Raw genomic sequence first — 461373 nt, forward strand, 5'->3', positions numbered from 1 at the left:
GCACGATGGCATCACCGTCACGGGCGGCAATCTGGATGGCACCGGCCAGGCCGTAGTTACGGATGTCGATGATGTTCTTCGCACCCTTGACGCCGTGCAGCACTTTCTCGAAATGCGGCGCCAGTTCGGCGGCAGCCTGTACCAGGTTTTCCTTCTCCAGCAGATCCAGGGCGGCGATACCGGCAGCGCAAGCAACCGGGTGCGCCGAGTAGGTATAGCCGTGCGGGAATTCCACGGCGTATTCCGGGGTCGGCTGGTTCATGAAGGTCTGATAGATCTCGCTGCTGGCAATCACCGCGCCCATCGGGATGGCACCGTTGGTGACTTGCTTGGCGATGCACATCAGGTCCGGGGTAACGCCAAAGGCTTCGGCACCGGTCATCGCGCCCATACGGCCAAAGCCAGTGATGACTTCGTCGAAGATCAGCAGGATGTTGTGCTGGTCGCAGATTTCCCGCAGGCGTTTCAGGTAGCCCTTAGGTGGCGGCAGGACACCGGCGGAACCCGCCAATGGCTCGACGATCAGGGCGGCAATGTTGGAAGCATCATGCAGCTCGATCAGCTTGAGCATTTCATCGGCCAGGGCGATACCGCCCTCTTCCGGCATGCCCTTGGTAAAGGCGTTGCTGGCCAGCAGGGTGTGCGGAATGTGGTCGACATCGAGCAACTGGCCGAACAGTTTACGGTTACCGTTGACGCCGCCCAGGCTGGTACCGGCGATGTTCACCCCGTGGTAACCACGGGCACGGCCGATCAGTTTGGTCTTGGTGGCCTGGCCTTTCAGACGCCAGTAGGCGCGCACCATCTTCACCGCAGTGTCAGCGCACTCGGAACCGGAGTTGGTATAGAAGACGTGATTGAGGTTGCCCGGGGTCAGCTCGGTGATCTTCTCGGCCAGCTGGAACGACAGCGGGTGACCGAACTGGAAGGCTGGCGAGTAATCGAGCACACCCAACTGACGCGACACGGCTTCCTGGATCTGCTTGCGGGTGTGACCGGCACCGCAGGTCCACAGGCCCGACAGCGAGTCATAGATCTTGCGCCCTTTGTCGTCGGTCAGGTAGCTGCCTTCGGCAGCAACGATCAGCCGTGGATCGCGCTGAAAATTGCGGTTGGCGGTGTAGGGCATCCAGTGGGCGTCCAGCTTGAGCTGGCTGGCCAAACCGACAGGAGCGTTTTCAGGCAGATTCATCGGGCAAGTCCTCGCAAGGCAATTGGGCAGCGATAAGTGTTGTTGCCACTAAGTTGTCACGGGGATAAAGTCTGGAAAACCCAACTTTTCTAATCTTCAGATAGACGACTACTAAACTATGAGCCGGCGCCCCGATCCCCTCGCGCAAGTCAGCGACTTTGATATCCGTCTACTGAAGATCTACCGCAGCGTAGTCGAGTGTGGCGGCTTTTCTGCGGCAGAGAACGTCCTCGGCATTGGCCGCTCGGCCATCAGTCAGCAGATGAGCGATCTGGAGCAGCGCCTGGGATTACGCCTGTGCCAGCGCGGGCGCGCTGGCTTCTCGCTGACCGAGGAAGGCCGCGAGGTGTATCAATCGGCCCTGCAACTGCTCAGTGCCCTGGAGAGTTTCCGCACCGAGGTCAACGGCCTGCACCAGCACCTGCGCGGAGAGCTGAACATCGGCCTGACCGACAACCTGGTGACCCTGCCGCACATGCGCATCACCCACGCCCTGGCCCAGCTCAAGGACCGTGGCCCGGATGTGCGCATCCAGATCCGCATGATCGCCCCCAGCCAGGTTGAGCAAGGGGTACTCGACGGCAGCCTGCACGTCGGTGTGGTTCCGCAAACCAGTCCGCTGTCGGGACTGGAATATCAGCCGCTCTACAGTGAACGTTCGCTGCTCTATTGCGCCGTGGGCCATCCGCTGTTTTATGCCGACGACCGTCAGCTGGACGACGAACGCCTCAATAGCCAGGACGCCATCGCCCCGACGTTCCGCTTGCCGGCCGATGTCCAGGCGCACTATCAGGCACTCAACTGCACCGCCAGCGCCTCGGACCGCGAAGGCATGGCCTTTCTGATCCTCACCGGGCGCTATATCGGCTACCTGCCGGATCACTACGCCAGCTTCTGGGTACAACAAGGGCGGCTGCGCGCACTCAAGCCGAACCAGCGCTTCTATGACCTGAGCCTGTGCTGGGTGACGCGCAAAGGCCGACGCCCGCATCTGGTCCTGGAAAGCTTTCTGGAAAGCCTGGCGGCTACTCGCTGAGGACCGATGCTGTGGTAGGTTAGCCGATCAGAAGTGATACCCATTGCCTTGTCTGGAATCGTCCATGCCCTTCGAAGTCCCTGCGCATCGTGTCACCGCCCCGGGCAAGCCCGCCGGCCGCATTCGTCAGAAGAACGAGCAAGCCATCATCCAAGCTGCCGAAGACGAGTTCGCCCGTCATGGCTTCAAGGGCACCAGCATGAACACCATCGCCCTCAAGGCCGGGCTGCCCAAGGCGAACCTGCACTACTACTTCACCAACAAACTGAGCCTGTATGTGGCGGTGCTGAGCAACATCATCGAGTTATGGGACAGCACCTTCAATGCCCTGAACGTCGAGGACGATCCGGCAACGGCGCTGAGCACTTACATCCGCACCAAGATGGAGTTCTCCCGGCGCAATCCCCAAGCTTCGCGGATCTTCGCCATGGAAATCATCAGTGGCGGCCAGTGCCTGAGCGACTATTTCAGCCAGGATTACCGCGAGTGGTTCAAGGGCCGTGCCGCGGTGTTCCAGGCCTGGATCGACGCTGGCAAGATGGACCCGGTCGATCCCGTGCACCTGATTTTCCTGCTCTGGGGCAGCACCCAGCATTATGCGGACTTTGCCACCCAGATCTGCCAGGTCACCGGCCGTAGCCGCCTGACCAAGCAAGACATGGAAGACGCCAGCAACAATCTTATCCACATCATTCTCAAAGGCTGTGGCCTGAAACTTCCCGACTGAACCTGCGTTTATGCCTTTTACCCTGCTCGACACCTGCGAATTTCGCGAAGAGATTCGCAAGAGCCGCTTCATTACCCTGGCAGCGCCGATCAACAGCGCTGCCGAGGCCATGAGCTTCATTGAACAGCACAGTGACCTGGCCGCCACCCATAACTGCTGGGCCTGGAAACTGGGTGCGCAATACCGCAGCAGCGACGACGGCGAACCCGGCGGCACGGCCGGACGCCCGATCCTGGCGGCGATCGAAGCCCAGGACTGCGATCAGGTCGTGGTCCTGGTGATCCGCTGGTACGGCGGTATTCAGCTGGGTACCGGCGGTCTGGCCCGCGCTTATGGCGGCGGCGCCAACAAGTGTCTGCAGCAGGCAGAAAAGCGCCTGCTCGTCAGCCGCAGCGAAGTCAGCTGCAGTTGCAGTTTCAGTGAGCTGGCCCTGCTTAAATTACGTGTGGCAGAAGCCGACGGCCTGGTGCTGGAAGAACACTTCACCGCCAATGGCGTTGATTTGTTGCTGGCTTTGGGTGAAGAACAGATCGAGCCGCTGCAACGCCAGCTGGCCGACCTGAGCCGCGGCCGGATTCTGCTGGAGCAACGCTGAACAATTGCCCACATTCACTGTGGGCCCGGCTGTGGATAACCTCTGGGCATTCGCCTGCGCGCCTTGAATCACGTGGCTTTCAGACAAACGATCATATTTTGATCAAGATTTGATGACAGCGTTTCAACTGCCGAAAAATCAGTCAGTTATCCCCATTTATTACCCCCGGAAGGAAGCCGACAAGCGCTTATATCCACATCCCGTGCTTGCGCACAGATACTGTGGAGCAATCTGTGGATAAGCCGTGTAACCCTTCACCAATAGCTTGCTCGGCCACGCTTTGACTAGACTGGTTATTCTTTGATCAACGACGTACCCATTGAAAGGAGTTCCTCATGCCCTCGAACAAAACCGCCCTGATCATCGGCGCCTCGCGCGGCCTTGGGCTGGGTCTGGTGCAGCGCCTGGTGGAAGACGGCTGGGATGTCACAGCCACAGTGCGTGACCCGGCCAAGGCCACCCAGCTGACAGAGCTACCGAGAGTCCAGGTGGAAACCCTAGAGATGAACAGCGGCACTCAGCTCGACGCCCTGCAACAACGCCTGCACGGTCAGGTCTTCGACCTGCTGTTCGTCAACGCCGGGGTCATGGGCCCAGGCGACCAGAACGCCGAACGCGCACAGTTGACCGATGTCGGCGACCTGTTCATGACCAATGCGGTATCGCCGATCCGCGTCGCCCAGCGCTTTGCCCCGCAATTGCGCGACGATGGTGTACTGGCGTTCATGAGTTCGATCCTCGGCAGCATCGCCATTCCCGACGGCAGCGAGATGTGCCTGTACAAAGCCAGCAAGGCGGCGCTGAACTCGATGATCAACAGTTTTGTCACCCTGACACAGCCGCCGCAGACTGTGCTGGCCATGCACCCGGGCTGGGTCAAGACCGACATGGGTGGCGAGAATGCCGAAATCGACGTGCTCACCAGCACCCAGGGCATGCTCGAACAGGTCAAGGCCAACGCCGGCAAAGGCGGCCTGTACTTCATCAACTACAAGGGCGACAGCCTGATCTGGTGAAACCGTTCACGGTGGGTGTAGACTCGACGCCTCGCCCACCGTGGCGGACCTGGATCAGCAGACAGGGCAACACTGAGCTGGCTAACCTGAACCCACTTTCAGAGGAGCCGGCACCATGCCTGCGACCCGTATCTGGTTGAAAAACCCGCTTGCCATCTTCACCGCCAACAGTCTTGATGCCCGTGGCGGCCTGGTCCTTGAAGACGGCCGTATCACTGAAGTCCTGGCCCTTGGCGAAACCCCGTCCAGCCCCTGTGGACAAGTCTTCGACGCCCGCGAGCACGTGGTCCTGCCAGGACTTATCAACACCCACCACCACTTCTACCAGACCCTGACCCGCGCCTGGGCGCCGGTGGTCAACCAACCGCTGTTTCCCTGGCTCAAGACCCTCTACCCGGTCTGGGCCCGCCTGACCCCGGCCAAGCTGGAGCTGGCCACCCGCGTAGCCCTGGCTGAATTGCTGCTGTCCGGCTGCACCACGGCGGCCGATCACCATTACCTGTTCCCGGATGGCCTGGAAAACGCCATCGACGTACAGGTCGAGGCCGTGCGCAAGCTGGGTATGCGCGCCATGCTCACCCGCGGCTCGATGAGCCTGGGCGAAGCCGACGGCGGTCTGCCGCCACAGCAGACGGTGCAACAGGGTGAAGTGATCCTGGCCGACAGCCAGCGGCTTATCCACAGCTACCACGAACGTGGCGAGGGCGCGCAAATCCAGATTGCTCTGGCGCCCTGCTCGCCGTTCTCGGTCACTCCAGAAATCATGCGTGCCAGTGCCAGCCTTGCCGAAGAGCTGGATGTGCGCCTGCACACCCACCTGGCCGAAACCCTCGATGAAGAAGACTTCTGCCTGCAACGCTTCGGGCTGCGCACCGTGGATTACCTGGACAGTGTCGGCTGGCTTGGCCCACGTACCTGGCTGGCCCACGGGATTCACTTCAACCCGGACGAAATTGCCCGCCTGGGCGCTGCCGGTACCGGCATCTGCCATTGCCCGAGTTCGAACATGCGCCTGGCCTCGGGCATTTGCCCAACCGTTGACCTGACCAACGCCGGCGCGCCGGTTGGCCTGGGTGTCGATGGGTCAGCCTCCAACGATGCCTCCAACATGATCCTCGAAGCGCGCCAGGCCCTGTACCTGCAGCGCCTGCGCTACGGCGCCGAAGCGATCACTCCGGAGCTTGCCCTGGGCTGGGCTACCCGCGGGTCGGCGCAGTTGCTCGGGCGTACCGACATCGGTGAGCTGGCGGTCGGCAAACAGGCTGACCTGGCCCTGTTCAAACTCGACGAGTTGCGCTTCTCCGGCAGCCACGATCCGCTTTCGGCGCTGTTACTGTGCGGTGCCGACCGTGCCGACCGGGTCATGATCGCCGGCCAGTGGCGGGTGATTGATGGCCAGATCGAAGGCCTGGACGTCCAGGGTCTGATCGCCGATCACCGCCAGGCTGCCGCACAGCTGATTGCCGGCTAAGGCGTCAGAGACCAAGAAACGCCAACATGATGAAGGTGGCGAACAACACGAAGTGGGTCATGCCCTCGATCGCGTTGGTTTCGCCATCGTTGAGATTGATCGCGCTGACGATCAGGGTGATGGCGATCATCACCGTCTGCACTGGCGTCATGGCCATCTGAAAGGGCTGGCCGGTGTAGAGCGCCATCGCCTCCATCAGTGGCACGGTCAATATCACCGTGGACAGCGATGCCCCCAGGGCGATATTGACCACCGATTGCATGCGGTTGGCCAGCGCCGCACGCAGTGCGGTGAGGATCTCCGGCGCCGCAGAAATCGTCGCCACCACAATGGCCATCAGTACCGGCGGCGCACCACTACCCTGCAGGCCGTAATCCAGAGGATGTGACATCGCCTCCGCCAGTACGCCGATAATCATCACCCCGACGATCAGGATGCTGATCGAACGTACCTTGCTTACCGGGGTCGGAGATGGATCGCGGCGCTTTTTCTGTGGGTAGCTGTAGCTGAAGAAGTAGCTGTGGGGCCCGACCTGCATACGCAGGAACAATGCGTAGAGCAGCAGCATCGCGGCAATGGTAAACGCCGAATACAGCTTCCAGTGCTCTCGCGCAATGAACTCGGGTACCACCATGGAAACGCCCATGGCGGTCATGATCATCACACTGTAAGTGCGTGCCGAATCATCATTGTAGGGCTGCTCGCCGTGCTTGAGCCCGCCCATCAGCGCTGCCAGGCCAAGGATCCCGTTGATATCGAGCATCACCGCCGAGTAGATGGTGTCACGTACCAGCGTCGGCGAGGCCTCATTGCTCATCATGATCGCCAGCACCAGCACCTCGACCATCACTGCGGACAAGGTCAGGATCATCGTGCCGTAAGGGTCGCCGACACTCTCCGCCAGCCGTTCGGCATGTTGGGCCACGCGCATCGATGCACAGATGATCGCCACCACCAGCACCAACCCCGCCAGTAACGCGACCGTGTGGCCATGCCCCAACAGCTGTCCCTGCAGCGGCCAGGCCAGGGCCGCCAGCAGCACAGCCAGTATCAACGGTTTTTCCTGGTTCAGGAGGCTAAGCATCGACGGCCTTGAGCAGGTGGTAGTGGGCAAAGTGACTGTAGTCACTGTAGAAGGTTTCCGGCAAAGGCCACCCGGTCAGCTTTCTCGGCCAGCAGCGAACAACCCTGTAGAATGCTGACAACCGCACCTGATGAGAAACCGACTTTATGTACGACTGGCTTAACGCGCTGCCCAAGGCAGAATTGCACCTGCACCTGGAAGGATCGCTGGAGCCCGAGTTGCTGTTCGCCCTGGCCGAACGCAACAAGATCGCCCTGCCCTGGAACGACGTCGAAGCCTTGCGCTCGGCCTATGCGTTCAACAACCTGCAGGAGTTTCTCGACCTCTACTACCAGGGCGCCGACGTGCTGCGCACCGAGCAGGACTTCTACGACCTGACCTGGGCGTACCTGTTGCGCTGCAAGGCGCAGAACGTGATCCATACCGAGCCGTTCTTCGACCCGCAAACCCACACCGATCGCGGCATTCCCTTCGAAGTGGTGCTCAATGGCATCAGCGCTGCACTCAAGGATGGCCAGCAGCAGCTGGGCATCGGCAGCGGCCTGATCCTGAGCTTCCTGCGCCATCTGAGCGAAGACGAAGCGCACAAGACCCTCGACCAGGCCCTGCCGTTTCGCGATGCCTTTATCGCCGTCGGTCTGGACAGCTCGGAAATGGGCCACCCGCCGAGCAAGTTCCAGCGCGTCTTCGACCGCGCCCGCAGCGAAGGCTTCCTGACCGTTGCCCACGCCGGTGAAGAAGGTCCGCCCGAGTACATCTGGGAAGCCATCGACCTGCTCAAGATCCAGCGCATCGACCATGGCGTGCGCGCCATTGAAGACGAACGCCTGATGCAGCGGATCATCGACGAGCAGATCCCGCTGACCGTCTGCCCGCTGTCCAACACCAAATTGTGCGTGTTCGACCATATGAGCCAGCACAACATCCTCGACATGCTCGAGCGCGGCGTGAAGGTCACGGTGAACTCGGATGATCCAGCGTATTTTGGTGGTTATGTCACCGAAAACTTCCATGCCCTGCATACCCACTTGGGCATGACTCAGGATCAGGCCCGGCGTCTGGCGCAGAACAGCCTGGATGCGCGGTTGGTGAAGCCGTAGGGATTAATGGCCGTATCGCGGGGCAAGCCCGCTCCTACAGAAGGAGCGGGTTTGCCTCAGCGCTAGCCGACTGATTTCAACGTTAGCGGCTGGGCAATCCGGTTGATCTGATGCAGTCCCGCCGCACTGATCTGCAACCTGCGTGAAGTCTCACTCTCGCGGATCCAGCCGGATTGCATGAACAGCTTCAGCAGGCTACTGCCCAATGCTCCGCCCAGGTGCGGGCGATGGTCGCTCCACTCGCTGCAGCAGCGGCAGCTGCTGAATCTTCTGTGCTGATAGCGGGCCAGCGCCTCAATGTAGATGCCATGGCGGGCAAACTGCGTGCGTCCTTCCGGGGTCACTTCGATCTGTTGCTCCAGGCCCTCCAGCCAACCGGCGTCGAACAGGCGCTGGTAAAGGTCCGCCGCCAGCTCACCGCCCAGATGATCACCGCACAACCGCGCCCGACGCATGGACAGGGGAATGCCGACATCCTCCCGGGCCGCGAGCATTTCCCGGGTAGTGACCTGAACACTGGCCAGTGCTTCCACAGCAGCGCCGACTTCAGGCCCGGCAAGCCTGAAATACCGCTTTCTGCCGCGCGGCTCAAGCTTGAGCAAGCCGCTGGCCGAGAGCCTTGCCAAATGCGCACAGGCCGAAGAAAGCGTCAGGCCGGTTATGTCCGCCAGTTCATCAGAGGGCCGCGCCATTCCGTCGATCAACGCCCAGAGCATCGCGCTGCGTTTAGGGTCGGCAAGCAGGCTGGCAATCTGGCTGATACTTGTAACAGGTTTCATATCTCAACTCCCTGCGAGATCACATCTGAAATCGTTCGAATAACCATGGCAGCAACATTTACTGCGAGGTTCCCGATGTCAGAACGGCTGGAAGTTGTAGGGTTGACTCACCAGCAGTCAGCCAGTGCTGTAAACCAGGCAAAGATAGAGGGGGAGCGATAACTTGCCGGCCGCTGACATGGAAGTTTCTCTCGCTGGAAACGACTGCTGGATCGATTATAAGCCGCCGTGGCGCAACAAACTCCGCGCCTGTCTGCAGGCAACCGGGTAAAACTACCCTGCTCTGCCGAACCATAGCCATGACGTTCTCAGGGAATAGGCAGGATGACTTTCTACAGGTTTGTCGTAGAGCCGCATGCCATACCTGTTCGTTTCAACTTTTAAATAGCTGGCGATAAAAAAATCAGAAACTAAGCCTACAGTTTATGCACTCAGAAACTACAAATAAATCGGCCGATTCTGTAGTACCAAAAGCGCGCTAAAGGCTCACATGCTGCAGTTGTTCGAGCAGAGCCTGGCAGCGCTCCCTGAGCAGATTGCGCAGCAACTGCACCGGCTTACCCAATTGCGCCCGATGCGTGCACATCAGGTTCAGCGGTGCGGCTTCGCCCTCCAGGTGCCCCAACAGTACCTTCAAGCGCCCTGCCTGCACGTCGAACGCCACATCCAGCCAGGATTTGTAGGCGATTCCCAAGCCGGCCAGCGCCCAGCGGCGGACCACATCAGCATCGTCGCAGAAGCGGTCGCCGCTGACGGATATCCCGGCTTCAGTTGCTCCCCGACCAAATCGCCAATGATCGTGGACACGGCTGCCCAGCTGATAAAGCAGGCAATTGTGCTGAACCAGGTGGGCGACGTCCTTCGGCTCGCCATGCCGGGCCAGGTACGCAGGCGAGGCGCACAACACACGGCGGTTATCAGCGCACAGCGGCAGTGCCACCAGGCTTGAATCCTCCGGTGTGCCGTAGCGCAGGGCAATGTCTGCCGCCTGGCGAAACAGGTCGGCATTGCGGTCGCCCAGCAACAGGCGCACCGACAGCTTCGGATGCTCGCGCTGCAGTTCATCCAGCCAGGGCAGCAAGACATTGCGCCCGAAGTCCGACGGCGCAGACAGCTGCAACACGCCACTGACGTCATCCTGCCCCCGTGCCAACTGACGCCGCCCTTCATCCAGGCTGGCCAGGGCATTGCGCGCGTGCAACAGAAAGCCCTCGCCTTCGGCGGTCAGGCGCAGGTTGCGGGTAGAGCGGGCCAGCAAGCGCGTACCCAATTGCTGCTCCAGGCGTTTGAGTGCGGCACTGGCCACCGCCGGAGAAAGGTCGAGCAGGCGTGCCGCCGCCGACAGGCTGCCCAGTTCGGCGGTGCGAACGAACAGCTGCAGGTCATCGATTCGCACGGAAAGGCCTCGGCATTATCAAAAAAATATTGAAAGTATCTGTCGTTCTAGCGGCTTTTAACAGGAAGTGAAAGCGCCAATGATGGCGTCCAACGATTTACCCTTGAGGACCCCTCGCATGAAAGCCATCGCCTACTACCATTCCCTGGCCATTACCGACCCGGCCTCCCTGCAGGACATCGAACTGCCAGTCCCTGAGCCAGGGCCACGGGACCTGCTGGTAGAAGTGCGGGCCATTTCCGTCAACCCGGTGGATACCAAAGTCCGCCAGAACGTGCAGCCTGAAGCTGGCGTCGCCAAGGTGCTGGGTTGGGATGTGGCCGGTGTGGTCAAGGCGGTGGGCAGCGAGGTCAGCCTGTTTCAGCCAGGCGACAAGGTTTATTACGCAGGCTCCATCGCCCGGGCCGGAGCCAACAGTGAGCTGCATGTGGTCGACGAGCGCATCGTTGGCCATATGCCCAGGACCCTGAGTTTCGCTGAGGCCGCCGCCCTGCCGCTGACGGCGATCACCGCCTGGGAACTGCTGTTCGAGCGCCTGCAGATTGCTGAAGGGCAAGAGGATTCGGGCCAACGACTGTTGATCGTCGGCGCCGCCGGAGGCGTCGGCTCGATCCTGACCCAATTGGCCAGCCAGTTGACCGGGCTCACCGTGATCGGTACCGCCTCGCGTCCACAGACCCAGGAATGGGTCCGTCAACTGGGCGCCGACCAGGTGGTCGATCATAGCCAGCCACTCGCCGAAGCACTCAAGGCGCAGGGTATCGATTACGTCACCCATGTCGCCAGCCTGACCCAGACTGACCAGCACCTGGCACAACTGGTCGAGGCCTTGGCCCCGCAGGGTAAACTGGCGCTGATCGATGACCCCAAGCAACTGGACGTCGGCCTGCTCAAGCGCAAGAGCCTGTCGCTGCACTGGGAGTTCATGTACACCCGTTCGCTGTTCGAAACCGCCGACATGATCGAACAGCACAAGCTGCTCAACCGGGTTGCCGACCTGATCGATGCCGGTACCCTCAAGACCACCCTGGGCGAGCATTACGGCACCATCAACGCCGCCAATCTGCGGCGTGCCCACGCCCTGCTGGAAAGCGGTGCGGCCAAGGGCAAGATCGTTCTCGAAGGTTTCTGAAACAAGGTGCCCACTCCGATTTCGGAGTGGGCACGACCGTCAGTCCGACAACTGACTCAGGTCATATCCCTGCAGTACGGCAGCGCTACAATTCTTCAGCCAACGCTAAACCGCAGGTATGCCACGATGATTATTCAAGTCAGTGCATCAGCCCAGAAGCCCGGCTGCCCATGGCAGGTTCGGCTGGACCAGCAGGTCGTGAACTTTCGCAGCGAGGCCGAGGCCCGCGCCTTCGTCAACACGTTGCAGGCCCGCTTGCAGGCACCGCACCCGCTCAAACGGGTCGGCTGAGCTGTACCCGACGGGTGGCCATCGACATCGCAACCGCCCCCAGCCCACACAGGCTGATGACCAGCGCCATCGGCACTGCGCTGCCATCGTGCAACACGCCGACCAATGCCGCTGCGCCCGCCGCGACACTGAACTGAATACAACCCAGTAGCGCCGAAGCGCTCCCGGCCCGTGCGCCTTGTCCGTTCATGGCGCACGCCGAGGCATTGGGGATGATGCAACCGAGGCTGGCAATGCAGATGAACAGCGGAATCAGCAACGGCCAGAGTTTGGCCGGTTGCAAGGCGCTGATCGCCAGCAAGGTCAAGCCCGACGCCAGGTACACCCAGACTGCCCGCCTCAGCAAAAAGGCCGGCCCGCGCTTGGCCAGCAGCCGCGCATTGATCTGCGCCACCAGAATGAAACCCGCCGCGTTGCTGCCGAACAGCCAGCCATAGTGCTCGGCGGGCACCCCGTAGAGCTTGATGAAGACGAACGGTGAACCGGCGATATAGGAAAACATCCCGGCAATAGCGATGCCACCGGTCAAGGCATGGCCGATGAAGGCCCGATCCTTGAGCAGGCGCCCGTACTGGCGCAAGGCACCGGAAAGCGGCTGGCGTGGCTGGCTGGCCGGCATACTTTCCGGCAAGCCCAAAGCGACAGCCAGGGTGCACAGGGCACTGAACAGGGTCAGGGCGACAAAGATCGATTGCCAGCCATACACATTGACCAGCACACCCCCGAGCATCGGTGCCAGGATCGGCGCCAGGCCCATCACCAGAACCAACTGGGAAAACACCTTGGCCGAGGCTATCGCATCGCATTTGTCACTGACGATCGCCCGTGACAGCACCATACCGGCGCATCCGCCCAGCGCCTGGACGAAGCGTGCCGCGATCAACGCATCGAGGTTGGGCGCAAAGGCGCAAGCGAGTGACGCCAGGGTAAACAGGCAGACGCCAACCAGCAGGGGAACCCTGCGACCGAAACGATCGGCCACCGGCCCATAGGCCAGCTGACCAATGGACAAGCCCAGGAAGTAGGCGGCCAGAGTGGTCTGGATATGTTTTTCGTCAGTACCGAAAGCCAGCGCCATCGCTGGAAAGCCTGGCAGGTAAAAATCGATCGCCAGGGGCCCGAACGCACTCAGGGCGCCCAGAATCAGGATGGTTCGCAGGTTCATCGGGAATCCATAGCAGGCTAAGCAAGTCTGCTAGTTTAACCGTCCTGCCGGGGTTTCGCTGCGAAGAGTTGGGCCCGCGCAGTGAATCTTTTATCCACCGCGCGGGCCCGCAGGGGTCAGAGCGCTTCGGCCTGATAGCCTTCTTCACGGATCAGTTGAAGAATCTGTGGCGCCTGCAGCGAACTTTGCACCTTCACTTGTTTCTGCGCGAGGTCGACTTCAACCACGGCTTCTTCATCCTGAGCCTGCACTGCACGGGTCACGGCCTTGACGCAATGGCCGCAAGTCATTCCTTGAACGTTGAACACTTGCATGGGGACTGCCTCCTGTGGGTTTTGACTCAGTTTCAAGCTTGCCACCGGGGCAAGGTCAAGATCCGCTTCACGCTGCCGGGCTGGAAATCATCGTCCGGGTCGGCCAAGCTGCGAGCCTGACGATTGACGATGCAGGAGTTTCATTTCATGCGCAGGGCAGCTTTCGGCCTTTTCGGCCTGCTGGGTATTTTCGCTGGGCTTCCCCAGGCCAGCGCCGCGGGGCCAAGTGACTACAGCATTCTGATCATCTCCCGCGAACGCCTGGAAGTGGCGACCTCGTGCGAGATCGGTGTGTACATCAACGATCAACTGGCCGGGCGCGTGTTCCAGGAGCAGTCGACCTCATTCAACTTGCCGCCGGGCGACCTCGATGTGCGCCTGCGCTACCTGCCTGGCCAGGCGCCAGGGTGCCAGCCAGGGATCGAGAATCAGCGCAGCAACCACTTGAAGCTGTTGGCCGGGCAGATCAATAAATACCGGGTTGCAGCCGATCAGAATGGCCTCACATTGATCAGATCCGGACTGGGCTATTGACCTTACCCGCATGGCAAGGTTGATGCTGGTGGCCTGTCCAAGGAGGAGTGCCCATGTCTGCATCTACCACTTTCGATCTGCCGATTGTCGGCATGACCTGCGCCAGCTGTGCTGGCCGGGTCGAGCGCGCCCTGCGTAAAGTCAGCGGCGCCGAACAGGTCAGCGTCAACCTCGCCACCGAACAGGCACGCATTCAAGCACCGGCCGATAGCCTGCCGGCCCTGGTCGAGGCGGTCGAACAAGCCGGCTACCATGTGCCCAACCAGACCCTGGAGCTGCAAATCAGCGGCATGACCTGCGCCTCCTGCGCAGGCAGGGTCGAACGGGCGCTGGCCAAAGTGCCCGGCGTACAACAGGTCAGTGTCAACCTGGCCAACGAACGTGCGCACATCCAGATGCTCGGCCAACTCGACAGCAGCCGCTTGATCGACGCCGTCATCCAAGCCGGCTACTCGGCCAGCCTGCCGCAAAGCACCCAGGTCAATCAGGCCGATGCCGAACGCCGCCTGCGCAAGGAGCGCTGGTCGGTGGCCCTGGCGGTATTGCTGGCGCTGCCCCTGGTACTGCCGATGGTGTTGCAGCCATTCGGTGTGCACTGGATGTTGCCGGCCTGGGCGCAGTTCGTCCTGGCCACCCCGGTGCAGTTCATTCTCGGCGCACGTTTCTATGTCGCCGCCTGGAAAGCCGTGCGCGCCGGTGCCGGCAACATGGACCTGCTGGTCGCCATCGGTACCAGCGCCGGTTACGGCCTGAGTATCTATGAATGGGCCCAGGCCAGCCCCGGGGTGATGCCACACCTGTACTTCGAAGCCTCTGCCGTGGTGATTGCCCTGGTGCTGCTCGGCAAATACCTGGAAAGCCGCGCAAAACGCCAGACCGCCAGCGCCATCCGCGCCCTCGAAGCCCTGCGTCCGGAGCGCGCCTTGCTGCTGGTCGATGGCCAGGAACGTGATGTGGCGATCAGCGAACTGCGCCTGCACGACCTGGTCGTGGTCAAACCAGGCGAACGCTTTCCGGTGGATGGCGAAGTCATCGAAGGACAAAGCCATGCTGACGAGGCACTGATCAGCGGCGAAAGCCTGCCGGTACCGAAACAGTCGGGTGACAAGGTCACCGGTGGTGCGATCAACGGCGAAGGCCGCTTGATCGTACGCACCCTGGCCCTGGGTACCGAAACGGTCCTGGCGCGCATCATCCGCCTGGTCGAAGACGCACAAGCGGCCAAGGCACCGATCCAGAAACTGGTGGACCGGGTCAGCCAGGTGTTCGTCCCGGCAGTCTTGGTGCTGGCGCTGATTACCCTGGTCGGCTGGTGGCTGGCCGGCGCACCGATTGAAACCGCCTTGATCAACGCCGTCGCCGTGCTGGTCATCGCCTGTCCCTGCGCACTTGGTCTGGCCACGCCAACGGCGATCATGGCCGGTACCGGGGTCGCCGCTCGCCACGGCATTCTGATCAAGGACGCCGAAGCCCTGGAGCGTGCCCATGCGGTCAACCGGGTAGTGTTCGACAAGACCGGCACCCTGACCTCCGGCAGCCCGCGCATCGTCCACAGCAAGGCGGCGGTCGGTGAACCGGCTCAACTCCTGCAACTGGCCGGCGCCCTGCAGCGCGGCAGCGAGCACCCGCTGGCCAAGGCCGTACTCGATGCCTGTGTAGAACAAGGTCTGGTCGTCGCCGACATCAGCAACAGCCAGTCACTGACCGGACGCGGGATCGCCGGCAGCCTGGACGGCCGCGAACTGGCCCTGGGCAACCGTCGTATGCTCGACGAGAGCGGCCTGCAAGCGGGCGACCTGCAAGCCAGTGCCAAAGACTGGGAAGCCGAAGGTCGGACCCTGTCGTGGTTGATCGAACGCAGCCCGCAGCCGCGTGTGCTGGGCCTGTTCGCTTTTGGCGACAGTCTCAAGCCCGGTGCCGGACAGGCCGTGCAGCAACTGGCCGGGCAAGGCATCAGCAGCCACCTGCTGACCGGTGACAACCGTGGCAGCGCCATGGTCGTCGCCCAGGCCCTGGGCATCAATGACGTGCACGCCGAAGTGCTGCCAGGCGACAAGGCCGCCCACGTCGCGCAGCTCAAGCAGTCGGGTGTGGTGGCGATGGTCGGTGACGGCATCAACGACGCTCCGGCCCTGGCCGCAGCCGATATCGGTATCGCCATGGGTGGTGGCACTGACGTGGCCATGCAGGCCGCCGGCATCACCCTGATGCGCGGTGATCCGCGCCTGGTGCCGGCCGCTCTGGAGATCAGCCGCAAGACCTATGCGAAGATTCGCCAGAACCTGTTCTGGGCCTTCATCTACAACCTGATCGGGATTCCGCTGGCCGCTTTCGGCATGCTTAACCCGGTACTGGCAGGTGCGGCGATGGCGCTGTCGAGTGTCAGTGTGGTCAGCAACGCGCTCTGGCTGAAAACCTGGAAGCCCGAAACCCCACCACAGGACAACGCCCAATGAACATAGGCCAAGCCGCTCGTCGCTCCGGGTTGAGCGCCAAGATGATTCGCTATTACGAGTCGATTGGTCTGCTCAAGCCAGCCCTGCGCAGCGACAGCGGTTATCGCTTGTACCAACAGGAAGACTTGCATCGCCTGGCCTTCATCAAGCGCTCGCGCGACCTGGGCTTCTCACTGGAAGAGGTCGCCCGTCTGCTGACCCTGTGGCAGGACCGCCAGCGCGCCAGTGCCGACGTCAAGGCCCTGGCCAGCCAGCATATCGATGACCTCAACCGGCGCATCGAAGAGCTGGTGAGCCTGCGCGATACCCTGAGCGAACTGGTTGCCCACTGCCAGGGCGACGATCGTCCCGACTGCCCGATCCTCAAGGACCTGGCAGCCGGGGGCAGCTGCTGTCACTGACGGCTTACTGCAACCAGGGTGGGGTAGGCTCTTCTTCCTTGCTCGAACCCCGTTCGGCGTCCTCTCTGATGGCGCGCCGACGGGCTTCGTCAAAGCGCGCCGCATCGATTTCGCGCATAACCCCGTCGATATCGGCGCTGTGCTCGTCCTGGGCGAACTGACCGGTAAGCTCGCTTTCCGGCAACAATTCGCCAGCCTGGTACAGGGCCCACATCTCCTGGGCGTAACGGGTGTCCCTGAGCTCCGGAGCAAAACGCCCGAAATAGGCTGCCATGTTGCCGACATCGCGCTCCAGCATGCTGAAGGCGTGGTTGTTGCCTGCCGCATCCACCGCCTGCGGCAGGTCGATGATCACCGGGCCATCCGGCCCGAGCAGCACGTTGAACTCCGACAGGTCACCGTGCACAAGACCGGTGCAGAGCATCAGCACAATCTGGCGGATCACGAACGCGTGGTACTCGCGGGCTTGCTCAGGCTCCAGGTACACATCGTTGAGTCGTGGGGCGGCATCGCCGTACTCGTCGGCCACCAGCTCCATCAGCAGCACGCCATCGAGAAAGTCGTAAGGCCGTGGTACGCGCACGCCGGCATTGGCCAGGCGGAACAGGGCCGCCACTTCGGCATTCTGCCAGGCGTCCTCGGCCTCTTTGCGCCCGTATTTGGAACCTTTGGCCATGGCCCGGGCCTGGCGGCTGTTGCGTACCTTGCGCCCTTCCTGGTATTCGGCGGCCTGGCGGAAGCTGCGTTTGTTGGCTTCCTTGTAGACCTTGGCACAGCGCAATTCCTTTCCGCAGCGCACCACGTACACGGCGGCCTCCTTGCCACTCATCAACGGTCGCAGTACTTCGTCGACCAGTCCATCTTCAACCAGTGGTTCAATGCGTTTTGGAGTCTTCATCGGCTTTTGTCGGGGGTCCTGTTCTGCCAGACACGGGATTTTTTGTAGGTCACCGGTGCTGCACCGGATTGTCGCTGTAGCAAGACCGCACTGCGTTGTAACGGCAATCGGTCAGACTTGCCATAGTTTTTGTAAATGTTGGTGCCCAATCGTTCACAAAAATCACCAGATTTCTTTACCGCACTACAGTCGCATGCCCCCCGGGGTGAAACCGAACAGGCTTTTGAACGCCGCAATATAAGCCGAGGTGGAGTCATAACCGCAGCCCAGCGCGGCTTCGGTGACGCTCTGCCCGGCCTCCAGCGCTGTCAGCGACGATAGCAGGCGCATGCGCTGGCGCCAGCCACGAAAGCTCAAGCCGGTTTCGCGCTGGAACAGGCGCATCAGGGTCTTTTCCGAGGTATTCAAGCGCTGCGCCCACTGCCCCAGGGGTTGTCCCTGGTCCGGGTGGGCAAGCAATTCGTTGCACAGTTCAAGCAAACGTGGATGCTGCGGCAACGGCAGGGAAAAGCCCACCTCCGGCAAGGCCTGCAACTGGTCCAGCAACACCGCCACCAGTCGCGCTTCAGCGCTGTCGCCTTCGGCGTAGTCGACCGGCAGCAGACAGAACTGCTTGATCAGCTCACGCGCCAGTGGCGTGACTTCCAGCACCCGGCACTGCCCCGGCGCCCAGCAAGCTTCCTCACGGCGCACATACAGGCTGCGCATCTCGGCCTGCATCGAGGTCACCACCTCGTGTTCAACCCCAGGTGGAATCCAGACACCCCACTGCGGCGGCGCGAAGTAGCTGCCCTCGGCGGTGTACACCCCCAGCACGCCACTGATCGCGTAGGAGAACTGCACCCAGTCATGCTGATGACGTGGCGTCCAGGAGCCGGCCCCGAGGCTTTCCGCCCGCGCGTACAGCGCCCGCGGCAGGCGCTCGAGCACAGGAATCGGACGCGGTGAAGGTTGTTGTCCGTTTATCGGCATCACTTGGCCTTATGTCGCAAGACGGCAATCATGCGCCGAGCGTAGCCTTTGCGCTCAATGATTACAAAATGATTCGAAGGTCCGCCGATGCAAGCGCTCAAACACCTTAAACGCGTGGTAACCGACTGGTTCCTCTGCGGCATGTTCCTCGCCACCTTCCTGGCCTGGCTGTTCCCCGATGTTGGCCGCAGCGGCGGAGCAATGCATGCCGAATACCTGATCAATGGCGGGGTGTTCCTGGTGTTCTTCCTGCACGGTATCAACCTGTCCAGCGAGCAGATTGGCCGCGGCCTGAAGAATGGCCGCCTGCATCTGATGGTGCAGGGTTTTACCTTCGTGGTCTTCCCTCTGCTCTGGTGGCTGGCGGACAAGCTGTTTGGCAGTCATGTACCGGCGCTGCTGATGCTGGGCTTCTTCTATCTGTGCGCCCTGCCCTCGACCATCTCGTCTTCGGTGGCCCTGACCGGCAGCGCTGGCGGCAATGTGCCGGCAGCGATCCTCAATGCCAGCCTGTCCAGTGTCCTCGGGATCTTCATCACGCCCTGGCTGGTCAGCCTGGTGGTCGGCACCGGCAGCAACGGCATCGACCTCGGCGCCACCCTGCTCGACCTCTGCGCCCTGTTGTTGCTGCCGCTGGTGCTCGGCCAGTTGTTGCGTCCCTGGCTGGGGCGCTTCTTCGCCAAGTACAAGCGTTACACCAACATCCTCGACAAACTGGTGATCCTGCTGCTGGTCTATGCCGCCTTCTGCAACTCGATGGTTTCGGGCATGTGGCAGCAGCAAGGCAGTGCAGTATTGCTTACCGCGTTTCTGGGCAGCGCCCTGTTACTGGCGCTGATTCTCTGGTTGACCACTCGCACTGCCCGGGCCCTGCGTTTGAGCCCGGCCGATGAAGTGGCAGCGGTGTTCTGTGCCAGCAAGAAATCCCTGGCTGCCGGCGCACCGATGGCCGCACTGATCTTCGGCGCGCATCCGGGCCTGGGCCTGATCCTGCTGCCGATCATGATCTATCATCCGCTGCAGCTGATCGTCTGCTCGATCATGGCCGAACACTATGCCAATCGTCCGGCCCCCATCACTGCGGGCACATTGCTCAGCGCTCGATGATCGCCGTCACGCCCTGACCGCCGGCGGCGCAGATCGAAATCAGGCCACGGCCCTTGCCGGCGGTGGCCAGCAGTTTGGCCATGTTGGCCAGGATGCGCCCACCGGTAGCGGCAAACGGGTGCCCGGCCGCCAATGAACTGCCCTTGACGTTGAGCTTGCTGCGATCGATCGCCCCCAGCGCTTCGCTCAACCCCAGGCGGCGCTGACAGTAGTCGGGATCTTCCCAGGCCTTGAGGGTGCACAGCACCTGGGCGGCAAAGGCTTCGTGAATCTCGTAGTAATCGAAATCCTGCAGACTCAGACCGTTGCGCGCCAGCAAACGTGGCACCGCGTAGGCCGGTGCCATCAGCAGCCCTTCCTGGCCTTTGACGAAGTCCACCGCAGCGGTTTCGCCGTCGACCAGATAGGCCAGCACCTCAAGCTGGTGTTCATGGGCCCACTCTTCACTGCCCAGCAACACCACAGACGCACCATCGGTCAGCGGCGTGGAGTTGCCAGCGGTGAGGGTGCCCTTGTCGCTACGCTCGAACACCGGCTTGAGGCTGGCGAGCTTCTCCAGGGTCAGGTCGGCGCGCAGGTTGTTGTCGCGGGTCAGGCCGAGGAAAGGCGTGAGCAGATCGTCATGCCAGCCCTCGGCATAGGCCGCCGCCATGTGTTGATGACTGAGCAGCGCCAGCTGGTCCTGATCCGCTCGGGGAATCTGCCAGGTCTGCGCCATCAGCTCGCAATGCTGCCCCATGGACAGCCCCGTGCGCGGCTCGCCATTGCGTGGCAGTTCCGGTTTCAGGTGCCCTGGACGCAACTGCAGAAACGCCTTGAGTTTATCTGCCAGGGTCTTGCCGCGATTGGCCTGAAGCAGAATCCGGCGCAAACCTTCATTGACCGCGATGGGCGCATCGGAGGTGGTGTCGACGCCACCAGCAATTCCGCTGTCGATCTGCCCCAAAGCGATCTTGTTGGCCACCAGCAAGGCGGTTTCCAGCCCGGTGCCACAGGCCTGCTGCAGATCGTAAGCCGGGGTTTGCGCCGACAGCCGCGAACCGAGCACGCACTCGCGGGTCAGGTTCATGTCCCGTGAATGCTTGAGCACCGCCCCGGCGGCGACCTCGCCCAGTTGCAGGCCATGCAGCCCGAAGCGCTCGATCAGCCCTTCGAGGGCCGCTGTGAGCATCGCCTGGTTGCTGGCTGTGGCGTAGGCGCCGTTGGAACGGGCGAAGGGAATCCGGTTGCCGCCAATGATTGCGACCCGGCGCAATGAGCGCATGCGAAACGTCCTCTTCATAACGGTGGGAGCGGGCTTGCCCCGCGATGCGATGTGACTAGCGGCTTGCAATCGCGGGGCAAGCCCGCTCTCACAGGGTTAAGACTGTTTGCTCCCCAACAGCGTAGGTGTTTTTTCAGCGTTCGAACGACCAACGGCCAAAGATGGTCCACACTTTGAAGCTTATTTCAGGGAGAGCCGCACATGAGCGACCGCTATATCGACTTCGCCAATTCCGATCTCGGCCGCCGCCTGGTCGGTGCCGTCGGTTTGCCCAGCCCTGCTCGCCTGGAACGCTGGCAGGCCGGCCGTCTGCGCCCGGTCGAAGGCGCGTTGCTGCTCGGCGGCGGCCCCCTGGCAAACAAAGTCGAGGCGTTTGCCCAACGCCTGACCGATGAGATCTACAGCTTCGCCAGCCCCGACCTGAACGCCACCGAATGGGTCGCGGGCCTTGGCCCCAAACTCAAGGCCGTGGTGTTCGACGCCAGCGAGCTGGACGACATTGACCAGCTCAAGCAACTGCGCGAGTTCTTCCAGCCGCTGCTGCGCAGCCTGGCGCCCTGCGCCCATGTGGTGATTCTCGGGCGGGCCCCGGAGCAGCTTGATGACCCGCTGGCGCAAGTCGCCCAACGCGCCCTGGAAGGCTTCAGTCGTTCACTGGCCAAGGAGCTGCGCGCCGGGGGCACCCTGCAGTTGCTGTACGTCAGTGACGATGCTGAAGACCAGCTCGAAGGCGCCTTGCGCTTTTTTCTCTCGCCCAAGAGCGCCTTCGTTTCCGGTCAGGTCCTGCGCCTGCAGTCCTGCGCCACGCAGGTGCAGGACTGGACCCGGCCGTTGGCCGGGCGCAAGGCGCTGGTCACCGGGGCGGCGCGCGGCATCGGCGCGGCCATAGCCGAAACCCTGGCCCGCGACGGCGCCGAAGTCGTGCTGCTTGATGTACCCCAGGCCAAAACTGACCTTGAGGCCCTGGCCGCACGTCTCGGCGGGCGCAGCCTGGCGCTGGACATCTGCGCCGCCGACGCCGCCGCGCAACTGCTCGAAGGGCTCCCGGACGGCATCGACATTGTCGTGCACAACGCCGGCATCACCCGCGACAAGACCCTCGCCAACATGACCCCCGAATACTGGGACTCGGTGCTGGCAGTCAATCTCAAGGCGCCGCAGTTGCTGACCCAGGCACTGTTCGACAGCGGCGCCCTGCATGACCATGCGCGCATCGTGCTGCTGGCCTCGATCAGCGGTATCGCCGGCAACCGCGGCCAATCCAACTACGCCGCCAGCAAGGCCGGGCTGATCGGCCTGGCCCAGGCCTGGGCGCCGAAACTGGCTGCGCGCGGTAGCAGTATCAACGCGGTGGCCCCCGGTTTTATCGAAACCCGCATGACCGCCGCCATTCCCTTCGCCCTACGCGAAGCTGGACGGCGCATGAGTTCCCTGGGTCAGGGCGGCCTGCCCCAGGACGTCGCCGAAGCTATCGCCTGGCTGGTGCAACCTGGCTCCGGCGCGATCAATGGCCAGGTGCTGCGCGTTTGCGGCCAGGCAGTGATGGGGGCCTGAACATGACTCGACACTGGCAGGACCTGAGCAGCACCGCGGCACTTTCCAGCCTTTACCTGCGCGCCGCGCGCAAGCGCAAAGTCACTGGCGACACTTTGCCCGACAGCGGATTGCGCTGTTACCTGGAGGTTCGGCCGCAGCAGCTCGAGGCCTATCGCAAGCTCTGCCATTTCAGCGACGATGGACGCTTGCCGCCGACCTTCCCACATGTCATGGCCTTCGCCTTGCAGTTGCAGGTGCTGACGGCCAAGGCGTTCCCCTTCCCCTTGCTGGGCATGGTCCATCTGCACAACAGCATCCGCGTGATACGTCCGCTGGGTGGTATCAGCCGCCTGCGCTTCTCTGTGCATGTGGAGAACCTGCAGCCACACGAGAAGGGTGCCACCTGCGACATGATTACCGAAGCTGAGGATGGCTTGGGGCTGCTCTGGTCGGAAACCAGCCGCATGCTCTGCCGCGGCGTAAAACTGAGCGGGGAGCCTGTGGCCACAGCAGAGCCGGTCAAAGAGCCACTGGATGAACTGACCCGCTGGTATGCCGACAGCGATATCGGTCGCCGTTACGCCAAGGTCTGCGGCGACTACAACCCGATCCACCTGAGCACTACCAGTGCCAGGCTGTTCGGCTTCCCCTGCGCCATTGCTCATGGCATGTGGAGCAAAGCCATGACCCTTGCCGCGTTGCGTGGACACCTGCCGGTCAGTGGTTACGAGATTGCAGTGGACTTCCTCAAGCCGGTGCGCCTGCCCAGCGAAGTGATCCTCAACGCCAGCCCCACCGCCGCCCAGGGTCAGCTACGCCTGGATGGCCATGGCGAGCTGGTACATATGCACGGCAGCTGGCGGCCACTGGACTGATACGCCGCGCTTGCGTTGCACAGCGGCCCGCCTGAAGCTATGCAGCTTGAGGAGAGCCTTGATGAACCTGCACGAACTGACCCAACGCCTGCACCGCATCCGTGACAACAACGACTGGCGCGGCTTTCACAGCCCGAAAAACCTGGCCATGGCCGCCAGTGTTGAAATGGCCGAACTGGTGGAGATCTTCCAGTGGCTGAGCGAAGACCAGTCACGCCAGCTGACGCCTGAGCAACTGGAGCACGCCGGCCAGGAGGTCGGCGATGTGGTGCTGTACCTGTTGCTGCTGTGCAGCGAGCTGGGCCTGGACATGGAGCAGGTGGTGCGCGCCAAGCTGGCCGACAGCGAAAGGCGGTTTGCCCGATGAAAGACCGCCATTTCGATGCCCTGGCCACGCGCTTTGCCGAGAAAATCTACGGCGGTGCCAAAGGCGCGATCCGCCTTGCAGTGCTGCAGGCCGACCTCGCCGAGACCCTGCCCGAGCGCCCCTTGCGCGTCCTCGATATCGGTGCAGGCTTGGGGCACATGGCCTTGTGGCTGGCCGAGCGCGGTCACCAGGTTACCCTCGCCGAGCCCGCCGCGCCCATGCTCGAAGGCGCCCGCGCGCGATTTGCCGAAGCCGGCCAGCAGGCGACGTTCATCCAGGCCCCCTGGCAAGACCTGCTCGGCCAGCTGACCGAACCCTACGACCTGGTGCTGTGTCATGCAGTGCTGGAGTGGCTGGCGGAACCGGAAACCATCCTGCCGGTACTGCACCAGCTGACCCGCAGCGATGGCCTGCTGTCACTGGCGTTCTACAACCGTGATGCACTGGTCTATCGCAACCTGCTCAAGGGCCATTTCCGCAAACTGCGCCGCGACGACATGGCCGGTGAAAAGCAAAGCCTGACCCCGCAAAAACCGCTTGATCCACGCACGCTCAGGGTGCAACTTGAAGATCTGTGGCAGGTCGAAACAGAAAGCGGAGTACGGGTGTTTCACGATTACATGCCAAGCGAGTTCCAGGCCAGGGCCGAGTTGCCCGACCTGCTGGAAATGGAACTGGCGCATCGGCGCCATCCCGCCTTTGCCGGGTTGGGGCGTTACCTGCACTGGCTCTGTCGACCACGCTGAATCACGCCGGGAGGGTGACATGCCGTACCGTTTGACCCTGGGCCTGTTGTGCCTGGCACTGACAGGCTGCCAGAGCAGCAACCCCTATGTCGCCAGTTCCCGCCCGCTGCCTCCGGCTCCGCCGCAAGCGGCCACTACCTTCGATGCCAGTGCTTATCCTGCACCGCCACGGGACTTTGGCCGCTACCGCAGCTGGGCCTGGCAGGACGGCCAGCTGCCGGCTGGCGGCGCTCTGGCAGAACCTGCGCAACTGGCCGAAGCGGTCAGCAACGCCCTCGACCAGCGCGGCCTGCGCCCGGCACGCAATGGCCAGGCGGGAGATCTGCTGGTCAGCGCCAATGTGCAACTGGAGCGCCGCCTGCAGCAGGTGCGCGAAGATTATTACCCCTATGGAGGTTATCCCTACGGTGCTTATCCCTATGGCGGCTACGGCGCTTATGGCAGCGCCGGCCGTTACCACAATGGTTATGGGGTGTATGCCAGCGCTCCGCTGGTGCGTACTTACGAAGTCGAAGTGATGGTGGTCCGTGTCGACCTGTATGACGCCCGCGACGGTCAGGCCGTCTGGAGCGCCAGCGCCGAGACCGCCAGCCAGGGTTCCCAGGGCGAACGCGAGGAGGCCCTGCGCGAATCATTGAAAAAGGCCCTCAACGGCTATCCTCCCAGCTAAAGGCAATTGGAGATCCATCATGTTGTGCCGTCTCGCTTTACTTTCACTCGTGGTGTTGCTGGGTGCCTGCCAGAGCCACAACATCACTCAGGACTACGACGCCAGCCGTGACTTTGCCGCCTACCGCAGCTGGGTCTGGCAGGAACCGGCACTGCAGTACCGCCCCGACGATCCGCGGATCAAGAGCGACCTGACCGAACAACGCATCCGCCAGGCCGTTACCGGCCAGCTTGATCAGCGTGGTTTGCGCCCGGCCCAGGGCAGCAGCAAGGGCGATCTGAAAGTGCAGACCTACCTCATCGTCGAGCAGCGTCAGCAGCAGATCACCACCAACTATGGCGGCGCCTGGGGAGGCTACTGGGGTAACTACTGGGGCGGGCCGATGTACAACGAAACCCGCAGCGTTGACTACAAGGTGGCGACCATCCAGGTCGATATGTTCGACGCCAAAGATGGCAAGCTGGTGTGGCGTGGCAGTGCCGAGCAGATCATGAACAACTACCCGCCAAGCCCCGAAGAGCGCAGCAACGCAATCCAGGAAACCGTGATGAACGCCTTGTCGAACTATCCGCCGCGCTAAAGGCGCTGACCTAGCGCTGCTGGCACTTGATATCACTGATATCGAGCATGAAACCTTGCAGCCGACGTTGCTGGCCACTGCCACGCACCTGCCCGCACAAGCGAAACCAGCGGGCAGTGGCCGGCAGGTTGTTGTCGAGCAGGCGCAGACTCAAGTGCAAGGCACAACCGTCACGCTGCAGCTCACCAAGAGCCAGTTGCACCGCTTCGCGGTCGCTCGGGTGCACGCGGCTCAGCCACTGACTGATGGTCAACTGGCTCGGCATCCCCAGACTGCCAGCCAGGCCGGGGTCCAACTGCAACGTCGCTTCGTTCAAACGCCACTGCCACCACCCGGCGCCGAGCTGCAGCTGCAGGCTGTCCAGGCGCTCGCTGTGTTGTTGCAGATTGAATGCAGCCAAACGGCCAACCAGGGGTTCGGCATAGGCGGCACAGGCACTGAGCGCATCCGCCGCAACCAGTGCCTCAAGCGGGCCGACACAGATCAGCCAGGCCTGGACAATATGCCCCTGGGCATAGGGCAGCAGATAAGTATCGAACTGCGGCAGTAGAGCCTGCAGGTCTGCATGATCGGTACTTGAGACCATCTGCCCCGGGACCAGTCGATCCAGCAGATGTCCGATCGCCTCATCACTGGGCCAATGCAGTGGCGCGTTGCTGCTGGCATAGGTCTGCCAGCCCTGCTCCCCCGGCAGCAGGATCCGCCCACCGCTGGCCCGCCAATGACGGACCAGCCATTGCAATTGCTCCTGGGCCACTTGCCCAAGACGCTCAATGCTGCAATTGCGTAATTCGCAGGCCAAATGGCTCATCAGGTGGCGCTGGCGCTCTGCGCCCAGCGACTGCTGGTGGTGTTGCAACAGGTCGCCGATGTCGAACAGCTGCAACAGCCAGTTGCCGGGCTGTCCCAGCAGCCAGCCTCGGGTATGCAGCGTACCGCCACCGACCGCCTTGAAATCCAGATCCAGCGGCTGCGCCTGCCAGTCCATGGGCTCTCCCTCAAGCACCACCAGACTGTAGGGCTGTACATAGTCCTGCAATCGCACCTCGCTGTACGCCGGCAACGCCAGCGCCGCACGCAAGGGGCCGGCCAGGCGCTGTACCCTGGCACCATCGTCGAGCCATATCTGTAATCCCACGGCGGGCATACTGGCCGGCGGCTGCGGCTCGGCAATGACCGGTGTGGAGCGCCCACGCAAACGCCCGAACAACCGTGCTACGCCACTCACCGTTGCCGGCTCGCCTGGGTCTTGTAGCTGGCCGCACCATGGAACAGCGCAAAAAAGATCACGAATACCGCAACGAACTCCAGCGCCGCAGCGCCTTTTTGCCTTCCGACCAGGCTTGCTTTCATGATCGCGTCTACCCTGACAGTGACACCTGACTGACAGCATAGAATCATTCACCACAAAGGGATGCATTTCGCCAATGCAAAGCATTGTTCTGCTGCTGTGGCTTGCCTTGTGCGCTGAACAAGATATGCGTGAGCGCCAGATCGCCAACACCCTGACCCTCGGCGCGGCAGCCTGCGCCCTGGCCTATTTGTTCATGACCGGACACACTTGGATCGGTGCCGACGCCAGCGAAGGCGGCTGGGCACTGGCCATCGTCATGCTCCTGACCCTGCCCGGCTACATGCTCGGCCGCTTTGGCGCCGGTGATGTGAAGTTACTCGCGGCCCTGGCGCTGGCGACCGATCGCATGTATGTGCTGGGCACCTTCATCGGCGCCGGAATAGCCGTGCTGATCTGGCTCTCCAGCCGTCGCTGGCTGTGGTCCCTGCTGAGTCAAAAGGTCAAGAACCGCATCAAGCAATTAACTGAGGACTCTGCAAACAAGCAACCCTTTGCCCCCTTCATACTGGCGGGTTTCGTGCTGGCCAGTGTATGGATCCATTAGTCGCCCAAGCCTGTTTCTAGCCCGTGCATGGCTTGTACATGGGCGCAAAGTACGACTACTTTCTAGTGAGTTGACCAGCGATTGCAAGACCCCAGGCTCCGGGAGAGAGGGGCTTCTCAGCAGGGAGTAGCGTGTGAACAGGATCCTCAGTGAAGTAAAGGTGTTGGTCGTCGATGGCCAGCCCTTAGTCGTCGAAGAGCTGTGTGAACTTCTCGAGCGCAACGGCTACCGTTGCCTGCCATGCCTGTCCAGTAACCAGGCTATCGAAACCTTTGCCGCCGACCCGTCGATCGGCCTGGTGTTGTGCGACCTGCACATGCCGGAATGCGATGGCGTGGAGCTGTTCGGCGCCTTGAAAGTGATTGCCGGGCAACAACGGATTTTCGAGGCGATCATGCTCACCGACAGAGCCGACAAACAGGACGTGATCAGAGCCTTGCGCGCAGGCTTTGCCGACTACTACCAGAAACCCCTGGACCTGATCGAACTGCTCGAAGGCGTGCAACGCCAGGAGGCCGCACTGCAGGAACAACAGCAATGCCAGCAACGGCTGGGCAACCTGAACCAGAAACTGCAGTACCTGGCCGACTCGATCGACGACCTTTACCAGGACCTGGAAAAAGCCCGGGGGCTGGGTGCACAGCGTCGCGCTACAGACGTCGACAGCGAGCCGGTTGCCGAGAACCTTCCGGGCAACTTCGAACAACTGTCACCCCGGCAACTGGAAGTCGCGCGCCTGGTCAGCCAGGGCAAGACCAACTATCAGATCGCCTGCGAACTGGGCATCACCGAAAACACCGTCAAGCTCTACGTCTCCCAGGTGCTGCGCCTGACCCATATGCACAATCGCACGCAGCTGGCGCTGGCGCTGTCATCGAGCACTTCGCCACTGCACCTGCGGGTAACGGCGCACTAGGCCCGCCTCCTGGCTGCGGGCTTCATGGACTGAACGGCCTGACCTTTGACCTGTTATGGAAACACACCATGCCAAGCTCCTCTCTGCGCGAACAGATTCTCCTGGTGGATGACGAAGAGGAGGCGTTGCTGGACCTTGCCGAACTGCTTGAGGCCGAGGGTTTCCGCTGCCACACCGCCACCTCGGTAAAACTCGCCCTGCAGCAGCTCACCCGCCACCCGGACGTGGCTCTGGTGATCACCGACCTGCATATGCCGGAAGAGAGTGGCATTTCACTGATCAAGCGCTTGCGCGAGCACACTGCCCGCCAGCACTTGCCGGTGATCGCCACTTCCGCTCATGCCGACATGGACGACATCAGTGACCTGCTACGTCCGCAGGTGCTGGACCTGTTTCGCAAACCGATCTATCACATCCGCCTGCTGGAAACCCTGGATAACCTCTTTCCCAAGCCACGCTCGCCACGCGATTACAGTTGAAAACTGAAACTCAGGGTAAAACGTGGCTGCCGGTCGAGGCTGTCGAGGGCGATGTCCGACATAGGTTTGGCCGCTTCCAGGGAAACGCTGTAGTGGCGTGCATCGCCAACGCGCACCCCCAGTGCTGTCGAAGACAAGCGTGAGTCGCGGATTTCAAGCTCGTTGAACCAGCTGCGCGCGGCATCCACTACCACATAGGGCTGCACCCGCTTGAACCAGTGGCCATCGCTGTTGAAACTGTAGTTCAGCTCATATGCCACACCCCAGCCCTTGTCACCCGAAGCCTGGTCGGCGGGATAACCACGGGCGAAACTCTGGCCGCCAAATACTGCACGCTCACTGTCCGGCAAACTGTCGTTGCTCCAGTTCAGCGCCGCCGAAAACACACCCTGCCAATGATCGAAATAGCGATCACTCTGCAACCCGGACACCCGCAGGCGCAGAAAGTCCAGGTCGACATCGCTGTCGGTGTTCGCCCCCAGGTAATCCATGCCCTGGTAGGCGCCGACACTGAGGATGCGCAATTGCCGGGGATCGGCCTGGCGCCAGTCGCCCTCGAAGGCCAGGGCACGCAAGTCGGTACGGCTACGACTCTTGAACGCAGTATCGACCGCCTCATAATCGGTGTCGTCACTCACTGCATAAAGGCGCCCGGCAACGTTGAGCCACTCCTCGGGGGAAGCGGTCACGACCTGGCTCAGGCCAATCGAATAGCGCTCATGCTCACGATGTTGCTTGAGGTCGATGCCGTTGTTCAGCCGAACCAGGGCGCCTGGATCACCGCGGTAGCGCGTGGCCGACAGGTTCAGCTGACTGCCTTCGCTGTCCAGGTACTGGGCATAGTCCAGGCGGTAGTAATGCTCATGCTCATCACCGGGAGGAAACAGCGCAGTGAAACTCACTTGCTCGGCCAGCGCAGTCTGCGCATTGCTGCTGACAGCCAGCAGCGCCTGTGGGTCCTCGCGGTTGCCATCGCTGAGATTCAGCGTCGAGCTGAAGGGCTGGCGCGAAGCCTGAACAACCAAGGTGCTCGCACCATTGGCGTCGCCAGGCGGCACCTGGGCCTGCAGCGTAACGCCAGGCACCCGGCTCATCAGGGCGGTATAGCGTTGCAAGGTCTTGCGTGTGAGCGGGCGCTCGGCCTTGAGTTTGCTCGCTAGCGTGTGCAGATAGGCGGATGCCGGTCCGATATCACCTTGCAGTTCATAGTCGCGAATGTAGCCCTCGACCAGCGCCACCTGCACACGCCCATCGGCAAAGTCCTGTGGCGGCAGGTACGCGTAGGACAACAGGTAACCATCCTGCTGATAACGCCGGGTCAGACGCTGGGTGGCTTCGACCAACTCACCCAGGGTGACCTCGCGATTCACCAGCTCTTGATAGTTGTCCCGCAGGTCGCTCAGCGGATAGAGGGTGCCACCGACAAAACGCACCTTGTGCAACAGGATCCGCGTGTTCATCGGCAGTTGCAGCGGCGGTGCTGCGGGTGTGGCGACATGCAAGGCCGGAGTGCCGGGACGATAGCTGTCGGCGGGCAGGTTTGGCGCCGGCAGGCTGCGTTCGACTTCATTGCTATCGAGATACACTGGCAGCGATCCGGCGCTCAGCCCGCTTGCCCAAGAAAGACTGAGAACCGCGACGGCCAACGGACGCATTTGACGCTCCATGATCCCGGCAGATACAAGAGCACCAAGACGGCTCCCTCGTCTGGTTCAAGCGTAGGTGGTGTGCGCATCGTCGTCTAATCAGAATGGCGGCTGCCATGCAGCCCGATCATTCATTGATCTGAAACTCGACCCGCGCGGTCTGGCCGCTCTCGTCCAGCGCGCTCAGCTCCACCCGCCCGTTCTGCTCGAAGCGAGCGCTCAAATGCTCCTGGCCCTGCGACTCACCCAGCGGTGCGCCATTGAGGAACCACCAGCGCCGACCACTGCCGCCCAGCGCAGAAACCTCAAGACGCAACGGCTCGCTACTGGTGGCCGGACGACGCAGTTGATCGCCCTGGCGCACGCCAACGATGGACAGCGGTGGCGCGGTGGCCGGCACCTGCGGTGGGCAGTGCGGATCAACCGGGGGCAGCCGCGCTTCGCGCCGTTCCACGCGAGGCAACCAGGGCTCCAGCGGCGCAGGCCACAAGGCAATCTCCCTGGCCTGGGCGCCCGGGCAACTGGCATCAACCCGCTGTCCTTGTGCGTTGACCCAGACCGTTTCGCGCAAGCCGACGCTCAAGGGCTGGTCGGCCGCCTGCAAGGTTGGCGGCGTGGTGCCATCCAGGGTCCAGGCAAAACGCTGACGCCGGCAATTGCTGTCCTGTCGGGCCAGCGGTTGGCCTAGCGGCCAGCAGATCGCGGCCACACCGACATTGTCCGGCACTGCGGCCACCGGCACGGCAATGCCACGCTGGCTGTCACGGTTGCTCAGTACATCGTGGACCTGCAGCATCAACGGTGCCGCCGATGCCAGGCCGAACTGTCCGGGCACCGGGGTGCCATCCGGACGACCGATCCAGATACCGATCAGATAGCGCGGCCCGACACCAATCGACCAGGCATCACGAAAGCCATAGCTGGTGCCGGTCTTCCAGGCCAGCAGCGGACGCTGTACCAGTTCAGCATGCGGATCACGGTCCGGGCGCGCCTGGCCACTGAGAATGCGCCGGATGATCCAGGCGCTGCCCGGCGACAGCAGCCGGTGTTCGAGCAGTGGTGCATCCGGCTGCAAACGCATGGGCGCACTCATTCCACCGCGTGACAGCGCACCATAACCGGCCACCAGGTCTTCCAGGCGACTGCCCGCGCCGCCCAGGATCAACGACAGGTTCGGCTCGGCCAGCGGTGGCAGGGTCAACGGCACACCGCCATTGCGCATTTGCGCGGCAAAGCGCTTCGGGCCATAGGCTTCAAGCAACTGCACCGCAGGCAGATTGAGCGACAGCGCCAAGGCAGAGCTGGCCGCCACCGGACCGCTGAAGCCCATGGAGAAGTTCCCCGGGCGATAATCGCCGTAGCGTCTGGGCACATCCTGCAGCAGGGATTCGGAATGAATCAGGCCATCGTCCATGGCCATGCCATAGAGAAAAGGCTTGAGGGTCGAACCGGGGGAGCGCAGCGCGGTAATCATGTCGACATGCCCGAAACGGCGCTCATCATTCAGATCGACCGAGCCAAGGTAAGCGCGTACCGCCATGGTCTGCGCCTCCACCACCAGGATCGCCGCCGAGGTGCGCTCGGGCAGGCGGGCGCGCCAACCGAGCAGCAAGTCTTCCAGGCGCCGCTGCAGCGCGGCATCGACAGTGGTGCGGATCAGCGGCGGGCTGTGCGGCCGGTTCAGGCGTCGCGCCAGCAACGGTGCCAGCGCAGGCTCCTGGCGCGGTGCCAGCAACAATGGCTCCTCCATCGCCTCAATGACACGTTGCTGCGGCCATACCTGGTACTCGGCCAGGCGCTTGAGCACTTTGTCGCGGGCTACTTGTGCGCGGGCTGGGTGACGGTCCGGGCGCAAGCGGCTCGGCGCCTGGGGCAGTACCGCGAGCATGGCCGCTTCAGACGGGGTCAAGTGTTGCGGCGATTTGCCCAGGTAGGCCCAACTGGCCGCTGCCACGCCCTGCAAGGTACCGCCGAAAGGCGCGCGATTGAGGTAGATTTCAAGAATCTGCGCCTTGCTCAGGTGCCACTCCAGCTGGGCGGTGCGCCACAACTGACGCAGCTTGCCAGGCACCGTGCGCGAATGCGGATCGAGCAGACGCGCGACCTGCATCGACAGGGTACTGCCGCCCGACAGCACCCGCCCGCCACGCAGGTTTTGCCAGGCAGCACGGCCCAGGGCCAACGGATTGACCCCTGGATGCTGGTAGAACCAGCGATCCTCATAGGTCAGCAGCGCCTGCAGATAATAGGGCGACACCTGATCGGCACTGACCGGATACCGCCAGACCCCATCGGCATCGGCGAAACGCCACAACGGCGTGCCGTCCTCGGCCAGCACCACGCGCGCCAGGTCATCGGCCGGCAGCGGCAAAGGCCACAGGCGGTCGGCAGCCCACAACAGCGCGCCGCACAACAGCACGACAGCCGATACGACGCTCAGGCGTTTAGCTAAGATGGGCATCAGGCCTCCGTGTCGCTGGCGATGGACAGGGAACCGAGCAGGCCAATACACAGCCAAAGGTTTGGCAACGGCCAACGAGCCGATACGATCATCAGGAAGCAACTATGCATGTAGAAGGTTTTTTCGAGTGGCTCGGCCAGGCGTTGGGGGCACTGATCCGCTTTGTCGTCGATGGCCTGAGCGGTTTGTTCAACCTGCTGGCCAACGCAGGTGGCAACTTCATCGATGGCCTGGCGCGCACATTGGGCATGGACACCTCGCTGGTCAGCATCGTAGCCCTGATCATCGGCTTGATGCTGCTGTACTCGGCCATCCGTGCCTTCATGCGTGCCTCGATCATCCTCGGCATCATCTGGCTGGTGCTGGGGTTGTGGGTGCTGAGCTGGATCATTCACTGACGGTGGGTGGGAGCGGGCTTGCCCCGCGATTGCGTTGTGTCAGTAACATCGCATCGCGGGGCAAGCCCGCTCCCACCGGTCCCTTCAACGGCCCTTGATCACCATCTCACCTGCCGACTCACCCACCGACTGCAGGTTCGGTCGATACATCGATTCCACCTGCGGCGGCGGCACCCGATAGGTACCCGGGGTCACTGCACGCGCCAGATACAGCAAGTGCGTAGTGCCGTAGCTGTCCACAGGCAATGCCGCGACATATCGATCATCGCGGAACTCCTGGTGCACGACGTTGGCGTTCTGCATCGAGTCGCGCCACTGTTTGACCGCACTGCTGGCGTTGTCCAGGCTCGCCGCGCTCTGCGCCAGGTTCTGGTTTTCCAGCTCGAGACCGGCAGGCAGCAGGTCGACCACCAGCGCATCCGGTACCCGGGACGTAGCAGTCACGGCCAGGTGCACCAGCACCAGGTCACCACTCTTGAGCGCACGGATATCCAGGGCCCGACCATTCAAACCCAGGTACTCACGACGAATGTTCATGCCGGAGCTGCTTGGCGCCGGGGCGTAGCGTGGGTAACCGGACAGGGTCAGTTGCTGATACAAGGTGTCGCTGCCCTGATTCTGCACCGTCAGCGGCGAAGCCAGCAGTGGCCCTTCCAGTTTCAGACCCGATTGCGCGCTGTCCAGGTCACGCAGTTCACCCGCACTGTCCAGACGCGCCGACCACTTGCCTTCCGGTTTGTTCAGCAAGCCGCGGCCGGCGAGGAACAAGGCGTTGCGCTCCTGGGTCGACAACCACTGGCTGGCTGCGACCTGGTCGGACAACTGGAACAGCCGTTGATCCAGCAGGGTGCTGGCCAGGTTGTTCTCTTCGAGCAAGGCCAGGATCAAGGCCTGGTCGCGCACCGGGCTGCCGTAGTCGCCTAGCCAGTCCCTGTCGTTGCGACTGACCGCCAGGCCCGCTTGCAAGGCTTGCTGGGCGCGGGGCTTGTCACCCATTTTTTCCAGGGCAATGGCCAGCTGCACCAAAGGCAAGCCGGAGCGGGCATCGCTGCGCCGCTCGAACAGGCTGCGCAGCGCACCCAGCGGCGCCTGCTGCGTACGGGCCAGCACCAGAGCGGCATAGGCCTGCACGGCAAAACGGCTGTGCTCGGCGTTATTGCTGTAGTTCACCTCGATCAGGTTGCGCTCCTGCAGATAGCGCAGCAGGCGTTCGCTGGCCTTCTTCAGGGCATCGGCAGGCACCGCATAGCCCTGCTCGCGAGCCCGCAGCAGGAAATCGGTGACATAGGCCGTCAGCCAGTACTCCTCCTCGGAATCCGAACTCCACAGGCCGAAGCTGCCGTTGTAGCGCTGCATGCCCAGCAAGTGCTCGATGCCCATCTCGATCTTGCGCTTGCGCACCTCGGCGGGCTCGCCAGTGATGCCCAGACGCTTGAGGGTCGCGGCATCGGCATACAACGAGGGATACAGACCACTGGTGGTCTGCTCCAGGCAGCCATAAGGGTAGGCTTCCAGGGCGCGGATCTGTTCGGCCAGGTTCAGCGGCGGACGACTGGACAAGGCCAGCATCGCCTCCAGACCGGCCGGCTCGAATGCGGCCAGGTCAGCCTCCGGCAGGCTCCACGGCTGATCGTTAAGCGCCACCCGGTAGTGCTTGAGCATGGCCGGGTAGGCCGGACGCACGCCCAGGGTCCATTCGCGGCTGAAGGCTGTGGCCGTCTCACCCGGCAGTTGCAACCCCAGCACCTCGACCTTGACCTTGCCCTGGCCCAGACCACCGCTGGCCTGCACCGGTACCAGCAGGGTGACACGCTTGCTCTGGGTCAGCTCGAGGGATTGCTCGGCGGCACGCATAAGGCTCAACTGGCCTTCGGTGCTCAGGCGCACGTTGAGTTTTTGCGCCTGCCCGGACAGGTTCGAGACATCCAGCGCCAAGGTAGTGCTGTCACCACCGGCGAGGAAGCGCGGTGCCGACAGCTCGGCGATCAATGGCGCAGCGACCACGGTCTTGCCTTCAGCCACGCCATAGCGCTCATCGGTCCAGGCCTGGGCCATCAGGCGCAGTTCGCCGTTGAAGTCGGGGATATCGACGCTGGCTTCGCCTTCGCCGTTTTCGTTGAGGGTCACCGGCGCGCTTTGCTGGGCGACGATGGTGACGCTGGTGTTCGGTCGCTTGCCGCCCTTGGCCATCGCCGCATCACCACCGAAGGCCAGGCTGGCCAGACGGCCCTGACCGGCTTCGATCAACTGGCCATAGATGTCCAGCTGGTCGGCGCCGTAAGCCTTGCGGCCGAACATGCCGGTGAACGGGTCCGGCGTCGTGTAGTCGGTGATATTGAGAATGCCCACGTCCACCGCCGCCAGCAGCACATGCACCTGCTTGGGCACGCTGCCGTCGGCATTACGGGCCTGGACCTTGACCGTCAACGGCTGCTTGGGACGCATCTTTTCCGGCGCGCTGAGGGTCACCGCCAGCTTGCGCTCGCCACGGTCCAGCGGCAGGTGCAGCACCCCGACCGCACGCTTGGGCGTGGCGTTGACCTTGCGCTCGCCCGGACGAATCACCAGGGCGCTGACATACAGGTCATGGCGCGCCCATTTGCGGTCGAGGTTGATGGCGAAGGTCTTGCCTTCGGCCGGCACGTCGATCTCCTGCCACCACAGCGGTCCTTCACTGGATTCGACCATCAGGTAACCGGTACCGGCCGCAGGTGGCGTGACGGTAACGTTGGCGGTAGCGCCATCGGCGTAGGACGGTTTGTCCAGGGCCAGCTTGACCTGGTCCGGACGCACGGCACCGCCGTCGGCGTTGTCCTGGGCACGGTAGCCGGCCCAGAAGCGCTCGCTGGAGACCAGGCCGGTCTGCGGGTCTTCGACCTCGACACGGTACGGGCCCCATTCAACCTGGAAGGTCAGCTTGGCGGTCGAGCCCGCCTTGATGTTGACCGTCTCTTCACTCTGGGTCAGGAACTTCTCGTTGAAGTTGTAGCTCCAGCCGTCACTTTGCGAGTAGTTCCAGTAGTAGTCACGACGCTCGCGAATCAAACGCACCTTGAGGCCGTTGGCGGCCAGCTTGTTGCCATCACGATCGGCAACCAGCATTTCGAATTCCACCGGACCATCGCTGTCGGTTTCTTCACCGTCGAACAAGCCGCGCAGCCCCGGCAGGCGTTCGGCCGGCCAGATCGGCTGCTCCAGGCGCCGGGTGATCGGTCGGCCACCGGACTCTTGCAAGCTGGCCTGCACCGTCAGTTGCAGCGGCGAACGGGCTTCGGACCATTTGCTTTCGATGCTGATGGTGGTCTTGCCGTTGGCGTCCAGGGTGACCTCATCCAGCTCCAGGTCCTGGCTCAGCTCCTGCTCGGTGATCGAACCGAACTGATAGCCCGGCAACGCCGCTACCGCTTCACGCAGCGGGCGGACATACGCCTGGCCGCTCAAGCGGTTGCCCGAGGCCGGGGCGCCGTAGAGGTAGCGACCATTGACGTCGATCTCGGCGCTCTGTTCAGGACTCAGCGGCTCATCGCTGCCTTTGAGCTCCAGGGCCAGGCGCTCGGGCAGGAAGTCTTCAACAAGAAACTCGTAGATCTGCTTCTTGCCACCACCCAGGTCAAACAGCAACTGCCAGCGCCCGGTCGGGGCTTCCGTGGCCAGTTGCAGCTGATACTGGTAGAGGCCGTTGCTGCCCGGCTCCCAAACGAACTTGCGGCTGATCTGCTCATCGGGCCGGCGCACTTCCACGGTTACCGGCTGCGGCTTCAGCGGACGACCGTCCTGGTCGCGCAACAGGCCATTGAGCAGCACGGTCTCGCCTGGGCGGTACAGGTCGCGTGGACCGAAGACGAAGAACTGCAGGGGATTGGCCTGGGGACCTGTGATGTCGAATTCCGCCAGGTCCAGCGCCGCACTGTTCAGGCGCAGCATGGTGGTGTGCACGCCCTGATGGGCCAGCAGGGTTTCCGCCTTTGGCGGCATCGGCAGTTGGGCATGACCGTCGCTGTCGGTCTTGCCTTGGCCAAGCACCCGGCCTTCGGCGTCGAGCAGCTCAAGGCTGACGCCACTCAGCGCCTTGCCACCTTCCAGCCCCTGGGTGAACACATCCATACGGTTCTGGTAGCGGTGCGCGGACACACCGATGTCGCTGAGGGTGAACAGGGTGGCTGGCTGCGAGTAGTCGTAGGTGCCCGAAGCACGCATCACCGCCAGGTACACGCCCGGCTCCTGCAGCGGCTTGATCCCGGCGATCGGCAGCAACACCGTTTCACGGGTGTTGCGCGCCGGATTGAGGTCGAATCGGCCGCTGTAGACCAGCTCGGCCATGTCCAGGGTTTCTTTCGACTGGTAGTAGTACAGGCTGCTGTTACGGCCCCAGGCGCTGAGGAACGACGACAGCGATTCAGGCTTGATGCGGAAGAACTCGACATCGACCTTGTTGACGTTCAGGGCGATCACCGGCAGCCCTTCGGCCAGGCGCGTCGGCAACAGCGAACCGCGGCTGGCGAAGCCGATGGTGGCCTGCATGTCGCGGGTTTCCAGGCGGCTTACCGACTCGGCGGCCAGGCGCTCACCGTTTACGGCCTGCAGGCCGGCATCGATGGTCAGCACCAATTTGCGTTGCGGCTCGAGGTGGCGCAGGCGCAGCTCCATACCGTTATCGGAGAGCTCCCAGGCGCCATCGACTTTGCCTTTGACGGTATCGACCAGGTGCACCCGGTCGGCAAAGTTCTGCTGCGCATCCAGTGGCACCGAGAAGCTCAAGGACAGTGCGCTGGCACCATCGACCTGAACTTCCGAGACATCCACCACGCTCAGTTCGCGACCGGCATAACGCTTGGCCAGAGTCGCGGCGTCTTCACGGGCCGGCTTGGCGGCTTCCTGAGTCTGCGCAGGCGTAGAGGCCGGAGCCGGGGCTGGCTTGTCTGGGACAGACGAGTCGCAGGCGCTGAGCAAGGCCAGCACGCAGGCCAGCAACAATCCTTTGTTGAGCATGGAAAAAACTCTTTGGCAGCAGGTTCTGAGGGAAGAACTATATATCAACCAGGCCGTCTCCGTGCGCTGCGGCTACAATGTCCGGCTTGCCTGGAGCCGACATGTCCCGATTGTTGACCGACTGGCGCGACCGCCCGACCCACCGCAAGGTCTGGGCCCTGGCCGCGCCGATGATTCTCTCGAATATTTCCGTCCCCCTGGTGGCGCTGGTCGATAGCGCGGTGATCGGTCACCTGCCGCATGCCCACCAGTTGGGTGCGGTCGCCGTGGGCGCCAGCCTGTACACCTTCCTGGCCTGGGTCATGGGTTTTCTGCGCATGGGCTCCACCGGGTTTGCCGCCCAGGCGGCCGGGCGTGCCGACGGCGCAGCCTTGCGCCAGGTGCTGGTGCAGGGTTTGTTGCTGGCGCTGCTGTTCGCGCTGTTGCTGGGCCTGCTCGCCCTGCCCTTCAGTCACCTGGCCCTGCAATTGATGCAGCCCTCGGCGGCGCTGGAGCAATCGACCCAGGACTTTTTCCAGACCCGTCTGTTAGGCCTGCCGGCGGCGCTCGCCAGTTTCGCCCTGGTCGGCTGGTTCCTCGGTACCCAGAACGCCCGGGCGCCGCTCGCAATTCTGCTGACCACCAACCTGCTCAATATCGCTCTCAACCTGTGGTTCGTGCTGGGCCTGGATTGGGGCGTGATCGGTTCTGCAAGGGCCTCGGTGATTGCCGAATGGAGTGCCGCACTGCTCGGTCTGGCCCTGACTCGCCCGGCCTTGCGCGCCTATCCGGGACAGATCGCCTGGGCCCTGCTGCGCCGCTGGCAGAGCTGGCGGCCGCTGCTGGCCGTCAACCGCGACATTTTCATTCGCAGCCTGGCCTTGCAGGCGGTGTTCTTCCTGATCACCGTACAGGGCGCACGCCTGGGCGAGGCTACCGTTGCTGCCAATGCCCTGCTGCTCAATGGTCTACTGCTCACCGCCTATGCGCTCGATGGTCTGGCCCATGCGGTCGAGGCCTTGTGTGGCCATGCCATCGGTGCCGATGATCGCCAGGCCCTGCGTCGCTCGCTGACCGTGGCTTGCGGCTGGTCGCTGCTGGCCAGCAGTGGCTTTGCCGTGCTGTTTCTGTTCGGTGGCCACCTGTTCATCAACATGCAGACCGATATCGAAAGCGTGCGCGCAACGGCCTATCAGTACCTGCCTTATCTGGCGCTGTTGCCGCTGGTGGCGGTGTGGAGTTACTTGCTCGACGGTCTGTTCATCGGGGCAACGCGGGCGCGGGAGATGCGCAACGGCATGTTGCTCAGCGTAGCGATTGCCTTGCCTGTGGCCTATGCCGCCAGAGACCTGGGCAACCATGGCTTGTGGCTGGGCTTTCTGCTGTTCATGGCCTTGCGCGGGTTGACACTGGGGGTAATGGGCTGGCGGTTGCAGCGGCAGGATGGGTGGTTTACCCGCTAAAGCCATCGCTGGCAAGGCCAGCTCCCACAGGGTTCTAGTGGATCTGATAAGAAACTCTGTGGGAGCCGGCCTTGCCGGCGATGCGGTCAACGCGCAGTCACTGACTGCGCGCGACCTGCATCAGTGATCAGCTCGACAGGTACGAAGAGCGGGTCAGCCCCAGACGCAAGGCATCGAGGAACTGGGTCTTCTCACGCGCGGTGATCTTGGCGCTGGCGCACTTGTCGCGGTAGTGGGTCATCAACTCCTCCGGCGACAGGTGCACGTAGCGCAGCATGTCCTCGATGGTGTCGTGGGTCTCGATACCGGCGTGGTACACGCTGCCGTTGGGGTTCTGGTAGATGTTCACCGAGTCGGTGTCACCGAACAGGTTGTGCATGTCACCGAGAATCTCCTGGTAGGCGCCGACCAGGAAAATCCCCAGCAGGTAGTCCTCACCCTCGTTGATGCCGTGCACCGGCAGGCTGGTTTCGATGCTCTGCTCGTCGACGTACTGGTTGATCTTGCCATCGGAGTCACAGGTCAGGTCCTGCAGCACCGCACGGCGCATCGGCTCTTCGTCAAGGCGATGCAGCGGCAGGATCGGCAGGACCTGGCCGATGGCCCAGGTGTCCGGCAGGCTCTGGAACACCGAGAAGTTGCAGATGTACTTGTCGGCGAGCTTGTCGTTGAGCTCATCCAGCACCTGACGGTGCGAACGCTGACGGGCCTTGAGCGAGTTGTGCAGGCGCCGGCACACGGCGAAGTAACACTGCTCGGCCAGGGCTTTCTCGGCCAGGGTGATTTTGCCGTCGGCGTACTGCGCGGCCACGTCGCTCATGTAGTGCGTGGCACGCCAGTAAGTCTCGGTGACCATCTCGATATCGGTCGGGCCGAGCAGATCGGCCAGCCACTGTACGGTCTCGGGCAGGCTTTCCTTGTTGTCGATCACCGGCACTTCGTCGTTGTGTTTCTCGACGTCGGTGACCTGTACCACCAGCATGGCGTGGTGGGCCGTCAGCGAGCGGCCGCTCTCGGAGAAGATGTGCGGATGTGGCAGGCCCTGGGCATCGCAGAACTCTTTGAGCATGCCGACCACGACACCGGCGTAATCGTCCATGTCGTAGTTGATCGAGCTGGCGTTGCGCGAATGGGTACCGTCGTAGTCGACACCCAGGCCACCGCCGACGTCGATGTGATCGACCGGCAGGTTCAGGGCGCGCAGCTCGCCGTAGTAACGGATCGCTTCCTTGAAACCGTGCTGGTAGTCGGCCAGGTTGGCGATCTGCGAACCCATGTGGAAGTGCAGCAGACGGATGCCCTGATCCAGGCCAGCGTCACGGAAGCGCTGGACCACCGAGATCAACTGCGCGGCCGACAGGCCGAACTTGGATTTCTCGCCACCGGTATCCGCCCATTTGCTCGACGCCAGCGACGACAGGCGCACGCGCAGACCGACCTGCGGCTTGACCTTGAGTTCGGCCGCTTCTTCGATCACCAGCGCCACTTCCGACTCTTTCTCGATGACGATGAACACGTTGTGGCCCAGCTTCTGGCCCATCAGCGCCAGACGAATGAACTCACGGTCCTTGTAACCGTTGCAGACAATGGTCCCGCCTTTTGGCGCCAGCGCCAGTACCGCCAGCAGCTCAGGCTTGGAACCGGCCTCAAGGCCGATGGACACGTTCTGGGTGGCGATGATGTTTTCCACCACCGCTTCCTGCTGGTTGACCTTGATCGGGTACAGCGCGGTGTACTGGCTCTGGTACTCCAGGCGCGCGATGTTGGCGTCAAACGCACCGGTCAGCTGGCGCACGCGGTCTTGCAGGATGTCTGGGAAACGCACCAGCAGCGGCAGCGACAGGCCGCTCTTGCGCAGCTCGTCGACTTGCTCGTACAGATCGATCGGTGCGCTGCCAGGCCCGTTGGGGCGGACTTCGACGCGGCCGGCCTCGTTGATTGCGAAGTAACCGGCCCCCCAATGGCGAATCCCGTAAACACTGCGGCTGTCCGCAACTGTCCATTGGCTGCCATCATCTTTGCGTGTGCGTCGTACGGACATTGAAGTCCCCTATATAAAAAGTCGAATAACACCGGCCCACGGACGGCGGGCGCAGTGTAAAACCTGGAAATGACGATTTTCCGTGTTCAGGGATAGACCCTTCCTACGGGAACGAGTTTAGAAAGCGAATTGCAAAAAATCGCGATGCAGTCTTCAGCCGCCGGACTTTTTCGCTTTGAAGCCTTGTTTGATCAGCTCTGCCAACAACAGCTCGACGTGATCGCCCTGGATTTCGATGACCCCGTCTTTCAACGCGCCGCCGGTTCCGCAGCGACGCTTGAGCGTGCTGGCCAGATCCTTGAGCTGTTCCAGGGGCAGCGGTACACCGCTGATGGTCGTCACCGTCTTGCCGCCACGGCCTTTGCTTTCGCGGCGCACGCGAGCAATGCCATCGCCTTCGGGGATGAGCGTCTGTTTGCAGATGCAGGCATCTATGGGTTTGCTGCAGTCCGGACAATGCCGACCTGCATCAGTGGAGAACACCAGGCCACCGAGGGCGGCGAATGATGCGGCTTTTTTGGCCACTTTTGATCCTCGTACGGTGAGGACAAAAACTGGTCGGCGCCCCGGGCAGGGTACCGACCGCGAAGCCCCACTCTGGCAGGGGCAGCGCAACTGCCGCACCCAGGGTGCGGCAGCCTTAAAAGGCCGCGCAGTGTAACGATAATTTGTGCAGATGCTAAGTACAAAACTGCGCCAATTTGCACAGGATTCGCGACTTCAGGCCCGACGGTCGATGTAACGCTGCAAAGCCGCCAGGGAATCGGGGCAATATGGCTGTTGCCGGCTGTCGGCCAGCGCCTGTTCGAGCGGCAGAAAGCGCGCTTCGCTGACTTCCTCCGGCTGCAGGTGCAAAGGCCCGTCCCAGACCGCCGAAAACACCGCACACCAGAGGCGGTTGCCGGGCTGGTCGAAGAAAAAACGCTCGTGGGCGGTCAACTCGACTCCGGCCACACCCAGCTCTTCTTCCAGTTCGCGGGCAGCCGACTCGGCGAAGCTTTCGTCGGCCTGGACCATGCCACCGGCGGCCACATCCCAATAACCTGGGTAAATGGCCTTGCTCTCGGTGCGCCGGTGTACGCACAGCTCACCGGCCGAGTTGAACAACAGAATGTAGGTACCGCGGCCGATCAGGCCCTTTTCACGCAACTCGGCGCGGGGCAATGCACCCAGCAGCTGATCGTGCTCGTCGACCCAGGCGATCAGTTCGGCATCCGAGGCAGCGCGGTGCGCCGCCTCTTGCTTGGAAATGGCCACCGATCAGCCTTGCGACAACAGTTGGCGCAGGTCGATCACCGCCGCGTTGGCGCGGGAGATGTAGTTGGCCATGACCAGCGAGTGGTTGGCCCACATGCCGAAGCCGCTGCCATTGAGCACCATCGGGCTCCACAGCGGCTCCTGGGAGGCCTCCAGCTCACGAATGATCTGGCGCACGCTGACCGTGGCGTTCTTCTTCGCCAGTACATCGGCAAAGTCCACTTCGATGGCGCGCAGCAGGTGCGACAGCGCCCAGGCCTGACCACGGGCTTCATAGAAGACGTTGTCGATCTGCAGCCACGGGGTTTCGACCACTTCTTCATCCAACTGCGGCGCCTGGCCGGCAACCACCGACTCGGTCTTCAGGGTGCTGTTGAGCTTGACCCGGCCAACGCTGGCCGACAGGCGCTGCGACAACGAGCCCAGACGGGTGGCGACGTCACCCAGCCAGTTGTTGAGGTTGTCGGCACGGGTGTAGAACAGCGCGCCTTGTTGATCCGGCGAGGCCAGACGCTTCTGATAGCGGGTCAGTGAGTTGATGCCTTCCTGGAACTCCGACTCGCTCGACGGCAGGATCCAGCTCTTGTTGTCGAAGTTGAAACGCGGCTCGGCCTTGGCCAGATCGGCGTCTTCAGCGGACTGCGACTGCGAGCGGGCGAAGTCCTTGCGCAGGGCCCGGCTCAGGTCGCGGACCTGAACCAGCACGCCGTATTCCCAGCTGGGCATGTTGTCCATCCACAAGCCAGGCGGGAAGCGGTCGTTGGAAATGTAGCCGCCCGGCTTGTGCAGCAAGGTACCGGCAACGGTCTTGAGGGTTTCTACGGTGGTGTAGCCTACGACCATCTGCTGGCCGGTCATCTCGGCGGCAGCCTGGGCATTCTGCTGGACCGGGAACAGGTCCGGCTCGGCGCTCCAGTACCAACCCAGGCCAATGCACACCAGCAGGTACAGGCCAATCAGCGTGCCCAGGGCACGACTGAAGAACAATCCGCCGAAATAGCTGCGGGTAGCGGCACTGCGGGGCTCGACCCGCTCGCGCGCTTCGGCTTTGCCTGTACGGTTTTTCCAGTCCAGCATGGCGTTGTCCTTTCTGTCACGTCGGTTCAAGGGGTTCGACCGCAACCCCCGGGCTTCGTGCCAGCGCTGTGTGGTAATTCCACGGCGCGCCGCCTGCCGGGGTCGGCAAGTATCGTTGCACTATAAATCAAGCGGGTCGGTTCGCATAAGCGACTATCGAGTCAGCAAATGAATAACAAACCTGTACAGATAATTGATACAAGACACTCGATTGTCCAGAAAGTGGTGCTAGCATAGAGCCATCACTCGAACTGCCTCACCCCTTACAAGTAGTCAGGACATGACCGAGCCAGAAGACCCCAATCGTGAACGCCTCAAGCAACATTTTGCCCAGCGGGTGATTCACCAGGCTCGGCAGATACTCGAGATCTGGCAGCGCCTGCAGCGCAGCGAGTGGTCGACTGGCGATCTGGGCGAACTGTGCGAGGCCAACCTGCGTCTACAGCGCTACGCCGCACGTTTCGAACAACCTGAGCACAGCGAGCTGGCCGAGGCCATCGGCCATACCTTAGAGGCCGTCGAGGCCAACAGCGCGCGCTTGAGCAGCCACCTGATCAGCGAACTCAACCGGCTGATGCAGCGTCTGTCACGCACCGGCCTGCGCCAGGGCGACCAGCTCGAACAGGTGCCGTTGCCGCCATTGCGCAAGCCGGTCTACATCATGCTCCAGGACCACGACCGCGCCGAGCGCCTGGCCCAGCAACTGGAGTTCTTCGGCCTCGGTGTACAAGCCTTGTACAGCGCCGATGCGTTTCGTGCCTCGATGAGCGAGCGGTTGCCATCGGCGATCGTCATGGATGTCGACTTCACCGGCAGCGGTGTCGGCCTGCAACTGGCCGCCCAGGCCCAGCAAGGCCTGGAGCAGCGGGTGCCGTTGCTGTTTTTCAGCCTGGATGAAACCGACACGCCCACGCGTCTGGCCGCAGTGCGCGCCGGTGGCCAGGAGTTCCTGACCGGCACCCTGGAAGCCTCCAGCCTGCTGGAAAAGGTCGAACTGCTGACCAGCGTCACCCAGTACGAACCCTTCAAGGTGCTGATCATCGACGACTCCCGGGCCCAGGCCATGCACACCGAGCGCCTGCTCAACAGTGCCGGCATCGTCACCCGGACCCTGACCGAGCCGATCCGCACCATGGCCGAGCTTGCCGACTTCCAGCCCGACCTGATCATCCTCGACATGTACATGCCCGACTGCACCGGTACGGAGCTGGCCAAGGTGATTCGCCACAATGACCGCTACGTCAGCGTGCCGATCATCTACCTGTCCGCCGAGGACGATCTGGACAAGCAGCTCGACGCCATGAGCGAAGGCGGCGATGACTTCCTGACCAAGCCGATCCGCTCGCGCCACCTGATCACCACGGTGCGCAACCGTGCCGCGCGGGCGCGCAATCTCAAGGCGCGGATGGTTCGCGACAGCCTGACCGGCCTGTACAACCACACCCATATCCTGCAACTGCTCGAAGACTGCAGCTTCCGTGCCCGCCGCGAAGCACAGCCGCTGAGCTTTGCCATGCTCGACATCGACCACTTCAAGAAGGTCAATGACAGCCATGGCCATCCCATGGGCGACCGGGTGATCAAGAGTCTGGCGCTGTTTCTCAAGCAGCGCCTGCGCAAGACTGACTTCATCGGCCGCTACGGCGGTGAAGAGTTCGCCATCGTCATGCCCAACACCGACCTGACGGCAGCGCACAAAGTGCTGGATGAAATCCGCCGCCGCTTTGCCGAGATCCACTACCCGGCGCAACCGCGGGATCTGTCCTGCACGTTCAGCGCTGGCGTGGTGCAATTGAGCGATGAGCTCGACGCCCTGAGCATGGCCACCGCCGCAGACGAAGCCCTGTACCGCGCCAAAGGGGCTGGACGTAACCGGGTGCAACGCGTCGACTGATCAAGGCAAAGTGCCACTTTATTTGCCCGAACACCTGACTTCGTCATAACCCGGTCACAAAAACGCAATAACTTCAGGGGCTTACCATTCGGCCGTTGGTAGACCCTGGACATGCGCCTGAAGCTGCTCACCAATTTCAACACCCTGTTGCTGGTTACCGTCTGTATCGCCCTGGGCGCCACCCTGTGGTGGTCGCAGCGCGCCCTGGAACGCCCCTACCAAATCATGGAGCGTTACCTGTCGCTGTCGCAGCAGTTCCAGAACCAGGCGGCCCGCAACATCCTCGATTACCTCAACAGCGGCGACGCCTTGCGCCACGCCACTGCGGTTCAGGCCACCAACGCCCTGCAGGAGGAGCTCAAGCAACTGCCCCCGGCCCTGTCCGCCTCCTTACGCCCGAGCCTGGACAGCCTGCAAGGGTTTGCCGGCAACGAGCTGCTGGCGGCCGGCAAACTGGCCGGCGACCCGCAGGCTTTGCTGCTCCAGGCTGAACGCGAGCTCGGCGCAAGTCTCGATCAACTGGCCAGCTACGCCCAGAACGGCACCAGCGGCGATGCCGGACGCTATGCCGCGCCGCTATTGCGCGCCGCACTGCACCTCTCGCGGCTGTCGCTGGCCCGCGACAAGCTGGTCAGCAGTGGCCGCAGCGAACTGGCGGACGAAGTCGAGCGTGAGCTGCAGCAGATGGTCGCCCAGGCCCAGGCGCTCGATGAACTGCCGCTGCTTGGCGTCACCGCCGCCCATGAGTCGAATGCCGATGACTTTGCCGCCCTGATGGGCCTGGAGACGCAAAGCGACAGCGCAGCCGAAGACACCGGCGTCGCCCTCAAACGGGAACTGAACAGCCTGCTCAAACGCTACCCTGGCGAACTGCAACGCACCCGCGAACAGATCCAGCGTCGCAGCGAACTGGCCAACCGCACTCATCAGCAGATAGACGCCGTGCAGCAAGCGATTGCCGCCCTTGAGCCGCTGGTGCGCAGCCAGCACGCCACGATCCAGGGTGAAGTGCGGCTGATCCAGGGCTTGATGATTGGCCTGATCCTGTTGATCGCCCTGCTCATCGATACTCTGCAACGGCGCCTGGCACGGGTGCTGACCAACCTGGCGCCCGCGCTTTCACGCTGGACCGAAGGTGACTTCGGCCAGGCCATTGCCTTGGGCAAAAGCAACCGTGAAATGCATGACATCCAGGATTCACTCAACCGCCTGCGCCTGTACCTGGTGGATCTGGTCGGAACCATCCGCAGCAATGCTGAACAGGTCGCAGGCAGCAGCCATGCCCTGGCTGGCATGAGCAGCGCCCTGCATGCAGGCGCCGAGCGTCAGGCCGGTGACACCGCGCAAATCCGCGATGCCCTGGGCGAGCTGGAAGCAACCATCCTGCAGGTCGCCGGCGATGCCAGCCAGGCCGCCGATGCCAGCCGCAATGCCGGACGCGCAGTGGAGCAAGGCCAGGCGGTGATCGGCCAGAGCCTGACCGGCTTGCGTGCACTGGTCGATGAAGTGCAAGGCAATGCCCAGATGATCGAACAACTGGCCGAGGAGTCGGCCACTATCGGCGGCGTGCTCACGGTCATTCGCTCGATTGCCGAACAAACCAACCTGCTGGCCCTGAACGCCGCGATTGAGGCAGCACGCGCCGGGGAAATGGGCCGCGGCTTTGCCGTCGTGGCCGAAGAAGTGCGCTCGCTGGCTCAGCGCACCACCGGTGCCACTGGCGAAATCCAGACCTTGATCGGCCGCCTGCAGCAAGCTGCGCGCGAGTCGGTAGAGGGCATGCGCGCCCAGCTCGAACATGCCGAAGCTACCGCCGACAAGGCTCAAGCCGCCGACGGCGCGCTGGATGAAATCGTCGCAGCGATCCAGACCATCTCCGCCACCGCGGTACGGATTGCCGACGCCACCGCCCAGCAAAGCGGGGCGGTGAGCGAGATTCGTGATCACAGCGAGCGGATTCATGATTTGGGAGAGGACAACCTGCAGCGTATTGGTGAAGGGCGTGAACAAGGTGAACAGTTGCTCCGGCTGGGCGGCGAGCTGAACACCGCGGTGCGCACGTTTCGGGTGTAACTGTAGGAGCGGATTCATCCGCGAAGGGCCGCAGCGCGGCCCAAAAAAATGGGACTGCTCTGCAGTCCATCGCGGATAAATCCGCTCCTACAGGGTCCAACTCCGGCACCCTCCCAGCCCACCGACCCCGTCAAAAGTCCGTTATCATGCAGGCACATCTGTACAGCGAGACCGCCATGCGCCGCCTGCTTTGCCTGATTTTCCTGTTTCTGGCCCTGCCCGCCGTCGGCGCCGGCCTGCTCGACAACCGTCCCAGCGCCACCCTGGGCGCCCCGTCGCTGAACAACAGTGCCGACTTTCTGCCGGTGCACGAAGCCTTCAAGCTCAGCGTGGTTCAGAGCGATGCGCAAACCATCAAGCTGCGCTTCGTCGCCGCTGATGGCTATTACCTGTATCGCCATCGCTTCCATTTTCGTACCGATCCTGCCGACATCGCCCTGGGTACTGCGCAGATCCCGCCCGGCGAAGCCAAGCACGACGAGTTCTTCGGCGACGTCGAGGTGTACCACGGCATCCTCGACATCGATATCCCGCGCCCGGCCAATGACGCGCGCGCCTTCACCCTACTGGTGGGTTACCAGGGCTGCGCCGATAAAGGCCTGTGCTACCCACCGGAAACCGAGCGCCTGAGTATTGAAGGCAGCGCTGGCGCATCGGCCGCCAATGCACCGGGAGCGACAGCAAAAGCCTGGACCTGGAAAGAACTGCTGCTGTTCTTTCTCGCCGGTGTCGGCCTGACCTTCACCCCTTGCGTACTGCCAATGCTGCCGATCCTCTCCGGCGTGGTCCTGCGTGGTCAGGTCGGTGGCCTGCGCGGTTTCAGCCTGTCGCTGGCCTATGTACTGCCGATGGCCGCCTGTTTCGCCCTGCTCGGCGCACTGATGGGCCTGTTCGGCGCCGGCATGAACCTGCAGGCACGTCTGCAGTCAGCCTGGGTGCTGGTGCCGTTCTCGCTGTTTTTCGTGCTGTTCGCCCTGGCCATGTTCGGCCTGTTCGAATTGAAGCTGCCTCATGCCATCAGCCATCGCCTGGAACGCCTGGTCGGCCAGACCAAGGGCGGTTCGCTGCTCGGTGCGGCGATTCTCGGGGTATTCTCGAGCTTGCTGGTATCGCCCTGCGTGTCGGCACCGTTGGCCGGCGCGCTGCTGTATATCAGCGCCAGTGGTGACGCCGTGGGCGGCGCGTTGAAACTGTTTGCCCTGGGCCTGGGCATGGGCGCCCCATTGCTGCTGGTGGCCACCGGTGGTGCCGCCTGGCTGCCAAAAAGCGGCCCTTGGCTGGTGACGGTGAAGAATGCCATTGGCGTACTGCTGCTGGGCCTGGCCATCGGCCTGCTCAGCCGGGTTTTGCCCGGCCAGGTCACGTTGCTGCTGGTGGGCCTGTTGAGTGCCGGTGTGGCGGTGTTCCTCGGCGCCCTGGAGTTCACCGTGAAAACCACCCTGCAGCGTCTGGCGCAATTGCTCGGCCTGTTGCTGCTGGTCTATGCCCTGGCCTGTTGGTATGGCGCGCTAAGTGGCCAGACCGACCCGCTACGTCCGCTACCTCAGGCCACCGTCTCCGGCAGTGCTGGCAACCTCCAGGCCAGGTCCGAAAACGCCTGGCAGACCGTGACCACCCCCACCGCGCTCGACAATGCCCTGGCCCAGGCCAAGGCCGATGGACAACCGGTGGTACTGGACTGGTACGCCGACTGGTGCATCAGTTGCAAGGTCATCGAGCACGAGGTGCTGACCGCGCCTGCGGTCCAGCGTCAGCTTGAGGGCTACAAGCTGCTGCGCTTCGATATCACCGAAAGCAACGCCGAACAGCGCGCCCTGCTCGACCGCTACCAGTTGTTCGGTCCGCCAGCGCTCTTGTTCTTTGCCGCGAACGGCAGCGAAAAAACCAGCGCTCGCGTAGTAGGTGAGACAAACGCCGGCGAATTTGCCGAGCATCTGACGCGCATTCGCGCCGATCTGGGTCTATAACTTCTTCTGGCCGCTGAAAAGCCATCATCAATGACCGAATTTAATAAATTAGTCACATATTTAGCGTGAATATCGGTCATCGTGCTGGCTATTGCGGGGAACTGGACACTGCCCGCCGGTTTACGGCATAGTCGCCGCGCAACGTTTGTGCCTAACGATAAAAGGAACCACAGATGGCAACGCTACTGGTGCTGCACGGCCCCAACTTGAACCTGCTCGGCACCCGTGAACCGGGGGTCTACGGCGCCGTTACCCTGGCCCAGATCAACCAGGACCTGGAGCAGCGCGCCCGTGCCGCCGGCCATCACCTGCAATACCTGCAAAGCAATGCCGAGTATGAATTGATCGACCGTATCCATGCCGCACGCGGCGAAGGGGTCGACTTCATCCTGATCAATCCGGCGGCTTTCACGCATACAAGTGTCGCATTACGTGACGCATTGCTGGCAGTGAGCATCCCATTCATCGAAGTGCACCTGTCCAACGTGCACAAGCGTGAACCTTTTCGCCATCACTCCTACTTTTCTGATGTCGCTGTAGGAGTGATCTGCGGCCTGGGCGCCAGCGGTTACCGCCTGGCCCTGGAGTCTGCCCTGGAACACCTGGCTGCTAACGCCAAACCCTGATGACGAGAACCTGGCCTGTAGGCCGGGGCTCACAAGAAACGTTTGCTAACACGTTTTTATATTTACGCCCCTGACCGAACCTTGGGAGTTGATGATTAATGGATATCCGTAAAGTCAAGAAACTGATCGAACTGCTGGAAGAGTCTGGCATCGACGAGCTGGAGATCAAGGAAGGCGAGGAATCCGTACGGATCAGCCGTCACAGCAAGACCCCGGCCCAGCAGTACTACGCACCGGCTCCAGTTGCCGCCGCTGCTCCAGTAGCCGCGCCTGCCGCCGCCCCAGCTGCCGCCGAAGCCCCAGCCGCACCAAAACTGAACGGCACCGTTGCCCGTTCGCCAATGGTCGGCACCTTCTACCGCAAAGCCTCGCCTAGCTCGCCAGCCTTCGTTGAAGTCGGCCAGACCGTGAAGAAAGGCGACACCCTGTGCATCGTCGAAGCCATGAAGATGATGAACCACATCGAAGCTGAAACCAGCGGTGTGATCGAATCCATCCTGGTAGAAGACGGTCAGCCGGTTGAGTTCGACCAGCCGCTGTTCACCATCGTTTGAACCGCGGAGAGCCAACGATGTCTGCGAAGCTCGAAAAAGTCCTGATTGCCAACCGTGGGGAAATTGCCCTGCGGATCCTGCGTGCCTGTAAAGAGCTGGGCATCAAGACCGTCGCCGTACACTCCACGGCTGACCGTGAACTGATGCACCTGGGCCTGGCAGACGAGTCGGTCTGCATCGGTCCGGCTTCGGCCAGCCAGTCCTACCTGCACATCCCGGCGATCATTGCCGCTGCCGAAGTGACCGGTGCTACCGCCATTCACCCGGGCTACGGCTTCCTCGCGGAAAACGCCGACTTCGCCGAACAGGTCGAGAACTCCGGTTTTGCCTTCATCGGCCCGAAAGCTGACACCATTCGCCTGATGGGCGACAAGGTATCGGCCAAGGACGCGATGATCAAAACCGGCGTTCCTACCGTACCGGGTTCCGACGGCCCACTGCCGGAAGACGAAGAAGAAGCCCTGCGCATCGGCCGTGAAGTCGGCTACCCGGTGATCATCAAGGCCGCCGGTGGCGGTGGTGGTCGCGGCATGCGCGTGGTGCACAAGGAAGAGGACCTGATCGCCTCGGCCAAGCTGACCCGCACCGAAGCCGGTGCAGCGTTCGGCAACCCGATGGTCTACCTCGAGAAGTTCCTGACCAACCCGCGTCACGTGGAAGTTCAGGTACTGTCCGACGGCCAGGGCAACGCCGTGCATCTGGGTGACCGCGACTGCTCGCTGCAGCGCCGCCACCAGAAGGTACTGGAAGAAGCACCGGCTCCAGGCATCGATGAAAAAGCCCGTCAGGAAGTCTTCAAGCGTTGCGTCGATGCGTGCATCGAGATTGGCTACCGTGGCGCTGGCACCTTCGAGTTCCTGTACGAAAACGGCGCGTTCTACTTCATCGAAATGAACACCCGTGTTCAGGTGGAGCACCCGGTTTCGGAGATGGTCACCGGTATCGACATCGTCAAGGAGATGCTCAGCATCGCCGCTGGCAACAAGCTGTCGTTCACTCAGGATGACGTGGTGATTCGTGGTCACTCGCTGGAGTGCCGGATCAACGCCGAAGACCCGAAGAAATTCATCCCGAGCCCAGGCACCGTCAAGCATTTCCACGCTCCAGGCGGCAACGGCGTTCGCGTCGATTCGCACCTGTACAGTGGCTATGCGGTACCGCCGAACTACGACTCGCTGATCGGCAAGCTGATCACCTACGGCAAAGACCGTGACGAAGCCATGGCCCGCATGCGCAATGCCCTGGACGAGATCGTCGTCGACGGTATCAAGACCAACATCCCGCTGCACCGCGACCTGGTGCGTGATGAAGGTTTCTGCAAAGGTGGCGTCAACATTCACTATCTGGAGCACAAACTGGCTAGCCAGGAGTGATCACGATGTGAAATGAAAACCCCGGCCAAGTGCCGGGGTTTTTCATTTATGGCGATCTGCGCGATAGCGTGTCGGCGCTTGCCAGTCAGGAGATTTCAACCACCGTGAATTTCTGCTGATTGAGCGCTTCCGCTGTTGCCGGACGCCCCAACGAGTCGAGCACAACACCTCCACTCCCCTCTTTCAACGGCTCTGCCCGGAATCGACTCATAAAAGTATGCGCCCTGCCTGGCAGCCCTGGAGCATTGAATCGGGCTCTCGTCAGTATCGGGTCATAGAGCCTCGCCACCAGATTCTGCGAAGTCTTGTAAACGCTAGTAACCCCCGTCTGCAAGTTCAGGGTCATGCCATAGGTATTGCCTAAGCAAGAGGAGTACGACCAATGTTCCCAGCGAGGCACCAAGCCATTACGCCGTAGCACGGCACTGACCGGCCCACCGATATCCGCTCCGGTCAGCCAGTCGCCACCCGCCATGACAGTGCGGATCGGCTGAGCCGCGTTGACAGTCCCAAGACGCACCAGGACATCGCGTACGGTATTATTGATCAGGCTCTGGATGTTGTGGTCAAAGTGGATTACCGCTCCCACTCGGGTGGCAGGGTTATACAGTGAAACCACAACACAGGTCTGCGCATTGAGCGAATACAAGTAATTGTCCGCGAGACCGGCATTGAACGTGGCCACCACGGCCTCGCCCTGCATTGCACCCCGCTCCGCTACCGGCTGGCCATTACCGCGAGTAACCTGACGCAACTGCGTGATATAGCCAAGATCCTCCGTGGGGTTGCCGCCTCTCACGCCAGTACTGTTGCTCACCCAGCGACCATCGGCAGTACGCTTGATCGCCTCGCGGAATGCATCGCTCGTCCTGTTGGCCTTCACCACACGCAGAGTGTTGTGCTCAACGTCGTGGACCACTTTGTAGTACCTGCCACGGTCCCGAACATAGTGTTCAGCGCCCGGTTTGTTGCTGCGAAACGTCCCTTTCCAGATACCGTCTTCGGTGACTTCCTGCAGCTCCCCGGGACGCTCGACGGACCACTCCTTCCAGAATTTCATCGAACGTGAGGCCGAAGCGGCCCGATTGCCGGCACCGCGAGCGGGCACGAGCAATCTACGCAAGTCCTTGAACAGTAGCTTGCCCGCCTGAAGACTTACCCCCGGCGCACTGATCACAAGACCTAACGACGCCCACGATGCTTCCAGCCAATGCCCCAGCGCCTTGGCGGTGTCCCCTTTGGTATGGGCGATGACAGCCTCACGAAGGGGCGCAGCGAAGAAATAGCCGCCCAGCAGGATGGCAAACGGTGGGAACACCATGAACAGCGGCAACGAATAAGTGACACCCTTGAGCACCTGGGCTTTGATCACTTCAGCCCGGCTATTGGTCGCGTCATCGACGTCAGTCAACGCATGCTCGATGTACGCGTCGAACTCCCCGGCCAGTGTGATGACCTGATGTTCCCCCCGCAGGGTGTCGAGATGCTTGCCACCAGAGGCCAAGGCGATCAACCAGGTGCGAACATCCGCCTGGGCAACCAGCGCGATGCGTTTGAGCAGGTAGTCATGCAGCTCAGCCGCGCCCACCTGCTTCAAATCCTCGTAGCGGCGAATCAGAATGCCGTCCGGCGCCCCGGGCGTATACACCCAGTCATATGCACTTGCCTGCTCGAAGTAGCGAAAGACGTAAGCCCCCAGGACAGAACGGCCATCGACTGAAAGCCTGAACACGCCATCCGCGGACGCAACAGCCTCAGAGTCTGAAGTGGCCTTAGGGTCATTGATCGTACGGCCCAGTACCTCCACCATGCCCGTCAGTCGTTTGAACTCCTCACGACTGATCTGCTTGCTGCCAAGCGCGATGCGCACATCGCGAATCATGGCCCTCACCAGCGCCTGGCCAAACAATTGTTGGTGTTTGCGGTACTTTTCTGAGTGCTCGTCCAGGAAACTTGCGCGAATTTCCTTGATGTATTTATCACCTACATAGGCGCGACGAGCGTAGCTCGCGAGCGCTGCACTGCGCAGCCGACTCAGATCCTGCCCGACAGCGGAGCGTACACCTTTGTCGGGATGATCGATTCCCGAGTTGTCGTCGTACCCATAGCAGACCAGATCCACCAGATTGACCACCTGCGACTTGCCGTCAGCCAGCGTCGGACTGTAATCAATGAGAATGGTCTGCGGATCAACGGACGCCTCGATGCCGTTTGCCAGCAAGTAGGGCTTGATCGCCTCAGCGACCGTACGCTTGGCAAAGTTCTCGAAAGATTCATAGGCGCCAATATCTGCCAGAAAAGCCTTTTCGTGAATGCTGGCCTGCTGGGTTTCAAGCCGCAGAGCACGTCGCTCTTCGATGACCAGTCGGCTGTACCAGCGCGGCGACAGGGTTTGCTCGACGTCTGCCTGCCAGGCCACCAGACGCATGGCCACGCCTTGCTTGATACATGCTGTGTAACCTTTCGCGCTTTCCCGGACATCCCGATCCAGGCGCCATTCAGACGGCATTTCCACAACCCTGGCAATCTGCTCTTCGGCGCTTTTTCGACTGACTTTTGCCAGTTGCCTGATCAAGTACTGACGACCCGACTCCTCTTTCAACCACCCGCCAAGCTCTGCACTGAGCGCACGCAGCGAAGCAAACTCGATCCACTCCTGCCCAACTGGCCTGTCCGGGGCATACAGCACCAGATCCTCGAACGAGCCTACTTCTCCCTCCCGATAGAACAACAGCAGGTCGCTGCACGCGCTCATGTCGACAGGTGCTACGGCACACACCTTTACGTCACTGGGCTGCTCCGCCCACAACGCGCTGATCCTGTCGTAGCGTTGCGCGTCAAGATGCCCGGCGCTGCGAGCCACCAGCGCACTGTGCCGCAATCGGCTCTCGTAAGCATCAAACAGCGCCTGGCTGACATCATCACTTTTATGGCAATCGATCAAAGATTGCAGGTAACTTGCAGGAGCATCCAGATCCTTGAGCAACTGCCCGATCTGTTCGGCAGTTGGTATCTGGTAGTGCTGCACGGGGCCACTGATCTCAAGTGGCAGATACAACGCCCCGACCTCTATCGGCCCCTGCTCCACCACCTCGGTCAGCGTCAGCTTCTCTGCTTGAGCGCCTTCAACATCCCTCAGGCGACGCATCACAAAGATGAGGTCAGGCTCCATCTCGCGATTCAGGTGCTCACGCAAGTAATCCCGAGCACAGTTCCGCGCATGAGCCTGAAGCGACAGGACGCTGCCGAGCAGTTTTTGTGCATGTTCGCGCGCCCCTTCCCTGACCTCATAGAGATCCTTTATCAACGAACGCGTGGTGTCATCCTGTAATTTCACCCAATCCGGCAAATGCGTTCGCCCCAGCTTGTCGAGGGCTTTGCGTTCTTCCTTCGAACTGACGGCATACAGGGGGGACTGCTCAAACCAGGCCGCCTGGTAATCTTCGATCTTCGCGCGCAGCCCCTCAAGCGTCTCATCGTTGAGGTTTGCCGGATCGAGCAGTGCGGCCAGAGCATCGTGGTGCTCCTTGAGAAGCTGGCGCACCAGAACGTCATATTTTTCACCTTCGCTCAGCTCTGCCGACTTGGGGTGCCAATGGCGGTCAAGATAATCCTGGTAGTGGTAGAGCATCCCGCCGGCCAGACTTTCCACCAACTGCAGCATGACCTCCCGGCGCTCTTGGGGAATTTCCCGGGGTTGAGCACCTTCAGGGCGCCAGGGGGTGTGCATCTGCTCGTCATAGGCCTCCACCTGCCCACTGATCAATCGCTGAAACGCGGCATCGAGCATGTCCCGGATGAAGCGCGGATCGACATCGTCGCGCAATTGAACTCGCAACTCGATGAGCAAAGACTCTTCAAGAACGTCCAGAAAAGTGTTCTGGCGGTCCAGCCTGGCTTTGAATGCGACACTCCATTCATTCAACCGCTCAAGCACAGATGCCAGCTGCAGAGCTGACTCACTATTGCCCGGTTCGATAGCCGGTCCAGTAGCATCGTTCATCGCGTTACTCCATGGGTTCAAAGAACAACCACTCTGCGCAATGCCACCGGTGCCACGGTGGTAGATAATGCTTACCTCACGACGAGCGCCGGGAACTGTCCACTTTGCCGCGCACCTGGCGTAAACTGCGCGCTTCGCGCAGCCTAGGGCTGCCCCTGTAGAATTTTCCAAAGGTGCCCGCCATGCCTTGGCTGCAAGTACGTCTGGCCATCAGCCCGGAACAAGCCGAAACCTATGAAGACGCCCTGCTCGAAGTAGGCGCGGTTTCGGTCACCTTCATGGATGCCGAAGATCAGCCGATTTTCGAACCGGACCTCAACACCACGCCGCTGTGGTCGCACACCCACCTGCTGGCCTTGTTCGAAGCCGATACCGACGCCGCCGCGGTGTTCGCTCACCTGCAACTGCTGACCGGCACCGCACTGCCGGAACACCAGGCCGAAGTCATCGAAGATCAGGACTGGGAACGCAGCTGGATGGACAACTTCCAGCCGATGCGCTTCGGTCAACGTCTGTGGATCGTACCGAGCTGGCATGCCGCACCGGAGCCAGAGGCAGTCAACCTGCTGCTCGACCCGGGCCTGGCGTTCGGCACCGGCACCCACCCGACCACCGCGCTGTGCCTGGAATGGCTCGACGGTCAGGAGCTGAAAGACACCCAAGTGCTCGATTTCGGTTGTGGCTCGGGGATTCTGGCGATTGCCGCCCTGCTGCTCGGCGCCCGTGAAGCGGTCGGCACCGATATTGACGTGCAAGCCCTGGAAGCTTCCCGCGACAATGCCGGACGCAATGGCATCGCCGACGAGAAATTTGCCCTGTACCTGCCGGAGCACATGCCGGCGATGCAGGCTGATGTACTGGTTGCCAACATCCTGGCTGGCCCACTGGTCTCGCTGGCCCCGCAACTGTCCGGGCTGGTGCGTCCGGGTGGCCTGCTGGCACTGTCGGGGATCCTCGCCGAACAGGGCGAAGAGGTTGCCGCAGCCTATGCCAAGGACTTCGACCTGGACCCCATCAGTGTTCGTGACGGCTGGGTACGCATCAGTGGTCGCCGCCGTTAACTGCGCCTAGAATAACTATCTGTATAACCCGGACCGCCGCATGACCGACAGTTTCGTCACTCAGTGCCCGCATTGCCAGACCAGCTTTCGCGTCAGCCACAATCAGTTGAGCGTGGCTCGCGGCGTAGTGCGGTGCGGTGCCTGCCTGCAGGTGTTCAACGCCGCCAAGCAGCTGCTGGAGCAAAGTGCGGCGCAGCAGCCTGCTGCCGAGCCAACGAGCACTGAGCCAACTGCGCCGGAACCGGTGACGCCGGTCAGTCAGCACGCATGGAGCACCACCGAGCTGGACCTCGACCAGCTCGACCTGGATCAGGAGCTGGCGCGCCTGGAACAGCGTGAGATTCAGCCAGTCACCGAGTTCAAGGCCAGCGTCCCTCGTGAAGACAGCCTCAGCGCCCACCGCGACGAGCCGGAAAACGACGACCAGCACTGGCCCGACAGCCTGTTCAGCACCCCGGCCAGCGAGCGTGACACGCTGAACGAGGCGCTCGAAGAGCCGCAGCCACCGCTGGTTGAACAGGAGCCCCTGGACCTTGCGCCTGCGCCGGGTGAACGCACCGAACCGTCGCTGTCACTGGACCCGGACGTCCTCGATGACGATCTGGACGACACCTTGCACCATCAGCAGCCGATCGTCACCGACCTTGACGAGCCGCCTGGCGAACGCCTGTCGGCAAAAGACCCGGACGACGACCTCGACGCAGCGCACAGCAATCTGGACGAACGCCACGAACCTGGCCTCGGCCCGGTCTCCAGCCGCCCGGCACGCAAGGAGCCACTGCTCGACCTGGTCGACGACCCGCTGCAGTTGGACTGGAAAAAGCCCAAGACCCACTGGGGTAAACGCCTGCTGTGGATTTTCCTGGTGCTGCTGGCCGCCGCCGCTCTGGCGGGTCAGTACATCTGGTATCACTTTGACGAACTGGCCCGCCAGGACCAGTATCGCCCCTGGTTCCAGCAGATCTGCCCGCAGGTAGGCTGCGATGTACCTTCGCGCGTCGATATTGCCCGGATCAAGAGCAGCAACCTGGTGGTGCGCAGCCACCCGGACTTCAACGGCGCACTGATCGTCGACGCGATCATCTACAACCGTGCACCGTTCACCCAGCCGTTCCCGCTGCTGGAACTGCGCTTTGCCGACCTCAACGGCCAACTGATCGCCAGCCGGCGCTTCAAACCCGCCGAGTACCTCAGCGGTGAACTGGCCGGCAAAGGTGAAATGCCCAGCCAGGTGCCGATCCACATCGCCCTGGACATCCTCGATCCAGGGCCCAAGGCGGTCAATTACAGCCTGAGCTTCCGCTCTCCCGAATAGCGCCTGGCTTGCCTGCCCGACCGTGCAAACTGTCGGGCATAACGTCGCAGCTGTTCAGATTTTATCCAAATCCATCTTTATCCGGTCACCGAGAGCGGGTATCATGCCCACCCTTTTTCGAACTCTAATGATCCGGCCCCACAACAGGGAACTCCTATGTCGGCGGTACGCATCGGCCCATACACACTGCAGAACAACCTGATCCTCGCGCCGATGGCCGGGGTCACGGACCAGCCATTTCGTCAGCTCTGCCGACGAATGGGTGCAGGCCTGGTGGTGTCGGAGATGGTCAGCAGCGACATGAGCCTGTGGAACAGCCGCAAGTCGCGTCTGCGCATGATTCACCAGGGTGATCCCGAGCCGCGCTCGGTACAGATCGCTGGCGGTGACGCGCAGATGCTCGCAGCGGCGGCCCGGGCCAATGTCGAGGCTGGCGCACAGATCATCGATATCAACATGGGCTGCCCGGCAAAAAAAGTCTGCAACAAAGCTGCAGGCTCTGCTTTATTGAAAGATGAAGCCTTGGTCAGCGAGATCCTCCACGCGGTGGTTGCCGCCGTGGATGTACCGGTCACGCTGAAAATCCGCACAGGATGGGACCGGGCGAACAAAAACGGCCTGACGGTGGCAAAGATTGCCGAACAGGCCGGGATCCAGGCACTGGCAGTACATGGACGCACCCGCGCCGACCTTTACACCGGCGACGCCGAGTACGACACCATCGCGGCAATCAAGCAGGCGGTGTCGATTCCGGTTTTTGCCAACGGCGATATCACTTCGCCAGAAAAGGCCCGGGCCGTGCTTCAGGCGACCGGGGCCGACGGCCTGTTGATAGGCCGGGCTGCCCAAGGGCGGCCGTGGATCTTTCGCGAGATCGAGCATTACCTGCGCACCGGCGAATACTTGCCGGCGCTGCAGCTGCAAGAAGTGGAACGCATTCTGCTGGAGCACCTGGCCGCGCTGCACGCCTTTTATGGCGATGTGATGGGCGTACGCATCGCCCGCAAGCATGTCGGCTGGTACTTGGCAACGCTTCCGGGCGCCAGGGAGTTTCGCGCCCAGTTCAATCGTTTGGAAGATACACAAGCGCAGTGCGCCGACGTTCGCGGCTTTTTCCGCGAGCGTGAACAGAGCCTTGAGACAGAGGACGGACAAGGGGTGGCCGCATGACGATGATGACCGAGACTTTAGTGAGTGGAACAACGCCCGTGAGCGACAACGTCAACCTGAAACAGCACCTGAATACACCGAGCGAAGAGGGTCAGACCCTTCGCGGCAGTGTGGAAAAGGCGCTGCACAACTATTTCGCCCATCTTGAGGGCGCGGCCGTCACGGACGTGTACAACCTGGTGCTCTCGGAAGTCGAAGCGCCGTTGCTCGAAAGCGTGATGAATTACGTCAAGGGCAACCAGACCAAGGCCAGTGAGCTGCTCGGTCTCAACCGCGGCACCTTGCGCAAAAAGCTGAAGCAGTACGATTTGTTGTAAGCAAGCATCCAAACCAGAAAAGGCGGCTCCCATTCGATGAGGTCGCCTTTTTTGCTGACTCCACCGCGTTATGGAATCTGAAATGACCGACCAGACTACCCGCCTGCCGATCCGCCGCGCCTTGATCAGTGTCTCCGACAAGACCGGGATCCTTGAATTCGCCCGTGAGCTGGAACAGCTCGGCGTCGAGATCCTGTCCACCGGCGGCACCTTCAAGCTGCTCCAGGACAACGGCGTTGCCGCGGTGGAAGTTGCCGACTACACCGGTTTTGCCGAAATGATGGACGGCCGGGTCAAGACCCTGCACCCGAAAATCCACGGCGGCATCCTCGGCCGTCGTGGCACCGACGACGCCATCATGGCCGAACACGGGATCAAGCCGATCGACCTGGTCGCGGTCAACCTCTACCCGTTCGAAGCCACCATCTCCAAGCCTGGCTGCGACCTGCCGACCGCCATCGAGAACATCGACATCGGCGGCCCGACCATGGTTCGCTCGGCGGCCAAGAACCACAAAGACGTCGCTATCGTGGTCAACGCCAGCGATTACGCTCAGGTGCTGGAAAGCCTCAAGGCCGGCGGCCTGACCTACGCTCAGCGTTTCGACCTGATGCTCAAGGCGTTCGAGCACACTGCCGCCTACGACGGCATGATCGCCAACTACATGGGCACCGTTAACCAGGCGGCTGAAACGCTGAGCACCGAAGGCCGCAGCGAATTCCCGCGCACCTTCAACAGCCAGTTCGTCAAGGCCCAGGAAATGCGCTACGGCGAGAACCCGCACCAGAGCGCGGCGTTCTATGTCGAAGCCAAGCCTGCCGAAGCCGGCATCGCCACCGCCGTGCAGTTGCAGGGCAAAGAACTGTCGTACAACAACGTGGCCGATACCGACGCCGCGCTGGAATGCGTGAAGAGCTTCGTCAAGCCAGCCTGCGTCATCGTCAAGCACGCCAACCCGTGCGGCGTGGCGGTCAGCCCGGACGCCGAAGGCGGCATCCGCCAGGCCTATGAACTGGCCTACGCTACCGACACCGAGTCGGCCTTCGGCGGCATCATCGCCTTCAACCGCGAACTGGATGCCGAAACCGCCAAGGCCATCGTCGAGCGCCAGTTCGTCGAAGTCATCATCGCCCCGAGCGTCAGCGACGAAGCCCGCGCCGTGGTTGCAGCCAAGGCCAATGTGCGCCTGCTGGCCTGCGGCGAGTGGTCGGCTGAGCGTGCCGCTGCCTGGGACTACAAGCGTGTGACCGGTGGTCTGCTGGTACAGAGCCGTGACATCGGCATGATCAGCGCTGCAGACCTGAAAGTGGTGACCAAGCGTGCACCGACCCAGCAAGAGATCGACGACCTGATCTTCGCCTGGAAAGTGGCCAAGTTCGTCAAATCCAACGCCATCGTCTACGCCAAAGGCCGTCAGACCATCGGTGTCGGCGCCGGCCAGATGAGCCGTGTGAACTCCGCGCGCATTGCTGCAATCAAGGCCGAGCACGCTGGCCTGCAGGTACAGGGTGCGGTCATGGCCTCGGATGCGTTCTTCCCGTTCCGTGACGGTATCGATAACGCAGCTAAAGTGGGTATCACTGCGGTGATCCAGCCAGGTGGTTCGATGCGTGATGCTGAAGTCATCGCTGCCGCTGATGAAGCTGGCATCGCCATGGTGTTCACCGGCATGCGTCACTTCCGTCACTAAGTCATGCAATGCCCCCTGTGGGAGCCGGCCTTGCCGGCGATGGCATCGATAGGGTGCCAGTTGCCAGCGCGGTGCCTGGATCGCTGGCAAGGCCAGCTCCCACAGAAGCGAACCTTGCAGGGTTCCCTTTCCGAATTAGCGTCATCGAGGTTTTGACATGAAAGTTTTGATTATCGGTAGCGGCGGTCGTGAACACGCCCTGGCCTGGAAAGTCGCTCAGGACCCACGGGTCGAGAAAGTCTTCGTTGCCCCAGGCAACGCCGGTACCGCCACCGAAGCCAAGTGCGAGAACGTCGACATCGACGTCACCGCCCTGGAACAGCTGGCCGACTTCGCCGAAAAGAACGTTGCCCTGACCATCGTCGGCCCTGAAGTCCCACTGGTTGCCGGCGTGGTCGACCTGTTCCGCAGCCGCGGTCTGGACTGCTTCGGTCCAACCAAGGGCGCGGCCCAGCTGGAAGGCTCCAAGGCCTTCACCAAGGATTTCCTGGCTCGCCACAAGATCCCTACCGCCGACTACCAGAACTTCACCGAGATCGAGCCGGCCCTGGCCTACCTGCGCGAAAAAGGCGCACCGATCGTGATCAAGGCCGACGGCCTGGCCGCCGGTAAAGGCGTGATCGTTGCCATGACCCTGGCAGAAGCCGAAGACGCCGTCCGCGACATGCTCGCTGGCAACGCGTTCGGTGACGCCGGTTCGCGCGTGGTAATCGAAGAATTCCTCGACGGCGAAGAAGCCAGCTTTATCGTCATGGTCGATGGCAAGAATGTGCTGCCAATGGCCACCAGCCAGGACCACAAACGTGTTGGCGACGGCGACAGCGGCCCGAACACCGGTGGCATGGGCGCCTACTCGCCTGCCCCAGTGGTCACCGCCGAAGTACACCAGCGGGTAATGGACCTGGTGATCTGGCCGACCGTGCGCGGCATGGCGGAAGAAGGCAACGTCTACACCGGTTTCCTGTATGCCGGTCTGATGATCGACAAAGCTGGTAACCCGAAAGTCATCGAGTTCAACTGCCGCTTCGGCGACCCGGAAACTCAACCGGTCATGCTGCGCCTGCAGTCTAGCCTGGTACTGCTGATCGAAGCAGCTTTCGCCGAAGCCCTGGACAAGATTGAAGCCCAGTGGGACCCGCGTCCGAGCCTGGGCGTAGTCCTGGCTGCCGGCGGCTACCCTGGCGATTACAGCAAAGGCGCGGCAATCAACGGCCTGGACGCTGCCGCCAAACTGACCGGCAAGGTGTTCCATGCCGGTACCGCACTGAAGGACGGCCAGGTGGTTGCCACCGGTGGTCGCGTACTCTGCGCCACTGCCTTGGGCGAAACCGTTGAAGCTGCACAACAGCAGGCTTATCGCCTGGCTGCCGAGATCAACTGGGAAGGCAGCTTCTACCGCAAGGACATCGGCTATCGTGCCATTGCCCGCGAACGTGGTGAACATCAGCAGTAAAAATGCGCCTGGAAGCGGTGACGCCCTCGGCGTTCTGCTTCCAGTTCGACGTCAAGGCCCATCATGGGCCTTGCCTTCGCCTTGGCGCGCCGCGCATAGTTATCATTCGGCTCTTTGCTAAGAAAGGATCTCGTCGTGCGTTGGCTCAGGATCGCCATTGGCCTCACCGTCAGCCTGCTGACCCTACTCTGCCTGTTTCCGGCCTCAGCCGAACAAAGCGGTGGCTGGGCGGTTTTGCTCGACGAACAAGCCAACCTGCAGCTCAGCGATATACGTTCCGATCGCTACCGTAATCAATTCAGCCCGATTGAGCTGAACCAACTCGATGCCGCATCGCCTGACCAGGCGCTGTGGTTGCACTATCGCCTGGAACCCGGGCAGCATGAACAATTGCTGCGGGTCTTCGCGCCGGATCTGTCCCGTCTTGATCTTTATGCCCTGGACGGCGACCAGCTGATCAAACACATACACAACGGCCGCCCCTCCGAAAGCGGCGATACCACCGTACGCAGCAGCGATCACCAGCTGGCCTTGCCGGGCAGCGCGCATACGCTGGATATCTACCTGCGCCTGGTTTCCGAGCATCAACTGCGTCCGAGCATCGGCCTGGAGCCTGCCACTCAGGTCGCCGCCGATCAGCGCCAGACCCTGCTGTTCGGCCTGCTGTTCGGCTGCCTGCTGATGTTGATGCTGCACAACCTCATCCGCTTTGCCTATTCGCGCTCCAGCACCAGCCTGAGCCTTGCCGTCTATCATGGCCTGATGTTGCTCAGCGCCCTGATCCTGCTCAACCTCAGCGGGCCCTGGTGGAGCCTCTGGCACTCGGCGCAAACACCAGCAGCCTACCTGACCGCCCTGCTTGCAAGCCTGGCCGGCCTGACCTTCACCTTGCGCTTCTTCAGCCCCTGTGAGCACCCACGCCTGAGCCGCCTGCTCCAGGCAGAGATGATCCTGATCGGGGTCTTCGGCCTGTTGCTGCTGTTTGTCGATACCCTGCCGCTCAACCTGATGACCTATGCGCTGTTCGCCCTCGGCACGTTGAGCATGCTGCTGGTTGCCAGCTACCACTGGCACAAGGGCTATGCGCCGGCACGGCTGTTCGCCTTGTCGATGCTGGCCTTCAACATTGGCTGCCTGGTGGTACTTCCGGCCCTCCTCGGCCTGACCCGCACGCCGACACAATGGCTGCTGTTCATTCTTCTGGGCCTCACCAGTTTCAGCGGCCTGCTGCTCAATCTGTCGGTCAGCGAGCGCCTGCGCCGGATCAGTGAAGAGCGCTTCAGCGCCAGTTGTGCGCTGGCGGCCAGCAACGCCGAGATCAACGCCAAGGCCGAGTTCCTGGCCAAGATCAGCCATGAGATCCGCACGCCGATGAACGGCGTACTGGGCATGACCGAACTGCTGCTGGGTACCCCGCTGTCGGTCAAGCAGCGCGACTACGTGCAAACCATCCACAGCGCCGGCAACGAACTGCTCACCCTGATCAACGAGATTCTCGACATTTCCAAGCTTGAGTCCGGGCAGATCGAGCTGGACGATGTGCAGTTCGATCTCAACGCGCTGATCGAGGATTGCCTGAGTATTTTCCGCGCCAAGGCCGAACAGCAGAACATCGAGCTGATCAGCTTCACCCAGCCGCAAGTACCGCGGGTCATCAGCGGTGACCCGACACGCCTGCGCCAGGCGCTGCTCAGCCTGCTGGAAAACGCCCTGAAGAAAACCGAGCAAGGCGAAATCCTTCTGGTGGTGGCGCTCGATCAGCGCGGCAACGCGCCACGTCTGCGCATTGCCGTGCAGGACAGTGGCGAGGCCATTTCCCCAGGCGACCGCGAAGCCCTGTTGCAGGCCGAATTGCACAGCAAGCACTTTCTTTCCAGCAACAAGCTGGGCGGGCATCTGGGCCTGGTCATCGCCAAGCAACTGATTACCCTGATGCAAGGTGAGTTCGGGATCAAGACCAGCCACGGCATGGGCAACACCTTGTGGCTGACCCTGCCGCTCGATCCGCAGCGCCTCGAACAGCCTCCCACCGATCTCGACGGCCCGCTGCGCGGCGCCCGGGTACTGGTGGTGGACGACAACGACACCTGCCGCAAGGTCCTGGTGCAACAGTGCAGTGCCTGGGGCATGAACGTCAGCGCCGTGCCTTCGGGCAAGGAAGCCCTGGCCTTGCTGCGCACCAAGGCGCACCTGCGCGATTATTTCGATGCGGTCCTGCTCGACCAGAACATGCCCGGCATGACCGGCATGCAGCTGGCAGCCAAGATCAAAGAAGACCCGAGCCTGAACCATGACATCCTGCTGATCATGCTCACCGGCATCAGCAATGCGCCGAGCAAGGTCATCGCGCGCAATGCCGGGGTCAAGCGGATCCTGGCCAAACCGGTCGCCGGTTACACCCTCAAGACCACCCTGGCCGAAGAACTGGCGCAACGCAGCAAAGGCCAGCCGAGCATTCCGGCTCCTGTCAGCCTGAGCCCGCCGCTGAACCTGCCCAGTGACTTCCGTATTCTGGTGGCAGAAGACAACAGCATTTCGACCAAAGTCATCCGCGGCATGCTTGGCAAACTCAATCTCGAACCCGATACCGCCAGCAACGGCGAAGAAGCCCTGCAGGCGATGAAAGCCCAGCGCTACGACCTGGTGTTGATGGACTGCGAAATGCCCGTGCTCGATGGCTTCTCAGCCACCCAGCAGCTGCGCATCTGGGAACTCAGCAACCAGCGCAAGCGCACTCCAGTGGTGGCCCTGACGGCGCACATTCTTGCCGAACACAAGGAACGCGCACGCCTGGCCGGCATGGACGGCCATATGGCCAAACCGGTCGAGCTGTCACAGTTGCGCGAATTGATCGAACACTGGGTCGCCCAGCGCGAAAGCGCATCCTCTCAGGTGCCGACCCCGTAAACCGTCAGACCCCTGATACACTTGCTTCTCGTCCCCTGTCCATCGCGAGCTCAGACCATGCTCCATGAGTTGTTCAGCGTCTACCTGAAAATGCTCGTGCTCTACAGCCCGTTCTTTGTGCTCTCCTGCTTTATCAGCCTGACACGCGGCTACTCCAGCAAGGAGCGCAAACAACTGGCCTGGCGGGTGGCATTCGCAGCGTTGATCGCCAGCGTGGTGCTGTATCTGTTCGGCAGACAAATCTTCGGGGTGTTCGGCATCACCCCCGATGCCTTCCGCATCGGTGCCGGCAGCGTGCTGTTCATCTCTGCGCTAGCCATGGCCCAGGGTAAGTCCGCCGTACAGACTGATAACGTTCAGCAGGACGTCACCATCGTCCCACTGACCATTCCCCTGACCGTCGGCCCCGGTACTATCGGCGCCCTGCTGGTCATGGGTGTCGGCCAGCCTGAGTGGGACGACAAGTTACTGGCCATTATCAGTATTGCCCTGGCCAGCTTCACCGTCGGCCTGGTGCTGTACCTCTCGCACCGGATCGAACGGCTTCTTGGCGATCAGGGTTTGCAGATCGTCAGCCGGTTGATGGGGCTGTTCGTCTGTGCACTGGCGGCGCAGATCATCTTCAGCGGGATCAAGGGTTACCTGGCCTTATAAGACACACCCGCTGCTAATGGCTCATTCATAGCCTATCCCCTGGCACCGAACGGCATGACATATTGAGATCGAAGCAGCTCCAAGCGCTTTTCCAGCAGCGCTCTGACCCCTGAAAAAACACCGGGGAACAGTTCGCCAACAAAGCTTCTGGTCACCTGATGGTTAATTTCTTCAGCCTGCAATTCCTGTGTTAACCAATGCCCATCCATGGACTGACGGGTTTCCAGGAACAGGCTGCTCGCCACCACTCGCAAGCCAGGCAGTACCACCCGCAGCTCAAAAGCAAGACGAGTGATCGGCTTGTCGCACGGATCCTGTACCCGCTCCAGCGCCTCGGTGCCCAACACCTGCAGTGCGGGGTGCGTAGCAGGCAATGCTTGAACCTTCGCCAGTTCGTCGTTCAAGACAGGCAGCATCTGGGCGGGCAGTAACGTGCTCAACGCTTCCCAGGCAATCGCCAGAGGTGTGCCGGGCGCGGGCGCCTTCACTACCTTGGTCTTCTCGGCAGAGGCACTGACAACCCAGCCCAGCCCGGTATGCCTGTCCATATAAGTGCCATGCCACTGCTTGTTTTCACCCAGCAACAGGAACTCGGCTGAAGCGTTAAGCCAGGCAAACAGTTGAGAGTCGATGGCATCGTGGCGCTCACGCTCATCAAGATCAGTGGACAGCAGCAACAGGCAGTTGCCGGACAGCATTAATGAAAATGTTTGCGTATGCATCTCAAACCTCCCTGTACCAAACAGAAACACCGGCGACCGCAGTCGCCGGTGCCCGCCTTCACGAGCGTTTTTTCGGCTCGATTGACAGGGTGAGCACGTCCTTCTTGCTTTTATCGCCTACACGCTCAATCAGCGTGTCTTTTACCTGGTCATAAAGACCTCGGTGGAAGGACAAGGCGGCAGCGCCGGTATAGGTATCCGAATGGCTGGAGCTCCACTCAAAGACCAACACATTGGTTTTGCCCGGAGGCGACTCGGTGCTCTGCACACAGCCGACGCTCAGCATCACCTCACCATTGGCGTCCTGGGTACATACCGCCATGTTCAGTGCTGTGCCTTCTTTCTCGGCTCTGGTGCGATCGAATAGCGCGGTGGCCTCAGGATTTTTCGCCAAGGTATCAACCGCGTCGCTGGCAACGCCAACCAGTGTGGCGATGGTCGTGGCGCCGCCGGTGGCGTAACCCAGGCCAGCCTGCACGGCCTTGACCAACAGGTTCTTGACCGACAGGTTCTGAGAACTTGCGACTTCCTTGGTGTACGAATACTTGATTGGCAGCCAACCGCAGGTTTGCATGGTCTGCAGGTAGGTCTGGAACCATTGCTGGCCTTCGGTTGTCGGAAAATACTGCGCCGAAGCGGCGAGGGTACTGAACAGATGGCTGTACTTGAGTGCGTCGCTGTTTTCCTTGGACAAACCCACGAACACCAGAAGGTCGCCGTTGTTCAACTGGACATTGTTGCCAGCGCTTTGAATTTCACTCATGAGTGCTCTTCCTTGATCATTGATGGGGATGGCTTGCTGGCAAGCCACCCCCATCACATTGATCCGTCAGAGACACAATGGGCACGGTGAAACATGCCCTCTGGGGAGTCAGGGTTTGTGACCGTACCACCGGGGCGTATAAACCCATGGCTGCCGCCCCGGACGATCGAAGGCAACAGTAGTAGAGGAGCCGATCAGCACCATGGTTCTCATGTCCACATCCTCCGGCGTCAACGCGTGCAACTGGAGGACGCGCAGTGTCTGCCCTGGCCGACCCACATCACGGCCAAGGACTACAGGCGTTGTCCCAAGACGGTGTTGGCGCACGATCTCCAGTGCCCGCCCCAACTGCCAGGGCCGTGAGCGCGAGATCGGGTTGTAGAACGCCAACGCCAGATCGGCCTGACAGGCGAGGTCCAGGCGCTTCTCGATAATCGACCAGGGTTTGAGGTTGTCCGATAGCGACAGCACACAGAAGTCATGCCCCAGCGGCGCACCGGCCTGGGCGGCAGTGGCCAGAGACGCGGAAACGCCGGGCAGCACTTCAAGGTCAACCGCATGCCAGTGCGGATCAGTGGACTCGTGCAACGCCTCAAGCACCGCAGCGGCCATCGCAAATACACCCGGGTCGCCAGAGGACACCACCACCACCGAGCGCCCTTGGGCGGCCAGCTCGAAGGCATGCCGGGCGCGCTGCATTTCTTCGCGGTTGTCGGTGCAATGCATGACCTGGTCCGCCCGGAACGGGCCGGCCATGCGCACATAGGTTTCATAACCGAGGATATCGTTGGCCCGGGCCAGCTCGGCCTTGACTGCGGGCACCATGAGTTCGGCCGCGCCTGGGCCGAGACCGATCACCGCCAGACGACCGCGGGCGCGACCGATCTGCAACGGGTCAATGGGCTGGTTCGAAACCAGAATTGCCAGACCTTCGCTCACCGGCTGCGGTGGCAGCAACTGCGGCAACGCCTGTGCTGCCAGGGCACTGGCGTTTTCGGCAGCCGGCGCGAAACGCAGCGCAACACCCAGCTCGGCCGCTGCCGCGTGCAGGTCCGGATCAGCCATCAACGAATCGCTCGCCAACAGACAAGCCAAGGCGGGCTCGGCGATGCGTGCACTACGCAATGCATCACGTACCACTGTGGCCAGCGCCGGCACGACAGCCGTGACCGCCAGCATCACGCAACGCGGATAGATCACCAGCTCATGGGCCGAAACTTCCCGCGCGTCGCAGCCAACATGGATGGCCAGTTGCGCCTGATCGCTCTGCGGCAATTGGGCATCGGCGAGCCAGGGCGCCTCCCCGTCGATACGCACCGATTCGCCAGCCAACAGGTCGCTGACAAAACGCTTGCCCAGCTCCAGATCGGCCAGGGCATAGCCACTGGGCGGGTTGAGCAGGCAGGTACCAAAACGCAGTTCGCCACTGGTGGTGATTGCCGCGGCAACACCCAGGCCTGCGGCTATTTCCCGGGCCATGAGGTTGACCCCGCCAAGACCACCGAGCAGCGGCACCACAGCACTGCCATCCTCGGCCACAGCCAGTACCGGTGGCTCGACGCCCTTCTCCAGCAGCAGGCTGGCCAGGGTGCGGATAACGATACCGGCCGCGCACAAGGCGATGATCGGTGTGTCCTGTAGATAGAGCTGGCGCACAGTGGCGCCGAACTCGTGATAGCTGCGATCGACGTCTTCGACCCGGCCCTGCAGGCCATGGATCAACGCGTCCGGATACAGCTGCTGGATCTTGCGGGCAGTGGCGAGGCTGCCGGTGCCGAGAATGACAATCGCCGGTGCTTTGCGCGTCATCACCCCTGCCACCTTTCGCCCGGAACGATGATCAGCGAGAAATACGGCGACGACTGCGGATCGACCTCGTCCAAGGCAACGATCTTCTGATTGGCCATGGTTGCCCGCTCCACGTACAGAGCACGCTCGGCCAGACCGAGCTCAGCCAGTACTGCACGGACCTTGGGGAAGTTGCGCCCAAGCTTCATGATCACTGCGGCATCGGCATCGGCCAGTCGACGCTTGAGCTCATCGTGCGGCAACACACCTGACAACACCGACAGGCTCTGGTTGCGATAGACCAGCGGCGCACCCAATACCGAAGCACCGCCAAGCATCGAGCAGACCCCCGGAATCACCTCGGCATCGTAACGTTCGGCGAGCCGGTCATGCAGGTACATGTAGGAGCCATAGAAGAACGGATCACCTTCGCAGATCACCGCGACATCGCGCCCGGCATCCAGATGGGCAGCCACTTCCAGCGCGGCCTCATCATAAAAATCGCTGATTACCTGTTCGTACGACAACGGTGCGGGCAGCGCTTCGGTGGTCACCGGATACACCAGCGGCAGCAGCGTCTGGGCCTCCTGCAAGTGACCTTCGATGATGCCAAAGGCATTGCCACGCTTGCCCTTGGCGACGAAGTAAGCCACCACTGGCGATTCGCGCAGCAGGCGCAAGGCCTTGAGGGTAATCAGTTCCGGATCGCCGGGGCCCACGCCCAGGCCAAGCAAACGTCCACGAGCCTGCATCATTCGACCTCCGTGGCCAGGGCATTGACCGCAGCCGCCGCCATGGCGCTGCCGCCCAGACGGCCCTGCATGATCACAAAAGGCACGCCACGGCTGTCGGCAGCGAGCATCGCCTTGGATTCGGCAGCACCGACAAAGCCCACCGGGAAACCGAGAATCAACGCCGGTTTCGGTGCACCGGCATCGAGCATTTCCAGTAGGTAGAACAACGCGGTCGGCGCGTTGCCAATCACCACCACGCTACCTTCAAGGTGCGGGCGCCAGAGTTCCAGGGCCACCGCCGAGCGGGTGTTGCCCAGCTCACGGGCCAGATCCGGTACCTGTTCGTCACGCAACGTACAGATCACCGGGTTATTGGCTGGCAGTCGAGCACGGGTGATGCCCTCGGAAACCATCCGTGCATCGCAGAGAATCGGCGCACCGGCGGCCAGGGCATCACGCCCGGCCTTGCCGGCGCCTGGCGAAAACTGCAGGCCATCAATGGCATCGACCATGCCGCACGCATGGATCACCCGAACCGCGAGTTTTTCCAGATCGGCAGGAATACGATCGAGCCGCGCTTCCTCCCGAATGATCGCGAAGGAATTGCGATAGATCTCCTGACCATCGCGGATGTAATCAATCATCAAGGGTGCTCCGTGGGCAGGCGTCTAGCAGTGCGCCGGCTTCTTTCAGTGTGAGGTTGCGTGCGCGCAGGCTGCCGAAACCCGGCTGGGCTGCGTCACGCAGATACAAGTCATAGTGGCCCGGGCTTTGCGCCAGCAAGGTGGCCGGAGCGACGTGGGCCATGGCACAGGAACGTGGACAGCCGCTCAGGTGCACACTGGCCGGGGCGCCGCTGGTGAGCAATGTGGCCAGCAGCCGGGCATCGCCCTTGGTCTCGGCCTGGGCCTTGGCGCACCCGGCAGAACCGGTGCAGGCAACCAGACGAGCCAGCTGTTCATCTGCCGAGCACAGCAGGCCGAGCTGGGCCAGTCCGGTCTGAACGGCGTCGACGTGGCGGTGTGGGATATTGGGTAGCAACAGGCTCTGCCAAGGCGTCATGCGCAGACTGCCGTCACCCCATTCACGCGCCAGTTGCGCAGCGCCGCGCAGCATCGACGGGCTCAGGCGGCCCAACGGTGCAGCACCGCCGACCGCGCTCAGGTCAGCTTGGCGCTGTGGATAAACCCCCAGATAGCGGCTGCCAGCCGTTGCCGGGCGACGCCATTGCAAGACAGCCGGGTCGCGACGGATCGACAAACCGAGCCCCGCGAAAAAATCGTCTGGCGAATGCTCGACCAGCAACTGACGCATACGCGCTTGCTCTGGTGTGGCCAGGTCGAGAAAGCGATGGAGCACCGCCAGCACCAGCGCATGCCCCTGAGCCAGGGGCACAGCACCCAGGGGTGAATCCTGCGCAGGGCAACCTGCCAGGCCAAACGCCAGCCATAGTGCACCATCCAGCTGCACGGCGCTGAGCCACAGGTCATGGGGGTGTTCAAGCATCGCCAACGCTTCGCCGCCATCCAGCTGCACGGCGAACTTGGCTGAAAGCTGATGGAAGCGCTCCGTGGTTTCCAGCGCCTGCAGCAGCTGCGCCGCCAAAGGGCGGGTGTCGAACAGCAACTGCGGATCGACCCCGGCTACCGGGCTGAGCATCAGGTTACGGACATCGTCCCCCGCAGCATCGCGCGGGCCCAGGCCGGCCGCCAACAACAGTTCGATCAGCCCGGCCTGTTCGTTGCCGATGCCACGGACCTGCAGATTGCCGCGGTTGGTGGCCTCGATCTCGCCAGCGGCAAACCGTTCGGTAGCACTAGCGACCGCATCAGCCTGGTCAGCCGTGAGCGCACCGCCGGCCAGCTTGATCCGGCAAATCCCACCGTCTTTGGCCTGGACGATGCGCAGCAACCCCGGACAGGCCGAGGGGCGCAACGAAGCGTGGGGCTGGTGGGCCGATACAGGCTGGTTCAAAAGGTCACCCGACAATCGTGAAAAGGCACTTCAGTGTAGAAGGCGCGGTATTATGCCTGCTTTGTCCGAAGGCATGAAAAGCCTGCCGGTCGGATTGCTGGGTATTGAGGAAAACGCATGTCGCCGTGGCTGACTGTAGTAGGTATCGGTGAAGACGGCTTCAGTGGCCTGGGCAAGAATGCCCGGCGTGCACTGTTGGCTGCTTCACGGGTGTTTGGCGGCCAGCGTCAGCTGGATTTGCTGCCGCGCTGCATACGCGGCGAACGCCTGTTGTGGCCCAGCCCTTTCTCCCTGGCGCCAGTGCTGGCCCTGCGCGGCGAACCGGTGTGCGTGCTGGCCAGCGGTGACCCGATGTTCTTCGGGGTGGGCGCCAGCTTCGCCCGCCAGCTCGACGCCGATGAGATGAACGTGTTGCCGATGCCCTCCTCCTGCGCCCTGGCCGCTGCGCGTCTGGGCTGGCCGTTGCAGGAGGTGACGACACTGTCGGTGGTGGCCCGGCCACTCAGTGCCCTCAATGTTCATCTGTACAGCGGTGTGCGCCTGTTGGTGCTGAGCAACGATGGCAGCAGCCCGGCGGCGATTGCCGCGTTGCTGCGCGAACGTGGCTTCGGACCAAGCCGTATACAGGTCTTCGAGCACCTTGGCGGTAGCGCCGAACGCTGCCTCGAAGGCACTGCCGGACGCTGGCCGCACAGCGACATCGCCGACTTGAACCTGGTTGCCATCGAATGCCTGGCCGCCCCCGATGCACCGCGGCTGTCGCCCCTGGCAGGTCTGCCTGACGCCGCCTTCGAGCACGACGGTCAACTGACCAAACGTGACGTACGCGCCATCACCCTCGCCCGCCTGGCGCCGCAACCGGGTGAGTTGCTGTGGGATGTCGGCGCTGGCAGCGGCTCGATCGGCATCGAGTGGATGCGCGCCCATCCCAGTTGCCGGGCACTGGCGATTGAATCCGATGAGGGTCGCCAACAACTGATCGAACACAACCGCGATGCCCTTGGCGTCCCTGGCCTGCAATTGATCCGTGGCCGTGCTCCGCAGGCGCTGGAGGGACTGGAACGCCCGGATGCGATCTTCATCGGTGGCGGTGTCACCCGTGAAGGTGTGCTGCAACATTGCTGGGCGCAACTGCGCCCGGGTGGCCGCCTGGTGGCCAATGCAGTGACCCTGCAAAGCGAGCTGACCCTGGTCAACTGGCGTGAACAACATGGCGGCGAACTGACCCGCATCCATATCGCCCAGGCCCAGCCGCTGGGCGAGTTCGATACCTGGCGCCAGGCCTTGCCGATCACCCTGCTAGAAGCGATCAAACCCGCTGATGCGTGACGAGACCCAGGAACAACCCGCCCCCCTGCGCAGCGGCCTGACCACCGGCAGCTGCGCCACTGCCACCAGTCTTGCTGCGGCACGCCTGCTGCTGACCGGTGCCCAGAGCGACGCAGTGCAGATCACCTTGCCCAAGGGCAAGCAGGTGCAGATGCGCCTGGAATTCTGTCGCCTGCATGCGGACGGCGCCGAAGCCGGCACCCTCAAGGATGCCGGTGACGACCCGGATGTCACCCATGGTGCCCTGCTCTACAGTCGCGTGCGCCTGCAGGCTGAACCCGGTGTGCGCTTTGTCGCTGGCACAGGCGTGGGTACCGTGACCCGTCCAGGTCTGGTCCTGGCGGTGGGCGAACCGGCGATCAACCCGGTGCCACGGCGGATGATGACCGAGCACCTGCAGCAGCTTGCCGAAGCGTGTGCGTACAACGGCGGTTTTGAAGTCACGGTAAATGTGCAGGACGGCGAAAGCCTGGCGCTGAAAACCATGAACCCGCGCCTGGGCATTCTGGGTGGTCTGTCGATTCTTGGCACCAGCGGCATCGTTCGGCCGTTCTCCTGCTCGGCCTATATTGCCTCGATCCACCAGGGTATCGATGTGGCGAAAACCAACGGCTACCTGCACATCGCCGCCTGCACCGGCAACGCCAGCGAAGACACCATGCGTCGGGTCTACAACCTGCCGGAAATCGCCCTGATCGAAATGGGCGACTTCGTCGGTGCAGTACTCAAGCACCTGCGTAAAGTGCCTGTGGATAAACTCAGCCTGTGCGGCGGCTTCGGCAAGATCAGCAAGCTTGCTGCCGGGCACATGGACCTGCACAGCCGCCACTCCAGTATCGACTTGCCGCAACTGGCCGAGTGGGCCGCAGCCATAGGTGCCGGCAGCGACTTGCAAGCGGCGATTCGCCAGGCCAATACCAGCCAGCAGGCCCTGGCCATGGCCAGCGCTGCGGGCATCGCCCTGGGTGATGCAGTCTGCGCCCATGCCCTGGCCTTTGCGCGCAGCGTAGTGCCTGCCCAGGTGCAGGTAGAAGTGTTTGCCATCGACCGGCAAGGCGGCATCGTCGGCCATGCGGGGGCCTTTGCATGAAACGGATTCTGTTACTTGGCGGCGTCACCGAGGCATTGGCCATTGCCCGTACCCTGGGCCCGGAGCATGTCTACAGCCTGGCCGGGATCGGCCGGGTGCCCAATGACTTGAATTGTCAGGTGCGGGTTGGCGGTTTTGGTGGGGCCGAGGGCTTGGCCGCTTATCTACTCGCGGAAAACATCGACCTGTTGGTCGACGCTACCCATCCCTATGCTGCGCAGATCAGCGCCAACGCAGCCCGCGCCGCACAGCTAACCGGCATTCCCTGCTGGGCCCTGCGACGGCCGGCCTGGCAGGCGCAAGCCGGAGATGACTGGCGCGAAGTGGCCGACTGGGCCGAATTGATCGAAGCGCTGCGGCCGTTCCGGCGTCCGCTGTTCACCCTTGGCCGCGAGCCCTTGCAGCATCTCGACGAAATCCCGGAGCAGCAGTTCTGGACCTTGCGTGCTCTGGAAGCCTGTCCGGGTAATGAGCGTTGCGAAGTGATCGGCGCACGCGGACCGTTTCACCTCGAAGACGAACGTGCGTTGTTCGAGCGCCGGCAGATTGATGTGCTGATCAGCAAGAACAGTGGCAGCGGTGCTACGGAGCCCAAACTCGAAGTTGCGCGGGAGCGTGGTTTGCCGGTGCTGGTTTTGAAGCGGCCTGAGTTGCCGGGGGTGGATCGGGAGTTATTTGGTGTTGGTGAGATGATCGCTGCACTCAAACAGCAATGTATATCCCGTTGACATATACCTGACTCAGCATAAACTCGGACATACATTCAGACTTTCCAAGGAGGCCCTCCATGGATCAAGGTGCCGTCTTCAAAAGCAACCGCAGCCAGGCCATCCGCTTGCCTAAATCCGTCGCCTTACCTGAAAACATCACACGTGTGGATGTTGTCGCCATCGGTCGCACCCGAATCATCTCGCCTGCGGGTGAGGCGTGGGACAACTGGTTCGAGGGTGAGTGCGTCAGTCCGGATTTCATGGCCTCGCGAGAGCAGCCAGCTGATCAGGAACGCGAAGGGTTCTGATGCTCAAGTTCATGCTCGACACCAACATCTGCATCTTCACCCTCAAGAACAAGCCTGAGGAGGTACGTGAAGCGTTCAATCGTCATCACGGCCAACTGTGCATCAGCACCATCACATTGATGGAGTTGATCTACGGGGCAGAGAAGTCAGCTGTGCCTGAACGCAATCTATCCGTAATCGAAGGGTTTGCCGCACGCCTCGAAGTCCTCAATTACGATAGTCATGCCGCAGCTCACAGCGGCCAGCTGCGCGCAGAACTGGCCAGAGCCGGCACACCGGTCGGCCCCTATGACCAGATGATCGCCGGGCACGCACGTTCTCTCGGGCTTGTGCTGGTGAGCAATAATCTGCGCGAGTTTCAGCGGGTTCCGGGGTTGCGTGTGGAAGACTGGTTGACCCCGGTTAATTAGCGAAGCCGCAGGACAAGCCCGCGCCCACAGGCCCTGCATCGCTCCTCAGGACATTCCTACGACCAAGCCTATTGCTGCTTCAGATTCATCCGATAGCCCACCATCACTCCCCTGCCTTACACTACGCCCTTTCCCCCTGGAAGAATTCGCCCATATGGAAATGCAATGGTGGATCTGGCTGGTGTTCGGTTTCGGCCTGGTTGTGCTCGAACTCGTGCTGCCGACCTTCTTCATTCTCTGGTTCGGCATCGGCGCTGTGCTGGTGTCGTTCATCGCCTACCTGGCCCCGAGCCTGCAGCTCGACATGCAGGTGCTGCTCTGGGTAGCGCTCTCGTCCATTACCACGCTGCTGTGGTTCAAAGTGTTTCGCAAGAAGAAGCCGGACACCCGCTGGACCGCTGACAACGTGATCGGCGAAGTCGGCCTGCTCACCGCTACGGTCTCCGAGTTCACCAAGGGCCGTGTGCGCTTCCAGAAACCGATCCTCGGCAACGAGGAATGGATCTGCGTCGCCGATGCCGAGATCCCCTCGGACGAGCGCGTACGCATCACTGCCATCGAAGGCAATACTGCCCGGGTCACCCGGGCCTGATCAGCAAAAGGAAAGCTTGATACATGACCAGCCTTATCGTCGCCGCCACTATCGCCGCGTTCGTCATCATTACCCTGTTCAAAGGGGTGCGCATCGTGCCTCAGGGCGAGGAGTGGATCGTCGAGCGCCTGGGTCGCTACCACGCCACCCTCAAGCCCGGCCTGAACATCGTCATTCCCTACATGGACGTGGTCGCCTACCGCCTGCCGACCAAAGACATCATCCTCGACGTGCAGCAACAGGAAATCATCACCCGCGACAACGCCGTCATCGTCGCCAACGCGCTGTGCTTCGCCAAGGTCGTCGATCCGCAGAAAGCCGCCTACGGGGTGCAGGATTTCACCTACGCAGTCACCAGCCTGACCATGACCTCGCTGCGTGCCATTGTCGGCGCCATGGATCTGGACGAAGCCCTCTCCAGCCGCGAACAGATCAAGGCGCGCCTGCGCGAAGCGATGTCGGAGCAGACCGAAGACTGGGGCGTGACCGTCCGCTCGGTCGAGATCCAGGACATCAAGCCCTCGGAAAACATGCAGCACGCCATGGAACGCCAGGCCGCTGCCGAGCGTGAACGTAAAGCCGACGTCACCCGTGCCGAAGGTGCCAAGCAGGCCGCCATTCTCGAGGCTGAAGCCCGCCTGCAATCGGCCAAGCTCGATGCCGAAGCGCAGATCAACCTGGCCGAAGCCTCGGCCCGTTCGATCACCCTGGTCAGGGACGCGGTCGGCAACGAGATCACCCCGGCGATGTACCTGCTGGGTGAACGCTACATCGGTGCGATGGAAAACCTGGCCGGCAGCGACAACGCCAAAGTCGTGGTGCTCCCGGCCGACCTGCAGGAAACCGTGCGTGGCTTGATGGGTCGCAACAAGGCTGTTTGACCCTCAGCTACCCTCTAAAAGCCGGGCCCGTGCGACACTTCATCGCATGCCCGGCTTTTTTACATATACTTTCAACTCTGGCTAAATAGCCACCATTCGATTCCTGACCGGATCTCTCCATGCCATCACATCGGCTTGCCCATGCCTGGATCGCCTGCTTTGCAGTGCTGTTCAATCTGCTGGCCATGCCGTTGTCCGCTGCCGCGCCAAAAAGCCAGAGCGAACAGTTGCTCTGGGGTGCATTCTGCTCCACTGGCGGCACCAAACTGATCGCCATTTCTCTAGGCTCGCCGGACGGCAGCCAACAGAACGATGACCACTCGACCATGCAGCATTGCTGGTGCTGTTCCGGGGCTGCGCCACTGTTGGCACTGCCAGGGCATCCGCCACGCTTGCTGCTGCCTGCCCAGGACTTTGCACCGCCCAGGATCCTGCTCACCGCCAACCAGCCGACCCCGCGTCAACTGTGGCCGGCGCTGAATCCACGCGCCTCCCCTCTGGCCTGATTTCACTACGCTCACTGCTGCGAACCTGAATCGACTGGAGAATCACCATGTTCAAGAACGCCCTGCTGCTGGCCGCCCTGTTGCTGCCGGCAACCTTTGCCACTGCCCACGAATACACCAAGGGTGATCTGCATATCGCCCATCCGTGGTCGCAGGAACTGCCGCCCAACGCCCCTAACGTTGCTGCCTACTTCGTCATCCATAACAACGGTACTGCCGCCGACACGCTGCTCAGTGTCGACAGCCCGATCAGCGACGATGCCCAGTTGCATGAGCATGTGCACAAGGACGGCCTGATGAAAATGCAGCAGGTGCAGAGCGTCGAAGTGGCCCCAGGCAAAGACCTGGTGTTCGCCCCCGGTGCCTACCACGTGATGCTGATGCAACCCAAGGACCGCAGCCTGCTGACTGACGGCAAGCGCTTCCCGTTGACCCTGCATTTCAAGAACGCAGGCGACATCACCGTCCAAGTCGCGGTGCAGAAGCAAGCGCCCGAAGGTGAAGTACACAATCACTGACCGCTGAACGCTGCTCACCATGAGCATCGCCCGCAGCAGCCTCACCCGCCACGCGCGCCCTGATTCCAGGAGGGTTCGCGGCAGCTGGCTGAGCCTGTTCGCCATGTTGATGATCTTTATCGGCCCACTGGTTTCCCAGTCGATGCCGATGGATCACCGTGCCATGTCGAAAGACATGGGCATGAGCATGTCCATGAGCATGGACAGCAGCGCTGATTGCCATGGCGACAGCCATCACAACAGCAGTCCATCGCTGCATGTGATCTGGGAGAAATGTGGCTACTGCAGCCTGTTCTTCCACTGCCCGGCACTGCCGCAGGCCCTGAGCCTGCTCAATATCGAAGCGGCGCCTGCCAGCAGCACCCTGATCGTCCAGCCCCGCCAGGGCCATGCCCGGCAGACTGTTTTCCCCGGGGCCCGAACCCGCGCCCCACCGTCCTTCATCGCCGTCTGAAAACACTTTCCGCACTCAAGGCTCCGGCACCTCGCCGCTGACCTTGCGCGCCTTCATGACTGATCGATGTTGGAATCACTATGTCCAGCTGTACTGCTGTCTTTCGTTTGTCCCTGCGCGGGGCCCTCGCCGTGATCTGCGGCACCCTGCTCAGCCCTTTCGCCCTGGCCGCCAGCCAGCCGCTTGACGAGCACGCTCACGACGCTTCCGAACTGAGCCCGACGGTGATCACCGCCGTCGCCCCCAGTTCGCCCCTGACCATCGTCACCAACCCCAAGGACCCACGCCAACCGGTGCCGGCCAGCGATGGCGCCGACTACCTGAAAACCATCCCCGGCTTTTCCGCGATCCGCGCCGGCGGCACCAATGGCGACCCGGTACTGCGCGGCATGTTCGGCTCGCGCCTGAACATCCTCACCAACGGCGGCGTGATGCTCGGCGCCTGCCCCAACCGGATGGACGCCCCCACCTCTTACATCTCGCCGGAAACCTATGACCGCCTGACCGTGATCAAAGGCCCGCAAAGCGTGATCTGGGGCCCAGGCGCATCGGCCGGAACCATCCTCTTTGACCGTAACCCGGAGAAATTCGGTGAGCTGGGCAGCCGGGTCAACGCCAGCCTGCTGGCCGGCTCCAACGGCCGCTTCGACAAAGTCGTCGACACCGCTGCGGGCAACGCGCTTGGCTACGTGCGTTTTGTCGGCAACCAGTCGCACTCGGATGATTACGAGGACGGCAATGGCGACACCGTGCCGTCGCGCTGGGACAAGTGGAATGGCGATGTGGCCCTGGGCTGGACACCCGATGCCGACACCCTGGTGGAACTCACGGCCGGCAAGGGCGACGGCGAAGCCCGTTACGCCGGGCGCGGCATGGACGGCTCGCAGTTCAAGCGCGAAAGCCTCGGCCTGCGCTTTGAGAAGTCCAACATTGGCGAGGTCTGGGACAAACTTGAAGCCCAGGTCTACTACAACTACGCCGACCACGTGATGGACAACTACACCCTGCGCACACCCTCGGGCACGGGGATGATGGGTATGCCGATGGTCAGCAACGTCGACCGCCGCACCATGGGCGGCCGGATCAAGGGCACCTGGCGCTGGAGCGAGCTGCAATTGATCGCCGGCGTCGATGCGCAGACCAACGAACACCGCCAGCGCGGCGGCATGGGCATTGACGTGCACAAGGAGATGCCCTGGACCAAAGACGCCGACTTCCACAACTACGGCGCGTTCGGCGAACTGACCTGGTATGCCGCCGAGCAGGACCGCGTGATCAGCGGCGCGCGCCTGGACCGTGCCTCGGCCAAGGACTACCGGGAAACCAGCGCTACCAACGGCGATACCCGCGCAGACACCCTGCCCAGCGGTTTTGTCCGCTACGAGCATGACCTTGTCGAGATCCCTGCCACCACCTACGTTGGCCTCGGCCACGCCGAGCGCTTCCCGGACTACTGGGAACTGTTTTCACCCAAGTCAGGGCCAGCCGGTTCGGTCAATGCCTTCGACAGCATCAAACCGGAGAAAACCACGCAGCTGGACTTCGGCATCCAGTACCAGACCGAAGATCTGCAAGCCTGGGCGTCAGGCTATGTCGGACAGATCCGCGACTACATCCTCTTCGACTACCGCACGAACATGATGGGCAAGAGCAGCTCGAGGGCGCAGAACGTCGACGCGCGGATCATGGGAGGCGAACTGGGGGCGGCGTATATGTTGACCTCCAACTGGAAAGCCGACGCAACCCTGGCCTACGCTTGGGGCAAGAACAGCAGTGATGGCACGGCGCTGCCACAGATGCCGCCGCTGGAAAGCCGCCTGGGCTTGACCTACAGCCGTGACGATTGGAGCGCGGGCGCACTCTGGCGCGTGGTGGCCGCGCAGAACCGCATTGCCGAAAACTACGGCAACGTGGTCGGCAAGGACTATGAAAAAAGCGCGGGTTTCGGGGTGTTTTCGCTCAATGGCAGCTACAAGGTCAGCAAGCACCTGAAGCTCAGCGCGGGGGTCGACAACCTGTTCGACAAGGCTTACGCCGAACACCTGAACCTGGCGGGTAATGCCGGCTTTGGTTATCCCGCGAGCGATCCACAGGCCATCAATGAGCCGGGGCGCACGCTCTGGACCAAGGTCGACCTGAGTTTCTGATCCATCACCGGGGCGCGATCAGCGATCGCGCCTTCTCTGCACAACATGGGAGCACACCATGAGCAAACCGCCGATTAGTTTTTACAACCTGGCCTGGCGTTGGCACTTTTATGCCGGGCTGTTCGTCGCCCCGTTCATGATCCTGCTGGCGATCACCGGGATCATCTACCTGTTCAAACCACAGCTTGATCCGTTGCTCTACCGCGACTTGATGGTGGTCGAGGCCGGGCACCACACACAAAGCGCCGACAGCTTGCTGCAGCAAGTGCACCAGGCTTACCCCAAGGGCCAGATCAGCCAGTACCTGCCAGCGGTGGCCGCCGACCGTAGCGCGCAGTTTGTGGTTCAGGATGCAGGTCGTGAACTGAATGTGTTCATCAACCCCTACGACGGCAACGTGCTGGGCGAGCAGGACGCGAAAAGCAACCTGCAAGCGGTCGCCCGTGCCCTGCATGGCGAGTTGATGATCGGCACCGTCGGCGATCGTCTGGTGGAGCTGGCCGCAGGCTGGGGCATCGTCCTGGTGGTGTCCGGCCTGTACCTCTGGTGGCCGCGCGGCAAGCGTAGCGCCGGCGTGCTCTGGCCACGCCTGAATGCCCGCGGACGCCTGCTATGGCGCGACCTGCACGCGGTCACCGGGTTCTGGGGGTCGGCCTTGCTGCTATTGATGCTGCTCAGTGGCATGACCTGGACCGGTTTCTGGGGCAAGCACTACGCCGATGTCTGGAACACCTTCCCGGCAGCGATGTGGAACGATGTGCCCAAGTCCGATCAACAGGCTCGCGAGCTCAACAGCGCAACGCGCCAGACCGTACCCTGGGCGATGGAAAACACCCCCATGCCACAATCCGGCGCGCATGCCGAACATTCCGGGCACAGCATGGGGGCCAGTGCACCGGCGGCCCCGCAGATCAGCCTGCAGCAAGTCCAGGACCTGGCCAGCACCCGCGTGGTCGAACCTGGCTACAGCATCACGCTGCCCACCAGCGCCGACGGCGTATACACCATTGCCGTATTCGCAGACGACCCACGCAATGACGCCACCCTGCATGTCGACCAGTACACCGGCAAGGTCCTGGTGGATGTGCGTTGGCAGGATTACAACAACGTTGCCCGCGCCACCGAGCTTGGGGTGATGCTGCATGAGGGCAAGATGTTCGGCCCGCTCAATCAGATCATCATTCTGCTGGTGTGCCTGATGATCCTGCTCGGTTCGGTCAGCGGACTGGTGATGTGGTGGAAGCGACGTCCCGAGGGTGGTCTTGGCGTACCGCCACTGCGTCATGACCTGCCGCGCTGGAAGACTGCAACCGTGATCATGATTGGGTTAGGGGTGGCATTTCCATTGGTGGGCATTTCGCTGCTTGCGGTTTGGGTGTTGGACTGGGGAGTGTTGTCACGGAAACTGAAAGTAGCCTGACGTGCGCCTGTGGGAGCGGGCTTGCCCCGCGATGCGATGTGGCTGACAAACCGCAATCGCGGGGCAAGCCCGCTCCCACCGAGCTGACCCCGCATCCCCCCCCGCCTGCTAATTCCGCTAACATACGCGCCCGCTTTCGACAGGACTGTCATGAGTACCCTGAGTATCAGCGACCTGCACTGGTCGCCCCTGGGCCACGGCCATTGTCATCACCAGTTCCAGCTGCGCGCGGTCGATCTGCAGGTCAGGGCGGGGGAGTTCGTCGGCCTGATCGGGCCTAATGGCAGTGGCAAGACCAGCCTGCTGCGCTGCGCTTATCGCTTCAACAAGCCCGAGCGTGGCCAGGTGCGTCTGGATGAGCACGACCTGTGGCGGCAATCGCCGCGCTGGTGTGCCCAGCGTATCGCCGTGGTCCTGCAAGAGTTTCCCGATGCCTTCGGCCTCAACGTCGAGGAAGTCGTCGCCATGGGCCGCACCCCGCACAAGGGCCTGTTCGACGGCGACAACGACGAAGACCGCCGCTTGGTCAAATCAGCACTGCAGGCGGTCGGCCTGGAGGGTTTCGACGACCACGCCTTTGCCAGCCTGTCAGGCGGTGAAAAGCAGCGGGTAATCCTCGCCCGCGCGCTGGTTCAACAACCGCAGCTGTTGATCCTCGACGAGCCGACCAACCACCTCGATCCGCGTTATCAGCTGGAGCTGTTGCAGCAGGTGCGGCGCCTGGGTATCGGTACCCTGGCGAGCATCCATGACCTGAACCTGGCCGCCGCATTTTGTGATCGCCTGTATGTGCTGGACCACGGGCGCATCGTCGGCAGCGGCACGCCAAGCGAAGTGCTCACCACCGAGTTGCTGCACGAGGTCTTCGGGGTACAGGCACTGATCGACCGCCACCCCCTCGCCGACCACCCACGCCTTACCTGGATAACCCAGCGATGATTCGAACCACCCTGTTTCTGCTGCTGGGCCTGCTCGCCAGCACCAGCGCCTTCGCCCAGGCGACCCAGTACCCGTTGACCATTCAGAGCTGCAACCGCCAGGTAACCTTCAACAGGGCCCCGACGCATGCCCTGAGCCATGACATCAACATGACCCAGATGATGCTTGCCCTCGGCTTGCGCCAGCACATGGTCGGCTACAGCGGTGTCAGCGGCTGGAAGGCAGTCACCCCTGAGCTGCGCAAAGAACTCGAGGGCCTGCCGGAGCTGGCCAGCAAGTACCCGTCGGTGGAAACCCTGCTCAACGCCAATGTCGACTTCTTCTTCGCCGGCTGGGACTACGGCATGCGCGTCGGTGGCGACCTGACCCCGCAGACCCTGGCGCCGCTGGACATCCCGGTGTACGAGTTGACCGAGTCCTGCGCCTTCGTCATGAAGCGTCCGGCGGCCAGCCTCGACGATACCTACAACGACCTGCGCAACCTGGGCCGGATTTTCGATGTGCAGGACCGCGCCGAGCAGTTGATCGGCCAGATGCAACAGCGCATCGCCGTCGTACAGCAACAACTGCCCGCACAGCGCCCACGGGTGTTCCTGTATGACAGCGGCGAAGACCGGGCCATGACCTCCGGGCGCCTGGGCATGCCGCAAGCGCTGATCGACGCTGCTGGTGGCCGCAACGTACTGGACGATATCGAAGCCAGCTGGACCCGGGTGAACTGGGAGAGCGTGGTCGAGCGCAATCCTGAAGTGATTGTCATCGTCGACTATGGCGAAATCAGCGCCGCGCAGAAACAGGCATTCCTCGAACAGCACCCGGCCCTGCAATCGGTGGCGGCAATCCGCAACAAGCGCTTCGTAGTCATTCCCTACGTCGGCGCCACGCCGAGCCTGGAAAACGTCGAGGCCATCGAAGCCATCGCCGCAGGCCTGCACGACACATGAGTCGCTATCGCCTGCTGTTGCTCGGACTGATTGGCCTGCTGCTGGTGTCCTGCGTGGTGTCGCTGGGTTTTGGCGCCGCGCCGGTACCAGTCGAGGTGGTATGGCGAGTGCTGCTGTTCAAGGTCTTCGGCATTGCCCCCGAAGCCCCCGCCTGGAGCACCGGGCAGGAACATATCGTCTGGCTTATTCGCGTTCCGCGCATGCTCCTCGCGGCACTGGTCGGTGGTGGGCTGGCAATGATCGGGGCGGTGTTGCAGGCGACGACGCGCAACCCCCTGGCCGACCCGCACCTGCTCGGCGTGACTTCCGGTGCCACGCTCGGTGCGGTGCTGGTGGTACTGCACATCGGTGAAGTACTCGGTGTGCTGACCTTGCCGCTGGCAGCCTTTGTCGGTGCCCTGTGCAGCATGCTGCTAGTGCTGGCGATTGCCAGCCGCCATGGCCGCCTGGACAGCGACCGCCTGCTGCTGTGCGGCGTGGCGGTGGCCTTTGTGATGATGGCCATCGCCAACCTGTTGCTGTTTCTCGGCGACCACCGCGCCAGCTCCGCGGTGATGTTCTGGATGCTCGGCGGCCTGGGCCTGGCGCGCTGGGAGCTGCTGCCGATCCCGGCTATCAGCGTGCTGCTGGGGCTGACCCTGTTGCTGGGCATGGCCCGCGCGCTGAATGCGCTGATGGCTGGCGAACAAACGGCGGTGACCCTCGGTTTGAATGCGCGCTCGGTGCGCCTGGTGGCCTTCCTGATCTGCTCGCTGCTGACCGGAGTACTGGTGGCGATCAGTGGTTCCATCGGCTTCGTCGGCCTGATGGTCCCGCACATTGCCCGACGCCTGGTCGGTGCCGAACACACGCGCCTGCTGCCGGTGTGCCTGCTGCTCGGCAGCCTGTTCCTGATCTGGGTCGATGTTGCCGCGCGCACACTGATTTCGCCGGAGGACCTGCCCATCGGTATCGCCACCGCAGCCATCGGCGGTCTGTTCTTTATTGGCTTGATGCGCAAGCGTTGATCACCGTCAACCACGCTTTGGTCTTGAGACGTATTGTCGCGGTTGCGCCAGGAAGGCGCGTGTTAGCCTAACGCGCACAAGAGAACTGTACTGAACGGAATGCCTAGCCTATGACCGCGAACCTGTCCCCGCAACACCCCACGCCTGACGAACACGAACACCTCGAACGCAGCCTCTCCAACCGCCATATCCAGCTGATCGCCATCGGTGGCGCCATCGGCACCGGGCTGTTCATGGGCTCGGGCAAGACCATCAGCCTCGCCGGCCCGTCGATCATCTTCGTCTACATGATCATCGGCTTCATGCTGTTCTTCGTCATGCGCGCCATGGGCGAACTGTTGCTGTCGAACCTGGAATACAAGTCGTTCATCGATTTCTCCGCCGACCTGCTCGGTCCCTGGGCGGGCTATTTCACCGGCTGGACCTACTGGTTCTGCTGGATCATCACCGGTATCGCCGACGTCATTGCCATCTCCGCCTACTCACAGTTCTGGTTTCCCGACCTGCCCCAGTGGGCGCCGGCGCTGGCCTGCGTCGGCCTGCTGCTGTCGCTGAACCTGATCACGGTGAAGATGTTCGGCGAGATCGAGTTCTGGTTCGCGATGATCAAGATCGTCGCCATTCTCGCCCTGGTCGGCACCGGCCTGTACATGGTCCTGGTCGGCTTCGAATCGCCCGCCGGACGTACCGCCAACCTGGCCAACCTGTGGAACGATGACGGCATGTTCCCCCATGGCCTGATGGGCTTCTTCGCCGGTTTCCAGATTGCCGTGTTTGCCTTCGTCGGTATCGAACTGGTGGGTACCACCGCCGCCGAGGCGAAGAACCCCGAGCGCACCCTGCCACGTGCGATCAACTCGATTCCAGTGCGGATCATCATCTTCTACGTACTGGCGCTGATCACCATCATGGTGGTGACGCCATGGCGTGACGTGGTGCCGGGCAAGAGCCCGTTCGTTGAACTGTTCGTGCTGGCGGGCCTGCCTGCGGCGGCGAGCATCATCAACTTCGTGGTGCTGACCTCGGCCGCCTCTTCGGCCAACAGCGGCGTGTTCTCCACCAGCCGCATGCTGTTCGGCCTGGCCCAGCAAGGCGATGCGCCGCGCAGCTTCGAACACCTGTCCAGCCGCAAGGTACCGGCCAACGGCCTATACTTCTCCTGCACCTGCCTGTTGCTCGGCGCGGCGCTGATGTACGTGATTCCCGACCTGATCGAAGCCTTCACCCTGGTGACCACGGTGTCGGCGATCCTGTTCATGTTCGTCTGGACCCTGATCCTGCTGTCGTACCTGAGCTTCCGCAAAAACCGCGCGCCCCTGCATCAGGCGTCGAAGTACAAGATGCCCGGCGGACGTTTGATGTGCTACGTGTGCCTGACTTTCTTCGCCTTCATCCTGGTGCTGCTGAGCCTGGAGAGCGACACCCGTCAGGCATTGATCGTCACGCCGCTGTGGTTCCTGTTGCTGGCCGTGACCTATCAGTTCGTGCGGCGCAATCGCCAAGCGTTGGCAACCCAGCAGAACTGACCCCCAGCCGGTTGCGCACCAGCGCGGCGCAACCGGCTGCACCGCCTCCCCCGTTCAGCCCCAGGCCGGTGCAAGCATTCTCCTCTACACCCCTCAATGCCCGTGCCAGAGCCCTCGGCGGTTCCGGCACAGCCTTTGCTAAAGCTCTCTCCCGAAGTCGCCATCTGCCTTACCCGCACATTCGAACTCAACGGAGAGAGCACTATGAAGCGTCGCAGTCTGATCAAGGCCTTCACCCTCAGCGCGTCCATCGCGGCGATGGGTCTTAGCTGGAGCATCCAGGCCGCCGAGACCATCAAGGTCGGCATCCTGCATTCGCTGTCCGGGACCATGGCGATTTCCGAGACCTCGCTCAAGGACATGGCCTTGATGACCATCGAGCAGATCAACGCCAAGGGTGGCGTCAACGGCAAGCTGCTGGAACCGGTAGTGGTCGACCCGGCGTCGAACTGGCCGCTGTTCGCCGAGAAAGGCCGCCAGTTGCTGACCCAGGACAAGGTCGCGGTGGTATTCGGTTGCTGGACCTCGGTGTCACGCAAGTCGGTGCTGCCGGTGTTCGAGGAGCTCAACGGCCTGCTGTTCTACCCGGTGCAGTACGAAGGCGAAGAAATGTCTCCGAACGTCTTCTACACCGGCGCCGCGCCGAACCAGCAGGCGATCCCGGCGGTGGAGTACCTGATGAGCGAAGAAGGCGGCGCGGCCAGGCGCTACTTCCTGCTCGGCACCGACTATGTCTATCCACGCACCACCAACAAGATTCTGCGCGCCTTCCTGCACAGCAAGGGCGTGGCCGACAAGGACATCGAAGAGGTCTACACGCCGTTTGGCCACAGCGACTATCAAACCATCGTCGCCAACATCAAGAAGTTCTCCGCAGGCGGCAAGACGGCGGTGATCTCCACGGTCAACGGCGACTCCAACGTGCCGTTCTACAAGGAACTGGCCAACCAGGGCCTGAAAGCCACCGACGTGCCGGTGGTGGCCTTTTCCGTGGGTGAAGAAGAACTGCGCGGGATCGACACCAAGCCGTTGGTGGGGCATCTGGCAGCATGGAACTACTTCGAGTCGGTGGACAACCCGGTCAACAGCCAGTTCGTCGCCGACTGGAAAGCCTACGCCAAGGCCAAGAACCTGCCGGGCGCCGACAAGGCGGTGACCAACGATCCGATGGAAGCCACCTACGTCGGTATCCATATGTGGGCCCAGGCAGTCGAGAAGGCTGGCACCACCGATGTCGACAAGGTCCAAGAAGCCCTGGCCGGGCAGACTTTCAAAGCACCATCGGGCTACACCCTGACCATGGACAAGACCAACCACCACCTGCACAAGCCGGTGATGATCGGCGAGATCCAGGATGACGGGCAGTTCAACGTGGTCTGGGAGACCGAGCAGCCACTGCGGGCGCAGCCGTGGAGCCCGTTCATTCCGGGTAATGACAAGCGGCCGGATTATGCGGTGAAGGGTAACTGAGTTCATCGCGGGGCAAGCCCGCTCCCACAGGGGGGATACACAACCCCGGTGGGAGCGGGCTTGCCCCGCGAAGAGGCCCCAAAGCACCCCACAAGGAAACCGTCATGCCCAAGGCTCTCCTGTACCTTTTCCTCAGTCTTCTACTGCTGCCCCTGGCCGCCCAGGCCAGCGATGCCGACTACTTCATCGCCGCCAAGGCCAACGACCAGGCCCGCCTGCTTCAGGACTGGGCAGCACAACCCGACCCGGCTCGCCTGGAACTGCTGACTTCCCTGCAGCAGGGCCGCCTCAGCCCCACCGACAACCGCAAGCTGCGCCTGAACAATCGCCTGCGCGGTCTGGTAGATAACGCCCTGGCCAGCCACCAACTGCTCAGCGCCGACGCCAAGGTGCGCCTTGGCGCTGCCCAGCAGTTGCAAAAAACTGCCCAGCCGGCGCAAGTTGCCTTCCTCGACCGGCGCTTCGCCAGCGAAACCGATGCCGCGGTGCATGCGGCCCTCGGCCTGGCCCTGGCCAACCTGCAACTGGCGGCCAGCGACCCGGCCGTATGCCTGGCCGCCGTACGTCTGCTCGGTGAAACCGGCGACCCGATGGCCCGCACCCGCCTCGAATCGCTGCTTGAACCTGGCGTAGAAACCGACGCCAGTGTCCGCACCGCCGCCGAAACCAGCCTGGCCCAGGTCAAGCGCAAGCTGCTGGTCGGTGAACTGCTCGGCCAGGCCTTCAGTGGCCTGTCGCTGGGCTCGATCCTGCTGTTGGCCGCCCTGGGCCTGGCGATCACCTTCGGCCTGCTCGGGGTGATCAACATGGCCCACGGCGAGATGCTGATGCTCGGCGCTTACGCCACCTATGTGGTGCAGGTGCTGATCCAGCGCTACGCACCAAGCGCCATCGAGTTCTATCCGCTGATTGCCCTGCCAGTGGCCTTCACCGTCAGCGCCGGGGTCGGCATGTTCCTGGAGCGCACGGTGATCCGTCACTTGTATGGCCGCCCGCTGGAAACCCTGCTGGCAACCTGGGGCATCAGCCTGATCCTGATTCAGGCCATCCGCCTGCTGTTTGGCGCGCAGAACGTTGAAGTGGCCAACCCGGCCTGGCTCTCCGGTGGCATCCAGGTGCTGCCCAACCTGGTCCTGCCCTACAGCCGCATGGTGATCATCGGCTTCGCCCTGTTTGTGGTGCTGCTGACCTGGCTGCTGCTCAACCGCACACGCCTGGGTTTGAACGTGCGCGCCGTCACCCAGAACCGCAACATGGCCGCCTGCTGTGGCGTGCCCACCGGGCGCGTGGACATGCTCGCCTTTGGCCTCGGGTCGGGCATCGCCGGGCTCGGCGGCGTGGCCCTGAGCCAGATCGGCAACGTCGGCCCGGACCTGGGCCAGAGCTACATCATAGATTCCTTCCTGGTGGTGGTGCTCGGCGGTGTCGGCCAACTCGCTGGCAGCCTCTGGGCCGCCTTCGGCTTAGGGATAGCCAACAAACTGCTGGAGCCGCAAATCGGTGCGGTGCTCGGCAAGATCCTCATCCTTGCGCTGATCATTCTGTTCATCCAGAAACGCCCGCAAGGCCTCTTCGCCCTCAAGGGACGGGTAATCGACTGATGAACCAGCCTCTGCTTGTTACCGCCAGCCAGAAGGCTGGCCCACGCTGGACGGTGGCCATTGCTGCTGTTGTCCTGCTGGTGCTGCTGGCCCTGCCCTTGCTGTCGTTGCTGCCCGACGGCCACGGCCTGCAGGTCTCGGCCTACACCCTGACTCTGGTAGGCAAGATCCTCTGCTACGCCATTGTCGCCCTGGCGCTGGATCTGGTCTGGGGCTATGCCGGATTGCTGTCGCTGGGCCACGGGCTGTTCTTCGCCCTCGGCGGTTATGCCATGGGCATGTACCTGATGCGCGAGGCGGCGGGCGATGGTCTGCCGGCGTTCATGACCTTCCTGTCGTGGACCGAACTGCCCTGGTACTGGGCCGGCACCCAGCACTTTGCCTGGGCCCTGTGTCTGGTGGTGCTGGCGCCCGGACTGCTGGCGTTGGTGTTCGGCTTCTTCGCCTTCCGCTCACGGATCAAGGGCGTGTATTTCTCGATCATGACCCAGGCCCTGACCTTCGCCGGCATGCTCTTGTTCTTTCGCAACGAGACCGGTTTTGGCGGCAACAACGGCTTCACCAACTTTCGCAGCATCCTCGGTTTTCCGATCACTGCGCAAAGCACCCGCGCGGTGCTGTTCCTGCTGACCGTCGCGCTGCTGGTGGTCAGCCTGTACCTGGGCTGGCGCCTGGCGCGGAGCAAGTTCGGCCGGGTGCTGACCGCGCTGCGCGACGCCGAGAACCGGCTGATGTTCTGTGGCTACGACCCGCGTGGTTTCAAGCTGTTCGTCTGGGTGCTCAGCGCCGTGCTCTGCGGCTTTGGCTGGCGCGCTGTACGTACCGCAGGTGGGCATCATCAACCCCAGTGAAATGTCGCCGACCAACTCCATCGAAGCCGCTGTCTGGGTAGCGCTGGGCGGACGCGGCACCCTGATCGGCCCGTTGCTCGGCGCCGGTCTGGTCAATGGCATGAAGAGCTGGTTCACCGTGGCGTTTCCCGAGTACTGGCTGTTCTGCCTGGGAGCGCTGTTCATTGTGGTCACCTTGTACCTGCCCAAAGGCGTGGTCGGACTGCTGAAGAAAAGGGGCGAGCAATGAGAGCCATACCACTGCCACCGGTGCACCCGGAGTTCATGCTCGAACCGATCCTCGACGCCGGCAGCGGCCGCGATGCCATCGGCCTTGGCCAGGTGCGCGGCGCAGGCCTGGATGCCCGCCACGGCACGGTCCTGACGCTGGAGGACATCAGCGTCAGCTTCGACGGATTCAAGGCGCTCAATGCGCTCAATCTGTACATCGGCGTCGGCGAATTGCGCTGCATCATCGGCCCTAACGGCGCGGGTAAAACCACCCTCATGGATGTGATCACCGGCAAGACCCGCCCCAGCAGCGGCAAGGCCTGGTTCGGCGATACCCTCGACCTGACGCGCATGAGCGAAGTACAGATCGCCCAGGCCGGCATCGGGCGCAAGTTCCAGAAGCCGACGGTGTTCGAGGCCTTGAGTGTGTTCGAGAACCTGGAACTGGCGCAGAAGGCCGACAAGTCGGTACTCGCCAGCCTGGTTGCACGCCTGAGTGGTGAACAAAGGGACCGTATCGACGAAATCCTCCACACCATTCGCCTGACCGCCTCTGCCCAGCGCCCGGCGGGTTTGCTCTCGCACGGCCAGAAGCAATTCCTCGAGATCGGCATGCTGTTGATGCAAGACCCGCAACTGCTGTTGCTCGATGAACCGGTGGCGGGCATGACCGACGCTGAAACCGAGTTCACCGCCGAACTGTTCAAGGGCCTGGCCGGCAAGCATTCGCTGATGGTGGTCGAGCACGACATGGGCTTTGTCGGCAGCATTGCCGACCATGTCACCGTGCTGCACCAGGGTAGTGTGCTGGCAGAGGGTTCGCTGGAACAGGTGCAGGCTGAGGATCGGGTTATTGAGGTTTATCTGGGTAGGTAATTTAAAGCATCGCGGGGCAAGCCCGCTCCCACAGGGGGGGCTCGGTGGGAGCGGGCTTGCCCCGCGAAAAGGCCAACCAAGGACAACACCATGCTGAAAATCGACTCACTGCACCAATACTACGGCGGCAGCCACATCCTGCGCGGTCTGTCTTTCGAGGCCAGGGTCGGCGAAGTGACCTGCCTGCTGGGCCGCAACGGCGTCGGCAAGACCACCCTGCTGCGCTGCCTGATGGGCCTGCTGCCCACCCGTGAAGGCAGCGTGCACTGGGAGGGCCAGGCCATCACCGCACTCAAGCCGCATCAACGGGTACAAGCCGGTATCGCCTATGTCCCCCAGGGCCGGGAGATTTTCCCGCGCCTGAGCGTCGAAGAAAACCTGCTGATGGGCCTGTCGCGCTTCAGCGCCAGCCAGGCCAGAAGCGTCCCGCCGTTCATCTACGAACTGTTCCCGGTACTGCTGCAGATGAAACACCGCCGTGGCGGTGACCTCTCCGGTGGCCAGCAACAGCAACTGGCGATCGGCCGCGCCCTGGCCAGCCAGCCACGCCTGCTGATCCTCGATGAGCCAACCGAAGGCATCCAGCCCTCGGTGATCAAGGAAATTGGCGCGGTCATCAGCAAACTGGCCGCCCGTGGCGACATGGCCATCCTCCTGGTTGAGCAGTTCTACGACTTTGCCGCCGAACTTGCCGACCAGTACCTGGTGATGTCGCGCGGCGAAATCGTCCAGGCCGGACGCGGTGAAAACATGGAAGCCGAAGGTGTGCGCGGGCTGGTAACCATTTAACCTGACAACACTTCGTAGACGTTCGAGAAGCTGCCATGACTTACCTGATTCGTGATGCCGTAACTGCCGATCTGCCGGGCATTCGCGACATCTACAACGACGCCGTGCTCAACACCACGGCGATCTGGAATGAACAACCCGTTGATCTAGCCAATCGCCAGGCCTGGTTCGACGCCCGCCAGGCCCAGCGCTACCCGATCCTGGTAGCGGTGGACGCAGCCGCAGGCAACGACGTGCTTGGCTATGCTTCATTCGGCGACTGGCGGCCCTTCGAAGGCTTTCGCCATACCGTCGAGCACTCGGTGTACATCCGCAGCGACCAGCGCGGCAACGGTCTGGGTCCGAAACTGATGGCGGCCTTGATCGAGCGCGCACGCGCCTGTGACAAGCATGTGTTGGTCGCTGCCATCGAAAGCGGCAATGCCGCCTCGATCCGTTTACACGAGCGTCTGGGTTTCACCTTAAACGGGCAGATGCCTCAGGTGGGGGTGAAGTTCGGTCGCTGGCTCGACCTGACATTTATGCAGTTGATCCTCAACCCCGGCGCGCCCCCACGCTCAACGGAGTGAAGTTCCATGAATGCAGCGCAACTCAATCGTGTCACCGCTGAAGGCTTTGCCTACTACCGCGACGGCCTGATGGCGCTGTTGCTGGATGCCGTCGCGCACGGCGCTTCGGTGGGCTTTCTGGCGGACCTCGATACACAGCAGGCCAACAGCTATCTCGATGAAGTGAAACAGCGCCTGGTCAGCGGCGAGCTGCTGCTGTGGGTGGTCGGCAAAGACAAGGAAGTGCTGGGCAGTGTGCAGTTGGGGCTGTGCCAGAAGCTCAATGGCTTGAAACGCGCCGAAGTGCAGAAGCTGCTGGTGCACAGTGCGGCGCGGCGCCGCGGACTGGGGTTGCAACTGATGCAGGCCCTGGAAGCGGCGGCGCGGCAGAAACAGCGTAATACGTTGTATCTAGATACCGAGGCGGGGTCGGGGGCGGAGGCGTTCTATCAGTCGCTGGGGTATATCAAGGCGGGGGAAATTCCGGAGTACGCCTGCGGGCCGAATGGCACGTATCGGCCGACGGCGTTGTATTACAAATTACTTTAGGAATTCAGTGCAGGCCAAGCTCACTCCTGCAGGGCAATGAAAGCCCTTTCAGAGTAGGCTTGGCTGACAAAGCGCTCAACGAGAGCACACAAAATTGAACAAGCTCAAAGCAATTTGGCCAACATACTTTTCGGCCGCTCATCGTTGTAGTAACCAACCAATTCATTCTTTTTTTCGCCACCGCTGAAATAGACCAACGTAGGAGCAGACTGGACATCGTAGGTCTTGGCAACCTGAGTCGCTTCAGTTAAAGAGATACGAAAAAATGTTGCTCTGCCCTCAGATGCAGCCCACTCATCAACATACACACTTGCTCTCTTGCTGGCGTTTTCGCTGCCGTCAGCTTTGTACCTATAAAACTCAACCACTACCGGCTTGCTAGACTTCAAAACCTGATCGGCAAAATCCGAGTGACTCAAAATTTTCACTGCCATTTTGGTTGCTCCTGGCGAATTGGACACATGGACATGCCCAGGCCATTACGCTACGAGCTATCAAAAAACTCGTCTACTGACAAAAATACTAGGTAGCCCTACCGTATTTTCACCCCTGTACAAACCGCGCTAAGCGTTGCCTGAGCATGCTGTTCTCATTACGCAGCTGCTGAACCTCCTCCAGCAACTCCAGGGCCAGCGCCACCCCTTCCCACTCCAGGTGCAGATCGTGATGCAGCTTGGCCGCGCGCTTGGCCAGCACCGGTGCCTGATCGTCAAACAGCCAGTCTTCCGGCGTTCGCCCGGAAGGCTCGACAATGCCGTGTTCGACGATTTCGATCACGTAGGCCGCCGGCAGATCGGCTTCCTGACAGAGGGTCTGCATGTCCAGTTGAACGATCAGGGTACTGCTCATGGTCAGCTACTCCATTGTGTCCTCGGATTGAACGCGGCCTTCTCCGACAGCTTGGTCCACAGCTCGCGAGCGGCGGCATCGGACTGGCTCGGCATCACCACTTTCAACTGCGCGTACAGGTCGCCACGCTGGCCCTGCTTGTTGCTCAGGCCCATGCCCTTGATGCGCAGGCGTTGGCCGTTCTGACTGTCCGGACGGATGGTCAGGTTGACCTTGCCGGTCAGGGTCGGCATCGCCACCTTGGTACCCAGCGCGGCTTCCCAGGGCGCCAGCGGCACGGTGATGATCAGGTCATGACCTTCGACATCGAACAGCGGATGCGGTGCCATGCGAATGGTCAGGAACAGGTCGCCGTTGGCGCCACCGCCGATCCCCGGTGCACCCTGGCCCTTGAGGCGGATCTTCTCGCCATCGCTGACCCCGGCCGGGATCTTCACGTTCAGGGTTTTCGTGGTGAAGCCGGTACGCTGACCATTGGCGTTGTGTTGCGGGACCTGGAAGCTGATCTGCTTCGATTCCGCGGATAGGGTTTCCTCAAGGAAAATCGCCAGTTCCATTTCCACGTCCTGCCCTCGCCGACCAGTGCTGCGTTGCTGGCCGCGGCCAAAAGGATTGCCGTTGCCACCACGCGCACCGAAGATCGAGCTGAAGAAGTCGGAAAAATCGCCGCCTTCGAAACCGCCGGAACTGCGGCTCTCCCAGCCTGGCGGGCCCTGGAAGGGCCGGCCGTGCTGGCCGTATTTGCGCAGTTCGTCGTACTCAGCGCGTTTTTCCGGGCTGCTCAAGGCCTCGTAGGCTTCATTGGCCTCTTTGAATTTTTCCTCGGCGTCACGCTCTTTGCTGACGTCGGGGTGATACTTGCGCGCAAGCTTGCGGTAGGCGGTCTTGATCGCCTTGTCGTCCGCAGTCGGCTCTACGCCCAGTATCTTGTAATAGTCTTTGAAGTCCATCTAAGGAATCACCATAAAGTTGTTCAATGCTTCTGAAGATTGGGGTCAAGCATAGCCTTTCAAGGTGCCCTTGGGTTTGCTGTAAAGCAGATAATCGGTCTTGATTCTGCTGGCCACTGGCATAAACTGCGCGGCCGTTTTTCCGCTGGAAGTACATCCCATGAGTGACGCATCCCCGGCCCGTGCCTGCGGCATCGACTTTGGCACCTCCAACTCCACCGTCGGCTGGCATCGCCCGGGTGTGGAGTCGTTGATCGCGCTGGAAGACGGCAAGATCACCCTGCCGTCGGTGGTGTTCTTCAACATCGAGGAGCGCCGCCCGGTCTACGGCCGGCTGGCCCTGCACGAATACCTCGAAGGTTACGAAGGCCGGCTGATGCGCTCGCTCAAGAGCCTGCTGGGTTCCAAGCTGATCAAGCACGACACCAGCGTGCTCGGCACCGCGCTGCCGTTCAAGGACCTGCTGGGCATGTTCATCGGCGAGCTGAAGAAACGCGCCGAAGCCAATGCCGGCAGAGACTTCGATGAAGTGGTGCTGGGTCGCCCGGTGCATTTCGTCGATGACGACCAGGCCGCCGACCAGGAAGCCGAAGACACCCTGGCCGAAGTGGCGAGGAAGATCGGCTTCAAGGAAGTCTCCTTCCAGTACGAGCCGATTGCCGCGGCCTTCGATTACGAGTCGAACATTCAGGGCGAAGAGCTGGTACTGATCGTCGACATCGGCGGTGGTACCTCGGACTTCTCCCTGGTGCGCCTGGCACCTGAACGGCACATGCTCGATGATCGCCACGCCGACATTCTCGCCACCGGCGGTGTGCACATCGGCGGTACCGACTTCGACAAGCAATTGAGCCTGCAGGGCGTGATGCCGCTGTTCGGCTATGGCAGCCGGATGAAAAGTGGCGCCTTCATGCCGACCAGCCACCACATGAACCTGGCCACCTGGCACACAATCAACTCGGTGTACTCGCAAAAATCCCAGCTGGCCCTGGGCAGCATGCGCTACGACATCGAAGACACCGACGGCATCGACCGCCTGTTCAAGCTGATCGAACAGCGCGCCGGTCACTGGCTGGCGATGGAAGTGGAAGAAACCAAGATCGAACTGACCCACAACGAGCGCCGCCTGGTCGATCTCAAGCGGGTTGAGTCGGGGTTGAGCGTCGAGCTGACCCGGGCGCTGTTCGAAGAATCGATCGACAACCTGCTCGAGCGCGTGCGTGGCAGTGTCAGCGAGCTGCTGAACAAGGCCGGTGTCGGCGTTGCCCAGGTTGATACGGTGTTCTTCACCGGTGGTTCCAGCGGCATTCCGGCGCTGCGCCAGAGCGTGGCGGCCATGCTGCCGAATGCGCGGCATGTTGAAGGCAACATCTTCGGCAGTATCGGCAGTGGTTTGGCCATTGAGGCTCGCAAGCGGTACGGCTGAAAAACTATCGCGGGGCAAGCCCGCTCCCACAGGGATAGTGAAAATCCGGTGGGAGCGGCGGTGCGGCGATCCGACTTGCCCCGCGATCAGGCTTCACACCAGCTCAGCCTGCCGCAGCTCGCTCTTCAGGTAGGCATAGTAGATCGGCCCCGCCACCACCCCCGGCAACCCGAACGCCGCCTCACACACCAGCATCGCCAACAACAGTTCCCAGGACTTGGCGCTGATCTGCCCGCCGACAATCCGCGCGTTGAGGAAGTACTCGACCTTGTGGATAACAATCAGATAGCCCAGCGCCGCCATCGCCACCCAGATCGACAGCGACAGCCCGACGATGGTGATCAGGGTGTTGGACATCAGGTTGCCGATCACCGGCAACAGGCCCAGCAGGAAGGTCAGCACGATCAGGGTCTTGGTCAGCGGCAGGTGCACGCCGAACATCGGCAACACCACGGCCAGGAAGATCCCGGTGAAAAAGGTGTTGAGCAGGGAAATCTTGATCTGCGCAAAGACGATGTTGCGAAATGCCTGGACCAGCAGTGCCAGGCGATTGAAAAGCGCCGCGGCCAACGGCTTGCGCCGGGAAATATCCGGGATGCGCTGCAAGGCGACGATGGCCCCGAGGATCATCCCGATCAGCAGGGTGACGAACATATGCGCCGCTCCCTTGCCGACCAGTTGCAGTTCACCCAGATGGGTCTTCAGCCACTCGCCAATGGCGACCTTGAACTCCGCCGCGCTGGCCGGCAGGTAGGCATCGACGAACGGCGGTAACTGGCCACGGGCCTGATCGACCAGGAGCATGAACTTGTCCAGCGAGGCGCCGGGATTCTCGGCTTCGTGCAGGAGAAAACTGATCGCACCGGCAAACAACAAGGTCAAGGTGCTGACCACCAGGGTGCCGAGCAATGCCACCGCCAGCCAGCGCGCGCGCTCGCCGGCGATCAGGTGCTGCAGTTTGGGGGTAAGCATGTTGACCAGTTCGAACACCAGCAGGCCTGCCAGCAGGCTCGGCAACAGCTTGAGCGGCAACGCCAGCAACAGGCCGGCGAAGACGATGATCCAACTGGCCATTTTGATCTGGCGCGGGGTAAAGGTCATACAACCTCAAGGGCAACTGCAGGAAAAAACGCAGTCTGCCAGCCTTCACCGGACAGGCATAGTGGCAGTGCGGGCCTGACGCCGATATTGCTCAGGCGTGCAGTGGGCATGACGCTGAAACATGGCAATAAAAGCCGAGGGGCTGCTGTAGCCAAGGTCGAAGGCAATCTGCTGGATCGGCTGGTTCTGCTCCAGCGCATCAATGGCCCGCAGAAAGCGCAGACGCAGGCGCCATTCACCAAAGCTGATGCCCAGCTCGCGCAAAAACTGCCGGGCCAGGGTGCGCTCACTGACATGCACGCTCGCCGCCCATTCGGCCAACGGCCGGTTGTCCCCGGGCTCAGCGTGCAAGGCCTGCAATACGCCATCCAGGCCGGCGCTGCGGGCATAGGGCAGAAAGCAGGTCTGGGTCGGGGCCAGGCGCAGCTGATCGACCAGTACTTGAGCGAGGCGGCGGTCGGCTTCATCCTCGGGAACCTTCACGTCGCGCCGGGCAAAGTCGCCGAGGATAGCCTTGAGAATTTCACTGATCACCAGCGTGCAGGGCTGCGTCGGTAGTCCCTGGCACAAGGCGCGGTCCAGATAGACCGAGCGGTAGACGATGGCCTGGGGATTGTAGCAGCTGTGTTCGGTGTCCGGCGGCACCCACACCGCATAGTGCGGCGGCGAAACAAAGCGCTGGCCGGCGATCTCCAGGTGCATGATGCCGTGGGCCGCATAGTTGAGCTGGCCCCAGGCATGGCTGTGCGCGGCACTGTGGGTATCGGCCCCGAACTCGTCGTAGCGGAAGTACACCGGCGCCGGCAAGGCTGTGAATTGCGGGATGTTGAGGTATTTGCGCTGCATGCTGTCTGGATCGATGGGCAGGTTGTCTGGATGCAAGTATAGCTAGCAAGACAGACAGTGGATAATAGCGCCCTGTACCTACACGAGTTCCTGCGTCATGAATTATGCGTTTCCTTTGCTGGCCATCCTGATCTGGGCCGGCAACACGGTAGTCACCAAAATGTCGGCCGGGGCGATTTTTCCCGCCGAGATCGGTTTCTACCGCTGGCTGCTGGCCGGTCTGTTGTTCACCCCGTTCCTGCTGCGGCCGATGCTGCGCAACTGGGCCGAAATCCGCCGCAACCTGGGCAAGATCTTCATCCTCGGCGTACTGGGCATGGCGGTGTACCAGAGCCTGGCCTACTTCGCCGCCGCCATCACCAGCGCAACCAACATGGGCATCATCCTGTCGCTGATGCCGTTGATGTCGCTGGCTCTGGCAATCATCAGCCTGGGCCAGCGCCTGACCTTCGGTGCGCTGATCGGTGCCGTGGTGTCCTTTGTCGGGGTGCTTGTGGTGGTGTCGGCGGGTGATCTGGGCGCCTTGCTGCAACACGGGGTCAATGGCGGTGATGCACTAATGCTGATCGCCACCCTGGCCTACGCGCTGTACAGCACCTTGCTGAAAAAATGGCAGCTGCGCCTTGCCCCGCTGGTGCTGCTCTATCTGCAGGTGCTGGTGGCGATTGTCGTGCTGTTCCCACTGTTCCTGTTCTCCGAGAAAACCGGCCTTGGCCCGGGCAATATCGGCCTGGTGCTGTACGCCTGCGTACTGGCCTCGATGGTCGCGCCACTGGCCTGGATGCAGGCTGTCAGTCGCCTGGGCCCCAGCCGTACCACGCTGTTTTTCAACCTGTTGCCTGCGATCACCGCAGTGATCGCTGCCGTGGTGCTCGATGAACAGCTGGCGCGGTATCACCTGTTCGGCGGTCTGTTGACCCTGGCCGGGGTGATTCTGGCCGAACGCTGGAAAACGCCCATCCGCCCGGTCCCGGTTACAGCCCCGCAGCCTTGAGCCGCGCCGCATGCTCGGTGAACAGGCGCACCGGGTCGGCGCCCTTGCCCACCGCACCGAGTGACTGATTGACGATGTCCAGGTGGTCGAGCGGATAGTCATCACCAATCACCTGGCCCAGGTGCGAGCTGTAGCGACCGACCATGCCGTCACACTGCCCGGCCTCATGGACGAAGGTCCGGGCAAACAGGCGGCAAAAGCGATTGCTGCCGTCCAGGCGGTTCAGGCCCTTGTCGGTCAGCCCTGGCTGCAAGGTGCCGGACCAGGAGTAGTAACGCACGCCGTTGACCTCGGCGGGCCCCTCCCCGCCCCAGGTGCTGGGCAGCCCCTGTGGATAAGCCTGATTGAACAAGGCCACACCAGCGCGGGTCAGCGAATGGTGCGAGGCGTGCACGTCAATCGGCAGCTTTGCTCCGCGCCAGCCGGTTTCCAGCCAGCCCATCAACACCCCCAGGCCATGCAGCAGGGCCTTGAGCAAGCGCCCACGGGCAGAATCGGCGGGGTAATGTTCAAGCAGGTAATCCGCCAGCTCCGAGCCGTGATTGGGCCCGGCAATCGAAGTCACCGACGCCACCCATTCCGGGCGCCTGGCCGCCGCATAGCGTGCCGTCAGCGCACCCTGGCTGTGGCCGAGCAGGTTGACCTTGTCGGCACCTGTGCGTTGGCGGATGTCGGCGATGACCTGCAACAACTGCTCGCCACGCACCTCAGTGGCATTGAGTGGCGACACCTGAATGGCAAAGACCCTGGCCCCGCCCCGGCGCAAGGCCGAGACAATGCCGAACCAGTAGGGATAGAGCAGCAGGCGGACAAAGCCGAGCATGCCCGGCACCAGTACCAGTGGATAACGCGTGGCAAGCGCTTGGGCCATGGCTGCAGTCTCCGTTCCGTGGACAGTCGGCCCACCCTACAGGTACTTCCGTTGCAATCGCAATCGAACTCCCGACGCGCGCCGCGGTTCCAACCCTGTACAACCTGTCAGCCGGGAGATGAGCATGAACACCGTTGCACTGACCGATGTAAAAACCCTGCGCGAACGCGCTCGTCAGCATGTCGAGCAAGGCGCCGTGACCGAGGGTTACAACGCCGACCGGGAGAAGATCCTGCGTCTGCTCAACGAGTCGCTGGCCACCGAGTGGGTCTGCGCCCTGCGCTACAAACGCCATTACTACATGGCCAGCGGGATCAAGGCCAGTGTCGCCGCCGAGGAGTTTCTGGAGCACGCCACCCAGGAACTGGAGCATGCCGACAAGCTGGCCGAACGCATCGTGCAACTGGGCGGTGAGCCGGACCTGAACCCGGACAACCTCAGCAAGAACTCCCACGCCCAATACGTGGCCGGCAAGAACCTCAAGGAAATGGTGCTCGAAGACCTGGTTGCCGAACGGATCGCCATCGACAGCTACCGCGAGATCATCCAGTACATCGGCGAAGCAGACCCGACGACCCGGCGCATCTTCGAAGACATTCTGGCCCAGGAAGAAGAGCACGCCGACGATATGGCGGATTTGCTCAAAGGGCTTTGAAACGCTTGCTGTAGGAGCGGATTCATCCGCGAAGGGGCGCGTAGCGGCCCCAAAATCGGGACTGCTGTGCAGTCCTTCGCGGATGAATCCGCTCCTACAGTTAATCCGCCTTCACCGTCCGCGGCGCCTTCCCGGCCTTCATCTGCTCAAGCAGCGGCGTGCACTGATTCGGCACATCACCGCCAGGTGCCACCAACGCCAGCAGGCCCGCCGCCGGGCCAACCACCACCCCCAACGCGACCATACCCGCCCCCCGCAAGGCCAGCGGTACCGCCTGTACGCCTGCGCTGGGTTTGGCAAACGGTCCACGCACATACAAAGGCGAACGCAGCGAGAACAAGCGCAGGCCCTTGGACTCGGGATTGACCTTCAGGTCCAGCTGCTCGCTGGCGAAGTTGGCGGTGCCATTGATGTAGATGATCGCGTTCTCGGTGTCGAAGACGAACAGGCGGGTGGTCGCCAAACCCTCCTTGATACCGAAATCAGCGGCGGCACAGTTGATCTTCACTTCCTTGTCACCAAACAGCTGGCCCACCACATAGTTGCCCACGTTCAGCCCGGCGATTTCCATCAGGCCCCGGCTGATGGCGCCATCGTTGATCAACATCTTCAGGTCGCCATTGGCAGTGGCCAGCAACGCCGCCACCGAATTACCGCGGCCGCTGAGGTCGGCGTCGCCATTGAGCTGACCGAAGCTGGTTTTCATCGGTTCGAAGGTCGGGAACAACTGCTTGAGCTTGAACCCTCGCGCGCTGAGCTGGGCGCGGCCTTGCAGCGGAACCGTACGGCCATCCAGGCGAATCTGAGCATCGAGTTTGCCACCAGCCACACCAAAACGCAGCGGTTCCAGGCGCAGCACGCCATCATCGAGGACAAAGTGACTGGAGAGGTCGTTGAACGGTAACGCCTGGTTGTGCACGATGCGCTTGCCACTGAAGGTCACGTCGGCGTCCATGGTCCGCCAGCGTTCGGTGCGAAATTCCTCGACCGGCAGGACCTTGCCTGCCGGTTGCTTGCTGGCACCGCCGCGAGCCTTCTGTTCGGCGTTGGAGTCGGCACCGATCAGCGGCGCGAGGTCCTTGAACAGCAACTGATTGGACACCAGGTTGCCACTAAGCTTGGGCCGCGGCTGGCTGGAGACGAAGGTCAGGTCGCCATGGATATCACTGTCACCTATCTTGCCGTTGAAGCCCTCGTAGCGAAACAGTGCGCCACCAGGTTCATGCAGCTTGGCCAGCAGGTGCCCGTCGGTGGAATACGCCGGCGAATCCGGCAGGGTCACCCCCGTCAACGGATACAGGTTGCCCAGGCTCGCGCCCGAGAGTCGCAGGCGCAGATCAAGAGCGCCCAGGTTGCGCGGGTCGGTCAGGGTGCCGGCCAGCGCGATACGGGTATCGGCGATCTGCATGTCGGCCTGCAACGGGAACGGCAGACTCGCATCCTGCAGCGCCAGCAGGCCGCCGATCTTGCCGTTGCCGGAGAGTGGCTGGCCTTTGTAGCGCCCTTTGACCTTGAGGCCAAAGGCGTAGTCCTGGGCGGTGGCGCTTTTCTGCGCCGCATCCTTGCCGACAATATCGGCGAACGGGATCGGCTTGCCCAGCGGATCGATAACGATATCCAGGCTGGTTTTCGACGTCTGGTCGTCAAGGCTGACCTGGCCTTTGTCGAAACCGATGGCGCCGATATCCAGCACCCATCCGGAAGGCTTGGCCTGCTCATCCCTGGCAGCGAAATCGAAGGTCCAGTTGGCCCGCCCATCGGCCAGGCGCTTGAGCGTGGCGGTGGGCTGGTTGAGATCTATGCGCGGAATCACGATTTGCTGGAACAGCAGCGGCAAGGGCGCCAGGCGAAACTCGACGCGCTTGAGAGCAGCCATCTGCGGCTCCTTGAGCCAGTCCGGGTTGCCCAGGGTCAGGTCCTCGGCGATGAAGCGCGGCCAGGGAATCCAGGCCCGCCAACCACCCTGCTGCGGCTCACGCTGCCAGACCACCGCGAGGTTGCCGTTGATGGCGAAGGGCCGCTGCAGCGCTTCGGAGACCTTGGCATTGAGGGTCGGCTTGACCCGGTTCCAGTCGAACGTCGCGATGACGATTACCAGTAAGGTCACGACCAGCAGCAGGCTGGCGAGGGTCCAGGCGAGGATTCTGGCGGGACGCGTCATTGCATGATTCTCCTGACGCCCATAAAGCACTAATGGGCGTATTGATGGCACTTAGTCTTCGGACTGCTGAAAAGCCGAGGGGTTTAACTGGCGATGGGGGATTTCGCTTTTTCCCTGACTTTTTTATCGGTTTCCCATCAATCCGGCTTGCCGCCCCCCGCCTTGAAAAGCGCTGCCAACGCCCTTTCACTCGACTGCAAAGTGCAGGCTAGAGCCTTCGCACCGAAGCATCAATTCCATCGATTGTCACCATTATCTTTATGAACTTTTATCTGGCGCCCCCGAGCGTAGCATTGGCTCCGTACCCACTTTCCAGCCCCTCCAAGGAGCACCGAACCATGAAACGCCAATTGCTGCTGAGCCTGTCCCTGTCCATCCTGGCCGCCAATGCCTTCGCCATTCCTGCCAGCGAACAAAGCCTGACCGCCGAGTCCCGTTCCAGCTCCACCGTGATATCGCAACCGCTGAACACCCTGGCCGAAGGTGGCTCGGATCGCCTGCAAGAACGCAATCGCGTAGCTGAAGGTGGCGCTGATCGTCTGCTGGAGCGCAACAATCGTGTAGCCGAAGGCGGCGCTGATCGTCTGCTGGAACGCAACAACCGTGTAGCCGAAGGCGGCGCTGATCGTCTGCTGGAACGCAACAACCGTGTAGCCGAAGGCGGTTCGGATCGTCTGCTGGAACGTAACATCCGCGTAGCCGAAGGCGGTTCTGACCGTTTGATCGAAATGAACCAGCGCGCGAGCTGAAACCTATGCCAGACAATAAGAGATCCCAGCCTTGCAACGGTTCCCCTCCAAGCCCGGTCAATTGACCGGGCTTTGTTTTTCCTGGCGCAGGCTATTAGAGTGCAGGGCTGTTTCACTGCCAACCGATACTCGCCATGCTGCCGCGCGCCGAACAAAAGCAACAGACCCGCCAAGCCCTGCTGGATGCCGCCCGCCACCTGATGGAAAGTGGCCGAGGCTTCGGCAGCATCAGCCTGCGTGAAGTGAGCAAATGCGCGGGTATCGTGCCCACCGGTTTCTACCGGCATTTTCCCGATATGGACCAACTCGGCCTGGCCCTGGTCAATGAAGTCGGCGAAACCTTTCGCCAGACCATTCGCCTGGTCCGCCACAATGAACTCGAACTCGGCGGCATTACCGACGCCTCGGTGCGTATCTTCCTCGACGTGGTCGCGGCCAATCGCCCGCAATTCCTGTTTCTCGCGCGCGAGCAATACGGTGGCTCACAACCGGTGCGGCAGGCGATTGCGACCCTGCGCCAAGGCATCAGCTCGGACCTGGCCACCGACCTTGAGCGCATGCCACGCTGGCAGCACCTGGATAACGCCGCCCTCGCAGTAATCGCTGACCTGGTGGTGAAAACCGTGTTCGCCACCCTGCCGGAACTGATCGACGAGCCAGCCGACGATGCCGGACAAACGCTGAGCGCCCAGGACAAGATCACCCAGCAATTGCGCTTCATCTTCGTCGGCGCCAAGCACTGGCAGGGGCTCAGTACCCTGTAATAGCACCGTTTCCTGCTACCATGCGCGCAAACAAACCGATCATGACGACTCTTCTCCATGCCCGATCTTCGTACTGCCCAGACTGAACTGCCTGAACTGCTCGAACAGGTGAAGACGCACTTTACCCAGCGCATCGTGCCGCTCTGGCAAGGACCGGGCTGGAATACAGATATGGCCCTGCCTTACGAAGCGCTGGATGCGCAGCAGCAACCGCTGCCTGTGCAACGCTACCGGGCCATGGCCTGTGCCCGTCAGCTATACCTGTTCAGCAACTGCATCGAACAGCCTGGCGCCCGTGAACGCGCAGCGGCGCTGTTTCGCTCACTGCAACAGCACTTCCACGATCCCGAGCATGGCGGCTGGTTCTATAGCATCGATGCCCAGGGCGAACCGCTGGATCGGCGCAAGGATCTCTACACCCACGCCTTCATCATTTTTGCCTGCGCCAACTACTGGGGGCAGGTTCGCGAGCAACTGGTCGAATCCACCCTCAATGCAGCACTGAGTGTGGTCGCCGAGCGTTTTGCCCGGGATGACGGTTTGTATGAGGCCTGCCTCGATGAAGACTGGTCGGACCTTGGTAGCGGTCCTTTGCAGAATCCGCTGATGCATTTGACTGAAGCGTTCCTCGCGACCCTCTCGGTGCGTGATGACAAGGCAGTACAAAATGCCATGCAGGCGCTGGCCGAAGCCATGCAGGAGCACTTCATCGATCCCGAACACGGGGTAATGCTGGAAAAACCACGCGGTGCTGTGGATAACTGGTTCGAACCGGGCCACCAGTTCGAGTGGTTCTCCCTGCTGGAATCTTCAGCGCTGCTGCGCGGCAGCGAGCTGTATGCGTCCCTCGACCGGGCGTTCGCCTATGCCGAGCAATACGGGGTGAAAGACACCGCGGTGCTGGCCATGCTCGGCGCCGACGGCAAGGTCCACGATGCCACCCAGCGCATCTGGGCCCAGGCCGAGTACCTGCGCGCCCTGGCCTTGCGCCAGGGCTGCGCCGGCACGCTCCTCACCCAGCTGCAGGCGCTGCAGCAGCATTTCCTGCATGCCGGTGGCTGGTACGAGTGCCGTGACGCCAGTGGCACGGTCAGCCGTAGCGATATGCCATCGACCACGCCTTATCATCTGGCGACCTGCCTGGAAGGGTTGCAGCGACAGATCTGATGGCAATCGCCGGCAACGCCGGCTCCCACAGGGGTTCACTGAAAAACCTGTGGGAGCCGGCCTTGCCGGCGATTGGCCCTCAAGCCTTGCCAGAACGATCAATCGAGAACCCGGCCCACGCCTGGCTCACCGGCATCAGCTCCAGGCTGTTGATGTTGATATGCGCCGGCTGGTTCATGATCCAGAAAATGGTCTCGGCAATGTCCTGCGGCTGGATTGCCTCAGCGCCTGCGTAGGTCGCGTCATAACGCGCCTGGTCACCACCAAAGCGCACCAGGGAAAACTCGCTTTCACACAAGCCTGGCTCGATGTTGCTGACACGCACACCGGTGCCTTGCAGGTCGCAGCGCAAGCTCAAGGAAAACTGGCCGACAAAAGCCTTGGTGCCGCCATACACATGGCTGCCCGGATACGGGTAGTTACCCGCCACCGAACCCACGTTGAGAATGGTTGCGCCGCGACCATGGGCAATCAGCCGTGGCAACAACAGGCGGGTGCTGTACATCAGGCCCTTGATGTTGGTGTCGACCATGGTTTCCCAGTCGTCCAGGTCGCATTTGGGGGCCGGATCGGCGCCCAGGGCGAGGCCTGCGTTGTTGATCAGCCCGCGCAATTTGGCGAACGACGGCGGCAAGTTGGCAATCGCCGCTTCCATGGCCTTGCGGTCACGCACGTCGACTACCAGGCCGTGCACTTCAGTCTGCTTCGACAACTCTGCGCATAGCGCGTCCAGGCGCTCCTGACGGCGACCGGTCAGCACCAGCGACCAGCCAGCTTCGGCAAATCGACGGGCACAGGCTTCGCCGAAGCCAGAGGTTGCGCCAGTGATGAAAACGGTGGAAGTCATCGGGTACTCCTTGCAAGGTCGAGATCACGGATCAGCAGAATGCCCGCCGATAATCCTGCCAGCAAGCATACATGCACTGTACAAAAAACGACCAAACGCGCCAACCCCTTGATCCATATGGCCTGGAGCAAGCTTTGCTCACCTTATCCACAGGCTCTTGCACAAAGAATGGGGGCAACTCCAAGCCGCGCAATCCGACTGTTTAAGCGGGATCGACAAGTATTTTCCTTGACCACAGACGCGCAGATTGACCTCAGGGCTACCCGGAGCGCATGGGCGATAATTTCCGTGATGGCTCAAGGCCTCCGGCGACGGCGCTTACAGCGTTCTTTCCAATGCTTGCCCACAGACTTATCCACAGCCCTCTCCCTGCATTTTCAGGCACGTTGCACGGGCCACAAAAGACTTGACAACGGCCGCTGAAAATCTTTCTTGAACACTTGATCAAAAAACAACCATCCGGCTGAGAGCCTTGTAATCAAAGGCTTTCAGCAAGGTGCCACCAAGTTACCCACAGCCGCTTCCACACCAATGGTGGACAACTCGAATGCACGTAAAAACATCCGCTTGCAGCGACTTTGTGTCGCGCCCCAAAGGAAGTGCTCGTAAGGTTTTCCACAAAGCTGTGGACAAAAAAAGGCCCTGCAGTGCAGGGCCTTTTTGCCAGGTCGGATCAGTGCCCGCCCAGATAAGCGTTACGCACCTCCTCGTTGACCAACAATTCCTGCCCGCTGCCGGTCATGCGGATCTGGCCGTTGACCATTACATAGGCGCGGTCCGAGAGCTTGAGCGCATGGTTGGCGTTCTGCTCCACCAGAAAGATGGTCATGCCGGTCTGCGCCAGTTCGCGCAGGGTGGCGAAGATCTGCTTGACCACAATCGGCGCCAGCCCCAGAGACGGCTCGTCGAGCAACAACAGCTTGGGCCTGCTCATCAACGCCCGGGCGATGGCAAGCATTTGCTGCTCACCACCGGACATGGTCATGGCACGCTGATTACGCCGTTCCTTGAGCCGCGGAAACAGCTCGAACATGCGCTGCATGTCTTCGTTGGCGAATTTGTCCCCGATGGGGATGGTGCCCATCATCAGGTTCTCTTCCACCGACATGTCCGGGAATACCCGGCGCCCTTCAGGCGACTGGGCAATACCGTTGGAGGCAATGTAGTGAGAAGACTTGTGGGTAATGTCAGTACCGCGATAGACAATCTGCCCGCTCGCCGCCCGCGGCTGCCCGAAGATCGACATCAGCAGGGTCGATTTGCCAGCGCCGTTGGAGCCGATCAGGCTCACCGTTTCGCCTTCGTTGATGTGCAGCGAGACTTTCTTCAGGGCCTGGATCGGCCCGTAGAACACATCGATCTCTTTCATTTCGAGGATCGCTGAACTCATACCAGTTCCTCTTCATCGGCGCCCAGATAAGCCGCAATCACCGTCGGGTTATGACGGATGTCCTGCGGTGCGCCTTCGGCGATCACGTTGCCGTGGTCCAGGACCACAATATGGTCGGAGATGCTCATGACCATGCCCATGTCGTGCTCGATCAGCACCACGGTGATGTCGTGCTCGTCCCGCAGCACGCGGATCATCTTGCTCAGGGCTTCGGTTTCCTGCGGGTTGAGGCCTGCCGCCGGTTCATCCAGGCAGATGATCTGTGGCCGGGTGCACATCGCCCGGGCAATCTCCAGGCGGCGTTGCTGGCCATAGGACAACTCGCCAGCCAGACGGTTGGCGCAGTCGACCAGGTCGACCACTTCCAGCCAGTAGAAGGCATGGTCCAGGGCATCGCTTTCGGCCTTGCGGTATGCCTTGGTGTTGAGCACACCTGACAGCAGATTGCGATTGACCCACATGTGCTGGGCCACCAGCAGGTTCTCCACCACCGACATTTCCCGAAACAGGCGAATGTTCTGGAAGGTCCGCGCCAGACCTGCGCGGTTGACCAGGTGGGTACCGCCGAACATCTTGTAGTGCAGGCGGCTGATGAAGCGCTTGGGCGAAACGAAGTCGCCCAGCCGGAAACGCTCGCCAAGCAGCTGGATCACATTGGTGCGGGTACCGCGCATGTTCAGTTCGATCTTGCCGCCACTGGCTTTGTAGAAGCCGGTCAGGCAGTTGAAGACCGTGGTCTTGCCCGCGCCGTTGGGACCGATCAGGGCGAAGATCGAGTTGCGCCGGACCTTGAGGCTGACATCGCTGAGTGCCTTGATCCCGCCAAACTGCATCATCAGGTTGTCGACCGAGAGAATCACGTCATCGCTCATGGCGCTACTCCTTTACGCGGAACTACACCGGTACGGCTGATGCGTATCAGCCCGCGCGGTCGCCAGATCATCATCAACACCATGAGTACGCCGAACAGCAGCACCCGGTACTCGGAGAAGCTGCGCAGCAGCTCCGGGGCCACGGTCAGGACGAACGCGGCGATCACCACACCGACCGTCGAGCCCATGCCACCAAGCACCACGATGGCGAGGATCAGCGCCGACTCGAAGAAGGTGAACGAGGACGGGTTGACGAAGCCCTGGTAACTGGCAAAGAACACCCCGGCCAGGCCCGCCGTCGAAGCACCGATGGTGAACGCCGAGAGTTTGACCAGTACGTGGTTCAGGCCCATCGAACGACAGGCGATTTCGTCTTCGCGCAGCGCTTCCCAGGCGCGGCCGACCGGCATGCGGGTCAGCCGGTGCTTGATGTACAGCACCGCCAGCACCACCAGGAACAGCACGATGTAGATGAACAGGAATTTCAGGTTGGGGTTGTAGTCGATGCCGAAGAACTCGTGAAACGGCACCCCGCCGTCCTTGGCCCGGCGCCCGAATTCCAGGCCCATGAAGGTCGGCGATGGCACCGGCATGCCGTTCGGACCGCCGGTGAACGACAGCCAGTTGTTGAGTATCAAGCGGATGATTTCACCGAAGCCCAGGGTCACGATGGCCAGGTAGTCGCCGTGCATCCGTAGAACCGGGAAGCCCAATATGCACCCGGCCAGCGCGGCGGCAAGGGCGGCCAGCGGCAACACGGTCCAGAAGCCCAGGCCCAGGTACTGGTAGCCCAGCGCCAGACCATAGGCACCGATGGCATAGAAGGCCACGTAGCCGAGGTCGAGCAGGCCGGCCAGGCCTACCACGATGTTCAGGCCAAGCCCGAGCAGCACGTAGATCAGGCCGAGGATGACCACCGTCAGCAGGTACTTGTTGGCAAAGAACGGGAAAACGATGGCGATCACGATCAGGCCCGGAATGATCCAGCGCAGTCGCGATTTGTAGTCCGGCGCCAGCACGTGCACGCCGGAGCCGCTGCCCTCGAAACCTTGCAGGATCGCCTGTCCTTTGGGAGTCTGCAGGAACAGGCTGAGGACGAAACGTCCGACCATTACCCCGGCCACCAGCCAGGCCACGCGGGCAGGCTCCATGTTGAAGCTGTAGCCATCGAGCACCACACCAACAATGGGCCCGAAGACAATCAGGGAAATCAGCCCGGCGAGAATCGCGTCAATCAGGCTGCGTTTGAGATCGAATGAAGTGGATTTGGCAGCAGACATACTTACACCTTCGCCACGAGTGGGCGACCCAGCAGGCCTTGGGGACGGAAGATCAGAATCAGCACCAGCAGGGAGAAACTGAACACGTCTTTGTAGTCGGAGTTGATCAACCCGGAGAACAGCGACTCGGAGATGCCGAGGATGATCCCGCCGAGCATGGCGCCCGGCAGCGAGCCAATGCCACCCAGTACCGCTGCGGTGAAGGCCTTGATGCCGATGATGAAGCCGGCATAGAAGTCGAAGGTTCCGTAGTTCATGGTGATCAGCACGCCCGCCAGCGCGGCCATTACCGCACCGATGACGAACACGTAGGAGATCACCCGGTCAGTGTTGATACCGAGGATCGAGGCCATCTTGCGATCCTGTTGGGTCGCTCGGCACATGCGCCCCAGCTTGGTGAACTTGATGATGTAGGTCAGCGCGGCCATGCCGACGAACGCGGCAACCAGGATAAAGATCTTGGTGTAGGTCAGCTGGACGAAGCCGGTGCCCACTTCCAGGCGCCAGGCACCTTCGAGCAGGGTAGGAATGCCTTGCTGGCGTGCACCCTGGCTGATCTGTGCGTAGTTCTGCAGGATCAGCGAGATACCGATGGCACTGATCAGCGGCGCCAGGCGGGTGGAGTTACGCAGGGGTTTGTAGGCGATGCGTTCAATGGTCCAGCCATAAACGCCGGTTACCACGACAGTGAAGATCAGCGTCCCGAGCATCAGCAGCGGGAAGGATTCGATACCGAAGTACGCCAGCAATGCCAGACTGATCGCCGCCAGGTAAGCGGAGATCATATACACCTCGCCGTGCGCGAAGTTGATCATGCCGATAATGCCATAGACCATTGTGTAGCCGATGGCGATCAGGCCATAGACAGACCCGAGGGTCAGCCCATTGACCAGTTGCTGCAGGAAAATACCATCCATAACGCAATCTCACGTATTTGAGATTGCACAAGCGCCGACTACGGTGAGCCCCGGATGAAGCGGCCCTCGCAGCGCAGGGTTGTGCAGATCTACGAGAAAAGACAGGTACGGCGCAAAACCGGGTAGCGACCCGGGCACAAGCCCGGGTCGGATACCGTTGTTATTTTTGTTTTTCCAGTTGGTGGTACTTGCCGTCCTTGTCCCACTGGTAGACCACGTAGTCGGAGACTTTCAGGTCGCCCTTGCTGTCCCAGGTCTTCTCGCCCATCACGGTTTTCACCGGGTTGGCCTTGAGCCACTTGGCAGCGTCCTCGCCCTTGTTCGACTTGGCGCCGTTGAAGCCTGCGGCCAGGGCCTGAAGCGATGCATAGGCATACAGGGTGTAGCCCTCAGGCTCATAACCGGTCTTGCGGAAGGCATCCACTACCGCCTTGCTGTCAGGCAGCAGGCGCGGGTCGGCACCGAAGGTCATGTACACGCCATCGACGTACTGTGCGCCACCGGCGGTGGTGACCAGCTCGTCAGTGACGATGCCGTCATCGGACATGAATTTGACGTCCTTCAGACCCGCCTCACGCAGTTGACGGACCAGCGGACCTGCTTCCGGATGCAGCCCACCGAAGTAGACGACGTCGGCACCCGCTCCGCGGATCTTGGTGACCACGGCGCTGAAGTCCTTCTCGCCACGGGTCAGACCTTCATACAGCACCGGGGTAACGCCACGCTTGGCCAGCTGGGCTTTGGTTGCATCCGCCAGGCCCTGACCGTAGGTGTCTTTGTCGTGTAGCACCGCGACTTTCTTGCCCTTGAGCACGTCGACGATGTAGTCGCCAGCGACGATGCCTTGCTGGTCGTCACGCCCGCACATACGGAACATGGCGCTCAGGCCTCGCTCGGTAACCTTTGGGTTGGTCGAGCCCGGGGTGATGGAGATCACCCCGGCTTCGTCATATACCTCGGAAGCGGGGATGGTATTGGACGAGCAGAAGTGCCCGACCACACCGACGACCTTGTCCTGGTCGACCAGACGGTTGGCCACGGCTACGGCCTGCTTCGGTTCACAGGCATCATCACCTGCTACCAGAACAATCTTCTCGCCGTTGACACCGCCCGCGGCGTTGATGGCATCCGCCGCCGCCTGTGCACCTTTCATGTACTGCTCGCCAAACGCTGCGCTGGGACCGGTCATCGGCCCTGCTACACCGATCTTGATGTCGGCCTGAACATACGAAGAAACACCCAGCGCCGTAGATACGGCAAGGGCCACAAAGCCTTTCTTGTAAAACGTCTGCGACATGAGGTGGTGCTCCTTGGAGTTTTTTTGATTGGCACTACAACTTTCAGCAATTGCTCTGAGCAAGGGCCGTGCCATTGGATTTTTATTCTGGAAAAACACGTGAAGAAGTTCCCGGGGCCTGGGCCGCGTCCTTTTTTTACTGGCCGTGCAACCGTCTGCCTCACAGCAAGCGCCACCACCCCCAGCTCAAAAGAGCAACCACCAAGTGCCATCATTGCAACCCCGGCAAGTGTTTACGTGCAACCAGCCTGTAACAGGATGCGTAACCGAACTGCACATCCTTGGTGCGCGACTGCTACAGCGGGCACCACTACAGGCTAGCCGCTGACCTGGGAAAGCGCCGCTACCTGTAGGCTGCTACCGATGTACCCGAGGCATGCCTGCCCACCTGCGGAAAAAGGCTGGCACAATGGCGAGGTCTGTGCGTCGTTGCTGGCAATTGATGGCGCGCGCCCCTTACGGAGCCCCTTATGAGCGAGAGCGCCTTCGCCGATCGCATCGTGCAGAACCTGCTCGACACGGATTTTTACAAGCTGAGCATGATGCAGGCCGTGCTGCACAACTATCCCAACGTCGACGTCGAATGGGAGTTTCGCTGCCGCAATGGCGAAGACCTGCGCCCCTATCTGGCGCAGATACGCGAACAGATCGACAAGCTGTGCGAACTGAGCCTGGCCAATGGCCAACTGGGTTTTCTCGAACAGATCAGCTTCATAAAGCCGGATTTCCTGCGTTTTCTCGGCCTGTTTCGCTTCAACTTGCGCTACCTGCAATTGGGCATCGAAAACGATGAGCTGTACCTGCGTCTGCGTGGCCCGTGGCTGCACGTGATCCTCTTCGAGGTGCCGCTGCTGGCGATCATCAGCGAAGTGCGCAACCGCCATCGCTATCCCCAAGTCAAACTCAGTGAAGCGCGCGACCAGCTCTACCGCAAGTTCGACTGGCTCAAGGCCCACGCCAGCAGCGATGAGCTGGCTGAATTGCAGGTGGCCGACTTCGGCACCCGCCGACGCTTCTCCTACAAGGTTCAGGAAGAAGTCGTAAGGGTACTCAAGGAAGATTTCCCCGCGCGTTTCGTCGGCACCAGTAACGTGCACCTGGCACGAAAGCTGGATATCAAGCCCTTGGGGACCATGGCCCACGAGTGGATCATGGCCCACCAGCAACTGGGACCACGTTTGATCGACAGCCAGATCGCCGCCCTCGACTGCTGGGTCCGCGAGTACCGCGGCCTGCTCGGCATCGCCTTGACCGACTGCATCACCATGGATGCGTTCCTCGGCGATTTCGACCTGTTCTTCGCCAAGCTGTTCGACGGCCTGCGTCATGACTCGGGCGACCCGGTGCGCTGGGCGGAAAAGGCCATCGCCCACTACCGCAAGCTCGGCATCGACCCGATGACCAAGACCCTGGTGTTCTCCGATGGCCTGAACCTGACCAAGTCGCTGGAGATCTTCCGTGCCCTGCGCGGGCGGATCAACGTCAGCTTCGGCATTGGCACCAACCTGACCTGTGACATTCCCGGGGTGGCGCCGATGAACATCGTGCTTAAAATGACCGACTGCAACGGCCAGCCTGTCGCCAAGATTTCCGACGAGGCAGCCAAGACCCAATGCCGCGACGAAAATTTCGTCGCCTACCTGCGCCACGTCTTCAAAGTGCCCAAGGAGTAATTCATGCAAGCTGCCCAGCGAGAGATTGCGCAAGCGCTCAAGGTCCAGCCGCCGTTCGCCGACCGCGCCGCGCTCGATGCCGAAGTGACCCGGCGCGTGGCATTCATCAAGCAGTGCCTGAACAATGCCCGCCTGAAAACCCTGGTGCTGGGTATCAGTGGCGGTGTCGATTCGCTGACCGCTGCCCTATTGGCGCAACGGGCGATCAATGAGCTGCGTAGCGAGACCGGTGATGAGCAGTACCGCTTCATCGCCGTGCGCCTGCCCTACCACGTCCAACAGGATGAGCATGACGCCCAGGCTTGCCTGGAGGTGATCAAGCCGGATGAACTGCACACGGTAAACATTGCCCCGGCTGTACAGGCGCTGACCAAAGAGGTGCAAGCGCTCGAGAACGGTCAGCCGGCGATGGTCGATTTCGTCGTCGGCAATACCAAGGCACGCATGCGCATGGTCGCCCAATACACCATTGCCGGCGCTCGCCAGGGCCTGGTGATCGGCACCGACCACGCCGCCGAAGCGGTGATGGGCTTCTTTACCAAGTTCGGGGATGGTTCCTGCGACCTGGCGCCCCTGAGCGGACTGGTGAAGAACCAGGTACGGGCAATCGCGCGCAGCTTTGGCGCCCCGGAATCACTGGTGGAGAAAGTACCGACCGCGGACCTGGAAGACCTGGCCCCGGGCAAGCCGGACGAAGCGTCGCATGGCGTGACCTATGCGCAGATTGATGCCTTCCTGCATGGCGAGCCGGTGAGCCAGGAAGCGTTCGACATCATCAGTGGCACCTACCGCAAGACCCAGCACAAGCGCGAGATGCCTTTCGCCCCCTGAAATGCATCGCGGGGCAAGCCCGCTCCCACACATTGTCTGTGGGAGCGGGCTTGCCCCGCGATTTACAGGCTACGCATTACTTCAGAGTAACAGTGCCTTTCATCATCGAGATGTGGCCTGGGAACGAGCAGAAGAAACCGTACTTCTCGTTGGCATCCAGCTTGGACACATCGAAGGTCACCGAGGCGGTTTCCTTGGCGCCGATCACTTTGGTGTGAGCAATCACACGCGCATCGCCTTCCTTCAGGTAATCCTTATCGATACCCGCGCTCAGACCGTCGGTCGCGATCGGCTGCATGTCAGCTTCTTTGCTGATCACCAGGTTGTGGCCCATGACGTTCTTCGGCAAGGAACCGGAGTGAGTCAGTTCAACGGTGAAAGTCTTGCAGCTCTTGTCGATTTCGATGGCCTTGGTGTTGAAGGACATCTGGTCGGTGGAGTCGACAGTAACCTTGCACTCGGCGGCAAATACCTGAGTGCTGGCGAGGGTCAGCAAGGATACGGCTACAACTTTGGCAAACATCGTGAATCTCCTTGGCAGGGTTTTGATCAGTTTGCAGACTGCCTGAATCCCTTCAGCCTTTCCCTGATATGCATCAAGGGGCTGGCCAAGGGCCAGACAGTAGAATTGTTCTATCGATTGTATACAGCCAATCAAAGTGCACATCATGCTCCATTAATGGACGATGAGACAACCTCTCATTCAGGAGCAAAAAACATGTTCTTTGGTAGCTTGATGAACAGCCTGCTGGCCGCCTACGCCTGTGGTGCCAGCGGCGCGACCTGCGAGTTTGCCCGACCAGAATAACGGGCAACCTGCAGTTAATGCCACATTACCGACTTGGAAGCTACCGGCCAGCCGCTTACTCTGTGTCCGCTTGTAACCGGAGAGAAGCAATGCCAGTACGTTCCGTTTGTGTGTTCTGTGGCGCCAGCACCGGCGTCAACCCAGCTTACCGGGAAGCCGCCATCGCCCTCGGCCAGGCCATCGCCCAGCGCGGCCTGACCCTGGTCTATGGCGGTGGTGCCGTCGGCCTGATGGGTATCGTTGCCGATGCGGCCATGGCCGCCGGTGGTGAAGTGATCGGCATCATCCCCCAGGCCCTGAAAGATGCCGAAGTCGGCCACAGTGGCCTGACCCGCCTGGAAGTCGTCGATGGCATGCACGCGCGCAAAGCACGCATGGCCGAATTGAGCGATGCCTTCGTTGCCCTGCCCGGCGGCCTGGGTACCCTGGAAGAACTGTTCGAAGTCTGGACCTGGGGCCAGTTGGGATATCACGCCAAGCCGCTGGGTCTGCTCGACGTCAACGGTTTCTACAGCAAGCTGGGCAGCTTCCTCGACCACGTGGTGGTGGAAGGCTTCGTACGCCCTCAACATCGCGCCATGCTGCGATTGGCCGATAGCCCCGCCGAACTGCTGGATGCCATGGACAGTTACCAGGCGCCGGTACTGCCCAAATGGGTCGACAAAAAGCCTGACTAGTGGGAGCAACTGTCTGTCACTTGCTTATTTGTGGGAGCCGGCCTTGCCGGCGATGGGGCGCGTAGCGGCCCTGGCCCGGCTGCGCCGGGCATCGCCAGCAAGGCTGGCTCCCACAAGAGCAGGTCAGATCAGCGCGGCAGAACCGGCTGGCGCGCGGGCTTCTTCTTGCCCTTGCCACCCTTGGCGGCTTCCTTGCGCTCCTTGGCTGCCTGCTGGTTGCGGGCAAAGGCCGCGGCCTTGGCCTGTTCGCGTTTGTCCCACGGATTGGAACCGTCGCTGCCACGTGGCGGCAAGCCAGTATGCTGGGTGAGGATCTTCTGCTCTTTGGCCACCTTGTGGCTGCCCGCCGGCGTCGAGTTCTTGCGCCGGGCACTCTGGTAGCTGTCGGTGGCAGGCTGGTGCAGCGGAATCAGCTGGTGCTTGCCCGGGCCGATCAGGTCGGCACGGCCCATGCGTTCCAGGGCTTCACGCAGCATCGGCCAGCCCTTCGGATCGTGATAGCGCAGGAAGGCCTTGTGCAGACGGCGCTGCTGCTCGCTCTTGACGATGGTCACCGGGTCGCTCTTGTACGTGACCTTGCGCAGCGGGTTCTTGCCCGAGTGGTACATGGCCGTGGCCGAGGCCATCGGCGACGGGTAGAACGCCTGCACCTGGTCGGCACGGAAGCCGTTGCCCTTGAGCCACAGGGCCAGGTTCATCATGTCTTCGTCGGTGGTGCCCGGGTGCGCGGCGATGAAGTACGGGATCAGGTATTGCTCTTTACCTGCCTCTTTGGAGTACTTCTCGAACATGCGCTTGAAGCGGTCATAGCTACCAATGCCCGGCTTCATCATCTGATTCAGCGGGCCTTCCTCGGTGTGCTCCGGGGCAATCTTCAGGTAGCCGCCAACGTGGTGGGTCACCAGTTCCTTGACGTACTCCGGCGACTCGACCGCGAGGTCGTAGCGCAGGCCGGAGGCGATCAGAATCTTCTTCACCCCTGGCAGTTCACGGGCGCTGCGGTACAGCTTGATCAGCGCCGAGTGGTCAGTGTTCAGGTTCGGGCAAATGCCCGGGAACACGCACGATGGCTTGCGGCACGCCGATTCGATCTCGGGGCTCTTGCAGGCGATGCGGTACATGTTCGCGGTCGGGCCACCGAGGTCGGAAATAACACCGGTAAAGCCAGGCACTTTGTCGCGGATCTCTTCGATTTCGCGAATGATCGACTCGTGGGAGCGGTTCTGGATGATCCGCCCTTCGTGCTCGGTGATCGAGCAGAAGGTGCAGCCACCGAAGCAGCCACGCATGATGTTCACCGAGAAACGGATCATGTCGTAGGCCGGGATTTTCTCCTTGCCATACGCCGGGTGCGGGATGCGCGCATAGGGCATGCCGAACACGTAGTCCATTTCTTCAGTGGTCATCGGAATCGGTGGCGGGTTGAACCACACGTCCACTTCGCCGTGCTTTTGCACCAGGGCACGGGCGTTGCCCGGGTTGGTTTCCAGGTGCAGCACGCGGTTGGCGTGGGCATAGAGCACCGCGTCGCCGCGCACCTTCTCGAACGATGGCAGGCGAATCACCGTCTTGTCACGGGTCATGCGCGGGCTGGCCAGGATCTGCACGACCTTGGCTTCGTTCGGATCTTCGACCGGGCCCTTCTCCTGCTCGATGGCGCAGGCCTGGGTGTCCTGGGTATTGACGTACGGGTTGATGATCTTGTCGATCTTGCCCGGACGATCGATACGCGTGGAGTCGACTTCGTACCAGCCTTGCGGCGTGTCACGGCGAATGAATGCAGTACCGCGAATGTCGGTAATGTCTTCGACCTTCTCACCAAACGCCAGGCGCTGAGCCACTTCAACGATGGCCCGCTCGGCGTTGCCGTACAGCAGGATATCGGCGCAGGCATCGATCAGGATCGAATGGCGAACCTTGTCCTGCCAGTAATCGTAGTGGGCGATACGGCGCAGGGAAGCCTCGATGCCGCCGAGAACGATCGGCACATGCTTGTAGGCCTCTTTACAGCGCTGGCTGTAAACCAGACTGGCGCGGTCCGGACGCTTGCCGGCCAGGCCACCCGGGGTGTAGGCGTCGTCGGAGCGGATCTTCTTGTCGGCGGTGTAACGGTTGATCATCGAGTCCATGTTGCCGGCCGCGACGCCGAAGAACAGATTCGGCTCGCCGAGCTTCATGAAGTCGTCTTTGGACTGCCAGTTCGGCTGGGCAATGATGCCTACACGAAAGCCCTGGGCTTCCAGCAGACGGCCGATGATCGCCATGCCGAACGACGGATGGTCGACGTAGGCGTCGCCGGTCACGATGATGATGTCGCAGGAATCCCAGCCGAGCTGATCCATCTCCTCCCTGCTCATCGGCAGGAAAGGCGCTGGTCCGAAGCATTCGGCCCAGTACTTGGGATAGTCGAAAAGTGGTTTGGCTGCTTGCATGTCAGTGACCGGTAGCTAATCGATGAAAAATCGCGGGCGCGGAATATAGCACAAAAATTGACCAATTCCGACGTTAAAGGTCGGAATAGGTCATTTAGCCTTATTCGTCGTCGTCGAAGTTGTAACTACCCGGCGCCAGGTTTTCGAAGCGCGTGTACTTACCGATGAAGGCCAGGCGGATAAAGCCGATCGGGCCGTTCCGCTGTTTGCCGATAATGATTTCGGCGATGCCTTTGTGCTCGGTTTCCGGGTGATAGACCTCGTCGCGGTAAACGAACATGATCACGTCGGCGTCCTGCTCGATCGCACCCGATTCACGCAAGTCGGAGTTCACCGGGCGCTTGTTCGGACGCTGTTCGAGGGAGCGGTTGAGCTGCGACAGGGCTACCACCGGGCAGTTGAATTCTTTGGCCAGGGCCTTGAGCGAGCGGGAGATCTCGGAAATTTCGTTGGTGCGGTTGTCACCGCTGGAGCCCGGGATCTGCATCAGCTGCAGGTAGTCGATCATGATCAGGCCGACTTCGCCGTGCTCACGTACCAGGCGACGGGTACGCGCGCGCATTTCCGACGGGCTGATGCCGGCGGTATCGTCGATGAACAGCTTGCGGTCGTTGAGCAGGTTGACCGCCGAGGTCAGACGCGGCCAGTCGTCGTCTTCGAGCTGACCGGAACGCACCTTGGTCTGGTCGATACGGCCCAGGGACGAGAGCATACGCATGATCAGCGATTCACCTGGCATCTCCAGGGAGTACACCAGTACCGCCTTGTCGCTGCGCAACACGGCGTTCTCCACCAGGTTCATGGCGAAGGTGGTCTTACCCATCGACGGACGGCCGGCGACGATGATCAGGTCGGCCGGCTGCAGGCCGCTGGTCTTCTCGTCGAGATCGGTGTAGCCGGTAGACAGACCGGTGATCGCGCTGTCGGTATTGAACAGCGTGTCGATGCGGTCGATGGCCTTGGTCAGCAGGTCGTTGACCCCCACTGGGCCGCCGGTTTTCGGCCGCGCTTCGGCGATCTGGAAGATCTGCCGTTCGGCTTCATCGAGAATCTCGGCGGCGTTACGCCCCTGGGGGTTGAAGGCGCTGTCGGCAATCTCGTTGCTGATGCTGATCAGCTGACGCAGGGTCGCCCGCTCGCGGATGATCGCCGCGTAGGCCTTGATGTTGGCCACCGACGGGGTGTTCTTGGCCAGTTCGCCCAAGTAACCCAGACCGCCGATTTGCGAGCTCAGGCCTTCCTTGTCCAGCTGCTCGTGCAGGGTCACCACGTCGAACGGGGCGTTCTGGTCGGCGAGCTTGTGGATGGCACGGAAGATCAGACGGTGGTCATGCCGGTAGAAATCGCCGTCGGAGACTTGATCGAGCACTCGCTCCCAGGCGTTGTTGTCCAGCATCAGGCCACCGAGCACGGCCTGTTCGGCCTCGATGGAATGCGGCGGCACCTTCAGGGCAGAGGTTTGCAGATCATATTGCTCGGGGGCGGTTATCTCGTTCATGGCCACGCAGGAATCAGGGTGATGAAAAAGACAAAGGGCACGACCTGCAAAGCAGGATCGTGCCCGATGTTAACCGGCTGGCACTCAGGGTGCCAGCCGATTGGTCCAGCTTAGGCTGCGACAACAACCACGCGAACGGTGGCTTCAACGTCGCTGTGCAGGTGCACGGCAACGTCGTATTCGCCGACGTTACGGATGGTGCCGTTCGGCAGACGAACTTCAGCTTTGGCCACTTCAACGCCAGAGGCGGTCAGGGCGTCAGCGATGTCGTGGGTGCCGATCGAACCGAACAGCTTGCCTTCGTCACCGGCGGTGGCAGTGATGGTCACTTCCAGCTCAGCCAGTTGGGCAGCGCGAGTTTCAGCCGAAGCTTTTTTCTCTGCAGCGATTTTTTCCAGCTCAGCACGACGCTCTTCGAACGCAGCCAGGTTGGCAGCGGTAGCAGCGGTGGCTTTGCCGAATGGCAGCAGGAAGTTACGACCGTAACCGGCCTTAACATTTACCTTGTCGCCCAGGTTGCCCAGGTTGGCGACTTTTTCCAGCAGGATCAGTTCCATTTGGTAATAACCTCTTAACTTTTAACCTTCACCGTTCGCGGAATCGTTATCGGCACCTTTCGGGGGTACCTTGCGACCGCGAAAATCAATCAGGCTGTCGACAATGGCCAAAACCACGAGCAACGGATAAGTCAGCTGCATGAACAGCAGCAGTGTCACGTACATCCCGACCAACCAGAACTTGCCCAGTCGGCCCTGTGCCACCAGCCCATGCATCAGGGCGAGCCCTGCAAACATCAGCGGTACGCTGCACAGGGGCGTCAACATCGCCAGTTCAGGACCGAAATTCGGTCCCACCAGCATGAGCACCACCAGTACCAGCGTCGGCACCAGGGGAAGCCTGACCGCTTGAAACTCGCGACCAAAACCTCCCGGGTTATACAACACTGCCTGCCAGTAACGACCCAACATCAGGGCCAGCACACTGACGGCTTGCAACAATGCCGCTATGAGGCCGTTGAGCACCGGTGCGATCAGGCTGCCCAGGCGGGCCCGCTCCTCTACCGACAACTGCTGGTAGAGACCGTCGAGCATCTGCGGCAGGGCTTTTTCAAGCGCTCCAGCCAGAGCTTCGATCGGTTCGCGGAACACCGAACCCAGGACCACGCCATACACCAGGCCCATGGCGATGCTGAACAACAGCACCCGGTTCCAGGATTGACCGGCGCGCAACAGCGCAGCCAGCCCCAGCGTCCCCAGCAACACCATCAAGGTGCGCGGCTCGCCGAAGAACCACCAGGCCAACGCCGGCAATAATGCCCAGGCGAGGACTCCGGAGGCGTCCTTGAAACCGCGCCGCAGGAACACCAGGCTCCCGGCGGCGGCACTCAACCAGAACAACAGCGGCAACGCCGCACAACCCACCACCACCAGGGTGGCTTGCACGCGACCGCGCATGATGAAATCAGCTAAGGCGCGCATGCATTCTATCCTTTGCTACTTGTCGACGACCCGGTCTCAGCGGCCGTGGCTGTCGGTGTAGGGCAGCAGGGCCAGGAAGCGGGCGCGCTTGATAGCGGTAGCCAGCTGACGCTGATAACGAGCTTTGGTACCGGTGATACGGCTTGGAACGATCTTGCCGGTTTCGGATACGTAAGCTTTCAGGGTGTTGAGATCTTTGTAATCGATCTCTTTCACGTCTTCAGCAGTGAAGCGGCAGAATTTACGACGACGGAAGAAACGTGCCATGTAATAGGCTCCTCAAAAGGTCCGTGGATTACTCGTCAGCGTTATCGCTGTTGTCGCTGTCATTGCTGTCGTCGCCATCGGCGCTGTCAGCATGCTCAGGACGGTCGCGACGCTCACGGCGCTCACTGCGGTTTTCTTCAGCCTTGAGCATCTCGGACTGGCCGGTGACGGCTTCGTCGCGACGGATGACCAGGTTACGGATCACGGCATCGTTGTAGCGGAAGTTGTCTTCCAGCTCGGCCAGGGCCTTGCCGGTGCACTCAACGTTCAGCATCACGTAGTGAGCCTTGTGAACATTGTTGATTGCGTAGGCCAGTTGACGACGGCCCCAGTCTTCCAGACGGTGGATCTTGCCGCCGTCTTCTTCGATCAGCTTGGTGTAACGCTCAACCATGCCGCCGACTTGCTCGCTCTGGTCAGGGTGGACCAGAAAGATGATTTCGTAATGACGCATGAATGCTCCTTACGGGTTGTAGTCTGCCACCAGAGTGGTCAGACAAGGAGTGAATGACACTGTATGTCTTGCCTTGGGTGAAGGCGCGTGAACGCCTGCCAACATGGCAAGGGGCGCAATTGTAGAGAAGCGCCGGGGGACAAGCAAGGGAATTGGTGAATTATTGAGCAGCACCGCGTAGATGCTATCGCCGGCAAGGCCGGCTCCCACAAGGTCAGGTGTAGCCCATTCTTGTGGGAGCCGGCATTGCCGGCGATGGACTGCAAAAGCAGCCCCGGGAAGATCAACCTTTGGCTTTGGCGTTACGCTGACGAACGGCTTCGAACAGGCACACGCCAGTCGCCACCGACACGTTCAGGCTGCTGACGCTACCGGCCATCGGCAGCTTGACCAGAAAGTCACAGTGCTCACGGGTCAGGCGGCGCATGCCCTTGCCTTCGGCACCCATGATCAGGATGGTCGGCCCGGTCAGGTCTTGCTGGTACAGCTCCTGCTCGGCTTCGCCAGCGGTGCCGACAACCCACAGGCCACGCTGCTGGAGCTTCTCCAGGGTACGCGCCAGGTTGGTCACCGCTACCAGCGGGATTACCTCGGCAGCGCCGCAGGCGACCTTGCGCACTGCCGGCGTCAGGGTGGCCGACTTGTCTTTCGGCACGATCACCGCCAGGGCACCGGCGGCATCGGCGGTACGCAGGCAGGCACCGAGGTTGTGCGGATCGGTCACACCGTCGAGCACCAGAATCAGCGGCGCGCCTTCGCTGCGATCAAGCAACTCCTCAAGCATCGCCTCACCCCACACCTGGCTTGGGCTGACTTCAGCCACAACACCCTGGTGCACGCCCTCAACCCAGGCGTCCATTTCACGACGCTCGGCCTGGCCGACAGCAACCCGGTTCTGCCCGGCCAGGTCGACGATGACCTGCACGCGCGGGTCGCTACGCCCCTCCGACAACCAGATCTGCTTGACCCGCTTGGGGTGATGACGCAACAGGGCTTCTACGGCGTGAACGCCGTAGATTTTTTCCAACTGACTCATGACTTGGCCTTGGGTTTACGTGATCCAGAGCCGGCTTTTGGCGGCCCCTTGCGATGCTTGCTGGGTTTCTCCGACGACTTGCCGCCTTTGGAAGCCGGCTTGCCGCTGGCGTGCTTGGCATCGGACATCAGCGCCTTCTTCATTTCCCGGCTTTTGCGCACTTCGGCGTTCTTCGCCGCGGCATGTGAAGGGAAGTAAGCTTCGGCGGTTTCGTTCTTTTTGCTCCGGCGCGCAGGCTCGGCCTTGGTCACTTCGGCCTTGTCGAGCACCGGTACCGCCTTGCCATCCTGCGGACGTACGCCTTCAGACCGCTGCTTGCGGCCAATCGGCGCCTTCAGGGTGTTCTCGGCCATCTCGAAGTCGATCTTGCGCTGCTCGAGGTCGACGCGCATTACCCGCACTTCAACCGTGTCACCGAGGCGGAAGCTGCGACCGGTACGTTCACCGGCCAGGCGATGGTGCACAGGGTCGAAGTGGTAGTAATCGCCCGGCAAGGCGCTGACATGCACCATGCCTTCGACGTAGATGTCGGTCAGCTCGACGAACAGGCCAAAGCCGGTCACCGCGGTGATCACACCCGGGAAGCTCTCGCCGACGCGGTCTTTCATGTACTCGCACTTGAGCCAGTTGACCACGTCGCGGGTGGCCTCGTCGGCCCGCCGCTCGCTCATCGAGCACTGCTCGCCGAGCTGTTCCAGAGTCGCCTCGTCGTACGGGTAGATGCGTGCCTTTGGAATGCTCATGGCACCGGCGCGCTTGACGTGCGGGGTTTCCTGACGCGAACGGATCACGCTGCGGATCGCCCGGTGGGTCAGCAGGTCCGGGTAGCGGCGAATCGGCGAGGTGAAGTGGGTGTACGCCTCGTAATTCAAGCCGAAGTGGCCGTTGTTATCGGCGCTGTACACCGCCTGGCTCAGGGAACGCAGCATCACGGTCTGGATCAGGTGGAAGTCCGGACGACCGGCGATACCTGCCAGCAGCGCCTGGTAATCCTTCGGCGACGGACCGTCTTTGCCTTTGTGCAACGACAGACCCAGTTCACCGAGGAAGGCGCGCAGTTTTTCCAGACGCTCCGGCGGCGGACCGTCGTGAACACGGTACAGGGCCGGAATTTCGTGTTTTTTGAGGAACTCGGCGGTGGCCACGTTGGCCGCCAGCATGCATTCCTCGATCAGCTTGTGGGCGTCGTTGCGCACGGTCGGCCGGATTTCGGCGATCTTGCGCTCGGAGCCGAAGATGATCCGGGTTTCCTGGGTTTCGAAGTCGATCGCGCCACGGGTATGACGGGCCGCCAACAGCACCTTGTACAGGGCATAGAGCTGCTTGAGGTCCGGCACCACTTCGCTGTACTGCTCGCGCAGGGCTTTGCCTTCACGGGTACGCGCATGCTCGAGCATGCTGCTGACCTTGTTGTAGGTCAGCCGCGCGTGGGAGTGGATCACCGCTTCGTAGAACTGGTAATCGACCATCTGCCCGGACTTGTTGATGGTCATTTCGCAGACCATCGCCAGCCGGTCGACGTGCGGGTTCAGCGAGCACAAGCCGTTGGAGAGTTCTTCGGGCAGCATCGGAATGACGCGCTCGGGGAAGTACACCGAGTTGCCACGCACCTGGGCTTCGGCATCCAGGGCCGAGCCCAGGCGCACGTAGCTGGAAACGTCGGCGATCGCCACGTACAGGCGCCAGCCACCGGAGAACAGGCGCAGTTTGCCCAGGCTCTCGCAGTACACCGCATCGTCGAAGTCGCGGGCGTCTTCGCCGTCGATGGTGACGAACGGCAGATGGCGCAGGTCGACGCGATGCTCTTTGTCCTTCTCTTCGACTTCCGGCTTGAGCTTGCGTGCTTCCTTGATCACGGCTTCTGGCCAGACGTGGGGAATGTCGTAGCTGCGCAAGGCAACATCGATTTCCATGCCCGGCGCCATGTAGTTGCCGATCACTTCAGTGACATCGCCCTGGGGCTGGAAGCGCGGGGTTGGCCAGTGGGTGATCTTCACCTCGACGAACTGACCGATCTTCGCCCCGCCGTTACGACCCGGCGTGATCAGCACTTCCTGCTGAACCTTGGGGTTGTCCGGGGTAACGAAGCCGATACCGCCTTCTTCGAAATAGCGGCCAACGATGGTTTCGTGGGCACGCGAGATCACTTCGACCACCACGCCTTCGCGGCGGCCGCGACGGTCCAGACCGGAGACACGGGCCAGGGCACGGTCGCCATCGAACACCAGGCGCATTTGTGCCGGGCTGAGGAACAGGTCGTCGCTGCCGTCATCCGGGATCAGGAAACCAAAGCCGTCGCGGTGGCCGGCAATGCGGCCGAGGATCAGGTCGAGCTTGTCTACCGGGGCATAAGTGCCGCGCCGGGTATAGATCAGCTGACCGTCGCGTTCCATCGCGCGCAGGCGGCGGCGCAAGGCTTCGATCTGGTCTTCGGTGGTAAGACCGAACTCTTCGACCAGTTGCTCACGGGCAGCCGGCGAGCCGCGCTCGTCCAGACGCTGCAGGATCAGCTCACGGCTAGGAATAGGGTTTTCGTATTTTTCCGCTTCACGAGCGGCCTCGGGATCGAGGGTCTGCCAATCGGCCATTAGGAGGGGTTCACCTTGTCTATATAAGGGTTAGTTTGGCATAGGCGTATTGAAACCGGAAATTTCAGGCTTGGACAGCCCTCTCAGAGCCCCCTGGATGCTGCCAAAACCATCATAAGGAACAATGACTTGAAAATTTTAAGATTTTTTCTGCACGGGGCTTTACAGCTCTCAGAGGCATCCGTATAGTGCGCACCACAACGACGGACAGCGTCGTTATAGTTGAGATGCAACCTGATGTGAAGCATCATGTGACCTCAGCGAAATGCCCAGATGGTGAAATTGGTAGACACGCCAGCTTCAGGTGCTGGTGACCTTACGGTCGTGGAAGTTCGAGTCTTCTTCTGGGCACCAATTTCAAATCTTAGAACTGCCCCGCGCTTCTGAGATTTACTGCAACACGCTACACTGTTTTCGTTACAAGCTACACCGCTTCATTTTGCCCAGATGGTGAAATTGGTAGACACGCCAGCTTCAGGTGCTGGTGACCTTACGGTCGTGGAAGTTCGAGTCTTCTTCTGGGCACCAATTCAGATCAAACCCGCGAAAGCGGGTTTTTTCGTTTCTGCCCTCCTCGTTTTCTTGCTTGCTGCCTCGAAACAACCGATAGCCTGCTCATGAAATTCCTCTCATGCAGGCATCTGAGAAGCGATATCGTTTATCATTGTTTCCAGATATGTAGCCGCAAGCGAGGAAGTACCCGCATGACGTTCCGCAATGCCCCCCTATTGCGCGGCCTGGCCGTTTCTCTTTTGACCCTGCTGCTCGGCGCTCCCGCCGCCATGGCCGCCGATCCTGTTTCTCTGACCCTGTACAACGGCCAGCACAAGGAAATCGGTGATGCCATCGCCAAGGCCTACGAGGCCAAGACCGGCATCCACATCAACATCCGCAAGGGCAGCAGCAACCAGCTGGCCAGCCAGATCATCGAAGAAGGCGAGCGCTCGCCAGCCGATGTCATCTACACCGAAGAGTCGCCACCGCTGAACAACCTGGGCGAGCTCGGCCTGCTGGCCAAGATCGACGAGTCGACCCTGCAGGTACTGCCCAAAGAATTCGTCGCAACCAACGGTACCTGGATGGGCGTGACCGCACGCACCCGGGTGGTGGCGTTCAACCCGAAAGTCATCGACGAGAAAGAGCTGCCACCTTCGGTGATGGACTTCGCCAGCCCCGAATGGGAAGGCAAGATCGGTTTCGTGCCGACCAGCGGTGCATTCCAGGAACAGGCCGTGGCCATTCTCAAGCTGCACGGCCGCGACGCCGCCGAAGAATGGCTGACGGGCCTGAAGGCCTTCGGCAAGACCTACACCAACAACATGGTTGCCCTCAAGGCCGTGGAAAACGGTGAAGTGGCGGCGGTGCTGGTCAACAACTACTACTGGTACGCCCTGAAAAAAGAGCGTGGCCAGCTGGATTCGAAACTCTACTACCTGGCTGACGGCGACGTCGGCGGCCTGATGACCATTTCCGGCGCCGCTGCCGTGAAGGCCAGCAAACACCCGAAAGAAGCCCAGGCACTGCTGGCCTGGATGGCCAGCGAAGAAGGTCAGCGCGTGATCACCCAGACCACCGCCGAGTATCCGTTGCACAAAGGCATGGTTTCGGACCAGGGCCTGAAGCCGTTCGAAGACCTGCGCCCACCGAAAATCACCCCGGCCGATCTGGGTAACGCTGAAGAGGCCCTGGAGCTTGAACGCGAAGTTGGCCTGCTCTGATGAGTGCAGCCGTACCCGCACCCGCACTGAGCCGCCGCTACGTCCCCAAGCGCAAGCGCCCTTCGATCTGGGTTGTGCTACCGGTGCTGTTGCTGGTCGGCCTGAGCCTGCTGCCCCTGCTCTATGTCGCCCTGAAAGCCTGGGAAGCCGGCTGGCGGGAAGCCTTGCACCTGCTCTGGCGCCCGTTTGTCTGGGGCCTGATGCGCAATACCCTGATGCTGATGGCCGGCGTCACCCTGGCCTGCATGGCCCTGGGCGTGTCACTGGCCTGGCTACTGGAGCGCAGTGACCTGCCAGGACGGCGCTTATGGGGCGTGATTCTGTGCCTGCCTTTCGCCGTGCCGGCCTTTGTCAGCGGCTTTACCTGGGTATCCCTGAGCCCGCGCTTCGAAGGCCTGGGCGGCGCCATTCTGGTGATGAGCCTGTCCAAGTACCCGCTGGTGTTCCTACCAGTGGCGGCAACCCTGCGCAACCTCGACACCTCCCTGGAGGAATCGGCGCGCACCTTGGGGCAAAATCGCTGGGGCGTGTTCTTCAGAATCACCCTGCCACTGCTCTGGCCATCGATTCTCGGCGGCAGCCTGCTGATCGCCCTGCACATGCTGGTGGAGTTCGGCGCCCTGTCGATCCTCGGCCTGCAGACATTCACCACGGCGATCTACCAGCAGTTCGAACTGGAGTTCAGCAACGCCAACGCGGCGATGCTGTCCGCAGTGCTGTTGTTCATGTGCCTGCTGATGCTCTGGTTTGAGCTGCGCGTACGCGGCAAGGCGCAGCATGTACGCATTGGCCAGGGCGTGGCGCGACGCGGCGCACCGATTCGCCTGCGCGCCTGGATGCCAGCGGGGCAACTGTATTGCCTGATCCTGGCACTGCTGGGCAGCGGCATTCCGCTGGGCATGCTGGGTTACTGGTTGAGCGTTGGTTCGTCCGCAGCCTTTCCGGTTGCCGACATCAGCCGTGCGCTGTTCTCGTCGCTGTCGCTGTCGCTGGGTGGCGCCGGCCTGAGCTTGCTGCTGGCGCTGCCGGTCAGTTTCCTGGTGGTGCGCTACAAAGGCCGCCTGGCGATCTGGGCCGAGCGTTTGCCCTACCTGCTGCACGCTCTGCCCGGCCTGGTGATCGCCTTGACTCTGGTGTACTTCGCCCTGCACTACGTGCCGGCGCTGTACCAGACCACCGGATTGTTGCTGCTGGCCTATGCCCTGTTGTTTCTGCCACTGGCCCAGGCGCCGGTACGCACGGCACTGAACAAGGCGGCACCGCAGCTTGAAGAAGCGGCGCGCACCCTTGGAGCGACGCAGTTCACGGCATTCTGCAGAGTCACCCTGCCGATTATCTTCCCGGCCCTGGCGGCAGCATTTGCCCTGGTGTTTCTCGATGCCATGAAGGAGCTGACCGCAACCCTGCTGCTCAGCCCGACCGGCATGACCACCCTGGCCACTGAAGTCTGGGCGCACACCGCCAACGTCGAGTTCGCGGCGGCGGCACCTTATGCAGCGCTGCTGATTCTGGTGTCGGGGCTGCCGGTGTATTTGTTGACTACGCGGATGTATCTGAATCGCGCTTGAAAGCCTCTGGGGCTGCTTGCGCAGCCCATCGCCGGCAAGGCCAGCTCCCACAAAATCAGCTGCACACCATCTGTGGGAGCCGGCCTTGCCGGCGATTGGCCCTATCAGGCACGGAACTGCCCAAGGCTGGCCTTGAGCTGCGCCGCCAGGTCATCCAGCACCTTGCTACTGGCAGTGGTCTGCATCACCACCTCGGCAGCACGCTCGGCCTGGGCATGAATGGTCTGCACCCGTCCACGCACAGCCTGAGCACCTTGCGCCTGTTGCTCGGCCGCACGGGTAGCCAGGCCAATCGCCGCATGTACCTGCTCAACCGAGGCCTGCAACGACTGCTGCAAGCGCGCATTGTCACGCAGCACCAACAGACCTTCGCTGGCCTGACGCCCAGCCTGACTGATCGCCGCGACCGCTTCCTTCGCCCCTTGCTGCAGCGCGCCGATATGCGCCTGGATATCGCCGGTTGAGCTCTGGGTCTTGCTCGCCAAGGCCCGCACTTCGTCAGCGACCACGGCAAAGCCGCGCCCGGTCTCACCGGCCCGCGCCGCCTCGATCGCAGCGTTGAGCGCCAGCAGGTTGGTCTGCTCGGCGATACCGTGAATCACCGTCAACACCACCTCGATCTGCTCGCTTTGCTGAGCCAGGCGCTCGATGACTTTCGAGCCAGTCTCGACCTGCCCGGCCAGCTCTTCGATGAGCTTGGCCACCTGGGTCGAAGTCCGGCTGTTTTCGTCGGTGGCCTGACGGATATCCACCACTTGCTGCAACGCCGACTGCATGGCGTGGCTCTCGGCCTGGGCCTCATCGGCCATGCTCGACAAGTCGCGCAGGCTGGCCGCCACTTCGTCACGCTGCAATTCAGCCGCAGCATCGGCACCGGCATTGCGCTTAGCCATGACGCCGATCTCGACGCCCGTGCGCTGTGCCACTTCACCTGCCTCACGGACAATTGGCTGCAACTTGTCGACAAACTGGTTAACCGCGGCCGCCATATCGCCAATCTCGTCGCGGCTGTCGATGGTCACGCGCTTGGTCAGGTCACCTTCACCCGCCGCCAGATCGTTCAGCGCAGCGATCAGCAGACGCAGCTTGTTGACCACCCGCCGCCCCAGCACCACCGCCACCACCAGCAGCACGCCGAGCCCGACCAGCGCCAGGCCTACGCCTATATTCCAGCGCAGCGTTGCCGCAGCCTCCTGGACACTCTGCGAGGTGTTGGCCTGCATGCCAGCAGCACTGGCCTGTGCCGCCTCCAGGCGCGCGCGCAGGGCCTTGTTACTGTCTGCTGCGGCGCCCACCAGGCTCTCGCCAACCAACTGATCACCACTGGCGATCAAGGCCGAGAAGCGCTTGTCGAGGGCGACCAGTTCGGCATCCACTGCCGCGGTGGAAACGCCCATCAGTACCTTGCCGATCTCGACGCCGTTAGGGCTGATCGATGCCTCGACGAAGTACACCGAGGGATCATTGCGCGCAGCGTCGAGGACCTTGTCCAGCGCTCGTTCACCCTGGCCCTTTTCCAGCAAGACCTGGTTGATCGGGTTCTGCCGGTTCAGGTAACGGGTCAGGTGCTGCCCCTGGGCATCGTCGTACACCACAAACAGCACACTGGGGTTGCGCTGGGCACGCCGGGAGAACTCCGACAGGGTCGGCACATCGTTGTCCCACATGGCCCGCGGGGCGACCGAGGCCAGCAGTTCAGCCATGTCATTGGCCGAGTCCTTGAGATTTTTCTCCAGGGTCGCCCGCAACTGGGCCTGCTCGCCTTGCAGACGAGCCGAAAGCCCAGCGGTCAGACGCTGGCGGGTACTGGCAGAAAGGCTATCGAGCCCGGCACTGACTTCCTGCCCGGCCTGCTCGAGCTCGGCGGACAATTTCTGGCTATCGGCACCCAATCGCTTGCCCAAATCGGCCTCGAGTGTGGTGACCGTGCTCCGGGTCAGCGCGACCGCGACCAGCACCTGCACCAAAAGAGCGATACCAAGGGCAACAAAGACCGGCCGCAACAGGCGGCTTCGTAACAGTGAGAGAACGGCAGACACGTAAGAACCCTCTACTACTGGGGCCATTAAAATGATGGCAACCCGAAAGCGATTCTTACAGCAAAGGTTGTGCCGAACAGCAGGCAGAAACGACAAAGGCCCCTATGAAGGGGCCTTTGCTTTTACATCAATCGCGACTCAGGCGAACGGGTGACGCAGCACGATGGTCTCGTTGCGGTCCGGGCCGGTGGAGACGATGTCGATTGGCGCGCCGATCAACGCTTCAATGCGCTTGATGTAAGCACGAGCGTTGGCTGGCAGCTCTTCCAGGGTCTTGGCACCCACGGTCGATTCGGTCCAACCCGGCACTTCTTCGTACACAGGCTGCAGACCCACGTAGCTGTCAGCGTCAGTCGGAGCAACGTCGTTACCTTCTGCATCTTTGTAGCCGACGCAGATGTTGATGGTTTCCAGACCGTCGAGCACGTCCAGTTTGGTCAGGCAGATGCCCGAGATGCTATTCACATCGATAGCGCGACGCAGGATAACGGCATCGAACCAGCCGCAACGACGAGCACGGCCGGTCGTCGCGCCAAACTCGTGACCTTGTTTAGCCAGATGCGCACCTACCTCGTCGAACAGTTCAGTCGGGAATGGACCCGAGCCTACGCGCGTGGTGTAAGCCTTGGTGATGCCCAGGATGTAGTCCAGGAACATAGGGCCAACACCCGAACCGGTAGCGACACCACCAGCGGTGGTGTTCGAACTGGTCACATAGGGGTAGGTACCGTGGTCGATGTCCAGCAACGAACCTTGGGCGCCTTCGAACATGATGTCTTTGCCAGCGCGACGCAGGTCGTGCAGCTCAGCGGTAACGTCCAGCATCAGCGGCTTGAGCAGCTCAGCGTATTCTTTGCATTCAGCCAGGGTCTTGTCGAAGTCAATGGCTGGCTCTTTGTAGTAACCGACCAGCATGAAGTTGTGGTACTCCACCAGTTCACGCAGCTTGTCTTCAAAGCGCGGCATGTTGAGCAGGTCGCCAACACGCAGGCCACGGCGCGCGACCTTGTCTTCGTAGGCTGGGCCGATGCCGCGACCGGTAGTACCGATCTTCAGCTCGCCGCGCGCCTTTTCACGGGCCTGGTCCAGCGCAACGTGGAAGGACAGGATCAGCGGGCAGGACGGGCTGATACGCAGGCGCTCGCGCACCGGTACACCCTTCTCTTCCAGCTTGGTGATCTCACGCAGCAGGGCGTCCGGTGCAACCACCACGCCGTTGCCGATCAGGCACTGTACGCCTTCGCGCAGCACGCCAGACGGGATCAGGTGCAGCACGGTCTTTTCACCGTCGATCACCAGGGTGTGGCCCGCGTTGTGGCCACCTTGGTAGCGCACTACGGCGGCAGCATGTTCGGTCAGCAGATCAACGATCTTGCCTTTGCCCTCATCACCCCACTGGGTGCCCAGGACTACGACATTCTTACCCATAACACTTGTCCTCATTCGCGCAAACTTGGCGCCGGCTCGTACCGGCGGGGAATCTCAAATGGCCAGCGGCAGTACCTGCCAAAGCCCGTTTTGCTGAATCAATTGCCGATCGCAATCCGCCTCGACGGCGGCAGTCAATGGCTGCCCAGGCAATGCCTGAACCACCCGCTGACCTTCACTGCGCAATTGGCAGACCAACTGCCAGAGTGCTGCATCGCTGCTGTCGGGCATCCAGATCCCGCCAGACGGCAACACAACCTCGGCCCGCCCCAGTGTGACCAGGGTCTTCAAATCCGTGGAGAAACCGGTAGCCGGGCGCGCCCGGCCAAAGTCCGCTCCGATGTCGTCGTAACGACCGCCCTGGGCGATCGACTGACCAACGCCCGGGACGAAGACGGCAAACACTACGCCAGTGTGGTAGTGATAACCGCGCAATTCGCCCAGGTCGAAATACAGCGGCAGCTCTGGATAGCGAGCTGCCAGGCGCTCGGCGATGGCCAGCAGGTCATCCAGGGCTGCCAGCACGGCAGCCGGCGCACGTCCCAGACGCACGCGCGCCTCGGCCAGCACTTCACGACCGCCGCACAGCTCAGTCAGCGAGCGCAGCATGGCGGCAAGATCCGCCGGCAGGTTGGCGGTCAGCTCGATCACTTCATCGATAGCCTTGCGCTGCAGGGCATCGAACAGCTGCTGTTCGACCGCGCCAGACAAACCGGCCGCACGGGCCAGGCCGCGATAGATACCGACATGACCGAGGTCCATGTGCACATCCGGCACGTCGGCCAGTTGCAGCATGGCCAGCATCAGGCTGATTACTTCAACGTCGCTGACCGGGCTGGCGTCGCCGTACAGCTCGGCACCGAGCTGGATCGGGCTGCGCGAAGTCGACAGCGCACGCGGCAAGGCGTGCAGCACGCTACCGGCATAACACAGACGGCTCGGGCCTTCACGACGCAGGGTGTGCGCATCGATGCGCGCGACCTGCGGGGTGATGTCGGCACGAAAACCCATCTGCCGACCCGACTGTGGGTCAATGACCTTGAACGTGCGCAGATCCAGGTCCTGGCCGGCACCGGTAAGCAGCGATTCCAGGTACTCGATATGCGGAGTCACGACGAACTCGTAACCCCAGCTCTGGAACAGATCCAACACCTGACGACGCGCGATCTCGATGCGCGCCGCCTCAGGTGGCAGTACTTCTTCGATGCCATCTGGCAGCAGCCAGCGGTCTACCGTTGCCATTACGCCATTTCCCCTTTGGTCCGGGCGGCCTGCCCGCAGGCTTGCCTTGAGTGAAGCAGGTATCGCCAAACTATGACGCGCAGCACTGATTCCAGCGCAACCGCCGTGCCGATACCCTCAAATACCTTGGGCTGCGCTGTAGACCGGCGACGGCTCGCGGCCGTTCGGTCTTGCAGACGCAAAAAAGCCGGGAATTTCCCGGCTGCCGCATCATACACCCGTTTTCTCGCAGGATCACCCCGCCAGGCGTTTTAACCGCCCGGTGGGGTGCAACCTGACTACTTGGCCTTGTCCATGAAGCGGAAGAACTCGCTGCTCGGATCGAGCACCAGTACATCGCTCTTGTTGGCAAAGCTTTCGCGGTAGGCCTTGAGACTGCGGTAGAACGCGTAGAAGTCCTGGTCCTGACCATAGGCCTTGGCGTAGATCGACGCCGCCTGGGCATCACCATCACCACGGGTCTCTTCCGATTCCCGATAGGCTTCGGCCAGCAGGACACGGCGCTGACGGTCGGCGTCGGCACGAATACCTTCGGCCAGCTCGTTACCCTTGGCGCGGTGTTCGCGGGCCTCACGCTCACGCTCGGTGCTCATACGCTCGAACACGCTGCGGTTTACTTCCTTGGGCAGGTCGATGGCCTTGACGCGAACGTCGACCACTTCGATACCCAGCTCCTTGCTGGCCATACGGTTCAGCGAGGCAGTGATGTCAGCCATCAGCGCGTCACGTTCACCGGAAACCACTTCGTGCAGGGTACGTTTACCGAACTGGTCACGCAGGCCGCTTTCCAGACGGCGCGACAGACGTTCGTCGGCGATCTGCTTGAGGCCCGAAGTCGCGGTGTAGAAACGCTCGGCGTCCTTGACCCGCCACTTGGCGTAGGCATCGACCATCACCGCTTTCTTTTCCAGGGTCAGGAAGCGCTGGGTCGGGGCGTCCAGGGTCATCAGGCGGGCGTCGAACTTGCGCACCTGGTTGACGTACGGAATCTTCACATGCAGGCCAGGCTGAACATCGGTCTGAACCACACGACCGAATCGCAGCATTACCGCACGCTCGGTCTGCGAGACGATGTAGAAGCTGTTCCAGGCCACGATCGCCAGCACCACGCCAACGATCAGGGCGATCAGCGATTTATTGCTCATCAGCGGCTCTCCCTAGTACGCAACTGTGTTTGCTGCTGTTGCAGCTCAGCTGCCGCGCGATTGGCCGCGTCGTTGGCCGAAGCCGGGACGCTTACTGGAACACTGCTGCTACGGCTGCCTTCAACCATCTTGTCCAGCGGCAGGTACAGCAGGTTGCTCTGGCCATCCTTACCGGAAACCAGGACCTTACTGGTGTTGCTGTAGACTTCCTGCATGGTGTCCAGGTACAGACGCTGACGGGTCACTTCAGGTGCCTTGCGGTACTCGGCGACCAGCTTGGTGAAGCGATCAGCCTCACCCTTGGCGCGCGAGACGACTTCGTCGCGATAACCGTTGGCATCCTCGATGATCCGCTGGGCCTGACCACGCGCTTCCGGCACCACGCCATTGGCGTAGGATTCGGCCTGGTTGCGGGCACGCTGCTCGTCTTCACGGGCACGGATCACGTCGTCGAAGGCTTCCTGCACTTCACGCGGGGCTGCCGCGCTCTGTACGTTGACCTGGGTGACGGTGATACCGGTACGGTAGGTATCGAGGAAACGCTGCAGGCGCTCCTTGATTTCCACGGCCATCTGCTCACGACCTTCGGTCAGTACCTTGTCCATGGCGGTGGAACCCACCACATGGCGCAGGGCGCTGTCGGTCGCATGCTGCAGGCTGACTTCAGGCTGATCGACGTTCAGCACGAAATCCTGCAGGTTGGTGATCTTGTACTGCACGGTCAGCGGCACTTCGACGATGTTCTCGTCTTCGGTGAGCATCTGCCCCTGCTTGGTATAAGCACGCTCACGCGTGACGTTTTCCATGTACTTGCGATCGATCGGCGGGAAGTAGATGTTCAGGCCCGGCCCTACGGTTTCGTAGTATTTACCGAAGCGCAGCACTACCGCCTGCTCCTGTTCGTCGACCACATACACGGCGCTGTACAGCCAGATAGCTGCCAGCACGGCCAGACCGATGCCGAGCAGGCCGAAGCCACCGCCCTTGCCGATGCCGTTGTCACCGCCGCGTTTTTTACCACTGCCGAACATGCCGTTCAGGCTGTCCTGCAGCTTGCGGAAGGCCTCGTCAAGATCCGGCGGCCCTTTCTTGTCGCCACCACGGCGCCCGCCCCACGGATCCTGATTGTTCGAGTTGCCACCCGGCTCATTCCAAGCCATAGCGCTCTCCATCTGATAAAGCAAAGACGCACCCACGGCGCGCCGTCCAATGCTACAGAATGCCTGTCACGGCTGCCCGACCGCGTCGCCGGGCTTTTATTGCAAAGTGTGTTGCTCGATGAACTCCGCCGGCTTCAAGCCTTCGCGAGTGACCAGGCGATTGAACTCGACCCGCGACACCCGAATGGCTAGAAGACTGCTGCCTTCATCGTCGTGCTCTTCGCCCTGCACTGCGCCCAATGCAAAGAATTGCGCGCGCAATCGCGCGAAACGCTGTTCAAGGCGCAAGGTTCCGATAAACAGGTCATCCCCCAGCAACTCGGCGACTGCCTGCCCCACCAGTTCCAGGCCGCGCCCATCACGCGCCGAGACCCAGACCCGCTGCGGCTTGCCGTCGGCATCGCGCTGAATCTGTGGCTCGACACCCTCAAGCAGGTCGAGTTTGTTATAGACCTCGAGGATCGGCAAGCCTTCTGCACCAATCTCCCCCAACACCGCCATGACCTGCTCGATCTGCTCCATGCGATCAGGCTCATGGGCGTCGATCACATGCAGCAGTAGATCTGAGTTGCTCGACTCTTCGAGCGTAGCCCGAAAAGCTTCGACCAGCTTGTGTGGCAGGTGGCGAATGAAACCCACGGTATCGGCCAGCACGATCGGCCCGACGTCGTCGAGCTCAAGCCGGCGCAGGGTCGGGTCGAGGGTCGCGAACAACTGGTCGGCCGCGTAGACCTCGGATTGGGTCAGGGCATTGAACAGGGTCGATTTGCCGGCGTTGGTATAGCCGACCAGGGACACCGACGGGATATCTGCCCGCTTGCGCCCGCGGCGAGCCTGCTCGCGCTGGCTGCGGACCTTCTCCAGCCGCGCCTTGATCTGGCGCAGACGCACCCGCAACAGGCGCCGGTCGGTTTCCAGCTGGGTTTCACCCGGGCCGCGCAGACCGATACCGCCTTTCTGCCGCTCAAGGTGTGTCCAGCCGCGTACCAGCCGCGTGCTCATGTACTCAAGCTGAGCCAGTTCGACCTGCAGCTTGCCTTCATGGGTACGCGCCCGCTGGGCGAAGATGTCGAGAATCAGACCGGTGCGGTCAAGCACGCGACACTCGAAGGCTCGCTCGAGGTTACGTTCCTGACTGGGGGTGAGGGTGTGATTGAAAATCACCAAATCTACCTGCTCGGCTTTGACCAGGTCGCGCAACTCCTCGACCTTGCCGCTGCCAATCAGGTATTTGGCGGTGGGCTGATGTCGCGCCACATTGGCGAACACGACTATATCGGCCCCAGCCGACAGTGCCAGCTCCCGAAACTCCTGCGGATCTTCGCGCGCCTCAGGGTTCTGACCTTCCAAGTGAACGAGGACTGCCCGCTCACCACCACCGTGGCGCTCAAAGAACAAAGCAGACTCCTATCAGGCGTTACCTGGCTCAGCGTCGCCATGCTCGGATTCGGATGCGCTTGGCAGACGGATCGGACGCACAGGAACCACTGTCGAGATAGCGTGCTTGTAAACCATCTGGCTGACGGTGTTTTTCAGCAGGATCACGAACTGGTCGAAGGATTCGATCGTGCCTTGCAGCTTGATGCCGTTAACCAGATAGATCGAAACCCCAACTTTTTCCTTTCTCAAAGTATTCAAGTAAGGGTCTTGTAGCGAATGCCCTTTTGACATATGCCGCACTCCTGTAAGGATCAATAGTAAAAAAAATCAAAGAAAAACTGATGGCTCAAGCCGCCCCACCCCAAGGATAGACGGCAATTACAAGGACTCAGCCCAATATGGAGACCGATCCCAGGTATTTCAAGGTGCGAGACAGATTGTCGCAAGCCAGGCTGTCCAACCAATGCAGGTCAGCCCAACTACGCAACCAGGTGAATTGCCGTTTCGCCAATTGGCGAGTGGCAATAATGCCGCGCTCCTGCATTTCAACTGATGTTAACTTGCCATCAAGATGATCCCAGACCTGGCGATAACCAACCGCCCGTATAGACGGCAGTCCCGCGTGCAAGTCACTTCTGGCTCGCAGCAATCGGACCTCGTCAACGAAGCCCTGTTCCAGCATTTGCCCAAATCGTAGCGCAATCCGCTCGTGCAACACGTGACGGTCGGCAGGCGCAATGGCCAGGCTGGCGACAGTATAGGGCAAATGACCCGCCGCCGAAGGGCCTGCGGCGCTACTTTCCGCGGATTGACGCTGGCGATGAGCCGTCATTGTCAGGCCGCTGACCCGATAAACCTCGAGCGCGCGAATCAGGCGCTGGGGGTCATTGGGGTGAATTCTCGCTGCCGATTCCGGGTCGACCGCTGCCAACTGTTGGTGCAGCCCTTGCAATCCAAGGCGTGCAGCCTCTTCTTCGAGTTCGGCACGCACCTGCGGGTCGGCCGCGGGCATGTCGGCCAGGCCTTCGAGCAGGGCCTTGTAATAGAGCATGGTGCCACCGACCAGCAGCGGTATTTTGCCGCGTGCGGTGATATCGGCCATGGCCTCCAGTGCATCACGACGAAAATCGGCAGCCGAATAGCTCTGGGCCGGGTCGAGAATATCGATCAGGCGGTGAGGATGGGCCGCCAGCACCTCTTTGGAGGGCTTGGCCGTGCCAATGTCCATGCCCCGATAGACCAGCGCCGAATCGACACTGATCAACTCGCAAGGCAGTACCTTGGTCAGCTCGATGGCCAGATCGGTCTTGCCCGCCGCGGTCGGGCCCATCAGGAATATCGCGGGAGGTTTGCCACTCATTTTATCGACCGCGCAGGAACAGTTTGTCCAGATCGTCCAGGCCCAGTTGGGTCCAGGTCGGTCGGCCATGGTTGCATTGGCCACTGCGCTCGGTGTTTTCCATGTCGCGCAGCAGGCCGTTCATTTCTGCCAGCGCCAGGCGCCGGTTGGCGCGGATGGCACCGTGGCAGGCCATGGTGCCGAGCAGTTCGTTCAAATGCGCCTGAATCCGGTCACTGGTGCCGTATTCCATCAGATCGGCCAGTACATCCTGGACCAGGCGGTTGGCTTCGGCCTGCTTGAGCAGTGCCGGGATCTGGCGGATCGCCAGGCTTTCCGGGCCCAGACGCTGCAATTCGAAGCCCAGGCGCTGGAACCATTCGGCATGCTCTTCGGCGCAATCGGCTTCACGCTGGCTCAGCGCCAGGGATTCTGGCACCAGCAGCGGCTGGCCGCTGAGCCCTTCGCTGGCCATGGCCACTTTCAGGCGCTCGTACATGATGCGCTCATGGGCCGCGTGCATGTCTACCAGCACCAGACCCACGGCGTTCTCGGCAAGAATATAGATGCCCTTGAGCTGCGCCAGGGCGTAGCCCAGCGGCGGGATATCACCCTGGCTGTCAGGCAGTGCAGCGGGCGCGGCCTCGTTCAGCGGCGCAAAAAATTCACGGTAGACACCCTGCGCCTCGGCAGCCGGTAGCGCCTGGGCCGGACGCGGGGTGTACTGATACTGGTATGCGCCACCACCGCCACTGCCGTTGCCAGTGCCCATGGGCCGCACGCCCGGCTCGGCCAGCGGCTGCTCAAGCAGGTTGGCCGCCAGGCGCATCTCGCCCTGAGGGCCGAACTCGCCGGCCTGGATACCGCTGGGGCGGATGATTTCGCTGGTCGCGGCAGGCGCGGCCAGTTGATCTTCCGGACGCACGTCGGCCAAGGCCCGGTGCAAGGTGCCATAGAGAAAGTCATGGACCATACGCCCGTCGCGAAAACGCACTTCATGCTTGGTCGGGTGCACGTTGACGTCAACGCCGGTGGGGTCGACCTCGAAGAACAGCACGAACGTCGGGTGCCGGCCGTTGAACAGTACATCGCGATAGGCCTGGCGCACCGCGTGGGCAACCAGCTTGTCGCGCACCGCACGACCGTTGACAAAGAAGTACTGCAAATCGGCCTGGCTGCGCGAGAAAGTCGGCAAGCCAACCCAGCCCCACAGGTGCAAGCCATTGCGCTCGACTTCGATCGGCAATGCCTGCTCAAGAAAGCCCGGGCCGCAGATCGCCGCCACGCGCCGGGCGCGTGCAGTGTCATCCTGGGCTTCGTGCAGACTGAGAATGCTCTTGCCGTTGTGGCGCAGGTGAAAACCTACATCAAAGCGCGCCAGCGCCAGGCGCCGGATCACTTCCTGCAGGTGATCGAATTCGGTTTTCTCGGTCTTGAGGAACTTGCGCCGGGCCGGGGTGTTGAAGAACAGGTCACGCACTTCGACCGAGGTGCCGACCGGATGCGCCGCCGGCTGCACCCGCGGTGCCATGTCGCGGCCTTCGGTTTCCACCTGCCAGGCCTGTTCGGCGTCGCGGGTTCGCGAGGTCAGGGTCAGGCGTGCGACCGAGCTGATCGATGCCAGCGCCTCACCACGGAAACCCAGGCTCATGACCCGTTCGAGGTCTTCCAGGTCGCGAATCTTGCTGGTGGCGTGACGGGCCAGGGCCAGCGGCAGGTCGTCGGCGGCGATACCGCTGCCATCGTCGCGGACCCGCAGCAATTTCACGCCACCCTGCTCGACTTCCACGTCGATGCGCCGGGCACCGGAGTCGAGGCTGTTCTCCAGCAACTCCTTGATGACCGACGCCGGGCGTTCGACCACCTCACCGGCGGCGATCTGGTTCGCCAGCCGCGGGCTGAGCAGCTCGATCCGTGCGCTATCGCTCATTGCTGGGACGCCAGGGCAGTAGTAGGGATATGCAGGCTCTGGCCGACCTTCAACTCATCGGTCTTGAGGTTGTTGGCAGACCGCAGGCTGGCCACATTGACCTGATAACGCACGGCGATCATCGCCAGCGTCTCGCCCGGCCGCACGCTGTGTTCGCGCGGCCCCTGGGCAATCTTGCCGCTGTCACGCAGGAAGGCGATGTAAGTGCCTGGCGGCGGGTTCTGCTGGAAGAACTGGCGCACGCCGCTATGAATCGAGCGTGCCAACGATTGCTGGTGGCTCGGGGTGGCCAGTTTGGCCGCCTCGTTGGCGTTGGAGATAAAGCCGGTTTCCACCAGGATCGACGGGATGTCTGGCGACTTGAGCACCATGAAGCCCGCCTGTTCGACCCGGCGCTTGTGCAGCGGCGTAACCCGGCCCATGTTGCCCAGCACCTTCTGCCCGACGTTGAGGCTGGAGCTCAGCGACGCGGTCATCGACAGGTCGAGCAGCACGCCGGCGAGCATGCGGTCCTTGTCATCAAGGCTGACGTTGCCAGCACCACCGATCAGGTCTGAACGGTTTTCACTGTCTGCCAGCCAACGTGCGGTTTCCGAGGTGGCGCCGCGATCGGACAGGGCGAACACCGAGGCACCGAAGGCGGCCTTCGACGGTGCGGCGTCGGCGTGGATCGAGATGAACAGGTCGGCGCCCTTCTTGCGGGCGATCTCGGTACGCTTGCGCAGCGGAATGAAGTAGTCGCCGGTACGCGTCAGTTCGGCGCGGAAGCCTTTCTCGCTGTTGATCTGACGCTGCAGCTCTTTGGCGATCGACAGCACGATGTCTTTTTCATGCTGGCCCTTGGAGCCCGAAGCCCCTGGGTCTTCGCCACCATGACCGGCATCGATGGCGATAACGATGTCACGCTTGCCATTGGGCACAGGGGTCAGCTTGATTGCCGGCTGCGCTGGCGTCACCGGCACAGCGGGGGCAGTGGCAACCGGAGGGGTTGGCGGTGGTGAGACGGCGTCGGCGGCCTGGTCGAAAAGGTCGACTACCAAACGATTGCCATACTGGGCGTTAGGCGCCAGGGTGAAACTCTTGGGGGTCACCGACTTGCTCAGGTCCACGACCACACGCAGGTCGGTAGGTGTACGCTGGGCCGAGCGCACACTGGTAATCGGGGTGTTGGAAGTCGACACGGTCAAGGGCGCGGCCAGGGTCGCACCGTTGATGTCGATAACCAGGCGATCCGGGGCGGTCAGGGTAAAGACACTGTGCTGCACAGGCCCTGAGAGGTCGAACACCAGCCGCGTGTTATCCGGCGCTCGCCACAAACGCATACTTTTGACTTGCGTGACGGCCAGAGCATCAACAGTCACCGCCGTAAGCAGCAATCCTACGACCGCAACCAGTGCGCGAATGCGCATACCTATCCCCATTTTCTATTTGAATTCCAAGGCCAGAGCGGCACACCAGGCTTCGCCACGAGCCCCCTGCGGCGACAGGTTGAGCGAACGACCGCTCGCCTGGGGGCTTATGGTAATGGTCAGGTCGGGCTTTGGCAAAATACCCGCCCCCTTTTGGGGCCATTCGAACAGGCACAGGGCATCGTTTTCGAAGTAATCGCGAATACCGATGTACTCAAGCTCTTCGGGATCGACCAGGCGATAGAGGTCGAAGTGGAAGGCACGGATCTCGCCGATCTCGTAGGGCTCGACCACAGTAAATGTAGGGCTTTTCACCGCCCCTTTGTGGCCGAGACCACGGATGATGCCGCGCGACAGGGTGGTTTTACCCATTCCCAGGTCGCCTTCCAGAAAAATCACGCCGTGACCTTTGGTCACTTCGGCGATACGGGTGCCGAAGCGGACCATGGCCTCTTCGTCGGCCAAAAACAGGGTTACACCTGACACGCTGAATGCTCCTCCAATAAATGACGAATGGCCGGGACCAGATCGCTGGCCGCCAGCCCCCGACCGTGCATGCCCAACCGCTCTCCGGCACAAGCATGCAGCCAGACGCCCAGGCAGGCGGCGTCCCAGCCCGACATGCCCTGAGCCAACAGCGCCCCCAGCACACCACTGAGCACATCGCCCAGGCCCGCTCCGGCCATCGCCGGATGCCCCCGGTTGCACAGGGCAAGCTGCCCGGCCGGATCAGCCACCAGGGTGCCGGCGCCCTTGAGCACACAGATGACCGCATATTTACGCGCAAGTTTGCGCGCCGCCCCGGCACGATCTGCCTGTACTGCTTCGGTGGAAATGCCCAGCAGCCTTGCCGCCTCCCCCGGATGCGGGGTAATGATCGAGCCCGCCGCCAGCGCCAATGGCGCCCGTGCCAGCAGGTTCAAGGCGTCGGCATCCCACACTTGCGGCAACCGCGCGCTGACGACTGCCGACAGCACGCTACGCCCCCAGGCCGCCTGGCCGAGGCCGGGGCCGACCACCACGACCGACGCGCGCTCGATAGGGGTCATCAACTGATTGGCCGAATGCACACCCAGACACATCACCTCCGGCAGCCGCGCCAGGGCCGCAGGCACCTGCTCGCTGCGCGTGGCCAGCGAAACCAGCCCGGCGCCACAACGCAAGGCGGCTTCGGCGCTGAGCAGAACCGCTCCGCCGGTACCACGATCGCCGCCAACCACCAGGACATGGCCGAAATCACCTTTTTGCGCCGCAAGCGGGCGCGGCGCGAGGGGCGTCAAGGCAACACTGGTGAGGATTTGCGCCTGGTTTGCAGGGTGTTTGGTCTGAGGCATGGGTCAAAGGCTCCGATGTCTGGCAGAATTATACGCACCTGAGTCTGCGTTGCCTTATTTCCCATGCCTGCTGCCACCCCCGATCTTCCCGCACTGGCCCAATCAATCAAGGATTGGGGCAAAGAACTCGGCTTTGCCCATGTCGGCATCGCCGGGGTGGAGCTGGGCGAGCACGAGCAACACCTGGAGCGTTGGCTGCAGGCGGGCTATCACGGTGAAATGGACTACATGGGCGCGCATGGCAGCAAACGCTCGCACCCCGAGCAACTGGTGCCCGGCACCCTGCGCGTGGTGTCCCTGCGCATGGACTACCTGCCAGGCGACACGCGCATGGCCCAGCAACTGGCCCAGCCGGAAAAAGCCTACATCTCCCGTTACGCCCTGGGTCGTGACTACCACAAGCTGATTCGCAAGCGCGTGCAGCACCTGGCCGAGCGCATCCAGAAAGAAATCGGTCCCTTCGGCTTTCGCGCCTTCGTTGACAGTGCGCCGGTGCTGGAGAAGGCCATCGCCGAGCAGGCCGGCCTGGGCTGGATTGGCAAGAACACGCTGCTGCTCAACCGCAAGGCGGGCAGCTACTTCTTTCTCGCCGAACTGTTTGTCGACCTGCCGCTGCCTGTCGATCCGCCCCAGGTCAGCGAACACTGCGGGCGTTGCACGGCCTGCCTGGACATCTGCCCCACCCAGGCCTTTGTCGGCCCTTACTTGCTCGATGCCCGACGCTGCATCTCGTACCTGACCATCGAGCTGAAAAGCGCCATCCCTGAAGAGCTGCGCGCGCTGATCGGCAACCGGGTGTTCGGTTGCGATGACTGCCAGATCGTCTGTCCATGGAACCGCTTTGCCAGGCCCACCGGCGAGAGCGACTTCAAGCCCCGGCATGGCCTCGACAGCGCGGGATTGGCGGAGTTGTTCATGTGGGATGAACAGACCTTTCTCGACAGTACGGAAGGCTCGCCGCTGCGGCGCGCCGGCTATGAGCGCTGGCTGCGCAACCTGGCGGTGGGGTTGGGGAATGCGCCGTCGACAATCCAGGTACTGGAGGCACTTAAAGCCCGCCAGGACTACCCTTCGGAGCTGGTGCGCGAGCATGTGGAGTGGGCACTGAAGCAACATGCCGCGCGGCAAGCCAGCTGATTTCGCGGCGCGGCCATCGCTGGCAAGGCCAGCTCCCACAGGGTTTGGTGGGCACAGAAATTGTGGGAGCCGGCCTTGCCGGCGATGAGGCCGGTACAGCCCTGATCAATGCTCGTCGTTGTAATGAAACTTCGGCATTTCCCAGTGGAAACGAATCGCCAGCAAGCGCAGCAGAAAGCCGCCAAACAAGGTCAGCAGAATCGCCTGCTCGCCGGGTACCTTGAAGTAGACACAACCCAGATAGAACCAGGCCGCCGCAAAAGACACGCTCGCATACAGCTCACGGCGGAAGATCAGCGGAATATCGTTACAGAAAATATCCCGGAGAATGCCGCCAAACACCCCGGTGATCACCCCGCTGATAGACGCCACCAACATGCCCTGCCCCATCTCCAGGGCGGTCATGCAGCCGATCAGGGTAAAAGCGACCAGCCCCAGCGCATCAAGCACCAGGAACAAGGAGCGCAGGTGACGCATCAAGGGCGCAATGAAGATGGTCATAAGCGCGGCAAAGCTGGTCAGCACCAGGTATTCCGGGTGCTTGACCCAGGTCAGCGGGTAATGCCCCAGCAACACATCGCGCACTGAACCGCCACCCAGGGCGGTGATGCAGGCAATCAGCACCACACCGAACCAGTCCATGCCGCGGCGCCCGGCAGACAGCGCGCCAGTCATGGCTTCAGCAGTGATTGCAATGAGGTAGAGCATCAACAACATGGCGCAGATCCGTGCAATGGGGCGCGCAGTCTAACCAGTTGCCTCAGGCACCAAAAGGGGGCGCCGCACGGATTGTCTGTACAACCGTGCGGCAAGGCGATCAGAACTTGATGAAGTGCTCGCGATAGTGACGCAGTTCGTTGATCGATTCGCGAATATCGTCCAGCGCCAGGTGCGTGCCGCCCTTCTTGAAACTGTCGCGCACCTCAGGTGCCCAGCGTGCCGCCAGCTCTTTGAGGGTCGAGACATCCAGGTTGCGGTAGTGGAAGTAGTTTTCCAGGCCACGCATGTGACGGTAGAGGAAACGGCGATCCTGGCAGATGCTGTTGCCACAGATCGGCGACTTGCCTTTCGGTACCCACTGCTCCAGGAAGGCAATGGTCTGCGCTTCGGCTTCGGCCATGCTGACCTTGCTGTCCTTGACCCGCTGGGTCAGGCCGGAAGCGCCATGGGTACGGGTGTTCCACTCGTCCATGCGCGCCAGCACCTCGTCACTGTGGTGAATGGCGATCACCGGCCCTTCGGCCAAGGTGTTGAGGTCGCTGTCAGTAACGATGGTGGCCATTTCGATAATGACGTCGTGGTCCGGATCCAGACCGGTCATTTCCAGGTCGATCCAGATCAGGTTCTGTGGGTTCTGCATGATTCTGCTCCTCGGTAGGTGCGCAGTTTAGCCTAGTGGAGCGTGCTAAACTCCTCGCCGTTTAATAATGCATGCCGAACACGGAACCTTCATGGCCAAACGCCAGCTCAATCGCCGCCAAAACTGGCGGATCGAAAAAATCCAGGGTGAACGCGCTGCCCGCGCCGCCAAACGCGAAAAACAGACCCTGCAGGAGCTCGAAGGCGGTGACCTGGGCCCCGAGCAACTTGGTCTGGTGATCGCCCACTTTGGCGTGCAGGTCGAAGTCGAGGCCCAGGACGGCGAAGACGCCGGCCAGGTGTTCCGTTGCCACTTGCGCGCCAACCTGCCTGCGCTGGTAACCGGCGACCGCGTGGTGTGGCGCGCGGGCAACCAGGGTATCGGCGTAATCGTCGCGCAAATGCCGCGCAACACCGAGCTGTGCCGCCCCGATAGCCGTGGCCAGCTCAAGCCAGTGGCGGCCAACGTCGATCTGATCGTGATCGTCTTCGCCCCGGCGCCGGAACCGCATGCCAACCTGATCGACCGCTACCTGGTAGCCGCCGAACACGCCGGCATTCACCCGCTGCTGTTGCTGAACAAAGCCGACCTGATCAACGAACAGAACGCCCCGGCGCTCAACGCGCTGCTGGCCGTGTACCGGCAGCTGGGTTATCCATTGCTGGAGGTTTCGGCCCATCACGGCGATGGCATGCAGCAGTTGCAGGCACGCCTGGATGGCCATATCAGCGTCTTCGTTGGTCAGTCGGGGGTCGGCAAGTCGTCGCTGGTCAACAGCCTGCTGCCCGAGGTGCAGACCCGGGTCGGCGATCTGTCGGAGTGGTCCGGCCAGGGTACGCACACCACCACGACCGCACGCCTGTACCACTTCCCGGGCGGCGGTGAGCTGATCGACTCCCCGGGTATTCGCGAATTTGGCCTGGGTCACGTCAGCCGTGCCGATGTCGAAGCCGGTTTCATCGAGTTCAACGACCTGATCGGCACCTGCCGCTTCCGTGACTGCAAGCATGATCGCGAGCCCGGTTGCGCGTTGCTCAAGGCCCTGGAAGACGGTCGTGTCCAGCAGCAGCGGATGAACAGCTACCGCTCGATCATTGCCAGCCTGCCTGAAGACAGCTACTGAAATACCGCGTGAGGCTCGCAATGGGCCTCACTTTGCTGCCTCGTAGGACATCCCTGCAGGAAAATTTACCAAGCAAGGTAGGACCCTTCTTTAACGCTGGTCGTCCCTTGCCGTCATAAAAGCTTTCATTGATTGTCACCTTTCAGATTCGCCACGACCAAGCGAATCAACTCCATGCTCTGAGTATGAAAGGAATCAACAATGACAATTCGATCCTTAGGTACCCGCCACCCAGCCTGTGCACCAGGAGGGCCCGCCTGATGCCAGTCGTTATCAGCTATCGCCACCCGCAACGCCTGGATGCCTACATCATCAGCGAACGCCTGAAGCTCGAAGGCATTGCTACTCACCTTGATCTGTTCGATGGCGACGCCGGGCAGACCGGCGACGACATCAGCGGCCTGGTCTGTAGCAACATCAGCAGCTGTACGCACCTGATCAGCGTGCTATCCGAAGAGAACGCCGATACCTGGTGGGTGCCCTTCCAGCTTGGCGCCGCCACCCTCAGCAATCGTCGGGTGACGCTGTTCCAATGCGCAGAGAGCACACTGCCTGACTACCTGGACAAGTGGCCGATCATGAGCTCACGCGAGCATATCGACCTGTTCGTCCTCGCCTACCATGACGAACAGACCTTCAAACGTTCGATCACCAAAGAAGAAGCTGGCGCCGACGCCACCAACCGTCTGAACGCCGGCTTCTTTCACGCCGACCTGAAGGCCAAGATCCGCCGCGGCTTCTGAACCCTCCCACAAAGCACAACGCCCGCGAGCATCGCTGCTCACGGGCGTTGTGGTCAGAACACAGGATTACTCCTTGCTCTCATCCATCTTCAACACACCATCCTCGAAGATGTTCAGCTTCTGGCGCAGCTCGCGCGGCTGCATCGGCTCGGCCTCGGGCGCCGGGGCCGGCACTGCAGGCGCTGGAGCCGGCGCATTGGCGTCTGGCGCAGCTGGCTGCTCGCCTTCAAGGGTCCGCTGGGCCTTCTTGGTCAGGACAATGATGTCGATGCGCCGGTTGACCGGGTTGAGCGGGTTCGCCCGGTCAAACAACGATGACGAGGCGTAACCGACCACCCGTGCAACCTGCGTATCCGGGTAGCCACCGGCAACCAGGGCGCGCCGCGCCGCGTTGGCACGGTTGGCCGACAGTTCCCAGTTACCGAACTCACCGGTGCCTGCATACGGCTTGGCATCGGTATGGCCGCTGATACTGATCTTGTTCGGCACCGCCTTGATGGTGTCGGCCATGGCCAGCAGGATATCTTCGAAGTACGGCTGCAAGCGGGCGCTGCCCAGGTCGAACATGGGCCGGTTTTCAGCATCCATGATCTGGATGCGCAGACCATCCTGGGTAATTTCGAAGAGGATCTGGTCCTTGAACTTCTGCAGCTGCGGGTTTTCTTCGACCTTGTTCTGCAATTCCTGCAAGAGCAACTCGAGACGCTCGCGCTCAACCTGCTCGGCCATGCTTTCAACCTTGTCCTGGCCCAGCTGGATACTGGTGTCCGGGGTCGGCTCGGACTTCACTTCCGGGTTGATGGTCTTTTCCGGAGCAAGTTGTGGCGAGCCCCCCAGGTCAATAACGTAGGGCGTGCCGCTTTCGGAAAAACCGATCGGGTCCTTGAAGTAGCCGGCAATGGCGATCTTCTGCTCCGGCGTGGCCGTCGACAGCAGCCAGAGCACCAGGAAGAACGCCATCATCGCCGTAGCGAAGTCGGCGAAGGCGATCTTCCAGGCGCCACCATGGTGGCCGTCGCCAAAGCGTTTGACGCGTTTGACGATAATGGGCTGGTTGTTCTCCATGACTCAGCGTCCGCGAACCGCTTGTTCCAGCTCGGCGAAGCTCGGACGGTGGGCTGGGAACAGCACCTTGCGTCCAAATTCCACAGCCAGCGACGGCGGCATACCGGAAGCCGAGGCTACCAGCGAAGCCTTGATGGCTTCATAGACGTTGAGCTCTTCCCGGGCATCCTGACGCAAGGCAGTAGCCAGCGGGCCAAAGAAACCGTACGCCGCGAGAATACCGAAGAAGGTACCGACCAGCGCCGCACCCACGTGCAGGCCGATGGATTTCTGGTCGCCATCGCCCAGCGAGGCCATGGTCACCACGATCCCCAGTACCGCCGCAACAATACCGAAGCCTGGCATACCGTCGGCGATACCGGTCACGGCATGGGACGGGTGTTCGAGCTCTTCCTTCATGCTCAGCAGCTCCATGTCGAACAGGCCTTCGAGCTCATGCGGAGCCATGTTGCCGGTGGACATGATGCGCAGGTAGTCGCAGATGAACGCAGTCATGCGCTCGTCACCGAGCACAGCGGGGTACTTGGCAAAAATCGGGCTGGAGGCGGCGTCTTCGATATCGGCTTCAATCGCCATCATGCCTTCGCGCCGGCTCTTGTTGAGGATCTCGTAGACCAGCCCGAGCACCTCGATATAGAAGGTATGGGTAAAGCGCGTACCAAACATCTTCAGCGACTTCTTGATTACATGCATGGTCATGTAACCGGGGTTCGCCTGCAGGAACGCACCAAAGGCCGCGCCACCGATGATCAACACCTCGAAGGGCTGAATCAGCGCGGCAATTTTGCCGTGGGATAGAACATATCCGCCGAGCACACTCGCGAATACGACGATGATGCCGATAATTTTAGCCATAGATAGAAAGCACTTACTGTCGTGGTCAGGGTCGTGAGCGGAAGTTAATAAAACTCTTCTTCTACTTATCGGCAGATCTGCGCCAGACTATAGTCAGTCACGGCGAAAAGCCAGTTCGGCCCCTCCAGCATACCTATTGAAACCATCGTGCCAGATCAAATACCAAAAACACTCGATGCCTGGGTCAAACTACTCGATAGCGTTCGCCTGCCGGTTCCGCTGGCCAGCTACGAGCGGGTAAAAGCCAGCATTGCCGACAACCGCAGCTCGCTGCGCGACATTGCCGAGGTGATGCAGGACAGCCCGGCGCTGGTACTCAGCGTCATGCGCGAGGCCAACCATCACACCCATGCCAGCATCGGCGAACCCGCCGAAAGCCTGGAAGTCGCCCTCAATCGCCTGGGACTGGCACGCACCTCAGCGCTGTTGGAGCGCTTGCCGGCGCTCCCCGAGGGTGAAATTGCGCCAACCTTGCGCCAATTGCAGCTGGTCAGCCAACATGCCAGCCAGCAGGCCAACGGCCTGTTCGCCAGCCGCCTGGCGCGGCTCTGGCAGGAAATACACTGGGGCAGCCTGTTGTTCCTGTCGCCTTTATGGCCACTGGCCCTGACCTTTCCCAAGCTGCTTGAAGACTGGGAACTGCGCGTGGTGCACAAGGGCGAATCGGCACCGCAGGTAGAACTGGAGCTGTTCGGGGTACGGCTGCTCAGCTTGTGCCAGGCATTAGCCGAACACTGGCGCCTGCCGGAGTGGGTCACGCGCGGCTATCACCTGCTGCAGGAAGAGCGGCGTTTGCTGGCCAAGGCACTGCACATCGCCCGTGATCGAAACAACCTGCGCCAACAGCAGCGTCTGGACGACAACCCGAACCTGCGCCGCTGGTTCAATCAGCCCGCCAACACCGTACTCTTGGCCAACGGCCTGGCACTGGCGGCACAAGTTGGCTGGACCAACGCCCATGTTCGACGCTGGCAACTGCTCACCAGCCTGTACCTGCAGACCTCACTGGATGATGTGCAACAGCTGGTGCACCAACAAGCGGTCATCAGCGCCCGCCACCATGCCTGCCATGACCTGTTTCACCCGGCCGAAGCCCTGCTCTGGCCCTGGCATCAACGGCGCCTGCACCAGGGGCTGATCGCCCCGCCGCCGCCCTCGGCCCAGGCCCTGGGCACCTGGCGCAAGCTGTGCGCCGAGCTACTGGTCGAGCCCAGCCCGTTCAGCAATGCCATTCACCTGACGACCCTGGCCCGAGATGCCTTGGTCGCCTGTGGCATGCAGCGGGTCATGCTGCTGATGACCGACAAGACCCAGACTCAGCTGCGGGTTCATCAGATTGCCGGACTGGCGCCAGAAGCGGCTGGCCTGGTTTTGCCTGTTGAACAGAGCAAACTGCTTCAGCGCCTGTTGAGCGCGTCGGCGCAACTGCGCCTGACCCCCGAAAATCACGCACAATTCTCGGCACTGCTTCCGGCCCACTTGCGCGCATTGTTTCGCAGCGAACACCTGCTGTTGCGCTCGCTGTCGAGCAATGGCCGCGTAGTGATGCTGCTGATCGCCGACCAGGGTGCAAAACCGCTGGCTGACATCAGCGTGCAGGCCTTTGCCAAGACCGCGCAATGTATCGAGCGCGCCTTGACCGCCTTCAGCACCCGCAGCGCCTGACCCATGCGCTACAATCGCCCCCTCTGTTCTGCTCTGGAGACTCTGGATGACTGACTTTTCTGGCTTGCCCCTGGTAATCGAACCGGCTGACCTGCAAGCCCGGCTTGATGTACCGGAGTTGATCCTGGTGGATCTGACCAGCGTCAACCGCTATAACAGCGGGCACATTCCGGGGGCTCGCTTTGTCGACCCGAAGCGTACCCAGCTGGGCCAACCCCCTGCGCCGGGCCTGCTGCCGGCCAAAGCTGACCTGGAAAAACTGTTTGCCGAACTCGGCCACAACGCCAATGCGGTCTACGTGGTCTATGACGACGAAGGCGGCGGCTGGGCCGGGCGTTTCATCTGGTTGCTGGATGTCATCGGCCACACGCGTTACCACTACCTCAACGGTGGTGCGCAAGCGTGGCCAGCGAGCACCCTCAGCACCGACGTACCGGCCGCTGCCAGCGGTACGGTCAGCCTGACCCTGCACGAAGAACCCACGGCAACCCGTGAATACCTGCAAAGCCGCATCGGCGCCGCCGACCTGGCGATCTGGGATGCACGCAGCCCCGCTGAATACCGCGGTGAGAAAGTCCTGGCCGCCAAGGGCGGGCACATTCCCGGCGCGGTCAATTTCGAATGGACTGCTGGCATGGACATGAACAATGCCCTGCGCATCCGCAAGGACATGCCCGAGATCCTCGAACAGCTGGGCATCAGCAAAGACAAGGAAGTGGTTACCCACTGCCAGACTCATCACCGCTCCGGCTTTACCTACCTGGTGGCCAAGCATCTGGGCTACCCTCGGGTCAAAGCCTATGCCGGATCCTGGGGCGAATGGGGCAACCACCCCGACACCCCTGTTGAAGTTTAAGGAAACCTAATGAAATCCCGCTTGTTCATCATCAGTCAGTACCTGCTGCCTCATCACCTGCTGTCGCGTCTGGCCGGCTGCATTGCCGAATGCCGCGTGCGCTGGTTCAAGAATGCCTTCACCAGCTGGTTCGCCAAGCGCTACCAGGTCGATATGTCCCAGGCCCTGGTCGAGGACGTCACCGCTTACGAGCACTTCAACGCCTTCTTCACCCGCGCCTTGAAACCCGGTGCACGTCCGCTAGACGAGACTCCGGGCGCAGTCCTCTGCCCGGCCGACGGTGCGGTCAGCCAACTGGGCCCGATCGAGCACGGTCGCATTTTCCAGGCCAAAGGCCACAGCTTCAGCGCGCTTGAACTGCTGGGCGGCGATCCGGCCAATGCTGCGCCGTTCATGGGCGGCGAATTCGCCACCATCTACCTGTCACCGAAGGACTACCACCGGGTGCACATGCCACTGGCCGGTACCCTGCGCGAAATGATCTATGTGCCGGGTCGACTGTTCTCGGTCAACCAGACCACCGCCGAAAACGTACCGGAGCTGTTTGCCCGCAACGAACGCGTGGTCTGCCTGTTCGATACCGAGCGCGGGCCGATGGCTGTGGTGCTGGTTGGCGCAATGATCGTCGCGTCGATCGAAACCGTCTGGGCTGGCCTGGTGACGCCACCGAAGCGTGAACTGAAGACCTTCCGCTACGACGAAGCCAGCCGCGCGCCGATCCACCTGGAAAAAGGTGCGGAACTGGGTCGCTTCAAGCTGGGTTCGACGGCCGTCGTGCTGTTTGGACCTGAGCAGGTCAAATGGGCCGAAGAACTCGGTGCCGGTTCGGCGGTGAGCATGGGCCAGCGTCTGGCGCTGCCTGCCCAGGCCTGAAAATGAAAAAGCCCGCAGCGATGCGGGCTTTTTTATGCCTTGTGTTTAGCTACGGCCGTCGCGATCGCGGAAGCCCAGCAGGTACAGCACACCGTCCAGACCCAGCGTCGAAATCGCCTGTTTGGCCGACTGCTTGACCAACGGCTTGGCACGGAACGCCACGCCCAGACCGGCGATGGCCAGCATCGGCAGGTCGTTTGCGCCGTCACCTACTGCAATGGTCTGCTCCATCTGCAAGCCTTCCTTGCGCGCCAGCTCACCCAGCAGGTCAGCCTTGCGCTGGGCATCGACGATCGGCTCAACCGCAACGCCGGTGACTTTACCGTCAACCACTTCCAGCTCGTTGGCAAAGACATAGTCGATGCCCAGCTTGGCCTGCAGTTGCTTGGCGAAGTAAGTGAAACCGCCAGACAGGATCGCGGTTTTGTAGCCCAGACGCTTGAGCTCGGCAAACAGGGTCTCGGCGCCCTCGGTCAGGCGCAGCGAAGCACCGATCTCGTCGAGCACGCCAACATCCAGGCCCTTGAGCAAGGCCAGACGCTCTTTGAAGCTGGCACGGAAGTCCAGCTCACCACGCATGGCGCGTTCGGTGATTTCCGACACCTGTTCACCCACGCCAGCGGCCTTGGCCAACTCGTCGATCACTTCGGCCTCGATCAGGGTCGAGTCCATATCGAACACCGCCAGACGGCGGTTGCGACGGAACAGCGAGTCCTGCTGGAAGGCGATGTCGACGTTCAGCTCCTGAGCCACACTGAGGAACTCGGCACGCAAAGCTTGCGGATCGGCCGGCTCGCCACGGACCGAAAACTCGATGCAACCCTTGCCCTGCTCGACCGGCGTATCCAGGGCCACACGGCCGGAAAGGCGGTCGATATGGTCGATGTTCAGCCCGTACTTGGCGGTAATCGAACTGACCCGCTGCAATTGTTCGGCAGTCACCTTGCGGGTCAGCAAGGTCACGATGTGACGCGCTTTACCCTGGCCTTCAACCCAGCTCTGGTAATCGGCTTCGGAAACCGGCGTGAAGCGGACCTGTTGATCGAGTTCGTTGCCCGCAGCCTGAATATTCTTCAGCACCGATGAGGCCTTATCGGTATCCGGGATTTCCACCAGAATGCCAAAAGACAGGGTGTCGTGAATCACCGCCTGACCAATGTCGAGGATGTTCACACCACCCTGGGCCAGAACGCCGGTGATGGCCGCAGTAAGACCCGGACGGTCTTCACCTGTGATGTTAATCAGAACGATTTCGCGCAAAACGGGCTCCGACTCGTGGAAAAAAGCACATTCTACCGATTTTCGCTGACCATCGGGTGCAGCCGATGCTTTGCCGGTCCATGAGCGCTCGCTATACTGCGCAGCAACTTCTCCGACATAAAGAGCCGCGCTCTGTGAACCGGCCCACGCCCGTTAAAACCGACAACTTCTTCCTGCTGATATTTCATGCTCTGCGCCAGCGCCGTGTGCCGCTTGCGCTGCGTATCGCCTGCCATAACGTGCTGCTGGTAGCACTGGCGCTGGTGATTTATGCCTGCGTGATGGGATTGCAATTCAAGCAGGCCATGCATGAACAAGCCGACGCCCTGGGGCAGAGCCTGACCACGCAGACCGCTACCTCGGCGACCGAGCTGCTGGTGTCCAACGACATCCTCAGCCTCAATGTGCTGCTGGGCAACCTGGTGAAAAACCCGCTGGTGGCCCATGCGGCGATCTACAGCGTCGACAACCGGATCCTCGCCGAAGCCGGTCAGCGCCCGAAAAACGGCCTGCTGGGTGAGGCCGAAGGCCTGTACCAGACCAAGATCACCTTCCAGGACGTGACCGCCGGGCAACTGCGCATCAGCCTGGACATGAGCCAGTTCCAGCAGCCGCTGACCATCAGCCTGCAGAGCATGGGCATTCTCGCCGGTATCCTGCTGGCCCTGGCCCTGGCCATGAGCTTGCGCCTGGGGCGCTTCATCTCTACCCCGCTGCTGCAGCTGCGGGTGTGGCTACGTGACATCAACGAGTTCACCCCGGCCACTGACCGCCAGGATGAGATCGGTGACCTGGCCCGCCAGCTGCACACCCGCTTCGCCCCACCGCCGCGCGAAGTCGAGCCGGAGCCCGAAGAGCTGGACGAAGACGAACCCGAGTTCGAAGTTCGTAACCTGCGCGACCCGAGTTTTGACGAAGCACCTGCTGTGGCCAAGATCAGCAAGCCGGTAACTGCCGACGACGACAACGATGACGCATTTGCCGACCTGATCGACGACGAAACGCACAGCGCCCCGCGCCCTGCCCCGCAAGCCGTCAATCGCGAGCCCCAGGCCAGTGCGGTACTGGCTGTGCAGCTAGGCTCCCAGGAGCAACTTCGGCGCCTGCCGCGCACCCGCCTGACCGAGTTGCTGGAGCGCTATCGCGACTGCCTTGACCAGGCCGCATCGCTTTATGAAAGCGAAGTACACACCCTCAACGACGGCAGCACCCTGATGCTGTTCCACAGCCAGGACAGTGGCGAGGACTACCTCACCAATGCCATTTGCTGTGGCGAGCTGTTGCGCGCCCTTGGGCATGCCCTGCAGATCGAAGTGGCCGACAGTGGCATCACCTTGCAGCTGCAGCTGGGCCTGACCCTGGGTGAAGACCTGCACGGCCTGAACCAGATCGACCTGCTGTTGACCGAGAAGGCCCAGGATGCCCTGGCCCTGTCGCAACACAGCCGTAACCTGCTGCTGGTTGAACGCAAGATCAGCGACGACAGCTTGATCCGTCAGCGCGCCCGTATCCGTCCGATTGCCAGCCCCGAGGGTGCCTGCTGCGTCGAGCGCCTGATGGAGCCTTACCCGTCGATGCTGGAGCGCCAGCTGGCGCGGATGCATGAGCGTCGGGTCAAGGGTTGATCTTTATGCATTGATCGCGGGGCAAGCCCGCTCCCACTGTGGGAGCGGGCTTGCCCCGCGATAGCAACCTCAATACCACAGCCACAAAAAAGCCCGCATCGCTGCGGGCTTTTTTGTGGCTTCTTGCTTAGAAGCGGAACACTTCCAGATCGGTACGAATTGGCGTCGCCAGAGGAATCTTCGGCTTCTCCGGCTCTTTACGCACCTGCACCGGCGCAGCCTTCTTCGGCGTCTCTTCAACGATTGGAGGCTGGTTGGCCAAAGGCTTGAGGGCAATGCTCAACTGCTCAGCGAGCTTTTGCAGCAACTGCCCCTGGGCCTGAACCTGCGCGGCCGAGCTACCCTGGTGCTGTTGTTCCAGATGAACAATGCGGTTGTCCCGGACCTGGCCACGGCGATCAAGCAAACGCCACTGGGCATCCAGAATCGCCGGTTGGTTAGTGCCGGAGTCCAGACGGGTAATCGACAGAAGGACCTGCACATCCGGCGTGAAGCCGGTATTAGCCGGTGCCAGCACTACGCGCTGGCTGTCCAGGCGCCAGGCCAGCTGACGGACCAGCAACTGATCGATATCTGCCGACAGGCTGCCAGCCCAGCGGCCATCGGTCGCTGCGGTCAGGCTGCCATCGGACTGACGCTGCAGCAGAGTCTCGCGCTGCAGATAGTCGGCGACCGAGACCGGGCCGAGCACGACAGCCATGCCCGCGCTTTGCTTGGGTTGGCCAGGCTCACCACTGTCGAGCTGATACAGGGATACCGGCTGGTGCATGCTGCAACCGGCCAGACCGAGCACGCCACTCATCAGCAGAACAAACGGAAGGCGCAGAAATTTCATCATCCCATCCAGGCGGTCGCCACAAGGCAAACCGCAGTGATACTCATATAGATTCATTCGGGCACACAGCTACGCTGGCACCGCAAGGGCCCTATCATCCGCGAAATAGCGGCACGACTCCAGTGTTTCAACCACGAACGGGCGCTAATTTACCCATTCGCAGCCTCTGTCCCGGCTTATACGGGATTTTCCACCAACAACGCATCAACCCGCTGGAAGCCCCGTGGCAGTTTATTACCTCGACGGCCACGCTCCCCTTTGTAATGCTCAAGGTCATCGGCCTTCAGTGACAGCGTACGCTTACCGGCCTGTAACACAAGAGTGGCGCCATCGGCAATGACCGCCAGATCGGTGACGAACTCCTCACGGCTGGCAACCCGGTCGCCGGGAATCCCGATGATCTTGTTGCCCTTGCCTTTGCCCAGCTGTGGCAGGTCGCTGATCTTGAAGATCAACAGACGCCCTTCGGTGGTCACCGCTGCCAGCCAGTTCAGCTCGCGGTCAGCCACCGCGCGCGGGGCAATGACCTTGGCACCATTGGGAAGGCTGAGCAACGCCTTGCCGGCCTTGTTCTTGGCCTGCAGGTCTTCGCCTTTGACCACGAAGCCGTAGCCGGCGTCGGAGGCGATTACATACAGCGCATCATCTTCAGGCAGCAGCACACACTCGAAGCCCGCCCCCGGCGGCGGCGTCAGACGACCGGTCAGCGGTTCGCCCTGGCCGCGTGCCGAAGGCAAGGTATGCGCGGCAACCGAATAGCTGCGTCCTGTGGTGTCGATGAACACGGCAAACTGATTGGAACGCCCGGCGGCAGCGGTTTTGAAACCGTCACCGGCCTTATAGGACAGGCCCGTGGCGTCGATATCATGGCCTTTGGCGCAACGTACCCAGCCTTTTTCCGACAGCACCACCGTCACCGGCTCGGTCGGCATCAATTCATTTTCCGACAGCGCCTTGGCTTCAGCACGCTCGACGATCGGCGAACGACGATTGTCGCCGTAGGTTTCAGCATCCTTGATCAGCTCGGCACGCACCAGTTTGCGCAGCTTGCTTTCGCTGCCCAGCAGCGCGATCAGTTTGGCTTGCTCCTTGGCCAACTCGTCCTGCTCATTGCGGATCTTCATCTCTTCCAGCCGCGCCAGCTGGCGCAGGCGGGTTTCGAGGATGTACTCGGCCTGGGTTTCAGTCAGGTCGAAGCGCGCGATCAGCGCGGCTTTGGGCTGATCCTCGGTACGGATGATGTGGATCACTTCATCCAGGTTGAGGAACGCAACCAGCAAACCTTCGAGCAGGTGCAGGCGGCGCTCGACCTTGTCCAGACGGAATTGCAGGCGGCGGCGCACGGTCTGTACGCGGAACTCAAGCCATTCGACCAGCAGCGCACGCAGGTTCTTCAGCTGCGGACGACCATCCAGGCCGATAATGTTGACGTTGACCCGGTAGCTGGACTCAAGGTCGGTGGTGGCGAACAGGTGCTGCATCAGCTCGTCGAGGTCAACCCGGTTGGAGCGGGCGATGATCACAATGCGGCACGGGTTCTCGTGGTCCGACTCATCGCGCAGGTCTGCCACCATCGGCAACTTCTTGGCCTGCATCTGCGCGGCGATCTGCTCCAGTACCTTGGCCCCGGAAACTTGATGCGGCAGTGCCGTGACGACGATATCGCCATCTTCAATGCGGTAGACCGCGCGCATGCGCACCGAGCCGCGGCCGCTTTCGTAAATTTTCAGCAGTTCTGCGCGCGGGGTGATGATCTCCGCTTCGGTCGGGTAATCCGGGCCCTGGATATGCTCGCAAAGCTGCTCGACCGTAGCTTTCGGCTCGTCCAGCAGGCGCACGCAGGCGCTGGCGACTTCGCGCAGGTTGTGCGGCGGCACGTCGGTGGCCATGCCCACGGCGATACCGGTGGTGCCGTTGAGCAGGATATTCGGCAAACGTGCCGGCAGTACCGCAGGTTCATCCAGGGTACCGTCGAAGTTCGGTACCCAGTCGGCGGTGCCTTGGCCCAGCTCGCTGAGCAGCACTTCGGAGTAGCGCGACAGGCGCGCCTCGGTATAACGCATGGCGGCGAACGATTTCGGATCGTCCGGCGCACCCCAGTTGCCCTGGCCATCGACCAGGGTGTAGCGGTAGCTGAACGGCTGGGCCATCAGCACCATGGCTTCATAGCACGCCGAGTCGCCGTGGGGGTGGAACTTGCCGAGTACGTCACCCACTGTACGCGCCGACTTCTTGTGCTTGGAGTCGGCGTCCAGGCCCAGTTCACTCATGGCATAGACGATACGTCGCTGCACCGGCTTCAGGCCGTCGCCGATATGCGGCAAGGCGCGGTCCATGATCACGTACATGGAGTAGTTGAGGTAGGCCTGTTCGGTGAAGTCAGCCAGTGACCGGCGCTCTACGCCATCGAGGCTGAGATCAAGGGAGTCGCTCATGCGGGCCTCATCATTTCAGGTTCTGGCGCAGCAGCAAGGTGCCACCACGCTGGGTAAATTCGAGTTGTTTCAGGGCACTCATGCCCAGTAGTACCTGGTCGCCATCCAGCCCTGGGACCACCAGGGCGCGCACCTCGCGCAGCAGAATGTCACCCAGTTGCAGCGTGCCAAGGCGGGTGCGATAGCCCTGGGTCCGGCCATTGGCGGTACTCAGCATCACCGGGGCACCACGCTCAAGATCAAGGGTTGCGGCCAGCCGTTCGGGAATTGCCACGTCGGTGGCACCGGTATCGAGGAGAAAATGTACTGCCTGGCCATTGATCTGACCATCGGCGACAAAGTGGCCCTGGCCGTTACCTGCCAGCTGCACCTCGATAAAACCTTCGCCGTGCTGGGAGCGGACCTGTGCATTGGGGTTGGCCTGACGCTGCTCCCAATCACCGAAAAAGCGTGTGGCCAGGAACAATCCGGCCGCCCAGGCCAGGACCAGCAGTACTCTGCCAGCACGCTTGCCTGGAGGCTGACTCACGATTTACTGCTCCAGCCGCCAGCTGGAGCGGCAAAACGCCAGACAACCGGCCGCGACTCGCCGTCGTTGCGGGTTGCACCATTGTTGTCCAAGCCGATCCAGGCGCCTTCAGCATCGATCACCAGCGCCTCGGCCAGGCCAAATGGCTGGGCGTACAGACGCGGCTCGGTCAAGCCACCTTCAGCGTACGACCAGCAGCGCTCGACCTTGGCGCTCGCCGTGTCGCGCCGACAGATACGATGGGCGTTGCGTTCCAGGGTGAACAGCTTGTCGTTGAACAGTGCCAGGTCAGCAAAATCCCGTGGTAGCGCGCGCGCGCCGGGCATCTGCGGCGGCTGCATTTCGACCCCGGCCTCACTGAGCAGCACACAGCCATTGCCGCAATTCCAGATGGTCTGCTGGCGATTGATCAGCAACAGCCCGCGGCGCTCGCGCTCGGCCGCCAGCCAGATGCGATCACCGGCCGGACTCACCGCCAGGCCCTCGAACAGGGCGTTGAAATGCAGGAGCATGCCGCTGGCCCGCGCCTGACGCACCATGCTCGGGTCGATCTTCAGCCAGTTCGGCTCGCCGTCGACCGGCACCTGCAACACGCCAGCATGGGCCTCGCTGACCAGGTAGCGGTTGCCGGCGGCATCACAACTGATGCCTTCGAAATCCAGATCGCCGCCACGAACCTTGCCGACTGCCCAGGTCCGCGAACGAATCCCCCAGGGCAAGCCGCTTTCCGGCACCGGCGGCGCCGCCACCGGCACCGATTCGGCCTGCCATACCGGCGCCTGGGTATTGAGCCGGTAAATCAGCTCGTCATCGCGGTCTGACACCGTCCATAGCTCACCCTTGCACAGCGCCAGGCCCGACAGGTTGCCGCCGCGCATGCCCTCGACCGGGTACTCGGCGACAAACTTCAATTCCGGCCACGGCGCGGCCTGCAATGACAGGGCAAAAACGCCAAGCACTGCTGCCAGGAGTGAACGAATCAAGCCAGGACCTCGGCCAGGTTGCCTTTGGACTCCAGCCAGTTCTTGCGGTCACCGGCACGCTTTTTGGCCAGCAGCATGTCCATGATTTCGCGGGTGCCGTCCAGATCGTCCAGAGTCAACTGGACCAGACGGCGGGTGTTCGGATCCATGGTGGTTTCACGCAGCTGCGGCGGGTTCATTTCACCCAGGCCTTTGAATCGCGTGACCTGCGGCTTGCCGCGCTTCTTCTCGGCGACCAGGCGATCGAGGATGCCATCACGCTCGGCTTCATCGAGGGCGTAGTAGATTTCCTTGCCCAGGTCGATGCGGTACAGCGGCGGCATGGCCACGTAGACGTGACCGGCCTCGACCAGCGGACGGAAATGCTGGACGAACAGTGCGCAAAGCAAGGTGGCAATGTGCAGACCGTCGGAGTCGGCGTCGGCGAGGATGCAGATCTTGCCGTAGCGCAGCTGGCTCATGTCGGCAGCGCCAGGATCGACGCCGATCGCCACGGCGATGTTGTGCACCTCCTGGCTGGCCAGGACTTCACCGCCGTCGACCTCCCAGGTATTGAGGATCTTGCCGCGCAGCGGCAGGATCGCCTGAAACTCCTTGTCGCGCGCCTGCTTGGCCGAACCGCCTGCCGAGTCACCCTCGACCAGGAACAGCTCGGCACGCATCGGATCCTGCCCTGCGCAGTCAGCCAGTTTGCCCGGCAATGCCGGCCCCTGGGTGACACGCTTGCGCTCGACCTTCTTGCTGGCCTTGAGACGGCGCCCGGCGTTGTTGATCGCCAGTTCAGCCAGTTGCATACCCAATTCTGGGTGGGCGTTGAGCCACAGGCTGAACGCATCCTTGACCACGCCAGAGACGAACGCCGCCGCTTCGCGGGACGACAAGCGCTCTTTGGTCTGCCCGGAGAACTGCGGTTCCTGCATTTTCATCGAGAGCACGAAGGTGATGCGCTCCCAGACGTCTTCAGGTGCCAGCTTGACCCCGCGTGGCAACAGATTGCGGAACTCGCAGAACTCGCGCATGGCATCGAGCAGGCCCTGGCGCAGGCCGTTGACGTGCGTGCCGCCCTGAGCCGTAGGAATCAGGTTGACGTAGCTTTCCTGGACGCTGTCGCCGCCTTCGGGCAACCACAGCAGGGCCCAGTCGACGGCCTCCTTGTTGCCGGCCAGGCTGCCGCAGAACGGCTCGTCGGGCAGGCGCAGGAACTCGCTGACCGAGTCGACCAGGTAGGAACGCAGACCGTCTTCATAGTGCCATTCGACTTTTTCGCCGCTGGCCTTGTCTTCGAAGCTGACCAGCAGGCCCGGGCACAAGACCGCTTTGGCCTTGAGCACGTGCTTGAGGCGGCTGATGGAAAACTTCGGTGAATCGAAATACTTCGGGTCCGGCGCGAAATACACGCTGGTGCCGGTGTTGCGCTTGCCAACTGTACCGACGACTTCCAGCTCGGTGGCCTTGTAGCCGTCGGCGAAGGTCATCTGGTACTCGTTGCCATCGCGCTTGACCTTGACCCGCACCTGGCTGGACAAGGCGTTGACCACGGAAATACCCACGCCGTGCAGACCACCAGAGAACTGGTAGTTCTTGTTGGAGAACTTGCCGCCGGCGTGCAGCTTGGTGAGGATCAGTTCGACCCCGGAAACCCCCTCTTCCGGGTGGATGTCCACGGGCATGCCGCGACCGTCATCGGACACTTCCAGCGAATGGTCGGCGTGCAGGATCACCTGCACCGACTTGGCGTGCCCGGCCAGGGCTTCGTCGACACTGTTGTCGATGACTTCCTGGGCCAGGTGGTTCGGCCGGCTGGTGTCGGTGTACATGCCCGGGCGTTTGCGCACCGGGTCAAGGCCCGAGAGGACTTCGATGGCGTCTGCGTTATAGGCACTAGCGCTGGGAATGGCCATGGGTACTCGTCGTCAGTCGTGGGTGAAAATAAGTCATCAAAATACAGAAAAATCGAGCGTTTGATACTGCTGTGGCGCAATGCCAGCAAAGCTCAACAAGGCTGGCAGGCGCTCGGCGAAGCCCTGAAAGCTGTGATCGCCACCGGCCTGGATGCGCAGTGCGCAGGCCCGGTAGAACTGTTCGGCCTGGCGGTAGTCCAGGGTTTCATCGGCGGTTTGCAGCCAGACCTGATAGCGCCCGGCATCCGTAGGCGGCGCCACCTCGAGCTCGGCCAGGGCCTGCACATGATCGAGGGTCAGCTCCCAGGACTCACCGGTGTAGTGGTTCTGCTGAGTGCCCAGAAAGCCATCGAAACGCCGGTGCGGGTTGACCGCCGGGTTGATCAGCAATGCTTTTAGCCCGTGGCGCTCGGCCAGGTGGGTGGCATAGTAGCCGCCGAGCGAGCTGCCGACCAGTAATGGCGCTTCGAGCTCGGCAATCGCGGCCTCTAGCTGGGCCATGGCCTGGCGCGGGTGATGGTGCAGCGCTGGCACCCGCAGGCGTTCGCCCAGGCCGATCTGCTCCATCACTGCAATCAATTGGCAGGCTTTCTTGGACGAGGGCGCGCTGTTGAACCCGTGTATATAGAGAATCGAACCCGACATGCCGCCCCCGGTGCACTTCAATCGCCTGACGGTGCCAGGCAGGAAAGCGCGCATTTTAGCCTGTTCAAAGGCAGATGGAGCAGTTTCACCCATTCAGCAACACTTAATAGCCGTCGCCTTCGTAGTCGACCGTGAACGCGAAGCCGGTTACCCGCGAGACTCCGGTGTCGATCGAGCCATCGCCATGCAAGCGCAACCAGCGGTAGCCGGGGGCCTGCTCACCGACCTTGAAATCCTCACTGCCCGGCTCGAACTGAATGCAGGTGGAGGGTGAGGCCAATAGCCGTAGACCGTCACGCCGCTCATCCCATTCCTGGTGTACATGCCCCCACAGCAAGGCCCGCACCTGTGGATAACCGTTCAGCAGGGCAAACAGTGCGTCGGCATTGCGCAGGCCGATCGGTGCCATCCAGGCGCAACCGATGGGTACCGGCTGGTGGTGGAAACAGATCAGATGATGACGCTCGGGCGCTTCTTTCAGGGACTGCTCGAGCATCGCCAACTGGCGCTCATCGAGCACGCCCGGCACCGATCCCGGCACCGCTGAATTAAGCATCAGGATGCGCCAGTTACCGATATCGACCAGCGGCTTGAGCAGATCACTGCCCTGCGCCACGCGCTCCATCGGCACAGGCTCGTCATGGTTACCCGCGAGCCAGCGGGCCGGGGCCCCGAGGCCTGCCGTCAAATCACGAAAGTATTCGTAGGAGGCTTCGCTGCCATCCTGAGACAAATCGCCAGTTGCCAGCAGCAGATCGATCTGCGGCTGTTCTTCACGCACTCGTTCGACCACTCGCTGCAGGCTGTCGCGGGTGTTCATGCCCAGCAGCGTGCCCTGCCCGTCGGCAAACAGATGGCTGTCAGTCAGTTGCACTAGGTACAAGGGTGCATCGCTATGCGGGATCGATTGTTGCGGCAAGGGCCGACTCCTTGAAAGGATTCAGCGCGATTATGGCGGCAAGCAGCGCTTGAGCAAATACGCGAAAACGACCGCCGTCACATTTCAGCGAACTGCAGCCAACTCATGGCCACAGGCCAGACAGTGACTGAGCCACTCACCGAGGAACAGATTGAGCTGGGCTTTTTCGTCAGGCTGGTGCATCGCCGCATTCGGGTAAGGATAGATGCTGCGAAAACGCCGGGCGTGCTCGGCGCTGACCACTTCGGCCATGCGTGCATCGTGATACACCTGCACTTCCAGCTGTGGCACCGGCAGCCATGGCAGGCTGTGCTCCTGGCGCACGCGCAGGGTGGTGGTGTAGGGACAGGCGAGGACCACATCGAGAACCAGCACACCGAGCATCTGGTCACCCTGGGTCATACCGATCCGGCGCGAACTCATGGTGCTGCGCATGTCCGGCAACAAGCGCATCAAACGCGCATAGTTGGCCTCGCAGGCAGCCTGCAACCCGACCAGATCGACCCGGTAGCGTTCGCGCAACAGATTCACGACCATAGCCCCCTGACTTCATCTCGATTCAAGGCCAGCCATTGCAGGGCAATAATGCATGCCGCATTGGCAATCAGCCCATCGCGCACGGCCTGCAAGGCATCCTCGAACGCCCAGACCTTGACGCGAATGTCTTCACCCTCTTCCTCCAGCCCGTGCAGGCCGCCCGCCCCAACGCTGCTGCACTGGCCCAGATACAAGTGAACAAACTCATCGCTGCCGCCAGGTGACGGGAAATACCGGGTCATCGGCCACAGCGCTTTGAACACAAGCCCAGCTTCCTCCTGCGCTTCGCGGTGTGCAACTTCTTCCGGCGCTTCATCTTTATCGATCAGACCAGCGACCAGTTCAATCAACCATGGGCTGGCGACCTTGGCCATTGCGCCAACGCGAAACTGCTCGATCAGCACCACTTCATCCCGCACAGGATCGTAGGGCAGCACACAGACGGCATCATGGCGAACGAACAGCTCACGGCTGATCTCACGCCCCATGCCCCCGGCGAACAGCTCGTGGCGCAAACGAACCCGATCAAGCTGGTAGAAGCCCTTGAAGCAGTTGACCCTTTCGACGATCTCGACGTCCGTGGGCACAGGTTTCAGCGTGTCTGACATGGAAATCCTCATAACCTCGTGTACTGCATCGCGCCATCCTAACCTGCGCACCGCCACGTTTCACCCCTTTCAACTTGTAGGCCGGGCTGCGAGGATAGGCAGCCTGCTGATATTCAGCTTAGTGGCGAACTGAAGGCCTTGCCGACGGTCCAAGCCCGATCACCTTTGCCTTACAAGGATCATCATGACGCTTGTGAAACTAACTACCGTGGCCGTGCTGGCCTTGGTCCTGGGCGCTTGTCAAAGCCTGTTCCAGCCCAACATGCGCACGCCACTGGAGGTCAAGCGCGACCGCTGGGAGCACATCAAGCCCGGTTGCAACACGGCCGATTGCCCGCTGGTCAATATCGACACCATTCACTTCCCGGCCAACCCGAAACTGGACGCAATCGTCGAAAAACGTTTGCTGCAAATGACCCAGGACAACCAGCACAGCGCCCTGCCCGCTTCGCTCAAGGCCTACGAAGACCAGTTCATGGCCACCGCCGAGACCCGCAACAGCAGCTACCTGCAAGCCAAGGTACGCGAGCAGCATGACGGACTGGTGATCATCGAACTGTCCAGTTATCTGGACACCGGCGGCGCCCATGGCATGCCGGGGCGTGGTTTCATCAACTACTCGCGTCAGCAGGACAAGGTCCTGACCCTGCAGGACATGCTGGTGCCGGGCCAGGAAGCGACGTTCTGGAAGACCGCCGAGGAAGCCCACAGGGCCTGGCTGATCAGCACCGGCATGGACAAGGATGCCGAGTTCGTCAAAACCTGGCCGTTCCGCCAGACCCCGCATATCGCCCTGACCTACGGCGCGGTAGTGCTCAAGTACGAAGTGTATGCCATCGCCCCGTATTCCATGGGCCACATCGAACTGAAGATCCCCTACCCGCGCCTGAACGGTGTGATCAAGCCGGAGTTGTTTCCCGGTCGCGGCTGACCGACGGCGCTGCCGCCCAGTACACGCACCCTGCCAGCAGCAACGCCGGCAGGGTCGAGCCGAGATCGGCAGCGTAATGCGCCAGCAGATGGTAGGTGGCGACGCCGCAGGCCCAGGCGACCAGAGCGCGCCAGTGCAGGCTCTGGACCGGACTGGCGTCACTGCGACGGCGACGTACGACGAAATGATCGACCAGCACCACGCCGAACAGCGGGGCGAACACCGAGCCGATCAGCAGCAGGAAGTTCTGGTACTGCGCCAGCGGCGCGAAGCAGGCGATCAAGGTGCACAGCACACCAATGGCCAATGCCAGATGCTCGACTTTCAAGCGAATCAGCAGGCCGGTTGATACCGCCGCCGAATGGATATCGGCGAAGGCCTTTTCCGATTCATCGAGCAGAATCAGCAGCAATGGAATACCGATACCGGCACCGGCCAGCGCCAACAGCAAGGTATTGACCTCGCCCGCCGGCGCGAAGGCCAGGGTATAGGCCACACCCAGACTCATCATCCACACGTTGCCGACAAAATACCCCAGCGCCGTACCGAAAAACACCCGGCTGCCATGGCGGCTGAAGCGGGAATAGTCGGCAATCAACGGCAGCCACGACAACGGCATAGCAATGGCGATGTCGATACCCACCGCCAGCGACATCGAGCCATCACCGGCACGCGCCCACAGGGCGGCGAGATCGGCCTTGGTAAACAGGTTCCAGGTCAGCCACAGGCAGGCCCCGAGCAACAGCCAGATGCCCCATTTGCGCAGGATCTTGCGCACGAAGGTCAGCGGCCCGCTGACCGCCAGCAGGGTTGCCAGGGCGCCGAAGCACAAGGTCCACAGCAAGGGGCTGGTCAGCGCACTGCCTTCGCCGAAGGCGCGGGCACCGAGCAGACTGGCGGCATCACGCATGACAATGATTTCGAACGAGCCCCAGCCAATCAGCTGCAGCAGGTTGAGCAGCGCTGGCAGCCGGGCGCCTTCGCGACCGAGACTGCGCCGCAAGGCTGCCATGGACGACAGGCCGGTATCGCTGCCGATGACGCCAACGGCCGCCAGCAGCAAGACCCCCACGCTGGTACCGATGATGATCGCCAGCACGGCGTTGGCCAGGCCCAGGCCGGGGCCGAGCAAGGCGCCGGTCTGCAGGACCATCAGACCGATGCCCAGGGAAAACCATAGGGAACAGAGGTCACGACCGCTGAGGACGCGTTGCCCGGTGGTCACCGGGTGATCGGGGGAAAACTGGCTGGGTGTGCTCACAAGGGTGATCTCGACAGGGAGAAAATTGTTGTTGTTCGGGCCCTATCGCTGGCAAGGCCAGCTCCCACAAGAGTCTGTATGCAGTCCCCCTGTGGGAGCCGGCCTTGCCGGCGATGCGGTGTGCACGGCACACCGCCTGAACAGGCCGATCAGACCTTCTTGTACAACTGGCTGCCTTCCTGGCGGAACCGCTCGGCCTGCTCGCGCATGCCGTCCTCGACCGCCACATCCACCGCATCAATGCGCTGGTTGGCGGCGTACTCACGCACTTCCTGGGTAATTTTCATCGAGCAGAACTTCGGCCCGCACATCGAGCAGAAGTGCGCGACCTTGGCCGAATCCTTGGGCAGGGTCTCGTCATGGAACGAACGCGCGGTGTCCGGATCCAGGCCAAGGTTGAACTGGTCTTCCCAACGGAACTCGAAGCGCGCCTTGGACAAGGCATTGTCACGGATCTGCGCGCCCGGGTGTCCTTTGGCAAGGTCGGCAGCGTGGGCGGCGATCTTGTAGGTGATGATCCCGGTCTTGACGTCATCCTTGTTCGGCAGGCCCAAATGCTCCTTGGGCGTCACGTAGCAGAGCATGGCGCAACCGAACCAGCCGATCATCGCCGCGCCGATACCCGAGGTGATGTGGTCGTAACCCGGGGCAATGTCGGTAGTCAGCGGGCCGAGGGTGTAGAACGGTGCTTCGTCGCAGCATTCCAGCTGCTTGTCCATGTTCTCCTTGATCAACTGCATCGGCACGTGGCCAGGACCCTCGATCATGCACTGGACATCGTGTTTCCAGGCGATCTTGGTCAGTTCGCCAAGGGTCTCCAGCTCGCCGAATTGCGCCGCATCGTTGGCATCGGCAATCGAGCCCGGACGCAGGCCGTCGCCCAGCGAGAAGCTGACGTCGTAGGCCTTCATGATTTCGCAGATTTCGTCGAAATGGGTGTAGAGGAAGTTCTCTTTGTGATGCGCCAGGCACCACTTGGCCATAATCGAACCGCCACGGCTGACGATACCGGTAACGCGCTTGGCGGTCAGCGGCACATAACGCAACAGCACGCCGGCGTGAATGGTGAAGTAGTCCACGCCCTGCTCGGCTTGCTCGATCAGGGTGTCGCGGAACAGCTCCCAGGTCAGGTCTTCGGCGACGCCATTGACCTTTTCCAGGGCCTGGTAGATTGGCACGGTACCGATCGGCACAGGCGAGTTGCGGATGATCCACTCACGGGTTTCGTGGATGTGCTTGCCGGTGGACAGGTCCATGACCGTGTCCGAACCCCAACGGATACCCCAGGTCAGCTTGGCCACTTCTTCTTCGATCGAAGAGCCCAGCGCACTGTTACCGATGTTGCCGTTGATCTTCACCAGGAAGTTGCGGCCGATGATCATCGGCTCCAGTTCGACGTGGTTGATGTTCGCCGGAATGATCGCGCGACCACGGGCGATCTCCTCACGGACGAACTCGGCGGTGATTTCCTTGGGGATGCTGGCACCGAAACTGTGGCCCGGGTGCTGCTGGTCGAGCAGGCCGGCGGCGCGGGCTTCCTGCAGCTTCATGTTCTCGCGGATGGCGACGTATTCCATCTCGGCGGTGATGATGCCCTGGCGCGCGTAGTGCATCTGGCTGACGTTGGCACCGGCCTTGGCCCGGCGCGGATTGCGCACATGGGCAAAACGCAGTTTGGTCAGCTCGGCATCCGCCAGACGCTGCTGGCCAAAGTCCGACGACAACCCAGGCAGGCGCTCGGTGTCACCACGGGCGTCAATCCAGGCCGAACGCACATCGCTCAGGCCTTTGCGCACGTCGATGACGACATTGGGATCGGTGTAGGGGCCGGAAGTGTCGTAGACCAGCACCGGCGCGTTGGCTTCACCGCCGAAATCGGTCGGGGTGTCGTCCAGGCTGATTTCACGCATCGGTACGCGGATGTCCGGACGCGAGCCTTCGACATAGATTTTGCGCGAACGGGTGAACGGCTGTACGGACTGCTGATCGACCTGGGCCGACTCACTCAGATTGGTCAGGTATTTTTCTTGTTTACTCATCACAGGCTCTCCAGACGGCTTCCTAGCAGTGGAATGTCGGGGAGAACCTGAAAGGCACGGACGCACCAGGAGCGGTGCTGTGCCAGATGTGCGGGGATGCCTGCAGCGACTTACGGCTGGCTCGACATTCCCGGACCTGACACAAGAGACTCGCCGGGAAAGCGAGAAATCTTGTTCCCTACGCAGGCGCTAACCTGATCAGGTTCAACGGGATCCGGATTATCCGATCTCAGCCTCAACGCAAGGCACCCCGACAAGAACGCGCCCAGTCTAGACTGGACGCCACTGCAAAGCCAACAGTACAACCACGGTGACGATAAATGGTGTAATTGGCAGATTGTTGCAAAGTGCCCGCGCATCTACACTCACCGGTTCAGAAAGACTCAATCGTTCAAGGATCGCCCTATGCTGCGCAAACTTTCACTGGCCCTTGCCGTGTCTTGTGCTATCAACGGAATGGCCTGGGCAGCAGACGCGCCCTTGTCAGCGAAAACCGATCTGGTCAGCGTCTACCAGGAGGCTGTGGATAACAACGCCGACCTCGCGGCAGCCCGTGCCAACTATGGCGCGCAAAAGGAGGTGGTACCCCAGGCCCGTGCCGGCCTGCTGCCAAATCTCTCGGCCGGCGCCGAGATGCAGAGCACCCGGACCAAGCTCGATGAACCATCGACTACCTCCAACCGCAGCGGTAATTCCTGGTCGGCAACCCTGGCCCAACCGGTGTTCCGTGCTGATCGCTGGTTCCAGTTGCAGGCTGCCGAAGCGGTCAATGAACAGGCGGCGCTGGAGTTGTCGGCCACTGAACAGAACCTGATCCTGCAAACTGCCGAGAACTATTTCGCGGTGCTGCGCGCCCAGGACAACCTGGCGTCGACCAAAGCGGAAGAAGCCGCTTTCAAGCGTCAGCTGGATCAGTCCAATGAACGCTTCGATGTCGGCCTTTCGGACAAGACCGACGTCCTGCAATCCCAGGCCAGTTACGACACGGCCCGGGCCAACCGGATCGTCGCGCAACGCCAGGTCGATGACGCGTTCGAAGCACTGATCACCCTGACCAACCGCAACTACGACGCGATCCAGGGCATCCGCCACACCCTGCCGGTGCAGGTCCCGGTACCGAATGACGCCACGTCCTGGGTCGAAACCGCCGGTAAGCAGAACCTCAACCTGCAAGCGACCAACTACGCCGTCACCGCCGCCGAAGAAACCCTGCGCCAGCGCAAGGCCGGGCACGCGCCAACCCTGGATGCGGTAGCGCAGTACCAGAAAGGCGACAACGACAACCTTGGTTTCACCAACCCCAACCTCGGCGGGCCCATCAGCGGCGACGTCGAACAGACCAGCGTTGGCCTGCAGTTGAATATTCCGATCTACAGCGGCGGCCTGACCAGCTCGCAAGTGCGCGAGGCCTACCAGCGCCTGAGCCAGAGCGAGCAGCAGCGTGAAAGCCTGCGGCGCCAGGTGGTGGAAAACACCCGCAACCTGCACCGTGCGGTCAATACCGACGTGGAGCAGGTGCAGGCACGCAAGCAGTCGATCATCTCCAACCAGAGCGCTCTGGAAGCCACCGAGATCGGTTACCAGGTCGGTACCCGCAACATCGTCGACGTGCTCGATGCCCAGCGCCAGCTGTACACCTCGGTGCGTGACTACAACAACACCCGCTACGACTACATCCTCGACAACCTGCGCCTGAAGCAGGCGGCGGGCACCTTGAGCCCGCAGGACCTGACCGACCTGAGCCGCTATCTGAAGCCGGACTACAACCCGGACAAAGACTTCCTGCCACCTGATCTGGCGGCATTGGCCAAGGCTAACTTCGACGCCCGGCCTTAAACAGCATCGCGGGGCAAGCCCGCTCCCACAGGTAACCTCTGTGGGAGCGGGCTTGCCCCGCGATTAGCGTCAGAGCAATCGCCCCAAGCCATCCAGCAAGCGCTGCAACGCGCCCTGGTTGGCCTTCATCACCGCCCGCCCCGCTTCGCCCATGCGCCGCGCATCCTGCGGCAACTCGATCAGCCGCCGGATCTCAGCCGCCAGCCCCTGGGCATCATCCACCTCCTGCAATGCGCCAGCGTTGCGCAGCATCGCCGCGATCTCCAGGAAGTTGAACAGGTGCGGGCCGCTAATCACCGGCAATGACAGAGCCGCTGGCTCCAGCAGGTTATGCCCGCCATTGGGCACCAGGCTGCCGCCGACAAAGGCGATATCCGCCAGGGCATAAAGAAACAGCAGTTCGCCCATGGTGTCGCCGAGCAGCACTGCGGTATCCGCGGCCACCGCAGCGGCACTGGAGCGGCGCACAGTCGGGAACTGTGCCGCGCACAACTCAAATACGCTGTTGAAGCGCTCCGGATGCCGTGGCACCAGGATCAGCAAGGCATCGGCATGGTGCTCCAGCAACTGGTGGTGCGCGGCGAGAATCACTTCGTCCTCGCCCTCATGGGTGCTGGCGGCAATCCACACCGGGCGCTGAGCGGCCTGCCACTGCTCACGCAAGGCCCGAGCGCGCGGCAATAGCTGCTCATCGATACGCAGGTCGAACTTGATCGAACCGGTGACCTGAACACATTCAGCCCGCGCCCCCAGCTGGCGAAAGCGCTCAGCTTCGGCCTCGGTCTGCACCGCGATCAGGCTCATCTCGGCCAGCATCGGCCGGGTCAGCCCGGCAAAGCGTGCATAGCCACGCGCCGACCGCTCGGACAAGCGCGCATTGGCCAGCGCCACGGCGATACCGCGCTTGGCGCACTGATGAATATGGTTGGGCCACAACTCGGTTTCCATGATCACCGCCAGCTTCGGCTGGACATGATCGAGAAAGCGCCCGGCCGCCCACGGCAGGTCATAGGGCAGGTAGCAATGCTGAATGCGCGGCTCATCGGCAAACATCGCCCGCACCCGCTCGGAGCCGGTCGGGGTCATGCAGGTAATCGTAATCGGCAGCTGTGGATAAGCCTGCAACAGGGCACGAATCATCGGCGCCGCGGCGATGCTTTCGCCCACCGACACCGCATGTACCCAGATACCGCCCTTGCGCATGGCGGGCAGGTTCATGGCGAAGCGTTCGCCGATGCGCTTGGCGTAGGCTGGCGCCTTGCGCGAGCGCAGGAACAGGCGCAGCGCAACCAGCGGCAGGCCCAGGTGAAACAGCAGGGTATAGAGTGTTCTGTTCATGGCGCCGAAGTGTACTAGCCAATCGCTCGCAAGTGCACTGCGAAGCGCTCGGCCAACCACTGTGCCGCAGGCCCCAGTGGCTCGTCACGCCGCCACACCAGCTCTACCACCAGTGCCGGCGGTGTCCATTCGCTACGCAGCTCGACCATCTGCGCATGGTAAGTCGGGTACTGCACTACATGCCGGGGCAACCAGGCCCAGCCCAAGCCGCGCATCAACAACTCGGCCATGGCGTAGAAGCTGTCGGCACGCCAGATCTGCGGGCTGATTGGCTCGCCGCCGGGATAACCGCTTTCCTGCGGGGCAATCAACAACTGGCGATGGCGTGCCAGCTGTTGGCGATTGACCTGCCCCAGTTGCGCCAAGGGATGATTGACGGCGCAGACGGTGACCATCTCCACATTCCCCAAGGCGCGGCGCTCCAACGCTGACGGCATGCGCTCATGACGAAACAGCAAGCCCAGGTCAGCACGGCGCTCGACCAGCTTGCGCGCCACGTCACCCTGGGCACCGCTGGCCAGTTGCACTTCCAGCATGGGGAACTGCTGGGCCAGTTCGTCGAGACTGTCGATGACCGGCTGATAAGGCATGGCTTCATCCTGGGCGACCCGCAACTGCGCCTCCTGGCCGCGCATCAGCGCCAGCGCCCGACCGTCCAGGCGCTCGCACTGACGCAACAACTCACGCGCATCCTCCAGCAGCGCCGCGCCGGCCTCGGTCAAGCGCGGCTGACGGCCACTGCTACGCTCGAACAGGGTGACACCCAGGTCCGCCTCGAGCAGGGCAATGGCATTGCTCACCGCCGACTGCGCCTTGCGCTGGGTGCGGGCCACCGCCGAAAACGAGCGTTGCTCGGCAACGCCGACAAACAGCCGCAGTTGCTCCAGATTCCACTGTTCAGCCATGCAACCTATCTCCAGAAAAGATAGGTAATGACTTTACCCCATCCAGGCTTGCTCTAAAATGCCCAGCCAGAACAGAGGAACACCGACATGAATGCCTACACCTACCTGGCTATCGCCATCTGCGCCGAAGTCATCGCCACCGCCTCGATGAAGGCCGTCAAGGGTCTGAGCACCCCGCTGCCGTTGCTGCTGATGATCTGTGGCTACGCCGTGGCGTTCTGGATGCTGACCCTGGTGGTGCGCAGCATTCCGGTCGGTATCGCGTATGCCATCTGGTCGGGGCTGGGGATTGTCTTGATCAGCATCGCCGCGCTGGTGATTTACGGGCAGAAACTGGACGTCCCGGCGATGCTCGGCATGGCCATGATTGTCGGCGGCGTGGTGGTTATCCAGGTCTTCTCGAAAACCGCCGGGCATTGATCCGTCTCACAGGCTGTATACTGGGCTTCTGTCCAAGCTTGTGAGGTGCATGCATGCCATCCGTTATTTCCACCGACGTACTGATCGTCGGCGCAGGGGTCGCAGGCCTCTGGCTCAATGCCCGTCTGCGCCGCCTGGGTTACTCGACGGTCGTGGTGGAACGCGCCAGCCTCGGTGGCGAGCAGACCCTCAAATCGCAGGGAATCATTCATGGCGGCGCCAAGTATGCCCTGCATGGCGCACTGACCGGCGCCTCCGAAGCCATTGCCGACATGCCGCGACGCTGGAGCGAGGCGCTGGCAGGCAGCGGCGAACTGGACCTTTCCGGCGTGCGCCTGTTGTCTGACGCCCATTACCTGTGGTCCCCCGGCACGATCGCCGGCAACCTGACCAGCTTCTTTGCCAGCAAGGCGGTGCGTGGCCGTGTCGATCAGGTCAAAGGCGAGCAACTGCCACCTGCCCTGCAAGACCGCGCCTTCAAGGGTAAGGTCTATCGCCTGGCCGAACTGGTCATTGACGTGCCAAGCCTGCTGAACAAGCTCGCCGAACTGGCCGGTGACAGCCTGCTGGCTGGCGAGCAGATCGAACCCCTGCAAGAAGCTGGCGAACTGGCCGGGCTGCGCGTCGACGGCCGCGAGATCCGTGCACAGCGCATCGTACTCAGCGCCGGGGCCGGCAATGCCGCCCTGCTTGAAACCCTCGGTCTGAGCCAGCCTGCCATGCAGCGTCGCCCGCTGCACATGGTCATGGCCAAGGGCGCCAGCCTCAAACCTCTGTACGCCCATTGCCTGGGCGGCGGACCCAAACCGCGTATCACCGTCACCAGCCACCCGGCCGCCGACGGTCAATGGGTCTGGTACATGGGTGGCGACCTGGCTGAGGCAGACGGCGTTGCCCGCGAGCCCGAAGCGCAGATTGCCGCGGCGAAGAAGGAAGTCAGCAACCTGCTGCCATGGATCGACCTGAGCCAGGTGCGCTGGGCTACCGTGCGCATCGATCGCGCCGAGCCGGCACAGTCCGGTCTGGTGCGCCCGGACAACGCCTTCCTCGCCGAACAGCAGCGCCTGCTGGTTGGCTGGCCGACCAAACTGGCCCTGGCTCCGGATTTCAGTGACCGGGTGCTGGCCAGCCTTGAACGCGACGGGGTCAAGCCGGGGGCTCACACCGCCCTTCCCGAACTGCCACGGCCACCGATGGCCCTGCCAGTCTGGGAGCAGCTGCTGCCATGAGCCTGCCGACTCTTCATGATCTGCACCGCCCCTTGGGCAGCACCGGCCTGCACGTCTCGCCGCTGGGCCTGGGTACGGTCAAGCTGGGGCGTGATCAAGGGGTCAAATACCCCAATGGATTCACCATCCCCGACGACGACCAGGCCCGCCTGCTGCTGGCCCAGGCCCGTGACCTGGGCATCAACCTGATCGACACCGCCCCAGCCTACGGCCGCAGCGAAGAGCGCCTTGGCCCGCTGCTGCGCGGCCAACGCGATCACTGGGTGATCGTCAGCAAGGTCGGTGAAGAGTTCGAAGAAGGCCAGTCGCGTTTCGACTTCAGCGCCGCCCACACGCGTTTTTCCATCGAACGCAGCCTCAAGCGCCTGGAAACCGACCATATCGACCTGGTGCTGGTGCATTCGGATGGCAACGACCTGCATATTCTCGAGCACGAGGAGGTCTATCAGACCCTCGAAGCGCTGAAGCGGGAAGGCAAGATCGGCGGCTTCGGCCTGTCCGGCAAGACCGTGGAAGGTGGTTTGAAAGCACTGCAACGCGGCGATTGCGCCATGGTCACCTACAATCTGAACGAACAGGCCGAACGCCCGGTGCTCGACTATGCCGCCGAGCATGGCAAAGCCATCCTGGTGAAAAAGGCCCTGGCCAGCGGGCATGTGTGCCTGAGCCCGGGGGTAGACCCGGTGCGTGCCAGTTTCGAGTTGCTGTTTGGCCACCCGGGTGTGAGCAGTGCCATTGTCGGCACCATCAACCCGGTACATCTGGCACACAACGTGGCGACTGTTGCCGCCGTACTGAATCGCTGACGCCCACGCCGCCGTCGCGGCCGACCCCAACGCAAGAAGGAGCCGACATGCCGCGAACGCTGATCCGCAAGAACCCGAGCAACTTCAAAACCCTGCCCCTGCACGTCGAAGCCAGCCCCGAGGGCTTGTGCTACCAGAGCATCGGCATGCCGCTGAACTTCGCCCAGACCCAGCAACGGCGCAAACAGATTCACCTGGCCGACAGCCAGCGCTTCGCCGTAGAGCTGGCCAATCTGGGCGTCTCGGTGCGTCTGACGTTGCACTGGCAGAACCGTGATTACTGGGTGCTGGTCCGCCAGCGCCGCCAGGACCGTGGGGATGTGGTACTGAAACTGATTTCCGGCTATGTGCCCGCCCAGGAACTGAACCTGCCGCTGCATACCGCCATCCAGGAGGTAGCTGAAGAATGCCTGCTGGAAACGCCGGAAGGCTGGCTTGGCGGGCGCTTCAACGATACCTGGCTGCCAGCGCCTTATGCCGATGCCCTGCATTACCGTGAAGCGCTGCCTTTCGTCCTGACCCCGCAATCCGGTGCGGCACGGCCGGTGCGTTGCGCCAACCTGCAACTGCTGGAGCGGCCACGGGCCTACGTGCACCTGCCGACCGCCTCGTTGCAGCTGATCTATGACCTGCGTCTGCAGGTCCCGCGTGAAGCCAAATCCTTGAGCCTGTTTCATGTCGATGAACGACTGGAAGGAAACCAACTGGTGGCCCGCCTCAACCGCACCCGCCCCGACCTGTACCTGATGCCCCTGGAAGACGGACACCCTCGCGCCGAGCTGTACACGCTGAAAAAGGACCGCCTGGTGCCGGCGAGCACTCGCGGTCTGTATCTGGCCGAAAGCTTTGCCCGTCAGGAAGGCTGGCTGGTCAGGGATGAACGGATTCGCTGGAAGGATTGGGTGAGTCAGCAGGGGCTGGCGGCGCCGAAACCGGACACCGGGCTGCAGCGCCTGACGGGCAAGGCACGGGAGTTGTTGCAGATGGCGCGAGGCGGATTGCGTAAGTAGCTGACAAATTGCAATCGCGGGGCAAGCCCGCTCCCACAGGGTACATCACCCTCCTGTGGGAGCGGGCTTGCCCCGCGATGCTTGAATCAGTTCTTGCGGATTTTCTCGACGATAGCGGTGGTCGAGCTGTTTTCGACCAGACCCAGCACCTTCACCGAGCCGCCATACGCCTTGACGATATCGGCACCGACGACCTGCTCAATACCGTAGTCCCCACCCTTGACCAGCACATCCGGCTTGACCTGGCTGAGCAGGTTTTCCGGCGTGCCTTCAGGGAAGCTGATGACCCAGTCCACTGCTCCCAGGCCGGCGAGCACCGCCATGCGGCGATCTACGCTATTGATCGGACGGCCCGGACCTTTCAGCCGGCTCACCGAAGCATCGTCGTTTACCGCAACGATCAGACGATCACCTTGGGCCCGCGCTTGCTCCAGGTAAGTCACGTGGCCTGCATGAAGAATATCGAAGCAACCATTGGTGAAAACAATCTTTTCGTTATGAGCACGGGCATCATCGATGGCCAGCAGCAACTGATCGAGACTCACCACACCGCGCTCAGAACCCTCTTCGCGCTGGATGGCACGGCGCAGTTCCGGTGCGCTTATCGCTGCGGTACCGAGCTTGCCGACCACGATGCTGGCGGCCAGGTTGGCCAGGCCCACAGCATGAGGCAGCTCTTCGCCTGCGGCGATGGCGGCGGCCAGGGTCGAAATCACCGTATCACCGGCACCGGTAACGTCGAAGACTTCACGGGCACGAGCCGGCAAGTGCAGGGCCGGATGATCGGGACGCAGCAGGGTCATGCCATGCTCACCACGGGTCACCAGCAAGGCGCCCAGCTCCAGTTCGCTCATCAGTTGAGCGCCCTTGGCCACCAGCTCCGCTTCATCGGCGCAGCGGCCGACGATGGTCTCGAACTCGCTGAGGTTCGGGGTGATCAGGCTGGCACCGCGGTAGATCGAAAAGTCCTTGCCCTTGGGGTCGGCCAGGACCGGGATCCCTTTGGCCCGTGCAGCCTGGATCAAGCTCTGATGATTCTTCAGGGCGCCTTTGCCGTAATCCGACAACACCAGTACTTTGACCCCGTCGAGCAGGGTGTCGACTTCAGCCCCCAACGACAGCGGGTCGGTGGCGAAAGGTTCTTCGAAATCGATCCGCAGCAGTTGCTGGTGGCGGCTCATGACCCGCAGCTTGACGATGGTCGGCTGGTGCGCAATACGCTGGAAAATCGAGTGCACGCCTGCAGCCTTCAGACTGTTGGACAGGCTTTCGGCAGCTTCGTCCTGGCCAGTAACCCCGATCAGTGATGCCGGTGCGCCCAGGGCAGCGATGTTCAAGGCCACGTTAGCCGCACCACCAGGACGGTCCTCGATCTGATCGACCTTGACCACCGGTACAGGTGCTTCAGGCGAAATCCGTGAGGTACCACCATGCCAGTAGCGGTCGAGCATGACATCGCCCACCACCAGTACCGGGGCTTGATCGAAACGCGGCATGGACAACTTCATGGGTAACCCATATATACAAAATTAACAGGGGCAGGATATTAGCACAGGCTAGGCGAAGGCTTGATTACCGCCTTACCGACAAGCTGTTGCAGGAAAACGGCCGGAGCCCAGGACAGGCTCCGGCGTCAGGCTCAGGTGATATCGGCCTTGGCCGGCTCGTCCAGGCCCATGGCATGCAGCCTGGCGTAGTAGCCGTTGGCGGCCAGCAGCTCGGCATGCGTGCCGCGCTCGACCAGCTTGCCCTGATCCATGACCAGGATCATGTCGGCCTTTTCAATGGTCGACAGGCGGTGAGCGATCACCAGCGTGGTACGGCCCTTCATCACATGATCGAGCGCTGCCTGGATATGCCGCTCGGACTCGGTGTCCAGTGCCGAGGTGGCCTCATCGAGGATCAGCAGCGGCGCGTTCTTGAGCAGGGCCCGGGCAATGGCCAGGCGCTGGCGCTGGCCACCGGAGAGCAGCACACCGTTCTCGCCGACCTGGGTGTCGAAGCCCTTGGGCAACTGATCGACAAACTCCTTGGCATAGGCATCGGCGGCAGCCGCTTCTATATCCGCACGCGGCGCGCCCGCCAGATCACCGTAGGCAATGTTGTTGGCCACAGTGTCATTGAACAGGGTGACATGCTGGGTCACTTGCGCCACATGGCGGCGCAGGTTGCGCAAACGGTAGTCCTCGATCTCTACGCCATCGAGGAGAATCTGCCCCTCAGTGTGGTGATAGAACCGCGGAATCAACGAGGCCAGTGTCGACTTGCCACTCCCCGAGCGCCCCACCAGTGCAATCATCTGCCCCGGTTCAGCGGTAAAGGAAATGTCAGACAACACCTGGCGCTCAGTACCGGGATAGGTGAAGTTCAGGTTGCGCACAACGAGGCGACCCTCTACCCGCTCCAGCTCCACCGTTCCAGTATCGACTTCCGGTTCTTCATCCAGCTGTTCGAAGATGCTTTCGGCACCGGCCAGGCCTTTCTGGATCGTCGAGCTGACTTCCGACAGCTGGCGAATCGGCTTGGGCAGCAAGCCTGCAGCGGTGATGTAGGCAACCAGATCGCCGGCCGTAGCCTCGCCACGCAGGAACAACACCAGGAACATCAGTGCGGCCATGGCGGAGTAGATCACCAACTGCAACATCGGGGTGTACACGGCCCCGGTCTTGGTCATGCGCAGCTGCTTGTCGGTGTTGCTTTGGCTGGCATTGGCGAAACGCTGCTGCTCGTAGCTTTCACCGCCGAAGCTGCGCACCACGCGGTAGCCCTGGATGGTTTCCGAGGCAACGTGGGTTACATCACCCATTGCCACCTGGATCTTTTTGCTCTGCTTGCGGAATTTCTTGCTGGCGCTACCGACCATTACCGCGATGATTGGCAGGATTGCCAGCATCACCAGAGTCAGTTTCCAGTTCATCCACAGCAGGTAAACGAACAGGAACACCACCGTCAGGCCTTCACGGATCACCACCTTGATAGCATCGGTGGCGGCACCGGTAACCATGGTTACGTTGAAGGTGATGCGCGAAATCAGGTGACCGGAGTTGTGGGTGTCGAAGTAACGGTTGGGCAGCACCAGCAACTTGTTGAACAATTCGACCCGCAGATCATGCACCAGCCCCAGTGAAACCTTGGCCAGGAAGTAGTTACCCAGGAACGAGCCCAGGCCCTGCCAGGCGGCGATCAGCACGATCAGCAACGGCACGGCCTGCAGTAGCTGCAAGTCTTGCAGGTAAGGGACATTGGGGAACAACACTGCCTGCGGGTTGCTCAGACCGTCGACGAAGTACTTGAGAATCCCGGCCAGCATTGGCTGGGTCGAGGCAAAGATGATGAAACCGAGAATACTCAGCGTGAAAATACCGATGTACGGCTTCACATAGCTCAGTAGCCGGAAATAGATTTTCAGGCTGGAGCTGCTCTGTTGCTCCGCCTTTAGCGGTGTTTCGGCCATTGTCGAGCTCGCTGTTCAGATTGAACCGGAAATTTTATCACAGCCCGGTCGATGGGCATGCACCCAGAGCAAACCTGAACGAAGCCTAGGCTCTGCCCCTGTGTACATCCAGCGCATCCTCATCGTTTCAACAACACCGGCATGGTACATCTGCAAAATTTTCGGCATTATTGCCGGTCCTTTTGTTCGCCCGTTGGCAAGGCCACTATCCATGCAATGTTCCCGGCTACACCAGGTCGACCTCAACCAACTCATCCTTGGCGCCCAGGTGCTGGAGGCTGATAGTTACGGCGCCAAAGTGTACCTGCTTAATGACGGCAACATCCTTAAACTCTTCAGGCGTAAACGATTAATTTCATCTGCCTTGCTGCGACCTTACTCCCAGCGTTTTATCGACAATGCGACGCAATTGGAGAAAAAGGGAATTCCGACGCTGAAGGTTTTGAAGTACTACAAGCTGGATGCCCCCGGAATGACGGCGGTGCTGTACCACCCGTTGCCGGGAGAGACCCTTAGCCAACTGTCTCGCAAGGCAGGCTTCAGCTGGCAAGAGCGTCTACCGGAGCTCGTGGCGCTGGTGCGCAAGCTGCACAAGTCGGGCATCTATTTCCGCTCGCTGCACCTTGGCAACATTGTCGTGACACCAGAACAGGAGATGGGCCTGATCGACGTGGCCGATATGCGCTTCATGCGCGCACCGCTATCCAACCGCATGGTCCGGCGCAACGTGCAGCACTTCGCCCGCTACATCGCCCGCGAGCGCCTTGAGGGTCAATTCCCTCTCGCCGAACTGGAACGCGCCTTGCTGAACTGAACACCTCGGGCATGGAGGTGCATGGGTGCGCCGCCTGCCCACATGCTGTTGACGAGGCTCAAGGGGGATCACCCCCTTGTTTCGCACCGGTTCATGGACAAACGGCCCGGGTCAATGCGCAAAAAAACCCACGCCAACACCCAGAACCAAGCCAACCACCAATATCACCATCAATTTGATGCGATCACGCTTACGGCGCCGCGCTTTACGCCGACGCTCACCGGGCAGACTGACATGCGCATCGAAGCCGGTATGCAGTACCGCGTCCCCCTCAAGGGTCACCGCAGTGAGATTCAACTCGGCGTAGCGTTTTGACAGAGCCTTCTCACCAGAGTAGCCGGCAAATGGCGCGCAACGCTGATAGTCACTGAGCCGGCGCAAACCTGGATTCAACGAAAAACTCTGCCACTCAGGCTTGTCCGAGAGCAGCGGGTAACACGGCACACCGGCAATGATCTGACGCTCGCCCAGATGGATGTAAGGACTGTGCACCTTCAAGTCATGGGCATAGCTGCGCAACCAGACCTGAAGCAAATGCGGGCTGACCTCGAGAATGCTCTTCGAATCCTCGACGAAACCTGGCCGGTAGAACTCCCAGTCATCCTCGCAGTGAAAGATGTAGGGGGTTTTTACGTGACTGTAGGCAAGGTCGATAGACGGCAACTGCCCCAGCTTGGGCCGATTGACGAACACCTTGCAGTGCGGTTTCCAGTGTTCCGGCACCGCCTGATGGACAGCCTCATCGCCCGAGTCCTCGGTGATGAACACTTCGCGAATCGGTGCAGTATTGAAACGATCGAAACTCTCGAGTGTAAGCTTGAGCAGGTCGAAACGCCCGCAACTGGTAACCACCAGGGTTACATCACTGTCATCACTGAATCGCACCGGATTCCCTCCCCATCTTCTGTATTCGGTTGTTCGAGACCACGCCCCGTGTACGGGACAGCCGGCTCATATGCCCAGTCTCAAACGCAAGCGCTGCCAACCGGTCAGGGCTGGACGGGAACGCAGAGGTGGCTGCATTTTTTCTACGATGCTTCGGCCCACTTGAGCGAAGCTGAACTGCGACACAGCAAGGTCACGACCGTTGCTGCCAATGCGCTCGACCAATGCCGGGTCGGCACGTAACACTTTGAGCTTTTCCTGCAACTGGGCAATGCTGTTGTACAAAACCACGTTGTGCATGTCTTCAAGACCCAGGGCGCGATTCTCCGCCTCCCCTTGATCAAAAGCCAGCAGCACGCAGCCACAGGCCATCGCCTCGAAATTCTTGATCATGTATTCGCCCATGCCGACATCGGCACTGACGAAGAAACGAATGCGGTTGAGCGTGTCACAGTACTCTTCACCGGACTTGGTCCGGGTGACCAGCAGGTTTTCGACCTGAGCGAGCTCATCGAGCAACGCCTTGCGCCCGCTGTAGGCGACACTGTTGGTACTGCCGACAAAGGCCAGCTCGATATCCCGCTCGCGCCCCTGGTCAGCCAGCAACTGCTGGTCGTAGCCCTTGGGCACGAATTCGGCGTCGAACCCCTCCTGGCGCAAGCGCTCGCTGACCATATAACCGGAGCTGATCACCCGCGCCCAAGGCAACTGACGGTAGTGGGCGCTGAACTTTCCGGTGTACTTGCACGGGATGTAGTTCTGATAGGCGTCATGTTCGAGGATGACCAGGTTGGGCACCGTACGAATGAAGCCGACCTGACGAATTTCTTGCTTGAAGCGCAGAAAAAACACAATCCGGTCATACTTTTCGACGTCGACTTCACGACGGAAATAGCTGCGCAGGTTGCGCTGATCGGCACTGCTGAGCCAGCGCAGATCGCATTCGCAATGGGCGGCGACACCGTCGTAGAGACGGTCCAGGATTGCCCGTTGTTCTTTCTGCACCAGAAATAGAACTTTCATTGTCTTCCTTGCGGTCTTTGTTCAGCCGCTAACAGTCATGGGCCAGGATCAGAGATCACGGCGCCAGAACAATTCATGTCGGCGCACGGCCTTGCGGAAAAATTCGTTCTCGCCGTAAGGCGAAGCGCGTCGCCCCGCCAGCCAGCGCTGGAGCAGGCGACGAATGCGGCGCTTGAACGGTGCCGGCGGCTGCAGGTCATGCATCATGCCCAGCGCCATGGCCTTGTCGCGCTGAGTCGCCAGATCCAGGGGCAGACTGTAGGGCGCCCAAGCCTGCCCGCCTTCCAGTTGCGGCGGCAAAGCCACCCCGGCACCGCTATCGCCCATGGGCCAGCGATCATTGTCATGCAGGTGGTTGGCGTACCCCAGCACGGTTTCCGGCTGCCATTCGAGCCCCTGCAGGGCTTCGAGCACAGCAGCCTGGGCGCAGATGTGGTCAGGATGCGGATCAAGGGTCGGATGCGGCATCACCAGCACCTGCGGGCGGGCCTTGAGCAACAACGCGCGCAAGTCGGCCAACAGGTTGTTCCAGGTCGGTGCACCATCCTCGTCACCCGGCAAGGTTATCGCATTGAAGCGCCGGAACAGACGGGTATCGTCAAGCTCCGCTTCACGCGAGGCGATTGCCTGATCCGGTGCCGCCTGCATGGCTGGCAGCTGCAGACAGAAATAACCCAACTGCACACAGTTCGATTCGGGAACACCTGCCCAGCGCGGTACGGCAATGCTGTCCCAGGCGCGCAGTCGGCCCTTCAAGCGGGCGGACTCAGACTTGGCCATACCCATGCGCTGGTAATGCTCAGCCTCGATCTCGCCAGCAGTCAGGGTCACGACCCAGGCTTCTTGCGCCTGGCTGTAGAGGCCGAAAGCGGCCAACTCGGCATCATCGGCATGGGGCGCGATGACCATGACGCGCTTCTGGCGCAGATCGTTGCCTGTCACAACCCACAACTGCCCTTCGCCAGATAGACGGCAATAGCGCCCACGCAAGCGCAGCCGCCCGGCAGCAAGCGACTCGCCAAGCCCGGTCAGGTTCAGGTAACGCAGGCCCGCGACGCCGCGCTCGAAAGCCTGGCAATCTTCACCGTTCAACACCACTGCCGGGTCCAGGAAACGACCCAACCAGCTGCTTTTCAGGCGCAGCGCCAGCACCAGCGTTTCATCACCAGCAAGCTGCAAAGGCGCCTGAAGCCGTACAACACCGTCGACCAGTTCGACCGGGTGCGCCACGCAATCCTGCGGAAACTGATACTGGTAGTCCTCGGCAGGCGAATAAAACAGATGATCGGCAAACCAGGCTTCATGGGCAGCCCACAGCAGTGGCAGCAGCAATAGCGGCAACCACCACTGGACGAAAATACCCAGACCCAGCAACACCACCAGGCCAGCCAGCAACCCCAGCCGCTTGTTGCGCCGGTGCCGCTTGAGCAACTGCTGCTTGCGGCTCACACCTGAAATACCGGAACGGGGTTGCACCAGCGATCCTTGTACTCGCGATCAGCGCGGCCAAAGGAGAAACGCAGCGGCTTGTTGCGTGCCCGGGCATCTTCCCAGGCGGCCTGGGTATTGAGGAAACTCAACACGCTTCCAGGGCTGAAGGCCTTGGTTTGCGGGTCAACGCCACCATTGATGTACTCGACGCTGATCCATTCAGGCGCTTCGACCCGGTAGACCAGCTGGATGGCGATAGGCGCATCGTCGAGAAACAGCACCGAACCGATCAGCAGCTCACGCAGGCGCTCTATGACCTCAGCCATGCGCTCGGCGCCAGTGGCCGGGAATTCCCAGCGGCGCAGAAACAGATCGCAGTAGATCGCTGCCAGTTCACTGCTGGAAAACTCAGAAACCGCACGCACCTGACCACCCGCCTCTTCCAGCAGGCGCAACTCGCGACGCTGGTTATAGCGAAACTTCTTCGACAGGTCTTCAGGCGTGCGTGCCATCGCCAGCGATTCAGTCTGCAGCTTGAGGTTGGCGAAGCGCCCCTGGTTGAGCTCGGACAAATAACGTCCGGCATGACGCAGCGGTGCCTGGGCATCGGCAGCCGCCGGCAGGATCAGCTCGGCATTGCCCAGGTCATACAGACCCTTCTTGCCCTGACGCTTGAGCACGTCCTTGGACAATGCCAGGTAACGGCCCCAGGTCGGAATCGCGGCCTTGAGCTCACCATTGTGTTCCCACCCCAGGTAGCGCACCGGAATCTGCGCCAGCTCGGCCAACTGCTCGACCACCAGCGGGTGGGTCGCGACGCTACCACCAAAACGCTGCCAGGCCTGGGCGTAGGCGGGCGCATCGATCACACGCCAGCCGCGCTCGCGCCAGCCTTGAATATGATTGAGCATCAAACCTCCGCCGTCAGCGCACGCACAGCTGGCAACTGCCAGAAGGTATCGCGCACAGCGCTATCGGAAAAACGCTCACGCAGGCGCGCAAGCATGCGCTCGGCACACTCCTGGCGCTGCGCTTCATCCAGTACGGCCAGATGTTGCAAGCCTTGAGCCAGACGCTCGGCATCGGCCAGCGGAAACAGGATGCCGACACCCTCGACCACTTCCAGGGCGCCGCCGCAGGCAGTGGCGAGCACCGGCACTCCGGCGACCATGGCTTCGAGCAGGACCATACCGAACGGCTCGTGGTCGGAGCTCAGGGCAAAAGCATCGAACGCCTTGAAGTAGCGTCGCGCATTGGGCACCTGGCCGAGAAAGTCCACCTGCCCGGCAATTCCCAACTCGGCAGCCAGTGCTTTCAGCGACTGCTCCAGCCGCCCCTCACCCAAAATAGCCAGGCGAGCACCCGCCGGCAGACGCGGCAGCGCGAGGGCAAAGCCACGCAACAGGGTGGCCTGGTCCTTGTCCGGATGCAGGCGACCGACATTACCGACAATCCAGGCCTGCGAATCCAGCCCCAGCGCTTGGCGGGCATCGGCTGCAGGCACCAGCGCCGCCTGCAGCGCCTCGATGTCGATACGGTTGTAAAGCGTCTGGATGCGCTCGGCCGGCCACTTCGGCAAGCATTTGCGCATGTCATCGCGCACCGCGTCGGAGACGCCGAGCAGGCTCAGGCGCTGACGGAACAGGTTGGCAAACAGCTGACGACTGCCGCGCTGGTAGTCACCAAAGGCATGGTGCACACCAATTACCGGCAGGCGGCTACCGAGCAAGGCGATATAGATCGGCTTGAAGCGGTGAGCGATACAGAAGCTGAAATTGCGTGTGGCGACGATCCGCCGCAATGCGCGGATCGCCCCCAGCTTCAGGCCACGGATAGCCTTGGAGCTGAACTCCAGGAAGATCACTTCATCAGAAGCGCAGCCGGCGGCCACCTGAGGGTCGGCAGCACCGGTAAGGAACACCGTGGTGACCTTGTAGCCGCTGCCGCTGAACAGGCTGGCGTACTGCCGCGCACAGTCCAGGAACGGACCGTCATAGCCGTGGCAGAACTGCAGGACGCGTTTTTCAGCCCTGGACGTCATAACTGTTCGCGCCGTCCTTGACTACCAGAATGTCTTCCATGATCAGGTACTGCAGATCCGAGCCGAAGAACATGTTCAGGGCGTCGGTCGGCGAGCAGATCATTGGCTCGCCACGACGGTTGAGCGAAGTGTTGAGCGACACGCCGTTGCCGGTCAGGTCTTCCAGCGCCTTCATCATGTCGTAATAGCGCGGGTTGTACTCGCGCTTGAGCACCTGGGCCCGCGAGGTACCGTCTTCGTGGACGACTTCCGGCACGCGGGTCTTCCACTCTTCGGCGACTTCGAAGGTGAAGGTCATGAAGGGTGCCGGGTGATCGATCTTGATCATCTGCGGGGCGACGGTGTCGAGCATCGACGGGCAGAAAGGCCTCCAGCGCTCGCGGAACTTGATCTGGTGGTTGATGCGGTCGGCGACGCCGGCAACGCTCGGGCAACCGATGATCGAACGACCGCCCAGCGCGCGCGGACCAAACTCCATGCGGCCCTGGAACCAGGCCACCGGGTTGCCATCGACCATGATCTTGGCGATCTGCTCCGGCATGTTCTCGAGCTTGCGCCATTTCGGCTGGCTCGGGTGACGGGCACAGGCGGCAATCACGTCCTCGTTGGAGTACGCAGGGCCGAGGTAGACGTGTTCCATCTTCTCGACCGGCACACCGCGGGCGTGGGAAACGTATGCAGCCGCACCGACCGCGGTACCGGCGTCGCCGGAAGCCGGCTGGACGAACAGTTCCTTGAGGTCAGGACGGGCAATGATCTTCTGGTTGAGCTTGACGTTCAGCGCGCAACCGCCAGCGAAAGCCAGCTTGCCGGTTTCCTTGAGGATGTCGCCCAGGTAGTGGTCGATCATCTGCAGGGCGATTTTCTCGAACAGCGCCTGCATGCTGGCGGCGTAGTGGATGTACGGCTCGTCGGCGATGTCGCCTTCGCGCTTGGGACCCAGCCACTCAATCAGCTTCGGCGAGAAGTAGAAGCCCTTGCCCTTCTCTTTGTAGCGGCGCAGGCCGATAACGTTTGCGTAGTCGGTGTTGATCACCAGCTCGCCGTTCTCGAAGCTGGCCAGACGCGAGAAGTCATATTTGCTGGCGTCGCCATAAGGGGCCATGCCCATGACCTTGAACTCGCCGTCGAGCATCTCGAAGCCGAGGAACTCGGTGATCGCGCCGTACAGGCCGCCCAACGAATCCGGGTCGAAGAATTCTTTGATCTTGTGGATCTTGCCGTTTTCGCCATAACCGAAGAAGGTCGTGGCGTACTCGCCCTTGCCGTCAATACCGAGGATCGCGGTTTTTTCCTTGAAACCCGAGCAGTGGTAGGCGCTGGAAGCGTGCGCGAGGTGGTGCTCGACCGGTTCGATCTTGACCTTTTTCGGGTCGAAGCCCAGTTGCTCCAGGCACCAGACGATCTTCTTGCGGTAGCGCTTGTAACGACGGTTGCCCATCAGAATCGCGTCAAGAGCACGATCCGGGGCGTACCAGTAGCGCTTGGCGTAGTGCCAGCGGGCCTTGCCGAACAGGCTGATCGGGGCGAACGGGATGGCCACCACGTCAACGTCGGAAGGCTTGATGCCAGCCTGCTCCAGGCAGAACTTCGCCGATTCGTAGGGCATGCGGTTCTTTGCATGTTTGTCGCGCACGAAGCGCTCTTCTTCAGCGGCGGCAATCAGCTTGCCGTCGATGTACAGGGCCGCGGAAGGATCATGGCTAAGGGCGCCGGACAGGCCAAGAATCGTCAATGCCAAGGGTCTAGCCTCTTCAATCTGTAAATATGCGCCCTGGCCCCTTAGGGCGAGCGGCAACGAAAGAGCGGGATTATAACGCAAACTGTAGGAGCGGGCTTGCCCCGCGATTGCGAGCTGTCAGTCACATCGCATCGCGGGACAAGCCCGCTCCCACACCAACACCTACTCGGCGATCAGCCAGTCCATGCGCCAGCTACCCTGGGTCTGCGCCAGCACCTGGGACAACCACGGCAGCAGCTCACGCAACTCCTCCTCAAGCCCCCATGGCGGGTTGGCGATGGCCAGGCCCGAACCATTGAGGCCCTGCGGACTGTCCTGCGGATGCACGTACAGCTCAACGCGCAGCAACTTTGGCGCGCCAGTGCTGGTCAGGTCCTGATAGAAGCGCACCAGCTGGCGCTGATCCTTGATCGGGTACCAGATCGCCGCGACGGTCTGGCGCATGCGACTGATTGCCTCTTTCAAGGCAACTGTGCAGCGCTTGAGCTCGTCAGCCTGCTCGAAGGGCGGATCGATCAGCATCACTGCGCGCTTTTCCTGCACCGGCAGCAACGCCCGCGGCACATGCCAGCCCTCACCCAGGTGCACGGCGACGCGCGGATCCTTCTTCATGTTGTCCTTGAGCATGCGCCCGTCTTCGGGGTGCTTCTCGTTGAGCAACACGCGGTCCTGCTGACGCGCCAGGCGCCGGGCAAGCTCGGGCGAGCCCGGGTAATAGCGCAGCTCGCCGTCAGGGTTCATCTTGCGCAGGATACGCAGATAGTCAGCGGTAACCTCTGGCAGGTCATCACGCCCCCAAAGCCGGCCGACACCTTCGATCCACTCGCCGGTACGCGTCGCCTGGTCGCCCTGCAAGTCATACAGACCGAGACCAGCGTGGGTGTCGAGGTAGGCGAACGGCTGCTCCTTGCGCGACATCAGCGCAATAAGGCGGGTCAACACGAGGTGTTTGAAGACGTCGGCGTGGTTGCCGGCGTGAAAGGCGTGACGATAGTTCATGGCAACTCCTGCAAGACCGTGCAGTTTACCTTGTCATGCTGAACTGTGGGAGCGGGCTTGCCCCGCGATTGCAGACAGTCAGTGACATAGCATCGCGGGGCAAGCCCGCTCCCACCAAAGCCTGCGCTATAAACAACAACGGCCCGGACTCTTGCGAGGCCGGGCCGTTGTCAGACAGCAATCTAACCGCGATTACTTGCCGGCGTGGTACGCCGCGTCTGCAGTTTCGAAACGCGAGACCATCGCCTTGCTCGGGCTACCGAGCTTGCTGAATACGAAGATTGCCAGGCTGGCCAGAATGAAGCCCGGAATGATTTCGTACAGACCCATGGTGTCGAATTTCTTCCACAGGATCACGGTCACGGCACCGACGATGATGCCAGCCAGCGCACCATTGCGGGTCATGCCTTTCCACAGTACCGAGATCAGTACCACAGGGCCGAAGGCGGCACCGAAGCCGGCCCAGGCGTAGGCAACCAGGCCCAGAACGCGGTTCTCAGGGTTGGCAGCCAGGGCGATGGCGATCAGCGCAACAGCCAGTACCATCAGGCGACCGACCCATACCAGCTCAACCTGGGAAGCGTTCTTGCGCAGGAAGGTCTTGTAGAAGTCTTCGGTCAGGGCGCTGGAGCACACCAGCAACTGGCAGCTCAGGGTACTCATGACGGCAGCCAGGATGGCCGACAGCAGCACACCGGCGATCCATGGGTTGAACAGGATCTTGGCCAGCTCGATGAACACACGCTCGTGGTTCTCGGTGACCGGACCTGCGAGGTCAGGATGTGCCGAGAAGTAGGCGATACCGAAGAAGCCAACGGCACAGGTACCGGCCAGACACAGAATCATCCAGGTCATGGAGATGCGGCGGGCATTGGCGATGGACTTGACCGAATCGGCAGCCATGAAGCGTGCCAGGATGTGCGGCTGGCCAAAGTAGCCCAGACCCCAGCCCATCAGCGAGATGATGCCGATGAAGGTTGCACCCTTGAACATGTCGAAGTTGCCAGCACCCTGGGCTTCGATGGCCAGGAAGGTGGTATCGACACCGCCGGTAGCGATCAGCACGATCACCGGGGTCAGGATCAGGGCGAAGATCATCAGCGTCGCCTGGACGGTATCGGTCCAGCTCACCGCCAGGAAGCCACCGACGAAGGTGTAGGCGATAGTGGCAGCAGCACCGGCCCACAGCGCGGTCTCATAGGACATGCCGAAGGTGCTCTCGAACAGACGAGCGCCAGCAACGATGCCGGAAGCGCAGTAGATGGTGAAGAACACCAGGATAACGATGGCAGAGATGATCCGCAGCAGGCCGCTGTGGTCTTCGAAACGGCTGGCGAAATAGTCCGGCAGGGTCAGCGCATCACCGTTGTGCTCGGTCTGCACGCGCAGACGGCCAGCAACGAACAACCAGTTCAGGTAGGCACCGACGGTCAGGCCGATGGCAATCCAGGCCTCCGACAGACCCGACATATAGATGGCGCCCGGCAGGCCCATCAGCAACCAGCCACTCATGTCCGAGGCGCCAGCCGAAAGCGCGGTCACCACGCTACCGAGGCTGCGGCCACCGAGAATGTAGTCGGAGAGGTTATTGGTGGAGCGATAGGCCATGAAGCCGATCATCACCATTGCTGCGATGTAGATCACAAAAGTGATCGTGATTGGATTGCTAAAACTCATTGTTGCGCCCTGGCGTTTGTTTTTATGTAGTGACAGCCTCAGAGAGGTTGCACCCAGGCCGCGAATGCTATGCAACAACGCAAAGTAGGTGCAACCTGTTTTTGCATTCAAGTTGCACCTCGTCGGTTTTTTTGCGTAACAGCACCTTTTTGCTCCCTTTCGGAGCAAAAAGCTGCGTTTACAGAAGAAAATGCACCATAAACAGCCATTTTTACTGTGGGGTTTTACCCACCGGACGAGCTGCACTTTTTTCCTACACATTTTGGGTTGCACTAGGTTGCACCCGAAATCGCGCACAGCTAATCTTGGCGCCAGCTTAAGCCACAGCCCTGTGGCAATAATGAGGATAAGAAATGGCGACGACCACCCTTGGGGTCAAACTTGACGACCCAACCCGTGAGCGACTCAAAGCAGCTGCGCAGTCCATTGACCGCACACCGCACTGGTTGATCAAGCAAGCGATCTTCAATTACCTGGAGAAGCTCGAGGGTGGTGCCACCCTGACCGAACTCAACGGTCAGTCGATTATCAATGGCGATGAAGCCGGCGAAATCCTGGGCGATCACAGCCACCAGTGCTTCCTCGAATTTGCCGAAAGTATCCTCCCACAATCTGTACTGCGCTCGGCCATCACTGCCGCCTATCGCCGTCCTGAGCCGGAAGTGGTGCCAATGCTGCTGGAGCAGGCTCGCCTGCCTGCGGCCATGGCCGAGGCCACCAACAAGCTGGCCGCCGGCATCGCCGAAAAACTGCGTAACCAGAAGAGCGCTGGCGGCCGTGCCGGTATCGTCCAGGGCCTGCTGCAGGAATTTTCCCTGTCGTCGCAGGAAGGCGTGGCCCTGATGTGCCTGGCCGAAGCCTTGCTGCGTATCCCGGACAAAGGCACCCGTGATGCCCTGATCCGCGACAAGATCAGCACCGGCAACTGGCAGCCACACCTGGGCAACAGCCCGTCGCTGTTCGTCAACGCCGCCACCTGGGGCCTGCTGCTGACCGGCAAACTGGTCTCGACCCACAACGAATCCGGCCTCACCTCCTCGCTCAGCCGCATCATCGGCAAGAGCGGCGAGCCGATGATCCGCAAGGGCGTCGACATGGCCATGCGCCTGATGGGCGAGCAGTTCGTCACCGGTGAGACCATCGCCGAAGCCCTGGCCAACGCCAGCAAGTTCGAAGCCAAGGGCTTCCGCTACTCCTACGACATGCTCGGCGAAGCCGCACTGACCGAGCACGACGCACAGAAATACCTGGCCTCCTACGAGCAGGCGATCCACTCGATCGGTAAAGCCTCCCACGGCCGTGGCATCTACGAAGGCCCGGGCATCTCGATCAAGCTCTCGGCCCTGCACCCGCGCTACAGCCGCGCCCAGTACGAGCGCGTGATGGACGAGTTGTACCCGCGTCTGCTATCGCTGACCCTGCTGGCCAAGCAATACGACATCGGCCTGAACATCGACGCCGAGGAAGCCGACCGCCTGGAGCTGTCGCTAGACCTGCTCGAACGCCTGTGCTTCGAACCGCAGCTGACCGGCTGGAACGGTATCGGCTTCGTGATCCAGGCTTACCAGAAACGCTGCCCGTACGTGATCGACTACGTCATCGACCTGGCCCGCCGCAGCCGCCATCGCCTGATGATCCGTCTGGTGAAGGGCGCCTACTGGGACAGCGAGATCAAGCGCGCCCAGGTTGAAGGCCTGGAAGGCTACCCGGTCTACACCCGCAAGGTGTACACCGACGTCTCCTACATTGCCTGCGCACGCAAGCTGCTGTCGGTACCGGAAGTCATCTACCCGCAGTTCGCCACACACAACGCCCACACCCTGTCGGCCATCTACCATATCGCCGGTCAGAACTACTACCCGGGTCAGTACGAGTTCCAGTGCCTGCACGGCATGGGTGAACCGCTGTACGAACAGGTTGTCGGCAAGGTTGCCGATGGCAAGCTGAACCGTCCGTGCCGCGTGTACGCGCCGGTCGGTACCCACGAAACCCTGCTGGCCTACCTGGTTCGCCGCCTGCTGGAAAACGGCGCCAACACCTCGTTCGTCAACCGTATTGCCGACCAGTCGATCTCGATCCAGGAACTGGTTGCCGACCCGGTTGCCACCATCGAGCAGATGGCTACCCAGGAAGGCAACACCGGCCTGCCGCATCCACGCATTCCATTGCCGCGTGACCTGTACGGTGCCGAGCGGGCCAACTCCGCCGGTATCGACATGGCCAACGAGCATCGCCTGGCGTCGCTGTCCTGCGCCCTGCTGGCCACCGCACACAACGACTGGAAAGCCGCACCGATGCTTGGCTGCGCCTCCAGCAATGAAGCCGCGGCGCCGGTGCTGAACCCGTCCGATCACCGTGACGTGGTCGGTCATGTCCAGGAAGCCACGGTTGCCGACGTCGACAATGCCATCCAGTGCGCCCTCAAGGCCGCACCGATCTGGCAGGCCACGCCGCCCGCCGAGCGTGCTGCGATCCTCGAGCGTGCCGCCGACCTGATGGAAGCCGAGATCCAGCCGCTGATGGGCCTGCTCGCCCGTGAAGCCGGCAAGACCTTCGCCAACGCCATCGCCGAAGTCCGTGAAGCGGTCGACTTCCTGCGCTACTACGCCGTGCAGGCCCGTAACGACTTCAGCAACGATGCCCACCGCCCGTTGGGCCCGGTGGTCTGCATCAGCCCGTGGAACTTCCCGCTGGCAATCTTCAGCGGCCAGGTCGCCGCGGCCCTGGCCGCCGGTAACCCGGTACTCGCCAAGCCTGCCGAACAAACCCCGCTGGTCGCCGCTCAAGCCGTGCGCCTGCTGCTCGAAGCCGGTATCCCTGAAGGCGTGGTGCAGCTGCTGCCAGGTCGCGGTGAAACCGTCGGTGCGCGCCTGGTCGGTGACGATCGGGTCAAAGGCGTGATGTTCACCGGCTCCACCGAAGTCGCCCGCCTGCTGCAACGCAACATCGCCGGCCGCCTGGATGCCCAGGGCCGTCCGATCCCGCTGATCGCCGAAACCGGTGGCCAGAACGCGATGATCGTCGACTCCTCGGCGCTCACCGAACAAGTCGTCATCGACGTCGTCTCCTCGGCTTTCGACAGCGCCGGTCAGCGCTGCTCGGCACTGCGCGTGCTGTGCCTGCAGGAAGACTCGGCCGACCGCGTGATCGAGATGCTCAAGGGCGCCATGGCCGAAAGCCGCCTGGGCAACCCTGAGCGTCTGAACGTGGACATTGGCCCGGTAATCGACGCCGAAGCCAAGGCCGGTATCGAGAAACACATCCAGGGCATGCGCGACAAAGGCCGCTCGGTGTACCAGGTTGCCATCGCCAATGGCGAAGAGGTCAAGCGCGGCACCTTCGTCATGCCGACCCTGATCGAGCTGGAAAGCTTCGACGAGCTGCAACGCGAGATCTTCGGCCCGGTCCTGCACGTGGTGCGCTACAACCGCAAAAACCTCGACCAGCTGATCGAGCAGATCAACGCTTCCGGTTACGGCCTGACCCTGGGTGTTCACACCCGGATCGACGAAACCATCGCCAAGGTCATCGACACCGTCAACGCCGGTAACGTCTACGTCAACCGCAACATCGTCGGTGCCGTGGTCGGCGTTCAGCCGTTCGGTGGTGAAGGCCTGTCCGGTACCGGTCCGAAAGCCGGTGGCCCGCTGTACCTGTACCGCCTGCTGTCGACCCGTCCGGCCGATGCGATCGAGCAATCGTTCCAGCGCACCGACGCCGGCAACACCCCGGACACCCGCCTGCGCGACGAGTTGAGCAAGCCACTGCAAGCGCTTAAAGCCTGGGCGGCAAGCAACCAGCTGAACGAGCTGGGCAGCCTCTGCGAACAGTTCGCCAAGCAGTCGCAGAGCGGTATCAGCCGCCTGCTGGCGGGCCCGACCGGTGAGCGCAACAGCTACACCATCCTGCCGCGTGAGCATGTGCTGTGCCTGGCTGAAGTCGAGGCCGACCTGCTGACCCAACTGGCTGCGGTTCTGGCCGTGGGCAGCTCGGCGGTGTGGCCGGAAGGCGAACTGACCAAGACCCTGCGCAACCGCCTGCCGAAAGACGTACAGGCGCGCATCAAGCTGGTCGGTGACTGGACCAAGGATGAGGTGGTGTTCGATGCCGTCCTGCACCACGGCCATTCCGACCAGTTGCGCGCGGTCTGCGAGCAAGTGGCCAAGCGTGCCGGTGCCATCGTCGGCGTCCATGGCCTGTCGTCGGGCGAAACCTCGATTGCCCTGGAGCGTCTGGTGATCGAACGGGCGTTGAGCGTTAACACTGCTGCTGCAGGTGGTAACGCGAGCTTGATGACTATCGGCTGATAGGCATCACTCAATCGCGGGGCAAACCCGCTCCCACCGGTTTGTGATACGCCGGTGGGAGCGGGCTTGCCCCGCGATGCTTTCAGGCTGTGGTTTCTTCCGAAGCTGGTTCTACCCTCCTATCACCCACATCTATTTCACTGTGCAGTGCCTGCACCCCTGCCTAGACTCGGCGCATCCCCAGACAGGAATGCCGACATGTCCGAGACCCTGCTCAGCGCCCGCAACCTGGCCTTCGAACTCTACGAAATGCTCGACGCCGAGGCCCTCACCCAACGCCCACGCTTTGCTGAACACAACCGCGAAACCTTCGACGCTGCGCTGAACACGGCGCGGACCATTGCCGAGAAGTATTTTGCGCCACACAACCGCAAGGGCGACGAACACGAGCCGCGTTACGAGAATGGCGAAGCGCTGCTGATCCCCGAGGTCAAACCCGCGGTCGATGCCTTCCTCGAAGCCGGTTTCCTCAACGCCACCCGCGACTTCGAGGCCGGCGGCATGCAGTTGCCGACGCTGCTTTCGCAAGCCTGTTTTGCCCATTTCCAGGCGGCCAACGCCGGCACCACGGCTTATCCGTTCCTGACCATGGGCGCCGCCAACCTGATCGAAAGCTTTGGCAGCGATGAGCAGAAACGCCTGTTCCTGCAGCCGATGATCGAAGGCCGCTTCTTCGGCACCATGGCCTTGACCGAACCTCACGCAGGTTCATCCCTGGCCGATATCCGCACCCGCGCAGAACCGGCCAGCGACGGCAGTTACCGGCTGCGCGGCAACAAGATCTTTATCTCTGGCGGCGACCACCCCTTGTCGGAAAACATCGTGCACATGGTCCTGGCCAAGCTGCCGGACGCGCCGCCCGGGGTGAAAGGCATTTCGCTGTTCATCGTGCCCAAGTTCCTGGTCAACGCCGATGGCAGTCTGGGCCCACGCAACGATGTGCTGCTGGCCGGGTTGTTCCACAAGATGGGCTGGCGCGGCACCACCTCGACAGCACTGAATTTCGGCGACAACGGACAGTGTGTCGGCTACTTGGTGGGCAAGCCGCACCAGGGTCTGGCCTACATGTTCCAGATGATGAACGAAGCGCGCATCGGCGTCGGCATGGGCGCGGTAATGCTCGGTTACGCGGGCTACCTGTACTCGCTCGAGTACGCGCGCCAGCGTCCGCAAGGACGCCTGGTCGATAACAAGGACCCGACCACCGCTGCGGTGCCGATCATCAGCCATACCGATGTGAAGCGTATGCTGCTGACCCAAAAGGCCTACGTCGAAGGCGCCTTCGACCTCGGTCTGTACACCGCACGGCTGTTCGATGAAACCCAGAGCGGCGAAACCGAGGTGCAGCGTCAGCAAGCTCATGAACTGCTCGACCTGCTGACCCCGATCGTCAAATCCTGGCCCTCGGAGTTCTGCCTCAAGGCCAACGAACTGGCGATCCAGATTCTCGGTGGCCACGGTTATACCCGCGAATACCCGGTCGAACAGTACTACCGTGACAACCGCCTGAACCCGATTCACGAAGGCACCCACGGCATCCAGTCGCTCGACCTGCTCGGCCGCAAGCTGGCGCAGAACGGTGGCGCCGGGCTCAAGCAACTGGTGCGTCTGATAGCTGGGACCTGCGAGCGGGCACGCGAATTTTCCAGCCTTGATCATGTGCGCACGCCGCTGGAGCAACTGCAGATTCGCCTGCAGAGCGTGACGCTTGGCCTGCTCGGCGACCTGGCTCAAGGCCAAGTCAACAGCGCCCTGGCCAACTCTGCCCTGTACCTCAAAGCCTTTGGTCATTGCGTGATCGGCTGGCGCTGGCTGGAGCAGGCAATCCGTGCCGAACATGGGTTGGCTCAAGGCAATCCGGCCGACCACGACTTCTATCAGGGCAAATTGCAGGCCGCGCGTTATTTCCTGACCTGGGAAGTGCCGGGCTGCCATAATGAGCTGGCATTGCTCGAGGCCCGTGACGATACCTGCCTGAGCATGCGCGACGAGTGGTTCTGAGGGGGAACCACCGTACACACGGAGGTTTCTTGCATGTTCGAGATGACTGCATTGCTGCGCCAGCGCTTTGCCGCCCTGCGCAGCGGTGCCGAGTTTTTTTCCCTGCGCTATGTGCAGCAGTCCCAGCAGCAACTGTCAGTGCGCAAAAACGTTGCCGAGCCGCCGTTCTTTTTCCGCGATGAAGGGGCCATGCTGACGGTCCGGCTCAAGGGCGTGGAAGCCTACGCCGCCACTGCCGACCTGTCCCAGTCCGGCCTGCAACGCGCCCTGGAACAGGCCGAGCGACTCGCCGCGCAGATTGGCGCACGTGCACTGCTTGACCTCAGCGAGCAGCCGGTAGCCACGCAGCGCAGCGATTATCGCTCGCCAAACCTCGAACAGCCCTTGCCGTCCCTGGCCGACTGCTATGACCTGCTCGCTGGTGAGTCGAACAGCGTGCCCGCCGACAGCCGCCTGGTGAACTGGCAGGCCAGCCTTGGCATCAGCAATGTCGAACAGATTTACCTGAACACCGCCGGTGCCGAACTGCGCCAGGCCCAACGCTTTATCTACCCAGGCTTCGCGGTCACCGCTTTCGATGGTCAGGACAGCCAGAGCCGCACCCTGGGCCGGGAGAACTTCGGCCAGCAGGGCGGCCTGGATGTAATCGAACGCTGCGGCCTGGTTGGCGCTGGCGTCAAGGTCGCCGACCAGGCGCTGCAACTGCTGCTGGCGCCCAATACCCCGAGCGGCGTGCGCGATCTGCTGTTGATGCCGGACCAGATGATGCTGCAGATCCATGAGTCCATCGGTCACCCGCTGGAAATGGACCGCATCCTTGGCGACGAGCGCAACTACGCCGGCACCAGCTTCGTCAAAGCCAGCGACTTCGGCACCCTGCAATACGGCTCGAAACTGCTCAACGTGACGTTCGACCCGACCATCGGCGAAGAACTGGCCAGCTACAGCCATGACGACGACGGCAGTGCCGCCAGCAAGCAGTTCCTGATCCGCGACGGCTTGCTCCTGCGTCCGCTGGGCGGGGCCCTGTCGCAGTTCCGTTCGGGCCTGGACGGTGTCGCCAACAGCCGCGCGTGTGGCTGGAACCGGGCGCCTATCGATCGCATGGCCAATCTCAACATCGAGCCAGGCGACCAACGCCTCGAGCAACTGATCGGCAATATCGAACACGGCATCCTGATGCGCACCAACCGCTCCTGGTCCATCGATGATGCACGCAACAAATTCCAGTTCGGCTGCGAGTGGGGCCAGTTGATCGAAAACGGCGAGCTCAAGGGCGTGGTCAAGAACCCCAACTACCGAGGGATTTCCGCACAGTTCTGGGGCAACCTCAGCGCGGTTGGCGACGCCAGCACCTTGCAGGTTCTCGGCACGCCGAACTGCGGCAAGGGCGAGCCGAACCAGGTGGTGCGGGTCGGGCATGCCTCACCTGCCTGCGTATTCAGCCAGATCGACGTATTCGGAGGAGACGCCTGATGGCTGCCACCCCACTGCAAAGCTTCCAGAGCCTGGTCGCCAGCCTGCAAGAGCAGGTTCGCGCGCCCGAACACTTCACCCTCAGCTACAGCGCCGAACACTCGCAGTTCATTCGCTTCAACCATGCCAAAGTGCGCCAGGCCGGCGAGGTGCAGCAGGCCAGCTGCGTCCTCAAGCTGGTCAAGGATGGGCGCCAGGCTGAGCTGCAATTCACCCTCGGCAACGACGCCGATGTCGATCAGCAGCGCCTGGCCGAGGCTATCGGGCAACTGCGTCAGACCTTGCCATTGCTTGAAGCCGACCCTTACCTGCAGCTCAACGACAGCGCCTGGCAAAGCCACAGCGTGCAAGATCAGACGCTGCCTGAGATAGAACAGGTGCTGGCACAGATCGAGCTGGGTGCCGGCGAACTGGATCTGGTTGGCATCTATGCCGCAGGCCCGATCTGCCGAGGCTTTGCCAGTTCGTTCGGCGCGTTTGGCTGGCACCAGGCCAACAGCTTCAACTTTGACTGGAGCTTGTTCCACAGCAACGGCCAGGCGGTCAAAGCCAACTATGCCGGGCAGCAGTGGAACAGCGACGCCTTTGCCCTGCGCCTGCGCCAGGCGCGCGAACAGCTGGAATACCTCGGCCGCCCGCTCAAGACCCTGGCACCCGGCGAGTACCGCGCCTACCTGGCCCCGGCGGCAATCGATGAAATCATGGGCATGCTCTGCTGGGGCGGGTTTTCCGCGCAGTCGCTGGCGACCAAGAACAGTCCGTTGCAACGCCTGTACGCCGGTGATGCGCGCCTGAATCCGCTGGTCAGCATTGCCGAGCAGGTCAGCGGCTCGCTCAGCCCGGCCTTCTCCGATGAAGGCACGCCGCGCAGCGACCTGCGCCTGATCGAGCAAGGCCAGGGTCTGGACCGCCTGATCTGCGCCCGCAGCGCCGCCGAGTTCGAGTTGGCGGCCAACGGTGCCGACGGGCATGAGTCACCTTGCGCCCTGAGCATGGCCGCTGGCGACCTCGAACAGCGCGAAATCCTAAGCCGCCTGGGCACTGGCCTGTACATCAGCAACCTCTGGTACCTGAACTTCTCGGACCTGCCGGCCGCGCGCATGACCGGCCTGACCCGCTTCGCCACCTTCTGGGTCGAGGACGGACAGATCCAGGCACCGGTCAGCACCATGCGCTTTGATGACAGCGTCTACAGTTTGTTGGGTTCACAACTGGAGGCTCTGACCGCAGAGCGCGAGCTGATTCTGTCGACCAGTACTTACGGCCAAAGGCAGACCAGTTCGAGCCATTTGCCGGGGGCTTTGGTTAAACGCCTGACGTTGACATTGTGATTAGCCTATCGCGGGGCAAGCCCGCTCCCACCGGGGTTGAGACTGTGGGAGCGGGCTTGCCCCGCGATAGCGCCCTGAAGGATTAGACAAAAAGCCATGCCCAACCGCGCCCCGCTGGACCCTGTCACCGCCCGCTGGATCCCCTGGGTCGTAGCCATCGCCTTCTTCATGCAGTCGCTGGACGGCACCATCCTCAACACCGCCCTGCCGGCCATGGCCCGGGACCTGGCCGAAGACCCGCTGCGCATGCAGTCGGTGATCATCGCCTACATGCTCACCGTAGCCCTGCTGATCCCTGCCTCGGGCTGGATCGCCGACCGCTTCGGCACCAAACGGATCTTCTTCGGCGCCATTTTGCTGTTCAGTTTCGGCTCGCTGCTCTGCGCCCTGGCCGAAAGCCTGAGCATGCTGGTAGCGGCGCGGGTGGTCCAAGGCCTGGGCGGCGCCTTGATGCTGCCGGTCGGAAGGCTGGTGGTGCTGCGCGCCTACCCGCGCTCGGAACTGGTGCGGATCATGAGCTTCATCACCATCCCCGGTCTGCTCGGTCCGCTGCTGGGCCCGACCATGGGCGGCTGGCTGGTGGAAATCCTCAGCTGGCACTGGATCTTCCTGCTCAACCTGCCGGTCGGTGTCATCGGCTGTTACGCCGTATGGCGCTTCATCCCCGACCTGCGTGGCAGCGAGCGCACGCGCTTCGACGGCGTCGGCTTTGTGCTGTTCGGTGCGGCCATGGTGCTGATCACCATTGCCATGGAAGGCCTGGGCGAACTGCACCTGCCACACCTGCGGGTGATGTTGCTGCTGTTCGCCGGTATGGCGTGCCTGGCGGCTTACTGGCTGCGCGCAGGCAGCGTCGACAATCCGCTGTTTTCGCCCAGGCTGTTTCGCACCCGGACCTTCTCCGTCGGCATCCTCGGCAACCTGTTCGCCCGTCTGGGCAGTGGCGCCCTGCCGTTCCTGGTGCCGTTGCTGTTGCAGGTAGCCCTGGGTTACTCGCCAGCACAGGCCGGCATGAGCATGATCCCCCTGGCGGCGGCAGCGATGCTGGCCAAATCCATCGCCCGCCCACTGATCGAACGCTTCGGCTACCGCACCATCCTCACCGGCAACACCCTGTTGCTCGGCCTGTTGCTGGCCAGCCTGGGGCTGGTGGACGAACAAACGCCCTATGCCCTGCTGCTGTTCCAGCTGGGTCTGCTCGGCGCGGTGAACTCCATGCAGTTCACGGCGATGAACACGGTGACCCTGATCGACCTCGACGACGCCAGCGCCAGCAGTGGCAACAGCCTGCTGTCGGTGGTGGCGCAGCTGTCCCTGAGCCTTGGCGTGGCGTGTGCCGGTGCACTGCTCGGCGGCTTCACGGCGTCGGGCAGTGCCGAAGGCATCGAGAGCACACTGGGCGCGTTTCAGCTGACCTTCCTGACGATCGGGCTGATGGCCATGCTGGCCGCCGCGATCTTCATGCAGCTGTCGAGGACGGACGGAAGGCGTGCCCCTCGTCCGGAACCGGAGATCGAGCCTTAGGGCTAATGGCGTCGAGGCTGGTACACTGCGCGACATTTTGTTTTGCAGGCCCGCCTCGTGACCACCATTGCCACCGCCTTCGCCACTTTGCCGCTGTCCGCCGCCATGCTGGCCAACCTGGACGCCCTCGGCTACGCCCAGATGACCCCGATCCAGGCCCAGAGCCTGCCGGTAATCCTCAAGGGCATGGACCTGATCGCCCAGGCCAAGACCGGCAGTGGCAAGACCGCTGCATTCGGCATCGGCCTGCTCAACCCGATCAACCCGCGTTACTTCGGTTGCCAGGCTCTGGTCCTGTGTCCAACCCGCGAGCTGGCTGACCAGGTGGCCAAAGAACTGCGTCGTCTGGCCCGCGCCGAAGACAACATCAAGATCCTGACCCTGTGCGGCGGTGTGTCCCTGGGCCCGCAGATTGCTTCGCTGGAACACGGCGCGCATATCATCGTCGGCACCCCGGGCCGCATTCAGCAGCACCTGAGCAAAGGCACCCTGGTGCTCGACGGCCTCAACACGCTGATTCTCGATGAAGCCGACCGTATGCTCGACATGGGCTTCTACGACGCCATTGCCGACATCATCGGACAAACCCCGAAGCGCCGTCAGACCCTGCTGTTCTCGGCGACCTACCCGTCGGGCATCAAGCAGCTGGCCTCATCCTTCATGCGTGACCCGCAGACCGTCAAGGTCGAAACCCTGCACGCCGACAGCCAGATCGAACAGCATTTCTACGAAATCACTCCAGAGCAGCGCATGGAGGCGGTCACCAAAGTGCTCGGCCACTTCCGCCCGCAATCGTGCGTAGCGTTCTGCTTCACCAAGCAGCAATGCCAGGAGCTGGTCGAGCACCTGCAGGCCAAGGGCATTTCCGCTCAAGCGCTGCATGGCGACCTCGAGCAGCGCGACCGTGACCAGGTCCTGACCCTGTTCGCCAACCGCAGCCTGTCGGTGCTGGTGGCAACCGACGTGGCCGCCCGTGGTCTGGACATCGATGCCCTGGACATGGTCATCAACGTCGAACTGGCTCGCGATGCCGAGATTCATGTGCACCGCGTTGGCCGTACCGGCCGTGCCGGCGAGAAAGGTCTGGCCATCAGCCTGGTCGCCCCGGCCGAAGGCCACCGTGCCCAGGCCATCGAAGACATTCAGAAAGCCGCGCTGCGTTGGGAACAGCTGGACAGCCTCAAGGCCCAGAACGGCGCTCCGTTGCTGCCGACCATGAGCACCCTGTGCATTGCTGCCGGGCGCAAAGACAAACTGCGCCCGGGCGATATCCTCGGTGCCTTGACCGGCGACGCCGGATTGCCGGGCACCCAGGTGGGCAAGATCGCCATTTTCGACTTCCAGGCCTTTGTTGCCGTGGAACGCGCGGTCGCCAAACAAGCGCTGCAGCGCCTGAACAACGGCAAGATCAAGGGCCGGTCGCTGCGGGTGCGCATCGTCTAAGTTGTTATTTGCAGGCCTTATCGCGGGGCAAGCCCGCTCCCACAGGACATCTGTGGGAGCGGGCTTGCCCCGCGACAGCTTCACTACCGAACATTTGAGGATTTTGCAGTGCGTTCCACCGAAGTGATCATCATTGGCGCCGGCGCCGCCGGCCTGATGTGTGCCCTGACTGCCGCCGGTCGCGGCCGCCGGGTGCTGTTGCTCGACCACGCCAACAAACCGGGCAAGAAGATCCTGATGTCCGGGGGTGGCCGCTGCAACTTCACCAACATGTACGCCGAGCCTGCCAACTTCCTCTCGCAGAACCCGCACTTCTGCAAGTCGGCCCTGGCCCGCTACACCCAGTGGGATTTCATCGAGATGGTCAGCAAACACGCTGTGCCCTATCACGAGAAAAAACTCGGCCAGCTGTTCTGCGATAACAAATCCAGCGACATCCTCGACATGCTCCTGCGCGAATGCGATAACGCCGGCGCCGAGCTGCGCATGGACACCCGCATCGATCAGATCGAGAAGGTCGACGGCGGTTACCTGCTGGAAACCAGCGCCGGACAATTCCACTGCCAGTCGCTGGTGATCGCCACCGGCGGCCTGTCGATCCCGACCCTGGGCGCGACCGGCTTCGGCTATCAGGTTGCCCGCCAGTTCGGCCACAGCCTGCTACCGACGCGCGCCGCGCTGGTGCCGTTCACCATTACTGAGCCGGTGCTCAAGGGCATCTGCACCGAGCTGTCCGGTAGCTCCGTGGACTGTATCGCCAGCTGCAACGGCAGCAGTTTCCGGGAGAATCTGTTGTTCACCCATCGCGGCCTGAGCGGGCCGGCGATCCTGCAGATTTCTTCGTTCTGGGAGGCCGGCGACACGGTCGAGATCAACCTGCTGCCAGACCACGACGCCTTGACCTGGCTGCAACAGCAACAAGCCGAACGCCCCAACAGCGAACTGAAAACCCTGCTCGGCGAGGTCTTCACCAAGAAGATGGCCAACCTGCTCAGCGAGCACTGGTTCGTTTCCAAGCCGATGAAACAGTACACCCCGGCGGAACTGGCGCAGGTCAGCGACAAGCTCGGCGCCTGGCAGGTGGTACCGGCGGGCACCGAAGGCTACCGCACTGCCGAGGTGACCCTGGGCGGCGTCGATACTCGCGAAGTGTCGTCCAAGACCATGGAGTCGCTGAAAAGCCCCGGCCTGTACTTCATCGGCGAAGTACTCGACGTCAGCGGCCACCTCGGCGGCTTCAACTTCCAGTGGGCCTGGGCATCGGCGTACGCGGCCGCGCAGTTCGTCTAACCTTCGCGGTAGAATCAGCGCATCAAGGAACAAATTTTGCTGGTCAGGTGACAGCCGTAACACGCTTGCTGTCTGATCAGCTCAATTTCGATCATCGCCCAAGGCCTGCCTACCCGACATGTCATCCTCCTCGTTCAGCCAATCGTTGCGCCGTCTCTGGGCTCTGGACAAATTCAGCTATGCCATCCGCGTACTCATCGCCCTGACCGGCAGCATGTTGCTGTGCTGGTATCAGGACGAGATGAGCCTGCTGATCCCGCTGTTCCTGGGCATCATCGCCAGCGCCCTGGCCGAGACCGATGACAGCTGGCAAGGGCGCCTGAACGCCCTCGCGGTTACCCTGGTGTGTTTTACCGTTGCCGCACTGTCGGTGGAGTTGCTGTTCCCCTACCCGCTGATTTTTGTCTGCGCCGTGGCCCTGGCCAGCTTCGGCCTGACCATGCTCGGCGCCTTGGGCGAACGCTATGGCGCCATCGCCTCGGCCACACTGATTCTCTCGGTCTACACCATGATCGGCGTGGACCAGCGCGGCGGTGAGGTCAGCGACTTCTGGCACGAACCGCTGCTGCTGGTAGCGGGCGCCGCCTGGTACGGGCTGCTCTCGGTGCTCTGGCAGGCACTGTTCTCCAACCAGCCGGTGCAGCAAAGCCTGGCGCGCCTGTTCCGTGAACTGGGACGCTATCTGAAACTCAAGGCCACCCTGTTCGAACCGATCCGTCAGCTGGATGTGGAAGCCCGGCGCCTGGAACTGGCGCAGCAGAATGGCCGTGTGGTGGCCGCGCTGAATGCGGCCAAGGAAATCATCCTGCACCGGGTCGGCAATGGCCGGCCGGGCTCGAAGGTCAGCCGCTACCTGAAACTGTACTTTCTCGCTCAGGATATCCACGAGCGCGCCAGCTCGTCGCATTACCCCTACAACGCCCTGACCGAAGCCTTCTTCCACAGCGACGTGCTATTTCGCTGCCAGCGCCTGCTACGCCAGCAAGGCGTGGCCTGCCAGCAGTTGTCCGAGTCGATCCAGCTGCGCCAGCCGTTCATCTATGACAGCGGTTTTACCCAAGCCCTGGAAGACCTGAATGCCTCCCTGGAACACCTGCGCATGCAGAGCAACCCAGCCTGGCGCGGGCTGCTGCGCTCGCTGCGGGCCCTGGCCGCCAACCTGGCAACCCTCGACCGTCTGCTCAGCGATGCCAGCAACCCCGACAATCTCGCCGATGCCAGCGACAGCAGCCTGCTCGACCGTTCGCCGCGCAACCTGGCGGATGTCTGGAACCGCCTGCGCCAGCAACTGACCCCGACTTCACTGTTGTTCCGCCATGCCCTGCGCCTGCCGCTGGCACTGTCGATCGGCTACGGCATGGTCCACCTGATCCACCCGACCCAGGGTTACTGGATCATCCTCACCACCCTGTTCGTCTGCCAGCCCAACTACGGTGCGACGCGGCGCAAGCTGGTGCAGCGGATCATCGGCACCGGCATCGGCCTGACGGTGGGCTGGGCGCTGTTCGACCTGTTTCCGAGCCCGATCATCCAGTCGCTGTTCGCCGTTGCCGCCGGGGTGGTGTTCTTCGTCAACCGCACCACCCGCTATACCCTGGCCACTGCGGCGATCACCCTGATGGTGCTGTTCTGCTTCAACCAGGTCGGCGATGGCTACGGGCTGTTCCTGCCACGTCTGTTCGATACCCTGGTCGGTAGCCTGATCGCGATTCTCGCGGTGTTCCTGTTCCTCCCCGACTGGCAGGGCCGACGGCTGAACAAAGTGCTGGCCAACACCCTGAGCTGCAACAGCACCTACCTGCGCCAGATCATGCAGCAGTACGCCCAGGGCAAGCGCGATGACCTGGCCTACCGCCTGGCCCGGCGCAACGCCCACAATGCCGACGCGGCGCTGTCGACCACCCTGGCCAACATGCTCATGGAGCCTGGGCATTTTCGTAAGGAGGCGGATGTCGGCTTTCGCTTTCTGGTGCTCTCGCACACCTTGCTCAGTTACCTGTCAGGTTTGGGTGCGCATCGTGAAACCACACTGCCGGCCGATGTTCACGAGCAGTTGATCGATGGTGCCGGGGCCAGCCTGGCCAACAGCCTGGATGAGATTGCCGAAGGCCTGGCCAGCAAGTTGCCGGTGGCTATCCACAGCGATGCTGAAGAAGCGCTGGCCATCGCGCTTGAGCAGATGCCCGAAGAACTGGAAGAAAACCAGCGTCTGGTGCAGACCCAACTGGCGTTGATCTGTCGTCAACTGGGCCCGCTGCGCACCCTGGCTGCACACCTGATCAAAGATGCGCCGGCCTGATCAGAATCCGTAGTGTTTGAGTAACCGCTGGTAGCTGCCATCGGCCTTCATCTCACCGATGGCCCGGTTGAAACCGGCAACGATCTGCTGATGCTCGGGAGCCTTCAGGCTCACCAGGATATGCAGGGTGTTTTCGCTGAGCGGCTTGTCGATGAACTCGACGCTGTCACGTACCGAACGCGATTCGCGCTGCAGGAAGTAACGGGCGACGTATTCGTCCTCCAGGGTTAGCCCCACCCTGCCAGCGGCAAGCATGCGCACGGCGACCGAAAAATTGCGTACCGGAATCTTTTGCAGCTGTGCATCGGCGTCAAACGCGGGCGAATAGGCATAGTCCCTGACAACCGCCACAGGATAAGGGTACAGATCGTTCAGGGACTTGAACCTGAGCGAATCGCCCTTGCGCTTGAGCAAGCGGATGCGATTGGTCAGGTAAGCGCTGGAAAACATCCCGATCCGGGTCCGGCTCTCATTGAACCAGGCGTTGATCAACACGTCGTAGCGCCCTTCCTCCACCCCCAGCAGCGCCCGCGCCCAAGGTACCTGCTCGAATTCGCTGGTGTAACCGGCACGGTGCAAGGCGGTGGTGACAATCACTGTGGCCAGGCCGCCACCTGGCATACCGGCGTCAGTAAAGGGCGGCCAACTGTCGGCAACCAGACGCAGCTTTTCGGCCTGCGCGGTGTTGAACAGCAACAGCATTCCAAGCAAAGCCAAGGCTCGAAGCGGTGCAGCCATGCTCAAATCCTTTAGTAGACGCGCCATTACGCGTCGTTGATATCAACTGCTTGAGAGGTACCGCTGTCAGCACGTTGGCGCAGGTTACACAAAGATGAAGCCTCAAGGCAGAAACAATGATATCAAATGGCCTTCATTTTGAGTGTCGTCACACCCTGTGTTGACTTATGGCAATTTCGCCCTCGTCCTTGCCGATAGCATCTGCGATGATCAAGCCAATCAACTGTTCGAGAACCACCTATGTCCATCGACTGGATCTGTAAACATCACAGCGACCTTGGCAAGGAACAACTCTATGCCATTCTGCGGCTGCGCACCGAAGTCTTCGTCGTTGAACAAAAGTGTGCCTATCAGGAAGTCGATGGCCGGGACCTGGAGGGCGATACTCACCACTTGATGGCCTGGCAGGACGACGAGCTGCATGCCTACTTGCGGCTGCTCGATCCGGAGTCCCAGGGTGGCGATGTGGTGATTGGCCGGGTAGTCAGCGCAGCGTCGGCGCGCGGTAAGGGACTGGGCCATGAACTGATGGAAAAGGCCCTTGAGCAGGCCGAGAAGCACTGGCCCGGCGTGCCGGTGTACCTGTCGGCACAAGCGCACCTGCAGGGCTACTACAAGCGCTATGGCTTTGTGGTGGTGGGCGAGGAGTATCTTGAGGACGACATTCCGCATATCGGCATGCGGCGCGGCTAAAAGCATCGCGGGGCAAGCCCGCTCCCACAGCAACTCTGTGGGAGCGGGCTTGCCCCGCGATGAGGCCCTCAAGGATACCCAAGCACCTCACGAATACTGCGCAAATGCTGGATGATCCACTGCTTGTCGATCGCCCCCCAGTCGTGAATCCGGTAATGCCCGGCATGATTACGCGCTCCCGCCTGCTGCTCGAACTCACAGACAATATCCAGGTCGGCCAAGGCAGCGATGGTGTCCTGAGCCGTGCGCCGCGGCATGCCGGTCGCCTCCATCAGCGCTGGCACACTGGCGGCGGTCTGGCTGTCGATCAACCAGGCAACATACAGCCGGCGGTAGAAACTGGTTTTGGTCTTGCTCACGTCCATTGGCAAATCCTTGGGGCTCACGCGCTGCCGGGCAGCTCGCGGTAAGTCAGGTAAACACGCAGGTCGAACTCCAGTTGATGGTAGCCCGGCTGCATGTGTTCGCAGAGCTGGTAGAAGGCTTTGTTGTGCTCGCTTTCTTTCAAATGGGCCAGCTCATGCACGACGATCATTTTCAAAAACTGCGGCGCCGCCTCCCTGAACAACGAGGCAATGCGGATTTCTTTCTTCGCCTTCAGCTTGCCACCCTGCACCCGCGATACCGCCGTGTGCAGGCCCAATGCGCGGTGGGTGAGGTCAAGGCGGTTATCGAACAACACTTTGTCCAGGTTCGGCGCATTGCGCAGGTACTCCTGCTTGAGCCCTTGGACATAGCTGTAGAGCGCTTTGTCACTCTGCACATCATGACGCTGCGGGTAACGCTGCTGCAGGTAATCGCCCAGGCGATTGCTGGCAATCAACTGGCGGACCTGATCTTGCAGGGTGGACGGATAGGCTTGCAGGTACTTGAGCGCAGTCATGGTCGCAAAGCAGACGGGTAAAAACGCAGTGTACCCAACTACACCGGATGCCAGTCAAAAAAGCGTGGAAACTCGCTGGCGTGCGCTGCGGTCATCGGGTGCGCCAGTAAAAATCCTTGCACATACTCACAGCCATTGGCCCGCAGCCAGTGCACTTGTTCAGGCGTTTCGACGCCTTCAGCGATGACACTGATGCCATACGCCCGGCACAGCTCGATCACACTGCTGACCATCGCGGCATCCGCAGTCGAGTCCGGTAGCCGCGCGACCAGATGCCGATCGAGCTTGAGCGTGTCGATGGGCAGATCACGCACCATACGCAGCGAACAATCACCGGCGCCAAAATCGTCCAGCGCGATACGCACACCCAGTGTATGCAAGCGGTGCAGCTGTTTCATGGCATCGTCGAGGTTGTAGCGCAAAGTAGTTTCGGCAATTTCCACTTCCAGCTGGGCAGGCTGAAGTTCCTGGCTGAAAATCACCCGCGCCAGCTCTTCCACCAGGTTGGGCATGCTGAACTGCACCTGGCTCAGGCTGATGCTCAGCACCACCCCGGCATCGTAGCGTTCGTACCAGGCCCGGCGTTGGGCCGCCCCGTTCTGGTAGATCCAGCTGGCCAGACGCGTAATCAGCCGGGCCTCCTCCAGCAGCGGGATGAACAAACCCGGCGGTACGTCCCCTACACTCGGATGACGCCAACGCAACAGCGCTTCGAAGCCCCGCAACCGGCCATCGGCCAAGGCCACCTGGGGCTGATAGACCAGGCTGAATTCCTTGTGTTCGATTGCGCTGCGCACACTGTCTTCAAGCATCAGCCGTGATCGAGCGCGACCGTTCAGGTCCTGATCATAATACCGATACTGCTGGCGTCCCGACTGCTTGGCTGCATACATCGCAGCATCAGCAGCCCGCAGCAGCCCATCCAGACTGGACCCGCACTCGGGATAAGTGGCAATCCCGATGCTGACCCCAAGCGTTACTTCCAGCCCGTCGATTTCCTGGTAGATCGACATGCGCTCAATCAGCTTTTCGGCAAATCGCGCAGCTTGTTCGGGGCAATCCAGGGCGTCGAGCAGCGCGGTGAATTCGTCGCCGCCCATGCGCGCAAGAATCGCGCAGGAGCCCAGGCAATCCTTGAGCTGCTCGGCGACCCAGTTGAGCACCCGGTCACCGGCTTCGTGCCCCAGTGAGTCATTGATGCGTTTGAACCCGTCCAGGTCGAGGAACAACAAGGCCTGAGGCCGGTCCGCGCGCTCGTTGCGCAACAACGCACTTTCGGCCGCCTGATAGAAACCACGTCGATTGAGCAGGCCGGTCAATGGATCGGTGATCGCCTGATACTCGAGTTGCTGATGCAGATTGCGCACCACCGACATATCCAGCACCGTAATCACCAACGCCCGCTGCTCGCTGGGTAACGCCGCACACGACAGGGCCACCGGAATCGGATGTCCCCCGACCGTACGCAGGACAGCATCGTGAATCCGCAGGGTGTCCCGCGCCAGGTAAGCCTGATAGAAAGCCGACTCACGCCACCCGCCCGATCCGGGTGACTGCACGAAATCCAGCACCCCCTTGCCTTGCAAATGTTCGAACGATGCATCCAGCAAACTGGAAATGGCCGGGTTGGCAAAGCGGATCAGGCCGTCTTCGGCCACCACCAGGATGCCCTCGGCGGCGTTTTCCAGCACCGATGCGTTGAATGCCCGTTCGGCCTCCAGGTCATGGCTCAGGCGCTGCAGCGAACGCCGGTTGCGCTGTTGCTCCAACAAGGCCTGGACCTTGGGCTTGAGGATCTGCGGGTCGAAGGGTTTGAACAGATAGTCCACCGCGCCACTGGCATAACCCTTGAGTACAGCCGCCTGGGACTGCTCATTGGCAGTCAGGAAAATGATCGGGGTAAGCCGTGTACGCTGGCTGCCGCGCATCAGACGGGCGACTTCGAAGCCATCCATGCCCGGCATCTGCACATCCAGCAGCACCAGGTCGACTTCGTGCTCAAGCAACGCGCTCAGGGCTTCCGTTCCGGAGCCTGCGGTAAGTACTTGCCAGTCCTGACGGGCCAGCAAGGCACGCATGCTGATCAGATTTTCAGGGTAATCATCGACGATCAGTAAAACCGAGCCGCCATCGTTTGTGTGAGGTTGCGCGCAATCCATGCTGCTTCTCTTGTGAAACTGACATCGAATTTCGGTCGAAACCCGAAACTAACTCTAGACCTGGCTGCCATAAATCTGAAGTCATCAGATTGCCATCATCCGTGGAAAGTTCCGTAAGCCGACTAACGGTCTGTCTACTCAGGCCAATACCACCCTGTACTTGGCGCGAGGGGCATAAAAAAACCCGCATCGCTGCGGGTTTTTTCTAGCCCGGGTCTTAGTTGACCTTGGCGGCCAGCTCACCTTTGAGGTAACGCTGGAACATGCCTTCCAGGGAGATCGGCTTGATCTTGGAAGCATGGCCGGCAGTACCGAAGGCTTCATAACGGGCGATGCACACATCGCGCATGGCCGTTACGGTGGCACCGAAGAACTTGCGTGGGTCGAACTCGCTCGGGTTCTGTGCCATCAGGCGGCGCATGGCACCGGTGGAGGCCAGACGCAGGTCGGTGTCGATGTTGACCTTGCGCACGCCGTGCTTGATGCCTTCGACGATTTCTTCAACCGGCACGCCGTAGGTTTCTTTGATGTCGCCGCCGTACTGGTTGATGATCGCCAGCCACTCTTGCGGAACCGAGGAAGAACCGTGCATCACCAGGTGGGTGTTAGGGATGCGCTTGTGGATTTCCTTGATACGGTCGATCGCCAGGACATCACCGGTAGGTGGCTTGGTGAACTTGTACGCACCGTGGCTGGTACCGATGGCGATGGCCAAGGCATCAACCTGAGTCTTCTTGACGAAGTCCGCAGCTTCTTCCGGGTCGGTCAGCATCTGGCTGTGGTCCAGAATGCCTTCGGCACCGATGCCGTCTTCTTCGCCAGCCATACCGGTTTCCAGCGAGCCCAGGCAACCCAGCTCACCTTCAACCGAAACGCCGCAGGCGTGAGCCATGGCCACGGTCTGCTGGGTGACACGGACGTTGTACTCGTAGTCGGTCGGGGTCTTGCCGTCTTCACCCAGGGAACCGTCCATCATCACCGAGCTGAAGCCCAGCTGGATCGAACGCTGGCAGACGTCAGGGCTGGTGCCATGGTCCTGGTGCATGCACACCGGGATGTGCGGAAATTCTTCGATGGCCGCCAGGATCAGGTGGCGCAGGAACGGGGCGCCAGCGTATTTGCGGGCACCGGCCGAAGCCTGGACAATCACCGGGGAGTCGGTCTTGTCGGCAGCTTCCATGATGGCGCGCATCTGCTCGAGGTTGTTGACGTTGAAAGCTGGTACGCCGTAACCGAACTCGGCGGCGTGGTCCAGCATCTGGCGCATGCTAATGAGTGCCATTGTGTATCTCTCTCCCGACAAGCGTCGTTTTAATCGTGCAAGCCTGCCGCAGTGGCGGTTGCTATTCAAGTAGTGTGGGCCGCCATCACGCGGCCCGGCCAGTCACGGTGCCTTGCAGCCCCGCCCTATCAAATCGTTGGTGGCGACCCAGTACACCAGGCCTTCGTCACCTTTGCTGTGAAGCGCCAGCACGCCATCGCTGTACAACGAACCCGAAGCGCCCGGCTCGGCATTGAGCCGGTAAACCTGGTCACCGCCGCCCAGACGGACGTCGAGGCTTTGCTGGCTGCTGTCGGCAAAGCGCCAGAGCACTTCGGCCTGGCTGTCACACACCCAGCGCGTCCAGTTGTCTGACGGCGCCGACGCCGGTGAAGACGTGAAGCTTGCGCATCCGCCCAGTACTGCCAGGGCCATCAAGGCCACGACACCTTTCATCCAATATCCTCTAGCAGACCACAAACTGGCCGGTAGGTTGCCATCAACCGATCAAGGGCAACCCTGAGCCTGGCGCTGATGTTCGTCGTCATACTTTTCCAGGCCATCCGGGCCGAGCCGCTTGTTGATCACCGGGACGGTTTCCGCCTGCCATTCAGACTGATAGCAGCCGCCTTTCGGCGCGCCGGGCTTATCGGCCGAAGACTCCGGGGTGCTCGAGCAAGCGCCGAGCATCCCGACCAGGACAAACACAGGCAATCGCTTGACCATCAGGTCGCTCCCTTTGCCAGGCGCTGAGCGGATCAGGCCTTGGCCCGTTGTTCCAGTACTTCCACTGCTGGCAGGACCTTGCCCTCGACGAACTCGAGGAATGCACCGCCACCGGTAGAAATGTAGGAGATTTGCTCGGCAACACCATATTTGTCGATGGCCGCCAAGGTATCGCCACCACCGGCGATGGAGAATGCCGCGCTTTCGGCGATCGCCTGGGCCAGCACTTTGGTGCCGTTACCGAACTGATCGAACTCGAACACGCCAACCGGGCCGTTCCACAGGATGGTTTTCGACGATTTCAGCAGCTCGGCGAAGTTGGCCGCGGTTTGCGGACCGATGTCGAGGATCATGTCGTCTTCGGCAACATCAGCCACCAGCTTGACGGTGGCAGCGGCGCTTTCAGCGAACTCCTTGGCAACCACCACGTCCACCGGCAGTGGCACGTTGACCTTGGCGGCGATGGCCTTGGCGGTGTCGATCAGGTCCGGCTCGTACAGCGACTTGCCGACCGGGTGACCGGCAGCGGCCAGGAAAGTGTTGGCAATGCCACCACCGACGATCAGCAGGTCGCAGATCTCGCTCAGGCTGTTCAGGACGTCAAGCTTGGTCGACACCTTGGAGCCGGCAACGATGGCCGCCATTGGCTTGGCCGGGGCTTTCAGGGCCTTGCCCAGGGCGTCCAGTTCGGCAGCCAGCAGCGGGCCTGCGGCAGCGACCTTGGCGAACTTGGCGACGCCATGAGTCGAGCCTTCGGCACGGTGAGCGGTGCCGAACGCGTCCATCACGAACACATCGCACAGGGCAGCATACTTCTGCGCCAGCTCGTCGGCGTTCTTCTTCTCGCCTTTGTTGAAGCGTACGTTCTCGAACAGCACGATGTCGCCGGCCTTGATCTCGACACCGTCGAGGTAATCGGCAACCAGCGGTACTTCGCGGCCCAGGGCCTTGCTCAGGTAGTCAGCCACCGGCTTGAGGCTGTTCTCGGCCGAGAACTCGCCTTCGGTCGGGCGGCCCAGGTGCGAGCAGACCATCACGGCCGCGCCTTTTTCCAGCGCCAGCTTGATGGTCGGCAGCGAAGCCAGGATACGCGCATCGCTGGCAACCACACCGTCCTTCACAGGGACGTTGAGGTCTTCGCGGATCAGTACGCGCTTACCTTGCAGATCGAGGTCGGTCATCTTCAACACGGTCATGAATGCAGTCCTTCAGGGCTGTTTACAAGTGGAGCGGGTTTGATTGACGACGTGCAGATAATGATCGGCAACGTCGAGCATACGGTTGGCAAACCCCCATTCGTTGTCGAACCAGGCCAGCAGGTTGACCAGCCGGGGGCCGGAAACGCGGGTCTGACTGGCATCGACAATCGCCGAATGAGGGTCATGGTTGAAATCACAACTGGCGTGCGGCAGTTCAGTGTAGGCCAGCAGCCCTTTGAGCGGTCCGCTCAGGGCGGCGTCACGCAACACCTGGTTGACCTCGGCTGCGGTGGTATCGCGGGCGGTCTGCAGGGTGATGTCCAGGCACGACACGTTGACGGTCGGCACGCGTACGGCTTTGGCCTGAATTCGCCCGGCAAGTTCCGGGAGCAGGCGCTCGATACCGCGGGCCAGCCCGGTGGACACCGGAATCACCGACTGGAACGCCGAGCGAGTACGGCGCAGGTCTTCATGGTGATAGGCATCGATGACCGGCTGATCGTTCATCGCCGAGTGAATCGTGGTGATCGACACGTACTCAAGGCCGAAGGCCTGGTCAAGCACGCGCAGCAGCGGCACACCGCAGTTGGTGGTGCAGGAGGCGTTGGAAACCAGGCGCTCGCTGCCATCCAGGCAATCCTGGTTGATGCCGTAGACAATCGTTGCATCGACGTCCACTTCGCTGGCCATCGGTTGCGAGAACAGCACCCGCGGTGCACCGGCGTCGAGGAAACGCTGGGCGTCGGCACGGGTGTTGTAGGCGCCGGAACACTCCAGTACCAGATCGACGCCAAGCGCCGCCCAGTCGATGCCTTCCGGGGTGGCACTGCGCAAGACTTTTACGCAGTCGCCATTGATATGCAGACAGTCGCCATCGACCTTCACCTCACCGGGAAAACGCCCGTGGGTGGAGTCGAAGCGAGTCAGGTATTCGATACTGGCCTGATCGGCCAGGTCGTTCAGTGCGACGATCTCGAAGCCCGCCTTCGCTCCCCGTTCAAAGAGTGCGCGCAAGACGCAACGACCGATACGGCCGTAGCCGTTGAGTGCAACTTTGTAAGGACGCGGTTGGGGCATGGGATGCTCACGGAACAGAACGTTTTCTCGGGTGAGGCCATCGCGGGACAAGCCCGCTCCCACAGGAATAATCATAAAACCTGTGGGAGCGGGCTTGCCCCGCGATCAATCCAGCACCGCCAGGATCAGTCTTCCAGCAGCTCTTCAGCAGTACCCAGGATGTTCTCCAGGGTGAAGCCGAACTCTTCGAACAAAGCAGCCGCCGGGGCCGACTCGCCGTAGGTGGTCATACCGATCACGCGGCCTTCGAGGCCGACGTACTTGTACCAGAAGTCGGCATGGGCCGCTTCGATAGCGATACGCGCACCGACCTGCAGAGGCAGTACAGACTGCTTGTAGGCAGCGTCCTGAGCATCGAACACGCTGGTGCATGGCATCGAAACGACGCGGACTTTGCGGCCTTGCTCGGTCAGCTTGTCGAACGCCTGAACGGCCAGGCCGACTTCGGAACCGGTGGCGATCAGGATCAGCTCAGGCTCGCCTGCGCAGTCTTTCAATACGTAGCCACCGCGGCTGATGTCGGCGATCTGGCCAGCATCACGGGTTTGGTGCTGCAGGTTCTGACGCGAGAAGATCAGCGCCGAAGGGCCGTCCTTGCGCTCCAGTGCCTGCTTCCAGGACACCGCCGATTCGACGGCGTCAGCTGGACGCCAGGTGTCCAGGTTCGGCGTGCTGCGCAGGCTGGTCAGTTGCTCGATCGGCTGGTGCGTCGGGCCGTCTTCGCCCAGACCGATAGAGTCGTGGGTGTAGACGTGGATCACACGCTGCTTCATCAGCGCCGACATGCGTACTGCGTTGCGGGCGTATTCCATGAACATCAGGAAGGTCGCGCCGTAAGGCACCAGGCCGCCGTGCAGGGCAACGCCGTTCATGATGGCGGTCATGCCGAATTCGCGCACGCCGTAGTACATGTAGTTGCCGCTGGCATCTTCAGCGCTGACGCCCTTGCAACCTTTCCACAGGGTCAGGTTGGAACCGGCCAGGTCCGCCGAGCCGCCGAGGAATTCCGGCAGCAGTGGGCCGAAGGCATTCAGGGTGTTCTGGCTGGCTTTACGGCTGGCGATGGTTTCGCCTTTGGCCGCGACTTCAGCGATGTAGGCAGTGGCCTTTTCGGAGAAGTCTGCTGGCAGCTCGCCGCTCAGACGACGCTTGAGTTCGCTGGCCAGTTCCGGGAAGGCGGCGGCGTAGGCGGCGAAGCGCTTGTCCCACTGGGCTTCAACAGCCTTGCCGGCTTCTTTGGCATCCCACTCGGCGTAAATTTCGGCCGGGATTTCGAACGGACCGTGGTTCCACTTCAGCGCTTCGCGGGTCAGGGCGATTTCCGCGTCACCCAGCGGGGCGCCGTGGCAGTCTTCTTTACCCTGCTTGTTCGGCGAACCGAAACCGATGGTGGTCTTGCAGCAGATCAGCGTCGGCAGCGGGCTCTTACGAGCGGTGTCGATGGCGGTCTTGATCTCTTCCGGATCATGGCCGTCGACATTGCGGATCACCTGCCAGTTGTACGACTCGAAACGCTTCGGCGTGTCGTCGGTGAACCAGCCTTCGACTTCGCCGTCGATGGAGATGCCGTTGTCATCGTAGAAGGCAATCAGCTTGCCCAGGCCCAGGGTACCGGCCAGGGAAGCGACTTCGTGGGAAATGCCTTCCATCATGCAACCGTCACCCAGGAATACATAGGTGTGGTGGTCGACGATGTTATGACCTTCGCGGTTGAACTGGGCGCCCATGACTTTTTCGGCAAGGGCAAAACCAACAGCGTTGGCCAGACCCTGGCCGAGCGGGCCGGTGGTGGTTTCGACGCCTGGGGTGTAACCGAATTCCGGGTGGCCCGGGGTGCGGCTGTGCAGCTGACGGAAAGACTTGAGGTCGTCGATGGTGACGTCATAGCCGGTCAGGTGCAGCAGCGAATAGATCAGCATCGAGCCGTGGCCGTTGGACAGCACGAAGCGGTCACGGTCAGCGAAGTTCGGGTTGCTCGGGCTGTGTTTCAGATAGTCGCGCCAAAGAACCTCGGCGATATCCGCCATGCCCATAGGGGCACCTGGATGGCCGCTGTTGGCCTTTTGCACGGCATCCATGCTGAGGGCACGAATGGCGTTGGCACGCTCACGACGGCTGGGCATCGCTTATCTCCTGGGGCTTGAATTAATTATGAAACGAAAAAAGGCGGCCATTTTCGCCCAGGCACGCCCCCGGGGGCAATGACGGATGGTCGATGCAGCATGATTTTCCTGTGATTGAACGAAGAATCAGGCGTTAAGCCGGGCAAACAGCAGGATCGGTCGTGCCGTCCTGCGACGAATTGCCCCGCTTATCGTGCAATATCAAAACTTTTTGATATTGCTCTTGCGACGCTGCCACAGCCTGACTAGACTGCCGTCCCATGAATCTACCTGTGCCTGCAATCCGTCCCGAGCAAAGCGAAGATCTGGCTGCCCTGTGCAAAGCCAGCGGCGACCCGCTGCGCCTGAACGTATTACGGGCACTGGCCAGCGACTCGTTTGGCGTGCTGGAGCTGGCGCAGATCTTCGCCATCGGCCAGTCGGGCATGAGCCACCACCTCAAGGTGCTGGCCCAGGCCGGACTGGTGGCAACCCGCCGCGAAGGCAACGCGATCTTCTATCGTCGCGCCCTGCCCGATGGCCTGCGCCTGGGTGGCAAGCTGCATGCGGCGCTGCTCGAAGAAGTCGATGGCCTGAGCCTGGCGGATGAAGTGCAGGAGCGCATCGGTCAGGTCCAGCAACGCCGGGCCGCCACCAGCCAGGACTTCTTCCTGCGTGTCGAAGAGAAGTTCCGTGCCCAGCAGGACCTGATCGCCGGGCTGCCGCAGTACCGCGAAAGCCTCCTGGCGCTGCTCGACAAACTCAGCTTCAGCGCTGACGCCAGCGCTCTTGAAGTAGGCCCTGGCGATGGCGAATTTCTTCCCGAACTGGCCCGGCGGTTTGTTCGGGTCACCGCACTGGACAACAGCCCGACCATGCTCGAGCTGGCACGCCAGGTCTGTCACCGCGAAGACCTGGCTAATGTGAACCTGCAGTTGGCCGATGCACTCAGTGCAACGGATGTGGAAGCCGACTGCGTAGTGCTGAACATGGTCCTGCACCATTTCAGCGCCCCGGCCGAAGCCCTGCGGCAGCTGGCCAACCGTGTGAAAGCAGGCGGCAGCCTGTTGGTAACAGAGTTGTGCAGTCACGATCAGAGCTGGGCCAGAGAGGCCTGTGGCGATATCTGGCTGGGCTTTGAGCAGGACGACCTGGCCCGTTGGGCCAGCGCTGCGGGACTGGCTCCCGGGGACAGCCTGTATGTGGGCTTACGTAATGGTTTCCAGATCCAGGTCCGCCATTTTCAGCGACCGGCTGGCGACACTCAACATCGGTAAATTTTAGGAACCCGTCGAGATGAGCGAATACTCCCTTTTCACCTCCGAGTCCGTGTCTGAAGGGCATCCGGACAAAATCGCCGACCAGATTTCGGACGCCGTGCTGGACGCCATCATCACCCAGGACAAATACGCACGCGTAGCCTGCGAAACCCTGGTGAAAACCGGTGTAGCGATTATCGCAGGTGAAGTCACCACCTCGGCCTGGGTAGACCTGGAAGAGATCGTCCGTAACGTCATCGTCGACATCGGCTACAACAGCTCCGACGTTGGTTTCGACGGCGCCACCTGCGCCGTGATGAACATCATCGGCAAGCAATCGGTAGACATCGCCCAGGGCGTTGACCGCAGCAAGCCGGAAGACCAGGGCGCTGGCGACCAGGGCCTGATGTTCGGTTATGCCAGCAATGAAACCGACGTGCTGATGCCAGCACCGATCTGCTTCTCGCACCGTCTGGTCGAGCGTCAGGCCGAAGCACGCAAGTCCGGCCTGCTGCCGTGGCTGCGTCCGGATGCCAAGTCGCAGGTCACCTGCCGTTACGAAGGCGGCAAAGTGGTCGGCATCGACGCCGTGGTCCTGTCGACCCAGCACAACCCTGAAGTCTCGCAGAAAGACCTGCAGGAAGCGGTCATGGAGCTGATCGTCAAGCACACCCTGCCTGCCGAACTGCTGCACAAAGACACCCAGTTCCACATCAACCCGACCGGCCAGTTCATCATCGGCGGCCCGGTAGGTGACTGTGGTCTGACCGGTCGCAAGATCATCGTCGACAGCTACGGCGGCATGGCCCGTCACGGCGGTGGCGCGTTCTCCGGCAAAGACCCGTCCAAGGTTGACCGTTCCGCCGCTTACGCCGGTCGCTATGTGGCCAAGAACATCGTCGCCGCAGGCCTGGCCGAGCGCTGCGAGATCCAGGTTTCCTACGCTATCGGCGTAGCCCAGCCTACCTCCATCTCGCTGAACACCTTCGGCACCGGCAAGATCTCCGACGACAAGATCGTCCAGCTGGTACGTGAGTGCTTCGACCTGCGTCCATACGCGATCACCACCATGCTCGACCTGCTGCACCCGATGTACCAGGAAACTGCCGCCTACGGTCACTTCGGCCGTATCCCGCAGCAGAAGACTGTCGGCGACGACACCTTCACCACCTTCACCTGGGAACGCACCGACCGCGTCGACGCCCTGCGCGCTGCTGCTGGTCTGTAAGCCCCGAGGCTGCAAGCAAAAGCCCCAGCCGAGCGATCGGCTGGGGCTTTTTTCATGACATATCGGCTGACAACTGACGACGCTGCCCTAAGCATCCATTGCCTAGGCTAAGGGTTCCATATCGCCAAGCAAGGATGCTGGCCATGTTGCTCAAACTGCTCGTTTACCTTCTGCTTACCCTGCACTTATCCACAAGCCGCGCCGATGAATGCCCCACCTGGTCAATCGACCTGGCGCGCAACGAGACCGATCGGCTGCGTGAGACCCTGGCCAACTGGGATGAGCATTACCATCACCTGGGCCGCTCACTGGTGGCAGACGAGATCTACGACCAGAGCCTGCAGCGCCTGAAACTTCTTCAAGGTTGCTTCGACCTGCAGGCCGTCGATAACCCGCTCGCCAGTGCCCGCGGGCCAATAACCCATCCCGTCGCGCACACTGGCGTCGCCAAGCTGGCCGACGATCAGGCAGTCGCTCAATGGATACAGGGCAAACAGAGCATCTGGATTCAGCCCAAGGTGGATGGTGTCGCTGTCACCCTGGTGTTTCGCCAAGGCCAGCTGATGCAACTGCTCAGCCGTGGAGATGGTGTTCACGGACATGACTGGAGCCGGCATATTCCTTCTCTCGATGGCATAACCCGGCAACTATCCCAGCCACTCGATCTCACCTTGCAAGGCGAACTGTACTGGCGCCTCGACGATCATGTGCAATCGGCTGCTGGCGGGCTTAATGCTCGCGGCACTGTGGCCGGATTGATGTCGCGCAAACAATTGAGCGCCGAGCTGGGTGGCGGAATCGGCCTGTTCGTCTGGGACTGGCCCGATGGCCCGAGCACCCAGGCCGAGCGCCTGGCCAGGCTGGCAGCGCTGGGTTTCGCCGACAGCCAGCGCTACAGCGTTGCTATCAGCACTCATGACGAAGCGGCCCACTGGCGCCAGCACTGGTACCGCACACCGCTGCCCTTCGCCACCGACGGGGTGATCCTGCGTCAGGACAGCCGCCCACCCGCCGAGCGCTGGCGGGCCAACGCGCCCTATTGGATCGCTGCCTGGAAGTACCCCTTCGCCCAGGCACTGGCCGAGGTCCGTGAGGTGCGTTTCCGGATCGGGCGCACCGGCAAGGTCACGCCTGTGCTGCAGTTAAAGCCGGTTATGCTCGATGACCGGCGCATCACCCAGGTCAGCCTGGGCTCATTGCCACGCTGGCAGTCCTTGGACATCCGCCCGGGTGACCAGGTGGCGATCAGCCTGGCAGGGCTGACCATCCCGCGCCTGGATCAGGTGGTGCATCGCAGCGTTCATCGCCAGCCGGTGGACCCTCCGGCAATCGGGCAATTTCATGCATTGAGCTGCTGGCAGGCCAGCCCCGGCTGCGAAGAACAGTTCATCGCCCGACTTGCCTGGCTAAGCGGCAAGCAGGGGCTGGATATACCGCGAGTGGGCGTTGCGACCTGGCGCAACCTGGTGCAGGCGGGCCTGGTCAACACCCTGGCCGACTGGCTGACAGTGACCGACGACCAACTGCGCCAGCTACCCGGCTTCAGTGCAGCCAGTGCCGAACGGCTGTTGCAAGGATTCGACGGTGCACGCACCCGCCCCTTCCAGCAGTGGCTGCACGCCTTGGGGATACCCGCACCACGCGACGCTGACCTGAGCGCGGGCTGGTCTTCACTGGCGGCCAGGACTGCCGAGCAGTGGTCTCGCGAATCCGGTATCGGCACCACGCGCGGCGAACAACTGCTGGCTTTCTTCAGTCATCCGCACGTACAGGCGCTGGCTGCGCAACTGTTGACTCAAGACATCGAAGGATTCCCGAATGCCCTCTAAAATCAGGCATCTGCGGCTGTAGGATTTTTCCTTCAATGCAATTGAAAAGCCTACCAAGGGTTCCTTAATTGAGGAAATCAGGGCAGGATTCCCCCAACTTTTGCTGCCCTGCCCCGACCAAGGAGGCTTCCATGAAACTTTTCTCTCAACTCGTATTGCTGACCGCTATCGGACTTGCAGCGACTTCGCTGCAGGCCGCCGAGTCAGATCAAGTCCTGACGGGTTGCGCTGCAAAGAAGGCGGATATTCAACAGCAGATCGACAAGTCCATTAACCCTTTCGAAAAAGCAGGTCTTGAGAAAGCGCTGAGTGAAGTCAACGAGCACTGCACCGATGCCGGCCTGAAGAAAGAGCGCGAACAGAAAGTGCTCGACGCCCGTCACGAAGTGACACAGCGCACCAAGGACCTGGACAAGGCCATGAAGAAGGGCGACGCCGAGAAGATCAACAAGCGCAAAGACAAGCTGGCTGAATCCAAGAAGGAACTGCAGCAAGCGCTGGACGAACTCGATAAGTAAGTCGCTGGATCAATCGCGGGGCAAGCCTGCTCCCACCGGCCCGGTAGGAGCGGGCTTGCCCCGCGATGCTGTATTCAATGGTTACGAAATTCGGTATGACAGGCTTTGCATGCTGCTTCAACCTTGTCCGTTGGCGCGGCCAGATCCGTAGCCTTCAGCGGCTGGGTGCGAGTAACAGCGACCAACTCACCGGTAGCCACTTCCAGCTGGCGAGCCAGGTCCTGGAAGCGTGCCTGTTTTTCCCAGACCTCTGCACGCGCGCTGGTTTCATCGTCCTCGCGGACCTGCGGAAAATGTTTCCACGGCTCACGGGACAAGTTGTCGAGCTTGACCGCGCCGTCGGCGAACTTCTGCCCGTCAAAGGCCAGCCGCCCACGCAGCATGCCGCCCAGGTCTTCGCTGGTCTTGAGCATCTGTTTGAAAATGGTCTTGCGCTGGCCCAGTGGCGAGTTGGGATCGACACCGCCACAGGCGGTCAAGGTCAGGCAGGCCAGCACTACAACAGAAAGGCGCTTGAGCATCATGGTAACGTCGGCTCACGGAAAAAAGGCGGCCAGTATCCTCGCCTCATCGCCAAAGACCAATACCCTTAATAAAACTACGGGTTGCCTGGACAGCTGAAGCCCAGGCAAACCGCCAAGGAAACCCTGTTCATGAAATTTTCCCTGCGCCATCTGGGATGGTCGCTCTCGGCACTGGCGCTGCTCGCCGGCTGCAACGGCGGCGGTCCGGAAAAACCCAAGCCTCACGCGCTCGCCACCTACGTCAGCAGTACCTGGAAAGACCTGCCGCAGGTCAGCGACAGTGATCTGCTGGCCGGCTTCGAAGCCTGGCGTAGTGCCTGTGAACGCCTCAAGCGTGACGCAATATGGGCCAATACCTGCGCGGCAGCAGCCAAAGTACCTGGCGACAGCACCGAGGTGCGCAAGTTTCTCCAGGCCCAGCTGGACGTCTACAGCATGCGCTCGGGCGAAAACAACGCCAACGGCCTGATCACCGGTTACTACGAACCGGTCTACCCCGGCAGCCTGACCCAGACCGACAGCGCGCATGTCCCCGTCTATGGTGTCCCGGACGACATGATCGTGGTGGCCCTGGACAGCGTCTACCCGGAGCTCAAGGGCAAGCGCCTGCGCGGCCGCATTGAGGGCCGCACCCTCAAGCCTTACGACACCGCCGAAGTGATCAACCAGCAAGGCGTACCGGCCCCCGTGCTGGCCTGGCTCACCGACCCCATGGACCTGCAGTTCCTGCAGATCCAGGGTTCCGGGCGGATCCAGCTCGACAACGGCCGCCAGCTGCGCGTCGGCTACGCCGACCAGAACGGCCATCCCTATCGTCCAGTGGGTCGCTGGCTGGTCGAACAGGGGCAGCTGAAAAAAGAAGAGGTCACCATGGGCAGCATTCATGCCTGGGCCCAGGCCAACCCGACTCGGGTACCCGAACTGCTGGCGAGCAACCCCAGTTACGTGTTCTTCAGCACCCGCCCGGACAGCAATGAAGGTCCACGCGGTTCGCTCAACGTGCCGCTGACAGCGGGCTATAGCGTGGCCATCGACCGCAAGGTGATTCCACTGGGCAGTCTGCTGTGGCTCTCCACCACCCGTCCCGACGGTGCCCCGGTGATACGCCCGGTTGCCGCTCAGGACACTGGCGGCGCGATCACCGGCGAAGTGCGCGCCGATCTGTTCTGGGGGACCGGCGCCGAAGCGGGCGAGCTCGCCGGCAACATGAAGCAGCAGGGCCAGATCTGGATGCTGTGGCCTAAGGGCACGGCGCTGCCAGAGGTGCCGAAAGTGCCTTGATCGGCCCTACATCGAGACGAAGAAAAACGACACCACCAAACCAAGGCCGACGAACCAGACCAGCGAACGCAAGGCGGCCCAGTCGGCCAGGTAGCAAATGATGTAGAGCAGGCGGCTGGTGATGTACAGCACCGCCAGTACGTCCTGGGTCACCTGCTCGGCATTGCCGACGATGTCGGCGATGATCACTGCCGCGGCAAAGGCCGGAAAGGCTTCAAAGCTGTTCAACTGGGCGGCATGGGCACGCCGCGGCAAGCCTTCAAGCTTGTCGAGAAACGCCCGCGGGTCGTGGTTCTGCCGCAGATTGAAACGACCGCTGCCGAACTTGGCGATGCTGGTACACAGGATCGGCAGAATCAACGCAATCAGTACACACCACAAAGCAACGGTCATGGCTAAATCCTTGTCGGTTGGAACATCAAAGTTTCATGATCAGCATGCCGATCAGCACCAGGGCACAGGCTAAGAGCCTCGGACCACCAAAAGGTTCTTTGAGGTAGCGCATGCCGAACAGCACCACCAGTATCACGCTGACTTCACGCAGCGCCGCTGCTTCGGCCACCGACCCCAGTTGCATCGCCCAAAGCACCAGGGCATAGCTGAGCAACACGCATAAACCGACCGTCAAGCCGAGCCGCCACTGCAGGCGCCAGAACAGGATGAAGGGCGCGCGCCGGGCGACACTGGCCAGCAACGGGAACGGCCAGGCACTGAGCAGCGTCAACCAGACAAGATAGTCCAACGGTTGCGACCAGAGCCGGATCGCCTGGCCATCGAACCAGGTGTAGCAACCGATGCACAGCCCGATCAAGGCCACCACCGGCAACATCGACCAGGGCAGACGATCGCCGCCACCGCCTTGCCAGAGCAGGCAGGCCATGCCACAGGGGATCAACAGAATGCCGATGATCTGTTGGCTGCTTAAGGTCTCATCGGCGAAGGTCAGCGTCAGCGCCAGCACGACCAAGGGTGAGAGGCCGCGCATCAACGGATAGACCAGCCCCAGGTCACCGACCCGATAGGCCTGGATCAACAGAAAGCGATAGAACTGCTCGAACAGCGCAGAAGCCAGCAACCACGGCCAGACCTCGGCGGGCGGAAACTGCACGAAGGCAACCATCACCAGGGCAAACAGCAATGCCACCGCGTCCATGCTGGCGATGACCAGCAAGCGCTCGCCGCTGAATTTGATCAGGGTGTTCCAGGTTGCATGCAGCAGTGCGGCAACCAGTACCAGAGAAGTGGCTAACACGCGAAGGTCCTTGGCAGTGCAGGTCGGGTCATCAATGGCCAGCCGCTATCTAAGCATTTCCCTCGGCGCCGCGTCGCGCACATTCGAGCACCGTGGAAACGAAATCGGCACAGCGTGGTCAACGCATGCAGTCAAAAAACTGTGTCCCCAAGCCATCGCCAGACCATCCAAGGGCTGCCCGATGGGATCGGGTGCCAATTTGTAAGCCATTACAGGACCTGGAATGCTTGAGCTTGTTGCTGCGTTTATCTGTCTGACGACCCTCCTCACTTATCTGAACTACCGCTTCATCGGCCTGCCGCCGACCATCGGCGTGATGGTCACCGCATTGTTCTTCTCCCTGTTGCTGCAAGGCCTGAGCGTCATTGGCTACCCGGGGCTGGAAGAGCGTGTGCAAGGTTTGATGAGCCAGATCGACTTCAACGACTTGCTGATGCACTGGATGCTGTCGTTCCTGTTGTTTGCCGGCGCCCTGCACGTCAACCTCGCCGACCTGCGCAGTTACCGTTGGCCGATTGGCCTGCTGGCCACTGTCGGTGTGCTGATCGCCACCGTGGTCATCGGTTTTCTCGCCCACTGGATCTTTGCCCTGTTCGGCTGGCACGTCAGCCTGCTCTACTGCCTGCTGTTCGGCGCACTGATTTCGCCGACCGACCCCATTGCGGTACTCGGCGCCCTGCGAACCGCCAATGCCTCGAAACCGCTGAAAACCACGATTGTTGGTGAATCACTATTCAATGACGGCACCGCGGTGGTGGTGTTTACCGTATTGCTGGGCATTGCCCAGCTGGGCGAAACCCCAAGCGCCACCGAAACCGCCATCCTGTTCGCCCGCGAAGCCATCGGCGGCGCGCTGTTCGGCGGACTGATCGGCTACGTGACCTATCGCATGATCAAAAGCATCGAGCAGTACCAGGTCGAGGTCATGCTGACCCTGGCCCTGGTCATCGGTGGCTCGGCCATGGCCTACGAGCTGCACGTATCGGCACCGATCGCGATGGTGGTGGCCGGGCTGATCATCGGCAACCTGGGGCGTAACCTGGCGATGAACGACATGACCCGCCGCTACATGGACGGCTTCTGGGAACTGATCGACGACATGCTCAACGCCCTGCTGTTCGCCCTGATCGGCCTGGAGCTGTTGCTGCTGCCGTTCTCCTGGATGCACCTGGCGGCGGCCGGCGTGCTGGCCGTGGCCATCCTGCTGTCGCGCCTGCTGACTGTGGCCCCGGCCATCCTCATGCTGCGCCGCTGGCGCACAGTACCGCGCGGCACCGTGCGGGTACTGACCTGGGGCGGCTTGCGCGGTGGTGTGTCGGTTGCCCTGGCCCTGTCTCTGCCGCCGGGCACCGAGCGTGATTTGTTGCTGAGCATCACCTATATCGTGGTGCTGTCGTCGATCCTGTTGCAGGGGTTGACGATCGGGCGGGTGGTGCGCGGGGTTACCGAGCAACCTTGAGATCGCAATCGCCGGCAAGGCCGGCTCCCACAACAGCCCGATATATACAGGACCTGTGGGGGCCGGCCTTGCCGGCGATGGACTCATTACTCTACTGCTGAGTCCGGGAACTGGTCCTGGACATACTTGATTTCAGTCCGCCCATGCGCCGCCGGCAAGCCGTCTTCACCAAGGTTGACGAAGACCATGCGATCAACGGTCAGGATGCTCTTGCGGGTAATCTTGTTGCGCACTTCACACTTGAGGGTGATCGAGGTGCGGCCGAATTCGGTGGCGGTGATACCCAGCTCAATGATGTCGCCCTGGCGCGAGGCGCTGACGAAGTTGATCTCCGAGATGTATTTGGTCACCACACGCTGGTTACCCAACTGGACGATCGCGTAGATCGCTGCTTCTTCATCAATCCAGCGCAGCAGGCTGCCGCCGAACAGCGTGCCGTTGGGGTTGAGATCTTCGGGCTTGACCCATTTGCGGGTGTGAAAATTCATATCTACTCCTGAGCGTCTTGCCATTCGATGAGGGTAATGATGGCAGAGGCGGCCCCCCTCCTCCATTTAACATCGACTATCGTCTCGATTAATCGACAGAAAACCTTGGGCAGATGCGCAGGCGCGGCTATAATCGCCATCGCTTTAAAACGGTCATCTGCACTTGATACCGTTCCCGCCACCTGTCCGAGGGGCGCTGCAGCAGGTTCAACCTGTCAGGCTCGGATGGGGCGTTGTCTGGCCAGGCCTGCCTGCCGACACTAAACGCACAACGGCGCCCATTCGCACACTACGAATGGAGGCTCTTCATGAGCGCTGTAAACACGCCTGCCGGTTTTACCGATTTCAAAGTCGCTGACATCTCCCTGGCTGCATGGGGCCGTCGCGAAACCATCATCGCCGAATCGGAAATGCCTGCACTGATGGGCCTGCGCCGCAAGTACCTGCAAGAGCAACCGCTCAAGGGTGCCAAGATCCTCGGCTGCATCCACATGACCATTCAGACTGCCGTGCTGATCGAAACCCTGGTTGCCCTGGGTGCCGAAGTTCGCTGGTCGTCCTGCAACATTTTCTCCACCCAGGACCAGGCCGCTGCCTCGATCGCCGCTGCCGGTATCCCTGTGTTCGCCTGGAAAGGCGAAACCGAAGAAGAGTACGAGTGGTGCCTGGAGCAAACCATCCTCAAGGATGGCGCGCCATGGGACGCCAACATGATCCTCGACGACGGCGGTGACCTGACCGAACTGCTGCACAAGAAATACCCGGCCGTTCTCGAGCGCGTTCACGGCGTGACCGAAGAAACCACCACCGGCGTTCACCGCCTGCTGGACATGCTGGCCAAGGGCGAGCTGAAAATCCCGGCCATCAACGTCAACGACTCGGTCACCAAGAGCAAGAACGACAACAAGTACGGCTGCCGTCACAGCCTGAACGATGCGATCAAGCGCGGTACCGACCACCTGCTGTCGGGCAAGCAAGCGCTGGTCATCGGCTACGGTGACGTGGGCAAGGGCTCGGCCCAGTCGCTGCGTCAGGAAGGCATGATCGTCAAAGTCACTGAAGTCGACCCGATCTGCGCCATGCAAGCCTGCATGGACGGCTTCGAGCTGGTTTCGCCGTTCATTGACGGTATCAACACCGGTACCGAAGCGAGCATCGACAAAGCACTGCTGGGCAAGATCGACCTGATCGTTACCACCACCGGCAACGTCAATGTCTGCGACGCCAACATGCTCAAAGCCCTGAAAAAGCGCGCTGTGGTCTGCAACATCGGTCACTTCGACAATGAAATCGACACCGCTTTCATGCGCAAGAACTGGGCATGGGAAGAGGTCAAGCCGCAGGTACACAAGATCCACCGTACCGGCGCTGGCGATTTCGACCCGCAGAACGACGACTACCTGATCCTGCTGGCTGAAGGCCGTCTGGTGAACCTGGGTAACGCCACCGGCCACCCAAGCCGCATCATGGACGGTTCGTTCGCCAACCAGGTGCTGGCACAGATCTTCCTGTTCGGCCAGAAGTACGCCGACCTGTCGCCGGCCCAGAAAGCCGAGCGCCTGACCGTTGAAGTACTGCCAAAGAAACTCGACGAAGAAGTGGCCCTGGAAATGGTCCGCGGTTTCGGCGGTGTGGTCACCCAACTGACGCCTCAGCAAGCCGAGTACATCGGCGTTACTGTTGAAGGGCCGTTCAAGCCACACGCCTACCGCTACTGATGGGCCAGAGCCGGTGTCGCTGCCAAGCGTCACCGGCTTTTTTCTGTACGCCAGCCGCAGGGCTGGCCTGCTTGATCGGTTTACCAGGATTTCGCCATGTCTCAGGAACGTCGTTACAGCTTCGAGTTCTTCCCGACCAAGACCGATGCTGGACATGAAAAACTGCTCGCCACTGCCCGCCAGCTGGCCAGCTACAATCCGGATTTCTTCTCCTGCACCTACGGTGCCGGTGGTTCGACCCGCGACCGCACGCTGAACACTGTGCTGCAGCTGGAAAGCGAAGTGAAGGTTCCTGCCGCACCGCACCTGTCCTGCGTCGGTGACAGCAAGGAAGACCTGCGCAGTCTGCTGAGCCAGTACAAGGCCGCCGGCATCCAGCGCATCGTTGCCCTGCGCGGTGACCTGCCCTCGGGCATGGGCATGGCCAGCGGCGAGCTGCGCTACGCCAACGAACTGGTCGAGTTCATCCGCCAGGAAAGCGGCGATCACTTTCATATCGAAATCGCCGCCTACCCGGAGATGCATCCCCAGGCGCGCAACTTCGAAGATGACCTGAAGAATTTCGTGCGCAAGGCCAACGCCGGTGCCGACAGCGCCATTACCCAATACTTCTTCAACGCCGACAGCTACTTCTACTTCGTCGAGCGCGTGCAGCAGATGGGTGTGGATATTCCGGTGGTTCCGGGGATCATGCCGATCACCAACTACAGCAAGCTGGCGCGCTTCTCCGACGCCTGCGGCGCCGAGATCCCACGCTGGATCCGCAAACAGCTGGAAGCCTATGGCGATGACGTCAACAGCATCCAGAAGTTCGGCGAAGAGGTCATCACCCGCATGTGCGAACAACTGCTGCAAGGCGGCGCACCAGGGCTGCACTTCTACACCCTGAATCAGGCCGATCCGAGCCTGGCGATCTGGAACAATCTCAAGTTGCCGCGTTGATCGTAGTGCCACATCGCCAGTAACCATTACTGTGGGATACTCAAAGGCCTTGGTTTACGCTAAGGCCTTTTTGCATTCCACAGTCAACGGATGATCGTGCTTCATGCCACACGGACATACTCTGTCTCGCCCACAACTGGTTTACCTGGTATTCGGTGCCCCGACTTATCATCAGGAAGCCCAATTCAGCATCGTCAGCGCCCTGGCCAACCTGCGCAAGACCCCCGGCGAAGCGCTGGACATTCAGGTCTACAGCGACAATCCCGAGCCCTACCAGAACCTTCCGGTAAGCGTCCACACTCTGGATGCCGCCACCCGCGAAGCCTGGAACCAGCCTTATGGATATCACTTTCGCAGCAAGCACATGGTCTTGCGCCAGGTACTGGCCGACGCGCCCGTGGCCGCGCTGATCGATACCGACACGTTCTTCCACCAATCGCCGATTGAGCTGTTCCGGCGCATCAAGCCCGGCACCCTGCTGTGCAATGCCATCGGTGCCAATTTTGGAAGCAACCCGAAGTGCAGGCTGTACCAGAGCCTGGCAGCGCTACTTGAGTCGCGCGGGCTGGCTGACCGCCAGATGCCACAGCTCAACTCCGGCGTCATCGGCCTGATGCAGGAAGATGCGTCACTGCTCGACCACTCCATCGCCCTGATGGACGAGTACTACCCGCATGCCAACGGCGCGTACACCCTGGAAGAGTTCTGCCTGGCCGTGGCGGCCTATCGGCGCATGCAGCTCAACCAGTGCACCGACCTGCTGCATCACTACTGGAGCCGCAAACAGCTGTTCAGGGCCAAGGTCCAGGCCTGGTTGGCCAAGCACCAGCACGCGCCGCTGAGTTGCCAGGCGCTGCAGGATGTGGCCCTGGTCAACGCCCAGCTGCCAAAGCCACCAGCCCTGCACCGCCTGGGTTACAAGGCGCTGAGCCTGACCCTGCCCAGCGATCAGCGTCAGTTCCTGCGTGAACTGATGTACGGCTGTTATGACTACCCCAACGAATTCGACCGTGCCTGTGCCCCTGTCTGGTGGACCAAAGCACTGGAAAACGCCAATGCGCGTCATTCACGCCCGTTGTGCCACGAACAACTGCACCGTTGGTTCGAGCGCCCGGGCATGCGCCTGAGCCTGGGTAACAAACACAGTAGGATTCGTGACGTGCTGATAAAACGATCACAACGTTGAATACCTGACAAACCTGGTGCGCACGACGACTAGCCATCGCCGTGCGCACGTCGTACTCTCCAGCCATGCCTGATTTCTCCCGCTTATTGACCGCCCTGCTGCTCACTTGCCTGAGTGCATTTGCCCACGGCGAGAAGCTGCGTATCGTTACCGAACCCTGGGCCCCCTATGTCTACGTGGAAAGCGGTCAGGCCAAAGGCATCGATTACGACGTCACTGTCGAAGTGTTCAAGCGCCTGGGTGTGGAAGTGGACTGGCAGTTCCTGCCCTGGAAGCGTTGTCTGGCAATGATTGATCAAGGCCTGGCAGACGGCATCCTGGATATTTTCTACACCGAACAGCGCGCCAATCAGCTCCTCTACCCCAACGAACCGTTATCCGATGTGGAGTTCGTGCTGTTCTATGCCAATGCCCGACCCCATCCGGTCAACAGTCTGCAAGACCTGCGCGGCCTGACCGTTGGCACCTCTCCTGGCTATTCCTATGCGCCAGCGTTCAGCGATTCGCCATTTTTTACCCGCGAGCCAGCGCCAACCCATGAAGCCAACTTCGGCAAACTGCAGCGCGGGCGCATCGACTTGCTGATCACCGACCGCCGCGTCGGTCGCTACCTCAGCAAATATCTTGGCCTGGATCAGCAGATCAGCGAACTGCCGTTGGTGGTCAGCCGCCAGAGCCAGTACCTGGCGGTACGCCGCGATGTCGGCATGGACAACCTGATTCAACGCTTTAACGCCGAGCTGAACCGCTTCAAGCAAGAGCCGGCCTATGCGGCCCTGAATGCCCGCTATGCCGGTGCCGAAGAAAACTTTCGAACCACCGTTGAGCAGCAGGAACGCAGCACGCCCTGAATGCTCTGTTATACTCGGGCCTTCCCGCCAGGCTTACGCCCGGACGCTCGGCCTTGCAAAAGGCATCCCGACGGCAGGACAGCGCGGCCAAGAGCCCGCCCGCCATACTCCGGATGCGCATTGAAGACCCTGCTGGACCGGACGCGATAGCATCACCCGATGCCCGTCGCGCCAGGCAAGATTATCCCATCGGGCTTAGCCCCCACTAAGAACAGGATTGCTCATGTCCTTTGCTTCCCTCGGTCTCTCCGAGGCTCTAGTCAGTGCCATCGAGGCTGCTGGCTATACCCAGCCCACTCCGGTGCAACAGCGGGCCATTCCCGCCGTGTTGCAAGGTCGCGACCTGATGGTTGCCGCCCAGACAGGTACTGGTAAAACTGGTGGTTTCGCCCTGCCGATCCTCGAGCGCCTGTTTCCAGGTGGTCACCCAGACAAATCCCAGCGTCATGGCCCTCGCCAGCCGCGGGTTCTGGTGCTGACTCCGACGCGCGAACTGGCCGCCCAGGTGCATGACAGCTTCAAGGTTTATGCCCGTGACCTCAAATTCGTCAGCGCCTGCATCTTCGGTGGCGTCGGCATGAACCCACAGGTTCAGGCCATGGCCCGTGGCGTTGATGTGCTGGTGGCCTGCCCGGGCCGCTTGCTCGACCTCGCCGGCCAAGGCAGTGTCGACCTCTCCCACGTCGAAACCCTGGTGCTGGACGAAGCCGACCGCATGCTCGACATGGGCTTCATCCACGACGTGAAGAAAGTCCTCGCACGCCTGCCGGCCAAGCGTCAGAACCTGCTGTTCTCGGCGACCTTCTCCAAAGACATCACCGACCTTGCCGACAAGCTGCTGCACAACCCCGAGCGCATCGAGGTTACTCCGCCGAACACCACGGTCGAGCGGATCGAACAGCGTGTCTACCGCCTGCCGGCCAGCCATAAGCGTGCCCTGCTGGCCCACCTGATCACCACTGGCGCGTGGGAACAGGTACTGGTTTTCACCCGCACCAAGCACGGCGCCAACCGCCTGGCCGAATACCTGGAAAAGCACGGCCTGACCGCCGCCGCAATCCACGGCAACAAGAGCCAGAATGCCCGCACCAAAGCCCTGGCCGACTTCAAGGCCGGCACCGTGCGCATCATGGTTGCCACCGATATCGCTGCCCGTGGCCTGGACATCGACCAACTGCCGCATGTGGTCAACTTCGAGCTGCCCAACGTCGAAGAAGATTACGTGCACCGTATCGGTCGTACCGGCCGTGCCGGTCGCTCGGGTGAAGCGATCTCGCTGGTCGCTCCGGATGAAGAAAAGCTGCTCAAGAGCATCGAGCGCGTCACGCGTCAGAAGATCCCGGATGGCGACCTGATGGGCTTTGATGCCTCCAAGGTTGAAGCCGAGAAACCTGAAGTCCGCGAGCGTCCACAAAACAACCCGCGTGGTGGCCGTGGTCAGCGTGCTGACGGCACCAACACCGGCAACGGCGGGCGCAAGGACAAAGGCAAGGATCAGGGCAAGGAAAAAGGTCGCGACAAAGACAAGGAAAAAACCGCAGAGAAGTCTGCCGGTGGCCGCCAGGAACGCAAACCACGCGACAACAAAAAGCCTCGCCCGCAACAGTCCGCACAAGCCGGCGCGCCATCGGCACCCGCTAATCGTGACCCAGAAGAGTTCCTGGATGACGAAGTGGACAACTTTGGTAACCGCGCCGACTACGTCAGCCCTTACCAGAACAAGGGCAACCAGGGTCGCAACCGTCGCCCTGGCGCACCCGCCCAGGCAGGTGCCGGCGCCAGTGGCCAGCCGCGTAGCGGTGGTGGTCAAGGCCGCAACAACAATGGCCCGCGTACCGGTACAGGTGGTTCGGCCAGCGGCGAAAAACGCGGTGGTTCGCGTAATGGCGGTGGTGGTCAACCGCGCCGTGATGGCGGCGGCGCCCGCAATCGTCGTCCGAACAGTGACAATCAATCGGGCGAGCCAGCCGTGCGCAATCCGCGTGAAGGCCAGCCGCAACCGAAGATCATGCACAAAGAGTCGAAGATCGACCGTTTCCCGACTGCCGAACAGCTTGAGCAACTGCCAAGCCGTCCACGTGGCGAGAAACCTGCACTGCTGACGCGTAATCGCTGATCCAGTCATGCAGATACAAAAACGCCGCCCCTAGGGGCGGCGTTTTTGTTGCTGCGGCAACAATTACTTCTGCTTGATGCCTTCGATCGAGATATCCAGATCCAGGGTCTGCGATGTAGCGCCTGGGCCTTTGATGCCGAAATCGTTCAGGTTCAGCGTGGTGGTAGCGTTGAAGCCTGCACGCTCGCCGCCCCATGGATCCTTGCCTTCACCGTTGAAGGTTGCCTTGAAGGTTACCGGCTTGGTCACGCCGTGCATGGTCAGGTCGCCAGTCACGTCAGCGGTTTTCTCGCCAGTCGGCTTGACGCTGGTGGAGACGAACTTGGCCTCTGGGTACTTCTTCACATCGAGGAAATCTTTGCTGGCGATGTGTTTGTCACGCTCGGCGTGGTTGGACCACAGGCTGGCGGTTTTCAGGTCGACAGCGATCTTGCTGGCTTCAGGCTTGGCAGCATCCCAGCTGAAGGAGCCGTCGAAGTCCTTGAAGGTACCGTGGATGAAGCTGTAACCCAGGTGGCTGATCTTCCAGTCTACGAAGGCATGCTGGCCTTCCTTGTCGATCTTGTAGTCTGCAGCCATGGCCTGGCCAGCCGAAAGCAGTGCGGTACCGAGCGCCAGAGCGGCAAAAGTCTTTTTCAACATGCGTCTATATCCCTTTGGAGTGGAGGTTGAACATCAAGCTTTGCGGCCCAGCATGCGTTTGAGGGTCGCGTCACGGTCGATAAAGTGGTGCTTCAGGGCAGCCAGTCCGTGCAGACCGGCAAAAATCACCAGGCCCCAGGCCAGGTAGAAATGGATTACACCGGCGACATCCGCCTGATCGGGCAAGTCGCTGACCAGCGCTGGCACTTCAAAAAGCCCGAACACCGGGATACCCACGCCATCGGCGGTGGAAATCAGGTAGCCGGCGGTCATCACCGCGAACAGACCGAAGTAAAGCAGAGCGTGCCCGGCCTTGGAGGCTACGCGGGTCAGCTTGTCGTGGTTCGGCAGCGCCGGTGGTGGCGGGCTGATGAAGCGCCAGGCCACGCGCGCCAGCATCACGGCCAGCAATACCAGACCGATGCTCTTGTGCAGGTCGGGGGCTTCTTTGCGCCAAGGACTGTAGTAGTCCAGGCCCATCATCCACAGACCCAGCCCGAACAATCCGAACACTGCCAGTGCCACGCCCCAGTGCATGACGATGCTGACCAGACCGTAGCGAGAAGATGAATTGCGCAGTTGCATTGCCGTGTTTCCCTGTAAGAACTGTACTCAGACTAACAACTTATTTATCGAATTAAAGCGGAAAAATTTGCTTCGAAATATCGAAAAAAACGATGAATAGTGTGTAACAGCGTTATTAAGGAAACATTAACTGTAAGGGAAGGTGTAGCGACATCGCGGGGCAAGCCCGCTCCCACAGGATTGATTCTGACCCTGTAGGAGCGGGTTTAGCCCGCGATAAATCCAACGCAATTACTGCGCTTTAGCCTGCACGTTGGCCACTGGTTTCTTGACCGGCGCAGGTTTGGCGGCGGCCTTCTTCGCCTGCTCGGCCTTGGCCACCGGCTTTTTCACCGGTGCTGGCTTGGCCGCCGCCTTGGCGGGTGCAGCCTTGACCGGTGCGGCCTTGACCGGCTCCTCTTTGGCAACCGGAGGCACTACTGGCGCAGGTGCTGCAACCGGTGCCTGAGCAGCTTCTGCCGGCTTGGCCGCAGGCTTTTCAACAGGCTTGTCGTCACTGCCGAACATCCGCGAGAAGAAGCCTGGCTTGCTCGCTTCGTTTTTCACCGGCTCCGCTGCCTTGGCAGACTTGTCGGACGACCCACCAAACAGGTTGGAGAAGAAGTTGCCCTTGCTGGCCGCCACCGCAGTAGCAGCTGCTGCGGCTGGCGCCGCGCTGACAGGGTCGAAGGACTTGCCCGCCGCCAGGTCCTGGACCTGGCTGGCTGCACGCTGACCACTGCGCAGCGCGCCTTCGAGAGTGCCTGGGTAGAGCGCATCGGTGTGCTCGCCGGCAAAGGCGATACGCTGCACCGGACGCTCCCACAAGCGCCAGAATTTGCTGATCTGGCCCGGGCCATAGGCCAGGTAGGCACCGCCCATGTTGGCGTCGGTGCTGTAACGGCGGACTTCATAACCGGTGAAGGCACCGCGAGCCTGTGGGTAGAACGCATGCATGCGGATCAACACCTGGTCGACCATCTGCTTGTCGCCGAAAGCCTGCAGCAGGCGCGCGTTGTCACCGGACAGGTTGATGACGACGTTGGCGCCACCTTTGAGCGCAGGCTCGACCCACAGCATGCCAAGACCGGTGTTGCTGTAGATTTCGCCGGACATGCGCGCGCGGCTCTCCCACACCGGGGTCTTGAACTTCAGCAACAGCTGGTCACGCCAGCCATAGTTGGTGCCCTTCAAGGCGGCCAGGTGTTTGGTGTCCAGGCCGGGGGTCATCTGGATCTTGGCCAGCGCGCGCAGCGGCACGGCCAGGACCACGTAATCGGCCTGATAACCGACGCTGCCGACTTTGACAGTCACGCCGTCCTTGTCCTGGGTAATGGCACTGACCGGCGAGCTGGTCTTGATGGTCTTCAGCTGCTTGACGAACGCCTGGGCCAGCACCGGGCTGCCGCCTGGCAGGCGTGCGGCGCGCAGGTCACGGTCGCTAACACCGCGATAGACGCGGGTCTGCTGGGCGAAATAGAGCAGCGACAGGCGCGATGGCTCGTCGTAGCGGGTACGGATCTGCTGGTTGACCAGCTGACGCGCGGTGGTCGGCAACTGCAGCTTGTCCAGCCAGCCGGACACGTTCAGCTGGTCGAGGGCGAACAAGGTACTGTTGGCCGCCGGGTTCTGCGGGTCGTCAATCGAGCGCGCCAGATCGTCGAGGGTCTTTTCATAGCGCTTGAGCGCCTCGGCGGTCGCCGGTTGCTTGGTCGCAAGGTCGGACGAGCTGAAATACTCGCCATCGATCAGGTAACCCGGTGTACGAACGAACTCCGGTGCCGGCAGGGTGGTGATCTTGAAGGTATCGAGGTACTGGTTGAGGATCGGCTGAGCCTTGCTGTTACCGATCCATTCGCTGGTGGCCAGCCCGGAACGCCCGCCCATCCCCGATTTGGCTTCGAGCAGGGTTACCTGCCAGCCCTTGCCCTGCAATTCATAAGCGGCAGTCAGGCCAGCCAGACCACCGCCGACGACGATTACCGTCGGGGTTTTGTCCTTGGCCAGCGCAGTGCCGCTGAACAGTCCTATCATTACCAGCGCACAGGCGCGCAGCCACCCAGCAGACATGTTGGCGAACTCCGGATCAAAGCAGAAAGATGGGGGGATTCCCCCTGGAAAGAGTAGCCGAAGAATACGCGAGGCCAAGTCCCCCGGCTAGCGACGCCAGCGGCTGATTGCATGTCACGGGTTGTCCTCGACCGACGCATTGCATAGGCTTGCGCCGCATGTCCGCGCTGTCGTCGCCAGGAGAAGAGAAATGGGCCTCAACCAACAGTGGATGCAACGTGACCTGAAGGTCCTGTGGCACCCCTGCACCCAGATGAAAGACCATGAACAACTGCCGCTGATCCCGATCAAGCGCGGCGAAGGCGTGTGGCTGGAAGACTTCGAAGGCAAACGCTACCTCGACGCGGTCAGCTCCTGGTGGGTCAACGTCTTCGGGCATGCCAACCCGCGGATCAACCAGCGCATCAAAGACCAGGTCGATCAGCTTGAGCACGTGATCCTCGCAGGCTTCAGCCACCAACCGGTGATCGAGCTGTCCGAACGCCTGGTGCAGATTACGCCCGAAGGGCTGACCCGGTGCTTCTACGCCGATAATGGGTCGTCCTGCATCGAAGTGGCGCTGAAAATGAGCTTTCACTACTGGCTCAACAAAGGCCTGCCAGAGAAGAAGCGCTTCGTCACCCTGAGCAACAGCTACCACGGCGAGACCATCGCGGCGATGTCGGTGGGCGATGTACCGCTGTTCACCGAAACCTACAAGGCGCTGCTGCTCGACACCATCAAGGTGCCAAGCCCCGATTGCTACCTGCGCCCCGAGGGCGTGAGCTGGGAGGAGCACTCGCGCACGATGTTCGCGGCCATGGAGCAGACCCTGGCCGAGCATCACGACACGCTCGCCGCAGTGATCGTCGAGCCGCTGATCCAGGGCGCGGGCGGCATGCGCATGTACCACCCGGTTTACCTCAAGCTGCTGCGTGAGGCCTGCGACCGCTATGGCGTGCACCTGATCCACGACGAGATCGCCGTTGGTTTCGGCCGTACCGGGACGATGTTCGCCTGTGAGCAGGCCGGCATTCGCCCCGACTTCCTCTGCCTGTCCAAGGCCCTGACCGGCGGCTACCTGCCACTGGCGGCGTGCCTGACCACCGACGAGGTGTACAACGCCTTCTACGACGACTACTCGACCCTGCGCGCCTTCCTCCACTCGCACAGTTACACCGGCAACCCGCTGGCCTGTGCGGCGGCACTGGCGACCCTGGATATTTTCGAACAGGACAACGTGATCGAGAACAACAAGGCCCTGGCCTCGCGCATGGCCAGGGCCACGGCGCATCTGGTCGATCATCCGCACGTCGCCGAAGTGCGCCAGACCGGCATGGCCCTGGCGATCGAGATGGTCCAGGACAAGGCCAGCAAGACCGCCTATCCCTGGCAGGAACGCCGCGGCCTGAAAGTCTTCGAACACGCCCTGACACGCGGCGCCCTGCTACGCCCGCTGGGTAGCGTGGTGTACTTCCTGCCGCCGTATGTGATTACCCCGGAACAGATCGATTTCCTTGCCGAAGTGGCCAGTGAGGGTATCGATATCGCTACGCGCGACAGCGTCAGTGTGGCGGTTCCGGGTAATTTCCATCCTGATTTTCGCGATCCGGGCTAGCAAGCATCGCGGGGCAAGCCCGCTCCCACAGGCGTCACACATCCCCTGTGGGAGCGGGCTTGCCCCGCGATAGACCAACACATATTCCGAGTTTTCAAATGAGACTGTCCCGCTTCTTCATCGACGCCCCCCTGAGCCTCGGCGAGCACGACTTGCCCGAAGCCCAGGCCCACTACATTGGCCGCGTACTGCGCATGGCCGCTGGCGATGCCGTACAGCTGTTCGACGGCAGTGGCCAGGAGTTCCTCGGCCAGCTGCTCGAAGTCGGCAAGAAAGCCGTACGGGTGCAACTGAACGAGTCCTTCGCCGGGCAGGCAGACTCCAGCCTCATGGTTCACCTCGGCCAGGGCCTGTCGCGCGGCGAGCGGATGGACTGGGCGATCCAGAAAGCCACCGAACTGGGGGCCAACGTCATCACCCCGATCGTCAGCGAGCGCTGTGAAGTACGCCTCAAGGACGAGCGCGCCGACAAGCGCCTGGCCCACTGGCGCCAGGTGGCAATCAGTGCCTGTGAGCAGTGCGGCCGCTCAAGCGTGCCGCAGATCAACCCACCGGTATTGCTGGCCGACTGGCTCAAGGCCTGTGATGAACAGCTCAAGCTGGTCCTGCACCCGGTGGCCGAGCCGCTGGTCAGCCACCAGAAGCCGCAGAGCCTGGCATTCCTGATCGGCCCGGAAGGCGGCTTGAGCGAGGCCGAGGTCGAGCAGGCCAAGGCCGCCGGTTTTCATGCCGCGCGCCTCGGCCCACGGGTCCTGCGTACCGAAACCGCTCCGGTGGTGGCGTTGGCGGTTGCCCAGCAGCTGTGGGGCGACTTCTAGAGCACGTAGAAAAATACAGCGATGAAGTGCAACAGGCTGCCGGCAATGACAAACAGGTGCCAGATGCCATGCCAGTGGCGGAAGCGACTGTCATAGGCAAAGAAGATGATGCCGATGGTGTAGAACGCGCCACCGGCCGCCAGCCAGGCAAACCCGGCAGCCCCGAGACTGGCCAGCAGCGGCTTGACTGCGACCAGCACGATCCAGCCCATCAGCGCATAGATGATGATCGACAGCACCCGCGCTTCGGAGCGCGGCTTGATCTCCTGCAGCATGCCGATTACCGCCAGCCCCCAGACCACCCCGAACAGGCTCCAGCCCCAGGGCCCGCGCAGGCTGACCAGACAAAAAGGCGTGTAACTGCCGGCAATCAACAGATAGATCGACAAGTGATCGAGCTTGCGCATCACCACTTTGGCCTTGCCGCGCACGCTGTGATAGATCGTTGAAATGCTGTAGAGCAACAGCAGGGTAAAGCCGTAGATCGCCAGGCTGACGATCTTCCAGGGATCGCCCTGCAGACTGGCCACCACCAGCAGCCAGACTGCGCCGATACAGGCCAGCACCGCGCCGACCAGGTGCGTCCAGGCATTGAAACGTTCACCGTGATACATGCAACAGGGTCCTCCGAACGACGGCCAGGCTTCCTATCCTACCCAGGCAAATGTTTCAAACCAGCCCCGCATCCTCAAGCAATTGTTCAAGTGCTGGCAGGTCGGGCACCCTGGCCACCTGATCGCCGACCTGCACTGCCGCCAGCTCCAGCGCAGCCAGGGGCACATCGACGTAGTTGAGCTGGCTGTCGAGTTTGCATGAGCGCGGAATGCCCTGCACCAACACGGCAATGAAGCGCAAACGGCTGCCCCCCAAGGCGTTGAGCACGACAATGCGCGCCCGCTCCCCTACCCGTACCTGTCCACCACAAGCCGCCTCGAAGCTGAGCAACGGCAGACGCTGGTTACGCCAGTCAATCCAGCCGAGCATCCAGTCGGGCTGTTCAGGCGCCGGGGTGCCGGCCTGATAGCCGATCAGTTCGGCCACCGCGACGTTGGGCAATACCAGACAACGATCGGCCAACGCCAGCAGCAAGCCGGTCAAGCTGCTACGACGGCCATTGCGGGCGGACTGTTCAAGCATGACGGCTACTCCAAAGCGCAATACTCTGCAGTAACACCGACTCCTGATAGGGTTTGCCCAGGTAGTCGTTGACCCCGATGGACATCGCCCGGTCACGGTGTTTCTGCCCGGTCCGCGAGGTGATCATGATGATGGGCAGGTCCTTCAGGGCCGGGTCGTGACGGATCTGCGTGGCCACCTCAAAACCATCCATACGCGGCATTTCGATGTCCAGCAGCAACACATCCGGACGATGCTCCTGCAGCAGCGTCATCGCATCGACGCCGTCCTTGGCGGTCAGCACGTTCATGCCATGACGTTCAAGCAGGCGGCCGGTAACCTTGCGCACTGTCACCGAATCATCGACCACCATCACCAGCAATGGCCGCTTCGGCGCCTGGTCGAGCTGCTGCGCAGGCAAACGCGCAGAGCTGCCCGCTTGCTGGGCGTGATGCTGCTGCAAGCCACGCAGCTGGCCTGGCAAATCAACAATCAGCACCACCCGGCCATCGCCCAGCAAGGTCGCTCCGGATAACCCCTGGACGCTGGCAAACTGCGGCCCGAGGCTCTTCACCACGATCTCGCGGCTGGCCGCCAGGCTGTCGACCTGGATTGCGAACTGTTGTTCATGAGAATGCACCAGCAATACCGGCAGCGGCAGGCTCTGGCCCAGCAGACGCGGTTGCACGGCACCTTGCAGCAGCTCACCGAGGTAACGCAGTTCGTAGCGACGCCCGGCGTATTCATAGTGCGGCGGATCAAGCTGGTAGCAGGCTTCCAGCTCGGCCGGCGGCACGCGCACAATGCCTTCGATGGTGTTGAGCGGCACCGCGTACTGCTCTTCGCCGTACTGCACCATCAGCGCGCGGTTGACCGACACGGTAAACGGCAATCGAATCAGAAAGCGCGCGCCCTTGCCTGGACTGGACTCGATCACCATCGAACCACCGAGTTGCTTGACCTCTTCATGGACCACGTCCATGCCCAGGCCCCGCCCGGAAATCTGGGTAATTTTCTCGGCGGTAGAGAACCCCGGCTGGAGGATGAACTGCATCACTTCATGGTCGCTGAGGACTGCCGCGGGGTCGAGCAAGCCACGCTTGATCGCCTTGTTTCGTACCGCGTCCAGTGGCACACCGGCGCCGTCGTCGGTCATTTCAATGACGATATCAGCGCCTTCGTGCAACAGGGTCAGTGAAATCAGCCCCTGCTCCGGCTTGCCGGCAGCCAGGCGGATTTCACGGGACTCCAGGCCATGGTCGACGGCGTTGCGCAGCATGTGTTCCAGCGGTGCCACCATGCGCTCCAGCACGCTACGGTCCATCTCGCCTTCGGCATTGCCGACCACCAGCTCGACCTGTTTGCCGAGCTCGCTGGCCACCTGCCGCACCACCCGCTGCAACCGTGGTACCAGACGTTCGAACGGCACCATGCGCGTGCGCATCAGGCCCTCTTGCAGTTCGCTGTTGACCCGCCCCTGCTGCTGCAACAGGCTTTGCGCATCCTGGGCGCGCAGGGTCAGGGTTTCCTTGAGATCGAGCAGGTCGGAGGCCGACTCGAACAAGGCCCGCGACAGCTGTTGCAACTGGGAGTGGCGGTCCATTTCCAGCGGGTCGAAGTCGTCATAGATCTGGCCATCGCCCTCCCCCTGCTGACGACTGAGGATCCGCCCCTGGGTTTCAGTATCCAGGCGGCGCAACTGGTCGCGCATGCGCTCCAGGGTGGTTTCCATCTCGTTCAGCGCGACCTGGGCATCATTGACCTGCTGTTCGATACGCCCGCGAATGATCGAATGCTCGCCCGCCAGGTTGCCCAGGTCATCCAGCAGGTCAGAAGCCACCTTGACCATGTCCACCGGCCCACGCTCGGGGGCTGCCACCGGCGCTTCCACCGCTGTGGCCGCTTCAGGATGCGACTGCTGGGCTGCGGTATCGGCCAGCGCCGCACTGCTGAAGTTGCGAATGTAGTCGATCAGGGCTGTCGCCGCGTGCAACGGCTGTTGCAGGCGTACCGCGTCGAGCATGTGCGCCAGGCGGTCATGGCAGTTCTGCAACAGGCTGAACAGCGCCGCGTTGGGCTGCAATTGCCCGGCAGCCAGCAGTTCATAGAGAAACTCGAGTTCGTGGGCCAGATCGCCGATCGGCGCGATCTCGACCATGCGCGCACCACCCTTGAGGGTATGCAGATCGCGCAGCAGGTTCTCCACCTCGACCGCATTACGCGGTTCGGCTTGCCAGCGCAGCAAGGCGGCGCCGGAGCTTTCGACAATATCGAAGCTCTCTTCGAGGAAAATTTCCAGCAGCTCCTTGTCGCCGGCTTCCTGCACCGGGTCGGCAGGCTTGTCCGCTGCTGCTACAGGAGGCGCGCTGTGACGATACTCACGCAGCGCCGCCAGCAACGTCACCGCCGACGAGGGCGCGTGGCCTGCCTGTAGCTGTTCAAGCACCTCGGCCAATTGGGCATGGCTGCTACGGAGCAAGCTGAACAGCTCAGCGCTCGGGGCGAAACGTCGATCCACCAAGCCTTCGTACAACAGCTCAAGTTCCTGGGCGAGTACCTCGACCGCACCGATGGCGGCCATCTGCGCACCACCCTTGAGGGTCTGCAGGTCACGGTGCAGCGACGACAACGCCGAGGCATTGTCGGCATCGGCCAACCAGCGTTCCAGCGCCTGATTGGCGCTTTGCAGCACATCGCGGGCCTCTTCGAGAAACAGCTCGATCACGGCAGGGTCCATCGCCAGCGCTGCCGTTGCAGCGCTCAGGTCGGCAATCTGCGCTTGCCCCTGACGATGGCTGATCAGCCCTGTAGCCTCGGGTGCCAACGCTTCGTCGAGCAGTTCACGCAAGGCTTCAAGGCGTTCAGGATGGGCATCCACCTCTTGACCGGCGGCAAGCTGGTCGAGCATGTCGATCAGCGCCTCGTGGGCGTGCTGCGCCTGTTCGAAAAAGCGTGCACTGACGGCCAGGCTGCTTTCCTCGACCGCGCCATACAGGTCCAGCAGGGCTTCGCAGAGTTCATCCACCTGCCACAGGTCAGCCAAATGGGCGCTCTGGCCCAGGGTGGTCAACTCATCGAGCAGCGCCGTGAGTTCCTGACGCTCGCTCGGGTGCTCTTGCCAGCGCAACAACAGCGATTCGGCATCGAGCAGGATATCCATACCCTGGGCGAGGAAGCTGGCAATCAACTGCGGATCGCGCTTGATCCGCAGGCCCTGACTCGGCGCCTGAAGCAGGGCCTGCAGACGTGCTTCAACCACCTGATGGATTTCCTCGATCAGGGTCGAAGCACCGCTGATCACCGCCAATGGCGCACTGGACAACTGGGCCAGGCCGCGGCGCAACAGCGGTTCGGCGCTCTCCAGCAGATAGATTTCTTCAAGGTCGAAGGCCAGCTGATGGGCCTTGAACTCGCGGGCCAGTAGGTCGAGCGCGGCGGCAAGCTCGGCAATCGGTAGCACCCCGGCCATGGCGGCGCTGCCTTTAAGGGTGTGAAACGCGCGCTGCAGACTGTCACTGACCGGCTGCGGCAACTGCTGATCGGCGGCGGCCAGGAAGCTGTCGAGACTGGCCAGATGCCCCTCGGCCTCGTTGCGAAAAATCTCCAGTAGCTGCGGGTCGATGGCCTCGCTGGCGTCGGCCTCATGGGGCGCGTCATTCATCGCTAGGGCGTGCAGATGCAAGGCCAGCTGTTCGACGTCTTTGCCCGCCTGCAGCTGACCGTTGGCAAAGGCCACCAGCAAGCCGGGGATCAACGTCAATGCCTGCTGCAAACTGGCCAGCGGCGCAGCCCCCACTTCGACGCGGCCCTCAAGGACCCGATTGAGCAGGTGCTCGGCCGCCCAGGCCAGCTCCGCCAGACCTTGTGCGGCGACCATCCGCCCGCTGCCCTTGAGGGTGTGCAGGCCCCTACGCAGTTCTACCAGGGCGTCGCGGTCGGCAGTGTTGGCCTGCCAGCGCGCCCATTGTTGATTGAGCTGAGGCAGGAGCTCATCAGCCTCTTCGAGGAACACCTCGCGTAGCTCGTCATCGACCACCGGCGGCTCGGTAACCGCCGCCTCGACCTCAACCACCTCAGGTTCAGGTTCGGGCTCCGGCTCAGGCATATAACCCAGCGCCGCCAGGCTGGCCTGGGCGGCATCGAGAAACTGCCGGGGATTGGCTTGTGGATCAGCGAGCAACCATTGCAGATAGCACTCACCGGCGCTCAAGGCATCGGCCAGGTGCGCCAGTGCTGTGGCATCCGGTGGCGCCGCGCCGAGCAGGTGACGCTGGGCGTAGTCGGCACACTGGCCAATCAGAGCAGCCGCACGGGGCAGCATCAGCATGGCCAGGGCGCCGCGGATCTGCTGCAGCAAGTTCGGCAGTACCAGTAGGCGCTGGGGTTGCCAGCCGGCATCAAGACAATCACCGAGCTGATCCTTGACCTGCTGCAACACCGAATGGGCCTCTTCCAGCACAAGCTGGCGGATTTCGGCCAGGTCGGTGCCAGGCAGCGAACTCTGGTTCGGGTGCTGCTCCAGCGGGCCGACCATGCCCGCCAGGGTTGCTTCGACATACAGCAGCGCGCCGGCGATATCCATCAACACCGCATCGTCTGGCGCGCGCTGGCCCTGGGCCAGACTCTGCAACACCAGCACCTGGTCGATGATCACCCGCCGGGGCTGGCTGAAGCCGAGCACCGCCAGGGTGTCGGCAATCTGCCGCAGGGGCGAAAGCAACGGCTGCAGGTCATCGATACGCTGACGGTCACTGCGGACAAACAGGTCTAGACGTTCCTTGACCCGCATCAGATCCTCACACAGCGCCGCCACCACCGATCGCAGGGCATCGCGGTCGGAACCCGCCTGCAGACGCTCACGCAGGGAACCCAGGGATAGATCAAGATTGGCCAGTTCCTCGGCTGCCCCCGGCGCCGTGCCGGACAGGCTGCCGACAGCCAAAGGCTCGACACCACGCTCGGCCCGCAGCTGGTTGAGCACCGGCAGCACCACCAGCGGCAGGTCGCGCCGGGCGCTACGCAGCCGTTCCAGATACAGCGGCAGCTGTTCAAGGCCGCGAAACAACGCGCCCAGGGCTTCGCCGCGCTGGCTGACACGCTTTTCCTTCAGGGCTATGCCCAGTTGCTCCAGCTCTTCGGCGAGCAATGCGGCGCCACTGAGTTCGAGCATCACCAGGCAGCCGCGCACCTGGTGCAGGTTGTCGATAAACCCGAGCAGGTCATCTTCATCGCCGGGTTCCGCGCAAAAGTGCTCCAGCGCCAGGCGTGCCTGGGCCAGGCAGTCGGCGATGGCGCTCTTGACCCAAGTCAGGGCTACCGTGTCGTGGCGCTCAGCCATATCTGCTCCCGTTGCCATGCTCACGTGCGGGCGCTCAACGTGGTGGGTTCGGTGGCAGGGTGAAGCCGGACACCGAGCGGCGCATTTCACTGGCCATACGGGCCAGATTACCAATGCTTTCGGCGGTCGCGCTGGATCCTGCCGAGGTCTGTGAGGTGATTTGCTGAATTATCGCCATGGTATGCGAGATCTGCCCGGCCGATGAGGTCTGGAGCTGGGCGGCGTCGGAGATGCTGTGGATGAGTTCGGCGAGGGTTTGCGACACCCCTTCGATCTCCTCCAGGGCGACGCCGGCATCCTGGGCCAGGCGCGCACCGCGCACCACTTCAGCAGTGGTCTGCTCCATGGAAATCACTGCCTCGTTGGTGTCGGTCTGAATGGTGCGGACCAATGCCTCGATCTGCCGGGTGGCCGAGGATGAGCGTTCAGCCAGACGCTGAACCTCGTCGGCGACCACAGCGAAGCCACGCCCCGCCTCGCCCGCCAGCGACGCCTGGATCGCCGCATTGAGGGCGAGAATGTTGGTCTGGTCGGCAATGTCATCGATCAGGCTGACGATGTCGCCGATCTCCTGGGACGACTCGCCCAGGCGCTTGATCCGTTTGGCGGTGTCCTGAATCTGTTCGCGAATGTTGTCCATGCCGCGGATGGTGTTGTGCACCACTTCATTGCCCTTGTTGGCAATGGCCACCGAGCGCTCGGCAACCTTCGCCGACTCGTAGGCATGGGTGGAAACCCGGTCGATGGACTCGGCCATGTCGCCGACTGCCACCGAGGCTTCGGTGATCTGCTCGGCCTGGTGTTCCGAGGCCTTGGCCAGCTGGTGGGCGGTGTTCTGGGTGTCCTGCACGGCGCTGGCCACTTCCTCGGCACTGAGGTTGATGGTGGCCACCAGGTCACGCAACTGGTCGATGGAGTAATTGATCGAGTCGGCAATCGCACCGGTGAAGTCTTCGGTCACCGACACCATCACCGTCAGGTCGCCATCGGCCAGGTCTTCAATTTCGTCGAGCAAGCGCATGATCGCTTGCTGGTTGCGCTCATTCATCTGCGCGGTTTCACGCAGCTGGCGATGGGTTTCACGGACCATCACCAGGCCGATGAGGATGATCGACGCCAGTGCCAGCAGCCCCAGCACATAGCCACCGACGGTATCCAGGGTGCGCCCGCCGGCAAGGTTCTCGAAGCCGTTGGCCAGGCGCGAGGCTTCATCGAGCAGGGTCTGCGACTGGTTGAAGATGTTCCCGGCCGCCTCACGCACGCGGAACAGTTCTGGCGAGGTTTCGAGAATCTCATCCACAGAACCGGCAACGAACTGGAACAGCTCGGCGATATCCGCCAGCCGCGCCCGGGCATCGAGGTCTTGAACACGGGTGATATTCAGGGTCGGGTTGCCGCCGAGCATGCCTTCGAGCACCTGGCCGAATCGGCTGGCATCGCGACCAAAGGCGTCGGCGGCCTGCACTGAAGTCTCGTCACCGGCCAGCACGGTATTGACCGAACCCAGGATGCGCTCGGCCAGCAACGACTGGCGCTGGGCCACCGCCACCTGATTGGCCGGTGCGCCGCTCTGCAGCAGGATTTCGACGACTTTTTCGTACTCAACCTGCAGTTGCGGCACGGTCTCGGCCAGGGTTGCGGCAACCTGGTGCAGCGACAGTACCGTCTGCTCACTGGCCAGAATGGTATCGGTGTTCTTGCGCAAACCTTCCCAGTCGCGCAGCACCGCATCCATTTCGTTGCGCACCGCCGGTGGTGCGGCAGGCAGGCCGGTGGCCGCGTCACCTTTGTTCAGATAACCCCAGCGCTGCTCGAAATCGTTACGTGCCTCGCTGAGCAGGCGAAACGCCCGCGCCTTGCCCGCTGCCGCTTCGGTGGCGTTCTTGGCAATGCGCTGGGACAACACCCGCAACTCACCGGCGTGGCCGATGTACTGCTTGTCGTAATTGGCCTGGGTGTTGAGGTAGGCGAAGTTGGCGAACAACAGGATGATCGACAGGATCAAGACGACGAACAACGCCGCGATCCGGGCGCTGCTGCGCGAGCCTGGGGTTGAAGAAGCGGTGGTGGTCTTGGTCACGAATCCGGCATTCCTTTACAACGCCACGTCGAGAAAGCCCGGCGCCTGGGCCAGGGCCAGCGGGCTGAAAATGGCCCAGCAGCGTTGCTGCTGGAAATGGCCCTGGACAAAGGGTTCCGCACCGCTGAGCAACGGGGTGGGCGGCGACAGTTCGAGGCTGTGCAGGGGAAAATGCTGCAACCCCAGCACCTCGTCGACCAACAGCCCGGCAAACAGCTCTTCATGATCGAGCACCAGCACCCGTCGCTGCTTGCGCGGTGCCGACAGCCCGAGGCCAAAAAAGCCGCACAGGTCCATGACCGGCAGCAGCCGCCCACGCAGGTTGGCCACCCCGCTGACCCAGGGTTTTACCCCGGGAATCCGGCTCAGGCGCGGCTCATGCAGGACTTCGGCGACCTCGCCCATGGGCGCGACGAACCACTGTTCGCCGATGCGAAAGCCAATACCGCTCCAGCTCTGCAGGCGGGTTTCCTGCAACGGCAGATCGGCCGCCAGCAGCCGGCAGCGCCGGTCGATGTCCAGCAGCAGCTCGAAGGCCGTCAGCGACTCGCCCATGGGTTGGGTGGTCAACCTTTGAGCACGCCGTTGAGCACCTTGATCAGGGTCTCTTCATCCACCGGCTTGGTCAGATAGTCGCTGGCGCCTTGGCGCTTGCCCCAGACCTTGTCGGTTTCCTGATCCTTGGTGGTAACGATGATCACCGGGATGGCGGCTGTTTCCGGGTCTTTGCTGAGCTGACGGGTCGCCTGGAAACCGTTGACACCGGGCATGACGATATCCATCAGCACCGCATCCGGCTTTTCGTGACGCGCCAGCGCCACGCCATCGGCGCCATTCTCGGCCTTGAGCACCTGATGCCCGTGTTTTTCGAGCATTCCGGTCAGTTTGTACATTTCGGTCGGCGAATCGTCGACGATCAGAACTCGGGCCATGCTGTTCCCCATCAAAGGACTGGACGCCGCTGCCGGGGCGCGGCGTCAGGGTGCGTGTTGTTCTTCTGCGGCGAACCCGGGCACATGGGCCCTGATTGCATCCAGCAGTTCTTCCTTGCTGAAAGGTTTGGTCAAAAATTGATCGGAGCCGACCACGCGGCCCCTGGCCTTGTCGAACAGGCCGTCACGGGACGACAGGAGAATCACCGGCGTGTCCTTGAAAGCACTGTTGTGCTTGATCAGGGCGCAGGTCTGGTAACCGTCCAGACGCGGCATCAGCACGTCGACGAAAATGATCTGCGGATGCTGGTCGACGATCTTGGCCAGCGCATCAAAGCCGTCGGTGGCGGTGATGACCTCGCAGCCTGCTTCATTGAGCAACATTTGTGCGGTGCGACGGATCGTTTTCGAGTCATCGATCACCATCACCTTCAGTGCCGCGCCGGGCTGTTCCATAATTGCTCTACCATCGCTGCTCAAGCGTCGCCTGGAAAGGCCGTGCAGGCCACGTGCCAGGCCTTTTTAGCACACTCTGGGGGTGCATTCCATCGGCCTGCGCCACGGCCCGCCGCAGCGCCGTCCAGGATGCGTTTTTCCCTTGACCGCCAGCGCTGCGAGCGCCACCCTGACGCCACTTTTCATTCGAGCTACTGCGGCATAGCGCCGCCGAGAGGAACTACCCCATGAGCGTTCGCCTCGGGATTGTCATGGACCCCATCGCGTCCATCTCCTACAAAAAGGACAGCTCGCTGGCCATGTTGCTGGCGGCCCAGGAACGCGGCTGGTCGCTGTTCTACATGGAACAGCAGGACCTCTACCAGGGCAAGGGCCAGGCCCGCGCGCGGATGCGCCCGCTGAAGGTGTTCGCCGATCCTCAGCACTGGTTCGAGCTGGAAGCCGAGCAAGACAACGCCCTGAGCGATCTGGACGTGATCCTGATGCGCAAGGATCCGCCATTCGACATGGAATTCGTTTACAGCACCTACCTGCTGGAACAGGCCGAAGCCGCTGGCGTGCTGGTGGTCAACCGTCCGCAGAGCCTGCGCGACTGCAACGAGAAGCTGTTCGCCACCCTGTTCCCGCAGTGCACACCGCCGACCCTGGTCAGCCGTCGCCCGGACATCATTCGCGAATTCGCCGCCGAACATGGCGACGTGATCCTCAAACCGCTGGATGGCATGGGCGGTACCGGGATCTTCCGCCATCGCGCAGGCGACCCGAACCTCTCGGTGATTCTCGAGACCCTGACCCTGCATGGTGCCTCGCAGATCATGGTCCAGGCCTACCTGCCGGCGATCGTCGACGGCGACAAGCGCATCCTGATGATCGATGGCGAGCCGGTGCCTTACTGCCTGGCGCGCATTCCGGCCAGCGGTGAAACCCGTGGCAACCTGGCCGCCGGCGGCCGTGGCGAAGCCCGCCCGCTGACTGACCGCGATCGCTGGATCGCCGAACAGGTCGGCCCGACCCTGCGCGAGAAAGGCCTGTTGTTCGTTGGCCTGGACGTCATTGGTGAGCACCTGACCGAAATCAACGTCACCAGCCCGACCTGCATCCGCGAAATCGACAACGCCTTTGGCACCCGCATTGGCGTACAGCTGATGGATGCCATTGATCGCAAGCTCAAGGCGCGCTGACCGCCGACGCGGAGCAACCGCGCAGAGTGGGGTATCATGCCGGTCGTTTTTTTGACCTGTGCACCCGCTCTGCCGGTTTCCGCCCGGCCTCGCGGCTGCTGGATACCTGATGACGCTGCCTGCTGACATCCCCGCCGACTTCACCCCGCCCCGCGTTCGCCCGGCGGATCGGCTCGGCTTTACCTTGTTCCTGGCAGCGCTGGTGCACCTGGCGCTGATCCTCGGCGTGGGCTTCACCATTGCCAAGCCGGAAGAAATCCGCCGCACCATGGAAATCACCCTGGCGACCTTCAAGAGCGAGAAAGCCCCGCAGAAGGCTGACTTCCTGGCCCAGGATAACCAGCAGGGCAGCGGCACCCTGGACAAGAAAGCGGTGCCCAAGACCACCGAAGTCGCACCGTTCCAGGACAGCAAGATCAACAAGGTGACACCGCCTCCCGCGGCCAAGCCCGAAGTGCAGCCGCAACCGGCGCCGCCCAAAGCCGTAGTCGCCACCCAAGCGCCAAAGCCGCAAAAGGTCGAAACCCGGCCCAAAGAAGCCAAGCCGCAGCCCAAACCCAAGGCTGCGACCCCGGACTTTGACAGTTCGCAGCTGTCCAGCCAGATCGCCAGCCTCGAAGCCGAGCTCTCCAACGAGCAACAGCTGTACGCCAAGCGCCCGCGTATCCATCGCCTGAACGCCGCCTCGACCATGCGCGACAAGGGCGCCTGGTACAAGGATGAATGGCGCAAGAAGGTCGAGCGCATCGGCAACCTCAATTACCCTGACGAAGCCCGTCGCCAACAGATCTACGGCAGCCTGCGGCTAATGGTCTCGATCAACCACGACGGCTCGCTCTATGAAGTGCTGGTGCTGGAGTCTTCCGGACAACCGCTGCTCGACCAGGCCGCCCAGCGCATTGTTCGCCTGGCGGCGCCATTTGCACCGTTTACCGGCGATCTGGCCGACATCGACCGGCTGGAGATCATTCGTACCTGGCGCTTCGCCCGCGGCGACCGCCTGTCCAGCAATTAACCGGTGGGAGCGGGCTTGCCCCGCGATTGCGGCCTGTCAGTAACATCGCATCGCGGAGCAAGCCCGCTCCCACACTTCAGGCTTGTCAGTCTGCCGTACCGACGCCACACTAATAGCCATGAAAAACCTCAGCCCGAGTTACCTCAAGCATCAGTTCCTGATCGCCATGCCGCACATGGCCGACCCGAACTTCGCGCATACCTTGACCTACATCGTCGAGCACAACGCCAATGGCGCGATGGGGCTGGTGGTCAATCGGCCCCAGGAGCTCAACCTGGCCGATATCCTCGAACAACTGCGCCCGAACGTCGAGCCGCCAGCCAGCTGCATTCAGGTACCTATCTACATGGGCGGCCCGGTGCAAAGCGACCGAGGCTTCGTCCTGCACACCAGTGACAAGAGCTTCCAGGCCACCATCGAGCTGGACGGTCTGTCGCTGACCACTTCCCAGGATGTGCTGTTCGCCATCGCCGATGGTGGCGGGCCGAAGCAGAGCCTGATCACCCTCGGCTATGCGGGCTGGGAAGCCGGCCAGCTGGAAGCGGAACTGGCCGACAACGCCTGGCTCAACTGCCCGTTCGACCCCGAGATCATCTTCGGCATGGCCTGCGAGCAGCGTCTGGCCGCCGCAGCGGCGAGCCTGGGCATCAACCTGAGCCTGCTGACCAGCCAGGCGGGGCACGCCTGATGGCCGAACTGCGTCTGCTGCTGGGCTTTGACTACGGCACCAAACAGATCGGTGTCGCCGTCGGCCAGGTCATCACCGGCCAGGCCCGCGAGCTGTGTACCCTCAAGGCCCAGAACGGTGTACCGGACTGGACCCAGGTGGAAAAACTCATCCAGGAGTGGAAGCCCGACGCCATCGTCGTTGGCCTGCCACTGAACATGGACGGTACCCCCAGCGAAATGAGTGCCCGCGCCGAAAAATTCGCCCGGCGCCTGAACGGCCGTTTCAACCTGCCCGTGCATACCCACGACGAACGCCTGACCACCTTCGAAGCCAAGGGCGAGCGCATGGCCCGCGGCGGCCAGCGTGGCAGTTACCGCGACAACCCGGTCGACGCCATTGCCGCCGCCCTGCTGCTGCAAGGCTGGCTGGAGGCCAATACCGGGCAATCCTGATCATCGGATTCAAGCCGGGCCAGCGCTGCGCCCCCGGCCTCTTGAGGAGCAAGCATGAGCCTACCCAATCCCGCCGAACTGATCCGGCAGATGGCTGTCGACCTTCGTGCCCATCTGGCCCGGCGCAACATTAGCGAGCCACGCTTCATCGGCATCCGTACCGGGGGCATCTGGGTTGCCCAGGCCCTGCTCGAAGAACTGGGCAGCGATGCCGCCCTCGGCACCCTCGACGTTTCGTTCTATCGCGATGACTTCAGCCAGAACGGCCTGCACCCGCAAGTGCGCCCATCGGAGCTGCCATTCGAGATCGAAGGCCAGCATCTGATCCTGGTCGACGACGTGCTGATGAGCGGTCGTACCATCCGCGCTGCCCTCAACGAACTGTTCGACTATGGCCGTCCGGCCAGTGTGACGCTGGTGTGTCTGCTCGATCTGGATGCCGGCGAATTGCCGATCCGCCCGAATGTGGTCGGCGCGACGCTGTCGCTGGCCGCCCATGAACGGGTAAAATTGACCGGACCCGCACCGCTCGCCCTCGAGCGCCAGGACCTCGCTTCCGCTTCCGCCCTTTAAGAGTCCCTCGCGATGACGCCAATCGACGCCAAGCGCCCGCTGCAGCTCAATGATCAGGGCCAGCTGCGCCACTTTCTCTCGCTCGACGGTTTGCCCCGCGAACTGCTGACCGAAATCCTCGACACCGCCGACTCCTTCCTGGAAGTCGGCGCCCGGGCCGTTAAAAAAGTCCCGTTGTTGCGCGGCAAGACCGTCTGCAACGTGTTCTTCGAGAACTCCACCCGTACCCGTACCACCTTCGAACTGGCCGCCCAGCGGCTGTCGGCCGACGTCATCACCCTGAATGTGTCGACCTCCTCGACCAGCAAGGGCGAAACCCTGTTCGACACCCTGCGCAACCTTGAAGCCATGGCCGCCGACATGTTTGTCGTGCGTCACGGCGACTCCGGCGCCGCGCACTTCATCGCCGAGCACGTCTGCCCGGAAGTGGCGATCATCAACGGTGGTGACGGCCGTCACGCTCACCCGACCCAGGGCATGCTCGACATGCTGACCATTCGTCGGCACAAAGGCGGCTTCGAGAATCTCTCGGTGGCCATCGTCGGCGATATCCTGCATTCGCGGGTCGCGCGCTCGAACATGCTCGCCCTGAAGACCCTGGGCTGCCCGGACATCCGCGTGATCGGCCCGAAAACCCTGCTGCCGATCGGTATCGAGCAGTACGGCGTGAAGGTCTACACCGACCTCGAACAGGGCCTCAAGGACGTCGACGTGGTGATCATGCTGCGCCTGCAGCGTGAGCGCATGGCCGGCGGCCTGCTGCCCAGCGAAGGCGAGTTCTACCGCCTGTTCGGCCTGACCACCGCACGCCTGGCCGGGGCCAAGCCCGATGCCATCGTCATGCACCCGGGGCCGATCAACCGCGGCGTGGAGATCGAATCGGCGGTGGCCGACGGTGCCCACTCGGTGATCCTCAACCAGGTCACCTACGGCATCGCAGTGCGCATGGCCGTACTGTCCATGGCCATGAGCGGACAGACCGCGCAACGTCAATTCGAGCAGGAGAACGCCCAGTGACCCTCAGTATTCTCGGCGCCCGGGTCATCGACCCCCTGAGCGGCCTGGACCAGACCACTGATCTGCACATTGATGCTGGCAAGATTGTCGCCATCGGCGCGGCCCCCGCAGGCTTCAAGCCGGCGCGCAGCATCGACGCCCAAGGCCTGATCGCCGCCCCCGGCCTGGTCGACCTCAACGTCGCCCTGCGCGAGCCGGGTTACAGCCGCAAGGGCAGCATCGCCAGCGAAACCCGCGCGGCGGCCGCTGGCGGCGTCACCAGCCTGTGCTGCCCACCGCAAACCAAGCCGGTGCTGGATACCTCGGCCGTCGCCGAGCTGATCCTCGACCGCGCCCGCGAAGCCGGGCACAGCAAAGTGTTTCCGATCGGCGCCCTGAGCAAAGGCCTGGAAGGCGAACAGCTGGCAGAGCTGATTGCCCTGCGCGACGCCGGCTGCGTGGCGTTCGGCAACGGCCTGAAAGCCTTTGGCAACAACCGTACCCTGGCACGTGCCCTGGAGTACGCGGCAACCTTCGACCTGACAGTGATCTTCCACTCCCAGGACCGCGACCTGGCCGAGGGCGGCCTCGCCCACGAAGGCGCAATGGCCAGCTTCCTCGGTCTGCCGGGCATCCCGGAAACCGCCGAAACCGTGGCCCTGGCGCGCAATCTGCTGCTGGTCGAACAGACGGGCGTACGCGCGCACTTCAGCCAGCTGACCAGCGCCCGTGGCGCGCGCCTGATCGCCCAGGCCCAGGAACTGGGCCTGCCGGTCACCGCCGACGTGGCGCTGTACCAGCTGATTCTCACCGACGAAGCGCTGCGCGACTTCTCCAGCCTGTACCACGTACAACCGCCGCTGCGCACCCAAGCTGACCGCGATGGCCTGCGCGAGGCGGTCAAGTCCGGGGTGATCCAGGCGATCTCCAGTCATCACCAGCCGCACGAGCGCGATGCCAAGCTGGCACCGTTCGGGGCCACCGAGCCGGGCATCAGCAGCGTCGAACTGCTGCTGCCACTGGCGATGACCCTGGTGGAAGATGGCTTGCTCGACCTGCCAACTTTGTTGCAACGTTTGTCCAGCGGCCCTGCCGAGGCCCTGCGCCTGCCGGCCGGGCAACTGAAAGTCGGCGGTGCCGCCGATCTGGTGCTGTTCGATGCCAAGGCCTCGACCGTGGCGGGTGAGCAGTGGCGCTCCAAAGGCGACAACTGCCCGTTCATCGGCCACTGCCTGCCGGGTGCGGTGCGTTATACCTTGGTCGATGGGCACATCAGCCACGAAGCCTGATCATCGCGGGGCAAGCCCGCTCCCACCAGGATGGTGATAGTCCTGTGGGAGCGGGCTTGCCCCGCGATAAAGATTGACCACTCATCCTTCAAGGTTGAAATCCTTCCCACCACCCCCATATGAGTCTGCATCAGGCATTTTCGCCCCGCTGCGTGGAGACTCTCCCTTGACCACCATCGTTTCAGTTCGCCGCCACGGCAAAGTCGTCATGGGCGGCGACGGCCAGGTTTCTCTCGGCAACACCGTGATGAAAGGCAACGCCAAGAAAGTCCGCCGCCTGTACCACGGTCAGGTCATCGCCGGCTTCGCCGGTGCCACCGCCGACGCATTCACCCTGTTCGAACGTTTTGAAGGCCAGCTGGAAAAACACCAGGGCCATCTGATCCGCGCCGCCGTCGAGCTGGCCAAGGAATGGCGTACCGACCGTTCCCTGAGCCGTCTGGAAGCCATGCTGGCGGTTGCCAACAAGGACGCTTCGCTGATCATCACCGGCAACGGTGACGTGGTCGAACCCGAAGACGGCCTGATCGCCATGGGTTCCGGTGGCGGCTACGCCCAGGCCGCTGCCCGCGCCCTGCTGCAAAAGACCGACCTCTCGGCCCGTGAAATCACCGAGACCGCCCTGAACATCGCCGGTGACATCTGTGTGTTCACCAACCACCACCTGACTATCGAGGAGCAGGACCTGGCCGAGTAATTCAGCTGTTCTGGCGCCCGGCCCCGGTGGCCGGGCTTTTCCACGCTGACTTATCGAGCCCAAGGACCATCACAACCATGTCCATGACCCCCCGCGAGATCGTCCACGAACTCAACCGCCACATCATCGGCCAGGACGACGCCAAGCGCGCCGTCGCCATCGCCCTGCGCAACCGCTGGCGGCGCATGCAGCTCCCGGCTGAGCTGCGCGTTGAAGTCACGCCAAAGAACATCCTGATGATCGGCCCGACCGGCGTCGGCAAGACCGAAATCGCCCGGCGCCTGGCCAAACTGGCCAATGCCCCGTTCATCAAGGTCGAAGCGACCAAGTTCACCGAAGTCGGCTACGTTGGCCGTGACGTCGAGTCGATCATTCGTGATCTGGCCGATGCCGCGATCAAGATGCTCCGCGAGCAGGAAATCGTCCGTGTCGGCCACCGTGCCGAAGACGCCGCCGAAGAGCGCATCCTTGATGCCCTGCTGCCACCGGCACGCACCGGCTTCAACGAAGACCAGGTCAACACCCAGGACTCCAACACCCGCCAACTGTTCCGCAAGCGCCTGCGCGAAGGCCAGCTGGATGACAAGGAAATCGAGATCGAAGTGGCCGAAGCCATGGGCGTCGACATTTCCGCGCCACCGGGCATGGAAGAGATGACCAACCAGCTGCAGAACCTGTTCGCCAACATGGGCAAGGGCAAGCGCAAGAGCCGCAAGCTCAAGGTCAAGGAAGCACTCAAGCTGGTGCGCGATGAAGAAGCCAGCCGCCTGGTCAACGAAGACGAGCTCAAGGCCAAGGCCCTGGAAGCGGTCGAGCAGCACGGCATCGTGTTCATCGACGAAATCGACAAGGTTGCCAAGCGTGGCAATGTCGGCGGCGCCGATGTTTCGCGCGAAGGCGTGCAGCGCGACCTGCTGCCGCTGATCGAAGGCTGCACGGTGAACACCAAGCTGGGCATGGTCAAGACCGACCACATCCTGTTCATCGCCTCCGGTGCCTTCCACCTGAGCAAGCCGAGCGACCTGGTCCCTGAGCTGCAAGGCCGTCTGCCGATCCGCGTCGAACTCAAGGCCCTGAGCCCGGAAGACTTCGAGCGCATCCTCAGCGAACCGCACGCCTCGCTGACCGAGCAATACCGCGAGCTGCTGAAAACCGAAGGCCTGCACATCGAGTTCGCCGCCGAAGGTATCAAGCGCTTGGCCGAGATCGCCTGGCAGGTCAACGAGAAAACCGAGAACATCGGTGCCCGTCGCCTGCACACCCTGCTCGAGCGCCTGCTTGAAGAGGTGTCGTTCAGTGCCGGTGACCTGGCCAGCGCCCACAACGAAGCGCCGATCCGTATCGACGCCGAGTACGTCAACAGCCACCTCGGCGAATTGGCGCAGAACGAAGACCTTTCTCGTTATATTCTGTAAGCCTCACTCTCTTACAGGCAGGGCCGCTTGCGGCCCTGAACCACATGGCCAGAATCCCCACCGGCATCAACCTGCACAAAGCCTCCAAGACCCTCACCCTGACCTACGGGCCAGACGAGGTGTACCACCTGCCCGCCGAATTCCTGCGCGTGCACTCGCCTTCCGCCGAGGTCCAGGGCCACGGCAACCCGATCCTCCAGTACGGCAAGCTTGGCGTCGGCCTGAGCGGCCTGGAACCTGCCGGTCAGTACGCACTGAAGCTGACCTTCGACGACGGCCACGACAGCGGCCTGTTCACCTGGGAATACCTGGAGCAACTGTGCCTGCGCCAGCAGGAACTCTGGGATGACTATCTCGCCGAGCTGGCCAAGGCCGGAAAATCGCGCGACCCCAACGAGTCCATCGTCAAGCTGATGCTCTAGCTCGGGCCTTCCATGGTTTAGAGCGCATTTTCTAATTCTATTTGCTTGAATGCCTGCTCAGCGGCCAATGAATGGCCGTCTTGCGCAACACTCGAAAGTCGGGTAACCAATGGATCTGGCAAGTTCCCTGCATTGATTTTAAGCAGGGTCGAGCCGGTATGCAGAGGTCGCGAGCGAAAGCAGGCAGTCTTCTCCAGCAGAAAATACCCGCAGGGCTCATCGTCGTTTGCATCCGGCCGCAGGACCGCAGTTCGTTATTACTGGTCACCCGAGCAGCAGTACCGGGCACTCGTCTGTGTAACGCGCACAGCAGGCCGGTACTCGTCTCAGGACAACGGAGCGTCGTAGATGAGTAACAAGAACAACGATGACCTGCAGCGCCAAGCCTCGGAAAACACACTGGGCCTGAACCCGGTGATCGGCTTGCGCCGTAAGGATTTGCTGACATCTGCGCGAATGGTGCTGGGCCAGGCCGTTCGCCAACCGCTGCACAGTGCCAAGCATGTCGCGCATTTCGGCTTGGAACTCAAGAACGTGATCTTCGGCAAGTCGGCCCTGCAACCGGAGAGCGACGACCGTCGCTTCAATGACCCGGCCTGGAGCCAGAACCCGCTTTATCGCCGCTACCTGCAGACCTACCTTGCCTGGCGTAAAGAACTGCACGACTGGATCGATACCAGCAACCTGTCGGACCAGGACATCAGTCGCGGTCACTTCGTCATCAACCTGATGACCGAAGCCATGGCCCCGACCAACAGCGCGGCCAACCCGGCGGCGGTCAAACGTTTCTTTGAAACCGGCGGCAAAAGCCTGCTCGACGGCCTGTCGAACCTGGCCAAGGACATGGTCCACAATGGCGGCATGCCCAGCCAGGTGAACATGGAGGCCTTCGAGGTCGGCAAGAACCTGGGCACCAGCGAAGGCGCAGTGGTGTTTCGCAACGACGTGCTGGAACTGATCCAGTACCGGCCGATCACCGAACAGGTGCATGCCCGCCCGCTGCTGGTGGTGCCGCCACAGATCAACAAGTTCTATGTCTTCGACCTGAGCCCGGAGAAGAGCCTGGCGCGCTTCTGCCTGCGCTCCAATGTACAGACCTTCATCGTCAGCTGGCGCAACCCGACCAAGGCCCAGCGCGAATGGGGCCTGTCGACCTACATCGATGCGCTCAAGGAAGCCGTCGACGTGATCCTGGCGATCACCGGCAGCAAAGACCTGAACATGCTCGGCGCCTGCTCCGGCGGCATCACCTGCACCGCCCTGCTCGGTCACTACGCAGCGCTGGGCGAAACCAAGGTCAATGCCCTGACCCTGCTGGTCAGCGTCCTCGACACCACCCTCGACAACCAGGTCGCACTGTTCGTCGACGAACAAACCCTGGAAACCGCCAAGCGCCACTCCTATCAGGCCGGGGTGCTTGAAGGCCGCGACATGGCCAAGGTGTTCGCCTGGATGCGCCCCAACGATCTGATCTGGAACTACTGGGTCAACAACTACCTGCTCGGCAACGAGCCGCCGGTGTTCGACATCCTGTTCTGGAACAACGACACCACGCGCCTGCCGGCCGCCTTCCATGGCGACCTGATCGAAATGTTCAAAAGTAATCCACTGACCCGTGCAGATGCACTGGAAGTGTGCGGCACGCCGATCGACCTGAAGAAAGTCACCGCCGACATCTACAGCCTGGCCGGCACCACCGATCACATCACCCCTTGGCAGTCCTGCTACCGTTCGGCCCAGCTGTTTGGCGGCAATGTCGAGTTCGTGCTGTCCAACAGCGGGCATATCCAGAGCATCCTCAACCCGCCGGGCAACCCCAAGGCACGCTACATGACCGGTAGCGAGCTGCCGACCCTGGCCAGCGACTGGCAAGAGAATGCCCACAAGCACACCGATTCCTGGTGGCTGCACTGGCAGGCCTGGATGGCGGCACGCTCCGGGGAACTGAAGAAAGCGCCGGCGCGGCTGGGTAACAGGGCCTACCCCGCTGGCGAAGCATCGCCGGGGACCTACGTTCACGAGCGTTGATTGCAGCGGCCGCCGCGGCCAGTTGCTGGTCGCGGCGAACTCTCCACCACAGGGCCTCGCGCATGCCGCAACCGTATATATTCAGAACCGTCGACCTGGGTGGCCAGACCATCCGCACCGCGGTTCGCCCCGGCAAGCCGCACTTGACGCCCTTGCTGATCTTCAATGGCATCGGCGCCAACCTGGAGCTGGTGTTCCCGTTCATCCAGGCCCTGGACCCGGACCTGGAGGTCATCGCCTTCGACGTGCCGGGTGTCGGTGGCTCGTCAACGCCCAGGCATCCCTACCGTTTTCCCGGGCTGGCCAAGCTCACCGCACGCATGCTCGATTACCTCGACTATGGGCAGGTCAATGCCATTGGCGTGTCCTGGGGTGGTGCACTGGCGCAGCAGTTTGCCCATGACTATCCCGAGCGCTGCAAGAAACTGGTGCTGGCGGCTACCGCGGCGGGCGCAGTCATGGTGCCGGGCAAGCCGAAAGTATTGTGGTTGATGGCAAGTCCCAGGCGCTACATCCAACCGTCGCATGTCATCCGCATCGCCCCGCAGATCTATGGCGGGGCCTTTCGCCGCGACCCTGACCTGGCCATGGCGCACGCCGCCAAGGTGCGTTCCTCAGGCAAGCTCGGCTACTACTGGCAACTGTTCGCCGGGCTTGGCTGGACCAGCATCCACTGGCTGCACAAGATCCAGCAGCCGACCCTGGTACTGGCCGGTGACGATGACCCGTTGATTCCACTGATAAATATGCGTCTGCTGGCCTGGCGTATTCCCAATGCCCAGCTACACATAATCGACGACGGTCACTTGTTCCTGATCACCCGGGCCGAAGCGGTGGCCCCGATCATCATGAAGTTTCTCGAGCAAGAGCGCCAACGCGCCGTCATGCACCCACGCCCAGCCCCCGGTTAAGACGCTGACATGAGGTTGGTGTCGCTCTTGCATTGATCTGTTTGTAGATGGCCTGACGACGGAGTGTTGCCTGATGAAAGACAAGCCCGCAAAGGGGTCGGTACCGGTCCCCGCTTCGTACATGAACGTGCAGAATGCAATCACCGGCCTGCGCGGGCGCGACCTGCTGTCCACGTTGCGCAATGTCAGCCGCCACAGCCTGCGCCATCCACTGCACACGGCCAAGCACATGCTCGCCCTGGGCAACCAGCTGGGGCGCGTGCTGCTCGGCGACACCCCGCACCAGCCCAACCCGCGCGACAACCGTTTCAAGGACCCGGCGTGGAGTCTCAATCCCTTTTACAGCCGTGGTCTGCAGGCGTATCTCGCCTGGCAGAAACAGACCCGGCAATGGATCGATGAAAGCCAGCTGGAACCCGATGACCGCGCCCGCGCGCACTTTCTGTTTGCCTTGCTCAACGATGCGATGTCGCCGAGCAACTCCCTGCTCAACCCCGCTGCGGTCAAGGAGCTGTTCAACTCAGGCGGCCTGAGCCTGGTGCGCGGCTTGAACCACCTGGTCGACGACCTGCGTCACAACGATGGCTTGCCGCGCCAGGTCAATCCCCATGCCTTCGAGGTCGGTCGCAACCTGGCCACCACGCCAGGTGCAGTAGTGTTTCGCAGCGAGCTGCTGGAGCTGATCCAGTACAAACCGATGAGCGAGAAACAGTACGCCCGGCCGGTGCTGGTGATACCGCCGCAGATCAACAAGTTCTACATCTTTGATTTGAGCCCGGCCAACAGCTTCGTGCAGTACATGCTCAAGAATGGCCTGCAGACCTTCATGATCAGCTGGCGCAACCCCGACCCGCGCCATCGTGAATGGGGCCTGTCGAGCTACGTCGAAGCCCTGGAAGAAGCCATGAATGCCTGCCGGGCCATCACCGGCAGCCGCGAGGTCAACCTGATGGGCGCCTGCGCCGGGGGCCTGACCATGGCCGCCCTGCAAGGCCACCTGCAGGCCAAGCGACAATTGCGCAGGGTCAGCAGTGCCACCTACCTGGTCAGCCTGCTTGATAGTCAGATCGACAGCCCCGCCAGCCTGTTCGCCGACGAGCAGACCCTGGAAGCGGCCAAGCGTCGCTCCTACCAGCAGGGCGTGCTTGATGGCCGGGAGATCGCCAAGGTATTCGCCTGGATGCGCCCCAACGACCTGATCTGGAACTACTTCGTCAACAACTACCTGCTCGGCAAGGCACCACCGGCCTTCGACATTCTCTACTGGAACAACGACAACACCCGCCTGCCGGCGGCCCTGCACGGCGACCTGCTGGACTTCTTCAAGCACAACCCGCTCGCGCATGCCGCTGGTCTTGAGGTCTGCGGCACACCGATCGACCTGCAGAAAGTCAACGTCGACAGCTTCAGCGTGGCCGGCAACAACGACCACATCACCCCTTGGGATGCGGTCTACCGCTCGACCCTGCTGCTGGGCGGCGACAAACGCTTCATCCTGGCCAACAGCGGCCACGTGCAAAGCATCCTCAACCCACCCGGTAATCCCAAGGCCAATTATGTCGACAATCCGCGCCTGAGCAGTGACCCGCGGGCCTGGCTCTACGATGCCAGGCAGGTCGAAGGCAGTTGGTGGCCGCAATGGCTGGAATGGATTCAGGCGCGCTCCGGCGCGCAACGCGAAACCCTGATGGCTCTGGGTAACCAGAACTACCCTCCCATGGACCCCGCGCCCGGCACTTACGTGCAGGCGCGTTGAACAAGTAGAACGGATGAAAACCCGCGACCGAATTCTCGAGTGTGCCCTGCAGCTGTTCAACCAGCAGGGCGAACCGAATGTCTCGACCCTGGAAATCGCCAATGAAATGGGGATAAGCCCGGGCAACCTGTACTACCACTTCCACGGCAAGGAGCCGCTGGTCCTGGGTTTGTTCGAGCGCTTCGAAGACGAACTGACACCGTTGCTCGACCCGCCCCTGGAGGTACGCCTGGATGCCGAAGACTACTGGCTGTTCCTGCACCTGATCGTCGAGCGCATGGCCCAGTACCGCTTCCTGTTCCAGGACCTGTCGAACCTGACCGGACGTCTCCCCAAGCTGGCCCGTGGCATGCGCAATCTGCTCAATGCCCTCAAGCGCACTCTGGCCGCCCTGCTCGCCAGTCTCAAGGCCCAAGGCCAGGTGGTCAGCGACACGCGGGCGTTGGGGCAACTGGTGGAACAGATCACCCTGACGCTGTTGTTCTCACTCGACTACCAGCGCGTGCTGGCCCGTGAAGGAGAAGTCGGGGTGGTGGTGTATCAGGTGATGATGCTGGTGGCGCCGCATCTGGATACCGGATCGCGGCATGCGGCCGAGCAGATCGCCTTGCGGTATCTGGATGGCTGAAATGCATCGCGGGGCAAGCCCGCCCCCACCGAATACTACGGTGGGAGCCGGCTTGCCCCGCGATAAAGCCTGAATCAGGACTGGCTGATCGGGCTTACCGACGCCGATGGTGCTGGCGCGCTCGGTGCTGCAGTTACCACAGGTGCAGCGCTGGGTGCCGGTGCTGCACTGGCCGCCGGAGCTGCCGGTTTGGCAGCAGGCTTGGCCGCTGCTTTTTTCACCGCAGGTTTCTTCGCCGCTGCAGGCTTGGCTGCTGCCGGTTTGGCTGCTGCTTTGGCCGCAGGTTTGGCCGCTGCGGTTTTCGCTGCCGCCGGTTTCGCTGCAGGTTTGGCAGCCGCTTTCGGCGCCGCCTTGGCCAGTGGCTTGGCGGCCGCCTTGGCCGCTGCCGGCTTGACCGAAGCGCCGGTCAGTTTCTCGATCTGCTTGGTCAAGGTGTCGACCTGCTGGTGCAGCGCCTTGACTTCATTACGGCTCGGAACGCCCAGACGCGAAATGGCACTGTTCAAGCGCTTGTCGAAAGCCTCTTCGAGCTCGCTCCATTTGCCCAGTGCGCGGTCTTTGACATCACCCACCCGCGAGGTGGCCGTCTTGGCCGAAGCCTTGGCCGCGTCTACGGAACTCTTGGCCTGTTTTTCAGCCTTCTCACCATCCTTGACCAGGGACTCGAACAGCTTGTTGCCGTCCTGGTCGATCTTGGAGTAGATACCCAGTCCAGCCAGCCAGATCTTGCGGGAATACTTCTCGATCCCCCCGACCCAGGAGCTGCTCTCTTTTTCGCTATTCTTCTTGCCAGCCATCCCGCTCTCCTTATTGTTTACGTGCGACACGTTCAAGCAATGCCGTCAGCTCATCGAGCTTGGCAGAGAGTGCCTCCACGTCATGTTTAGACGGAATGCCGATGCGATTCAAGGCGCTGGCAACCCGTGTGTCGAAAGCCTTTTCGATTTTATCGAGCTGGACTTCGACCTTGCCCTTGACGCTGCTGATCTCACCTTTGACCGAATCGATCTGAGTGTTGGCTGCATCAAGCTCATGATCGATGCGTTTCTTGCCACGTTTCTCGACGGTTTCACCGGCCTTGACCAGCTCTTTCAGGTAGTCGGCACCTTCCTGACCGACCCGGGCATAAGCGCCCAGGCCTGCCAGCCAGATCTTGCGCGCGTAGCCGCGCACCTCACCCAGCGTGCGCTGGGTGTCGTCTTTTTTCTTCAGAATCACTTTGGCCATGCTCTGCACCTCACGCTCGAATAGATATGGAGGAACTGCCCATGGATGTTGGGCTTGAGCATAAGGTAGGGAGAAAAATTAGAATCCTCACCCTAAGGCAGGAAAAAAGCATCGCGGGGCAAGCCCGCTCCCACCGGGATTGTGAATGCCGGTAGGAGCGGGCTTGCCCCGCGATAGGGTTTCACACCAGGGCTTTGTCCAACGCCCGCTCGATCTCGCTCTTGATGGTCGTGCTCATCATCGACAGCATCATGCCCAGCTTCAGCTCGACCCTGATGGTGTCTTCACCGATCTGCACGCTGCCACTGGCGCCGCTGCGTTTGACCTCGACCCGGTCGCCATTCCAGCGGGCGCTGAGGTCGTACTCGCGGGCCAGCTTGTCGACCAGAGCCTGGGCCTTTTCCCGAGCCGCTTCGCGGCCCAGGCTGTGTTTGCGCTCAACGCTGATCTGGGTCATTCATTCAATCCTGGGTTCAAAGGCATACTTCTATTATGCCCGCGCCCCGACCTGCGACACACCCCGCCAAGACAAATCCGACCGTACGCCCTAGAATGGCCAGTAATTTTTTCCGGTGAAGCGATATGAACGATCAGCGCAAAGGCGACCACGCCGAACCCACCACCCATTTCGGCTACCAGAACGTGCCGGAAAGCCAGAAAGCAGAGAAAGTCGCTGAGGTTTTCCACTCGGTAGCCGCCAAGTACGACTTGATGAACGATGTGCTTTCCGGCGGCATGCACCGCCTGTGGAAACGCTTCACCATCGAACTGTCCGGCGTGCGCAGCGGCAACCGGGTCCTGGACATTGCCGGTGGCACCGGCGACCTGGCCGCCAAGTTCTCGCAACTGGTCGGCCCGACCGGCCAGGTCGTGCTGGCAGACATCAACGAATCGATGCTCAAGGTCGGCCGCGACCGCCTGCTCGACCGTGGTGTGGCCGGCAACATTGAATTCGTCCAGGCCGATGCTGAAAAGCTGCCGTTCCCGGACAACCACTTCGATTGCGTGACCATCGCCTTCGGCCTGCGCAACGTGACCCACAAGGAAGACGCCATCCGCTCGATGCTGCGGGTCCTCAAACCAGGTGGCCGTCTGTTGGTGCTGGAGTTCTCCAAGCCGACCAACACATTCATGTCCAAGGTCTACGATGCCTATTCGTTCGCCTTCATGCCGCTGGCCGGCAAGCTGATCACCAACGACTCGGAAAGCTACCGCTACCTGGCCGAATCGATCCGCATGCACCCTGACCAGGAAACCCTCAAGGCGATGATGGTCGAGGCCGGTTTCGACCGCGTCACCTACCACAACATGACCAGCGGCATCGTTGCCCTGCACCGGGGTATCAAACCCTGATGCTTCTGGCCGGCCTTCTTGCCAGCGTCGAACACGGTCTGAACCGTGTCCTGCGCCTGGACAGCACAGCGCTGCCGCGCTTGCGCCCGCTCGATGGCAAAGTGATTGCCATCGACTGCCGCCAGCCCGCACTGCAACTGTTCATTCTGCCCAGCGACGACGGCCTGATGCTTGCCGCACACTGGGCCAATGAGGCCGACTGCACCCTGCGCGCCCCGGCCAGCAGCCTGATGCGCCTGGCCTTGAGCCAGGACAAGAGCGCCGTACTGCACAGCCCGCAGGTCGAGCTCGAAGGCGACAGCGCCGTACTGCTGGATCTGGTCGCGGTGCTCCAGGACCTGGAACTGGACTGGGAGTACGAAGTTTCGCGCTGGCTCGGGCCGATCGCCACGCAACTGCTCAGCGGCCATCTGCGCAGCCGTGCCAGCTGGACGCGCCACGGCCTGGCGGCGCTCAACCAGAACCTTTCCGAATACCTCGCCGAAGAGGCCCGGACCCTGGTTGGCCAACGCGAAGCCGAAGCCCGCTTCAGCGAACTCGACACGCTAAAAGTCGACATCGAACGCCTCGAGGCGCGCATTGAGCGCCTTGCCCGATCCCTTGATACCAGCGATAACGCATGAAGCTGCTTGCCGTCCGCCGTCTGTTTCGCATCCAGCGTGTGGTTATCCGCTACCGCCTCGATGACCTGCTGTTCGAACTGCCACTGCCCTGGTGGCTGATGGCCCTGCGGCACCTGATGCCCTGGCGCTGGCTGCCACGCAAGACCCTCGATCTCAGCCGCGGTGCGCGCCTGCGCCTGGCCCTGCAAGACCTGGGGCCGATCTTCATCAAGTTCGGCCAACTGCTTTCAACCCGTCGCGACCTGCTCCCCGAAGACATCGCCGACGAGCTGATGCTGCTGCAGGACCGGGTACCGCCGTTCGATCCGCAACATGCGGTGGCGCTGATCGAAGAACAGCTCGGTGCGAAGATCAGCGAAGTGTTCAGCCGCTTTGATGTCGAACCACTGGCTTCGGCCTCGGTGGCCCAGGTCCATGCGGCCAAGCTCAAGAGCGGTGAAGAGGTGGTGGTCAAGGTCGTGCGCCCTGGCCTCAAGCCGATCATCGCCCAGGACCTGGCCTGGCTGTTCCTGATCGCCCGTGGCGCCGAGCGGGTGTCGGCCGATGCCCGCCTGCTGCACCCGGTGGAAGTGGTCAACGATTACGAAAAAACCATCTACGACGAGCTCGATTTGCTCCGCGAGGCGGCCAACGCCAGCCAGCTCAAGCGTAACTTCGAAGGCTCGGAGATGATGTACGTGCCCCAGGTGTACTGGGACTGGTGCCGCCCCAAGGTGCTGGTGATGGAGCGCATCTACGGCATCCAGGTCACCGACCTGGCGACCCTGGCCGACCAGCGCACCGACATGAAGATGCTCGCCGAGCGTGGCGTGGAGATCTTCTTCACCCAGGTGTTCCGCGACAGCTTCTTCCATGCCGACATGCACCCGGGCAACATTTTCGTCAGCACCGTCAAACCGTGGAGCCCGCAATACATTGCCATCGACTGCGGCATCGTCGGCAGCCTGACGCCTGAAGACCAGGACTACCTGGCGCGCAACCTGTTTGCCTTCTTCAAGCGCGACTACCGTCGCGTCGCCCAGCTGCATATCGATTCCGGCTGGGTACCGGCGCATACCAAACTCAATGAATTCGAGGCGGCGATCCGTACCGTTTGCGAGCCGATCTTCGAAAAACCATTAAAAGATATTTCCTTCGGTCAGGTGCTGATGCGTCTGTTCCAGACCGCGCGCCGCTTCAACATGGAAGTCCAGCCGCAGCTGGTGCTGCTGCAGAAAACCCTGCTGAACATCGAAGGCCTGGGCCGTCAGCTGTACCCCGAGCTGGACCTGTGGAGCACCGCCCAGCCGTTCCTGGAACGCTGGATGCGCGAGCGGGTCAGCCCGAAGAATCTGCTGCAGAACCTGCACGGCCAGGTCGAACAGATCCCGCACCTGGCCGGCATGACCCGCGACCTGCTTGAGCGCATGTCACAGCCGCACCAGGCCGAGCCGCCCGGCGCCTGGCAACAGAAAGGCGATGGCTGGGCCTTGCGCCTGCTCGGCGCCGGCCTGCTCGGCGGTGGCGCGACCCTCGCCGCTGGGGCCGTCAGTCTCAGCGCTCCGGCGGCCTGGCCGGCCTGGCTGATGCTCGCGGCCGGTCTTTACCTGATCGTGCGTCGATAGCCAGCCGCGCCGCTGACTGGCACACTAGCGCAAGGGGTCGGCAGAGGATCGGGCCTCTTGTTTTGGAGTCGTACATGAAAGACTGGCTGGACGAGATCAACTGGAACAGCGATGGCCTGGTACCGGCTATCGCCCAGGACCACAAAACCGGGCGCGTGTTGATGATGGCCTGGATGAATCGCGAGTCGCTGGCCCTGACCGCCGCCGAGCAGCGGGCCATCTACTGGTCGCGTTCGCGTGGCAAACTGTGGCGCAAGGGCGAAGAATCCGGGCACGTGCAAAAACTGCATGAAATGCGCCTGGACTGCGACGCCGACGTGATCATCCTGATGGTCGAGCAACTGGGGCATATCGCTTGCCATACCGGTCGCGAAAGCTGCTTCTACCGTGTTTACGAAAACGCCGAGTGGAAGACCGTCGATCCGGTCCTCAAAGACCCCCACGCCATCTACAACGCAGGACACTGACATGAGCGACACCCTGACCCGCCTGGCCGAAGTGCTGGAAGCGCGCAAAGGCGCCGAACCTGACAGTTCCTACGTGGCCAGCCTGTACCACAAAGGCCTGAACAAGATTCTGGAAAAGCTCGGCGAAGAGTCGATCGAGACCATCATTGCTGCCAAGGATGCCGCCCATAGCGGAGATTACAGTGATGTCATCTACGAGACCGCCGATCTGTGGTTCCATAGCCTGGTCATGCTTGCGCAACTGGGCCAGCACCCACAGGCGGTGCTGGATGAGCTGGACCGCCGTTTCGGCCTGTCCGGGCACGCCGAGAAAGCAGCGCGTCAGCCGTCGGCCTAACTGAATTATTTCGAGGGATTGCACCATGGGTATTTTTGACTGGAAACACTGGATCGTTCTGCTGGTGGTCGTGGTACTGGTATTCGGTACCAAGAAGCTGAAGAACTTCGGCAGTGACCTGGGCGAATCGATCAAGGGCTTCAAGAAAGCCATGAACGAAGAAGAGTCCAAGCCTGAAGAGCAGACTCCACCTTCGGTGCAACCCGTACAGCCACAGGCCGCTTCGCCACTGAACCAGCCACAGACCATCGACGGCCAGGCGCACAAGGTCGAAGAGCCGATCAGGAAAGATTGATCAATGTTCGGGATCAGCTTCAGCGAACTGCTGCTCGTGGGCCTGGTGGCCCTGCTGGTGCTCGGCCCCGAGCGTTTGCCGGGCGCCGCGCGTACGGCCGGGTTGTGGATCGGCCGCCTCAAGCGCAGCTTCAACGCGATCAAGCAGGAAGTCGAGCGCGAGATCGGCGCCGATGACATCCGCCGTCAGTTGCACAACGAGCACATCCTCTCCATGGAGCAGGAAGCGCGCAAGATCCTCAACCCGCAGAGCGTGACGCCTGAGCCACCTGCGCCCGCGGTTGCCAGCAGCGAAACCGTTGCGACACCGAGCACGGCACCTGCCGAGGCCAAGCCGGTCGCCAGCGCAACCACCGAACCGACACAGCCCCCGCGAGCCCCATGAGCGATATTCCGGAAAACGACCAGCCAATGCCGCTGGTTTCGCACCTCACCGAGCTGCGTACACGCCTGCTGCGTTGCGTCGCGGCCATCTTCCTGATCTTCGCCGGGCTGTTTTCCTTCGCGCAGCAGATCTACACCCTGGTTTCGGCGCCGCTGCGTGAGCACCTGCCGGCCAACGCGACGATGATCGCCACTGACGTGGCCTCGCCGTTCCTGACGCCGTTCAAGCTGACCATGATCGTCTCGCTGTTCCTGGCCATCCCGCTGATCCTCCAGCAGATCTGGGGCTTTATCGCGCCCGGCCTGTACCGCCATGAAAAGCGCATCGCGATCCCGCTGCTGATCTCCAGCATCATCCTGTTCTACGCCGGGATGGCCTTTGCCTACTTCCTGGTGTTCCCGCTGATTTTCGGTTTCTTTGCCAGCGCCACGCCGGAAGGGGTGTCGATGATGACCGACATTGCCAGCTACCTCGATTTCGTCATGACCCTGTTCTTCGCCTTCGGTGTGGCCTTCGAGATCCCGGTGGCCGTGGTCCTGCTGGTGTGGATCGGCGTGGTCGATGTGAAATACCTGAAGAAAATCCGCCCTTACGTGATCATCGGCTGCTTTGTCGTCGGCATGATCCTCACGCCGCCGGACATCTTCTCGCAAACCCTGCTGGCCGTGCCGATGTGGCTGCTGTTCGAGATCGGCGTGCTGTTTGGCGGGCTGATCCGCAAGCGCAGCGAACATCATGATGACGCCGCCGACGACCACAACGACCAGCCGCCAGCGACTCAACCGTGAACCTGCTGCTCCTCGAAGAAGCCGACTTCATCGCGGCCGATCGCGTCGTTCTGGCTGACCGGCGCTTTACCCACATGCAGGAGATCCACCGCGTGGCGGTGGGCGACAGCCTGCGCGTCGGCCGCATTGGCGGGCTGATGGGTGAAGCCCGGGTGCTGCGCCTGGAAGGCCACGAGGCCGAGCTGTCGGTCAGCTTCGACCGTGATCCACCGAGCAAGCTGCCGCTGACCCTGGTGCTCGCCCTGCCACGTCCGAAGATGCTGCGCCGGGTGTTCCAGACCGTCGCCACCATGGGCGTGCCGAAGCTGATTCTGGTCAACAGCTACCGGGTCGAGAAAAGCTTCTGGCAGACCCCCTTCCTCGAACCCGAGGCCATCCGTGAGCAATTGATCCTGGGCCTGGAACAGACCCGCGACACGATCCTGCCCGAGGTCATCATCGAGAAGCGCTTCAAGCCCTTTGTCGAAGACCGCCTGCCAGCCATTGCCCAAGGCACCCTCGGTCTGGTCGGTCACCCCGGGCCATTCCCGCCCTGCCCGCGCGGCCTGGACCAGCCGGTAACCCTGGCCATCGGCCCCGAGGGCGGCTGGATCCCCTACGAAATCGACCTGCTGGGCAAGGCCGGGCTGGCCCCGGTGCAGCTTGGCGAACGCATCCTGCGCGTGGAGACGGCGGTTACCGCCCTGCTCGCTCGTCTGTTCTGACTTCAGTTTTGCGATCTGGCGCCGATGCATGGGCACCAGAACAACAAATCGCCTCTGCCGATCGCAATGGAGTCCCGCCATGTACCGTTGGTTAGCCCAGCACCTGGGTAACGTTAGCGTCAATCGTAAACTCGGTATCGGCTTCGGCTTGGTCCTGCTGCTGACCTTGAGCATTACCCTGACCGGCTGGCAGGGCATCAACGGCGTCACCGAGCGTGGCGATACTCTGGGAGGCGTCTCCCAGGTGCTGGAGGCCACCCTGGAGCTGCGCATCGCCCGGCAGAACTTCCAGATCAAGGGTGATGAGAGCGCCGCGCAGACCCTCAACAATGCCCTGGCCAACCTTGATCGCCAGCTGCAGCAGGTCGAGCTGCGCATTGTCTTGCCGGAAAACAAACGCCGCATCGAGCAGCAGAAAGAGGCTGCACGCCAGTACCGCCAGGCACTGGACGGTGCCGACAAAGCCGCCCGCCAGCGCGAAGCCAGCCGTGCGGTACTCGGCAGCAGCGCCGACGAGGCCGCAAACCTCACCGCCGAGGTCGAACAGCAACTGCTCGGCGGCAGTGATATAAACCTGTTCAACAGTGTCGTTGGTGCCAGCAAACTGCTGCAGCAGGCGCGCTTCCAGGTCCGCGGCTACACCTACAGCGGCAAGGCCGAATTCCAGCAGACCGCCCTGGCAGCCATCGACCAGGCCATCTCGCAGCTCAAGACCCTGGCCGAAGTGCTGCCGGCGAACTACACCGGCAACCTCAACCAGGCAGCACGCGCGCTCGGCAACTACCGGGCGGCGGTGATCGATTTCGGCACGGCGCAGACGGCCTCGGAACAAGCCGCCCAACAAATGATGGCGCAGGGCCAGATCCTGCTTGATCAAAGCCAGCAACTGACCCTGACTCTGACCCAACTGCGCGATGACGAATCACAGCACGCCAGGTCGATGCTCACCCTGGCCACCGTCCTGGCCCTGGTGTTCGGCCTGCTCGCCGCCTGGACCATCACCCGCCAGATCGTCATCCCCCTGCGCCAGACCCTCAACGCCGCCGACCGGGTCGCCAGCGGCGACCTGCGCCATGACCTCAACGTCGAGCGCCGTGACGAGCTGGGCCAGCTGCAACGCAGCATGCAACGCATGACTGTCAGCCTGCGCGAGCTGATTGGCGGCATTGGCGATGGTGTCACACAGATCGCCAGTGCCGCTGAAGAGCTGTCGGCGGTGACCGAGCAGACCAGTGCCGGGGTCAACAATCAAAAGGTCGAGACCGATCAAGTGGCTACCGCCATGAACGAGATGGCCGCCACCGTGCAGGAAGTCGCGCGTAATGCCGAAGAGGCCTCGGAGGCCGCGCTGGTGGCCGATCAGCAGGCCCGCGAGGGTGATCGGGTAGTCGCTGAGTCGATTGCCCAGATCGAGCGTCTGGCGACTGAAATGAATCACTCCAGCGACGCCATGGGCCAGCTCAAGAGCGAAAGCGACAAGATCGGCAGCGTGCTCGATGTGATCAAGTCGGTGGCCCAGCAAACCAACCTGCTGGCCCTCAACGCAGCGATCGAAGCCGCCCGCGCCGGGGAAGCCGGGCGTGGCTTTGCCGTGGTCGCCGATGAAGTACGCAGCCTGGCCCAGCGCACCCAGCAATCGACCGAAGAGATCGAAGCGTTGATCGCCGGCTTGCAAAGCGGCACCCAACAAGTCGCCAGCAGCATGGATGCCAGCCGCGAGCTGACCGCCAGCAGCGTCGAGCTGACCCGTCGCGCCGGCACCTCACTGGAGACCATCACCCATACCGTTTCCTCGATCCAGGCGATGAACCAGCAGATCGCCGCAGCGGCCGAGCAACAAAGCGCAGTGGCGGAAGAGATCAACCGTAGCGTGATGAATGTGCGCGATGTGTCAGACCAGACCTCCGCCGCCAGCGAAGAAACTGCCGCCTCCAGTGTCGAACTGGCCCGCCTGGGCACCCACCTGCAGGGCCTGGTCGGCAAATTCCAGCTCTGAGGTTAAACAACCTGTGCTGCTCGCTCGGGCAGCACAGGTTGGGATACTGCCAATCTTCTGCTGTCTGCCCTTGAGCAAGCGTCCTACACCCTCCGCCGCTTCACCCAATTTCCCTAGGTTAACCGCCGAACTTTCCTACATCGTTTGCAGGTCCAGCTCGCCCGTAGCCAGCCGATGAGCAAGGGGCGGCGCCCTGACCTTCGTCCTGGCGCCGGTCATTCCTCAATTGCTGGAGACCCCCATGTTCGGACCTGTGAATCGGATGCTAGGCAACATGAGCGTCAGACTGAAGCTGACCCTGGCCTTTGCCTTGGTGCTGTTACTGACCCTATTGATCACCCTCAGCGGCTGGCGTGCATTGGACGACGCCATCCTGCGCTCGGAAAAGCTCCAGGAAATCGCCCGCCTCAATGACATCGGCAAAGACCTCAGGGCCGAGCGCATCACCTTTCGGGTACTCAATGATGCGCACAGCAAGGCTCAGATCAAGCTGTCGCTGAAGGCCCTGCAGGAATTGCTCACGGCAATGCCGGAGCGTTATCCAGCGCCCGAAGACCGGCAGATGATCGCCGGCAAGTTGCAAACGGTGCAGCGCTTTACCCAGGACTTTGCACAGCTACAACAGGCCGTGGCCTTGCGCCAGACACGCCAGCAGGCCATGCAAAGTGCTGAACAGCGCCTGGCCGAGCTGGTCGATGAGGTCGCAGACCAGGCACTGGAAAACATGCGTAGCGAGAGCCAGCAGGCCAGTCAGAGCCGGGTCCTGAACCTGGCCGAAGCCCTCGGCAGGCATGTCGAAGTTGCCAATCAACAGAGCCTGGTCCCGGCCTATACTTTCGCCCCCCTGGAGCAGTTCGCCAACGTTGGTCAGGCAGCGCTCGACGCCAGCCGACAGACCTTCGAGCAACTGGCGCAACTGATGCAAACCCATGGTCTGGCCGCCAGCACCCGGGAAAACCTGCGCGCGGCGCTGAGCCGCTACCAGGACAGCCTCGATCAGTATCGCCGGGCCGCTATCACCGTGGAGAGCGTGCAAGGCACGCTGGAACAGCTAGGCATTGAGCTTCGCGATGCCAGCCGCAAACTGAGCGACCGTCAGATCGAGCGGCGCGACGCCGAAGCCGTCAAGGCCCAGAGCGTACTGACCGGCGAAGCCATGCTGGCTTTACTGTTCGGCAGTCTGGCGGCCTGGTTGATCACCCTGCAGATCACCCTACCGCTGAAACAGACCCTGGCCCTGGCCGCACGCATTGCGAAAGGCGATCTACAACTGACCGACACCGTGCAGCGCCGCGACGAGATGGGTCAATTGCAAAACAGCATGCAGGCCATGACCCTGAGCCTGCGCGAGCTGATTGGCGGGATCGGCGGGGGCATCACCCAGCTGTCCTCGGCGGTCGAACAACTGGCTGCGGTCAGCGAGCAGACCAAAGTCAGGATCGCCCAGCAAAAAGACGAAACCGATCAGGTCGCCACAGCCATGAACCAGATGAGCGCAACGGTTCACGAAGTGGCGCAGAACGCCGAACTTGCCTCGCAGGCGGCGACCACCGCTGACCAGCAGGCTCAACTGGGCGACCAGGTGGTCGGTGAGGCCGTGGAACAGATCGAACAATTGGCCCGGCAGATGGACCATTCGATCGATGCCATGCATCAACTGGCAGGCGAGAGCCAGCGCATCGGCAGCATTCTTGATGTGATCAAGTCGGTCTCCGAGCAAACCAACCTGCTGGCCTTGAACGCCGCCATCGAAGCGGCGCGGGCCGGAGAGGCCGGTCGCGGTTTCGCCGTGGTTGCCGATGAAGTCCGCGGCCTGGCCCAGCGCACCCAGCAGTCAACCGAGGAGATCGAACAACTGATTGGCAACCTGCATGACGGCACCGATCAGGTTACCCGCCTGCTCGACAGCAGCAAGGTCCTGACCCGCGACAGTGTCGAGCTGAGCCGCAAGGCCGGCGATGCGCTGGGACAGATCACCCGCACGGTGTCGAATATCCAGGGCATGAACCAGCAGATCGCAACCGCCAGCGAGGAACAAAGCGCGGTGGCCGAGGAGATCAACCGCAGCGTGATCAATGTGCGCGAGGTGTCTGACCAGACCAGTGCGGCCAGTGAAGAGACGGCAGCGTCGAGTGTCGAGCTGGCGCGGCTGGGGCGTCAGCTACAGACGCTGGTGGGCCGGTTCAACCTGTAACCCCTGTTGGTGGGAGCGGGCTTGCCCCGCGATTGCGATGTTACTGACACACCGCAATCGCGGGGCAAGCCCGCTCCCACCGGTACTACAGCACCTGGCGCAAGAACGCCTGGGCGCGCAGGTCTTTCGGCGAGGTGAAGAACGCCTCGGGCGGCGAATCCTCCAGCAGCTTGCCATGGTCGAAGAACAGCACGCGATCCGCCACTTCGCGGGCAAAGCCCATTTCGTGGGTCACGCAAACCATGGTCATGCCTTCGAGCGCCAGGGTCTTCATGACATCGAGCACTTCACCGACCATTTCCGGGTCGAGCGCCGAGGTCGGCTCATCGAACAGCATCACTTTCGGGTCCATGGCCAGGGCCCGGGCAATGGCAACCCGCTGTTGCTGGCCACCGGACAGACGCGAAGGGTACTCATTGGCTTTCTGGGCAATGCCAACCTTCTCCAGCAACGCGCGGGCCTTGGCTTCACGCTCGGCCTTGCCGCGCTTGCGCACCACCTTTTGTGCCAGGCACAGGTTCTCCAGCACGGTCATGTGCGGGAACAGGTTGAAGTGCTGAAACACCATGCCGACTTCACGGCGGTAGGCGTTGACGTCAGTTTTCGGGTCGGCCAGTTGCAAACCGTCGATAGCCACGGTGCCCTCATCGAACGACTCCAGGCCGTTGAGGCAGCGCAGGAAGGTCGATTTGCCCGACCCCGACGGCCCGAGTACAACCAGCACTTCACCCTTGGCCACGTTGGTGCTGACGTGATCGACCGCGCGCACCACCTGACCACGGGTATCGAAGACTTTTACCAGATCACGGACTTCAATCACTTTGCGCAAGCCTCCGCTCAAGCCGGCTGGCCATGTGCGACAGCGGCAGGTTGATCAACAGGTACAGACCGGCGACGCAGAACCAGATCTCGAAGGTCGAGAACGAGGTAGTGATCGCTTCGCGCCCGCTCTTGGTCAGTTCGGTAATGGCGATCACCGACACCAGCGAGGTGTCCTTGACCAGGCTGATGAACTGCCCGGCCAGCGGCGGTAGCACGCGCTTGAACGCTTGCGGCAGCACCACGTGACGCATCGACTGGCCAGCGCTCAAGCCCAGCGAACGAGCGGCTTCGCCCTGCCCCTTGGCAATCGACTGAACACCGGCGCGGACGATTTCGGCCACGTACGCGCCGGTAAACAGTGCCAGTGCAGCCACCCCGGCGAACTCGCGGGACAGGTTGAGCACGGTGCCGATGAAGAAGTAGAAAATGAAGATCTGTACCAGCAGTGGCGTGCCGCGCACCAACTCGACGTAGACTGTGGAGAGGTCACGCAGGGTCGGGTTGTTCGACAAGCGGCAGAGGCCGGCAAACAGGCCGATCACCAGGCCCAGCACACCAGAGGCCACCGAGATCCACACAGTGGTCCACAGGCCCCAGGCCAACGGGCCGGCAGCCCAGTGATGGGTCACGCCGATAAGGTCGCCTTCGGCGACATCGTCGCCACGGGACAGCAGCACACTGGCCAGCTCGACGTCGAACACCTGCTCGGCGCCGCTCTCGTCACGCAGGATGACACTTGCCATGTCACCTTTTGGGGTAATCGATTCGATGGTGCCATTGTCACTGGCACGCTGGGCGACTTCAGCCTGGTAGGCGAAGTACTGCGGCACCCGGTTCCAGCTCCACTCGTAGGAAATCATCGAGGTCGCGTAATACAGGCTCAGCGCCAGGCCCACCAGGACCAGCGCGGTCAGCCCGTGCCAGGGCCACTGGGCTTTCTTGTGTTTGATCACTTGAGGGTACTTCCGTAAAAGCGAACGCGCAGGACCTGCCTGCGCGTCGGGTTTCAAGCCAGGCGTGGTGCCGCGGCCTTATTCCATGTCCTTGAGCCAGGCGGTGTCCTTGAACCACTTGTCGTGGATTCGATCGTAAGTACCGTCGTGCTTGATCTGGTGCAGGAAGTTGTTGATGAAGTTCAGGCTGTCGTAGTCACCTTTCTTCAGGCCGAACGCCAGCGGCTCGAAGGTGAACGGCTTGTCCAGGAACAGCAGCTTGCCGGCGCCGGCCTTGTTCACCGCAACCACGTTGTAGGGGGCGTCGTAGACGAAGGCGTCAGCCTTGCCGTTGACCACGTCCATCACCGCTTCCTGCTCGTTATCGTAACCGTGGTACTTGGCTTTGCCGATCAGCTTCTTGGCAACCATTTCGCCGGTGGTGCCGAGCTTGGAGGTCAGGCGGTACTTCTCGTTGTTCAAATCCTTGTAGGACTTGATCTCGCCCGCCAACTCCTTGCGGATCAGCAGGGTCTGGCCGACAACGATGAAGGGTTCGCTGAAGTTCAGCTTCAGGTTGCGTTCCTGGGTCAGGGTCATGCCGCTGCTGATGATGTCGAACTTGTCGGTCATCAGGGCCGGGATGATGCCATCGTAGGAGGTGGAGACCATCTCCAGCTTGACGCCCATGGACTTGGCCATGGCCTTGAGGATATCGACTTCGAAGCCGACGATCTCGCCACGCTTGTTGGTCATCTGGAACGGCATGTAGGTAGGGTCCATGCCGGCACGCAGCGTACCGCGCTTGACCGCCTCGTCAATGGCGCCGGCTGCCTGGGCAGCACTGACTGCCATCAGCGCGGTGACGCCGACCAGCAGCATCGACAGATATTTTTTAAACATCACCAGATCCCCCAGCAAGAAAGCTCGAATTTTATTTTTGGCGCGAACCGTCCTACAGACGGGTGCGAGATATTCGGGGGGGATGCTAACGCATGGGCGGCGTTGTGGGTATCAGAAAAAGGGATGAAACAAATCGCGGGGCAAGCCCGCTCCCACAGGGTTTAGGTGATCCCTGTGGAAGCAGGCTTGCCCCGCGATAAGTCAGGCGCTGGCCAACGAAGGCTGCGCCACAGGCTCCGGATGCAACGGCAACAACGGCGAGTGCGGGTCGTTGGCGATCGACTGACGCCAGACGCCTAACCAGGCCTCGTTGTGCTCGGCCCAGACCCGCGTGTGCAAGCGCGCCAAAGCGACCGGATCGCTGAGCAACGCCAGACGGGTATTGCCGTCCAGGCCGCTTGGACCAAGGTCCAGCGCCTTGTCGATACGCTCGGCACGCAGCGACTCGATCGGTGCCGCGACACCATGACGCGCCGTGGCCAAGGCACAGGCCAGAGCGTTCTGCTGCGGGTCGACCACGGCCCGGACGAAACCGTCGTGCATGGCATGCCAGCGATTTTCGTGGGTGTACTGGTCGGTTGCCAGCAACTCGTGCGGCGTAGCGTATTCCTCAGGGATCAGGAACAGGCTTTCGTCCTTGGCACGCAGCCCCAGGTGCACCCGGCTGGAGATCACCGACACCGGGATCGACAGCATCAGCGAACCGACAATGGGCACCAGCCACCACAGGAAGCTTGGGTTCAGCCACGCAACCAGCAAGGCCCAGGCCACGCCCAGCAGGGTCTGCGGACCATGACGGCGCACCGCTTCACTCCACGGCGTCGAGTCATCGTCACGCTGCGGCGAGTTCCAGGTTGCCGCCCAGCCAAGGAACGCAGCCAGGACGAAACGGGTGTGGAAAATCATCCGCACCGGTGCCAGCAGCATGGAGAACAGCATCTCCAGCAACATCGACACAGTCACCTTGAAGCGCCCGCCGAACTCTTTCGCACCCTTGGCCCAGATCAGGATGACGCTGAGCAGCTTGGGCAGGAACAGCAGCACGATGGTGGTCGAGAACAGCGCAATGGCCTTCTCCGGGTGCCACTGTGGCCACAACGGATAGAGCTGACGCGGTTCGAGGAAGTACTGCGGCTCCATCAGGGTGTTGGTCGCCAGCAACGCCGTCGACAACACCAGGAAGAAGAACCACAAAGGCGCCGACAGGTACGACATCACCCCGGTGAGGAACACCGCGCGGTGTACCGGGTGCATGCCCTTGACCAGGAACAGGCGGAAGTTCATCAGGTTGCCGTGGCACCAGCGCCGGTCACGCTTGAGCTCGTCGAGCAGGTTCGGCGGCAATTCTTCATAGCTGCCCGGCAGATCGTAGGCAATCCACACGCCCCAGCCGGCACGGCGCATCAGCGCAGCTTCGACGAAGTCGTGGGAGAGGATCGCACCGGCGAACGCACCCTTGCCCGGCAACGGCGCCAGGGCGCAGTGCTCGATGAATGGCTTCATGCGGATGATCGCGTTGTGGCCCCAGTAGTGCGACTCACCGAGCTGCCAGAAGTGCAGGCCGGCGGTGAACAGCGGGCCGTAGACGCGGGTCGCGAACTGCTGCATGCGCGCATACAGGGTATCCATGCCCGAGGCTTTCGGCGCGGTCTGGATGATCCCGGCATCCGGGTTGGCTTCCATCAAGCGCACCAGGCTGGTCAGGCATTCGCCGCTCATCACGCTGTCGGCGTCGAGGACCACCATGTAACGGTAGTCACCGCCCCAGCGACGGCAGAAGTCGTCGAGGTTGCCGCTTTTACGCTTCACCCGGCGGCGACGGCGGCGGTAGAAGATCCGCCCGAAGCCCTTGGCCTCGCGACAGACTTCCAGCCACGCCTGTTGTTCGGCCACAGCGATATCGCTGTCGTTAGTGTCACTGAGCACGAAGAAGTCGAAGCGGTCCAGATCGCCGGTAGCGGCGACCGACTCGAAGGTCGCGCGCAGGCCGGCAAACACCCGCGGCACGTCTTCGTTGCAGATCGGCATGACGATGGCGGTACGCGCCCCGGCCTCGATCGGCTCGTTACCGGCACTGCTACCGGAGATGCGGTACTTGTCGCGCCCGGTCAGCAGCTCGAGAAAGCCCATCAGTGCCGTCCAGAAACCGGCCGACACCCAGCAGAACAGGATGCCGAACAGAATCAGGATGCTGGTCTGCAATGCATAAGGCCAGACCTGGGTAATAGTCTGCAGCAGCGACTGATGGGTGATCTCGTCAAGATCGACGAACGACCAGCCCTGGTACGGCAGGATGCCTTTCATGTACCAGCCGGCAACGATGGTCTGACCGAGCATCAGCGCCAGCAGGATGTAGCGGCGCATGGAGCCGACCCAGCGCCAGCGCGCCTTGGGCAACTCGCGTTTGGCCGGGGGCGGGGCGTTGGTGCGCCCGGTCAGGCGGCGCCAGGCGCGAATCAGGATGTTGGTGCGCCATGGCTCGGGAATCACCCGGGTACGACGGATCGGCGGCGTAGCCTTGAGGCATACCCGGCCGCTGCCATCCACCGCGAGCATCTCTGCATCGTGCATATCCTGAGCGCAGGTCAGGGTCAGGCGCTCACCAACCGAAGCCTGCACGGCTTCGGCATCGCGAGTGCCCGGCTGGGCCGACAAACGTTGATGCAGCTCGCTGAACGAGGTGCAGCTGGCAAGTTCTGCCCGCTGCTCATCGCTCAGTGGTAAATGGGCCAGGTATTCGCCAAGCGATTCTGGCCGTGCTTGAGAGTTACTCATCGGCAGGCAACTGATAGCTCCAGGTCTCGGTCAGCACCTGTTCGGTGGTGGCCGGTGTCCCGGTGGTGGACGCCGCGTCGGCGGCAGGTTGCTCGGCAGGCTTCTCGGCCTTGGCAGTTTTAACCGCTGCCTTGTCCTGTTTAGCCGGTTTGGCTGGCTTGGCCGGCTCGACCGGGACGTCACGCAGCAGCGCTGCACGCATTTCCACGGACTTGCTCGGGTCTTTGACCTTCATTCGCAAGGTCAGGCGCCAGCCTTTGATTTCCGGGTTGTAACGCAGGTTGTTCTCGACCAGTTCAGCGTTGTCGCCGAGGCTGACCTGGCTACGCACGGCAGTATCTTCTGGCAGTTTAGCCAGCACCGGGCCTTCGAAGTCGATCAGGAAGGCTACGCTGCCGTCCGGCTGACGGATCAGGTTGGACTGCTTGACGTCACCGGTCGAGCGCAGGGTCTGCTTGACCCAGCCGAGGTTCGGCGAGTGGAACTCGGACTCGTCGATGGTCCAGTGCAGGCGGTAGGCGTACTCGAACGGCGTACCCGGCTCCGGCAGCTTTTCCGGGCTCCAGAAGGCAACGATGTTGTCGTTGGTTTCATCGGCGGTCGGAATCTCGACCAGGTCGACAGTACCTTTGCCCCAGTCGCCGACCGGCTCGATCCAGGCGCTTGGACGCTTCTGGTAGTTGTCATCGAGGTCTTCGAACTGGCTGAACTCACGCTGGCGCTGCAGCAAGCCGAAACCACGCGGGTTCTCGACGCTGAAGTTGCTCACGGCCAGGTGTTTCGGGTTGTTCAGCGGACGCCACAGCCACTCGCCGTTACCGGCATGGATCGACAGACCCTCGGAGTCGTGCAGGGCTGGACGGTAATTGAGCACTTTCGAAGGCTGGTTGCCGCCGAACAGGAACATGCTGGTCAGCGGGGCAATGCCCAGACGGCTGACGTGGTCACGCAGGAACACCTTGGATTTGACGTCGACAATGGTGTCGCTGCCCGGACGCAGGGTCAGCTTGTAGGCACCGGTGGAACGTGGCGAGTCGAGCAGCGCGTAGATCACCAGGTGTTTGTCGGTGGCCTTCGGCTTTTCGATCCAGAACTCGGTGAACCGCGGGAACTCTTCGCCGGACGGCAGCGCGGTGTCGATGGCCAGGCCACGGGCGGACAGGCCATAGACATGGCCCTTGCCGACCACACGGAAATAGCTGGCGCCAAGCAGGGTCATGATTTCATCCTGCTTGTCGGCCTTGTTGATCGGGTACAGCACACGGAAACCGGCGTAGCCGAGGTTCTCGGTGGCTTTTGGATCAAACTGCACGCTGCCAAAATCGAAGCGGCTCGGGTCGTACTTGATCTCCTCGACCTTGGTCGAGGTGACTTCGTTGATTTTCACCGGCGTGTCGAAATGCATGCCCTGGTGATAGAAGGACAGCTTGAACGGGGTCTTGTCCTTGGCCCACTCGGCCTTCTCCGGCAAGAAGCGAATCTGCTGGTAGTCAGCGTACTTCATGTCACGGAACACAGCTGGCAGATTGCTTTTCGGCGCTTCGTACTTCTGTCCGGCAAGATCCTTCGCCTTGGCCGCAACATCGTCAAGGTTGAACGCCCAGAGCTGACCTGCGCTGAACAGGCCTACCAGCGTTGCGCCTGCCAAAAAGGCCTTGCGCAGCCGATTGCCAGGGGTTCTTGGTGCATTACAGGGACTAACAATCACGAGCAACCCTCGCCGAAAACAGATCAATAAACCAACGGCCAGCGACATATGCCAGGTTGGCGAGCACTGTTCGGACTCCGAAAGGGCGCAATGATTCCCCAAACGGTTCCGGACAGTCTCAAGTCAGAGTAAAACGAACCCACGAACGCAGGTTCACAATAGCGCGCGATTATCCAGCAGGCCGCGTTACAACGCATCAGGCCAAACAAACTATTTATGCTACAAAACCCCTTGTTTTCCTGCAAACAGGGGTTTTTTGCCATCAGATTTGTAACATAAATGTTACGGGGCCATCATTGACCAGGTGCACCTGCATGTCAGCCCCGAACTGACCACTGGCAACCGTGCCATGTAGCGTCTGGGCCTGGGCCAGTAAATAGTCGAAAAGCTCCGCGCCGAGAGCTGGCGGCGCCGCAGTGGAAAAGCTCGGGCGCAGGCCGCTCTGGGTGTCGGCGGCCAGGGTGAACTGCGACACCAGCAGCAGACCGCCGCCAATATCCTTGAGCGACAGGTTCATCTTGCCCTCAGGATCGCTGAACACCCGGTAGTTGAGCAGCTTGTGCAACAGTTTGTCGGCGTGCGCCCGGGTATCACCGGGCTCCACCGCGACCAGCACCAACAGGCCCTGGTCGATTGCCCCTACCGTTTTGCCCTCGACATCCACCCGTGCGCCACGCACACGTTGCAGCAGCCCCTTCATGCTTCTTCCAGGGGCAGGTCGAGCAAGCGCCGGGCCATCTGGTCGGCGGCACGCACCAGGGCGTCGGTGATACCGGGCTCCGAGGCGGCGTGACCGGCGTCGCGAATCACCTTCAGCTCACTGTTCGGCCAGGCCTGATGCAGTTCCCAGGCATTGTCCAGCGGGCAGATCACGTCGTAGCGGCCATGCACGATGACCGCCGGCAGGTGGGCGATCTTCGGCATGTCGCGGATCAGCTGGTCCGGCTCAAGGAAAGCATTGTTGGTGAAGTAGTGGCATTCGATACGGGCGATCGACAGCGCGCGCTGCGGCTCGGAGAAGCGATCGACCACCAGCGGGTTGGGGCGCAGGGTTGCAGTGCGCCCTTCCCAGGTGGACCAGGCCTTGGCCGCATGCATCTGGGCAATCTGGTCGTTGCCGGTCAGGCGTTTGTGGAAGGCCTTGACCAGGTCACCGCGCTCTTCAGCCGGAATCGGCGCGATGTAGTCCTGCCAGTAGTCCGGGAACAGGCGACTGGCGCCCGCCTGGTAGAACCACTCGATCTCTTGCGGGCGGCACAGGAAGATGCCGCGCAGGATCAGGCCATGAACGCGCTCGGGGTGGGTCTGGGCGTAGGCCAGGGCCAGGGTCGAGCCCCACGAGCCGCCGAACAGCAGCCACTTTTCGATCCCCAAGTGCTTGCGGATGCGCTCGATGTCTTCGATCAGGTGCCAGGTGGTGTTGTTTTCCAGGCTGGCATGCGGGGTCGAGCGACCGCAGCCGCGCTGATCGAAGGTGATGATCCGGTACAGGTTGGGATCAAAGTAGCAACGGCTCTGGGCATCACAGCCAGCGCCCGGGCCACCATGGATGAACAGCACCGGCAGACCCTCCGGCGAACCGCTCTCGTCGACGTACAGCACATGCGGTGCTTCCACGGCCAGATCGTGCCGGGCGTAGGGTTTGATCTGCGGGTACAAGGTCTGCATTACGCACTCCGTGTGGGAATTATTCTGCCGTTGGGCATCATAAACCTGAATTGCGCTTTGAGCATGTACCTGTGTTGGTCTTACGGGCCTCATCGCGGGGCAAGCCCGCTCCCACAGAGGTGGTGATGACGTCTGTGGGAGCGGGCTTGCCCCGCGATAGCTTCAACGCGAGTAGCGCTCCTGCCCCCACGCCAACACTGTCTCCAGCAATTTTTTCAACACCACCTGGGTCGGCTGCGCCAGATCCTCGCGATACCTGAACGGCTCGACCTCTTCCATATAGGTACTTTGCGCCAGCTCCAGCTGCACCGCATGGATGTTGTTGGCCGGATCGCCATAGTGACGGGTGATATGCCCGCCCTTGAAGCGGCCATTGAGCACATGGCTGTACTGCCCGGCCTCAGCGCAGACACACTGCAGGCGCTCAGCCAGCTGTGGATCGCAACTGGCGCCATTGAAGGTGCCGAGGTTGAAGTCCGGCAGCTTGCCTTCGAACAGATGCGGAATGTGCGAGCGAATCGAGTGCGCATCCCACAGCAGTGCGTAGCCAAATTGCTCGCGCAGGCGCGCCAGCTCACGACGGATTGTGTCGTGATAAGGGCGCCAGATGCCCTCCAGGTACTCCGCCCGCTCTTCTGCCGACGGCTCCTTGCCAGCCTGGAACAGCGGCTCGCCCTCGAACAGGGTCGCCGGGTACAGGCCTGTGGTAGCACCGGCATACAACGGTTTGTCGTCATCTGGACGGTTCAGGTCGATGACAAAGCGTGAGTACTCGGCGGCCACCACGCTGGCCCCCAGCTCACGGGCAAAATCGTAAAGCTGCGGTATATGCCAGTCGGTATCTGGCAGGCTCTGTGCCTGCGCCACCAGCCCGGCCTTGACCACCGGCGTCAAACGCAGGCCGGCATGCGGCATGCTGATCAGCAGCGGCAGGTCGCCTTGGTGAAAACTCAGTACCTTGTCCATAGGCCCTCCTTCAATTGAAAATTTCGCGGCCCATACGTACCACCCGCTTGGGCAGGTCGCCGCCCAGCCAATAGCACAGGTCCGCCGGACGCTCGATCTGCCAGGCAATAAAGTCCGCCACTTTACCCACCTCCAGCGTGCCATGGCTGTCGCCCAGCCCCAGTGCCGTTGCCGCATGGGTGGTGACGCCTGCCAGAGCCTCTTCCGGAGTCATGCGAAACAGAGTGCAGGCCATGTTCAGCATCAGCCGTAGCGATAGCGCCGGCGAGGTGCCGGGGTTGAGGTCGGTAGCGATGGCAATCTTCACCGCGTGTTTGCGCAAGGCATCCATCGGTGGCAGCTGGGTCTCGCGCAAAAAGTAGAACGCGCCGGGCAACAGCACCGCAACGGTGCCGGCCGCAGCCATGGCGATGGCATCGTCCTCGGTCATGAACTCCAGGTGATCGGCCGACAGCGCCTGATAGCGCGCCGCCAGGCTGGAGCCGGCCAGAGACGACAGCTGCTCGGCATGCAGCTTGACCGGCAGGCCCAGCTCGCGGGCCTTGATGAACACCCGCTCGACCTGAGCCGGGGAGAACGCCAGGTATTCACAGAATGCATCCACGGCATCGACCAGCCCTTCGGCTGCCAAGGCCGGGAGCATCACCTCGCAGATATGGCTGATGTAATCGTCAGCCCGATCCTTGTACTCCGGCGGCAAAGCATGGGCAGCCAGGCAGGTGCTGCGCACGGTCAGCGGCAACTCTTCACCGAGGCGGCGGATGACCTTGAGCAGCTTGCGCTCGCTGGCCAGGTCCAGGCCGTAGCCGGACTTGATCTCCAGGGTGGTGACGCCATCACGCATCAACGCCTGGACCCGCTGGCGGGCACTGCTGAACAGTTCATCTTCGCTGGCCGCACGGGTCGCCCGCACGGTGCTGGCAATGCCACCACCCTGGGCGGCGATCTCGGCATAGCTGACCCCTTGCAGGCGCTGCTCGAACTCGCCGCTGCGATTGCCACCGAACACCGCGTGAGTGTGGCAATCGACCAGCCCCGGAGTGACCCAGGCGCCGCCCAGGTCCACGGTTCTGTCAGCGCTCAGGGTCGGCAGCGACTGACGCGGGCCGATCCACTCGATGTGGCCGGCGCTGGTGATGATCGCCGCGTCCTCGATGATCGAGTACGTGCCTTGGGCCATGCTCGCCACATGGCAGTGCTGCCAGAGGGTTCTCATGCAATGTCTCCGTTTCTAGCGGTGAAGTTGGGACGGATCCTGGGCCAGCGGCGCCTCGCCTTTCGCTGCCCGCGGCTTGCACCACAGCAGGTAGGAGGCGACCAGGAACAGCACCCAGACCACGCCGACCAGCAGCGCTGCCTGAGTATCAGGGAAGTAACCGAGCACGCCGAACACGAACAGCATGAAGGCAATCGCCGCCGCCGGACCATAAGGCCAGAACGGTACCGGGAACTTCAGCTCGGCAACTTCTTCGCGACTCATGCTGCGACGCATGGCAACCTGGGTCACCAGGATCATCAGCCACACCCAGACGGTCGCAAAGGTGGCGATCGAGGCGATCAGCAGGAACACGTTTTCCGGGATCAGGTAGTTGAGTACCACACCACCGAGCAACGCTGCACCCATGACCAGCACGGTCATCCACGGCACGCCGTGACGGGAGATTTTCGCGAAGCCCTTGGGCGCATGCCCCTGCTGGGCCAGGCCGTACATCATGCGACCGGCACCAAAGATATCGCTGTTGATGGCCGACACGGCTGCCGAGATCACCACGATGTTCAGCACAGTCGCCGCCGAGCCGATCCCGAGGTTACTGAAGATCTGCACGAACGGGCTGCCCTGGCTGCCGATCTGCGGCCATGGGTACAGGCACATCAGCACGAACAGGGTCAGTACATAGAACAGCAGGATGCGCATCGGCACGGCGTTGATCGCCTTGGGCAGCACGCGCTGCGGGTCCTTGGCCTCACCGGCGGTGATGCCAATGATCTCGATGCCACCAAAGGCAAACATCACCACGGCGAAGGACGCGATCAGGCCGCCAATGCCATTGGGCATGAAGCCGCCATGCTCGAACAGGTTGCTGATGCCCACGGCGTTGTCGGCACTGGCGTTGTTCAGGCCGAAAATCATGATGCCGAAGCCGGCCAGGATCATCGCGACGATGGCACCGACCTTGAGCAGCGACAGCCAGAACTCCATCTCGCCGAAGACTTTGACGTTACACAGGTTCAGGCCGCCAATGAGGAAGACGATGCCCAGCACCCAGATCCAGCGGGCAACTTCGGGAAACCAGAAGCCCATATAGATGCCGAAAGCGGTCACGTCGGCAATACAGACGATGATCATTTCAAAGGCATAGGTCCAGCCCAGGATGAAACCCGACATCGGTCCCAGATAGGTGGTGGCATAGCTGCCGAACGAGCCGGAGACCGGGTTGTGCACGGCCATCTCGCCCAGGGCGCGCATGACCATGAACACCGCGGCGCCACCGATCAGGTAGGCCAGCAACACGGCCGGGCCGGCCATCTGGATCGCTGCGGCAGAGCCATAGAACAACCCGGTACCGATTGCCGAGCCTAGTGCCATAAAACGAATGTGTCGCGCGGTCAGCCCGCGCTTGAGACCTTGAGCTTCTTGCATGTCACGTCCTTATTTTTGTTCTGGTCGTGAGAATGGTCGGGGCGTTTCGTCGAGCATCGCGGGGCAAGCCCGCTCCCACAGTGTGGGAGCGGGCTTGCCCCGCGATTGAATCAGGCAACGGCCCCAGAGGCATTACAGGCTAGGCAGGACCTTGGCTGGCAACAGACCAGTCAGGGAACCTTCGGCCAGCAGGGCGATGGCCGCCTCGATGTCTGGCGCGAAGAAACGGTCCTTCTCGTAAAAGGCGACCTTGCCACGCAGGGCCTTACGCGCCTGCTCCAGCTTCGGCGAGGTTTTCAGGCCTTCGCGCAGGTCCAGGCCCTGGGCGGCAGCCAGCCACTCCACGGCAAGCACACCGCGGGTGTTTTCAGCCATTTCCCACAGACGCTTGCCGGCAGCCGGGGCCATCGACACGTGGTCTTCCTGGTTGGCCGAGGTCGGCAGGCTGTCGACGCTGTGCGGATGCGCCAGTGCCTTGTTCTCGCTGGCCAGCGCGGCCGCGGTCACCTGGGCGATCATGAAGCCGGAGTTGACCCCACCATTGGCCACCAGGAACGGCGGCAGCTGGGACATGTGTTTGTCCATCATCAGCGAGATGCGGCGTTCGCTCAGCGAGCCGATCTCGGCAATCGCCAGGGCCATGTTGTCAGCGGCCATGGCCACCGGCTCAGCGTGGAAGTTACCACCGGAGATCACGTCACCTTCGCTGGCGAATACCAGCGGGTTATCGGACACGGCGTTGGCTTCGATCACCAGTACTTCGGCAGCTTGACGGAACTGGGTCAGGCAGGCGCCCATGACCTGTGGCTGGCAGCGCAGCGAGTACGGGTCCTGGACCTTGCCGCAGTTCTCGTGGGAGGCCGAGACTTCGCTGCCATCACCGAGCAGATCGCGGTAGCAGGCGGCGGCATCGATCTGGCCACGCTGACCACGGGCAGCATGGATACGCGCATCGAACGGCGAACGCGACCCCAGCACCGCTTCGACCGTCAGGGCACCGATCGAGGTCGCTGCAGCGAACAGATCCTCGCCTTCGAACAGGCCGCGCAGGGCATAGGCGGTGGATGCCTGGGTGCCGTTGAGCAGCGCCAGACCTTCCTTGGCCGCCAGAGTCAGCGGCTCAAGACCGGCGACCGCCAGGGCTTCGGTGGCCGACAGCCATTGGCCGTTGTGACGCGCCTTGCCTTCGCCGAGCAGTACCAGCGACATATGCGCCAGCGGTGCCAGGTCGCCGGATGCGCCCACCGAACCTTTGAGCGGGATGTGCGGGTAGACCTCGGCGTTGATCAACGCGATCAGCGCGTCGATCACCTTGCGGCGGATGCCGGAGAAGCCACGGCTCAGGCTGTTGACCTTGAGCACCATGATCAGCCGTACCAGGGCGTCGTCGATAGGCTGGCCAACGCCGGCGGCGTGCGACAGCACCAGCGAACGCTGCAGGTTTTCCAGGTCATGGCTGGCGATGCGGGTCGACGCCAGCAGGCCAAAACCGGTGTTGATGCCGTAGGCGGTGCGGTTTTCCGCGAGGATCTGCTCGACACAAGCGACGCTGTCGTCGATCTGCTGATCGGCGCTGGCATCCAGCTTGAGTTTTACCGGCTGCTGGTAGATCGCACGCAGCTGAGCCAGGGTCAGGGTGCCGGGCTTCAGGGTCAATTCAGTCACGTTAATGCTCCGTACTCGTGAGGCGTATGCGCCTGCATAGATATCAGTATCAACCATTTACCGCAGATCAGCCTGTGATCATCGGCAGGTTCAAGCCTTGTTCTTTAGCGCAGTCGATGGCGATCTGGTAACCGGCATCGGCGTGACGCATGACACCGGTGGCCGGGTCGTTGTGCAGGACGCGGGCGATACGCTCGGCAGCCTCGTCGGTACCGTCGCAGACGATGACCATGCCCGAGTGCTGCGAGAAGCCCATGCCAACGCCACCACCGTGGTGCAGCGAGACCCAGGTCGCGCCGCTGGCGGTGTTGAGCAGGGCGTTGAGCAGCGGCCAGTCGGAGACGGCGTCGGAGCCATCCTGCATCGACTCGGTTTCGCGGTTAGGGCTGGAGACCGAACCCGAATCGAGGTGGTCGCGGCCGATCACGATCGGTGCCGACAGCTCGCCACTGCGGACCATTTCGTTGAACGCCAGGCCGAGCTTGGCGCGCAGGCCCAGGCCTACCCAGCAGATACGAGCCGGCAGACCCTGGAAGCTGATGCGCTCGCGGGCCATGTCCAGCCAGTTGTGCAGGTGCGCGTCGTCCGGGATCAGTTCCTTGACCTTGGCGTCAGTTTTGTAGATGTCTTCGGCATTACCCGACAGCGCCGCCCAGCGGAACGGACCGATACCGCGGCAGAACAGCGGACGGATGTAGGCCGGTACGAAGCCCGGGAAGTCGAAGGCATTGCTTACGCCCTCTTCCTTGGCCATCTGACGGATGTTGTTGCCGTAGTCGAAAGTCGGCACGCCCTGCTTCTGGAACTCGAGCATGGCTTTGACGTGTACGGCCATCGATTGCTTGGCGGCTTTGACCACTGCAGCCGGCTCGGTCTGCGCGCGGTCGCGGTACTGTTCCCAGGTCCAGCCGGCTGGCAGGTAACCGTTGAGCGGGTCGTGGGCACTAGTCTGGTCGGTGACCATGTCAGGACGCACGCCACGCTTGATCAGCTCTGGCAGGATTTCTGCGGCGTTGCCCAGCAGGGCGATGGAGATGGCTTTACCTTCGGCGGTGTACTTGGCGATACGGGCCAGGGCGTCATCCAGGTCCTTGGCTTGCTCGTCGACATAACGGCTGCTCAGGCGGAAATCGATGCGGCTCTGCTGGCATTCGATGTTCAGCGAGCAGGCACCGGCCAGGGTCGCGGCCAGTGGCTGGGCGCCGCCCATGCCACCGAGGCCGGCGGTCAGTACCCACTTGCCCTTGAGGCTGCCGTTGTAGTGCTGGCGGCCGGCTTCGACGAAGGTTTCGTAGGTGCCCTGGACGATGCCCTGGCTGCCGATGTAGATCCAGCTGCCGGCGGTCATCTGGCCGTACATGGCCAGGCCTTTGGCATCCAGTTCGTTGAAGTGTTCCCAGTTGGCCCAGTGTGGCACCAGGTTGGAGTTGGCGATCAGTACGCGCGGGGCGTTGCTGTGGGTCTTGAACACGCCGACCGGCTTGCCCGACTGCACCAGCAGGGTTTCGTCTTCGTTGAGGTTGGTCAGGCTCTCGACGATCTTGTCGTAGCACTCCCAGTTACGCGCGGCACGGCCGATACCGCCGTAAACCACCAGTTCTTTCGGGTTTTCTGCGACTTCCGGGTCGAGGTTGTTCATCAGCATGCGCAGCGGCGCTTCAGTCAGCCAGCTCTTGGCGGTGAGCTTGTTGCCGCGTGCAGCGCGGATTTCGACGTCACGGAATTTTTTGAAGTTGTTGTCAGTCACGGAAATGGCTCCTAAGCGATCAGTCCAAACCAACCCAGGCATTGGGTGTGTGATGGTGCTTATACAAACACATATTTACTTGTATGTACAAGCATAGGCAATTGAAATGCCAACTCGCCGAAGCAGCCACCACCCAAGCTGAAACGCAGGCGCCAGAGCCCCGCAGCGCCTGGCTTTGATCAGCAGAAAATATTTCTCAGGGGATAAACGGTGAAGTGAAGCCGACCAGTGGCGTTGCACCACTTTGGGACAATCGGTAACAGCCTCGGCCGAAGTGCTCGGCCGAGGCGTAACGATTTCAGTTCGGCGTCAGCTCGATCAGGCAGCAACGGCCCTGCACATTCAAGGTCTGCAGGCTGTCGTTGCCTTGCAACTGCAAGCAGTCGTAGCGGCCGAGGCGATGCTCACCCTGCCCGGCCAGCGTTACCTCCACCTGGGAAGCGGCAGCGAACAGCAACAGCGTCGAGGCCGAGCTGAACACCCGCTGGCTGCCATCCAGCCACTGCAGGCGCGCACGGTAACGTTCAGGGGCATAGATCAGGTTGAAATCGCGAATCGAACCACCGAGCAAGGTGCAGCTGACCTGGCTTTCGCCACTGAAGGCAAAGGCATCGCAAGGCAACAGCGGCCGGGTGGCCTGGCCATCGACCTGCAAACGCATGCCCTCGCCTTCAAGCACGGTGATGATCCGCTGATACCCGGCGAAACTGGAAAACCCGCCCGACTCGGCGATATCGGCAATCGACAGCCGCCAGCCGAAGCCGTCCAGGCCTTCGCCGGCATCGCGGGTGATTTCTTCGGTACTGCCGCCACCGTTCTTCCACGGCATGCGGGGGTAGTCTTTGGCGCGTAAAACCTGCAACTGGCTCATTTGCTGAAGCGTCCTTCCAGACGATGACGGGAACCGGGATGAATCAGACGAGCGGCAGTCACTGGCTGGCGTCCCGACCAGGTGCGGCGACGGATCAGCAGACAGGGCTCGCCTTGTTCGATTTGCAACAGACGGCACTCTTCCGGCTCGGCGAGGATCGCCTCGACCACATGCTCGCCTTCGGTCAGTGGCGCCACTTGGGACAGATAGGCGTATGGCGTCTGTTGGGTGAAGTCCTGCTTGAGGTAGTCCGGGGCGATCTGCGCGTTGACGAAGCGGTCTTCGATCTGCACGGCAATACCGTTTTCGTAATGCACGATCAGCGAATGGAACACCCGCTGGCCTTCGCGCATGTCCAGGGCCAGGGCGCGCTCGGAGCCGGCAGTTTCCTCGGCAAGGGTGATCACCTTGCACGTGTGTTGATGACCGCGGGCGGCGATCTCATCGGCAATGTTGTTGACTTCGAACAGCGCCGAGCGGGTCTTGGGCTCGGCAACGAAGGTACCGACGCCCTGCATGCGCACCAACAGCCCCTCGGCGGTCAGTTCGCGCAAGGCGCGGTTGATGGTCATGCGGCTGAAGCCCAGCTGGCTGACCAGCTCGCTTTCCGACGGCACCCGATGGTGCGGCGGCCAGCTGCCATTCTGGATCTGCTGGGCAATCATCTGCTTGACCCGGGCGTACAGCGGCGCCGGCCCCTCGCCCATCTGGGCAACCAGCGCGGAGACAGGAGGTGTCGGCACGGAAAATGTCCTTGTTCGGTTGAATGAACGGTAGCTTGCCGGAGTTTACCCAGCAGGCAAACGTCTGTATATGTATATACAAATAATCACAATGAGGTGTTGCGTCGATGTCCGTCTTCTTTGCCGAGCGCGCTCTGCTGCCTACGGGCTGGGCCGAAAACGTCCGAATCGAGGTCGGCGCCGATGGCCTGCTGGCCAGTCTCCAGGCCGGTGGCTCGGCCGAAGGCGCCGAGCGTCTGGCCGGTCCGCTGCTGCCAGGCATGCCCAACCTGCACTCGCATGCGTTCCAGCGCGCCATGGCCGGGCTGGCCGAAGTGGCTGGCAATCCCAATGACAGCTTCTGGACCTGGCGCGAGCTGATGTACCGCCTGGTCGGCAAGATCAGCCCCGAGCAGTTGCAGGTCATCGCCCGTCAGCTGTACATCGAAATGCTCAAGGCCGGTTACACCTCGGTGGCCGAGTTCCACTATGTGCATCATGACACCGAGGGCCAGGCCTATGCCGATCCGGCCGAGTTGTCCTTGCGCATCAGCCAGGCTGCCAGTGCCAGTGGTATCGGCCTGACCTTGTTGCCGGTGCTGTACAGCCACTCCGGCTTTGGTGGCCAGACGCCCAATGAAGGCCAGCGCCGCTTTATCAACAGCACCGAACAGTACCTGAATCTGCAATCACGCCTGGCGCCGCAGCTGGCCAGGCAGCCGGCACAGTCGCTGGGCTTGTGCTTCCACTCCCTGCGCGCGGTCACCCCGGAGCAGATCGCCGAGGTTATGGCCGCCAGCGACAAGGCCTGCCCGGTGCATATCCATATCGCCGAGCAACAGAAGGAAGTCGACGACTGCCTGGCCTGGAGCGGCCGCCGGCCGCTGCAATGGCTGTACGAAAACACCGAAGTAGACCAGCGCTGGTGCCTGGTCCACGCCACCCATGCCAAGCCCGATGAAGTCGAGCTGATGGCCCGTAGTGGCGCAATCGCCGGCCTGTGCCTGACCACCGAAGCCAACCTCGGCGACGGCATCTTCCCGGCGGTGGACTACCTGGCCCAGGGCGGTCGCCTGGGGATTGGCTCCGACAGCCATGTGTCGCTGAGCGTGGTCGAGGAGCTGCGCTGGCTGGAATATGGCCAGCGCCTGCGTGACCAGCGGCGTAATCGTCTGTATCGCGGTGACCAGCCGATGGTTGGGCGGACCTTGTATGACGCGGCGTTAAGCGGCGGCGCGCAGGCGCTGGGGCAGCCGATTGGCGAGCTGGCGGTAGGCAAGCGGGCGGACTGGCTGGTGCTCGATGGCAACGATCCGTATCTGGCGACCGCCAGCGAGGACGGCATTCTCAACCGCTGGTTGTTCGCCGGTGGCGATCGTCAGGTGCGGGATGTGATGGTCAACGGCCAGTGGGTAGTACGTCAGGGGCGGCATGCCCAGGAAGAAGACAGCGCGCGGGAATTTGCCGGGGTACTGCGGGCCTTGCTGGGCTGAGCTATCGCGGGGCAAGCCCGCTCCCACAGGCACACACATATCCTGTGGGAGCGGGCTTGCCCCGCGAAAAAGCCCTCAAGGCTTATGCGCAAGCATTTCCTTGTCCGCCACCCGCCAGATCAGGCGATTGGTGTCATAGCCCTGCTGACGCGCCTTGGCCAGCAGGCTTTCCCGCTGCCAGGCCGGCACCGTCGGCTTGCGCGAAAGTATCCACAGGTATTTGCGATCCGGGTTGCCGACCAGCGCGGTCTGGTAGTCGTCGCCGACATACAGCACCCAGTATTCGCCCTTGGCTACCCCCGGCAGCACTGTCGAGAACCAGTTGTCGAACTCCACCCAGAGCTTGTCGGTCTTGCCGCGCACCTGTGGCGAGGCGTTGCCGCTGGCTTCCTGCCACTCACCTTCAAGGGTCTGGCAGCGGTTCAGTACCCCGACCGAGCCATCAGGCTTGAGGTTGTAATGAGCCTCGGACTGGGCGCAGTCGCGCTGGAAAAACATCGGCAGGCGCGCCAGTTCAAACCACTTGCCCTGGTAACGCTTGAAGTCGACGCTATCGACCGTCTTCGGCGGAATCGGCCCGGTGCCCGAACTGGCACAGCCGCCCAGGATCAGGCCGATACACAGGGCCAGCAGCAGGTGTAGCGGTTTCATTTGAGCCCCTGTCCTGAGTACATCAGCACCTTGTCGGCGGCGTATTGCACGCTGATAAAGCTCTTCTCGTCACCCCAGGTGCAACTGGACATGCCCAATGCGCCGGAGCACTCCTTGGGCGTGCCGAGCAGTTTTTCGACCTCGGCCTTGGCCATGCCAGCCTTGAGCTGTGAATAGTTTTCCTGGTTGATTTTGTTGCACGCAGTCAGAAACACGCACAAGGACAACAAGGCGAGGGAACGCAACGACATGAAAGGTCACTCCTGGACAAGGGGGTGCAGGCGCGATGGCCTACCGACAGCTTAGAAGGAGAAAACCGCGTCTGGTTCCCCGGCTTCAGCGCTTTCCTGACGTCAAATCACTGCCTTTGGTCGTATTGCACCACTTGCGCATTAATCTTTTGCCCAAAGCGGACGACACAAGGGCGCGCTGCGACGTATTGCCGCGCCCTCCCCGTTGACCCGCCTTGTGCAGACAGACCCCGCAATGACAAAAAACCTGAAGTTCAGCCACAAGATTCTGCTCGCCGCCGCCCTGGTGGTCGCTGTCGCCTTTACCTGCTTTGTCCTGTTCAACGATTACCGCCAGCGCCAGACCCTGCGCAGCAATACCGAGGCCTCCATGCAGGAGCTCGGCAACCTGACCAGCAGCAACATCCAGACCTGGCTGCAAAGCCGCATCCAGATCCTGCAGTCGCTGTCCCAGCAAGTGGCCGTCGATGGCGCCGGCAAGGACAGCCTGACCCGCAGCCTCAACCTGCCGGTGTACGGCAACAATTTCCTCCTGACTTATTTCGGCGGCCAGGATGGCTACATGCAGTCGGTCCCCCTGGGCAGCCGCCCTGCCGATTACGATCCACGCGTACGCGGCTGGTACAAGGCTGCCAGTAGCGCCGGTCAGACCATCGTCACCGAACCGTACATTTCGACCTCCGCCAACAAGCTGGTGATCACCCTGGCCACGCCAGTGCAGCATCAAGGCCGGCTGATCGGCGTCAACGGTGCCGACACCGACCTGGACAGCATCAGCGCAATCATCAATGCGCTGAACTTCGACGGTCACGGCCAGGCCTTCATCGTCAACGGCGACGGCAAGATCCTGGTCCACCCCGACAGCAAGCTGGTACTGAAAAACCTCAGCGAAGCCTACCCCAGCAACACCCCGCAGATCGGCAGCGGCCTCAAGGAGGCTGAACAGGGAGGCCAGCAGCAGTTCATCACCTTCACCAAGGTCAACGGCGTACCCTCGGCCGACTGGTATGTGGCGCTGGTGCTCGACCAGGATTTCGCCTTCGCCATGCTCAGCGAACTGCGTACCTCGGCGATTGTCGCCACGGTGATTGCGGTATTGATCATCATCGCCTTGCTGGGTTTGCTGATCCGCGTGCTGATGGAGCCGTTGCACGTCATGGGCCGGGCGATGCATGACATCGCCGAAGGTGAAGGCGACCTGACCCGCCGCCTGCGCATTCACGCTCAGGACGAATTCGGCAGCCTTGGCCAGTCGTTCAACCGCTTCGTCGAACGCATTCACGAGTCGATCCGTGAGGTGTCCTCGGCCACCGGCCAGGTCAACGAAGTGGCCTTGCGCGTGATCAGCGCCTCGAATGCCTCGATCCATAACGCCGACCAGCAGTCGAGCCGCACCAGCAGTGTTGCCGCAGCCATCAACCAGCTCGGTGCCGCCGCTCAGGAGATCGCCCAGAACGCCGCCCTCGCCTCGCAGCACTCCAGTGACGCGCGCAACCTGGCCGCAGAAGGTCAGCAGGTGGTCGAGCAGACCATCGAGGTGATGAACCAGCTGTCGACCAGGATCAGCGACTCGTGCGACAACATCGAGACACTGAACGCCAACACGGTGAACATTGGCCAGATTCTCGAAGTGATCAGCGGCATTTCCCAACAGACCAACCTGCTGGCGCTCAATGCCGCCATCGAAGCGGCGCGTGCCGGTGAGGCCGGGCGCGGCTTCGCAGTGGTGGCCGATGAGGTGCGCAACCTGGCCCACCGCACCCAGGACTCGGCGCAACAGGTGCAGCGCATCATCGAAGAGCTCCAGGCCGGCGCCCGCGTCGCGGTCAGCACCATGACCGAAAGCCAGAGCCACAGCCAGCACAGCGTCGGCATTGCCAACCAGGCCGGTGAGCGCCTGGGCAGCGTGACCCAGCGTATCGGTGAGATCGACGGTATGAACCAGTCGGTGGCCACCGCTACCGAAGAGCAGACGGCCGTGGTCGAGTCGATCAATGTCGACATCACCGAGATCAATACGCTGAATCAGGAAGGCGTGGAGAACCTGCAAGCAACCTTGCGGGCCTGCAATGACCTGGAGAATCAGGCCAGCCGGTTGAAGCAATTGGTGGGCAGTTTCAGGATCTGATCTGAAATTTATCGCGGGGCAAGCCCGCTCCCACAGGATCGGTGGGAGCGGGCTTGCCCCGCGATTGAATTCAACTCAAAACCGCGAGCCGGGTTCCAGCAGAAAATCCATCTCTTCATCGGTACTCGGCCGATTCAGAAGCAGATTGCGATGCGGAAAGCGGCCAAAACGGGCAATCACCCGCTGATGCTGCTCGGCATAGTCGAGAAAGCCTTCGAACAAGCGTCGGTCGCTGTCCGGCTGCGCATCGAGCAACAGCTGGTAGCGTTCGACACTGATGTTCTGCCAGTCGAGCACTTCGGCATGCTCGAGCACCAGCAGGATGAACACCCGCTGGATTGGCAGCAGCTGGTAATCCCAGGCCTTGTCCAGACCCTGCATCACCAGGACCTGGGCACGCCGGTCGCCATCGAAGGCATGCGGCGTGTCGCGGTGGATCATGCGTGGCAACTGGTCGAGCAGCAGGACCAGACCCAACCAGCCCTGCGGGCTTTGCAGCCACTCGTCCAGACCGCCCGCCAGGGCTTGGGCAACCAGATCGCCGAAGCGCTCTTGCGCCTCGACGTCGTGGTGCTTGCCGAACCACAGCGTGCTCTTCTCGTCAGCGACGTCCTGAGGGCTGGTGCCCCATCCGAACCACCACTCCAGTAACGGCTGCCAAGGTGCGAGCATGACTTACTCCTGGTGATAACCGGTAACGCGCTCGACTTCCTGCTTGGAGCCGAGGAACACTGCCACGCGCTGGTGCAGGCTCTCGGGCTGGATGTCGAGGATGCGCTGTTTGCCGTCGGTGGAAGCACCGCCAGCCTGTTCGATGATGAACGACATCGGGTTGGCTTCGTACATCAGACGCAGTTTGCCCGGCTTGGACGGCTCGCGCGCGTCACGCGGGTACATGAACAGGCCGCCACGGGTCAGGATGCGATGTACATCGGCAACCATCGAGGCGATCCAGCGCATGTTGTAGTTCTTTTTCAGCGGACCGGTCTCACCGGCCAGCAGCTCGCCCACATAGCGGGTTACCGGCTCTTCCCAGTGACGCTGGTTGGACATGTTGATGGCGAACTCGGCGGTGGCTTCCGGTACCTGGATGTTCTCGTGGGTCAGGACGAAGCTGCCCAGTTCGCGGTCCAGGGTGAAGCCCTTGACGCCATTGCCCAGGGTCAGGATCAGCATGGTCTGCGGACCATAGATCGCGTAACCGGCGGCAACCTGCTTGGTGCCTGGCTGCAGGAAGGCCTGTTCGTTGAGGTTTTCGTTCTGGCTCAGGTACTCGTTAGGGCAACGCAGTACCGAGAAGATGGTGCCGACCGACACGTTGACGTCGATGTTCGACGAACCGTCCAGTGGGTCGAATACCAGCAGGTAGGCGCCTTTCGGGTATTTGCCCGGGATCTGGTAGGCGTTGTCCATTTCTTCGGACGCCATACCGGCCAGGTGACCGCCCCACTCGTTGGCTTCGAGCAGGATGTCGTTGGAAATCACGTCCAGTTTCTTCTGGACTTCGCCCTGCACGTTTTCAGTGCCCATGCTGCCCAGAACACCACCCAGGGCGCCCTTGGAAACGTTATGGCTGATCTCCTTGCACGCACGCGCCACCACTTCGATCAGGAAGCGCAGATCGGCAGGGGTACTGTTGCTGCGGGTCTGCTCAATCAAATAGCGACTCAGGGTAACGCGGGACATGTATGGCTCCGAAGGATGGGGGGTAGTAAAAACCCCCGCAGTTTACAGGGAGAGTGCAGCGCTAGCGAGCTATCCGACACGCTTGCCCGATCAGACGGCAGTTTGGCCCGAGAGTTCACCGTTCCCGGGCCGTCATGCACAGCTTAGTCGAGGGCTTTCCAGATCTGCGTGGCGTACTCGCGAATGGTCCGGTCCGAGGAAAACCAGCCCATGCGCGCGGTGTTGAGCACTGCGATGCGCCACCACTGCTTGGGATCGTGCCAGAGCGCTTCGACGCGCAACTGAGCGTCCCAATAGGCATCGAAGTCGGCGCAGACCAGGAAGCGGTCATGGGCCACCAGCGAGTCCACCAGCCCTACGTAACGGGCCGGATCATCCGGGGAGAACACGCCGCTACGAATGGCCTGGAGCACGTCGTTGAGCCGGTACGAGGCGCTGATCGCGGTATGGGCAGCAAAGTCGCCACTGCGCTTGCGCGCCTCCACCTGCTGCGCGGTGAGGCCGAAGATGAACATGTTCTCGGCCCCTACCTGCTCGCACATCTCGACGTTGGCACCGTCCAGGGTACCGATGGTCAGGGCGCCATTGAGCCCGAACTTCATGTTACTGGTGCCGGAAGCTTCGTAACCGGCGGTGGAAATCTGCTCGGAAAGATCGGCCGCCGGGATGATGCTTTCCGCCAGGCTGACGTTGTAGTTGGGCAAAAACACCACTTTGAGCAGGCCGCGCACGGTCGGGTCGTTGTTCACCACCCGGGCGATGTCGTTGCTCAGTTTGATGATCAACTTGGCCTGGTGGTAGCTGGCCGCCGCCTTGCCGGCAAAAATTTTCACCCGCGGCGCCCAGTTGGTGCCGGGCTCGGCACGTATCGCTTGGTACAAGGCCACGGTGTGCAGCAGGTTGAGCAACTGGCGCTTGTACTCGTGGATGCGTTTGACCTGCACATCGAACATCGCTTCCGGGTTGACGGTAATACCCAGGCGTTCCTGGATCAGGCTGGCCAGGGCTTTCTTGCTGTGCAGCCGTTGTTCGGCGAACTGTTTGCGGAACGCTGCCTTGTCAGCAAACGGGTCCAGATCGCGCAAACGGCCTTGCGGGTTGTCGAGCACGTCTTTACCCAGGGCCTCGACCAGCATGCCGGTCAGCTGCGGATTGGCCTGATACAGCCAGCGGCGGAAGGTAATACCGTTGGTCTTGTTGTTGATCCGCTCCGGGTAGAGCTTGTGCAGTTCAGCGAATACCGTGCTGCGCATCAGCTTGCTGTGCAATGCCGACACGCCATTGACGCTGTGCGAGCCGAGAAACGCCAGGTTGCCCATGCGCACGCGCCTGCCGTTGTCTTCCTCGATCAGCGACACCGCGCGCAGCACGTCAAAGTCATGGATACCCTTGGCTCGCAGAGCATCGATGTGAAACGCATTGATCAGGTAGATGATCTGCATGTGCCGCGGCAGCATGCGCTCCATCAGGCTGACCGGCCAGGTTTCCAGGGCCTCGGGCAACAGGGTGTGATTGGTGTATGCCAGGGTATCGACGGTCAATTGCCAGGCAGTGTCCCAGGGCACTTCGTGCTGATCGACCAGCAGACGCATCAACTCGGCCACGGCAATCGAGGGGTGGGTGTCGTTGAGCTGGATCGCCGCTGACTCATGCAGGTTGAGCAAACTGTCGTGCATGTTCAGGTGGCGGCGTAGCAGATCCTGCAGCGAGGCGCAGACGAAGAAATACTCCTGACGCAGACGCAGTTCCTGGCCGGCCTCGGTGCTGTCGGCCGGGTACAGCACCCGCGAGATACTTTCGGCGCGGGCCACTTCGGCCACCGCGCCCAGGTGGTCACCGGCGTTGAAGCGCTCCAGATGCAGTTCTTCCAGCGCCCGTGCCCGCCACAGGCGCAAGGTGTTGACGCTGGCACCCCGCCAGCCGACCACCGGCGTGTCATAGGCAACCGCCCGTACGGTCTCGGCCGGCGACCACACCTGGCGTTGCTGGCCATTGGCGTCATGTACGGTTTCGACGCTGCCACCGAAACTGATCGGATAGATCACCTCGGCCCGCTCGAATTCCCAGGGGTTGCCGAAATCCAGCCAGTTCTCGGTCTGCTCCTGCTGCCAGCCATCGACCACCGCCTGGCGGAACAGGCCGTGCTCGTAGCGAATGCCGTAACCATGGGCGGCGATACCCAGCGTCGACATGCTCTCCATGAAACAGGCGGCCAGACGCCCGAGACCACCGTTGCCCAGGGCCGCATCAGGCTCCAGCAGGCGAATGCGCTCCAGATCGACATCCAGGCCACTGAGGGCTTCGCGGGCGATGTCCAGCAAGCCCAGATTGCTCAAGCTGTCGTACAGCAAGCGACCGATGAGAAATTCCAGCGACAGGTAGTACACCCGCTTCTGGCTCTTGCGATAAATCTGCCGGGTGTGGTCCATCCAGTGATCGACCATGTGATCACGGGCTGCCAGGGCAATGGCTTCGAACCAGTCATGGTCGAAGGCGTGTTCCGGGTCTTTGCCGACCGCGTAGGTCAATTTGTCCAGTACAGCGGTGCGAAAAGCGGCCACCTCTGCGTCACGAGCGAGTGGTTCCTGAGACATGCGACGTCCTCGACCAGGTTGACGAATGCGGATGGAGATTTCTCAGCCTAGACCGTTCGACACAGAGCGAAAGCGCAGGTTCGGGAGTTTCTGCGTAAAAACAGCGGCCATGGCTGGCGGAACCGGCAAATGGTTGTTCACATTTTGACCAACTCCGGTATGATCGCGCGCCCACCCGAACATCTAAAACCTGAACCTGATGAAACCGACCCTGATTGCCGCCGCCGAAGTCGACCGCCTGGAAACCTGGCAGAAGTACCAAAGCCATATGTGCGGAGGCTGCAACTCGACCTGCTGCACCTTGCCGACGGAAGTGAAAATCAAAGACCTGATCCGCATGGGCGTGGTGGATGAGTTCGAGGTAGGCGAGCCGCCGAAGAACATTGCCAAGCGCTTGCAGAAAGACGGGATCATCCAGCGCTTCAACCAGAAGTCGGGGATCTTCACCCTGGCGCAGATGAGCAACGACGATTGCCTGTACCTGGATCGTAAAAGCCGCATGTGCACCATTTATGACAAGCGTCCGGACACCTGCCGCAACCATCCGCGGATCGGACCGCGCCCGGGCTATTGCGCCTACATTCCCAAGCCTGCGGCACGCCGCTAAAAGCATCGCCGGCAAGGCCGGCTCCCACACATGCCCTTGTGGGAGCCGGCCTTGCCGGCGATTGGCGTGCGCAGCACGCCCCGAGCGCACAAACAAAAACGCCCCCGGCCTTGCGACCGGGGGCGTTTTTTATTTCAGCCGGGCTTAGTTAGCCTTGGCTTTCTTGGCAGCGCGGGTACGCTCGCCTTCGTCGAGGATCTTCTTACGCAGACGGATCGACTTAGGAGTCACTTCGCACAGCTCGTCGTCCTGGATGAATTCCAGAGCCTGTTCCAGGGTGAAGCGAACAGGTGGAACCAGAGCGATGGTTTCGTCTTTACCCGAAGCACGCATGTTGTCGAGCTTCTTGCCCTTGGTAGGGTTGACGCCCAGGTCGTTGTCACGGCTGTTCAGACCAACGATCTGACCGTTGTAGATCTCCTGACCGTGCTCAACGAACAGCTTGCCGCGAGCCTGCAGGGTTTCCAGCGAGTAGGTCAGTGCCTTACCGGTTTCTACCGATACCAGTACACCGTTCTGACGGCCGGACATGTGACCGGATTTCATCGGCGCGTAGCGATCGAAGATCGAGGTCAGGATGCCTGCACCGTTGGTCAGGGTCAGGAACTGGTTACGGAAACCGATCAGACCACGGGCTGGAATGTTGTATTCCAGACGTACACGGCCCTTGCCATCCGGAACCATGTTGGTCAGGTCGCCTTTACGCAGACCCATTTCTTCCATGACCTTGCCCTGCGAATCTTCAGGGATGTCGATGGTCACGTTTTCGAACGGCTCGTTCTTGACGCCGTCGACTTCACGGATGATTACTTCCGGACGACCAACGCCCATTTCGAAGCCTTCGCGACGCATGGTTTCGATCAGAACCGACAGGTGCAGCTCACCACGGCCGGAAACCTTGAACTTGTCAGCCGAGTCGCCTTCTTCAACGCGCAGTGCAACGTTGTACAGCAGCTCTTTGTCCAGACGTTCCTTGATGTTACGGGAAGTCACGAACTTGCCTTCTTTACCGCAGAACGGCGAGTCGTTGACCTGGAAGGTCATCGAAACGGTTGGCTCGTCAACGGTCAGCGGCTTCATCGCTTCAACTGCGTCCGGGGAGCACAGGGTGTCGGAGATGAACAGCTCGTCGAAACCGCTGATGCAGACGATGTCGCCAGCCAGGGCTTCTTCGACGTCAACGCGGTGCAGACCGTGGTGACCCATCAGCTTGAGGATGCGGCCGTTACGCTTCTTGCCGTCGACGTCGATAGCGACAACCGGGGTGTTCGGCTTGACGCGGCCACGGGCGATACGGCCAACACCGATAACACCCAGGAAGCTGTTGTAGTCCAGTGCCGAGATCTGCATCTGGAACGGACCGTCACGGTCAACAGCTGGCGCTGGAACGTTGTCGACGATCGACTGGTACAGCGGGGTCATGTCTTCGGCCATTTCGGTGTGGTCCAGACCGGCAATGCCGTTCAGGGCCGAGGCGTAGACGACTTTGAAGTCCAGCTGTTCTTCGGTGGCACCGAGGTTGTCGAACAGGTCGAAGATCTGGTCCAGAACCCAGTCAGGACGTGCGCCCGGACGGTCAACCTTGTTGATCACGACGATTGGACGCAGGCCGGCTTCGAAAGCCTTCTTGGTCACGAAACGGGTTTGCGGCATAGGGCCGTCTTGAGCGTCGACCAGCAGCAGCACCGAGTCAACCATCGACATTACACGCTCAACCTCGCCACCGAAGTCGGCGTGGCCGGGGGTGTCGACGATGTTGATGTGGTAGCCGTTCCAGTTGATGGCGGTGTTTTTCGCCAGAATGGTAATACCGCGCTCTTTTTCCTGGTCGTTGGAGTCCATGACGCGCTCGTCGTTGAGCTCGTTACGCTCCAGAGTGCCGGACTGACGCAGGAGTTTGTCGACCAGGGTGGTTTTACCATGGTCAACGTGGGCGATGATGGCGATGTTACGCAGATTTTCGATCACGTGTGTATCTCGATCAGAGGATTCGGGTTGCCGCCCAGTCTAGGCGGCGAATATGAATGAATGGCGCTCAACGGGCCCGCAGGTCGGGGGGGCGATGGCGGATGCTCCCGCCATATAGCCCCGGCGTTTTATGTCGGACGATAAACGCGCACATTGGCATGTCCCTCACTGAGCAAATGATGGGCATGCAGGCGACTCATCACACCCTTGTCGCAATACAGCAGGTACTGGCGCGTAGCGTCCAGCTCCTTGAAGCGACTGTTCAGGGCGTAGAACGGCAAGGCCTTGACCTCGATGCCGTCCAGTTCCAGGGGCTGGTCTTCCTGGGCGTCGGGGTGACGAATGTCGATCACCACCTGCCCGGCCAGCGCCTGGCTGACTTCTTCGATCTGAATATCCTGGCTGAGTTCATCGATCACGTGGTCGATGGAGATCAGACGAGCGCGCTCCAGAGCGCGCTCGAGCACGGCCATGTCGAACTGCTTCTCTTCATGGTCGACGCGGTGACGCTTGGCACAGGTGGTCGGGTTCACCGAAATCACGCCGCAGTATTCAGGCATGTGCTTGGCGAACTCGGCAGTGCCGATCTGGTTGGCCTGGTCGATGATGTCCTGCTTGTGGCTGGCCAGCAGCGGACGCAACACCAGCTTCTCGGTGGCCGAGTCGATCACTGCCAGGTTCGGCAGGGTCTGGCTCGACACCTGGGAGATCGCTTCGCCGGTGACCAGCGCATCGATCTCGAGACGGTCGGCAATATTGGTCGCCGCGCGCAGCATCATGCGCTTGAGGGTCACGCCCATGTAGCTGTTGTCGACCTTGCCGAGAATCTCGCCGACCACTTCTTCGAACGGCACGCTGACGAACAGCACGCGCTGGCTGCTGCCGTATTTCTTCCACAGGAAGTGGGCGACTTCCATCACCCCCAGCTCGTGGGCGCGGCCGCCAAGGTTGAAGAAGCAGAAGTGGGTCATCAGGCCGCGGCGCATCATCTGGTAGGCCGCCACGGTGGAGTCGAAACCACCGGACATCAGCACCAGGGTCTGCTCCAGCGCGCCCAGCGGGTAGCCGCCGATGCCCTTGTGCTGGTTGTGGATCACGTACAGGCGCTTGTCACGCACCTCGATGCGCACCTCGACCTCGGGGTTGCGCAGGTCGATACCGGCGGCGCCACACTGCTGACGCAGCTGGCTGCCGACATAACGGTCGACGTCCATCGAAGTGAAGTCGTGGTGGCCGCCACGCTTGCAGCGTACGGCGAAGCGCTTGCCGGCCAGCAGGTGACCGAAGTGCGCCTTGCACTTGGCGACGATATCGTCGAAGTCACCCAGCGGATACTCATCGACCTGCAGGAAGTGGGCAATGCCCGGCATGCAGGTCAGACGCTCGGTCATCTCGCGCAGGACTTTCTCGTCCTCGATGTGGGTGACCACCTCGAGGTTGTCCCAGACACCGTTGACCGCGAGCGCAGGATCGAGGTCCTTGAGCACGGTACGGATGTTGCGGCCCAGTTGACGGATGAAGCGCTTGCGAACCGGGCGGCTCTTGATGGTGATCTCTGGGAAGACTTTTACGATTAGTTTCATGAAAAACTGTGCGCGAGCTGCCGACTAAAAAAGTGGGGCGCGGATTATAGCGGAAATTGCTCAAGGTTTAACCAATTAATCTACAGAAGGTTTTCCGCGCACCAAAATGAGGCATGCCGCTTCACTTACGCCTCTTAAGAGTGCAGAAAACTGCCCGAATTTCAGCCCGGCACCCCTGAAATGCTTGGCAATCGGGCAAAAATTCCAAACCGGGGCACTGGCATGCAATTTGCTCCCTTGTGATGCAGGTTGCCTTGGCCGACTATTCGCGCCCGGCATCACCCAAATTCCAGGGCTGCACAGGCTAGCTCTACCCCACCCGGAGGACACTATGTCGAAGTCGGTTCAACTCATCAAAGATCATGACGTTAAATGGATTGATCTGCGCTTCACTGACACCAAGGGCGTACAGCACCACGTGACCATGCCGGCCCGTGATGCGCTGGAGGAAGACTTCTTCGAAGTCGGCAAGATGTTCGACGGTTCCTCCATCGCTGGCTGGAAAGGCATCGAAGCCTCGGACATGATCCTGATGCCGGTCGACGAGACCGCCGTACTGGACCCGTTCACCGAAGAGCCGACCCTGATCCTGACCTGCGACATCGTCGATCCTTCGAGCATGCAGGGTTACGACCGTGACCCGCGCGCGATCGCCAAGCGTGCCGAAGAGTACCTCAAGAGCACCGGCATCGGTGACACCGTGTTCGCCGGTCCAGAGCCTGAGTTCTTCATCTTCGACGAAGTGAAGTTCAAGTCGGACATTTCCGGCTCGATGTTCAAGATCTTCTCCGAGCAAGGCTCGTGGATGTCCGACCAGGACGTTGAAGGCGGCAACAAAGGCCACCGTCCAGGCGTGAAAGGCGGCTACTTCCCGGTTCCGCCGTTCGACCACGACCACGAAATCCGTACTGCCATGTGCAACGCACTGGAAGAAATGGGTCAGACCGTCGAAGTTCACCACCACGAAGTGGCGACTGCCGGCCAGAACGAAATCGGCGTCAAGTTCAACACCCTGGTGAAGAAAGCTGACGAAGTGATGGCCCTGAAATACGTCGTGCACAACGTTGCCGATGCTTACGGCCGCACCGCCACCTTCATGCCGAAGCCGCTGTACGGCGACAACGGCTCGGGCATGCACGTGCACATGTCGATCTGGAAAGAAGGCAAGAACACCTTCGCTGGCGAAGGCTATGCCGGCCTGTCCGACACTGCCCTGTACTTCATCGGCGGTATCATCAAACACGGTAAGGCCCTGAACGGCTTCACCAACCCGTCGACCAACTCCTACAAGCGTCTGGTTCCAGGCTTCGAAGCTCCGGTCATGCTGGCCTACTCGGCTCGCAACCGTTCCGCCTCGATCCGTATCCCTTACGTTTCCAGCCCGAAAGCCCGCCGTATCGAAGCGCGCTTCCCGGATCCGTCGGCCAACCCGTACCTGGCCTTCGCCGCACTGCTGATGGCCGGCCTGGACGGTATCCAGAACAAGATCCACCCAGGCGATGCCGCCGACAAGAACCTGTACGACCTGCCGCCTGAAGAGGCCAAGGACATCCCGCAGGTTTGCGGCAGCCTGAAGGAAGCCCTGGAAGAGCTGGACAAGGGCCGTGCGTTCCTGACCAAGGGCGGCGTGTTCTCCGACGACTTCATCGATGCCTTCATCGAGCTGAAGAGCGAAGAAGAGATCAAGGTTCGCACCTTCGTACACCCACTGGAATACGAGCTGTACTACAGCTGCTGATTCCGTGACGGTGTAACGCCATCAAAGAGAGGCCTCCTTCGGGAGGCCTTTTCTTTTTCTGACGCATGCATAGGTCACAGCCGACAGGTTTAAAGCTCACAACGCGGCACACTGGTCTTTTTCTGTTCAGGACTCCTCATCATGCGCACAGCCCTGTCTACCCTGCTGTTCACGCCCCTGCTCCTCGCCCAAGGCTGCACATCGACACCGCCACCGGTCAGCGCGCTGCAGCCATTGCTCGACAGCGTCGAACAACGCCTGGATATCGCCGAAGCCGTTGCCCTGAACAAATGGGACTCGGGCCAGCCGGTACAGGCCAGCGAGCGCGAACTGCAGGTGATCGCCGATGCCCAGACTCAAGCCGCACGCCTGGGCGTCGACAGTCAGCGCGCAGCCGTGTTTTTTACCGATCAGATCGAAGCCAATAAACTGCTCCAGTACAGCGCGCTGTCACGCTGGCATGCGGCGGGCAGCGCACCACAAACGCCACGCATCGATCTGGCCAAGCAGTTACGCCCACAGCTGGACCGTCTGCAACGCACCCTGCTCAGCCAGCTGGCGACCTTCGACCGCGGCCGCCCGGCGCCTTGCCAGCCTGCACTGGCCAAGGCCATTGAGCAGCGCGAGATAAACCCACAACGGACGCTGGCCCTGATCCGCGCCACCGCCCATTTATGCGCCGCGCAGTAAATCCTCCTCTATGCTCTATATTGGTGCACGCAATAGCCTGCACCTAAGCAAATCAGCCCATTTTGGTTCAAGAAAACCGCCAGATCAGGGCTTTGTAGCCATATTTAGCGCAAATACAGGTCTTTATCCGGCAAATCCGCTTCTTTTCGGAGCCTTGGTTTGTTTTTTGCATTTTCTTCTCACCAGCAGACAACCAGCGCCCGCGACCCTGGCCCAGCCGGGGTCGTCATGAGCCAAAAGAGGTCACCGACGCCCCATGACCATCAGCGATGCCCTGCACCGACTGCTACTGGACAACCTGACCACTGCCACCATTCTGCTCAATGCCGAATTGCGCCTTGAGTACATGAACCCGGCAGCGGAAATGCTCCTGGCCATCAGCGGCCAGCGCAGCCATGGGCAATTCATCAGCGAGTTGTTCACCGAATCCCCTGAAGCGCTCAATTCCCTGCGCCAGGCGGTGGAACACGCGCACCCGTTCACCAAGCGCGAAGCACAGCTGACCTCGCTGACCGGGCAGACCCAGACCGTCGACTATGCGGTAACGCCGATCCTCAGCAGTGGCCGGACCTTGTTGCTGCTTGAGGTCCACCCCCGCGACCGGCTGCTGCGCATCACCAAGGAAGAGGCCCAGCTGTCCAAGCAGGAAACCACCAAGCTGCTGGTGCGCGGCCTGGCCCACGAGATCAAGAACCCGCTGGGCGGGATTCGCGGCGCCGCACAGCTGCTCTCGCGGGAACTGCCCGAGGAAAGTCTCAAGGATTACACCAACGTGATCATTGAAGAGGCGGACCGCCTGCGCAACCTGGTCGATCGGATGCTCGGCTCGAACAAGCTGCCGTCGCTGGCAATGACCAACATCCACGAAGTACTCGAACGGGTCTGCAGCCTGGTCGAGGCCGAAAGCCAGGGCGGCATCACCCTGGTGCGTGATTACGACCCGAGCCTGCCGGACGTACTGATCGACCGCGAGCAGATGATCCAGGCCGTGCTCAATATCGTGCGCAACGCCATGCAGGCCATCAGCGGCCAGAACGAACTGCGCCTGGGCCGTATCAGCCTGCGCACCCGGGCCATGCGTCAGTTCACCATCGGCCACACCCGCCATCGCCTGGTGGCCAAGGTCGAGATCATCGACAACGGCCCGGGTATCCCTGGCGAGCTACAGGAAACCATCTTCTACCCCATGGTCAGCGGCCGTCCGGACGGTACCGGGCTGGGCCTGGCCATTACCCAGAACATCATCAGCCAGCACCAGGGCCTGATCGAATGTGACAGCCATCCAGGCCACACCACCTTCTCGATCTTTCTGCCGCTGGAACAAGGAGCCACCGCCTCATGAGCCGAAGTGAAACCGTCTGGATCGTCGATGATGATCGCTCCATCCGCTGGGTCCTGGAAAAAGCCCTGCAACAGGAAGGCATGACCACCCAGAGTTTCGACAGTGCCGACGGCGTCATGAGCCGCCTGGCCCGGCAGCAGCCTGACGTGATCATCTCCGATATCCGCATGCCCGGGGCCAGCGGTCTGGACCTGCTGGCGCAGATTCGCGAACAGCACCCGCGCCTGCCGGTGATCATCATGACCGCCCACTCGGACCTGGACAGCGCGGTGGCGTCCTATCAGGGCGGCGCATTCGAATACCTGCCCAAACCGTTCGACGTCGATGAGGCGGTGTCGCTGGTCAAGCGCGCCAACCAGCACGCCCAGGAACAACAGGGCCTGGATATCGCCCCAAGCCTGACCCGCACCCCGGAAATCATCGGCGAGGCGCCGGCGATGCAGGAGGTGTTCCGCGCCATCGGTCGCCTGAGCCACTCCAACATCACCGTGCTGATCAACGGCGAGTCGGGTACCGGTAAAGAACTGGTGGCCCACGCTCTGCACCGCCACAGCCCACGGGCGGCCTCACCGTTCATCGCCCTGAACATGGCGGCAATTCCCAAGGACCTGATGGAGTCCGAGCTGTTCGGTCATGAAAAAGGCGCGTTTACCGGTGCCGCCAATCTGCGTCGCGGGCGTTTCGAACAGGCCGATGGCGGCACCCTGTTCCTCGACGAAATCGGCGACATGCCGGCCGATACCCAGACCCGTCTGCTGCGGGTACTGGCCGATGGCGAGTTCTACCGGGTCGGTGGTCATGTACCGGTGAAGGTCGACGTACGCATCATCGCCGCGACCCACCAGAATCTGGAAACCCTGGTGCAGGCCGGCAAGTTCCGTGAAGACTTGTTCCATCGCCTCAACGTGATCCGCATCCATATCCCGCGCCTGGCCGACCGTCGCGAGGACATCCCGACCCTGGCCCGGCACTTCCTCGGCCGCGCCGCTCAGGAGCTGGCGGTTGAGCCCAAGCTGCTCAAACCCGAGACCGAAGAGTTCATGCGCAACCTGCCGTGGCCGGGCAACGTGCGCCAGCTGGAGAACACCTGCCGCTGGATCACGGTAATGGCTTCGGGCCGCGAAGTGCATATCGGCGACCTGCCGCCAGAATTGCTCAACCTGCCGCAGGACAGCACGCCGGTGACCAACTGGGAGCAGGCACTCCGTCAATGGGCCGACCAGGCCCTGGCCCGCGGTCAAACCAGCCTGCTCGACAGCGCCGTGCCGAGCTTCGAACGGATCATGATCGAAATCGCCCTCAAGCACACAGCTGGCCGCCGTCGCGATGCCGCGGTATTGCTCGGCTGGGGACGCAATACCCTGACGCGCAAGATCAAGGAGTTGGGGATGAAGGTCGCTGGTGGCGAAGAGGATGGCGACGACGAGGCCTAAACTCTGTAGGAGCGGATTCATCCGCGATGGACGGCAACGCCGTCCCATCAACACAGCAGGGGGCGCTGACGCACCCCATCGCGGATGAATCCGCTCCTACATGCACCGAACCTGTGCCCTACGCACCGCAGCAAGGCACAAATTCCCGCTGAAACCCGCTCCAAGCCCTCAAACACGCCTATTTGCGGGCTGCAATAAAACTGGCACACACCCTGCATTAGTATCTGTACTTCCAGTTTTGGGGGCCTTGGTACAGGCAGGCCGGGGATTCCCCTCTTTTATTCGTGCAGTCTCACCTGCACACGCCAGCGCCCATCATCCTCTGCACCGGCCCAGTTGCCGTGCAGAGGACGGGCCGCGACCAGGGTCACCAGCAACCCGCCGTCACTTTTCTGCACCCGCCAACTGACCGGTTTGCCCTGCTGGCGCAACTGACCCCGGGCAACCTTGCCTTCGGCCTCGAACAGCAAGGCCAGGGTGCCATCGACTTCTTCACCGTGCAGCTTGGGTTCTTCGTTGAACCACAGGTCCAGGCCACCCTCGACCACCTGAACCTGCTCCAGCACCCGCGGCTCGGGCGCGGTCAACCGACCGATCATCAAGCCCACCAACATGCCGAAAATCGCCAGGGAAAACAGCACACGCGGCCATTGCTGCGAACGCGGGTCCGGTTCAGGAGTAGAATGCTCGCCATCTTTATGCTCGGAGCCGTGCATGTTTCACGTCATCCTCTTTCAACCAGAAATTCCGCCGAATACTGGCAATATTATAAGGCTGTGCGCCAACAGCGGCTGTCACTTGCACCTGATCGAGCCGATCGGCTTCGAGCTGGACGACAAGCGCCTGCGCCGCGCCGGGCTGGACTACCACGAGTATGCCACCCTCAAGCGCCACGCCGACCTGCCCAGCTGCCTGGAAAGCCTCGACCAGCCGCGCCTGTTCGCCTTCACCACCAAGGCCTCGCACCCCTACCACGAGACGGCATTCCAGTCTGGCGACGCCTTCCTGTTCGGTCCGGAAAGCCGTGGCTTGCCTGCCGAGGTGCTGGACAGCCTGCCCGCCGAGCAGCGCCTGCGCCTGCCGATGCGGCCGGGATGCCGAAGCCTGAACCTGTCCAATACCGTGGCAGTGACGGTGTATGAGGCCTGGCGCCAGCAAGGTTTTGCCTGAACCATGAAAAAAGCGCCCATCAGGGCGCTTTTTCGCTACATCGCAACAGGCTTATTGCAGCGAAGGGGCTTCGCCAGCTTCCTGCATGCGCTGCATTTCCTGGGCGTACAGGGCGTCGAAGTTGACCGGCGACAGCATCAGCGCCGGGAACGAACCACGGGTCACCAGGCTGTCCAGTGCTTCGCGCGCGTACGGGAACAGGATGTTCGGGCAGAACGCACCCAGAGTGTGGCTCATCGAAGCCGCATCGAGATTCTTGATCAGGAAGATACCGGCCTGCTGGACTTCAGCGATGAAGGCCACTTCGTCAGCGTTCTTGACGGTTACCGACAGGGTCAGTACGACTTCGTGGAAATCGCCTTCCAGACCTTTCTGCTTGGTGTTCAGGTCCAGGGCAACACTCGGCTCCCACTGCTGACGGAAGATCGCCGGGCTTTTCGGCGCTTCGAACGACAGGTCACGCACATAGATGCGCTGCAGGGAGAATTGCGGGGTGCTTTCGTCGGCTGCTGCGTCGTTGTTCTGTTGATCAGTCATGACAGATCCTTCTTTCCAGGGTCTTAAATAGGGGTTCTGGTTCAGGCCTTGAGCAAGCCGTCGAGTTTACCGGCGCGCTCAAGGGCATACAGGTCGTCGCAACCGCCGACGTGGGTGCTGCCGATCCAGATCTGCGGCACCGAAGTACGGCCGGCCTTCTGGCTCATTTCGGCGCGCACCTGCGGCTTGCCATCGACCTTGATCTCTTCGAAGGCCACACCTTTGCTCTGTAGCAGGCGTTTGGCCTGCGAGCAATAAGGGCAGTAATCGCTGGAATAGACGATGACGTCGCTCATTTCACTTCACCAATGGCAGGTTGTCGGCTTTCCAGCTCGACACACCGCCAGACAGCTTGGCAGCGGTGAAACCGGCTTTGAGCAGTTCGCGAGCGGTGGTGCCAGCGTGCTGGCCCATGGCGTCGACGACGATCAGGGTCTTGTTGGCCTTGTGCTTTTCCAGCTCGCCGATACGCGCGGCGAACTTGTCCTGCGGAATGTTCAGGGCACCGACGATATGGCCAGCGGCGTAATCCTTGGTCGAACGAATGTCGATCACCAGGCCTTTATCGCTGTTGACCAGCGCGGTCAGCTCGCCAGTGCTCAGGCTGCGTCCGCCTTTGCGCGCTTCGGTGATGATCAGCAGCACCAGCAGAACGACGAAGATACCAACCAGCAGATAGTGATTTGTTGCGAATTCAATCAGGTGAGCAACCATCGGAGGGTGTTCCAGGCCATTAAAAATGTTGGCCAGTATACACAGCCCCCAAGGTCGGCCAAAGCCCGCCCGACCGGCTTGTCGGCAGTAATTCTCATCTAACCCCTGCAGTCCGTCGGCCAGCGGCCGGTGGCGAACAAGGTTAATTCGTCATTCATGACCAATTTGCCCTAAAATGCGTGTTTTTATCATCTGAACAACCGTGAGTGGGATTGATGACGAGCACGCCAAAACCTTTGGTCCTGATCATCCTGGATGGTTTCGGTCACAGCGAAAGCCACGAATACAACGCCATCTACTCGGCCAGCACGCCGGTTTACGATCGCCTGCGCGCCACCCAGCCGCACGGCTTGATCTCCGGTTCCGGCATGGACGTCGGTTTGCCTGACGGACAGATGGGCAACTCCGAGGTCGGTCACATGAACCTCGGTGCCGGTCGCGTGGTGTACCAGGACTTTACCCGGGTCACCAAAGCCATCAAGGACGGCGAGTTCTTCGACAACGCCGTACTCTGCGGCGCAGTCGACAAGGCCGTGGCTGCCGGCAAGGCCGTGCACATCCTCGGCCTGCTGTCCGATGGCGGCGTGCACAGTCACCAGGATCACCTGATCGCCATGGCCGAACTGGCTGCTCAGCGTGGTGCCGAGAAAATCTACCTGCACGCCTTCCTCGACGGTCGCGACACCCCGCCGAAAAGCGCGCAATCGTCCATCGAGCTGCTCGACGCCACCTTCGCCAAGCTCGGCAAGGGCCGCATCGCCAGCCTGATCGGCCGCTACTTCGCCATGGACCGCGACAACCGCTGGGACCGCGTATCGGCTGCCTACAACCTGATCGTCGACAGCGCCGCCGAATACACCGCCGACAGCGCCTTGGCCGGCCTGGAAGCGGCCTATGCCCGTGGCGAAAGCGATGAGTTCGTCAAAGCCACGCGCGTTGGCGAAGCGGTCACGGTCGAAGACGGCGATGCGGTGATTTTCATGAACTTCCGCGCCGACCGCGCCCGCGAACTGTCGCGGGTGTTCGTCGAAGCCGACTTCAACGAGTTCCCACGCGCGCGCCTGCCGAAACTGGCCGCCTATATCGGCCTGACCCAGTACTCGGCCAAGATCCCGGCGCCTGCCGCGTTCGCACCGGGCAGCCTGGACAACGTGCTCGGCGAATACCTGGCGAAAAACGGCAAGACCCAGCTGCGCATCGCCGAAACCGAGAAGTACGCCCACGTCACCTTCTTCTTCTCCGGCGGCCGTGAAGAGCCGTTCGAAGGCGAAGAGCGCATCCTGATCCCGTCGCCGAAGGTCGCCACCTATGACCTGCAGCCGGAGATGAGCGCCCCGGAAGTCACCGACCGCATCGTCGAAGCCATCGAGCAGCAGCGCTACGACGTGATCGTGGTCAACTACGCCAACGGCGACATGGTCGGCCACAGCGGCGTGTTCGAAGCCGCAGTCAAGGCTGTCGAAGCCCTGGACCTGTGTGTCGGCCGTATCGTCGAGGCGCTGGACAAGGTCGGCGGCGAAGCCCTGATCACCGCCGACCACGGCAACGTCGAGCAGATGGAAGACGCCTGCACAGGTCAAGCGCACACCGCGCATACCACTGAGCCGGTGCCGTTCATCTATGTTGGCAAGCGCGCTGTGCAGGTCCGCGAGGGCGGTGTGCTGGCCGATGTCGCGCCGACCATGCTCAAGCTGCTGGGCCTGGAAAAGCCTGCAGAAATGACCGGTACGTCGATTCTGATCGACGCCTGAAGCCGCTAAACCGGCCGCAACGGTCGGTTTTCCGGACAAACGCCTCAATGCAGTTGCCTTGAGGCGTTTTTTTTGCAAGCCGCGGCGGGCATACTAGGCCAGTCTCTATCCCTGGTGTCGCCCACTCCATGTTTCGCGCCCTGATTGTTCTAGCCCTGTCTTGCCTGCTCAGCCCGGCGTTTGCCGACGAGCGCGCGCAAACCCAGCAGCAACTCGACGCCACGCGTCAGGACATTGCCGAGCTGAAGAAAATGCTCGGCCAGTTGCAGCAGGAAAAATCCGGTGTGCAGAAAGACCTGCGCAGCACAGAAACCGACATCGGCAAGCTGGAGAAGCAGGTGGAGGCCCTGCAACAGGAACTAAAAAAGACTCAGGGCGAACTGGAGCGCCTTGATCACGAGAAAAAAAAACTCCAGAGCGCCCGCGTTGAACAACAACGCCTGATTGCCATTCAGGCCCGCTCGGCCTACCAGAACGGTCGCGAGGAATACCTCAAGCTGCTGCTCAACCAGCAAAACCCGGAGAAATTCGCGCGCACCCTGACCTATTACGATTACCTGAGCCAGGCGCGCCTGGAACAGTTGCGCAGCTTCAATGAAACCTTGCGCCAGTTGGCCAACGTCGAGCAGGACATCAGCCTGCAGCAGGCCCAGTTGCTGGCCCAGCAAGGCAACCTCGATGCCCAGCGCCAGGAGCTGGAAAAAGTCCGCACCGAACGCCAGCAGGTGCTGGCCAAGCTGAACAACGACGTCAAGGCCCGTGACCAGAAGCTGCAAGCTCGCGAGCAAGACCAGGCCGACCTGAGCAAGGTCCTCAAGACCATCGAGGAAACCCTCGCCCGTCAGGCCCGAGAAGCCGAAGAAGCGCGGCAAAAGGCCCTGCTGGCGGCTCAGGAGGCGGAAAAGCAGCGCCAGCGCGAAGCCCTGGCAGCCAAGGATGATGCGCCGAGCAAGCCCAAGAGCATCCCCGGCCCGCTGGTTTCCAGCAGCGGCGAAACCTTCGGCGGCGCTTTTTCTTCAGCCCGGGGCAAACTTCCATGGCCGGTCAATGGTCGATTGCTGGCACGCTTTGGCGAAACCCGCGGCGGTGATTCGCGGACCAAATGGGACGGCGTGATGATCAGCGCCTCCCCAGGCAGCCAGGTGCGTGCCGTGCACGGTGGCCGGGTGGTGTTCGCCGACTGGTTGCGCGGCGCTGGACTTCTGGTCATTCTCGACCATGGTAATGGTTACCTGAGCCTCTACGGCCATAACCAGAGCCTGCTCAAGAGCGCCGGAGACGTCGTCAAGGCCGGCGAGGCGATTTCCACCGTCGGCAACAGCGGCGGCCAGGACAGCTCGGGGCTGTACTTCGCCATCCGCCAGCAAGGTCGCCCAAGCGACCCCGCACAATGGTGCCGTGCCCAGGGATAGGTACCACCACCCGTATTTGACGGCGTAGCGCGATATCGGGCTACGCCGAGGCTCCAGCCGGAGCGCTACCAGGATCAGGAGTTCGTTCGACATGCTGCATTCGCCTCGCCTCACCTCGCTGGCCCTGACCATCGCCCTGGTCCTCGGCGCGCCCCTGGCCCGTGCGGCCGAGCCCGTCAAGCCGACCCCGGTGCCGGCCACGACGGTATCGGCCCCTGCCAAGGCGCCACTGCCGCTGGACGAGCTGCGCACCTTCGCCGAAGTCATGGACCGGATCAAGGCGGCCTATGTGGAGCCGGTGGACGACAAGACCCTGCTGGAGAACGCCATCAAGGGCATGCTCAGCAACCTCGACCCGCATTCCGCCTACCTCGGCCCGGAAGACTTCCAGGAGCTGCAGGAAAGCACCAGCGGCGAGTTCGGTGGCCTGGGCATCGAAGTCGGCATGGAAGATGGCTTCGTCAAAGTGGTATCGCCGATCGATGACACCCCGGCCTCGCGCGCCGGCATCGAGGCCGGTGACCTGATCGTCAAGATCAACGGCCAGCCGACCCGCGGCCAGACCATGACCGAAGCAGTCGACAAGATGCGCGGCAAGATCGGCGAGAAAATCACCCTGACCCTGGTGCGCGACGGCGGCACGCCTTTCGACGTGACCCTTGCCCGTGCGGTGATTCAGGTCAAGAGCGTCAAGAGCCAGCTGCTTGAAGACGGCTACGGCTATATCCGCATCACCCAGTTCCAGGTCAAGACCGGCGAAGAAGTCGGCAAGGCCCTGGCCAAACTGCGCAAGGACAACGGCAAGAAGTTGCGCGGCCTGGTCCTCGACCTGCGCAACAACCCCGGCGGCGTGCTGCAGTCGGCGGTGGAAGTGGCTGACCACTTCCTCACCAAAGGCCTGATCGTCTACACCAAGGGCCGTATTGCCAACTCCGAGCTGCGCTTCTCGGCCGACCCGGCCGACGCCAGCGAAGGCGTGCCATTGGTGGTACTGATCAACGGTGGCAGTGCTTCGGCCTCGGAAATTGTCGCCGGCGCCCTGCAGGACCATAAACGTGGCGTGCTGATGGGCACCGACAGTTTCGGCAAAGGTTCGGTACAAACCGTACTGCCGCTGAACAACGATCGCGCCCTCAAGCTCACCACCGCCTTGTACTACACCCCGAACGGCCGCTCGATCCAGGCCCAGGGCATTGTCCCGGACATCGAAGTGCGTCAGGCCAAACTGACCGCCGAGGTGGACAACGACAACTTCAAGGAAGCCGACCTGCAGGGCCACCTGGGCAACGGCAACGGCGGCGCCGACCGACCGTCGAGCAGTGCCAAACGCAAGGATCGTCCGCAGGACAATGACTTCCAGCTGAGCCAGGCCCTCAGCCTGCTCAAGGGCTTGAGCATTACTCACAGCAAGTGATCCCCTGCATGCGTTACCTGTTGTGTCTTCTGCTGTACCTGTTGAGCGGGGCCGTGTTCGCGGCGCCTGCCCAACAGGGCAAGGCCTATATGAGCCTGATCATCGACGATCTTGGCCAGAGCAGCGCCCGCGATAGCCGCACCCTAGCGCTACCCGGCCCGGTGACCATGGCGATCATGCCCGACACCCCTCACGCCACTGAATTTGCCCGCCAGGCCCACAAGGCGGGCAAAACGGTGATCCTGCACATGCCCATGGACCCGGCCACCGGCCCCTATGCCTGGCACCCCGGCACGCCGATAGCGGAACTGGCGCAACGTCTGGATGCGGCCTTGGCCAAGGTGCCCTACGCCGCCGGGATCAACAATCACATGGGCAGCCGCATGACCTCGCAAGCCGAGCCGATGGCCTGGCTGATGGGCGAACTGCAGCGCCGTCACCTGTTCTTCGTCGACAGCCGCACCAGTGCCGCCACCGTCGCCGCCGCCAAAGCCCAAGCGCTCGACCTGGCGCATGTTTCGCGTGATGTGTTCCTCGATGATGTACGTACAGCCGAGGCGATTGCCGGGCAATTGCAGCTTGGCGTCGAGCTGGCGCGTAAACAGGGATCCGCCGTACTGATCGGTCACCCTTATCCGCAAACCCTTGAAGTACTGGAACGTGAAATACCCCGACTCAGGAGCCAGGGCATTGAATTGATCAACCTTCAGCAGATGATTGCCGAGCGCAGCAACCAGGCCATGCCTGCCCATGGCAGCCATGGCGTGTATCGCAATCGCTGAAGCGGCTCACTCGAAAGGTATTACCCCAATGACGTCACTTAACGTCAGATTACCTCGGTAGACCGCCAGCAACTCGTGCGAGCTGCCACGCGCAGCCTCCATCTGCGTTTTCCAGCCCAGCGTGCGCTGCGACCAGATCTTCAAGTGCCCTTTGGCAAACTGATGCGCCGGAGTCATGGCATCCCGATAATGGAAATGTGCCTCCCAAAGGCCTGCGCCTCTTTCATTGCTCCGTGATGGCAAACGCTGGATTTCATAGATATCCAGAAAATCGTTAGGCGAAAGCACTTTTCGCCTGACGGTACGCCTAATGGAAATCTGTTTCTCATTGAACAGGAATCGAAGACTGGCAGCCGTCGGATGGCTAGTCGTCAGGTAGTAACTGGTCAACAGATCCTGCTGCGTGTCCTCCAGACGCGCGATAGCATCCTTCAGCTGCGTGTCAAGATCGCTAGCGACGCCTGTGCTTTCCAGGGCTTTTGAGGCTTCATTGAGTTTCTCGACATGCCCTTCAATCACCGATTGCATGCCAATCGGCTCATCTTTCCCGATATATTGCCTGGCCAGTCTGATGATCGACTCAAGCTGTCCAAGCGCTGCGCGCGCATTCGACCTGGCGGCTCCAACATCCCTGGAGCTGGGTAATGGCTGGACTTCGCTCGCCGGCTCTTCGACTTGCTCCACCCAATGATCATCTTGCCTGTTGAACGTCTTCAACACCTTGGCGCCAGAGGAGTCCCGTTGCTGCACGACGTTAACGCCATTGACCTCCACTTCTTCACCAATAACGCTGCGCCCACTGTGTGTCTGAACTACACGATGCTTGCCGTTACGGCGCTGGTACAAACGAGGCTTGGGTGGAGTAGGTTCGGAAAGCTCTGACTCACGGACCGCCTGGGCCAGTTCATCCTCCGCCGAACCAATCAGGGTGTCGAGGACGCCCCGATAATGCTGGAGTGCGTCAGCTTTGATCGCAACACCACCGGTTTCGCCAAAATACGCCGCGTTCCACTGGAAGGTGCGATAGCTCTTCAATGTCCCCGTCAATACACTGATTCTGTCCGCCGCTGGCAAGTCAAGCGCCGCCAATCCACCATGGGCGCTTCCTGCGCTTTTCAATTCTTCATTCCACAGCTTCTGGTGATACTGGATGAGTATCTCTTCATCGCCCCCCGCCCTGCGATCAAGACATAATTCCGCCAGGTCTTCGAGCAAGCCCATGAGTAGATCGTTGTAGGTAAGCCGACGCTGCTCGATCATTCCCTCTAACTGGACCTGCTTGCTCTGACGTGCCTCGCTCTCGTCCAGGAAAACGATTTCATCATCCTTCAACGTGTCAGTCAGCAGCCAGTCCAGACGTTCCGATGCCCAGACAAGGTCAAAACGCAGCGTCACAGCTTTATCAACTAAAGATCGCACGAAGTCATAGTGCTCAAGCTCAGTGTCGCTGATAGGTTGCACTACCATTTCATTGATGAGCGTTTGCACATTGAGATGGTTGATTGTGGCCGCTAAATCGTTGTAGATAACCACGCAGTGATCGATCAGCTCCTGGCGGATCGCGCCTCGCTGGCGCTTTACAGATGGCATCAACTCTTGTCGGGCAAACTTTGGCTGGACCATGTTCGACAGGACTTTGTCTAACTTCAGGTCCACTTTGATCAGTTCTTTCAGATCCTCAAACACCTGATACTTGGCTGCCAGGGCATCGGCTTTGGCTAACGCGATCCTCCTGTCGAACGCTAGAGTCAAGGTGAGACCGTCCATATTTGCAGGCACTTTAGCCCTCTGGGCCTGCAGCTTTTCGATATAGCTCTCTCGATCGCCCAATGCTGCATTACTCAGGTTGAAACCTTCAGCGACGCGGTTTCGCTCGACGAGGACGGCCTCCTGCTGAGTGTTAAATCCATCAAACGCCTTCTGGTTCTCCTCCCTGACCAGGTCAACTCGCCGTCTCGGCCCGCCAGCCAGCAGACGCAACCCGGAGTCGACACGCCATTGTCCATGCTCTAAAAACAACCAGGGCCCCAAGGTTCCCTTAGCGCTGACCACTCGCACACCTTGCTCTGACACATCGACCCGATAAACATCAGCAGCCAACGCTGCATAGTAATGCCCGCCAATGCTGTACAAACCGTGGGCAGCCCCGGATTCGAGCGGCTGCAGGCCGTTCAGAGAAACGTCTGAGCGCATAGTGAGTAGCGTCTTGCGCTGCTCGCCCGGGAGAACATTGACCCCATGCCTTCCACGCCAGGTAAAGTCCAGCTGCATGCCCAGGCGTTCTCCGAGCGAACCGGGCAAGCCTTGTTTCTCCAGCACCGGCACCAGCTCTATTTCCCCGAACTCCCGTTTTTGGGCCAGAGGCCCTTCAAGTCCGTCAACATCGGGCAAGCGACCGATCACAGACACTTCCCCCTGAGGCAAACGGCTATGGAACAGGACCATGCCCAGATTCAGGAGCAGATCGACCACCGCGGCCGAGCGCTCGAACGCACTGCCCTGGGTAAGTGCCGACAGATCGCTTTTCAATCCGTGGATGCCCTGCACCAGCCAGGCCACGGTAGCTGCGGGTCCACGCAGCAACAAGGTGACCACGTCGAACAGCAACCAGGCACCTTCGGCAAGGATTGCCCAACGGCTCTCGGCATTTGATACTGACTGACGGTCGGCCAGTTCGACCAATAGATCGCGGTTTGCCTTGTAGAGCTTTGCATCGACGTCGATCCGCCAGAATTGCGTGGCAAGACTTGCCGGCTGTACTGATTCCGGCAGCAACGAAGTATCGAGGATCGGTCGCCCCAGATGCGGCTCGCTGAACCCGCCGTGGTCATAGACACTTCGCACTTGCGGCATCAACCAGTCGAGGATGCTGTCCTGCAGTGCTCCTTCCTGACGAATCGCGACCATCATCGCCTCAAGGCTGGCGAATTCCTTGATAGACGAAGAGGCATATAAAGGCCGGTACAACAGCACCAACGCAGGCTGCGCCGAGAACAGCACATACATACCGCTGACCAGATCGGACTCGCTGGCGCCCGGTTCACGCTTGAACGCCAGGGGCATCAGGGTGGTGGCGGGCAGATTCCGGTCGACATCGCCGCGACAGTAGTCAGCGACACACTGCAGGCCCGCCTCACTCAAGGTCCCTCCCAGCTTTGCCTTGAGCGCGCTGAACAGCAGTGAGCAGCGCCACTCCCGGGCAAAACAGGTCACCCGCTGTTCACGGGTCGCTGGGTCGTCGAGTTTTTGTGCTACGTAGTTTGGATAGTGGCCACCAATGTCGACCAGCTCGACCAGGGATTTGACATAGTCGAGCGTCAGCCAGTCCATGATCAACTGCCCTTCTCGGTGCTCGATGGCGGTCAAGGTCGCCCCCTGCAGGGAGCTGAGATTAGCGATGGCAAATTCCGTCAGGGTCATGGTCCTGGTTTCCACCACACCGCCTCCGACCCCCGCCCCCGCGCCACCCGGTATACCCCTGGCAACTGTTAACGTCAGGTTCAAGTCATCAGGAAAGTAGTTGGCATCAACCGGATGATCGGCGAGCAACTGCGTTCGCAAGCGCTGACTGGCATAGCTGTGCAGGTCCAAGACATCGTCGAGCGCCGCAGTGCCCTGCGATTTGGCCTGGGCCAAGGCAAGGTCGAACAATGCGCACTGGTAGGCGAAGCTGTCTCCTGGCGAAGCCCGCAATATGCCTGGCGGCAGCGTGATGCTCGCAGCACTTTGGACGGTGTAACCTGCGATAAACCATTGCGACGGGTCGCTCAGGGCTGCAAAGACCTGCTCCATCTGTGCAACGTCTGCCATCCGCGAGTAGCGCAAGCGCTGCACTGAATCGAGCATGACTTCCAGCAGCAATGCAGCCTGCTGAGCGTAAACGTCACCTTCCAGCTCATAGCGGTTCCAGCTCATTGCATCGAAGCGGTACTGCTCAGCCAGCTCGTCTCGCAGTGCCAAGGCAAAATCATCGAGCGAGGCAAATGTCCTCACCACACTTGAAGGTGAGCACCACAACACCACCGTGCGCTCATCCCATTCACCACTCACCAGCAGGTTCGGCAGTGTTTGCAAGAAACGCTCACCGTCTACTTCGAGCTCTACCTCTACAGTGAATACACTCGGACCGTGCGACCCCCCCTCAAGCAGCCCACGGATGCAGGCTTCCTGCTGAGCATCGAGCTTTTGCCAGGGCAGATTGCGCAGCAATGCCGACTTCAGTGTCTGCTGCAGCCAACGATCGCGACTGACACCCGAGCCTGACCCTGCTTGCCAGTATTCAACTTGGGCTTGCTGGAAATGGTATGGCAATTCGAGCACCAGATCGTTGATGGCCTCAGTGACGCCTTTCAACGCAATGTACTCATGACCATCACTACCCTCGAAGCGGTAGGGTTCAGGGAAGGTCAGCCCGTGCTGCCGGCCATAGGCCTCCTCCAGATCCAGCGCATTTCCGTCCAGTACGGCCTGCAGCAGGACCTCCACCAACGACTCTGACGACTGGGAGTTTCCTGGCCCGGGCTGGGGAACCAATAGGCGAAACGGCGCAGCATCGATTAGTTGCGGTTGGACATTGGCGAGCCTGGGATAGTGCTCGAGTAAAAGCTGCAGGAGCTTTTGCCCGGCAACTTGGCGCAGGGTAGGACGACTGGCGAACTGCAACGCCACGGCGTGCTTGAAATCCGGAGCGGGAGGGTTGGTTGTTGAGCTGCTCATGAACGTAAGACTCCTTACTAACGGTAAGTGCCCAAGCTACTCACCTGTCCATCTGCAGCGGTGTTACATATTGCTGGCCGTCAAGGTCTCGATTGCCCCGAGACAACTGCTCCCCTGCGCCCACCTGGCAACGCTTGATTTATATACCCCTCCCGCCCCGCCAGAGCGCGCCAGTGTATGGCTGGACTACAGGGAGACACCTCATGAACATGATCAACCGACTGAGCCTGGGCGTCGCACTTGCCTGCGCCGTCACCCCTGCTCTGGCGTCGCCACAGGGAGCCGACAGCACGACCTCCTCATTGACCCTGACCAACGCCCAGGGGGAAAGCAGCCAGTGGAATGGCATCGGGCGCTTGAGCAGGCCAGACCACAGCCAGTGCATCGCGACACTGATCGACAGCCGCGACCCGTTGATGCCTTCATCCGGCCCCGCCTATGTCGTCACCGCTGGCCATTGCGTGGACAAACGCAACGGGGTGATCGGCCATGACCTGCCAATCGAGGGTACTGTCAGCTTCAACTATTTTGTCGATACGCAGGACCAGCGCCGTACTGTAGCCCTCAAGCGTAGGGTCTGGAGCAGCATACAGGGTACAGACCTGGCGCTGCTCGAGCTGGATGCAAGCCTGGAGGTACTCATGGCTCACGGCCTGACACCGCTCACGCTTGGCGACAGCCCACCACCAGGCAGCCAGGTCCGGGTGGTCGGCGAACTCTCCTCCCCTGGCCTGGGCCTGGCAACCTGCAGCGAAGTGGACGTGCCTATTTTGCTACAGCACCCTCAGCTACGGCGCAACATCAAGGGCAATGACTGTCCAGGCGTGGGACCGGGCTCATCGGGCAGCCCGGTGATAAACGACAACGCTCAGCTCGTCAGTGTGATCAACAGCATTGTTGTCTCAAGCGACGTCGACGCAGCCCCCTGCGACACCAACAGTCCTTGTCAGCTGGGTGAAGACCAGATCACCGCCAAACCACTCAAGAATACCGCTGTACCGCTCAATCGCCTCAAAGGCTGCTTCACCGCAGGTGTTGCCGACCTGACACTGGATAGCTGCCAACTGTTGCCGGGCTTTCAGTTGCAAGCACAGAGGTGGCCCAGACTGGTCACCAAGATCGCCACGGATGCAGAAGGCAACGACCGCATACCCGGCTGGGACCTGAGCTTCGCCCTCGATACGCCGCGCTACCGCTATAAGGCTGTGCGTGATCCATTGGCCTGCGAAGACCCGCAAAATTACAGCGGTACCATCCCGGCTGCCGAAAACCGCATCGATGACCCGATCGGACCGGAGCCTGGCTGGCACTTCCTCTGTCTGATCGGTGTCGACTCCCCCGAGCACCATCCGTCACCGGCCTTGATGGCCAATAGCTTGAGCCTTGCCGTCAAGCTGCTGCCGGCAGCGCCCGTACCGGCACCGGACATGAGAATCGAGGTGCGCCCAAACGGTAATGTGAAAGTCACCTGGCGCACCGATCCGCCCCACCTCTCGAATTACCGGGTCAAGCGCGGCCCTCCCGCAACCACCGATTGCGACGACCCTGCGGGCCTGCGCCTGCTGCGTCACCAGAGCTATGAGTTCAAGGCCGCGCAACTACCACTCAAACTCTGCACAGTGAGCGAAGACCTGATCGACCAACGTTCTGCGGTACGTACCGATCTGCTCCAATCCGCTTCAACGGATGACTGATGCCAAAACAAAAAGGGGCCCTGCTCTCACAAGCAGGACCCCTTGCGGTGAATCAGCTGTTATCAGCTGTACACACGGCCCAGCAACTGGCGATGGCTCTCGAACTGGTCGAGTACATCACGGGTGATCTGGTCAGGCGTGAAGCCCATCAGGTCGTATTCCTGGCTGCCGTTGTGCAGGTACACCTCGGCACGGTAGAAGCGCTGGCGCACTTCGCTTTCACCTTCGACCGGCGCCTCGCTTGGTGCGGCCAGGTAACCGTCCAGGCTCACTTCGTAGACGAAAGGGTTGCCCTCTTCCATCATCACCCGCAATCCCATGGTCGAACGCGACTGACCGACGCGGGTCTCCACCTCAACGCCGAGGTTGCGCAGCTGCACGGCGGCTTCCTTCAGTGCCGGGCTGACCTGCTTGTCCATGAAACGCTGGACCATCGCCTGGGTCGGCTGCAGGTCGAGCTGGCTCAGGCGCTCGCTGAAACCACGGCGACCGCGGGCTGCCAGCTCGGCTTGTTCCTGTTCGATCTGGCTGTCCTGCTTCATGGCCTTGTACAGGCCGAACATGAACAGCACCAGCACCACCGAGAACGGCAAGCCGGCCAGTACCACCATGGTCTGCATGGCGGCGAAGTTGCCGGCAAACAGCAGACCGATGGTCACCAGGGTGATCACTACCGACCAGAACACCACCATCCAGTGCGGCGCGTCCTCGTCGACCTGGCCGCCTTTGCACGACAGGTTGGCCATCATCACCGCGCCAGAATCGGCCGGGGTGAGGAACAGCACGAAGCCGACGAATACCGCTACACCAATGACAATCTTGGCCGCCGGGAAGAATTCCAGCAGTTGGTAGATCGACATCGACGGCTGCTCAAGCGCGGTCTTGCCCAGCTCCACGGCGCCATGGTTCATCACCAGGTCCAGCGCGGTGTTGCCGAAGATCGACAGCCAGGCCAAGGTGAAGCCCAGCGGAATCAGCAGGACCCCGGCGACCAGTTCACGCACGGTGCGGCCCTTGGAGATACGCGCGATGAACATGCCGACGAACGGGCCCCAGGAAATCCACCAGGCCCAGTAGAACACGGTCCACAGCCCCAGCCAGCGCTCGGACTTGCCCGCCTCGCTTTCGTAGACGTAGAGATCGAAAGTCTTCAGCACGATGCCGTTGAGGTAGTCGCCGATGTTCTGCACGAAACCGTTGAGCAGGTGCAGAGTGTCACCGGCCAGCAGGACGAAGATAAGCAGACCGCTGAACAGGATGATGTTCAGGTTCGACAGGCGTCGGATGCCGTTCTCTACACCGGAAACTGCGGCCACAGTAGCCACTGTGGCCATGACCAGGATCACGATCAGCAGGTTGGTCTTGCTGTGGTCCATGCCGAACAGGTATTCCAGGCCCGAAGACACCTGCATCGAGCCGATACCGAGGTTGGTCACCAGACCCAGCAGCGTCACGAACATGCCGAAGATGTCCACCGCGTGACCGGCGCCACCCTTGACCCAGCGCTCGCCCATCAGCGGGTACAGCGCCGAGCGCAGCGCCAGCGGCTGGTTGTGACGGTAGGCGAAGTAACCCACAGCCAGGCCGACCAGGGCGTAGATCGCCCAGCCGTGCAGGCCCCAGTGCAGGAAGGTCAGCTGCAGGCCCTGGCGCGCAGCCTCGGCGCTGGCAGAAGCACCTTCTGGCGGGTTGAAGTAGTGGTCCAGCGGCTCGGAAGCGCCGAAGTACAACAGCGAGATGCCGATACCCGAGGAGAACAGCATGCCGGCCCAAGCGCCGTAGCTGAAGTCGGGTTTGTCGTCCTTGCCGCCAAGCTTGAGCTTGCCGAAGCTGGAGAAGGCCAGGACGACCACGAATACCAGGTAGCCGCCGATCACCAGCATGTAATACCAGCCGAAGCTGCGTGTCAGCCAGGTCTGGGCAACGTTGAGCACTTCGCCGGCTTTTTCAGGTACCGCGATAAGCAAGGCAGTCAACACGAGGATCAGCAACGCGGAGGTGATGAACACCACGCGGTTGACCCGGACCCTCTCAGTAGGGGTCTTGGTAAGGGAGGCAGAACTCATTGCACGTAGGCTCCGGGCAGTGCGAGAGAAACGAAACGACCTTTGCCTGAGCAAATGGTGCAATAGCCCCACTGCGTCAGGTGTTATAAAAGCACCTTGGAAAACCGTGATCCCGAATCGATTGCGTTGAAAAAAAACAGAACGAAAACCCCGCTCCGAGGGTTGACCGTGCAGTCCTCGACCGCTCGGCAGATCTGTTCAACGCGCCGCTTACACCCGTCAACACCTTGTATTTCGGGGGTTCCACGCCTTTTTGGGGTGCCAATTTGGGCCAACTGACGACAGGAAAAACCTGTCAATGGCACAGATTGTCGCAGAGCTTATTCTTTGTTGATTGAACGTTCAATCAAAACAAAATAGACTGGCCTTCGCCGAGGCAGCCGCTCGTCGACTGCTCGCAGGCCTGAGGAGATTTGCAAGATGCCCAAGGTCGGTATGCAACCCATCCGCCGCCAGCAGTTGATCGAAGCCACTTTGCTGGCCATCGACCAGGTCGGCATGGGTGACGCCAGCATTGCGCTGATCGCCCGTTTGGCCGGTGTGTCGAATGGCATCATCAGTCACTACTTTCAGGACAAGAACGGCCTGATCGCAGCGACCATGCGGTATTTGATGAGCGTGCTGAACGAGAACGTCGTCACCAACCGGCAGGCGCTCAAGGACAACAGCCCGCGTGCCCACCTGCAGGTGATCATCGAAGGCAACTTCGACGCCAGCCAGGTCAACGGCCCGGCAATGAAAACCTGGTTGGCCTTCTGGGCCTCCAGCATGCACCAGCCGTCTTTGCACAGGTTGCAGCGGATCAACGATCACCGCTTGTATTCCAACCTGTGCTGCCAGTTCCGTCGCGCCCTGCCGTTGCCTGAAGCACGCAGCGCGGCCCGCGGGCTGGCAGCGTTGATCGACGGTCTGTGGCTGCGCGGTGCGTTGTCCGGAGACGCCTTCGACACCGACCAGGCGAAACAAATCGCTTACGAATACATGGATCTACAACTGGCGAAGCAGACGAGCCTGGACACATACACCCAGGCCTCTGAACCACTACGCGCCGCAATTGCCAAACCGGCAGGAGCGTCGCTCGGATAGCCAAAAACACAATGCACTTGCGAGGACACTATGGCCCGTTTCGAACTGCAAAAACTCTACATTGATGGTGGTTATGTCGACGCTTCCAGCGACGCTACCTTCGACGCCATCAACCCGGCCAACGGCGAAGTCCTCGCTCAGGTGCAACGTGCCACTCAAGCAGACGTCGAGCGCGCAGTAGAAAGCGCCGAGCGTGGCCAGAAAGTCTGGGCGGCGATGACCGCCATGCAGCGTTCGCGCATCCTGCGCCGTGCCGTCGACATCCTGCGCGAGCGCAACGATGAGCTGGCGGCCCTGGAAACCCTGGACACCGGCAAGTCCTACTCGGAAACCCGCTACGTCGACATCGTCACCGGCGCTGACGTACTGGAATACTACGCAGGCCTGGTGCCAGCCATCGAAGGCGAGCAGATCCCGCTGCGCGACAGCTCGTTCGTCTACACCCGCCGCGAGCCGCTGGGCGTGACCGTCGGTATCGGCGCCTGGAACTACCCGATCCAGATCGCCCTGTGGAAATCCGCACCCGCCCTCGCGGCCGGTAACGCGATGATCTTCAAGCCGTCGGAAGTCACCTCGCTGACCACCCTGAAACTGGCCGAAATCTACACCGAAGCCGGCCTGCCAGACGGCGTATTCAACGTTCTGACCGGCAGCGGCCGTGAAGTCGGCACCTGGCTGACCGAGCACCCGCGCATCGAGAAAGTTTCCTTTACCGGCGGCACCACCACCGGCAAGAAAGTCATGGCCAGCGCCTCGAGCTCCTCGCTCAAGGAAGTCACCATGGAACTGGGCGGCAAGTCGCCACTGATCATCTGCGAAGACGCCGACCTCGATCGCGCCGCCGACATCGCCATGATGGCCAACTTCTACAGCTCGGGTCAGGTCTGCACCAACGGCACCCGCGTATTCGTCCCTGCCTCGATGAAAGCGGCCTTCGAAGCCAAGATCGCCGAGCGCGTTGCCCGTATCCGCGTTGGCAACCCTGAAGACGAAAACACCAACTTCGGCCCGCTGGTCAGCTTCGCCCACATGGAAAGCGTGCTGGGCTACATCGCCAAAGGCAAGGAAGAAGGCGCACGCGTTCTGTGTGGCGGCGAGCGTCTGACCGACGGTGAATTCGCCAAGGGCGCGTTCGTGGCACCAACCGTGTTCACCGACTGCCGTGACGACATGACCATCGTCAAGGAAGAAATCTTCGGCCCAGTGATGAGCATTCTTTCCTACGAAACCGAGGAAGAAGTCATCCGTCGCGCCAACGATACCGAGTACGGCCTGGCCGCTGGCGTCTGCACCAACGACATCAGCCGCGCCCACCGCATCATCCACCAGCTGGAAGCCGGTATCTGCTGGATCAACGCCTGGGGCGAATCGCCTGCTGAAATGCCGGTTGGCGGCTACAAGCAGTCCGGTGTCGGCCGTGAAAACGGCGTGAGCTCGCTGGCTCAGTACACTCGCATCAAGTCGGTACAGGTCGAGCTGGGCAACTACAACTCGGTGTTCTAAGCACCCCTGTAGCCGCGCCCGGTCCGCAAAGCCCGGGCGCCCCCGCTTTCCTGTCTACTGCCAAAATGAGGGAACAGAAATGTCCCATGAATTCGATTACATCATCGTCGGTGCCGGCTCTGCCGGTAACACCCTGGCGACCCGCCTGACCGAAGACGAAGGCGTTACCGTCCTGCTGCTGGAAGCCGGTGGCCCGGACTACCGCGCCGACTTCCGCACCCAGATGCCAGCTGCCCTGGCCTTCCCGCTGCAGGGTCGCCGCTACAACTGGGCTTACGAGACCGATCCCGAGCCGCACATGGACGGCCGCCGGATGGAATGCGGTCGCGGCAAGGGCCTGGGTGGTTCGTCGCTGATCAACGGCATGTGCTACATCCGTGGCAACGCCATGGACTTCGACGGCTGGGCAGAACTGCCAGGCCTGCAGGACTGGACCTACCTGGACTGCCTGCCGTACTTCCGCAAAGCGGAAACCCGCGACATCGGCGCGAACGACTACCACGGTGGCGAAGGCCCGGTCAGCGTGACCACGCCGAAAGCCGGCAACAACCCGCTGTTCCACGCCATGGTCGAAGCCGGCGTGCAGGCCGGTTACCCGCGCACCGAAGACCTCAACGGCTACCAGCAGGAAGGCTTCGGTCCGATGGACCGTACCGTGACGCCTAAAGGCCGTCGCTCCAGCACCGCCCGCGGCTACCTGGACACCGCCAAGAAGCGCTCGACCCTGACCATCGTCACCCACGCCCTGACCGATCGCGTCGTGTTCGACGGCAAGCGAGCCATTGGCGTGACCTACCTGGTCGGCGCCAGCGAAGAGCGCGTGGAAGCCCGTGCACGCAAAGAAGTCATCGTCTGCAGCGGCGCCATTGCCTCGCCGCAACTGCTGCAACGCTCCGGTGTCGGCCCGGCCGAACTGCTGAAAAGCCTCGACATTCCGGTGGTCCACGACCTGCCGGGCGTCGGCGAAAACCTCCAGGACCACCTGGAACTGTACCTACAGTACGCCTGCACCCAGCCGGTCTCCCTGTACCCGTCGCTGCTCTGGTACAACCAGCCGGCCATCGGTGCCGAGTGGCTGTTCAACGGTACCGGTATCGGCGCCAGCAACCAGTTCGAGGCCGGTGGTTTCATCCGTACCCGTCCAGAATTCAAATGGCCGAACATCCAGTACCACTTCCTGCCGGTTGCGATTAACTACAACGGCAGCAACGGCGTACAGGAACACGGCTTCCAGGCGCACATGGGTTCGATGCGTTCGCCTAGCCGCGGCCGTATCCAGGCCAAGTCGAAAGACCCGCGCCAGCACCCGAGCATCCTGTTCAACTACATGGCTACCGAGCAGGACTGGCAGGAATTCCGTGACGGCATCCGCCTGACCCGCGAAATCATGGCCCAGCCGGCGCTGGACCCTTACCGTGGTCGCGAGATCAGCCCGGGTGCCGATGTGCAGACCGACGAAGAACTGGACACGTTCATCCGCGAGCACGCCGAAACCGCGTTCCACCCGTCCTGCTCGTGCAAGATGGGTACCGACGACATGGCGGTGGTCGATGGCCAGGGTCGCGTGCATGGCATGCAGGGTCTGCGTGTGGTCGATGCCTCGATCATGCCGATCATCATCACCGGCAACCTCAACGCCACCACGATCATGATCGCCGAGAAAATCTCCGACAAGATCCGTGGCCGCCAGCCGTTGCCGCGTAGCACTGCCAAGTACTACGTTGCCAATGACGCACCGGTCAAAGGCAAAGCGATGCGTGAAGTGAAGCAGGCCTGATGCATCGCGGGGCAAGCCCGCTCCCACCGTGGTTGTGTTTAACCTGTGGGAGCGGGCTTGCCCCGTGATAAGGCCCGCCAAAGCAACACAAATCAGGCACCCGATGGGTGCCTTTTTTGTGCCTGCGATTAACCCTTTACAGCCCGCCAACTCCTCAGGTTAGAATCCTTGGCACGCGACCTGCTTATCCACAGCAAACCGCCCCCTTCCTGCTTTGCCCCGGAGTACTGCCTTTGGATGCGTCCACCATCAATAGCCTGTTCTTGATCGGCGCATTGCTGGTAGGTGCAAGTATCCTGGTCAGCTCACTGTCATCGCGGCTGGGCATCCCGATCCTGGTCATCATCCTCGCCGTCGGCATGCTCGCCGGCGTGGATGGCGGCGGCATCATCTTCAACAACTACCCGACCGCCTACCTGGTGGGCAACCTGGCGCTGGCGGTGATCCTCCTCGACGGCGGCTTGCGCACGCGCGTGGCGAGTTTCCGCGTGGCCCTGTGGCCGGCGTTATCGCTGGCCACGGTCGGCGTGCTGATCACCACCGGACTCACCGGCATGGTCGCCGCCTGGCTGTTCAACCTGAGCCTGATCCAGGGCCTGCTGATCGGTGCCATTGTCGGCTCCACCGACGCCGCAGCGGTGTTCTCGCTACTCGGCGGCAAAGGCCTGAACGAACGGGTAACCGCGACCCTGGAGATCGAATCGGGCAGCAACGACCCGATGGCGGTGTTCCTTACCGTCACGCTCATCGACATGATCGCCAGCGGCCAGACCGGCCTGCACTGGAGCCTGCTCACCCACCTGCTGCGCGAGTTCGGTATCGGCGGCCTGATGGGCCTCGGTGGCGGCTGGCTGATGCTGCAGCTGGTCAACCGCATCAACCTGGCGGGCGGCCTCTATCCGATCCTGGTGATTGCCGGTGGCCTGGTGGTGTTCTCCCTGACCAACGCCTTGCACGGCAGCGGCTTCCTCGCCGTGTACCTGTGCGGCCTGGTGCTGGGCAACCGGCCGATCCGCAGCCGCCACGGCATTCTGCACATGCTCGACGGCATGGCCTGGCTGGCACAGATCGGCATGTTCCTGGTCCTCGGCCTGCTGGTCACCCCGCATGACCTGCTGCCGATCGCCCTGCCCGCCCTGGGCCTGGCGCTGTGGATGATCATCTTTGCCCGGCCGCTGTCGGTGATTGCCAGCCTGCTGCCGTTCAAGGCCTTCCACGGCCGTGAGAAAGCCTTTATCTCCTGGGTCGGCCTGCGCGGCGCGGTACCGATCATTCTCGCGGTGTTCCCGTTGATGGCCGGGCTGCCCGATGCCCAGCTGTTCTTCAACCTGGCGTTCTTTATCGTCCTGGTCTCGCTGCTGGTACAAGGCACCAGCCTGCCGTGGATGGCCAAGCTGCTCAAGGTCACGGTGCCACCCGACCCGGCGCCGATCTCGCGCTCGGCCCTGGAAGTGCACATCACCAGCGAGTGGGAACTGTTCGTCTACCGCCTCGGTGCCGAAAAATGGTGCATCGGCGCCGCCCTGCGTGAGCTGAAAATGCCCGAAGGCACGCGTATCGCCGCCCTGTTTCGTGGCCAGCAACTGCTCCATCCGTCGGGAAGTACCACCCTGGAAGTCGACGATCTGCTGTGCGTGATCGGCCACGAACACAACCTGCCGGCCCTCGGCAAGCTGTTCAGCCAGGCCCCGCAACGCGGTCTGGATTTGCGCTTCTTTGGTGACTTCGTGCTCGAAGGTGACGCAGAACTGGGGGCTGTAGCGGCATTGTACGGTTTGCAGCTCGACGGCCAGGACCCGCATATGCCGCTCAGCCGCTTCATCGCCCAGAAGGTTGGGGGTGCGCCGGTGGTCGGTGACCAGATCGATTGGAACAACACCCTGTGGACGGTGGCTGTGATGGAGGGGAACAAGATCAGCAAAGTGGGCGTCAAATTCCCCGAAGGAACTCGACCGGGCCCCGGCTTGTTCCTTTAAACTCAAAACTTCGCCCCTGGTTGCAAGAATTTTCTGCCTATGTCTCTGCGCACCTCCATATGCGCAGCCCTGCTCGGGCTGTGTCTGTCACTCTCCTACGCCTGGGCGGCAGAACCGCCAACCCGTGCGTCCATCCAACACAGCCTGGACAAGATCGCCGAGCGCAAACTGCCGGAAGCCGAGCAAAAGGCTCTGCAGCAGGTTCTCGAACAGACCCTGACTTTCCTCAGTACCAAGGAAGACAGCGAGAAAAAGCTCGTCGCCCTCAAGCAGCAGCTCAGCGATGCGCCGCGCCAGACCAGCGAGAACCAGCGCGAGCTGCTCAAACTCAATGACAGCAAGGTGGTCGCCGTCGCCCAGCGCTATGCCGCGCTGAGCGTACCGCAGCTGGAACAGTTGCTGGCCGAGCGCACCACCGAGCAAGGCGAACTGCAGAAAGCCCTGTCTGAAGCCAACAGCCTGACCATTACCTCGCAGACCCGTCCGGAGCGGGCCCAGGCTGAAATCAGCGCCAACCAGACCCGCGCCCAGCAGATCAACACCAGCCTCAAGCTCGGCAAGGATGGCGGTAAACCGCTGACCGCCGACCTGCGCAACCAGCTCAACGCCGAACTGGCGGCGATCAACGCCGTGACCCTGCTGCGCCGCCAGGAACTGGCCGGCAACAGCCTGCTGCAAGACCTGGGCAACAGTCAGCACGACCTGCTGATCGAGCGTGCCACACGCCTGGAACAAGAAATCCAGGACATGCAGACGCTGATCAACCAGAAGCGCCTGGCCCAGTCGCAACAGACCGTTACCGAGCAGTCCATCGAAGCGCAAAAGGCCGGCGGCAGCACCTTGCTGGCCACCGAAAGCGCCGCCAACCTGAAGCTCTCCGATTACCTGCTGCGCAGCACCGACCGCCTCAACGAGCTGACCCAGCAGAACCTCAAGACCAAACAGCAACTGGACAGCCTGACCCAGGCCGACCAGGCCCTGGATGAGCAGATCAGTGTGCTCAAGGGCAGCCTGTTGCTGTCGAAGATCCTCTACAAGCAGAAACAGGCGCTGCCGCACCTGAAGGTCGACCGCAACCTCGCCGACCAGATCGCCGATATCCGCCTGTACCAGTTCGAGATCAACCAGCAGCGCGAGCAGATCACCAGCCCGAGCAGCTACGTCGACAAACTGCTTGCCAATCAGCCTCAGGAAAACGCCACCCCGCAACTGCGTAAAGCCTTGCTGGAAGTGGCAATCACCCGTAGTGATCTGCTTGAACGACTCAATCGCGAACTGAGCGCCCTGCTCAACGAATCCATCACCCTGCAACTGAACCAGAAGCAGCTGCTGAGTACCTCGCAGAGCTTGCGCACCACCCTCGACGAGCAGATGTTCTGGATCCCGAGCAACAAGCCACTGGACCTGGAATGGCTGGGTACGGTGCCTGAGCGCCTGAAAAAGCAACTGATCAGCCTGCCCTGGGGTTCCGGAATCAAGGAGCTCGGCGACGGCCTGACCCAGCGCCCGCTGCTGTTCCTGCCCTTGCTGCTGTTGATCGGCGCCCTGCTGTGGCGGCGCAAGTACCTGTATGGCCGATTGAACAAGGTTCACCAGGACGTCGGCCACTTCAAGCGTGACAGCCAGTGGCACACGCCTCAGGCCATTCTGATCAACATTCTCCTGGCCATGCCCCTGAGCCTGGGCCTGGCCCTCTGCGGCCTGGCCCTGCAGATCGATGCCCGCGGGCAGAACGCCAACCTCGGCGCCGCGCTGTTTCAGATCGCCCAGGCCTGGCTGGTGTTCTACACCGCGTACCGGATACTGGCGCCAGGCGGCGTGGCTGAACTGCATTTCCGCTGGGACAAGCCGCAAGTCGAGTTCCTGCGCCGCTGGATTCGCCGTCTGGGTGCAGTGGTACTGGCGCTGGTCGGCGTTGTCGCGGTGGCAGAACATCAGCCCTCGGCGCTGGCCGACGACGTGCTCGGCATTGGCGTGGTGCTGACCTGCTATGCCCTGATGACCTGGCTGCTCAGCCGCCTGCTACTCAGCAGCCCGGCGCACCGCAACACCTCACTGTTCCGCCAGGCTGTGGGCGTAGCTTTCACTGCCTTGCCGGTCGCCTTGTTCATCGCCGTGTGCTTCGGTTACTACTACACCGCGCTGAAGCTCACCGACCGCCTGATCGACACCCTCTACCTGCTGATGTTCTGGCTGGTGATCGAGGCCGCGTTCGTTCGTGGTCTGGCCGTTGCCGCCCGGCGCCTGGCTTACCAGCGGGCGCTGAGCAAGCGTCAGGCGACCACCAAGGAAGGCCTCGATGGCGAAGTGATTGTCGAAGAGCCGACCCTCGACATCGAACAGGTCAACCAGCAGTCCCTGCGCCTGATCCGCCTGGCCCTGCTCGGCGGCTTCATCGGTGCGCTGTACTGGGTCTGGTCCGACCTGATCAGCGTGGTGGCCTACCTCGACAATATCACCCTGTACGAGTACACCAGCGGCACCGGCGCGGCCATGAGCATGGTGCCGATCAGCCTCAGCGACATGCTCGGCGCCCTGGTGATCATCGGCATTACCTTCGCGCTGGCGCGCAACTTGCCGGGCCTGCTCGAAGTACTGGTGCTGTCGCGCCTGAACCTGGCCCAGGGCAGCGCCTACGCCACCACCACGCTGCTGTCCTATGTGATTGCCGGGGTCGGCTTCGTCTCCACGCTCTCGGCCCTCGGCGTCAGCTGGGACAAACTGCAGTGGCTGGTGGCCGCACTGTCGGTGGGCCTGGGCTTCGGCATGCAGGAGATCTTCGCCAACTTCATCTCCGGCATCATGATCCTGTTCGAGCGTCCGGTACGGATCGGCGACACCATCACCATCGGCAACCTGTCCGGCACGGTGAGCAAGATCCGTATCCGCGCCACGACCATTACCGACTTCGACCGCAAGGACATCATTGTCCCGAACAAGACCTTCATCACCGGGCAACTGATCAACTGGTCGCTGACCGACACCATCACCCGCGTCACCCTCAAGCTCGGTGTCGACTATGGCTCGGACCTGGACCTGGTACGCACCCTGCTACTCAAGGCCGCCAACGACAACCCGCGGGTGCTCAAGGAGCCGGAGCCGATTGTCTACTTCCTGAACTTCGGTGAAAGCACCCTGGACCATGAACTGCGCATGCACGTGCGCGACCTCGGTGACCGCAACCCGGTACTCGATGAGATCAACCGCTTCATCAACAAGGAATTCAAGAAGCAGAAGATCAACATCTCGTTCCGGCAGATGGAGGTTTACCTGAAGAACATGCAGGGCCAGGAATACAAAATGGTCCCGGTGGAGAGTCTGGACAAGACCGTGACTCAGCCGCTGAGCGATGACCACAAGCCAAACGACGCGGCACCCGGCAAAACCGCCTGACTGGACGTAGACGGCCATACCCTTGCAGAATGATCGGATATTCTGCAGGAGATGGCCGTTGAAAGCCCTCGACGAACTGACCTTCGACAACCGTTTTGCCCGCCTCGGCGACGCCTTTTCTACCTCGGTGCTACCTGACCCGATTGCCGAGCCACGCCTGGTGGTGGCCAGCGAGGCCGCCATGGCCCTGCTGGACCTGGAGCCGACCGAGGCGCACTCGCCGATGTTCGCCGAGCTGTTTGGCGGCCACAAGCTCTGGAGCGAGGCCGAGCCGCGGGCGATGGTCTATTCCGGACACCAGTTCGGTGGCTATAACCCGCGCCTGGGCGATGGCCGCGGCCTGCTGCTGGGCGAGGTCTACAACGACGCCGGCGAGCATTGGGACCTGCACCTCAAGGGCGCGGGAGAAACGCCTTACTCGCGCATGGGCGACGGCCGTGCGGTACTGCGCTCGTCGATCCGCGAATTCCTCGCCAGCGAAGCCCTGCACGCCCTGGGCATCCCCAGCAGCCGCGCCTTGTGCGTGATCGGCTCAAGCACACCGGTATGGCGTGAAACCCAGGAGCGCGCGGCGATGCTCCTGCGCCTGGCGCCGAGCCATGTGCGCTTCGGGCATTTCGAGTATTTCTACTACACCCGCCAGCCCGAGCAGCAACGCATCCTCGCCGAGCATGTGCTGAAACTGCATTTCCCCGAATGCCAGACCGAGCCGGAACCGTACCTGGCGATGTTTCGCAGCATCGTCGAGCGCAACGCCGAACTGATCGCCCTGTGGCAAGCCTATGGCTTCTGCCACGGGGTGATGAACACCGACAACATGTCGATCCTCGGCATCACCTTCGACTTCGGCCCGTTCGCCTTCCTCGACGACTTCGACGCCAACTTCATCTGCAATCATTCCGATGACCAAGGCCGCTACAGCTACAGCAACCAGGTGCCCATCGCCCACTGGAACCTCAGCGCCCTGGCGCAGGCGCTGACGCCGTTCATCAGTGTCCCGGCGCTGCAAGAAACCCTGGCGCTGTTCCTGCCGCTGTACGAAGCCCATTACCTGCACCTGATGCGCCGACGCCTGGGCCTGCAGCGTGCAGAGGAGAACGACAAGGCACTGATCGAACGCCTGTTGCAACTGATGCAGCCCGGCGCGGTGGATTACACCCTGTTCTTCCGCAAGCTGGGCGACCAGCCCGCCGAACAGGCGCTGCAGGTGGTGCGCGATGACTTTGTCGACCTGGCCGGTTTCGACCGCTGGGCCGTGGATTACCTGGCCCGCATCGCTCGTGAACCCGACAACGCCGAAGGCCGTCGCGAGCGTATGCACGCGGTCAATCCGCTGTACATCCTGCGCAACTATCTGGCCCAGCGCGCCATCGAGGCCGCTGAAGGCGGTGACTACGAAGAAGTGCGGCGCCTGCATCAGGTGCTGTGCAAGCCGTTCGAGGAGCAGCCGGGAATGCAGGCCTATGCCGAACGACCGCCGGAGTGGGGCAAGCATCTGGAGATCAGTTGCTCGTCCTGACCCGGTAGGAGCGGGCTTGTTGTGGGAGCTGGCTTGCCCCGCGATGCTCTGTAACTGACAAACCGCAATCGCGGGGCAAGCCCGCTCCCACAGACAGCCGCCCCACAGCCAAATCCTGGAGTACCGATGACCGATCCACTGCTAATACCCTGCCCGCACTGCAACGGCCTGAACCGCATCCCCGCTGAGCGCCTCGGCGATACGCCAAAATGCGGCCGCTGCAAAAACCCGGTGCTACTGAGCAAGCCCTTCGACCTCAAGCAAGGCGACTACGCCAGCCAGATCAAGGGCGACCTGCCGTTGCTGATCGACGTCTGGGCCGACTGGTGCGGGCCATGCAAGTCCTTCGCGCCAATCTTCGAACAGGCTGCCAGCCAGTTGAGCGGGCGCTGCCGCCTGGCCAAGCTGGACAGCGAGGCCAATCAGCAACTGGCGGGGCAACTGGCAATTCGTTCGATTCCCAGCCTGATCCTGTTCAAGAACGGTAGGGAAGTGGCGCGCCAGAGCGGTGCATTTCCACTCCAGCAGCTACTGGAGTGGTTACGCAGCCAGGGGATCTAGGCGTTTTCTTCCAGCAGTGCGTGCAACTCGACAAACTGCTGGGTCAGCTTGTGCCGGGGCTCCAGGTGGATCAACGGCAGGTTGGCCTGGTGCGACTCGCGCATCTTCACCGAACTGTTGAGGTACACCGGTAGCACCGGCAGACCTTCAGCCAGCAGCTCGTCGAGCATCTGCTGCGGCAAGCTGGCCCGGGCCTGGAACTGGTTGACGACAATGCCTTCGACTTGCAGGTCTTCATTGTGGTCGTCCTTGAGTTCTTCGATTTCGGCCAGCAGGCCATACAGCGCCTGGCGGGAAAAACTGTCGCAATCGAAGGGAATCAACACGCGATCAGCAGCGATCAGCGCAGAAACCGCGTAAAAATTCAGGGCTGGCGGGGTATCCAGATAGATCCGGTCGTAGTCCTCTTCCAGCTCGTCGAGCAGTTTGCGCAGCTTGTTGATCTTGTGCTTGGCCTCAAGCTTGGGCTGCAGGTCGGCCAGCTCGGCGGTGGCAGTCACCACATGCAGGTTGTCGAAGGGGGTTTCGTAGATATCGACCTTGTTCTTCTTGGCAAACGGACCGGATGACAGGGTCTGCTTGAAGAAATCGGCAATGCCCATGGGAATGTCCTCGCCGGTCAGCCCGGTGAGGTACTGGGTCGAGTTGGCCTGGGCATCCAGGTCGATCAGCAAGGTTCGATAGCCTTCATTGGCACTTACTGCCGCCAGGTTGCAGGCAATGCTCGACTTGCCCACACCACCTTTCTGATTGAACACCACGCGCCGCATGGAAAGACCTCCGTGTATCTGGGAATGACCGAGTATGTCGGCGCAGCGCCGGTTTAGCCAGCACCATCCAGCCCCTCAAATCAATGAATCGGCTTGCCGCACAGCAATGCTGCAAAGGTATCGGCCATCACCGACGACGATTCACGCCGCTGCACCAGCCATACCGCCGTGTCCGCGCCCTCGTCGAGCAGTTCGCGGTACACCACGCCATCGATGCGCATGCGCTGGAACGAGGCCGGCAATACCGACACCCCCAGGCCCGCTGACACCAAACCGATGATGGTCATCGCCTCGCCGGCCTCCTGGGCAAAGTGCGGGCTGAAGCCCGCCTGCCGGGCCAGGCTCAACAACTGCGCGTACAGGCCGCTGCCGTAACTGCGCGGAAAGAACACGAACGGCTGCTCGGCCAGCGCCGCCATGTACAACCCGCCTTCACTACCCTGGGCCAGCGGATGCGCAGCGTTGATTACCGCGACCAAGGGCTCACGAAACAACTCCGTGGCCACCAGGCTTTCCGGCAGAGCCAAGGGCCGTATCAGGCCGACTTCAATACTTTCATCGAGCACCGCGTCGGCCACCGCCTGACTGCTCATCTCCTTGAGATTCAGGTGCACGGCCGGAAACCGTTGGCGAAAGGCGTAGATCGCTTTAGGGATCGTGGAGTTGAAAGGCGCCGATGAGGTGAAGCCGATCTTCATCTCGCCCAGCTCACCCAGCTGCGCCCGGCGGGCGACATCGGCGGCCTTGTCGACCTGGGCCAGCACCAGTCGTGCCTCTTCGAGAAACAGGCGCCCCGCCTCACTGAGTTCGACACGACGATTGGTCCGCTCGAACAGACGCGCCCCAAGCTCCTGCTCCAGGGCCTGGATTTGCTGGCTCAAGGGCGGTTGAGAAATCCCCAGGTTCTGCGCCGCCCGGCCAAAATGCAGCTCTTCGGCGACAGCAATGAAGTAACGCAGGTGGCGCAATTCCATGGCAACTCCAATAGGTCGTAAAACCTCTTAAACATGTCGAACAATATATTGGAAATGATCATTAGCCAGCTATATGCTTTTTTCACTGCCTGACAGGCCGTAGCGCCCCCGAGGTCATCCGTGAAAACTGCTGTTGCTCCACACGTCCACGAACTGCCCCCCGCCCCGCTCGACGAGATCGTCGCAAGCCTGAACGAACGCTGGATCGAAAAGGGCACCCCGGCCTTTTTGCGTACCGTACTGGCGCTGTTCTGCGGCGGCTTTGCCACCTTTGCCCTGCTCTACTGCGTGCAGCCGATGATGCCGCTGCTGTCCCAGGAATTCTCCATCAGCGCTGCGCAAAGCAGCCTGATTCTCTCGGTCTCGACCGGCATGCTGGCGGTCGGCCTGCTGATCACCGGGCCCATCTCGGATCGCATCGGGCGCAAGCCGGTGATGGTGTTTGCCCTGTTCTGCGCGGCCCTGTGCACCCTCGTCAGTGCGCTAATGCCCAGCTGGCACGGCGTGCTGCTGACCCGTGCGCTGCTGGGGCTGTCGCTGAGCGGTCTGGCGGCCGTGGCGATGACGTATCTGAGCGAAGAGATCCATCCACAGCACATTGGTCTGGCCATGGGCCTGTATATCGGTGGCAACGCCATTGGCGGCATGAGCGGTCGCCTGATCACCGGGGTTCTGATCGATTTCGTCAGCTGGCACACGGCACTGCTGGTGATTGGCAGCCTGGCTCTGATCGCGGCAGTAGTGTTCTGGAAAGTGCTGCCCGAGTCGCGAAACTTTCGCCCGCGCTCACTGCACCCGCGTAGCCTGCTGGAGGGCTTTACCCTGCACTTTCGCGATGCCGGGCTGCCCTGGCTGTTCCTCGAAGCCTTCCTGCTGATGGGCGCCTTCGTCACCCTGTTCAACTACATCGGCTATCGCCTGCTGGCCGAGCCTTATCACATGAGCCAGGCGTTGGTCGGCTTGCTGTCGGTGGTGTACCTGTCGGGCATCTACAGCTCGGCGCAGATCGGTGCCCTGGCCGACAAACTGGGGCGGCGCAAAGTGTTCTGGGGCACCATCCTGCTGATGTTCAGCGGTTTGCTGATGACCCTGTTCAGCCCTTTGCCGCTGGTGATCATCGGCATGCTGGTGTTCACCTTCGGCTTCTTCGGCGCGCACTCGGTGGCCAGTAGCTGGATTGGCCGGCGCGCGACCAAAGCCAAAGGCCAGGCGTCATCGTTGTACCTGTTCAGTTACTACGCGGGATCGAGTGTGGCCGGGACGGCCGGTGGGGTGTTCTGGCACCAGGGCGGATGGAACGGGATCGGGCTGTTCATTGGCAGCTTGCTGGTGGTGGCGTTGCTGGTGGCACTGCACTTGAGCCGGTTGCCGGTCAAAGCCTGAATGCCATCGCGGGGCAAGCCCGCTCCCACCGGTGGGAGCGGGCTTGCCCCGCGATGCTCTATTAGTTAACTACCTCAACCAGATCAACATCCACTTCACGGCTCATCAAGTGCTTCTCGACTTCACCGGTCAGCTTGACCTTGGTCTTGTCATTGAAGGCCACTGGCGGCATGTCTTCCTTGTCGATTTCGACAGTGATGGTGCCAGTGCTGTCCTTGAATTCGAACTTGTCATCGTTGTTCAGCTTCTTCACCACGAAGCCTTGCAGCACCACCGGGGTGTCATCGGCAGCATCGTTGGCTGCAGAGACGGTAGTCACCGGCTGAGCACCTGGACCGGTATAACCGGCTGCCAGAGCAGCGGTGCTGAACAACGGGGCAAGCAGCAGAGCGAGGTAGCGGGTTTTCATGAGTCTTGTCCATTTCAAGTTTTGATGGGCCCAGCATAACCATCGCAACTGAATTCAAACTTAATCGCCCCAGCCCTTGATGTTGATCTGCATACGCCGCAGCACCCGGCGACCGGAACACTCATGCCAGATGACCGCCAGGATATGCCCCGCAACCAACAACGCCAGCACAAGCGAGGAAAGCCGGTGCAGCAGGTTGAACCCTTCCAACCATTCAGGCGCGTGCAGGAGTTGCGGAATCTGTACCCAACCGAACAGATCGATGGGCCGCGCCATCATCAGCACGCCAGTCAGCAGCACCAACGCGGTTACGCCATACAGCAGAAGATGGACGATACGCGCCAGTCCAGCTGGCTCCCCTACCCTTGGTGGGGCCGCCCAACGCAACCAGCAGCGCATCACGAACAGCGGAATGAACAACGTGGTCAGCGCCACATTGAAGTCGGCAATCGCCTGGCCCAACGGGGTATGCATTGCAAACAGCAGTACATAGCCAGCGCTAAGCAGGGTCCATAGGATGACCCCGGCCGACAGCCAGTGCAGCAGCACCTGCATCCCCGGATAACGCTGTGTACACGCCTGAAAATCATATTGCATGAATGACTCGCCCTCTCGCTCCTGAGCCGCCACCGGCGGATGAACAAGAGGGTATGGGAATCGTCAAACCGACCCAGCCGGAGCGATTTCCCCCAAGCCCTGCAAATCCCCAAAGCGCTTGCCTTTTCGGCGCACAAACAAAAACGCCCGACACACAGTCGGGCGTTTTCTTACATCACTTGCTCTCAGACGTGATACTGCGCCGACAACTCGTGCACGGCGTTGATGAACGCGCCAGCATGCTCCGGATCGACTTCCGGAGTAATGCCGTGGCCGAGGTTGAAGACATGACCGGTGCCATGGCCATAGCTGGCCAGGATGCGCCCGACTTCGGCACGGATGGCTTCAGGCTTGGCGTAGAGCACGGTCGGGTCCATGTTGCCCTGCAGGGCGACCTTGTTGCCGACACGCTGACGGGCTTCGCCGATGTCGCAGGTCCAGTCCAGGCCCAGCGCGTCGGCGCCGGCGTCAGCGATGCTTTCCAGCCACAGGCCACCATTCTTGGTGAACAGGATGACCGGTACCTTGCGTCCTTCATGCTCGCGAATCAGACCGCTGACGATCTTGCGCATATAGGCCAGGGAGAACTCCTGGTAGGCCGCTGCCGACAGGTTGCCACCCCAGGTGTCGAAGATCTGCACGGCTTGCGCACCGGCGAGGATCTGACCGTTGAGATAGCTGATGACCGACTGCGCCAGCTTGTCGAGCAGCAGGTGCATGGCTTGAGGGTTGTCGTAGAGCATGGCCTTGGTCTTGCGGAAGTCTTTCGACGAGCCGCCTTCGACCATGTAGGTGGCCAGGGTCCAGGGGCTGCCGGAGAAACCGATCAGCGGCACTCGGCCGTTGAGCTCGCGGCGGATGGTGCTGACCGCGTCCATCACGTAGCCGAGGTCTTTCTGCGGATCAGGGATCGGCAGCGCTTCGATGTCGGCCAGGGTGCTGATGACCTTCTTGAAACGCGGGCCTTCGCCGGTTTCGAAGTACAGGCCCTGGCCCATGGCGTCGGGGATGGTGAGAATGTCGGAGAACAGGATCGCGGCGTCCAGCGGGTAGCGGTCCAGCGGCTGCATCGTGACCTCGCAGGCGAACTGCGGGTTCATGCACAGGCTCATGAAGTCACCGGCCTTGGCGCGGCTGGCGCGGTACTCCGGCAGATAGCGGCCGGCCTGGCGCATCATCCACACTGGGGTAACGTCTACAGGTTGCTTGAGCAGGGCGCGCAGAAAACGATCGTTCTTCAAGGCAGTCATGTCGGCATCCGGAAAAAAAGTGCGGGCATTTTCTCAGACACCAACGGAAAAGGCACGGTAAGTACCGTGCCTTTTGTCTATCGACTTGTGACAGATCAATAGATTTGTTGAATTCATCGCGGGGCAAGCCCGCTCCCACAGGGCTGTGGGAGCGGGCTTGCCCCGCGAAAAGGCTTGTCAGACCTCCAGGTAATCCATGATCCCCTCGGCAGCATTACGCCCTTCAAAGATCGCCGTCACCACCAGGTCAGAACCACGAACCATATCGCCACCGGCGAAGATCTTCGGATTGCTGGTCTGGTGCTTGAAGGTGTTCTTCTCCGGTGCCACAACGCGACCCTGGCTGTCGGTCTGGATGCTGAACTGCTCGAACCACGGAGCCGGGCTCGGACGGAAACCGAAGGCGATAACCACGGCATCAGCCGGGATGATCTCTTCGGAGCCCGGAATCGGCTCGGGGCTGCGACGGCCACGGGCATCCGGTTCGCCGAGACGGGTCTCGACCACCTTCACGCCCTCAACCTTGTCTTCACCGACAATCGCGATCGGCTGGCGGTTGTAGAGGAACTTCACGCCTTCTTCCTTGGCGTTCTTCACCTCTTTGCGCGAGCCCGGCATGTTCGCTTCGTCACGACGGTAGGCACAGGTCACCGCCTTGGCGCCCTGGCGGATCGAGGTGCGGTTGCAGTCCATCGCCGTGTCGCCACCACCGAGTACCACGACCTTCTTGCCCTTCATGTCGACGAAATCTTCCGGCGACTTTTCAAAGCCCAGGTTGCGGTTGACGTTGGCCACCAGGAAATCCAGGGCATCGTGCACGCCAGGCAGGTCTTCACCCGGGAAGCCGCCCTTCATGTAGGTGTAAGTGCCCATGCCCATGAACACTGCATCGAACTCTTCGAGCAGTTGTTCCATGCTGATGTCCTTGCCCACCTCGGTGTTGAGGCGGAACTCGATACCCATGCCGGTGAAGACTTCGCGGCGATTGCTCAGCACGGTCTTTTCCAGCTTGAACTCGGGGATGCCGAAGGTCAGCAAACCACCAATTTCCGGGTTGCGGTCGAACACCACCGGGGTCACCCCGCCGCGCACCAGCACGTCGGCACAGCCCAGGCCGGCCGGACCGGCGCCGATGATGGCGACACGTTTGCCGGTCGGCTTGACCTTGGACATGTCCGGGCGCCAGCCCATGGCAAAGGCGGTGTCGGTGATGTACTTCTCCACCGAACCGATGGTCACCGCGCCAAAACCGTCGTTGAGGGTGCAGGCACCCTCGCACAGGCGATCCTGCGGGCACACCCGGCCGCAGACTTCCGGCAGGGTGTTGGTCTGGTGCGACAGCTCCGCGGCCGCGAGGATGTTGCCTTCGGAGACCAGCTTCAACCAGTTGGGGATGAAGTTGTGTACCGGGCACTTCCACTCGCAGTACGGGTTGCCGCAGCCCAGGCAGCGGTGGGCCTGTTCGGCCGACTGCTGGGGTTTGAAGGGCTCGTAGATTTCCACGAACTCTTTCTTGCGTTGACGCAACAGTTTCTTCTTCGGATCCTTGCGCCCGACCTCGATGAACTGGAAGTCATTACTCAGACGTTCAGCCATGTTCAAAACCTCATCAAACTCTTCAGGCGCATATCACTGCGGGTTGGCACGGGTGCTGGACAGCAGGTTCTTCAGGTTCGCCGCCTTCGGCTTGACCAGCCAGAAGCGCCGCACGTAGTCGTCCAGGTTTTCCCAGAGCTCACGCCCCCATTCGCTGCCGGTTTCTTCGACGTACTCACCGAGCACGCGCGACAGGTGGCTACGGTAAGCCTCCATCGCCTCGCCGCTGATGCGCTGGATTTCCACCAGTTCATGGTTGAGCTTGTCGACGAAGCTGTTGTCCATGTCCAGCACGTAGGCGAAACCGCCGGTCATGCCAGAGCCGAAGTTGTAGCCGGTCTTGCCCAGCACGCAGACAAAACCACCGGTCATGTATTCACAGCAGTGATCGCCTGTGCCCTCGACAATCGCGTGGGCACCGGAGTTACGCACGGCAAAACGCTCGCCCGCGGTGCCGGCGGCGAACAGCTTGCCGCCGGTGGCGCCGTACAGGCAGGTGTTGCCGACAATGGCACTGTGCTGGGTGGCGAACGGGCTGCCCGCAGGCGGCACGATCACCAGCTTGCCACCGGTCATGCCTTTACCGACGTAGTCGTTGGCATCACCTTCGAGGTACATGTTCAGGCCACCGGCGTTCCACACCCCGAAGCTCTGCCCGGCAGTGCCCTTGAAGCGGAAGGTGATCGGAGCCTTGGCCATGCCCTGGTTGCCATGCAGACGCGCGATCTCGCCAGAAATCCGTGCGCCGATGGAACGGTCGCAGTTGCAGATATCCAGCTCGAACTCGGCACCGGACAGGTCGCGAATGGCCGGCAGGGCCATGTCGACCATCTTCTCGGCCAGCACGCCCTTGTCGAACGGCGGGTTGCGGTCGACTTCGCAGAACTGCGGCTTGTCGGCCGGCACGTGCGGACTGCCCAGCAGCGGGCTGAGGTCCAGGTGTTTCTGCTTCTCGGTTTCGCCGGGGAGCATTTCCAGCAGGTCGGTACGCCCGATCAGCTCGCCGAGGCTGCGCACGCCCAGCTTGGCCAGCCACTCACGGGTCTCTTCAGCCACGTAGGTGAAGAAGTTCACCACCATGTCGACGGTGCCGATGTAGTGGTCCTTGCGCAGCTTGTCGTTCTGCGTGGCTACGCCGGTGGCGCAGTTGTTCAGGTGACAGATACGCAGGTATTTGCAGCCCAGGGCGATCATTGGCGCGGTGCCGAAGCCAAAGCTCTCGGCGCCGAGGATGGCTGCCTTGATCACGTCGAGGCCGGTTTTCAGGCCGCCGTCGGTCTGTACCCGGACCTTGCCGCGCAGGTCGTTGCCGCGCAGGGTCTGGTGGGTTTCAGCCAGGCCCAGTTCCCACGGGGCACCGGCGTACTTGATCGAGGTCAGCGGCGAAGCGCCGGTGCCACCGTCGTAACCGGAGATGGTGATCAGGTCGGCATAGGCCTTGGCCACACCGGCGGCGATGGTGCCAACGCCTGCTTCGGCAACCAGCTTGACCGAGACCAGCGCCTGCGGGTTGACCTGCTTGAGGTCGAAAATCAGCTGCGACAAGTCTTCGATCGAGTAGATGTCGTGGTGCGGCGGTGGCGAGATCAGGGTTACGCCAGGCACGGCATAACGCAGCTTGGCGATCAGGCCGTTGACCTTGCCGCCAGGCAGTTGCCCGCCTTCACCGGGCTTGGCGCCCTGGGCCACCTTGATCTGCAGCACTTCGGCGTTGACCAGGTACTCGGGGGTTACACCGAAACGACCGGTGGCCACCTGCTTGATCTTGGAGCTCTTGATGGTGCCGTAGCGCGCCGGGTCTTCGCCGCCCTCACCGGAGTTGGAACGCGCACCCAGGCGGTTCATCGCTTCGGCCAGGGCTTCATGCGCCTCCGGCGACAGCGCACCCAGGGAGATACCGGCAGAGTCGAAGCGCTTGAGAATGGCGTCCAGTGGCTCGACTTCTTCCAGTGCCAGCGGCTGCTCGGCGACCTTGACCTTGAGCAGGTCGCGGATCATCGATACCGGACGCTGGTCGACCAGCGTGGTGTATTCCTTGAACTTGGCGTAGTCGCCCTGCTGCACAGCGGCCTGCAGGGTGTTGACCACATCCGGGTTGTAAGCGTGGTATTCGCCACCGTGGACGAACTTCAGCAAGCCGCCCTGCTGGATCGGCTTGCGCGCGCTCCAGGCTTCAGCGGCGAGCAGTTTCTGCTCGTTCTCGATGTCGACGAAACGTGCGCCTTTGAGGCGACTGGCAACACCACGGAAGCTCAGCTCGACGACTTCCTCGGACAGGCCGACCGCCTCGAACAGCTGCGCACCACGGTAGGAACCGATGGTCGAGATACCCATCTTCGAGAGGATCTTCAGCAGGCCCTTGGAGATGCCCTTGCGGTAGTACTTGAAGACTTCATCCAGGTCACCGAGCACTTCACCGGTGCGGATCAGGTCGGCCAGCACTTCATAGGCCAGGTACGGATACACCGCCGAAGCACCGAAACCGATCAGCACGGCGAAGTGGTGCGGGTCGCGGGCAGTGGCAGTTTCGACCAGGATGTTGCTGTCGCAACGCAGGCCCAGTTCGGTCAGGCGGTGATGCACGGCGCCCACGGCCAGCGACGCATGCACCGGCAGTTTGCCCGGAGCGATATGGCGGTCGCTCAGCACCAGCTGGGTCTTGCCGCTGCGCACGGCTTCTTCGGCCTGGTCGGCGATGTTGCGCACCGCAGCTTCCAGACCAACGCCTTCCTCGTAGTTGAGATCGATCAGCTGACGTTCGAAACCGGGGCGGTCGAGGTTCATCAGTGAACGCCACTTGGCGGGCGAAATCACCGGCGAGCTGAGGATCACCCGCGAGGCGTGCTCGGGGGATTCCTGGAAGATGTTGCGCTCGGCACCCAGGCAGATCTCCAGCGACATGACGATCGCTTCACGCAGCGGGTCGATCGGCGGGTTGGTGACCTGGGCGAACTGCTGGCGGAAGTAGTCATAGGTCGAGCGCACGCGCTGCGAGAGGATCGCCATCGGCGTATCGTCGCCCATCGAACCGACGGCTTCCTGGCCTTGCTCGCCGAGCGGACGCAGGACCTGGTCACGCTCCTCGAAGGTGACCTGGAACATCTTCATGTACTGCTTGAGCTGGTCAGCGTCGTAGCTGGCCACGCCCTGGTCATCGCTGAGGTCGGCCTGAATGCGCAGGGCATTCTGGCGCAGCCAGCGCTTGTACGGGTGGCGTGACTTCAGACGGTTGTCGATGGCGTCGGTGTCGAGGATCTGGCCTGTCTCGGTGTCCACGGCGAAGATCTGACCCGGGCCCACACGGCCTTTGGCGATCACGTCTTCAGGCTTGTAGTCCCACACGCCGATTTCCGACGCCAGGGTGATGTAGCCGTTCTTGGTGGTGACCCAGCGCGCCGGGCGCAGGCCGTTGCGGTCGAGCAGGCAGACCGCGTGGCGACCTTCGGTCAGTACCACGCCGGCCGGGCCATCCCACGCCTCCATGTGCATGGAGTTGTATTCGTAGAAGGCACGCAGGTCGGCGTCCATGGTCTCGACGTTCTGCCACGCTGGCGGAATGATCATCCGCACGCCACGGAACAGGTCGATGCCGCCGGTGACCATCAGCTCGAGCATGTTGTCCATGCTCGATGAGTCGGAGCCGACACGGTTGACCAGCGGACCGAGTTCTTCCAGATCCGGGATCAGGTCGTTGGCAAACTTGGTGCGACGGGCCTGGGCCCAGTTGCGGTTGCCGGTGATGGTGTTGATCTCGCCGTTGTGGGCGAGGAAGCGGAACGGCTGCGCCAGCGGCCATTTCGGCAGAGTGTTAGTGGAGAAGCGCTGGTGGAACACGCAAATGGCGGTCTGCAGGCGCTCGTCATCCAGGTCCGGATAGAAGGCGGCGAGGTCCGCCGGCATCATCAGGCCTTTATAGATAATGGTCTTGTGCGAAAAGCTGCAGATGTAGTGGTCGGTGTCGGCGGCGTTGGCCACGGACGAACGACGACGGGCGCTGAACAGCTTGATGGCGAATTCCTGATCGCTCAGGCCTTCACCGCCGACGAACACTTGCTCGATCTGCGGCAGGCGCTCCAGGGCCAGGCGGCCGAGGACGCTGGTGTCGATCGGCACCTTGCGCCAACCGACTAGCTGCAGGCCAGCGGCGAGGATCTCGCGGTTCATGTTTTCGCGGGCGGCTTCTGCCTTGGTGGTGTCCTGATTGAAGAACACCATGCCCACCGCGTACTGCTTGGGCAGCTCAGCGCCGAACTGCTCCTGGGCCACTGCGCGCAGGAACTGATCGGGCTTTTGCATCAACAGACCGCAACCGTCGCCGGTCTTGCCGTCAGCGTTGATACCACCGCGGTGGGTCATGCAGGTCAATGCCTGCATGGCTGTTTGCAGAAGGTGGTGGCTGGGTTCGCCCGTCATATGGGCGATCAGGCCGAAACCACAGTTATCCTTGAATTCTTCGGGATGGTACAGACCTGTTTTCATAGACACTTTCTCACCAGGTTCGCCTCTCACCAAGGCAAATCTCTTTTTAGTACAACCACTTACCATCCACGCCGAACGAATGCCAGCTTTGCGGGGGCAATAGGGGAGCCATTGTTGCACAGCGACAGGGAAGCCCACAAATTTACGACGAATAGCCGCAAGTCCATGTCGCATTTTTGAATGTTTTTAAGCGTGCGTCGTGGTAACGGCATGGCTTGAGTCTGAAGCGTTTCAGCCTGGACTGCAAGATGGGCTTGTGGCCGGCAGTCTGGGACAGAAAAGCCTGCCGCGTTTTACGCAGCAGGCTTGACCGTAATTCAGGAGTCGCTCAGCAGGTGGCGGGGGTAGTGCCACCAGGCTATATCAGCGGGTCGCGGCCAGTTCTTGTTGGACGCTGGCAACGGTACGTGGCCAAGGTTTACCAGCCTGGACCTTGGCTGGCAAGGCTTTGATTGCAGCCAGGGCGGCATCACGGCTGGCGAAGTTGCCGTAAGTGATCACGTACAGCGGCTTGCCCTGCAGGTTTTTCTTGAAGTAGCGATAGTCGCCACCCTGGGCTTTCACGTAGGCCTGGGCGGAAGCCTCGGAGCTGGTACCGAGGATTTGCACGACATAGTTGCCCGGCTTCTGCCCGGCGTACCAGCTGCCACCTGCGGCCGGTTTGGCTGCAGGCTTCTCGGCAGGTTTTGCTGCAGGCTTGGCCGTCGCAACCTGGGTAGGCGCAGGCTTGGCTGCAGGTGCAACCGGCTTGCTGGCGACCGGTGCAACCGGCTGCGGCGCCGGGGCGACAGCCTTGGCCTGGGCCACTGGCTGCGCCGGAGCAGGTGCAGGGCCGGCAGCAACGCCAGCTGGCGGGGCAATGGTGGTGACGGTCGGCGGCTGCAGCGCGGTATCACCGGCCGGACCGCCCTCTTCGCCATCACCCATACCGGTGGACTCGGCCAGCGGGCCGCGCATCACCGGCTGCGACTGACCTACCAGCGGCAGCGGCATGGGTTGCGAGTTACCGGCGAACTCGATCGCCGGGCCGCCATTGTTCGACTGTGCATTACCTGGCTGGCCCTGGCCCAGTGGCAATTGCGCTTGCTCTGCAGGCGCGGTTGGCGCCTGATCGCCTTTCTTCGGCATCAGCACCGCCGCAGCAACGGCAACCACAACGACAGCAGACAGCGCCAGCACATGTTTCTTAGGCATATTGAACCCCATTGATGGTCGCTTGGCCGTGGTCCGGCTGGCGATCATGGCTTCGATCAAGGTATCGCGGGCGACCTGGTTGATTGCCCCAGGCCAGCCATCCGAGTTTTGGTGAATATCGACAATCTGTTCACTGGTGAACACCTCGATCCCTCGCCCGGCACCGTCCAGGCGCTGCTCGAGGTATTCCCGGGTCTCTTCTTCGCTGTACGGCGCAAGCTCGATGACATGGAAACGTTCCAGATCAGCACTGAGCTCTTCCAGCCCGGCGATCAGTGACGGCTCGCCGAACAGAAATACATGCGGACGCCCTTCCGGAGTGCCCGCCGCCAGCTCCAGCAAGGCTTGGAGTGCCGACTCGTCGAGTTGTTCCGCATCGTCCACCAACAAGTAGACTTCCTGGCCGGTCAACGCCAGTTGCACCACTTGGGCAAGCAGCTCGGGGACCTCAGGCTGGGCAACACCCAGTGCCTGGGCGACCTGGCCGAGAACGCTGGCGGCATCGCTGGCACCACGCGCGGAAACCACCACGCTTTGCACCGACTGTTTGTTGGTGCTGGCTACCAGTGCCTGGCGCAGCAGGGTCTTGCCGCTGCCCTGAGGGCCGGTTACCACCAGCAGCAGCTGGCTGTAGCGGGCCAGGTGGTGCAGTTGGCCAAGCACCGGCTTGCGCTGGGCCGGAAAGAATTTGAAACCCGGCACCCGTGCAGCGAAGGGGTCGTGGTTCAACTGGTAATGGCCGAGAAAGGCCTCGTCGGCATGCAAACTAGTCATCGGACGCTCATCAACCTCAAAGCTGGGCCACGATCGCGCGGTAATCCGCGGCCAGCGTGGCCTGAAGAATCTCTTTCGGATAGTCGTCGGTGACCACCGCTTCGCCCATGCGGCTCAGCAGGACCAGACGCAGACGACCGTCGAGTACCTTTTTATCTACTGCCATGTGTTCCATGAACTGCGCCGGGGTCATTTCCTCTGGCGGCACCACCGGCAAACCTGCCTGCTGGAACAGACGGATGCCACGATCACGTTCCTGCTGGCTAATCCAGCCCAGGCGCATGGACATTTCCAGGGCCATCACAGTACCCGCTGCCACGGCCTCGCCATGCAACCAGACACCATAGCCCATGTGGGTTTCGATAGCGTGGCCGAAGGTATGGCCGAGGTTTAGGGTGGCGCGCACGCCAGACTCACGCTCATCAGCACCGACAACGGCGGCCTTGGCCGCACAGGAGCGCGCAATCGCCTCGGTCAGGGCAACCTGATCCAGGCCGCGCAAGGCTTCCATGTTCGCTTCGAGCCAGCCCAGGAACGGTTCGTCACAAATCAGGCCGTACTTGATCACTTCGGCAAGACCGGCCGACAACTCGCGCGGCGGCAAGGTGTTGAGGCTACGGGTATCGATCAGCACCGCATTGGGCTGATAGAAGGCGCCGACCATGTTCTTGCCCAGCGGGTGATTGATGCCGGTCTTGCCGCCTACCGAAGAGTCGACCTGGGACAGCAAGGTCGTCGGCACCTGGATGAAATCCACGCCACGCTGGTAGCAAGCAGCGGCAAACCCGGCCATGTCGCCGATCACCCCGCCGCCCAAAGCGACCACCGTGGTGCGACGGTCGTGGCGGGCAGTGAGCAAGGCATCGAAAATCAGCTGCAGGGTTTCCCAGTTCTTGAACGCCTCGCCATCAGGCAACACCACCGGCAGTACCGAATAGGCACCCAGGGTCTTGCTCAGACGTTCGAGATAAAGGGGCGCGACAGTCTCATTGGAGATAATGGCGACCTGCCGGCCGGCAATATGCGGCGCCAGCAGTTCAGGTTGATCCAGCAGGCCTTCGCCAATGTAGATCGGGTAGCTACGTTCGCCCAATTCGACCTTTAGTGTCTGCATGTGTCCCCACAATGAACGAGGCGCGGCATCGATGGCTCGACCCGCGCGATAACGGTGTGCCCTGTCATGGCATGACTGGCCGCCGAGGATAGTCCTGGCTTAACGGGGCGGCAACTTCTGCAAGCGCTCGAGAATATCCTGCACAACCATTCGCGGCGGCCGTTCGTCGGTTTCCACTACCAGGTCTGCGATCTCGCGGTAGAGCGGATCACGGATCTCCAGCAAGGCTCGCAAGGTCGCCTCTGGGTTGGCAGTGCGCAGCAATGGCCGATTGCGGTCACGCGAGGTGCGCCCGACCTGCTGCTCGACCGAGGCGTGCAGGTACACCACCCGCCCTCCGGCATGCAGGGCCTGACGATTGGCATCGCGCATCACCGCGCCTCCACCGGTGGCCAGGACCACGCCATCGAACGCGCAGAGCTCGGCGATCATCGCCTGCTCACGGTCACGAAAGCCCGGTTCGCCTTCCTTGTCGAAGATCCACGGGATATTGGCGCCGGTACGCAGTTCAATTTCCTTGTCGGAATCCTTGAACGGCAGGCGCAGCTCTTTGGCTAACAGGCGACCGATGGTGCTTTTACCAGCACCCATGGGCCCCACAAGTATCAAATTTCGCACAGAATCAACGACTCACAGCAATCGCCTGGTCACTCATGATACGCGGAGTCAGGAAGACCAGCAGCTCGGATTTTTTCTCTTGTAGAACATCGCGACGAAACAGCCGCCCAACATACGGCACATCGCCGAAAAATGGCACCTTGTCGACAACTTTACTTTGCACCGTCGAGTACACGCCACCGATCACGATGGTCTCGCCGTCCTTCACGCGGACCTTGGCATTGACCTCGTTCTTGCGGATTGGCGGCACCTGGGCCAGGGCATTGAGGTAGTCCGGCTCATCCTTGGTCACCTTCACGGCCATGATCACCCGGTTGTCCGGGGTGATCTGCGGCGTCACCTCCAACGACAGCGACGCCTCGCGGAAGGTCACAGAGGTAGCGCCACTGCCACTGGTTTCCTGATACGGCACTTCGGTGCCCTTGAGGATCCGCGCGGTTTCCTTGTCGGCGGTGACCACTTTGGGCTGGGAGATGATTTCACCATTGCCGGATTTCTCCATGGCACTGAGTTCCAGGTCGAGCAGGACGTTGTCGCGCACCAGGCCCAGGCCGATGGCCGAGCCAGCCCGTTCCGCCCCCAGGTCGACAAAGGTGTCGGCGCCACCCAGGACCAGACCACTGCCCAGATCCAGCTCCCCGCCCCAGCGCACGCCCAGACTCCTTTCGTAGTCGACATTCGCTTCAACGATCCGCGCTTCGATCATCACCTGACGCACCGGCACATCCAGGCGAGCGATCAACTGGCGCAATTCCTCCAGCCGCTCCGGAGTCTGGCGCGCGATCAGGGTGTTGGTTCGCTCATCGACACCCAGCGCCCCCGCAGCGGCGTCGAATGGATCATTCTCCGTCAGCGACTGGAACACTGCCGCGATGTCTGCCGCCTGGGCATAGTGAATCGGCAGCAGCTCTCGGCGCGTCGGCACCAGGCCGGCCACCTGCTGACGACCTTCCAGCAACTGCCGCTCCTGACCGCCAAGCTCGCCAATGGGCGCCACCAGCAGGACATTGCCTTCGGTACGCCGCTCCAGCCCCTTGCTGCGCAACACCAGGTCCAGCGCCTGCTCCCAGGGCACATCCTGCAGGCGCAGGGTGACCCGGCCCTGTACCGCATCGCTGGCGACCAGGTTGACCCCGGAAAAATCAGCCAGCACCTGCAACACCGAACGCACCTCGACATCCTGGAAGTTCAACGACAAAGGCTCGCCCGGCGGCGCACTACTGGCCGACACCGCGCAAGCAGCCTGTAGGGTAAACAACCCGGCGAACAGCGCCATACTCCATCCCGCCTTCATCTGCGACCTCCCTGGTCCACTGCTTCATCCCGCGCCTGCAGGCTGCTTCAGGTGCAGCGTTCGACGCCGCTCGCTCCAGCCCTTGCCCACCACAAAAACCTGCTCGGCTACTTCGATCTGTTGTTCCTCAATGCCCACGACCCGCCCCTGATCACGCCCCAGGCGATCACCCAGCTGCAGGCGATGGACGACGCCAGCGACTTGCAGCAAGGCAAAGCGCGCCGAACCACGGGCAAGGCTGCCAATCATCTCGAACTGGTCGAGCGGCAAAGTCTCCAGGTACTGGCGGTGCTGCATCAGGGAGGAAGGCTCGAACGGATTTCGCGCAATATCCGGCGCCGGAGGTACAGGCTCTGATGCCTCCCCGGAAAGGCCAGAGACCGCACCCGCCTGCTGGCTAGGGTAGGCACTGAGCTGCACCTTTAAACGCAGGCCAGTCTGCGTCGGCAGCAAAGAGAAATCCTGCAAAGTAATGAGTCGAGGCAGGTACGCAAGGCCATGGACAAAAGCCAGCAAGGCCGGGTAAGTACCCTGCAACTGAAGCTGCATGGGCTGTTCGATGTGCTGGCCATGGTGGATTTCCGCCAACAGCTCTACCTGTTCGACGAACACTCCACTCGATTGCCCCTGATAGGCAATGCTTTCCAGCAAGTCGGCCAGTTCACCCCCTGCGGCCAACCTCCAGCGCGCCTCATCAAGGCTCCGGTATGCCACAGCCAGTTGTGCCTCATGGGCGGCAAGCGTCTGCGCACCTGCGGCCTTCTCTGCCTGCTCGATCCGCAAGAACTGCGACTGTTCGGCGCCCTGCTCTATTTCGATGAAAAGCGCCCGCAGATGAACGATGTAAGCAAGTCCCAGCAGCAGCGCCAGACACCCCGCCAGCAATAGCGCCTGCCTGATCGGCGAGCCCGCCGCCCACTGCTGCCATCGTGCGATGGCCAGGAAGTTCAAGACTCGCCCCTCAAGGTCACGCTCAGCTCGAACATCTCCCCCTCATCCACTGCTTTCATTTGCTGCAGCTCGGCCTTTCCGAGCGCACAAGAAAGGTCGCGCAGCAGTTGCGCGACCAATGAACCGGAGTGCGCCAGCCCATGGATATGCAGGCGCGCGCCTTGCCGCGTCAGCGCCGTGAGCTGCACCCCAGGGGGCACAGCGCGCTCAAGCTGCTCAAGTAGATCCACCAGGAATACCCGCCTGCCCTGCAACAACTCCAGCACCTGCAGCCTGCCCTGGATCTGCTCCTGCTCAATTTTGTGCTGCGCCACCCGTGTCAGCTGGCCATCGAGGCCGTCGATAGCCTGCTGGATCGCGGCGTTTTCGACGACGTAGCGCTGCTGCACCTGGCGCCCCAGATAATCCGTCAGCACGGTAACAAGTACCGCCATCAGCCCTACGCCGAACAGCGCCAGCTGCATGCGCCGGATACCGGTCTGAAGCTTTTGCTCCCGCCAGGGCAGCAGATTCAAGCCAGGCATCGATCGTCCTCGCGCATTGCCAACCCGCAAGCGACTGCAAGACACGAGGCCTGCGCCGTCAAAGCAGAGGACTGCAGACCCGACGCCAGCAGCAGATGCTTGAATGGATCGGCATGACGCACCTTAAGGCCGAGGCGCTGCTGCAGTTGCCGGGGCAAGCCCGGATCCACCGTAGCGGCCCCCGCGAGTAGCAACTGATCTGGTAATGCCCTCCCCGGACTGGACAACAGGTAGTTATCCACAGCCGTTGCCAAGCACTGCACAAAGTCCCCCGGAGCAGGCATACGAACTTCGCGACGCATCGACACAGGCCCTTCGCCCCGCTCGTGAATGGCCAGAACATCGGCTTCGGCCTGCAGTAACAGGCCATCGACCTGTAACGCACGCTGCAAGGCGTGACTGTCGGGCTCAACCACACAGGCCCGCACACCCGCGGTTTCAAGACTGGCCTGGAGAACATCCAGCAACGCCAGATGACAAGCGGCAACGACAACCCGCTGGTGCTGCGACGCGTCAGGATCGGGACCCATGACCTGAAAGTCGACTGCCGCATCCTCAAGCGCAAAAGGAACGAACTGACCGGCATCGGCTGGCAGACGCTCGATAATCGCTTCGTCGTCCAGATCAGCCGGCATCGACAGCAGCTTTTCGATCACCAGCCCGGCTGGCAGCGCAACGGCCGCTCTGCGTACCGATCCAGCGCTACGCCGAACAGCCTGAAGCAGGGCTGCCCCGACCTGCTCGGGATCTGCAATCCAGCCATTGTGCATGGCCGTCGCCGGCAAGGGCTCGAGCGCCCAGGCCTGCACGCTATAGCGGCCACGGTGGCGGCGCAGGCGCACCAGTCTGATGAACGGAGGGGTAATTTCTATCCCCAGAAGTGAACCGGCATCCTTGCCAAAGCGTCCAAGCATCGGTTTTCCCTTGATCGCTGCAGGTCAACAGGGGCTATGCCCCTGTCAAACCTGGCTGATTCCCTGACGGGCGCGGCAATAACGCGCCCGTGCGAAAAATGCTTATAATGCCCAGCGTTTTTCCTTGTCCGCTGGCCCTGCGCGCAACCCACTCTTTTACCTGGACGCCCAAAAGCCTTGATACGCCTGCTGAAGTTCTTCTGGTGGTCTTTCGTCGCAGTCATTTGCGCAATCGTGCTCGGTCTGAGCGGCGCGTTTCTGTATCTTAGCCCCAGCTTGCCCTCGGTAGAGGCCCTCAGAAGCATCCAGTTGCAGATCCCTTTGCGGGTCTACAGCAGCGACGGAAAACTGATCGCCGAGTTTGGCGAGATGCGCCGTTCTCCCATCCGTTTCGCCGACATTCCGCCCCATTTCATCCAGGCTTTGCTCTCGGCCGAAGACGACAATTTCGCCAATCACTATGGGGTCGACCCCAGTAGTCTGATGCGTGCTGCAACACAATTGCTCAAGTCCGGGCACATCCAGACCGGTGGCAGCACCATCACCATGCAGGTGGCGAAGAACTTCTTCCTCAGCAGTGAGCGCAGCTTCTCGCGCAAAACCAACGAAATCCTCCTGGCCTTGCAGATCGAACGCGAGCTGACCAAGGACGAGATCCTCGAGCTGTACGTCAACAAGATCTACCTGGGTAACCGCGCCTACGGCATCGAAGCTGCGGCTCAGGTGTATTACGGCAAGTCGATCAGAGACATCAGCCTGGCGCAGATGGCCATGATCGCCGGTCTGCCCAAGGCGCCGTCACGCTTCAACCCGCTGGCCAACCCGGTGCGCGCCAAAGAGCGCCGCGACTGGATCCTCGGGCGCATGTACAAGCTGGGCAAAATTGATGAGGCGAGCTACCAGGCCGCCCTGGCCGAGCCGATCAACGCCAGCTACCACGTGCCAACGCCAGAAGTCCGCGCCCCTTACATTGCCGAGATGGCCCGCGCCGAAATGGTTGGCCGGTATGGCAGCGACGCCTACACCGAAGGTTTCCGGGTCACTACCACGGTACCGAGCGACCTGCAGGAAATCGCCAACAAAGCCGTCCTCGATGGCCTCAGCGCCTACGATGAGCGTCATGGCTATCGCGGCCCTGAAGCCCGCTTCCCGGGCAAGACCCGCGCCGCCTGGCTGCAGGAACTTGGCAAACAGCGCCCGCTGGGCGGCCTGGAGCCAGTGATTGTCACTCAGGTCGACAAGACCGGCCTGCAGGTGCTGACCCGTGCCGACAGCCTGGAGCATGTGGCCTGGGACACCATGAAATGGGCTCGTCCGTTCCTCAACACCAACAGCCAGGGGCGTGCACCGCAACAGCCTTCTGACGTTGCCCAGGTCGGCGACCTGATCCGCGTCCAGCGCCTGGACAACGGCAATCTGAAGTTCAGCCAGGTGCCGGGCGCGCAAAGTGCACTGGTCTCGCTCGACCCCAATAGCGGCGCCATCCGCGCCCTGGTTGGCGGTTTCTCCTTCGAACAGAGCAACTACAACCGCGCCATGCAGGCCAAGCGTCAGCCGGGCTCGAGCTTCAAGCCTTTCGTCTACAGCGCAGCGCTGGACAACGGCTACACCGCCGCCAGCCTGGTCAACGACGCGCCGATCGTGTTCGTCGACGAGTACCTGGACAAGGTCTGGCGTCCGAAGAACGACACCAACACCTTCCTCGGCCCGATCCGTATGCGTGAAGCGCTGTACAAGTCGCGCAACCTGGTGTCGATCCGCTTGCTGCAGGCCATGGGTGTCGGTCCGACCATCGACTACATCAGCAAGTTCGGCTTCAACAAGCAGGACCTGCCGCCTAACCTGTCCCTGGCCCTGGGCACCGCTACCCTGACCCCGATGGAAATCGCCACCGGCTGGAGCACCTTTGCCAACGGCGGTTACAAGATCACGCCATACCTGATCGAACGCATCGAAAGCCGTAACGGTGAAACCCTGTTTACCGCCAACCCGCCACGGGTGCCGCAAGCGGAACAGGTCGAATCCGGTATCGCCGCACCAGAAGCGCCGATCAGCACCCAGTTCCCCGGCGAAGCGGCTGCCACGCCTGCCAGTAACCAGCCTGCCTTCCCGCAGGCGCCAGCAGTGGCCGAACGCATCATCGACGGTCGCACCACCTACATCCTCACCAGCATGCTCCAGGACGTGATCAAGCGCGGTACCGGGCGACGTGCCCTGGCTCTGGGCCGCACCGACCTTGCGGGCAAGACCGGCACCACCAACGAATCCAAGGACGCCTGGTTCTCCGGCTACAACGCCGATCTGGTGACCACCGTCTGGAGCGGTTTCGACCAGCCTGAAACCCTGGGCCGCCGTGAGTACGGTGGCACCGTGGCGTTGCCGATCTGGATGAACTTCATGGGCCCGGCGCTCAAAGACAAGCCTAACCACGCTCCGGCCGAGCCGGAAGGCATCCTCAGCCTGCGGGTTGATCCGGTCAGTGGCCGGGCAGCAACGCCGAGCACGCCGAACGCCTACTTCGAGCTGTTCAAGGCCGAGGACACACCGCCATCGGTCAACGAGCTGAATGGCTCCGCGCCGGGCAGCCCGCTGCCAGCGGATGAAGCGGCGCCGATCGATCTGTTCTGACCGGCCATCGGTGGGAGCGGGCTTGCCCCGCGATGCGATGCGACTGATACACCGCAATCGCGGGTCAAGCCCGCTCCCACCCGAGGTGTAAACGCGACATCAGAAACAAAAAAGCCCCGACTCTCACGAGCCGGGGCTTTTTTATGCGGGTTGCAGCTAATCGCGGGACAAGTCGAGTCGTCGCACCGCCGCTACCACATTAGCCGTTGAACACGTCATCCACGCTTTTCAGCGGGTAGTTCTTCGGATACGGCAGGGTCGCCACACCGGTTTCGATCGCAGCCTTGGCCACGGCATCGGAAACGACGGTGATCAGACGGGCATCCATTGGCTTCGGAATGATGTACTCACGACCGAACTCCAGCGCGTCGACGCCGTAGGCTGCGCAGACTTCCTTCGGCACTGGCAGCTTGGCCAGATCCTTCAGGGCGTTGGCGGCAGCGATCTTCATCTCTTCGTTGATGCGCTTGGCGCGAACGTCCAGAGCACCACGGAAGATGAACGGGAAGCCCAGCACGTTGTTGACCTGGTTCGGGTAGTCGGAACGACCGGTGGCCATGATCACGTCGCTACGGGTGGCGTGCGCCAGCTCTGGAGCGATTTCCGGATCCGGGTTGGAGCAGGCGAAGACGATCGGGTTTGGCGCCATCGACTTCAGGCCTTCAGCGCTCAGCAGGTTCGGGCCGGACAGACCCACGAACACATCAGCGCCATCCAGGGCATCAGCCAGGGTACGCTTGTCGGTCGCGTGGGCGAACACCGCTTTGTACTGGTTCAGGTCGTCACGGCCAGCGTGGATCACGCCAGTACGGTCAACCATGAAGATGTTCTCGATCTGCGCACCCATGCTCACCAGCAACTTCATGCAGGAGATGGCGGCAGCGCCGGCGCCCAGGCAGACGATCTTGGCATCAGCCAGGGTTTTGCCAGCGATTTCCAGGGCGTTGATCATGCCGGCGGCGGTAACGATCGCGGTGCCGTGCTGGTCATCGTGGAATACCGGGATGTCGCACTGTTCGATCAGGGTGCGCTCGATTTCAAAGCACTCGGGCGCCTTGATGTCTTCCAGGTTGATGCCACCGAAGGTGATGGAGATGCGGCGGACGGTGTCGATGAAAGCCTGCGGGCTCTCCGACTCGACTTCGATGTCGAAAACGTCGATGCCGGCGAAACGCTTGAACAGAACACCCTTGCCTTCCATGACTGGCTTGGACGCCAGTGGGCCGAGGTTACCCAGGCCAAGGATGGCGGTGCCGTCGGAAATGACTGCTACCAGATTGCCCTTGCCGGTGTACTGGTACGCCAGCTCTGCGTCGCGAGCAATTTCGCGTACCGGCTCGGCCACGCCAGGGCTGTAGGCCAGCGCCAGGTCGCGAGCAGTCGCGGTAGGTTTGGTGAGCTCGACGCTCAGTTTCCCCGGACGAGGCTGAGCATGATATTCGAGAGCGGCGGTTTTCAAATCTGACATGGTGGGCATTCCGCTATTTACTGTTCTGACGGACCGCCGAGGATACGCAAAGAGCAAAGGGCCGACAAGACTGGTCGGTCACTTGTGTCAAGGCCTTTAACCTACGACTTTCCGCCAAGAGCCGCAGCCCGCAAGGGTTTCAATGTGTACAATCGAATAAAAAAATGTCCACAATTTTTTATCTTTCGGCCCGTTCCAGCATCGAAGGATCAGTCAACGGCAGCAACCAACGCTTCTGCCCGGCTTTCAGGCCGCCTTTGCGGGAACGATCCAGCACCCAACCGCGCGCTTCGACGCTCCGGCCTTTGAGCCCATCAACGAAGGCTGGAGGAAAATTGCGCTGCAGGCGTGCCGGAATCTGGAGCACCAGCGCATCGTCGATTTCGATCCAGATGCCGCCGCGATTCCGCTCGATACCCGTGACTTGACCGCCGATCAAGGCAAAACCGGATTGCCGAACCTGGGCCGCCGGGATCACCGGGGATTGCCGCCATACACCGGCCTTCAGCTGACGGGCGGCACGCTCGGCCTGCTGCTGACAGTCGCTCAGCGACACGTTCGGCGCCACGGCAACCCGATAGCCAAAGCCTTCGCTAAGCAGTTGTGCTTCAAAATTGTCGCCAGAGCGGCCATAGATGTGCGCCAGGGTGCGCCCGTACTTGTCCTTGGACTCGACGCCCGGCACCAGCCCGACCTCACCCCCACTGGCCTTGACCAGGGCCTGCAAACGCTGACGAGCAGCCTCGGCGAAGGGTTCGCTGGTTCGGCCCTTGCGGCCGATTTCCGGGGCATTGATGCCAATCAGGCGCACACTGCGGCCATCATTCAGACGCAAGGTATCGCCATCGACCACCTGTCGCACACTGACAAGCTGTGGATCAACCGGTAGCGGGCAGAAGGCCAGGGCCGGCAGTTGCCAAATCGCGCCCACAAAAAAGGCGCCCACAAGGGACGCCTTTTTCAGCAGCATTGCCAAACCCATCGGGCCGGCTACGCGCAATCTTACTTCTTGCCGAACGCTGCGAAGCGATCTTCGAAGCGCTTGACACGGCCGCCGGTATCCAGAGTCTTCTGCTTACCGGTGTAGAACGGGTGGCACTCGTTGCATACGTCGGTACCCAGCGGGGAGCACAGGGTCGAACGAGTTTCGAACTTGTTACCGCAGCTGCAGGTGACTGCGATTACTTCATAATTCGGGTGAATTTCTGGCTTCATGGTCACTTCCTCGACTGCGTGCCGCCACCCAACACCATTGTTGAATACCGCACGTAATTAGGCGGCGAATAATACCAGAGCATCCAGGCAACGCAAGTTGTCGCTTGCACCGGCTGTCGTCTGCTAGGCTCGCCGGGTCTTGGAAATCCCCTTCAGAGAACTCATCGCGTGTCCGACGTCATTCTGCGCCTCGCCCTGCCCTCGCCCCTGCGGCGGCTGTTCGACTACAGGGCCCCGGCGAGCATGGCGCGCCAGGCGCTGAGCCCCGGCATGCGTATTCGCGTGCCGTTCGGGCGACGGGAAATGATCGGCATCCTGATCGAAATCACCGACAAGAGCGAGGTCCCGGCAGACAAACTCAAGCCTGCGATCGCCCTGCTCGACCCGGTTTCGCCGCTGCCCCCGGCACTGTTCAAACTCTGCCTGTGGACAGCCCAGTACTATCAACACAGCCTTGGCGACACGTTGAGCTGGGCCCTGCCGGTGCTATTGCGCCAGGGCGAACCGGCCGAGGCCCGCCAGGAGCGTTTCTGGCAAGTCGCGCCGGGCGCCCGCCAGGACGATCCGCGCATCGCCCGTGCTCCGCGCCAACGCGAGGCCCTGGCGACACTGGCGCAACACCCTCACGGGGTCGCACATACCTTGTTAAGCAAACTGATGCTGAGCAAGGACAGCCTCGACCTGCTGCTGGCCAAAGAGCTGGTTCAGGTCGAAGTGCGCCGCCACCTGCCTCAGGAACGCCATGAGCACTGGCTGGCTCAACCCGAGCTACCCCTGAACGACGAGCAACGTGCCGCCTTCAACGCTGTGCGTTCGGGCTTTGACAGCTTTCATGCGTTCCTGCTGGCCGGCGTCACCGGCAGCGGCAAGACCGAGGTCTACCTGCAGCTGATCCGCGAAACCCTTGATGCCGGCAAGCAGGCGCTGATCCTGATTCCGGAAATCAACCTCGGGCCGCAGACCCTGGCGCGCTTCGAACAGCGCTTCAATGCCCGTATCGCCCTGCTGCACTCGGCGGTCAACGACCGCGAACGCCTGGATGCCTGGCTGGCGGCCCGCGACGGCGAGGCCGATATCATCATCGGCACCCGCTCGGCATTGTTCACGCCGATGAAGCACCCCGGCCTGATCATCATCGACGAGGAGCACGACGGCTCTTATAAACAGCAAGAAGGCTTGCGCTACCACGCCCGCGATCTGGCCCTGGTGCGGGCACGCCAGGAAAACATCCCGATTCTGCTCGGCTCGGCAACGCCGTCACTGGAAAGCCTGCACAACGCCCACAGCGGCCGCTATGGCCTGCTGCGCCTCAATCAGCGCGCCGGTGGCGCCCAGCAGCCACGCTTTCTGCGCCTGGACGTCAAGAGCCGGCCGCTGGACAGCGGCATCAGCGGGCCGATGCAGCAGGCCATCGGCCAGACCCTGGCCGCCGGCCAGCAGGTGCTGGTGTTCCTCAATCGCCGCGGTTTTGCCCCGACCCTGCTGTGCCACGATTGCGGCTGGATGTCCGAGTGCCCGCGTTGCGACGCGCGCATGACCGTCCACCAACGCTCCAACGAACTGCGCTGCCACCACTGCGGTTACGACGAACGCGTGCCGCGCCAGTGCCCGCAATGCAACAAAGTCGACCTGCGCCCGGTGGGCGCCGGCACTGAGCGGGCCGAAGAACGCCTGAGCATTCTGTTCCCCGACTTCCCGGTGCTACGCGTGGACCGCGACAGCACCTCGCGCAAAGACGCCATGAACCAGCTGTTCGCCACCATCCAGCGCGGCCAGCCGTGCATCCTGGTCGGCACCCAGATGCTCGCCAAAGGGCACCACTTCCCGCGGGTGACCCTGGTGGCGATTCTCGATGCCGATGGTGGCCTGTTCTCCGGCGATTTCCGCGCCAGCGAACGCATGGCCCAGCTGATCGTCCAGGTCGCCGGTCGTGCGGGACGCGCCGAGGAGCCAGGCAAGGTGATTATCCAGACCCACCTGGCCGACCACCCGCTGCTGGTGCAATTGACCGAACAGGGTTACTTCGCCTTTGCCGAGCAGGCCCTGAGCGAGCGTCGCGCGGCGGGCCTGCCACCGTTTGCCCACCTCGCCCTGCTGCGCGCCGAAGCGCACAAACCGGGGCAGGCCGAAAGTTTCCTCGACGAAGCCTGCAGCGCAGCCGAACATCTGCTCGCAGAACACAACCTGCAAGGCATCGAGCTGTTGGGCCCGGTACCGGCGCCGATGGAACGACGTGCGGGGCGTTTTCGTGCACAACTATTGCTCCAGGCCAATGCGCGGGCGCCTTTGCATCGACTGATCAGTGCCTGGTTGCTACTGTTGGAACAAATGCCGTCCGGGCGCCAGGTACGCTGGTCTTTGGATGTAGATCCGGTAGATCTGTATTGATGAACCTTTGTAGGAGCGGATTTATCCGCGAACACCCTTCGCGGATAAATCCGCTCCTACAGGTCTGCGGGTGTACCTGCGACACCAAAGGTTGGCAACCTCGCCCCGGCAACGGATAATGTCCAGTTTTTCCACCTGCGCATCGAAGCGCCGCCGCGCTTGCGGTCGAAAGAGAAGCCCATGAAAGACACCATTCGCCAGCTTATCCAGCAAGCCCTCACCCAACTCGTCACCGACGGTGTGTTGCCTGAAGGGCTGACGCCGGCGATCCAGGTGGAAAACGCCCGGGACAAAACCCACGGCGACTTCGCCAGCAACATCGCGATGATGCTGGCCAAGCCGGCCGGCATGAAGCCGCGTGACCTGGCGGAAAAAATCATCGCCGCGCTGCCTGCCGACGAGCAGGTCAGCAAGGTCGAGATCGCCGGTCCCGGCTTTCTCAACTTCTTCCAGAATACCCAGGCCCTGGCCGCCCGCCTGGATGCCGCGCTGGCCGACGCCAAGCTCGGCGTTAGCAAGGCCGGCCCGCAGCAGAAGGTGGTGGTCGACCTGTCAGCGCCTAACCTGGCCAAAGAGATGCACGTCGGCCACCTGCGCTCGACCATCATCGGCGACGCCGTGTCGCGCGTCCTGGAGTTCCTCGGCGACACCGTGATTCGTCAGAACCACGTCGGCGACTGGGGCACCCAGTTCGGCATGCTGATGGCCTACCTGCAGGAAAACCCGATCACCAGCGACGAGCTGTCGGACCTGGAAAACTTCTACCGCGCAGCGAAAAAACGCTTCGACGAGTCGCAAGAGTTCGCCGACCGTGCCCGCGGCCTGGTGGTCAAGCTGCAAGCCGGTGACGAGGAATGCCTGAAGCTGTGGACCCGCTTCAAGGACATTTCGCTGTCGCACTGCCAGAAAACCTACGATCTGCTCAACGTCAAACTGACCATGGCCGACGTGATGGGTGAAAGCGCCTATAACGACGACCTGGCCAACGTGATCTCCGACCTCAAGGCCAAGGGCCTGCTGGTTGAGAGCAAGGGCGCCCAGTGCGTGTTCCTCGAAGAGTTCAAGACCGCTGAAGGCGAACCTTTGCCAGTGATCGTGCAGAAAGCCGACGGCGGCTATCTGTATGCCACCACCGACCTGGCTGCCATCCGCTACCGCAGCAACGTACTCAACGCTGATCGCGCCCTGTACTTCGTCGACCAACGCCAGGCCCTGCACTTCAACCAGGTGTTCGAAGTGGCCCGCCTGGCCGGCTTCGTCGGCCATCCGATGCAGATGGAACACATGGGCTTCGGCACCATGAACGGCGCCGATGGCCGCCCGTTCAAGACCCGCGACGGCGGCACGGTGAAACTGATCGACCTGCTCACCGAAGCCAAGGAGCGCGCCTACGCCCTGGTCAAAGAGAAAAACCCGGAGCTGCCGGAAGACGAACTGCGCGCTATCGGCCAGGTGGTCGGCATCGATGCGGTGAAATACGCCGACCTGTCCAAGCACCGTACCAGCGACTACAGCTTCAACTTCGAGCTGATGCTCAACTTTGAAGGCAACACTGCGCCGTACCTGCTGTACGCCTACACCCGCGTTGCCGGTGTATTCCGCAAGCTGGGCAAAAGCTTCGATGAAGTGGATGGGCAGATCGTCCTGCAGGCCGCCCAGGAACAAGACCTGGCCGCGCGCCTGGCACAGTTCGGCGAAATCCTGAACAACGTCGCCGAAAAAGGCACCCCGCACGTCCTCTGCGCCTACCTGTACGACGTCGCCGGCCTGTTCTCCAGCTTCTACGAGAACTGCCCGATCCTGGGTGCTGAAACCCCTGAACAACAGCAGAGCCGCCTGCGCCTGGCAGCCCTGACTGGCCGTACCCTCAAGCAAGGTCTGGAACTGCTCGGCCTGGAAACCCTGGAGCGTATGTAAGTTGGCTGCCAAGAAAAAACCCGCACCCAAGCGCGGCGCCAGCCGCAACCAGGCCCCGGCAAAGCAACCGATTCCGGGCTGGTTGTGGCTGGCTATTGGCTTGACCGTCGGCGCCTTCGTCGTTTTTCTGATGAAGCTCGAGCCAGGCAACGAAGAGGTCAAGCGCAGCAAGCCGGAGCAGCAGAAAGCCGAGAAGGCCGCCGAAGCCAACAAGACCGCGCCAAGCCCGCAACAGCCGGTCAAGCCCAAGTACGACTTCTATACCTTGCTGCCCGAGTCGGAAGTGATCGTGCCGCCTGAAGCGGTACCGGAGAAGACCCCGCCGGTACCGGCGCAACCGCCGGTCACTCCGGCTGAAGCGGCGAAGATCGATACCGCACGAGCCCAGGCAGCGCTGATGGGGCAGACGCCACCACCGGCACCACCGGTGATCAAGCCGGCGGCAACCACCCAGTTCTTCCTGCAGGCCGGCTCGTTCCGCAAGCAGGCCGATGCCGACAAGGTCCGTGCGCAGATCATCCTGCTCGGCCAGGCGGTCAAGGTGGAGTCCGGCACTGTCAAAGAAGAAACCTGGTACCGGGTCCTGGTCGGCCCGTTCAGCAATCGCGAACAGCTGACCGTAGCCCAGAAACAACTGGCCGGCAGCGGCTTCAGCAACCTGTTGCTGCAGCAGCGCCAGACCCGCCAGTAATCCCGCCGGCGGCCTTGTCGATCACGACAAGGCCGCCACTTTCAACGCCGCTGGGCGTTGGCCAGCGACACCTGGGTGTTCAACGTCCAGAAGTCATACAAGACCCCCACCAGGAACAAACCACCCGTGCACAGGTAGATGATCCCGGTGATCCATTTGCCCTGGTACATGCGGTGTACGCCGAAAATGCCGAGGAAGGTCAGCAGGATCCAGCTCAGGCTGTAGTCCAGAGGGCCGGCGTGGAAGCGCAGATCAGCCTCGCGATCCATGGCCGGAATCAGGAACAGGTCGATCAGCCAGCCGATACCCAGCAGGCCCAGGGTGAAAAACCAGATCGTGCCGGTGACCGGCTTGCCGTAATAAAAGCGGTGCGCCCCTGTGAAGCCGAAAATCCACAGCAGGTAACCGATCACCTTGCTGTGCGTGTCGTGCAGCTGTCCATCCTGTTGATAACTGTTCATTCATAGCCTCTGAGGGTTATCGGTAAATTTTCTAAGAAAAAATGTGACTTTTTTGTGTTAGGGCGACGTACGGAGGGAACCAATCGACCAGCGGATCAAAAAGTGATCAGAAAGCTGTTATAAAGTTGCGCGCTAACCAACAAGAGCCCTGCCCATGCGTCATCTTTTCAAGACATGGCTGACCCTTTGCCTATTATTGCCACTGGCCGCCCACGCCACCAACCGTGAGCAACGTTTACCCAACGGCTTCTCCACCCCGTCCACTTATTCTGCGGCTGCGCGTTCGAACAAGAACGTCAGCACCAAGGCCCAGCTGCGCACCCGCTCCAGCAAGCCAAGCCTGCCGGTCGCGGCGATGTCGCCGCAACAAAGCAGCGACGTGCTCAGCCGTGCCGTCAATGTGCTGGGCACCCCGTACCGCTGGGGCGGCAGCAGCCCGAGCAAGGGCTTCGACTGCAGCGGCCTGGTCAAGTACGCCTTCAACGACATCGAAGAAATCGACCTGCCTCGCACCTCCAATGCCATGGCCCAGGGTCACGGCGTGAAGGTCGATCGCAATGACCTCAAGCCTGGCGATCTGATCTTTTTCAACATCAAGAGCCGCCGGGTCAACCATGTTGCCATTTATCTGGGCAACGACCGCTTCATCCACGCTCCACGTACCGGCAAGCGAGTCAGCATCGACACGCTGAACAAGCCCTATTGGCGCAGCCGCTATGTGGTTGCCAAGCGCGTCCTGCCAAAAAGCCAGCAATTGGCCCTGGCCAAGCGTTAATGCCATTCATGCGTCCGCACGCGGGCGCTTTCAAGGTTGATCACGCCACGTGTCACCAGGCCCTGCAGGCAACTGTCCAGGGTCTGCATACCTGACGCCCCGCCCGTTTGTATCGTCGAATACAGCTGCGCCACCTTGCCCTCGCGCACCAGGTTGCGCACCGCTGGTGTAGCCAGCAGGATCTCGTGCGCCGCCACGCGCCCACCGTCGACTTTCTCCACCAGCACCTGTGACACCACCGCCTGCAGGGCTTCGGCGAGCATGGCGCGAACCAGCTGTTTTTCCTCGGCGGCAAAGACATCCACCAGCCGGTCAACGGTTTTTGCCGCAGACCCGGCGTGTACCGTCGCCAACACCAGATGTCCGGTTTCCGCGGCAGTCAGCGCCAGCCGGATCGTCTGCGCGTCGCGCAGCTCGCCGAGCATGATCACATCCGGGTCCTGACGCAGCCCGGCGCGCAAGGCCTGGGCAAAGCCATGGCTATGCCGGCCGATTTCACGCTGGCTGATCAGGCTGCGTTGTGGCGTGTGGATAAACTCGATGGGGTCTTCAAGGGTGAGGATATGCAGTTGCCGCTCCCGGTTCAGGTGATCAAGCAAAGCGGCCAGGGTGGTGGACTTGCCGGAACCGGTAGGGCCGGTGACCAGCACCAGCCCCGCAGGCAACTCGGCAATCTTCCGGAACACGCTGCCCAGGCCCAGCTCGGCAAGGCTGCACACCCGACTCGGAATCACTCGCAGTACCGCCGCCGGCCCTCGGCACTGGGTAAACGCATTGACCCGAAACCGCGCCAGACCAGGCAAGGCGACGGAGAAATCGGTTTCCAGAAGCGTTTCGAAATCCTTTTTCTGCGCCTCCGTCATCAGTTGCCCCAGCAACTCAAGCACCTGCTCAGCGCTCAGGATCGGCTGATCCAGACGGCAAAGCCGTCCATCCAGGCGTATGGCCGGCGCCTCTGCTGCCGCCAGGTGCAGGTCCGAGGCCCCGGCCCTTGTTGCCAGGGCCAGCAGTTCAGTCACATCCATGAGACTCCCCAAAGGCTGCCAAGCAGGTAGAATGCCGCAGACCCAAAGAGCCGCCGGCATCGATCAATGTCCACCATAGCAGACAACCTTTCCACGCTCGCCGCCCGCATCAGCGCTGCCGCCGAGGCCGCTGGACGCGCGCCGTCCGACATCCGCCTGCTGGCGGTGAGCAAGACCAAACCCGCCGCCGCCGTGCGTGAGGCCTTTGCCGCCGGGGTTCGCGACGTCGGTGAAAACTACCTGCAGGAAGCCTTGAACAAACAGGGCGAATTGACCGACCTGCCCTTGACCTGGCACTTCATCGGCCCCATTCAGTCGAACAAGACTCGCGCGATTGCCGAGCATTTTGACTGGGTACATTCCGTGGACCGCCTGAAAATCGCCCAACGTCTGTCCGAGCAACGCCCCGAGGGCCTTGAGCCGCTGAACATCTGCCTGCAGGTGAATGTCAGTGGCGAGGCCAGCAAATCCGGCTGCACGCCTGAAGAGCTACCGGCGCTGGCCAGCGCCATCGCCGCACTGCCGCGACTGCGGCTGCGCGGACTGATGGCGATTCCCGAGCCGACCGACGATCGCGCCGCTCAGGAAGCCGCTTTTGCCCGGGTTCGCCAGCTGCAAGACAGTCTCGGCCTGAGCCTGGACACCCTTTCCATGGGCATGAGCCACGACCTGGAAGCGGCCATTGCCCAGGGCGCTACCTGGGTGCGTATCGGCACCGCGCTGTTCGGCGCCCGCGACTACGGCCAGCCTTAGACCTATGCCTTCTTCAACTTTTTCCTAAAGGACCTGACATGAGCAAGACTCGTATTGCCTTTATCGGCGCCGGCAACATGGCCGCCAGCCTGATCGGCGGCCTGCGCGCCCAGGGCCTGGATGCCTCGCAGATCCGCGCTAGTGATCCGGGTGCCGAGCAGCGGGCGAAAGTCCACGCCGAGCACGGCATTGAAATGTTCGCCGACAACGCCGACGCCGTTGAAGGCGCCGACGTTGTCGTCCTGGCGGTCAAGCCCCAGGCCATGAAAGCCGTTTGCCAAGCGCTCAAACCCAGCCTCAAGCCCGAGCAGCTGGTAGTTTCGATTGCCGCCGGGATCACCTGCGCCAGCATGAACAACTGGCTCGGTGCACAACCGATCGTCCGCTGCATGCCCAACACCCCGGCGCTGCTGCGCCAGGGCGTGAGCGGCCTGTATGCCACTGCCGAAGTTTCTGCAGCGCAGCGCCAGCAGGCTGAGCAACTGCTGTCGGCGGTGGGCATTGCCCTGTGGCTGGACAACGAACAGCAACTCGACGCGGTCACCGCCGTATCCGGCAGCGGCCCGGCGTACTTCTTCCTGTTGATCGAAGCCATGACTGCCGCTGGCGAAAAGCTTGGCCTGCCACGCGAAACCGCCGCCAAACTGACCCTGCAAACCGCCCTGGGCGCTGCGCACATGGCCGTCAGCAGTGATGTCGACGCTGCCGAACTGCGCCGTCGCGTTACCTCCCCTGCCGGCACCACTGAAGCGGCAATCAAGTCGTTCCAGGCCGATGGATTCGAAGCGCTGGTGGAAAAAGCGCTGAGCGCCGCCGCGTATCGCTCGGCCGAAATGGCCGAACAACTGGGCAACTAAGGAGCCGAACATGATCGGATTGAACACCGCTGCCATCTATATCCTGCAAACCCTGGGCAGCCTTTACCTGCTGATCATCATGCTGCGCTTCATCCTGCAGCTGGTTCGCGCCGACTTCTACAACCCGCTCAGCCAGTTCGCCGTGCGCGCCACCCAGCCGCTGCTCAAGCCAATGCGCCGGATCATCCCGAGCCTGTTCGGCCTGGATATGTCGTCGCTGCTGCTGGCGATCATCGTCCAGCTGCTGATCATGGGCCTGACTCTGCTGCTGGCCTACGGCACCACCGGTAATCCGCTGCAACTGCTGGTCTGGTCGATGATCGGCGTGACCGCGCTGTTCCTGAAGATATTCTTCTTCGCCCTGATCATCAGCGTGATCCTCTCCTGGGTCGCTCCGGGCAGCCACAACCCTGGCGCCGAGCTGATCAACCAGATTTGCGACCCGTTCCTGGCGCCGTTCCGCCGCCTGCTGCCGAACCTGGGCGGCCTGGATATCTCGCCGATCCTGGCGTTCATGGCCTTGAAGCTGATCGACATGCTGGTGATCAACAACCTGGCGGCCATGACCGGGATGCCGGAGATGCTGCGCCTGCTGGTCTGATCCGAAACCTCGCTGAACCCATCGCCGGCAAGGCCGGCTCCCACAGGCTGAGCTCTGTAGGAGCCGGCCTTGCCGGCGATGCTGTTAAAGGGGTTGGTACATTGCTTGCTGCATATCCCGGTGGTCTTTAGACTTACGCCTCATTTAAGCGTGAGCAGGGTCGATGTCCACTGTCTTTCCCGAAGATTCGGTCGGTCTGGTAACACCGCAACTGGCACAGTTCAGCGAGCCTCTGGCGCTGGCCTGCGGTCGCTCGCTGGCCACCTATGAACTGATCTACGAAACCTACGGCACCCTCAACAGCGCGGCCAGCAACGCGGTGCTGATCTGCCATGCGTTGTCCGGCCATCACCATGCCGCGGGCTATCACAGCCCCGACGACCGCAAGCCGGGCTGGTGGGACAGCTGCATCGGCCCAGGCAAGCCGATCGACACCAATCGCTTCTTCGTGGTCAGCCTGAACAACCTCGGCGGCTGCAACGGCAGCACTGGCCCCAGCAGTCTCAACCCGCTGACCGGCAAGCCTTATGGCGCCGACTTCCCGGTGCTCACCGTGCAAGACTGGGTACACAGCCAGGCCCGCCTGGCCGACCGCCTCGGTATCCAGCAGTGGGCCGCCGTCGTCGGTGGCAGCCTCGGCGGTATGCAGGCACTGCAGTGGACCATCACTTACCCTGATCGCGTGCGTCACTGCCTGGACATTGCCTCGGCCCCCAAGCTCTCGGCACAGAACATCGCCTTCAACGAAGTAGCCCGCCAGGCCATCCTCACCGACCCCGAGTTCCACGGCGGTTCGTTCCAGGACCAGGGCGTGATCCCCAAGCGCGGCCTGATGCTGGCGCGCATGGTCGGGCACATCACCTACCTGTCCGATGACTCCATGGGCGAGAAATTCGGCCGCGAGCTGAAAAGCGACAAGCTCAACTACGACTTCCACAGTGTCGAGTTCCAGGTCGAAAGCTACCTGCGCTATCAGGGCGAAGAGTTCTCCGGGCGCTTCGACGCCAACACCTACCTGCTGATGACCAAGGCCCTGGACTACTTCGACCCGGCCGCGGCCCACGGTGGCGACCTGGCGGCGACCCTGGCCAATGTCACCGCAGACTACTGCGTGATGTCCTTCACCACCGACTGGCGCTTCTCGCCAGCGCGCTCGCGGGAGATCGTCGACGCCCTGATCGCCGCGCGCAAGAACGTCTGCTACCTGGATATCGACTCGCCCTATGGCCACGATGCCTTCCTGATCCCGACCCCGCGTTACATCACGGGATTCACGAACTACATGAACCGCATCGTCTGCTGAGGAAGCTATGAGAGCCGACCTGGAAATCATCCAAGACTGGATCCCCGCCGGCAGCCGGGTACTCGACCTCGGTTGCGGTACCGGTGAACTGCTGGCGTCGCTGCGCGACCACAAGCAGGTTGCCGGCTACGGCCTGGAAATCGACCCCGACAACATCGCCCAGTGCGTGGCCAAGGGCGTCAATGTCATTGAGCAGGACCTCGACAAAGGCCTGGGCAATTTCGCCAGCAACAGCTTCGACGTAGTGGTCATGACCCAGGCCCTGCAGGCCGTGGAGTACCCGGACCGGATCCTCGACGAAATGCTGCGTGTAGGCCGCCAGTGCATCATTACGTTCCCCAACTTCGGCCACTGGCGCTGCCGCTGGTACCTGGCGACCAAAGGTCGCATGCCGGTCTCGGACTTCATGCCGTATACCTGGTACAACACGCCGAACATCCACTTCTGCACCTTTGAAGACTTCGAGGCGCTGTGCAGCGAACGTCGCGCCCAGGTCCTCGACCGTCTGGCAGTCGACCATTTGCACCGCCACGGGTGGGCAAGCAAGCTATGGCCTAATCTTCTAGGGGAGATCGGCATTTACCGTGTCAGCAGCCCCGGCCTTGCCGAACACAAGGTCGCGGTATAACCCGCACACTGGAGGAGAACGATCATGGGTCGCTTGTTGAGCTTTTTACTGACTGCCTGCCTGAGCATGAGCGCAGTCGCCGCCGACGCCATCAAGGGCGAACGCCAGGAAGTCTTCGGGGATACCACGGTGCACTACAGCACCTTCATCTCGACCTTCCTGCAGCCGGATATCGCCAAGTCCGCAGAACTGGTTCGCAGCAAGAACCAGGGCGTGATCAACGTGTCGGTGATCAAGGCCGGGCAGCCGGTGGTCACCCAGGTCAGCGGCACCGTCAAAGACCTTACCAGCGCCTCGGTCCCGTTGAAGTTCAAGCAGATCACCGAGCAAGGCGCGATCTATTACATTGCCCAGTTCCCTGTGGAACAACAGGAAACCCGGACCTTCACCATCGACGTTGGCATTGGTGGCAAGACCGAAACCATCAGTTTCAACCAAGAGCTTTTCCCAGGCGAATGATGACTTTTCAGCAAATCGTATTGGCCAGCCACAACGCCGGCAAACTCAAAGAACTGCAAGCGATGCTCGGTGATACCGTGCAGTTGCGCTCGATTGGCGAATTCAGCAGCGTCGAGCCGGAAGAAACCGGTCTGTCGTTCGTCGAGAACGCCATCCTCAAGGCGCGCAACGCCGCACGCATTTCCGGCATGCCGGCGCTGGCCGACGACTCGGGCCTGGCCGTGGACTTCCTCGGTGGCGCACCCGGCATCTACTCGGCGCGCTATGCCGACGGCAAGGGCGACGCGGCCAACAACGCCAAGTTGCTCGATGTACTCAAAGACGTCCCGCAGGAGCAACGTGGAGCCCAGTTCGTCTGCGTCCTGGCGCTGGTCCGGCATGCCGACGATCCGCTGCCGATCCTCTGCGAAGGCCTGTGGCATGGCCGCATCCTGACCGAAGCCAGCGGCGAGCATGGCTTTGGCTACGACCCGCTGTTCTGGGTGCCGGAGCGTAACTGCTCGAGCGCCGAGCTGAGCCCCGCCGACAAGAACCAGATCAGCCACCGAGCCCGTGCCATGAGCCTGTTGCGTCAACGTCTGGGCCTGGCATGACCGATCATTCGCCGGCACAGCCACTGCACCTGGGCGAGGCTGGCTTTACTTCCCAAGCACCTCGGGCGGCCCTGCCACAGCTGCCGCCCCTGGCGCTGTACATCCATATTCCCTGGTGCGTGCGTAAATGCCCGTACTGCGACTTCAACTCCCACGCGGCTACGCCTGAGCTGCCGGAAGAGGCGTACGTCGATGCCCTGCTGGCCGACCTCGACCAGGAACTGGGCGCTGTCTATGGCCGGCCGATCAGCTCGATCTTTTTTGGTGGCGGCACCCCCAGCCTGTTCAGCGCCCGCGCTTTGGGCCGGCTGTTACAGGGTGTGGAGCAACGCATCCCGTTTTCCAGCGATATCGAAATCACCCTGGAAGCCAACCCCGGGACGTTCGAGCAGGAGAAGTTCAAGGCCTACCGGCAACTGGGCATCAATCGCCTGTCGATCGGCATCCAGAGCTTCCAGCAGGCCAAGCTTGAGGCCCTGGGGCGCATTCACAACGGTGACGAAGCGATCCGCGCCGCCGACATGGCGCGCAGTGCCGGGTTCGACAACTTCAACCTCGACCTGATGCACGGCCTGCCCGACCAGTCGCTGGACGACGCCCTGGGTGACCTGCGCCAGGCTATCGCGCTGAACCCTACGCACCTGTCCTGGTATCAGCTGACCCTGGAACCGAACACGGTGTTCTGGAACCAGCCACCGCTGCTGCCCGAGGACGACATCCTCTGGGACATCCAGGAAGCCGGCCAGGCCCTGCTGGCCAGCCACGGTTACACCCAGTACGAAGTCTCGGCCTACGCCCAGCCGGGTCGCGCGGCGCGTCACAACCTCAATTACTGGAGCTTTGGCGACTTCATCGGCATCGGTGCCGGTGCCCACGGCAAACTCAGCCACCCTGACGGGCGCATCCTGCGCACCTGGAAGACCCGCCTGCCCAAGGACTACCTGAACCCGGCCAAAGCCTTCAAGGCTGGCGAAAAACTGCTGCCGGTGGACGAGCTGCCGTTCGAGTTCCTGATGAACGCCCTGCGCCTGACCCAGGGCGTCGACGCCGAGCTGTTCAGCCAGCGCACCGGACTGCCGTTGGAACAACTGACTGCAGCCCGCCGTGAGGCCGAACAAAAAGGCCTTTTGCAGGTCGAAACGACGCGACTGGTCGCTACCCCGCGAGGCCAGTTGTTCCTCAACGACCTGCTGCAGTATTTCTTGACCTAAGGATTACGAATGGACTTGGTACTCGACCTGCTCTCGACTGTTTCCCGCTGGAGTCGCAGTAATTTGTCGGAGATCTCACTGGCGCTTGTGGGCTGCTTGCTGGTGCTGTTCGGCACCGACATCAAAGGCTGGGTGGAACAACGCCTGGGCGGTCTGGCAGGTGCCTTGCGCGTACCGTTCATGGCCTTGCTGGTGATGATCGGCAGCGGTGCGGCGCTGATCTATGCCACGCCGTGGGTGGTGAAGGGCCTGGCGCAGTTCAACAACTATGCGTTGGCACCTGTGTTGCTGATTGTGCTGGTGTTGATTGGCGTGGTCGCAGACCGACGCTAAAAGCATCGCCGACAAGGCCGGCTCCCACAGGTTGATCTCAAACCCCTGTGGGAGCTGGCCTTGCCGGCGATCGAGCGCAAAGCGCTCGCAGATTTACGCCAGTTTTTCGAACTTCAGATCCCACACCCCATGCCCAAGTCGCTCGCCACGGCGTTCGAACTTGGTGATCGGGCGTTCGGCCGGACGCTCTACGCACTTGCCGTCAGCTGCCAGGTTGCGGTAACCCGGGGCGACATTCATCACTTCCAGCATGTACTCGGCATAGGGCTCCCAGTCGGTAGCCATATGGAATACCCCGCCGACCTTCAGCTTGCTGCGCACCAGCTCAGCGAACTCAGGCTGAACGATACGACGCTTGTGGTGACGGCTCTTGTGCCACGGATCGGGGAAGAACAGCATCAGGCGATCAAGGCTGTTGTCAGCCACGCACTTGTTCAGCACTTCGATCGCGTCGCAGTCGTAAACCCGCAGGTTCTTCAGGCCCTGGGTCAGCACGCCGTTGAGCAGCGCACCAACACCCGGACGGTGCACTTCGACACCGATGAAGTCCTGATCCGGCGCGGCAGCGGCCATTTCCAGCAGGGAATGGCCCATGCCGAAACCGATCTCCAGGGTGCGCGGCGCCGAACGGCCGAACACCTGGTCATAATCCACCGGGCTCTCGGCCAGTGGCAGGATGAACAGCGGCCCACCCTGCTCCAGACCACGTTGCTGGCCTTCGGTCATGCGCCCGGCACGCATCACGAAACTCTTGATGCGGCGGTGTTGGCGCTCTTCGCCTTCGGCGGAGATCGGCGTTTCTTGCGATTCAGTCATCAGGGGCTCTTACTTGATCAGACCATCCAGCGGCGACGAGGCGCTGGCATAGAGTTTTTTCGGCATACGCCCGGCGAGGTACGCCAGGCGACCGGCGACAATGGCGTGTTTCATGGCTTCGGCCATCATGATCGGCTGCTGGGCATTGGCGATTGCCGAGTTCATCAGCACCGCCTCACAGCCCATTTCCATGGCGATGGTGGCGTCGGACGCAGTACCGACACCGGCGTCGACCAGTACAGGCACTTTCGATTCTTCGAGGATGATCTGCAGGTTGTACGGGTTGCAGATGCCCAGGCCGGTGCCGATCAAGCCTGCCAGCGGCATCACCGCGATGCAGCCGGCTTCGGCCAGCTGGCGGGCGATGATCGGATCGTCGCTGGTGTAGACCATCACGTCGAAACCGTCCTTGACCAGCACTTCGGCGGCCTTGAGGGTTTCGATCACGTTGGGGAACAGGGTTTTCTGGTCAGCCAGGACTTCCAGCTTGACCAGGTTGTGGCCATCGAGCAGCTCACGAGCCAGGCGGCAGGTACGCACGGCTTCGACCGCGTCGTAGCAGCCTGCGGTGTTCGGCAGGATGGTGTAGCGATCCGGCGGCAGCACATCGAGCAGGTTCGGTTCGCCCGGGTTCTGGCCGATGTTGGTACGGCGCACGGCTACGGTAACGATCTCGGCACCCGAGGCTTCGATGGCCAGGCGGGTTTCTTCAAGGTCACGGTATTTGCCGGTGCCGACCAGCAGGCGCGACTGGAAGGTACGGCCGGCCAGGGTAAAGGGCTTGTCGCTGCGAAGGTTGCTCATCGGAAATCCTCTGAATGGTTGAGGGACTTGCAAGGTGTTCCTGGGGCCCTAGCCGCCGCCGATGGCATGCACGACTTCGACCTGATCGCCTTCACACAGCGCTGTGGCTGCGTGCTGGCTACGTGGCACGATATCCAGGTTGAGCTCTACCGCGACACGGCGCCCGACAAGGTCCAGGCGGGTCAGCAGGGCCTCGACGCTTTCGCCATCGGGCAACTCGAAGGGTTCACCGTTCAATTGAATGCGCATGCGCACGGCCACCATTATTTTTAGGGGCCCGCATTCTAGCCCTGATCAGGTGCTGCGACCAAGGCCAAGCATCGCCATTCGTCTCGATTCGGACCGCCGAGTCAACCCAGGCGCCAGGCGGCGAGCCCCAGACACAGCCAGCCGCCAAGGAAGGCCAGGCCACCGATTGGGGTGATCATGCCCAGTTTGCCGATACCGCTGAGGGTCAACAGGTACAGGCTGCCGGAGAACAGCACGATCCCCAGGGCGAACAAGCCGCCGGCCCAACCGACCAGGCGACCGGGCAACTGCGTGGCCAGTACGGCAACCCCGAGCAAGGCCAGGGCATGCACCAGCTGGTAGGTGACCCCGGTGTGGAAGATCGCCAGGTACTCGCTGCTGAGACGCCCCTTCAAGCCATGCGCGGCGAAGGCGCCAAGGGCAACGCCGGTGAAGCCGAAAAAGGCAGCGAGCAAGAGAAAACTACGCAACATGAGGCGACTCCTAGTCATCACAGGGTCTGTATAATGGCCCGCTCATTCGGTTCGGCCAAGCCATCTCTATGTTGTCGTCCATTATCCGCCGTCTTGTCCGCGCCCTGCTCTGGTTCGCCGCTGGCAGCGCTATGCTGGTGCTGGTATTGCGCTGGGTACCGCCGCCGGGTACGGCGCTGATGGTCGAACGCAAGGTCGAATCCTGGTTCAACGGCCAGCCGATTGACCTGCAGCGTGACTGGGAGCCCTGGGAGCGCATTTCCGATGAGCTCAAGGTGGCGGTGATCGCCGGTGAAGACCAGAAATTCGCCAATCACTGGGGCTTCGACTTCATCGCCATCCAGGCCGCCCTGGCCCATAACGAACGCGGTGGCAGCATTCGCGGTGCCAGCACCCTGAGCCAGCAAGTGGCCAAGAACCAGTTTCTCTGGTCGGGGCGCAGCTGGCTGCGCAAGGGCCTGGAAGCCTGGTTCACCGCCCTGATCGAGTTGTTGTGGTCCAAGGAGCGGATACTTGAGGTCTACCTCAACAGTGCCGAATGGGGCGAAGGCGTGTTCGGCGCCCAAGCCGCCGCGCAGCATCATTTCGGTGTCGATGCCAGCCGCCTGAGCCGTCAGCAGGCCAGCCTGTTGGCCGCCGTGCTGCCCAGCCCGCTGAACTGGAGCGCCAGCCGCCCCAGCAGTTACGTGGCACGGCGTGCCGGCTGGATCCGTCAGCAGATGCGCCAGTTGGGTGGCAGCGGCTACCTGGCGCAGCTGGACAGCCCGCGCAAGGCGCCCTGGAACCAATAAAAAACCCGGCAAAGCGCACACCTTGCCGGGTTTTTACTGCTTGCCGATTACGCGGTAAACGCCTTAGAACGCGCCCATGTAGTCACGCTTGCCCACTTCCACACCGTTGTGACGCAAGATTGCGTAAGTGGTGGTGACGTGGAAGAAGAACTGCGGCAGGCCGTAGGTCAGCAAATAAGCCTGACCACTGAAGCGCTTCTCTTTTGGCGTGCCCGGACGGGTCACGATTTCGATGCCTTCCTTGCCATCGATCTGCGCCGGCGCAACGCCGTCCAGGAAAGCCAGAACCTTGCTGATCAGCGCTTGCAGTTCAGCAAAAGTGGTTTCGTTGTCATCGTATTTCGGCAGCTCGACCTCAGCCAGACGCGCCGATACACCTTTGGCAAAATCAACGGCGATCTGCACCTGGCGAACCAGTGGAAACATATCCGGGTACAGGCGAGCCTGCAGGAACACGCTCGGATCAATGTTTTTCGCCGTGGCGTGAGCTTCGGCCTTGTTCAGAACATCACTCAAGGCGTTGAGCATTTGCTTGAAAACAGGAACAGAAGCGGCATACAAGGAAATGGTCATAGCAGTCTCGACAGGGGTGGCGGAAAAAGTGACGGGGCCAGCGTGGCGCGATTATAGACTTGCGCTGGCACCTGAAAGACCTGGCGCCATAAAAAAGCCCCGACATGTCGGGGCTTTTTGTTTATTGCCGTAGCGCGGCTCAGATTGCGATCAAGGCTTTCACCTTGTTCATCGCATTCTTCTCCAGCTGACGAATCCGCTCGGCGGATACGCTGTATTTCTCGGCCAGGTCGTGAAGCGTGGCCTTTTCCTCGGCCAGCCAGCGCTGGTAGAGGATGTCGCGGCTACGGTCGTCCAGGCCCTGCAAGGCTTCGTGCAGGTTGCTGGTGGAGTTGTCGCTCCAGTCGGCATCTTCAAGCTGAAGCGCCGGGTCGTAGCGATGGTCTTCCAGGTAATTGGCCGGCGACTGGAAGGCACTGTCGTCGTCGGCTTCGGACGCTGGATCGAAGGCCATGTCCTGACCGGTCAGGCGGCTCTCCATCTCGCGCACTTCACGTGGCTCGACCCCCAGGCTTTCGGCTACACGATGCACTTCATCGTTGTTCAGCCAGGCCAGACGTTTTTTCTGGCTACGCAGGTTGAAGAACAGCTTGCGCTGGGCCTTGGTGGTCGCGACTTTGACAATGCGCCAGTTGCGCAGGATGAACTCGTGAATCTCGGCCTTGATCCAGTGCACGGCAAAGGACACCAGGCGCACACCCATTTCAGGGTTGAAACGCTTGACCGCTTTCATCAGGCCAACATTGCCTTCCTGAATCAGGTCAGCCTGGGCCAGCCCGTAGCCGGAATAGCTGCGAGCGATATGTACGACAAACCGCAGGTGGGCGAGCACCATTTGCCGAGCCGCCTCAAGATTCTGCTCATAGTAGAGACTCTCGGCCAGTTCACGCTCCTGCTCCGGCGTCAGCAATGGAATGCTGTTGACCGTGTGCACATAGGCTTCCAGGTTTGCGCCGGGAACCAGGGCATAGGCAGGTTGCAACGAAGTGGTCATACGAAAAAACCTCCGACTCACTAAACTCGTGCCCGCAGGCACTGCCAACATTGACCGGGAACCGCGAAACAAGTTCCCTAAAAATAAAAAGAGTCAATAGCAGCAAAAAGACACTATCGCGGTGCAAGCTCGCTCAGGTGGCGGGCGACCGCAATCCAAGCACCGATATACCCTAACAGTACCGCACCAAGCAAGAGCGACAGACCATCGGCAGGCGGAACCCCGGCTAGGGCAAAATCACTGCCATATAGCCCGGAAAGCCCGATTACCGCGTCGTTCAGCCAGTTCAGGCCGAATGCCAGTACGCCCCAAGCCAATACCCCAGCACCCAGGCCGTACAAGGCGCCCATGTACAGGAAAGGCCGGCGCACATAGCTGTCGGTGCCGCCTACCAGCTTGATCACTTCGATCTCGGTACGGCGGTTCTCGATGTGCAGGCGAATTGTGTTACCAATTACCAAAAGCAGCGCCGAAACCAGCAAAACCGTCAGACCGAAGACAAAACGGTCACCCAGCTTGAGGATCGCGGCCAAGCGCTCGACCCAGACCAGGTCCAGCTGCGCCGCATCCACCTTGGGCAGTTCCGCAAGACGCTGGCGCAAGGCTTCGAGGGCTGGTTTGTCGACTTCCGCCGGGGTCACCACGACCACGCCGGGTAGCGGGTTTTCCGGCAGTTCGCGTAGCGCATCACCGAGCCCGGACTGCTGCTGGAACTCTTCCAGCGCCTTCTCGCGGCTGACGTACTCCGCCTCAGCCACACCCGGCAAGCCCTTGATCTGCTCACGCAGGGCTTCGCCGTCACGGCTGCTGGCGTCGAGCTTGAGGTACAGGGAAATCTGCGCCGCGCGCTGCCACGAACCACCCAGACGCTCGACGTTGCTGAGCAGCAACGACAGGCCCATGGGCAGGCTCAGGGCCACGGCCATCACCAGACAGGTGAAAAAGCTGCCGATCGGCTGTTTGGCCAGGCGCCGCAAGCTGTCGAGCAGGCTGGAGCGGTGGCTTTCCAGCCAGGCGTGCAACAGGGTGCGGAAATCCGGACCATCGTCGTCATGGCTGTTGCGTTTGTTCTTTTCAGGTGCCGGATCGGCGGCTTTCGGCGCGACCCGTTCGGAAACCTTTGGACTGCGTGTCGCACTCATTGCCCGGCCTCCCCGTCGCCGATCAAGCGGCCGCGCTGCAGGGTCAGCATGCGATGGCGCATACGCGCGATCAGTGCCAGGTCGTGACTGGCAATCAGCACGCTGGTGCCCAGGCGGTTGATGTCTTCGAATACCCCCATGATCTCCGCGGCCAGGCGCGGGTCGAGGTTACCGGTGGGCTCATCCGCCAGCAGCAAGGCCGGACGGTGCACGATGGCGCGGGCAATACCGACCCGTTGTTGCTGGCCGGTGGACAGGTCGCCGGGAAACAGCTCGGCTTTGTCCGACAGGGCTACACGCTCGAGCGCCGAGTCGACGCGCTTGGCCACCTCGGCCTTGGACAGGCCAAGGATCTGCAGCGGCAAGGCAACGTTGTTGAACACGGTACGGTCGAACAGCAGTTGGTGATTCTGGAACACCACGCCGATCTGTCGACGCAGGAACGGAATCTGCGCGTTGCTGATCTGCCCCAGATCCTGCCCGGCCAGCAGCAGCTTGCCGCTGGTCGGTCGCTCCATGGCCAGCAGCAGGCGCAGCAAGGTGCTTTTGCCGGCGCCGGAATGGCCGGTGACGAACAGAAACTCGCCCCGACGCACCCGAAAACTCAACTCATGCAGGCCTACGTGGCCATTGGGGTAGCGCTTGGCGACCTGTTCGAATCGAATCATGGATGCTCCCGCTCGGCAAACAGTGCTTTCACGAAGGGTTCGGCTTCGAAAGTGCGCAGATCGTCGATGCCTTCGCCTACGCCAATATAGCGGATCGGCAGACCGAACTGCTTGGCCAGGGCGAAGATCACCCCACCCTTGGCGGTGCCGTCGAGCTTGGTCAGGGCCAGGCCGGTGAGTTCAACGCTCTGGTTGAAGTGCTTGGCCTGGTTGATCGCGTTCTGTCCGGTGCCGGCGTCCAGCACCAACAGGACTTCATGCGGCGCGTCGGCATCGAGCTTGCCGATCACCCGACGGACCTTTTTCAACTCTTCCATCAGGTTGTCTTTGGTGTGCAGGCGACCGGCGGTATCGGCGATCAGCACATCGACGCCGCGCGCCTTGGCGGCCTGGACGGCGTCGAAGATCACCGAAGCGGAGTCGGCGCCGGTGTGCTGGGCAATGACCGGAATCTGGTTGCGCTCGCCCCAGACCTGCAACTGCTCGACGGCTGCGGCACGGAAGGTGTCGCCAGCAGCCAGCATGACTTTCTTGCCTTCCAGCTGCAGCTTTTTCGCCAGTTTGCCGATGGTCGTGGTTTTACCGGCGCCGTTGACGCCAACCACCAGAATCACGAAAGGCTTGGTTTGAGACTGGATGCGCAGTGGCTGCTCGACTGGTTTGAGCAGGCCGGCCAGCTCGCCTTGCAGGGATTTGTACAGGGCATCGCTGTCGGCCAGTTGCTTGCGCGCAACCTTCTGGGTCAGGCTCTGGACGATCACCGAGGTGGCTTCAACGCCAACGTCGGCGGTCAGCAGGCGGGTCTCGATCTCGTCGAGCAAGTCGTCGTCGATGGCTTTCTTGCCCAGGAACAGGCTGGCCATGCCCTCGCCGATGCTGGCGCTGGTCTTCGACAAGCCCTGCTTGAGGCGGGCAAAGAAGCCAGCCTTGTTCTCTTCGCTACGGGCCGGAGCAGGCGCCTCGACAGGCGTGGGTTCGACAACAGGGGCTACAGGCGCAACGGTGGCCACTGGAGCCACTGGAGCCACTGGAGCCACTGGAGCCACTGGAGCAGGCTCGGGCTCAACGACTGGCGCTGCAACCGGTTCAGGCTGGACAACGACCGGCGCTGCAACCGGTTCAGGCTGGACAACCACCGATGCGGGCTCTACCACAGGAGCCGCGACCGGTGCCGGACGCTCCGGGATCGGTGGCGGGGTGTGCGGCTCAAGGTCTGCTACCAGGGCAACCGGCTCTTCAGGCACCGGCAGGACCAAACCGACGGACGGCGCGGGCGGCGCCTCGACTGCAACCACCGCTGGTGCGACGACAGCAGGCTCCGGCGCAACGGCAGGTGCGGGTACAGGCGTGTGGGCACCGTCGATTGGCGCCGGGGCGACCGGCGCTTCGCTGGTCAGCGCTGCAGGCTGCTCAGGCTCAACCGGTGCAGGGGCTTGTGGCTGTTCGGCAACTGGTGGCTGGGGCTTTTTGCGCAGCCAGCCGAACAGGCCTTTCTTTTCACCAGCCGCGGCCGGCGTCTTTTTGTCGTCGTTGGAACCAAACATGGAAGACGGCTATCTCAGGGTAGCGATGCGCCACTGCGGCGCCTCGAAAATTCTTTTAACGCAGAACAGACTACTTTTATTCCGGCTCGTTCATGCGCAGCATTTTGTCATCAAGCCTGCGGGTCAGATCCGCAACAGGCATGGTCGTCAGGCAACCGGATCAGTATCCTAGCACCTCCTAGCCCGCTGACGCTAAGACCACGCGGGCAGTCCTACAGGTTAAACAACGTATGAATGCTCTAGCCCGCCGCGCCGCTGGCCTGTTGCTCAGCACAGTTTGTCTGCCGTTCGCCGCCTTTGCCGCCGATCCGCAGCCCACCCACGAGTTCATTCTCGACAACGGCCTGAAAGTGGTCGTGCGCGAAGACCACCGCGCGCCAGTGGTGGTCTCGCAGATCTGGTACAAGGTCGGCTCCACCTATGAGTCCCCGGGCCAGACCGGTCTGTCCCACGCGCTGGAACACATGATGTTCAAGGGCAGCGAGAAACTCGGCCCCGGCGAAGCTTCGCGCATCCTGCGCGACCTGGGGGCCGAAGAGAACGCCTTCACCAGCGACGACTACACCGCTTATTACCAGGTACTGGCCCGCGACCGTCTGCCGGTGGCCCTGGAGCTGGAGGCCGACCGCATGAGCAGCCTGCGCCTGCCCGCCGACGAGTTCAGCCGCGAAATCGAGGTGATCAAGGAGGAGCGCCGCCTGCGCACCGACGATCAACCCAATGCCAAAGCCTTCGAGCTGTTCAGCGCCATGGCCTTCCCGGCCAGCAGCTACCGTACCCCGACCATCGGCTGGATGGCTGACCTCGATCGCATGAAGGTCGAGGAACTGCGCCACTGGTACGAATCCTGGTACACGCCGAACAACGCCACCCTGGTGGTGGTCGGTGACGTGACGGTCGACGAGGTCAAAGGCCTGGCCCAGCGTTTCTTCGGCGCCATCCCCAAACGTGCGATTCCACCGGCCAAGCTGCCACTGGAGCTGGCCGAGCCCGGCCTGCGCGAGACCACCCTGCATGTACGGACGCAACTGCCGAGCCTGATCTACGGTTTCAACGTTCCGGGCCTGGCCACCGCCAAGGACCCGCGCACCGTGCACGCCCTGCGCCTGATCTCGGCACTGCTCGACGGCGGCTACAGCGCCCGCCTGCCAAGCCAGCTGGAACGCGGCCAGGAGCTGGTGTCCGGCGCCTCGTCCAACTACAACCCGTTCACCCGCGGCGACAGCCTGTTCCTGATCTCGGCCACGCCGAACCAGCAGAAGAACAAAACCCTGGCCGATGTTGAAAGCGGTATCTGGAAGCTGCTCGACGAACTCAAGACCACCCCACCTTCGGCTGAAGAGCTTGAGCGCGTGCGCGCCCAGGTCATCGCCGGACTGGTCTACGATCGCGACTCGATCAGCAGCCAGGCCACTGCCATCGGCATGCTCGAGACCGTCGGTCTGTCGTGGAAGCTGATCGACAGCGAGCTCGACGAACTGAAAAGCGTGACCCCGGCCGACATCCAGAGCGCTGCGCGCACCTATTTCACCCGCGAACGCCTGAGCGTTGCCCATGTACTGCCCGAGGAGAACGCTCATGAGTGAACGCAGCGCACCCCGCTACACCCTGATCGGTCTCGGCATCCTGTCGCTGGTTGGTGTGTTGGCGTTTGTCCTGGCCAAGCCGGCCCACTCGGACAACACCGCACAACCGGCCAATAGCACCGCAGCCAAACCGACCAACACCCTGCAGACGCTGGCGGAGCTGGACGGCAAGGCACCGAGCCGCCGGCAACTGAACATTCAGACCTGGAACACCACTGAAGGCGCCAAGGTACTGTTCGTCGAAGCGCGCGAGCTGCCGATGTTCGACCTGCGCCTGACCTTCGCCGCCGGCAGCAGCCAGGACGGTGATGCTCCGGGCCTGGCAACCCTGACCAACGCCATGCTCAACGAAGGCGTGGCCGGCAAGGACGTTACCGCGATTGCCGAAGGCTTCGAAGGCCTCGGTGCCGACTTTGGCAACGGTGCCTACCGCGACATGGCCGTGGCCACCCTGCGCAGCCTGAGTGCAGCGGACAAGCGTGAGCCGGCGCTGAAGCTGTTCGCCGAGGTAGTCGGCAAGCCGACCTTCCCGCAGGATGCCCTGACACGCATCAAGAACCAGATGCAGGCCGGTTTCGAGTACCAGAAGCAGAACCCGGGCAAGCTGGCCAGCATCGCGCTGTTCGAGAAACTGTATGGCAGCCACCCGTATGCCCATCCAAGTGATGGCGATGCCAAGAGCATTCCACCGATCACCCTCGAGCAATTGCGGGCCTTCCACGCCAAGGCCTATGCCGCGGGCAATACCGTCATCGCCCTGGTCGGCGACCTGAGCCGCGGCGACGCCGAAGCCATTGCTGCCCAGGTCTCGGCCGCCCTGCCCAAAGGCCCGGCGCTGGCCAAGCTGCCTCAGCCTGCCGAGCCCAAGCCTGGCACCACGCACATCGACTTCCCCTCCAAGCAGACCCACCTGATGCTGGCCCAGCTGGGTATCGACCGCAACGACCCGGACTACGCAGCACTGTCGCTGGGCAACCAGATCCTCGGTGGCGGCACCTTCGGTACCCGCCTGATGAGCGAAGTACGTGAGAAGCGCGGCCTGACCTACGGCGTCTACTCGGTGTTCAGCCCGATGCAGGTGCGCGGGCCGTTCATGATCAACCTGCAGACCCGTGCCGAACTCAGCGAAGGCACCCTGAAACTGGTTCAGGACATCCTCGCCGACTACCTCAAGACCGGCCCGAGCCAGCAGGAACTGGATGATGCCAAGCGCGAGCTGGCCGGCAGCTTCCCACTGTCCAATGCCAGCAACGCCAGCATCGTCGGCCAGTTGGGCGCCATCGGCTTCTACGGCCTGCCGCTGACCTGGCTGGAAGACTACATGCAACAATCCCAGGCGCTGACCACCGAACAGGTCAAGACCGCCCTGAACAAGCACCTCGCCGCCGACAAGATGGTCATCGTCACTGCAGGCCCGAGCGTGCCGCAGAAACCTCTGCCGCCACCCACTGACAAACCCGCCGAGCAGCCGCTTGGTGTACCGGAGCATTAATGGCCAGTCCATCCGCCAAATCGGCCAAGCCACACAACGGCCAGGGCCAGCTGCGCATCATTGCCGGCGAATGGCGCAGCCGTCGCCTGAGCTTCCCTGACGCCCCCGGCCTGCGCCCGACGCCAGACCGGGTGCGCGAAACCCTGTTCAACTGGCTGGCGCCGCATATCGAAGGGGCCAAGGTACTCGATGCCTATACCGGAAGTGGCGCCTTGTACCTGGAAGCACTCTCGCGCGGTGCCGCCGAGGCCGTGGCGCTGGACAGCAACCCGGCGGCCATTGCCAGCCTGCGGCAGAACCTGGAAACCCTGCGCTGCCCGCGCGGCCAGGTCATCCAGAGCGATGCCCAGCGCTACCTGCAGGGGGAGCCGAAGCAGACCTTCGACCTGGTATTCCTTGATCCGCCGTTCCACCAGAACCTGCTGGCAACCACCTGTGCCCTGCTTGAAGAGCGCCAGTGGCTGGCCGAAAACGCCTGGATCTACACCGAGAGCGAAACCCCGCCTTCGACCTTGCAGCTGCCCGGCAACTGGCGCCTGCACCGTGAGAAGAAGGCTGGCCAGGTGTACTACGCCCTCTGGCAGCGCAGCTGAGTTGCAACGACGACCCTGCTACGGCGGGGTCGTCACACTGTGCAATAGATATCTATCCCCTTTCGCTCGCCTTTTTGCCTGATCGTGCTTCTGGTCATCAACCACAAGGAGCACTGTCATGGATCGACGTATTTCCTTCACCAGCGGCCTGCTCGGCCTGTTGCTGGTATCTGGCCAGGCCCTGGCCGATCCCCCTGAACGCCATGAATTCACCCTGGAAAACGGCCTGCATGTGGTCGTCAGCGAGGACCGCCGGGCACCGGTCGTCACCACCCACCTGCTGATCAAGGTGGGCTCAAGCCATGAGTACCCTGGGCAATCCGGGTTGTCCCATGCCCTCGAACACCTGCTCTACCGGGGTAGCGCCAAGACCGCACCGGGGGAGTTTTCGAAAGTCATCGAACGCCTGGGCGGCACTGACAACGCCTATACCAATCGCGATTTCACCGTTCATCACCAGACCCTGCCCAGTGAACGGCTGGCGGTAGCCCTGGAGCTGAGTGCCGACCTGCTGAAGGGCGCTGACCTCAGTGATAGCGAATTCGCTCGCGAAATCGAGGCCGTCAGGTCCGAGCGCCGCGAAAGAGTCGATGAATATCCGGCGTCCAGGCTCGACGAGCAGCTGCAAGCCATCGCCTATCCACAAAGCAGCTATCGCACCCCGGTGATTGGCTGGATGAGCGACCTTGAGCGCATGCACAACGATGAGCTGCAAGCCTGGTATCGCACCTGGTACGCGCCCAACAATGCCACATTGATCATTGTCGGCGACGTTCAGCTCGATGCGGTGAGACGTGAGGTTGAGCAGTACTTCGCCGGTTTCACCCGGCAAATCCTCCCGCACACCAAGCTCCCCCTGCAATCGGCTGCGACAGGACCACGACAGGTGACGGTTTACGATGCGTTCAGCAGGCCAAGGCTTGTCATGGCGTTCAACGTACCGACCTACGCCACAGCGGAGTCGGCGACCGACGTCCATGCCTTGCGTCTGCTCGACGCACTGCTGGGCAAAGGCTTGAGTGCCCGCCTCAGTAGCCGGCTGGAGCGCCAGCAAGCGCTGCTGTTCAGCCCCAAGGTCAGCTACGGGGCGCTGGCCAGGGGCGATACGTTGTTCGAAATTTCGGCATCGATCAATACTGCCCAACCCAAACCACTGGCCGACCTGCAGGCGGCTATCTGGGCACAACTGCAAGCGATCAAAAACACGCCGCCAAGCACTGCCGAGCTAGCGCGTGCGCGTGCTCTGCTGCTGGCCGAAAACACCTTTTTCCAGGACTCCCTCAGCGGCCAGGCCAGTGATATCGCTGCCATGCTGGGCAGTGGCCTGCCAGCGTCTCAACTGGACAACGACCGAAGCAACCTTGAGGGAGTAACGCCCGAACAAGTACAGCAGGCCGCCAGCGACTACTTCACCGCTGAACGCCTGGCGGTTGCCTACCTGCAGACCAAGGAGGCCGACGATGAATAAGCTCACCCGAACATTCCTCCCTCTCTTTCTGCTACTGGCAGGCGCTGCTTCACAGGCCCAGGCGCAACCCCGGCCGCTTGAACTGGAGTCGCTGAAAGTCACAGTACCCGCTCCCGCCCGGCTGCAGTTAGCGATCGAGTCATGGCAGACGCCACAAGGCAGCAAGGTCCTGTTTGTACAACGCAGGCAATTGCCGATGTTTGATCTTCAGGTTGATTTTGCCGCTGGCAGTGCCAGGGATGACGGCGCCGCCGGCCTGGCACAGCTCCCCCTGGGCATGCTCGATGAGGGCACCCAGCAGCGCGATGCCATGCAGATCGCCGAAGGCTTCGACGAGATCGGTGCGCAGTTCAGCAAAGCGGTAGTGCATGACAGCGCTACGGTGAAGCTACGCAGCCTGAGTGATGAACAGCAACGGACCAAAGCGGTGGGGTTGCTGAGTGAAGTACTGGGTCAACCACAGTTTGCCGAAGACAAACTGCAGCAGATCAAGGACCAGCTCAACGGCCTGGTGGCGCAGCGGCAACACTACGCAACCTACAAGGCCATCGACCGGCTCTACGAGCATGTGTTCGCCAATCATCCCTACGCCACCAACAGTTATGGCGCAGAGCAGACCATCAATGCCCTCACCGTCACTGATCTTCGCGCCTTTCACCAACGAGCCTTCAGCGCAGGCAATGCGGTGATTACCCTGGTCGGGGATCTGTCGCTGGAGCAGGCCCGGGCCATTGCCGCGCAGGTGTCAGCGGCGTTGCCCGCAGGCCCGGCACTCCCGCCGCTACCGGTAGCCGCCAGCTTCGAACCCGAGATCTACCATCTGGAACACCCCGGCAGCCAGGCGCTGCTGTTGTTCGCCATCCCCGGCATCAGTGTTCAACATCCCGATGCGCCTGCCTTGACCCTGGCCAACCTGATACTGGGCGGCCCCGGCGGCACCTCGCGGCTGTTCGATGAACTGCGCACTCGCCGCGGTTTGACCTATGGCGCCGGATCAAAGCTCAGGCAGCATCCTGTCAACGGCCTCTGGACGTTCACCACCCAGGTCCAGGGCAAATACCGCGACGCCGCAATGACATTGCTGGAGCAACTGCTTGAGGACTATGCCGAACAAGGACCAAGCCAGAAGGAATTCGATGACGCGAAACAGAAGTTACGCGGCAGCTACCTGCTGGGATCGGTGAGCAACCAGCAGATCAGCGGCATTCTGAGCACCATCGGCTTCAACCAGTTACCGCTGGACAACCGCCAGACCTTTCTCGATCAAGTGCAGGCATTGACCCTGGATCAGCTGAAGGTCGTGTTGAAAAATCACCTGAAGCTCGACAAGCTGGTGCAGATCAGTGTCGGCCCGTCGGTCGAACAGCACGACTTGCCCGCATTCGCTCCCGCTAACGGATGATCGACCCGGGCAAGTGTCGGTAACCGGATTTACACTTGTCTGAAAGCAATCTGCGAGCACACCACGATGTATCCCATCACCCCCAGCCCCTTCAAACCCGCCCTGGGGCTGGGCAATCCGCATCTGCAGACGCTTTGGGGGCCGCTCTGGCGCAAGTCGGCAGCCCTGCACCGCCAACGCGAGCGCCTGTGGCTGGCCGATGGCGATTTCCTCGACCTCGACTGGCACGGTCCGCACGAGGCCAACACCCCGCTGGTGCTGGTGCTGCACGGGCTGACAGGTTCGTCCAGCTCGCCCTACGTCATTGGTATGCAACAGGCCTTGGCTGACCGCGGCTGGGCCAGCGTCGCACTGAACTGGCGTGGTTGCTCGGGCGAACCGAACCTGCTGCCGCGCAGCTACCACTCCGGCGCCAGCGAGGACCTCGCCGAAGCCATCGACCACCTGCGTGCGCAACGCCCACAAGCGCCGCTGTATGCCGTCGGCTACTCGCTGGGCGGCAATGTGCTGCTCAAGCACCTTGGCGAAGCGGGCTCGGCAAGTCAGCTGCAGGCTGCGGTGGCGGTATCGGTGCCGTTTCGTCTGGACCAGTGCGCCGATCGTATCGGCCTGGGGTTTTCGCGGGTCTATCAGGCGCATTTCATGCGCGCCATGCTTGCCTATGTGAAAGACAAACAGCGCCACTTCCAGCATCACGGCCACCATGAAGGCCTCGCCGCACTGGAGCGTCTTGGGCCCCTGGAGAACCTGCGCACGTTCTGGGACTTTGATGGTCGAGTGACCGCACCGCTCAATGGTTTTGCCGATGCCAAGGACTATTACCGCCGGGCATCGAGCCGGTATTTTCTCGGGGAAAACCGCACACCGACGCTGATCATCCATTCCAGCGATGACCCGTTCGTGTTCAGCCATAGCCTGCCTGAAGCCAATGAACTACCGAGCCAGACCACCTTCGAGCTGCATTCTCGCGGTGGCCATGTCGGCTTTGTCGACGGCAGCGTGCGGGAGCCGGGGTATTACCTGGAACGGCGGATCCCGCAGTGGCTGGGAGCTATCTGAGACTTTTTCAGTCGCCCTTGGCAACCTGGCGCTGTGGATCGGTAATCCACTCGCTCCACGACCCCGCATACAGCTTGCCCAGCGGATATCCCGCCAGCGACAAGGCAAACAGGTTATGGCACGCCGTCACTCCAGAGCCGCAATAGGCCACGAGTTGCTCTGGCGACCGCTTGCCCAGTTTCTCGGCAAAGCGTTTCTTCAGTTGAGCCGCCGGCAGAAACCGTCCGTCAGCCCCCAGGTTGTCGGTGAACGCTGCACATTGCGCCCCCGGAATATGTCCGGCCACCGGGTCGATGGGCTCTACTTCACCGCGGAAACGTGGCAGGCCGCGGGCATCGATCAGGGTCAGGTCGGGCTGGCCCAGACGCTTACCCAGCTGTGTGGCGTCAAGCACCAGTGCTTCATCGGGCTCGCCCTTGAAGGTACCTACACGTTTTTCCGGGGCGTCGAGACTCAACGGTAACTTTGCCGCGTGCCAGGCCTTCAGGCCGCCATCGAGGATCGACACACCGCTGCGCTTGCCCAGCCAGGCCAGCAGCCACCAGGCGCGGGCGGCGAAAGCACCAGGGCCATCGTCATAAAGAACGATCTCGCTGTCGTTGTTGATCCCCCAGGCACGCAGACGCTCGATCAGGTGCTGCGGATCCGGCAAAGGGTGACGCCCGGTCACGCCCTTGATGACCGGGCCGCTCAGGTCGCGTTCAAGGTCGGCGAAATGCGCACCGGCAATATGCCCCTCGGCATAGCTGCGCTGGCCATAATCGATATCTTCCAGGGCAAAGCGGCAATCCAGTATCACCAGCGCCGGCGCCTCCAGGCGTTCGGCCAATTGCTGGGCAGTGATCAGTTGCGCGAGAGGCATGACAGTCTCCTGAACGATTGAACGGATAGGGCCTGGGCGTTTATTGCTCCAGTGCCTGGTTGAGCGAAACGTAGAATTCCTGGCACAGGGCATCCACCGCCGGGCGCGCCTGGGCAGTAACAAAGCCGAGCTCAAGGACCAGCACCTGATAGATGCCGCGTTTGAAGGCATCTTCACTCAAGTGCGCCGAATTCTCCCGGGTGGTGCACAGAAAGCGTACCCAGGAGGTCAGCACGATCCAGGCGTTGAGGGTCAGCGACTCGATCTGCACGGCGTCCATCTGCACGATCCCGGCTTCGACGAATCCGCGGTAAATGGACTGACCCTGGATCAGGCAACGCTGGGAAAAACGCCGGTAGCGCGCCGCCAGTTCCTTGTCACTGTCGAGCAGGTGTTCAAGGTCGCGATGCAAAAAGCGGTAGTCCCACATCGCCGCCAGCAGCTCCTTGAGGTAGAAGCGTTTGTCTTCGACAGTCGAGGGGCGCCCTTGCGGCGGGCGCAGAAAGCTTTCGACCTGCTCTTCATACCGGGTGAAGAGCACAGCGATGATTTCCTGCTTGTTGGCGAAGTGGTAGTACAGGTTGCCCGGGGAAATCTCCATGTGGGCGGCGATGTGGTTGGTGCTGACACTGCGCTCACCCTGCTGGTTGAACAGCTCCAGGCTGTTCTGCACGATGCGTTCGCGGGTCTTGATACGCGGGGCCATGATCAGCTCCAGAGGCCGAGCTTTGATTGAATAGGTCCATCTTACGGTTTATCCGAATGTGGATGTACCTGCCTGTCGTGAAAAAAGGATCGCAAAACACTCCGGTTAGAGTATAAGCTCTAGAAAAACAATGCCGTGGAGTTTCGCATGACTGCCGATGCTGCTCGTGTTTTGCCTGCGACTGCCGTTGAAGACCTTGCCACCCAGTTCAACGCCCAGCGCCAGGCGTTTGCTGGCAACCCGATGCCGCCACTGGCGCAACGCCGGCAATGGCTGAAAAGCCTGCGCCAGCTGTTGCTCGCCCATCAGGACGCACTGATCGCAGCCATCAGCGAAGACTTCAGCGGCCGCAGTGCCGACGAAACCCGCCTGGCCGAGCTGATGCCCAGCGTCCAGGGCCTGCATCATGCCGAGGCCCATCTAAAGCAGTGGATGAAGGCCTCACCGCGCAAGGTCGGCCTGGCCTTCCAGCCGGCCAGCGCCAAGGTGCTGTACCAGCCGCTGGGCGTGGTCGGGATCATCGTGCCGTGGAACTATCCGCTGTTTCTGGCCATTGGCCCTTTGACCTGCGCCCTGGCCGCTGGCAACCGGGTCATGCTCAAGCTCAGCGAAGCCACGCCGGCCACCGGCCTGCTGCTCAAGCAATTGCTGCAAACCGCATTCCCCGAAGACCTGGTCAGTGTGGCGCTGGGCGAAGCGGATGTCGGCGAAGCCTTCTCGCGTCTGCCCTTCGACCACCTGCTATTCACCGGCGCCACCAGTGTCGGCCGTCATGTGATGCTGGCGGCAGCGCAGAACCTGACCCCGGTAACCCTGGAGCTGGGCGGTAAATCGCCAGCCATTGTCTCGGCCAGTGTGCCCCTGGCCGACGCCGCAGAGCGCATTGCCTTCGGCAAAACCCTGAATGCCGGACAGACCTGCGTAGCACCGGACTACGTGCTGGTGCCACGCAAACGCCTGGACGACTTCGCCACGGCCTACCGCAACGTTGTTCATCGCTTTTACCCGAACGTGGCTGACAACCCGGACTACAGCGCGATCATCAACCCGCGTCACCTGGCACGCCTGGAAAGTTACCTGAGCGATGCCCGCGACAAGGGCGCGAAGATCGTTGACCTGTACCCGCAAGAAGCACGACAAGGCCGACGTTTGCCGCCTCACTTGCTGCTGCAGGTCAATGACCAGATGCGCGTGATGCAGGACGAGATCTTCGGCCCGCTGCTGCCGCTGGTGCCCTACGACAGCCTCGATCAGGCTCTTTCATACATCAATCAGCGCCCCCGCCCCCTGGCGCTCTACTACTTCGGCTACGACCGGGCCGAGCAGCAGAGGGTTCTGGAACAGACCCACTCCGGTGGCGTCTGCCTCAACGACACCTTGCTGCACGTGGCCCAGGACGATCTGCCTTTTGGTGGTGTCGGCCCCTCAGGCATGGGCCACTACCACGGCCACGAGGGCTTCCTGACCTTCAGCAAGGCCAAGGCAGTATTCGCCAAGCAGCGCTTCAACGCCGCCCGCTTGATCTACCCGCCCTATGGCAAGACCTTGATCAAGCTGGTGTACAAACTTTTCATCCGCTAACACCACGACCAGGCACAACAACAATGACCACAAGTCTGCCTGCAACACCCGCCTTGAGCCGCCGCGGGTTACTCAAGTTCAGCCTCGGCGCCAGCGCGTTCCTGGCCACCGCCGGGTTGGGCGCCAGCCTTACAGGGTGCTCGGCACAAACCCCGGCCAGCGGTTTCATCAGCCTGCGCCAGAGCGATCTGCCGATTCTGCGGACACTGATCCCGGTAATCCTTGCCGGTACGCCAGCCGCCGAACACCTGGAAGCCGTACTGCAGCGCCTGGACAACAAGCTCGCCAGCCTGTCCCCGGCGATGCTCAAGCTGACCCTGCAACTGTTCGACGTACTCGCCCTGCCGGTGACCCGAGGGCCGCTGACCGGGATCTGGGGCAGTTGGGAGAACGCAAGCATCGAGCAAATCCAGGCCTTTTTGCAGCGCTGGGAGAACAGTTCGCTGAATCTGTTGCGCATGGGCCATGCCTCGCTGCTGCAGCTGTTGCAGATGGCCTGGTACGAGATGCCGGAGTCCTGGGCCCGTTGCGGCTACCCAGGCCCACCAAAAATCTGAATCACCCTATAACGACAAGAGGCTGAAGATGCCCGTACCCGACCTGTTTCGCGAAGGCCTTGGCCGCGGCTGGAAAGCCCGCGACGCCTCGCGCCTGGACCACGACCTGAGCCTGGAAACCGATATCGCCATCATCGGCAGCGGCGCCGGCGGAGCCACCAGCGCCGAACTGCTCAGCGCCGCCGGTTTCAAGGTGCTGCTGATCGAAGAAGGCCCGCTCAAGACCAGCAGCGACTTCCATCTGCTTGAAGACCAGGCCTACGCCAACCTCTATCAAGAAGGCATCGGCCGCATGAGCAAGGATGGCGCCATCACCATCCTTCAAGGCCGCGCGGTGGGCGGCACCACCTTGATCAACTGGACCTCGAGCTTTCGCACCCCCGAGCCGACCCTGCAGCACTGGGCCAGCGAACACGGCGTCAAAGGCCTGAGCAGCGGCGAACTGGCCCCCTGGTTCGAACGCATGGAACAGCGCCTGGGCATCGCCCCCTGGGTCATGCCGCCGAATGCCAACAACGAGGTGCTCAAGCGCGGCTGTGCAGCCCTCGATTACAACTGGAAGGTCATTCCACGCAACGTGCGCGGCTGCTGGAACCTGGGTTATTGCGGCATGGGCTGCCCGGTCAATGCCAAGCAATCGATGCTGGTCACCAGCATTCCCGCTACCCTGGAAAAAGGCGGCGAGTTGCTCTACCTGGCCCGCGCCGAACGCTTGATCCACGACGGCGAGCGCATCAGCGGCCTGCAATGCCTGGCGATGGATGAGCGCTGCGTGAACCCGACCGGGCGCAAGATTCAGGTCAAGGCGCGCCACTACATCCTCGCCGGTGGCGGGATCAACAGCCCGGCCCTGCTGCTGCGCTCGGACGCTCCGGACCCGCATGAGCGCCTGGGCAAGCGCACGTTTCTGCATCTGGTGAACTTCAGTGCCGGGCTGTTCAAGGACCAGGTCAATCCGTTCTACGGCGCACCGCAGTCGATCTACTCCGACCACTTTCAGTGGCGCGACGGCGTCAGCGGGCCGATCGGTTACAAACTCGAAGTGCCGCCACTGCACCCGGCGCTGGCCAGCACCCTGCTGGGCAGCTTCGGCAGTGAAAATGCCATGCGCATGGAACAACTGCCCAATACCCACGTAATGCTCGCCCTGCTGCGTGACGGCTTCCACCCGGACAGCATTGGCGGTGAAGTCCAGCTGCGCGGCGACGGCTCGCCGGTACTCGACTATCAGGTTTCGCCCTACGCCTGGGACGGCGTGCGCCGCGCCTTCCACAGCATGGCCGAGATCCAGTTCGCCGCAGGTGCCGAGGCGGTGTTGCCGCTGCACAGCGATGGTCGCTACGTGAAAACCCTGGGCGAGGCCCGGCAGATGATCGACGGCCTGAGTCTTGAGCTGTTTCGCACGCGCCTGGGCAGCGCCCACGTCATGGGCGGTTGCGCCATGGGCGAAGACCCACGCCAGGCTGTCTGCGACAGTCTCGGACGGCATCATCAGCTGGCCAACCTGTCGATCCACGACGGCTCATTGTTCCCCACCAGCATCGGCGCCAACCCGCAGCTATCGGTGTATGGCCTCAGCGCGCGACTCACCGATGGCCTGATCGAACGCCTGGGTACCGGGAGATGACAACAAACGGGCAGCCTGTCTATAGTGCCTTCAGCGTGCGCAGGCGACTTGGCCGACTGCCACTGCTGCGATACCATCCGACTCCCCAACGCACTCCTGCCAGGACGACGCGATGAACCGAGTGTTGTACCCAGGTACTTTCGACCCTATTACCAAGGGCCATGGCGATCTGGTCGAGCGAGCCTCGCGGCTGTTCGATCAGGTGATCATTGCGGTCGCCGCCAGCCCCAAGAAAAACCCGCTGTTCCCGCTGGAACAACGGGTGGAACTGGCTCGTGAGGTCACCAAGCACCTGCCCAATGTCGAAGTCATCGGCTTCTCCTCCTTGCTCGCGCACTTTGCCAAGGAACAGCAGGCCAATGTGTTCCTGCGCGGCCTGCGTGCCGTCTCGGACTTCGAGTACGAGTTCCAGCTGGCGAACATGAACCGTCAGTTGGCACCGGACGTCGAAAGCCTGTTCCTGACCCCTTCCGAGCGTTATTCGTTCATTTCCTCGACCCTGGTCCGGGAAATTGCGGCACTGGGTGGCGACATCAGCAAATTCGTCCATCCGATCGTGGCCGACGCCCTGACCGAACGCTTCAAGAAGTGACATCGGCGATTTGACCACGGCGCCCGCGTGCACTGCGGGCGCTAATGCGGCACAATTGTGTCCATTGGTTTTCAAATGCCCGGGTTCTGAGCCCGGGCCGGAGTCCCCATGTCCCTGATCATCACCGACGATTGCATCAACTGCGACGTCTGCGAACCCGAGTGCCCGAACGCCGCTATCTCCCAGGGCGAAGAGATCTACGTGATCGACCCGAACCTGTGCACCCAGTGCGTCGGCCACTATGACGAGCCACAGTGCCAACAAGTCTGCCCGGTTGACTGCATCCCGCTGGATGAAGCCCATCCGGAGACCGAAGAAGAACTGATGGCCAAGTACCGCAAAATCACCGGCAAGGCCTGATGCCGTTCGTCGCCAGGCTCGCTCCGTTCATTCTTGGCGCCACCCTGGCGCTGGGGGTTGCCAGTGCCCAGGCACAGGGCCCGGGGCGTGCCGCGATTGCCAGCCCGCATGCCGAAGCCACTGCCGCCGCCCGGGAAGTCCTCGACCAAGGCGGTAACGCCTTCGATGCGGCGATTGCGGTCAGCGCAGCGCTGGCTGTCGTCGAACCCTATGGATCCGGCCTCGGTGGCGGTGGGTTCTTCCTTCTGCGCGAAGGCGAGACGCCGGCACGCTACGCGTTTATCGACGCCCGCGAGCGGGCGCCAGGCAAAGCCAGCGAGGCCATGTACCTGAAGGACGGCAAGGTTCAGCCTGGCCTGTCCATCAACGGCCCTCTGGCCGCCGCGATTCCCGGCTTGCCGGCGGCACTGGCGGACCTCGCTGCGCATTACGGCAAGCTACCGCTGAAAAACACCCTGGCCCCGGCCATTCGCCTGGCCAACCAGGGTTTTGCCGTCGACCGCATTTACCGCGATCGGGCCAAGATGCGCTTGAGCGCCCTGCGCGACGATCCGGAAAGCGCCCGGCTGTTCCTCAAGAACGGCGAGGTCCCCGCGCTTGGTGCACAGATCCGCCAACCGGAATTGGCGGTAACCCTTGAGCGCATTGCCCAGCAGGGACGCGACGGTTTCTACAACGGCCCGACCGCCCAGGCCATGGTCCAGGGCGTTCAGGCCGCAGGCGGGATCTGGAGCCTGGATGACCTGGCCAACTACCGCACGGCCAAACGCGAGCCGTTGCGCTACCAGCTGGCCGACCAGCGCGAACTGATCAGCGCCCCGCCGCCGTCAGCCGGCGGCGTAGCCCTGGCCCAGAGCCTGGCGATGCTGCAGCGCCTGCCCTGGCAGAGTGCCGAGCCGGTGCAACGTAGCCATTACGTGCTGGAAGTACTACGCCGTGCCTACCGCGACCGCGGCCTGCTCGGCGATCCGGATTACGTCGCCAACCCGCTGCCGCAACTGCTGGCGCGCAATTACCTGACCAGCCTTGCCGACAGCATCGACGTGCACCAGGCCACGCCCAGCAGCAGCCTACCGCCCGCCCCGGCCTGGCGCGAAGGCGACCACACCACCCACTTCGCGGTGATCGACGCCGAAGGCAACGCCGTAGCCGCAACGCTGTCGGTCAACCTGCCGTTCGGCGCAGCCTTCAGCGCGCCCGGTACCGGCGTGGTATTGAACAACGAGATGGACGACTTCGCCGCCGACCCGCGCGGCAGCAACAGCTATGGCCTGGCCGGCAGCCAGGCCAATGCCGTGGCAGCCGGCAAGCGGCCACTGTCGAGCATGAGCCCGAGTTTTATCGAGAGCCCGACGCAGTTCGCCGCCTTCGGCACACCGGGCGGCAGCCGCATCCCGAGCATGGTGCTGTTGTCGATGCTGGGGTTTCTCGAAGGCAAGCCGGTCGCCAACTGGCCCGCAGTGCCGCGCTATCACCACCAGTACCTGCCGGATGTGGTCGAGCACGAACCGGGCGCGTTCAGCGCCGAACAGCAGCGCGCGCTAAATGCACGCGGCTACCAGCTCAAGGATCTGGGTCGCACTTACGGTAACCAGCAAGTGTTGTACTGGGATAAATCCAGGCAGACCCTGGAAGCCGCCAGCGACCCGCGTGGCGTGGGTGCCGCTGAAGTGCTCAGCCCACGCTGAGCACCCTCACTTCTGACAGCGCGGGCAGAACACGCTGGCGCGCTGGCCGAGCTTGACCTCGCGCAGGATACTGCCGCAAACCTTGCAGGGCTCTTCCCGGCGTCCGTAGACAAAAAGCTCTTGCTGGAAATAGCCCGGTTGGCCATCACCGCCGACAAAGTCGCGCAAGGTGGTGCCGCCACGCTCGATCGCGCAGGCGAGGATGCGTTTGATCTCGATCGCCAGCTTCAGGTAACGCGCCCGCGAGATGCTCCCGGCTTCGCGGCGCGGATCGATACCGGCAGCGAACAGGGCCTCGGTCGCATAAATGTTGCCGACCCCGACCACCACCGCGTTATCCATGATGAATGGTTTGACCGCCATGGCCTTGCCACGCGACAGCTGGAACAGGCGCTCGCCATCGAACAGGTCGGTCAACGGCTCAGGGCCAAGCTTGATCAACAGCTCATGGTTAAGCGGATCAAGGCTCCAGAGCATCGCGCCAAAGCGGCGCGGGTCGGTATAGCGCAAGGCCAGGCCCGACTCCAGTTCGATATCCACATGCTCATGCTTGGCAGCCGGCAAGCCGATCTCGACCAGACGCAGGTTGCCGGACATGCCCAGGTGACTGATCAGCGTCCCGACCTCGGCATTGAGCAGCAGGTATTTGGCGCGGCGCTCGATCTTGACGAAACGCTGCCCGGACAGGCGGATATCGAGGTCCTCGGGGATCGGCCAGCGCAGACGCCGGTCGCGCACGATCACCCGATTGACGCGCTGGCCTTCCAGGTAAGGCGCAATACCGCGCCGGGTGGTCTCGACTTCTGGTAGTTCCGGCATGGATCAGTGACTGCCCAATTCGCGAATGGTCTGCTTGAGGTTCTCAAAGTCGTACTCGGAAAGCCCCACATAGTCGAGCACCAGGTGCCCAACGGCATTCCACTCGTGATCGACACTCTGATTGCCCAGCACCCGGTACGACGAGCAGATGTGCTCGGCCATCTTGAGGATTGCCAGCAGGTTCTTCAGTTGACTGTTACGCGCCGAATCATCGCTGAACACCGCCAGGGCATTGTGGTGGTTGGCGATGGCATTGCTCAGGTGCTCGGGCAGGCGCCAGGACTTGGCGGTGTAGTAACCGACCACCGCGTGGTTGGTGTTGAACGCCTGGTTCTCGGTGTCGACCACCCGCTTGTCGGCCCCCGCATTGGCGTAGGCGTCTTCGAGCACGCCCATGTACTCGGGGAAGCGTTTGAGCATCAGCGGCACGCCACAGTCGTGGAACAGGCCCAGGGCATAGGCCTCGTCAACCGCCTGCGAGCCGATGCGCTTGGCCAGGGTCAGGCAGGTCACGGCCACGTCCTGGGCGGTGTCCCAGAAACGGTTGAGGGTGACGATGGTGTCGTCGCTCATCTCGCCCTTGATCGACTGGGCGTTGATCAGGTTGATGATCGAACGACTGCCGAGCAGGCTCACCGCGCGCTGGATCGAAGCAATCTTGTTGGTCAGGCCGTAATACGGCGAGTTGACCAGCTTGAGCAAGGCACCAGACAGGCCCGGGTCCTGGGCGATCAGTTTGGCGATCACCTCAAGGTCGGGGTCAGGCATGTATTGCTCGAACTGAAGATCGACCATGATCTGCGGCTGTGGCGGCACGCTGATGCCTTGCAAGGCGTGCTGGATCTGTTCGGCGGAGAGTTCCTGGGACATAAGTACACACTCGGGGCTGAGCGGCGATTCTAACCCGATCGTACTGGCCAGAGGTGAAGCGAAAGGCCACTGCTCTGTTGCAATTTGTCGCTATTCCCATCGGCACAGCGGGCATCGGGTTATACTCCCGCTCTTTTTTCCCGGAGCGACGTCATGTCCCTGCCCAGCCTTCGTCTCAAAGCCAATGCCGACCGCCGCCTGCGCGCCGGCCACCTGTGGGTTTACAGCAACGAAATCGACGTCGCCGCGACCCCGCTGCATGGCTTCAAGGCCGGTGACCAGGCGATTCTGGAAACCGCCGGTGGCAAGGCCCTGGGCGTCGTTGCCATGAGTCCGAACAACCTGATCTGCGCCCGCCTGCTGTCGCGTGACGCCAAGCTTGCGCTGGACAAGTCGCTGCTGGTGCACCGCATCAATGTGGCCCTGTCGCTGCGTGAACGCCTGTTCGACAAGCCGTTCTACCGTCTGGTGTACGGCGATTCCGACCTGTTGCCGGGTCTGGTAGTCGATCGCTTCGGCGATATTCTGGTCGTTCAGCTGGCTTCGGCCACCATGGAACAGCACAAGGACGACGTCATCGCCGCCCTGGTCCAGGTCCTCAAGCCAAGCGGCATCCTGTTCAAGAACGACTCGGCCGCTCGCGACGCCGAAGGCCTGAACCGTTACGTCGAAACCGTATTCGGCCTGGTACCGGAGTGGGTTGCCCTGGAAGAGAACGGGGTGAAATTCGAAGCCCCGGTGATGGAAGGCCAGAAGACCGGCTGGTTCTACGACCACCGCATGAACCGCGCGCGCCTGGCGCCGTACGTTCAGGGCAAGCGCGTTCTCGACCTGTTCAGCTACATCGGTGGCTGGGGTGTGCAGGCCGGTGCTTTCGGCGCCAGCGAAGTATTCTGCGTCGACGCCTCGGGCTTTGCCCTTGATGGCGTTGAGCGCAACGCCGCGCTCAACGGCATTGCCGAGAAGCTCACCTGTATTGAAGGCGATGTGTTCGAAGCACTGAAGGAACTCAAGGCCTCCGAAGAGCGTTTCGACGTGATCGTTGCCGACCCGCCCGCCTTCATCAAGCGCAAGAAAGACCTGAAAAACGGTGAAGGCGCCTATCGTCGTCTGAACGAACAGGCCATGCGCCTGCTGACCAAGGACGGCATTCTGGTCAGCGCTTCGTGCTCGATGCACTTGCCCGAGGACGACCTGCAGAACATCCTGCTGACCAGCGCCCGCCACCTGGACCGCAACATCCAGCTGCTCGAACGCGGCGGCCAGGGCCCGGATCACCCGGTCCACCCGGCAATCCCGGAGACCCGTTACATCAAGAGCATTACCTGCCGACTGCTGCCTAACAGCTAAGGTACATCGCGGGGCAAGCCCGCTCCCACAGAGATCATCCATACCTGTGGGAGCGGGCTTGCCCCGCGATAGGCCCTCAAATATCCAGCACCTGCGAAGCAATCCCGAAATACACCAACACCCCGGCGGCATCGGCAATCGACGTCACCAAGGGCCCGCTGGCGGTGGCCGGGTCGAGCTTCATGCGGCTGAGCAGGAACGGCAGGCTCATGCCGATCAAGCTACCCAGCAGGACAATCACCAGCATGCTGCTGGCGACGATCAGGGCAATATCCGGGCCGCCACGCAACACCCCCAACGATGCCACCGCAACAGCCATGGTGCCACCCAGAGCCAGGGCCACCCCGCACTCACGCCCAAGCAAGCTCAACCAGTCACGCATGACCACTTCACCCGTGGCCAGGGCACGGACCATCAGCGTTGCCGACTGGGCACCGGCATTTCCCCCACTATCGACCAGCAACGGCAGGAAGAACACCAGGGCGATATGCGCGGCGATAGTGTCTTCGAAAGCGGCAATACCCGCTCCGGAAAACAGGTTGCCGAACACCAGCAGTACCAGCCAGAGCACGCGTTTGCGATAGAGCAAACCCACGGTGGCAGTCTTCAGGTTGCCCAGATGGGTACCGATCAGCGCGCCTTTATGGAAGTCCTCGGTGGCCTCCTCGACCACCACATCCATGGCATCGTCACAGGTAACGATGCCCACCAGACGTCCGCCGCGGTCCAGCACTGGCAAGGCCAGCAGATCGTGCTCGCTGATCAGTCTGGCCACTTCTTCCTGGGAGGTGGCAGTGCTGACACTGAGCACCGGGTGCACCATCAGTTGCTCTACCGGCAATTCGGGTGTGGCAAGAATCAGCTCGCGCAGGGACAGCGTGCCGAGCAGGTTGCCCTGCTCGTCGAGCACGTAGGACTGGTAGATGGTTTCGGCATCAGCGGCTTCGCGGCGCAGCATGTCGATGGCCTGGCTCGCGCTCAGGCCGCTGCAGATGCAGGAGTAATGGCTGCTCATCAGCGCCCCTGCGGTACCGGCAGGGTAGCGGCCGGCCTGCAGCAGGTCGTCGCGGCGAGCCTGGGCTTGCTCACGGGGCAAGGCCAGTCCGCCCGGGATTGCTTCGTGGATTGTGGTCATATCGATCTCCAGGCAGCAGCGCAGCTGCCTGGAAGCCGACCGGCAAGGCTGTCGGTCAGCTAACGGGCAGCCCTGACGCCACTGCGTTTAGTGCCAGAATGTAGGTTCGCGATGAACTGAAACTGGGAAGGTCCATTAAGGGTGTCGTCTCGTAAGCCGCACATGCGGCGCGGGGATAATAGCCAGTCCGGCAGGCGGGAACAGCCGCTTTTCCTGGCTTTTTTGGCATTTCAGAATGGTCCTACAGGCGTACTTAGAAGCGGTCTGACAGACCATTCGCAGAGCAACAGCGCCGCCGATCGCCACCAACCATCTACAACGCCATTCCTTCGCGGCGCCAGCGGTGTAGAATCGGGCTATTCATCGCCAGTCATCCCCGGCGGGTTTATGAGCTCTGGCCGAGCGCACGGCGATCCCGCGGCGATCTCGGCTTCATCCGTACCAGCGGCCACCTGCCTTCGGTGCAAAGGACAAGAGAAGCTCACTCCCCTTTTTGTTACCTGATTAGCCGCCAGGAGTGCTTCATGCCTGATTACCGCTCGAAAACGTCCACCCACGGCCGCAATATGGCCGGCGCACGCGCTTTGTGGCGCGCCACCGGGATGAAAGACGAAGATTTCAAAAAGCCGATCATCGCCATCGCCAACTCGTTCACCCAGTTCGTCCCGGGGCATGTGCACCTGAAGGACCTGGGCCAGCTGGTCGCCCGCGAGATTGAACGCGCCGGTGGCGTGGCCAAGGAATTCAACACCATCGCCGTCGACGATGGCATCGCCATGGGCCACGACGGCATGCTCTATTCGCTGCCGAGCCGCGAGATCATCGCCGACTCGGTGGAGTACATGGTCAACGCCCACTGCGCCGACGCCATCGTGTGCATCTCCAACTGCGACAAGATCACCCCCGGCATGCTCATGGCTGCCCTGCGCCTGAACATTCCGGTGATCTTCGTTTCCGGCGGGCCGATGGAAGCCGGCAAAACCAAACTGGCCAGCCATGGCCTGGACCTGGTCGATGCCATGGTCATCGCCGCCGACTCGAGCGCCTCCGATGAAAAGGTCGCCGAATACGAGCGCAGCGCCTGCCCGACCTGCGGTTCCTGCTCCGGCATGTTCACCGCCAACTCGATGAACTGCCTGACCGAAGCACTGGGCCTGGCCCTGCCGGGCAACGGTTCGACCCTGGCCACCCACAGCGACCGCGAACAGCTGTTCCTGCAGGCCGGGCGCACCATCGTCGAGCTGTGCAAGCGTTACTACGGCGACAACGACCAGAGCGTCCTGCCGCGTAACATTGCCAACTTCAAGGCGTTCGAGAACGCCATGATGCTCGACATCGCCATGGGCGGTTCGACCAACACCATCCTCCACCTGCTGGCCGCCGCCCAGGAAGCCGAGATCGACTTCGACCTGCGCGATATCGATCGCCTGTCGCGCAAAGTGCCGCAGCTGTGCAAGGTCGCGCCGAACATCCAGAAGTACCACATGGAAGACGTCCACCGCGCTGGCGGCATCTTCAGCATCCTCGGCTCGCTGGCCCGTGGCGGTCTGCTGCACACCGACCTGCCGACCGTGCACAGCCCGAGCATGGAAGAAGCCATCGCCAAGTGGGACATCACCCAGACCGACGACGCAGCGGTGCACCACTTCTTCAAGGCCGGCCCTGCCGGTATTCCGACCCAGACCGCGTTCAGCCAGTCGACCCGTTGGGACACCCTGGACGACGACCGTGAAAACGGCTGCATCCGCAGTGTCGAGCACGCCTATTCGCAAGAAGGCGGCCTGGCCGTGCTGTACGGCAACATCGCCCTGGACGGTTGCGTGGTGAAGACTGCCGGTGTCGACGAATCCATCCATGTGTTCGAAGGCAACGCGAAAATCTTCGAAAGCCAGGACAGCGCCGTACGCGGCATCCTTGCCGACGAAGTGAAAGAAGGCGATATCGTCATCATTCGCTACGAAGGTCCGAAAGGCGGCCCGGGCATGCAGGAAATGCTCTACCCGACCTCCTACCTGAAGTCCAAAGGCCTGGGCAAAGCCTGCGCCCTGCTCACCGACGGCCGCTTCTCCGGCGGTACCTCGGGCCTGTCCATCGGCCACGCCTCGCCTGAAGCGGCTGCCGGCGGCGCCATCGGCCTGGTGCAGGATGGCGACAAGGTGCTGATCGACATCCCTAACCGCTCGATCAACCTGCTGGTCAGCGATGAAGAGTTGGCGGCACGTCGCGTCGAACAGGACAAGAAAGGCTGGAAGCCGGTGGAAGTGCGTCCGCGTAAAGTGACCACCGCACTGAAAGCCTACGCCCTGCTGGCGACCAGTGCCGACAAGGGTGCGGTACGCAACAAGGCGATGCTCGACGGTCTGTAACGCGATATTCGCGGGGCAAGCCCGCTCCCACAGGTTGTCGATGCCTTGTGGGAGCGGGCTTGCCCCGCGATGGCTACAAAGCCTTCCGGCTCAATACTTGGCGCGCAAGGTCAACGTCAGGTTACGCGGCTCGCCATAGAAGTTCGAACCCCAGGAGCTGTCCACCCGCTCATAGTAAGTGCGGTCAAACAGGTTGTTGGCCGTCAGCTTCGCCGACAGGTGCTCGTTGAACTTGTAGCCGACCTGGGCCGTGGTAATCGCATAGCCGCCCTGAACAAAGTCCACGTCACGCTTGTAGTAGGTGGCACTTACCGCACGCACCCCACCGCCAACGTTGAAGTCCTTCAGTGGCCCATCGGTAAACTCGTAGTTGGTCCACAGGTTGTAGTTGTGTTTCGGCGTGATGGTGGTGCCCTGGTTGGTGTCTGCGCCGCTCAGCGACTTGAGCATGGTGAACGCGTAACCGGTGCTGATGCTCCAGTTGTCGGTCAGGTTGCCGCTCAGTTCGGTTTCCCAGCCCTGGCTGCGGATCTTGCCCTGTGGCTCGTAGTACTGATTGTTGGCTACCAGTTCCGCACGGTTTTCGTCGTAGATACGGAACACCGCGACACTGCCATTCAGGCGACCGTCGTAGAACTCACGCTTGAGGCCCAGTTCGTACTGTTTGCCCTTGCGCGGGGCGATGGTCTGGTTATCGGCATCGACCTCGGTCTGCGGTTTGAACACGCTGGTGTAACTGGCGTACGCGGACAGTTCAGGCGTCAGCTTGGCCACCAACGCACCGTAGGGAATGACTTTGCGGTCGATGTTGGTTTCGGTGTTGCTGAAGTTATTGAAGAAGGCGTTGGCATTGTGCGCCTCACTCTCGAACCAGGTCACCCGGCTGCCGAGGATGACATCCAGCCAGTCGGTAGCGCTGATTTTGCTGCGGGCATAAAGGCCGTACTGGTGGGATTTCGACCAGTTGCCGTTATCCATTTCGTACTTACGCTTGGGTATGTTGATGCTGCCCGGATCGAACACATTGGTGTCAAAGTACTCGCCACCACCGTAGGTGAAGTCCTTGTCCAGGTGCTGGTACTCGACCCCTGCGGTAAATTCGTGGGTGCGGCCAAAAGCCTCCACCGGCAGGGTGACAAAGCTGTCCAGACCCAGGGTCTTGATGTGGGTGTAGTAGGAATAGGCCACGGCCGAACTGGCGCCGGTCGCCGGGTCTACCGCGCCATCGCTCCAGGTGAAGTTGCGGGTCGGGGTTTCAGCATCGCGGTAGGTCAACGAGGTCTTGAACTGACCGCCATTCTCCAGGGCATGGTCGACTTCAAAGAAACTTTCCCAGACGTGCTCGTCCAGTTCGTTCCACTTGGCATCGACGAATGTCGAGCGGCTGACATCCAGCAACTTGCCATTGGCATACGCCGGCAGGCCAAAGGCCGGGGTGGAATGGTTGTTCTGATAGGCGCCGCCCAGGGACAGCGTGGTGTCCGGGGTCACGTCGTACTCCAGGCGACCGTAAACCATCGGCCGTTCGTTCTGGGCATAGTCGACAAAGGACTTGTTGTCTTCATAGGCGGTGACAAAGCGTCCGCGCAGGCTACCGTCGCTGTTCAGCGGACCGGTGATGTCCACGGTCGAGTGATAGTGATCATAGGAGCCGGCAGACAGCTCGCCACTGAGGGCAAACTGGCCCAAGGCACGCTTGCGTACCAGGTTGATGGTGCCACCCGGTTCACCCGAGCTCTGGTACAGGCCGGAAGGTCCGCGCAACACCTCGACCCGGTCGAACATTGCCAGGTCAAAGCTGGTCATCAGGTCGCCCTGGCCAGTCATCTGCGAAACCCCGTCAACCTGCACCTGGTCGACAAGGAATCCGCGCATGTAGACATCGTTCAGGCTTGAGCCAGCGTTGTAACTCTTGATGGTCGCACCGGTGACCTGGCGCATCGCGTCCTGCAGGCTGTTCATGTTCTGGTCGTCCATTCGCTGGCGCGTGACGACCGACACCGATTGCGGGATGTCCTTGAGTTTCTGCTCGCCTTTGCCAATGGTCAGCGCACCGGTGGTGTAGGACTGACTGCCCTCGGTAGTGGCGCCCAGCACCTTGCCGCCGACCATGGTCGCGCCCAGCTGCAGGGCAGCTTCATCCGCCTGGCGCCGTTCGAGCGTGACGCTGTCACTGTCGATGTAGGTTGCGCTCAGGCCGGTGCCGGCCAGCAGCCGGGCCAGCGCCTGATTCTGTGGGTAACTGCCGCTGAGGCCAGGGGAACGCAAACCTTGGGTCACCTCGGCGCCAACCAGCACCTGCACCCGGGTCACGGCACTGAAGGCTGCCAACGCCCCGTCCAGTGATTGCGCCGGAATCTGGAACTGATAGGCCTGGGCCTGTACGGCGGGTGCGGCGAGGACCGGCATGGCCAGCGTGCCGCAGCCCAGGGCAATGGCCAGGCTCAGCAGGGTCGGCAGGCGCCGGGTGGCGGTGGTGTTGTCCATCAGTGAAGCTCCCCCAAATCGTCGAAGTCGTTTAATCGCGCCACACTTTCTGAGAGTGCTTATTATTTGCGCTTACGAGTTCAAGGACGTCAGGCTTCGGGGAAACCCTGAAATTTTTTTAAAAATTTTTCGCTAACCTTCGCGCAGCACACGCAGGTAGGGCGTGTACTGCTCAGCACGCAGACCCAAGGTGTGCGTCAACGCTTTGAGTACGGCGTCGGGCTTGTCGATTTCAAACACCCCGGAGACCTTGCGCTGGCGCAGGGTATCGCCGAGCACCAGGGTCTGCCCTGGCCAGTAGCGGTTCAACGCTTCGACCACCTCGGCCAGAGGCTGTTGCCGGAACACCAGCTGACGCTGGCGCCAGGCGAACTCGGCGGCAACATCGAAGCCGTGTTCGCTACCCAGCTGCAAACCGCTGTACTCGACGCCGCGCCCTGGATCGAGCAGCACCGATTGCCCCTCGTCGACACTGACCTGAACCCTGCCCTGGGCAACCCGCACAAGGGTCTGGTTACCCTGCTGCGCGACGCTGAAGCGCGTGCCGACGACCTTCACCCAGCCGTCACCGGAGCGAATCAGAAACGGCCGCGACGGATCATGGCTGACGTCGAACCAGGCCTCTCCGCGCAGCAGGCGCACCCGTCGCTCCCCGTCACCCAACTCGACCTGCACAGCGGTGTCGGTATTGAGTTGCAGCTGTGAACCATCGGCCAGGGCCAGCGTGCGCGACTCGCCCGTAACCGTCGCGTAGTCAGCACGCCAGCGGTCCGGCCAGGGGCTGGCAATCAGCAGACCGATCATCAACAGAACTGCAGCAGCACTGGCCCAGACCCGCGCCCGCGGCTTGTGCCAACGGGCACGCTGAGCCTGGCGAAGCTGTCGGGCAGGCTCGCGCAAGGCACCGAGCAACTCGAGCACTTCATTCCAGGCCTGAACCTCGCTCGGCCCCTGCGCCAGCCAGGCCGCAAAGGCTTCCCGCTCAGTCGGGGTGAGATCCTCGGCCTGCAGGCGGTAGTACCAGCCACTGGCTTCGGCGAACAGGTCGTCGTCAGCATCGGTGACATTCGGCTCGATCATCGGGGCATCCGTAGCTGCAAAGGGCCGGTTCACAAATGCGGCCCCTGCGTGTCACTGAGCAGTCGTGCCTTGATGAAGGCCCGGCAATCGATCAGCGCACGACGCAATTGGTATTCGACACTACGCGGGGAGACCTTTAACCGCTCGCCAATCTCCCGGTAGGAACATTCGTCGACATGGTAAAGCAGGAAGATGTGTCGAGTCGCCTCGGGCAAGGCCTGAATAGCGTCATGCATCAGCGCTTGCTCCTGCATGGCCGCCAGCTGCTCTTCGGCCCCCGGCGAATCGCAGGGCAATTCATCGCTGGGCTCACCCACTTCACGATGCTCGCGGCGAATCATCTGGCGCTGATGGTCGCGAATCAGGTTGCTGGCGATCGTGAACAGAAAGGCTGGCAGATTATCGATTTTTTTGTCGGCAGGCAGCCGCGCCAGGCGCAAGAACGACTCCTGGGTTAAATCGGCTGCGACCTGAGTATTGCCGGTGCGCCGAGCAACAAAGGCCTCCAGGGCTTTTTTGTGCTCGGCGAACAACCGGGCAATCTGCGAATTCCACGAAGACACGGCACTTCCTGGCAGTGAATCTCAAGGTGAGCGCACGCTAGCAGAAGATGAGACATATTCGCAATTGATATCTATTTTTATACGCGCTCGTTACCCTGCGGCTCCCTGATCTTGTACCAGGCCACATACAAGGCCGGCAGGAACAACAAGGTCAGCAGGGTTGCGATGATAATCCCGCCGATCATCGCGTAGGCCATTGGCCCCCAGAACACCTCACGAGCGATGGGGATCATGCCCAGGCTCGCCGCTGCCGCCGTCAATAGAATCGGCCGTCGGCGGTGGTTGGTCGCTTCCAGCACTGCTGCCCACGGCGACAACCCCTGCCCCTCGTACTCATCGATCTGGGTCACCAGAATCACCGAGTTGCGGATGATGATACCGATCAGCGCGAGAATCCCGAGGATGGCCACGAAGCCCATCGGTGTACCCGTTGGCACCAGCGCCAGGACCACACCGATCAAGCCCAACGGCGCCACGCTGGCCACCAGGAACAGTTTCTGCACACTGTGCAGCTGGATCATCAGGAAGGTGCCCATCAGGAACAGCATCAGCGGCAACACTTTGGCAATCGGCCCCTGGGCCTTGCCACTTGCTTCTACCGTACCGCCGGTTTCGACCGTGTAGCCCACCGGCAGTTTGCTGACGAAATCGTCGATCTGCGGTTTGAGTTCACGCACCAGGTCAGTCGGCTGGATATCGCCACGCACCGCAGCCTTGATGGTGATGGTCGGTTTGCGGTCGCGACGCCAGACCAGCGGCTGCTCCAGCTCGTAGCGCACGGTGGCGAAGGCCAGCAGCGGAATCGAGGTGCCGTTGGGGGTGACGATCTGCAGGTTCTGCAAGGTCTGCGGCGAGCTCCGCTCACTGTCCACGGCACGGGCGACGACGTTGATCAGGTAGATACTGTCGTTGACCTGGGTGATCTGCGTGCCGCTGACAATGCTGTTCATGACATTGGCCACGTCCTCGGACGACAGGCCAAGCTGGCGCGCCTTGTCCTGGGCGATTTCGACGCGCAGGACTTTGCCCGGTTCGTTCCAGTCGTAAATCATCTGGCCGATGTGGTCGTTGCTGTCGAGCAAGGTCGCCAGGGCAACCGCGTATTTGCGCACCTCATCGATATCCTTGCCCATCACCCGGTACTGGATCGGCAAGCCTACCGGCGGCCCCATTTCCAGCGACTGGACGTTGCTGCCGATACCGACAAAGTCTTCGCGCAAACGCTGCTTCAAGCGTTTGATCAGCCCTTCGCGCTCTTCGAAACCTTTACTGACGATCACCAGCTGGGCGTAGTACGGATTCTGCAGTTGCTGGTCCAGTGGCAGGTAGAAACGAATGGCGCCCTGGCCGATATAGGTGCTCCAGCGCTCAATGTCCGGGTCACCCTTGAGCGTTGCCTCAAGCCGGTCCACCGCCTTGCGGGTTTCCTCGATCGAGGAGTTCTGCGGCAGGTTGAGGTCAACGAGAATCTCCGGGCGATCCGAAGAGGGGAAGAACTGGTTCTGCACGAAACGCATGCAGAACAACGCCAGCACGAACAGCAAAATGGTGCCGATGATGGTCAGCCAGCGATGGCGCATGCACCACAGCAGGCTGTGTTCGAAGGCCTTGCCGACCCGGCCGGTTTCTTCATCATGGGCTTTGACCTTGGCGTTGAGGATATGCACACCGAGCACCGGTGCAAACACCACCGCCACCACCCAGGACACCAGCAAGGCCGCAGCGATCACCGCAAACAAGGTATAGGTGTATTCCCCCGCCGAACTGGCGTTCAGACCGATCGGCATGAAGCCGGCCACGGTCACCAGGGTACCGGTGAGCATCGGGAAGGCCGTCGAGGTGTAAGCGAAGGTCGCTGCTTGCTCCTTGGTCTCGCCCATTTCCAGGCGCGTGACCATCACCTCCACGGTAATCATCGCATCGTCCACCAACAGGCCCAGGGCAATGATCAACGCCCCCAGGGAGATCCGCTGCATGGTGATGCCGCTGTACTCCATGAAGATGAACACCATGGCCAGTACCAGCGGAATCGAACAGGCCACCACCAGGCCGGCGCGAATACCGAGGCTGACGAAACTCACCACCAGTACGATGATCACCGCCTCGAACAATGCGCTGGTAAAGCCACCGACGGCTTCTTCCACCACCACAGCCTGGTCGGACACCGTATGCACGCCGACGCCAACCGGTAGTTCAGAGATGACACGGTCCATCATCTTGTGCAGATCGGCACCAAATACCTGGATGTTGCCACCCGCCTTCATGCCGATACCCAGGCCGATGGCAGGCTGTCCGTTGTAGCGAAACTGCGGCGCAGGCGGGTCGACATAGCCGCGCTGGATCTCGGCGATATCCGCCAGGCGGAAGAAGCGGTCATTGATGCGCAGGTTGACCGCCTCCAGGTCTTTCTCCGAAGCGAACTGGCCGGAAGTACGTACCGACACACGTTCAGGTCCGGCTTCGATCACCCCGGCCGGGGTCACCGCGTTCTGTGCTTGCAAGGCCTGTAGCACCTGGCGCTGATCGATACCGAACGAGGCCAGCTTGCGTGTGGAGAAGTTGAGGTACAGCACTTCGTCCTGGGTGCCGATCATCTCCACCTTGCCCAGCCCGGGCACTTCGCGGATCTCGGCACGTACCTGCTCGACGTAGTCGCGCAGCTGACGCATGGTCAGCCCATCGGCGGTAAAGGCATAGATCGAACCGTAGACGTCACCAAACTCGTCGTTGAACCCCGGCCCCTGGATTCCCTGAGGAAACTGGCCACGAATATCCTGGATCTTCTTGCGTACCTGATACCAGATCTCGGGGATGTCCTTGGAGGGGGTGGTATCCAGCAGGTTGACATAGACCGTCGACTCACCCGGCCGGGTGTAGCTCTTCACATAGTCGAGCGAATCGAGCTCCTCGAGTTTTTTCTCGATGCGGTCGGTGACCTGGTTGAGCATCTCGTCCTGGGTTGCTCCCGGCCAGCGCGTCTGGATGACCATGGTCTTGATGGTGAATGAAGGGTCTTCCTCACGCCCCAGGTTCATGTAGGAGAAAACGCCCATCAGCAAGCCGACGAACATCAGGTACCAGACAAAGGATTGGTGCTTCAGCGCCCACTCCGACAGGTTGAAGCTTCCTTTCATCGTGGGTCTTCCTCATCGACTTTGACTTTCTGGCCTGGTTTCAGGCTGTTCACACCGGCTGTTACCACGCGCTCCCCGGCCTGTACGCCGGCGCTCAGCACCACGCTATAGGGCGTGCGTTCAAGCAGTTTCACCTCGCGGGTGGCAACGGTGTTCTGTTGCGGATCGACCACCCATACCCGGGTCTGGCCCTCACTTTCCAGCAACGCCGTAGCGGGTAGTTCGCTGCGCGGCGACACCGCCGAGGTCAGGGTGACGCTGATCGCCGTTCCCAGATAGAACGCCTCGGGGGTGCTGGCCAGGGTCAGCCGCGCGCGGCGGGTTCGCGTGGCGGCATCGGCCTGCGGCTCAAGCACGCGCAAGGTCGCGGTGGTGTTGATCGTTGAATCGAGTTGCGAAGCCACGACAAATTTCAGGTCCGTGGACAACTGTTCGGCCAGATAAGTCGGCAGGTCGATGACCGCCTCCTTGATATCCGGACGGGCCAGGGTGACCACCGGCTGGCCGGCACTGACGGTCTGCCCCGCTTCTGCCTGCCAGTTGGTGACCACGGCAGCGTGATCGGTCTTGAGTTCGCTGTAGCCAAGCTGATCACGCGCCTGGACGACCGCGGCCCGTGCCTGCTCCAGGGAAGCGCCGGTGGTTTTCAGATTGGTCTGGGCGATGTCCAGTTGCGCCTGGGCGCCCACGCCGCTATCGAACAACTGTTGCTGGCGACGTGCTTCGGCCTGGGCGTTGATCCACTGCGCCTGGACCTTGGCCAAGTCGCCCTCGGCAGCGCGCAACTGGTTGCGCTGATCGGCCGGATCAAGGCTGGCCAGTGTATCGCCCGGTTTCACCTCGCTACCGACATCGACCCAGCGCCGCGCAATACGACCAGCCACGCGAAAGCCCAGGGTGCTCTCGTAACGCGCCTGGATAGTGCCGGCGAACCTCCCGAGACTGGCTTGCACCTGCGGCTGAACGATCACCGACAGCACCGGACGGATCGGCTCGGAATCCGCGGAATCCTTTTCGCAACCGGCAAGAAAGAGAATGCTGCACAGGCTCAGTGCGATTGCTTTCATTCTGCCACCCCACTGTCCTTGAGCGGCGCGATCTCCACCTGCATGCCCGGGTTGAGCAACTGCCCACCTGTCACCACCACGGTCTCTCCACCCTTGAGACCTTCGCTTATCACCACCTTGCCGGTGAGATAGCGACCGACTTTGACCTGCTGCAGTCTGACCTTGTTGTCCTCACCCACCAGCCACACGGCCGGATCGTGCAGGGCCTTGGTCAACGCCGACCAGGGCAGTTCGATACTGGGCTTGCCCTGGGCATGGCCGGTGGCGGTGACTGCCGAACCCAGCTCCATACCAGGCGGCACATCGCGCAACGCAACCTTGACCTGCACCGTGCCGCTCTGCGTCGAAACAGTTGGGGTGATCTCACGTACATGGCCCGGTGCCTGGACTTTCGGGTCGTCCACCAGACTGACCATGATCGTATCGCTGCTCGGCGACGCGACCAGCAAGGATTCATAGACATTGAATACCGCATCACGGTCGCCATCGTGGGCCAGGGTGAAGATCGGTGCCGTGGCCTGTACCACCTGGCCGACTTCAGCCTGGCGATCAGTGATGATCCCGGCCGCATCGGCCACCAGGGCGGTGTAGCTCAGTTGATCGCGGGCATTGGCCAGTTGCGCCTGGGCGGCCTTTAACGCGCTCTGGCTACTGCGCAGGGCCGCCTGGGCGGAGTCGTACTCACTCTGGCTGGTATAACTCTTGGGCAACAGTTTTTGCTGACGGACAAACGCGGCGGCGCTCTGGGTTACCCGCGCCTGTTCGGCGAACACTTCGGCCTTGGCCGAATCGACAGTGGCCTGCAGGTCTTTGGGGTCGAGCCGGGCCAGGACCTGATTGGCCTTCACATGGTCGCCGACATCGACGCTGCGGGAGATGATCTTGCCGCCCACGCGAAACGACTGATCCGCCTGCACCCGCGCCTGGACATCACCAGTGAGGGTCACCGAAGCAGCAAAATCGCTGGGTTGAACACGTTGTACGCCCACTCTGGGCAACTCGATTTCGGAAGTGCTCTTCTCGCCACAGCCCGTTAACACGAGCGCCGAGCCCAGGCTGACGACCAATACAGTACGCAACACCGTCATGCAGGCTCCTTGCATGTGTCAGATCGATACAGAGATGCGAGTGTTAGCGTAGATCAGGGAATGGGCGGCCGCTGTAACTAATGCAATTCCTTTGAGTTCGATCAGTTGGCCGGTTGGAGCGAGCTTGCCTCGCGATAGGGGATGCAATCGCGGGGCAAGCCCGCTCCCACAGAGGTTTGGTGCTGCCTCTGTGGGAGCGGGCTTGCCCCGCGATGTTTTCAGGTCAGGCCGAAACAGGCGTCGCGGTGCGACCCACGTCCGGCTGCTTCCAGGAGTCGGCAGCGCTTTCTTCGATGGCCTGCTGGATCGCCCGACGACGACGCTCTTCGCCGCGACGGCTGACGTACCAGACCATGAAGGTCACCAACGATACCGACAGCAGGATCAGGCTGGCGACGGCGTTGATTTCCGGTTTCACGCCCAGACGCACAGCCGAGAAGACTTCCATCGGCAAGGTGGTCGAACCCGGACCCGACACGAAGCTGGCCAGTACCAGGTCGTCCAGCGACAGCGCGAAGGACATCATGCCGCCCGCCGCCAGCGAGGGCGCGATCATCGGGATGGTGATCAGGAAGAACACCTTCCACGGCTTGGCACCCAGGTCCATCGCCGCTTCCTCGATCGACAGGTCCAGCTCGCGCAGACGTGCCGACACCACCACCGCCACATAGGCGGCACAGAAGGTGGTATGCGCGATCCAGATGGTCACGATACCGCGTTCCTGCGGCCAGCCGATCATCTGTGCCATGGCCACGAACAGCAGCAACAGCGACAGACCGGTAATCACCTCAGGCATTACCAGCGGTGCGGTGACCAGGCCACCGAACAGGGTACGGCCCTTGAAGCGCGTCACCCGGGTCAGCACGAAGGCCGCCAGGGTACCCAGCGCCACCGCTGCGATCGCGGTGTAGCAGGCGATCTCCAGCGAGCGCATCACCGAGCCCATCAGCTGGCTGTTGTCGAGCAAGCCGACGTACCACTTGACCGACCAGCCGCCCCAGACCGTCACCAGCTTGGAGGCGTTGAACGAGTAGATCACCAGGATCAGCATGGGCAGGTAGATGAACAGCAAGCCCACAATCAACATCAGCTTGGAGAAACTGAAACGCTTCATGCCCTGCCCTCCATCTCTTTGGCCTGACTACGGTTGAAGAGCAGAATCGGCACGATCAGGATCGCCAGCATCACCACCGCCAGGGCGGAAGCCACCGGCCAGTCACGGTTGTTGAAGAACTCTTGCCAGAGCACTTTACCGATCATCAAGGTTTCCGGACCGCCGAGCAGTTCCGGGATAACGAACTCACCGACCACCGGAATGAACACCAGCATGCAGCCGGCGATGATGCCGTTCTTCGACAACGGCACGGTGATCTTCCAGAAGCTGTTGAAGGTGCTCGACCCCAGGTCCGACGCGGCCTCAAGCAGGCTCTGGTCGTGTTTGACCAGGTTGGCGTAGAGCGGCAGGATCATGAACGGCAGGTACGAATAGACCACACCGATGTAGACCGCCAGGTTGGTATTGAGGATCTGCAGCGGTTGATCGATCAGGCCCAGCCACATCAGGAAACTGTTGAGCAGGCCGTTGTTGCTGAGAATGCCCATCCAGGCATACACGCGGATCAGGATCGCCGTCCAGGTCGGCATCATGATCAGCAGCAACAGGACCGTCTGGGTCTCCTTGCGTGCGTTGGCGATGGCATAGGCCATCGGATAGCCGATCAGCAGGCACAGCAGTGTGCTGAAGAAGGCCATCTTCAACGAGCCCAGGTACGCCGAGATGTACAGCTCATCCTCGGTCAACAGGCCGTAGTTGGCCATGTTCAGCACCAACTGCACTTTGTCTTCGACGTAGCTGTAGATTTCGGTGTACGGCGGGATCGCCACGTCCGCTTCAGCGAAGCTGATCTTCAGGACGATGAAGAACGGCAGCATGAAGAACAGGAACAGCCAGATGAACGGCACGCCGATCACCACATGGCGCCCTTCAGGCTTTATTCGGTTGAAGGCTCGCTTGAGCTTGCGCATGTTCATGACCGCAGTACCACGCCGCTGTCGTCTTCCCACCAGACGTAAACCTGGTCATCCCAGGTCGGTCGGGTGCCCTGGCGTTCGGCGTTGGCAACGAACGACTGGACAATCTTGCCGCCAGGCAGCTCGACGTAGAACACCGAGTGGCCACCGAGGTAGGCGATGTCGTGGACCTTGCCGCGCGACCAGTTGTGTTCACAGGTCGGCTGCTGGGTGGTGACCAGCAGTTTTTCCGGACGCAGTGCATAGGTGATGCGCTTGTCTTCCACCGAGGTGGTAACACCGTGGCCGACGTAGATCTTGCGCTCGAGTTCCGAGCTGGCAATGACTGCGTGGCCTTCGGCATCTTCGACCACTTCACCCTCGAACAGGTTGACGTTGCCGATGAACTCACAGACCAGGCGGCTGGTCGGGGTCTCGTAGATGTCGATCGGGCTGCCGATCTGGGCGATCCAGCCCAGGTGCATGATGGCGATGCGCTGGGCCATGGTCATGGCCTCTTCCTGGTCGTGGGTCACCATGACGCAGGTCACACCGACCCGCTCGATGATCTCAACCAGCTCAAGCTGCATCTGCGAACGCAGTTTCTTGTCCAGCGCGCCCATCGGTTCATCGAGCAGCAGCAGTTTCGGACGCTTGGCCAGGGAGCGGGCCAGCGCCACACGCTGACGCTGACCACCGGAAAGCTGGTGCGGCTTGCGCTTGGCGTACTGGGTCATGTGCACCAGCTTGAGCATCTCGCCGACACGTGCGTCGATCTCGGCCTTGGGCATGCGGTCTTGCTGCAGGCCGAAGGCGATGTTCTGCGCCACGGTCATGTGCGGGAACAGCGCATAGGACTGGAACATCATGTTGATCGGCCGCTCGTAGGGCGGCATGTCGGTGATGTCTACGCCATCGAGGAAGATGCGCCCCTCGGTCGGCCGCTCGAAACCGGCCAGCATGCGCAGCAAGGTGGACTTGCCCGAACCGGAGCCACCGAGCAGGGCGAAGATCTCACCCTTCTTGATTTCCAGGGACACATCGTCCACGGCGATGGTTTCGTCGAACTTTTTCGTGACCCGGTCGATTTTGACCAGCACCTGTTTAGGTTGCTGGTCGCCCTCGAGGGCTTTCTTATAGGCACCGGAGGCAACAGCCATTTGTGAAACTCCCAACAAGATTTTTTGCGTCCGCCCCTGCCGTGACGGACTCTGGATTTTTACTTGCCCGACTTGATCTTGGTCCAGCTACGGGTCATCAAACGTTGCACCTTGGGAGGTAGCTCCGAGTTGACGTACAACTTGTCCAGCACTTCTTGCGGTGGATAAACCGCTGCGTCGGTTCGCACGCTCTGATCCATCAGATCGCCAGCCTTGAGGTTCGGGTTGGCATAACCGACGTAATCGCTGACCTGGGCAATGACCTCAGGCTGCAGCAAATAGTTGATGAAAGCATGGGCCTCTTTGACATTGGTCGAATCCTTGGGGATTGCCAGCATGTCGAACCAGAGGTTGCCGCCTTCCTTTGGAATCACATAAGCCACGTCCACACCCTTGCCGGCTTCTTCGGCACGGGTCTTGGCCTGGAACACATCACCGGAGAATCCTGCGGCTACGCAGATATCACCATTGGCCAGATCCGAGATGTACTTGGACGAGTGGAAATAAGTCACATAAGGACGCACCGCCAGCAGCTTCTTCTCGGCGTCGGCGTAGTCCTTGGGGTTGGTGCTGTTGGGGTCGCGCCCCATGTAGTTCAGCACTGCCGGGAGCATCTCGTCGGCCGAGTCGAGGAAGGCGACGCCGCACTTGGAGAGCTTCTTGATGTTTTCCGGCTCGAACAGCATGGCCCAGGAATCGATCTTGTCGGTGCCCAGCGCCGCCTTGACCTTCTCGACGTTGTAGCCGATGCCATTGGTGCCCCACAGGTAGGGGACGGCGTACTGGTTACCCGGATCGTTCTTCTCCAGGCGCTTCATCAGCGCCGGGTCGAGGTTCGAATAGTTCGGCAGCAGCGACTTGTCGAGCTTCTGGAAGGCGCCCGCCTTGATCTGCTTGCCGAGGAAATGGTTGGACGGCACTACTACGTCATAACCGGTACGACCGGCCAGCAGTTTGCCTTCCAGGGTTTCATTGGAGTCAAAGACATCCTGCACCGGTTTGATCCCGGTGGCTTTTTCAAAATCCGCGAGTGTCGTCTGGCCGATGTAGTCCGACCAGTTGTAAATGTGCACCGTGGGCGCCGCTTGGACGCTGATCGCCAGCGTCAGACCCGCTCCAGCCAACATGGCCTTGCGAAATACAGAAATAGACAAGTGGGAGGTCCTCTACAAAAGTGCCCGAGTCATACGGCAGAAATCCCTGCCGGACAAGCAAACCGGCGCGCAACTTACCTTCGATACACGCATGTCGCAAAAACAATTTGCCACTTTTTGCGATCCTGGGCGTGATTTGCACCACGCCCAGGGTCAATCAGGCTTATTTGCCCGATTTGATCTTGGTCCAGCTACGAGTGATCTCGCGTTGAGCTTTCGCACCTGGGTCAGAAATTGCGTACAGCTGCTTCTTCACATCAGCCGGAGGATAGATGCTCGGATCGCCCGAGATATCCTTGTCCACCAGAGGGGTGGCCGCCTTGTTGCCGTTCGGGAAACGTACGGCGTTGGTGATACCGGCCATGACTTCCGGCTGCATCAGGAAGTCCATGAACTTGTAGGCGGCGTCGACGTTGACGGCATCTTTAGGGATGGCAACCATGTCGTAGAAGGTACCGGCGCCTTCTTTCGGAATCACGTAGTCCAGCTTGACCTTGTCACCGGCTTCGTGAGCACGGGCCTTGGACTGCTCCAGGTCACCCGAGTAACCCACGGCGACGCAAATGTTGCCGTTGGCCAGGTCCGAGATGTACTTGGAGGAGTGGAAGTAGCCGATCGACGGACGGATCTTCATGAACAGGTCTTCGGCTGCCTTCAGGTCAGCTTTGTCCGTGCTGTTGGTCGGCTTGCCCAGGTAATGCAGGGCTGCCGGGATCATCTCGGTCGGAGCATCGAGGAAGCTTACGCCGCAGCTCTTGAGCTTTTCGATGTTCTCGGGCTTGAACACCACGTCCCAGGAATCGATCTTGTCGACGCCCAGCGCAGCCTTGACCTTCTCTGGGTTGTAACCGATACCGATGGAGCCCCACATGTAGGGGAACGCATATTTGTTACCCGGGTCGCTGGCATCGCCAACGGCCTTGAGCAGGTCTTCGTCGAGGTTCTTCCAGTTCGCAAGCTTGGAACGATCCAGCTCCTGATAGACACCCGCCTTGATCTGTTTGGCCAGGAAGTTGTTCGACGGTACGACGATGTCGTAACCGGACTTGCCCGCCAGCAACTTGGCTTCGAGGGTTTCGTTACTGTCGAAGACGTCGTAGACGACCTTGATGCCGGTCTGCTTCTCGAAGTTGGCGACGGTGTCCGGTGCGATGTAATCGGACCAGTTATAGACGTGCAGCACTTTGTCATCCGCCTGAACAGCACTGGCCATGGCGCCCATAAGGGACATAGCCAACAACGTCTTGCCCAATTTCTTCATGCGTAATGCTCCAGAATTTTTTATTTAGCCATCTGTTCAGTGGCCGGCTCTTTACGGCGCAAGCTTCGGGCGACTGAAACAGTCGCTAGTCTGGCAAGTTCCAAGGCGCTCTTTCAAGGAAAGCGCGCCTCGAAACACGATGATGCCATTACGCTAGCCTAGCACTTGGCTATTTCAGCGCCTCAAGCGTCAAGTCCAGGCATTTGCGTGCCTTTTCAACCAGCTCGTCGATCTCTTCACGGCTGATCACCAGCGGTGGGGCAATGATCATGGTGTCGCCCACGGCACGCATGATCAGGCCATTGTCGAAGCAGTGCTGGCGGCAGATCATGCCTGCGCCCTGACCTTCATAACGGGCGCGGGTTGCCTTGTCCTTGACCAGCTCGATGGCACCGAGCATGCCCAGACCACGCACTTCACCCACCAACGGGTGATCGTTGAGCTCACGCAGACGTTTCTGCAAATACGGTGCCGTTTCCTCTTTGACCCGCTCGATAATTTTCTCGTCGCGCAGGATTCGCAGATTTTCCAGGCCCACAGCAGCGGCCACCGGGTGACCGGAGTAGGTGAAGCCGTGGTTGAAGTCACCGCCTTCGCTGACCACCTTGGCCACTTCGTCACGCACGATCACACCGCCCATGGGGATGTAACCGGAGGTCAGGCCTTTGGCGATGGTCATCAGGTCGGGCTTGAGGCCGTAGTAATCGGAGCCGAACCACTCACCGGTACGCCCGAAACCGCAGATCACCTCGTCGGCAATGAACAGAATCTCGTACTTGGCGAGGATCTCCTTGATCTTCGGCCAGTAGGTGTCTGGCGGAATGATCACGCCGCCAGCGCCCTGGATCGGCTCGGCGATAAAGGCGGCGACATTGTCTTCGCCGACTTCGAGGATTTTCTTTTCCAGCTGTTCGGCAGCCCAGATGCCGAACTCGTCCGGGGTCATGTCACCGCCTTCGCCGAACCAGTACGGCTGCGGAATGTGCACGATGCCCGGCAGCGTGCCGCTCTGTGCATGCATGCCGCTCATGCCACCCAGCGCGGCGCCGGCCACGGTAGAGCCGTGATAGCCGTTGATGCGGCCGATGATCACCTGCTTCTGCGGCTTGCCCTTGACCGCCCAGTAGTGGCGGACCATACGCAGGTTGGTGTCGTTGCCTTCGGAGCCGGAACCGGTGAAGAACACATGGGTCATGCCTTCTGGCGCGACGTCAGTCACCGCCTTGGCCAGTTCCAGTGCCGGTGGGTGCGCAGTCTGGAAGAACAGGTTGTAGTACGGCAGTTCACGCATCTGCGCGGCAGCCTTTTCCACCAGCTCTTCACGACCGTAGCCGACCGCCACACACCACAGACCAGCCATACCGTCGAGGATCTTGTTGCCCTCGCTGTCCCACAAGTGCACGCCTTCAGCTTTGGTGATGATCCGCGGGCCCTTCTCTTTCAGCTGTTTATAGTCACTGAAAGGCGCCAGGTGATGCTCACTGCTAAGGGTTTGCCACTCACGGGTTTGCGGGTTGTTGACGCTCATGTGCTTCTCCGTTTTCTGACGGCCGCGGTCCTGCGGCTCCGGGTTGATCAGACCGCAAACAGCAGGAACTCACGTTCCCAGGAGCTGATTACGCGTTTGAAGTTTTCATGTTCGGCGCGCTTGGTGGCGACGTAACCGGCAATGAATTTCTTGCCCAGGTACGGTTCCAGCGCCTGGCAGTTCTCCATGCGCTCCAGAGCGTCCTCGATGGTCAGCGGCAGGCGCAGGTTGCGCCGCTCGTAACCACGGCCCTTTACCGGCGCGCTTGGCTTGATGCCTTCGACCATGCCGATATAGCCACACAGCAGACTGGCGGCGATCGCCAGGTACGGGTTGGCGTCGGCGCCTGGCAGACGGTTCTCGACCCGGCGGTTCTGTGGTCCGGCATCCGGTACACGCAGACCGACGGTACGGTTCTCTTCGCCCCATTCGACGTTCACCGGCGCCGAGGTATCGGGCAGGAAGCGGCGGAACGAGTTGACGTTTGGGGCAAACAGCGGCAGCACCACCGGGATGAACTTCTGCAGACCGCCGACATGATTGAGGAACAGCTCACTCATTTGTCCATCGGCATCAGAGAAGATGTTCTTGCCGGTATGCACGTCGATGATGCTCTGGTGCAGGTGCATGGCGCTGCCCGGCTCACCGGTCATCGGCTTGGCCATGAAGGTGGCGGCGACGTTGTGCTTGAGCGCCGCTTCACGCATGGTCCGCTTGAACACCAGGATCTGGTCGGCCAGGGCCAGGGCGTTACCGTGACGGAAGTTGATTTCCATCTGCGCGGTGCCGTCTTCGTGGATCAGCGTGTCCAGGTCCAGGTTCTGCAGCTCGCACCAGTCGTAGACGTCCTCGAACAGCGGATCGAATTCGTTGGCCGCTTCGATGGAGAACGACTGACGGCCGGTTTCCGGACGGCCGGAGCGGCCGATCGGCGGCTGCAGCGGGAAATCCGGGTCTTCGCAGCGTTTGGTCAGGTAGAACTCCATCTCTGGCGCCACGATCGGCTGCCAGCCCTTGTCGGCATAGAGTTTCAGTACCTTCTTGAGCACGTTGCGCGGCGACAGCTCAACCGGGTTGCCCTGCTTGTCATAAGTATCGTGGATCACCTGAGCCGTCGGCTCGATGGCCCAAGGCACGAGAAACACCGCGTTCTCGTCGGGCCGGCAGATCATGTCGATGTCGGCCGGGTCCAGCAGTTCGTAATAGATGTCGTCATCGACGTAGTCGCCGGTAACGGTCTGCAGCAGGACACTCTCGGGCAGGCGCATGCCTTTTTCGGCAATGAACTTGTTGGTTGGAGAAATCTTGCCACGGGTGATACCGGTGAGGTCGCTGATCAAGCACTCGACTTCGGTGATCTTGTGTTCTTTCAACCAATCGGTGAGCTGGTCGAGGTTGCTACTCATAAATACCTCAGGAGGTAAATGTCTGGACAGTCGTCAGGACACCCGGAGTGGGCCGTCCCAGACATTCTGGATGCCGCGCCCGGGTAAAGCAAAAGCCGCGCAGGGGCACACCGCGACGAGGGCCGCTATAGTGAAGGCAGAGGATATTCGAAGAGGCATCGACAACAGGCAGGCCGCCCGTGCCGTCAATTATTTCAGCCGGGGTACTGCGTGCTGACGCGTAGCGATAGCCGCTCGCGTAAAATGCGTGCAAACCGATCTGCGCGCGGCAGAGGGTGATGCCGGTTGTCGGCAGGCGTGACATGTAACCCCCGGTATTATTGATGTTATGGGTTGCCACCGAGCTTAGCCTTGTTCATTTTTTTACACAACACCCCCGTAAAAAATAGAACACGGCCCGCTCAAGATCGCTCATATCGTACGAAAGCAGCGATTGTCCGCGCCCTCTATTGCAGCAAAAATGCCGCTCAAGGGCCGTTTTAGGGCATCATGGGCTTGGCTTGACTTCAGTAGGGCTTTCCGATTGACTGGAGCTGCAAGCCCCCATTGATTGATATTTTTAACAACAAAGGTGTTGCATCATGTCGGTACCCCCGCGTGCCGTTCAGCTTAACGAAGCGAACGCGTTCCTTAAGGAACATCCTGAGGTTCTCTACGTTGACCTTCTGATTGCAGATATGAATGGTGTGGTGCGTGGCAAGCGCATCGAGCGCACCAGCCTCCACAAGGTTTACGAGAAAGGCATCAACCTGCCGGCCTCCCTCTTCGCATTGGATATCAACGGCTCCACGGTCGAAAGCACCGGCCTGGGCCTGGACATCGGCGATGCCGACCGCATCTGCTATCCAATCCCCGACACCCTGTCCAACGAGCCTTGGCAGAAGCGCCCTACCGCGCAACTGCTGATGACCATGCACGAACTTGAAGGCGAGCCGTTCTTTGCCGACCCGCGGGAAGTCCTGCGCCAGGTAGTGAGCAAGTTCGACGAGATGGGCCTGACCATCTGCGCCGCGTTCGAGCTGGAGTTCTACCTGATCGACCAGGAAAACGTGAACGGCCGTCCACAGCCGCCACGCTCGCCGATTTCCGGCAAACGTCCGATGTCGACCCAGGTTTACCTGATCGATGACCTCGACGAGTACGTCGATTGCCTGCAGGACATCCTCGAAGGCGCCAAAGAGCAGGGCATCCCTGCCGACGCGATCGTCAAGGAAAGCGCCCCGGCGCAGTTCGAAGTCAACCTGCACCACGTTGCCGACCCGATGAAGGCCTGCGACTACGCGGTACTGCTCAAGCGCCTGATCAAGAACATCGCCTACGACCATGAGATGGATACCACCTTCATGGCCAAGCCCTATCCGGGTCAGGCGGGTAATGGTCTGCACGTCCATATCTCGGTGCTGGACAAAGATGGCAAGAACATCTTCACCAGCGAGGATCCCGAGCAGAACGCCGCACTGCGTCACGCGATCGGCGGTGTGCTCGAGACCCTACCGGCGTCGATGGCGTTCCTCTGCCCGAACGTCAACTCGTACCGCCGTTTCGGTGCCCAGTTCTACGTGCCGAACTCGCCAAGCTGGGGCCTGGACAACCGTACCGTGGCCCTGCGCGTGCCGACCGGTTCACCCGATGCAGTACGCATCGAACACCGTGTCGCCGGTGCCGACGCCAACCCGTACCTGTTGATGGCTGCTGTCCTGGCCGGTGTTCACCATGGCTTGACCAACAAGGTCGAACCGGGCGAGCCAACCGAAGGCAACTCCTACGAGCAGAACGAGCAAAGCCTGCCGAACAACCTGCGTGATGCCCTGCGCGAGCTGGACGACAGCGAGATCCTGGCCAAGTACATCGATCCGAAATACATCGATATCTTCGTGGCCTGTAAAGAGAGCGAGCTGGAGGAGTTCGAACACTCCATCTCCGATCTTGAGTACAACTGGTATCTGCATACCGTATAAAAAAATGCCGTCGATCCTGTGATCGACGGCATTTTTGTATGGCCATTGCGGGCCCCATCGCCGGCAAGGCCAGCTCCCACAAGGGACGGTCTACACAGAACCCTGTGGGAGCTGGCTTTGCCGGCGATGGGCTGCAAAGCAGCCCCAAAAGCTACAAAGCCTTCTCGAAAATCTTCGAATTACGCTGATAGTTGTACAGTGAAGCCCGCGCCGCCGGCAGCCGCTCGACCTCACTGGGCACAAAGCCCCGCTCTCTGAACCAGTGCGCAGTCCGCGTCGTCAGCACAAACAGGGTATTGAGCCCCATTTCCCGCGCCCGCGTTTCGATGCGCTCAAGCAGCTCATCACCGCGACCGCCATGGCGATACTCGGGATTGACCGCCAGACACGCCAACTCCCCGGCCTCGGAATCGGCAATCGGATACAACGCCGCACAGGCGATGATCATGCCTTCGCGCTCGACCACGCTGAACTGCTCGATCTCGCGCTCCAGCACCTCACGCGAACGCCGCACCAGAATGCCCTGCTCTTCCAGCGGGCTGATCAGATCCAGCAAGCCACCGACATCCTCGATCGCCGCCTCACGGACCTTCTCGAACTGCTCCTGGGCCACCAGGGTTCCGCCACCGTCACGGGTGAACAATTCGGTCAGCAAGGCGCCGTCTTCGGCATAGCTGACGATATGGCTGCGCGCCACGCCGCCACGGCAGGCCTCGGCGGCGGCATCGAGCAACTCGCCCTGATAATCACTGCCAAGACGCTGCAGATGCGCAGGCACCTGTTGCGGACGCAGTTCCCGCACCAGCCGCCCTTGCTCGTCGATCAGACCGCGCTCGGCACCGAACAGCAGCAGCTTGTCGGCCTCAAGCTCGATGGCGGCACGGGTCGCGACGTCTTCGCAGGCCAGGTTGAAGATTTCACCGGTCGGTGAGTAACCCAGCGGCGACAGCAAGACAATCGAACGCTCATCGAGCAGGCGGTTGATGCCTTTGCGGTCGACCCGACGCACTTCGCCTGTGTGGTGATAATCCACGCCTTCAAGCACGCCGATAGGACGCGCGGTCACCAGGTTGCCGGAGGCCACGCGCAAGCGCGAACCCTGCATCGGCGACGCGGCCATGTCCATCGACAGGCGCGCTTCGATAGCAATCCGCAGGTGCCCCACTGCATCGATCACGCACTCCAGGGTGGCCGCATCGGTGATGCGCATGCCGCGATGGTAGTGCGGGGTCAGGCCGCGACTGGCCAGGCGGGTTTCGATCTGCGGGCGCGAACCATGCACCAGCACCAGGCGCACCCCGAGGCTGTGCAGCAGCACCAGGTCGTGGACGATATTGCCGAAGTTGGGGTGTTCGACCCCGTCACCGGGCAGCATGACCACGAAGGTGCATTCCCGGTGGGCGTTGATGTAAGGCGAAGCATGACGCAGCCAGTTGACGTAATCGGGCATAACCACAGAGCCTGTAGAAAAAGGGACAAGAACGGGAAAGCACACAGCGCTCGAAGGGTTATCGTCGGAACAGGCTTGGCGTCACGCGCAATCTCCTTTGGGAAAACGGCTGAACTCAGCGGGCAATTACCGGGCTCAGGCAATAATGTTCGATCAACTCACGCAATAGACGCACGGTAGGCTGCAAGCGTGACATTTCAAGGTATTCGCCCGGCTGATGGGCGCACGCGATATCGCCCGGGCCCAGTACCAAGGTTTCGCAGCCCAGGCGCTGAAGATAAGGCGCTTCGGTGCCAAAGGCTACCGCTTCGGCGCGATGTCCGGTAAGACGTTCGGCCAGGCGCACCAGTTCCGCATCGGCGGCCTGCTCGAACGGCGGCACTTCGGGGAACAACGGGGCATAGTCGATTTTCACCTGGTGCTGCTCGGCCAACGGCGCCAGTTTCTGCCGGATGGCCGCACGCAGCGCCTCTGGGTCCATGCCCGGCAACGGCCGCAGATCGAACTCCAGGGCGCACTGGCCGCAGATCCGGTTGGGGTTGTCACCGCCATGGATGCAGCCGAAGTTCAGGGTCGGATGCGGCACACTGAACTGGGCGTTGTTGAATTCTTTCTGCCATTGCCGGCGCAAGCCCATCAGTTCAGCCATCACCTGATGCATCGCCTCCAGCGCACTACGGCCCAGGCTCGGATCCGACGAATGGCCGCTGCGGCCAAGGATGTCGATGCGCTCCATCATCACCCCCTTGTGCAGGCGGATCGGCTTCAGCCCGGTCGGCTCGCCAATCACCGCCGCGCGGCCCAGCGGGCGGCCGGCTTCGGCCAGGGCACGGGCGCCGGACATGGAGCTTTCTTCGTCGCAGGTGGCGAGAATCAGTAGCGGCTGCTTGAAATCATGGGCCAGCAATGGCTGCACCGCCTCGATGATCAAGGCGAAGAAGCCTTTCATGTCGCAACTGCCAAGACCGACCCAGCGACCGTCGACTTCGGTCAGCTTCAGCGGATCGGTCTGCCACAGCCCGGGATCATAGGGCACAGTATCGCTATGCCCGGCCAGCACCAGCCCGCCCGGGCCACTGCCGTAACTGGCGAGCAGGTTGAACTTGCCCGGCGTCACCTGCTGGATGTCGCAGGCAAAGCCCAGGTCGCCCAGCCAACCGGCCAGCAGGTCGATCACCGCGCGGTTGGACTGGTCCAGCGCAGGTTGGGTGCAACTGACCGAAGGCGCGGCAATCAGTGCGGCAAACTGGTCTTTGAGCGATGGCAGTGGCATGCGCTTTCTCCTTGAGGCGAATCCCATCATAGGGCCTTCGGGCACCTGGAATAAACCGTCAGCGGCCGAGTCCTGTACACTGCACGGCCAAGACGCTCCCTGTCATCCGAGCCTGGATTACTCAGCAATGCACAAAGAAACCGAAATCAAACTGCGGGTCAGCCGCGAGACCCTCGCCGCCCTGCGCGAACACCCATTGCTGAAGAAGCGTAACAAGTCTGGCTGGCAGCAGCGTGAGCTGCTGAATCAGTACTTCGACACCCCTGAGCGTGACCTGGCCGCCGCCAAGGTAGCGCTGCGCCTGCGCCGCGACGGCGACGTGGTCATCCAGACCCTCAAGACCCGCGGCCAGAGCGTCGCCGGTCTGTCGCAGCGCAATGAACACGAGTGGCAACTGCCCAAGGCCAAGCTGGACCTGAAGAAGCTCGACGACGAATGCTGGCCGGCAGAACTCGCCGAGGTCGACAAAAAGTCTATCAAAGCGCTGTTCACCACCGATTTCACCCGTGAATACGCGGAAATAGCCTGGGGCCGTGGTAAAGCCAAGGTGGTTATCGAAGCCGCTTTGGACCTGGGTACCGTGGTTGCGGGCAAGCAGAAAGAAGAAATCTGCGAGCTTGAACTGGAGCTGCGTGAAGGCGAGCCAGAAGCGCTGCTGGAATTGGCTGCCGAGCTGTCCGCCGCCCTGCCGCTGTTCCCGTGCGACATCAGCAAGGCTGAACGCGGATATCGCCTGCTCGACCCGACCAGCTACGCGCTGAGCCTGCCGGCTGCCGAACTGAGCGCCGAAATGTCCCTCGACGACGCCTTCGCCGCCCTCGCCTGGCAACTGCTCGGCGCCAGCCAGCGCCTGGCCGAACAGTATCGTTTCAATGGCCACTGGCGCCTGCTGCAGGACTGGGTGCAGGCCCTGGCCGAACTGCGCGCCCTGGCCAGCAGCCTGGGCCAGGCCGCACCGCGCACCACCACCGCCGCCCTGCGCAGCAGCCTCGATGCCCTGCTGGAAGACTGGCGCCCGCTGGTACTGGCCGGCAACGACGACGAAGACGTGCGCCGTGCGGCCCCTGAGCAGTTCGCCGAAGAACTGCTGGACACCCGCTGGGGTCAGTTCTCCCTGGAAACCTCGCGCTGGCTGCTGGCCCGTGGCTGGACCGTCGAGCGCAACAAGCGCGGCGACCGTCAGGGTGCCGCGCAACTGGCCAACTGGCTCAACGTGCTGCTGGCCGACGAGGCCAAGGCCCTGAACCTGCCGCTGTACCATCGTCAGCCGGAAGACCTGGCCGAACAGCTGCCGCGTATCGAGCGCCTGCTGGCCTGGCTGCACCATGCCCGTCAGGTGCTGGAGAGCCCGGACCTGGACCGCCTGTTCGGTGAACTGAACAAGCTGCACGAGCTGGCCAACCAGTCGATCAGCGACGAAGTGGAAGCCGACGTTCGCACCGAAGTTCTGCAAGCCCGTGCCGATCAGGCCATGGCCGTGTTCCAGAGCCGCGGCTGGAAGCACCTGCTGCGCAAGTAAGCCTCAACGCAGCACCGGTAGACTGGTCGTGGACTTGATTTCGGACAAGGCCACGATCGAGTTGACCTCCTGGATCCCCGGTACCATCGACAGCTTCTCGAAGAAAAACCGTTCGTAGGCTTCGATGTCCGGGGTGACAATGCGCAGCAGAAAATCCACTGCGCCCATCAGCACATAGCATTCCAGCACTTCCGGGAAACCGCGAATCGCCTCGGTGAACTCGGTGAAGTTGGAGCGTCCGTGGGCGTTGAGTTTGACCTCGGCGAAAATCTGCGTGTTGAGGCCAATCTTCTTGCGATCGAGCAAGGTCACCTGGCCGCGAATCACCCCCTCCTCTTTCAAGCGCTGAATCCGTCGCCAGCAGGGCGACTGGGAAAGACCGACGCGCTCGGCAATCTGCGCGCTGGACAGCGAAGCGTCCTCCTGTAGCAAGGCCAGAATGCGGCGATCGTAGGCGTCCAGCTCGCTTTGCATAATTTCTCTCCAATTGTGCGCTTGTACGAATTGAACAAGTCTTCAATTCGCCATATTCACCGATCATAGAGAAAAAATACCGGCTTGCGCATGTGAAAATTTCTCGCATTGAACCGGAGAATCCCATGAGCGCACTTGAACGCTTCGACAGCCCGCTAACCCCACTGCGTGACGACGTCTGGGCCGTCGGCAACCTACACAGCTGCGTGCACTATCAGCTGCAGGTCGAAGCCGAGCCGGACAGCCTGTGTCGTGTTTTGAATCTGTTCGCCCTGCAGCTCCTCACGCCGCATAAAGTGCTGATGAAACAAGAGGACGATCTGCTGGAAATCGAGATCGAGATTGCCGGTTTGAGCTGGCACCGGGCCGAACTCATTGCACAAAAAATGCGCAACCTGATCTGCGTCGACGACGTTAGCCTGAGGGCTGCCCAGCGTCCGGGCTGAGTGTGGAAATGCCTGGAAACGCAGATCGTCCTTGCTATTGCCCAGAGTCAACTACGCTTGTGATTGCCACCCCTTCAGGCAGCAAGGCAAGGACGCCACATGACTGTCAGCGACGAGGATCGCAGGCTGAGCCTGGACGGCCTCCTGACCGACCTGCTCGACGCTCGGCTCATCAATCCGGACGCCGCTCAGCTACTGCGAAAGCAGCACCTGGCCAGCGACGTCCACCCGCTCGAACACATCGCCCGCCAGGCTCTGCCTGACCCACGCCAACCCGGCCAGCGCCTGGATCTGGAAACCCTGTGCCAGTGGCTGGCCAAGCAGGCCGGATTGCCCTATCTGTACATCGACCCGCTGCAGCTCGACCTCAACGCAACCACCGGTCTGATGTCCGCGGCCTTTGCCCGGCGTCACGGCATTCTGGCGATTGCTGTGGATAACCTTAGCGTTACCGTGGCCAGTGCCGAGCCCTATGTCAGGTCCTGGGAAGCCGATCTGGCCCAGGTGCTGCGGCGCCCGATCAAACGCGTGCTGGCCAGCCCCGTGCAGATCCGCCAGTTCAGCCAGGCGTTCTTCCACCTCGCCCGCTCGGTCAACGGCGCCAGCCGCCAGCCAGTCCCCGCGCCTGCACCGGCCAATCTTGAACAATTGCTCGAACTGGGTACAAACGGCCAGCAATATGAGGGAGATGATGCCCATATCGTCACCATCGTCGACTGGCTACTGCAGTACGCCTTCGATCAACGCGCCAGCGACATTCATCTGGAGCCACGACGCGACCAGGGCCATTTGCGCTTTCGCATCGACGGCTTGCTGCACCCGGTCTATCAGTTCCCCGCCGAGGTCACCCTGGCGATCATCAGCCGCCTGAAAACCCTCGGGCGCATGAACGTCGCCGAAAAGCGCCGCCCCCAGGATGGACGGATCAAGACCCGCCTGGCGGCTGGCAACGAAGTCGAGCTGCGCCTGTCGACGCTGCCCACCACCTTCGGCGAAAAGCTGGTGTTGCGCATCTTCGACCCCGCCCTGCTGCAGCAGGACTTGCGCCAGTTAGGGCTGGAGGACGACGACCTGCTGCGCTGGCAAGCGCTGATCGGGCAACGCCACGGCCTGATCCTGGTCACAGGTCCGACCGGGTCGGGCAAGACCAGCACCCTGTACGCGACCCTCAAGTACCTGGCCACACCTCAGGTCAACCTGTGCACCGTCGAAGACCCGATCGAAATGGTCGAACCCGGGTTCAACCAGCTGCAGGTCCATCCGGCCATAGACCTGGGCTTTGCCGAAGGTGCCCGCGCCCTGCTGCGCCAGGACCCGGACATCATCATGATCGGCGAGATCCGCGACCTGGAGACTGCCCAGGTGGCCTTCCAGGCCGCGTTGACCGGCCACCTGGTGCTATCCACCCTGCACACCAACGACGCCTGCAGCGCCATCAACCGCCTGCTTGAGCTAGGTGTTGCGCCGCACTTGATCAAGGCCGGACTGATCGGGGTCATGGCCCAGCGCCTGGTACGTACGCTGTGCCGGGCCTGTAAAGCGCCGGCGCCCGCAGATGAAGCCGGCTACCAGGCCAGAGGTTGCAATGAGTGCCGGCAGACGGGCTATCACGGGCGCACCGGCATCCATGAACTGCTGTGCCTGAGCGAAAAGCTGATCAGCCAGATCCGTAGCGATACCGACCTGGCAATCCTGCGTCGGCAAGCCCGCGACGAAGGCCTGACAAGCCTGCAACAGCGCGGCGCGCAGAAGGTAGTGAATGGCCTGACCACGGCGGCGGAAGTACTGCGTGTCGCCCCAGGGAACTAGATGCGGGGGAACCGATCCAAGCTGCCAGTTAACCTCAGTTGGAGTCACCCGTAGATGCGTCTCAAATTTGCAGTCGCGACCCTTGCCCTGCTCTCCCTGCCAGTCGGTTCAGCCATGGCCGATACGTTCTGGCGCAATGTCATTTCCTCCGGCGCGACCACTGCGTCTTCCTACCTGACTTCCAAGGATCACAAACTGGTGGTTGCAGCGCAGGATGATGCGGGCAGCTTCGTTGCCAGCGAAGGCGCAATTCGTGGTCCGTACCTGGAGTCGGCCATGCAGAAAGTCCGGGCCGACAATCCTGGGCTTGAGGTTAGCGATATGGACCTGGCGCAGGCGATCCTGGCCAAGAATGCGGTAGCGCAGTAATTCATCGCGGGGCAAGCCCGCTCCCACCGGCCTTGCCTGTGGGAGCAGGCTTGCCCCGCGATCAGGTCCGGTAATCCTCCACCGGCACACAGGCACAGAACAGATTCCGGTCACCAAACACGTTGTCCACCCGATTAACCGCCGGCCAGTACTTGTGCAGGCGTACATGCTCACTGGGCGCAATGCCCTGGGCAATGCTGTAAGGCCGCTCCCATACCCCAAGTACATCCGCCAAGGTATGCGGCGCATGCTTGAGCGGGTTGTCTTCTGCCGGCCAGTTGCCGTCCTGCACCTCCCGGATTTCCGCACGAATGCTCAACATCGCCTCGATAAAGCGATCCAGTTCGGCCTTCGGCTCACTCTCGGTCGGCTCGACCATCAGGGTGCCCGGCACCGGGAACGACATGGTCGGGGCATGAAAACCGTAATCCATCAGACGCTTGGCCACATCCTCCTCACTAATCCCGGTCATGGCTTTCAACGGCCGCAGGTCGAGGATGCATTCATGCGCCACCCGCCCGTTGCGCCCCCGGTACAGCACCGGGAATGCGCCACCCAGCCGTTCGGCCAGGTAGTTGGCCGAGAGGATCGCCACCTCGCTGGCATCGGCCAGTTGCGGGCCCATCATGGCGATGTACATCCAGCTGATCGGCAGAATGCTCGCGCTGCCCCAGGGCGCGGCACTCACCGCCGTGTTCTGCGGGTCCGGCCCGGGGATGGGTATCACCGGGTGGCTGGCAACGAACGGCGCCAGATGCGCGCGCACGCCAATCGGGCCCATGCCCGGGCCGCCACCGCCGTGGGGAATGCAGAAGGTCTTGTGCAGGTTCATGTGCGAGACATCGGCGCCGATATCGGCCGGTCGGGTCAGGCCGACCTGGGCGTTGAGGTTGGCGCCGTCCATATACACCTGACCACCCTGGCTGTGGATAACTTCGCAAATTTCGCTGATACCTTCCTCGTAGACGCCATGGGTCGACGGATAGGTCGCCATCAGGCACGACAGGCGCTCTCCTGCCGCCTGCGCCTTGGCCTTGAGGTCGGCCAGATCGACGTTACCGGCTTCGTCACACTCGACGATTACCACCTGCATCCCCGCCATCTGCGCCGACGCCGGGTTGGTGCCGTGGGCTGACGAAGGAATCAGGCAGATGTCGCGCTGAGGCTGATGGCGACTGCGGTGGTACTTGGCAATGGCCATCAGCCCGGCGTACTCGCCCTGGGCGCCGGAGTTGGGCTGCATGCAGATGGCGTCAAAGCCGGTGATCGCACACAGCCAGGCTTCCAGCTCATCGATCATCGCCTTGTAACCCTGCACCTGCGCCGCCGGGGCAAACGGATGCAACAGGGCGAAGCCTGGCCAGGTGATCGGGATCATCTCGCTGCTGGCATTGAGTTTCATGGTGCAGGAGCCCAGCGGGATCATCGACTGGTTCAGCGCCAGGTCCTTGTTCTCCAGCTGCTTGAGGTAACGCAACATCTCGGTTTCGCTGTGGTGCAGGTTGAACACCGGATGCGTGAGGAAGGTCGAGTGCCGCATCAGGGCCGCCGGAATACCTTCCGGCAAGGCCAGGGCATCGAGGGTGGCGATATCCAGGCCGTGGTCGACGCCGAGGAAGATATCGAACAGACGCAGTACCGTGGATTCGTCACAGGTCTCGTCGAGACTCACGCCCAACTGACCGCGACCGAGGATACGCAGGTTGATCTGCGCCGCCTCGGCGCTTTCGATGATTGCCGTCTGACTGCCGCCGACCTCCAGGGTCAGGGTGTCGAAGAAGTGCTCGTTGAGGCGCTTGATGCCCTTGCTCTCCAGTCCCGCAGCAAGCACAAAAGTCAGCGCATGCACGCGCTGGGCGATGCGCTGCAGGCCTTCCGGACCGTGGTACACCGCGTAGAAAGCAGCGATGTTGGCCAGCAGCACCTGCGCCGTGCAGATGTTGGAGTTGGCCTTCTCGCGGCGGATATGCTGCTCGCGGGTCTGCAGGGCCATGCGCAACGCGACGTTGCCGCGGGCATCTTTGGACACACCGATGATGCGCCCGGGCATGGCCCGCTTGAACGCGTCACGACAGGCAAAGTAGGCCGCATGCGGACCGCCATAGCCCATCGGCACGCCAAAGCGCTGGGTCGTGCCCAATACAACGTCGGCGCCCTGCTCACCCGGTGGGGTCAACATCAACAGGCTGAGCAAGTCGGCGGCTACGCAGGCCAAGGCGTGCTGGTTATGCAGTTGTGCGATCAACGGCCGCAGGTCGCGGATCTCGCCGTGGGTGTCGGGGTACTGCAGCAAAGCCCCGAATACCTGGTAACTACCGAGGTTATCCACAGCATCGACGACCAGTTCGAAGCCGAAACCTTCGGCGCGGGTCTTCAGCACCGAGAGGGTCTGTGGATGGCAGTGCTGATCGGCAAAGAACACGTTGCTTTTCGACTTGGCCATGCGTTTGGCCAGGGCCATGGCTTCAGCGGCCGCAGTGGCTTCGTCGAGCAAGGAGGCGTTAGCCAGGTCCAGACCGGTGAGGTCGATGATCATCTGCTGGAAATTCAGCAAGGCTTCCAGGCGGCCCTGGGCAATTTCCGGCTGATAAGGCGTGTAGGCGGTGTACCAACCCGGGTTTTCCAGGACGTTGCGCAGGATGACGTTCGGCGTGACGGTAGCGTGATAGCCCATGCCGATCAGGCTGGTCCACACCTGGTTCTGCTCGGCATAACCCCTGAGCTTGTTCAGGGCAGCCTGTTCATCCAGGGCGGGGGGCAGGTCCAGCGGCCGGTTCAGCCGAATGCCCGGCGGCACGGTCTGCTCGATCAGCTCGCGGCGGGTGCCCAGGCTAAGGGCCTGGAGCATCTCCTGCTGCTCCGGGGCATCAGGGCCCAGGTGGCGACGCAGGAACGGATTGGGGTCGTGCAGTTGGCTCAGGGACGGCGACTGGGACATAGCGGCTCTCTCTTCCTAGACCAAGCCTCGACCAGTCGAGGCATATTGAGTCTAGGAAGAGATTGCCGCTTTGTGTGAAAACTATTCGCCGATGGCGGCTTGGTAACCGGCGGCGTCGAGCAGTTTGTCCAGCTCGGCCTTGTCGCTTGGCTTGAGCTTGAAGATCCAGCTGCCGTACGGATCGCTGTTCAGCGACTCAGGGCTGTCGGCCAGCGCTTCGTTGACCGCGATCACTTCACCGCTGACCGGTGCGTAGATGTCCGAAGCGGCCTTGACCGACTCGACGACGCCGGCAGCTTCGCCTGCAGCGAAGACCTTGCCGACTTCCGCCAGTTCAACGAACACCACGTCACCCAGGGCTTCCTGAGCGTGGTCGCTAATACCGACGGTCACCGTGCCGTCAGCTTCCAGTTTGGCCCACTCGTGGCTTTCGGCAAAACGCAGGTCGGCGGGGATATTGCTCATCTTGTTGTCCTCGATAGGGTCAGCGGTAGGCCCGCCAGAATAGGTTCAGATCAGAATCTTGCCATGGCGCACGAAGGTCGGCTTGACCACCCGCACCGGGTACCACTTGCCGCGAATCTCCACCTCGGCACGATCGGCGGTTGCCATCGGCACCCGCGCCAGCGCAATCGACTTGCTCAGCGTAGGAGAGAAACTACCACTGGTGATCTCTCCTTCGCCAATCCCGGCGACGCGAACCACCTGGTGGGCGCGCAGAACACCGCGCTCTTCCAGCACCAGGCCGACCAGTTTCTGCTCGACGCCGTGCTCGATTTCCGCCAGCAGACCGCTGCGGCCGATGAAGTCACGCCCGGCCGGCTCCCAGGCCACGCTCCAGCCCAGGTTGGAGGTCAGCGGTGTGTGGTCTTCGTCGATATCCTGGCCATACAGGTTCATGCCGGCTTCAAGGCGCAGGGTGTCACGCGCGCCGAGACCGCTCGGGGCAATACCTGCACCGACCAGATCGTTGAAGAATGCCGGGGCCTGTACAGCCGGAAAGATGATCTCCAGGCCGTCTTCGCCGGTATACCCGGTGCGGGCGATAAACCAGTCACCCTCGGCGCGGCCTTCGAACGGCTTGAGCTCGCGGATCAGCGCTGCGCGCGGCGCCGATAGCAGTTCGGCGACCTTGGCGCGGGCTTCAGGGCCCTGGATGGCGAGGATCGCAAGCTCCGGACGCTCGATGATTTCGACCTGGAAACTGCCCTTGCAGGCATTCAGCCAGGCCAGGTCCTTGTCGCGGGTCGAAGCGTTGACCACCAGGCGGTAACCGTCTTCGCAGCGGTAGGCGATCATGTCGTCGATGACCTTGCCCTGCTCGTCGAGCATGGTGCTGTACAGGGCCTTGCCGGTTTCAGTCAGACGAGCAACATCATTGGCCAACAGGCGCTGCAGCCAGACAGTGGCCTGCGCGCCATGGACATCGATCACGGTCATATGGGAAACATCAAACACCCCGCAGTCACGGCGCACCTGATGGTGCTCCTCGACCTGCGAGCCATAATGCAAGGGCATGTCCCAACCGCCAAAATCGACCATCTTGGCGCCTAGCGCCAGGTGCAGGTCATACAGAGGCGTGCGCAGTCCCATGGGTTTCTCCTTCCGGGCGTGGCGAAGCTACGGCTGTTGGCAGCATTTCAGCTACCCGGTCTGTAGGACCGGCCGCAGCGAATGCCGCGCATTGTAGCTGCAAGCTTGATGGCTGACATCCTCAGCGCGTTTGACCGACGTGTCGGGCTGAACGTCGAATCAGGCCGATGACCGGCAACAGACCGACCAGGATCAGCGTCAGGGCCGGCAACGAGGCCCGTGCCCACTCGCCTTCGCTGGTCATTTCAAACACGCGCACAGCCAGGGTGTCCCAACCGAACGGACGCATCAGCAAGGTCGCCGGCATTTCCTTGAGGACATCGACAAACACCAGCAAGGCCGCACTCAAGGCGCCCGGCACCAACAGCGGCAGATACACCTTGAAAAACAATCTCGGGCCACTGACGCCAAGACTGCGCGAAGCTTCCGGCAGCGAGGGGCGAATCCGTCCCAGGCTGTTCTCCAGCGGTCCGTACGCCACGGCAATGAAACGCACCAGGTAGGCCAGCAGCAGGGCATACAGGCTACCCAGCAACAGTGGCCTGCCGGCACCGCCGAGCCAGTTGGACAGCGGCACCACCACCTGGTTGTCCAGGTAACTGAACGCCAGCATGATCGACACCGCCAGCACCGAGCCAGGCAAGGCATACCCCAGGTTGGCCAGCCCGACCCCGGCGCGAATGCCCGGCGCGGACGATTGCCGGCGGGCGAACGCCAGCACCAGGGCAACACAGACGGTGATCAGCGCGGCCATGGCCCCCAGATAGAGAGTGTGCAGGATCAGGCTGGTGTAACGCTCATCCAGGTCGAAACGTCCGCGTTGCCAGAACCACACCAGCAATTGCAGCAGCGGGATGACGAAGGCACAGGCAAACACCAGCAGGCACCAGCCACTGGCCGCCAGCGCCTTGATCCCGCGCAGGTGGTACAGCGCCTTGCCGCGCGGACGCTCATTGCTGCCGCGCACGGCGCCACGGGCACGGCGCTCGCCGTAGAGCACCAGCATCACCGCCAGCAGCAGCAAACTGGCCAGCTGCGCGGCACTCGACAGGCTGAAGAAGCCATACCAGGTCTTGTAGATCGCCGTAGTGAAGGTGTCGAAGTTGAACACCGACACCGCGCCGAAATCGGCCAGGGTTTCCATCAAGGCCAGGGCGACACCGGCGCCGATAGCCGGACGGGCCATCGGCAACGCCACCCGCCAGAACGCTTGCAACGGCGAATGCCCAAGCACCCGCGCCGCTTCCATCAGGCCTTTACCCTGAGCCAGGAAGGCGGTGCGTGCAAGCAGGTAAACGTAGGGGTAGAACACCAGCACCAGAACGATGATCACCCCACCGGTGGAGCGTACCCGCGGCAGGCGCATCGGCCCGAACCACTCGCGCAGCAGGGTTTGCACCGGCCCGGCAAAGTCCAGCAGGCCGACGAAGACGAATGCCAGCACATAGGCCGGAATGGCGAACGGCAGCATCAACGCCCAGTCCAGCCAGCGCCGTCCGGGGAATTCGCACAGGCTGGTGAGCCAGGCCAGGCTCACGCCGAGCAAAGTGACGCCGATGCCGACGCCGACAATCAGGGTCAGGGTGTTGCCCAACAGGCGGCTCATCTGGGTATCGAGCAGGTGCGACCAGATCTGCATGTCGACCGATTGCCAGGACAACAGCAGCACGCTCAGCGGCAGCAGCACCAGGGCGGCAATGGCGAAAACCAGGGGATACCAGCGGCGTTGGGCGGGGTGAGCCAAAAGGAAACGTCTCTAGATGTTCAATGGCATCGCGGGGCAAGCCCGCTCCCACAGAACCTGTGGGAGCGGGCTTGCCCCGCGATAAGGCAGCGGTAGGATAAAGCCTTGCGCTTAGTTCCAGCCAGCCCGATCCATCAGGCGAATTGCCTCAGCCTGACGCTTGCCTGCGATTTCAACCGGGATGGTGTCAGCCTTGAACGTACCCCAGGCCGCCACTTCTTCCGACGGTGCGACTTTCGGGTTGGCCGGGAATTCCTGGTTCACGCCGGCGAAAATCTTCTGCGCTTCTTCACCGGTCATCCACTCGACCAGTTTTGTCGCGGCTTCAGGATGCGGCGCGTACTTGGTCAGGCCGATGCCCGACAGGTTGACGTGCACGCCACGGTCAGCCTGGTTCGGCCAGAACAGCTTGACCGCCAGGTTCGGGTTTTCCTTGTGCAGGCGACCGTAGTAGTAGGTGTTGACGATACCGACGTCGCACTGCCCGGCGTTGATGGCTTGCAGCAGGGCGGTGTCATCGGAGAACACATCGGTGGACAGGTTGTTGACCCAGCCCTTGATGATCTCCTCGGTTTTCTTCTCGCCGTGGGTTTCGATCAGGGTAGCGGTCAGCGACTGGTTGTAGACCTTCTTCGCCGTACGCAGGCACAGGCGCCCTTCCCAGTTCTTGTCGGCCAGGGCTTCGTAGGTGCTCAGCTCTTCGGGTTTGACCCGCTCGGTGGAGTAGGCGATGGTCCGCGCGCGCAGGCTCAGGCCGGTCCAGTCGTGGGACGAGGCGCGGTACTGCTTGGGAATGTTGGCATCGATGACTTCCGATTTGATCGGCTGCAAGATGCCCATCTGCTCGGCCTGCCAGAGGTTACCGGCATCGACAGTGAGCAGCAGGTCGGCGGTGGCGTTCTGCCCCTCGGCCTTGATCCGCTGCATCAGCGGCGCTTCCTTGTCGGTGATGAACTTGACCTTGACCCCGGTCTTGGCGGTGTAGGCGTCGAACACCGGCTTGATCAGCTCGTCGATGCGCGAGGAATACACCACCACCTCGTCCGCCGCCTGGGCGGTACCGCCCAACAGGGTCAGAGCCAGGGCGGCCAATACGTGCTTGCGTGGCAACATGGTGCAGTCCTCGGAGTTCAAATAGAGGCGCAAATGGTAGTTAATCCCATTTGCCTTCTCAACCGAACTCACCGGGGAGGAGTTACCAGATGTTACGGCAACCGAAGAACCGGCTTCAGGCCTTCGCCAGTTCTGGCAAATCACCACTGAGCCCCAAGGCCTGACGAACGAACAGCGCCTTGGCTTCAGGCAGTTGCTCAACCCATTTCAGGCCACTATTGCGCAACCAGCGCAACGGCAACGGATCGGCCTGGAACAGGCGCTCGAAGCCTTCCATGGCCGCCATCAGCGCCAGGTTGTGCGGCATGCGACGACGCTCGAAGCGGCTCAATACGCGCTCATCCGCCAGACGCTCACCCCGTTCATAGGCATGCAGCAGTTCTTCGGCCAATACCGCGGCATCGAGAAAGCCCAGGTTGACCCCCTGCCCGGCCAACGGGTGAATGGTATGCGCAGCGTCACCGATCAAAGCCAGGCCTTCGGCCACATAGCGTTTGGCATGACGCTGGCGCAGCGGCACGCAAAGCCGTGGATCGGCCTGCAATACAGCGCCGAGACGCCCTTCGAAGGCGCGTTCAAGTTGCGCGCAGAAATCAGCATCGTCGAGCTTCATCAAGCGCTCGGCCTGTTCCGGGGTGGTCGACCAGACAATCGAGCACCAATCCTGCTGGCCATCGCGGATCAGCGGCAGGAAGGCCAGCGGCCCGTCGTCGGTGAAGCGTTGCCAGGCGGTCGCCTGATGCGGCTCGGCGCAGCGCACGCTGGTGACAATGGCGTGGTGCAGGTAGTCCCACTCGCGGGTCTCGCAGCCGGTCAGGCGCCGCACCGCCGAGTTCGCGCCGTCAGCGGCGATGACCAGCGGCGCACGCAACGTACGGCCATCGGCAAGGGTCAGCAGCCACTCGTCACCGGAACGACGCATCTGTTCCAGGCGCGCGTTGGCCAGCAGACCGACTTCACTGTCATGCAGGCGTTCCAGCAGGCCATCCTGTATCACCCGATTCTCGACGATATGCCCCAGTACCTCGGCATGCACGCTGGCCGCCGAGAAATGGATCTGACCGGTGCCGCTGCCGTCCCAGACACGCATGTCCGAATAGGGACTGGCACGCCGCTGCTCAATCCCCTGCCAGGCACCCAGGCGTTCGAGGATGCGCTGGCTGGCCATCGACAGGGCACTGACACGCGGTTCGAAGGCGGCCTGCTCGTCGAAGGGTTTGATCGACAGCGGACTGCCGTCGAGCAGGAGAATCTCCAGGCCACTGTGCTGCAATGCCAGGGCCAGGGCGCTGCCGACCATACCGGCACCGACAATCAACAGATCTGCGCGCATTTCCATGCCTTAAGCCTGTCTCGCTTGCGGCTTGAGCCGCACGTAAAGGGTTTTGTCGACCTGCGCCACCAGCTCGCCGGCAGCGTCACGGATATCGACCTGAAGTCGTGGCAGGTATTTCTTGCCGCCCGCCGTGTGCTCGCGGATATCCGCCAGCAGCTGATCGTCGATGCGCAGTTCAGCGAACACCGGGCCTTTGCCCGGAGTGATGAAATCGATACTGGCGGCCTTGTCCCAGACAATGTAATCGCGGCCGAGCAGTTCCATCAGCATCAGCATGTAGAACGGATCGACCATCGAATACAGGCTGCCGCCGAACTGGGTGCCGACGTAGTTGCGATTGAACCAGCCCAGGCCCAGGCGCACCTTTATCTGGCGCAAGTCCGGACTGATGCTTTGCACGTGAATGCCGGCACCGATATAGGGCGGATAAAAGTTCAGCCGCCAGCGCAGCCTGCGCGCACGCCGTGCCAGTTTGCGCGGATCGTCCATGCTCAGCTCCGTGGGTCCGGGCGGGTTCCCAGGCCCATGGCCTGGCGGGCAAACCAACGTTTGGCCGGCGGCAACAGGTCGAGCCCGAGCAGCCCCAGGTTACGTCCGGTGGCAACCAGCGGTTGCGCACTGCCGAACAGGCGGGTGACCCGGTCGGAGAAGCCCACGGTCAGGTCCTGGTCCAGGCGCTGACGCTCGCGGTAGGCCTGCAGCGTGGCAAAGTCGCCCGGCACGGCAGGGCCTGCCAGCAGGCCTTCGGCCAGCGACTGCACATCGCGCAGCGACAGGTTGAAGCCCTGCCCGGCAATCGGGTGCAGGCTGTGGGCGGCATTGCCCAGCACCACCAGGTGCGGACGTACCTGCTCCTGGGCTTCGATCAACGACAAGGGGTACAGGTGCCGTGCGCCGACCTGGCGCAACAGGCCCAGACGGTAGCCGAACACTTCCTGCAACTCGCTCAGGAAGCTGCGTTCATCCAGCTCGGCCAGGCGTTTGGCATCCATCCCGGCGCGGGTCCAGACCAGCGCACAGCGGTTTTCCGGCAAGGGCAGCAAGGCCATCGGGCCTTCGTCGGTGAAGCGCTCGAACGCCTGACCACAGTGAGCTTCGCTCGGGGTGATGTTGGCAATCAGCGCGCTCTGGTTGTACGGGCGCTGGCTGACATGGATGCCCAGTTGCTCGCGCAGGCCGGAGCGGCCGCCGTCAGCGAGCACCGCCAGGTCGCACTCAACCTGGGTATCGTCATTGAGCGACAGGCGATAACCGTCTTCCAGCGCCTGCATGGCGGTCACTTCAGCCGGGCAACGCCAGCTCACCACCTCGGCATCCAGGCCTTTCCACAGGCACTGCCCCAACCAGGCGTTTTCCACTACATAACCCAGAGCGGGAACCCCTTCCTCCAGCGCATCCAGGCGCGTGGCACCAAAGCGGCCACGGTCGGAAACCTGGATCTGGCGAATCGGCTCGGCCCGGCGGCTGATCTGCTGCCACAGGCCCAGGCGCTCATAAATCTGCCGGGTGCCGAAGGACAACGCCGAGGAGCGTGCGTCATAGCTCGGCTGATAACTGTCGCCCGGTGCGAAGGGTTCGATCAGCAGGATCTTCCAGCCGCGCGCCTTGGCGCCCGCTTGCAAAGCAAGCGCCAGACTGGCGCCGACCAGGCCACCGCCAATGATTGCCAGGTTCACCCGGTTCATGCCGCGGCACTGCGCGCAGCAGCCATCAAGGCTTCGATTTCAGCGACCGTCTTCGGCACACCTGAGGTCAGGATTTCACAGCCCTGCTTAGTTACCACTACGTCATCCTCGATACGTACACCAATGCCGCGCCACTTTTTCGCGACACTCTGGTTGTCGGCACCGATATAGATGCCAGGTTCCACCGTCAGCGCCATGCCGGGCTCAAGTACGCGCCACTGGCCACCGACCTTGTACTCGCCGACATCGTGCACATCCATGCCCAGCCAGTGTCCGGCGCGGTGCATGTAAAAGGCCCGGTAGGCTTCGCTTTCGATCAGTTCCTGGACCTTGCCCTTGAGCAGCCCCAGCGCCACCAGCCCTTCAGTGATCACCTGAACCGTCGCCTCATGGGCGTGGTTCCAGTGCTTGCCCGGCGCGATGGCGGCAAACGCCGCTTCCTGGGCCTTGAGCACCAGCTCGTAGATCGCCTTCTGCTCCGGCGAGAACTGCCCGCTGACCGGGAAGGTACGGGTGATGTCGCTGGCGTAGCAGTCGATCTCGCAACCGGCGTCGATCAACACCAGATCACCGTCCTTGAGCAGCGCATCGTTCTCCTGGTAGTGCAGGATGCAGCTGTTGCGTCCGGCCGCGACGATCGAGCCGTAAGCCGGCATCTTCGCCCCGCCTTTGCGGAACTCGTAATCCAGCTCGGCTTCCAGGCTGTACTCGCGCAAGCCCGCACGACAGGCCTGCATGGCCCGCACGTGAGCCCGCGCGGAAATCGCCGCGGCCTCGCGCATCACCTTCACTTCTGCCGCCGATTTATACAGGCGCATGTCATGCAGCAGATGATCCAGGGCAACGAACTCGTTCGGCGGCTGGGCGCCAAGACGCGCCTTGGAGCGGATCACGTTGATCCACTCCATCAGGTGACGGTCGAATTCCGGGTTGCTGCCCATGGCCGAGTAAACCCGGTCGCGGCCTTCGATCAGGCCGGGCAGGATGTCGTCGATATCGGTGATGGGGAAGGCGTCATCGGCGCCAAAGTCGCGGATCGCGCCTTCCTGGCCGGCGCGCAGGCCATCCCACAGTTCGCGCTCGGGGTTGCGTTCACGGCAGAACAGCACGTACTCGCCATGCTCACGGCCGGGAATCAGGGCGATGACCGCTTCAGGCTCGGGGAAGCCGCTGAGGTACTGGAAATCGCTGTCCTGGCGGTACACATGCTCGACGTCGCGGTTGCGGATGGCAACTGCGGCGGCGGGCAGGATGGCAATACTGTTGGGCTCCATCTGCGCCATCAGCGCCTTGCGTCGACGGGCGTATTCCGACTTGGGGATATGGCTCATGGGCAGTGGAGTCCCTCAGCAATCAGTGCAGCGAAGGTTTGGCGGCAGGCTCGACCGGCTTGGCCAGCTCCGTGTACAGCAGCAGCGGCGCGACGCGCAGGTATTCCATCACTTCCATGTAGTCGCTTTCGCCGTCTTCGGATTCTTCCAGGGCGTCCTGGACCTGGGAGATCGCGTCCAGGTCCTGCAAGATTTCCTTGGCCTCGACGCTCAGGGTCAAGCCACCCGAGTTCAAGCCAAAGCCATAGAGGAAGCCTTTGCACCACTCACCCAGGGCCGCAGCCCGGTCGGTCAGCGTGGCGTCATCGCCCGGCAGCAGCAAGACAACAGTGATATCGTCGCCGGTGAGTTCGCCTTTGACCATCTCCTGCAGGCCGATCAAAGCGTTACGAACGTTGTCTGCCGGATCGTTTTCCAGCAGGTGGGCGGCGTCGGCCAACCAGGCCTCGGCATCGAAGCCGGCACCGGCGCAGCTGCGGCCAAGCAACAGCCCGTGCAGTTCGGCAGGGGAAACAGGATGCCCGTTGCTGCTGAGCAAGGTGGCGAAAGCGGTGTACGGCGAATTGGTATTGGGCATGGGCAACTAGGCGCCAGACGGCGCAATGACTAGAATGAAGACCTTGTATCCTAGCACCGGCAGGCGCGCCAAGACCATCGACGTGGCCAACTCGGGGCAGGCCGGGGCATAAACCGGGCAACCACCCCCAGAGCGAATCGAGTGGCAACCAATGCAAGAGAACGATCTGCAAGCGCTGATGGGCCGATTCGAACTGCTGATTGAGCGAGTCGAGCAACTAAAACGGCAAAACGCACTCCTATTAGCTCAGGAAAAGTCCTGGCGCGAGGAGCGCGCCCACCTCATCGAAAAAAACGAAATCGCCCGGCGTAAGGTCGAATCGATGATTTTGCGACTCAAGGCCCTGGAGCAAGACTCATGAGTTCAAGCAATAGCGTCACCGTTCAGATCCTCGACAAAGAATATTCGATCATCTGTCCGCCCGAAGAGCGCAGCAACCTGGTCAGCGCCGCACGCTACCTGGACGGCAAGATGCGCGAAATCCGCAGCAGCGGCAAAGTCATCGGTGCCGACCGGATCGCCGTGATGGCCGCGCTGAACATCACCCACGACCTGCTGCACAACCAGGAACGCCCTGAAGCGCCAGCAGGCGGCGCCAGCCGTGAACAGGTGCGTGACCTGCTCGAACGGGTCGATCAGGCACTGGCCGACGATCAAGATTCAAATAAGGGCTGAGTATCGGTATACTGGCGCCACTCCCTGGAGTGCTTGCCAGTCGGTCATGTCCCTGAGCCGATACGCACAACCACGGGGGTTGCACGTGGGGCCGGTGTGCATGTCCGCTTGACGGAAAGCCTTAACGCCTCCTGCAATCTCCACCTTGAACTTTCGGGTTCAAGGGCTACACCGACAGCGGTTCGTCGGGGAGCCTGAATTACCTTTGCTCGCGTTACTGCGCGGGCAAATCGAGCTGCCGCCCTGCGCCAGGCAGCCCTCTCTGGGAACGCCCGTGCCATGACCGACACCGCGCCGCTCACCCGCCCCCAACTTCGCCGCCTGTTACGTGATGCCCGCCGCGCCTTGAGCCCGGCCGAGCAACGTCAGGCTGCGCTTGGACTGTACCGGCAACTGGCCCAGCATCCGCTGTTCCGCCGCGCCCGCCACATCGCCCTGTACCTGCCCAATGATTGCGAGATCGATCCGCGTCTGCTGCTGCGCGAAGCCCAGCGGCGCGGCAAGCGCACCTATCTTCCGGTGCTGCACGCCTGGCCGAGAAGCAAAATGGTCTTTCAGCGTATCGAGCACGGCGAAAAACTGCGGCCCAACCGTTTTCGCATCGCCGAGCCGCACATCAATCTGGCACGGCAACGGCCAATCTGGGCGCTGGACCTGATCCTGCTGCCACTGGTGGGGTTTGATGAAGTCGGTGGCCGGCTGGGCATGGGCGGTGGCTTCTATGATCGAAGCCTGGCCTATCAGGCACGGCGCAAGGTATGGAAAAAGCCCTTGTTGTTAGGCTTGGCCCATGAGTGCCAAAAAGTCGAGCGACTGGCCCAGGCCAGTTGGGATGTACCACTGCAAGGAACGGTCTCGGACCGTGGCTGGTACCTGGCGCCCGTCTGAAAAGGCGCCAGCAGGCGATTAACGCTGTTGCGGATTGACCGGCATTTCGTACGGAGCGTCGAGTTTGCGCTCCCAAAGGCTTTGCGCATAACCGGTAGTGACCACACCCAAACCGAACAGAAACACCAGAATCCAGAGCAAGTCCGGTTTGCGATTCATTGATTGCCCCCCTCAGGCAAACTGATCACGTTGTCAGCAACGTTTTTTAATGGTTGCGGCAGCGTCAAGCTTGAAAGTGGCGCATTCTCCGACAACCTGAGACGACACGCAAACCTTGACGCCAACCGACTGTCGGTTTCATGCAACAGGTTATTTCAAATTTTTACCAGGAGCAGCCCCATGGCCTATTGGCTGATGAAATCCGAACCCGACGAACTTTCGATCAAGGATCTGGCACGCTTGCAGCAAGCGCGCTGGGACGGTGTTCGCAACTATCAGGCACGCAATTTCCTGCGCAGCATGGCGGTGGGCGATGAGTTTTTCTTCTACCACTCAAGTTGCCCTGAGCCGGGCATCGCCGGCATCGCCCGGATCAGCGCCGCCGCCTACCCCGACCCGACCGCCCTGGATCCGCAAAGCCATTACTTCGACGCCAAGGCCAATGCCGAGAAGAACCCCTGGAGCGCTGTCGACGTTGCCCACGTCGAAACCTTCAGCAAGGTGCTGGGCCTGGGCTACCTCAAACAGCAGACCGCCCTCGCCGAATTGCCCCTGGTGCAAAAAGGCAGCCGCCTGTCGGTCATGCCGGTGACCCCTGAACAATGGGCCGCGGTACTCGCTCTGCGTTAAACCGGGTAGGATGCTATCTATTTGACCAACATCAACGCACCAGGATCGGTGCCGCGTCACACTCTGGCGTGAATGCAGCAGGATGCAGACTGATGAGCCAACATACCCCGAAATTTTTCGCCGGCGCCTTGATCGCCCTGCTTGTGGCCGCAGGTGGCCTGGGTTACTGGAAATCCCTGCACGATCGTCTGCCCGATGGTCTGAGCATGGGTAACGGCCGGCTTGAAGCCACTGAAGTGCAGATTGCCAGCAAGATTCCCGGGCGCCTGGCCGAAGTGCTGGTCGACGAAGGCGACAAGGTTCGCCAGGGCCAGCTGCTGGCGCGTATCGACACCCGCACCCTCGAGGCCCAACGCAATCAGGCTGAAGCCGAAGTGCTGCGGGCCCAGGAAAACTACGCGGCGGCCCAGGCCAATGTGCAATTGCGCCAGAGCGAGCAGCTGCTGGCCAGCCAGGAGCTCAAGCGGGTACGGGAAATTTTCCAGCGCAAATACGCCAGCCAGCAGTTGCTCGACCAACAGCAGGCGCGCTACGACACCGCCTGTTCCGCAGTGGTCGCAGCGCGTGCTCAATTGGCCGCGATCAAGGCCGCGATCGGCGCCGCCCAGGCCCAGGTTGCACAACTCACCAGCGAGATCGACGACAGCAGCCTGCGTGCGCCCATCGACGGCGTCATCCAGTTACGCCTGGCCGAGCCGGGTGAAGTCCTCGGTGCTGGCGGCCGAGTGTTGATGCTGATCGATCCTAACGATCAGTACATGAATCTTTACCTGCCTGCTTCGACCACCGGCCGGCTGACCGTCGGCGATCAAGCCCGCGTGGTGCTCGACGCCCTGCCGGAAAAGGCCCTGCCGGCGAAAATTGCCTTTGTCGCCGCCAAGGCCCAGTTCACCCCGAAGCAGGTGGAAACCCGCGACGAACGCCAGAAGCTGGTGTTCCGGGTCAAGCTGCGCCTGACCGAGCCCAGTGCCGTGCCGCAGGCCAAACCCGGCATGCCCGGTGCGGGCTATGTGCGCACCGCTGAAGTGGACTGGCCGGCCAACCTGCAATGAACGCACTGGCGCTGCAGGCCGAGGGCATCCGCCACCGCTACGGCAAGCTGGATGCCCTGCAGGACATCACCTTCAACCTGCCGGCCGGCACCCGCTGCGGCCTGATCGGCCCGGACGGTGCCGGCAAGTCCAGCCTGCTCGGGCTGATTGCCGGGGTGAAGAAGCTGCAAAGCGGTGAGCTGTCGGTACTCGGTGGCTCGATCCGCAAGCGCCGTCACCGCAACAGCCTGTACCCGCGCATCGCTTTCATGCCGCAGGGCCTGGGCAACAACCTCTACCCGGAACTGTCGATCAGCGAAAACATCCGCTTCTTTGCCACTCTGTTCGGCCTCAGCGCCGCCGAGTGCGAGCAGCGCATGCACAACCTGCTGCTGGCCACCGACCTCGCCCGCTTTGCCGAACGGCCGGCGGGCAAGCTGTCCGGCGGCATGAAGCAAAAGCTCGGTTTATGTTGCGCGTTGATCCACGAACCGGACCTGTTGATCCTCGACGAACCGACCACCGGCGTCGATCCGCTGTCGCGCAGGCGCTTCTGGGAGCTGGTCGAACAGGTGCGCCAGGAGCGGCCGCAACTGACCCTGCTGGTGGCCACCGCCTACATGGAAGAGGCCGAACAGTTCGAACATTGCCTGATGCTCGATCGCGGCAGATTGATTGCCGCGGGGCTCAGCCACGAGCTGGCCAGTGTCACCGCCAGCGGCAAGCTGGATGATGCCTTCACCCACTATCAAGGCGACAGCGCACACAACGCACAGCCGCTGCAGATTCCACCGCGCGCTGACGGCGACACGACGATTGCCATCGAAGCCCATGAGCTGACTCTGCGCTTCGGTGACTTCACTGCGGTGAACAAGGTCAGCTTCGCCATTGGCCGTGGTGAGATTTTCGGTTTTCTCGGCTCCAACGGCTGCGGCAAGACCACCACCATGAAGGTGCTCACCGGCCTGATGCCGGCCAGTGAAGGCAGCGCCATGCTGCTGGGCCGCCCGGTGGACGCCAAGGACCTGGCCACGCGCAAGCGGGTCGGCTTCATGTCTCAGAGCTTCTCGCTGTATGGCGAGCTTAGCGTGCGGCAGAACCTCGACCTGCACGCGCGGCTTTTCGACCTGCCCAAAGCCGAAAGCGCGCCGCGCATCGCCGAGCTGATCGAGCGTTTCGACCTCGACGCCATCGCCGACCAGCAATCCGGCGCCCTGCCCCTGGGCCTGCGCCAGCGCCTGTCATTGGCGGTTGCGGTGCTGCATCGCCCCGAGGTACTGATCCTCGACGAACCCACTTCAGGGGTCGACCCGGCCGCCCGCGATGACTTCTGGCGCTTGCTGATCGAACTGTCGCGGGATCAGGGCGTGACCATCTTCCTGTCCACCCACTTCATGAACGAAGCGCTGCGCTGCGACCGCATTTCCCTGATGCACGCCGGCAAGGTACTGGCCTGCGACACGCCGGCGGCGCTGCGACAACAGTTCGCCGGTGAGACCCTCGAAGACGCTTTCGTCACTTGCCTGGAGCAGGCCCAGGAGCCGAGCGAAACGCCTGCGGCCACCGCCCAGCTGGATGCGCCCGCCTCGACAACGCCAATGGTCATGTCGCAAGGTTTCAGCATCCGCCGCCTGTTTGCCGTGGCCACACGCGAAGGCAAAGAACTGCTGCGCGACAAGGTACGCCTGGCATTCGCCCTGCTCGGCGCCGTGTTCATGATGGTGATTTTCGGCTACGGCATCTCGCTGGACGTGGAGAACCTGGCCTTCGCCGTCTATGACCAGGACCAGAGCCCGCAAAGCCGCGCCTACCTCGAAGCCTTCCGCGGCTCGCGCTACTTCGCCGAGCAAGCACCGATTCGCGACTCGAAACAGTTGCACCAACGCCTGCAGCGTTCGGAAATAAAACTGGCTCTGGAGATCCCACCCGGATTCGGTCGCGACCTGCACGCCGGGCGCCAACCGGTGGTGGCCGCCTGGCTCGACGGTGGCATGCCGTTTCGCGCCGAGACCAGCCGCAACTACGTCGAAGCGGTGCATCAGGCCAACCTTGAACAACTGGCGGCGCTGAGCAGCAAGGCGCAGCCCGGACAATCGCCGGTGCGCCTGGAAACCCGCTTTCGCTACAACCAGGATGTGGTCAGCGTGAATGCCATCGGCCCCGGGGTGATGGCGCTGATCCTGGCTTTCATTCCGGCCATGCTCACGGCGCTGGGGATTGTCCGCGAGAAAGAGCTGGGCTCGATCACCAACTTCTACGCCACGCCGCTGACCCGCCTGGAATTCCTCCTCGGCAAACAGGCGCCGTACCTGGCAATCAGCCTGATCAACCTGGCGCTGCTAGTGGCAATGAACCGCTGGCTGTTCAATGTGCCGTTCAAGGGCAGCGCCCTCGCCCTGGCCTGTGGCGGTCTGCTGTACCTGCTGGCAACCACCAGCCTGGGCCTGCTGATCTCGGCCTTCACCCGCACCCAGATTGCCGCGATTCTCGGCACCATGATCATCACCAGCCTGCCGACCATCCAGTTCTCCGGGCTGATCGTGCCGCGCTCCTCGCTCGACGGCTCGGCGGCGTTGATGGGTCAACTGTTCCCGGCCGGCTACTTTCTCGACATCGCCGTCGGCACGTTCACCAAGGCCCTGAGCCTGCGCGAGCTGTGGCCACAGTGCCTGGCGTTGCTGGGCTTCTTCCTCGGTTTCACCGGCCTGAGCCTGGCCATGCTGAAGAAGCAGGAGGTCTGATGCATCGCTTGGCACACACCCTGCGCCTGGGCCTCAAAGAGCTGACCAGCCTGCGCCACGACAGCGTACTGCTGCTGTTCCTGCTGTATGCCTTCAGCGTGGCGATCTACATGCCGGCAGCCGGATCGATCATCGGCGTGCACAACGCCAGCGTGGCGGTGATCGACGAAGACCACAGCCTGCTGTCGCGCAAGCTGGCCGAGGCCCTGCAACCACCCGAATTCCAGAGCGCCGTGCCGCTGGCCTACGACCAGCTCGACCAGGCCATGGACAGTGGCCTGTACACCTTCGTCATCAACGTACCGGTCAATTTCCAGACAGACCTGCTCGCCGGGCGCTCGCCGGAGCTGCAGGTCAATGTCGATGCCACGGCCATGAGCCAGGCGTTCATGGGCGCCGGCTACATCGGGCGGATCTTCGAACGCGAACTGCTGGACTACGCCAACCAGGGCTCGGCGGCAACCAGCAGCCCGGCGCTGATCAGCCCCAGGGCGCTGTTCAATCCGAACCTGGAAGGTGGCTGGTTTCTGGCTGTGATCCAGATCGTCAACAACATCACCATTCTGGCAATTGTCCTGACTGGCACCGCACTGCTGCGCGAACGCGAACACGGCACCCTCGATCACCTGCTGGTGCTGCCCCTGACGGCGCTGGAAATCATGCTGGCGAAGATCGGCAGCAACGCCCTGGTGGTGGTGCTGTGCACCTGGGTGTCGCTGGAAGTGGTGGTCAAAGGGGCACTGGGCGTGCCGTTGGCCGGGTCGCTGGGCTTGTTCCTGGCGGTGACCGCGCTGTATCTGTTTGCCAGTACCGCGCTGGGGATCTTCCTCGCCACCCTGGCCCGCTCGACCCCGCAATTCGGCTTGCTGGCGATCCCGGTGATCATCCCCATGCTCTTGCTGTCCGGTGGCAGTACGCCGCTGGACAGCATGCCGCAGTGGCTGCAGTGGGTCATGCAGCTTTCGCCCTCGACCCACTTCGTCAGCCTCAGCGCCGCGATCCTGTTCCGTGACGCCGGGCTGGCGGTGGTCTGGCCCGACCTACTGGCCCTGGCTGCCATCGGCCTGGCGTTTTTCGCCGTTGCCCTGGGACGTTTTCGCCGCAGCCTGACGTCCTGAGGGCCGGGCGGGTTACTGCACGATCAGGTTGTTGAACAGCAGGTCATCAACCAGCGGCTTGCCTTCTTCATTCTCCAGCACCTGCTGGACCTGCTTCAGGGCTTCCTGACGCAGCTTTTCCTTGGCCTCGACATTGCTCATGCTTTCCAGGTTCTGCTGCGTGAACAGCGCCACCAGCTGATTGCGGATCAATGGCTCATGATGCTTCACCGCCGTCGCAGCAGCGTCACTGTTGACCCGCAGGGCGACGTCGGCTTTGTACACACGCAGCTTAGGACCGCCATCCAGGGCGTAATTGCCCACGAAGGGTGGGCTCAGGGAGATGTACGAGACCTTCGGTTCCCCTTCCTTGGCTTCTTCGGCCATGGCCGCCATCGGCAGCATCAGCGCCATTACCATCAAGATCCACGCTTTCACGAATTCGCTCCTCAAACAGTTGGCGCCAGCATACCAGTGGGAGCGGGCTTGCCCCGCGATGCAATGTTACTGACACACTGCAATCGCGGGGCAAGCCCGCTCCTACCGGCAGCCCAATTGCGGCTTATATCGGTCTATCAGGACAGGGCATGCTCGTTGACCCTCAACGTGCCCCACCTACACTTATCGGCCACTACGCGCAAAGGAATAGTCCCGATGAAAGCAGTGTTGTGCAAAACCCTGGGCCCGGCTCAGGGTCTGGTCCTGGAAGAGGTCGCAAGCCCCGTACCGAAGAAGAACGAAATCCTCCTGGATGTACATGCGGCCGGGGTCAACTTTCCCGACACCCTGATCATCGAGGGCAAGTACCAGTTCCAGCCGCCCCTGCCCTTCTCTCCCGGAGGCGAGGCGGCGGGGGTCATCAGCGCGGTGGGCGAGAAAGTCACTGATCTCAAGGTCGGCGACCGGGTCATGGCTCTGACCGGCTGGGGCAGCTTTGCCGAGCAGGTGGCAGTGCCAGGCTATAACGTGCTGCCGATCCCTGAGCACATGGACTTCACCCACGCCGCCGCCTTTGGCATGACCTACGGCACCTCGATGCATGCCCTGCAGCAACGCGGTCAGCTCAAGGCCGGCGAGACCCTGTTGGTGCTCGGCGCCTCGGGCGGTGTCGGGCTGGCGGCGGTGGAAATCGGCAAGGCCATGGGCGCACGGGTCATCGCCGCGGCCAGCAGCGCCGAGAAGCTCGCCGTGGCCAAGGCCGCCGGTGCCGATGAACTGATCAACTACAGCGAGCACAGCCTCAAGGACGAGATCAAACGCCTGACCGCCGGCAACGGTGTCGATGTGATCTACGACCCGGTCGGCGGCGACCTGTTCGACCAGGCCGTGCGCGGCATTGCCTGGAACGGCCGGCTGCTGGTGGTAGGCTTTGCCAGCGGGCGCATCCCGCAGCTACCGGTAAACCTGGCGCTGCTCAAGGGGGCGGCAGTGCTTGGCGTATTCTGGGGCGCCTTCGCCCAGCGTCAACCAGCTGACAACGCGGCGAACTTCAAGCAACTGTTTGCCTGGTACGCCGAGGGCAAGCTCAAGCCACTGGTGTCGCAAACCTTCCCGCTGGCCGAGGCTGGAGCTGCCATCGACCTGCTCGGTCAGCGTAAAGCGCTGGGCAAGCTGGTGGTGACCCTGCGCTGAGCCAATCCTGCCCACAGCGCATCAGCTCTGCGGGACCAGGCGCTCACGCAAATATGCAGGCCAGACATCGACGAAGTCGATGCCCGGGTAGGTCTGGCACTTTTTGATTATCCCAGGCAGCGCCTTCTTGAAGGACTTGGAGGTGGCCATCGATTGCTTGTAGCTGGTGACGCCGTCTTCTTCAAAGCGCGAAATCATGCGGATCGACAACAGTGTGGTGTTCATGTCGTCGAGTGGTCTGGCCGAGTCATCTTTGCGGAACTGCGCCACTTCTTCGTTGAACTTCTTGCAGGTCATCAGGATCAACCCGGCCCGCTCGTAGATATCCCACCATTCCTTTTTGTCGTTAAGACGAAAATGCAGGTCTGTACGCACATCGAGCTTCGCGGGATTTTCCTTGGTCACCGTCCAGGGCTTGAAGCGCCATTGCCTGGCCGCCTCAAGTGCGGCCTCGGCGAATGCCGGCTCACTGCTCTGAATCACCTTCACATCCGCAACCGAGCCGTCGGCCCGAACCTCAAAGCCGATTTTGACGGAGCCGGTGATAGCCGCCTTGCGCAGCTCGGCCGGATAGGTCGGAATGGTTTTCTCGACAAACTCCACTTTGATATCGGCATGGGCGAGTCCAGTTGCCCCCATTAACAGCAATGCTGCCAACCACTTCATCCTTGATCCTGCCTGTCCAATGAATATCAGGGCGCGATAGTAGCGTGCCAGAGCCCTGCGGACAAAATAACAATTCTCATTATTGTTACAGCGGCAGGTGACAACGTCGGAACCGTGCCTCCAGGTTACGGTCCGGCATGGCATGAATACGCAAGGCGTTGAGGGTCTGCTCGACGTAGTCACGGGTACTGCCATAACGCCCCTTGGCGTTGGCGAAAATCTGACTGAGCAGATCGTCAGGCAGGTTACCGGCGTAGCACGGCAAGTGCCGCTCCAGCACAAAACCCAGGGCCTGGACCTTGCTGCCATCGTCCAGGCGGCAGGTCAGCCAGTGCGGCCGGTAAGCCGGGTAAGGCATCTCGCGCTGCCACAGGGCCAGCAGAGAGTCTTCCAGGCATTCGTCTGGCAGGCGGTAGGCAAAGCCGCTGCAGGAGCCGCCACGGTCAAGGCCGAAGACCAGCCCCGGGCACTCGGGAGTCCCCCGGTGCTCGTGCGACCACAGGTATAGCCCGCGATGGTAACCATGCACCCTGGCGCGCCGACGCTCGGCGGCGTTGCATTCCGGGCGCCAGATCAGCGAACCGTAGGCAAACAGCCAGACCGGACCACCCTGATGGCGGGACATGGTGTGCTGAACCGAAAGTTTAAGTTGCTCATGGGACAGTTGTTGTCCGAAGTCGAGCAACGGAGGATAAGCCACAGGCAAAGATGCAGTTTCAATCGCCGACATAGCTGCCGCCAGAATTCCCCGTGAACTACTGAAGTGAGTCACTGTAAACGAATACGTTATCCACGTACTTACCGTACGGCAGATTGTGTATTGAACACAAGCCTCACCTCGCCCCGGAAGTGCCCTGCAGCAAGGCCTTGAGCAACCCGCCGGGTGTTATTCCAAGTGTAGCGAAAGTTATTTACGCTGCCGGCAATAATAATTGCCTTATGCCCGCTACAAACAACGGTGGTTATTAAACCGGCACGCTATTGCAGCGTGCCTTGTTTGGTCATTCAACCGCGAGGGGCATAAGCGAATACATCAGCACGCATCTGATGAGCATCCATACCCGCTTCGACCAGCGCATCGAGGGTGGCATAGACCATGTTCGGCGAGCCGCTGGCGTAAACATGGATACCGGCCAGATCCTGCATGTCTTCACAAATGGCTTCGTGCAGCAGGCCACAACGCCCTTCCCAGCCACACAGATCGCTCACCACCTTGTGCAGGAACAGGTTCGGCAACTGTTCCCATTCGGCCCAATGCTCGATCTGGTAGAAGTCCTCTGGCAGGCGCACACCCCAGTACAGATGAACCGGATGCTTGAAGCCCTGGGCCCGGCAATGCTCGATCAGGCTGTGCATTTGCGCCATGCCGGTGCCTGCGGCGATCAGTACCAGCGGACCATCGGGCAGCTCAGCCAGGTGAGCATCGCCAAACGGCATCTCGAGCCGCGCCATACTGTTGCGCTGCAACTGCGCAATCAATGCCACCGCACTGTTCTCGCGGGCCAGCACATGCAGCTCAAGCTCGCGTCCGCTATGGGGGGCCGAGGCCAGGGAGAAGGCGGCCTTGTCGCCCGCTTCGCGCTCGATCATCAGGTACTGCCCGGCGTGGTAACGCGGCGGTTTGCCCGCTGGCGCCCGCAGGCGCACCCGCCAGACGTCGCCACCGACCTCAACGCACTCACTCAACTGACAGGCCAGTGTCCTTACCGGCAACTCGCCTAACGCGAGCACGCCATCCCATAACAAGACGCAGTCCTCCAGCGGTTCGGCGATGCAGGTGAACAGCTCGCCATGGTCACGCTCCTGCCCGTCCTGACGCACGCGGCCTTCCACCAGCAACGCAGCGCAGACATGGCAGTTGCCATTGCGGCAGCTCTGCGGGCAGTCGTAGCCAAGACGCCGCGCCCCATCCAGAATCCGTTCTCCGGGGTTGAGCGCCAACACCGCCCCGGACGGCTGCAAGGTTACCTGCATTTAGTCTATTCCCAACTGGTTCCACAGCTCATCGATCCGCCGGGTGACCGCTTCATCCTTGACGATGACCCGTCCCCATTCACGGCTGGTTTCTCCCGGCCACTTGTTCGTCGCATCCAGGCCCATCTTCGAACCCAGGCCGGAAATCGGCGAAGCGAAGTCCAGGTAGTCGATCGGGGTGTTGTCGATCATCAC

Annotated in this window: 397 protein-coding genes, 2 tRNA genes, 1 other RNA gene, 8 pseudogenes and 2 riboswitches (2 of these 410 only partly in view); of the genes and pseudogenes, 202 read left to right on the forward strand and 206 right to left on the reverse strand. The window is 61.9% G+C overall.

Annotation, left to right across the window (positions count from 1 at the left end; all coding sequences use genetic code 11):
• Positions 1-1192: the 5' portion of an omega-aminotransferase AptA gene (gene aptA, locus ACVI9W_RS09215; protein WP_038614973.1), read on the reverse strand. Its footprint begins 155 nt before the window's first position; only the first 1192 of its 1347 coding nucleotides appear in the window; the start codon lies at positions 1190-1192; its stop codon lies off the left edge, out of view.
• A 118-nt stretch (positions 1193-1310) separates the two neighbouring features.
• On the opposite strand from aptA, the gene ACVI9W_RS09220 reads away from it, so the two are divergent.
• From ACVI9W_RS09220 to ACVI9W_RS09240, 5 genes are all read left to right on the forward strand, one after another.
• The gene (locus ACVI9W_RS09220; RefSeq protein ID WP_038614975.1) at positions 1311-2228 is read left to right on the forward strand and encodes a LysR family transcriptional regulator; all 918 of its coding nucleotides are present in this window, start codon (positions 1311-1313) and stop codon (positions 2226-2228) included.
• 64 nt (positions 2229-2292) lie between these two features.
• The gene (locus ACVI9W_RS09225) at positions 2293-2955 is read left to right on the forward strand and encodes a TetR/AcrR family transcriptional regulator (protein WP_038614977.1); all 663 of its coding nucleotides are present in this window, start codon (positions 2293-2295) and stop codon (positions 2953-2955) included.
• 10 nt (positions 2956-2965) lie between these two features.
• Entirely contained in the window at positions 2966-3550 is a 585-nt protein-coding gene (locus tag ACVI9W_RS09230) for an IMPACT family protein (protein WP_461529822.1), read from the forward strand.
• A 335-nt stretch (positions 3551-3885) separates the two neighbouring features.
• The gene (locus tag ACVI9W_RS09235; protein ID WP_461529823.1) at positions 3886-4566 is read left to right on the forward strand and encodes an SDR family oxidoreductase; all 681 of its coding nucleotides are present in this window, start codon (positions 3886-3888) and stop codon (positions 4564-4566) included.
• Positions 4567-4681: 115 nt separating this feature from the next.
• A complete protein-coding gene (locus tag ACVI9W_RS09240) occupies positions 4682-6037 on the forward strand; it encodes an 8-oxoguanine deaminase (protein ID WP_461529824.1) in 1356 nt (451 codons plus the stop codon).
• 4 nt (positions 6038-6041) lie between these two features.
• Here ACVI9W_RS09240 and ACVI9W_RS09245 read toward each other — a convergent pair whose 3' ends face one another.
• On the reverse strand, positions 6042-7121 hold the full coding sequence (locus tag ACVI9W_RS09245; RefSeq protein ID WP_461529825.1) for a calcium:cation antiporter: 1080 nt from the start codon (positions 7119-7121) through the stop codon (positions 6042-6044).
• 146 nt (positions 7122-7267) lie between these two features.
• On the opposite strand from ACVI9W_RS09245, the gene ACVI9W_RS09250 reads away from it, so the two are divergent.
• Positions 7268-8221 (forward strand): adenosine deaminase, encoded by a 954-nt coding sequence (locus ACVI9W_RS09250; protein WP_038614988.1) that lies wholly within the window; start codon positions 7268-7270, stop codon positions 8219-8221.
• Between the two features lie 62 nt (positions 8222-8283).
• Here the strand turns inward: ACVI9W_RS09250 and ACVI9W_RS09255 are convergent, their stop codons facing one another.
• Together ACVI9W_RS09255 and ACVI9W_RS09260 are read right to left on the reverse strand one after the other, a co-directional pair.
• Positions 8284-9000 carry an ArsR/SmtB family transcription factor gene (locus tag ACVI9W_RS09255; RefSeq protein WP_461529826.1) on the reverse strand — a complete coding sequence of 239 codons (717 nt, stop codon included), beginning with the start codon at positions 8998-9000 and terminating at the stop codon, positions 8284-8286.
• A 478-nt stretch (positions 9001-9478) separates the two neighbouring features.
• Entirely contained in the window at positions 9479-10396 is a 918-nt protein-coding gene (locus ACVI9W_RS09260) for a LysR family transcriptional regulator (RefSeq protein ID WP_461529827.1), read from the reverse strand.
• Between the two features lie 118 nt (positions 10397-10514).
• Here ACVI9W_RS09260 and ACVI9W_RS09265 point away from each other — a divergent pair, with 118 nt between their 5' ends.
• Positions 10515-11528, forward strand: coding sequence for a zinc-binding alcohol dehydrogenase family protein (locus ACVI9W_RS09265; RefSeq protein ID WP_461529828.1), 1014 nt, complete (start codon positions 10515-10517; stop codon positions 11526-11528).
• A gap of 126 nt (positions 11529-11654) precedes the next feature.
• Complete coding sequence (locus tag ACVI9W_RS09270) at positions 11655-11819, forward strand: hypothetical protein (protein WP_167335130.1); 165 nt, start codon at positions 11655-11657, stop codon at positions 11817-11819.
• On the opposite strand, the gene ACVI9W_RS09275 is transcribed toward ACVI9W_RS09270, so the two are convergent.
• The gene (locus ACVI9W_RS09275; RefSeq protein ID WP_422419343.1) at positions 11803-12984 is read right to left on the reverse strand and encodes a multidrug effflux MFS transporter; all 1182 of its coding nucleotides are present in this window, start codon (positions 12982-12984) and stop codon (positions 11803-11805) included. The genes ACVI9W_RS09270 and ACVI9W_RS09275 overlap by 17 nt on opposite strands.
• A gap of 116 nt (positions 12985-13100) precedes the next feature.
• On the reverse strand, positions 13101-13298 hold the full coding sequence (locus tag ACVI9W_RS09280) for a heavy-metal-associated domain-containing protein (RefSeq protein ID WP_038615001.1): 198 nt from the start codon (positions 13296-13298) through the stop codon (positions 13101-13103).
• Positions 13299-13445: 147 nt separating this feature from the next.
• On the opposite strand from ACVI9W_RS09280, the gene ACVI9W_RS09285 reads away from it, so the two are divergent.
• Genes ACVI9W_RS09285 through cueR form a run of 3 tightly spaced genes read left to right on the forward strand, consistent with a single transcriptional unit; the run spans position 13446 to position 16689 of the window.
• Positions 13446-13832 (forward strand): hypothetical protein, encoded by a 387-nt coding sequence (locus tag ACVI9W_RS09285; RefSeq protein WP_461529829.1) that lies wholly within the window; start codon positions 13446-13448, stop codon positions 13830-13832.
• A gap of 53 nt (positions 13833-13885) precedes the next feature.
• A complete protein-coding gene (locus ACVI9W_RS09290) occupies positions 13886-16288 on the forward strand; it encodes a heavy metal translocating P-type ATPase (RefSeq protein ID WP_461529830.1) in 2403 nt (800 codons plus the stop codon).
• Entirely contained in the window at positions 16285-16689 is a 405-nt protein-coding gene (gene cueR / locus ACVI9W_RS09295; protein ID WP_038615006.1) for a Cu(I)-responsive transcriptional regulator, read from the forward strand. The genes ACVI9W_RS09290 and cueR overlap by 4 nt, the downstream gene beginning before the upstream one ends.
• A gap of 4 nt (positions 16690-16693) precedes the next feature.
• Here the strand turns inward: cueR and ACVI9W_RS09300 are convergent, their stop codons facing one another.
• Together ACVI9W_RS09300 and ACVI9W_RS09305 are read right to left on the reverse strand one after the other, a co-directional pair.
• Positions 16694-17587: a PA4780 family RIO1-like protein kinase gene (locus ACVI9W_RS09300; RefSeq protein ID WP_038615008.1), complete on the reverse strand. Its 894-nt coding sequence runs from the start codon at positions 17585-17587 to the stop codon at positions 16694-16696.
• A 183-nt stretch (positions 17588-17770) separates the two neighbouring features.
• Positions 17771-18559 (reverse strand): AraC family transcriptional regulator, encoded by a 789-nt coding sequence (locus ACVI9W_RS09305; RefSeq protein WP_461529831.1) that lies wholly within the window; start codon positions 18557-18559, stop codon positions 17771-17773.
• Positions 18560-18646: 87 nt separating this feature from the next.
• Here ACVI9W_RS09305 and ACVI9W_RS09310 point away from each other — a divergent pair, with 87 nt between their 5' ends.
• A complete protein-coding gene (locus tag ACVI9W_RS09310) occupies positions 18647-19666 on the forward strand; it encodes a bile acid:sodium symporter family protein (protein WP_461529832.1) in 1020 nt (339 codons plus the stop codon).
• On the opposite strand, the gene ACVI9W_RS09315 is transcribed toward ACVI9W_RS09310, so the two are convergent.
• A complete protein-coding gene (locus ACVI9W_RS09315; RefSeq protein WP_461529833.1) occupies positions 19653-20930 on the reverse strand; it encodes an acetyl-CoA C-acetyltransferase in 1278 nt (425 codons plus the stop codon). The genes ACVI9W_RS09310 and ACVI9W_RS09315 overlap by 14 nt on opposite strands.
• 201 nt (positions 20931-21131) lie before the next feature.
• Here ACVI9W_RS09315 and ACVI9W_RS09320 point away from each other — a divergent pair, with 201 nt between their 5' ends.
• The 6 genes from ACVI9W_RS09320 (at position 21132) to ACVI9W_RS09345 (ending at position 25704) form a co-directional block, all read left to right on the forward strand.
• Positions 21132-22484, forward strand: coding sequence for a 3-oxoacyl-ACP reductase (locus ACVI9W_RS09320; RefSeq protein WP_461529834.1), 1353 nt, complete (start codon positions 21132-21134; stop codon positions 22482-22484).
• Between the two features lie 2 nt (positions 22485-22486).
• On the forward strand, positions 22487-23341 hold the full coding sequence (locus tag ACVI9W_RS09325) for a MaoC family dehydratase (RefSeq protein WP_461529835.1): 855 nt from the start codon (positions 22487-22489) through the stop codon (positions 23339-23341).
• A gap of 61 nt (positions 23342-23402) precedes the next feature.
• Positions 23403-23708 carry a MazG-like family protein gene (locus ACVI9W_RS09330; RefSeq protein WP_191830789.1) on the forward strand — a complete coding sequence of 102 codons (306 nt, stop codon included), beginning with the start codon at positions 23403-23405 and terminating at the stop codon, positions 23706-23708.
• Positions 23705-24454 carry a methyltransferase domain-containing protein gene (locus ACVI9W_RS09335; protein WP_157194355.1) on the forward strand — a complete coding sequence of 250 codons (750 nt, stop codon included), beginning with the start codon at positions 23705-23707 and terminating at the stop codon, positions 24452-24454. The genes ACVI9W_RS09330 and ACVI9W_RS09335 overlap by 4 nt, the downstream gene beginning before the upstream one ends.
• Positions 24455-24473: 19 nt before the next feature.
• Positions 24474-25124, forward strand: a complete 651-nt coding sequence (locus tag ACVI9W_RS09340) for a DUF4136 domain-containing protein (RefSeq protein ID WP_038615023.1) — start codon at positions 24474-24476, stop codon at positions 25122-25124.
• 19 nt (positions 25125-25143) lie between these two features.
• On the forward strand, positions 25144-25704 hold the full coding sequence (locus ACVI9W_RS09345; RefSeq protein ID WP_038615026.1) for a DUF4136 domain-containing protein: 561 nt from the start codon (positions 25144-25146) through the stop codon (positions 25702-25704).
• A gap of 10 nt (positions 25705-25714) precedes the next feature.
• On the opposite strand, the gene ACVI9W_RS09350 is transcribed toward ACVI9W_RS09345, so the two are convergent.
• Positions 25715-26932 (reverse strand): PAS domain-containing protein, encoded by a 1218-nt coding sequence (locus ACVI9W_RS09350; protein WP_461529836.1) that lies wholly within the window; start codon positions 26930-26932, stop codon positions 25715-25717.
• On the reverse strand, positions 26929-27057 hold the full coding sequence (locus tag ACVI9W_RS09355) for a hypothetical protein (RefSeq protein WP_461529837.1): 129 nt from the start codon (positions 27055-27057) through the stop codon (positions 26929-26931). The genes ACVI9W_RS09350 and ACVI9W_RS09355 overlap by 4 nt, the downstream gene beginning before the upstream one ends.
• A 74-nt stretch (positions 27058-27131) precedes the next feature.
• Between ACVI9W_RS09355 and ACVI9W_RS09360 the strand changes: the two genes are divergently transcribed.
• From ACVI9W_RS09360 to ACVI9W_RS09370, 3 genes are all read left to right on the forward strand, one after another.
• Entirely contained in the window at positions 27132-27602 is a 471-nt protein-coding gene (locus ACVI9W_RS09360) for a prepilin peptidase (RefSeq protein ID WP_422421411.1), read from the forward strand.
• A 133-nt stretch (positions 27603-27735) separates the two neighbouring features.
• Positions 27736-28518 (forward strand): response regulator transcription factor, encoded by a 783-nt coding sequence (locus ACVI9W_RS09365; protein WP_461529838.1) that lies wholly within the window; start codon positions 27736-27738, stop codon positions 28516-28518.
• Between the two features lie 68 nt (positions 28519-28586).
• Positions 28587-28997: a response regulator gene (locus ACVI9W_RS09370; RefSeq protein ID WP_461529839.1), complete on the forward strand. Its 411-nt coding sequence runs from the start codon at positions 28587-28589 to the stop codon at positions 28995-28997.
• On the opposite strand, the gene ACVI9W_RS09375 is transcribed toward ACVI9W_RS09370, so the two are convergent.
• Positions 28988-30652, reverse strand: coding sequence for a ShlB/FhaC/HecB family hemolysin secretion/activation protein (locus tag ACVI9W_RS09375; RefSeq protein WP_461529840.1), 1665 nt, complete (start codon positions 30650-30652; stop codon positions 28988-28990). The two genes, ACVI9W_RS09370 and ACVI9W_RS09375, sit on opposite strands and share 10 nt — an antisense overlap.
• Before the next feature lie 118 nt (positions 30653-30770).
• Positions 30771-33104: a peptidoglycan glycosyltransferase PbpC gene (gene pbpC, locus ACVI9W_RS09380; protein ID WP_461529841.1), complete on the reverse strand. Its 2334-nt coding sequence runs from the start codon at positions 33102-33104 to the stop codon at positions 30771-30773.
• A gap of 104 nt (positions 33105-33208) precedes the next feature.
• Here pbpC and ACVI9W_RS09385 point away from each other — a divergent pair, with 104 nt between their 5' ends.
• Positions 33209-33502 (forward strand): hypothetical protein, encoded by a 294-nt coding sequence (locus ACVI9W_RS09385; protein ID WP_038615042.1) that lies wholly within the window; start codon positions 33209-33211, stop codon positions 33500-33502.
• An 84-nt stretch (positions 33503-33586) separates the two neighbouring features.
• Here ACVI9W_RS09385 and ACVI9W_RS09390 read toward each other — a convergent pair whose 3' ends face one another.
• Entirely contained in the window at positions 33587-38491 is a 4905-nt protein-coding gene (locus ACVI9W_RS09390) for an alpha-2-macroglobulin family protein (protein WP_461529842.1), read from the reverse strand.
• Between the two features lie 101 nt (positions 38492-38592).
• Between ACVI9W_RS09390 and ACVI9W_RS09395 the strand changes: the two genes are divergently transcribed.
• Positions 38593-39933 (forward strand): MATE family efflux transporter, encoded by a 1341-nt coding sequence (locus ACVI9W_RS09395; RefSeq protein ID WP_461529843.1) that lies wholly within the window; start codon positions 38593-38595, stop codon positions 39931-39933.
• Between the two features lie 127 nt (positions 39934-40060).
• On the opposite strand, the gene speA is transcribed toward ACVI9W_RS09395, so the two are convergent.
• The 4 genes from speA to ACVI9W_RS09415 form a co-directional block, all read right to left on the reverse strand.
• Positions 40061-41974, reverse strand: a complete 1914-nt coding sequence (speA, locus tag ACVI9W_RS09400; protein ID WP_038615050.1) for an arginine decarboxylase — start codon at positions 41972-41974, stop codon at positions 40061-40063.
• A 153-nt stretch (positions 41975-42127) separates the two neighbouring features.
• Entirely contained in the window at positions 42128-42499 is a 372-nt protein-coding gene (locus ACVI9W_RS09405) for a translation initiation factor Sui1 (RefSeq protein ID WP_010221702.1), read from the reverse strand.
• 195 nt (positions 42500-42694) lie between these two features.
• On the reverse strand, positions 42695-43231 hold the full coding sequence (locus tag ACVI9W_RS09410; protein WP_342623407.1) for an NUDIX hydrolase: 537 nt from the start codon (positions 43229-43231) through the stop codon (positions 42695-42697).
• Between the two features lie 3 nt (positions 43232-43234).
• Positions 43235-44308: a DUF2333 family protein gene (locus ACVI9W_RS09415; RefSeq protein ID WP_038615057.1), complete on the reverse strand. Its 1074-nt coding sequence runs from the start codon at positions 44306-44308 to the stop codon at positions 43235-43237.
• Between the two features lie 280 nt (positions 44309-44588).
• Here ACVI9W_RS09415 and ACVI9W_RS09420 point away from each other — a divergent pair, with 280 nt between their 5' ends.
• From ACVI9W_RS09420 to accC, 6 genes are all read left to right on the forward strand, one after another.
• Positions 44589-46202, forward strand: a complete 1614-nt coding sequence (locus ACVI9W_RS09420; protein WP_461529844.1) for a diguanylate cyclase — start codon at positions 44589-44591, stop codon at positions 46200-46202.
• A 1293-nt stretch (positions 46203-47495) separates the two neighbouring features.
• Positions 47496-48275, forward strand: coding sequence for a methyl-accepting chemotaxis protein (locus tag ACVI9W_RS09425; protein ID WP_461531809.1), 780 nt, complete (start codon positions 47496-47498; stop codon positions 48273-48275).
• A gap of 176 nt (positions 48276-48451) precedes the next feature.
• Positions 48452-50242, forward strand: a complete 1791-nt coding sequence (locus ACVI9W_RS09430) for a protein-disulfide reductase DsbD (RefSeq protein ID WP_461531810.1) — start codon at positions 48452-48454, stop codon at positions 50240-50242.
• Between the two features lie 173 nt (positions 50243-50415).
• Complete coding sequence (gene aroQ / locus ACVI9W_RS09435; RefSeq protein WP_038615065.1) at positions 50416-50868, forward strand: type II 3-dehydroquinate dehydratase; 453 nt, start codon at positions 50416-50418, stop codon at positions 50866-50868.
• 98 nt (positions 50869-50966) lie between these two features.
• Positions 50967-51422, forward strand: a complete 456-nt coding sequence (gene accB, locus ACVI9W_RS09440) for an acetyl-CoA carboxylase biotin carboxyl carrier protein (protein WP_038615068.1) — start codon at positions 50967-50969, stop codon at positions 51420-51422.
• A 17-nt stretch (positions 51423-51439) separates the two neighbouring features.
• Entirely contained in the window at positions 51440-52795 is a 1356-nt protein-coding gene (accC, locus tag ACVI9W_RS09445; RefSeq protein ID WP_461529845.1) for an acetyl-CoA carboxylase biotin carboxylase subunit, read from the forward strand.
• 85 nt (positions 52796-52880) lie between these two features.
• Here the strand turns inward: accC and ACVI9W_RS09450 are convergent, their stop codons facing one another.
• Complete coding sequence (locus ACVI9W_RS09450) at positions 52881-56798, reverse strand: dermonecrotic toxin domain-containing protein (protein WP_461529846.1); 3918 nt, start codon at positions 56796-56798, stop codon at positions 52881-52883.
• 182 nt (positions 56799-56980) lie between these two features.
• On the opposite strand from ACVI9W_RS09450, the gene prmA reads away from it, so the two are divergent.
• The 8 genes from prmA to ACVI9W_RS09490 all read left to right on the forward strand — a co-directional run bounded on the left by prmA (position 56981) and on the right by ACVI9W_RS09490 (position 67365).
• A complete protein-coding gene (gene prmA, locus ACVI9W_RS09455) occupies positions 56981-57859 on the forward strand; it encodes a 50S ribosomal protein L11 methyltransferase (RefSeq protein WP_461529847.1) in 879 nt (292 codons plus the stop codon).
• A 40-nt stretch (positions 57860-57899) separates the two neighbouring features.
• Complete coding sequence (locus ACVI9W_RS09460) at positions 57900-59174, forward strand: DUF3426 domain-containing protein (protein WP_461529848.1); 1275 nt, start codon at positions 57900-57902, stop codon at positions 59172-59174.
• Between the two features lie 156 nt (positions 59175-59330).
• Entirely contained in the window at positions 59331-60344 is a 1014-nt protein-coding gene (gene dusB, locus ACVI9W_RS09465; RefSeq protein WP_461529849.1) for a tRNA dihydrouridine synthase DusB, read from the forward strand.
• Positions 60341-60661: a DNA-binding transcriptional regulator Fis gene (fis, locus tag ACVI9W_RS09470; protein WP_003186237.1), complete on the forward strand. Its 321-nt coding sequence runs from the start codon at positions 60341-60343 to the stop codon at positions 60659-60661. The genes dusB and fis overlap by 4 nt, the downstream gene beginning before the upstream one ends.
• An 82-nt stretch (positions 60662-60743) precedes the next feature.
• On the forward strand, positions 60744-62351 hold the full coding sequence (purH, locus tag ACVI9W_RS09475) for a bifunctional phosphoribosylaminoimidazolecarboxamide formyltransferase/IMP cyclohydrolase (RefSeq protein WP_157194373.1): 1608 nt from the start codon (positions 60744-60746) through the stop codon (positions 62349-62351).
• A 157-nt stretch (positions 62352-62508) separates the two neighbouring features.
• Entirely contained in the window at positions 62509-63804 is a 1296-nt protein-coding gene (purD, locus tag ACVI9W_RS09480; RefSeq protein WP_461529850.1) for a phosphoribosylamine--glycine ligase, read from the forward strand.
• 135 nt (positions 63805-63939) lie between these two features.
• Positions 63940-66711 (forward strand): hybrid sensor histidine kinase/response regulator, encoded by a 2772-nt coding sequence (locus ACVI9W_RS09485; RefSeq protein WP_461529851.1) that lies wholly within the window; start codon positions 63940-63942, stop codon positions 66709-66711.
• A gap of 57 nt (positions 66712-66768) precedes the next feature.
• Entirely contained in the window at positions 66769-67365 is a 597-nt protein-coding gene (locus ACVI9W_RS09490; RefSeq protein ID WP_038615090.1) for a MarC family protein, read from the forward strand.
• 32 nt (positions 67366-67397) lie between these two features.
• Here ACVI9W_RS09490 and ACVI9W_RS09495 read toward each other — a convergent pair whose 3' ends face one another.
• The 6 genes from ACVI9W_RS09495 to cobG all read right to left on the reverse strand — a co-directional run bounded on the left by ACVI9W_RS09495 (position 67398) and on the right by cobG (position 73346).
• Positions 67398-68087 (reverse strand): hypothetical protein, encoded by a 690-nt coding sequence (locus ACVI9W_RS09495; protein WP_461529852.1) that lies wholly within the window; start codon positions 68085-68087, stop codon positions 67398-67400.
• Positions 68088-68145: 58 nt separating this feature from the next.
• On the reverse strand, positions 68146-68850 hold the full coding sequence (locus ACVI9W_RS09500) for a hypothetical protein (protein WP_461529853.1): 705 nt from the start codon (positions 68848-68850) through the stop codon (positions 68146-68148).
• A 108-nt stretch (positions 68851-68958) separates the two neighbouring features.
• On the reverse strand, positions 68959-70659 hold the full coding sequence (gene cobJ, locus ACVI9W_RS09505; RefSeq protein ID WP_461529854.1) for a precorrin-3B C(17)-methyltransferase: 1701 nt from the start codon (positions 70657-70659) through the stop codon (positions 68959-68961).
• The gene (locus tag ACVI9W_RS09510; protein ID WP_191830766.1) at positions 70659-71393 is read right to left on the reverse strand and encodes a precorrin-2 C(20)-methyltransferase; all 735 of its coding nucleotides are present in this window, start codon (positions 71391-71393) and stop codon (positions 70659-70661) included. The genes cobJ and ACVI9W_RS09510 overlap by 1 nt, the downstream gene beginning before the upstream one ends.
• Entirely contained in the window at positions 71390-72016 is a 627-nt protein-coding gene (locus ACVI9W_RS09515) for a precorrin-8X methylmutase (RefSeq protein ID WP_038615097.1), read from the reverse strand. The genes ACVI9W_RS09510 and ACVI9W_RS09515 overlap by 4 nt, the downstream gene beginning before the upstream one ends.
• Positions 72009-73346, reverse strand: coding sequence for a precorrin-3B synthase (gene cobG / locus ACVI9W_RS09520; RefSeq protein ID WP_461529855.1), 1338 nt, complete (start codon positions 73344-73346; stop codon positions 72009-72011). Before cobG ends, ACVI9W_RS09515 begins: the two co-directional genes overlap by 8 nt.
• A gap of 117 nt (positions 73347-73463) precedes the next feature.
• Between cobG and cbiE the strand changes: the two genes are divergently transcribed.
• From cbiE to ACVI9W_RS09635, 23 genes and pseudogenes are all read left to right on the forward strand, one after another.
• Positions 73464-74675, forward strand: coding sequence for a precorrin-6y C5,15-methyltransferase (decarboxylating) subunit CbiE (gene cbiE / locus ACVI9W_RS09525; RefSeq protein WP_461529856.1), 1212 nt, complete (start codon positions 73464-73466; stop codon positions 74673-74675).
• Positions 74668-75765, forward strand: coding sequence for a cobalt-precorrin-5B (C(1))-methyltransferase (locus ACVI9W_RS09530; protein WP_461529857.1), 1098 nt, complete (start codon positions 74668-74670; stop codon positions 75763-75765). Before cbiE ends, ACVI9W_RS09530 begins: the two co-directional genes overlap by 8 nt.
• Positions 75762-76493: a cobalt-precorrin-6A reductase gene (locus tag ACVI9W_RS09535; protein WP_461529858.1), complete on the forward strand. Its 732-nt coding sequence runs from the start codon at positions 75762-75764 to the stop codon at positions 76491-76493. The genes ACVI9W_RS09530 and ACVI9W_RS09535 overlap by 4 nt, the downstream gene beginning before the upstream one ends.
• Before the next feature lie 59 nt (positions 76494-76552).
• Positions 76553-76783 (forward strand): type II toxin-antitoxin system VapB family antitoxin, encoded by a 231-nt coding sequence (gene vapB / locus ACVI9W_RS09540; RefSeq protein ID WP_461529859.1) that lies wholly within the window; start codon positions 76553-76555, stop codon positions 76781-76783.
• The gene (gene vapC, locus ACVI9W_RS09545; RefSeq protein WP_461529860.1) at positions 76783-77193 is read left to right on the forward strand and encodes a type II toxin-antitoxin system tRNA(fMet)-specific endonuclease VapC; all 411 of its coding nucleotides are present in this window, start codon (positions 76783-76785) and stop codon (positions 77191-77193) included. The genes vapB and vapC overlap by 1 nt, the downstream gene beginning before the upstream one ends.
• Positions 77194-77347: 154 nt before the next feature.
• Positions 77348-77785, forward strand: a complete 438-nt coding sequence (locus tag ACVI9W_RS09550; protein WP_461529861.1) for an NfeD family protein — start codon at positions 77348-77350, stop codon at positions 77783-77785.
• A 23-nt stretch (positions 77786-77808) separates the two neighbouring features.
• Positions 77809-78666 (forward strand): SPFH domain-containing protein, encoded by an 858-nt coding sequence (locus tag ACVI9W_RS09555; RefSeq protein ID WP_461529862.1) that lies wholly within the window; start codon positions 77809-77811, stop codon positions 78664-78666.
• 119 nt (positions 78667-78785) lie between these two features.
• Positions 78786-79172 (forward strand): DUF2946 domain-containing protein, encoded by a 387-nt coding sequence (locus ACVI9W_RS09560; protein ID WP_461529863.1) that lies wholly within the window; start codon positions 78786-78788, stop codon positions 79170-79172.
• A 47-nt stretch (positions 79173-79219) separates the two neighbouring features.
• Positions 79220-79690, forward strand: coding sequence for a copper chaperone PCu(A)C (locus ACVI9W_RS09565; protein WP_461529864.1), 471 nt, complete (start codon positions 79220-79222; stop codon positions 79688-79690).
• A gap of 19 nt (positions 79691-79709) precedes the next feature.
• Positions 79710-80144, forward strand: a complete 435-nt coding sequence (locus tag ACVI9W_RS09570; protein WP_461529865.1) for a DUF2946 domain-containing protein — start codon at positions 79710-79712, stop codon at positions 80142-80144.
• A gap of 80 nt (positions 80145-80224) precedes the next feature.
• The gene (locus ACVI9W_RS09575; protein WP_461529866.1) at positions 80225-82291 is read left to right on the forward strand and encodes a TonB-dependent copper receptor; all 2067 of its coding nucleotides are present in this window, start codon (positions 80225-80227) and stop codon (positions 82289-82291) included.
• A gap of 58 nt (positions 82292-82349) precedes the next feature.
• The gene (locus ACVI9W_RS09580; protein ID WP_461529867.1) at positions 82350-83711 is read left to right on the forward strand and encodes a PepSY-associated TM helix domain-containing protein; all 1362 of its coding nucleotides are present in this window, start codon (positions 82350-82352) and stop codon (positions 83709-83711) included.
• A 150-nt stretch (positions 83712-83861) separates the two neighbouring features.
• Entirely contained in the window at positions 83862-84650 is a 789-nt protein-coding gene (locus ACVI9W_RS09585; protein ID WP_461529868.1) for an ABC transporter ATP-binding protein, read from the forward strand.
• On the forward strand, positions 84647-85594 hold the full coding sequence (locus tag ACVI9W_RS09590; RefSeq protein ID WP_461529869.1) for an ABC transporter substrate-binding protein: 948 nt from the start codon (positions 84647-84649) through the stop codon (positions 85592-85594). The genes ACVI9W_RS09585 and ACVI9W_RS09590 overlap by 4 nt, the downstream gene beginning before the upstream one ends.
• On the forward strand, positions 85591-86601 hold the full coding sequence (locus tag ACVI9W_RS09595) for a FecCD family ABC transporter permease (protein ID WP_038615119.1): 1011 nt from the start codon (positions 85591-85593) through the stop codon (positions 86599-86601). Before ACVI9W_RS09590 ends, ACVI9W_RS09595 begins: the two co-directional genes overlap by 4 nt.
• 110 nt (positions 86602-86711) lie before the next feature.
• A complete protein-coding gene (gene cycA, locus ACVI9W_RS09600; RefSeq protein WP_461529870.1) occupies positions 86712-88127 on the forward strand; it encodes a D-serine/D-alanine/glycine transporter in 1416 nt (471 codons plus the stop codon).
• A gap of 204 nt (positions 88128-88331) precedes the next feature.
• Positions 88332-89597: an urea ABC transporter substrate-binding protein gene (urtA, locus tag ACVI9W_RS09605; protein WP_461529871.1), complete on the forward strand. Its 1266-nt coding sequence runs from the start codon at positions 88332-88334 to the stop codon at positions 89595-89597.
• 104 nt (positions 89598-89701) lie between these two features.
• Complete coding sequence (gene urtB, locus ACVI9W_RS09610) at positions 89702-91198, forward strand: urea ABC transporter permease subunit UrtB (RefSeq protein WP_461529872.1); 1497 nt, start codon at positions 89702-89704, stop codon at positions 91196-91198.
• Positions 91198-92278, forward strand: a pseudogene (gene urtC, locus ACVI9W_RS09615) (urea ABC transporter permease subunit UrtC). Before urtB ends, urtC begins: the two are co-directional and overlap by 1 nt.
• 35 nt (positions 92279-92313) lie before the next feature.
• Entirely contained in the window at positions 92314-93135 is an 822-nt protein-coding gene (gene urtD, locus ACVI9W_RS09620) for an urea ABC transporter ATP-binding protein UrtD (protein ID WP_461531811.1), read from the forward strand.
• Positions 93136-93225: 90 nt separating this feature from the next.
• Positions 93226-93924 (forward strand): urea ABC transporter ATP-binding subunit UrtE, encoded by a 699-nt coding sequence (gene urtE / locus ACVI9W_RS09625; RefSeq protein WP_038615129.1) that lies wholly within the window; start codon positions 93226-93228, stop codon positions 93922-93924.
• A gap of 35 nt (positions 93925-93959) precedes the next feature.
• Complete coding sequence (locus ACVI9W_RS09630) at positions 93960-94493, forward strand: GNAT family N-acetyltransferase (RefSeq protein ID WP_461529873.1); 534 nt, start codon at positions 93960-93962, stop codon at positions 94491-94493.
• Between the two features lie 6 nt (positions 94494-94499).
• Entirely contained in the window at positions 94500-95021 is a 522-nt protein-coding gene (locus ACVI9W_RS09635) for a GNAT family N-acetyltransferase (RefSeq protein ID WP_461529874.1), read from the forward strand.
• A 104-nt stretch (positions 95022-95125) separates the two neighbouring features.
• Here the strand turns inward: ACVI9W_RS09635 and ACVI9W_RS09640 are convergent, their stop codons facing one another.
• The 3 genes from ACVI9W_RS09640 to cbpA form a co-directional block, all read right to left on the reverse strand.
• Positions 95126-95482, reverse strand: coding sequence for a thioredoxin family protein (locus ACVI9W_RS09640; RefSeq protein ID WP_461529875.1), 357 nt, complete (start codon positions 95480-95482; stop codon positions 95126-95128).
• Positions 95483-95564: 82 nt separating this feature from the next.
• A complete protein-coding gene (locus ACVI9W_RS09645; protein ID WP_461529876.1) occupies positions 95565-95870 on the reverse strand; it encodes a chaperone modulator CbpM in 306 nt (101 codons plus the stop codon).
• Positions 95871-95872: 2 nt separating this feature from the next.
• Positions 95873-96820, reverse strand: a complete 948-nt coding sequence (gene cbpA / locus ACVI9W_RS09650) for a curved DNA-binding protein (protein WP_461529877.1) — start codon at positions 96818-96820, stop codon at positions 95873-95875.
• A 160-nt stretch (positions 96821-96980) separates the two neighbouring features.
• On the opposite strand from cbpA, the gene ACVI9W_RS09655 reads away from it, so the two are divergent.
• Positions 96981-98246, forward strand: a complete 1266-nt coding sequence (locus ACVI9W_RS09655; RefSeq protein ID WP_461529878.1) for an Hsp70 family protein — start codon at positions 96981-96983, stop codon at positions 98244-98246.
• A gap of 93 nt (positions 98247-98339) precedes the next feature.
• Here ACVI9W_RS09655 and ACVI9W_RS09660 read toward each other — a convergent pair whose 3' ends face one another.
• Positions 98340-99347, reverse strand: a complete 1008-nt coding sequence (locus ACVI9W_RS09660; RefSeq protein ID WP_157194401.1) for an AI-2E family transporter — start codon at positions 99345-99347, stop codon at positions 98340-98342.
• A 45-nt stretch (positions 99348-99392) separates the two neighbouring features.
• Positions 99393-100193 (reverse strand): AraC family transcriptional regulator, encoded by an 801-nt coding sequence (locus tag ACVI9W_RS09665; RefSeq protein ID WP_461529879.1) that lies wholly within the window; start codon positions 100191-100193, stop codon positions 99393-99395.
• Between the two features lie 97 nt (positions 100194-100290).
• On the opposite strand from ACVI9W_RS09665, the gene ACVI9W_RS09670 reads away from it, so the two are divergent.
• Positions 100291-101187, forward strand: coding sequence for a DMT family transporter (locus ACVI9W_RS09670; protein WP_461529880.1), 897 nt, complete (start codon positions 100291-100293; stop codon positions 101185-101187).
• Here the strand turns inward: ACVI9W_RS09670 and ACVI9W_RS09675 are convergent.
• Positions 101168-102058, reverse strand: coding sequence for a lipase family alpha/beta hydrolase (locus tag ACVI9W_RS09675; RefSeq protein WP_461529881.1), 891 nt, complete (start codon positions 102056-102058; stop codon positions 101168-101170). The genes ACVI9W_RS09670 and ACVI9W_RS09675 overlap by 20 nt on opposite strands.
• A 124-nt stretch (positions 102059-102182) precedes the next feature.
• Between ACVI9W_RS09675 and ACVI9W_RS09680 the strand changes: the two genes are divergently transcribed.
• Positions 102183-102713, forward strand: a complete 531-nt coding sequence (locus ACVI9W_RS09680; RefSeq protein ID WP_157194405.1) for a ferritin-like domain-containing protein — start codon at positions 102183-102185, stop codon at positions 102711-102713.
• A 100-nt stretch (positions 102714-102813) separates the two neighbouring features.
• Here the strand turns inward: ACVI9W_RS09680 and ACVI9W_RS09685 are convergent, their stop codons facing one another.
• Entirely contained in the window at positions 102814-104874 is a 2061-nt protein-coding gene (locus ACVI9W_RS09685) for an AsmA family protein (protein WP_461529882.1), read from the reverse strand.
• Between the two features lie 338 nt (positions 104875-105212).
• Between ACVI9W_RS09685 and ACVI9W_RS09690 the strand changes: the two genes are divergently transcribed.
• From ACVI9W_RS09690 to ACVI9W_RS09700, 3 genes are all read left to right on the forward strand, one after another.
• Entirely contained in the window at positions 105213-105623 is a 411-nt protein-coding gene (locus ACVI9W_RS09690; protein WP_461529883.1) for a phage infection protein, read from the forward strand.
• Between the two features lie 134 nt (positions 105624-105757).
• Entirely contained in the window at positions 105758-106387 is a 630-nt protein-coding gene (locus tag ACVI9W_RS09695; RefSeq protein WP_461529884.1) for a TetR family transcriptional regulator, read from the forward strand.
• Between the two features lie 57 nt (positions 106388-106444).
• Complete coding sequence (locus ACVI9W_RS09700) at positions 106445-107554, forward strand: AGE family epimerase/isomerase (RefSeq protein WP_461529885.1); 1110 nt, start codon at positions 106445-106447, stop codon at positions 107552-107554.
• Between the two features lie 79 nt (positions 107555-107633).
• Here the strand turns inward: ACVI9W_RS09700 and ACVI9W_RS09705 are convergent, their stop codons facing one another.
• From ACVI9W_RS09705 to ACVI9W_RS09730, 6 genes are all read right to left on the reverse strand, one after another.
• Positions 107634-108401: an SDR family oxidoreductase gene (locus ACVI9W_RS09705; RefSeq protein ID WP_038615160.1), complete on the reverse strand. Its 768-nt coding sequence runs from the start codon at positions 108399-108401 to the stop codon at positions 107634-107636.
• A 673-nt stretch (positions 108402-109074) separates the two neighbouring features.
• Positions 109075-109791, reverse strand: coding sequence for an ABC transporter ATP-binding protein (locus ACVI9W_RS09710; protein ID WP_157194409.1), 717 nt, complete (start codon positions 109789-109791; stop codon positions 109075-109077).
• A complete protein-coding gene (locus ACVI9W_RS09715) occupies positions 109788-110663 on the reverse strand; it encodes an ABC transporter ATP-binding protein (protein ID WP_461529886.1) in 876 nt (291 codons plus the stop codon). Before ACVI9W_RS09715 ends, ACVI9W_RS09710 begins: the two co-directional genes overlap by 4 nt.
• Positions 110660-111943 (reverse strand): high-affinity branched-chain amino acid ABC transporter permease LivM, encoded by a 1284-nt coding sequence (gene livM, locus ACVI9W_RS09720; RefSeq protein ID WP_461529887.1) that lies wholly within the window; start codon positions 111941-111943, stop codon positions 110660-110662. Before livM ends, ACVI9W_RS09715 begins: the two co-directional genes overlap by 4 nt.
• A gap of 2 nt (positions 111944-111945) precedes the next feature.
• The gene (locus ACVI9W_RS09725) at positions 111946-112860 is read right to left on the reverse strand and encodes an ABC transporter permease subunit (RefSeq protein WP_038615169.1); all 915 of its coding nucleotides are present in this window, start codon (positions 112858-112860) and stop codon (positions 111946-111948) included.
• A 160-nt stretch (positions 112861-113020) separates the two neighbouring features.
• Positions 113021-114157: a branched-chain amino acid ABC transporter substrate-binding protein gene (locus ACVI9W_RS09730; protein ID WP_461529888.1), complete on the reverse strand. Its 1137-nt coding sequence runs from the start codon at positions 114155-114157 to the stop codon at positions 113021-113023.
• A 470-nt stretch (positions 114158-114627) separates the two neighbouring features.
• Here ACVI9W_RS09730 and pncB point away from each other — a divergent pair, with 470 nt between their 5' ends.
• Both pncB and nadE read left to right on the forward strand, forming a co-directional pair.
• Entirely contained in the window at positions 114628-115830 is a 1203-nt protein-coding gene (gene pncB, locus ACVI9W_RS09735; RefSeq protein WP_191830725.1) for a nicotinate phosphoribosyltransferase, read from the forward strand.
• A 3-nt stretch (positions 115831-115833) separates the two neighbouring features.
• Positions 115834-116661, forward strand: coding sequence for an ammonia-dependent NAD(+) synthetase (nadE, locus tag ACVI9W_RS09740; protein WP_461529889.1), 828 nt, complete (start codon positions 115834-115836; stop codon positions 116659-116661).
• Between the two features lie 76 nt (positions 116662-116737).
• Here the strand turns inward: nadE and azu are convergent, their stop codons facing one another.
• Positions 116738-117184, reverse strand: a complete 447-nt coding sequence (azu, locus tag ACVI9W_RS09745; protein WP_038615177.1) for an azurin — start codon at positions 117182-117184, stop codon at positions 116738-116740.
• Between the two features lie 374 nt (positions 117185-117558).
• On the opposite strand from azu, the gene ACVI9W_RS09750 reads away from it, so the two are divergent.
• Entirely contained in the window at positions 117559-118146 is a 588-nt protein-coding gene (locus ACVI9W_RS09750; RefSeq protein ID WP_461529890.1) for an LOG family protein, read from the forward strand.
• A gap of 128 nt (positions 118147-118274) precedes the next feature.
• Here ACVI9W_RS09750 and ACVI9W_RS09755 read toward each other — a convergent pair whose 3' ends face one another.
• From ACVI9W_RS09755 to rnr, 8 genes are all read right to left on the reverse strand, one after another.
• Complete coding sequence (locus ACVI9W_RS09755; protein ID WP_461529891.1) at positions 118275-120578, reverse strand: YgiQ family radical SAM protein; 2304 nt, start codon at positions 120576-120578, stop codon at positions 118275-118277.
• 100 nt (positions 120579-120678) lie between these two features.
• Complete coding sequence (dnaB, locus tag ACVI9W_RS09760) at positions 120679-122076, reverse strand: replicative DNA helicase (RefSeq protein ID WP_038615183.1); 1398 nt, start codon at positions 122074-122076, stop codon at positions 120679-120681.
• A 110-nt stretch (positions 122077-122186) separates the two neighbouring features.
• Entirely contained in the window at positions 122187-122633 is a 447-nt protein-coding gene (rplI, locus tag ACVI9W_RS09765) for a 50S ribosomal protein L9 (protein WP_010221607.1), read from the reverse strand.
• A gap of 21 nt (positions 122634-122654) precedes the next feature.
• On the reverse strand, positions 122655-123554 hold the full coding sequence (locus ACVI9W_RS09770; RefSeq protein ID WP_038615185.1) for a hypothetical protein: 900 nt from the start codon (positions 123552-123554) through the stop codon (positions 122655-122657).
• 36 nt (positions 123555-123590) lie between these two features.
• Positions 123591-123821, reverse strand: coding sequence for a 30S ribosomal protein S18 (rpsR, locus tag ACVI9W_RS09775; protein ID WP_009403887.1), 231 nt, complete (start codon positions 123819-123821; stop codon positions 123591-123593).
• 28 nt (positions 123822-123849) lie between these two features.
• Positions 123850-124275 (reverse strand): 30S ribosomal protein S6, encoded by a 426-nt coding sequence (gene rpsF, locus ACVI9W_RS09780; protein ID WP_010221605.1) that lies wholly within the window; start codon positions 124273-124275, stop codon positions 123850-123852.
• Between the two features lie 283 nt (positions 124276-124558).
• Complete coding sequence (rlmB, locus tag ACVI9W_RS09785; protein WP_274295969.1) at positions 124559-125311, reverse strand: 23S rRNA (guanosine(2251)-2'-O)-methyltransferase RlmB; 753 nt, start codon at positions 125309-125311, stop codon at positions 124559-124561.
• Positions 125308-127899, reverse strand: a complete 2592-nt coding sequence (gene rnr, locus ACVI9W_RS09790; protein ID WP_038615190.1) for a ribonuclease R — start codon at positions 127897-127899, stop codon at positions 125308-125310. The genes rlmB and rnr overlap by 4 nt, the downstream gene beginning before the upstream one ends.
• A gap of 267 nt (positions 127900-128166) precedes the next feature.
• Between rnr and ACVI9W_RS09795 the strand changes: the two genes are divergently transcribed.
• The 4 genes from ACVI9W_RS09795 (at position 128167) to ACVI9W_RS09810 (ending at position 131185) form a co-directional block, all read left to right on the forward strand.
• Positions 128167-128253, forward strand: a tRNA-Leu gene (locus ACVI9W_RS09795).
• Between the two features lie 87 nt (positions 128254-128340).
• A tRNA-Leu gene (locus ACVI9W_RS09800) sits at positions 128341-128427 on the forward strand.
• Positions 128428-128603: 176 nt separating this feature from the next.
• Positions 128604-129617, forward strand: coding sequence for an extracellular solute-binding protein (locus ACVI9W_RS09805; RefSeq protein WP_157194417.1), 1014 nt, complete (start codon positions 128604-128606; stop codon positions 129615-129617).
• Positions 129617-131185 (forward strand): ABC transporter permease, encoded by a 1569-nt coding sequence (locus ACVI9W_RS09810; protein WP_461529892.1) that lies wholly within the window; start codon positions 129617-129619, stop codon positions 131183-131185. Before ACVI9W_RS09805 ends, ACVI9W_RS09810 begins: the two co-directional genes overlap by 1 nt.
• 104 nt (positions 131186-131289) lie before the next feature.
• Here the strand turns inward: ACVI9W_RS09810 and ACVI9W_RS09815 are convergent, their stop codons facing one another.
• The 12 genes from ACVI9W_RS09815 to ACVI9W_RS09870 form a co-directional block, all read right to left on the reverse strand.
• A complete protein-coding gene (locus ACVI9W_RS09815; protein ID WP_461529893.1) occupies positions 131290-133224 on the reverse strand; it encodes a methyl-accepting chemotaxis protein in 1935 nt (644 codons plus the stop codon).
• A gap of 138 nt (positions 133225-133362) precedes the next feature.
• On the reverse strand, positions 133363-134652 hold the full coding sequence (locus ACVI9W_RS09820) for an adenylosuccinate synthase (protein ID WP_461529894.1): 1290 nt from the start codon (positions 134650-134652) through the stop codon (positions 133363-133365).
• Positions 134653-134706: 54 nt separating this feature from the next.
• On the reverse strand, positions 134707-135894 hold the full coding sequence (locus tag ACVI9W_RS09825) for an ATP phosphoribosyltransferase regulatory subunit (protein WP_038615200.1): 1188 nt from the start codon (positions 135892-135894) through the stop codon (positions 134707-134709).
• Between the two features lie 278 nt (positions 135895-136172).
• Positions 136173-137039 (reverse strand): protease modulator HflC, encoded by an 867-nt coding sequence (hflC, locus tag ACVI9W_RS09830; protein ID WP_461529895.1) that lies wholly within the window; start codon positions 137037-137039, stop codon positions 136173-136175.
• The gene (gene hflK / locus ACVI9W_RS09835; protein WP_038615204.1) at positions 137039-138199 is read right to left on the reverse strand and encodes an FtsH protease activity modulator HflK; all 1161 of its coding nucleotides are present in this window, start codon (positions 138197-138199) and stop codon (positions 137039-137041) included. The genes hflC and hflK overlap by 1 nt, the downstream gene beginning before the upstream one ends.
• A 96-nt stretch (positions 138200-138295) precedes the next feature.
• Positions 138296-139597, reverse strand: coding sequence for a ribosome rescue GTPase HflX (gene hflX, locus ACVI9W_RS09840; RefSeq protein ID WP_461529896.1), 1302 nt, complete (start codon positions 139595-139597; stop codon positions 138296-138298).
• A gap of 12 nt (positions 139598-139609) precedes the next feature.
• Positions 139610-139870: an RNA chaperone Hfq gene (gene hfq, locus ACVI9W_RS09845; protein WP_028945676.1), complete on the reverse strand. Its 261-nt coding sequence runs from the start codon at positions 139868-139870 to the stop codon at positions 139610-139612.
• A gap of 97 nt (positions 139871-139967) precedes the next feature.
• Complete coding sequence (gene miaA, locus ACVI9W_RS09850; RefSeq protein WP_461531812.1) at positions 139968-140939, reverse strand: tRNA (adenosine(37)-N6)-dimethylallyltransferase MiaA; 972 nt, start codon at positions 140937-140939, stop codon at positions 139968-139970.
• A 1-nt stretch (position 140940) separates the two neighbouring features.
• The gene (gene mutL / locus ACVI9W_RS09855; RefSeq protein WP_461529897.1) at positions 140941-142848 is read right to left on the reverse strand and encodes a DNA mismatch repair endonuclease MutL; all 1908 of its coding nucleotides are present in this window, start codon (positions 142846-142848) and stop codon (positions 140941-140943) included.
• Positions 142845-144269, reverse strand: a complete 1425-nt coding sequence (locus ACVI9W_RS09860) for an N-acetylmuramoyl-L-alanine amidase (protein WP_461529898.1) — start codon at positions 144267-144269, stop codon at positions 142845-142847. The genes mutL and ACVI9W_RS09860 overlap by 4 nt, the downstream gene beginning before the upstream one ends.
• Positions 144270-144272: 3 nt before the next feature.
• Positions 144273-144743: a tRNA (adenosine(37)-N6)-threonylcarbamoyltransferase complex ATPase subunit type 1 TsaE gene (gene tsaE / locus ACVI9W_RS09865; protein WP_038615215.1), complete on the reverse strand. Its 471-nt coding sequence runs from the start codon at positions 144741-144743 to the stop codon at positions 144273-144275.
• Entirely contained in the window at positions 144731-145591 is an 861-nt protein-coding gene (locus tag ACVI9W_RS09870) for an NAD(P)H-hydrate dehydratase (protein ID WP_461529899.1), read from the reverse strand. Before ACVI9W_RS09870 ends, tsaE begins: the two co-directional genes overlap by 13 nt.
• A gap of 63 nt (positions 145592-145654) precedes the next feature.
• Between ACVI9W_RS09870 and queG the strand changes: the two genes are divergently transcribed.
• On the forward strand, positions 145655-146728 hold the full coding sequence (gene queG / locus ACVI9W_RS09875; RefSeq protein WP_461529900.1) for a tRNA epoxyqueuosine(34) reductase QueG: 1074 nt from the start codon (positions 145655-145657) through the stop codon (positions 146726-146728).
• A gap of 105 nt (positions 146729-146833) precedes the next feature.
• Here the strand turns inward: queG and ACVI9W_RS09880 are convergent, their stop codons facing one another.
• Both ACVI9W_RS09880 and orn read right to left on the reverse strand, forming a co-directional pair.
• Positions 146834-147445: a trimeric intracellular cation channel family protein gene (locus ACVI9W_RS09880; RefSeq protein WP_028945669.1), complete on the reverse strand. Its 612-nt coding sequence runs from the start codon at positions 147443-147445 to the stop codon at positions 146834-146836.
• A 100-nt stretch (positions 147446-147545) separates the two neighbouring features.
• Positions 147546-148088, reverse strand: coding sequence for an oligoribonuclease (orn, locus tag ACVI9W_RS09885; RefSeq protein WP_038615221.1), 543 nt, complete (start codon positions 148086-148088; stop codon positions 147546-147548).
• A 91-nt stretch (positions 148089-148179) separates the two neighbouring features.
• Here orn and rsgA point away from each other — a divergent pair, with 91 nt between their 5' ends.
• Both rsgA and ACVI9W_RS09895 read left to right on the forward strand, forming a co-directional pair.
• Complete coding sequence (gene rsgA / locus ACVI9W_RS09890; RefSeq protein WP_038616993.1) at positions 148180-149211, forward strand: small ribosomal subunit biogenesis GTPase RsgA; 1032 nt, start codon at positions 148180-148182, stop codon at positions 149209-149211.
• A gap of 260 nt (positions 149212-149471) precedes the next feature.
• On the forward strand, positions 149472-149954 hold the full coding sequence (locus ACVI9W_RS09895) for a TIR domain-containing protein (RefSeq protein ID WP_461529901.1): 483 nt from the start codon (positions 149472-149474) through the stop codon (positions 149952-149954).
• Between the two features lie 66 nt (positions 149955-150020).
• On the opposite strand, the gene motB is transcribed toward ACVI9W_RS09895, so the two are convergent.
• On the reverse strand, positions 150021-151019 hold the full coding sequence (gene motB / locus ACVI9W_RS09900; protein WP_461529902.1) for a flagellar motor protein MotB: 999 nt from the start codon (positions 151017-151019) through the stop codon (positions 150021-150023).
• A gap of 3 nt (positions 151020-151022) precedes the next feature.
• Positions 151023-151874, reverse strand: coding sequence for a flagellar motor stator protein MotA (gene motA, locus ACVI9W_RS09905; protein WP_038615227.1), 852 nt, complete (start codon positions 151872-151874; stop codon positions 151023-151025).
• A 129-nt stretch (positions 151875-152003) separates the two neighbouring features.
• Between motA and ACVI9W_RS09910 the strand changes: the two genes are divergently transcribed.
• Genes ACVI9W_RS09910 through asd form a run of 3 tightly spaced genes read left to right on the forward strand, consistent with a single transcriptional unit; the run spans position 152004 to position 155268 of the window.
• A complete protein-coding gene (locus ACVI9W_RS09910) occupies positions 152004-153539 on the forward strand; it encodes an HDOD domain-containing protein (protein ID WP_461531813.1) in 1536 nt (511 codons plus the stop codon).
• Between the two features lie 46 nt (positions 153540-153585).
• The gene (locus tag ACVI9W_RS09915) at positions 153586-154395 is read left to right on the forward strand and encodes a rhodanese-like domain-containing protein (RefSeq protein ID WP_461529903.1); all 810 of its coding nucleotides are present in this window, start codon (positions 153586-153588) and stop codon (positions 154393-154395) included.
• A 9-nt stretch (positions 154396-154404) separates the two neighbouring features.
• Positions 154405-155268 (forward strand): archaetidylserine decarboxylase, encoded by an 864-nt coding sequence (asd, locus tag ACVI9W_RS09920; protein WP_038615233.1) that lies wholly within the window; start codon positions 154405-154407, stop codon positions 155266-155268.
• A gap of 45 nt (positions 155269-155313) precedes the next feature.
• Here the strand turns inward: asd and serB are convergent, their stop codons facing one another.
• Complete coding sequence (gene serB, locus ACVI9W_RS09925) at positions 155314-156528, reverse strand: phosphoserine phosphatase SerB (protein ID WP_038615235.1); 1215 nt, start codon at positions 156526-156528, stop codon at positions 155314-155316.
• 134 nt (positions 156529-156662) lie between these two features.
• Here serB and ACVI9W_RS09930 point away from each other — a divergent pair, with 134 nt between their 5' ends.
• On the forward strand, positions 156663-158153 hold the full coding sequence (locus ACVI9W_RS09930; RefSeq protein WP_342623469.1) for a histidine kinase: 1491 nt from the start codon (positions 156663-156665) through the stop codon (positions 158151-158153).
• A 127-nt stretch (positions 158154-158280) separates the two neighbouring features.
• Here ACVI9W_RS09930 and ACVI9W_RS09935 read toward each other — a convergent pair whose 3' ends face one another.
• From ACVI9W_RS09935 to ACVI9W_RS09975, 9 genes are all read right to left on the reverse strand, one after another.
• Positions 158281-158988, reverse strand: coding sequence for a PqiC family protein (locus ACVI9W_RS09935; RefSeq protein ID WP_075226601.1), 708 nt, complete (start codon positions 158986-158988; stop codon positions 158281-158283).
• Between the two features lie 176 nt (positions 158989-159164).
• Positions 159165-161423, reverse strand: a complete 2259-nt coding sequence (parC, locus tag ACVI9W_RS09940; protein ID WP_038615241.1) for a DNA topoisomerase IV subunit A — start codon at positions 161421-161423, stop codon at positions 159165-159167.
• A gap of 10 nt (positions 161424-161433) precedes the next feature.
• Positions 161434-161952 (reverse strand): retropepsin-like aspartic protease family protein, encoded by a 519-nt coding sequence (locus ACVI9W_RS09945; RefSeq protein ID WP_191830706.1) that lies wholly within the window; start codon positions 161950-161952, stop codon positions 161434-161436.
• Positions 161949-162935 (reverse strand): esterase-like activity of phytase family protein, encoded by a 987-nt coding sequence (locus tag ACVI9W_RS09950; RefSeq protein ID WP_461529904.1) that lies wholly within the window; start codon positions 162933-162935, stop codon positions 161949-161951. The genes ACVI9W_RS09945 and ACVI9W_RS09950 overlap by 4 nt, the downstream gene beginning before the upstream one ends.
• Positions 162932-164836: a DNA topoisomerase IV subunit B gene (gene parE / locus ACVI9W_RS09955; protein ID WP_422416910.1), complete on the reverse strand. Its 1905-nt coding sequence runs from the start codon at positions 164834-164836 to the stop codon at positions 162932-162934. Before parE ends, ACVI9W_RS09950 begins: the two co-directional genes overlap by 4 nt.
• Positions 164837-164872: 36 nt before the next feature.
• Complete coding sequence (locus ACVI9W_RS09960) at positions 164873-165481, reverse strand: YqiA/YcfP family alpha/beta fold hydrolase (protein WP_422416917.1); 609 nt, start codon at positions 165479-165481, stop codon at positions 164873-164875.
• Between the two features lie 103 nt (positions 165482-165584).
• Positions 165585-166400, reverse strand: coding sequence for a 3',5'-cyclic-AMP phosphodiesterase (cpdA, locus tag ACVI9W_RS09965; RefSeq protein ID WP_461529905.1), 816 nt, complete (start codon positions 166398-166400; stop codon positions 165585-165587).
• An 84-nt stretch (positions 166401-166484) separates the two neighbouring features.
• Positions 166485-166937, reverse strand: coding sequence for a DUF1249 domain-containing protein (locus ACVI9W_RS09970; RefSeq protein WP_038615250.1), 453 nt, complete (start codon positions 166935-166937; stop codon positions 166485-166487).
• Entirely contained in the window at positions 166928-167545 is a 618-nt protein-coding gene (locus tag ACVI9W_RS09975; RefSeq protein WP_461529906.1) for an NUDIX domain-containing protein, read from the reverse strand. Before ACVI9W_RS09975 ends, ACVI9W_RS09970 begins: the two co-directional genes overlap by 10 nt.
• Before the next feature lie 184 nt (positions 167546-167729).
• Between ACVI9W_RS09975 and ACVI9W_RS09980 the strand changes: the two genes are divergently transcribed.
• Positions 167730-168476, forward strand: a complete 747-nt coding sequence (locus ACVI9W_RS09980) for an RsiV family protein (protein WP_461529907.1) — start codon at positions 167730-167732, stop codon at positions 168474-168476.
• On the opposite strand, the gene cytX is transcribed toward ACVI9W_RS09980, so the two are convergent.
• Together cytX and thiC are read right to left on the reverse strand one after the other, a co-directional pair.
• Positions 168445-169737 (reverse strand): putative hydroxymethylpyrimidine transporter CytX, encoded by a 1293-nt coding sequence (cytX, locus tag ACVI9W_RS09985; RefSeq protein ID WP_461529908.1) that lies wholly within the window; start codon positions 169735-169737, stop codon positions 168445-168447. The two genes, ACVI9W_RS09980 and cytX, sit on opposite strands and share 32 nt — an antisense overlap.
• A 149-nt stretch (positions 169738-169886) precedes the next feature.
• On the reverse strand, positions 169887-171776 hold the full coding sequence (gene thiC / locus ACVI9W_RS09990; protein WP_157194446.1) for a phosphomethylpyrimidine synthase ThiC: 1890 nt from the start codon (positions 171774-171776) through the stop codon (positions 169887-169889).
• 158 nt (positions 171777-171934) lie between these two features.
• Positions 171935-172039, reverse strand: a riboswitch (TPP riboswitch).
• A 142-nt stretch (positions 172040-172181) separates the two neighbouring features.
• Here thiC and ACVI9W_RS09995 point away from each other — a divergent pair.
• Positions 172182-173612 carry a TolC family outer membrane protein gene (locus ACVI9W_RS09995; RefSeq protein ID WP_038615260.1) on the forward strand — a complete coding sequence of 477 codons (1431 nt, stop codon included), beginning with the start codon at positions 172182-172184 and terminating at the stop codon, positions 173610-173612.
• 69 nt (positions 173613-173681) lie between these two features.
• Here the strand turns inward: ACVI9W_RS09995 and waaA are convergent, their stop codons facing one another.
• Together waaA and ACVI9W_RS10005 are read right to left on the reverse strand one after the other, a co-directional pair.
• Positions 173682-174950, reverse strand: a complete 1269-nt coding sequence (gene waaA / locus ACVI9W_RS10000; protein ID WP_461529909.1) for a lipid IV(A) 3-deoxy-D-manno-octulosonic acid transferase — start codon at positions 174948-174950, stop codon at positions 173682-173684.
• Positions 174951-174964: 14 nt separating this feature from the next.
• Positions 174965-175855 carry a LysR family transcriptional regulator gene (locus ACVI9W_RS10005; RefSeq protein ID WP_342623478.1) on the reverse strand — a complete coding sequence of 297 codons (891 nt, stop codon included), beginning with the start codon at positions 175853-175855 and terminating at the stop codon, positions 174965-174967.
• An 87-nt stretch (positions 175856-175942) separates the two neighbouring features.
• Between ACVI9W_RS10005 and ACVI9W_RS10010 the strand changes: the two genes are divergently transcribed.
• From ACVI9W_RS10010 to ACVI9W_RS10025, 4 genes are read left to right on the forward strand one after another with little or no spacing between them, the layout of a single operon-like run.
• Positions 175943-176275 (forward strand): DMT family transporter, encoded by a 333-nt coding sequence (locus tag ACVI9W_RS10010; RefSeq protein WP_422421770.1) that lies wholly within the window; start codon positions 175943-175945, stop codon positions 176273-176275.
• Between the two features lie 53 nt (positions 176276-176328).
• Positions 176329-177504, forward strand: a complete 1176-nt coding sequence (locus tag ACVI9W_RS10015; protein WP_461529910.1) for an NAD(P)/FAD-dependent oxidoreductase — start codon at positions 176329-176331, stop codon at positions 177502-177504.
• On the forward strand, positions 177501-178310 hold the full coding sequence (locus ACVI9W_RS10020) for an aldo/keto reductase (RefSeq protein WP_461529911.1): 810 nt from the start codon (positions 177501-177503) through the stop codon (positions 178308-178310). The genes ACVI9W_RS10015 and ACVI9W_RS10020 overlap by 4 nt, the downstream gene beginning before the upstream one ends.
• A 47-nt stretch (positions 178311-178357) precedes the next feature.
• Entirely contained in the window at positions 178358-179320 is a 963-nt protein-coding gene (locus tag ACVI9W_RS10025; RefSeq protein ID WP_038615266.1) for a hypothetical protein, read from the forward strand.
• Positions 179321-179406: 86 nt separating this feature from the next.
• On the opposite strand, the gene hldE is transcribed toward ACVI9W_RS10025, so the two are convergent.
• A complete protein-coding gene (gene hldE, locus ACVI9W_RS10030; protein WP_461529912.1) occupies positions 179407-180828 on the reverse strand; it encodes a bifunctional D-glycero-beta-D-manno-heptose-7-phosphate kinase/D-glycero-beta-D-manno-heptose 1-phosphate adenylyltransferase HldE in 1422 nt (473 codons plus the stop codon).
• A gap of 131 nt (positions 180829-180959) precedes the next feature.
• Positions 180960-182774 (reverse strand): lipid A export permease/ATP-binding protein MsbA, encoded by a 1815-nt coding sequence (gene msbA, locus ACVI9W_RS10035; protein ID WP_038615270.1) that lies wholly within the window; start codon positions 182772-182774, stop codon positions 180960-180962.
• A gap of 211 nt (positions 182775-182985) precedes the next feature.
• Here msbA and ACVI9W_RS10040 point away from each other — a divergent pair, with 211 nt between their 5' ends.
• Positions 182986-183588, forward strand: coding sequence for a toluene tolerance protein (locus tag ACVI9W_RS10040; protein ID WP_422420701.1), 603 nt, complete (start codon positions 182986-182988; stop codon positions 183586-183588).
• 111 nt (positions 183589-183699) lie between these two features.
• Here the strand turns inward: ACVI9W_RS10040 and ACVI9W_RS10045 are convergent, their stop codons facing one another.
• From ACVI9W_RS10045 to putP, 8 genes are all read right to left on the reverse strand, one after another.
• Complete coding sequence (locus ACVI9W_RS10045) at positions 183700-184473, reverse strand: glycosyltransferase family 2 protein (RefSeq protein ID WP_461529913.1); 774 nt, start codon at positions 184471-184473, stop codon at positions 183700-183702.
• A 66-nt stretch (positions 184474-184539) separates the two neighbouring features.
• Positions 184540-185496, reverse strand: a complete 957-nt coding sequence (locus tag ACVI9W_RS10050; protein WP_038615277.1) for a glycosyltransferase family protein — start codon at positions 185494-185496, stop codon at positions 184540-184542.
• 48 nt (positions 185497-185544) lie between these two features.
• Positions 185545-186945 carry a PIG-L deacetylase family protein gene (locus ACVI9W_RS10055; protein WP_461531814.1) on the reverse strand — a complete coding sequence of 467 codons (1401 nt, stop codon included), beginning with the start codon at positions 186943-186945 and terminating at the stop codon, positions 185545-185547.
• A complete protein-coding gene (locus ACVI9W_RS10060; RefSeq protein WP_038615281.1) occupies positions 186942-187838 on the reverse strand; it encodes an antimicrobial resistance protein Mig-14 in 897 nt (298 codons plus the stop codon). Before ACVI9W_RS10060 ends, ACVI9W_RS10055 begins: the two co-directional genes overlap by 4 nt.
• Positions 187838-188968 (reverse strand): glycosyltransferase, encoded by a 1131-nt coding sequence (locus ACVI9W_RS10065; protein WP_461529914.1) that lies wholly within the window; start codon positions 188966-188968, stop codon positions 187838-187840. The genes ACVI9W_RS10060 and ACVI9W_RS10065 overlap by 1 nt, the downstream gene beginning before the upstream one ends.
• The gene (locus ACVI9W_RS10070; RefSeq protein WP_133211458.1) at positions 188952-190709 is read right to left on the reverse strand and encodes a carbamoyltransferase family protein; all 1758 of its coding nucleotides are present in this window, start codon (positions 190707-190709) and stop codon (positions 188952-188954) included. Before ACVI9W_RS10070 ends, ACVI9W_RS10065 begins: the two co-directional genes overlap by 17 nt.
• Positions 190710-190871: 162 nt before the next feature.
• Positions 190872-191708: a 23S rRNA (adenine(2030)-N(6))-methyltransferase RlmJ gene (locus ACVI9W_RS10075; RefSeq protein WP_038615287.1), complete on the reverse strand. Its 837-nt coding sequence runs from the start codon at positions 191706-191708 to the stop codon at positions 190872-190874.
• Between the two features lie 192 nt (positions 191709-191900).
• Positions 191901-193385, reverse strand: coding sequence for a sodium/proline symporter PutP (gene putP, locus ACVI9W_RS10080; protein ID WP_422421733.1), 1485 nt, complete (start codon positions 193383-193385; stop codon positions 191901-191903).
• Between the two features lie 353 nt (positions 193386-193738).
• Between putP and putA the strand changes: the two genes are divergently transcribed.
• The 8 genes from putA (at position 193739) to yccS (ending at position 209056) form a co-directional block, all read left to right on the forward strand.
• Positions 193739-197692, forward strand: coding sequence for a trifunctional transcriptional regulator/proline dehydrogenase/L-glutamate gamma-semialdehyde dehydrogenase (gene putA, locus ACVI9W_RS10085; RefSeq protein ID WP_461529915.1), 3954 nt, complete (start codon positions 193739-193741; stop codon positions 197690-197692).
• A 198-nt stretch (positions 197693-197890) separates the two neighbouring features.
• Positions 197891-199693 (forward strand): acyl-CoA dehydrogenase, encoded by a 1803-nt coding sequence (locus ACVI9W_RS10090; RefSeq protein WP_461529916.1) that lies wholly within the window; start codon positions 197891-197893, stop codon positions 199691-199693.
• Positions 199694-199726: 33 nt separating this feature from the next.
• Positions 199727-201169 carry a TldD/PmbA family protein gene (locus ACVI9W_RS10095; RefSeq protein ID WP_461529917.1) on the forward strand — a complete coding sequence of 481 codons (1443 nt, stop codon included), beginning with the start codon at positions 199727-199729 and terminating at the stop codon, positions 201167-201169.
• A complete protein-coding gene (locus ACVI9W_RS10100; RefSeq protein ID WP_461529918.1) occupies positions 201169-202500 on the forward strand; it encodes a TldD/PmbA family protein in 1332 nt (443 codons plus the stop codon). The genes ACVI9W_RS10095 and ACVI9W_RS10100 overlap by 1 nt, the downstream gene beginning before the upstream one ends.
• 96 nt (positions 202501-202596) lie before the next feature.
• Positions 202597-204024 carry a multidrug transporter subunit MdtD gene (mdtD, locus tag ACVI9W_RS10105; RefSeq protein ID WP_038615300.1) on the forward strand — a complete coding sequence of 476 codons (1428 nt, stop codon included), beginning with the start codon at positions 202597-202599 and terminating at the stop codon, positions 204022-204024.
• Positions 204025-204129: 105 nt separating this feature from the next.
• Positions 204130-205467: an ATP-dependent RNA helicase DbpA gene (gene dbpA / locus ACVI9W_RS10110; protein WP_262405456.1), complete on the forward strand. Its 1338-nt coding sequence runs from the start codon at positions 204130-204132 to the stop codon at positions 205465-205467.
• A gap of 108 nt (positions 205468-205575) precedes the next feature.
• Complete coding sequence (locus ACVI9W_RS10115; RefSeq protein WP_461529919.1) at positions 205576-206757, forward strand: BaiN/RdsA family NAD(P)/FAD-dependent oxidoreductase; 1182 nt, start codon at positions 205576-205578, stop codon at positions 206755-206757.
• Between the two features lie 118 nt (positions 206758-206875).
• Entirely contained in the window at positions 206876-209056 is a 2181-nt protein-coding gene (gene yccS / locus ACVI9W_RS10120; RefSeq protein ID WP_461529920.1) for a YccS family putative transporter, read from the forward strand.
• Here the strand turns inward: yccS and ACVI9W_RS10125 are convergent, their stop codons facing one another.
• Positions 209057-209794 (reverse strand): substrate-binding periplasmic protein, encoded by a 738-nt coding sequence (locus tag ACVI9W_RS10125; RefSeq protein WP_461529921.1) that lies wholly within the window; start codon positions 209792-209794, stop codon positions 209057-209059.
• Between the two features lie 240 nt (positions 209795-210034).
• Between ACVI9W_RS10125 and ACVI9W_RS10130 the strand changes: the two genes are divergently transcribed.
• Positions 210035-210487: a GNAT family N-acetyltransferase gene (locus ACVI9W_RS10130; protein ID WP_461529922.1), complete on the forward strand. Its 453-nt coding sequence runs from the start codon at positions 210035-210037 to the stop codon at positions 210485-210487.
• Between the two features lie 68 nt (positions 210488-210555).
• Here the strand turns inward: ACVI9W_RS10130 and ACVI9W_RS10135 are convergent, their stop codons facing one another.
• From ACVI9W_RS10135 to tkt, 9 genes are all read right to left on the reverse strand, one after another.
• Positions 210556-210852 carry a winged helix-turn-helix domain-containing protein gene (locus ACVI9W_RS10135; RefSeq protein ID WP_038615310.1) on the reverse strand — a complete coding sequence of 99 codons (297 nt, stop codon included), beginning with the start codon at positions 210850-210852 and terminating at the stop codon, positions 210556-210558.
• A 17-nt stretch (positions 210853-210869) separates the two neighbouring features.
• On the reverse strand, positions 210870-211370 hold the full coding sequence (locus ACVI9W_RS10140) for a YgjP-like metallopeptidase domain-containing protein (protein WP_038615312.1): 501 nt from the start codon (positions 211368-211370) through the stop codon (positions 210870-210872).
• Between the two features lie 38 nt (positions 211371-211408).
• Complete coding sequence (locus tag ACVI9W_RS10145; RefSeq protein ID WP_461529923.1) at positions 211409-213529, reverse strand: putative bifunctional diguanylate cyclase/phosphodiesterase; 2121 nt, start codon at positions 213527-213529, stop codon at positions 211409-211411.
• A gap of 217 nt (positions 213530-213746) precedes the next feature.
• Positions 213747-214811 (reverse strand): class II fructose-bisphosphate aldolase, encoded by a 1065-nt coding sequence (gene fba / locus ACVI9W_RS10150; RefSeq protein WP_422420254.1) that lies wholly within the window; start codon positions 214809-214811, stop codon positions 213747-213749.
• 102 nt (positions 214812-214913) lie between these two features.
• Entirely contained in the window at positions 214914-215246 is a 333-nt protein-coding gene (locus ACVI9W_RS10155; protein WP_461529924.1) for an MliC family protein, read from the reverse strand.
• Positions 215247-215297: 51 nt separating this feature from the next.
• Positions 215298-215549: a hypothetical protein gene (locus ACVI9W_RS10160; RefSeq protein WP_461531815.1), complete on the reverse strand. Its 252-nt coding sequence runs from the start codon at positions 215547-215549 to the stop codon at positions 215298-215300.
• The gene (locus tag ACVI9W_RS10165; protein WP_461529925.1) at positions 215549-216712 is read right to left on the reverse strand and encodes a phosphoglycerate kinase; all 1164 of its coding nucleotides are present in this window, start codon (positions 216710-216712) and stop codon (positions 215549-215551) included. The genes ACVI9W_RS10160 and ACVI9W_RS10165 overlap by 1 nt, the downstream gene beginning before the upstream one ends.
• 12 nt (positions 216713-216724) lie before the next feature.
• A complete protein-coding gene (gene epd / locus ACVI9W_RS10170; protein WP_274296446.1) occupies positions 216725-217792 on the reverse strand; it encodes an erythrose-4-phosphate dehydrogenase in 1068 nt (355 codons plus the stop codon).
• A gap of 125 nt (positions 217793-217917) precedes the next feature.
• On the reverse strand, positions 217918-219915 hold the full coding sequence (tkt, locus tag ACVI9W_RS10175) for a transketolase (protein ID WP_461529926.1): 1998 nt from the start codon (positions 219913-219915) through the stop codon (positions 217918-217920).
• 260 nt (positions 219916-220175) lie between these two features.
• Between tkt and ACVI9W_RS10180 the strand changes: the two genes are divergently transcribed.
• The 4 genes from ACVI9W_RS10180 (at position 220176) to ACVI9W_RS10195 (ending at position 224728) form a co-directional block, all read left to right on the forward strand.
• Positions 220176-221171 (forward strand): ArsR/SmtB family transcription factor, encoded by a 996-nt coding sequence (locus ACVI9W_RS10180; RefSeq protein WP_461529927.1) that lies wholly within the window; start codon positions 220176-220178, stop codon positions 221169-221171.
• 19 nt (positions 221172-221190) lie between these two features.
• On the forward strand, positions 221191-222381 hold the full coding sequence (gene metK / locus ACVI9W_RS10185; RefSeq protein WP_038615329.1) for a methionine adenosyltransferase: 1191 nt from the start codon (positions 221191-221193) through the stop codon (positions 222379-222381).
• A gap of 143 nt (positions 222382-222524) precedes the next feature.
• The gene (ligB, locus tag ACVI9W_RS10190; RefSeq protein ID WP_461529928.1) at positions 222525-224210 is read left to right on the forward strand and encodes an NAD-dependent DNA ligase LigB; all 1686 of its coding nucleotides are present in this window, start codon (positions 222525-222527) and stop codon (positions 224208-224210) included.
• Positions 224211-224341: 131 nt separating this feature from the next.
• Positions 224342-224728 (forward strand): DUF1090 domain-containing protein, encoded by a 387-nt coding sequence (locus ACVI9W_RS10195; protein ID WP_191830676.1) that lies wholly within the window; start codon positions 224342-224344, stop codon positions 224726-224728.
• A gap of 74 nt (positions 224729-224802) precedes the next feature.
• Here the strand turns inward: ACVI9W_RS10195 and ACVI9W_RS10200 are convergent, their stop codons facing one another.
• Entirely contained in the window at positions 224803-225252 is a 450-nt protein-coding gene (locus tag ACVI9W_RS10200; RefSeq protein ID WP_461529929.1) for a c-type cytochrome, read from the reverse strand.
• Between the two features lie 129 nt (positions 225253-225381).
• Here ACVI9W_RS10200 and mltA point away from each other — a divergent pair, with 129 nt between their 5' ends.
• Complete coding sequence (gene mltA, locus ACVI9W_RS10205) at positions 225382-226533, forward strand: murein transglycosylase A (protein ID WP_461529930.1); 1152 nt, start codon at positions 225382-225384, stop codon at positions 226531-226533.
• 6 nt (positions 226534-226539) lie between these two features.
• On the opposite strand, the gene ACVI9W_RS10210 is transcribed toward mltA, so the two are convergent.
• Together ACVI9W_RS10210 and ACVI9W_RS10215 are read right to left on the reverse strand one after the other, a co-directional pair.
• Positions 226540-226926 carry an MAPEG family protein gene (locus tag ACVI9W_RS10210; protein ID WP_461529931.1) on the reverse strand — a complete coding sequence of 129 codons (387 nt, stop codon included), beginning with the start codon at positions 226924-226926 and terminating at the stop codon, positions 226540-226542.
• A 25-nt stretch (positions 226927-226951) separates the two neighbouring features.
• Entirely contained in the window at positions 226952-227785 is an 834-nt protein-coding gene (locus tag ACVI9W_RS10215) for an EamA family transporter (RefSeq protein WP_461529932.1), read from the reverse strand.
• Between the two features lie 223 nt (positions 227786-228008).
• Here ACVI9W_RS10215 and ACVI9W_RS10220 point away from each other — a divergent pair, with 223 nt between their 5' ends.
• The gene (locus tag ACVI9W_RS10220) at positions 228009-229244 is read left to right on the forward strand and encodes a cation:proton antiporter (protein WP_422419271.1); all 1236 of its coding nucleotides are present in this window, start codon (positions 228009-228011) and stop codon (positions 229242-229244) included.
• An 86-nt stretch (positions 229245-229330) separates the two neighbouring features.
• On the opposite strand, the gene ACVI9W_RS10225 is transcribed toward ACVI9W_RS10220, so the two are convergent.
• Entirely contained in the window at positions 229331-229732 is a 402-nt protein-coding gene (locus tag ACVI9W_RS10225; RefSeq protein WP_038615346.1) for an acyl-CoA thioesterase, read from the reverse strand.
• Positions 229733-229914: 182 nt separating this feature from the next.
• Positions 229915-230019: riboswitch (S-adenosyl-L-homocysteine riboswitch) on the forward strand.
• Between the two features lie 21 nt (positions 230020-230040).
• On the opposite strand from ACVI9W_RS10225, the gene ahcY reads away from it, so the two are divergent.
• The 5 genes from ahcY to ACVI9W_RS10250 all read left to right on the forward strand — a co-directional run bounded on the left by ahcY (position 230041) and on the right by ACVI9W_RS10250 (position 236545).
• Positions 230041-231450 (forward strand): adenosylhomocysteinase, encoded by a 1410-nt coding sequence (gene ahcY, locus ACVI9W_RS10230; RefSeq protein WP_461529933.1) that lies wholly within the window; start codon positions 230041-230043, stop codon positions 231448-231450.
• A gap of 96 nt (positions 231451-231546) precedes the next feature.
• The gene (gene metF / locus ACVI9W_RS10235) at positions 231547-232392 is read left to right on the forward strand and encodes a methylenetetrahydrofolate reductase [NAD(P)H] (RefSeq protein ID WP_422419275.1); all 846 of its coding nucleotides are present in this window, start codon (positions 231547-231549) and stop codon (positions 232390-232392) included.
• A gap of 103 nt (positions 232393-232495) precedes the next feature.
• Positions 232496-233578 carry a hypothetical protein gene (locus ACVI9W_RS10240; RefSeq protein WP_461529934.1) on the forward strand — a complete coding sequence of 361 codons (1083 nt, stop codon included), beginning with the start codon at positions 232496-232498 and terminating at the stop codon, positions 233576-233578.
• 65 nt (positions 233579-233643) lie between these two features.
• Positions 233644-234429, forward strand: a complete 786-nt coding sequence (locus ACVI9W_RS10245; RefSeq protein ID WP_461529935.1) for a substrate-binding periplasmic protein — start codon at positions 233644-233646, stop codon at positions 234427-234429.
• A gap of 223 nt (positions 234430-234652) precedes the next feature.
• Positions 234653-236545, forward strand: a complete 1893-nt coding sequence (locus ACVI9W_RS10250) for a DEAD/DEAH box helicase (RefSeq protein ID WP_461529936.1) — start codon at positions 234653-234655, stop codon at positions 236543-236545.
• 63 nt (positions 236546-236608) lie between these two features.
• Here ACVI9W_RS10250 and ACVI9W_RS10255 read toward each other — a convergent pair whose 3' ends face one another.
• From ACVI9W_RS10255 to ACVI9W_RS10265, 3 genes are all read right to left on the reverse strand, one after another.
• Positions 236609-237187: a YceI family protein gene (locus ACVI9W_RS10255; RefSeq protein WP_038615358.1), complete on the reverse strand. Its 579-nt coding sequence runs from the start codon at positions 237185-237187 to the stop codon at positions 236609-236611.
• A gap of 33 nt (positions 237188-237220) precedes the next feature.
• The gene (locus tag ACVI9W_RS10260) at positions 237221-237772 is read right to left on the reverse strand and encodes a cytochrome b (protein WP_461529937.1); all 552 of its coding nucleotides are present in this window, start codon (positions 237770-237772) and stop codon (positions 237221-237223) included.
• A 231-nt stretch (positions 237773-238003) separates the two neighbouring features.
• On the reverse strand, positions 238004-239821 hold the full coding sequence (locus ACVI9W_RS10265; RefSeq protein ID WP_461529938.1) for a flavin monoamine oxidase family protein: 1818 nt from the start codon (positions 239819-239821) through the stop codon (positions 238004-238006).
• Between the two features lie 190 nt (positions 239822-240011).
• Here ACVI9W_RS10265 and ACVI9W_RS10270 point away from each other — a divergent pair, with 190 nt between their 5' ends.
• Together ACVI9W_RS10270 and ACVI9W_RS10275 are read left to right on the forward strand one after the other, a co-directional pair.
• Positions 240012-241418: an adenosylmethionine--8-amino-7-oxononanoate transaminase gene (locus ACVI9W_RS10270; RefSeq protein ID WP_461529939.1), complete on the forward strand. Its 1407-nt coding sequence runs from the start codon at positions 240012-240014 to the stop codon at positions 241416-241418.
• 98 nt (positions 241419-241516) lie between these two features.
• Complete coding sequence (locus ACVI9W_RS10275; protein ID WP_461529940.1) at positions 241517-242236, forward strand: 16S rRNA (uracil(1498)-N(3))-methyltransferase; 720 nt, start codon at positions 241517-241519, stop codon at positions 242234-242236.
• On the opposite strand, the gene trhA is transcribed toward ACVI9W_RS10275, so the two are convergent.
• Genes trhA through pilG form a run of 7 tightly spaced genes read right to left on the reverse strand, consistent with a single transcriptional unit; the run spans position 242233 to position 252158 of the window.
• Positions 242233-242850, reverse strand: coding sequence for a PAQR family membrane homeostasis protein TrhA (trhA, locus tag ACVI9W_RS10280; RefSeq protein WP_038615368.1), 618 nt, complete (start codon positions 242848-242850; stop codon positions 242233-242235). The genes ACVI9W_RS10275 and trhA overlap by 4 nt on opposite strands.
• Positions 242851-242905: 55 nt before the next feature.
• Positions 242906-243373, reverse strand: a complete 468-nt coding sequence (locus tag ACVI9W_RS10285) for a chemotaxis protein CheW (RefSeq protein WP_342623512.1) — start codon at positions 243371-243373, stop codon at positions 242906-242908.
• Positions 243366-248690 (reverse strand): Hpt domain-containing protein, encoded by a 5325-nt coding sequence (locus tag ACVI9W_RS10290; RefSeq protein WP_461529941.1) that lies wholly within the window; start codon positions 248688-248690, stop codon positions 243366-243368. Before ACVI9W_RS10290 ends, ACVI9W_RS10285 begins: the two co-directional genes overlap by 8 nt.
• Positions 248691-248724: 34 nt before the next feature.
• The gene (locus ACVI9W_RS10295) at positions 248725-250770 is read right to left on the reverse strand and encodes a methyl-accepting chemotaxis protein (RefSeq protein ID WP_038615375.1); all 2046 of its coding nucleotides are present in this window, start codon (positions 250768-250770) and stop codon (positions 248725-248727) included.
• 15 nt (positions 250771-250785) lie between these two features.
• Positions 250786-251340, reverse strand: a complete 555-nt coding sequence (locus ACVI9W_RS10300) for a chemotaxis protein CheW (protein WP_191830663.1) — start codon at positions 251338-251340, stop codon at positions 250786-250788.
• Positions 251337-251702 (reverse strand): twitching motility response regulator PilH, encoded by a 366-nt coding sequence (gene pilH, locus ACVI9W_RS10305; protein WP_038615379.1) that lies wholly within the window; start codon positions 251700-251702, stop codon positions 251337-251339. Before pilH ends, ACVI9W_RS10300 begins: the two co-directional genes overlap by 4 nt.
• A gap of 45 nt (positions 251703-251747) precedes the next feature.
• Complete coding sequence (gene pilG / locus ACVI9W_RS10310) at positions 251748-252158, reverse strand: twitching motility response regulator PilG (RefSeq protein WP_038615381.1); 411 nt, start codon at positions 252156-252158, stop codon at positions 251748-251750.
• A gap of 227 nt (positions 252159-252385) precedes the next feature.
• Here pilG and gshB point away from each other — a divergent pair, with 227 nt between their 5' ends.
• From gshB to ACVI9W_RS10380, 14 genes are all read left to right on the forward strand, one after another.
• Positions 252386-253339, forward strand: a complete 954-nt coding sequence (gshB, locus tag ACVI9W_RS10315; RefSeq protein ID WP_038615383.1) for a glutathione synthase — start codon at positions 252386-252388, stop codon at positions 253337-253339.
• 109 nt (positions 253340-253448) lie between these two features.
• On the forward strand, positions 253449-254354 hold the full coding sequence (locus ACVI9W_RS10320; RefSeq protein WP_461529942.1) for an energy transducer TonB: 906 nt from the start codon (positions 253449-253451) through the stop codon (positions 254352-254354).
• A 118-nt stretch (positions 254355-254472) separates the two neighbouring features.
• Positions 254473-255042 carry a YqgE/AlgH family protein gene (locus tag ACVI9W_RS10325; RefSeq protein ID WP_461529943.1) on the forward strand — a complete coding sequence of 190 codons (570 nt, stop codon included), beginning with the start codon at positions 254473-254475 and terminating at the stop codon, positions 255040-255042.
• Positions 255042-255476 (forward strand): Holliday junction resolvase RuvX, encoded by a 435-nt coding sequence (ruvX, locus tag ACVI9W_RS10330; RefSeq protein ID WP_038615389.1) that lies wholly within the window; start codon positions 255042-255044, stop codon positions 255474-255476. The genes ACVI9W_RS10325 and ruvX overlap by 1 nt, the downstream gene beginning before the upstream one ends.
• A 54-nt stretch (positions 255477-255530) precedes the next feature.
• Positions 255531-256049 carry a bifunctional pyr operon transcriptional regulator/uracil phosphoribosyltransferase PyrR gene (gene pyrR, locus ACVI9W_RS10335; RefSeq protein ID WP_038615391.1) on the forward strand — a complete coding sequence of 173 codons (519 nt, stop codon included), beginning with the start codon at positions 255531-255533 and terminating at the stop codon, positions 256047-256049.
• A gap of 12 nt (positions 256050-256061) precedes the next feature.
• Positions 256062-257066 (forward strand): aspartate carbamoyltransferase catalytic subunit, encoded by a 1005-nt coding sequence (locus tag ACVI9W_RS10340; protein WP_038997542.1) that lies wholly within the window; start codon positions 256062-256064, stop codon positions 257064-257066.
• Positions 257063-258334: a dihydroorotase gene (locus ACVI9W_RS10345; protein ID WP_461529944.1), complete on the forward strand. Its 1272-nt coding sequence runs from the start codon at positions 257063-257065 to the stop codon at positions 258332-258334. Before ACVI9W_RS10340 ends, ACVI9W_RS10345 begins: the two co-directional genes overlap by 4 nt.
• 166 nt (positions 258335-258500) lie before the next feature.
• Entirely contained in the window at positions 258501-259031 is a 531-nt protein-coding gene (gene hslV, locus ACVI9W_RS10350) for an ATP-dependent protease subunit HslV (RefSeq protein WP_342623516.1), read from the forward strand.
• A gap of 77 nt (positions 259032-259108) precedes the next feature.
• Entirely contained in the window at positions 259109-260446 is a 1338-nt protein-coding gene (gene hslU / locus ACVI9W_RS10355) for an ATP-dependent protease ATPase subunit HslU (protein WP_157194495.1), read from the forward strand.
• Positions 260447-260490: 44 nt separating this feature from the next.
• Positions 260491-260868: a gamma-butyrobetaine hydroxylase family protein gene (locus ACVI9W_RS10360; RefSeq protein WP_461529945.1), complete on the forward strand. Its 378-nt coding sequence runs from the start codon at positions 260491-260493 to the stop codon at positions 260866-260868.
• Positions 260869-261216: 348 nt separating this feature from the next.
• Entirely contained in the window at positions 261217-262896 is a 1680-nt protein-coding gene (phaC, locus tag ACVI9W_RS10365) for a class II poly(R)-hydroxyalkanoic acid synthase (protein WP_461529946.1), read from the forward strand.
• 62 nt (positions 262897-262958) lie between these two features.
• Positions 262959-263807: a poly(3-hydroxyalkanoate) depolymerase gene (gene phaZ, locus ACVI9W_RS10370; RefSeq protein ID WP_157194498.1), complete on the forward strand. Its 849-nt coding sequence runs from the start codon at positions 262959-262961 to the stop codon at positions 263805-263807.
• A 73-nt stretch (positions 263808-263880) separates the two neighbouring features.
• Complete coding sequence (gene phaC, locus ACVI9W_RS10375; protein ID WP_461529947.1) at positions 263881-265563, forward strand: class II poly(R)-hydroxyalkanoic acid synthase; 1683 nt, start codon at positions 263881-263883, stop codon at positions 265561-265563.
• Between the two features lie 13 nt (positions 265564-265576).
• Entirely contained in the window at positions 265577-266191 is a 615-nt protein-coding gene (locus ACVI9W_RS10380) for a TetR/AcrR family transcriptional regulator (protein WP_431743424.1), read from the forward strand.
• A 175-nt stretch (positions 266192-266366) separates the two neighbouring features.
• Here ACVI9W_RS10380 and ACVI9W_RS10385 read toward each other — a convergent pair.
• The 3 genes and pseudogenes from ACVI9W_RS10385 to ACVI9W_RS10395 all read right to left on the reverse strand — a co-directional run.
• Positions 266367-266988, reverse strand: a pseudogene (locus ACVI9W_RS10385) (phasin family protein); the annotation flags it as partial.
• Positions 266989-266998: 10 nt separating this feature from the next.
• Positions 266999-267418 carry a phasin family protein gene (locus ACVI9W_RS10390; protein ID WP_422416967.1) on the reverse strand — a complete coding sequence of 140 codons (420 nt, stop codon included), beginning with the start codon at positions 267416-267418 and terminating at the stop codon, positions 266999-267001.
• 181 nt (positions 267419-267599) lie between these two features.
• Positions 267600-267875, reverse strand: a complete 276-nt coding sequence (locus ACVI9W_RS10395; protein ID WP_038615414.1) for a polyhydroxyalkanoic acid system family protein — start codon at positions 267873-267875, stop codon at positions 267600-267602.
• A gap of 125 nt (positions 267876-268000) precedes the next feature.
• Here ACVI9W_RS10395 and ubiE point away from each other — a divergent pair, with 125 nt between their 5' ends.
• The 13 genes and pseudogenes from ubiE to ACVI9W_RS10460 all read left to right on the forward strand — a co-directional run bounded on the left by ubiE (position 268001) and on the right by ACVI9W_RS10460 (position 278163).
• A complete protein-coding gene (gene ubiE / locus ACVI9W_RS10400; protein WP_038615416.1) occupies positions 268001-268771 on the forward strand; it encodes a bifunctional demethylmenaquinone methyltransferase/2-methoxy-6-polyprenyl-1,4-benzoquinol methylase UbiE in 771 nt (256 codons plus the stop codon).
• Positions 268771-269394, forward strand: coding sequence for a ubiquinone biosynthesis accessory factor UbiJ (locus tag ACVI9W_RS10405; protein ID WP_038615419.1), 624 nt, complete (start codon positions 268771-268773; stop codon positions 269392-269394). Before ubiE ends, ACVI9W_RS10405 begins: the two co-directional genes overlap by 1 nt.
• The gene (gene ubiB / locus ACVI9W_RS10410) at positions 269391-270998 is read left to right on the forward strand and encodes a ubiquinone biosynthesis regulatory protein kinase UbiB (protein WP_461529948.1); all 1608 of its coding nucleotides are present in this window, start codon (positions 269391-269393) and stop codon (positions 270996-270998) included. The genes ACVI9W_RS10405 and ubiB overlap by 4 nt, the downstream gene beginning before the upstream one ends.
• Positions 270999-271072: 74 nt before the next feature.
• Positions 271073-271465, forward strand: a complete 393-nt coding sequence (gene hisI / locus ACVI9W_RS10415) for a phosphoribosyl-AMP cyclohydrolase (RefSeq protein WP_107024963.1) — start codon at positions 271073-271075, stop codon at positions 271463-271465.
• Position 271466: 1 nt separating this feature from the next.
• Positions 271467-271802: a phosphoribosyl-ATP diphosphatase gene (locus tag ACVI9W_RS10420; protein ID WP_157194503.1), complete on the forward strand. Its 336-nt coding sequence runs from the start codon at positions 271467-271469 to the stop codon at positions 271800-271802.
• 25 nt (positions 271803-271827) lie between these two features.
• Positions 271828-272097, forward strand: coding sequence for a twin-arginine translocase TatA/TatE family subunit (locus ACVI9W_RS10425; protein WP_461529949.1), 270 nt, complete (start codon positions 271828-271830; stop codon positions 272095-272097).
• Between the two features lie 3 nt (positions 272098-272100).
• The gene (gene tatB / locus ACVI9W_RS10430) at positions 272101-272481 is read left to right on the forward strand and encodes a Sec-independent protein translocase protein TatB (RefSeq protein WP_038615430.1); all 381 of its coding nucleotides are present in this window, start codon (positions 272101-272103) and stop codon (positions 272479-272481) included.
• Positions 272478-273269 (forward strand): twin-arginine translocase subunit TatC, encoded by a 792-nt coding sequence (gene tatC / locus ACVI9W_RS10435; protein WP_038615432.1) that lies wholly within the window; start codon positions 272478-272480, stop codon positions 273267-273269. The genes tatB and tatC overlap by 4 nt, the downstream gene beginning before the upstream one ends.
• Positions 273266-273973 carry a 16S rRNA (uracil(1498)-N(3))-methyltransferase gene (locus tag ACVI9W_RS10440; RefSeq protein WP_461529950.1) on the forward strand — a complete coding sequence of 236 codons (708 nt, stop codon included), beginning with the start codon at positions 273266-273268 and terminating at the stop codon, positions 273971-273973. Before tatC ends, ACVI9W_RS10440 begins: the two co-directional genes overlap by 4 nt.
• Before the next feature lie 79 nt (positions 273974-274052).
• A pseudogene (locus ACVI9W_RS10445) lies at positions 274053-275114 on the forward strand (methyl-accepting chemotaxis protein); the annotation flags it as partial.
• Between the two features lie 141 nt (positions 275115-275255).
• A complete protein-coding gene (locus ACVI9W_RS10450) occupies positions 275256-275969 on the forward strand; it encodes a methyl-accepting chemotaxis protein (RefSeq protein ID WP_461531816.1) in 714 nt (237 codons plus the stop codon).
• Positions 275970-276243: 274 nt separating this feature from the next.
• A pseudogene (locus ACVI9W_RS10455) lies at positions 276244-277260 on the forward strand (methyl-accepting chemotaxis protein); the annotation flags it as partial.
• Positions 277261-277458: 198 nt separating this feature from the next.
• Positions 277459-278163 carry a methyl-accepting chemotaxis protein gene (locus ACVI9W_RS10460; RefSeq protein WP_461531817.1) on the forward strand — a complete coding sequence of 235 codons (705 nt, stop codon included), beginning with the start codon at positions 277459-277461 and terminating at the stop codon, positions 278161-278163.
• Between the two features lie 85 nt (positions 278164-278248).
• On the opposite strand, the gene ACVI9W_RS10465 is transcribed toward ACVI9W_RS10460, so the two are convergent.
• The 14 genes from ACVI9W_RS10465 to hutC form a co-directional block, all read right to left on the reverse strand.
• On the reverse strand, positions 278249-278983 hold the full coding sequence (locus tag ACVI9W_RS10465; protein ID WP_461531818.1) for an amino acid ABC transporter ATP-binding protein: 735 nt from the start codon (positions 278981-278983) through the stop codon (positions 278249-278251).
• A complete protein-coding gene (locus ACVI9W_RS10470; protein ID WP_461529951.1) occupies positions 278976-279938 on the reverse strand; it encodes an amino acid ABC transporter permease in 963 nt (320 codons plus the stop codon). The genes ACVI9W_RS10465 and ACVI9W_RS10470 overlap by 8 nt, the downstream gene beginning before the upstream one ends.
• A gap of 78 nt (positions 279939-280016) precedes the next feature.
• Positions 280017-280820, reverse strand: a complete 804-nt coding sequence (locus ACVI9W_RS10475; protein ID WP_038615443.1) for a transporter substrate-binding domain-containing protein — start codon at positions 280818-280820, stop codon at positions 280017-280019.
• A gap of 201 nt (positions 280821-281021) precedes the next feature.
• A complete protein-coding gene (gene mdoH, locus ACVI9W_RS10480) occupies positions 281022-283595 on the reverse strand; it encodes a glucans biosynthesis glucosyltransferase MdoH (protein WP_461529952.1) in 2574 nt (857 codons plus the stop codon).
• On the reverse strand, positions 283588-285303 hold the full coding sequence (locus tag ACVI9W_RS10485) for a glucan biosynthesis protein G (protein ID WP_461529953.1): 1716 nt from the start codon (positions 285301-285303) through the stop codon (positions 283588-283590). The genes mdoH and ACVI9W_RS10485 overlap by 8 nt, the downstream gene beginning before the upstream one ends.
• Positions 285304-285565: 262 nt before the next feature.
• Positions 285566-286003, reverse strand: a complete 438-nt coding sequence (gene dtd, locus ACVI9W_RS10490) for a D-aminoacyl-tRNA deacylase (RefSeq protein WP_461529954.1) — start codon at positions 286001-286003, stop codon at positions 285566-285568.
• Positions 286000-286971, reverse strand: coding sequence for a prolyl aminopeptidase (gene pip, locus ACVI9W_RS10495; protein ID WP_342623530.1), 972 nt, complete (start codon positions 286969-286971; stop codon positions 286000-286002). Before pip ends, dtd begins: the two co-directional genes overlap by 4 nt.
• Positions 286972-287133: 162 nt before the next feature.
• The gene (gene hutG, locus ACVI9W_RS10500) at positions 287134-287937 is read right to left on the reverse strand and encodes an N-formylglutamate deformylase (protein WP_461529955.1); all 804 of its coding nucleotides are present in this window, start codon (positions 287935-287937) and stop codon (positions 287134-287136) included.
• 10 nt (positions 287938-287947) lie between these two features.
• A complete protein-coding gene (hutI, locus tag ACVI9W_RS10505; RefSeq protein WP_461529956.1) occupies positions 287948-289153 on the reverse strand; it encodes an imidazolonepropionase in 1206 nt (401 codons plus the stop codon).
• A 15-nt stretch (positions 289154-289168) separates the two neighbouring features.
• Positions 289169-290578 carry an amino acid permease gene (locus ACVI9W_RS10510; RefSeq protein ID WP_038615455.1) on the reverse strand — a complete coding sequence of 470 codons (1410 nt, stop codon included), beginning with the start codon at positions 290576-290578 and terminating at the stop codon, positions 289169-289171.
• Between the two features lie 132 nt (positions 290579-290710).
• On the reverse strand, positions 290711-292243 hold the full coding sequence (hutH, locus tag ACVI9W_RS10515) for a histidine ammonia-lyase (protein ID WP_038615457.1): 1533 nt from the start codon (positions 292241-292243) through the stop codon (positions 290711-290713).
• Positions 292244-292310: 67 nt separating this feature from the next.
• Positions 292311-293990: a urocanate hydratase gene (gene hutU, locus ACVI9W_RS10520; RefSeq protein WP_038615459.1), complete on the reverse strand. Its 1680-nt coding sequence runs from the start codon at positions 293988-293990 to the stop codon at positions 292311-292313.
• A gap of 298 nt (positions 293991-294288) precedes the next feature.
• Positions 294289-294861, reverse strand: a complete 573-nt coding sequence (locus ACVI9W_RS10525; RefSeq protein WP_461529957.1) for a HutD/Ves family protein — start codon at positions 294859-294861, stop codon at positions 294289-294291.
• The gene (gene hutC, locus ACVI9W_RS10530; RefSeq protein WP_167335155.1) at positions 294858-295568 is read right to left on the reverse strand and encodes a histidine utilization repressor; all 711 of its coding nucleotides are present in this window, start codon (positions 295566-295568) and stop codon (positions 294858-294860) included. The genes ACVI9W_RS10525 and hutC overlap by 4 nt, the downstream gene beginning before the upstream one ends.
• Before the next feature lie 143 nt (positions 295569-295711).
• Between hutC and ACVI9W_RS10535 the strand changes: the two genes are divergently transcribed.
• On the forward strand, positions 295712-297076 hold the full coding sequence (locus ACVI9W_RS10535; RefSeq protein ID WP_461529958.1) for a formimidoylglutamate deiminase: 1365 nt from the start codon (positions 295712-295714) through the stop codon (positions 297074-297076).
• A gap of 75 nt (positions 297077-297151) precedes the next feature.
• Here the strand turns inward: ACVI9W_RS10535 and ACVI9W_RS10540 are convergent, their stop codons facing one another.
• Together ACVI9W_RS10540 and bamE are read right to left on the reverse strand one after the other, a co-directional pair.
• Complete coding sequence (locus ACVI9W_RS10540) at positions 297152-297727, reverse strand: lipocalin family protein (protein WP_461529959.1); 576 nt, start codon at positions 297725-297727, stop codon at positions 297152-297154.
• Complete coding sequence (gene bamE / locus ACVI9W_RS10545; protein ID WP_038615469.1) at positions 297724-297978, reverse strand: outer membrane protein assembly factor BamE domain-containing protein; 255 nt, start codon at positions 297976-297978, stop codon at positions 297724-297726. Before bamE ends, ACVI9W_RS10540 begins: the two co-directional genes overlap by 4 nt.
• A 235-nt stretch (positions 297979-298213) precedes the next feature.
• Between bamE and ACVI9W_RS10550 the strand changes: the two are divergent.
• Together ACVI9W_RS10550 and ACVI9W_RS10555 are read left to right on the forward strand one after the other, a co-directional pair.
• Positions 298214-299251: pseudogene (locus ACVI9W_RS10550) on the forward strand (HAMP domain-containing protein); the annotation flags it as partial.
• A 66-nt stretch (positions 299252-299317) separates the two neighbouring features.
• Positions 299318-300106, forward strand: coding sequence for a methyl-accepting chemotaxis protein (locus ACVI9W_RS10555; protein WP_371262015.1), 789 nt, complete (start codon positions 299318-299320; stop codon positions 300104-300106).
• A 75-nt stretch (positions 300107-300181) separates the two neighbouring features.
• On the opposite strand, the gene ACVI9W_RS10560 is transcribed toward ACVI9W_RS10555, so the two are convergent.
• From ACVI9W_RS10560 to ACVI9W_RS10570, 3 genes are all read right to left on the reverse strand, one after another.
• Positions 300182-300778 carry a DUF924 family protein gene (locus tag ACVI9W_RS10560; protein ID WP_157194519.1) on the reverse strand — a complete coding sequence of 199 codons (597 nt, stop codon included), beginning with the start codon at positions 300776-300778 and terminating at the stop codon, positions 300182-300184.
• A 3-nt stretch (positions 300779-300781) separates the two neighbouring features.
• Positions 300782-301792 (reverse strand): class 1 fructose-bisphosphatase, encoded by a 1011-nt coding sequence (locus ACVI9W_RS10565; RefSeq protein ID WP_461529960.1) that lies wholly within the window; start codon positions 301790-301792, stop codon positions 300782-300784.
• Positions 301793-301935: 143 nt separating this feature from the next.
• The gene (locus tag ACVI9W_RS10570; RefSeq protein ID WP_461529961.1) at positions 301936-304386 is read right to left on the reverse strand and encodes a glycogen/starch/alpha-glucan phosphorylase; all 2451 of its coding nucleotides are present in this window, start codon (positions 304384-304386) and stop codon (positions 301936-301938) included.
• Positions 304387-304585: 199 nt separating this feature from the next.
• Between ACVI9W_RS10570 and ACVI9W_RS10575 the strand changes: the two genes are divergently transcribed.
• Complete coding sequence (locus ACVI9W_RS10575) at positions 304586-304993, forward strand: YkgJ family cysteine cluster protein (RefSeq protein WP_038615479.1); 408 nt, start codon at positions 304586-304588, stop codon at positions 304991-304993.
• Between the two features lie 144 nt (positions 304994-305137).
• On the opposite strand, the gene typA is transcribed toward ACVI9W_RS10575, so the two are convergent.
• Positions 305138-306961, reverse strand: coding sequence for a translational GTPase TypA (gene typA, locus ACVI9W_RS10580; RefSeq protein WP_400172303.1), 1824 nt, complete (start codon positions 306959-306961; stop codon positions 305138-305140).
• A gap of 128 nt (positions 306962-307089) precedes the next feature.
• Positions 307090-308544, reverse strand: coding sequence for a tRNA uracil 4-sulfurtransferase ThiI (thiI, locus tag ACVI9W_RS10585; protein WP_038615483.1), 1455 nt, complete (start codon positions 308542-308544; stop codon positions 307090-307092).
• Between the two features lie 331 nt (positions 308545-308875).
• Between thiI and glnA the strand changes: the two genes are divergently transcribed.
• The 4 genes from glnA to ntrC all read left to right on the forward strand — a co-directional run bounded on the left by glnA (position 308876) and on the right by ntrC (position 313747).
• Complete coding sequence (gene glnA, locus ACVI9W_RS10590) at positions 308876-310282, forward strand: type I glutamate--ammonia ligase (protein ID WP_038615485.1); 1407 nt, start codon at positions 308876-308878, stop codon at positions 310280-310282.
• A gap of 141 nt (positions 310283-310423) precedes the next feature.
• Positions 310424-310972 (forward strand): chorismate mutase, encoded by a 549-nt coding sequence (locus ACVI9W_RS10595; protein ID WP_461529962.1) that lies wholly within the window; start codon positions 310424-310426, stop codon positions 310970-310972.
• Between the two features lie 256 nt (positions 310973-311228).
• Positions 311229-312314 carry a nitrogen regulation protein NR(II) gene (gene glnL / locus ACVI9W_RS10600; protein WP_038615487.1) on the forward strand — a complete coding sequence of 362 codons (1086 nt, stop codon included), beginning with the start codon at positions 311229-311231 and terminating at the stop codon, positions 312312-312314.
• Positions 312311-313747 (forward strand): nitrogen regulation protein NR(I), encoded by a 1437-nt coding sequence (ntrC, locus tag ACVI9W_RS10605; RefSeq protein ID WP_038615489.1) that lies wholly within the window; start codon positions 312311-312313, stop codon positions 313745-313747. Before glnL ends, ntrC begins: the two co-directional genes overlap by 4 nt.
• A gap of 278 nt (positions 313748-314025) precedes the next feature.
• On the opposite strand, the gene ACVI9W_RS10610 is transcribed toward ntrC, so the two are convergent.
• A complete protein-coding gene (locus ACVI9W_RS10610) occupies positions 314026-314463 on the reverse strand; it encodes a hypothetical protein (RefSeq protein ID WP_157194523.1) in 438 nt (145 codons plus the stop codon).
• On the opposite strand from ACVI9W_RS10610, the gene trmL reads away from it, so the two are divergent.
• Positions 314462-314917, forward strand: a complete 456-nt coding sequence (gene trmL, locus ACVI9W_RS10615; RefSeq protein ID WP_461529963.1) for a tRNA (uridine(34)/cytosine(34)/5-carboxymethylaminomethyluridine(34)-2'-O)-methyltransferase TrmL — start codon at positions 314462-314464, stop codon at positions 314915-314917. The genes ACVI9W_RS10610 and trmL overlap by 2 nt on opposite strands.
• A gap of 51 nt (positions 314918-314968) precedes the next feature.
• Here the strand turns inward: trmL and secB are convergent, their stop codons facing one another.
• The 3 genes from secB to ACVI9W_RS10630 are packed head-to-tail and all read right to left on the reverse strand — an operon-like array spanning position 314969 to position 316168.
• The gene (secB, locus tag ACVI9W_RS10620; RefSeq protein ID WP_461529964.1) at positions 314969-315454 is read right to left on the reverse strand and encodes a protein-export chaperone SecB; all 486 of its coding nucleotides are present in this window, start codon (positions 315452-315454) and stop codon (positions 314969-314971) included.
• A gap of 41 nt (positions 315455-315495) precedes the next feature.
• Positions 315496-315750: a glutaredoxin 3 gene (gene grxC / locus ACVI9W_RS10625; protein WP_038615495.1), complete on the reverse strand. Its 255-nt coding sequence runs from the start codon at positions 315748-315750 to the stop codon at positions 315496-315498.
• A gap of 1 nt (position 315751) precedes the next feature.
• Positions 315752-316168 carry a rhodanese-like domain-containing protein gene (locus ACVI9W_RS10630; protein ID WP_038615496.1) on the reverse strand — a complete coding sequence of 139 codons (417 nt, stop codon included), beginning with the start codon at positions 316166-316168 and terminating at the stop codon, positions 315752-315754.
• A 215-nt stretch (positions 316169-316383) separates the two neighbouring features.
• Between ACVI9W_RS10630 and gpmI the strand changes: the two genes are divergently transcribed.
• The 4 genes from gpmI to ACVI9W_RS10650 all read left to right on the forward strand — a co-directional run bounded on the left by gpmI (position 316384) and on the right by ACVI9W_RS10650 (position 321527).
• Complete coding sequence (gene gpmI / locus ACVI9W_RS10635) at positions 316384-317919, forward strand: 2,3-bisphosphoglycerate-independent phosphoglycerate mutase (protein ID WP_461529965.1); 1536 nt, start codon at positions 316384-316386, stop codon at positions 317917-317919.
• A gap of 128 nt (positions 317920-318047) precedes the next feature.
• On the forward strand, positions 318048-319331 hold the full coding sequence (locus tag ACVI9W_RS10640) for a murein hydrolase activator EnvC family protein (RefSeq protein WP_191830628.1): 1284 nt from the start codon (positions 318048-318050) through the stop codon (positions 319329-319331).
• Between the two features lie 91 nt (positions 319332-319422).
• Positions 319423-320745, forward strand: a complete 1323-nt coding sequence (locus ACVI9W_RS10645) for a S41 family peptidase (RefSeq protein WP_461529966.1) — start codon at positions 319423-319425, stop codon at positions 320743-320745.
• A gap of 8 nt (positions 320746-320753) precedes the next feature.
• Positions 320754-321527: a divergent polysaccharide deacetylase family protein gene (locus ACVI9W_RS10650; RefSeq protein WP_461529967.1), complete on the forward strand. Its 774-nt coding sequence runs from the start codon at positions 320754-320756 to the stop codon at positions 321525-321527.
• Positions 321528-321533: 6 nt separating this feature from the next.
• On the opposite strand, the gene ACVI9W_RS10655 is transcribed toward ACVI9W_RS10650, so the two are convergent.
• Positions 321534-326243 carry a dermonecrotic toxin domain-containing protein gene (locus ACVI9W_RS10655; protein WP_461529968.1) on the reverse strand — a complete coding sequence of 1570 codons (4710 nt, stop codon included), beginning with the start codon at positions 326241-326243 and terminating at the stop codon, positions 321534-321536.
• 203 nt (positions 326244-326446) lie between these two features.
• Here ACVI9W_RS10655 and ACVI9W_RS10660 point away from each other — a divergent pair, with 203 nt between their 5' ends.
• The gene (locus ACVI9W_RS10660) at positions 326447-327937 is read left to right on the forward strand and encodes a S1 family peptidase (RefSeq protein ID WP_461529969.1); all 1491 of its coding nucleotides are present in this window, start codon (positions 326447-326449) and stop codon (positions 327935-327937) included.
• 62 nt (positions 327938-327999) lie between these two features.
• On the opposite strand, the gene ACVI9W_RS10665 is transcribed toward ACVI9W_RS10660, so the two are convergent.
• Positions 328000-330003, reverse strand: a complete 2004-nt coding sequence (locus ACVI9W_RS10665) for a BCCT family transporter (RefSeq protein WP_157194529.1) — start codon at positions 330001-330003, stop codon at positions 328000-328002.
• 420 nt (positions 330004-330423) lie between these two features.
• Between ACVI9W_RS10665 and betI the strand changes: the two genes are divergently transcribed.
• The 7 genes from betI (at position 330424) to trxC (ending at position 341818) form a co-directional block, all read left to right on the forward strand.
• A complete protein-coding gene (gene betI, locus ACVI9W_RS10670) occupies positions 330424-331089 on the forward strand; it encodes a transcriptional regulator BetI (protein WP_461529970.1) in 666 nt (221 codons plus the stop codon).
• Positions 331090-331119: 30 nt separating this feature from the next.
• Positions 331120-332592, forward strand: coding sequence for a betaine-aldehyde dehydrogenase (betB, locus tag ACVI9W_RS10675; RefSeq protein ID WP_461529971.1), 1473 nt, complete (start codon positions 331120-331122; stop codon positions 332590-332592).
• Positions 332593-332671: 79 nt separating this feature from the next.
• The gene (gene betA, locus ACVI9W_RS10680) at positions 332672-334369 is read left to right on the forward strand and encodes a choline dehydrogenase (RefSeq protein WP_038615507.1); all 1698 of its coding nucleotides are present in this window, start codon (positions 332672-332674) and stop codon (positions 334367-334369) included.
• A 233-nt stretch (positions 334370-334602) separates the two neighbouring features.
• A complete protein-coding gene (locus ACVI9W_RS10685) occupies positions 334603-336345 on the forward strand; it encodes a potassium/proton antiporter (RefSeq protein WP_461529972.1) in 1743 nt (580 codons plus the stop codon).
• A 39-nt stretch (positions 336346-336384) separates the two neighbouring features.
• Positions 336385-339738 (forward strand): mechanosensitive channel MscK, encoded by a 3354-nt coding sequence (mscK, locus tag ACVI9W_RS10690; RefSeq protein ID WP_461529973.1) that lies wholly within the window; start codon positions 336385-336387, stop codon positions 339736-339738.
• A 58-nt stretch (positions 339739-339796) separates the two neighbouring features.
• A complete protein-coding gene (selO, locus tag ACVI9W_RS10695; protein ID WP_461529974.1) occupies positions 339797-341257 on the forward strand; it encodes a protein adenylyltransferase SelO in 1461 nt (486 codons plus the stop codon).
• Between the two features lie 126 nt (positions 341258-341383).
• Complete coding sequence (gene trxC, locus ACVI9W_RS10700; protein ID WP_038615515.1) at positions 341384-341818, forward strand: thioredoxin TrxC; 435 nt, start codon at positions 341384-341386, stop codon at positions 341816-341818.
• Here the strand turns inward: trxC and ACVI9W_RS10705 are convergent.
• Together ACVI9W_RS10705 and ACVI9W_RS10710 are read right to left on the reverse strand one after the other, a co-directional pair.
• Positions 341815-342588 (reverse strand): ParA family protein, encoded by a 774-nt coding sequence (locus ACVI9W_RS10705; RefSeq protein ID WP_157194537.1) that lies wholly within the window; start codon positions 342586-342588, stop codon positions 341815-341817. The genes trxC and ACVI9W_RS10705 overlap by 4 nt on opposite strands.
• An 80-nt stretch (positions 342589-342668) precedes the next feature.
• Positions 342669-343562 (reverse strand): LysR family transcriptional regulator, encoded by an 894-nt coding sequence (locus ACVI9W_RS10710; RefSeq protein ID WP_038615519.1) that lies wholly within the window; start codon positions 343560-343562, stop codon positions 342669-342671.
• Positions 343563-343715: 153 nt separating this feature from the next.
• On the opposite strand from ACVI9W_RS10710, the gene ACVI9W_RS10715 reads away from it, so the two are divergent.
• Entirely contained in the window at positions 343716-344945 is a 1230-nt protein-coding gene (locus tag ACVI9W_RS10715; RefSeq protein WP_461531819.1) for an MFS transporter, read from the forward strand.
• A 61-nt stretch (positions 344946-345006) separates the two neighbouring features.
• Here ACVI9W_RS10715 and ACVI9W_RS10720 read toward each other — a convergent pair whose 3' ends face one another.
• From ACVI9W_RS10720 to pilM, 12 genes are all read right to left on the reverse strand, one after another.
• Complete coding sequence (locus tag ACVI9W_RS10720) at positions 345007-345354, reverse strand: YgiW/YdeI family stress tolerance OB fold protein (protein ID WP_461529975.1); 348 nt, start codon at positions 345352-345354, stop codon at positions 345007-345009.
• A 60-nt stretch (positions 345355-345414) separates the two neighbouring features.
• On the reverse strand, positions 345415-345951 hold the full coding sequence (locus tag ACVI9W_RS10725) for a cytochrome b (RefSeq protein ID WP_461529976.1): 537 nt from the start codon (positions 345949-345951) through the stop codon (positions 345415-345417).
• Between the two features lie 185 nt (positions 345952-346136).
• Entirely contained in the window at positions 346137-347201 is a 1065-nt protein-coding gene (hemE, locus tag ACVI9W_RS10730) for a uroporphyrinogen decarboxylase (RefSeq protein ID WP_461529977.1), read from the reverse strand.
• A 177-nt stretch (positions 347202-347378) separates the two neighbouring features.
• Positions 347379-348797, reverse strand: coding sequence for an FAD-dependent oxidoreductase (locus ACVI9W_RS10735; protein WP_461529978.1), 1419 nt, complete (start codon positions 348795-348797; stop codon positions 347379-347381).
• A gap of 33 nt (positions 348798-348830) precedes the next feature.
• Positions 348831-353276, reverse strand: a complete 4446-nt coding sequence (gene gltB, locus ACVI9W_RS10740; RefSeq protein WP_422420150.1) for a glutamate synthase large subunit — start codon at positions 353274-353276, stop codon at positions 348831-348833.
• A gap of 363 nt (positions 353277-353639) precedes the next feature.
• On the reverse strand, positions 353640-355244 hold the full coding sequence (locus tag ACVI9W_RS10745; protein ID WP_461529979.1) for an AAA family ATPase: 1605 nt from the start codon (positions 355242-355244) through the stop codon (positions 353640-353642).
• 16 nt (positions 355245-355260) lie between these two features.
• Complete coding sequence (aroB, locus tag ACVI9W_RS10750) at positions 355261-356358, reverse strand: 3-dehydroquinate synthase (protein WP_157194557.1); 1098 nt, start codon at positions 356356-356358, stop codon at positions 355261-355263.
• Between the two features lie 99 nt (positions 356359-356457).
• Positions 356458-356976, reverse strand: a complete 519-nt coding sequence (aroK, locus tag ACVI9W_RS10755; RefSeq protein ID WP_038615538.1) for a shikimate kinase AroK — start codon at positions 356974-356976, stop codon at positions 356458-356460.
• 4 nt (positions 356977-356980) lie between these two features.
• Positions 356981-358252 (reverse strand): type IV pilus secretin PilQ, encoded by a 1272-nt coding sequence (locus tag ACVI9W_RS10760; protein ID WP_461531820.1) that lies wholly within the window; start codon positions 358250-358252, stop codon positions 356981-356983.
• A 42-nt stretch (positions 358253-358294) separates the two neighbouring features.
• A complete protein-coding gene (locus tag ACVI9W_RS10765; RefSeq protein ID WP_461529980.1) occupies positions 358295-359221 on the reverse strand; it encodes a pilus assembly protein PilP in 927 nt (308 codons plus the stop codon).
• Positions 359218-359736, reverse strand: a complete 519-nt coding sequence (locus ACVI9W_RS10770) for a PilN domain-containing protein (protein WP_461529981.1) — start codon at positions 359734-359736, stop codon at positions 359218-359220. Before ACVI9W_RS10770 ends, ACVI9W_RS10765 begins: the two co-directional genes overlap by 4 nt.
• Positions 359733-360659 (reverse strand): type IV pilus biogenesis protein PilM, encoded by a 927-nt coding sequence (gene pilM, locus ACVI9W_RS10775; RefSeq protein WP_461529982.1) that lies wholly within the window; start codon positions 360657-360659, stop codon positions 359733-359735. The genes ACVI9W_RS10770 and pilM overlap by 4 nt, the downstream gene beginning before the upstream one ends.
• 180 nt (positions 360660-360839) lie before the next feature.
• Here pilM and ACVI9W_RS10780 point away from each other — a divergent pair, with 180 nt between their 5' ends.
• Positions 360840-363287 (forward strand): penicillin-binding protein 1A, encoded by a 2448-nt coding sequence (locus ACVI9W_RS10780; protein WP_461531821.1) that lies wholly within the window; start codon positions 360840-360842, stop codon positions 363285-363287.
• Between the two features lie 199 nt (positions 363288-363486).
• On the opposite strand, the gene ACVI9W_RS10785 is transcribed toward ACVI9W_RS10780, so the two are convergent.
• From ACVI9W_RS10785 to rpmE, 3 genes are all read right to left on the reverse strand, one after another.
• A complete protein-coding gene (locus tag ACVI9W_RS10785) occupies positions 363487-364755 on the reverse strand; it encodes a malic enzyme-like NAD(P)-binding protein (RefSeq protein WP_038615549.1) in 1269 nt (422 codons plus the stop codon).
• 178 nt (positions 364756-364933) lie between these two features.
• Positions 364934-365755: a thermonuclease family protein gene (locus tag ACVI9W_RS10790; RefSeq protein WP_461529983.1), complete on the reverse strand. Its 822-nt coding sequence runs from the start codon at positions 365753-365755 to the stop codon at positions 364934-364936.
• Positions 365756-365757: 2 nt separating this feature from the next.
• Positions 365758-365970 (reverse strand): 50S ribosomal protein L31, encoded by a 213-nt coding sequence (gene rpmE, locus ACVI9W_RS10795; protein WP_038615552.1) that lies wholly within the window; start codon positions 365968-365970, stop codon positions 365758-365760.
• A gap of 168 nt (positions 365971-366138) precedes the next feature.
• Here rpmE and ACVI9W_RS10800 point away from each other — a divergent pair, with 168 nt between their 5' ends.
• From ACVI9W_RS10800 to ACVI9W_RS10810, 3 genes are all read left to right on the forward strand, one after another.
• Positions 366139-368358 (forward strand): primosomal protein N', encoded by a 2220-nt coding sequence (locus ACVI9W_RS10800; protein ID WP_461529984.1) that lies wholly within the window; start codon positions 366139-366141, stop codon positions 368356-368358.
• A 180-nt stretch (positions 368359-368538) separates the two neighbouring features.
• Positions 368539-370275, forward strand: a complete 1737-nt coding sequence (gene argS, locus ACVI9W_RS10805; RefSeq protein ID WP_461529985.1) for an arginine--tRNA ligase — start codon at positions 368539-368541, stop codon at positions 370273-370275.
• A 1-nt stretch (position 370276) separates the two neighbouring features.
• Positions 370277-370966, forward strand: coding sequence for an SPOR domain-containing protein (locus tag ACVI9W_RS10810; RefSeq protein ID WP_038615555.1), 690 nt, complete (start codon positions 370277-370279; stop codon positions 370964-370966).
• Between the two features lie 41 nt (positions 370967-371007).
• On the opposite strand, the gene ACVI9W_RS10815 is transcribed toward ACVI9W_RS10810, so the two are convergent.
• Complete coding sequence (locus tag ACVI9W_RS10815; protein ID WP_038615556.1) at positions 371008-371427, reverse strand: NINE protein; 420 nt, start codon at positions 371425-371427, stop codon at positions 371008-371010.
• A 154-nt stretch (positions 371428-371581) separates the two neighbouring features.
• Between ACVI9W_RS10815 and ACVI9W_RS10820 the strand changes: the two are divergent.
• Both ACVI9W_RS10820 and ACVI9W_RS10825 read left to right on the forward strand, forming a co-directional pair.
• Positions 371582-371684, forward strand: a pseudogene (locus ACVI9W_RS10820) (peptidase P60); the annotation flags it as partial.
• Positions 371685-371767: 83 nt separating this feature from the next.
• Positions 371768-372202 (forward strand): annotated as a pseudogene (locus tag ACVI9W_RS10825) (C40 family peptidase); the annotation flags it as partial.
• Here ACVI9W_RS10825 and ACVI9W_RS10830 read toward each other — a convergent pair.
• Positions 372199-373227, reverse strand: coding sequence for a type IV pilus twitching motility protein PilT (locus tag ACVI9W_RS10830; protein ID WP_461529986.1), 1029 nt, complete (start codon positions 373225-373227; stop codon positions 372199-372201). The pseudogene ACVI9W_RS10825 and the gene ACVI9W_RS10830 overlap by 4 nt on opposite strands.
• A 66-nt stretch (positions 373228-373293) precedes the next feature.
• Here ACVI9W_RS10830 and ACVI9W_RS10835 point away from each other — a divergent pair, with 66 nt between their 5' ends.
• The 9 genes from ACVI9W_RS10835 to ACVI9W_RS10875 all read left to right on the forward strand — a co-directional run bounded on the left by ACVI9W_RS10835 (position 373294) and on the right by ACVI9W_RS10875 (position 379965).
• Entirely contained in the window at positions 373294-373980 is a 687-nt protein-coding gene (locus ACVI9W_RS10835; protein WP_461529987.1) for a YggS family pyridoxal phosphate-dependent enzyme, read from the forward strand.
• Between the two features lie 38 nt (positions 373981-374018).
• Positions 374019-374837 carry a pyrroline-5-carboxylate reductase gene (gene proC / locus ACVI9W_RS10840; RefSeq protein ID WP_461529988.1) on the forward strand — a complete coding sequence of 273 codons (819 nt, stop codon included), beginning with the start codon at positions 374019-374021 and terminating at the stop codon, positions 374835-374837.
• A gap of 10 nt (positions 374838-374847) precedes the next feature.
• Complete coding sequence (locus ACVI9W_RS10845) at positions 374848-375438, forward strand: YggT family protein (protein ID WP_461529989.1); 591 nt, start codon at positions 374848-374850, stop codon at positions 375436-375438.
• A 163-nt stretch (positions 375439-375601) separates the two neighbouring features.
• A complete protein-coding gene (metX, locus tag ACVI9W_RS10850) occupies positions 375602-376741 on the forward strand; it encodes a homoserine O-succinyltransferase MetX (protein WP_422419661.1) in 1140 nt (379 codons plus the stop codon).
• A gap of 7 nt (positions 376742-376748) precedes the next feature.
• Positions 376749-377369 (forward strand): methionine biosynthesis protein MetW, encoded by a 621-nt coding sequence (gene metW, locus ACVI9W_RS10855; RefSeq protein WP_038615569.1) that lies wholly within the window; start codon positions 376749-376751, stop codon positions 377367-377369.
• Between the two features lie 24 nt (positions 377370-377393).
• Positions 377394-377828 (forward strand): DUF4426 domain-containing protein, encoded by a 435-nt coding sequence (locus tag ACVI9W_RS10860; protein WP_461529990.1) that lies wholly within the window; start codon positions 377394-377396, stop codon positions 377826-377828.
• Entirely contained in the window at positions 377825-378421 is a 597-nt protein-coding gene (gene rdgB / locus ACVI9W_RS10865; RefSeq protein WP_461529991.1) for an RdgB/HAM1 family non-canonical purine NTP pyrophosphatase, read from the forward strand. The genes ACVI9W_RS10860 and rdgB overlap by 4 nt, the downstream gene beginning before the upstream one ends.
• Complete coding sequence (hemW, locus tag ACVI9W_RS10870) at positions 378418-379632, forward strand: radical SAM family heme chaperone HemW (RefSeq protein ID WP_461529992.1); 1215 nt, start codon at positions 378418-378420, stop codon at positions 379630-379632. Before rdgB ends, hemW begins: the two co-directional genes overlap by 4 nt.
• A 9-nt stretch (positions 379633-379641) precedes the next feature.
• On the forward strand, positions 379642-379965 hold the full coding sequence (locus tag ACVI9W_RS10875; RefSeq protein ID WP_010222202.1) for a DUF3392 domain-containing protein: 324 nt from the start codon (positions 379642-379644) through the stop codon (positions 379963-379965).
• Positions 379966-380058: 93 nt separating this feature from the next.
• Here the strand turns inward: ACVI9W_RS10875 and trmB are convergent, their stop codons facing one another.
• The 4 genes from trmB to ACVI9W_RS10895 all read right to left on the reverse strand — a co-directional run bounded on the left by trmB (position 380059) and on the right by ACVI9W_RS10895 (position 382307).
• Positions 380059-380781 carry a tRNA (guanosine(46)-N7)-methyltransferase TrmB gene (gene trmB, locus ACVI9W_RS10880; RefSeq protein ID WP_461529993.1) on the reverse strand — a complete coding sequence of 241 codons (723 nt, stop codon included), beginning with the start codon at positions 380779-380781 and terminating at the stop codon, positions 380059-380061.
• 9 nt (positions 380782-380790) lie between these two features.
• Positions 380791-381585 (reverse strand): thiazole synthase, encoded by a 795-nt coding sequence (locus ACVI9W_RS10885; RefSeq protein WP_038615579.1) that lies wholly within the window; start codon positions 381583-381585, stop codon positions 380791-380793.
• Between the two features lie 48 nt (positions 381586-381633).
• Complete coding sequence (thiS, locus tag ACVI9W_RS10890; RefSeq protein ID WP_038617011.1) at positions 381634-381834, reverse strand: sulfur carrier protein ThiS; 201 nt, start codon at positions 381832-381834, stop codon at positions 381634-381636.
• Positions 381835-381935: 101 nt separating this feature from the next.
• Complete coding sequence (locus ACVI9W_RS10895) at positions 381936-382307, reverse strand: DUF423 domain-containing protein (protein ID WP_157194573.1); 372 nt, start codon at positions 382305-382307, stop codon at positions 381936-381938.
• A gap of 33 nt (positions 382308-382340) precedes the next feature.
• On the opposite strand from ACVI9W_RS10895, the pseudogene mtgA reads away from it, so the two are divergent.
• Positions 382341-383098 (forward strand): annotated as a pseudogene (gene mtgA, locus ACVI9W_RS10900) (monofunctional biosynthetic peptidoglycan transglycosylase).
• 63 nt (positions 383099-383161) lie between these two features.
• Here the strand turns inward: mtgA and ACVI9W_RS10905 are convergent.
• The 5 genes from ACVI9W_RS10905 to ftsY all read right to left on the reverse strand — a co-directional run bounded on the left by ACVI9W_RS10905 (position 383162) and on the right by ftsY (position 388019).
• Complete coding sequence (locus ACVI9W_RS10905) at positions 383162-383671, reverse strand: DUF1993 domain-containing protein (protein ID WP_038615585.1); 510 nt, start codon at positions 383669-383671, stop codon at positions 383162-383164.
• Positions 383672-383810: 139 nt separating this feature from the next.
• Positions 383811-384665, reverse strand: coding sequence for an RNA polymerase sigma factor RpoH (rpoH, locus tag ACVI9W_RS10910; protein ID WP_038615587.1), 855 nt, complete (start codon positions 384663-384665; stop codon positions 383811-383813).
• A 113-nt stretch (positions 384666-384778) separates the two neighbouring features.
• Entirely contained in the window at positions 384779-385807 is a 1029-nt protein-coding gene (ftsX, locus tag ACVI9W_RS10915; protein ID WP_038615589.1) for a permease-like cell division protein FtsX, read from the reverse strand.
• The gene (gene ftsE, locus ACVI9W_RS10920) at positions 385804-386475 is read right to left on the reverse strand and encodes a cell division ATP-binding protein FtsE (protein ID WP_038615591.1); all 672 of its coding nucleotides are present in this window, start codon (positions 386473-386475) and stop codon (positions 385804-385806) included. The genes ftsX and ftsE overlap by 4 nt, the downstream gene beginning before the upstream one ends.
• Positions 386472-388019, reverse strand: coding sequence for a signal recognition particle-docking protein FtsY (gene ftsY / locus ACVI9W_RS10925; RefSeq protein WP_461529994.1), 1548 nt, complete (start codon positions 388017-388019; stop codon positions 386472-386474). Before ftsY ends, ftsE begins: the two co-directional genes overlap by 4 nt.
• Before the next feature lie 230 nt (positions 388020-388249).
• Between ftsY and ACVI9W_RS10930 the strand changes: the two genes are divergently transcribed.
• The 6 genes from ACVI9W_RS10930 (at position 388250) to ACVI9W_RS10955 (ending at position 395619) form a co-directional block, all read left to right on the forward strand.
• Positions 388250-389605: a M16 family metallopeptidase gene (locus ACVI9W_RS10930; RefSeq protein ID WP_461529995.1), complete on the forward strand. Its 1356-nt coding sequence runs from the start codon at positions 388250-388252 to the stop codon at positions 389603-389605.
• On the forward strand, positions 389598-391097 hold the full coding sequence (locus tag ACVI9W_RS10935) for a M16 family metallopeptidase (protein ID WP_461529996.1): 1500 nt from the start codon (positions 389598-389600) through the stop codon (positions 391095-391097). The genes ACVI9W_RS10930 and ACVI9W_RS10935 overlap by 8 nt, the downstream gene beginning before the upstream one ends.
• Positions 391097-391690 carry a 16S rRNA (guanine(966)-N(2))-methyltransferase RsmD gene (rsmD, locus tag ACVI9W_RS10940; protein ID WP_038615599.1) on the forward strand — a complete coding sequence of 198 codons (594 nt, stop codon included), beginning with the start codon at positions 391097-391099 and terminating at the stop codon, positions 391688-391690. Before ACVI9W_RS10935 ends, rsmD begins: the two co-directional genes overlap by 1 nt.
• A gap of 118 nt (positions 391691-391808) precedes the next feature.
• On the forward strand, positions 391809-393158 hold the full coding sequence (locus tag ACVI9W_RS10945) for a M16 family metallopeptidase (protein WP_461529997.1): 1350 nt from the start codon (positions 391809-391811) through the stop codon (positions 393156-393158).
• Positions 393151-394560 (forward strand): M16 family metallopeptidase, encoded by a 1410-nt coding sequence (locus ACVI9W_RS10950; protein WP_461529998.1) that lies wholly within the window; start codon positions 393151-393153, stop codon positions 394558-394560. The genes ACVI9W_RS10945 and ACVI9W_RS10950 overlap by 8 nt, the downstream gene beginning before the upstream one ends.
• 75 nt (positions 394561-394635) lie before the next feature.
• Positions 394636-395619: a hydrolase gene (locus ACVI9W_RS10955; protein ID WP_461531822.1), complete on the forward strand. Its 984-nt coding sequence runs from the start codon at positions 394636-394638 to the stop codon at positions 395617-395619.
• 7 nt (positions 395620-395626) lie between these two features.
• On the opposite strand, the gene ACVI9W_RS10960 is transcribed toward ACVI9W_RS10955, so the two are convergent.
• Both ACVI9W_RS10960 and ACVI9W_RS10965 read right to left on the reverse strand, forming a co-directional pair.
• On the reverse strand, positions 395627-396481 hold the full coding sequence (locus ACVI9W_RS10960; RefSeq protein WP_461529999.1) for a sulfurtransferase: 855 nt from the start codon (positions 396479-396481) through the stop codon (positions 395627-395629).
• Positions 396482-396521: 40 nt separating this feature from the next.
• Positions 396522-397187 carry a TetR/AcrR family transcriptional regulator gene (locus tag ACVI9W_RS10965; RefSeq protein WP_461530000.1) on the reverse strand — a complete coding sequence of 222 codons (666 nt, stop codon included), beginning with the start codon at positions 397185-397187 and terminating at the stop codon, positions 396522-396524.
• A 147-nt stretch (positions 397188-397334) separates the two neighbouring features.
• Between ACVI9W_RS10965 and ACVI9W_RS10970 the strand changes: the two genes are divergently transcribed.
• The 6 genes from ACVI9W_RS10970 (at position 397335) to ggt (ending at position 403592) form a co-directional block, all read left to right on the forward strand.
• The gene (locus ACVI9W_RS10970; RefSeq protein WP_461530001.1) at positions 397335-398768 is read left to right on the forward strand and encodes a coniferyl aldehyde dehydrogenase; all 1434 of its coding nucleotides are present in this window, start codon (positions 397335-397337) and stop codon (positions 398766-398768) included.
• A 23-nt stretch (positions 398769-398791) separates the two neighbouring features.
• Entirely contained in the window at positions 398792-399325 is a 534-nt protein-coding gene (locus tag ACVI9W_RS10975) for a twin-arginine translocation pathway signal protein (RefSeq protein WP_461530002.1), read from the forward strand.
• Positions 399326-399353: 28 nt separating this feature from the next.
• Positions 399354-400952, forward strand: coding sequence for a GMC family oxidoreductase (locus tag ACVI9W_RS10980; RefSeq protein WP_461530003.1), 1599 nt, complete (start codon positions 399354-399356; stop codon positions 400950-400952).
• 112 nt (positions 400953-401064) lie between these two features.
• Positions 401065-401544 (forward strand): pantetheine-phosphate adenylyltransferase, encoded by a 480-nt coding sequence (gene coaD, locus ACVI9W_RS10985; protein ID WP_038615616.1) that lies wholly within the window; start codon positions 401065-401067, stop codon positions 401542-401544.
• Between the two features lie 108 nt (positions 401545-401652).
• Positions 401653-401904: a YfhL family 4Fe-4S dicluster ferredoxin gene (locus ACVI9W_RS10990; protein ID WP_007921257.1), complete on the forward strand. Its 252-nt coding sequence runs from the start codon at positions 401653-401655 to the stop codon at positions 401902-401904.
• A complete protein-coding gene (gene ggt / locus ACVI9W_RS10995) occupies positions 401904-403592 on the forward strand; it encodes a gamma-glutamyltransferase (RefSeq protein ID WP_461530004.1) in 1689 nt (562 codons plus the stop codon). Before ACVI9W_RS10990 ends, ggt begins: the two co-directional genes overlap by 1 nt.
• A 6-nt stretch (positions 403593-403598) precedes the next feature.
• Here ggt and mutM read toward each other — a convergent pair whose 3' ends face one another.
• On the reverse strand, positions 403599-404411 hold the full coding sequence (gene mutM, locus ACVI9W_RS11000; RefSeq protein ID WP_038615620.1) for a bifunctional DNA-formamidopyrimidine glycosylase/DNA-(apurinic or apyrimidinic site) lyase: 813 nt from the start codon (positions 404409-404411) through the stop codon (positions 403599-403601).
• A gap of 3 nt (positions 404412-404414) precedes the next feature.
• A complete protein-coding gene (locus ACVI9W_RS11005; protein WP_174446971.1) occupies positions 404415-405227 on the reverse strand; it encodes an HDOD domain-containing protein in 813 nt (270 codons plus the stop codon).
• A 207-nt stretch (positions 405228-405434) separates the two neighbouring features.
• Here ACVI9W_RS11005 and ACVI9W_RS11010 point away from each other — a divergent pair, with 207 nt between their 5' ends.
• A complete protein-coding gene (locus tag ACVI9W_RS11010) occupies positions 405435-406631 on the forward strand; it encodes a class I SAM-dependent rRNA methyltransferase (protein WP_038615623.1) in 1197 nt (398 codons plus the stop codon).
• Between the two features lie 76 nt (positions 406632-406707).
• On the opposite strand, the gene mgtE is transcribed toward ACVI9W_RS11010, so the two are convergent.
• Positions 406708-407766 carry a magnesium transporter gene (gene mgtE / locus ACVI9W_RS11015; RefSeq protein WP_461530005.1) on the reverse strand — a complete coding sequence of 353 codons (1059 nt, stop codon included), beginning with the start codon at positions 407764-407766 and terminating at the stop codon, positions 406708-406710.
• A gap of 524 nt (positions 407767-408290) precedes the next feature.
• On the opposite strand from mgtE, the gene ilvD reads away from it, so the two are divergent.
• A complete protein-coding gene (gene ilvD / locus ACVI9W_RS11020; protein WP_461530006.1) occupies positions 408291-410132 on the forward strand; it encodes a dihydroxy-acid dehydratase in 1842 nt (613 codons plus the stop codon).
• A 90-nt stretch (positions 410133-410222) separates the two neighbouring features.
• On the opposite strand, the gene ACVI9W_RS11025 is transcribed toward ilvD, so the two are convergent.
• The 13 genes from ACVI9W_RS11025 to ACVI9W_RS11085 form a co-directional block, all read right to left on the reverse strand.
• Positions 410223-412619: a TonB-dependent siderophore receptor gene (locus tag ACVI9W_RS11025; RefSeq protein WP_461530007.1), complete on the reverse strand. Its 2397-nt coding sequence runs from the start codon at positions 412617-412619 to the stop codon at positions 410223-410225.
• A gap of 132 nt (positions 412620-412751) precedes the next feature.
• A complete protein-coding gene (locus tag ACVI9W_RS11030) occupies positions 412752-413699 on the reverse strand; it encodes a FecR family protein (protein WP_461530008.1) in 948 nt (315 codons plus the stop codon).
• Between the two features lie 29 nt (positions 413700-413728).
• Positions 413729-414262 carry an RNA polymerase sigma factor gene (locus tag ACVI9W_RS11035; protein ID WP_038615630.1) on the reverse strand — a complete coding sequence of 178 codons (534 nt, stop codon included), beginning with the start codon at positions 414260-414262 and terminating at the stop codon, positions 413729-413731.
• Between the two features lie 77 nt (positions 414263-414339).
• A complete protein-coding gene (locus ACVI9W_RS11040) occupies positions 414340-417396 on the reverse strand; it encodes an efflux RND transporter permease subunit (protein WP_461530009.1) in 3057 nt (1018 codons plus the stop codon).
• Entirely contained in the window at positions 417393-418463 is a 1071-nt protein-coding gene (locus ACVI9W_RS11045; RefSeq protein ID WP_461530010.1) for an efflux RND transporter periplasmic adaptor subunit, read from the reverse strand. Before ACVI9W_RS11045 ends, ACVI9W_RS11040 begins: the two co-directional genes overlap by 4 nt.
• A complete protein-coding gene (locus ACVI9W_RS11050; protein WP_461530011.1) occupies positions 418460-419551 on the reverse strand; it encodes an efflux RND transporter periplasmic adaptor subunit in 1092 nt (363 codons plus the stop codon). The genes ACVI9W_RS11045 and ACVI9W_RS11050 overlap by 4 nt, the downstream gene beginning before the upstream one ends.
• Before the next feature lie 223 nt (positions 419552-419774).
• A complete protein-coding gene (locus ACVI9W_RS11055) occupies positions 419775-420665 on the reverse strand; it encodes an ABC transporter permease subunit (RefSeq protein ID WP_422415860.1) in 891 nt (296 codons plus the stop codon).
• Complete coding sequence (locus ACVI9W_RS11060; protein ID WP_191830578.1) at positions 420662-421582, reverse strand: ABC transporter permease subunit; 921 nt, start codon at positions 421580-421582, stop codon at positions 420662-420664. Before ACVI9W_RS11060 ends, ACVI9W_RS11055 begins: the two co-directional genes overlap by 4 nt.
• Positions 421579-422721 carry a polyamine ABC transporter ATP-binding protein gene (potA, locus tag ACVI9W_RS11065; protein ID WP_038615642.1) on the reverse strand — a complete coding sequence of 381 codons (1143 nt, stop codon included), beginning with the start codon at positions 422719-422721 and terminating at the stop codon, positions 421579-421581. Before potA ends, ACVI9W_RS11060 begins: the two co-directional genes overlap by 4 nt.
• 59 nt (positions 422722-422780) lie before the next feature.
• Complete coding sequence (locus ACVI9W_RS11070; protein ID WP_342623617.1) at positions 422781-423875, reverse strand: polyamine ABC transporter substrate-binding protein; 1095 nt, start codon at positions 423873-423875, stop codon at positions 422781-422783.
• A 163-nt stretch (positions 423876-424038) separates the two neighbouring features.
• Positions 424039-425136 carry a polyamine ABC transporter substrate-binding protein gene (locus tag ACVI9W_RS11075; RefSeq protein WP_461530012.1) on the reverse strand — a complete coding sequence of 366 codons (1098 nt, stop codon included), beginning with the start codon at positions 425134-425136 and terminating at the stop codon, positions 424039-424041.
• A 169-nt stretch (positions 425137-425305) separates the two neighbouring features.
• The gene (locus ACVI9W_RS11080; protein ID WP_038615648.1) at positions 425306-426664 is read right to left on the reverse strand and encodes an aspartate aminotransferase family protein; all 1359 of its coding nucleotides are present in this window, start codon (positions 426662-426664) and stop codon (positions 425306-425308) included.
• A 47-nt stretch (positions 426665-426711) separates the two neighbouring features.
• Positions 426712-428070: a glutamine synthetase family protein gene (locus ACVI9W_RS11085; RefSeq protein ID WP_422415857.1), complete on the reverse strand. Its 1359-nt coding sequence runs from the start codon at positions 428068-428070 to the stop codon at positions 426712-426714.
• Between the two features lie 581 nt (positions 428071-428651).
• On the opposite strand from ACVI9W_RS11085, the gene ACVI9W_RS11090 reads away from it, so the two are divergent.
• A complete protein-coding gene (locus ACVI9W_RS11090) occupies positions 428652-430028 on the forward strand; it encodes a glutamine synthetase family protein (protein ID WP_038615652.1) in 1377 nt (458 codons plus the stop codon).
• Between the two features lie 151 nt (positions 430029-430179).
• On the opposite strand, the gene argA is transcribed toward ACVI9W_RS11090, so the two are convergent.
• Entirely contained in the window at positions 430180-431478 is a 1299-nt protein-coding gene (gene argA, locus ACVI9W_RS11095) for an amino-acid N-acetyltransferase (protein WP_038615655.1), read from the reverse strand.
• A gap of 115 nt (positions 431479-431593) precedes the next feature.
• Entirely contained in the window at positions 431594-432751 is a 1158-nt protein-coding gene (gene argE / locus ACVI9W_RS11100) for an acetylornithine deacetylase (RefSeq protein WP_461530013.1), read from the reverse strand.
• Between the two features lie 127 nt (positions 432752-432878).
• Between argE and ACVI9W_RS11105 the strand changes: the two genes are divergently transcribed.
• Positions 432879-434270, forward strand: coding sequence for a CYTH domain-containing protein (locus ACVI9W_RS11105; RefSeq protein ID WP_461530014.1), 1392 nt, complete (start codon positions 432879-432881; stop codon positions 434268-434270).
• Positions 434271-434273: 3 nt separating this feature from the next.
• Here the strand turns inward: ACVI9W_RS11105 and ACVI9W_RS11110 are convergent, their stop codons facing one another.
• Positions 434274-434744 carry an Lrp/AsnC family transcriptional regulator gene (locus ACVI9W_RS11110; protein ID WP_038615673.1) on the reverse strand — a complete coding sequence of 157 codons (471 nt, stop codon included), beginning with the start codon at positions 434742-434744 and terminating at the stop codon, positions 434274-434276.
• Positions 434745-434869: 125 nt separating this feature from the next.
• Between ACVI9W_RS11110 and ACVI9W_RS11115 the strand changes: the two genes are divergently transcribed.
• The 3 genes from ACVI9W_RS11115 (at position 434870) to ACVI9W_RS11125 (ending at position 437368) form a co-directional block, all read left to right on the forward strand.
• Complete coding sequence (locus ACVI9W_RS11115) at positions 434870-435190, forward strand: hypothetical protein (RefSeq protein ID WP_461530015.1); 321 nt, start codon at positions 434870-434872, stop codon at positions 435188-435190.
• Between the two features lie 99 nt (positions 435191-435289).
• Positions 435290-436999, forward strand: coding sequence for a GspE/PulE family protein (locus ACVI9W_RS11120; protein ID WP_461530016.1), 1710 nt, complete (start codon positions 435290-435292; stop codon positions 436997-436999).
• A 54-nt stretch (positions 437000-437053) separates the two neighbouring features.
• Positions 437054-437368, forward strand: coding sequence for a DUF2388 domain-containing protein (locus tag ACVI9W_RS11125; RefSeq protein ID WP_038615678.1), 315 nt, complete (start codon positions 437054-437056; stop codon positions 437366-437368).
• Between the two features lie 61 nt (positions 437369-437429).
• On the opposite strand, the gene gcvP is transcribed toward ACVI9W_RS11125, so the two are convergent.
• The 10 genes from gcvP to ACVI9W_RS11175 all read right to left on the reverse strand — a co-directional run bounded on the left by gcvP (position 437430) and on the right by ACVI9W_RS11175 (position 449685).
• A complete protein-coding gene (gene gcvP / locus ACVI9W_RS11130; protein WP_461530017.1) occupies positions 437430-440306 on the reverse strand; it encodes an aminomethyl-transferring glycine dehydrogenase in 2877 nt (958 codons plus the stop codon).
• Between the two features lie 81 nt (positions 440307-440387).
• Positions 440388-440771, reverse strand: coding sequence for a glycine cleavage system protein GcvH (gene gcvH / locus ACVI9W_RS11135; RefSeq protein WP_157194609.1), 384 nt, complete (start codon positions 440769-440771; stop codon positions 440388-440390).
• 45 nt (positions 440772-440816) lie between these two features.
• Positions 440817-441899, reverse strand: a complete 1083-nt coding sequence (gcvT, locus tag ACVI9W_RS11140; protein WP_461530018.1) for a glycine cleavage system aminomethyltransferase GcvT — start codon at positions 441897-441899, stop codon at positions 440817-440819.
• Positions 441900-442020: 121 nt separating this feature from the next.
• Positions 442021-443643: an ABC transporter permease gene (locus tag ACVI9W_RS11145; protein WP_461530019.1), complete on the reverse strand. Its 1623-nt coding sequence runs from the start codon at positions 443641-443643 to the stop codon at positions 442021-442023.
• A gap of 111 nt (positions 443644-443754) precedes the next feature.
• Entirely contained in the window at positions 443755-444756 is a 1002-nt protein-coding gene (locus ACVI9W_RS11150; protein ID WP_038615691.1) for an extracellular solute-binding protein, read from the reverse strand.
• A 115-nt stretch (positions 444757-444871) separates the two neighbouring features.
• On the reverse strand, positions 444872-446089 hold the full coding sequence (locus ACVI9W_RS11155; protein ID WP_198325450.1) for a 2-octaprenyl-3-methyl-6-methoxy-1,4-benzoquinol hydroxylase: 1218 nt from the start codon (positions 446087-446089) through the stop codon (positions 444872-444874).
• 9 nt (positions 446090-446098) lie between these two features.
• The gene (locus ACVI9W_RS11160) at positions 446099-446581 is read right to left on the reverse strand and encodes a DUF4442 domain-containing protein (RefSeq protein WP_038615696.1); all 483 of its coding nucleotides are present in this window, start codon (positions 446579-446581) and stop codon (positions 446099-446101) included.
• Between the two features lie 2 nt (positions 446582-446583).
• Complete coding sequence (gene ubiH / locus ACVI9W_RS11165) at positions 446584-447777, reverse strand: 2-octaprenyl-6-methoxyphenyl hydroxylase (RefSeq protein ID WP_157194613.1); 1194 nt, start codon at positions 447775-447777, stop codon at positions 446584-446586.
• Positions 447774-449108 (reverse strand): Xaa-Pro aminopeptidase, encoded by a 1335-nt coding sequence (gene pepP, locus ACVI9W_RS11170; RefSeq protein ID WP_038615701.1) that lies wholly within the window; start codon positions 449106-449108, stop codon positions 447774-447776. The genes ubiH and pepP overlap by 4 nt, the downstream gene beginning before the upstream one ends.
• 22 nt (positions 449109-449130) lie before the next feature.
• Positions 449131-449685, reverse strand: a complete 555-nt coding sequence (locus tag ACVI9W_RS11175; RefSeq protein WP_342623627.1) for a YecA/YgfB family protein — start codon at positions 449683-449685, stop codon at positions 449131-449133.
• A 151-nt stretch (positions 449686-449836) separates the two neighbouring features.
• Here ACVI9W_RS11175 and ACVI9W_RS11180 point away from each other — a divergent pair, with 151 nt between their 5' ends.
• From ACVI9W_RS11180 to ACVI9W_RS11195, 4 genes are all read left to right on the forward strand, one after another.
• On the forward strand, positions 449837-450046 hold the full coding sequence (locus ACVI9W_RS11180) for a TIGR02449 family protein (protein ID WP_010221172.1): 210 nt from the start codon (positions 449837-449839) through the stop codon (positions 450044-450046).
• Positions 450043-450360 carry a cell division protein ZapA gene (locus ACVI9W_RS11185; protein WP_038615705.1) on the forward strand — a complete coding sequence of 106 codons (318 nt, stop codon included), beginning with the start codon at positions 450043-450045 and terminating at the stop codon, positions 450358-450360. Before ACVI9W_RS11180 ends, ACVI9W_RS11185 begins: the two co-directional genes overlap by 4 nt.
• Positions 450361-450378: 18 nt before the next feature.
• Positions 450379-450556: non-coding RNA, 6S RNA (gene ssrS, locus ACVI9W_RS11190), on the forward strand.
• A gap of 83 nt (positions 450557-450639) precedes the next feature.
• Positions 450640-451248, forward strand: coding sequence for a 5-formyltetrahydrofolate cyclo-ligase (locus ACVI9W_RS11195; RefSeq protein WP_461530020.1), 609 nt, complete (start codon positions 450640-450642; stop codon positions 451246-451248).
• An 18-nt stretch (positions 451249-451266) separates the two neighbouring features.
• Here ACVI9W_RS11195 and ACVI9W_RS11200 read toward each other — a convergent pair whose 3' ends face one another.
• A complete protein-coding gene (locus ACVI9W_RS11200) occupies positions 451267-451407 on the reverse strand; it encodes a hypothetical protein (protein ID WP_165392175.1) in 141 nt (46 codons plus the stop codon).
• 180 nt (positions 451408-451587) lie between these two features.
• On the opposite strand from ACVI9W_RS11200, the gene ACVI9W_RS11205 reads away from it, so the two are divergent.
• The 4 genes from ACVI9W_RS11205 to ACVI9W_RS11220 all read left to right on the forward strand — a co-directional run bounded on the left by ACVI9W_RS11205 (position 451588) and on the right by ACVI9W_RS11220 (position 456927).
• A complete protein-coding gene (locus ACVI9W_RS11205; RefSeq protein WP_157194617.1) occupies positions 451588-452037 on the forward strand; it encodes an EVE domain-containing protein in 450 nt (149 codons plus the stop codon).
• Positions 452038-452129: 92 nt separating this feature from the next.
• Positions 452130-453089, forward strand: a complete 960-nt coding sequence (locus ACVI9W_RS11210; protein ID WP_461530021.1) for an HlyD family secretion protein — start codon at positions 452130-452132, stop codon at positions 453087-453089.
• Positions 453086-455809 carry a ribosome-associated ATPase/putative transporter RbbA gene (rbbA, locus tag ACVI9W_RS11215; protein WP_461530022.1) on the forward strand — a complete coding sequence of 908 codons (2724 nt, stop codon included), beginning with the start codon at positions 453086-453088 and terminating at the stop codon, positions 455807-455809. Before ACVI9W_RS11210 ends, rbbA begins: the two co-directional genes overlap by 4 nt.
• Positions 455809-456927, forward strand: coding sequence for an ABC transporter permease (locus tag ACVI9W_RS11220; protein WP_157194620.1), 1119 nt, complete (start codon positions 455809-455811; stop codon positions 456925-456927). The genes rbbA and ACVI9W_RS11220 overlap by 1 nt, the downstream gene beginning before the upstream one ends.
• 12 nt (positions 456928-456939) lie before the next feature.
• Here ACVI9W_RS11220 and ACVI9W_RS11225 read toward each other — a convergent pair whose 3' ends face one another.
• A complete protein-coding gene (locus ACVI9W_RS11225; RefSeq protein ID WP_038615718.1) occupies positions 456940-457344 on the reverse strand; it encodes a flagellar basal body-associated protein FliL in 405 nt (134 codons plus the stop codon).
• A gap of 216 nt (positions 457345-457560) precedes the next feature.
• Here ACVI9W_RS11225 and ACVI9W_RS11230 point away from each other — a divergent pair, with 216 nt between their 5' ends.
• A complete protein-coding gene (locus ACVI9W_RS11230; protein ID WP_461530023.1) occupies positions 457561-458538 on the forward strand; it encodes an NADPH:quinone oxidoreductase family protein in 978 nt (325 codons plus the stop codon).
• A gap of 21 nt (positions 458539-458559) precedes the next feature.
• On the opposite strand, the gene ACVI9W_RS11235 is transcribed toward ACVI9W_RS11230, so the two are convergent.
• The 4 genes from ACVI9W_RS11235 to ubiD all read right to left on the reverse strand — a co-directional run.
• Entirely contained in the window at positions 458560-459204 is a 645-nt protein-coding gene (locus tag ACVI9W_RS11235) for a TonB family protein (protein WP_461530024.1), read from the reverse strand.
• An 85-nt stretch (positions 459205-459289) separates the two neighbouring features.
• On the reverse strand, positions 459290-459934 hold the full coding sequence (locus ACVI9W_RS11240) for a gamma-glutamylcyclotransferase (RefSeq protein WP_038615725.1): 645 nt from the start codon (positions 459932-459934) through the stop codon (positions 459290-459292).
• Positions 459935-460209: 275 nt separating this feature from the next.
• Complete coding sequence (locus tag ACVI9W_RS11245) at positions 460210-461178, reverse strand: CDP-6-deoxy-delta-3,4-glucoseen reductase (protein ID WP_461530025.1); 969 nt, start codon at positions 461176-461178, stop codon at positions 460210-460212.
• A protein-coding gene (gene ubiD, locus ACVI9W_RS11250; RefSeq protein WP_038615731.1) for a 4-hydroxy-3-polyprenylbenzoate decarboxylase crosses the window boundary here: on the reverse strand, positions 461179-461373 show its final stretch. Its footprint extends 1272 nt past the window's final position; only the last 195 of its 1467 coding nucleotides appear in the window; the start codon falls outside the window, past its right edge; its stop codon occupies positions 461179-461181.

This window comes from Pseudomonas sp. 210_17 TE3656, from assembly GCF_054821965.1.

What these genes read in the sequence shown, in the direction of transcription:
- ACVI9W_RS09220 (WP_038614975.1), top strand. Translation starts at nt 1,311, where the DNA reads ATGAGCCGGCGCCCCGATCCCCTCGCGCAAGTCAGCGACTTTGATATC.
- ACVI9W_RS09225 (WP_038614977.1), top strand. Translation starts at nt 2,293, where the DNA reads ATGCCCTTCGAAGTCCCTGCGCATCGTGTCACCGCCCCGGGCAAGCCC.
- ACVI9W_RS09230 (WP_461529822.1), top strand. Translation starts at nt 2,966, where the DNA reads ATGCCTTTTACCCTGCTCGACACCTGCGAATTTCGCGAAGAGATTCGC.
- ACVI9W_RS09235 (WP_461529823.1), top strand. Translation starts at nt 3,886, where the DNA reads ATGCCCTCGAACAAAACCGCCCTGATCATCGGCGCCTCGCGCGGCCTT.
- ACVI9W_RS09240 (WP_461529824.1), top strand. Translation starts at nt 4,682, where the DNA reads ATGCCTGCGACCCGTATCTGGTTGAAAAACCCGCTTGCCATCTTCACC.
- ACVI9W_RS09245 (WP_461529825.1), bottom strand. Translation starts at nt 7,121, where the DNA reads ATGCTTAGCCTCCTGAACCAGGAAAAACCGTTGATACTGGCTGTGCTG.
- ACVI9W_RS09250 (WP_038614988.1), top strand. Translation starts at nt 7,268, where the DNA reads ATGTACGACTGGCTTAACGCGCTGCCCAAGGCAGAATTGCACCTGCAC.
- ACVI9W_RS09255 (WP_461529826.1), bottom strand. Translation starts at nt 9,000, where the DNA reads ATGAAACCTGTTACAAGTATCAGCCAGATTGCCAGCCTGCTTGCCGAC.
- ACVI9W_RS09265 (WP_461529828.1), top strand. Translation starts at nt 10,515, where the DNA reads ATGAAAGCCATCGCCTACTACCATTCCCTGGCCATTACCGACCCGGCC.
- ACVI9W_RS09270 (WP_167335130.1), top strand. Translation starts at nt 11,655, where the DNA reads ATGATTATTCAAGTCAGTGCATCAGCCCAGAAGCCCGGCTGCCCATGG.
- ACVI9W_RS09275 (WP_422419343.1), bottom strand. Translation starts at nt 12,984, where the DNA reads ATGAACCTGCGAACCATCCTGATTCTGGGCGCCCTGAGTGCGTTCGGG.
- ACVI9W_RS09280 (WP_038615001.1), bottom strand. Translation starts at nt 13,298, where the DNA reads ATGCAAGTGTTCAACGTTCAAGGAATGACTTGCGGCCATTGCGTCAAG.
- ACVI9W_RS09285 (WP_461529829.1), top strand. Translation starts at nt 13,446, where the DNA reads ATGCGCAGGGCAGCTTTCGGCCTTTTCGGCCTGCTGGGTATTTTCGCT.
- ACVI9W_RS09290 (WP_461529830.1), top strand. Translation starts at nt 13,886, where the DNA reads ATGTCTGCATCTACCACTTTCGATCTGCCGATTGTCGGCATGACCTGC.
- cueR (WP_038615006.1), top strand. Translation starts at nt 16,285, where the DNA reads ATGAACATAGGCCAAGCCGCTCGTCGCTCCGGGTTGAGCGCCAAGATG.
- ACVI9W_RS09300 (WP_038615008.1), bottom strand. Translation starts at nt 17,587, where the DNA reads ATGAAGACTCCAAAACGCATTGAACCACTGGTTGAAGATGGACTGGTC.
- ACVI9W_RS09305 (WP_461529831.1), bottom strand. Translation starts at nt 18,559, where the DNA reads ATGCCGATAAACGGACAACAACCTTCACCGCGTCCGATTCCTGTGCTC.
- ACVI9W_RS09310 (WP_461529832.1), top strand. Translation starts at nt 18,647, where the DNA reads ATGCAAGCGCTCAAACACCTTAAACGCGTGGTAACCGACTGGTTCCTC.
- ACVI9W_RS09315 (WP_461529833.1), bottom strand. Translation starts at nt 20,930, where the DNA reads ATGCGCTCATTGCGCCGGGTCGCAATCATTGGCGGCAACCGGATTCCC.
- ACVI9W_RS09320 (WP_461529834.1), top strand. Translation starts at nt 21,132, where the DNA reads ATGAGCGACCGCTATATCGACTTCGCCAATTCCGATCTCGGCCGCCGC.
- ACVI9W_RS09325 (WP_461529835.1), top strand. Translation starts at nt 22,487, where the DNA reads ATGACTCGACACTGGCAGGACCTGAGCAGCACCGCGGCACTTTCCAGC.
- ACVI9W_RS09330 (WP_191830789.1), top strand. Translation starts at nt 23,403, where the DNA reads ATGAACCTGCACGAACTGACCCAACGCCTGCACCGCATCCGTGACAAC.
- ACVI9W_RS09335 (WP_157194355.1), top strand. Translation starts at nt 23,705, where the DNA reads ATGAAAGACCGCCATTTCGATGCCCTGGCCACGCGCTTTGCCGAGAAA.
- ACVI9W_RS09340 (WP_038615023.1), top strand. Translation starts at nt 24,474, where the DNA reads ATGCCGTACCGTTTGACCCTGGGCCTGTTGTGCCTGGCACTGACAGGC.
- ACVI9W_RS09345 (WP_038615026.1), top strand. Translation starts at nt 25,144, where the DNA reads ATGTTGTGCCGTCTCGCTTTACTTTCACTCGTGGTGTTGCTGGGTGCC.
- ACVI9W_RS09355 (WP_461529837.1), bottom strand. Translation starts at nt 27,057, where the DNA reads ATGAAAGCAAGCCTGGTCGGAAGGCAAAAAGGCGCTGCGGCGCTGGAG.
- ACVI9W_RS09360 (WP_422421411.1), top strand. Translation starts at nt 27,132, where the DNA reads ATGCAAAGCATTGTTCTGCTGCTGTGGCTTGCCTTGTGCGCTGAACAA.
- ACVI9W_RS09370 (WP_461529839.1), top strand. Translation starts at nt 28,587, where the DNA reads ATGCCAAGCTCCTCTCTGCGCGAACAGATTCTCCTGGTGGATGACGAA.
- ACVI9W_RS09375 (WP_461529840.1), bottom strand. Translation starts at nt 30,652, where the DNA reads ATGCGTCCGTTGGCCGTCGCGGTTCTCAGTCTTTCTTGGGCAAGCGGG.
- pbpC (WP_461529841.1), bottom strand. Translation starts at nt 33,104, where the DNA reads ATGCCCATCTTAGCTAAACGCCTGAGCGTCGTATCGGCTGTCGTGCTG.
- ACVI9W_RS09385 (WP_038615042.1), top strand. Translation starts at nt 33,209, where the DNA reads ATGCATGTAGAAGGTTTTTTCGAGTGGCTCGGCCAGGCGTTGGGGGCA.
- ACVI9W_RS09390 (WP_461529842.1), bottom strand. Translation starts at nt 38,491, where the DNA reads ATGCTCAACAAAGGATTGTTGCTGGCCTGCGTGCTGGCCTTGCTCAGC.
- ACVI9W_RS09395 (WP_461529843.1), top strand. Translation starts at nt 38,593, where the DNA reads ATGTCCCGATTGTTGACCGACTGGCGCGACCGCCCGACCCACCGCAAG.
- speA (WP_038615050.1), bottom strand. Translation starts at nt 41,974, where the DNA reads ATGTCCGTACGACGCACACGCAAAGATGATGGCAGCCAATGGACAGTT.
- ACVI9W_RS09415 (WP_038615057.1), bottom strand. Translation starts at nt 44,308, where the DNA reads ATGCTGGACTGGAAAAACCGTACAGGCAAAGCCGAAGCGCGCGAGCGG.
- ACVI9W_RS09420 (WP_461529844.1), top strand. Translation starts at nt 44,589, where the DNA reads ATGACCGAGCCAGAAGACCCCAATCGTGAACGCCTCAAGCAACATTTT.
- ACVI9W_RS09425 (WP_461531809.1), top strand. Translation starts at nt 47,496, where the DNA reads ATGAGCAGCGCCCTGCATGCAGGCGCCGAGCGTCAGGCCGGTGACACC.
- ACVI9W_RS09430 (WP_461531810.1), top strand. Translation starts at nt 48,452, where the DNA reads ATGCGCCGCCTGCTTTGCCTGATTTTCCTGTTTCTGGCCCTGCCCGCC.
- aroQ (WP_038615065.1), top strand. Translation starts at nt 50,416, where the DNA reads ATGGCAACGCTACTGGTGCTGCACGGCCCCAACTTGAACCTGCTCGGC.
- accB (WP_038615068.1), top strand. Translation starts at nt 50,967, where the DNA reads ATGGATATCCGTAAAGTCAAGAAACTGATCGAACTGCTGGAAGAGTCT.
- accC (WP_461529845.1), top strand. Translation starts at nt 51,440, where the DNA reads ATGTCTGCGAAGCTCGAAAAAGTCCTGATTGCCAACCGTGGGGAAATT.
- ACVI9W_RS09450 (WP_461529846.1), bottom strand. Translation starts at nt 56,798, where the DNA reads ATGAACGATGCTACTGGACCGGCTATCGAACCGGGCAATAGTGAGTCA.
- prmA (WP_461529847.1), top strand. Translation starts at nt 56,981, where the DNA reads ATGCCTTGGCTGCAAGTACGTCTGGCCATCAGCCCGGAACAAGCCGAA.
- ACVI9W_RS09460 (WP_461529848.1), top strand. Translation starts at nt 57,900, where the DNA reads ATGACCGACAGTTTCGTCACTCAGTGCCCGCATTGCCAGACCAGCTTT.
- dusB (WP_461529849.1), top strand. Translation starts at nt 59,331, where the DNA reads ATGTCGGCGGTACGCATCGGCCCATACACACTGCAGAACAACCTGATC.
- fis (WP_003186237.1), top strand. Translation starts at nt 60,341, where the DNA reads ATGACGATGATGACCGAGACTTTAGTGAGTGGAACAACGCCCGTGAGC.
- purH (WP_157194373.1), top strand. Translation starts at nt 60,744, where the DNA reads ATGACCGACCAGACTACCCGCCTGCCGATCCGCCGCGCCTTGATCAGT.
- purD (WP_461529850.1), top strand. Translation starts at nt 62,509, where the DNA reads ATGAAAGTTTTGATTATCGGTAGCGGCGGTCGTGAACACGCCCTGGCC.
- ACVI9W_RS09490 (WP_038615090.1), top strand. Translation starts at nt 66,769, where the DNA reads ATGCTCCATGAGTTGTTCAGCGTCTACCTGAAAATGCTCGTGCTCTAC.
- ACVI9W_RS09495 (WP_461529852.1), bottom strand. Translation starts at nt 68,087, where the DNA reads ATGCATACGCAAACATTTTCATTAATGCTGTCCGGCAACTGCCTGTTG.
- ACVI9W_RS09500 (WP_461529853.1), bottom strand. Translation starts at nt 68,850, where the DNA reads ATGAGTGAAATTCAAAGCGCTGGCAACAATGTCCAGTTGAACAACGGC.
- cobJ (WP_461529854.1), bottom strand. Translation starts at nt 70,659, where the DNA reads ATGACGCGCAAAGCACCGGCGATTGTCATTCTCGGCACCGGCAGCCTC.
- ACVI9W_RS09510 (WP_191830766.1), bottom strand. Translation starts at nt 71,393, where the DNA reads ATGATGCAGGCTCGTGGACGTTTGCTTGGCCTGGGCGTGGGCCCCGGC.
- ACVI9W_RS09515 (WP_038615097.1), bottom strand. Translation starts at nt 72,016, where the DNA reads ATGATTGATTACATCCGCGATGGTCAGGAGATCTATCGCAATTCCTTC.
- cbiE (WP_461529856.1), top strand. Translation starts at nt 73,464, where the DNA reads ATGTCGCCGTGGCTGACTGTAGTAGGTATCGGTGAAGACGGCTTCAGT.
- ACVI9W_RS09530 (WP_461529857.1), top strand. Translation starts at nt 74,668, where the DNA reads ATGCGTGACGAGACCCAGGAACAACCCGCCCCCCTGCGCAGCGGCCTG.
- ACVI9W_RS09535 (WP_461529858.1), top strand. Translation starts at nt 75,762, where the DNA reads ATGAAACGGATTCTGTTACTTGGCGGCGTCACCGAGGCATTGGCCATT.
- vapB (WP_461529859.1), top strand. Translation starts at nt 76,553, where the DNA reads ATGGATCAAGGTGCCGTCTTCAAAAGCAACCGCAGCCAGGCCATCCGC.
- vapC (WP_461529860.1), top strand. Translation starts at nt 76,783, where the DNA reads ATGCTCAAGTTCATGCTCGACACCAACATCTGCATCTTCACCCTCAAG.
- ACVI9W_RS09550 (WP_461529861.1), top strand. Translation starts at nt 77,348, where the DNA reads ATGGAAATGCAATGGTGGATCTGGCTGGTGTTCGGTTTCGGCCTGGTT.
- ACVI9W_RS09555 (WP_461529862.1), top strand. Translation starts at nt 77,809, where the DNA reads ATGACCAGCCTTATCGTCGCCGCCACTATCGCCGCGTTCGTCATCATT.
- ACVI9W_RS09560 (WP_461529863.1), top strand. Translation starts at nt 78,786, where the DNA reads ATGCCATCACATCGGCTTGCCCATGCCTGGATCGCCTGCTTTGCAGTG.
- ACVI9W_RS09565 (WP_461529864.1), top strand. Translation starts at nt 79,220, where the DNA reads ATGTTCAAGAACGCCCTGCTGCTGGCCGCCCTGTTGCTGCCGGCAACC.
- ACVI9W_RS09570 (WP_461529865.1), top strand. Translation starts at nt 79,710, where the DNA reads ATGAGCATCGCCCGCAGCAGCCTCACCCGCCACGCGCGCCCTGATTCC.
- ACVI9W_RS09575 (WP_461529866.1), top strand. Translation starts at nt 80,225, where the DNA reads ATGTCCAGCTGTACTGCTGTCTTTCGTTTGTCCCTGCGCGGGGCCCTC.
- ACVI9W_RS09580 (WP_461529867.1), top strand. Translation starts at nt 82,350, where the DNA reads ATGAGCAAACCGCCGATTAGTTTTTACAACCTGGCCTGGCGTTGGCAC.
- ACVI9W_RS09585 (WP_461529868.1), top strand. Translation starts at nt 83,862, where the DNA reads ATGAGTACCCTGAGTATCAGCGACCTGCACTGGTCGCCCCTGGGCCAC.
- ACVI9W_RS09590 (WP_461529869.1), top strand. Translation starts at nt 84,647, where the DNA reads ATGATTCGAACCACCCTGTTTCTGCTGCTGGGCCTGCTCGCCAGCACC.
- ACVI9W_RS09595 (WP_038615119.1), top strand. Translation starts at nt 85,591, where the DNA reads ATGAGTCGCTATCGCCTGCTGTTGCTCGGACTGATTGGCCTGCTGCTG.
- cycA (WP_461529870.1), top strand. Translation starts at nt 86,712, where the DNA reads ATGACCGCGAACCTGTCCCCGCAACACCCCACGCCTGACGAACACGAA.
- urtA (WP_461529871.1), top strand. Translation starts at nt 88,332, where the DNA reads ATGAAGCGTCGCAGTCTGATCAAGGCCTTCACCCTCAGCGCGTCCATC.
- urtB (WP_461529872.1), top strand. Translation starts at nt 89,702, where the DNA reads ATGCCCAAGGCTCTCCTGTACCTTTTCCTCAGTCTTCTACTGCTGCCC.
- urtD (WP_461531811.1), top strand. Translation starts at nt 92,314, where the DNA reads ATGCTCGAACCGATCCTCGACGCCGGCAGCGGCCGCGATGCCATCGGC.
- urtE (WP_038615129.1), top strand. Translation starts at nt 93,226, where the DNA reads ATGCTGAAAATCGACTCACTGCACCAATACTACGGCGGCAGCCACATC.
- ACVI9W_RS09630 (WP_461529873.1), top strand. Translation starts at nt 93,960, where the DNA reads ATGACTTACCTGATTCGTGATGCCGTAACTGCCGATCTGCCGGGCATT.
- ACVI9W_RS09635 (WP_461529874.1), top strand. Translation starts at nt 94,500, where the DNA reads ATGAATGCAGCGCAACTCAATCGTGTCACCGCTGAAGGCTTTGCCTAC.
- ACVI9W_RS09645 (WP_461529876.1), bottom strand. Translation starts at nt 95,870, where the DNA reads ATGAGCAGTACCCTGATCGTTCAACTGGACATGCAGACCCTCTGTCAG.
- cbpA (WP_461529877.1), bottom strand. Translation starts at nt 96,820, where the DNA reads ATGGACTTCAAAGACTATTACAAGATACTGGGCGTAGAGCCGACTGCG.
- ACVI9W_RS09655 (WP_461529878.1), top strand. Translation starts at nt 96,981, where the DNA reads ATGAGTGACGCATCCCCGGCCCGTGCCTGCGGCATCGACTTTGGCACC.
- ACVI9W_RS09660 (WP_157194401.1), bottom strand. Translation starts at nt 99,347, where the DNA reads ATGACCTTTACCCCGCGCCAGATCAAAATGGCCAGTTGGATCATCGTC.
- ACVI9W_RS09665 (WP_461529879.1), bottom strand. Translation starts at nt 100,193, where the DNA reads ATGCAGCGCAAATACCTCAACATCCCGCAATTCACAGCCTTGCCGGCG.
- ACVI9W_RS09670 (WP_461529880.1), top strand. Translation starts at nt 100,291, where the DNA reads ATGAATTATGCGTTTCCTTTGCTGGCCATCCTGATCTGGGCCGGCAAC.
- ACVI9W_RS09675 (WP_461529881.1), bottom strand. Translation starts at nt 102,058, where the DNA reads ATGGCCCAAGCGCTTGCCACGCGTTATCCACTGGTACTGGTGCCGGGC.
- ACVI9W_RS09680 (WP_157194405.1), top strand. Translation starts at nt 102,183, where the DNA reads ATGAACACCGTTGCACTGACCGATGTAAAAACCCTGCGCGAACGCGCT.
- ACVI9W_RS09685 (WP_461529882.1), bottom strand. Translation starts at nt 104,874, where the DNA reads ATGACGCGTCCCGCCAGAATCCTCGCCTGGACCCTCGCCAGCCTGCTG.
- ACVI9W_RS09690 (WP_461529883.1), top strand. Translation starts at nt 105,213, where the DNA reads ATGAAACGCCAATTGCTGCTGAGCCTGTCCCTGTCCATCCTGGCCGCC.
- ACVI9W_RS09695 (WP_461529884.1), top strand. Translation starts at nt 105,758, where the DNA reads ATGCTGCCGCGCGCCGAACAAAAGCAACAGACCCGCCAAGCCCTGCTG.
- ACVI9W_RS09700 (WP_461529885.1), top strand. Translation starts at nt 106,445, where the DNA reads ATGCCCGATCTTCGTACTGCCCAGACTGAACTGCCTGAACTGCTCGAA.
- ACVI9W_RS09705 (WP_038615160.1), bottom strand. Translation starts at nt 108,401, where the DNA reads ATGACTTCCACCGTTTTCATCACTGGCGCAACCTCTGGCTTCGGCGAA.
- ACVI9W_RS09710 (WP_157194409.1), bottom strand. Translation starts at nt 109,791, where the DNA reads ATGAGTTCAGCGATCCTCGAAATGAAAGAGATCGATGTGTTCTACGGG.
- ACVI9W_RS09715 (WP_461529886.1), bottom strand. Translation starts at nt 110,663, where the DNA reads ATGAGCGATGACGTGATTCTCTCGGTCGACAACCTGATGATGCAGTTT.
- livM (WP_461529887.1), bottom strand. Translation starts at nt 111,943, where the DNA reads ATGTCTGCTGCCAAATCCACTTCATTCGATCTCAAACGCAGCCTGATT.
- ACVI9W_RS09725 (WP_038615169.1), bottom strand. Translation starts at nt 112,860, where the DNA reads ATGGATGGTATTTTCCTGCAGCAACTGGTCAATGGGCTGACCCTCGGG.
- ACVI9W_RS09730 (WP_461529888.1), bottom strand. Translation starts at nt 114,157, where the DNA reads ATGTCGCAGACGTTTTACAAGAAAGGCTTTGTGGCCCTTGCCGTATCT.
- pncB (WP_191830725.1), top strand. Translation starts at nt 114,628, where the DNA reads ATGAGCGAGAGCGCCTTCGCCGATCGCATCGTGCAGAACCTGCTCGAC.
- nadE (WP_461529889.1), top strand. Translation starts at nt 115,834, where the DNA reads ATGCAAGCTGCCCAGCGAGAGATTGCGCAAGCGCTCAAGGTCCAGCCG.
- azu (WP_038615177.1), bottom strand. Translation starts at nt 117,184, where the DNA reads ATGTTTGCCAAAGTTGTAGCCGTATCCTTGCTGACCCTCGCCAGCACT.
- ACVI9W_RS09750 (WP_461529890.1), top strand. Translation starts at nt 117,559, where the DNA reads ATGCCAGTACGTTCCGTTTGTGTGTTCTGTGGCGCCAGCACCGGCGTC.
- ACVI9W_RS09755 (WP_461529891.1), bottom strand. Translation starts at nt 120,578, where the DNA reads ATGCAAGCAGCCAAACCACTTTTCGACTATCCCAAGTACTGGGCCGAA.
- dnaB (WP_038615183.1), bottom strand. Translation starts at nt 122,076, where the DNA reads ATGAACGAGATAACCGCCCCCGAGCAATATGATCTGCAAACCTCTGCC.
- rplI (WP_010221607.1), bottom strand. Translation starts at nt 122,633, where the DNA reads ATGGAACTGATCCTGCTGGAAAAAGTCGCCAACCTGGGCAACCTGGGC.
- ACVI9W_RS09770 (WP_038615185.1), bottom strand. Translation starts at nt 123,554, where the DNA reads ATGCGCGCCTTAGCTGATTTCATCATGCGCGGTCGCGTGCAAGCCACC.
- rpsR (WP_009403887.1), bottom strand. Translation starts at nt 123,821, where the DNA reads ATGGCACGTTTCTTCCGTCGTCGTAAATTCTGCCGCTTCACTGCTGAA.
- rpsF (WP_010221605.1), bottom strand. Translation starts at nt 124,275, where the DNA reads ATGCGTCATTACGAAATCATCTTTCTGGTCCACCCTGACCAGAGCGAG.
- rlmB (WP_274295969.1), bottom strand. Translation starts at nt 125,311, where the DNA reads ATGAGTCAGTTGGAAAAAATCTACGGCGTTCACGCCGTAGAAGCCCTG.
- rnr (WP_038615190.1), bottom strand. Translation starts at nt 127,899, where the DNA reads ATGGCCGATTGGCAGACCCTCGATCCCGAGGCCGCTCGTGAAGCGGAA.
- ACVI9W_RS09805 (WP_157194417.1), top strand. Translation starts at nt 128,604, where the DNA reads ATGACGTTCCGCAATGCCCCCCTATTGCGCGGCCTGGCCGTTTCTCTT.
- ACVI9W_RS09810 (WP_461529892.1), top strand. Translation starts at nt 129,617, where the DNA reads ATGAGTGCAGCCGTACCCGCACCCGCACTGAGCCGCCGCTACGTCCCC.
- ACVI9W_RS09820 (WP_461529894.1), bottom strand. Translation starts at nt 134,652, where the DNA reads ATGGGTAAGAATGTCGTAGTCCTGGGCACCCAGTGGGGTGATGAGGGC.
- ACVI9W_RS09825 (WP_038615200.1), bottom strand. Translation starts at nt 135,894, where the DNA reads ATGGCAACGGTAGACCGCTGGCTGCTGCCAGATGGCATCGAAGAAGTA.
- hflC (WP_461529895.1), bottom strand. Translation starts at nt 137,039, where the DNA reads ATGAGCAATAAATCGCTGATCGCCCTGATCGTTGGCGTGGTGCTGGCG.
- hflK (WP_038615204.1), bottom strand. Translation starts at nt 138,199, where the DNA reads ATGGCTTGGAATGAGCCGGGTGGCAACTCGAACAATCAGGATCCGTGG.
- hfq (WP_028945676.1), bottom strand. Translation starts at nt 139,870, where the DNA reads ATGTCAAAAGGGCATTCGCTACAAGACCCTTACTTGAATACTTTGAGA.
- miaA (WP_461531812.1), bottom strand. Translation starts at nt 140,939, where the DNA reads ATGAGTGGCAAACCTCCCGCGATATTCCTGATGGGCCCGACCGCGGCG.
- mutL (WP_461529897.1), bottom strand. Translation starts at nt 142,848, where the DNA reads ATGAGCGATAGCGCACGGATCGAGCTGCTCAGCCCGCGGCTGGCGAAC.
- ACVI9W_RS09860 (WP_461529898.1), bottom strand. Translation starts at nt 144,269, where the DNA reads ATGGGGATAGGTATGCGCATTCGCGCACTGGTTGCGGTCGTAGGATTG.
- ACVI9W_RS09870 (WP_461529899.1), bottom strand. Translation starts at nt 145,591, where the DNA reads ATGCCTCAGACCAAACACCCTGCAAACCAGGCGCAAATCCTCACCAGT.
- queG (WP_461529900.1), top strand. Translation starts at nt 145,655, where the DNA reads ATGCCTGCTGCCACCCCCGATCTTCCCGCACTGGCCCAATCAATCAAG.
- ACVI9W_RS09880 (WP_028945669.1), bottom strand. Translation starts at nt 147,445, where the DNA reads ATGTTGTTGATGCTCTACCTCATTGCAATCACTGCTGAAGCCATGACT.
- orn (WP_038615221.1), bottom strand. Translation starts at nt 148,088, where the DNA reads ATGCAGAACCCACAGAACCTGATCTGGATCGACCTGGAAATGACCGGT.
- rsgA (WP_038616993.1), top strand. Translation starts at nt 148,180, where the DNA reads ATGGCCAAACGCCAGCTCAATCGCCGCCAAAACTGGCGGATCGAAAAA.
- ACVI9W_RS09895 (WP_461529901.1), top strand. Translation starts at nt 149,472, where the DNA reads ATGCCAGTCGTTATCAGCTATCGCCACCCGCAACGCCTGGATGCCTAC.
- motB (WP_461529902.1), bottom strand. Translation starts at nt 151,019, where the DNA reads ATGGAGAACAACCAGCCCATTATCGTCAAACGCGTCAAACGCTTTGGC.
- motA (WP_038615227.1), bottom strand. Translation starts at nt 151,874, where the DNA reads ATGGCTAAAATTATCGGCATCATCGTCGTATTCGCGAGTGTGCTCGGC.
- ACVI9W_RS09915 (WP_461529903.1), top strand. Translation starts at nt 153,586, where the DNA reads ATGACTGACTTTTCTGGCTTGCCCCTGGTAATCGAACCGGCTGACCTG.
- asd (WP_038615233.1), top strand. Translation starts at nt 154,405, where the DNA reads ATGAAATCCCGCTTGTTCATCATCAGTCAGTACCTGCTGCCTCATCAC.
- ACVI9W_RS09935 (WP_075226601.1), bottom strand. Translation starts at nt 158,988, where the DNA reads ATGAAATTTCTGCGCCTTCCGTTTGTTCTGCTGATGAGTGGCGTGCTC.
- parC (WP_038615241.1), bottom strand. Translation starts at nt 161,423, where the DNA reads ATGAGCGACTCCCTTGATCTCAGCCTCGATGGCGTAGAGCGCCGGTCA.
- parE (WP_422416910.1), bottom strand. Translation starts at nt 164,836, where the DNA reads ATGGCCATTCCCAGCGCTAGTGCCTATAACGCAGACGCCATCGAAGTC.
- ACVI9W_RS09960 (WP_422416917.1), bottom strand. Translation starts at nt 165,481, where the DNA reads ATGTCGGGTTCGATTCTCTATATACACGGGTTCAACAGCGCGCCCTCG.
- ACVI9W_RS09970 (WP_038615250.1), bottom strand. Translation starts at nt 166,937, where the DNA reads ATGGTCGTGAATCTGTTGCGCGAACGCTACCGGGTCGATCTGGTCGGG.
- ACVI9W_RS09975 (WP_461529906.1), bottom strand. Translation starts at nt 167,545, where the DNA reads ATGTCAGACACGCTGAAACCTGTGCCCACGGACGTCGAGATCGTCGAA.
- ACVI9W_RS09980 (WP_461529907.1), top strand. Translation starts at nt 167,730, where the DNA reads ATGACGCTTGTGAAACTAACTACCGTGGCCGTGCTGGCCTTGGTCCTG.
- thiC (WP_157194446.1), bottom strand. Translation starts at nt 171,776, where the DNA reads ATGAGTAAACAAGAAAAATACCTGACCAATCTGAGTGAGTCGGCCCAG.
- ACVI9W_RS09995 (WP_038615260.1), top strand. Translation starts at nt 172,182, where the DNA reads ATGCTGCGCAAACTTTCACTGGCCCTTGCCGTGTCTTGTGCTATCAAC.
- waaA (WP_461529909.1), bottom strand. Translation starts at nt 174,950, where the DNA reads ATGAACAGAACACTCTATACCCTGCTGTTTCACCTGGGCCTGCCGCTG.
- ACVI9W_RS10005 (WP_342623478.1), bottom strand. Translation starts at nt 175,855, where the DNA reads ATGGCTGAACAGTGGAATCTGGAGCAACTGCGGCTGTTTGTCGGCGTT.
- ACVI9W_RS10010 (WP_422421770.1), top strand. Translation starts at nt 175,943, where the DNA reads ATGAATGCCTACACCTACCTGGCTATCGCCATCTGCGCCGAAGTCATC.
- ACVI9W_RS10015 (WP_461529910.1), top strand. Translation starts at nt 176,329, where the DNA reads ATGCCATCCGTTATTTCCACCGACGTACTGATCGTCGGCGCAGGGGTC.
- ACVI9W_RS10020 (WP_461529911.1), top strand. Translation starts at nt 177,501, where the DNA reads ATGAGCCTGCCGACTCTTCATGATCTGCACCGCCCCTTGGGCAGCACC.
- ACVI9W_RS10025 (WP_038615266.1), top strand. Translation starts at nt 178,358, where the DNA reads ATGCCGCGAACGCTGATCCGCAAGAACCCGAGCAACTTCAAAACCCTG.
- hldE (WP_461529912.1), bottom strand. Translation starts at nt 180,828, where the DNA reads ATGAAGTTGTCCATGCCGCGTTTCGATCAAGCCCCGGTACTGGTGGTG.
- msbA (WP_038615270.1), bottom strand. Translation starts at nt 182,774, where the DNA reads ATGGCCGAAACACCGCTAAAGGCGGAGCAACAGAGCAGCTCCAGCCTG.
- ACVI9W_RS10040 (WP_422420701.1), top strand. Translation starts at nt 182,986, where the DNA reads ATGCAATGTTCCCGGCTACACCAGGTCGACCTCAACCAACTCATCCTT.
- ACVI9W_RS10050 (WP_038615277.1), bottom strand. Translation starts at nt 185,496, where the DNA reads ATGAAAGTTCTATTTCTGGTGCAGAAAGAACAACGGGCAATCCTGGAC.
- ACVI9W_RS10060 (WP_038615281.1), bottom strand. Translation starts at nt 187,838, where the DNA reads ATGCTCAATCATATTCAAGGCTGGCGCGAGCGCGGCTGGCGTGTGATC.
- ACVI9W_RS10065 (WP_461529914.1), bottom strand. Translation starts at nt 188,968, where the DNA reads ATGACGTCCAGGGCTGAAAAACGCGTCCTGCAGTTCTGCCACGGCTAT.
- ACVI9W_RS10075 (WP_038615287.1), bottom strand. Translation starts at nt 191,708, where the DNA reads ATGAACTATCGTCACGCCTTTCACGCCGGCAACCACGCCGACGTCTTC.
- putP (WP_422421733.1), bottom strand. Translation starts at nt 193,385, where the DNA reads ATGAGTTTTAGCAATCCAATCACGATCACTTTTGTGATCTACATCGCA.
- putA (WP_461529915.1), top strand. Translation starts at nt 193,739, where the DNA reads ATGGCGACGACCACCCTTGGGGTCAAACTTGACGACCCAACCCGTGAG.
- ACVI9W_RS10090 (WP_461529916.1), top strand. Translation starts at nt 197,891, where the DNA reads ATGTCCGAGACCCTGCTCAGCGCCCGCAACCTGGCCTTCGAACTCTAC.
- ACVI9W_RS10095 (WP_461529917.1), top strand. Translation starts at nt 199,727, where the DNA reads ATGTTCGAGATGACTGCATTGCTGCGCCAGCGCTTTGCCGCCCTGCGC.
- ACVI9W_RS10100 (WP_461529918.1), top strand. Translation starts at nt 201,169, where the DNA reads ATGGCTGCCACCCCACTGCAAAGCTTCCAGAGCCTGGTCGCCAGCCTG.
- mdtD (WP_038615300.1), top strand. Translation starts at nt 202,597, where the DNA reads ATGCCCAACCGCGCCCCGCTGGACCCTGTCACCGCCCGCTGGATCCCC.
- dbpA (WP_262405456.1), top strand. Translation starts at nt 204,130, where the DNA reads ATGCTGGCCAACCTGGACGCCCTCGGCTACGCCCAGATGACCCCGATC.
- yccS (WP_461529920.1), top strand. Translation starts at nt 206,876, where the DNA reads ATGTCATCCTCCTCGTTCAGCCAATCGTTGCGCCGTCTCTGGGCTCTG.
- ACVI9W_RS10125 (WP_461529921.1), bottom strand. Translation starts at nt 209,794, where the DNA reads ATGGCTGCACCGCTTCGAGCCTTGGCTTTGCTTGGAATGCTGTTGCTG.
- ACVI9W_RS10130 (WP_461529922.1), top strand. Translation starts at nt 210,035, where the DNA reads ATGTCCATCGACTGGATCTGTAAACATCACAGCGACCTTGGCAAGGAA.
- ACVI9W_RS10135 (WP_038615310.1), bottom strand. Translation starts at nt 210,852, where the DNA reads ATGGACGTGAGCAAGACCAAAACCAGTTTCTACCGCCGGCTGTATGTT.
- ACVI9W_RS10140 (WP_038615312.1), bottom strand. Translation starts at nt 211,370, where the DNA reads ATGACTGCGCTCAAGTACCTGCAAGCCTATCCGTCCACCCTGCAAGAT.
- ACVI9W_RS10145 (WP_461529923.1), bottom strand. Translation starts at nt 213,529, where the DNA reads ATGGATTGCGCGCAACCTCACACAAACGATGGCGGCTCGGTTTTACTG.
- fba (WP_422420254.1), bottom strand. Translation starts at nt 214,811, where the DNA reads ATGGCACTCATTAGCATGCGCCAGATGCTGGACCACGCCGCCGAGTTC.
- ACVI9W_RS10155 (WP_461529924.1), bottom strand. Translation starts at nt 215,246, where the DNA reads ATGAAAGGTGTCGTGGCCTTGATGGCCCTGGCAGTACTGGGCGGATGC.
- ACVI9W_RS10165 (WP_461529925.1), bottom strand. Translation starts at nt 216,712, where the DNA reads ATGACCGTGTTGAAGATGACCGACCTCGATCTGCAAGGTAAGCGCGTA.
- epd (WP_274296446.1), bottom strand. Translation starts at nt 217,792, where the DNA reads ATGCCCCAACCGCGTCCTTACAAAGTTGCACTCAACGGCTACGGCCGT.
- tkt (WP_461529926.1), bottom strand. Translation starts at nt 219,915, where the DNA reads ATGCCCAGCCGTCGTGAGCGTGCCAACGCCATTCGTGCCCTCAGCATG.
- ACVI9W_RS10180 (WP_461529927.1), top strand. Translation starts at nt 220,176, where the DNA reads ATGAATCTACCTGTGCCTGCAATCCGTCCCGAGCAAAGCGAAGATCTG.
- metK (WP_038615329.1), top strand. Translation starts at nt 221,191, where the DNA reads ATGAGCGAATACTCCCTTTTCACCTCCGAGTCCGTGTCTGAAGGGCAT.
- ligB (WP_461529928.1), top strand. Translation starts at nt 222,525, where the DNA reads ATGTTGCTCAAACTGCTCGTTTACCTTCTGCTTACCCTGCACTTATCC.
- ACVI9W_RS10195 (WP_191830676.1), top strand. Translation starts at nt 224,342, where the DNA reads ATGAAACTTTTCTCTCAACTCGTATTGCTGACCGCTATCGGACTTGCA.
- ACVI9W_RS10200 (WP_461529929.1), bottom strand. Translation starts at nt 225,252, where the DNA reads ATGATGCTCAAGCGCCTTTCTGTTGTAGTGCTGGCCTGCCTGACCTTG.
- mltA (WP_461529930.1), top strand. Translation starts at nt 225,382, where the DNA reads ATGAAATTTTCCCTGCGCCATCTGGGATGGTCGCTCTCGGCACTGGCG.
- ACVI9W_RS10210 (WP_461529931.1), bottom strand. Translation starts at nt 226,926, where the DNA reads ATGACCGTTGCTTTGTGGTGTGTACTGATTGCGTTGATTCTGCCGATC.
- ACVI9W_RS10220 (WP_422419271.1), top strand. Translation starts at nt 228,009, where the DNA reads ATGCTTGAGCTTGTTGCTGCGTTTATCTGTCTGACGACCCTCCTCACT.
- ACVI9W_RS10225 (WP_038615346.1), bottom strand. Translation starts at nt 229,732, where the DNA reads ATGAATTTTCACACCCGCAAATGGGTCAAGCCCGAAGATCTCAACCCC.
- ahcY (WP_461529933.1), top strand. Translation starts at nt 230,041, where the DNA reads ATGAGCGCTGTAAACACGCCTGCCGGTTTTACCGATTTCAAAGTCGCT.
- metF (WP_422419275.1), top strand. Translation starts at nt 231,547, where the DNA reads ATGTCTCAGGAACGTCGTTACAGCTTCGAGTTCTTCCCGACCAAGACC.
- ACVI9W_RS10240 (WP_461529934.1), top strand. Translation starts at nt 232,496, where the DNA reads ATGCCACACGGACATACTCTGTCTCGCCCACAACTGGTTTACCTGGTA.
- ACVI9W_RS10245 (WP_461529935.1), top strand. Translation starts at nt 233,644, where the DNA reads ATGCCTGATTTCTCCCGCTTATTGACCGCCCTGCTGCTCACTTGCCTG.
- ACVI9W_RS10250 (WP_461529936.1), top strand. Translation starts at nt 234,653, where the DNA reads ATGTCCTTTGCTTCCCTCGGTCTCTCCGAGGCTCTAGTCAGTGCCATC.
- ACVI9W_RS10255 (WP_038615358.1), bottom strand. Translation starts at nt 237,187, where the DNA reads ATGTTGAAAAAGACTTTTGCCGCTCTGGCGCTCGGTACCGCACTGCTT.
- ACVI9W_RS10260 (WP_461529937.1), bottom strand. Translation starts at nt 237,772, where the DNA reads ATGCAACTGCGCAATTCATCTTCTCGCTACGGTCTGGTCAGCATCGTC.
- ACVI9W_RS10265 (WP_461529938.1), bottom strand. Translation starts at nt 239,821, where the DNA reads ATGTCTGCTGGGTGGCTGCGCGCCTGTGCGCTGGTAATGATAGGACTG.
- ACVI9W_RS10270 (WP_461529939.1), top strand. Translation starts at nt 240,012, where the DNA reads ATGGGCCTCAACCAACAGTGGATGCAACGTGACCTGAAGGTCCTGTGG.
- ACVI9W_RS10275 (WP_461529940.1), top strand. Translation starts at nt 241,517, where the DNA reads ATGAGACTGTCCCGCTTCTTCATCGACGCCCCCCTGAGCCTCGGCGAG.
- trhA (WP_038615368.1), bottom strand. Translation starts at nt 242,850, where the DNA reads ATGTATCACGGTGAACGTTTCAATGCCTGGACGCACCTGGTCGGCGCG.
- ACVI9W_RS10285 (WP_342623512.1), bottom strand. Translation starts at nt 243,373, where the DNA reads ATGCTTGAACAGTCCGCCCGCAATGGCCGTCGTAGCAGCTTGACCGGC.
- ACVI9W_RS10290 (WP_461529941.1), bottom strand. Translation starts at nt 248,690, where the DNA reads ATGGCTGAGCGCCACGACACGGTAGCCCTGACTTGGGTCAAGAGCGCC.
- pilH (WP_038615379.1), bottom strand. Translation starts at nt 251,702, where the DNA reads ATGGCCCGAGTTCTGATCGTCGACGATTCGCCGACCGAAATGTACAAA.
- pilG (WP_038615381.1), bottom strand. Translation starts at nt 252,158, where the DNA reads ATGGAACAGCCCGGCGCGGCACTGAAGGTGATGGTGATCGATGACTCG.
- gshB (WP_038615383.1), top strand. Translation starts at nt 252,386, where the DNA reads ATGAGCGTTCGCCTCGGGATTGTCATGGACCCCATCGCGTCCATCTCC.
- ACVI9W_RS10320 (WP_461529942.1), top strand. Translation starts at nt 253,449, where the DNA reads ATGACGCTGCCTGCTGACATCCCCGCCGACTTCACCCCGCCCCGCGTT.
- ACVI9W_RS10325 (WP_461529943.1), top strand. Translation starts at nt 254,473, where the DNA reads ATGAAAAACCTCAGCCCGAGTTACCTCAAGCATCAGTTCCTGATCGCC.
- ruvX (WP_038615389.1), top strand. Translation starts at nt 255,042, where the DNA reads ATGGCCGAACTGCGTCTGCTGCTGGGCTTTGACTACGGCACCAAACAG.
- pyrR (WP_038615391.1), top strand. Translation starts at nt 255,531, where the DNA reads ATGAGCCTACCCAATCCCGCCGAACTGATCCGGCAGATGGCTGTCGAC.
- ACVI9W_RS10340 (WP_038997542.1), top strand. Translation starts at nt 256,062, where the DNA reads ATGACGCCAATCGACGCCAAGCGCCCGCTGCAGCTCAATGATCAGGGC.
- hslU (WP_157194495.1), top strand. Translation starts at nt 259,109, where the DNA reads ATGTCCATGACCCCCCGCGAGATCGTCCACGAACTCAACCGCCACATC.
- ACVI9W_RS10360 (WP_461529945.1), top strand. Translation starts at nt 260,491, where the DNA reads ATGGCCAGAATCCCCACCGGCATCAACCTGCACAAAGCCTCCAAGACC.
- phaC (WP_461529946.1), top strand. Translation starts at nt 261,217, where the DNA reads ATGAGTAACAAGAACAACGATGACCTGCAGCGCCAAGCCTCGGAAAAC.
- phaZ (WP_157194498.1), top strand. Translation starts at nt 262,959, where the DNA reads ATGCCGCAACCGTATATATTCAGAACCGTCGACCTGGGTGGCCAGACC.
- phaC (WP_461529947.1), top strand. Translation starts at nt 263,881, where the DNA reads ATGAAAGACAAGCCCGCAAAGGGGTCGGTACCGGTCCCCGCTTCGTAC.
- ACVI9W_RS10380 (WP_431743424.1), top strand. Translation starts at nt 265,577, where the DNA reads ATGAAAACCCGCGACCGAATTCTCGAGTGTGCCCTGCAGCTGTTCAAC.
- ACVI9W_RS10390 (WP_422416967.1), bottom strand. Translation starts at nt 267,418, where the DNA reads ATGGCCAAAGTGATTCTGAAGAAAAAAGACGACACCCAGCGCACGCTG.
- ACVI9W_RS10395 (WP_038615414.1), bottom strand. Translation starts at nt 267,875, where the DNA reads ATGACCCAGATCAGCGTTGAGCGCAAACACAGCCTGGGCCGCGAAGCG.
- ubiE (WP_038615416.1), top strand. Translation starts at nt 268,001, where the DNA reads ATGAACGATCAGCGCAAAGGCGACCACGCCGAACCCACCACCCATTTC.
- ACVI9W_RS10405 (WP_038615419.1), top strand. Translation starts at nt 268,771, where the DNA reads ATGCTTCTGGCCGGCCTTCTTGCCAGCGTCGAACACGGTCTGAACCGT.
- ubiB (WP_461529948.1), top strand. Translation starts at nt 269,391, where the DNA reads ATGAAGCTGCTTGCCGTCCGCCGTCTGTTTCGCATCCAGCGTGTGGTT.
- hisI (WP_107024963.1), top strand. Translation starts at nt 271,073, where the DNA reads ATGAAAGACTGGCTGGACGAGATCAACTGGAACAGCGATGGCCTGGTA.
- ACVI9W_RS10420 (WP_157194503.1), top strand. Translation starts at nt 271,467, where the DNA reads ATGAGCGACACCCTGACCCGCCTGGCCGAAGTGCTGGAAGCGCGCAAA.
- ACVI9W_RS10425 (WP_461529949.1), top strand. Translation starts at nt 271,828, where the DNA reads ATGGGTATTTTTGACTGGAAACACTGGATCGTTCTGCTGGTGGTCGTG.
- tatB (WP_038615430.1), top strand. Translation starts at nt 272,101, where the DNA reads ATGTTCGGGATCAGCTTCAGCGAACTGCTGCTCGTGGGCCTGGTGGCC.
- tatC (WP_038615432.1), top strand. Translation starts at nt 272,478, where the DNA reads ATGAGCGATATTCCGGAAAACGACCAGCCAATGCCGCTGGTTTCGCAC.
- ACVI9W_RS10450 (WP_461531816.1), top strand. Translation starts at nt 275,256, where the DNA reads ATGAACGAGATGGCCGCCACCGTGCAGGAAGTCGCGCGTAATGCCGAA.
- ACVI9W_RS10460 (WP_461531817.1), top strand. Translation starts at nt 277,459, where the DNA reads ATGAGCGCAACGGTTCACGAAGTGGCGCAGAACGCCGAACTTGCCTCG.
- ACVI9W_RS10475 (WP_038615443.1), bottom strand. Translation starts at nt 280,820, where the DNA reads ATGTTTAAAAAATATCTGTCGATGCTGCTGGTCGGCGTCACCGCGCTG.
- mdoH (WP_461529952.1), bottom strand. Translation starts at nt 283,595, where the DNA reads ATGAGTAACTCTCAAGCACGGCCAGAATCGCTTGGCGAATACCTGGCC.
- dtd (WP_461529954.1), bottom strand. Translation starts at nt 286,003, where the DNA reads ATGAAGGGGCTGCTGCAACGTGTGCGTGGCGCACGGGTGGATGTCGAG.
- pip (WP_342623530.1), bottom strand. Translation starts at nt 286,971, where the DNA reads ATGCAGACCTTGTACCCGCAGATCAAACCCTACGCCCGGCACGATCTG.
- hutG (WP_461529955.1), bottom strand. Translation starts at nt 287,937, where the DNA reads ATGGACAAGGTACTGAGTTTTCACCAAGGCGACCTGCCGCTGCTGATC.
- hutI (WP_461529956.1), bottom strand. Translation starts at nt 289,153, where the DNA reads ATGAGAACCCTCTGGCAGCACTGCCATGTGGCGAGCATGGCCCAAGGC.
- ACVI9W_RS10510 (WP_038615455.1), bottom strand. Translation starts at nt 290,578, where the DNA reads ATGCAAGAAGCTCAAGGTCTCAAGCGCGGGCTGACCGCGCGACACATT.
- ACVI9W_RS10525 (WP_461529957.1), bottom strand. Translation starts at nt 294,861, where the DNA reads ATGAGCCAGTTGCAGGTTTTACGCGCCAAAGACTACCCCCGCATGCCG.
- hutC (WP_167335155.1), bottom strand. Translation starts at nt 295,568, where the DNA reads ATGGGCGAGGGGCCGGCGCCGCTGTACGCCCGGGTCAAGCAGATGATT.
- ACVI9W_RS10535 (WP_461529958.1), top strand. Translation starts at nt 295,712, where the DNA reads ATGTCCGTCTTCTTTGCCGAGCGCGCTCTGCTGCCTACGGGCTGGGCC.
- ACVI9W_RS10540 (WP_461529959.1), bottom strand. Translation starts at nt 297,727, where the DNA reads ATGAAACCGCTACACCTGCTGCTGGCCCTGTGTATCGGCCTGATCCTG.
- bamE (WP_038615469.1), bottom strand. Translation starts at nt 297,978, where the DNA reads ATGTCGTTGCGTTCCCTCGCCTTGTTGTCCTTGTGCGTGTTTCTGACT.
- ACVI9W_RS10560 (WP_157194519.1), bottom strand. Translation starts at nt 300,778, where the DNA reads ATGCTCGCACCTTGGCAGCCGTTACTGGAGTGGTGGTTCGGATGGGGC.
- ACVI9W_RS10565 (WP_461529960.1), bottom strand. Translation starts at nt 301,792, where the DNA reads ATGTCCCGCGTTACCCTGAGTCGCTATTTGATTGAGCAGACCCGCAGC.
- ACVI9W_RS10570 (WP_461529961.1), bottom strand. Translation starts at nt 304,386, where the DNA reads ATGTCTCAGGAACCACTCGCTCGTGACGCAGAGGTGGCCGCTTTTCGC.
- ACVI9W_RS10575 (WP_038615479.1), top strand. Translation starts at nt 304,586, where the DNA reads ATGAAACCGACCCTGATTGCCGCCGCCGAAGTCGACCGCCTGGAAACC.
- thiI (WP_038615483.1), bottom strand. Translation starts at nt 308,544, where the DNA reads ATGAAACTAATCGTAAAAGTCTTCCCAGAGATCACCATCAAGAGCCGC.
- glnA (WP_038615485.1), top strand. Translation starts at nt 308,876, where the DNA reads ATGTCGAAGTCGGTTCAACTCATCAAAGATCATGACGTTAAATGGATT.
- ACVI9W_RS10595 (WP_461529962.1), top strand. Translation starts at nt 310,424, where the DNA reads ATGCGCACAGCCCTGTCTACCCTGCTGTTCACGCCCCTGCTCCTCGCC.
- glnL (WP_038615487.1), top strand. Translation starts at nt 311,229, where the DNA reads ATGACCATCAGCGATGCCCTGCACCGACTGCTACTGGACAACCTGACC.
- ntrC (WP_038615489.1), top strand. Translation starts at nt 312,311, where the DNA reads ATGAGCCGAAGTGAAACCGTCTGGATCGTCGATGATGATCGCTCCATC.
- trmL (WP_461529963.1), top strand. Translation starts at nt 314,462, where the DNA reads ATGTTTCACGTCATCCTCTTTCAACCAGAAATTCCGCCGAATACTGGC.
- ACVI9W_RS10610 (WP_157194523.1), bottom strand. Translation starts at nt 314,463, where the DNA reads ATGCACGGCTCCGAGCATAAAGATGGCGAGCATTCTACTCCTGAACCG.
- secB (WP_461529964.1), bottom strand. Translation starts at nt 315,454, where the DNA reads ATGACTGATCAACAGAACAACGACGCAGCAGCCGACGAAAGCACCCCG.
- grxC (WP_038615495.1), bottom strand. Translation starts at nt 315,750, where the DNA reads ATGAGCGACGTCATCGTCTATTCCAGCGATTACTGCCCTTATTGCTCG.
- ACVI9W_RS10630 (WP_038615496.1), bottom strand. Translation starts at nt 316,168, where the DNA reads ATGGTTGCTCACCTGATTGAATTCGCAACAAATCACTATCTGCTGGTT.
- gpmI (WP_461529965.1), top strand. Translation starts at nt 316,384, where the DNA reads ATGACGAGCACGCCAAAACCTTTGGTCCTGATCATCCTGGATGGTTTC.
- ACVI9W_RS10640 (WP_191830628.1), top strand. Translation starts at nt 318,048, where the DNA reads ATGTTTCGCGCCCTGATTGTTCTAGCCCTGTCTTGCCTGCTCAGCCCG.
- ACVI9W_RS10645 (WP_461529966.1), top strand. Translation starts at nt 319,423, where the DNA reads ATGCTGCATTCGCCTCGCCTCACCTCGCTGGCCCTGACCATCGCCCTG.
- ACVI9W_RS10650 (WP_461529967.1), top strand. Translation starts at nt 320,754, where the DNA reads ATGCGTTACCTGTTGTGTCTTCTGCTGTACCTGTTGAGCGGGGCCGTG.
- ACVI9W_RS10655 (WP_461529968.1), bottom strand. Translation starts at nt 326,243, where the DNA reads ATGAGCAGCTCAACAACCAACCCTCCCGCTCCGGATTTCAAGCACGCC.
- ACVI9W_RS10660 (WP_461529969.1), top strand. Translation starts at nt 326,447, where the DNA reads ATGAACATGATCAACCGACTGAGCCTGGGCGTCGCACTTGCCTGCGCC.
- ACVI9W_RS10665 (WP_157194529.1), bottom strand. Translation starts at nt 330,003, where the DNA reads ATGAGTTCTGCCTCCCTTACCAAGACCCCTACTGAGAGGGTCCGGGTC.
- betI (WP_461529970.1), top strand. Translation starts at nt 330,424, where the DNA reads ATGCCCAAGGTCGGTATGCAACCCATCCGCCGCCAGCAGTTGATCGAA.
- betB (WP_461529971.1), top strand. Translation starts at nt 331,120, where the DNA reads ATGGCCCGTTTCGAACTGCAAAAACTCTACATTGATGGTGGTTATGTC.
- betA (WP_038615507.1), top strand. Translation starts at nt 332,672, where the DNA reads ATGTCCCATGAATTCGATTACATCATCGTCGGTGCCGGCTCTGCCGGT.
- mscK (WP_461529973.1), top strand. Translation starts at nt 336,385, where the DNA reads ATGTCTCTGCGCACCTCCATATGCGCAGCCCTGCTCGGGCTGTGTCTG.
- trxC (WP_038615515.1), top strand. Translation starts at nt 341,384, where the DNA reads ATGACCGATCCACTGCTAATACCCTGCCCGCACTGCAACGGCCTGAAC.
- ACVI9W_RS10705 (WP_157194537.1), bottom strand. Translation starts at nt 342,588, where the DNA reads ATGCGGCGCGTGGTGTTCAATCAGAAAGGTGGTGTGGGCAAGTCGAGC.
- ACVI9W_RS10710 (WP_038615519.1), bottom strand. Translation starts at nt 343,562, where the DNA reads ATGGAATTGCGCCACCTGCGTTACTTCATTGCTGTCGCCGAAGAGCTG.
- ACVI9W_RS10720 (WP_461529975.1), bottom strand. Translation starts at nt 345,354, where the DNA reads ATGAAAACCCGCTACCTCGCTCTGCTGCTTGCCCCGTTGTTCAGCACC.
- ACVI9W_RS10725 (WP_461529976.1), bottom strand. Translation starts at nt 345,951, where the DNA reads ATGCAATATGATTTTCAGGCGTGTACACAGCGTTATCCGGGGATGCAG.
- hemE (WP_461529977.1), bottom strand. Translation starts at nt 347,201, where the DNA reads ATGACTGCCTTGAAGAACGATCGTTTTCTGCGCGCCCTGCTCAAGCAA.
- ACVI9W_RS10735 (WP_461529978.1), bottom strand. Translation starts at nt 348,797, where the DNA reads ATGGCTGAACGTCTGAGTAATGACTTCCAGTTCATCGAGGTCGGGCGC.
- gltB (WP_422420150.1), bottom strand. Translation starts at nt 353,276, where the DNA reads ATGAAAACAGGTCTGTACCATCCCGAAGAATTCAAGGATAACTGTGGT.
- ACVI9W_RS10745 (WP_461529979.1), bottom strand. Translation starts at nt 355,244, where the DNA reads ATGACTAGTTTGCATGCCGACGAGGCCTTTCTCGGCCATTACCAGTTG.
- aroB (WP_157194557.1), bottom strand. Translation starts at nt 356,358, where the DNA reads ATGCAGACACTAAAGGTCGAATTGGGCGAACGTAGCTACCCGATCTAC.
- ACVI9W_RS10760 (WP_461531820.1), bottom strand. Translation starts at nt 358,252, where the DNA reads ATGGCGCTGTTCGCCGGGTTGTTTACCCTACAGGCTGCTTGCGCGGTG.
- pilM (WP_461529982.1), bottom strand. Translation starts at nt 360,659, where the DNA reads ATGCTTGGACGCTTTGGCAAGGATGCCGGTTCACTTCTGGGGATAGAA.
- ACVI9W_RS10785 (WP_038615549.1), bottom strand. Translation starts at nt 364,755, where the DNA reads ATGTCAGATTTGAAAACCGCCGCTCTCGAATATCATGCTCAGCCTCGT.
- rpmE (WP_038615552.1), bottom strand. Translation starts at nt 365,970, where the DNA reads ATGAAGCCAGAAATTCACCCGAATTATGAAGTAATCGCAGTCACCTGC.
- argS (WP_461529985.1), top strand. Translation starts at nt 368,539, where the DNA reads ATGAAAGACACCATTCGCCAGCTTATCCAGCAAGCCCTCACCCAACTC.
- ACVI9W_RS10815 (WP_038615556.1), bottom strand. Translation starts at nt 371,427, where the DNA reads ATGAACAGTTATCAACAGGATGGACAGCTGCACGACACGCACAGCAAG.
- ACVI9W_RS10830 (WP_461529986.1), bottom strand. Translation starts at nt 373,227, where the DNA reads ATGGATGTGACTGAACTGCTGGCCCTGGCAACAAGGGCCGGGGCCTCG.
- ACVI9W_RS10835 (WP_461529987.1), top strand. Translation starts at nt 373,294, where the DNA reads ATGTCCACCATAGCAGACAACCTTTCCACGCTCGCCGCCCGCATCAGC.
- proC (WP_461529988.1), top strand. Translation starts at nt 374,019, where the DNA reads ATGAGCAAGACTCGTATTGCCTTTATCGGCGCCGGCAACATGGCCGCC.
- ACVI9W_RS10845 (WP_461529989.1), top strand. Translation starts at nt 374,848, where the DNA reads ATGATCGGATTGAACACCGCTGCCATCTATATCCTGCAAACCCTGGGC.
- metX (WP_422419661.1), top strand. Translation starts at nt 375,602, where the DNA reads ATGTCCACTGTCTTTCCCGAAGATTCGGTCGGTCTGGTAACACCGCAA.
- metW (WP_038615569.1), top strand. Translation starts at nt 376,749, where the DNA reads ATGAGAGCCGACCTGGAAATCATCCAAGACTGGATCCCCGCCGGCAGC.
- ACVI9W_RS10860 (WP_461529990.1), top strand. Translation starts at nt 377,394, where the DNA reads ATGGGTCGCTTGTTGAGCTTTTTACTGACTGCCTGCCTGAGCATGAGC.
- rdgB (WP_461529991.1), top strand. Translation starts at nt 377,825, where the DNA reads ATGATGACTTTTCAGCAAATCGTATTGGCCAGCCACAACGCCGGCAAA.
- hemW (WP_461529992.1), top strand. Translation starts at nt 378,418, where the DNA reads ATGACCGATCATTCGCCGGCACAGCCACTGCACCTGGGCGAGGCTGGC.
- ACVI9W_RS10875 (WP_010222202.1), top strand. Translation starts at nt 379,642, where the DNA reads ATGGACTTGGTACTCGACCTGCTCTCGACTGTTTCCCGCTGGAGTCGC.
- trmB (WP_461529993.1), bottom strand. Translation starts at nt 380,781, where the DNA reads ATGACTGAATCGCAAGAAACGCCGATCTCCGCCGAAGGCGAAGAGCGC.
- ACVI9W_RS10885 (WP_038615579.1), bottom strand. Translation starts at nt 381,585, where the DNA reads ATGAGCAACCTTCGCAGCGACAAGCCCTTTACCCTGGCCGGCCGTACC.
- thiS (WP_038617011.1), bottom strand. Translation starts at nt 381,834, where the DNA reads ATGCGCATTCAATTGAACGGTGAACCCTTCGAGTTGCCCGATGGCGAA.
- ACVI9W_RS10895 (WP_157194573.1), bottom strand. Translation starts at nt 382,307, where the DNA reads ATGTTGCGTAGTTTTCTCTTGCTCGCTGCCTTTTTCGGCTTCACCGGC.
- ACVI9W_RS10905 (WP_038615585.1), bottom strand. Translation starts at nt 383,671, where the DNA reads ATGACCATTTCCTTGTATGCCGCTTCTGTTCCTGTTTTCAAGCAAATG.
- rpoH (WP_038615587.1), bottom strand. Translation starts at nt 384,665, where the DNA reads ATGACCACTTCGTTGCAACCTGCCTATGCCCTGGTTCCCGGCGCAAAC.
- ftsX (WP_038615589.1), bottom strand. Translation starts at nt 385,807, where the DNA reads ATGAGTGCGACACGCAGTCCAAAGGTTTCCGAACGGGTCGCGCCGAAA.
- ftsE (WP_038615591.1), bottom strand. Translation starts at nt 386,475, where the DNA reads ATGATTCGATTCGAACAGGTCGCCAAGCGCTACCCCAATGGCCACGTA.
- ftsY (WP_461529994.1), bottom strand. Translation starts at nt 388,019, where the DNA reads ATGTTTGGTTCCAACGACGACAAAAAGACGCCGGCCGCGGCTGGTGAA.
- ACVI9W_RS10930 (WP_461529995.1), top strand. Translation starts at nt 388,250, where the DNA reads ATGAATGCTCTAGCCCGCCGCGCCGCTGGCCTGTTGCTCAGCACAGTT.
- ACVI9W_RS10935 (WP_461529996.1), top strand. Translation starts at nt 389,598, where the DNA reads ATGAGTGAACGCAGCGCACCCCGCTACACCCTGATCGGTCTCGGCATC.
- rsmD (WP_038615599.1), top strand. Translation starts at nt 391,097, where the DNA reads ATGGCCAGTCCATCCGCCAAATCGGCCAAGCCACACAACGGCCAGGGC.
- ACVI9W_RS10945 (WP_461529997.1), top strand. Translation starts at nt 391,809, where the DNA reads ATGGATCGACGTATTTCCTTCACCAGCGGCCTGCTCGGCCTGTTGCTG.
- ACVI9W_RS10950 (WP_461529998.1), top strand. Translation starts at nt 393,151, where the DNA reads ATGAATAAGCTCACCCGAACATTCCTCCCTCTCTTTCTGCTACTGGCA.
- ACVI9W_RS10960 (WP_461529999.1), bottom strand. Translation starts at nt 396,481, where the DNA reads ATGCCTCTCGCGCAACTGATCACTGCCCAGCAATTGGCCGAACGCCTG.
- ACVI9W_RS10965 (WP_461530000.1), bottom strand. Translation starts at nt 397,187, where the DNA reads ATGGCCCCGCGTATCAAGACCCGCGAACGCATCGTGCAGAACAGCCTG.
- ACVI9W_RS10970 (WP_461530001.1), top strand. Translation starts at nt 397,335, where the DNA reads ATGACTGCCGATGCTGCTCGTGTTTTGCCTGCGACTGCCGTTGAAGAC.
- ACVI9W_RS10975 (WP_461530002.1), top strand. Translation starts at nt 398,792, where the DNA reads ATGACCACAAGTCTGCCTGCAACACCCGCCTTGAGCCGCCGCGGGTTA.
- ACVI9W_RS10980 (WP_461530003.1), top strand. Translation starts at nt 399,354, where the DNA reads ATGCCCGTACCCGACCTGTTTCGCGAAGGCCTTGGCCGCGGCTGGAAA.
- coaD (WP_038615616.1), top strand. Translation starts at nt 401,065, where the DNA reads ATGAACCGAGTGTTGTACCCAGGTACTTTCGACCCTATTACCAAGGGC.
- ACVI9W_RS10990 (WP_007921257.1), top strand. Translation starts at nt 401,653, where the DNA reads ATGTCCCTGATCATCACCGACGATTGCATCAACTGCGACGTCTGCGAA.
- ggt (WP_461530004.1), top strand. Translation starts at nt 401,904, where the DNA reads ATGCCGTTCGTCGCCAGGCTCGCTCCGTTCATTCTTGGCGCCACCCTG.
- mutM (WP_038615620.1), bottom strand. Translation starts at nt 404,411, where the DNA reads ATGCCGGAACTACCAGAAGTCGAGACCACCCGGCGCGGTATTGCGCCT.
- ACVI9W_RS11010 (WP_038615623.1), top strand. Translation starts at nt 405,435, where the DNA reads ATGTCCCTGCCCAGCCTTCGTCTCAAAGCCAATGCCGACCGCCGCCTG.
- mgtE (WP_461530005.1), bottom strand. Translation starts at nt 407,766, where the DNA reads ATGACCACAATCCACGAAGCAATCCCGGGCGGACTGGCCTTGCCCCGT.
- ilvD (WP_461530006.1), top strand. Translation starts at nt 408,291, where the DNA reads ATGCCTGATTACCGCTCGAAAACGTCCACCCACGGCCGCAATATGGCC.
- ACVI9W_RS11025 (WP_461530007.1), bottom strand. Translation starts at nt 412,619, where the DNA reads ATGGACAACACCACCGCCACCCGGCGCCTGCCGACCCTGCTGAGCCTG.
- ACVI9W_RS11030 (WP_461530008.1), bottom strand. Translation starts at nt 413,699, where the DNA reads ATGATCGAGCCGAATGTCACCGATGCTGACGACGACCTGTTCGCCGAA.
- ACVI9W_RS11040 (WP_461530009.1), bottom strand. Translation starts at nt 417,396, where the DNA reads ATGAAAGGAAGCTTCAACCTGTCGGAGTGGGCGCTGAAGCACCAATCC.
- ACVI9W_RS11045 (WP_461530010.1), bottom strand. Translation starts at nt 418,463, where the DNA reads ATGAAAGCAATCGCACTGAGCCTGTGCAGCATTCTCTTTCTTGCCGGT.
- ACVI9W_RS11050 (WP_461530011.1), bottom strand. Translation starts at nt 419,551, where the DNA reads ATGACGGTGTTGCGTACTGTATTGGTCGTCAGCCTGGGCTCGGCGCTC.
- ACVI9W_RS11055 (WP_422415860.1), bottom strand. Translation starts at nt 420,665, where the DNA reads ATGAAGCGTTTCAGTTTCTCCAAGCTGATGTTGATTGTGGGCTTGCTG.
- ACVI9W_RS11060 (WP_191830578.1), bottom strand. Translation starts at nt 421,582, where the DNA reads ATGAACATGCGCAAGCTCAAGCGAGCCTTCAACCGAATAAAGCCTGAA.
- potA (WP_038615642.1), bottom strand. Translation starts at nt 422,721, where the DNA reads ATGGCTGTTGCCTCCGGTGCCTATAAGAAAGCCCTCGAGGGCGACCAG.
- ACVI9W_RS11075 (WP_461530012.1), bottom strand. Translation starts at nt 425,136, where the DNA reads ATGAAGAAATTGGGCAAGACGTTGTTGGCTATGTCCCTTATGGGCGCC.
- ACVI9W_RS11080 (WP_038615648.1), bottom strand. Translation starts at nt 426,664, where the DNA reads ATGAGCGTCAACAACCCGCAAACCCGTGAGTGGCAAACCCTTAGCAGT.
- ACVI9W_RS11085 (WP_422415857.1), bottom strand. Translation starts at nt 428,070, where the DNA reads ATGAGTAGCAACCTCGACCAGCTCACCGATTGGTTGAAAGAACACAAG.
- ACVI9W_RS11090 (WP_038615652.1), top strand. Translation starts at nt 428,652, where the DNA reads ATGTCGGTACCCCCGCGTGCCGTTCAGCTTAACGAAGCGAACGCGTTC.
- argA (WP_038615655.1), bottom strand. Translation starts at nt 431,478, where the DNA reads ATGCCCGATTACGTCAACTGGCTGCGTCATGCTTCGCCTTACATCAAC.
- argE (WP_461530013.1), bottom strand. Translation starts at nt 432,751, where the DNA reads ATGCCACTGCCATCGCTCAAAGACCAGTTTGCCGCACTGATTGCCGCG.
- ACVI9W_RS11105 (WP_461530014.1), top strand. Translation starts at nt 432,879, where the DNA reads ATGCACAAAGAAACCGAAATCAAACTGCGGGTCAGCCGCGAGACCCTC.
- ACVI9W_RS11110 (WP_038615673.1), bottom strand. Translation starts at nt 434,744, where the DNA reads ATGCAAAGCGAGCTGGACGCCTACGATCGCCGCATTCTGGCCTTGCTA.
- ACVI9W_RS11115 (WP_461530015.1), top strand. Translation starts at nt 434,870, where the DNA reads ATGAGCGCACTTGAACGCTTCGACAGCCCGCTAACCCCACTGCGTGAC.
- ACVI9W_RS11120 (WP_461530016.1), top strand. Translation starts at nt 435,290, where the DNA reads ATGACTGTCAGCGACGAGGATCGCAGGCTGAGCCTGGACGGCCTCCTG.
- ACVI9W_RS11125 (WP_038615678.1), top strand. Translation starts at nt 437,054, where the DNA reads ATGCGTCTCAAATTTGCAGTCGCGACCCTTGCCCTGCTCTCCCTGCCA.
- gcvP (WP_461530017.1), bottom strand. Translation starts at nt 440,306, where the DNA reads ATGTCCCAGTCGCCGTCCCTGAGCCAACTGCACGACCCCAATCCGTTC.
- gcvH (WP_157194609.1), bottom strand. Translation starts at nt 440,771, where the DNA reads ATGAGCAATATCCCCGCCGACCTGCGTTTTGCCGAAAGCCACGAGTGG.
- gcvT (WP_461530018.1), bottom strand. Translation starts at nt 441,899, where the DNA reads ATGGGACTGCGCACGCCTCTGTATGACCTGCACCTGGCGCTAGGCGCC.
- ACVI9W_RS11150 (WP_038615691.1), bottom strand. Translation starts at nt 444,756, where the DNA reads ATGTTGCCACGCAAGCACGTATTGGCCGCCCTGGCTCTGACCCTGTTG.
- ACVI9W_RS11155 (WP_198325450.1), bottom strand. Translation starts at nt 446,089, where the DNA reads ATGCGCGCAGATCTGTTGATTGTCGGTGCCGGTATGGTCGGCAGCGCC.
- ACVI9W_RS11160 (WP_038615696.1), bottom strand. Translation starts at nt 446,581, where the DNA reads ATGGACGATCCGCGCAAACTGGCACGGCGTGCGCGCAGGCTGCGCTGG.
- ubiH (WP_157194613.1), bottom strand. Translation starts at nt 447,777, where the DNA reads ATGAACCGGGTGAACCTGGCAATCATTGGCGGTGGCCTGGTCGGCGCC.
- pepP (WP_038615701.1), bottom strand. Translation starts at nt 449,108, where the DNA reads ATGAGCCATATCCCCAAGTCGGAATACGCCCGTCGACGCAAGGCGCTG.
- ACVI9W_RS11175 (WP_342623627.1), bottom strand. Translation starts at nt 449,685, where the DNA reads ATGCCCAATACCAATTCGCCGTACACCGCTTTCGCCACCTTGCTCAGC.
- ACVI9W_RS11180 (WP_010221172.1), top strand. Translation starts at nt 449,837, where the DNA reads ATGCAAGAGAACGATCTGCAAGCGCTGATGGGCCGATTCGAACTGCTG.
- ACVI9W_RS11185 (WP_038615705.1), top strand. Translation starts at nt 450,043, where the DNA reads ATGAGTTCAAGCAATAGCGTCACCGTTCAGATCCTCGACAAAGAATAT.
- ACVI9W_RS11195 (WP_461530020.1), top strand. Translation starts at nt 450,640, where the DNA reads ATGACCGACACCGCGCCGCTCACCCGCCCCCAACTTCGCCGCCTGTTA.
- ACVI9W_RS11200 (WP_165392175.1), bottom strand. Translation starts at nt 451,407, where the DNA reads ATGAATCGCAAACCGGACTTGCTCTGGATTCTGGTGTTTCTGTTCGGT.
- ACVI9W_RS11205 (WP_157194617.1), top strand. Translation starts at nt 451,588, where the DNA reads ATGGCCTATTGGCTGATGAAATCCGAACCCGACGAACTTTCGATCAAG.
- ACVI9W_RS11210 (WP_461530021.1), top strand. Translation starts at nt 452,130, where the DNA reads ATGAGCCAACATACCCCGAAATTTTTCGCCGGCGCCTTGATCGCCCTG.
- rbbA (WP_461530022.1), top strand. Translation starts at nt 453,086, where the DNA reads ATGAACGCACTGGCGCTGCAGGCCGAGGGCATCCGCCACCGCTACGGC.
- ACVI9W_RS11220 (WP_157194620.1), top strand. Translation starts at nt 455,809, where the DNA reads ATGCATCGCTTGGCACACACCCTGCGCCTGGGCCTCAAAGAGCTGACC.
- ACVI9W_RS11230 (WP_461530023.1), top strand. Translation starts at nt 457,561, where the DNA reads ATGAAAGCAGTGTTGTGCAAAACCCTGGGCCCGGCTCAGGGTCTGGTC.
- ACVI9W_RS11235 (WP_461530024.1), bottom strand. Translation starts at nt 459,204, where the DNA reads ATGAAGTGGTTGGCAGCATTGCTGTTAATGGGGGCAACTGGACTCGCC.
- ACVI9W_RS11240 (WP_038615725.1), bottom strand. Translation starts at nt 459,934, where the DNA reads ATGTCGGCGATTGAAACTGCATCTTTGCCTGTGGCTTATCCTCCGTTG.
- ACVI9W_RS11245 (WP_461530025.1), bottom strand. Translation starts at nt 461,178, where the DNA reads ATGCAGGTAACCTTGCAGCCGTCCGGGGCGGTGTTGGCGCTCAACCCC.